The sequence below is a fragment of the Mycobacterium sp. D16Q13 genome (genome assembly GCF_002013375.1).
In the GTDB taxonomy this organism is placed as follows: domain Bacteria; phylum Actinomycetota; class Actinomycetes; order Mycobacteriales; family Mycobacteriaceae; genus Mycobacterium.
Genome location: NZ_MAEW01000001.1, coordinates 115,344 through 447,278, shown reverse-complemented (window position 1 = coordinate 447,278; position 331,935 = coordinate 115,344). Strand labels below are relative to the sequence as shown.

The window sequence follows — 331,935 nt, the reverse complement described above, 5'->3', positions numbered from 1 at the left end:
GGGTATCGGGGTGGGCGCCGACGGGTACTGCTGGCGCGGACGGGTGGGCCCGGAGGTCCCATAGGTCTGGGGCCCCGAGGGCGGTGCGCTGTACGGGTGCTGCTGGCTAGGCGGCTGCCCGTAGGTCTGCGGCGCCGACTGGTATCCGCCGGTCGGGTAGTGCTGCTGGGTGCCGGTGTAGGCGGCCGGCTGCAGGCCCGACACATGACCGCGCATGGTGGGGGGAGCGATCCCCAGCTGTGTCTCGCCGCCGAGACCGCCGAGGGCGAACGTCATACGAGGTCCGCCAGGGTCACCGAGGTTGATCACGGTGTCATCGCGCACCTCGACCCAACCGACCTGACGACCGTTGACGAAGATGCCGTTGAGGCTGCGCTGGTCCTCGGCGATCCATTTGCCGTCGACAAACCTGATTATCAGGTGAATACGCGACACCAAGGGGTGCGTGATGCGTACATCGGCGTGGATATCGCGGCCGATATGAATGTCGTGCCCGGGTGCGAACTTTCGTTCGTCACCATCGAATACCACGGTGAGAGTGGGTGCTTCCCGACCAGTCATCGTCACCGACTGTATCGGGTCGCGCCGTGGGACCGTCCTTCCCGCGCCGGGTGGTTCACAGGCTCTGGAGCAGAAACAAGGTCCGGGCAAGCGCGGCGACGCACAACGCCGGCCAATACCAAATGTGCCAATGACGCCAGTGTCCGATGCCCATCGCTACCGGCGCAACCATGCACATCAGCACCGTCAGCAACGACCAGACGAAAACCTTGCCGGCTTCATCGGCCTGCTCCGGGAAGGCGCCGCCGAACCCGACGGGGAAGATGGTCGCGAATGCGGCGATGCACCCCGCGATACTGACCAGCACCCACAGCAGCCAGCTGACGACAGTCTCGACTGGCCCGGCGCCCCTGCCGGCCGATCGCCTCAACTCGCCGGTATCGGTCACGATCGCGAATGCTAATCGCGCCCGGCGCCGCCGGTATCAATTCGCGACCGTAAATCGTTCCCGTCGGTGCGCCGGGCGTTCGAGTTCGTCGGCCACCGCGACCGCGAAGTCCTCCGCTGAGATGGACTGGCCGGCCGGAGAGCTATCGGCGACACGGTAGGAGCCCGTGCGTTCTCCGGGCTCGATGAGTGGCGGTGGTGAGAGGTACACCCAGTCCACGTCTTGGCCGGTGAGTTCGAGGGATTCCAGAACGGCTGCGTGGGCAAGCGCCTCGGCGCGGTACGACTCGGGGAATTCTGGCGAATCCACCAAGCGTCTTCCGTCTACCCGCAGGGACCCTGCGCCGCCGACGACGAACAGCCGAGTGCCGTGGAGATTGGCAGTGGCCGTTGTGATCGCGTCGATGAACTCGCTGTGGGGAGCGCCGGAACGGCTCGGGCCTATCGCTGAGATGACGGCGTCATGCTCGGCGGCCGCCCTCGCCACGAGCGCTCCGTCGGAAAGGGATCCGGCCTGGGCATGATCCCCGCCTCGACGGCTGTACCCGGTCACTGCGTGTCCGCGACCGGCGAGCTCGGCCGCGATGCGGGAGCCGACTGTCCCGGTGACGCCGAATATTGCGATCTTCATGGGTGTGGGTCCTTCCGTAGGTGAGGTGGACGCTCCAAAGGTATCTAGTGGTAACTTGGTACCTCAAGGTAACTAAAGGAGTCTCATGATGTCTGCTGCATCACAACCCGCGGTGGGTGACTGGCTGGGGAATGCCTTCGACCAGAACTGCCCCACCCGCGTGGTGTTGGACAGGATCGGGGACAAGTGGACTGTGTTGGTGGTACTAGCTCTCGTTGACGGGCCACTGCGTTTTACCGTCCTGCGCGAACGGATCGGTGGCATCACCGGCAAGGTGCTGACCTCCACGTTGCGGTCGATGCTGCGCGACGGACTGGTAGAACGCACGGCGTACGCGACTGTGCCGCCGACGGTGGAGTACGAACTGACCGAGTTGGGTGATTCTCTGCGTCAGCCCATTGACGAGTTGAGGTCGTGGGCGGAGCGCCACGTTGCACACATCGTGCGCAACCGGGAGGCGCATGACGCCGGTCCTTCGCTGGCGTCGCAGCTTACGTAAGGACGCAGTGGGTTCTGCTGAAAATCGTGGCCATGCACTGATTGCAGTGCGTGCACCGCGAATGAGCGGCCCGATCGGCCGCCACGCGATTCACCAGATCCGGATCGGCCAGCAGCGCGCGGCCCATGGCCACGAACTCAAAGCCCTCCGCCATCGCCAGGTCCATGGTGTCGCCGCCGGCGATACCGCCCAACAGGATCAGGGGCATGTCCAGTTCGGCACGGAACCGGCGGGCATCGTCGAGCAAGAACGCATCGCGGTAGGGGTAGGACCGGAAGAACTTCTTCCCCGTGACGCGCACGCCCCACCCGAGGGGTTTGGGGAAGCCCTGGGCCAGCTCGCGGATCGGCACCTCGCCTCGGAACAGGTACATGGGATTGACCAGGGAGCTGCCCGCGGTCAGTTCGAGGGCATCGAGCCCGCCGTCCTCCTGCAGCCACTGTGCGGTCTGCAGCGATTCCTCGATGGGGATGCCACCGCGGATGCCGTCGGTCATGGTCAGCTTCGCGGTCACGGCCAGCCGGTTACCGGCCACCTTGCGTACCGCCCGGACCACTGCGCGCGCCACCTTGGCTCGGTTGGCCAGCGATCCGCCGTACTCGTCTCCTCGCCGGTTGAACAGCGGGCTCAGGAAGGAGCTCACGAAATATCCGTGGCCCAAATGGATTTCGACGGCGTCGAAACCGGCCTCGATGGCGAGACGGGCCGCGTTCGCATGGGCGGCGATCACGCCCTCGATGTCCGAGGCGCTGGCCCGCCGGGCGAACTTCATGCCCAACGGGTTGAAGAACCGGATCGGGGAGAGGGCAGGCGACCCATTCGATCGCGCGTTGGCCACCGGGCCGGCATGGCCGATCTGCGCCGAGACAGCGGCGCCGGTGTCGTGGATGGCCTCGGTGAGGCGCCGCAGCCCTGGCAGCGCCTCCTCGCGCATCCATACCTGGCCGTACTCCGTGCGGCCTTCGGGGGCGACGGCGCAGTACGCGATCGTGGTCATGCCGACTCCGCCCAGCGCGGGCCTGCGGTGGTACTCGATGAGATCGTCGGTGACCAGTGCGTCGGGGGAGGCGGCCTCGAATGTCGCGGCCTTGATCGTCCGATTACGCAGCGTGATGGGGCCAAGCCGCGCGGGTGCCAGCACGTCGGGGATATTGCGAACGTCGGCGGCCACGTTCCGGAGATTACGCCGCGGAAGGGGCTGGCGAATTCTGGATGTGCACTCCTACTTTTCGGCTCGGCCACGCGTTGTACGTTCGTCTCATGACCTCCCTGAATCTGTCAGCCGATGAAGTTCTGACCACCACCCGTTCGGTGCGCAAGCGCCTCGATTTCGACAGGCCCGTCGAACGTTCGGTTATCGAGGAATGTCTGAACATCGCGATGCAGGCGCCGACCGGTTCCAACCATCAGGGCTGGCACTTTGTCATCGTCGAGGACGCCGACAAGAAGAAGGCCATCGCCGACATCTACCGCGCGGGCTGGAACAAGTACGCCACCGGCCAAGGCCCCGAGTACGCCGAGGGCGACACCCGGGGTGAGCGACGCGACAAGGTGGTGGACTCGGCCGGCTATCTCGCCGAGAACTTCGAGCGGGCACCGTTGTTCCTGATTCCCTGCATCGAGGGGCGCCTTGACAACCTGCCTGTGGTCGGGGCGGCGTCCACCTGGGGGTCGCTGTTGCCCGCGGTGTGGAGCTTCATGCTCGCCGCGCGTAACCGCGGCTTGGGCTCGGCCTGGACGACGTTGCACCTGATGGACGACGGTGAGAAGCGCACCGCCGACATCCTGGGCATCCCGTTCGACAAGGTCACCCAGGGCGGGCTTTTCCCGATCGCATACACCGTCGGTACCGACTTCCGGCTGGCCAAGCGTCAGCCGCTGTCGGACGTCCTGCACTGGGACACCTGGTGATCACGTGGTGGATACTGGCTCGGTGACTTCGGCAACGGCGACTCGACTTGACGGTAAGGCCACCCGCGACGAGATCTTTGTGGAGCTGGCCACGCGCGCCGCGGCGCTCACCGCGGCGGGCAGGACAGCGGGCCTGGGCACCATCCTCGTAGGGGATGACCCGGGTTCTCAGGCCTATGTCCGCGGCAAGCACAACGACTGCGCCAAGGTGGGCATCAACTCGATCCGCCGCGATCTGCCGGCCGATATCGATCAGGCCACGCTGTGCGCGACCATCGACGAGCTGAACGCCAACCCGGACTGCACCGGATACATCGTGCAGTTGCCGCTGCCCAAGCATCTTGACGAGAACGAGGCGCTGGAGCGCATCGACCCCGATAAGGACGCCGATGGTCTGCATCCGACGAACTTGGGCCGGCTGGTGCTGGGCAAGGAAGCGCCGCTGCCCTGCACGCCGCGCGGAATCGTGTATCTGCTGCGCCGCTACGACGTCACGCTCGACGGTGCACACGTTGTGGTGATTGGCCGTGGTGTCACGGTGGGCCGTCCGCTCGGGCTGCTGCTCACCCGGCGTTCGGAAAATGCGACGGTCACCCTGTGCCACACCGGAACTCGCGATCTTGCCGCGCTGACCCGGCAGGCCGACATTGTCATCGCCGCCGCGGGGGTACCGCACATGGTGACCGCCGACATGATCAAGCCGGGCGCCGCGGTGATAGATGTGGGCGTGAGCCGCGTCGACGACACGTTGACTGGTGACGTCGCACCGGACGTCTGGGACGTCGCCGGATACGTCTCGCCCAACCCCGGTGGAGTCGGGCCGTTGACCCGAGCTTTCTTGCTCACCAACGTGATCGAGCGGGCGGAACGTTCGTGACAGCCCTGCAACCCGAGTCACGTGGCCTTCTCGCGGCGACACTTGACGCCATCCGCCGCTTCGCCCGGGAGCAGTGGCCGATCCTGGTGGTCTCCGCGGTGTTCCTGGTGGCATTGGGATTGGTGGTCGCCGACCGCTGGCGGCGCGGCGCGCTGGTCGTGGGCATCGCCGTGGGCGTGGCCGCAGCGCTGCGGCTGGTGCTTACCGACGAGGCCGCAGGGCTATTGGCGGTACGCGGCAAGACTTTTGATGTCGGTGCCCTTGGGGCTGTGGCAGCGGTGATGGTCTACCTGGCGTTGACGATCGACCCGCTGGGCACCGGATAGGCGCCTACTTGAGCAGTTGCACCGAGCGCGCGATGGTGTCGGCCTGCTCGCCGAAGAACTGTTCGGACGGCTCTCCGCTGGGGCTGCCGGTATTGCTCGTGGCGATCTGCCACCGTTGATCGCCCTGTCCGACAAACGCTACGTAGATCTTCGGCGTAATGGCGGCCGGTGGCTTGCCCTCGGCGGCCGCGGGCTTCTCCAGTTCCAGGCTGGCCGAGGCGCCGGGCAGGTTCGGTCCGTCCCATGAATCTCTTTTGTCTGCAGTGACTTTGGACTTACGGGTCTTGACGAAGGCGCTCACCGCGTCGGCGTTCGACGACGCCAACCAGTCCTTTACTTCCGGGGCAGCTGTGTTCTCGTCGGAAGCCACCAACTTACGGATGCGCACATACTGCGCGAACTCCGACGACTCCCACTTGGGCCGCACCTGGTAGGTCACCAGCCCCTTGTTGTCGTGCACCCCGTCGGAGAAGGCCACCCAGTCGTGCGGGACCGTGACGTAGATACCCAGCTCGGGGATGAACTGTCGGGTGTGCCGTTCGGCGGGGGTGCTACTGGCGGTCGATGCGGACTCGTTCTTGGTGTCCGAAGACGACCCGTTGGATCCACACCCGGCGAGGGCCGGGATCAGGAGTGTGGTGGTGACAAAGAGGGCTGCCAGCAGGCGGCGATCCGTACGCACGGGTACACCGTAGCGGCACGGGGCGGGTTCGTCTCTGTGAACTGGGGCACCTGATCCGGCGGTGCTTCTACTGGTTCAGGTTGGCGCGGATGCTCACGGTCACATAGGGCAGCGCCAGGCCCGTCGACTGGGCCAGCGCGGGGTGGGTGGCCAATAGCTCCCGTACCTGTTGAAGCGTCTTTTTCCGGGCGGCCTCGGGGGCGGTGATGCAGTAGCTGCGCGATGCCACCATGTCCAGAAGTGCTTGCGGAGTAAGGTAACTCGTCCACTCGACCTGGTGTCGCTCTTGTCCGGTGAAGGGTGCGGGCAGGCTAACGGCGTGGTTGAACGGATCGTCCTCGCTGCCGATGATTTTGCCAAGATCGGCGACCCAGCCCAGCCGCTCGTCGCGAGTGTTCCACACCAGCCCCAGACGGCCGCCGGGGCGCAGCACGCGAGCGACTTCGGGGATGGCACGTTCGGGATCCACCCAGTGCCAGGCCTGCGCCACCAGTACCGCATCCACACTGTTGTCGGGCAGCGGAATCTCCTCGGCGGAACCCAGTAGCGCGGGGGTATCGGGGAGTGAGTTACTGAGCACCTCAAGCATTTCCGCGAGCGGATCCACCGCGATCACGTTGAGTCCGCGCTCCACCAGGCGGGTGGTCAGCTTCCCGGTGCCGGCACCCAGATCCAGGACGTCGTGTGCTCCGGCCGGCAGTAGCCAGTCGATGGCCTCGGGCGGGTAGGAGGGGCGGCCCCGTTCGTAGGCCGCGGCCTGGGAACCGAACGACAGCGATGGCTCTGCGTGTGCGTCCGGCATTCGCGCTCCTCGGGTTCCGTTACGAAGCCTGTGTTGACTTGGCCAGGGCGAGTGTTTCCCGCACCAGCTCGCTCACCGCGTCGAACTCGATGAGGAACGCGTCGTGGCCGTGCACCGATTCGACCACCCGCAAGCCGGTACAACCGGGCAACAGGTCCGCTAATTCCGCCTGCAGCCGTAGCGGGTACAGCCGGTCGGACGTGATGCCGCCGACGACGACGGGTACTGGACAGCCGCGCAGAGCGTTCTCCACACCGCCACGGCTCCGCCCGACGTCGTGCCGGTTGAGTGCCTCGGTCAAGATGACGTAGCTGCCGGCGTCGAAGCGCCGAACGAACTTATCGCCCTGATGTTCGAGGTAGCTCTGCACCGCGTATCGGCCACCTGCCCACGGATCCTCGGGCCCGTCCGGGCCGACCTGGGGATCGTTGCCGAACCTGGTGTCCAGCTCGACCTCGCCGCGATAGGTCAGATGTGCGATGCGCCGGGCGAGGTTCAGCCCTTTTTCGGGAGTGCGTCCGCTGCCGTGGTAGTCGCCACCCTGCCAGTCCGGATCGGCCTGGATGGCGGCGATCTGCGTGTTCTGGGTGCCGATCTGATCGCCGGTGGCACGGGCGCCGACTGCCAGCACCAGCGCCGCCCGCACCGAATCCGGTTGCATGACAGCCCATTCCAGTGCACGTGCGCCACCCATCGATCCGCCGACGACGGCGGCGACTTCGGTGATGCCGAATTGTGCGAGTGCGGCGATATCGGCATTCACCTGATCGCGCACCGACACCCCGGGGAACCGTGAACCCCAGGGCTTTCCGTCTTCGGCAAGGGAAGTCGGGCCGGTTGTGCCCCGGCAGCCGCCCAGCACGTTGGTGGCGACCGCACACCACTGGTCGGTGTCGATCGCTGCGCCCGGACCGATGATCCCTTCCCACCAGCCGCCGGTGATGTGGTCGGGACCGGCGGCTCCGACCACATGTGAGTCGGCGGTGAGCGCGTGGCAGACGAAGACGACGTTATCGCGGCGCGGTGAGAGCTCTCCCCAGCTCTGGACCGCCACGGTCGCGTCGTCGATGACAGCGCCACTCTCCAGCGTGATCGAACCTATTGGTACATAGGCGATCTCATCGCCCTGGGGGAGGGTGATGTGTGAGCCGCTGGCGCGAAGATCGTCGGTCAAGGTCACGATGATGCCACCGCCGCGGGCTGTTTGAGTCTCCGTACCGCCGCGAATCCGGTGTCCAGATCGGCCAGGATGTCGTCGATGCCCTCGATGCCGACCGCCAATCGGACCAGTCCCGGCGTAACGCCGGAGGCCACCTGTTCGGCGGGTGCGAGCTGTGCGTGCGTCGTCGTCGCGGGGTGGATCACGAGCGATCGCACGTCACCGATGTTGGCAACCTGGCTGTGCAAGGTCAGCGAATCGATGAAGGTGGTCGCCGCCTCGACGCCGCCGTCCAGCTCGAAGGCGAGCACGGCGCCGGCACCCTTGGGGGCCAGCTCTTTCGCGCGTTCGTGCCAGCGGGAGGTGGGCAGCCCGGCGTAGTTGACGTGGGTGACCCCCGGCTGGGCGACGAGGTAATTAGCGACGCGTTCCGCGTTTTCTACATGGCGCTGCACGCGCAGGCTCAACGTCTCCAAGCCCTGGGCGATGAGGAACGCGTTGAACGGCGAGATGGCGGGGCCGAGGTCGCGCAGCAGCTGCACGCGGGCCTTGAGTGCGTAAGCCGGTGCGCCCAGGTCGGCGAAGACCACGCCGTGGTAGCTCGGGTCTGGCGTGGTGAATCCGGGATGGCGGCCCTGCGTCCAATCGAAGGTGCCGCCGTCGATGATCACCCCGCCAATCGCATTGCCATGTCCACCAAGGTATTTGGTGGCCGAGTGCACCACGATGTCGGCGCCGTGCGACAGCGGCTGAATCAAATACGGCGTGGCGACGGTGTTGTCGACGATGAGGGGGACGCCTGCCGCGTGCGCGATCTCCGAAATGCCGGGAATATCGAGAATGTCGTTCTGCGGGTTGGAGATCGACTCGGCGAAGAGCGCCTTGGTCTGCGGAGTGATGGCCCGGCGCCAGGATTCCAGATCGTCGGGATCCTCGACGAAGGTGGTTGAGACGCCCAGACGCGGCAACGTGTAGTGCAGCAGGTTGTAGGTGCCGCCGTACAGGCGCGGGCTGGACACGATGTTGTCGCCGGCCTGCGCGATGTTGAGGATGGCCAAGGTCGCGGCCGCCTGGCCGGAAGCCAGCAGTAGCGCCGCCACACCGCCCTCGAGGGCGGCGATGCGCTGCTCCACGACGTCTTGGGTCGGGTTGCCGATGCGGGTGTAGATGTTGCCCTCTTCGGACAGGCCGAACAGCGCCGCCGCGTGTGCGGTGTCGTTGAAGACGTAGGACGTGGTCTGGTAGATCGGCAGAGCCCGGGCGTTGGTTGCCGCGTCGGGGGACTGGCCCGCGTGGATCTGCTTGGTCTCGAATGCCCACTGGGCGGTGGGATCGATATTGGTCATGGAAAACCTCCTGGTGGTCGGTGCGGGGCTGGCGGTTTAGGGCATGCGACAGCGACAACAACGACAACAGGAATGCAGGGATTCACCCCCGGGTGACAAATACTTCATCGGGCCAACCTGTCTTCTCGGGGCCCGCCATCGGACCCGCGCTTGCCGTGTGGCCGACTGTCCTTTCATAACCCAGTCGGCTACTCAACCTGGTCATCACCCGGGGCACCCCACCGCGGTTGGAGGGTTGCCGACCAGCGAGCCGGGGCTTGACGCTGGTGCTCATGACCAGTGAGAAGCCTATCGCAATTCACCGAATGGTTGCCACCAGGTATGGGAGGCGCCACTCGGCGGCGCCCGGGAGGCTGCGATGGGAGCGCGATCACAGGCCGTCCGCCCGCCTAGGCTCGGAGACGACGTGATACTGAATAGGACGAGCCTGGCGACCCACCGGTCGCCAGATCTACCTCAGATTCTGACCGACCAACGACGCCGGGAGTGACCATGAGTGCGCAACAGCCGACCATCATCTACACGCTGACAGACGAGGCGCCGCTACTCGCGACGTACTCCTTTTTGCCGATCATCCGGGCCTTCGCCGGGCCCGCAGGTATCGACGTCCAAACCAGCGATATCTCCGTTGCCGCGCGCATCCTCTCCGAGTTCACCGACTACCTTCCCGAAGGCCAGCAGGTTCCGGACAATCTGGCCGAGCTGGGCCGTCTGACACAGCTGCCCGAGACGAACATCATCAAACTGCCGAACGTCAGCGCCTCGGTGCCGCAGCTCTTGGCCGCCATCAAGGAACTGCAGGGCAAGGGCTACAAGTTGCCCGACTACCCCGAAGACCCGAAGAACGACGAAGAGAGGGACATCTTGGTGCGGTACACCAAGTGTCTCGGCAGCGCCGTGAACCCTGTTCTGCGCGAAGGTAACTCGGACCGTCGCGCGCCGCGTGCGGTCAAGGAGTACGCCCGCAAGCACCCGCACAGCATGGGCAAGTGGTCGCAGGCGTCGCGCACCCACGTCGCGACCATGAAGGAAGGCGATTTCTACCACGGTGAGAAGTCGCTGACCCTGGATCGCGCCCGCAAGGTCAAGATGGTGCTGACGACGCCCAATGGCGAGGCCACCGTGCTCAAGGCCGAGGTAAAGCTGGGCGAGGGCGACATCATCGACAGCATGTTCATGAGCAAGAAGGCGCTCTGCGACTTCTACGAAGAGCAGATCGAGGATGCGTACAAGACCGGCGTGATGCTCTCGCTGCACGTCAAGGCCACCATGATGCGGGTCAGCCACCCCATCGTCTTCGGACACGCGGTGAAGATCTTCTATAAGGAAGCCTTCGCCAAGCACCAGGAGCTGTTCGACGAGCTGGGTGTCAATGTCAACAACGGCATGTCCGACCTCTACAGCAAGATCGAGGCGCTGCCCGCATCGCAGCACGAGGAGATCATCCGCGATCTGCACGCCTGCCACGAGCACCGGCCCGAGCTGGCCATGGTGGATTCGGCTAAGGGCATCTCGAACTTCCACTCGCCCAGCGACGTGATCGTGGACGCTTCCATGCCCGCCATGATCCGGGCCGGCGGAAAGATGTACGGCGCGGACGGCAAGCTCAAGGACACCAAGGCCGTCAACCCCGAGTCCACCTTCTCCCGGATTTACCAGGAGATGATCAATTTTTGTAAGACCCATGGGCAGTTCGACCCCACCACCATGGGCACCGTGCCCAACGTCGGTCTTATGGCGCAGAAGGCCGAGGAGTACGGCAGCCACGACAAGACCTTCGAGATCACCGAGCCCGGTGTCGCCGACATCGTCGACATCGACACCGGCGAGGTGCTGCTGAGCCAGAACGTGGAGGCCGGCGACATCTGGCGCATGCCGGTCGTCACGGACGCGGCGATCAAGGACTGGGTGAAGTTGGCCGTCACTCGAGCGCGGGAATCCGGCATGACGGTGGTGTTCTGGCTGGACACCGAGCGCCCGCACGAGAACGAGCTGCGCAAGAAGGTCAAGACGTACCTCAAGGATTACGACACCGAGGGCCTCGAGATCCAGATCATGCCGCAGGTATGGGCCATTCGGTACACGATGGAGCGGGTGATCCGCGGGCTGGACACCATCTCGGCGACCGGCAACATCCTGCGCGACTACCTCACCGACCTGTTCCCGATTCTGGAGCTGGGCACCAGCGCCAAGATGCTCTCCATCGTGCCGCTGATGGCCGGTGGCGGGTTGTACGAGACCGGGGCCGGTGGTTCGGCGCCCAAGCACGTCAGCCAGCTGGTCGAGGAGAACCACCTGCGGTGGGATTCGCTCGGCGAGTTCCTGGCGCTGGCCGTGAGCCTGGAGGACCTGGGTATCAAGACCGGGAACCCGCGGGCCAAGATCCTGGCCACCACGCTGGATGCCGCGACCGGGAAGCTGCTGGAGAACGACAAGAGCCCGTCGCGTAAGGCCGGTGAGCTCGACAACCGTGGCAGCCAGTTCTACCTGGCCCTGTACTGGGCATCCGAGCTTGCCGCGCAGACCGAGGATCCGGAACTGGCCGGGCTGTTCGCGCCGCTGGCCAAGCAATTGGTGGAGAACGAGGACGCGATCGTGGCCGAGCTTGCCGCGGTGCAGGGCAGCCCTGCCGATATCGGCGGCTACTACCAGCCAGACGCCGCGAAGACCACTGCGGTGATGCGGCCGAGCCAGACCTTCAACGCCGCCCTGGCATCCGTCGAGGTGTAGCTGGACGCGTCGAGTGTGAAACCTGGGCGGTGAATCAGCCGAAACTCCGCCACAGGTTCACACTCGGCGACATGCCTAGCCGACGTCGGATGCTGCGGCGCGCTTGGCGGCCACCAGCGGGTCGATCAGGTCGGTGATGACCTCGGTGACCTGGCCGGGCGCCTCGAGCATGGGCACGTGACCCATGCCCGCCAGGGTGATCCGCCGCGCGTCGGCGGGCAGCCCCTGGCCGATGAGCTTCCCGAACCGGCCCGGGGGCACGATCTCGTCCTTCTCACACAACACCAGCTGTGCCGGTACCGAGATGGTGTTCAGGTTCTGCAGCCCCGGCGCCGGCAGAATCGACGTCAGCGACGCGAAGTACGCGGGGCAGTGCGTGATGTCCTCGAAGATGCTGTGGAAGTCCGGAAGGCTCAGCGCCTCGGTCTCTCCGCACAGCGCGCGGGCGGTGGCGAACTTGACGAACGGCAGGCCCGCCGCGCGACGGCCCAACAGCCGGGAGAACGCCAGCCAGGGGAGCATGGCCGCGAACTTCACCACGATCTCCGCCTTCAGTGGCGAGTACTTGGTCCAGCCGCCCGCCGGCGCGATGGCCGTCACACTGCGGGCACGGCCACGCAGTGCCAGGCCCAGGGCGATCCAGCCACCCAGTGAGTTTCCTACCAGATGCGCTGTCTCCCAGCCCTTCTGGTCCATGATCTGTTCGACCTGATCCAGGTATACGTCGACCGAGCGCTGCGACAGCGGAGGTAGCGGGGGCATCGGTCCACCGCCATTGTGTCCGGGGTAGGTGGGTGCGAACACCTCATACCCGGCGTCGGCGAGCTGCTCGGCCACGGTCTCCCAGACCGACTGCGACAGCATGAACGGATGCAGCAGCAGGACCGGCTCGCCCTCACCCATCTCGATGGGTGCCCGCCTGTTCGATGGCTTCGACAAAATGGCTTCCAGCATGCGGTCCTCCTAGTGCGCCAACGTCGGCGTTGACATTACTGTCTGTTGCGTCAACTTACCGTGCCCCGTGGTGCTCATCACTGTCACACCACTCGACTATCGTCGGCGACCGATGATCACCGTCACCACCATCAACGTCAATGGCATTCGTGCCGCCGTCAAGGAGCGATCCGCCGAGAACCGGGGGCTGCTGCCCTGGCTGGAGCAGACGACCGCCGACATCGTGTGCCTGCAGGAGGTACGTGCGGAGGACGAGCAGCTTCACGAGGCGCTGGCCCCGGCCCTCGCCGCGGGGTGGCACGTGGTGAACGCCTCGTCGAGCGTGAAGGGGCGCAACGGCGTGGGCATCCTTAGCCGCGTCCCGGCTGCCTCCACCAAGGCGACGCTGGACGCCGACGGCGGCGAGTTCGACGAGGCCGGCCGGTACCTGGAGGCCCAGATCGGCGATCTCACGGTGGCGAGCATCTACCTGCCTACCGGAGAAGCCGGTACGGAGCGCCAGGAGGAGAAGGAGCGCTTCATGGCGGCGGTGGGTACCAGAATGGCCACGCTGGCGGGCAGTGGACGCGACGTGGTGATCTGCGGCGACTGGAATATCGGGCACACCGAGCGAGACATCAAGGCGTGGAAGGCGAACCAGAAGAAGGCGGGCTTCTTGCCCCAGGAGCGGGCCTGGGTCGGCTCGCTGCTCGAGGACGGATGGGTCGACAGCTTCCGGCAGCTGCATCCCGATGTCGACGGACCGTACAGCTGGTGGTCGTGGCGGGGTAAGGCCTTCGACAATGACGCGGGCTGGCGCATCGACTATCACCTTGCCACTTCCGATCTGGGGCGACGTGCGCACGCGGCACGGGTCGAGCGCGCGGACGCCTACGCACTGCGCTGGTCCGACCACGCGCCGGTGACGGTCGAATACCGATGAGCGTCTCGCGCGAAGAGCGGCTGCCAGAATCGCGTTGACCGGTCATGCCAGGATGGATGCACTATGACTGCTGATGCCGCCCTCCGGGGACGCCTGTTCTCCGGTATCCAACCCACCGCCGATTCCCTGCACCTCGGAAATGTGTTGGGCGCGGTGCAGCAGTGGGTGCGGTTGCAGCATGAATACGAAGCACTCTTCTGCGTCGTTGACCTGCACGCCATCACGGTGGCGCAGGATCCCGACGAACTGCGCCGACGTACCCGAGCGGTGGTCGCCCAGTATGTGGCGCTTGGCGTCGACCCTGCGGAAAGCGCCATCTTCGTGCAAAGCCATGTCCCGGCGCACACCGAATTGGCTTGGGTCCTGGGATGTTTGACGGGCTACGGTGAGGCGTCGCGGATGACGCAGTTCAAGGACAAGTCCGCCAAGCAGGGCAACGACGCCACCACCGTCGGCCTGTTCACCTATCCCGTGCTGATGGCCGCCGACATCCTGCTGTACCAGACGAATGTGGTGCCGGTGGGCGACGATCAGCGTCAGCACCTCGAACTGACTCGGGATGTTGCGCAGCGGTTCAACGGCCGCTACGGCGAGACCTTTGTGCTGCCGGAGACATTCGTGCCGAAGAACGCGGCGCGGATCTACGACCTGCAGGACCCGACGGTGAAGATGAGCAAGTCGGCCTCGACCCCCGCCGGGTTGATCAACCTGCTCGACGATCCGGCGGTCTCGGCCAAGAAGATCAAGTCGGCGCAGACCGACAGCGACCGGGAGATTCGTTTCGACAGGGAGGCCAAGCCGGGCGTCTCGAACCTGCTGAGCATCCAGTCCGCACTCACCGGTGCCGATATCGACACGCTCGTCGACGGCTATGCCGGGCGCGGCTATGGCGATCTGAAAAAGGACGCCGCCGAGGCGCTCGTCGAGTTCGTCACGCCGGTGCGTGACCGGACGAATGAGCTGCTCACCGATACCGCGGCGCTAGACGACATCCTGGCGGCAGGCGCGGCGCGCGCCCGGGAGCTGGCGGAGAAGACGCTCACCGAGGTCTATGACCGGATAGGGTTTGTCCGGCCCGCGAGGTAGCGAACAACAAAGGCGGTGAGTGGTGGCCGAAGACGACAAGCCCGGGATTCTCGACCGCTATCGTGCGCGGTTTCCCTGGTTCGATCACATCATGCGCATGCAGGAGCGCTACCAGAAGGTAAACGGCAACTTCTACGCCGCGGGAATCACATATTTCACGGTTTTTGCGCTGTTCCCTCTCATGATGGTCGGCTTCGCGGTCATGGGCTTTGTGTTGTCCAGGCGCCCGGACACGATTGCGGAGCTACGTGGCCGGATCAGCGGGGCGATCTCCGGCGAGGTGGGCAATCAGCTAATCAACCTGATGGATACGGCCATTGCCTCGCGTACCAGCTTGGGTATCGCGGGTCTTGCGACCGCGGCGTGGGCCGGGCTGGGGTGGATGGCCAATGTGCGTGCGGCGCTCAGCGCGATGTGGGAGCAGCCCAACGACTCCGACGGATTCGTGAGGGGCAAGCTGTCGGACTTGGTGGCCTTGGGCTCAACCTTCGTGGCGCTGGCCCTGACCATTGCGGTCACGGTCGTCGGTAACGAGAAAACCATCCTGCGAATACTCGGCTGGGTGGGGCTGCATGACGTCTCCATACCGGCGGTCCTGCTCAAAGTCGTCACGATCGCGATAGCGACGGTGTTGTCGTGGGCGTTATTCACCTGGATGATCGCGCGGCTGCCGAGGGAGCGGCTGCCGTTTTCGAGTGCGGTGCGGGCCGGGCTCATCGCGGCGATCGGTTTTGAGCTGTTCAAACAGGTCGCCTCGATCTACCTGAGCGTGATCATGCATGGCCCGGCGGGCTCCACGTTTGGTCCGGTGCTCGGCATCATGGTGTTCGCCTACATCACGGCCCGCCTGCTGTTGTATGCCACCGCGTGGGCGGCCACATCCGATGCGAACCGGTCATTTGTGTATGTGCCGCCGCCCGACCCAGTGGTCATCACCACGCGGGTCGAGACCGTCGAGCGGCCCTCCAAGCTGGGGGTTATCGCCGCCTTTGGGGCAGGAGCTCTTGGCGCGCTGGGTATTTCGTGGCTAGGCCGCGGCGGCGACTAAGGCCGTCAAACCAAGGCCGTCAACCAAGGCCGGTAAATAGGGTCTAGGCCTGGCGGCGGTTGAGTGATCTCGCCGCGAGGATAAGTCCGAAGACGATCATCGCGCCGATGATGGTCACGCCCACCCGGACGGGGACGCTGTTCACCGCGTCGGTGCTGAGGCCGGCCGCTTGGGGAGTGGCCCCGTTATCGGCATGCGGCTTGGTCAGCAGCGATGGGTCGGGGTCGACGAGCTTGCCGATCGAGGCGTCGCGTGGGGTCGAGAACCCGTAGTCGAGCAGATGAGCTGCCTGCTCCCACGGTGCGATCGGAAGACGCGTGCCGCGCAGCATGGTGACGACCAAGCGCCGACCGTCGCGTTCGGCGGCGCCGACGAAGGTCTGTTGCGCATCATCGGTGTATCCGGTCTTTCCGCCGAGCGCACCGGGGTAGTTGTAGAGCAACCGATTGTCGTTCGTCATCTCGTAGGGCGGGTGGTCATCGTGCTCACCGGGTTTGGCGGGGTGGCCCGGGAACATCGCCTTCGGCGCCGACACCAGATCGGCGAAGGTGGGGTCCGCGAACGCGTACTTGTAGAACAGCCCCAGGTCATAGGCCGAGGTGCTCATGCCGGGACCATCGAGACCTGAGGGAGTCGCCACTCGGGTATCTCGCGCGCCGAGTTTCTGCGCCATGTCGTTGAGCTTGGCGACGGTCTCATTCATGCCGCCGAGCTGGACGGCCAGAGCGTGTGCGGCGTCGTTGCCCGAGTTCATGAGCAGGCCAGTGAGCAGTTGCCGGACGGTGTAGGTACCGCCGACGTCGACGCCGACCCTGGTGCCCTCGCTGTTCGCGTCGTCCTGGGTTCCCACTACCGCCTGGTTGAGGTTCAGGTTGTTGATGGCATCCATCGCGATCAGCACCTTGATGACACTCGCGGGTCTGTGCCGGGCATGGGGGTCCTTGGCGGCCACCACATTTCCGGTGTTCAGGTCGGCGATAAGCCAGGACTCCGCGGAAATATCGTTGGGGATGGGCCCGGCACCGTCCGGAGTGATCACGTCGCAGCTCCCGAGCATCTCGCCGCCGATGGGCTTGGCGGGCACCGGAAGCGGCGCGGGTGGATCTCCGCCGGCCTTGGGTACCTCGGAGGTATCGACGGCCGGAGGCGTGACGACCTTGTAGGGGCACCCGCTGGTATCCGGCGGCGTGAATCCGGGCTCGGCGGTGGCGAGTGGTGTGCTTAAGGGGAAGGTGGCGACGATCAGCCCGGCGGCGGTGGCCGCGGCGAGGCGCGTCGCGGCGGTCCGCAGCGACGGGCGGCGATCGGGCGCAGAAATCCAGGTGGTCATCGCCTTGCCACAGTAAGTGAACACCACCCTGAACTGGGGGATGTTACGCCTGTGTCGGATGTGACTTACCGGCCGACTACGGCGACGGTGCGATATCGGCCAGGCTGAGGTGGCCGACGGCCGACGACCCGATGCAACCCAGCCAGAGCCGGCCGCCCGATTCGACGACACCGGTGGTGGTCTGCAGGCCCGGGTTGCGGCCGCGGATATTCGCTATTGCTGCTCCGGTGTCCGGATGGAACGCGACAACCCAGGCATCGGCGGTGACAGCGGGTTGAATCGATTCGGGTAGTTGCCAGATGAGTTTCCGCAGTATCGGTGCGCGCGGCACCAGTGCCTCCAGCGCGGCATTGCGCGGCCCCGCCATCGCCACCCAGATCCGGCCGTCGGATCCGGTGCTGATGTTGTCGGGCATGCACGGCAGTTCCTCGGCGAGCCGTGATGTCTCTCCCTGCCCGGTGCCCGACAGCGTGATCGTGCTCAGGCGGCGCCCGATGGTCTCGGCGTACACCAACCGGGATTCGTCGGCGGTCAGGGTGACGCCATTGGTGAAGTACAGGCCGTCGGCGATCGTGGTGACGGTTCCGTCGGTATCGCGGCGAAACACCCGGCCGGTGCCGCGCCCTTCGATGGCCGCCGCCCGGTACTCCTCGAACGGGAATCGCGCCGTCGACTCGCTGAAATAGATTGTCCCATCGGATGCTTCGGTGACATTCGAGCAGAAGATCAGCGGCGGTCCATCAACCTTGGTGACAAGTGGCTCGATATCCGCAGAGGCCGGGTCGAGCGCCAGCAGCTTGTCACGGCTGCAGATCAGCACGCGCCCGTCGCGCGCGATATGCAGGCCCAAGGGTGGGTGCTCGGTGGTTGCGACATGCGTGATCTCGGCACCGTCGGGCGAGATGCGGAGAATCTTTCCATCCACCACACCGGCCCAGATGTTGCCCGCTGCGTCGGCCACGACGTCCTCGGGACCGTGACCGGGGACCGGCACCACCGTGAGCGAGGGCAGGGGCTGCGGGTTCAGGGATAGCGCCCGTACCCCGGGCGGCTGCCAGCGGACGGGAGCGATCGACGGCTTGGCCATGGGCTCACCCTATTGCAGGCCTACCCTGAAATGATGGCAGTTCCGGTTCGTGATCGCACCGACGAATTCGAGGCGCTGCGCCCCCGGCTGCAGGCGGTGGCCTATCGGCTCACCGGCAGTGTTGCCGACGCCGAGGACATCGTCCAGGACGCCTGGCTGCGCCTGTACTCCGCGACCGCCGAGATCGAGGACTTGCCGGCGTGGCTGACCACCGTGGTCTCCCGGCTGGGGTTGGACCGGCTGCGATCCGCCGCCTATCGCAGGGAAACCTATGTGGGGGAGTGGCTTCCGGAGCCGGTGGTCACCGGTCTGGATGGCAATGATCCGCTGGCCGCGCTGGTGGCCAGCGAGGATGCGCGTTTTGCGGCCATGGTGGTGCTGGACCGCCTGGCGCCGGATCAGCGTGTGGCGTTTGTCTTGCACGACGGATTCACGGTGCCGTTCAAGCAGATTGCCGAGATTCTCGGCATCAGCGACGCGGCGGCGCGGCAACTCGCCACGCGTGCGCGCCGGGCGGTGACGGCAGCCCCGGAACCAGCGCCCGATGCCGAGCACAACGAGGTGGTCGGCAAGCTGCTCGAAGCCCTCATGTCGGGCAGCCTGGAAGCCGTTGTCCGACTGCTGCATCCGGACGTGACGATGACGGGGGATTCCAACGGCAAGGCGCCGACCGCCGTCCGGGTCATCCATGGCCCCGACAAGGTGGCCCGTTTCCTGCTCGGCCTGCTGGACCGTTACGGCCCGCAGATGATGCAGGCCATCAATCCGGCGTTGGTGAATGGGCAGTTCGGCATGTATCTGACCGAGACAGACACCGACCCGGACTTCAGGCCGGTGCTGCCCCGTGTCAGTGGCTACACGGTGCGGGACGGCAAGGTGCTGGCAGTCTGGGACGTCAGCAATCCCGACAAATTCACCGGCACACCGCTGCGTAGCGGCTAGGCGTCCAGGGAGTCCTGGGAAGTCGCCCACGGAACCCGGCAGGCATCACCGGAATTGAAGCCCTGCTCGGTGATTCCGAGCGCCGCGTAGGTGCGGGCGCGCATGTTCTCGACGCCGATCTGATAGGTCAGCTCGATCACTCCCGCGTCACCGAACCGCCGCCGCAAGTCCTGGACCTGTTCGTCGGTGATGTCGTGTGGATTGCCGGTCATCGCATCGGCGTACGCAATGGCGGCACGCTCGTCGTCGGTGAATAGCGGAGATGTCGCATATCCCTCGACGGCCTTGAGGCGCTCGACATCCAAGCCGTCGAGCCGCTGCAGCATGGAGCCAAAGTCGACACACCAGGAGCAGCCCACCGTACGGGCGGTCCAGAACACCGCGAGTTCACGGACACTCACCGGTAACACCTGCGAGGCGCTGCTTAGCATCTGCTCATGCATCGCGGCCGCGACCATCAGCTTGCGGTGGTGGGCGATGACCGTAAACGGCTCAGGCACTTGTCCGTATCGCCGTTTGGCGACCCGGTACATGATGCGGGTGAGCAGTGAGGCCTGGTGCGGGGCAACGGGCTCGATACGTGTTGTTGTGCGTGGTGTCTCAGTCATATCCGTATGACGAGACAGCCCGCAGATGTGTGACAGGGGCCGTGCAAAGAGATCAAACCGGCTAGCGCGCGAACATCAGCGCGCGCTTGACCTCCTGGATCGCCTTGGTGACCTCGATACCGCGCGGGCAGGCGTCCGTGCAGTTGAACGTGGTGCGGCAGCGCCACACTCCGTCGACGTCATTGAGGATGTCCAGGCGTTCGGCGGCAGCCTCGTCGCGGCTGTCGAAGATGAACCGGTGCGCGTTAACGATCGCCGCGGGGCCGAAGTAGCTTCCGTCGCTCCAGAACACCGGGCAGCTGGTGGTGCAGCAGGCGCACAGGATGCACTTGGTGGTGTCGTCGAAGCGTGCGCGGTCGGTCTGGCTCTGGATGTACTCGCGTGTCGGCTGGTTGCCGCTGGTGATCATGTACGGCTTCACGGCGCGGAACGCGTCGAAGAAGGGCTCCATGTTGACCACGAGGTCCTTCTCCACGGGGAGACCACGGATGGGCTCGATGGTGATGGTGAGCATCTTCTTGGGCTTCTTGGGCAACAGATCGCGCATCAGGACCTTGCAGGCCAGCCGATTCACGCCGTTGATCCGCATGGCATCCGAACCGCACACGCCGTGTGCGCAGGAGCGACGGAAGGTCAGCGTGCCGTCCAGGTAGCCCTTTACGTACAGCAGCAGATTCAGCAGCCGGTCCGTCGGCAGGCACGGCACGCGGAAGCTCTGCCAACCGGCGGCGTCCGGATCCTCGGGGTTGAAGCGCTGAATCTTGAGTTCCACCATGACCGCGCCCTCGGGGACCGGCGGCAGCGGCGGGTCGCCTGCTTCGGCTTTCTCGATAACCGCAGTCATCTCAGTACTTCCGTTCCATCGGCTCGTACCGGGTCTGGACAACGGGCTTGTAGTCCAGCCGGATATCGGACAGCAGCTCGGCACCCTGCTTGTACGCCATGGTGTGTCGCATGTAGTTGGTGTCGTCGCGGTTCGGGTAGTCCTCGCGGGCGTGTCCGCCGCGGGATTCCTTGCGGTTGAGCGCACCGACCACGGTCACCTCGGCGAGTTCGAGCAGGAAGCCCAGCTCGATGGCCTCGAGCAGATCGCTGTTGTAGCGCTTGCCCTTGTCGTGCACCGTGATTCGGCTGTACCGCTCCTTGAGGCGGTGAATGTCCTGCAACGCCTGCTTGAGTGTCTCTTCAGTGCGGAACACCGCGGCGTTGTTGTCCATCGACTGCTGCAGCTCGGTGCGGATGTCGGCCACCCGCTCGTCGCCGTGCTCGGAGAGCACGTCCGCTACCCAGTCGGTGACCATCGTGGCCGGGTTCTCCGGCAGTTCGACGAAGTCGTGGGCTTCGGCGTACTCGGCCGCGGCGATACCCGCCCGACGACCGAACACGTTGATGTCCAACAGCGAGTTGGTGCCCAACCGGTTGGCGCCGTGCACCGACACGCAGGCGCACTCGCCGGCCGCATACAGACCGGGGACAACGTTGTCGTTGTCGCGCAACACCTGTCCCTTGATGTTGGTCGGGATGCCGCCCATGACGTAGTGACAGGTCGGGTACACCGGAACCAGTTCGGTGACCGGGTCGACGCCCAGGTACGTGCGGGCGAATTCGGTGATGTCCGGCAGCTTCGCTTCCAGCACGTCGGCGCCGAGGTGACGCACGTCGATGTAGACGTAGTCCTTGTTCGGTCCGGCGCCGCGGCCCTCGAGCACCTCGAGAACCATTGACCGCGCCACGATGTCGCGGGGTGCCAGGTCGACGATGGTGGGGGCGTAGCGCTCCATGAATCGTTCACCGTCGGCGTTGAGCAGACGACCGCCCTCACCGCGCACGGCCTCGGAGATCAGGATGCCCAGACCGGCAAGGCCTGTCGGGTGGAACTGGTGGAACTCCATGTCCTCCAGCGGCAGTCCCTTGCGGAACACGATGCCCAGGCCGTCGCCGGTAAGGGTGTGCGCGTTGGAAGTGGTCTTGTACATGCGGCCCGAACCACCGGTGGCGAAAACGATTGCCTTGGCGTGGAACACATGGATGTCGCCGGTCGCGAGCTCGTAGGCGACGATACCGGTGGCCACCGGGCCGTTGGGCGTCTCGGTGAGCACGACATCCAGCGCGTAGAACTCGTTGAAGAACTCGACATCATGTTTGACGCAGTTTTGGTACAGCGTCTGCAGGATCATGTGGCCGGTGCGGTCCGCGGCGTAGCAGGCGCGGCGCACCGGCGCCTTACCGTGGTCGCGAGTGTGACCACCGAAGCGGCGCTGGTCGATTCGGCCCTGGGGCGTCCGGTTGAACGGCATGCCCATCTTCTCGAGGTCGAGGACGGCGTCGATGGCCTCCTTGCACATGATCTCCACGGCGTCCTGGTCGGCGAGATAGTCGCCGCCCTTGACGGTGTCGAAGGTGTGCCACTCCCAGTTGTCTTCCTCGACGTTGGCCAGCGCGGCGCACATGCCGCCCTGGGCGGCGCCGGTGTGACTACGTGTCGGGTACAGCTTGGTCAATACCGCCGTACGAACGCGAGGTCCGGCCTCCACGGCGGCGCGCATACCCGCGCCGCCCGCGCCGACGATGACGACGTCGTACCGATGTTCCTGAATGATGGGGGAACCCATAGTGAAAAGCCCCTAACCGATGTTCGGGTTGAAGGTCAGCAGGACGTACGTGCCGAGCACAACCGTGAAGATGATCGACAGCGCCAGCAGGCAATTGAGCCAGAACCGGGTCGAGTCCTTGCGGGTGTAATCGGCGATGATCGTGCGCATGCCATTACCGCCGTGCAGCTGCGCGAGCCACAGCATCGTCAGGTCCCAGGTCTGCCAGAACGGGCTTGCCCAGCGCTGCGCCACGAAGTTGAAGTCCAGGCGGTACACGCCGTTGTCCCACATCAGCATGATGAACAGGTGGCCGAGTGCCAGGAAGATCAGGACGACGCCCGACAGACGCATGAAGATCCACGCGTACTTCTCGAAGTTGGGCATGCCCGACCCGCGCCGGGGCGCGCGGGGATTGTCCAGCGCGGCAGGGCGGTCGTAGTTGCGCTCCATTACGGGAGCGAGGCGACCGCTGGCGCGAGTGCTCGCATTGGGGCCGGTCTGAGGTGTTGTCACAGGAATCGCTCCGCCATGTGCATGAGAATCCGGGTTACCGCGGGAACCATCACCACAAACCAGGTGGCGCCGATGATCCACAGCATGAGCCGCTGATAACGCGGGCCCTTTGACCAGAAATCGACGAGGATGACTCGGACACCATTGAGCGCGTGGTACAGGACCGCCGCTACCAGGCCGAGTTCCATCAGACCGACGATCGGGGTCTTGTAGGTCTCGATCACCGAGTTGTACACCTCGGGGCTCACCCGTACGAGGGCAGTATCCAAGACGTGGACGAAGAGGAAGAAGAAAATCGTGGCACCGGTAATGCGATGCAGGACCCAGGACCACATTCCTGGATCACCACGGTATAGCGATCGCTTGAGGCGATTACCTTCGCGGCCAGATGTGGCCGTATCGGGCGTCGCAGTCGTCACGTGGGCCTCCAACACCAATGGTGGACTGGGGCCAAATGGCGCGGTCAATGGGGGCGTCCATGACGCGCAACCGATGGCCCAACGGTGGTCGGCGAACCGTCTCCCGAACTCTAAACCCATTCCGAGGTGGCGCCGAAATCGCGTGAGCATAGAAAAGCGCCGAAAAGCACCGTACTCCAAAGTAAGTTAGGTAAACCTTGCACGAGCAAATGATGAGCCGACGCGACTTTCATAGGGCCGACAGGGAGGTTTCCCGATCATGTTGATCGATTGGAAAGGGTTGCGGGACAAGGCATATGCCGTAACGAAGCATTCGTATGCGCCGTATTCGAAATACCCGGTGGGGGCCGCCGCGCTCGTCGACGATGGTCGGGTGATCGTCGGCTGCAATGTGGAGAATGTCTCATATGGCCTGGGTCTCTGTGCGGAGTGTTCTGTGGTGTGCGCCCTGTTCTCCACCGGGGGAGGACGGCTCCGGGCACTGTCTTGTGTCGATTCGCGCGGTGAGCCGCTGATGCCCTGTGGCCGGTGTCGTCAGCTACTTCTCGAACACGGCGGCCCCGACCTGTTGATTGATCACGCAGATGCGCCGCGACGACTCGCGGAGCTACTCCCGGAGGCCTTCGGCCCCGATGACCTGGACCGGGGCCGGATCTGATGAGCACTTCTGAGCCGGGCGAGTACGCGTTCGATATGCCGTCGATCATCGCTGCCAAGCGCGACGGCGGGAAACTGAGCTCGGGAGCCATCGACTGGCTGATCGGCGAGTACACCCGCGGCGGCATCGGCGAAGAACAGGTCGCGGCACTGCTGATGGCGATCTATCTGCGGGGTATGGACACCGCCGAGACGACGGCATGGACCGCGGCGATCTTGGCCTCGGGTGAGCGGCTCGATCTGTCGGGCTTGTCCCGGCCGACCGTCGATAAGCACTCCACCGGGGGAGTGGGAGACAAGATCAGCCTGCCGCTGGTGGCGGTGGTGGCAGCCTGCGGTGCGGCGGTGCCCCAGCTGTCGGGGCGCGGTCTCGGGCATACCGGCGGCACCCTGGACAAGCTTGAGTCCATCGCGGGAATCCGTGTCGACCTCACCAACGAGGAGATACGTCACCAGCTTTCCGATGTCGGAGCGGTGATTTGCGCCGCAGGGGCATCATTGGCGCCCGCTGATCGAAAGCTGTACGCGCTGCGCGATATCACCGGCACCGTGGAATCGATACCGCTCATCGCCGGGTCGATCATGAGTAAGAAGCTGGCCGAGGGAACCGCTGCGCTGGTCCTGGATGTCAAGGTGGGTGCCGGTGCCTTCATGAAGTCCGAGCAGCAGGCGCGTGAATTGGCTTCGGCGATGGTTGATCTGGGGACCGCACACGGGGTCGGGACCAGCGCTCTGCTGACCGCGATGGACACGCCGCTGGGACTCACCGCCGGAAACGCCGTCGAGGTGCAGGAATCACTCGACGTGCTGGCCGGGGGAGGACCCGATGACGTTGTGGCACTCACCGTGGCTCTGGCCCGCGAAATGCTTTCCGCGGCCGGTATCGACGGCAAAGACCCGGCCGCGACGTTGATCGACGGGACTGCGATGGACGTGTTCCGGGCGATGATCCGCGCACAAGGCGGCGATCTCTCGGTGCCACTGCCGGTCGGGCAGTGTCAGGAGACCGTGCTCGCTCCGTCCAGCGGTGTCATCCACCACATCGATGCGATGCCGGTCGGGGTCGCCGCGTGGCGGCTCGGAGCGGGGCGTAGCCGTCCGGGCGAGACCGTGCAGTACGGCGCCGGGGTGCGTATTCACCGCCGTCCGGGCGAATCGGTTGTCGCAGGCGAACCGCTGTTCACGCTGTACACCGACACCCCCGAACGTCTGCCGGCCGCACTCGGCGCGCTGGATGGTGGCTGGGGTATCGGTGCGGCGCCCCCCGTTGCCGCGCTCATCATCGATAGACTTTCGGTGTGACGGCCGAACTCGATTTGGTGTCAATCACCCAGGCTCCCAAGGCGCTTCTGCATGACCATCTGGACGGGGGGCTGCGGCCCGCCACCGTCCTGGATCTGGCGCGGGAATCTGGGTACGAGAACCTGCCGGCCGAGGACGAGGGTGCCCTGGCCTCGTGGTTCCGTACCGCCGCCGACAGCGGCTCCCTGGAGCAGTACCTGGAAACCTTCGCGCACACCGTGGGTGTGATGCAGACGGCGGCGGCGCTGCATCGCGTCGCCGCCGAGTGCGTCGAGGACCTCGCGGCCGATGGCGTGGTGTACGCGGAGGTGCGTTTCGCGCCGGAACTTCATATCGACGCGGGTCTGACCCTCGATGACGTGATGGATGCCGTGTTGGCCGGGTTCGCCGACGGTGAGCGGAAGGCGAGCGCGGACGGTAAGCGCATCAAGGTACGCACCCTGGTCACCGCGATGCGGCACGCCGCGCGGTCTCGGGAAATCGCCGAGCTGGCCGTGAAGTTCCGCGACCGGGGTGCCGTGGGTTTCGACATCGCCGGGGCCGAGGCCGGCTATCCGCCGAGTCGCCACCTGGACGCCTTCGAGTACATGCGGAATGCCAACGCCCGGTTCACCATCCATGCCGGTGAGGGATTCGGGTTGCCGTCGATCCACGAGGCGATCGCCTTCTGCGGTGCCGATCGGCTGGGTCATGGAGTGCGGATCGTCGACGATATCGATATCGACCCCGACGGCACCGCCCACCTCGGCCGGCTGTCCTCGCTGCTGCGCGACAAGCGGGTGCCTCTGGAGCTGTGCCCGAGCTCGAATGTGCAGACGGGAGCGGTCGACAGCATCGCCGACCACCCCTTCGACCTGCTGGCGCGGCTGAGGTTCCGGGTGACCGTGAACACCGACAACCGGCTGATGAGCGATACCTCGATGAGCCGCGAGATGCTGCGACTCGTCGAGACGTTCGGATACGGCTGGAGTGACCTTCAGCGATTCACCATCAACGCGATGAAGTCAGCCTTCATCCCGTTCGACGAACGGTTGGCCATCATCGATGACGTGATCAAACCCGGATACGCGGTCCTGATCGGTTAGCAGCCGCGGTGATCATCTAGCCGTCACGGTAGATCGGCTAGCACGCATCATTCGCGGCGCAGTCGCGCTTCCATCGCACGCTCCAGCGTCCGCCAGCTCTCGGCAGCGTCCGCGAATGAGCCCGTGGGCTCGTCGTGCTTATCCGGTTCGAGCAGGTGCCCGACCAGCTTGCCCAGGGGGGTATCGCTGTCCAGCTCCGCGTCGACGCTGTCGTCCTCGGAGTACTCGGCGACATCGGTGAGCAGCTCCACCGCCAGCTCGAGCTGGTCCCGGTCCACCTCGTCGATACCGTCTTCGAGGTCATCGGCGAGCCCGGTGAACACGTAGATGTTGTCGTCGGTGATGTCGATCCGCAGCGAGCCATCGGTGGCGGCGGTGCGGATGTCGTCGTAGGTGCTCAGGTCGGCCAGATCGTGGTCGTGCTCGTCGGCGAGATACCGGGCCAATGCCCGCTCGGAACCGAACACGCTGATTCTTCCGTTGCGTCCCAAGAAGATCGGTTCGTCGTCGAGGTAGCAGCGCAGCGTGTAGAACGTTCCCGAGTTGGTGATCATCTGGATCGGGTCGATACCGACTGCCAGCCAGAAATCCTCGTCACCACCGAGAACCGGATCGTCGTCCGCGGCGTCCTCGTCATCATCTTCGTCTTCGTCGGCAGACTCGTCCTCGGCGTCATCCGCGTCGTCTTCGCCGTTTTCGGAGCCGTCGGTCTCCGAGTCGGATTCTTCGTCGAGCAGATCCAGTTCGTCGTCATCCTCGAGGTCGTCCTCGTTGTCGACGGCATTCTCCGCGGCCGCAAGCAGCTCGGCATCCGCGGCGGCGGAGAGCTCCTCATCCACATCCGGCGTCGCGGCGATCTCGTCGATGGCGTCGACCACTGAGTCCCAGGACTTGCCGACGATGGCACCGATCTGGTTCCACCGCTTCAATCCGTCCTTGCCCGTAAAGCTTTCGGCTCCACCCGACAGTGTGGCCAGCACCGGGTTGCCGTTGATGAGCTTGTTGATGGGTGCCAATTCGCAGACCGCGCCGATGGAGGCCACGATCGCGAGCGTGGCGCGCAGCGTGTCGACGGCGTCCTCGCTCGGCTTGTCGGCAACCAGCTCCGGTACGCCGATCAGGTCGAAGCGATTGTCGTCATCGGGCTCAAGCTCGTCGGCCGACAGAGCCCCGAGGGTCGACCACGCCGGGTGATCGACCAGATCGTTGTCGTTGTCGGTTCGCACGAAGGCCACCAGATCGGCCACCGACTCGAACACGTACAGATCGTCGTCCTTGCCGAGAAACGCCTCCCACTCGTCCCCGGCGTCGCGCCACCGCGGGGCCCACAGGGTGACCACGTCACCTTCTGTGAGCCCGAGTTCGATGGGAACGATGTCAGCAGCCATGCGGCAAGCCTAGCCAGAACGGCTGGGTTGAGCGAAAGGCCCACCGCGAGAACCGGCACACACGCGGCGGCGACGGCCGCCCGCATCCCGGCGATCTACGATTCGGCATGGGTCGATGGCGCAGCCGTCAGGGTGACCAGGGCCGCAAAAGCGTTGTCACGTAATGCGAACTTCGTGGCAGAGGCGTTCAGTCGCAGCCATCCACCGGAGACGGCTCGCATGCGGAGCACCCCGGTCGTCGATCCGGCCCGAAGCTCCTCCCGCATGTTTCGCGCCGCGGCCGCGTCCTCGGGATGGATGCTCTCGGGTCGATCGGGGTCATAGCGCCATGCCAGGTCGGGGAACGGCTCGTCGATCCACTTGAGGACGGCGAAGGTGTCGACATTGATCAGCAGCCGATGCGCGCCGGGGGTCGCGACCGCGTGCAGGATCTGCTGTGCCAGCCCCACCCGAGGTTCGGCAGGGCTGTTCTCCACCCGTGTGCAGACGATTCTGTTGATGCGCTCCACGGCGCCCGCCGCATTGATTTCCTTGGATGCCCGTCCGGCGTAGTGGACTTGGAGGACGTTTCCTTGGTAGTCGGCGGCTAGACATGTGCCGCAAAAGGTCGTCTCGAGTTCGGGGTTCACGGCATTCGCCATCAATTCGGCGTTGTGAGGGCTCGGTAACACCGGTGCCAGGCCTTCGGCGATGGCCTGTTTCTCGGATCTGTTGCTCGGGTCGAAACCCATCACATCGAAGTACTCCGCGGTGAGCGTCGTGACCGATGTGTCCAAATCGCCCAGGCAAGCCCCCGCGATGGGTCGACGCGGCGGCTCGAGGTCTGCCGGGCCGAACCACACCTGGACGCCGTGGATATCTCCCTGCCCCATGGATATCGGATGCACGCGCACGACGCGGTCTCCAGCCGGGGTGACAACCACCGCCGGTTCGCCTGTGCGCTGGCATTCGGTGATCGTCGCCTCGATCAACGGGCGATGCCGGTTGCGGCCCAGCACCGCCTCGAGCGGCGTCATGTTTCGGGCCTGCAATCCGATGGCTATGACCGTGGGTTCCTCACTCAGGGTCTCTAGCAGCATCCAATCGCGCGACATGCCCGGATGTTAGCAATTTCGGGCGAACTGGCGGGCGCCGTAGCTGTCTTCAGATGGGCGGCTAGAGAGGCTTCGCGGGCCTGCGCCGGTGCGTGATGAGCGCGACGGTGGCGTCTTCGCTCAACTTGACCACATTGGTCGAGCAGTGCAGCGATTCCCAGCTGTCATCGTGGCAGCGGAACCGGATTACCGCCTCGGTCGCACCGAATACGGCATTGTCGATCATGAAGTTCAGATTCGCTTCGTCGTCCGGGTGAATCTTGGGGCGGCCCAGCGGGTCGAACTCCCAATGCCATTCCGGTGCAGGAGGATCAATCCACTTGATCAGTTTCCGTGAAGCGATCATCACCAGCGCGCGATACGCGCCGGGTTCGGCGGCGGCCTCGAGGACCTGTTGTTCGAGCAGCGGAACCGGTGGCGCCGGCCGACCGACTCGCAGGTTGATCGCGCGCCCCAGCCGCTCGGGGACCCCCTCGGTGTTGGGTTCCACGACCAGTCGGCTTGCGAAGTGGCACAGGGTGGGATTGCCGTCGCTGTCCACCCCGGGCCAGGTGGCGCAGTAGGTCATGTCTTCCGTCGCGGTCACAATGAGCCCCAGGACGTCCGTCTCGCCGGGATTGGGTGCCAGGTAGCGGTAGAGCTCAGGCATGCTGATCTCGGCGTGCGGCTCGGTGGCAGCCATTCCCATGGCAAGGGCCGCACCGTCGCTCATGTGCAGGGCGCCGGTATCGGCGTTGAGGACTACCGCTCCGCCTTCGGCAGGGGGAGCGGTGGCAGGAGGCGTCGATCCCGTCCACAGCCACACTCCGTGCACCCGACCGTCGGGCATGGCGATCGGTCGGATGTCGATGACCGAATCGGAGTCGGGTGGGCCGATGCTGGCGGCCTTATTTGCTTTGGTTGCCGCGGCGATGACCCGGCGAATCAGCCCAAGATTTCGATTACGCCGTAGAAAAGCGCTGAGAGGAACCATGTTCCGCGGCTGGTTGCCGGAGGCGATGACAGTTGGTTCGTCGCCGAGTGTTTCCAAGAGAAGCCACTCGCGTGCCACATGCGGATGTTATCAGCGGAGCAACTGCGGCAATCGGTCAGCGCCCCAGGTGGGGCAGCGCGGCGAGAATTCCTAAAAGGTTGCGCGGGGCAGGTCAGACGCGATATTTTCTGCTGGCTCCCGCGATCGGCGGGCTAAGTACGGACCCTGTTCCTTCGGGCCGTGCCCGCAGCGTGGATGCGCCATGTTCGCGGCCGCTCAGCCGCAAACAAGCTCATCGTCTTGGTCGCCGCGAGCACCTACCGATGCAGATACGAGGGGTCGGTAGGTGTGACGGCGACCCTGGAGATCCGCGTGCCACGTCACGGTGCTGAACCGGGTGCCCGGCGATCGAGCTGGTGGCGGGGTATCGGTCGACTAGTCTGCCCACGTGAGCATGCCGGCGTTGAGAATGGCGCAAACCTATCTACCGTTTCTGCGGCCACTTAAGTTCGGCGCGTACAACATGGGCACTCGATGGTTCGGGTGGCGTATCGATCCCGAATTCCACCTCCTGGGCCGTCTGGGACCCATCTCCGAGGCGGTCGACATCGGCGGCAACTGGGGTCAGAGCATTTGTGCGCTGCAGCGCACGGCCGCGCCGGAGACGATAGTGAGTTTCGAGCCCAATGCCGTTCTTGCTCAGCGGCTTAGGCGCCGATATGAGAGCAGCGCCGTGCGCGTACATGCCTGCGGACTCTCCGATGCGGACGGCACCTTCGATCTGTTCGTTCCGCGATACCGCAACTTCGTCTACGACGGTCTGGCCTCGCTCGACGAGGGTGAGGCGCGCGGTTGGCTCAACCCCGACACCATGGCCGGATTCGACGAATCAAAACTGACGATCGAACGGCATCCCGTACAGGTTCGCCGACTGGATGATTTCGGCCTGGATCCTCAGGTGATCAAGATCGACGTGCAGGGGATGGAGGCCGCGGTGATTCGTGGTGGACTCGCCACCATCACCGCTTCGCAGCCGGTGATGATCATCGAGACGCCCTCGGACGAAGTGGTGTCCCTGTTGCAGCCAGCAGGGCTGCGACCGTACGCCTATCGAGGTGACGGACTCAGCCAAGACTGGCGAGACGCCAAAAACACGGTCTTTCTGACCGATTCACACCGAGATCGCGCGGGGCTGTAGCCCGAAGCCGGCTACGGCTGCGGGTCCTTCAGATCGACCATCAGCTGAGCGAACACCCGCTCACGGTGATCGAAGGCCTGGCCCGCGGCCGCGGCGGCGGTGGCCACCACGATCTGCCCGACGAGGTTGGGAGACAGTTTGGTGACCGAGTCGTCGAGTCTCAGGTTGGTCAGCGCGCCGTTGCCGTTGGCTTCCGCCTCCACATGGCCCTGCGCCGAACGTGCCCATCCGCGAAGGTCTTTGAGCTCTTCGACTGCACTGTTCAGGATGTGGCCGCCGGCGCGAGCCTTCGTCATGGTCTCCTGGTACTGCTGTTCGAGCGCCTTGAAGAAGGCGAGATCTGGCTCGGTCATCGGGATCTCCGTTCCATCTGATCGGCGGATTGGCGCAATTCCAGGTCGGCGACCTGCGCAGGTGTCGCCAGACCGAGCTTGTCGAGGATGTAATCCGGGACGCCGGTCTCGGCGAGCTCTTCGCGGCGAGCCGCTCCGCAGCGCGCGGCACCCAGTTCGCACAGGTTCAAGATCTCTCGTGCCAGTGCCGAAGCGCCGCGACTGAGCAGGTCGGGTTCGACCTGAACCTCAAGCGGCAAGCCGAATTCGGACACCTTGACCCGCAGCGTACGAGCACGATTAGTCATATCGATGCTCGCGCGCGGCTCGGGCCGCGGCACTCCTGAGCTAGGAAGTGGGTCGGTAGAATCCATGGAATCCCTGCCCGGCGTTGGTGGTGCGGATCGGGGAGATCTGCACCGGGTCACCGGCCTCGACCATCATGCCGTTGCCGATCACCATGGCGACGTGGCCATCCCACACTGCCAGGTCGCCTGGCATGACAGATCCCTGATCGATCCGGATGCCGACACCCTGCTCCTGCGCGAGTCGGGGGATGTCGATGCCGGACTCTCCGTAGGCCCACTGAGTCAGACCGCTGCAGTCCAGGCCGACCCCGGGCTTGGTGCCACCCCACTCATAGGGCACACCCACCTGGCTGAGCGCCTTGCGCACGGCCTCTGCCGCGGCGGCATTCGGAGCCTGGCTGGTGCTGCCGTCGGGCAGGAACAGCTGCGCACCCTTGCCCATGCTGCGCGGGTCGAGGAGCATCTTGGCCGCATTGGCGTTGGCGCCGCCCAATCCGCTACTGGTTCCACCAGCGGTGGAGGAGGCGTGGCCGCCACCGGCACCGAACGGGTTGGCCAATGCGCCGGCGGCAATACCGCTCATGTTGGCGCCACCCAGCGCACTACTGGCACCACTGGCTCCGCCACCGCCGAGCAAGCCGGTAAGAGCCTGCGGGATCTGGCCGAGGCCCTGACCCATCGAGCTCATGGTCTGGGTGACGCCGCTCGCGACGCCGGACATCGCCTGAGTCCCGGCCTGGATGCCGCCCTGCATGGCCGACATGGCGGGCTGGACACTCCCGGATGCGGGCGTCGAGGGGTTTCCCATGTCGGCGCCCGCCATCCCTGCGAGTTCACCGGCCTGTCCGCCCAACTCACCCTCCAGCGTCGCGGTGTACGCCGAGACCTTGGTGGTGCATTCGGCTGCCGCTTGGGCGAGCTCAGCGGCCGCGGGAGGAAAAAGGGCGATCAGCGGTGTCAGCACCTCGGAGATGTGTTGGAACTGTTGCAGGGCCTCCGTGATCAGAGCGCTTGCCCGGCCGGTTGACTCGGATGCCTGTCCGACATTGGTGCCCATGGCGCCGCTGCGGGTGGCCATGCTGCTCAACGCCTGGCCGGCCATGCCGGCGAACTGCCCCAGAGCCTGAGCCGCCGCACCGGCGAAGGAGCCGATGAGCTGGCTTCCCGCCTGCATCCCTTGCTGCATGACCTGTTGCATGACCTGCATGCCGCCCTCCAGCATCTTGCTGGGGTCCTGGCCCTCCTTGAACTGGCCGTTACCGACGGTCCCTGCCATGTCCATGGCGTTGCTGATCAGGTTGGCCGAGAAGGGGTTGTTCTCAAAGCTCGGGTAGTTGGTGTTTGTGGCCTCCGCGAGGAGCTCGGACGGGATTGGCCGCGTCTCAACCATGGTTACGCCCCGATTCCGTCGACGGTGGCGCTGATGTTCTTGCCGACGTTGTCGTCATCGTCGTCGTAGCCCTTGCTTGCGACGTTGGTGCTGACACCGGACTCGGTGACGCCCATCGCGAGCTGACCGACGTCCAGCCCTTGCTTGGCGGAGGTCAGGGCGAATGCGCCCAGGTAGTGCGCGCCAATCGGACCGAAGATCGGCGCCAGCGCGGCCACCGGAAAGATGCTGACTGCGGTGCCCACCGCTGCGAGCGTTCCGCCCATCCCCAGCTGAACTCCGCCCACGCCGCGCAGCAGGTCCGTGTCGGCTGCTAATTCGTCTGCCATGTCCCCTCCATCTTCTCGGTGGTTCGGCTACCGCCTGTTTTCGGGCAGGTTCTGCCTTGTACTTGGATACGACGGGGGTAGTCGCGATTCGGTTCCATCTTTGTCGAAACTTTTTGAAAGATTTTTCGGCAACGTGGCCACCCCGTCGTATTACCTGCTCAGCATCGCTAGCGGGCTTTGCCAGGAACGATATCGATGCGAAAGCTGTCGCTGCTTTGCGCGTGATGCCCATCACATTCCCGTGGTGTCCGGGACCGACGTGATCGACGCTGGCTGTTCTAGGGTCTGGGGCATGCATGTGCACGTTGTTGAGCACCCACTTGCCGCGGCCCGGCTGACCACCCTTCGCGATGCCGGCACCGATAACGCGGCTTTCCGTGCCGCGCTGCGGGATCTGACCCTGATGCTCGTCTATGAGGCGACCCGCTCGGCACCGGTGGAGTCCTCCGCGGTGCGCACACCGGTGGCGGTGACGACGGGGTTCCGTTTGGCGAATCCGCCGTTGCTGGTCCCGGTTCTGCGGGCGGGATTGGGCATGGTGGATCAGGCCCATGCCCTCATCCCCGAGGCGCGGGTCGGGTTCGTCGGCATGGCCCGCGACGAGGAGACCTGGCAACCCACCCCGTATCTGGAATCTCTGCCGGCCGACTTGTCGACGCAACCGGTGTTCGTCCTGGACCCGATGCTGGCAACTGGTGGGTCGATGGTCCATACGCTCGACCTGTTGCATTCCCGCGGCGCCACCGACATGACGATGTTGTGTGTGGTCGCTGCACCGCAGGGGGTTGAGGCGGTCCGGGAGGGTGTCGCACGCTACGGCCCGTCGACGTCCGCGCGATTGTTCACGGCCGCTGTAGACGAGGGTCTCAACGATGCGGCATACATCGTGCCGGGCCTGGGCGATGCCGGCGATCGTCAGTTCGGTCCCAGATAGATCGAGCCGAGCTAGATGTTGCGGGCGTACGCCTCCAGCTCGGAGACCACCACGCCCGCCCAGATCCGTGCGACGGTCGCATCGGTGATGACGGGCTCGCGGACCTCGATGTAGCACTTGACCTTTGGTTCGGTTCCCGAGGGGCGGATCACCAGCCGGATGGACGAGCCCCCGATCTCGCCGGAAAGGATCACCGCGTCGGTGCGCTGCTGGCCCCGTCGCTCCAGGAGGTCCTCGACGGTGATCGGGAACCCGGACAGTGCGGTGGGGAGGTTACCCCGTAGACGCGCCATCATGGCGGTGATGTCGGAGAGAGAGTCCATGCGCAGCGAGACCTGCGAGGTGACATGGATACCGTGCCTGATCGCCAGGTTCTCGAGCTTTTCCTCCACACTCGATCCGAGCTCGCGCAGGTGTGTCACGAGGTCGCATGCGAGCACCGCGGCGGAGATACCGTCCTTGTCCCGCACGGCGGCCGGATCCACGCAGTGCCCGATCGCTTCCTCATACGCGTACACAAGGTCGAAATCTGCTGCCCGGACCAGCCATTTGAATCCGGTGAGGGTTTCCACATGTCGAGCGCCGAGAGATGCCGCGATGCGCGCGAGCATGCGGGAGGAGACCACCGTGCTGGCCACCACCGGCGGAGTGGATGAGTGTGGTTGCGTGGAGAGGATGTAATCACCAAGTAGCCAACCGGTTTCATCCCCGGAGAGCATGCGCCAACCGGTCGTGGTGGGAATGCCGATGGCGCACCTGTCGGCGTCGGGATCCAGCGCGATGGCTAGGTCGGCGTCGACTTCGGCGGCCCGGTTCAGCACCGCGGCGGAGGCCGCGGGTTCCTCGGGATTCGGAAACGCGACCGTGGGGAAGTCCGGATCCGGCTGGAACTGCTCGTCCACCACGTGGATGTCGGTGATCCCCGCGGCATTCAGCGTGGCCACGGCGGTATCCCCGCCGACTCCGTGCAGCGCGGTGAGCGCGATGCGGACACCGCCGGAGCCCCGGCGCACCGTGGCGGCACGCTGGATGTAGGCATCCACCAAGGTGCCGTCGGTGGGGGTGACGGGGGTGCGCGGAATCTGATCGGCGAAAGGTGCTGCTGCTGTTGTCGATTCGATATCGCGGTCGGTAGGGGAGATGATCTGTGCACCCCCCGACCAGTACACCTTGTAGCCGTTGTCGGTGGGTGGGTTGTGGGATGCGGTGATCTGGATGCCCGCTGCCGCATCCACGTGGCGTACCGCGAACGCGAGCACCGGTGTGGGCAGCGGGCGGGGCAGGAGCATTACCTTGAACCCCTCGGCCGCAAGAACTTCCGCCGCGCCCTGTGCGAACTTCTCCGATCCGTGCCGGGCGTCACGCCCCACCACCACGGTGGAGCCGCCAAGGCACCGATCCTTGAGAACCTTGGCCAGCGCACAGGTGGTACGCAGCACCACGGCCAGGTTCATGCCGTTGGGGCCCCCGCGGATGGTGCCGCGCAGGCCCGCCGTGCCGAACACCAGTGGCTCGGAGAATCGTTGCGCCAGCTCGTCATCGGAGCAGGCGCGCAGCTCGGCGGCGGTCTCGGGGTCGGGGTCATGGTCGATCCACTCTTGGATCGCGTGCGCTGCCGACGGGGACTCCGTCATAACCGGCCAATCACCGAGCTGAGAAGTTGGCCCATGCGAGTGGCCGACGCGCGCCCGGCGGCCAGCACCTCCTCATGGTTGAGGGACTCTCCGGTCATTCCGGCCGCGAGGTTGGTCACCAGGGACACACCCAGCACCTCGGCCCCGGCCGCACGGGCCGCGATGGTCTCGTGCACGGTCGACATGCCCACCAGGTCCGCACCCAGCGTGCGCAGCATGCGGATCTCCGCGGGGGTCTCGTAGTGCGGGCCGGGCAGACCCGCGTACACCCCCTCGGCGAGGCTGCCGTCGATCTCCCGTGCCAGCGCCCGTAATCGCGGCGCATACGCGTCGACAAGGTCGACGAACTGCGCACCCACCAACGGCGAGCGGGCCGTCAGGTTGAGATGGTCGCTGATCAGCACCGGCTGCCCCACCGTGTAGTCCTCGCGTAATCCTCCGGCAGCGTTGGTGAGCACGATGGTCCGGGCGCCCGCGGCGCAGGCGGTACGCACGGGGTGGACGACGTGACGCAGGTCGTGACCCTCGTAGGCGTGAATCCTGCCCAGCAGCACCAGCATCTGCTGGCCGCTGTCGCCGATGGGGATCGACAGCACCGAACCGCCGTGTCCGGCCGCACTCGGTGGGCTGAATCCGGGTAGGTCGGCCATCGGGATGCTCGTGGCGGGGGTGCCCAGTTCGGCTGCCGCTGGGGCCCAGCCCGATCCGAGAACCACCGCGACGGGGTGGGATGCGACGCCGGTGCGCGCCGCGATCTCCGCGGCCGCGACAGACGCCGTGTCATCCGGAGACTCGTCGGTGCTGTCGCCTCTTCGCGCAGGCCGCTTATCGGTCACAGCTACGGAGCCTAACCATGATGGGATACTGATCTAATGCCCTTGACCACCGGAGCGTCGTCCGCCGCGCATGCCCAGACCGTCAGCACGGTCGTGGACGCCGCGGCGACGGATCTGGTGGCGTTATCCCACGACATTCACGCCGAACCCGAACTGGCATTCCATGAGGTTCGCAGCGCCCTGAAAACGCAGCGGCTGCTCGCCGAGCGCGGATTCGAGATTGTCACCGGTCAGGGCGGTATGGACACGGCGTTCCGCGCCACTTATGGAGATGGTCCGCTGGTCATCGGTGTTTGCGCCGAGTACGACGCGCTGCCGGGGATCGGCCACGCGTGCGGCCACAACATCATCGCGGCATCCGCCGTCGGCACCGGCTTGGGGCTCGCCGAGGTTGCCGACGCCCTCGGACTCACCGTGGTGGTTATCGGCACGCCGGCCGAGGAGTACGGGGGCGGTAAGGCACTTCTGCTCAAGGCGGGTGCCTTCGACGACATCGCCGCGGCGGTGATGCTGCATCCTGGGCCGATCGATATCGCGGGCGCGCGCTCCCTCGCGCTGACCGACGTGATGGTCACCTACCACGGCAAGGAATCGCACGCCGCGGTCGCGCCGCACCTCGGAATCAACGCCGCCGACGCGGTCACCGTCGCGCAGGTCTCAATCGGTCTTTTGCGTCAGCATCTGTCGCCCGGACAGCTGATCCACGGCATCGTCACCGAGGGCGGGGAGGCGGCCAACATCATCCCCGCCCGCGCCGCGATGCAGTACACCATGCGTGCCGTGGAATCAGCGTCTCTGCGTGAGCTGGAGGAGAAGGTCTACGCATGCTTCGCCGCGGGCGCGATGGCGACGGGATGCAGCCACGAACTCATCGAATCTTCGCCGCCATACCTGGAGCTGACGCCGGATCCATGGCTGGTTGAGGTGTTTCGCGAGGAAATGGAGTCGCTCGGCCGTACGCCGGTGCCCGCGGAATTCGAGGCCAATGTGCCCTTGGGCAGCACCGATATGGGCAACGTGACGCAGGTGCTGCCCGGTATTCACCCGGTCATCGGCATCGATTCGGGCGGAGCGGTCATCCACCAACCCGATTTCGAGAAGGCCGCCAAGGAACCAGGTGCTGATCGGGCCGTAGTTGAAGGCGCGAAGATGCTGGCGCGCACCGTGGTACGACTGGCCGAGACCGACGCCGAGCGCTGCCGGGTGTTGGATCGGCTGGCGCGCAGGACGGTGACGGTATGAGCGAACATGATGGTCTTCACGCAGGTGGCGCATCCCTGTCCGCCATAGCCGAGCATTGGCTCGCCGAGAACTCCGAGGCGCTTGTCCGGTGGCGCCGCCACATCCACGCACATCCCGAGTTGGCGCGCCAGGAGCACGCCACCACCGAATACGTGGCCGCGCGGCTGGCCGAGGCCGGGCTCAACCCCAAGGTGCTGCCCGGAGGCACCGGAATCACCTGCGACTTCGGGCCCGAGGACGGTCCGCGGGTGGCGCTGCGCGCGGACATGGATGCGCTCCCGATGCAGGAACGCACCGGGGCGTCCTACTCCTCGACGGTGCCGAACGTCGCGCACGCTTGTGGGCACGACGCACACACCGCGATCCTGCTGGGTGCGGCCATGGCACTGAACTCGGCTCCCTCGCTGCCCTCGGGTGTACGCCTTATCTTCCAGCCCGCCGAGGAGGTCATGCCGGGAGGCGCCATCGACGTGGTGGCCGCCGGGGCGATGGCCGGTGTCACGAGAATTTTTGCGCTGCACTGCGATCCGCGTCTCGAGGTGGGCAAGGTGGCAGTCCGTGCGGGGGCGATCACCTCGGCCGCGGACACCGTCGAAGTCACGTTGCACTCCCCGGGCGGGCATACCTCGCGGCCGCATCTGACGGCCGACTTGGTGTACGGGCTCGGAACCGTCATCACCGGATTGCCGGGGATGCTGAGTCGGCGCATCGATCCGCGGGCCGGCACCGTCATGGTGTGGGGGGCCGTCAACGCGGGCCAGGCGGCCAACGCTATTCCACAGATCGGCTCATTGGCCGGCACGGTGCGCACCGGCAGCCGGGACGTGTGGATCACACTGGAGAGCACCGTCCGCGATGTGATCGAGGGGCTGTTGGCTCCGCTGCACATCGATTACACCCTCAACTACCGCCGGGGTGTGCCGCCCGTCATCAACGAGCCCGAGTCCACGCACATCTTCGTGCGGGCGATCGAGGACATCGGGTTAGACGCGCTCGCGGAGACCACCCAGTCAGGTGGCGGTGAGGACTTCTCCTGGTATTTGGAGGAGGTGCCCGGCGCGATGGCCAGACTGGGCGTGTGGTCGGGATCGGGCCCGCAGCTCGATATCCACCAACCGAACTTCGATATCGACGAACGGGCGCTTGGCGTCGGTGTGCGCACGCTGGTCAACCTCGTCGAACAAAGCGCCGCACAGGGCTCCGTCTAGCTCGTTCCGGGGCCGATGTTGCGCGATGCCCGGGTGCGCAAGCCGTGTACGTAATCTTCTGGGGCGCCGGCGATTTCTGCGGCATCGGCCATCACGCCCAGATACCGTGCGGACGGTAGCCCACCCTCGTAGGCGTTGACGACATAGAGCCAGGCCAGCACCGGGTCGATGGTCGTGTCGGAGGATTCCCGGTCGATCCGGCAACGGATCTTGGTGTGGATGCCAAGCTCCGAACCTTCCCAGCGATCGAGGTTCTTCTCGTCGGCTCCGGTCATGTCGTAGAGCACGACGAAAACCCTCGAGTGGGGGTCTTGCACGACCGTGGCCAGCGCGCCTTCCCAGCCGATGTCCTCACCGCCGAAGGTCAGCCGCCAGCCGTGTAGCCAGCCGGTGCCGGCCATGGGCGAGTGCGGCGCCCGCTGCAACATCTGTTCGGGATGCATGTTGGAGCCATAGGCGGCGTAGAGCGGCACGGGGGCAAGCCTAGTGGTCCTGTGGTGGAGATGACGGCAAGGTTGCCCCACGATGGCAAGCCGGGTCGGGTCTGTACTTGTAGGTTTGATGCCGTGGCAACGCGCATCGTGATCATTGGTGGAGGACCAGCGGGATACGAGGCGGCGCTTGTGGCCGCCGCCCATGAGCGAAGCGCCACCGAGGTCACGGTGATCGACTCGGACGGTATCGGTGGCGCGTGCGTGCTCTTCGATTGCGTGCCGTCCAAGACGTTCATCGCGTCCACCGGTGTGCGTACCGACCTGCGGCGCGCCCCCAACCTGGGCTTTGACATCGACGTGGAGCATGCCAAGATCTCGCTTCCGCAGATCCACAACCGCGTCAAGCGTCTTGCCTCCGAGCAGTCGGCCGATATCGCCGAGCGGCTGCGCAACGCCGGGGTGCGTCTGATCCCCGGACGTGCCGAGCTGGTCGATCACGTGGTCGGGATGGCGTTTCATCGGGTCAAGGCCACCGCCGCGGATGGGACAAGCACCATCCTGGAAGCCGACGTGGTGCTCATTGCCACCGGCGCCAGCCCGCGGGTGCTGTCTCATGCCCGCCCCGACGGGGAACGGATCCTCACCTGGCGCCAGCTCTATGACCTGGACGAGCTGCCCGAGCACCTCATCGTGGTCGGATCGGGTGTGACGGGTGCCGAGTTCGTCCACGCGTACACGGAGCTGGGCGTTCAGGTGACTGTGGTGGCCAGCCGGGACCGCGTGCTGCCGCACGAGGACGAGGATGCGGCCCTGGTCCTGGAGGACACGCTCGCCGAACGGGGTGTGACGCTCGTCAAGAACGCCCGGGCCGATTCGGTGACAAGAACCGATACCGGCGTCCGCGTCGCGATGGCCGACGGACGCGTGGTCGACGGCAGCCACGTGCTGATGACCGTGGGGTCGATTCCGAACACCGCAGGTCTGGGCCTGGAACGGGTCGGCATCACGCTCGGCTCCGGCGGCTACCTCACCGTCGACCGGGTGTCGCGCACGTCGGTGGCCGGCATTTACGCCGCGGGTGACTGCACCGGCCTGCTGCCGCTGGCCTCGGTGGCGGCCATGCAGGGTCGCATTGCCATGTATCACGCACTCGGCGACGCGGTGCATCCCATCAAGTTGAAAACCGTTGCCGCCGCGGTGTTCACTCGCCCGGAGATCGCCGCCGTGGGGGTGTCCCAGGCGGCCATCGACAACGGTGAGGTGCCGGCGCGGACGGTCACGCTGCCCCTGCATACGAACCCCCGGGCCAAGATGTCGGGCCTCAAACGTGGTTTCGTCAAGATCTTCTGCCGTCCGGCCACCGGTGTGGTGATCGGTGGCGTCGTGGTGGCCGCGAATGCCTCCGAGCTGATTTTGCCCATCGCCCTGGCGGTGCAGAACCTGCTCTCGGTGAATGATTTGGCACAGACGCTGTCGGTGTACCCGTCCCTGTCCGGTTCGGTGACGGAGGCGGCACGCCAGTTGATTGCCCACGATGACCTGGACTGACCTCGGGCGACATGCGCTACAGCGGCGTGCATCACAGACGAGAGCGCTACCGGCCGGTAACGTGGCTTTCTGGAAGGACTCCGGGGCCCGTTAATGGGAGTGGAAGGGAGCAGTCGTGAGTGACGCAACCAGCCCATCGGTATCGGGTGGACCGACCTACACGTTCCTTGGACCGCAGGCCCGTTCGCTGAACTGGGAGCGCCTGGGATCCGAGCAGTTCGATGTCATCGTGATCGGCGGTGGTGTGGTCGGTGCCGGATCGGCTCTCGACGCGGCCACGCGTGGGCTGAAGGTCGCGCTGGTCGAGGCGCGTGACTTCGCCGCCGGGACGTCGAGCCGCTCCTCGAAGATGTTCCATGGTGGGCTGCGCTACCTGGAGCAACTCGAATTCGGTTTGGTCCAGGAGGCATTGCGCGAACGTGAGCTGTCGCTCTCGACGCTGGCACCACATCTGGTCAAGCCGCTGCCGTTCTTGTTCCCGCTGACCAATCGGTGGTGGGAACGTCCCTACATTGCCGCCGGCATCTTTCTGTATGACCAGATGGGTGGCGCGAAATCTGTTCCCGCCCAGAAACATCTCACCCGCGCCGGTGCACTGCGGCTGGCGCCGGGGCTCAAGCGCAACTCGCTCATCGGTGGTATCCGCTACTACGACACCGTGGTCGACGACGCTCGCCACACCATGAACGTGGCCCGCACGGCGGCGCACTACGGGGCCGTCGTCAGAACATCCACTCAGGTGGTCTCGCTGTTGCGTGAGGGCGATCGCGTCACCGGCGTGGTGGTGCGTGACACCGAGAACGGCGCCGAGACCGAGGTTCGCGGGCATGTCGTCGTCAACGCCACCGGGGTGTGGACCGACGAGATCCAGGCGCTGTCGCGTACCCGCGGCCGGTTCCGGGTGACCGCGTCCAAGGGTGTTCACATCGTGGTGCCACGAGACAGGGTTGTCAGCGAGGTGGCGATCATCCTGCGGACGGAAAAGTCGGTGCTGTTCGTCATCCCGTGGGGCAACCACTGGATCATCGGGACGACCGATACCGAATGGAATCTCGACCTGGCACATCCGGCAGCCACCAAGGTGGATATCGACTACATCCTGAACAAGGTGAATACGGTGCTGGCAACGCCGTTGACGCACAACGATATCGATGGCGTGTACGCGGGCCTGCGGCCACTGCTGGCCGGTGAGGATGACGACACGTCCAAGCTTTCCCGTGAGCACGCCGTCGCGGTGGCGGCGCCGGGGCTGGTGGCCATCGCGGGCGGTAAGTACACGACATATCGCGTCATGGCCTCCGATGCCATTGATATGGCAAGCGAGTTCGTGCCGGCACGGGTCGCGCCGTCGATCACCGAGAAGGTGCCGCTGCTCGGTGCCGACGGGTACTTCGCCCTGATCAATCAGACCGAGCATGTGGGGGAGACCTACGGCCTGCATCCCTACCGGGTGCGGCATCTGCTGGACCGGTACGGTTCGCTGATCGGCGAGGTGCTGGCCTGTGCGGGCTCGGATCACACCTTGCTGGAGCCGATCGCCAAGGCGCCGATGTACTTGAAGGTGGAGGCGCTGTACGCGGTGGTTGCCGAAGGTGCCCTGCATCTGGAGGACATTCTCGCCCGGCGCATGCGTATTGCCATCGAGTACCCGCATCGTGGCGTCGACTGCGCCCAGGAGGTCGCCGAGCTGGTGGCTCCGGTGCTCGGCTGGTCCGCGGAAGACATTGTGCGCGAGGTGGATACCTACCGTGCGCGAGTGGATGCCGAGGTGCGCTCGCAGCGTCAGCCCGACGACGCGTCGGCGGATGCGCTCCGGGTCGCGGCACCCGAGGCACGCTCGTTCATCGTCGAACCGGTGACCGACGTACTGTCTCCATCCAAGTAAGACTCGGCAGTCAGTCCCGCTGATGAGCCCGAGAAGAAGGGCTCCAGAGCCACCGCTACCGGTTCGGGACGGCTTGGGACCGGTCCGAATTCGCCTGCGAGCAGACGGGCGGGTGGTTGATGAGCTGGTGTCCCGATTCGGACCGGCCGCCGCCGAGAAGGTGAGCGGGGGCGAGGTTGTCGACGCCGAGGGTGTGGCCGTCACCGCGGAGACACATCTGCGCGCGGGATCGTCGGTGTATACCTATCGCGACGTGGCCGCGGAGGTTCCTGTTCCTTTCGCCATCGACGTATTGCACTGGGATGACGACGTTGTCGTGGTTGACAAGCCACATTTCCTCGCCACGATGCCGCGCGGTCGCCATGTCACCGAGACAGCACTGGTGCGGCTGCGTAGGACGCTGGACCTGCCGGAACTGGCACCCGCACACCGCCTCGACCGGCTCACCGCGGGCGTGCTGCTGTTCACGGTGCGCCCCGAGGCCCGCGGCGCCTATCAGTCGCTGTTCGCGCAACGCCAGGTGGTCAAGATCTACGAGGCGTTGGCGCCCGTCGACCCGGAAGTCGTCCTGCCGGTGACGCTGCGGAGCAGGATCATCAAGCGGCGCAGCATCCTTCAGGCGAGTGAGGAGCCGGGTCCGGTGAACGCCGAGACCCATATCGAGCTGCTTGAACACGACGGTTCGACCGGCAGGTACCGCCTGACCCCGAGCACCGGGCAGACCCATCAACTGCGGGTGCACATGAACAGCCTGGGAATCCCGATCGTCAATGACCCGCTGTATCCCGAGGTTGTGGAGGTGGCTCCGGATGACTTCACCCGCCCGCTGCAACTCGTGGCGCGCTCGCTGGCATTCCGCGACCCGTTCACCGGCAGGGACGTCCGGTACGAATCGGCGAGGGCGCTACGGCAGTGACGCCTGGAGATGTTCGGCGGAGCCCCGCAGGTAGCGTCCCGGTAGATCCGCCAGTCCCTGAACCGTGCCGGGTGAGTTCGCAGCACCCGATGGGTGGCGGGGTTCACGGTCGCGCGGCTTCGAGCTCGGCGATGCGGGCGCGGAGCTTGTCGATTTCGGCAGTCAGCTCGGCCTCGCGGGCCTGTGCTTTCTCTTGATAGGCCTTGCCGAGATCGGTGAGGTACTGCTGGTCATAGCGGGGAATGATGCTGCGTGAGCAGTTCCAGTCGAATGCTTCTACCGCGATATCGATCTCGCGGCGTTCGCCGTCGTGCACGGTGCCGCGGCCGAACAGCTTGAGGCGCTGCTTGCGTGGATAGTCGACGATGAACATCGCCAGCCGATCGTCGGCCGCGAGGTTTCCGAGCGTCACGAACTGGCTATTGCCCGGAAGGTCGATGAACCGCAGTGTGTTACCGCCGAGGTGGCGGACGAATCCTGCGGGGCCGCTGCGGTATTGCAGGTATGGCCATCCGGTCGGGGTCACGGTGCCCAGACAGAACTGGGTCGCCTCGGCGATCATTCGTAGCTCCCGTGACCCGAGGTCGGCGGGGCCGTCGTCGGGGCGTTCCAGATGTGTGCCGTAGGCGACATAGCTGCCGTTGGCGCGCTGCCGCTCGATCGCGTCCGCGCCGAAGGCGAGGTGGTGGTAGTGGTTGTTGGTCATGGGTACACCGCGATCTCGATCAGGTTTCCATCCGGGTCGCGGCAGTAGTGCGATGTCATCTCGCCCAGTGCCCCGATCTTGGTCACCGGGCCCTGCTCGACGTCCACACCGCATGCGCCGAGGTGTTCGCGAACCTCGGCCGCCGAGGCATCGGTGATGAAACACAGGTCGTCTGATCCCGCGGCCGCCGCCCGGCCCGTGAACCACTCGTCCTGGGTTGCCGTGACGGGCCGCAGGTTGATCTTCTGCGTGCCGAATGTCAGCGCCGTCCGGCCTGCGGGGCCGAAGGTTTCCCGAGTCATGCCGAGGACGCGCTGATACCAGGCCGCGGTTGCCTCCACGTTGGTGCAGTTGATCACGATGTGGTCGAAGCGTGTCACTTTCACCAGTACCGTCTCCTCGTCGCGCAGGCGCTCATCGGCGTACCCTCAGCCCTCTCGGCGTACGTGCGAAACCTGCCTCCAGTAAGGCTGCGATGACGGCCGACTCGCCGATATCGAAGACCGATCTGCCATCGGCTTTTTCGATCACCAGACCATCGAGCCCGCCCTCGCGGACCAATTCCATCGTGCCCAATGCGGCGGCGTGCAGCATCGTGGGGTCGGTCACGAAGCTAAGCAGCGACTTGCCGCCTCTTTCGATGTAGAGAACCAGATGGCCGTCAACGAGCGCCACGAGCGCCCCGGCCTTACGGCCCGGTCGATGACCAGAGTCGGACGCCGCCCGCGGCCACACCAATGCCGCCCCATACGGATTGGCCGGATCGGTCGCCGCCAGCACGGTAGCCCGGCACGGTGTGCGCTCATCGTCGACGGCGTCGAGATATTCACGCAGCCTGTCCACGGTCGTGGGAGAGGCGAACTGCGCACCCCCGAGCGATTCGACGAAATAGCCCCGGCGGCAGCGTCCGTTGTCCTCGAACGTCGACAACACCTTGTACAGCCACGCGAATCCGCCCGCGACACCCTCGGCGACGACGCTGCCCTTGGTCACCACGCCATACCGTCCGAGCAGCAACTCGGCCTGCATATGTGAGCGCTCGGTACCGTCGGCCAGCCGCTCCGGGAGTAGTGACCACCGGCCCGCGACCGCGGGATCGACCGGTGCCGCGGTGGGGAGTGGCGTGTAGGCGCGCAGTCGGGGAGCACGCCGGTTTCGGTGCGCGGTACGTGATTTAGTGCTGGTACCCAGCAGCGCTCGTACGGGTGCGAAAGTGTCTCCCGTCACTTGCCCCGCCCACACCAGATCCCACAACGCCGCCCTGGTCGCGGCCTCGCCGAATTGACGGAAGAAGAATCCGCCGCCGGCGGCCAGGCCATCGAGGATCGCTCGGTGTGCCTCGTCGAGAACAACCGGATCGGTGGCAGCGAGTGTGGCCGGCGCAACCCCGCTCGGATGCAATGCGATCCAGCCATCCTGTGCGGTGATCGAGCCATGTCCGGACCACACCGCCTCCCCGGAGGCCAGCAGTTCGTCGAGCATCTGGGGGGAGTAGTCGCGAACCCGGCGCGCCAGAATCAGTGGCTCCCAGGCGGATGCGGGTATCGGTACCCCGGCGAGCTGGTCGATGACGGTGGCCACTCCGTCGACCCCACGCAGGCTGGAATCGAGGTACTGCCATTCGGGCAGGAACCGTGCGAACGCCGCCGTGCTGACGGGTTCCACCTGTGCGCGCAGTGCCGCGAGGGACCGTCGACGCAGAATCCGGAGGACCTCCGCGTCGCACCATTGCTCAGAATCTGTGGCACCTAAGTCGTATTGGCTGGTGAATTCACCACGCACCAACTGGCCGCGGGCGGCCATCGCCGCCAGGGCGTCGGCGGCGACGCGGACTCCGATGCCGAAGCGCTCGGCCGCCTGCCCGGTGGCGAACGGGCCGTGTGTCCTGGCGTATCGGCCCAGCAGCTCTCCGAGCGGGTCTGCGGTCGCGTCGGTGAAGGCTGCGGGCACCCCCGGAGGTACGGGCACCCCGAGCGCGTCACGCAGCCGGGCCACGTCTTCGACGGCTGCCCACCAAGAACGCTGCCCGTAGTGGGTCTCGACCACCCGGCGTGCCGTGACGAGCTCACGTAGCCAGTCGGTCCCGACGCCGGTGCACCGTGTGGCGACCTCATCGGCGGTGAGTGGGCCGAGGAGCCGGAACAGGTCGGCAAGGCCCTCGGGGTCGCGAGCTTTGCGCTCGTCGGCAAGATGCTGCAGTTGTCTTTCGGTCGCCTCGATGACGGCCGGGTCGAGCAGCTCCCGCAGCTCCACACGGCCCATGAGCTCGGCGAGCAGGCCGGTGTCCAGGGAGAGTGCCGCGGCTCGTCGCTCGGCCAGTGGGCGATCCTCGTCGTACATGAATCCGCCGACGTAGCTGAACAGTTGAGCGGCCGCGAAGGGAGACGGTGTATCGGTCTGCACCTCGACGATCCGGATCCGGCGCTGCTCGATACCGGACATCAACCGCACCAGGGTGCCGATGTCGTAGACGTCCTGGAGGCATTCGCGCAGCGCCTCCAGGACCATCGGGAAATCGGAGTGCTTGCGTGCGACATCCAACAGTTGTGCGGCGCGCTGGCGCTGCTGCCACAGCGGCGATCGGCGGCCGGGAGTTCGGCGGGGTAGTAGTAGCGCGCGCGCCGCGCACTCGCGGAACCGCGCCGCGAACAGCGCGGACCCGCCGACCTCCCGCGTGACGATGGCCTCGATTTCCGCGGCATCGAAGACGAAAAGACTTGCTCCGGGCGGGTTGTCATCGGTGTCGGGGAGTCGCACCACGATGCCGTCGTCGGTGGCTGTGGGTGACTCGCTGACGCCGTAGCGCTGTTGGAGCCGATCGGAGACGGCGAGTGCCAGCGGGCCGTTGACCCGTAGTCCGTACGGTGAATGTAACACGATGCGCCAGTCGCCGAGCTCGTCACGGAACCTCTCGACGATCAGCGTGGTATCGGTGGGGACGGCGCCCGTCGACTGCAGCTGGTCGGTGAGCAGCCTGCGTAGATTCCCCATGGCGAAGTCATCGAATCCCATTTCCGCACAACGTGTTTCGAAATCGGTATCGTGTGCGGCGGCCAGCTCGCCGGTGAGGTGTCCCAGCGCCATCCCCAGCTCGGCGGGCCGCCCTACCGCGTCGCCGCGCCAGAACGGCAACCTGCCTGGTTGCCCGAAGGCAGGGACCACCACGACCCGCTCATGGGTGATCTCGGTGATGCGCCAGCTGGTGGCACCCAATGAGATCACGTCGCCCGGCCGAGACTCGTAGACCATTTCCTCATCGAGTTCGCCCACCCGTGAGGGCTTCTCGCCCTCGGCACCGGCGTACATGTACACCGTGAACAGGCCGCGATCGGGAATGGCGCCACCGGATGTCACCGCCAGCCGCTGCGCTCCGGGCCGTCCGGTGAGCGTTCCTTCGTCTCTGTCGTAGACGACGCGCGGACGCAGCTCGGCGAAGTCGGTGGAGGGGTACTTGCCGCTGAGCAGGTCGAGCACCGCGTCAAACGCGCTGCGCGGCAAGGAGTTGAAGGGGGCACTACGCCTGACGACGTCGAACCAGGTCTCGACATCCAGCGGATCCAACGCACACGCGGCCACGGTGTGTTGGGCCAGGATGTCCAGCGGATTGGCAGGTACTTGCAGGGTCTCGATATCGCCGGCGAGCATGCGCCGCACCGTGACCGCGCAGCCCAGCAGATCGGTGCGGTGCTTCGGGAAGAGCACGCCTCTGGACACCTCACCCACTTGGTGACCGGCTCTACCGATGCGTTGCAGTCCACTGGCCACCGACGGCGGCGCCTCTACCTGAATCACCAGATCGACGGCGCCCATGTCGATTCCGAGCTCCAGGCTGCTGGTGGCCACCACGCATTTGAGCCGGCCCGTCTTGAGATCGTCCTCGATGTTCGCGCGCTGTTCCTTACTCACCGAGCCGTGATGCGCGCGGGCCAGCAGGGGGGCGGCACCATAGGTCTGCCCGCTGCCCATGATGTGCGCCGGGGGTCCTCCGGGTACGCCGGGATTGGGTGCGGGGGTGAGGTCCACGCCGAGGCGCTCGGCGTGAATCTCGTTGAACCTGGCGGTGAGCCGCTCAGCGAGGCGACGTGAATTGGCAAAGACGATGCTCGACCGATGCACTTCGATGAGGTCGACGATGCGCTGCTCGACATGCGGCCAAATCGTGTTTCCGCCCGCCCGTGGAGAATCGGCGCCGGCTTCCGGATCCGGGTACGTGTCGGGGGCGCTCATATCCGAAACCGGCACGACCACCGACAGGTCGAAGGTCTTGGGACTGGCGGGGGCGACGACGGTAGCGGGAGCGCGGCCGGACAAAAAGCGCGCGACCTCTGCCGCGGGCTTCACCGTCGCCGACAGGCCAATTCGCTGCGCCGGCTGGGGAAGACGCTCATCGAGCCGCTCGAGTGAGAGCGCGAGATGCGCGCCGCGTTTGGTTCCGGCCACCGCGTGCACCTCGTCGACAATGATCGTGGTGACAGTTCCCAATGTTTCGCGCGCCGCCGAGGTCAACATCAGGAACAGCGATTCGGGGGTGGTGATGAGGATGTCCGGGGGAGAGGAGATCAATGCGCGGCGGCGCTGCGCTGGCGTATCGCCCGAGCGCACCCCGATGGTGATCGAGGGCTCGGGCAGGCCCTTCCGCAGTGCGGTCCGGGCGATCCCGGCAAGAGGGGCACGCAGATTTCGCTCGACATCGACAGCGAGTGCCTTGAGGGGCGAGACGTACAGGACCCGGGTTCCCGGGGCCACACGGTCGGCACCGGCCAGGGTGTCAACGGCCCACAGAAACGCCGCAAGGGTCTTACCGGATCCGGTGGGGGCGACGACGAGGGTGTTATCGCCGTTGGCGATGGACTGCCATGCGTCGGACTGTGCCTGCGTGGGAGCCGGAAATGATTCGGCGAACCATTCCCGGGTGGGTGCCGAGAACCGGGCGAGTGGACCGGACTCGCTGCTCATCAGACCATCGTGCCAACAAGGACCGACAATTAATCGGCGCCCATGAGATCGACGACAGCCTTCGGGATGTTCGGCACCCGCCGCACGGCGTCGATCATGGCGTGTGCGGAGGTATCGGCGAGCCAGTCGACATCGAGATCCGGGTTGATGGCCCGTTGGCGCGCCAGTTCCTGGTTGAACGTCAGCCACGCCCGGATGACCACCCGCAAGATGGTGACAAGATCCGGTGTCAATTCATCGCAGGCGACGTGTTTGACGACAGCCATAATGCGGTCGGTCTGCTTGTCGTATTCCTGCTGCTCGATGGCCGCCACGGTGGGATCGGCGGAATCGATCATGCGGAAGACGGTCACCGGGGCGTAAGGATGTTCTTCCTGGTAGTGCAGATAGACCAGGAGGGTGCGCCGCAGGCGCTCGAAACCTGTGAGCGTCGGGTCCATGTCCAGTGAGATCGTGGCGTCGTAGAGCCTGTCGTACTCGGCCTGCATCACCGCGGTGTAGAACGAGCGCTTGTCGGGAAAGTAGCGGTACAGCAGCGCCCGCGAGACGCCCGCCTGCTCAGCTACCTCATCCATGCGGACATCGTCATAGTGACGTTCGCCAAATAGTTGAGTTCCAAACTCGAGGAGCTCGGCGCGCCGATCTTCGGGGGTCAGCCGACGGCGAGGCGATGAGCCGCTCGGGCGAACTGCATCGGAGTCGTCGGTCATCCAGCAGATTTTACTAGGCGGTGGGTTCTCACTTGGCGCGATCGGTGAGCACTCGTCAGGTTCACACGGGTTCCGCCGGATCTGCCATGTCGAGAGACGCCAGCCGCCTAACTAGACTGCTTCGGTGGCTAAGCACATCGACCCCGAGGACATGGCCATCTTTGGGCGCGTCCTGGATCAGGCCGCCGAGCTCGCGCCCGATCACCCCGATTCGATTGCCGTGCAGCGCGGTGTCGCCAAACTCTTCAAGATTCTCAAGAGACAGCGCCGTCGCCAGGCGCGCCAGGCCGAGCTGGATGCCGACCGCGCCGTGATCGGAGCGACGGCCACGGGTTCAGCCGATCGGATCGACGACGAGACGGCAGGGCTGCCCTTGCGTGGTGGTGACGCCGTGGGGACGCTGCGGCGCCCGCAGCATTGCTACATCTGCAAGGTCAGGTACACCGAGATCGACGCCTTCCACCATCAGCTGTGCCCGGATTGCGCGCCCGCCAACAGGTCCCGGCGCGATCAGCGTACCGACCTGACCGGGCGGCGGGCCGTGCTGACCGGTGGCCGCGCCAAGATCGGGATGTACATCGCGTTGATGTTGTTGCGCGACGGGGCCAGCCTCACCATTACGACCCGCTTCCCGCGGGATGCGGCCCGCAGATTCGCGCAGCTGCCGGATGCGGCGGGCTGGCTTGACCGGCTGAGCATTGTGGGCATCGACCTGCGCGACCCGGCGCAGGTGGCGCGTTTCGCCGATGAGGTGGCCGCACAAGGTCCGTTGGACATCCTGATCAACAATGCCGCCCAGACGGTCCGTCGCAGCCCGGGCTCCTACACGTCATTGGTCGATGCCGAGCAGGCGCCGCTCAGCGGTGCCGCAGCGCGGGTCCCGATTACGGCGATGGGTGATTCCAGTGAGTTGCACCCGCACACCTTGGCGCTCGGAGAGGGATCCGAAGCCGCCGCGCACTCGCTCGTGTCGTTGGCGTTGACCGCGGGCTCGGCCACGCCGGACCGGGTCGCCGATGGCACGGCTGTCGATGCCGGTGGGTTGCTACCCGATCTCGTCGATACCAACAGCTGGGTGCAGACGGTCGATCAGATCAACCCGCTGGAACTGCTTGAGGTGCAACTGTGTAACAGCGTGGCGCCTTTCATTCTGTTATCGCGGCTGCGTCCCGCGCTGCGCGCCTCAACCGCCACGCGCAAGTATGTGGTGAATGTGTCGGCGATGGAGGGCAATTTCTCGCGTGGCTATAAGGGGCCCGGGCATCCGCATACGAATATGGCCAAGGCCGCGTTGAACATGCTGACCAGGACCAGTGCGGGGGAACTGTTTTCCGAGGGCATCCTGATGACCGCCGTCGATACCGGCTGGATCACCGATGAGCGTCCGCACACCAGCAAGATGCGTTTGGCACAAGAGGGGTTCCGGGCGCCGCTGGATCTCGTGGACGGTGCCGCCCGGGTGTATGACCCCATTGTTCAGGGTGAGCGTGGCGTCGATCTGTATGGCTGCTTCCTGAAGGACTTTCAGCCTCACCCCTGGTAGCGCACCGTGGCGGCTACCAGGGGCTGAACCGGCTAGCCGAAGTGAACGCCTTGGGCCAAGGGCAGTTCCGTGGAGTAGTTGACCGTGTTGGTGGCGCGTCGCATGTACGCCTTCCACGAGTCGGACCCCGACTCGCGGCCGCCGCCCGTTTCCTTCTCTCCGCCGAACGCTCCGCCGATCTCGGCCCCCGAGGTACCGATGTTGACGTTCGCGATTCCGCAGTCGGATCCGTCAGCCGCCAGAAAACGTTCCGCCTCGCGCATGTCCAGGGTGAAGATCGCCGAGGAAAGGCCTTGGGGTACCGCGTTGTTCAGTGCGATCGCCTCGTCGAGAGTGTCGTAGCCCAGCACGTACAGAATCGGGGCGAAGGTCTCCCGGTGTACGACGTCGCTCTGTTCGGGCATCCGTACGACGGCGGGGGTGACGTAGTAAGCGCCATCACCCAGCTCCCGATGTTCGCCGCCGATGACGGTTCCGCCTTGCGCGCGAGCGGCTTCCAGAGCGTTCTGCATATCGCGGAATGATTTCTCGTTGATCAGTGGGCCGATCAAGGTGTGCTCGTCGAATGGGTCGCCCACCGGAAGCTGGCCGTAGGCATTGACAATGCGCTCGACCAGTACATCGGCGACAGAGTCGTGAACGATCAACCGCCGCAAGGTAGTACAGCGCTGACCGGCGGTACCCGCAGCAGAGAACACGATGCCGCGCACCGCCAGATCCAGGTCTGCCGAAGGAGTCACGATCGCCGCGTTGTTACCGCCCAACTCCAGTAGCGATCTGCCGAAGCGTGCGGCCACCCGCGGACCGATCTCCTGGCCCATCCGCACTGACCCGGTTGCACTCACCAACGCGACGCGCGGATCGTCGACGAGTTGTTCGCCGACCTCCCGGCCGCCCTGGATCAATCGGCTGACCTCCGGCGGTGCCCCCACGTCGGCGGCTGCCCGGTCCAGAAGTGCCTGGCAGGCAACGGCAGTCAGTGGTGTCAGTTCGGACGGCTTCCACACCACGGTGTCACCGCAAACCAGGGCGATCGCGGTGTTCCACGACCACACGGCGACGGGAAAGTTGAAGGCCGAGATGACCCCGACGACGCCGAGCGGATGCCAGGACTCCATCAGGCGATGTCCGGCGCGCTCGGACGCCATCGTCTTGCCGTACAGCTGCCGGGACAGGCCGACGGCGAACTGGCAGATGTCGATCATCTCCTGCACCTCGCCAAGGGCCTCGGAGACGATCTTTCCAGCCTCGATGGTCACCAGCTCGGCCAGATCCTTCTTGTGTTCCGTCAGCAGCTCGCCGAGACGGGCCACCAGCGCACCGCGGACGGGGGCGGGGGTGGTGCGCCATTGTGAAAACGCCTGAGCGGCTTCGGTGATGGCGTTGTCGATATCTTCCGTGGAACTCGCCGTGAGCGTGAAAAGCGTGTCACCAGTAATGGGCGTACGGACCGCGACGCCGCCATTGCCGCCCGCCTCCGCGCTCAGCTCCACGTCGGCGCCGATCCAGCGCAGGGCGTTCTGGGCCCGCGCGCGCAACTCTTCGGCGGACGGCAGCACCTCAGGGGATGAGGTGGGCAGGGTGGTGGTCATCGGTCGGCTCCTATCGTGAGGTCAGATTGTGCGGCGATGGCGGCGTACAGCGCATACGGATCGTGAATATCGCGGCCGATTGCGCCGGACATCCATTCCTTCGAGTAGGCGGTGGTGCAACGATTGGCGCCGTCACCGTAGGCACCGTCGTCATCAAGATTGGATCGGAAGATCCCGGCGGCCGAGCGCGGCAGGAAGTCCTCGTACACGATAGGGCTGCGCACGATGTCACCTCCGGGGCCGGCGTCGGTACGGAAGTACGCGAGTTCCTGCTCGGCCAACCCGGATTCGGTGTCGGGAAAGTGATCGGCCCATATGGACGCGGCCCGTTCGGGATCTGCGTGCGCGGCATCGATGGCGGCCATTGCGTTGTCGTAGCGGGTGCGACCGGCGGGGGTCAGGGCGATGCCCCTGGCCTCGACTTCGCCAAACCGGACCCGCAGCGTGTCACTGGCCACGGAACCATCACTCATGCGGAAACGGCGTGGCTCGGCCAGCGCCCGGAATGAGGTCTGCCGCAGGAGAACGTCGGGCCCATGCCACCGGGGTGGTCCCTGAATCGCGTCGATCATGGTGATGCCGCGTGCCGTCATCCGCCGGTAGAGGTCGTCGATATCGAGCACGCGCGGGGTCAGATGGTTGATATGCGTGCCGCTCACACCGGCGATATCGGCCGCGACGGGTGAGACCGCGGAAAGCTCGTCATACCAGGCACGGTCGATGGGGGTGCTGGACAGCGCGAAGGACGTGACGGCCTCGCGAATGAAATCCCCGGCCTGTGCCGGGGTGGCTCCTCCGGCGGCGCTGATCATTCGTGCGTGTGCCAGCAGCGCGGGATCGAACAGTTCTCGTTGCTCCACGAAGTTTTCCACGCGGGTGCGCAGGCCTGTATCGAAGAATCGGCGGTCGGCCGTCGCGAGCATCGAGGTGAACACACGGAATGGGTTGAGCGCCAATTCTTTTTCGTCGATGGGACGGAACGCCGTGGAGACCACGGGCACCGGGGACGCGGCATCACGCAGATCGTAGAAGTCGACGGGGTACATGCCAAACGCTGCGAACAGGTCGGCAACGGCGGCGAGTTCGCGTGGGCTGCCCACGCGGATCGCACCGTGGCGTTCGGCGGTCACCCGCTCGACCGATCCGAGCCGCTCGGCATCCGGATGTGTTGTGGCGTAAGTCTGGTTCACCTCGGTGCTGACATCGACCAACGTGTTGTATGCGGGAACCTCTGTCCCATACATCCGCGAGAGTGCCGCCGCGAAACCTGCCCGGAGTTCCCAGCATGGGATGAGTGCCGTCATCGTATTCGTCTCAGAGTTGAGGTGATTGGCCTGCGCAAGTCCGTTCCTTGTCGTCGCTGGTCGCGGTACTCTGCCCCCGTGACTGCGGATTCCGAGAGAGCACCCGAGCGTCCGCTCGACGACGTCGATCGAATTCTGGTGCGCGAGTTGGCTCGCGATGGCCGGGCGACTCTCGCCCATTTGGCCGCCAAAGCCGGGCTGTCGATCTCGGCGGTGCAAACCCGCGTGCGACGGCTGGAATCTCGCGGTGTTCTCACCGGGTACGCGGCCCGGGTCAATCCGGAGTCGGTGGGCCAAATGCTGTCGGCGTTCGTGGCAATCACCCCTCTCGATCCTTCACAGCCTGATGATGCTCCGGCACGGCTTGAGCACATCGACGCCATTGAGTCGTGCTACTCGGTGGCGGGCGAGGAAAGTTACGTCCTCCTGGTGCGGGTGCCCTCGCCTCGTGCGCTCGAAGAGCTGCTGCAGCTGATCCGCACCACAGCCAACGTTCGCACCCGAAGCACCATCATCTTACAAACTTTTTACGATGGCCGCCAGCTTGTGCCGTAAATATTCTTGTCTTGATGTAGAGAAGTCGTAAATACTGCGTTAGTCTGGCCTCATGACCGCACTAATGTTTCCGGGGGCCCAGGCTGGTTCCACGGTCGATGGCGAGGTAACACGTCCGGAATCGGTGACACCGGACCGGGTGCATGAGGTGCTGCGGCGCAGCATTCTGGCCGACGGAATGGACCTGGTACTCGACCTGGAGAGTTCGCGTGGGGCGCACCTCGTGGATGCGCGCGACGGCACCACCTATCTCGACATGTTCACCTTCTTCGCCTCGTCGGCGCTGGGTATGAATCACCCGATGCTTGCCGAGGACGCCGAGTTCCGTGCCGAACTGACCCGGGCCGCCATCAACAAGCCGAGCAACTCGGATATCTACACCGTCGAGATGGCCCGTTTCGTCGACACATTCGCGCGCGTGCTCGGCGATCCGGCGCTTCCGCACCTGTTCTTCGTCGACGGCGGCGCGCTGGCCGTCGAGAACGCGCTGAAGGTCGCCTTCGACTGGAAGAGCCGCTGGAACGAGGCGCACGGAATTGATCCGGCGTTGGGCACCAAAGTTTTACACCTGCGGGAGGCCTTCCACGGTCGCAGCGGATACACCATGTCGCTGACGAACACCGACCCCAACAAGGTGGCGCGGTTCCCCAAGTTCGATTGGCCGCGAATCGACGCACCATACCTGCGTCCCGACGCCGATATCGAAGAGCTAGAGGCCGCGGCGCTGGAGCAGGCGCGCCGCGTTTTCGCCGAAAATCCAAACGACATCGCATGTTTCATCGCTGAGCCGATCCAGGGCGAGGGCGGAGATCACCACTTCCGTCCGGAGTTCTTCCACGCCATGCGTGCGCTGTGTCACGAGAACGACACGCTGTTCGTCTTCGACGAAGTGCAGACCGGGTGTGGTCTTACCGGAACAGCCTGGGCCTTCCAGCAGCTGGGCGTGACCCCCGACATCATCGCCTTTGGGAAGAAGACCCAGGTGTGCGGGGTCATGGCGGGTGGGCGCGTTGACGAGGTGGCCGACAATGTCTTCGCCGTCAGCTCGCGTATCAACTCCACCTGGGGCGGAAACCTGGTCGACATGGTGCGCTCCCGCCGCATTCTGGAAGTGATTGAGTCGCAGCGGCTTTTCGGCAACGCGACGCGGATGGGTGAATACCTGCTCGACCGCCTGCAGACCCTCGCGCTGCGGCACGGTGAGGTCAGCGACGTGCGGGGCCGTGGGTTGATGTGCGCCTTCAGCCTGCCGAGCTCCGCCGAGCGCGATCGCCTGGTGCAGCGTCTATGGTCACAGGAGCGCGTGATCCTGCTGCCCAGTGGCAAGAACAGCGTCCGATTCCGCCCACCGCTGATCGTCAGCGCCGAGGAGATCGACGCCGCCGTCGCCGCGGTATCGAGGGTGCTGTCTCACCAGGCGTAGGGGGAGTGCTCCCGCGCTGTCCGCAGCGCCGAGCCCCACCACGCCAGCTCGTCGAGCATTGTCTTGGCGGCGGTTTCGGCATCGCGGCTGTCGACCAATCGGCCGGCATCGTCGAACTGGCTCCACACACCATGGAAACTCACCACATCCCGGGTGGTCACCGCGTGTAGTTCGGCGAATACCAGCCGCAGCTGCTCGATGGCGCGCAGTCCGCCCGACATGCCGCCGTACGACGTGAATCCGACCGGCTTGGCCTGCCACTCGCTGTGATGCCAATCGATCAGATTCTTCAGCGGGGCGGGGAAGCTGTGGTTGTACTCGGGAGTGACCACGAGGAAGGCGTCGGCGATACGTAACCGTGCCGTCACCTTGGCCAGCTGGGCGGTGCCTTCGGCACCCTCTCTTCGGGAAAGATGAAGGGGCAGTGAATACTCCGCGAGGTCGATGTATCCGGCCTGGAACGACGGATGATGCCGGGCTTTTTCTGCGATCCAATTGGCTACGGTGGGACCGAACCGACCATCACGCGTACTGGCGCAGATCACGGCGAGGCGCAGTGGGGTGGTTGACGTGTTCACGCGCCCATCGTCGTACCTAAAGTGCACTCGAGGTCAAGTGGATTCTTTCCGTCACGCGAGCATCGCGTCGGCGAATCGACGCACCGCGGCGACGGCTTCCTGCTCTGCGCCCGATGAGCCGGGATAGTCGGTGCGCGCCCTCGACTCGATGGTGCCGGTGGCGGGGTCGAGCAGCACCTCGGCGACCATCTCGGCTGTGGTGGGTTCACAGACGGCCCAGCTGTAGAGGCGATCGGAGTCCCAGTCGGCCGTGCGTGCGGACACGTACTCGGAGTCGTCGACACCAAGCGATGTCAATGCCGGACGGTCGTCCACGCGTTCGTCGGCACGCAGGGCGCGCAAATACCACGCGCCCGCGTTGATTTCGATGGGTTCCATGAGTCTAGAAATGCGTCGAGCGTGAAGCTGTGGCGGCAATTCGGTGCGAATCCCGCCACAGCTTCACGCTCGGCGACAAAAGTCCTACTTGATCTCTGCGATGACCGTGCCCTGGGTGATGGCGGCACCGGCCTCGACGCTCAGCCCGGTGATGGTGCCGGCCTTGTGCGCGGTGACGGGGTTTTCCATCTTCATGGCTTCCAGTACCACGATCAGCTCGCCGGCTTCGACCTCCTGGCCCTCTTCGACGGCGACCTTCACGACGGTGCCCTGCATCGGAGCCGTCACCGAGTCGCCGGTGGCGGCGCCGCCACCGTGGCCACCGCGCTTGCGGGCCTTGGGCTTCTTACGGATGACACCGTTCGCGGCGCCACCGCCGCCACCGCCCAGCGAGATGTCACCGGGCAGCGACACCTCGAGGCGACGGCCGCCAACCTCGACGACCAGCTTCTGGCGGGGCAGAACCTCGTCCGCGTCGGCCTCAGCGGCGTCGGCCGTGAACGGCTCGACGGTGTTGTCCCACTCGGTCTCGATCCAGCGGGTGTGCACGGTGAAGCCGTCCTCGTCGCCGATGAAGGCGGGATCGGAGACGACTGCGCGGTGGAACGGGATGACAGTGGCCAGGCCCTCGACATTGAACTCGGCCAGGGCGCGCCGCGAGCGGGCCAGAGCCTCATTGCGGTCGCGACCGGTAACGATCAGCTTGGCCAGCATCGAGTCGAACTGTCCGCCGATCACCGAACCGGCCTGCACACCCGAGTCCAGGCGAACGCCGGGTCCGGTGGGGGTGTCGTAGACCTTGACCGGGCCGGGAGCCGGCAGGAAGTTGCGGCCGGCGTCCTCGCCATTGATGCGGAACTCGATCGAATGGCCGCGCGGGGTCGGGTCCTCGGTGAACTCAAGGGCCTCGCCGTTGGCGATCTTGAACTGCTCCAGCACCAGGTCGACGCCGGCGGTCTCCTCGGTGACCGGGTGTTCCACTTGAAGGCGGGTGTTGACCTCGAGGAACGAGATCAGGCCGTCCTGGCCCACCAGGTATTCGACGGTGCCGGCTCCGTAGTAACCGGCCTCCTTGCAGATGCGCTTGGCGGACTCGTGGATCTCCTTGCGCTGCGCGTCGGTGAGGAACGGCGCGGGCGCCTCCTCGACTAGCTTCTGGAAGCGGCGCTGCAGCGAGCAGTCGCGGGTACCGGCGACGATGACGTTGCCGTGCTGGTCGGCGATGACCTGGGCCTCGACGTGGCGCGGCTTGTCCAGGTAGCGCTCCACGAAGCACTCACCACGACCGAAGGCGGCGACGGCCTCACGGGTGGCGGACTCGAACAGCTCGGGTACCTCTTCAAGGGTGCGGGCCACCTTCATGCCGCGGCCACCGCCACCGAATGCCGCCTTGATGGCGATCGGCAGACCGTGCTCCTTCGCGAAGGCGACAACCTCGTCCGCGTCCTTAACGGGGTCGGCGGTGCCGGGGACCAGCGGGGCCTGCGCCCGGGCCGCGATGTGGCGGGCGGTCACCTTGTCGCCGAGGTCGCGAATGGACTGCGGGCTGGGCCCGATCCAGATCAACCCGGCGTCGATGACGGCCTGGGCGAAGTCGGCGTTCTCGGAGAGGAAGCCGTAACCGGGGTGGATAGCGTTGGCGCCGGACTTCTCGGCGGCTTCCAGGATCTTGCCGAAGTCCAGGTAGGACTCGGCGGCGGTGTTACCGCCGATACCGAAGGCCTCATCGGCCAGGTGGACGTGGGGTGCGTCGGCGTCGGGCTCTGCGTAGATCGCGACGCTGCCCAGTCCAGCATCCTTCGCCGCGCGGATAACCCGGACCGCAATCTCACCGCGGTTGGCGACGAGTACCTTGCTGATCTTCGAGCTGGCGTGATTGGGCACCTGGCCTCCTGGTTTTAGTGCTTTCTTAGAGTCTCGGCAGTGAGTTTATGCATCCGTGGCATCAAACACACATCCGGGATGGGGTGTGCCGCCCCAAGTTTTTACCTACTGACGAGTAGGTTCAGGACAGTCGTCGCTTGATGCGTGCCAGCATCGCCGACATTCCGCGCAGTCGCAGCGGGCTGATCAGCGCTGCCAATCCGAGGTCCGCATAGAAGTCGTCGGGGACCGCCAGGATTGCGTCTGCGGACTGGCCGTCCAGACCCTGGTGCAGGATCGAGGCGAACCCGCGTGTCGTTGGAGCTTCGGCGGGCGCACTGAAATAGAGGTGTACACCATTGCGGTCACTGGCGTCGACGTCCAGGAACAGCGGTGACTGGCATTCCGGCACCGGCTCCATCGCCGCCTGTTCCAAATGCGATGGCAACTCAGGTAATTCGGCCGAGAATTCCAGTAGCAGGCGAAGCTTGTCCTGCCCGTCGACGGCCTTGAAATCGGCGACGATCTCGGCGAGTTCGGCGGGGAGGCTCATGCTGCAGGGGGCGCGCCTGGTTTGTCGCCCTTGACGATCGGAGTACGGACCCGGTTGCCCCATTCGGTCCACGAGCCGTCGTAGTTGCGCACGCCCTCGACGCCCAGCAGGTGAGTGAGGACGAACCACGTGTGGCTGGAGCGCTCGCCGATGCGGCAGTAGGCGACGATGTTGCCGTCCGCGGCGATGACATCGCCGTAGATGTCATCGAGTTCGGCGCGGCGCCGGAACCTGCTGTCGTCCGCGGCGGCCTTGGCCCAGGGGATCGAAACGGCGGTGGGGATGTGTCCACCCCGCAACGCTCCCTCTTCCGGGTAATCGGGCATGTGGGTGCGTTCGCCGGTGTATTCCGCGGGGGAACGCACATCGACCAGCGGTCCATGTCCGAGGTGGGCCAGCACGTCGTCGGCGTACGCGCGAATCGGTGCGTCGTCGCGGTCCACCACGGGGTAGCCCTCGGTGTACTTGGCTGGAACGTCGAGTGTGGTGTCGCGTCCCTCGGAGATCCACAGATCCCGCCCACCGTCGAGGAGCCGGACGTCGGGGTGGCCGAACAGCGTGAACACCCAGAGTGCGTAGGCGGCCCACCAGTTGGACTTGTCGCCATAGATGACAACTGTGTCCTCGCGGCGGATCCCTTTGCGGTTCATGAGCTCTGCGAACTGCACGCCGTCGATGTAGTCGCGGACGGTGCCGTCATTCAGGTCGACGTGCCAGTCGATCTTCACCGCGCCGGGAACGTGCCCAATGTCGTAGAGCAGAACGTCTTCGTCGGACTCCACGATGGACAGTCCGGGGGTGCCTAGGTGCCCGGACAGCCAGTCCGCGGAGACGAGGCGTTCTGGGTGGGCGTAGGCGGCGAATTCAGGTGCGGGGTCGGCCGGAAGGGTCACGTTGTGAGCCTAGTCGCGTTCGAGGGTGGTCGGCTCATCGAGTTTGGATACCGAGTTCAGATCCGCGGTGCGTTGCTGGTCGCGGTGCGAGAATTCGCCAATGCCGGACTGGACATATCACCCGCTGAGCCCGATCGCGTCGTCCGTTCTCGGTGAACGCAGGACACGAGTTTGGGCGATGAAGGTCCTGGCGGCGGTGGTGACGTGCGCCGGAGGGCGGCGCTGGATTCCGTGGGTGTTTGACCATCCGCCGGTTCCGCCGCAATGGCACGGCCGGTTCGGGGCGACGGTTCCGCCGTCGATCGCGCGCGAGGCCGTCGCGGTGTTGCCGGTACAGGGGGCCAGTGTCGTCGAGATCGGACCGGTGGGCACTGCCGACGTGGACGCGGTGCGGCGGGCGGCCGCCGACCGCAGATGCCGGGTTGTCGCGCTCGTCGCTACCACCGAGGTGGCCGACGCGGTGGCGCCCTTCGTCGACGCGGTGTCCTGGCCCGGGGATGCCGGGACGGTGCGACTGACCGAACCATTGATGGACGCCGCGGTGCGCGCGCTGGCGGATCCGTCGGCGACGGTGCTCGCCACACCTGCGGTCTTGATTGACGCCGGGCCGGGCTGGTTCAGCCGGGTGATCGAGGCCGCCACGCCGACTTCGCCGCCAAAGGCATTGCGCGATATCGGGTTCGACCCGCGCGGATGGCCCGCGTGGCTATGGGGTGTACTGGTTGGGCTGGGTCTGATTGTCGCGGGTATCGGGGCGGCCGCCATCTCTTTGGGCCCCGTGCTGCTGTGGTACGACCGCGACTACCTGGGGCTGTCGGTCGACGGCCTGCACGGCGTGAACCATCATCTGGTCGGGTTTCTACAGCATGACCGACTCACCATGGCGGGCAACATGATTGGTATCGGTGTTCTGTATCTGGGGTTGGCCTGGGGTGGGATCAGAGAAGGGCACCGCTGGGCCCGTAACGCGCTGTTGATTTCGGGGCTGGTCGCGTTCCTGACGTACTTCTACTTCCTGGTGACGGGTTTCCTCGAGCCGCTGCACACACTCGTCGTTGTCGGTTTGTTTCCTATGCTGCTGCTCGCCGTGTGGCGCGCTCCCTCGGTGCCGCACTGGCCGCCGATTGTGGAGGGGCCGGAGTCCGAGCGGCGCCGCGCCTTGTGGGGACAGCTACTCATGATCGCCGTTGGGGGTGGGTTGTTCGTTGCCGGAGCGGTGATTTCGACGGTCGGGCTGACATCGGTTTTCGTACCCACCGATCTCGATTTCCTGGGCACCAGTGCCGAGGCGCTGCATGCCGCCAACCAGCACTTGCCGTCCTTCATTGCGCATGACCGTGCGGGTTTCGGCGGTGCGTTGATGGGCGCCGGATTGGCGGTGCTTCTGATCAGCCTGTGGGGCTGGCGCCGGGGCGAGCGCTGGGTGTGGTGGTCGTTGTTGATCGGGTGCGCGTTCGGCACCGTGCCGGTCCTGGCCATTCACTTCGCCATTGGGTACACGCATTTCGAGCATCTGCTGCCGGTGTACGTGTTGGTCGTCGTGGTGGTGATCGCCCTCGCGTTGTCGAGGGCGTACCTCACCGCGCTGCCCTGGAGACGCTAGAGAAGTGGGGCGACCGGAACCGGGCGGAGCTGGTCGGCCGCAACTGTTAACAGCTGTGGTGGGGGTATCCATTGGGTGGTGCCGTTGGGGTGTTTTTCGGTGGTCCAGCCGTGGTTGAGGAGGCGGTGGTGGGGGCCGCAGGCGAAGGTGAGGTTGTCGATGTCGGTGGGGCCGCCATCGGCCCATGCGGTGATGTGGTGGACTTCGCACAGGTATCCGGGCACGGTGCAGTCGGGGTGGGTGCAGCCGCGGTCTTGGGCGTGCAACACGATGCGCTGGTCGGTTGATGCGATGCGTTTAGAACGTCCCAGATACAACGGTCGGCCATCGTCATCGAAAATCGTCAGGTAGTGGTGGGCGTGGGTGGCCATGCGGATCAGATCACGCATCGGTAGCCGGGTGCAGGCGCCGGTGGTGGCGATTCCGGCGGCGTCTTCGAGCTCTTTGAGCGTGGTGGTGACCACGACTGTCACCGGTAATCCGTGATGGGAGCCGAGCTGTCCGGAGGCCAGGGTGAATCGCAGGCAGGTACGCGGCGCGTCGTGGTTGCGTTGCGCCGATGTTCGGGTATCTCGTTCGGCGGCTTCGGGTGCCGGTTCGCTGTCGACCATCGGTGTTTGATCGTTCGGGTTGCACATGCCGGGCGCGGCGAGCTTGGCCAGCACCGCATCCAGGTAGGCGCGCGTCTCCGGATCTAACAATCCGGAGATGGCTGACATGCCGTCAAAGCCCTGCTGCCCGATCGTGACTCCTCGGCGCCGGGCCCGATCCACATCGCAGAATTCACCGTCGGGGTTCAACAACGTCATCATGCGGTCGGCGCCCCACCCGCAGCGCCTCGGGCCCTAACCGGACGGCCATGGCCGCGAGTTGTTGTTCGGCGGCTTCGCGGGTCGGGGCATCCACCACCACCGGTAGCCGGTCAAAGAACTGCCGGATGATCCGCACATGCTCGTCCCCGATATCGCCGCGAGATAGCGCGGCGGCCACCTTCGGCAACCGCGGCGCCAACGCTTCACCCGTCAGGGCCCGCCGCGGGACCAGTTGTTCGGCATCGCCGATCCGGCGCCGGGCCGCACCCCTGCTGATATGCAGGCGCCGCGACAACACATCGGCATGCGAAGTGCCACCCAACTCGATCGGCGAAGCCTGGGCCGTCACCTTCGGGATCAAACCCAGCCCATAGGCGGACAACCGACGCTGCACCACCTCCAACCGGGCCGTGAGTGTGAGCGCCTCAGCTGCGGTCAACCCGTCGTGCGATTCGGCGCAGAAGGCATCAACCGCCGCCTCCAACACCCCAATCGAACTCATGTTCGAATCCTAACGGTGCCCACCGACAACTAACCGCACCCTGAAACAACTGTGACAGAAGTGAATTCAGCCGCGCGGCGTCAGCCCGCTGACCTCAGCCACGATCTCCAACGACCGCAGTTGCAGTTTCCGGTCGGGCGCATTGGGCACCACGATGAGCTCATCGGCATCGGCCAGTTGCGCAAAATCGTCTAGGTACGCGCCCACATCGTCGGGTGTTCCTACCGCGAAGTACTTCGTCATCGCCTGAATCTGTTGTCCAGCAGGGGACTCGAGAGCGGCGAGGGCCTCGTCGTCGGTGAGGCGGGGGCCGCCGCTGCGATGCAGGAAAAGCTTGGCGCGTTCGATCAGTGCCGCGCGATGTTGCTCCCGCGCGGTGGCTTCGTCGTCCGCGGCAATCACATTGACCCCCGCGATGACATACGGTTCCTGCAACTGCTCGGAAGGCTGGAACTCTCGCCGGTAGAGCGCGACCGCATCCTGCAGTGCCGGCGGCGCGAAATGCGAAGCGAAACCATAGGGCAGGCCTAATACCGCCGCCAGCTTCGCGCCGAACAGCGATGAGCCGAGGATGTAGAGCGGCACATGCGTGCCGCGTCCCGGCGTTGCGGTCACGCCCTGGACCCGACTCTGCTCGCCCAGATACGCCTGCAGCTCGATGACGTCCTGCGGGAAGTGCTCGGCGTCCGCGGGAGAGTGCCGTAACGCGCGCAGAGTCACTTGGTCCGTCCCTGGGGCCCGGCCGAGGCCGAGGTCGATGCGTCCCGGGTGCAGGGTCTCGAGCGTTCCGAACTGTTCGGCGATCTGCAACGGCGAGTGGTTGGGCAGCATGATGCCGCCCGCGCCCAGTCGGATGGTTGACGTCTGGGTGGCGACATGTCCGATCAGGACACTCGTCGCCGACGAGGCGATGGACCGCATGTTGTGGTGTTCGGCGTACCAGACGCGGTGAAATCCCAGCGCTTCGGCGTGCCGCGCGATCTCGACGCTCGCGGCGAAGCTCTCCGCCACGGTCTCGTTCGGCGCCACCCGCGCCAGATCCAGAATCGACAAAGGTCTCGCCATGAACTGGAGCAACCCTCGGAGTTTCTTCGCTATTCCCCCGTGGGACGCACCATAGAAGGTACAAACGGGTGGTGCCCTTCATTCCGACCGCAGCGGAACTGGCGGGTGCTCTCGCCGAACTGCTCGACGACCTCCAATCCGAGCTGCCCTCATCTTCGGTGCATCGCGCCCGTGTCGGTGCCAACATCGCCAGGATTCTGCAGCGAGAACTGACCTTGCCTGCGGCGCCGCCTACCGGGGACCCTTCATGGGCCGATCTGGTCGAGGCGGTACGCGGTGAGCTCGCGGTCGTCAAACCCGGGTACGACGCCTGGGAGGGGCAGTGATGAGGCCCCCCGGCGAAGAGCATCGGGCAATGACGGATCTGAGCGACGGGCTGACTCGCTACCTGAACGACGAGTTCGGCAAGAAGTTTGAAGTGTCGGGTGTGGTCGGCGTATCCGCTGGTGCGCGGCGGCGAAATGTGCTGCTGGACGCCACTTCCGGGGGTGAAACCCTCGAACTGGTCGCGACGATTGTGCCCGCGGTCGTGCAGCAGGTTCCGGTGAGCAGTGAGGCTGGGGTCCGTGAGTTGGCGCGCAGCCACGGAGTTCCGGTGCCCCGGGTTCGCGGTGTCTGTTCCGAATCCTCGTATCTCGGTTCGCCCTTCATGATCTCCGAGCGCATCGCGGGGGAGACGGTACCGCGCAAGGTGCTTCGCCTGGTCCAATCCACGGGAATCGCCGATCTGGTGGCGGACCAGCTCGGTGCGGCCATGGGACGACTGCACGGGATCGACCCGGCGATGGCCCCGCCCGATCTACCCGGTGACCCGGAGGCCGAACCGGCAGTCGTCATGCTGGAACAGATGCGCGAGGGGGTGGCGGCGCTGCTTTCGGATCGGCCGGTGTTCCAGCGCACCCTGTCCTGGTTGACCGAGCACATGCCCGGTCCTCCGGCGCAGCGGTGCCTGGTACACACGGATATTCGCAACGGCAATGTCATCGTCGGCGAGGACGGATTGCGTGCCGTGCTGGATTGGGAGGGCGCCACGCGTTTCGGGGATCCGATGCGGGATGTGGCCTGGACGGCCCTGCGGATGTGGCGGTTCGGTGAGGACGAGCGCGAGTTCGGCGGGTTCGGGGGCCGTGACGTGTTCGTGCGCGCATACGAGAACGCCGGTGGAACATTTCACGTCGACCGATTCCAGTGGTGGAAGGTCCTCGGCACCTTGTGGTGGGGTGTGGGTCTTGCCGCGCAAGCGAAGTCGTATCTGGACGGGAGCGTGCGGGATATTGTGATGGCCGCCAGCGGTCGCCGGATACCTGAGATCGAGTGGGACTTGTTGATGTTGACGAAGCCATCGATAAATCCATAGGTACCGGAAGGAGCCAGATGAATTTCGAACTGCCGCCCGAGCTCGTCGACTATCTCGCCGAGCTCGACGAGTTCATTGACCGTGAGATCGTGCCGCTCGAGCAGGCCGATGACAACATCCGGTTCTTCGATCACCGACGGGAAGACTCCCGAACCGATTGGGAGCGTGGCGGTCTGCCCAACGGGGAGTGGGAAGCACTGCTCGGTGAGGCACGTCTGCGTGCCGATACGGCGGGTCACCTTCGGTACCCGTTCCCCGCGGAGTTCGGTGGGCGGGACGGCTCCAACCTGGGGATGGCGGTCATTCGCGAGCATCTGGCTCGGCGCGGCCTTGGACTGCACTGTGACCTGCAGAACGAGCACGCCATCGTGGGCAACAATGTCGGGCTGCTGCTCATGCTGGAGTACGGTTCGGCGGAGCAGAAGGCCGAATGGGTGGAGGGACTGGCCAGCGGCACCAAGTTTTTCGCGTTCGGTATCACCGAGCCGGAGCACGGCTCCGATGCCACCCATATGGAAACCCGGGCCACAAAAGATGGTTCGGACTGGGTAATCAATGGCGAGAAGACCTGGAATACCGGTGTGCACATCGCTGATGCCGACCTGATATTCGCCCGCACCTCGGGTGATCCCGGTGATGGACGCGGCATCACCGCATTCCTGGTGCCCGCGGACGCACCCGGCTTCAAGGTCGAGGAGTATCTCTGGACCTTCAACATGCCCACCGATCACGCCCGTGTCTCGCTGACGGAGGTACGGGTTACCGACTCGGCGATCTTCGGCGGAGAGGGACGCGGGCTGGGGGTGGTACAGCACTTCTTCAACGAGAACCGGATCCGGCAAGCCGCTTCCAGTCTGGGTGCGGCCCAGTACTGCATAGACCGATCTGTCGAATATGCCAAGGAACGCAAACCCTTTGGTAAACCATTGGCATCGAACCAAGCGATCCAGTTCCCGCTCGTCGAGCTGCAGACTCAGTGCGAGATGCTGCGCGCGTTGATCCACAAGACGGCGTGGTCCATGGATACCTATGGTCCGTTCTCGGTCTCGGAACAGGTCTCGATGTGCAACTACGTCGCAAACCGGTTGTGCTGTGAGGCCGCTGATCGCGCCATGCAGGTCCATGGCGGGATGGGGTACTCGCGGCATATGCCGTTTGAACACATCTACCGCCATCACCGGCGCTACCGGATCACCGAGGGCGCCGAGGAGATTCAGATGCGCCGGGTGGCGGGGTATATGTTCGGCTTCATGAATCAGAAGGCGCCCAAGGGGGTCTAGTGGCCGAAACGTCTCCGCCCGTCGTGGTGGTCATGGGTGTGGCAGGGGTCGGCAAGTCGACCGTGGCGCAGGCTTTGGCGCAGCGCCTGGGCGCGCCCTGTGCGGAGGGGGATGACTTCCATCCGGAAGCCAACATCGCCAAGATGTCGGCGGGCATTCCGCTGGACGACTCCGATCGATGGCCGTGGCTGCAGCGGATCGCCGAATGGATGTCCGAGCGCAGGCGGGAGGGGTCCGGCGGGGTGGTGACCTGCTCTGCGCTCAAACGCCGTTACCGCGACGTTCTCCGTGCGGGATACCCGGATGCGTTTTTCGTGCACCTGTCCGGCGACAGGGCGCTCATCGGTGACCGAATGGCGCATCGCGCAGGACATTTCATGCCGACATCGTTGTTGGACTCGCAGTTCGAGATTCTCGAACCATTACAACCCGACGAGAAGGGTGTCGAGCTGAATGTGGGCATCGGGCCGGAGGAACTGGTAGCGGGAGCACTGAGGCAGCTCGGCGCATGAGCGCGAACCTGCTTCTGCTGGCCGAGCCGGCAAAGATCCCGCACACCACGAGCGACGTTCGGCTGCTTACCGCGGTGGTGCTGAGCATCGGCGTGATCATCCTGCTGATCACCCGGCTTAAGCTGCATCCGTTCCTGGCGCTGCTGCTGGGGTCAGGGACTCTCGCCGCCGTCGCGAGTGTTCCGTTCGACAAACTGCTGGGATCCTTTGTCACAGGGTTCGGCTCGACCATCGCCGGTGTGGGACTACTCATCGGATTGGGGGCGATGCTGGGTCGCCTGCTCGCCGATTCCGGCGGTGCCAATATCGTCGCCGATGCCGTGCTCGCTAGGTCCAGTCCGCGCATGCTGCCGTGGGCGGTGGCGTTGATCGCCGCAGTGCTGGGGCTGCCTCTGTTCTTCGAAGTGGGTGTGGTGCTGCTGATTCCGATCGTGCTCTTGGTGGCACGCCGGGGAAATGTGCCGCTGCTACGTGTGGGCATTCCCGCGCTGGCGGGCCTGTCCGTATTGCACGGACTGGTCCCGCCACATCCGGGTCCGTTGGTAGCGGTGGACGCGCTGAAGGCGGATTTGGGTGTCACCCTGGCGTTTGGTCTCGTGGCGGCGGTGCCCACCCTGATTGTCGCGGGGCCTCTCTATGCGCGGGTCGCGGAACGCTGGGTGGGGCCCCTGGCCATTCCCACCGCGACGGCGCCCGAAGTCGAACGCAAGGGGCCCGCCCCGAGTGTCCTCGCGGTGGTGGTTACCATCTTGCTTCCGGTGACGCTGATGTTGGCGAAGGCACTCTCCGATGTGGTGATCGATAATCCGAAATCGTTGGTGCAGAGGATTTTCGATACCGTCGGCACGCCACTGGTGGCGCTGTTGGCGGCAACCCTGGTGGCCATGGTGACCTTGGGAAGGGCTTCGGGGCTCGACCGCATGGGTGTCTCGGGAGTCATCGAGAAGTCACTCGGCCCCATTGCGGGAATCGTCTTCATCGTCGGTGCCGGAGGTGGGTTCAAGCAGACCCTGATCGATGTGGGCGTCGGGGATGCCGTGAGCACCTGGTCAGAGAAATGGCAGATTCCCGCCCTCGTGCTGGGATGGCTTATCGCAGTGCTCATTCGGTTGGCGACCGGGTCCGCCACGGTAGCGACCATCACCGCCGCCGGCATTGTCTCTCCGCTTGCGGCGGACATGTCTACCGCACACGTGGCGCTGTTGGTGCTTGCGATAGGTGCGGGATCGCTGTTCTTCTCCCACGTGAACGACGCCGGATTCTGGTTGGTGAAAGAGTATTTCGGGATGACGGTGGGGCAGACTCTGAAATCGTGGTCGGTGATGGAAACGGTGATTTCGGTCGTCGGATTCGCGATGGTGCTGCTGCTGAGCGCCTTCGTCTAACTCTTTGTCGCACTCACGAATTGCGATAAGCCCCGGACTTCCTGTTCGATGTCCTGAAATCCCGCGTGCCGCAGTGCCGACGTGATGTCGGACCGGTCGAATCCGTGCAGGCCGCCGAGGGCCGCCAGTTTCACGGATGCCGACCGGAGTAGCGCGGGGCCGCGTGTGCAGCTGGTCATTACCGCGATGCGCCCGCCCGGAGTCAACACGCGAACCATCTCGTCGAGAACCTTGAACGGTTCGGGCACCAAATACAGTGCGGCAAAACAGCACACCGCATCAAAGCTTGCGTCGTCGAACGGCAGAGTGCGCGCGTCCGCACGCAGGTAGCCGACACCGTCGGCGGTATTGGTCCGGATCGCGCGCCGCAGCATGGGCTCGGAGAAGTCCAGCCCGACCGCCAGTGCGTCGGAGTCCAGGTGCTGTCCCAGATACCTGGTGAAGTTCCCGGGCCCGCAGGCGACATCGAGTAGTTGGTGGGCCCCGTTGAGTCGCAGAGACTCTGCCGCGCGGCGTCGTTCGGCGGCCGGAGTGATGCCGGTGTAGAGCACCGTCTGCCCCCAGCGCCAGGGCCCTTCGTAGACCGCGGCGACGACGGGATTGTTCATGGCGCGCTGTGCGCCACGCTGGGGCTGGTCCGAAGGCGGCGGGAGCAGATCCAGGTATCCGGCCGATGAGTGTGCGCCACCGTCGAGCGCGTCGGGCCGGATCAGCTCGCGAATTCGGTCGAGTGTCGTCGTCATCGGGCCTCCTGCAGCCGGTCGTCATCGCGAAGGTGTTGAGCAAAGAAGGCGTAGACCCGTTGCCAGGCATCTGCTTCGGCTTCGGGGGAGTGCCCGAATCCGGCGATCCGCATCAGCGGTTGCATGGGCAGTTGGTTGGCGAAGCTGTGGCCCGCGTCGTATTTCTTGATGTCGTGCTCGATGCCGTGGGCGTCCAGCGCCTTGCGCAACCGGGGCTCACCCCGGACCACGAATGGGTCTCGCGTGCCCAGGCTCGCGACGATGGGGCACGATCCCTCGAAGTGGTCTCCATAGGGGCCGGGCATCGCACCGTAGAAGGGTGCGGCGGCGTCGAATCCCTTGGTCGCGGTGATCATCGCGAATCCGCCGCCCATACAGAAGCCGGCCACCCCCACTGAAGTGGTGGTGTAAGGCAATGTTTGAGCGTAGTCACGGGCGGCCAGCACCTCCTCGACGGCCCGCCCGCGACGAGTGGCGAGATTGGTCAAGACCCTGGTGATGCAGCGGATCCGGCCACGTGAGTACAGATCGGGTGCCAGCGCCACGTAGCCGTTCGAGGCGACATTCTTGGTGATGCGGCGCAGGTCGGGAGTCGAGCCGTTGATGTCGTGGACCACGATGATCGACGGCCAGGGTCCGTCGCCGTCAGGTGTCTCCAGGATGGCGCTGATCTCGCCATTCGGGGTCGGAATGTGGATGTCGGTCATGCCGGGCGGGCCTCCGTGACATAATTGTTTAACGCTGACGTCAAATTAAATGAAAAGGTAGGCTGCGGCGCGATGTCTGTCAATCCCCGGAGGTCCAGGGGGCGCCCGCCCCAGACCGACGAGCAGCGTGCGGCGACGCGCGCTCGTATCCTGGTCGCCGCTGGTGCGGTCTATGCCGAGCACGGCTACCGGGGCACCACGGTCGCGCGGATCGCCGAGCGTGCCGAGCTATCGAAACCCACCTTCTATACGTTCTTCGACGGTGTGGCAGAGGTGATTACGGCGTTGGTGACGGAGAGTCAGCAGCAGATGCTGGCGCAGTGGGCGCCGGTGGTGAATGCCGGAGGCGCCCTGATGGAACAGCTCAGCGCGGGCCTGGACGTGTATCTCGATACGGCCGAACGCGGCCGTGATTCATGGCTTGTTTTCCATATCGAACAACACGATCCTTCGTCGCCCGCTCGCCTGCTACGGGCCACCTACGAGAGCCGGCTCATCGAAGTCATACAGCAGGCGCTGATCGCGAGCGGCAGGCCCGCGCCCACTGCGGAGACCTTGGGTGTGCTGCTCGCCAGCATGCAGGCGGGCTGCTATCGATATCTGTCCACGCCCGGCGATGGCAGGCGCGCGGTGCGCGCCGCGATGCTGCGCAGTGCGTTCGCGCTGTTGGGCACGCCGCAGGACTGGCGCCAGGCCGCCGAGCGTCCAGAGCTGTTCGGCCAGGGCTAGATGCTGAGGTACTGGGGTGTCAGGACGATGGAATACAGGATGGTTCGGTAAGCCCGCGTCGGATCGGTAACCCATTGGCTCACAAGGAAATACAGCGTCTGGGTGCCGTCGGCGTTCATGGTGACGCTGACGACCTGGGGCCCGTACGGCTGCAGCAGCTTGTGCGGATCCCGGGAGATGAACGGGTCATCCGGCCGCGGATCGGACGGATCGTTGCGGATCAGCACCGTCATGGGCTCGCTGACCAGCTCCTGCGGAGTCCGGAACAGCTTGAGCCCGATGTGTGCGTCGCCGGAGCCATTGGAATCCAGCAGTCCGAAACCGCCCGCGGGCAGGGCGAACAGCTGATTTTCGCGATCCCCGCCACCGGTGATCTGACCGATCTTCTCCCAGGCGGACGAGTCCAGGAACGCCGGATCGTCGATGGGCGGCGTGAGCCAGGCGAATCGTGGCGCCCAGGGCCCGGTTCCGACATTGCCCGCCACCAGCATGCGGCGACCGGGTACCGAGACCCCGCTCGGTTGCGAGATGCCGACCATGACTCCCATCGGCCGGTATGACGACTTACCCGACTCGCTCACGTCGTACACGGTGGTGTCGGCCGACACGAAGGTGCTGCATCCCGGCGACGGAATGCACGAGGCGAACAAGAGCGAGCGGTGCGCCAACTCCGCCGATCCGGTGGGCAGCAGCCGGGCGCCGTCCTGTGCATTCGAGGGCAGCACAAGGGGTTTTGAGCGCCCGCCCAGTGCGACCGAGGGCCTGGCGGGGTCTACGGCTATCAGCTGGATGCCGTCGCCGGTGTTCAGATAGTCGCCGGTCCATAGGCAGGCGCCGCGGTTGGTGTGCACACCGAGGTCGAACGAATCATCGCTGCAAGCGGTTTGGAAGCTGGTGTTCACCGACGGCATGTGGGGAATCGGGTTGCCGTGGACGTCCTTGAATTCCTGCTGTTGGGTTGGCCCGATCATCACGAGCGAGTCGACGAGCGGCACCATGCGAGGCGGCAGTGGAGCAACCGTGGGCGTATCCGGGTGAAAGGGCTTTGGTGGCACGTGCTTAACGTGACCGACCCACAATGACGAGGCGGGTACGCCAAGCTTGTCCAGCAGCCGCCCCAGCAGCGGAACGCTGACGCCGATCACATTCGATGGATCGCCGTCGATGCCTTCGACGAACCAGCTGCCCAAGCCGTCGAGTGTGAATGCGCCCGCTACCTGAAGCGGCTCGCCGGTGGCCAGGTAGGCCTCGAGATCTTCTGCCGATGGCGTGCCGAAACGCACTGTGGTCGATCGCGTTTCACTGACACGTGCGACGGGTTTACCGTCGATGACCCGCACCAGGCAGTGTCCGGTCAGCAGCTCGGCGGAGCGTCCGGCCATCAGTCCCCAGCGGCGGCGAGCTTCCTCGATGGTGCCCGGCTTGCCCTGCAACGTGCCGTCGAGGAAGAGCATCGAGTCACAGCCCAGCACCACCGCATCGGCGGCCACCGCGCCGGCCAATGTCGTCGCGACGTCAAAAGCTTTGGCGCAGGCCAGAACCTCTACGGCGCGCGTTGGCGTGGTACCCGAAGGCTGCGTCGCCATGACGAGATGTTCGTCGACGTGCGACACGATGACGACCGGGTTGAGACCGGCCTGCTCCAGGATCCGTTCGCGCGCGGGGGACGCGGACGCGAGTACAAATGCGGTCACGGGGCCTGTGACGGCTGCCTAGAACGTGCCCTGTGGACGCGCCAGCTTCGCGCGCTCGAACAACGTGACTCGCTGCCAGCTGTGCGGGCTGTAGCGCAGCATGTCAATCGGCTCGGCCCAGAGGTTTCGGGGCTTGAGGCTCTCGGTCTCGGCCTTCGAGGCCAAAGCGCTCAGCGCCGCGACCAGAGCCGCGATCTCCGCGTCGGTCGGGTTGCCGCTGAGAACCTGCACGTCGGCAGCCTTCACCTTCCCGGAATCGCTTTCGGCGGTTACGGTCTCGTCGGTCACGGACGCACCTTCTTCATTCGTCACAGCGGAATGTTTCCGTGCTTCTTCGGTGGGAGCCGCACGATCTTGCGATCGAGCAAGCGCAGCGAGGTGGCGATGTAGCCGCGGGTGTGCGACGGCGGGATGACCGCGTCGACGTATCCGCGCTCGGCAGCCATGTACGGGTTCACCAGGGTGTCCTCGTACTCGGCCTGCAGCTGAAGGCGCAGGGCGTCCACGTCGTCGCCGTTCTTGGATGCCTCGGCCAGCTGCGAGCGGTACACGAACCCGACCGCGCCGGAGGCGCCCATGACCGCGATCTGGGCGGTGGGCCAGGCGACGTTGACGTCGGCGCCCATGTCCTTCGAGCCCATGACGCAGTATGCGCCGCCGTAGGCCTTCCGGGTGATGACGGTGATCTTCGGAACGGTGGCCTCGCCGTACGCGTACAGCAGCTTGGCGCCGCGCCGGATGATGCCGTTGAACTCCTGCTCGGTGCCGGGCAAGAAGCCGGGCACATCCACCAGGGTGATGATCGGGACACCGAAGCAGTCGCAGGTGCGGATGAACCGCGCGGCCTTCTCGGAGGCGTTGATGTCCAGGCAGCCCGCGAACTGGGTGGGTTGGTTGGCGACGATGCCGACGCTGCGGCCGTCCACGCGGCCGAATCCGACGATGATGTTCTGTGCGTATCCGGCCTGCACCTCGAGGAACTCGTCATCGTCGAGAATGCGGGTGATGACCTCGTGCATGTCGTACGGCTGGTTCGGGGAGTCCGGGATCAGCGTGTCGAGCTCGATGTCCTCATCGGTGAGGTGATCCTCGATGGCGCCGTCGGTGGGCTCCGGACCCGGATGGCGCGGCGGCTCCGAGGCGTTGTTCGACGGCAGGTAGCTCAGGATGTCGCGCACGTAGTCGAAGGCGTCCTGCTCGCCGGAGGCGACATAGTGCGTGGTGCCGGATTTCGCCTCGTGGGTGTGCGCGCCACCGAGCTCCTCCATGGTGACGTCCTCGCCGGTGACGGTCTTGATGACGTCCGGGCCGGTGATGAACATCTGGCTGGTCTGGTCCACCATGACGATGAAGTCGGTCAGCGCGGGCGAGTAGACGTGGCCACCGGCGGCCGGGCCCATGATGAGCGAGATCTGCGGGATGACGCCCGACGCGATGATGTTGTTGTGGAAGATCTGGCTGTACAGGCCGAGGGAGACCACACCCTCCTGGATGCGGGCGCCGGCGCCCTCGTTGATGCCGATGAGCGGGCGGCCGGTCTTGAGGGCCAGCTGCTGCACCTTGACGATCTTCTCGCCGTACACCTCGCCGAGGCTGCCGCCGAACACCGAGACGTCCTGGCTGAAGATGCACACGTCGCGGCCGTCGATGGTGCCGAAACCGGTCACCACGCCGTCGCCGAGCGGGCGCTTGTCGCCCAGGCCGAAGTTTGAGCTGCGGTGCTTGGCCAGCGCGTCCAATTCCACGAACGAGCCCTCGTCGAGCAGCGCGTAGATGCGCTCACGGGCGGTCAGCTTGCCCTTGGCGTGGATCTTGTCGACGGCGGCTTCACCGACCGGGTGCAGTGTCTCCTCGCTGCGCCGACGCAGATCGGCGAGCTTGCCCGCGGTGGTGTGGATATCCGGCTCGGTGGTCGTCATGGGTCCCGATGTTATCGCGCCCCACCCGGCAGAACACGCATGGGCCTTAGAGAGTTCTCAGAAATTTTCTCGAATAGATGTTCACCGATAGCGGTAAATAGAAGGAGATGTACGAACAGCCTGCGTTGGATGCTGACCTGGTGTTCACGATCGTGTCCCATTTCGGCCAGCTCGACGTCGCAGACACCGAGGCAGCGGTGCGTTCGGCGGGGGAACTGGCCGGATCGCCGGTCGGTGTCCGCTGGTCCGATGGCGAGACCGTGGTGTGGCTGGAATGCGCGGGTGCGATGGGTGCAACATCGGCGATATGACCGCTACGTCCACCCCCGGCACGAGCGCGCCCCGGGCCGATATCGCGTCCATGCTCCTCGACCGTGTGGGCGACAGTCATCCGGGGCTGCGTACCCGCGATCGCGACTGGACGTGGAATGACGTGGTCGGTGAGTCCGCCGCTCGGGGCGCACTCGCGCGGAAGCTGAGGGCCGGCGGGCCTTTTCATATCGGGGTCCTGTTGGAGAACGTCCCGGATTTCGTCTTCTGGCTCGGCGCCGCCGCCCTGACCGGGGCCACCATCGTGGGCATTAACCCCACCCGTGGGCCGGCGGACATGGCAGCCGAGATCCGTCACACCGACTGCCAGCTGATCGTCACCGATACCCAGCACCTCGACCGGCTGCGGGGACTGGACCTCGGTGTCACGGCGGACCGGTTCCTGGTGATCGACAGTTCCGGATACCTTGCACTGATCGACGAGAATCGCACCGTGGCAGCGGCCTCCGAGGGGGTAGATGCCGATTCGCTACTCCTGCTGCTCTTTACTTCCGGCACGACCGGCGCCTCCAAGGCGGTGAAATGCAGCCAGGGACGGCTTGCACAGATTGCCTACCTGGCCACCGAGAAATTCGGGCATAGCCGCCGCGATGTCGACTACTGCTGTATGCCGCTGTTCCACGGGAATGCGTTGATGGCGTTGTGGGCTCCCGCACTGGCCAACGGTGCCACGATCTGTGTGACACCGACATTCTCGGCGTCGCGTTTCCTGCCCGATGTGCGCTACTTCGGTGCGACGTTTTTTACCTACGTGGGCAAGGCACTCGGATACCTGTTGGCCACCCCGGAGCAGTCCGACGACGCCGATAACCAGCTGATGCGAGGATTCGGCACTGAGGCGTCGCCGGAGGATCAGGCGGTGTTCCGGCGACGGTTCGGCGCGGAACTGTTCGAGGGCTATGGGTCCAGCGAGGGCGGGGGAGCGGTCGCACTGGATCCCGATGCGCCGACTGGCGCGCTGGGGCGTCCGGCCCACGAAGGTGTGTCGATCGTCGACCCGGGAACGCTCAACGATTGTGTCGCAGCCATTATCGATGAGCACGGGCGTGTGCTCAACGTCGACGATGCGGTGGGGGAGATCGTCGACAAACAGGGCAGGCGCGGCTTTGAGGGCTACTACAAGAATGACGATGCCGACGCCGACCGCATCCGCAACGGGTGGTACTGGACTGGTGATCTCGGCTATCTCGACGCGGCCGGATTCATCTATTTCGCGGGTCGGCGTGGCGACTGGATCCGGGTCGACGGGGAGAACACCTCGGCGCTGACCATCGAACGGGTGCTGCGGCGCCACCCCGCCGTGATCGCGGCAGGGGTGTATGCGGTGCCCGACCCGCGCTCCGGCGATCAGGTGATGGCATCCATCGAGGTGGCCGACCCGGATGCGTTCGATGTGGACGGTTTCGTCGAGTACCTGTCACTACAGGAGGATCTGGGCAGCAAGGGAATTCCACGTTTTCTGCGGGTGTCGGCCAACCTGCCGGTAACCGGGTCCAACAAGGTTCTCAAACGCGAGCTGCAGGAGCAGCGCTGGCATACCGACGAGCCCGTGTTCCGTTGGGAGGGAAGGGACGCCCCGGTGTTCCGGCGGATGGGACCGCTGGACAAAACCGCACTCGATGCTCAATTCACCGCATATGGGCGACAACGGCTGCTGTAGAGCGCAGTATGAAAGTAAGTCAGCGAAAGGACAGCCCCCATGCAGACTGACGGCGCGATTCGCGAAATCGATAGTGGCACAGTGATGACTCGCTTTGCCCGGGGATGGCATTGCCTGGGATTGGCTGAGTCGTTCCATGGTGGTGAGCCGCACGGCGTCGAGGCATTCGGCACCAAGCTGGTGGTGTTCGCCGATTCCCGCGGCGATATCAAAGTGCTGGATGGATATTGCCGTCACATGGGTGGCGATCTGTCGCAGGGCAGCGTCAAGGACGACAGCATCGCGTGTCCATTCCATGATTGGCGTTGGGGCGGTGATGGAAAGTGCACGCTGGTGCCCTATGCCAAGCGCACCCCGAAGCTCGCGCGCACGCGTAGCTGGCCCACTCTCGAGGTGAACGGCCAACTCCTCGTATGGCATGACCCGGAGGGATCCGCACCGCCTGTCGAGCTCGCCCCGCCGGCGATCGAAGGTTACCAAGAGGGAAAATGGTCTCCATGGCAATGGAATTCGATCCTCATCGAGGGATCGCACTGCCGTGAGATCGTTGACAACAATGTCGACATGGCGCACTTCTTCTACATTCACCACGCCTATCCGACGTACTTCAAGAACGTCATCGAGGGGCAGACCGCCAGTCAGTTCATGGAGTCCAAGCCACGGCCAGACTATGTTCCTAACCCCGAAAAGCTTTGGGAAGGAACGGGTGTACGGTCGGAGGCCACATACTTCGGCCCGGCATACATGATCGACTGGATCCACAACGACCTTGGCCCCGGATTCACCGTCGAGGTGGCGCTCATCAACTGCCACTACCCGGTAACGCACAATTCCTTCGTCTTGCAGTGGGGCGTAGCCATCCAGGAGATGCCCGATTTGCCCGCGGAGAATGCGCGTAAGCTCGCCGCCGCGATGGCCAAGTCCTTCGGCGACGGGTTCCTGGAGGACGTCGAGATCTGGAAGAACAAGACGCGCATAGACAATCCGCTGCTGACCCAGGAGGACGGCGCGGTGTATCAGCACCGTCGCTGGTACGAGCAGTTCTACGTGAATCTGGCTGATATCACCCCGGACATGACGGAACGCTTTGAGATCGAAGTGGACACCACGCATGCCCACGAGGTGTGGGTGCACGAGGTCGAAGAGAATCTCGCCGAGCGGGCCGTCGCCACATCTCACTGATCGCCCTAGGCTGGGCAGGTGACCGCGGACAAACTCACCCTCACCGACAGCCCCGGCGGACAGTGGCGCCGTATCGACGTCGTCGACGAAACCGGATCCACCAATGCCGATCTGGTCGCGCGTGCCGCGGCGGGGGAGGACATTGACGGCGTCGTGTTGCTCGCCGAACACCAGACCGCCGGCCGCGGGCGCCACGGACGTAACTGGGGCGCCCCCGCGCACACGCAGCTGTCCATGTCGGTGGGTATCGGCGTGGGTGAGGTGCCGCCGGACCGGTGGGGTTTGGTGCCGCTGCTGGCCGGTGTGGCGATCGTCGACGCGGTCGCGGAGGTCACCGGAATCCAGGCCGGGCTCAAATGGCCCAACGATGTGCTCGTCGAAGGACGCAAGCTGTGCGGGATCCTGGCGGAGGTTGCCACGCCCCAGTCGGCCATCGTGCTCGGTCTCGGTCTCAACGCCACCTTCACCGAGCGCGAGCTGCCGGACCCCAATGCCACCTCGCTGGCGATCCTCGGCTGGGCCAATCCCGATCGCAATGAGCTGGCGCGTGCGGTGCTGCGTGAGCTCGGTGACCGCGTCGAGCATTGGCGCACCGGGCGGGGTGTGGACGATCAGCTGTTGGCGGACTACCGCGCACGCAGCGTCACCCTGGGGGCGAAGGTGCGTGCCGAGCTGCCGGGCGAGCGTGAACTGATCGGCGTCGCCGTCGGGCTCGGCAACGACGGACAGCTCCGTATCGAGAGTGCCGATGGCACCGTCACCGCGGTCACGGCGGGCGACATAACGCATCTGCGCCCGCACGGCGAGCAGTAAAGTCGCCGCACGTGGGGTATCCGGAGAACGTCCTCGCCGACGACGAGCAGGTGGTGTTGCACCATCATCCGCACTGGAAGCGACTGATTGGCCCGGCGCTGGTGCTGATTCTGTCCACCGGCGCGGCGGCCTTTGTCGCCGCGATGGTCGATAACACCGACTGGCAGGCCACCGCGAAGAACGTGGTGATGATCGCGATCGGTGTCGTCTGGCTGGTGCTGGTCGGCTGGCTGAGCGTGTGGCCATTCCTGAACTGGCTGACCACGCATTTCGTCATCACCGATCGGCGCGTGATGTTCCGTCACGGATTGTTGAGCCGTTCGGGAATTGACATCCCGTTGGCACGGATCAACAGCGTGGAGTTCCGTCATGGCCTGGTGGACAGAATTTTGCGCACCGGCACGCTGATCATCGAATCGGCGTCACAGGATCCGCTGGAATTTCATGAGATACCGCGCGTGGAATACGTCCACTCGCTGCTGTATCACGAGGTCTTCGACACCCTTGGTTCTGAAGAGGGCGACAGTCGCTCCACTGGGCGGGGCCGGGAGCGGCCTCCCGCCACGTGATGCGCTGAGCCGTACAGGCCACGGCCGACCTCGGTGCCGTGATGCACGGTGGTGCTGTTCGGCAGCCCCGTATGCGGGTGCACGGAGTTGCCGCTTTCTGACGCGTCATCCTGCTCGGTCTCGCCGGTCACAAGGGTGACGGGGGCCTGGTCGTGGCGCCCGAACTCGTCGGGAAACACCCACCGGCGGAAGGCCCAGAACCGGAACGCCATCTGCAACAGATTGCCGATGAGGTAGGCGCTGATGAAGTCGGCGATGTTCTCCACCGTCAGGCTCACATTCGGCACGCGCAGCTCGAGGATGTAACTCGACACCCACAGCGGGACCATGGCGATGAGCACGCCGATGCCGCTGACCGCGAAGAACAGCAGCGCTTCGTGGTGCCGCTCGCGGCCTCCGCGGTCCCGGAAGCTCCACTCCCTGTTGAGGATGTAGGAGGCGATGACGGCGATGATGCCGGAGATGATCTTCGCGGTGAGGGGCTTGGGCTCCAGGATCGTCAGCTTGAGCGCATAGAAGATGCCCGAGTCGATGATGAACGTGGTCCCACCGACGATCGCGAACTTGATCAGCTCATGGTGCTGCTCGGCCACAGGCCGGATAAACCGGGGCAGCCGGGCGATGGTGGCATCGGCGAAAGACACAAATGGCGAGTGTACGGAAAATGGCATGGCAGCGCGAAGCGGTCCGCCGACCTCATTGGCTACGGGTGTGTATGTGATCGCGGTATTTCAGCTGCTGACGATGGCTGGGGCGGACCGTTCCGGCCGGGCCGCGTGGCCAGCATGACAACATATGTCTGTGTCCGAAACTCCCGTCGTCACCATGATCGGTGGTGGTCAGCTGGCCCGGATGACCCACCAGGCGTCGATTGCGCTCGGTCAGACACTGCGGGTGCTGGCTCACGCGGCCGATGAGCCGGCGGCTCAAGTCACCCCCGATGTCGTGTTGGGTTCGCATACAGATCTCGACGATCTGCGGAGGGCGGCCAAGGGTGCGACCGTGCTGACCTTCGATCACGAACATGTCCCCACCGCATTCCTGGAGACGCTGCAGAGCGAGGGCGTCAACGTGCAGCCGCCGCCGTCGGCTCTCATCTACGCGCAGGACAAGACGTTCATGCGGCGGAAATTGAAGAGCATCGGCGCCCCGGTCCCGGGCTTCGCGGACGTCAGGACCGTCGCCGATGTCGAGAAGTTCGCCTCCGAGACGGGCAGCCGGGTTGTGCTGAAGGCGGTACGGGGCGGATACGACGGCCGCGGCGTGTGGATCACCGACAATCTGGACGAGGCGCGCGCGGTGGCCGCCGAGCAGTTGGCCGCCGGGGTGGAGCTACTCGCCGAGGAACGCGTCGATATGCGCCGTGAACTATCGGCGATGGTCGCCCGTTCGCCGTTTGGGCAGGGCGCCGCCTGGCCCGTGGTGGAAACCGTTCAGCGGGATGGAATTTGCGCCGTGGTGATCGCGCCGGCGCCAGGGTTGCCGGAGGAACGGGCGATGGAGGCAGAGCAGCTCGCACTGCGCATCGCTACCGATCTGGGTGTGACCGGGTGTCTGGCGGTGGAGCTGTTTGAAACCAATGACGGGCGGCTGCTGGTCAACGAGTTGGCGATGCGCCCGCACAACTCCGGCCATTGGAGCATGGACGGTGCGCGGACAGGACAGTTCGAACAGCACCTGCGTGCGGTGCTCGACTATCCGCTCGGCTCCACCGAACAGCTGGCCCCGGTGACCGTCATGGCCAATGTGCTGGGTGCACACGAGACGCCCGCGATGTCACTCGACGAGCGGATGCACCACTTGATGGGACGCATCCCGGAGGCGAAGGTGCACTTGTACGGCAAGGGCGAGCGCGCGGGACGCAAGCTCGGGCATGTGAATATTCAGGGCCGCGCGGATGGTTCGGCGGCCGATCCGCAGTACGTGGCCGAGGTGCGGGAGCGCGCCGAGCGAGCCGCGCACTGGTTATCGCACGCGGTATGGACCGACGGATGGACGGAAGGGCACTAGGGATGGTGAGCGCACGGGTCGGCCTGATCATGGGCAGCGACAGTGACTGGTCGGTGATGTCGGATGCCGCGAATGCTCTGGCGGAGTTCGAGATTCCGTTCGAAGTGGGTGTTGTGTCGGCGCATCGAACGCCGGGGCGCATGCTGGAGTACGCGCAAACAGCCGCGGACCGGGGCATTCAGGTGATCATCGCCGGGGCGGGCGGGGCGGCGCATCTGCCCGGCATGGTGGCCTCGGCCACCCCGTTGCCGGTCATCGGCGTTCCGGTACCGCTCGCGCGGTTGGACGGCCTGGACTCGCTGCTGTCCATCGTGCAGATGCCCGCGGGCGTGCCGGTGGCAACGGTGTCCATCGGCGGAGCGCGCAATGCGGGACTGCTGGCCGCGCGGATCCTCGGGGTATCCGATCGCGGGTTGCGCGAGAAGGTTGTCGCCTTCCAGGCGAGCATGGAAGCAACGGTTCTCGAGAAGGATGCTGCGCTGCAGCGCAGACTATTAGGCGACTAAATTGACCGTGACGTACAGTTAACGGCGACTAACTGTTCGATCCTGGAGGCTGTGATGGCTGGAAACCCGTCGTTTGACCTGTTCAAGCTGGCTGAGGAGCACGACGAGTTGCGTGCGGCGATCCGTGGTCTGGCCGAGAAGGAGATCGCTCCTTACGCCAAGGATGTCGACGAGAAGGCGCGCTTCCCTCAGGAAGCCCTTGATGCGCTGGTTGCCTCGGGCTTCAACGCCGTACACGTTCCCGAGGAATACGACGGTCAGGGCGCCGACAGCGTGGCCGCCTGCATCGTCATCGAAGAGGTCGCGCGGGTATGCGCCTCCTCCTCGCTGATTCCGGCGGTGAACAAGCTGGGCACCATGGGCCTGATTCTGAGCGGCTCCGAGGAACTCAAACGCCAGGTGCTGCCGTCCATCGCCAGCGGTGAGGCGATGGCCTCCTACGCGCTGTCCGAGCGTGAGGCCGGAAGTGATGCGGCCAGCATGCGCACCCGCGCCAAGGCCGACGGCGACGACTGGGTGATCAACGGCTCCAAGTGCTGGATCACCAACGGCGGCAAGTCGTCCTGGTACACCGTGATGGCGGTGACCGATCCCGAGAAGAAGGCCCACGGTATCTCGGCGTTCATGGTGCACAAGGACGACGAGGGATTCACCGTCGGCCCGCTGGAGCACAAGCTCGGCATCAAGGGCTCGCCGACGGCAGAGCTGTACTTCGAGAACTGCCGGATTCCGGGCGACCGGATCATCGGTGAACCGGGTACCGGATTCAAGACCGCGCTGGAGACGCTGGACCACACCCGCCCGACCATCGGTGCGCAGGCCCTCGGGATCGCGCAGGGTGCACTGGACCAGGCCATCGCATACACCAAGGACCGCAAGCAGTTTGGCCGGTCCATCAGTGACTTCCAGGGTGTGCAGTTCATGCTGGCCGATATGGCGATGAAGGTCGAGGCCGCCCGCCTGCTGGTGTACACCGCCGCCGCGCGCGCCGAGCGCGGCGAGAAGAGCCTGGGCTTCATCTCCTCGGCGTCTAAGTGCTTCGCCTCCGATGTGGCCATGGAGGTCACCACCGATGCCGTGCAGCTGTTCGGCGGCGCCGGGTACACCACCGACTTCCCGGTGGAGCGGATGATGCGCGATGCCAAGATCACCCAGATCTACGAGGGCACCAATCAGATTCAGCGCGTCGTGATGACCCGCGCACTGCTTGGTTCCTAACTTGCGTTAGGGGAGGGTGCGGGTGACCTTCTCGGCGACAACCCGCCGTTCTTGTCCGGCGGGGTCGGGATTGGCCACCTGCACCAATGAGGCGCCAGCGATGAGCACCGCCAGGAGATTGGCGGTCAGCGTGTCCGGCGTGTCCCAGGAGCCCGAGCTCAGCACCCGATCCTCGGCCGTGATGCTCTGGGCGGCGGCACTTTCCCGTGCGGCGGCGGCGACCTCATCGGCGGTGCGGCCGTTCAAGGCGGGCCCGGCACCTGCGGGTGAGAACCGGTCTCCGTGGACTCGAACCGCCGTCGAATAGTCGGTCAACCCAAGCGGCAGGTGGGGCACCGGGCGCCCGAAAGCGTCGAGCGAGAGCACGCAGACCTCGTCGGCGTCCGGTTCGTCACCGGGCGTGCAGAACGCGACATCGGAGCTGTCCTCACCGTTGAGCACCACTTCGGCACCGGCCCACCAGATTCCGAGGAGCACACCCGCGGTCTGCCAATGGGCGGGCAGCCGCACCGCGACCGTGGACCCTGGTCCCGCACCAAGCTCGTCGCGCAGCATGTTGGCGGTCTTGGCGGCCCAGTTGGCCAGCGTCACCGTCGAGAGCTCGATGCGTTCGCCGGTGGCGTCGTCGTAGTAGGTGATCCGCGGCGCCGGACTGTTCGCGTCGCCCAGCAGCAGAGAGGTGAGGTTCATCAGTTGACGCAGCGCGGCCCGTTGGCCGCGGTGAAGATGGGCGACGGTGGCGGCGGGGGCGCTTCTTCCTCTGTGGTCGAGCCGCTCTCCGCGGATGCCAGCGTGGTATCCCGTCCGGACCCGGGTCCGTGGTAGTCGTTGGACAGCACCACGCGAACGGTGCGCTCGGGCAGGCCCTGTTTCTCGACCACCTGCAACCCCAACGCCTCGGCCACCGCCTTGGCGCCTACGTCGTCCTGCTTGGCGGCCTGGACCTGGCTGCTACCCGCGTGGTCGGCATCATTGTTGCCGATCTTGCCCGCGGTGAATCCCTTGCCCACCAACAGTTCCGACACCGCAGCGGCGAGGCCGTTGATCTCCGTCTCATTGACCACGTCGGCGGTCGTTTGGTCCTTGGAGTAGGTGGCCTGTTCGGTCTTGCCGGCGGCCTGCTGGTCCAGGAGGCCGGACACCCAGCTGCGCACCTGATCGGGATCGACCTTCACGACACTCTGCGTACCGTCCTCTGTCCAACCGTCCTCGCGCAGGATGGGAATGGTCGCGAACGCCACGTTGCCCCCGGACAGCTTCTGCAACTGCTGAATGAAGTCCATGACGTCCCAACCCTCGCTGAGCACCACGGTGCGCGTGATCGCATCGCGAAGCTTGCTCAGGGTCGTTCCGTTGGTCAGCGTTCCGCCGGAGAGCGCCGAATGCGCCAAGGAGGACATCACCACCTGCTGGCGGACCACGCGATCGAGATCACCGCGGGGCAGGTCGTGGCGTTGCCGCACGAAGCTCAAGGCGTTCGGACCATCGAGGGTCTGCGGACCGGCGGGGAAGTCGGCGCCCGACATCGGTTCGTAGACAGCCTCGTTGAGGCACACGTTGACGCCACCCAGCGCGTTGGTCATCAGCACGAACCCGAGCATGCTGACCTCGGCGTAGCGGTCGACGGTGACACCGGTCAGCTTCGCCACGGTCTGGATCAGCGCCGAACGCCCCGCATCTACCGACTCGCGCTCGGCTGCCTCGAGGGTCTCACCGGATTCGACGCGCTTCTGCCGGTCGTTCTCTTTGGCTTCACCGTAGACGCCGTTGATCTTTCCCTTGGTGCCGTCCGGGACGGTGACGTACGAGTCGCGGGGAATGGAGATCGCCGTTGCCGATTTTCCGTTGTTGGGGATGCGGATGAGAATGATCGTGTCCGTGTTGGTGGCCGTCTCGTCGCCGGCGCGCAGCATCGCCAGCTCGTCCTGCGAGAGCGGATTGCCGTGCGCGTCGCTGCGGCTGTCGACGCCCACCATCAGAATGTCGATCGCGCCATCATTGGGTTTCCCGGCGTTGCCGAACAGGCCCGGCAGGTCGAACCGGGCGATGTTCGGATCGATGTTGCCGATCTTTCCCCAGGCGGCTCCGGTGACCACCATGACCGCGACCGCGGCCAGCGTCGCGATGCCCCGCCACAGGGGGCGTGGTGTCTCCGTCTGCGGTGAGCCGCTCGCGCGAAGAGCGTGAGGGTCGGTCACGGTGATCCGTTTCTTTCCGGGCCGGGCGTTCGCCGGGCAACATGTCTCAAGCCTTGTCAAGGCTACGTCGGGGCGGCGCTCATCCCTCGGAAGCGAAGTCGGCGTGCCAGACTCTTGGTGTGCTTGTTATCACCGGAGCGGGCGGTCAGCTGGGCACCCACCTCATTGCTCGCGCCGCACGCCGTAACCTCCCCATCCGGGCTCTGAACTCGACTGACTGGGATATTACCCGCGACAGTGCGCCCGACGGGGTGATTGCTGCGGGGGATACCGTCATCAATTGCGCCGCCTATACCGCCGTGGACGCCGCGGAAACCGATGAGGCCAGGGCGCACGCGGTTAACGCGACGGGGGCCGAGAGGGTGGCCCAGGCATGTCGTGAGGTTGGCGCCAGATTGATCCATATCTCTACCGACTACGTGTTCAGCGGTGAGTTCGGTGTTGCCAGCCCACGGCCCTACCGTCCCGGTGACGCCACGGGTCCGACCGGTGTGTACGCGCGCACCAAGCTCGCAGGCGAACAGGCCGTTCACGCTGTCCTGCCGACAGCCCAGGTGGTGCGCACCGCGTGGGTCTACACCGGAATCACCGGCGATTTCGTCGGTGTCATGAGGCGACTGGCGGCCGGGGACGGGCCAGTGCGCGTGGTGACCGACCAGACCGGGTCCCCGACGTATGCGGCAGACCTCGCCGAGGGGCTGTTGGACTTGGCGGCCTCCGGCGTCGAGGCTCCGATCCTGCATGCGGCCGGCGGCGGTGTGGTGAACCGGTTCGACTGGGCGAAGGCCGTGTTCGAGCTGGTCGGGGCGGATGCCTCGCGAGTGCAGCCCTGCCTGTCCGTCGATTTTCCAAGTGCCGCGCCCAGGCCGGTGTACACGGCGCTGGACAGCGATCATTGGGCCGGCACGGGCCTGGCGCCGCTGCGCCCATGGCGGGACGCGTTGGCTGAGGCGCTGGCCACAAACTAGGAGTAGGTACCCTCAAGCACCGTGCCTGATCCCCTTCGCCCGAGTGGCTCGTCGGTTTCCCCCGAGCAGCTCGCCGTGGTGACGGTGACGTACTCGCCCGGCGAGCACCTCGACCGCTTCCTGCGCACGCTGCGCCACGCCACCGATCGCCCCGTGCGGGTGATCATGGCCGACAACGGTTCCACCGACGGAGTGCCCGAAGGCGCTGCCGAGGAGCCCGACGTGGAGCTGCTCCGCACCGGGGGCAATGTCGGCTATGGGAAGGCCGCCAATCTGGGGGTGGGGCAGGTCGATCCCGGCGCCGAGTGGATTGTGATCGCGAACCCCGATGTGCAGTGGGGCCCGGGAAGCATCGACGCGCTGCTCGAGGTTGCGCAGCGATGGCCCGCGGCGGGCGCACTGGGTCCGCTGATTCGTGAGCCAGACGGCTCGGTGTATCCCTCGGCACGAGTGGTCCCGACCCTCACGGGGGGCGCGCTTCACGCGCTGTTGGGATCGGTATGGCCCACCAACCCCTGGACCGCGGCATACCGCCAGGACCGGATGGAACCGTCCGAGCGCGTCGTCGGCTGGCTATCGGGGTCGTGCCTGTTGCTTCGGCGCAAGGCCTTCGACGCCATCGGCGGATTCGACACGCGCTACTTCATGTACATGGAGGATGTCGATCTCGGGGACCGGCTCGCGCGCGCGGGCTGGCAGAACGTATACGCGCCCAGTGCCGAGGTGGTGCATGCGAAGGGGCACGCGGCCGGACGTGACCCCGCACGCAGCCTCACCGCTCATCACGACAGCGTCTACATTTATCAATCCGACCGGCACCCACACTGGTGGCAGGCGCCGTTGCGCTGGAGCATTCGGAGCGCGCTGGCGGCTCGATCCGCGATCGTGGTGCGCGCGGCGGTCCGCGCCAATCGGCGCCGGGACAAGCAAGGAGATGCGAATGCCTGACAGTGTTGTATCTGGCAGTGTTGAATCGGGGACCGTGAAAGCCGATGCCGTCATCTTGGTGGGAGGGCAGGGCACCCGGCTGCGCCCACTGACCCTCTCGGCGCCCAAGCCGATGCTGCCGATCGCAGGCTTCCCATTCCTGACACATGTGTTGTCGCGGGTGGCGGCGGCCGGGATCGATCACGTGGTGCTCGGGACGTCCTACAAGGCCGAGGTCTTCGAGTCGGAATTCGGTGACGGATCCAAGCTGGGCCTGTCGATCACATATGTCACAGAGACAGAGCCGCTGGGCACTGGCGGGGCCATCCGGAATGTGCTGGAGCATCTGCGCCACGACACCGCCCTCGTCTTCAACGGCGATGTGCTGTCCGGTCTGGATCTGAAAGATCTTCTCGCGCACCATGAGAAGACTCAGGCCGACTTGACATTGCACCTGGTGCGCGTCGGTGACCCGCGCGCGTTTGGTTGTGTGCCAACCGATTCTGATGGTCGTGTCACCGCGTTTCTGGAGAAGACCGAAGATCCGCCCACCGATCAAATCAACGCCGGATGCTACGTGTTCCGGCGTGAGCTAATCGAACAGATTCCCTCTGGTCGGCCGGTCTCGGTTGAGCGAGAGGTTTTTCCGGGACTGCTGAGCGGTGGTGCCAAGGTGTGCGGATTTGTGGACACCAGCTATTGGCGCGATATGGGAACTCCCGAGGATTTCGTGCGCGGCTCGGCCGACCTGGTCCGCGGCATCGCGCCGTCACCGGCGATTCCCGAACATCCGGGTGAGGCGCTGGTGCACGATGGCGCGTCGGTGGCACCGGGCGCGGTGGTGATCGGTGGCACCGTGGTGGGCCGGGGAGCCGAAATCGGCCCGGGGGCAAGGCTTGACGGTGCGGTGATCTTCGACGGTGCGCGCATCGAAGCGGGCGCCGTGGTGGAACGTTCCATCATCGGGTTTGGCGCCCGCATCGGTCCGCGCGCACTGGTGCGCGACGGCGTGATCGGTGACGGTGCCGACATCGGCGCGCGGTGCGAGCTGCTGCGCGGCGCCCGGGTGTGGCCCGGAATCACCATTCCCGACGGCGGCATCAGGTACTCCTCGGACGTCTAAGCGCCCGGCCGCAGGTCGGCGTCGGATGGTGCGTATTCGGCCGAGGATCCGAATATGCCTGAGGGGTTGGCGTTCTCGATGATCGTTGACGCTTTCGTGCTTGACAGCGGATTCTCCAGCGAGTCATGGGTGCCGAAGAACGGCAACAGTATCGGTGTGGTCGCTCCAGCGGCCTGCACCATCGTGAAGATCCGTAATACGGGGTGATCGGAAACCAGTTCCTCGATGACACCACGGGATGCGAACTGGGTTTCGGTACACAACGCCTTACCGCCCAAGAAATCGTGGACGACGGTTGATTCGCGCAGGAACCCGATGACATCCTGGCCGAGTGCCACCTGAGGGGAGTAGCAGGTGCGTGTTTCCTTCACCGACCGGTGGGTGACCGCGATCATGGTGACCTTCATGACCGCCAACCGGACGGTCCGCGAATCGATGTCGATGATGGAGGTGCCCTGGCTCGTCGATCCGGGAGCCAGGAACGCCCCGCCGGACGAGCCGGCCGCACCGGCATAGATCAGGTGTGCGTCGGCGGGCATCGCCGGAGTCTCGCGGTAGTCGCCGAACTGACTCCCGAGTGCATTCAGGTGCGCGGCTACGGTCTCCGGCGTAGGGGGCTCCGTGGGTGTGCCTTTCGGATACACGACGACGCGGGTCAGGCTGGCGGGCAGGTCGACGCGGAACGATCCACGGTTGTGCAGCGTGGTTTTCGCCAGGACGTGGATGATGGGGCCGGTCGAGCCGACCGGCGACAATTCGGTCTGCACGTCGATCAGGGGAAGTGAACTGTGTGGCACGTATTCGTTCTGAATCCAGAACTGCACCAACCCAATCAGGGGAAAGAGTGCGACGATGGCGATGCCGGTTCTGGTGAGGGCGCCCACCGCGTACCGGCTTAGATGCAACACCCAGCACAAGGCAATAGCGCCCAGCGCCAACGCGATTCCCGTGATGCCCCAGATCTGGCTGGCCGGACTGCGCAGGTCGAGCAGCCACACATAGGTGGCAAGGCACACCACGAAGACCTGGCTGACGAGTGTGGTGAGCACTGAGCTGTGCCTGTACTTGAGCATTGCCCCGATCGCCAGTGCGCAGGTAATGCCGATGGCGAGGAGCAGTGCCGTCCCCAGTAGGTCCCACGCGTTCTGGGTCAGCGTGGCGTTCCAGATGGCCAGCCACATGACGATCGCGCCGTCGGCGGCCACGCGGAGCACCAGGAGTGCCCGGATTGGCGGTCGCAGGTTGCCGAGCGTGAACGTCTGTTGTGGCTCGACCTCGCCGGGGGATCGCCCCGGATTGTCTTTCGCTATCTTCGCGGTGGCGCCAAAGGGCGTCTCAATCTTGATTTCCATGCGTGCACCTCACCAAATAACCGCTGATGAGGGCACGATACGACCGTCGATGTCGCGAGACGCGCGTAATGCACTACCTGACTTCGCGGAGCTTGGGTCGCGCGCTCAGCGCAGACGTGCCCGCGCCCGTTGGGCCAATACGACGACCGAGTGGTCTTCATCCGGAATCTGATCGATGGGCCACCAGCGCAGGTCGAGTGATTCGTCGCTGACGGTGATCTGAGCGCCTTCGGGTGCATGAGCCAAGAACTGCAGGTCGAGATGGCGCGTCGGCACACCCAGCGAGCACGTGATCGGATGTACGTGTATTCCAAGAAGATTCGATGCCAGAGTCAGATTCGCGATCCCGGACTCCTCGGTGGCCTCGCGCAGGGCGGCGTCCCGGATCGTGGAGTCTTCCTCCTCGCAGTGGCCGCCCAGCTGCAGCCACTTACCGACGCGAGGATGCAGGGTCAGTAGCGCCTGCGATCCGTCGTGATTGACCACCAGCGCCGAGGCGGTGATATGGCCGGCGGCACTGCGGCGGCGGCAGGCGTCCGGGTTGGCGTCGAGGAATGCCAGCACCGAATGCCGGAGGCTGTCCTGCTCCGCATCGGGCGCCTCCCACAAGGAGAGCAGCTCGACGGCAGACTCGCGCAGTCCGGTCACAGCTCCACCAGCATCTGGCCGGCCGGCAGGGGAGTGCGTGGTGTCAATCCCTCGTCGGGGTAACCGTGGGGATACCCAATGGCGATGGCGCCCATCGGTTCCCATGAGGTGTCCAAGACGAGCTGCCTGCGTACCACGTCTGCCGCGAAGATGGTGGAGCCGATCCAGCAGCTCCCCACGCCCCGCGCGGCCAATGCCACCAGGAGTGCCTGCACCGCGGCACCGACCGCGACAGTGAACATGGTGCGTTCCGCCGCATTCCGGCGCTCGTCGGGATAGTCATGTGCGCCGTCGGGTACTAGGAATGGAATCACGACCTCGGGCGCGTCATAGAGGATCTGTCCGCGTGCTACCCGCTTCTCCACGGACTCGGGGGTGCGACCGTCCCCGCTGAGGTCGACGGCCCACGCCTCCTTCATGGCGTCCAGCAGTGCACGTCGTCTCGTCAGATCCCGCACCCACACGAATCGCACCGGGTGGGTGTGATGCGGCGCGGGCGCAGTCAGCGCCTCGCCGATGGCCTCGCGTAGCAGGTCGGGATCGACTGCGATGTCGGCGAATTGCCGGATGGAGCGGCGCACCAGCACCGCATCGCGGCGCCCCTGCTCCAAGGCCTCCGCGGTGCCGAGCCAGAACAGGTCGTCCGGGCCCGAGCGCTGGAGATCGCGGGCTGCGCTGCCGTCATCGGACACCGCCAGGCCGCGCACCACCGCGACGGGCACGTCGGTGAGCTTGCCCTTGACAAGGTCGGCGGCAGCGGCGATCTCATCGACGATGGCCACCTCGGTCACCTGAAGTTCGTTACCGTGCTTATCTTTTGCACCGGCGTAGCCGTAGAGGACGGAGATGCCGGAAGATCCGATGGCCGCATCGGTCTGGCCGTTGCGCCAGGCCCGGCCCATGGTGTCGGTGATCACCACCGCTACGTTCACGCCCAGCTGGCGCGACAGTGCGGCCCGCACCGCGGTCGCGCTGGCATCGGGGTCAACGGGAAGCAGCACGAGTTCGGCAGTATCCACATTGGATGCGTCGATTCCGGCCGCGGCCTGCACGATGCCAATGGTGTTCTCGGTGATCAGCGTCTTGCCCTTGCGGGCCAGCACGCGGACCGATTCGGAGTCGATCAATTTGCGCCGTAAGGCGTCTCGAGCCTCGGGGTCGGTGGGCGCGGCGACGATTCGGCCCTCGGCCTTCGAGATGATCTTGCTGGTGATCACGATCACATCGCCGTCGCGGACCCACGGCGCTGACTCGGCGATGGCCCCGGCGATGTCGTCACCAGGGCGGAACTCGGGCAGGCCCGGAACGGGTAAGATCTCTACCGGAGCCGCTGAACCATGTTCCGGTGCAGGGGAATCCACAGCTAAGGTCATAGGGTAACTCCGGCCAGGTCAAGTCCCGCACGCACCATTGCCGCCGTCGCGTCCGGGTCGGTCATGAGCAGCGGAACTGACCGTACCTGAACTCCCGCAATGTGAGCCGCGTCACCCTCGCCGACCAGCCAGCCATCCAGGATGCCGGTCTGTGAACGGGCGCCGAAGTGTTCCCCGACACCTTGCGAGCTCACCTCGACACCGATCACGCGCAAACATTCATCGGCCATTCCGCGGAGCGGCTTGCCCGACACGATCGGCGAGTATCCGATGACCGGAGCGGGGGTTGTGCGGAGCGCTCCGCGAACTCCACCGACCGCCAGTACCGCCCCGATGCTCACCACCGGATTGGACGGAGCCAGCAAGACGACATCGGCCTCGCCAATGGCCTCGGCAACACCCGGCCCGGCCTTTGCTTCGTCCGCGCCGACGAACGCGAAGCTGTGCGTGTGAACCTGCGCGCGGTGTTGTACCCACCACTGTTGAAAGTGGATGGCACGCTGCTGTCCGTCGGCGGGGTCGGTGATCACCACGTGGGTCTCGCAGCGGTCATCGCTGGCGGGTAACAGCCGGACTCCGGGCTGCCATCGATTGCATAACGCTTCGGTGACCGCTGATAGCGGGTAACCGGCTCGCAGCATTTGACTGCGTATCAGGTGAGTGGCCAGGTCCCTGTCGCCGAGTGAGAACCAGTCGGGCTGGGCGCCGTAGGCCGCCAGCTCCTCCATGGCGTTCCAGGTCTCGCCGCGGTGTCCCCAGCCTCGCTCGGGGTCGACGCCTCCGCCCAGGGTGTACATGCAGGTGTCCAGGTCAGGGCAGATCCTGACGCCATGCATCCAGGCGTCGTCGCCAATGTTCACGATGGCGCTTATCTGATGCTTGCTGGAGTCTGATCCGAGCAAGCGCTGGACGCCGAGCAGGAAGCGTGCTCCGCCGACGCCGCCGACGAGGACGGTGAGTTTCACGCTGACCCAGACTAGTGCGCCGGCAATGATGCGACACGCCACGAGGGCGCCACGCCGATTTTGTCGGTCGCAGATGGTATGAATTTTCGTCCTTCGCTTGACCCCGGCAGCGAACACGTGTGTAATCACACCAGTGTCATTCCTCGGGCTGAGTTTGGAAGTTACAGGCGCAGACCGAGATTCGATCAGATGTTCGAATGGAAATGGCCGAGAAAACAACGATGTGGCACGAAACCGGGCATTACGAGCTGTATTGGGATGCAAGAGGAACAGTGAGGAGGCGGGACGATGCTGTTTGGGCGCAATGAATTTGGCGTACACGACGAGCTGAGTTCCGGCGTTGGCACGGGTGCGACGGGCTTGCCGCCCGCACGTCCGCATCTGACGTTGGTGCAGAACGATTTTGATGCGTTGATCGGTGTAGCTGACGATCAGTGGCAAGAGAAGGCACTGTGCGCACAGACCGATCCCGAGGCGTTCTTCCCTGAGAAGGGCGGGTCGACTCGCGAGGCCAAGCGCATCTGCCAGGGCTGCGAGGTCAAGGACGAGTGCCTTGAGTCCGCGCTGGCCAATGACGAGCGGTTCGGCATCTGGGGTGGGCTGTCCGAGCGTGAGCGCCGCCGCCTGAAGCGGGGCATCATCTAACTCCGGGTTCTGTGCTCGACCAGGGCGGGTTAATCGCCCTCGTCGGTGATGGATGGGTCGATCACCGACGGCTCCACCCCCAGGTGGGTGGCAACCTGCGCGACCAGTAGATCGTGCAGGAGATCCGACAAATCTCCAGATTTCTTCGCGCGTAATTCGATCGGCTTGCGGAACAGGACAATTCGCGCCCGGGTGGTGTTACCCCGGGTGTCCACGCCAGCAGGAATCAGCCTTGCCAGCGGGATCGGTCCGTCCGCGATGACCTCCGGCGGCCACTGCACAGACTCGGGATCCTTGGGCTGGATGCGGGGAATCTCATCGACCGCGACATCCAGCCCCTCCAATCGTGACTGCCACGCCCGTTCGATCGGCTCGTAGGCCTCCAGGACCGCCATATCGAAACGCTCGGCCCGTGAGCGCCAGCCGGGAACGGTTGGCGGTAGGAGGGGGCCGCGGAAATCGCGTCCCCTTCGAGAGCCCTGCGAGCTCGACCCGCTAGCCGAGCCGCCGCGCCGTCCGTCACGTGACATACGAGAAATGGTAACGGTGTGGCTGCTGTGGCTGGCGAATCGCAACGAGCCGGTCACCCCGGGGTCTCTGCCCGATCACCGGAGGGTCTCGGTCGGTTCACAGCGCGTGTCTGCGGGTCGGAACGTGTTTGCGCACGCTAGCCTCAACGTTTGTGAGAGCCCCCCGTCGTTGCTGTCGGCCCGGGTGCCCGAGTCCCGCCGTGGCGACGTTGACGTTCGTCTACGCGGATTCGACGGCCGTGGTCGGGCCGCTGGCCACGTCCAGCGAGCCGCATTCGTGGGATCTGTGCGCGCAGCACGCGAGCCGGATCACCGCGCCCCGTGGGTGGGAGCTCGTCCGGTACAACGGCCCCTTGCCGTCGAATCCCGAGGATGACGACCTGGTCGCCCTGGCCGACGCGGTGCGGGAACCTGCCGGTGTCCGGGTGGCCGCTGCTGGATTCAGCGAGCCGGCACTCGATATGGGATCGCCCGCCACCTCCGCTGCCCCCAGGCCCGTGCATCCGGCTCCGGTCGGGCGGCGCCGTGGGCACCTGCGCGTTCTGCCTGATCCAGCCGAGTAACTCTGATCAGGTAGTTTCGGCTCGGCCCGATGACATTCTGTAGCCTCTCGCCGGACGTTCACGTTGGATACTCGCCGACCACTAGGCTGGCCAGCGACACCTAACGTCCCCCTCTCTCGATAGATCAATAGGAGCACTCTCGTCATGGCCCGGTCCGCCGACGCTGTCCACGCAGTCATCAAGGCGTACGACGTCCGTGGTCTCCTGGGCGAGCAGATCGACGAGTCTTTTGTCTTCGACGTGGGTTCCTCGTTCGCGCGGCTGGTCAAGGCCGAGGGGGCGGACGCCGGTACACCGCTGCGGATCGTGGTCGGTCGCGATATGCGGGACTCGTCGCCCGGTCTGGCGCAGGCGTTCACCGAGGGTGTTACCGCACAGGGTGTCGACGTCGTGCTGATCGGGCTGGCATCCACCGACCAGCTGTATTTCGCTTCGGGGTTGTTGGACTGCCCGGGGGCCATGTTCACCGCCAGTCACAATCCGGCCGCCTACAACGGAATCAAGCTATGCCGCGCGGGTGCCAAGCCCGTGGGCAAGGACACCGGCCTGTCCATCATCAGTGATGAGCTGATCAACGGTGTGCCGGTGCATGACGGTCCAGTGGGCAGCGTCTCCGAGCGCGATGTCCTCGCCGAGTACGGCGATTTCCTGCGGTCACTGGTTCAGTTGAGCGGAACGCGCCCGCTCCGGGTGGCAGTGGATGCCGGAAACGGGATGGCAGGGCATACGACCCCGGCGGTGTTGGGTCCTATTGCGTCGATCGCGCTCGCGCCGTTGTACTTCGAGTTGGACGGTAATTTTCCCAACCACGAAGCCAATCCGCTCGATCCCGAGAACCTGCGTGATCTACAAGCCTTCGTCCTTTCCGAAGGGGCCGACATCGGGCTGGCCTTCGATGGCGACGCCGATCGGTGCTTTGTGGTCGATGAGCGCGGGCGGGCCGTATCTCCCTCTGCGGTAACTGCTTTGGTAGCGCGCCGAGAGCTGGAGCGGGAAATCGGTGGCACCGTCATCCATAACCTGATCACCTCGCGTGCCGTCCCCGAGCTCGTCGTCGAGCACGGGGGAACACCAGTGCGGTCCCGGGTGGGCCACTCGTTTATCAAGGCGTTGATGGCCGAGACGGGGGCGATCTTCGGCGGTGAGCACTCCGCGCACTACTACTTCCGCGACTTCTGGGGAGCCGACTCCGGCATGCTGGCGGCGCTGCACGTGCTGGCGGCTCTGGGTGAGCAGGACCGGCCGCTGTCGGATCTCATGTCCGACTACGAGCGGTACGCGTCCTCCGGCGAGATCAACTTCCGCGTTTCGAATGCCAAGGCATGTATCGATGAGGTGCTGAAGTCATTTGGCACACAAATAGTTTCGATCGACCACCTCGATGGTGTCACCGTCGACATCGGCACCGGGACGTGGTTCAACCTGCGTACCTCGAATACCGAGCCGCTGCTGCGTCTCAATGTGGAGGCGCGCACCGACGAAGATGTCGCGGCCGTGGTCGCACGCGTCACCGAGTTGGTTGACCGCACCGAGGCCGCGACCTGATGAACGTCACCATCGATCTGGACGACGCCGAAGCGCTGTTGGCGGCGGATCGCGATGGCTCGCTACAGGCCGCGTCGATGGCCGGCTCTCAGGTGCGTGCGGTCGGCACGGCTATCGCCGAGGGCGCCCTGGAGCCTCTTCAATCCGAAGACCGGTCGCGCGCGGTTGTCTGGGTCGCGGGTCGCGGCACCGCCGCGACGGCGGGAGCGGTTCTGGCTGGGGCGCTGTCGGACACGGTGAGCCTTCCGTTCGTGACTGCCACTCGGGCCCCGGTATGGGTGGGCCCGCTCGATGTCATGGTGGTCGCTGGCGACGATGCCGGTGACCCGGTACTCAGCGCTGCGGTGTCGGTGGGCACGCGCCGTGGTGCCCGGGTAGTCATCGCCGCCCCCGATGAGGGCCCTTTGGCATATTCCGGTGCCGGGCGGGCGATTTCGCTGGCGCCCCGGTTACGGGTCCCGGACACTTTCAGCCTTGCCCACAATCTTGCCGTCGGCGCGGCCGTGCTGGGAGCGCTCGATAAGGCCATCGCGCCTGACGTCATGACCATCGCCGACGAGGTGGATGGTGAGGTATCCCGGAACACTGTGGGCCGCGAGATCTTCACCAACGCCGCCAAGGTGATTGCCACGCGCTTGACCGCTGGTCCGGTGGTGTTCTGCGGAGATCGTTCGGTGACCGTGGCGCTCGCTCAACACGCCGCGGCGACGCTGCTGAGGCTGACGCAGCGCACCGCGACCGCGTGCGGTCTTCCGCAGGCGTTGGCCGCGATGCGGGACACGTTGTCGGGTAGGAGCTCTGGTGAGAGCTCGCTGTTTCATGATGAGTTCATCGATGGTCCTCGCAGTGGTGGTCGACCGCGGATCCTTGCCCTGGCGACCGATAGTGACTTCCAATCGGTCGCCTCGAGGATCGACGGTATCGACGAGACCGAGCTGGTGAGCACCACCGACCTGGGCGACGTGGGGGCACGGCCGTCGGAGCTCGCGCAGTTGATGATGCTCGCGACGCGGCTCGAAATGGCCTCGGTGTACGCCCGGCTTGGCGGGGGGAGATCCGGGCTGTGAATCTGCTCAGGGGGGCGATCAGGACGTACGCCTGGGGTTCGCGGACGGCGATCGCCGAGTTCACCGGACGCCCCACGCCTACGCCGCATCCGGAAGCCGAGCTGTGGCTGGGTGCGCACCCAGCCGATCCCGCCTACCTGGAAACCGGCAGTGGCGCACAGTCATTGCTTGATGTGGTGGCGGCGGACCCGGCCGGTCAGTTGGGGCCGGCATCGGTGGCGGAGTTCGGTGATCAGCTGCCATTCCTGCTCAAGGTGCTGGCGGCCGACGAGCCGCTGTCGTTGCAGGCTCACCCCAGCGCGCAGCAGGCGGCCGACGGGTACGCCCGCGAAGAGGCAGCGGGGATGCCGCTCAACTCTCCGGTGCGCAATTATCGCGATCGCAATCACAAGCCGGAACTGGTTGTGGCGCTGGACCGTTTCGAGGCACTGGCCGGCTTCCGCGATCCCGGAGATACCGTCGAACTCTTTCGCGCTTTGAATGTCGATGCGCTGACACCGTATGTGAATCTGCTCGCCGGTCAATCTGATGCCGACGGGCTGCGCGCCCTGTTCACCACCTGGATAACCCTGCCGCAGCCGAGCCTGGATGTGCTGGTGCCGGCGGTGCTCGACGGCGCGGTGCGCTACCTGTCCTCCGGGCATGAGCGTTTCGTCGGCGAGGCGCGCACCCTCTTGGAGTTGGGCGAGCGGTATCCCGCCGATGCGGGAGTGCTCGCCTCGCTGTTGTTGAACCGGCTCACCCTGGAACCGGGGGAGGGGATCTACCTGCCTGCCGGAAACCTGCATGCGTACCTGCGCGGCCTGGCGGTCGAGATCATGGCCAACTCCGATAACGTGCTGCGGGGCGGGCTTACCCCCAAGCACGTTGACGTACCCGAATTGCTTCGGGTGCTGGATTTTTCACCTGCCGCCGAGAAACACCTGCACGTCGAGACGGTGACCGACGGCGCCCAGACCCGGTATCTCACGCCCGCCAAGGAATTCGCGCTGTCGCGTTTCGATCTGGTGGATGGCGAACGCATACCGGTAGGGATCAAAGGGCCACGGATACTGCTGTGCACTCGGGGCAGCGTGCGGTTGGACGGTTCGGGGCCGGACCTCGCGGTGCATGCGGGCCAGTCGGTATGGGTGCCGGCCGACGGTGGAAATGTCACGCTGGTCGGGCAGTCCGATGCGCGCGTGTTCATGGCAACAGTCGACGTGGACGCATAGCGAGTCACCGGGCAAGGCGCGAAGGGAACAGAAGGAGAGTCGATGTCGGCAGGCGGCAGTAAGAAGGCGATCATCGCGGCGCTGGCAGCCAATGCGGGGATTGCGGCGGCCAAGTTCGTCGGCTTCCTGATCACCGGGAGTTCGTCGATGCTTGCCGAGTCCGTGCACTCGGTGGCGGACACCTCCAACCAGGGTCTGCTGCTCTACGGGCAGCGCGCGGCGAGTAAGGAAGCAGATCGTCTGCACCCGTTCGGATATGGGCGCAGCCGATTCTTCTACTCCTTTGTGGTCGCGCTGGTGCTGTTCACGCTCGGTTCGGTCTTCGCCCTGTACGAGGGCTATCACAAGATCCATGCGCCTGAGCATCTTCAGTCGCCCATCGTCGCGGTCGTGATTCTGGTGTTGGCGATAGGGCTGGAGGGCTACAGCTTCCGCACGGCGTTCGTGGAGTCCAAGCCGCTGAAGGGCAAGGCCAGCTGGTGGCAGTTCATCCGCAACTCACGCAACCCCGAGCTTCCCGTCGTACTGCTCGAAGACACCGGCGCCCTGCTGGGGCTGGCCTTTGCGCTGTTTGGCGTTGGCATGACGATCCTGACCGGCGACCCGGTGTGGGACGGGATCGGAACCATGGCGATCGGTGTGCTGCTGGGCATCATCGCGATTGTTCTGATGGTCGAGATGAAGAGCCTTCTGATCGGTGAGGGTGCGACCGTGGCGCAGGAGCAGGCGATCCTGGACGCGCTGACCGGAACCGATCACGTTGAGCGGGTAATTCATTGCCGTACGCAGTATCTGGGCCCGGAGGAGCTTCTGGTTGCGGCCAAGATCGCGATCGCACCTAACGCGGATCTGCCGCTGGTCGCTGCCACGATTGACGCCGCCGAACGGCGGGTGCGCGAGGCGATACCGATCGCGCAGGTGATCTACCTCGAGCCTGATCTGGATCGTTCGACCGTCAATTCCTAGTTAGCCGGTGTGATCAACCATCGTGAGCATGGGGCTTGTGCGAGACTGCCGTAATGCCAGGTAGTGGATTGTGGCGAACGAAGTCTGTTGAACAGTCGATCGCAGACACGGACGAGCCGGAAACAAAGCTCCGTAGGGACCTAACGTGGTGGGACCTCACCGTTTTCGGGGTCTCGGTGGTCATCGGAGCCGGTATCTTCACCGTCACCGCATCGACTGCGGCCAATGTCACCGGTCCGGCGATCTCACTCTCGTTCATCATGGCCGCGATCGGGTGCGGTCTGGCCGCCATGTGTTACGCCGAGTTCGCATCGACCATTCCGGTTGCCGGCAGCGCCTATACGTTCTCCTATGCGACGTTCGGTGAGTTCGCCGCCTGGATTCTCGGCTGGGACCTCATTCTCGAGTTTTCGGTGGGCGCGGCCACCGTCGCCAAAGGCTGGTCGAGCTATCTGAGTACGGTGTTTGGGTTCTCCAGTGGCGCAGTGCATCTCGGAGCGCTCAAGATCGACTGGGGGGCATTTCTCATTGTCTCGGTGTTGACGGTGCTGCTCGCTGTCGGCACCAAGCTGTCCTCACGGGTGTCTCTCGTCATCACCACCGTCAAGGTTCTGGTGGTGCTGCTGGTGATCATCGTCGGTGCCTTCTTCATCAAGGCGTCCAACTACACACCGTTCGTCCCGCCGGCGGAGGCGGGGAGCTCCAGCAGGACCGGACTGGATCAGTCCCTGTTCTCGTTCATCGCCGGCGGTTCCGGAAGCCAGTACGGCTGGTTCGGGGTGCTGGCGGGCGCATCGATCGTGTTCTTCGCGTTCATCGGCTTCGATGTCGTCGCCACGACAGCGGAGGAAACACGGAACCCGCAGAAGGATGTGCCGCGCGGCATCATCGCCTCGCTCGTCATCGTCACCGTCCTGTACGTCGCGGTCACGGTCGTGCTGTCCGGGATGGTCAAGTACAGCGATCTGCGGGCGGCCGATTCGCATCCGAACCTGTCCACGGCATTTCACCTCAACGGTGTCGACTGGGCAGCGAAGGTCATCGCGATCGGTGCGCTGGCCGGGCTGACCACGGTGGTCATGGTGCTGATGCTCGGACAGATCCGGGTCATCTTCGCGATGTGTCGCGATGGACTGCTGCCGCGCGAGCTCGCGCGGACCGGATCGCACGGTACGCCGATACGCATCACCCTGATCGTGGGCTTCCTCGTCGCGATAGCGGCGTCCCTCACCCCGATCGAGGGCCTGGAGGAGATCGTCAACGTCGGCACGCTGTTCGCCTTTGTGCTGGTGTCGGCCGGTGTCGTCGTGTTGCGGCGATCCCGTCCCGATCTGCCCCGCAGCTTCCGCACGCCGGGGGTGCCGTGGCTCCCCGTCGTCGCGATCCTGGCGTGCGGGTGGTTGATGCTCAACCTTGCCGTGCGTACCTGGATGTTCGCGTTGGCCTGGATGGCCATCGGCGTGGTCGTCTACTTCGCCTACAGTCGCCGGCACTCGGTGCTCGGGCTTCGCGTGGCCGTCGAGCAGTAACTCACCTCCTTCTTCGCGGGTCCCTTCTGGGTGACGCGCACCACCAGGCGCTTTACAAAACATACTCATTTGTCTAGACAAGCGACGAATCATGTCCTATCGTCAAATCCGTTCGGTGACGCACCTCACGAAGATTTGAACCGAGGAGAAGTGACGATGACGTCAAACCTTGATGCAGCCCACGACCTGCCCGTCCAGTGGCGCGACCGCAAGCGCCACATGTGGCTGTACGGCATGATCCCGCCCACCGCGATCTTCATCGCGACGGCTCTTGTCTATGCGATGAACCAGCTCGGATGGCAGCAGTTCTCGCCATTCTTCTTCTGGATCGGTCCACTGCTGGTGTACGTGATCCTGCCGCTGCTGGATCTGCGCTTTGGCGCCGACGGCGAGAACGCACCCGACGAGGTGATGGAGGCGCTGGAGAACGACAAGTACTACCGGTACTGCACCTACATCTTCATTCCGTTCCAGTACGCGAGCTTCTTCCTGGGGGCCTACTACTTCACCGCCACCGACCTGAGTTGGATCGGGTTCGATAACGGCATCAGCTGGATCTCCAAGCTGGGCATCGCGCTATCCATCGGTGTTCTCGGTGGAGTCGGTATCAACACCGCCCACGAAATGGGACACAAGAAAGACGAACTGGAGCGCTGGCTCTCGAAGATCACCCTGGCGCAGACGTTCTACGGCCACTTCTACATCGAGCACAACCGTGGACACCACGTGCGCGTCGCGACACCTGAGGACCCGGCCAGCTCGCGATTCGGCGAGACGTTCTGGGGCTTCTGGCCGCGCAGCGTCTGGGGGAGTCTGAAGTCCTCCTGGAACCTGGAGGCCACGCGCATGAAGCGGCTGAATCGCTTTGTGCTGCACCCGAGCAACGATGTGGTGAATGCCTGGCTGATGACGGTGGTGTTGTTCGGGGTCACCATCGCGATCTTCGGCACCGCGGTCATCCCGTACCTGATCATTCAGGCCATCTATGGATTCACCTTTCTTGAGACGGTGAACTACCTGGAGCACTACGGGCTGTTGCGGCAGAAGGTCGCAGGCGGACGGTACGAGCGCTGCACCCCTAAGCACAGCTGGAACTCGGATCACCTGGTAACCAACATCTTCCTGTACCACTTGCAGCGGCACAGCGACCACCACGCCAATCCCACGCGGCGCTATCAGACCCTGCGCAGCATGGACGGTGCTCCGAACCTGCCCAGCGGGTACGCGACGATGCTGACGCTGGCGTACTTCCCGCCGCTGTGGCGCAAGATCATGGATCAGCGGGTGCTGGACCACTACAACGGCGATATCACCAAGGTGAACGTCCAGCCGAGCAAGCGCGCGAAGATTCTGGCCAAGTACGGCGTGACGGAAGAGGCGGCCTGACATGTCCCAGTACCGTTGCCCCGTATGTCAGTACGTGTACGACGAGAGCACGGGGGCCCCTCGCGAGGGATTCCCGGCCGGGACGGCGTGGTCGGGGGTTCCCGACGACTGGTGCTGCCCCGACTGCGGAGTGCGCGAGAAAGTAGATTTTGAGGAAGTAGTAGGAGCGGACTCATGAGCGAGAACGACTACAAGTTGTACGAATGCATGCAGTGCGGATTCCAGTACGACGAGGCTGTGGGCTGGCCGGAGGACGGTATCGAGGCGGGTACGCGCTGGGACGACATTCCCGAGGACTGGAGCTGCCCGGACTGTGGCGCCGCGAAGGCCGACTTCGTGATGGTGGAGATCGCGCGGCCATGACAGATGTGTTGCCTGCGAGGGGCGCATTGACGACTGCGAGCGCCCCTGTCAGGCTCCCCGGTGTGACGCCACGAGTGCCGTATGCCGAGGCCGCGCGGGCGCTGCTTCGCGAATCGGTTCTCGATGCACTCGGGGATCTGCTGCGGCATCAGGACTGGTCGGCGGTGACGATGTCCGCGGTGGCCCGTCGGGCGGGAGTCAGTCGGCAGACGCTGTACAACGAGTTCGGCTCCCGGCAGGGGCTGGCCCAGGGATACGCGCTGCGGTTGGCGCTGCGCCTGGCCGACTCCGTCAACAACGCGATATATGCCAATGTCGGCGATATCCATGGCGCGCTACATCAGGGGTTTGCCGCATTCTTCGCCGAGAGCGCCGCAGATCCCATGGTCATCGCATTACTGACGGGTGAGGCCAAGCCTGAGCTCATGCGCCTCGTGACGGTGGACAGCGCCTTGATCGTGTTGCCGGCATCGGTCCGATTGACTGAGTCGTTCGCGAACAGCTGGGTGTCGGCCAGTGAAGAGGACGCCGCGATCCTCGCGCGGTCGATTGTGCGGCTGGCGATGAGTTACGTGTCGATGCCGCCCGAATCGGATCATGATGTGGCGCTCGATATGGCGCGCCTGTTGTCTCCGTTCGTCGAGGCCAACGTACTTGCCGATAAGGCCCCCGCAAGCGGGACGGGCTCCCAGTGACCTGCGCGTCCATAAATCTCGCTACCTGATCTAACTATCTATCGCTCACACGCGCTAACCTGGTGACGGACCCGTGTGTGTCAGTTGCCTTGACATGCAAGAAATATTCACGAGACGCGATTGAGGTGGCGATGACCGAGCTGGTGGCCGACGTACGCAACGGCATTGATTACAAGGTGGCTGATCTTTCCGAGGCCGAGTTCGGCCGTAAGGAGATCCGTCTCGCCGAGCACGAGATGCCCGGCCTCATGGCGCTGCGTCGGGAGTACGCGGAAGTGTTGCCGCTCAAGGGCGCCCGCATCTCCGGCTCGCTGCACATGACCATCCAGACCGCGGTGCTCATCGAGACGCTCGTCGCGCTCGGTGCTGAGGTGCGGTGGGCGTCCTGCAATATCTTCTCCACCCAGGACCACGCGGCGGCGGCCATCGTCGTCGGGCCGCATGGCACCCCGGAGGAGCCCCAGGGCACCCCGGTCTTCGCCTGGAAGGGCGAGACGCTGGAGGAGTACTGGTGGGCCGCCGAGCAGATGCTCACCTGGCCCGGTGAGCCGGCCAACATGATCCTCGATGACGGCGGCGACGCCACCATGCTGGTGCTGCGCGGTGCGCAGTTCGAGCAGGCTGGTGTGGTGCCGCCCGCGGACGAGAACGACTCGGCCGAGTACAAGGTCTTCCTGAACCTGCTGCGTGAGCGGTTCGAGACCGACAAGGACAAGTGGACCAAGATCGCCGCATCGGTTCAGGGCGTCACCGAGGAGACCACCACCGGTGTGCTGCGCCTGTACCAGTTCGCCGCGGCCGGCGAGCTGGCGTTCCCGGCCATCAACGTCAACGACTCGGTGACCAAGAGCAAGTTCGACAACAAGTACGGCACCCGGCACTCGCTGGTCGACGGCATCAACCGTGGCACCGACGTGCTCATCGGTGGCAAGAAGGTCCTCATCTGCGGCTACGGCGATGTCGGCAAGGGCTGTGCCGAGTCCCTCGCGGGGCAGGGCGCCCGTGTGCAGGTCACCGAGATCGACCCGATCAACGCGCTGCAGGCGCTCATGGACGGGTTCGACGTGGTGACCGTCGAGGAGGCCATCGGCAATGCCGACATCGTGGTGACCGCCACCGGTAACTACGACATCATCCTGCTGGACCACATGAAGGCCATGAAGGACCAGGCGATCCTGGGCAACATCGGCCACTTCGACAACGAGATCGATATGGCGGCTTTGGAGAAGTCGGGTGCCACCCGGCTCAACATCAAGCCGCAGGTGGACCTGTGGACCTTCGGGGACTCCGGCAAGTCGATCATCGTGCTGTCCGAGGGCCGTCTGCTCAACCTGGGTAACGCCACGGGCCACCCGTCCTTCGTGATGAGCAACAGCTTCTCCAACCAGGTGATCGCGCAGATCGAGCTGTGGACCAAGAATGATGAGTACGACAACGAGGTCTACCGCCTGGCCAAGCACCTGGACGAGAAGGTGGCGCGCATCCACGTCGAGGCTCTCGGCGGCACGCTGACCAAGCTCACCAAGGATCAGGCCGAGTACATCGGTGTGGATGTGGAAGGTCCGTACAAGCCGGAGCACTACCGCTACTGATCTATCGAGAAACTCGTACAAGGCCCTCGGCACTCCGGTGCCGGGGGCCTTTGCGTAGGCTGACCAGCCGTGGGTCAGCTGATTGCGATCGAGGGTGTCGACGGCGCGGGCAAGCGCACGCTTACCGAGAAGCTGATAGCGCGCTCGAATGCCCGGGGGTTATCCGTTGCGACGCTGGACTTTCCGCGCTATGGGCGCTCGGTGCACGCCGACCTCGCCGCCGAGTCGCTCAAAGGGGGGCATGGCGATGTGGTGTCCTCCGCGTACGCGATGGGGCTGCTGTTCGCCCTGGACCGGCGCGATGCCCGTGACGAGCTCGCGGGGCTGGAGCGCACAAACGACCTGGTGATCCTGGATCGCTGGGTGGCCTCTAACGCCGCGTACGGTGCGGCGCGGCTGCATCAGGACGGCGACGGCGAGATGGCCCGCTGGGTGTATGAGCTCGAATACGAGCGATTCGATCTGCCGCATCCCGATTGGCAAGTGTTCCTGAACGTTTCCCCGGAGCTCGCCCAGCAGCGGGCGCGGCAGCGCGAGCAGCAGGACAGCGACCGCACCCGCGACACCTATGAGCGTGACTCGGATCTGCAGTCGCGGGTGTCCGCGGCATACGCCGATCTGGCGCAACGGAATTGGGGCGGCCCGTGGGTAGTCACCGACGGCGGCGATCCGGATGCGCTGGCCGAGGAACTGCTACGCCGAGTGTGAAGGCACGGCGGATATTCGGCCGAAATACCGCCATGGCTTCACACTCGACGGGTCGTCAGCGCCTACCACTCACTGGCTTCGGCTTCTTCCTCGCGGTCGACATGCCAGCGCACCGATGAGACCGCGGGTTCCATGGACAGGCGGCTTACCGCGGACTCCAGCAGCGAGTCGTTGCGTTCTTCGGCGCTCAGCTTCGCCACCACGCGCACATGCTTGCCGTCTTCCACGTCATAGGACCGCACCGATTGCAGCGCGAATTCAGGCCTGTTGACGGCCTGTACGGTGAGCGCCCGGATATGCGCCTCGGTTTCATCGGTGGTGGTGACCTCGAAGAGATATGCCGCGGGCGCGGACTCGCGGCCGATGGCCGGTTGGCGATCCAGCAGATGCCCGAGTGGCCGCAACAGGACGTTGGCCAGCACGATGGCCACGGTGCCGACGATCGCGACGTCGTACATGCCGCCGCCGGCCAGCGCGCCCACGGCGGCGGTGGCCCACATCGTGGCGGCGGTGTTCAGCCCGGTGATGGTGGCGCCCTGTTTCATGATCACTCCGGCGCCGAGGAAGCCGATGCCTGAAACGATCTGCGCCGCAACGCGAGTCGGGTCGGCACCGGGGCCATGGAAGCTGTAGCCGCCCATGATGACGAAGAGTGTCGCGCCCAGGCACACCAGCGCGTTGGTGCGCAGGCCGGCATTCTTGGCGCGCCACTGCCGTTCGATCCCGATGACACAACCCAGGCCAAATCCCAGGGCTACGCGGATGATGACATCCCAATGACTCATGAAGGGTCCTGTTCTCTCGCAGTGGCTTCGAGTGCACACACATGTGTGGTGCAACAAGAGCGCCTTCGAGCGCAACCCGGGTCTGCGTTAGAAGGCGCTGTGGATACTCGGAGGTTGACTATCGGACATAGTCGCGTCACCTCCTAGGCGCTGGCGCAAAGCGCACATGAACCACTGCTGAACAAAGCGCCCTCATTAAACACCCGTCCACCAGTGACCGGCAAGATGTCCCCGCGCTTCGTGGATATCCACGCCACATGGGGAGCGGGACGGCAGGATTGGTGCGTGTTCTTCGACCTGAGTGTGCGAGATTTTCTGGACCGTGCCGAGCTGGTCTATCCCGACCGTGTCGGGGTAGTCGACGAGCCGGCGCAACCGGCGCCCTCCTGGGGAGCGTTGAGCTACCGGCAGCTCGCCGCGCGGGCACGTGGGCAAGCCGCGGCGCTCGATGATCTCGGCGTCGGACCAGGGGAGCGCGTGGCGATCGTCTCTCAGAACAGTGCGCGACTGCTCACCTCGTTCTTTGGGGTGTCCGGGTGGGGACGGATCCTGGTGCCCATCAACTTTCGCTTGGCGCCCGCCGAGATCGAATACATCATCGAGCATTCGCGCGCCTCGGTGCTGATAGTGGACCCGGAGGTGCGCGGCCTGCTGGATACCGTGCGCGCCCCCCACAACTTCGTGTTGGGAGAGGATGACGCCGCGATATTCGGTGAAACCGGCTCGCCACATATCGCGGATCCGAGACCCTGGTCGTGCACCGAATCAGACACCGCCACTTTGAATTACACCTCAGGAACCACGAGCCGGCCCAAGGGTGTGCAACTCACTCACCGCAACATCTGGATCAACGCAGTCGTTTTCGGGTTGCATGCCACGCTGCGTGACGACGATGTTCTGCTGCACACATTGCCGATGTTCCACTGCAACGGCTGGGGTTGGCCGTACGCGGCGACCGGAATGGGTGGCCGGCACATCGTGCTGCGCAAGGTCGACGGAGACGAGATTCTGCGACGCGTGCAGGAACACGGTGTCACCGTGATGTGCGCGGCGCCAACGGTCGTCGATTCCGTTCTGGATGCCGCGGCGCGTTGGCAGGGGCCTATTCCGGGCCGGGGCCGGGTCCGGATCATCGTCGCGGGAGCGCCGCCTCCGACGCGCACGATCGCCCGGGTGCGTGCCGAGCTCGGCTGGGAATTCATCCAGATTTATGGACTTACCGAAACCGCGCCGCTCATCACGATGAATCGGTTTCGGTCAGAATGGGCCGACCTCGACGACCGTCAGCAGGCGCGCATGCTGGGCCGCGCGGGAGCCCCGGCGATCGGTGTCCGGGTGTCGATCGCCGAGGATGGCGAGGTGCTCACTCAGTCGAACACGAATCTCGACGGTTACTGGGACCAGCCGGAAGCCACCACGGAAGCGTTGGCAGGCAATTGGTTTCACACCGGTGACCGCGGATCGATGTCCGAGGGTTACCTCAGCATCTCGGACCGCAAGAAAGACATCATCATTACCGGCGGCGAGAACGTGTCGTCCATCGAAGTGGAAGACGCGCTGATATCTCATCCGGGGGTTCGGGAGGCCGCGGTCGTTGGCGTGCCCGACGAGAAGTGGGGCGAGCTGGTGACTGCGGTGGTGGTGATCGCCGAGGCGGCCCCAGGGGCCGATCCGCCCACGGGACCGGATCTCGTCGCGCACTGCCGGGAGCATCTGGCCGGATACAAGTGCCCCAAACGTGTCGAGTTCGTCGACGCTTTACCCAGAACCGCCACCGGCAAGATCCAGAAGTTCAAGGTCCGCGCGCAGCTCGCCGGAGACTAGTTCGCAACTCGCCCCCTTGGTACCCCGGTTTTGTCACGATCTAGTGACACGATGGGATCTATGAGGCAAAGGATCCTTGTTGTCGACGATGACGCGTCATTGGCAGAGATGCTCACCATCGTGTTGCGCGGGGAGGGCTTCGAGACGGCAGTGGTGAGCGACGGTACCCAGGCGCTCACCGCCGTTCGCGAGCTGCGTCCCGATCTGGTTCTGTTGGACCTCATGCTGCCCGGGATGAATGGCATCGACGTATGCCGGGTGCTGCGTTCCGATTCCGGTGTGCCGATCGTCATGCTCACCGCCAAGACCGACACCGTCGATGTGGTGCTCGGCCTGGAGTCCGGTGCCGACGACTACATCATGAAGCCGTTCAAACCCAAGGAACTCGTCGCCCGCATCCGTGCCCGGTTGCGGCGCAACGACGACGAACCCGCCGAGCTGCTGAACATCGCGGGCATCGACATCGATGTGCCCGCGCACAAGGTGACGCGCGAGGGCGAGCAGATCTCGTTGACCCCGCTGGAGTTCGACCTGCTGGTGGCGCTGGCACGCAAACCGCGCCAGGTGTTTACTCGTGATGTGCTGCTCGAACAGGTGTGGGGTTACCGTCACCCGGCCGATACCCGGCTGGTGAACGTCCACGTGCAGCGGCTGCGGGCGAAGGTCGAGAAGGATCCCGAGAATCCGACCGTGGTGTTGACCGTTCGAGGAGTGGGATATAAGGCCGGACCCCCGTGATCTTCAGCTCGAAGCGGCGCATTCAGCGGCGATCGGCACCACTGATACGCGGACTGAAGGCACTGAGTCGAGCGGTCGGGTTCACCTGGCGCCGTTCCCTGCAGGTGCGGGTGGTGGTGTCCAATTTGGCGCTGTCCTCCCTGGTCATCCTGATCCTGGGATTTGTGCTCACGAGCCAGGTGACCGATCGGATCCTGGAATCGAAGATTCGGGTCGCGACGGAGGAGATGGAACGTGCGCGGGTCATCGTCAGCGATGATGTCGGCGGCGAGGAAACCCGTTCACTACAAAGCAGCCTGGAGCTGGCGCGTAACCAACTGCTGAACGGCAGTAAGGGCTCCGAGGGCGGCGGCGCTGGGGCATTCGACGCCGTCCTGCTGGTTCCCGGTGACGGACCCCGCGAGGCGACATCGTCGGGGCCTGCCACTCAGATCCCGGGCCCGCTGCGCGAATTCGTGAAGGCCGGCCAGGTCAGTTATCAGTACTCGACCGTGCACACCGAGAGCTTCTCGGGGAAGGCCCTCGTCATCGGTTCGCCGACCACGTCGAAGGTCACCGCGCTCGAGCTGTACCTGGTCTTCCCGTTGTCGAGCGAGGAAAGCACCATTTCGCTGGTGCGCGGAACCATGGTGACCGGTGGTCTGGTGCTGCTGGCGCTCCTGGCCGCCGCCGCGCTGTTGGTCGCCCGTCAGGTGGTGCTGCCGGTGCGGTCGGCCTCCCGCATTGCCGAGCGGTTCGCCGAAGGGCATCTGTCCGAACGCATGCCGGTACGCGGTGTCGACGACATGGCGCGGCTCGCGGTGTCGTTCAACGACATGGCCGAGAGCCTCTCACGCGAGATCACTCAGCTCGAAGAGTTTGGAAACCTGCAGCGCCGCTTCACCTCTGACGTCAGCCATGAACTGCGCACCCCATTGACCACGGTGCGGATGGCGGCCGATCTCATCTACGACAACCGCGAAGAGCTTGACCCGGCGCTGCAGCGTTCCGCCGAGCTGATGACCAATGAGCTGGACCGGTTCGAAACACTGTTGGCCGATCTGCTGGAAATCTCCCGGCACGACGCCGGTGTGGCCGAACTCGCCGTGGAGCAGGTGGACCTGCGTGACACCGTCAAAACCGTGGTGGCCTCGGTCAAACACCTCGCCGACGAGCTGGACACCGTGGTGGAGCTAGACATGCCCGACAGCGAGATCATCGCTGAGGTGGATCCCCGTCGCGTGGAACGGATTCTGCGCAACCTGGTTGCCAACGCGATCGACCACAGCGAGCACAAGCCCGTCACCATCCGGATGGCCGCCGATGTCGACAGCGTTGCCGTCACCGTGCGAGATCGCGGAGTCGGTCTGCGCCCCGGCGAGGAAAAACTGGTGTTCAACAGGTTCTGGCGTGCCGATCCGTCGCGTAAGCGGCATTCCGGGGGCACCGGACTCGGTTTGGCGATCAGCGTCGAGGACGCTCGGTTGCACCAGGGACGCCTGGAGGCGTGGGGCGAACCGGGCAACGGGGCACTGTTCCGGTTGACGGTGCCGTTGGTTCGCGGGCATAAGGTGACGACGAGCCCCCTTCCACTGAACCCGGTGAGCCGTCCGAGTGCTGCTATGCGCAGGCCGGTTTCGCGGGGAACGCAACCGGCGGAGCGGGGAACCCAACCGGGGGAGCAGGAGACCACGCCGATGCGCACCCCGGGTACCAAGGCCGAACACGTACGGGAGTCGTCCTGATGCGCCGCAAGGTGGCCGCCGCCCTCATCGCGGTGGCACTGGGGATCACCGGCTGCGCCGGGGTGCCGTCGTCCTCTTCTCCGCGGGCCATCGGAACGGTGCAGCGACCGCTGCCGCCGGGGGTGCCGGCACCCACACCGGGGATGGAGCCCGAGACGGTGTTGCGCGAGTTCTTGAAGGCCACCGCCGAACCGTTGAACAGGCACCGGGCCGCCCGGCAGTTCCTTACCGAATCCGGCTCGCGGACATGGGATGACGCGGGCGACGCGGTGCTCATCGAGTCGCCGATATTCGCCGACCAGCGCGGCCTCGACCGGTGGACGATCAATGTGCGCGCCAACAAACTGGGCACCTTGTCCGATGTCGGGGTGTTCGAGACCGCTCAAGGGGATACCCAAGATCCCCAGTTCACGTTGGTCAAGGTCAACGGCGAGTGGCGAATCGACTCGCTACCCAATGGGGTCTTCCTGGACTGGGCGCAGTTCCAGGCCACCTATCGGCGCTACACCGTGTACTTCGCGGACCCGGCCGGGCGCACCGTGGTGCCCGATCCGCGCTATGTGGCGGTCAATGACCCCGATTCGCTGGCCACCGAGCTGGTGTACAAACTCTTATCCGGTCCGCGACCGGAACTGGCCGGGGCGGTGCGTAATCACCTGAACGGCCTGCGGTTGCGAGGCCCCGTGACACGCGCCGATGGCAGCAGGGTGGACGTGGGGCGCGGGTACGGCGGCGTGCGGGTCGAGCTGGAAGGCGATCTGACACCGGATCAGCGGACCCGCCAGTTCCTTGCCGCGCAGGTGATTTGGACGCTGTCGCGGGCCGGCATCGCCGGGCCGTACGTCCTGCAGGTCAATGGTGCTCCGCTGGATGAGCAGTTCGCACAGGGCTGGAGCACGCAGAACGTCGCATCGACCGACCCCGGTGCGTCGGAGGGCGCAGGGGTGGGCCTTTACGGACTGCTGAATGGATCGCTGGTGACCGTTGACCGTGACACGGCAACGCCGGTGCGCGGATCGTTCGGTCAAGTGGGAAGCCAGGTGTCGGCGGCGCTGTCGCGCAGCGGGCGTCAGGTTGCGTCGGTGATCCGGGTGCAGGCCGGAGAAGATCCGCTGATGTCGATGTGGGTGGGCGCGAACGGCGCGAACGGCAGCGAGGCGGTCGGCGGTAAGACGTTGACCCGCCCGACCTGGGCCCTTGACGACGCGGTGTGGGTGGTTATCGATGGTGGCCGGGTGGTCAGGGTCATCCAGGAGGCCACCACGTCCATGGTGGCGGTGTTGCCTGTCGAATCATCGGCGGTGGCACAGAAGTACAAGGGGCAGATCACCGAGCTGGCGTTGTCACGCGACGGCACGCGTGCCGCCATGATCATCGACGGCCAGGTGATCATGGCGACGGTTCTGCAAACCGACAGTGGTGATTACGCGCTGGTGCACCCGCGCCGTCTTGGTTTTGGTCTCGGAAACTCCGCGGTGTCGCTGGCCTGGCGCACCGGTGACGACATCGCGGTGGCCCGCAACGACGGGTCGCACCTGGTGGCCAACGTGAATCTCGACGGAGTGAACTCCGATCTGGACGACCGCAATCTGTTGACTCCGGTATCGACGATTGTGGCCTCGCCGGCGATCATCTACATCGCCGATGCGCGTGGCGTGCTGCAGCTGACAGGACTGGGCACACCGGAGGAGCGGTGGATCGAGGTGCGTCCACTCATGACGCCGCAGGCGATTCCCGTACTGACGGGCTAGTTCTCGGCGATCATCTCCGTGGTGAGCAGCGCCTCGGGAATTCCGAAAGCGTCCACCAGGGTGCGCAAATGGGGGCGCAGCTCCTCGCACAGTTGGTTGACCCCGCGTCTGATGGCCTTCGCCCGTTCGGTCGAAACATGCCGGTGCATGAGGAACCAGGACAGGTCGGTCTCGAGCACGCTGTATACAAACAGGTCGCATAGCTTTTCCAGCAGCTCTTGTGCCGATTTGCTGTCGCAGCTGTCGATGGCCTCGATGAAGGACTCCAGCACCACCCGCTCGGTGTGCGCGGAGCCGACCTTGAGGATGTGGTCCTGCGCGGAGTTGAAGACCTCGAACGGATCCTCGTCATCGGATTGTGCGCGCTGCATCCGGGTGGCCGCAGTGCGCAGCAGGTGGTCCTCGCGGTTGCGCAGCAGCCGCAGCTGGGTGCCGCGGTTGCTCAGCTCGGATTCCTCGACGTCCTCGTCGGAGGAGTCCAGGATGGTCTGGATGACCTGCCGTGCCGCGGAGCGCTCCAGGATCACGTCGCGGGCCATGCTTGCGATAAACCGGGTCCAGCCCACGGCGTTGAGGCCGCGTACGTCCTCGCCGTAGGCCGACAGGAGTTCCTTAGCCACCAGCTGGGTGAGCACGGTGTTATCACCCTCGAAGGTGGTGAACACGTCGATATCGCGCCGCAGAATGGTGAGCTGGTTGGCGTCGAGGTACCCGGCGCCGCCGCAAGCCTCCCGGCACACGGTGATGGTGTTCTGGGCGTGCCAGCTGGTCATCGCCTTCAAACCCGCTGCGGCGCTTTCTAGCTGGCGCTGTCGGTCGCCATCCACCTCATCTGCGGTCTGTACTTCATGCAGCTCTTCGGTGAGTTCGTTCTGTGCGAACGCGAGTGCGTACGACCGCGCGATCAACGGCAGGAGCTTGCGCTGATGCACCAGGTAGTCGGCGATGATCACCTCGTCGTCGCTATCCGGAGTGTCGAATTGCTTGCGTACCAGGGCATAGCGCGATGCGATGGTCAGTGCCTTGCGGGCCGCCGCGCCCGAGGTGGCGGCGACGCTGACCCGCCCGCGGATGAGGGTGCCCAGCATGGTGAAGAACCGCTTGTTCTCGTTCTCGATGGGCGAGCTGTACGAGCCATCGGCGGCGACGTCCGCATATTTGTTGAGCAGGTTGGCGCGCGGCACCCGCACGTTGTCGAACACGATGCGCCCGTTGTCGACCCCGGCGAGGCCGCCCTTGTATCCGCAGTCGCTGGTGGTGACGCCGGGCAGGTCGTTGCCGTCCGCGCTCCGGATCGGGACCACAAAGCAATGCACTCCGCGGCCGGTTGCCTCCTCGCCGGGCCCGCCGGTGACGAGCTGCGCGAAAACCGCTGCCACGGTGGCGTGCTCGGCCGCGCCGCCGATGTAGTCCTTGCGCGCCAGCGAGCCCTCGGAGTTGAGGGTGAAGTCGCCGGTCTGGCGGTCGTAGGTGGCAACGGTCTGCAAGGCCTGGACATTGGAGCCGTGGCCTGTCTCGGTCATACCGAAACAGCCGAGCACATCGAGGTTGATCAGCGGGACCACGTACTGCTTGTGATGGCTTGCGGTGCCCAGATTTTCGATCGCGCCACCGAACAGGCCCCACTGCACACCGGCCTTGACCATGAGCGACAGGTCGGCGTAGCCGAGCATTTCGATGCCGACGATCGCGGCCCCGACGTCGCCGGTGCCGCCGTGCTCCGTGCGGAATCCCGCCTGCGGTAAGCCGTGTGGAACCAGCTCGCGCATGATCTGCAGTGATCGCGCGCGCGCCTCCTTGAGCGTCAGCGACGGGTCGGGTAGCAGGTCGGCGCGGTTCAGGTATTCGCGGGCGGCGTCGCGTATCGGACCAAATCGGCCGTCGAGTGCGACGCGCAGGTTTGAGGTGAGGATGTCGGCATCGGCGGGTGCTGTCCGGGTCTCCATGAATCCGAGCCTAGTCAGATCGAGTCGGCGGCAGCGGTGTTCTGCGGCACGCCGTGCGCGTATACCGACCAGTGGTCTAACATACCGACCAGTGGTCTATTCACGCCGTTCGGAAGGAGTTCGCGTCATGACAACCGCGCCCACTACGGGGGTTCCGGCCCAGCGCACGCGCGCGTTTGCGCGGGTGATCGGTCCATTCGTCGCCATAGTCACCACCGTCATCGCGATTCGCGCGGGTGGGCCCGGCTTCCTCAGTGACAGCTTCTTCAGGGACCCCATGTGGGCGTGGCTCTTCGGCGCGCTGCTGCTCTTCTGTGGGCTGATGATCATCGCCTTTCACCAGTACTGGAAGGGCCTCGCGCCGGTGATCATCTCGCTGTTCGGCTGGTTTCTGGCACTTCGGGGATTTGTGCTACTGGCATTTCCTCAGCTGATGCAAAGTGGCGTTGAGGCGTCGGTGCCCGCGGTCGGAGCGGTCCGTGCCTTCTTCGCGGTTCTGGCGCTCATCGGCGTGTATCTGACATACGTGGGCTGGATCAGGAAGCCCTGACCCATGCCGCGTGTGGTGAAACATCCGGAGGTACGCCGGACCGAATTGCTGGATCTGGCGATGGCCCTGTTTCTCGAGCGCGGCTACGACACGGTGAGTCTCAACGATCTCATCGCCACCTCCGGGATTTCGAAAGGTGCCTTTTACCACTACTTTTCCTCAAAGGAGGCCCTGGTGGCCGCGCTGTCGGAGCGCAGCGCGGATCAGGCCTTCGCGGCGTTGAGGCCTGTCTTCGCCGAGCAGGGGGTGGGTGCGCTGGAGCGGCTGAACGCTGGCCTGCGCGCCAGCTACGAGGTGAAGATGGCTCTCGGCGCGCCGGAGAGCATCGCGGCGATGAGGTCGATGTTGCGGCCGGAGAATCAATCACTGCTGCGCAGGATCTCGGCGATCTGGGAGGACAAGTTTCGGCCGGTGCTCACCGAGGTGATCACGTGCGGGGTTGCCGAGGGAGTGTTCGAGACGTTCGATCCCGAGGGCGTCGGTGACATGATCCAGGGCTTCGCGGCCAACATGGGTGCCACCGTGCACCGGATCATCGCCGCGCCTGATGCGCATGCGCGCGCCGAGGCGATCGACGCCGCGGTCCAGCGTCAGCGGCTCTATGGCGTCGCCACCGACCGGATTCTCGGGCTGCCCGACGGGACGGTCTCGGTGCTGGATCGGAGTCAGATCGAGACGCTGGTCGCGGCGCTGCCTCGCAGTTACTAACTCGGGCGCAGCGGCATGCCCGCATGGATGGCGAATGCGAGGCCCGCGCCGACGGCGAGGCCAACGACAAGGGCGATCGGCACGCGCCAAGCCGCGTGCGCGCGTGCCGCGCTTACCGCGGTGAGGGTCGCGATCACCACTGCGGCGAGGCCGGTGACCGCGGCGCCGTACGACGTAAAGAGAACGTCCCCGTAATGGCTCCGGAGCCTGAGCAGTGACGCCAGACCGATGGCGTCCAGAACGTTCTCCGCCACGTACGCCTGCCATACCGGCACGAGACCGGCCAGCGCGGCAGCCGAGGCGGCCAGCGCGCACGCCACCAGACGTGAACGCACGCAACCGAAACGGCCGCGAGTCCACATGACTGCTATGACCACGATGAGAATGCCCGCGACGGCGCTCGCGACCCCTGGTTGTCCGGCCTCGCTGGACAGTGATGCGAACGAGGGATCGCCGGTCATCCGGCCGATGCCGGTGACGGTGATCGGTTCCGAAGTTCCGATATCCGCGGAGATGCCCCACCACGGTAAGAAACTGAAACCAACGACGAGAAGTGCCAGCGGTCCCGTCATCAATCCCAAGGCTCGTGACGGGATGCTTTCGATATCGGCGGGGTCTGTCGACATGAAGAGTTGATACCACCACGGCGCAGGTGTGGAACGTGGAAATTGCGTGAAGGTGAGATGTCGGACCCTGCGCGCACAGTCATCGCATGCTCGATCTGATGCTGCCGCTGGCCTGCGGCGGTTGCGGGGCGCCGTCCACCCGCTGGTGTGAAGCCTGTGCGGGCGCGTTCACCGCGGAGCCCGTGGTGGTGACGACGCGGGTCGATCCGGGTGTGCCCGTCCTGTCCCTCGGGCGGTACGCGGGTGCTCGGCGCCGGGCGATCGTGACGATGAAGGATCGCGGTCGCCGCGACCTGACGGTTCCGTTGGGAGCGGTGCTGGCACGGGGAGTGGGGGAGCTTCTGCGCTGGCATCTCGTCGAGCGGCCGGTGACATTGGTTCCGGCACCCACTCGGTGGATTGCGGCGCGTGGACGCGGCGGGGATCCGGTGACAGCGGTAGCGACGGTCGCCACCCGGATTCCGGGCGTGCACGTTGCGTCCCTGCTGCGCATGAAGGTGGGTGCGCGAGATTCGGTGGGGCTGTCCAGTTCGGCCCGTCAGCACAACGTCGCCGGACGTGTCGCGCTGCGCCGGGCCCCGCGGCCGGTCACCGAATTGGTGCTGGTCGACGATGTCGTGACCACCGGGGCCACCGTCGCCGAATCAGTCAGAGTGTTGAAATCCGCAGGATTTCGGGTCGCTGCCGTGCTCACGCTGACGTACGCCTAAAGATCGTATGACGATCTCGAAACGACTCTCCCGAATCGGTGGCAAGGCGAGTGAACACGGACTACCGTCGGGGCCAACAAGCTATGAACGTTCCGCGTGTGGGCGATCACACCACTGGCCAACACGGAACGCCTGCGTCCTATTCGGCGGAGGAGGTGGTTACCGACCCCAGCGCCGGCGGGCTGCCGTCTCAGCGTTTCAGGCGACTCCGGCGTACGTCAAACATCAAACATGCGCATCGCCAACATCTTTAGTCCCTAGCGGATGGGTTGAGCGCAAGCGCACTCTCAGTACCGGAGGTATGAGTTGTCAAGCACATCAAAGGCATCCGTTGCTATCGAGGACGGGGAGCGGACGGCCCAAGCCGACATCGTGGTCAAGGGCCGAAACGTAGATATCCCCGATCATTTCCGAATTTTTGTGAACGACAAACTGTCCCGTCTGGAACGCTACGACAAAACCATTTACCTCTTTGATGTAGAACTCGAACACGAAAAGAACCGTCGCCAGAAGAAGGTCTGTCAGCGCGTGGAGATCACCGCGCGGGGCCGGGGACCGGTCGTCCGGGGCGAGGCATGTGCCGACACGTTCCACAGTGCTCTCGAAGCTGCCGTCGCCAAGCTGGAGAGCCGTTTGCGCCGAGGCCGTGACCGCCGCAAGGTTCACTACGGAGACAAGACGCCGGTATCGCTCGCCGAGGCCACCAAGGTTCTGCCCGCCGATGCCTTCACGCCTCCCGCCGCGGTGAATGGCGCACACAGTCACAACGGGGCGGAGGCCGACGACGGGCACGGCCCGGGTCAGATCGTGCGGACCAAGGAACACCCCGCCAAGCCGATGACGGTCGATGATGCGCTCTACGAGATGGAACTGGTTGGTCACGACTTCTTCCTGTTCCATGACGAATCCTCCGGTTGCCCGTCCGTGGTGTATCGGAGACACGCGTATGACTACGGCCTGATACGCCTCGGGGAGTAGGGCGCGCGGTCAACCGCGCCAAGGACCCCCGCACCAGGTCTGGTGTGGGGGTCCTTTCACGTCGCATACTTCGTCCGTGAGTACTGCTCGCCGAAACCTCTGTTTCTTGTACGGCGCGATAGCGCTGATCGCCGTGGTTGCCACCTGGTGGCACAACATCGCGTATATCTCGTCCGGCGGGAAGCTGGTCGATGTCGTGACCAGCGCGTATGCAAATCACGTCGCGGGCTCTCTGACCAACGACCTGATGCTGCTCACGATCGCGGCCCTCGTGCTCATGGTTGTCGAGGCCCGACGGTTGGGTATCAAGCACATCTGGGTGTACGTCGCGCTCTGCTTCCTCGTCGCCATCAGCGTCGCGTTCCCGTTGTTCCTCATAGCCCGCGAGCGGCGCCTGGCGGTGCTGGCGGATGGCGCGACGGCCGTCCAAGGGTGACTGCTCGGGGAAGCTGGTGCGGACGACGCCTACGATGGGACTCGCTGAAGTCTGACAAGTCCTAACGAGTACAGGGGATATTGACGTGCTGTCGAAGTTGCTGCGCCTTGGTGAAGGTCGCATGGTCAAGCGTCTCAAGGGCGTGGCCGATTACGTCAACACCCTGTCCGATGACGTCGAGAAGCTTTCCGATGCCGAGCTGCGGGCCAAGACCGGCGACTTCAAGGGGCGTCTGGAGAAGGGCCAGACACTCGATGACCTGATGCCCGAGGCCTTCGCCGTCGCGCGCGAGGCCTCCTGGCGGGTGCTGAGCCAGCGCCACTTCGATGTACAGGTGATGGGTGGCGCCGCGCTGCACGCCGGGAATGTCGCCGAGATGAAGACCGGTGAGGGCAAGACCCTTACCTGTGTGCTGCCGGCCTACCTGAACGCGCTGGCCGGCAAGGGCACGCACGTCGTCACGGTCAACGACTACCTGGCCAAACGTGACTCGGAGTGGATGGGCCGCGTGCACCGCTTCCTGGGCCTGGATGTCGACGTGATCTTGTCGCAGATGAACCCGCAGGAGCGGCGCGCGGCCTACAACGCCGACATCACCTATGGCACCAACAACGAGTTCGGCTTCGACTACCTGCGCGACAACATGACCCACTCGCTCGACGAGCTGGTGCAGCGCGGGCACGCCTACGCCATCGTCGACGAGGTCGACTCGATCCTCATCGACGAGGCTCGTACCCCGCTCATCATCTCCGGCCCTGCCGACGGAGCATCGAACTGGTACCCGGAGTTCGCGCGGATTGTCCCGCTGATGGAGAAGGACACCCATTACGAGGTGGACATCCGCAAGCGCACCATCGGTATCCACGAGGTCGGGGTCGAGTTCGTCGAGGACCAGCTGGGCATCGACAACCTGTATGAGGCGGCCAACTCGCCGCTGGTGAGCTACCTCAACAACGCCATCAAGGCCAAGGAACTGTTCAACCGCGACAAGGACTACATCGTCCGCGACGGCGAGGTGCTGATCGTCGACGAGTTCACTGGTCGTGTGCTGCTGGGCCGGCGCTACAACGAGGGCATGCACCAGGCCATCGAGGCCAAGGAGCGTGTGGAGATCAAGGCCGAGAACCAAACGCTGGCCACCATCACCCTGCAGAACTATTTCCGTCTCTACGACAAGCTCGCCGGTATGACCGGTACCGCCCAGACCGAGGCGGCCGAGCTGCACGAGATCTACAAGCTCGGTGTCGTGTCGATTCCCACCAACCGGCCGATGGTCCGCAAGGACCAATCCGACCTCATCTACAAGACCGAGGAAGCCAAGTACATCGCGGTCGTCGACGATGTGGTGGAGCGCTACGAGGCCGGCCAGCCTGTCCTGATCGGTACCACGAGTGTGGAGCGCTCTGAGTACCTTTCACGGCAGTTCACCAAGCGCCGCATTCCGCACAATGTGCTCAACGCCAAGTATCACGAGCAGGAAGCCCGCATCATCGCCGAGGCCGGCCGCCGGGGCGCCATCACCGTGGCCACCAACATGGCCGGCCGCGGTACCGACATCGTGCTGGGCGGTAACCCGGACTTCTTGGCGGACACGCACCTTCGCGAACAGGGCCTGGACCCGGTGGAGACCCCGGACGAGTACCAAGACGCCTGGGACGCGACGCTGCAGAAGTTCAAGGATGCCGCCGAGACTGAGGCCAAGGAGGTCCAGGAGGCCGGTGGCCTGTACGTGCTGGGCACCGAACGGCACGAGTCGCGCCGTATCGACAACCAGCTGCGCGGTCGTTCCGGACGTCAGGGCGACCCAGGCGAGTCTCGCTTCTACCTGTCGTTGGGTGACGAGTTGATGCGACGCTTCAATGGCGCTGCGCTGGAAACGATTCTGACGCGGATGAACGTCCCTGACGACGTGCCGATCGAGGCCAAGATGGTGACCAGCGCCATCAAGAGCGCACAGACCCAGGTGGAGCAGCAGAACTTCGAGGTCCGCAAGAACGTCCTCAAGTACGACGAGGTGATGAACCAGCAGCGCAAGGTCATCTACGCCGAACGCCGCCGCATCCTCGACGGCGAGGACCTGCAGCCGCAGATCGAAGAGATGATCACCGACACCATCGCCGCCTACGTCGACGGTGCCACTGCTGACGGCTATCACGAGGACTGGGACTTCGAAGCGTTGTGGACCGCGCTCAAGACGCTGTACCCCGTGAGTCTGAAGCCCGAGGAACTCATCGCATCGGACACCTACGGTGAGGCCGACGAGCTGAGCCCCGCCGACCTCAAGTTGGCCCTGCTCGACGACGCCAAGAAGGCGTACAAGGCAAGAGAAGCCGAGATCGACGGGCTGGCCGGCGAGGGCTCGATGCGCCAGCTGGAACGCAACATCCTGCTCAGCGTGATCGATCGTAAGTGGCGCGAGCACCTCTACGAGATGGACTATCTCAAGGAGGGCATCGGCCTGCGGGCGATGGCGCAGCGCGATCCGCTGGTCGAGTACCAGCGCGAGGGCTACGACATGTTCACCGCCATGCTCGACGGCCTCAAGGAAGAGTCGGTTGGCTTCCTGTTCAACATCAACGTCGAGGTCCAGCAGCCCGCCGATGGAACCGTTGCCCCGCAGGCAGCGCCCGAAGGGTTGGCCGAGTTCGCTTCCGCCGCAGCGCAAGCCGCGCAGGGTGAGTTGCGCGCGAAGGGGCTCGAAGAGTCTACGCCCGAGCTCACGTACTCGGGGCCGGCGGAAGACGGTTCAGCGCAATCCCGGCATGAGGCCGGTGGCGGTGACTCGGCCCCGGGCGGTGGCACGCGGCGTGAGCGTCGGGAAGCGGCGCGCAACGCGGGCCGCACCTCCAAGCCGCCGCGGTCGCGCCGCAAGCGCTAGCGGCGGTCGGCGTTAGCCGAGCTGCAACGCGGCCACAAGCCAGTTACCCCGTACGGATTGGATGCGCCCGGCGAACGCCCGGACGCGTCCACCGCGCTCGAACGTTCCGAAGATCTCGGCGGTGTCGTCCGCGCAGCGGCGCACCCGGATCTTGCAAAGCCGGGCCGCGGCGGTGGTGGGGGTGCGCGAGGAACGTGCCATGACCGCGCTTAGGGGCCCGTCGGCCAACAGCGGGCGCAGCTGGATTATCGGCCGGCGCCGATCCATGACCTCCAGGATCCGGCGCATTGCGGCATCCGCGAACGCAACCGCCTCAGGCGGCGGAGATTGTTCGCGCAGATGTGCCTGGCGCTCGATGCCCGCTGGCCGAGTCCGCGATTGGCGCAACCTTGCCGGACGTGGTGATTGACAGGCCTGCGGCAGGCTGGCCAGCACCGGCGCCGGTTCGTAATCGGCCACCCGGGTGACATAGCGATGAGACATTTCCCCTCCAGTGAATGAGCCCCCTCATTCGCTCTGCTGGAGAGGCGCAGAACGTTGCCGATCATGATCGCACAGCCGGTGCCGAGGGCGCCAGGGTACGGTTGGCGGGACGTTCGGGACAGCGGCGCCGCTGGGTACAAGTGGCGAGATTCTTAGGGGAAGGCGGCGCGGATCGTGGTCAGCAGGTTGTCCGCGCTTGACGCATCGTTCTTCTCCAGCGAGGACAGCTCAACCCCGATGCACGTCGGTTCGTTGGCGATCATCCGCAAGCCCCGCGGTGGCTTCACGTACGACGAGCTTCTCGCGTTGGTGGAGAGCCGGCTCCCGCAGGTTCCACGCTATCGGCAACGGGTCAAGGAGATCGGGTTCGGACTGGCCCGGCCGGTCTGGCTGGACGATGTCGATTTCGATATCACCTACCATATTCGGCGTTCGGCGTTGCCCTCCCCAGGTAGTGACGGTCAGCTGCAAGATCTGGTGGCACGCTTGACATCTCGTCCGCTGGATCGGTCACGGCCGCTGTGGGAGATGTACCTGGTTGAGGGGCTGTCCAAGAACCGGCTGGCCATCTACACCAAGACGCATCAGGCTCTGGTGGACGGCCAATCCGCGCTCGAACTCGGACAGGTTCTGTTTGACCGGACAGCCCGCACCCCGGACTTCGGCGAGGATATCTGGGTTCCGGAGCATGAACCGAGCTCTAGTGAGCTGGTCGCCGGTGCGGTCTCGGAGTGGTTGGCGCGCCCCGGTGCCCGCCTGGAGGCGGTACGCAGCGCGGTCGCCGACGCCGCGTCGCTGACGGGCGAGATCGGCGAGTTGGGTGAGCGCATGGCCAAGGTGGTGCGCACAGCCGCCCGTGGTGCCGCCCCGCGCGGGCCACTCAACCAACGCGTTTCGCGCAGTAGGCGATTCAGCGTGGTGACCACCAAGCTGGCTGATTATCGGCGGGTGCGTGCCAAATACGATTGCGATGTCAATGATGTGGTGTTGGCGGTAATCGCTGGGGCGCTGCGTAATTGGCTGATGAGCAGGGGAGAGCCGGTCACCACTACCTCGATGATTCGGGCGATGGTGCCGATGTCGGTGTACCGGGATGGTGACCTGGATGTTCTCGCCGAGGGCGCCGCCACTACCGAGGTGTCGCCGTTTCTCGTCGACCTTCCGGTGGGTGAGGGCAACACCGTGGTGCGGTTGTCGCAGATCGCGCACGCCACCGAATCACATTCAGCGGCATTCAGTTTGGTGGACGTGCCGAACATGGCGGCGCTCTCCGGATTCGTCCCGCCGACCCTTCACGCGTTGGCGGCCCGCGTCGCGACCACACTGCCGAATCGGCTGTTCAATCTGTTGGTTACGAATGTGCCTGGGCCGCAGGCCCCGATGTACATCGGCGGTGCGCGCTTGGCAGAGATTTACCCGGTGCCTCCGCTGCTGCGTAATCAGGTGTTGTCCATTGGGCTGACTTCCTACAACGGCGTCGTGTATTACGGAATCAACGCTGATCGTGATGCGATGCCGGATGCGGACATGCTTCCGGTGCTGATCACCGAGGCGCTCGACGAGTTGTTGGAGGCGGCGCAGTAATGCCCATGCAGGTCTACATACCGGTGACGCTAGCGATGCTGCGCGAATTGGTGGCCGACGGCGAATTGTGGCCGGTGAACGGCACCGCTTTCGCGGTGACCCCGGCGCTGCGCGAGGCCTATTCTGCGGGCGACGAGGATGAGCTGTCCGAGGTGGCCATGCGTGAGGCGGCGCTGGCCTCGCTGCGGCTGCTGGCCAACCACGACGGCGACGACGAGTTACCGGCCCGACGGGCGGTGCTGGTCGCGACCGCCGACGATGCCAAGCTGCGCCCGGATCTGGATGATGCCGTGGTGCGGTTGGCCGCCGCTGTGCCGATATCCGCGGTGGTGGCCGCGCACGTCGATCTGGCGCAGGCTGAATCGGATGTGGTGCGTGCGGCCGAGGTGATCGACGCCGCGGACCTGGGCGACGAGGATGCCGAGTTGGTCGTCGGGGATGCGCAAGACCACGATCTGGCCTGGTACGCCACCCAAGAACTGCCGTTCCTGCTCGACCTGCTGTAGGCGCCATGACCTGGCCGATTGGCCTGTTCCCGACCGGTAACCTACGGTAGCGTAGGTTACGCCTCGCTGGGCATCTCCTTCGTCAATGGAAGGTCATCGGCTGTGAAACTGGCTTCCTGGCTCGACGCATCGGCCCCGGGTGGGCCCAAGTCACGCCACGCCGCGGTAAACGTCTTGCGTGGCTTGGCTTCTCGCATTACCACGCCACTGCTGCCGGATGACTATCTGAGCCTGGCCAACCCGCTGTGGTCTGCCCGCGAGTTGCGGGGCCGCGTGGTGAGCGTGCACAAGGAAACAAGTGACTCCGCGACCCTGGAGATCAAGCCGGGCTGGGGCTTCCACTTCGACTATCACCCCGGCCAGTACGTCGGCATCGGCGTACTCATCGACGGCCGTTGGCGCTGGCGGTCGTACTCGCTGACATCGGCGCCGGTGCACGCCGGTGGTTCGGGACGCACCATCACCATCACCGTCAAGGCGATGCCCGAAGGCTTCCTCTCCACGCACCTGGTCAACGGCCTGGAGCCGGGGACGATCGTCCGGCTGGCGGCCCCCCAGGGCAATTTCGTGCTGGACGACCCCGCGCCACCCGCGATCTTGTTCCTCACCGCGGGCAGTGGCATCACCCCGGTGATGTCGATGTTGCGGACGTTGGTGCGGCGTTCGGCCGCGGCGGACCTGCCGCTGCCCGATGTGGTGCACCTGCACTCGGCACCGACAGAGAGTGACGTGATGTTCGCCGGGGAGCTCGCGGCGCTCTCCGATGCGCACCCGTCCTACCGGTACCGGCTGCGGACGACGAAGACTCAGGGGCGTGTGGATCTCTCATCGCTGGCCTCCGAGGTGCCCGACTGGGCGCAACGCCAGACGTGGGCATGTGGCCCGGAAGGCATGCTCGATGACGCGCAGCGGGTATGGGCCGATGCGGATATCGGCGAGCTGCTGCATTTGGAGAGATTCGCGGTGTCGCGGGCCGCGCCACACGGGCAGGGCGGTCTGGTCACCTTCGCCCGTAGCGGTAAGCAGCGCGCGGCCGACGCTGCGACCTCGCTGATGGAGGCGGGGGAGGAGGCCGGCGTGCAGATGCCCTTCGGGTGCCGGATGGGGATCTGCCAGACCTGTGTGGTGCCGCTGCTGGAAGGGCATGCACGAGACCTGCGCAATGGCGCCGAGCATGAGCCGGGATCGCGGATTCAAACCTGTGTTTCCGCAGCGTCGGGGGATTGCGTACTCGACGTGTGAGGTTAACGGCCTAGTAACCTACGGTGCCGTAGGTTACGCTATCGTAGGCACGAACCGGCGAAGGGAGCTGACCGATGGCGATTTCGGATATCCAGGAATTCGCACACCTCACCGAGGCTGATGTTGAGGCACTCGGACACGAGCTGGACGCGATCCGTCAGGATGTCGAGGAATCGCTCGGAGCTGCCGACCGCCGCTATATCCGTCGCACCATCGCCGCACAGCGGACCCTGGAACTGGGCGGGCGCGTGCTGCTGGCGGCGAGCACAAAGCGGTCCGCCTGGTGGGCGGGAGCGGTGACGCTCGGCGTGGCCAAGATCGTCGAGAACATGGAGATCGGTCACAACGTCATGCACGGCCAGTGGGACTGGATGAACGATCCCGAAATCCATTCCTCCAGCTGGGAGTGGGACATGGTGGATCCGTCCTCGCACTGGAAGCAGACCCACAACTACATCCACCACAAGTACACCAATGTCCTTGGTATGGACGACGACGTGGGCTACGGCCTGCTGCGCATCACCCGCGACAAGAAGTGGTCGCCGTTCAACCTGGGCAACCTTGCGTACAACACGTTGTTGATGCTGCTCTTCGAATGGGGTGTTGGTGCACAGCATTTGGAGCTGGGCAAAGTGGCGCAGGGACGCGCCGACAAGGAAGAGTTCGCGGCCAAACGTGAAGAGGTGCTGGCCAAGATAGGCAAGCAGGTGGCCAAGGATTATGTCCTGTACCCCGCGGCCAGCGCGCTCTCACCGTCGGGCAGTTTCCGTAAAACCGTCACAGCCAACGCGCTGGCCAACGTGATCCGGAACATCTGGTCCAACGCCGTCATCTTCTGCGGACATTTCCCGGATGGTGCCGAGAAGTTCACCAAGCAAGATCTGGCGAACGAGACGCAGGGGCAGTGGTATCTGCGACAGATGTTGGGAAGCGCCAACTTTGACGCCGGCCCGGCGATGGCCTTCATGAGCGGTAACCTGTGCCATCAGATTGAGCATCACCTGTTCCCGGATCTGCCGAGTAACCGGTTGGCTGCGGTGTCGGTGCGGGTGCGTGAGCTGTGCGACAAGTACGACCTGCCGTACACCTCCGGCCCGTTCCTGGTGCAGTACGCCAAGACGTGGCGGACCATCGCCAAGCTATCGCTGCCGGACAAGTACCTGAAGTACACCGCAGACAATGCGCCGGAAACGCGCAGCGTCAAGATGTTCGACGAGCTCGAGCCGCGTGAGCGGCGCGGACTGAAGTCGGCATTCGCCGCGGTACGCGAACGCAGAAGGTCGCGTCGCAGCGCCAAGGTCTGACGAGAAAACCTAAAAGCCCCCGACGCGCGAGCGTCGGGGGCTTTTAGGTTAGATAGCGGCTGGGAACTATCCCAGGCCGGACACGGAGAGCCACATGGTGGCCCAGGCGGCGACGCCACAGGCGAAAATGGCTGTCACGTTGGCGATTCTACGGACGTAACTCGTCATCTGTTAACCCCTGACCCTCATTGGCTGTTTCCTTCGCAGCCACTGATGGAAACGCTAATCGGCGTGTGCTGTTCGCGCGATCCGAGAAGGCCTTCGCAACCAAGAGTTAGGCCGTTGTTAACACGGAAAGCAGTTGGCGCACGGCAATCACCCGTTTGGCGGACGCTCCGGTGAGCTCGTCCAGGGCGCACTCGGGATCCGCGGGTGGGCCAAGGTGCTGGCAGCCGCGCGGACAGTCCTCGATGGCCTCGGACAGGTCGCTGAACGCCGCCAGTACGTCGGCGGGCTTGATGTGGGCCAGGCCGAATGACCTGATGCCCGGGGTGTCGATGACCCAGCCCGACGGGTGGAGCGGGAGCGCTATCGATTGGGTCGAGGTATGGCGCCCCTTGCCGACTCCGGTCACCTCACCTGTTGCCCGGTGAGCCTCGGGGACAAGGCGGTTCACCAAGGTGGACTTGCCCACCCCGGAGTGGCCGAGCAGCGCGGTGAGGCGGCCGGACAGTGTGTCCATGATGGGTTCTAGCGGCGCATCGCGCCCCGCCTTGATGACCTGCAGGTCGAGATCGGCGAACTGCGCGGCGAACGCCTCAGGATCTGCGAGATCGGTTTTGGTGAGTGCCAGGATTGGGGTGAGGCCTCCTGCATAGGCGGCGATGAGCGTGCGCTCCACCAAGCCGGTGCGTGGTGGGGGATCGGCGACCGCCACCACGATCAGCAACTGGTCAGCGTTGGCCACAAAGATCCGCTCGAAGGGGTCGGTGTCATCGGCGGTGCGGCGCAACACTGTTCGGCGATCCTCCAGCCGCACGATGCGGGCCAGTGCGTCCGGGCGCCCGGACAGATCGCCAACCAGACTCACGGTGTCGCCCACCACAATCGGGGTACGGCCAAGTTCTCGTGCCCGCATCGCGGTGACTTGACGGCTGGGGTCCGGTGCCGAACCATCCTGCAACACACAGCCCCAGCGGCCGCGGTCCACGGTGATGACCATCGCGGGCACCGCGTCCGCATGCTCGGGACGATTCTTGGTGCGAGGCCGCGAGCGTCGGCCCGGCCTGATGCGGGCGTCGGACTCGTCGTACTCGCGTGGACTCAAGAGGCGCGACCGTCCGGTGCCGATGAGCCGCTTGCGCGAAGAGCTCCAGATTGGGCGAGCATGTCGGCCCACATTCCGGGGAAGTCAGGCAGCGTCTTACTGGTGGTGGCGATGTCGTCGACGGACACTCCCGGCACCTTCAGGCCGACAAGAGCTCCGGCCGTGGCCATCCGGTGATCCGCATACGAGCCCCAGACCCCGCCGTGCAGGTCGGTGGCGACTATCCGCAGCCCGTCCTCAGTCTCCTCGCACCGCCCACCGAGGGTGTTGATTTCGTGGGCGAGCGCCTTGAGCCGATCGGTTTCGTGCCCTCGCAGATGGGCGACTCCGCGCAATGTGGAGACGCTCCCGGGCTCCGCCAGCGCGGCCAGTGCTGCCACCGTCGGAGTCAGCTCACCGACCTCTCCAAGGTTCAGATCGACACCGCCATAACCGGTCTGGCCGGTGACTTCCAGATGCGAATCCGTCAGCGAGACGTTGTGCGCGAACCGGCGCACCGCGTCCTCGATCTGGTGTGCGGGCTGCGTGGATTTTCGTGGCCAGCCGAGTATGCGCACGGTGCCCCCGGTGGCCAGTGCCGGCGCGATGAAAGCCAGCGCGTTCGACAAGTCCGGCTCGATCGTCCAGTGGTGCGCGGGAATTGGTTGCGGATCGATATGCCAGCGGCCGGGGGTTGAATCGTCCACCGCGATGCCCGCCTCACGCAACATCGTGACCGTCATGACCACGTGCGGCCCCGAGGGCAGCACGTCCGCGGTGTTCACCGCCGTCAGGCCCTCGGTGAATGCGGCACCGGAAAGGAGAAGGCCGGAAACGAATTGGGACGATCCCGAGGCGTCGACGCCGACTTCGCCGCCGCGCACCTGCCCAGTGCCGGCCACTGTGAACGGCAGGTGCTGCCCGTCGATGCCGACCCCGATCGCACGCAGTGCGTCTAACAGGGGAGCGATAGGTCGGGCACGCGCCTGGTCGTCACCGTCGAAGATGGTGGGGGCGTGGCGAAGTGCGGCCACCGGTGGCAGGAACCGAAGGACGGTTCCGGCAAGCCCGCAGTCGACCGTCGAGCTGTCACCGTCGCCGGATCCGGGGGAGATCGTCAGGTCGGTGCCGTCACCCGCGATGTCGCACCCCAGCGCGCGTAACGCTCCGATCATGAGATCGGTATCACGGCTGCGCAATGCGCCGGACACCGTTGAGGTGGCGCCTTCACGTGCGGCCAGCGCGGCGAGGACGAACGCCCGATTGGTCTGGGATTTCGAGCCGGGCATGGTGATGGTCGCGTTGACGGAACCGTCGATCGTTGGTGCCTGCCAGAGTCCGCTTGTCACCGCCCTATTGTCCCGGACGCATACCTGCGGTGTCGGCCCCGGGTGGCACGATGGCGATATGTGCGGACGGTACGCGGTGACGATCGACCCGGCGCTGCTGGCGGTCGAGATCGACGCGGTGGACGAGATAGGCACAGTGAGTCAGCAGACCGGACCGCAGCAGCTTCCCGCCATCCCGAACTACAACGTTGCGCCGACTGACCCGGTGCTCACGGTGGTGGCACGACATCGTGAACCCGGCGACGTTCCCACCCGTCGCGTCCGCGCCATGCGCTGGGGTTTGGTGCCCACGTGGGCCAAGGCGCGCGAAGACGGCCGGCCGCAGGCCAAGGGCGCGCCGCTGATCAATGCCCGCGCGGAAAGTCTCACCACGGCCGCAACGTTCCGTGCCGCCGCACAGTCCAAGCGGTGTCTGGTTCCGATGGACGGCTGGTACGAGTGGCGTAAGCAGGAAGGCGCCAAGACGGCCTTCTATATGAATCCCGGCGACGGCAAGAGATTGTTCGCTGCGGGATTGTGGTCGGTGTGGAAGCCCACCAAGGATGCGGCACCCCTGCTGAGCTGCACGATCGTCACTACCGATGCTGTCGGCCCGCTGCTGGAGATTCACGACCGGATGCCGTTGATGCTGGGTGCCGAATCGTGGGACCGGTGGCTGGACCCGGACCAGGATCTGGATCAGCGCCTGTTGCAGCCGGCGGGCCAGGTGGCCGACATCGAAACGCGGCAGGTCTCATCGCTGGTGAACAGTGTCGCGAACAACGGTCCGGAGCTGCTCGTACCGGATGACGGCGCCCAGGCCGTGGGGGAGCAGATCACCCTGCTGTGACGGACGCCGTAACAGCGTTGGTGAGCCGGACCAGATCGCCGGGTGCCAGTGCCATCTGCAATCCGCGCTTTCCTGCGCTGCACAGGATGCGATCCCACGTGAGGGCCGATGAATCGATCACGGTGGGCAATGGTCTTCGTTGTCCGAGCGGAGAGATCCCCCCGACCACGTAGCCGGAACTGCGTTCGGCCGCCGCGGGATCGGCCATGGTGGCCTTCCCGCGACCGAGAGCCGCCGCTGCGGCCTTGAGTGAGAGGCTCGCGGGTACCGGGATGACCGCGACCGCCAGATCCGCTCCGCGGTCTAGCGCGATCAGCAGTGTCTTGAAGATCTGCCCGGGAACCAACCCGGAGCCCGCCAGCGCGCGCACCGCCTCATCGCCGAACGCGCTCTCGCCGGGACGGTGTTCATACGGCAACAGTTGATAGTCGACCCCTGCCGCGATCAACGCGGCGACGGCCGGAGTGGCAGCTTTGACGGCCTTGGAACCCACGATCTGGACAGTAGTGCCCCGGGTCCAGTGAATTTTGAGTTGACAGTCGAGATACTTTGGGAAATACCCCGGCATGAGTCGGTGTTGAGCAGTGTGTCCGCATCGAGCGGACTATGGTCCTCAACACGGAAGGGGTATTGCAGGTGACAATGGCGTGCCTCGAACGTCCGATGTCGGTGCCGATCCGTATGGTCGGTGTCGCTACCGAAAGGACCGCCGTGACAGACACCGCAGATCCCTCCAATCAGGCGATTCACGTCGAGACGGAGGCTGAGCGGGCCGCACGCTTCGAGCGTGACGCGTTACCGCTGCTGGATCAGCTCTATGGTGCTGCGCTGCGGATGACCAGAAATCCCGCGGACGCGGAGGACCTGGTGCAGGAGACGATGGTCAAGGCGTATGGCGGGTTCGGGACCTTCAAAGAGGGCACCAACCTCAAGGCCTGGCTGTACCGGATTCTCACCAATACCTACATCAATATCTATCGCAAGAAGCAGCGTCAGCCCGCGGAGTATCCGACCGAGGAGATCACCGACTGGCAGCTGGCCGCGAATGCCGAGCACACCTCGACGGGGCTGCGTTCGGCGGAGATCGAAGCGCTCGACGTGCTGCCTGACGACGAAATCAAAGAAGCGTTGAATAAGCTGCCGGAAGAATTCCGGATGGCCGTGTACTACGCGGACGTCGAAGGCTTCCCCTACAAGGAGATCGCCGAGATCATGGACACCCCGATCGGCACGGTCATGTCGCGGTTGCACCGCGGCCGTCGCCAGCTGCGCGAATTGCTGGCCGAAGTGGCCAAGGAGCGTGGCTTCCTGCGCAACAATGAGTTGGCGGAGGGCCGGGCATGACCGACGGTGAACTGAAGAACAGTGTCGACAAAGGTGGCAACTGCGAGGTATCCGGTTGCGCCGAGGTGATCGCGGAGGTGTGGACCCTCCTCGACGGTGAATGCAGCGCGGAAAGCAGCGCGCGGCTGCGGCATCATCTCGAAGAATGCCCGGGCTGCCTGCAGCATTACGGCATTGAAGAGCAGATCAAAACACTCGTAGCCCGCAAGTGCGGTGGAGAAAAGGCACCTGACGGGCTACGTGAGCGTCTTAAGTTGAAGATCACTCAGACCACTGTCATCGAACAGCGGGCTGAGAACTCCTAGCGCTAGCTGTTGGGACGCTTGCCGTGGTTGGCGGCGTTGTGCTTACGGCTGCGCTTCTTGCGACCACGCTTGGCCATGGGAATCTCCTTACCGATCAAATGGGTTCCGGGTGTGAGCCCGGCTGACAGGCCAGCAGCGCATAATGCGCGCCGGTGTGTGTACCCAGTCTCTCATGCCGGTAAGGGTGGTTGAACGCGTGGATCCCGTACGTGTGGTTCGATACTGAGTACCAGTAACCGGATGTTGACGAGAGCGAGGTGGCGCGCAGGTGGCCGAGGAAGTACACGCCGAGATCGTGGCCAGCGTGCTGGAAGTACTCGTCAAGAAGGGCGACGCGATCGCTGAAGGCGACACCATTGTCCTGCTGGAATCCATGAAGATGGAGATCCCGGTGCTCGCCGAGGTGGCGGGAACGATCGGTGACGTCAGTGTTTCGGTGGGCGACGTGATCCAGGCCGGCGACTTGATCGCCGTCATCGACGACTAGATCGCCACCAGATGTCCACTCTCGGTGACCTGCTTGCCGAGCACACCATGCTGCCGGGTGAAGCGGTCGATCACCTGCACGCCGTGGTCGCCGAATGGCAGCTGCTGGCAGACCTCTCCTTCGCCGATTACCTGATGTGGGTGCACCGCGACGACGACGCTTTTGTCTGCGTCGCCCAGTGCCGACCCAACACCGCGCCGACCATCATCGACAGCGATGCCGTAGGCACCGTCGCCAAGACTTCAGACGTGCCGTTGGTGGAAGCGGCCTTCACCTCGGGTTCCATCGAGCGTGAAAGTGACTCGGACCTGACCGAGCACGCCTCTGAGCTCAACGTAGAGGCGGTCCCGGTGCGCTGTGGGGACCGGACGGTGGCGGTGCTGACCCACCAGACCGCGTTGGCCTCCCGGCTCAAGAAGGGCGTACTGGAACGCGCGTATCTGGAGTGTGCGGGCGATCTGCTGCTGATGCTCACCGAGGGAACGTTCCCGAACGTGGCCGACCAGGCGATGTCGCGCTCCAGCCCCCGGGTGGGGGACGGGTTCATCAGACTCGACGTCTCCGGCGAGGTCCGATACGCCAGCCCCAACGCGTTATCGGCGTACCACCGCATGGGTTTGGCCAGCGATCTGCAAGGGCATGACCTCATGGAGGTCACCAAGCCGCTGATCTCGGATCCGTTCGAGGGCCAGGAGCTGGCAGCGCACATCCGTGACGTGCTGGCCGGCGGCCCGAGTATGCGTATGGAGGTTGACGCACGCGGTGCCGCGGTGCTCATCCGCACCCTGCCGCTCATTGTGCGCGACGCATCGGTGGGGGCGCTGCTGCTGACCCGTGACGTGACGGAGGTCAAGCGCCGCGATCGGGCGCTGCTGTCCAAGGACGCGACCATCCGCGAGATCCACCACCGGGTGAAGAACAACTTGCAGACCGTGGCCGCGCTGCTGCGTCTGCAAGCCCGGCGCACCCAGAACGAGGAAGCCCGCGAAGCGCTTTTCGAATCGGTCCGACGGGTGTCGTCGATCGCGCTGGTCCACGATGCGTTGTCCATGTCGGTGGACGAGGAGGTCAACCTCGACGAGGTGATCGACCGGATCATGCCGATCATGACCGATGTGGCGACCGTCGACACCAAGGTGCGTGTCTCCCGCGAGGGCGCGCTGGGAGTGCTTGACTCCGACCGCGCGACACCGTTGATCATGGTGATCACCGAGCTGGTCCAGAACGCCATTGAGCACGCATTCGAGGAGGGTGCTCAGGGGCAGGTGATCATCAGGGCTGAGCGGTCGGCACGCTGGCTCGATGTCGTCGTGCATGACGACGGGCGGGGATTGCCCGACGGATTCAGCGTGGAGACATCGGATCGGCTGGGTTTGCAGATCGTCAGGACGCTGGTGTCGGCGGAGATTGATGGCTCGCTGGATATGCGCAGCGACCCGGAGGGTGGAACGAACGCGGTGCTTCGGGTGCCGTTGGGCCGGCGTGCTCGCTTGATGGCCTGAAAGTCTCTGCGCGGCACACGATCCGGCTTAGAGCAGCAAAGAACCCGGCACCAAATTGTGCCGGGTTCTGATTGCTGCGACGTTAGACGGCGCTGCGGGCGCGAGCGCGGGCGTTGCGACGCTTGAGGGCACGGCGCTCATCTTCGCTGAGGCCACCCCACACACCTGCGTCCTGGCCCGACTCCAGCGCCCAGGTAAGGCACTCGGTCGTCACCGGACAGCGGTTACAGACGAGCTTTGCGTCAGCGATCTGGGCAAGGGCCGGTCCGCTGTTCCCTACCGGGAAGAACAGTTCGGGATCCTCGTCGCGACAGACCGCCTTGTGGCGCCAATCCATAGTTGTGCACTCCTTTTTCATCGCGCGCGCGACAAGCGCACGAGATCAATGTTTTTCGGCTGTTAACGCGTGCGTACCAAATGTTTCTGCACTGTTGCTTCCGATCGTTTCACAAGCTCAGCAGAAGTCAATAGCGTGAGTTAACACGTGGTCAATCTCACTCGGGGGTGGTGTCTGCGGACTCCACAATCGTTTGTACTACACTAAACCGATCTGCGCCTTGAATCTGGCGAGATTCCCCCATTTTCCCAGGTGAACTGGTGCTACTGGTGAGTAACGTCACGAGCCTTTGAAGCGCGACTACGTGAAGTAGTACATCCCTTACGGCCCGGATGTGACGTGCACCGCGTTGCGCCTGTGAAACGGCTGTGTCTGGAAGGGGCTGTCGCTCAACACTATTGCGCGTCGGGTGAGGCTCGGAAAGACGCGTTGGAGGGTTTTGCCGGCGCGACCACGTCGAGAACGTCGGGTTCCGCGGTGAAGGTCAGGTCACTGCGCATTCCGAGGAAATCGCCGTCGACCTGCGTGGCGATCGGTGCTGACGCGCGTATCCGCACCCACGGAACGTCGTCTTCCCGCAGCAGGTGATTGGCTGCGGGGCGATCCGGGCGCGGCGCGCCCACCATGTGGCGGACCAGACGAAGATTCGCCGTCACGTTCATGCTCTTCGACGCGAACACCCCCAGGCCACTCTCGAAACCGGTGCCGGGATTTGTCCAGATGGCGCGTTCGTTGGCGTACGTCCACGGATTGGAATTGCTGATAAACGCGAAATGGATGCCCGCCTGCGGCTCGTGGCCGGGCAGCTCGACGGTGAGGGTCGGCTGGCGCCGGGCGGCACGGAAGAAGCTCAGCACCGCACGGGTGACATAACGCCCCGCCGTGACCTGCTTGCCCTTGTTGCGATGAGCCTCCATCGCGGCAACCACCTCGCCATCCAGGCCCATGCCCGCGTTGAAGATGAACCAGCGCTCGCCGCAGTGTCCAAGACCGATGCGGCGCCATCGTCGCTGGTCACGACGATGTTCGTCCAGTAGATCGACGACCTGGTTGGTGGCCTGAACAGGGTCGGCTGATATGCCCAGCGTCCGGGCGAACACATTGGCCGAACCGCCCGGAACCACGGCGATGGCGGGCAACGGACCCGGCGCCGGGTGTCCCGGCTGACCGAGCAGCCCGTTCACCACCTCGCTGACCGTGCCGTCGCCGCCGTGTACGACGATGACCGCCGCCCCGTCGTCGGCCGCGCGGCGGGCCAGCTCACTGGCGTGTCCGCGGTGGTCGGTGTGCAGAACCTCCAGGTGCACGCGGCTTTCGAGCGCGTGCGCCAGCAAGTCACGCCCGGCCGCTGTTGTCGAGGTGGCATTGGGATTCACGATGAGGACCGCACGCACGGGGCATGAGCCTAGCCGGATGTTCTACGCGCAAGCTGCTCATCACAGTCGTGATGGGTCCACATAGGCTTGTCGGGTGACCACAGCCGTTCCGAACACCGTTCGCCGCGCCGGGATGATCGTCGCCGGTGAAGGCGCCGTCGGATTGGTGATCGCGTTAATTCTGGTGGTGCGCGCGGCCGGCGGTGCCGACCAGCATCTGGTGAATGGGTACGGCACCGCCGCCTGGTTCGCGACATTCGGCACCGCCGTCCTTGCCGCCGGTCTCGCGCTCGTCACAGGGAAACGTTGGGGCAGAGGGATCGCGGTGATGATGCAGCTGCTGCTCCTGCCCGTCGCGTGGTACGCGGCCGTGGGGTCGCACCAGCCCGCGCTGGGTGTACCAATCGCGATCGTCGCGGTGGTTGCGCTGGTGCTGCTGTTCAGCCCCACCGCGCAGATGTGGGCCACCGGCGATGAGGTTGGCGCTGACGAATCCGACTAGCGTCAGCGGTTTGAGGCCAGCTCCGCCAATGCCGGGCCTTGCAACCGGTAGGTGATCCAATCCGATTGCGGATTGGCGCCCAGCGAGTCGTAGAACTTGATGGACGGTGTATTCCATTCCAGCACAGCCCAATCCAGCCGGGTATAGCCGTTGGCCTCGCATTCTGCCGCCAGTGCCGACAACAATGCCTTCCCGAGGCCGGAACCGCGCTGCTCCGGTTTGACGTACAGGTCTTCAAGGTAGATGCCGTGTTGACCGGTCCAGGTGGAGAAGTTCAGGAACCATACGGCGGTGCCACAGACCACGCCGTCTGCCTCCGCGACGTGAGCGAAAAGGGCAGGAGCCGAACCGAATAGCGCCTTGTGGAGCTGTTCCTGACTGATATGGCACTCATCGCGCGCCTTCTCGTACTCCGCGAGATCCTCGATCAGGCCGACGATGGCCGGGACGTCGGCCTCGGTGGCGCGGCGAATCTGGGTGTTACTCACTCTCGGCTCCTAACCCTGCCAATACGGTCCGGAATTTGACCGTTGTCTCGGATAGTTCGTCCTGGGGGTCTGATTCGGCGACGAGTCCGCCGCCGGCGTACGCGCGGATCGCGGTGCCGTCGGCCGACAGTTCGGCGCAGCGGATCGAGACGGCCCAGCGACCGTCCCCGCTGCTGTCACACCAGCCGACCGCGCCTGCGTAGAACCCGCGATCACCCTCGATGCGTGCGATCAGGTTGGCGGCCGCCTCGGTGGGGGTGCCGCACACGGCCGGGGTGGGATGCAGTGCTACTGCCAAATCAAGTGCAGTGGTTGAACTTTGACGCAGGCGCGCGCTGATGGAGGTGCTGAGATGCCAGAGCGCGGCGGTACGACTCAACGTCGGCTCCGGTGGGACCTGGACATCGACGCACAGCGACGCGAGATCCTCGCGCAGCTGATCTATCACCACGGAGTGTTCGTGGCGGTTTTTGTGCGAGCCCGCGAGGTCTTCACCCGTGCGCCGATCTAGAGATGGATCGCTGGATCGAGGGGCGGAACCGGCGAACGGGTGACAGATCACCATGTCCCCGCGGCGCTCCACCAACAGCTCCGGACTGCAACCCACCATGGTGTGGCCGCGGAATCGGTCACCGGCAGGGGAGAGGTCCACGCAAAAACTGTTGGCGTCGGGGTCGTTTCGGATCAGCCGATGCGTCAGTACCAAAGCGTCCACGGGCGCGTCGGCCCGCATTTCCAGCACACGTGCAAGGACGACCTTGGACAGTCCACCGGCGGTGTCGCGAAGCACCTCGACGGCCTCCGAGACACGCCGCAGATGCTCGGAAGGCTCCGGTATTTGTTGCGTTACATGGATATTCGGCATGGTGCCGTAGAACTCTTGTGGTTGTCCGCGCACAACCGTCACCGGAACCGTGAGCGCTGCGGGCTTGGAGGTGTCAAAAGGCAGTGCGCCGACCAGCATGTGGTGCCGCCCGGTGCGCAGGGCCTCCGCGGCGGTCGCGATGTCGTCGTATGCGGTCTCACGGCCGTACGCATACAGCGCCTCGGCGGCCCGTGACATCACGAAATGTGGGTGTGCGGGGGAGTCGGTGGCCGTCATGTCAGCTTGACGGTACCGGGTGCCGATACCCGGTCAGCCCAAGTGCGGCCACCTGACGCTGGCCGTGCTCATGTCCGCCCACGGCGATCGAGGCCGTGGCCATACCGAGGCGAGTGCCCTCTTCCAGCGGCAGGTCGATCCACCGAGTCATCAGTGCACGCGAGAAATGGCCGTGACCCACCAGCAGCACATCGCGTTGGGTGAGGTCAGCGGCGATCTTGGCGATCACCCGATCGGCCCGGGCCTGTACCTGAGCCACCGATTCGCCGCCGGGGCAACCGTGCGTCCACACCAACCAACCCGGATCGTTCTCGCGGATCTGGGGCGTGGTCAGGCCCTCGTAGTCGCCGTAGTCCCACTCGGAGAGGTCCTCGTCGGTGCCGGTGATCGTCAGACCGGCCAGCTCTGCGGTCTGGATCGCGCGTCGGCGCGGACTACTGAGAACCACCGGATCATTGAGATCGAGATTGTCCAGCACCTCACGTGCGGCGACGGCCTGGGCGCGGCCGATTTCCGTGAGATCGAGGTCGGTGCGACCGGTATGCCTGCCGATCTTTGACCATTCGGTTTCGCCGTGGCGTAGCAACAACATTCGGTTTTGGGGGGCAGACACCACTTGATTGTGCCGTACCGACTTCCGTCGTGATCGCGTTCGGCATGCCAGTATGTGGGCGTGACTCGGGTGCTGGCGGTAGCCAATCAAAAGGGCGGGGTGGCCAAAACCACGACGGTCGCGTCCCTCGGCGCGGCGTTGGCCCAGACGGGGAAGAAGGTTCTGCTGGTTGACCTTGACCCTCAGGGCTGCCTGACGTTCTCGCTGGGGCAGGACCCGGACCGACTTGGGGTCTCGGTGCACGAGGTGCTGCTGGGGCAGGCAGATATCAAGGAAGCGCTGGTGACCACCGCCGAGGATCTGACGCTGCTGCCCGCGAACATCGACCTGGCCGGCGCCGAGGCGATGCTGCTGATGCGGGCTGGCCGTGAGTACGCGCTGAAGCGGGCGCTCGAATCACTGGGGGACGAGTTTGACGTCGTGATCATCGACTGCCCGCCGTCGCTGGGCGTGTTGACTCTGAACGGCCTGACGGCCGCCGACTCGGTGATGGTGCCGCTGCAATGCGAGACGCTGGCGCACCGGGGCGTCGGCCAGTTCCTGCGGACGGTGACCGATGTCCAGCAGATCACCAACCCGGGGCTGACACTGCTTGGTGCGCTGCCCACGCTGTACGACTCGCGGACCACGCACAGCCGCGACGTGCTGCTGGATGTGGCCGACCGTTACGAGCTGCCGGTGCTTGCGCCGCCAATTCCGAGAACTGTGCGGTTCGCCGAGGCAAGCGCCTCGGGCGCGTCGGTGCTCGCGGGTCGCAAGAACAAGGGTGCGCTGGCCTACCAAGAGCTGGCGCAGAGCCTGGTGAAGCACTGGAAGAGCGGCAAGGCCATGCCGACCTTCGCGCCGCCGGTGGACTGAGCGCAACCGCGCCGTCAGGTGCTGGTGATCTCTGCTATCGAAAGAAAGACCGACGGTCCAGCCGGATTGATGACCAAGCCTGCGTATCCATCTTGGATGACTACTTCCAGCACCTTTTCGGTAGTCACTGATACAACGGCATCGGACGGGACGTACGCGACTACCTCGGGGGCGCTGGTGAAGGCGACGAGTGCGAGGGAACCGTCGGGCAGCTGTGTCCTGCGCGTGGCGACCTTGCCCGGAACGGTGTGCTCATCGGCACCGAGCAGCATTGGGCCGCTTTGGCGAAGGAGATGCAGCACCGATTGGCGGTCGGCTTTGCCCAGCGCGACAAGCTCGATGGCCTCTCGGACCTGCTCGTTCCGGGGGTTTCGCAATGCGAAATCGATCTCGTTGGCAGTGAGTGCGCATGTTGGGCCGACAGGGTCGAGGTAGAGCCAGGGGGTGCGCTGATTTCGGACGAACTCAAGCACGGCTATCGCGGACTGAGCCATCGATTGTGTCCGTGTGTCAGGAGCGTGATGGCGTGCAATTTCCTCATTGCGTGTGTAGGCGAACAGCGCCCGGCCTCCGTCTGGCCCGGTTCCTCCCCGAATCTGTAGCTGGGCGCCGGAGGGCAAGGACGAGGAGCTGTCGACGGGCATGTCGGACCCTGTGATATCGAGGAGAAGCGTCCCGCGCATACATGCCCGGAGTACGTCATAGGCGCGCTGTTGCCCGGGTTGTGCCGCGAATGCAGCTACCGCCGCGCGAAGATTCGTGTTGTCGACCAATTCCACCGTGGGTCCCCCTGCTCGGTGAGGCCAATTTATCCCAGTGCGAAGACTCGCGACCCGCGCTGCTCCACCAACGTATTGCCGACGACGGCGCTGATGACGGGGCCCTTTTCGTCGGCCGGATCACGCTGCACAGCAATGGATTTCCGGAATTCTCCGGTGGTCATGTTGAATACATCGATCCCACCTTCGACCGGGATCAGCAGTTCACCGGCCATGGCCGTGCCCGGCCCCAAGGGTCTCTTGGTGGTGGGCAGCACGAATCGGTAGGCGAGATCGAAGCCGCCCAGCACCAGCACCTGATTGCCCGTCCACCAGGTGACAACGTCGCCGGCTTGCGCGGCGGTATTGGACTGGGCTACCGCACCCGGCAGGGCCGTCGCGCCGACGCGCATGCCATGGTCGTCGAACACCACCAGCTCGTTGTGGGTGCCGGGCAGGTATACGGCCGACCGGGTGTCCGCGACAGCGAGCACCTTGGCGGCAGAGCCGCGTTCAACCCCTGGTAGTGCCGCCGAGTAGAGCTCCTCGGGTTTGTCGTTGTCCTTCGGTGTCGGCTTTTGCAGCGTCAGCCGCAAGGTGGAGTCCTGAGGGCAGGTCTCCAGCACCGCGAGCACGCTGGACCCGACGGCACCCGATTTCAGCGTGCAGTCCACGCGGGGCTGGCTGTTGGGATTCAGGGGAGCGACGACTCGTCCGTACTCCAGGGTGCGCACCATGTCCGAACGCCACAGCTCGAGCCGGGTGCTGCCAAGTGCCAGCACGTAGGTGCCGTCGGTCGACAGCGACACCTTCGGATCATTTGCACTGCTGCGCAACGGACCCCGGCGGCCGGTCTGTCCGTCGATCATGGTGACCTGGCCGCATCCGCGTGCATCTCGATACACCGCCACCGCGTCATCGATGAAGCCGATGACGCCGCACAGGTCGAGATTGCGGCGCGCGTAGGACCACAGCTGTGCGCCGGTGACCGGATCATGGCCCACCACGTCGTGCTCATCTGCGCTAACAACCGCACCGCTCGCGATGACCGGCCCCTTTGTGGCTCCACTCGCGGTGGACCACAGCTCGCGCACCGAGTCAGGAACCCGGGTAGCACTGATCGGGCGTTTGATGTCCCCGGCGGCGGGGTGGCTGACGGTGGCACGTGCATCGCTGGTCCACCAGATCGTGGCACCGGTCACGGCGACCACGACGGCGATCACCGCCGCAGCAATGATGTCGGCCCGGGTGCGCCGCTCCGGTGCGATCACGCCGTGGCGGTGGTCGCGGCCGGACGACGGCGGCGCCGACGACGGCGCGCGGGAGCGGGCTGGTCACCTTCCGCAGTGGCCACCGCCGCAGGTGCTTCGGCGACAGAATCGTCGGCGGCCTCGCCTGCGCGAGTACGTCGACGGGTGCGAGTGCGCTTGGGCTTGTCACTTTCGGTGCGCTCGGCTCGCGGTTCGCGGCGCTTGGGTCCGCCGGTGAACTTGGGGCCGGTCGATCCGGTCACACCGGCGGGGATGTTCAGCTCGGTGAACAAATGCGGTGAGGTGGAATAGGTTTCGTCAGGGTCGGGCACACCGAGGCCGAGTGCCTTGTCGATCAGCTGCCAACGCGCGACATCGTCCCAGTCCACAAGGGTGACCGCGATGCCGGTCCGCCCGGCGCGGCCGGTGCGTCCGATCCGGTGCACGTACGTCTTGTCGTCCTCGGGGCACTGGTAGTTGATGACGTGGGTGACATCGTCGATGTCGATGCCGCGGGCAGCCACGTCGGTCGCGACCAGCACGGTGATCTCACCGGAACGGAAGGCAGACAATGCCTTTTCACGCGCGATCTGACCGAGGTCGCCGTGCACAGCGCCCACGATGAAACCGCGCTCGGCTAGCTCGTCGGACACCTTCTGTGCGGTCCGCTTGGTGCGGGTGAAGATCATGGTGGCGCCGCGGCCCTCGGCTTGCAGGATGCGGCTGACCAGCTCGATCTTGTCCAGCGCATGCGACCGATAGACGAACTGCTCGGTCGAGTCGTGTACCGACGAAGAATGGGGAGCCTCGGCCCGGATGTGGGTCGGGCGATTCATGAAGGTGCGGGCCAGGGTGATGATCGCATCGGGCATCGTCGCCGAGAACAGCATCGACTGCCGTCCCGATTCAGCGGACGGTGCCAGCGCCAGAATGCGCTCGATGTCGGGCAGGAAGCCCAGGTCCAGCATCTCGTCGGCCTCGTCGAGCACCAGCATGGCCAGTCCGCCCAGCTGCAGGTGGCCCTGCTGCGCGAGGTCCAGGAGCCGGCCCGGTGTTCCGACTACGACGTCGGCACCGGCACGGAGCGACTCGATCTGCGCCTCGTACGGCCGTCCGCCATAGATGGAGACAACGCTGAAGTCGCGGTCACCGGCCGTCAGATACTTCGACGCCCTGGTGAGGTCTTCGTAAACCTGGATGCACAGCTCGCGGGTCGGGACCACGACCAGCGCGCGGGGCGTGCCGTTGAGCGGTCGATCCTCGACGCCAGTGGCGATGCGGTGCAGCAGCGGGACACCGAATGCGTAGGTCTTGCCCATGCCGGTGCGGGCCTGGCCGATGAGGTCAGAGCCGGCGAGGGCGAGCGGAAGGGTGAGTTCCTGGATGGCGAACGGATGCTCGATTCCGGCTTCGCTGAGGGCCCGGACAATCTCGTCGCGGACGCCGAGCTGGGCAAAAGTGTGTTCGATATGACTCATGGGTGGGTGTACGTACCTTTCGTGTTTTCGCTCAGCGCGCACGATCGGTAGGTCGGATTTCGACGGGGCCGGGCTCGCGTCTAGCGGCGAGGGCAGCACGTGCACGCACATTTCCTGTGGGAGAACTCTCTGGGTGCTGCACAGTCAGGGCGTTCGTCCCGCACTCATGATAGCGGGTGAGCTGCGATTTTCCGATTCGCCGTGGTTCGCCCCGCGGTTCGGTGTTCTCCTGCGGGTGCCCGACTAGAGTTCCAGACATGACTGCGGACCTCGATCCTCCCGGTGTCAATCAGCTGTTCGCGGTGATCGCGTACGGCGAGATCGCGGCGTTCTACCGGTTGACCGACGAGTCCAAGATGGCGCCCGACCTGGCCAGCAAGATCGCCATCGCCAGCATGGCGGCCTCGCAGATGCGCCACTACGAGGTGCTGCGAGATGCGATGGAGGCTAACGGAGTTGACGTCCTGACGGCCATGGAGCCATACGTCAAGACGCTGGAGAACTACCACTCGCTGACTCTGCCGCGTACGTGGTTGGAGGCCATGGTGAAGGCCTACATCGGCGACTCGCTGGCGGCCGATTTTTATGGCGAGGTGGTCGCCTCGCTGCCAGGTGAATCGGCGGCTGTTCTCAAGTCGGTGCTGGGCACCACGGGACACTCAGAGTTTGTCATCGCCCAGGTGCGTGAGGCCGTCAAGGACAACCCGCAGCAGCGCAACCGGCTCACCTTGTGGGGTCGACGGCTGCTCGGTGAGGCCGTCACGCAGGCACAGCATGTGCTTGCCGGGCACGACGAGCTCGCCGAGCTGGTGATGTCCGGAGGCGCCGGTCTGGGGAACCTGAACGAGTTCTTCGAGCGGCTGCAGGGCGCGCATGCCGAGCGGATGGCGGTTCTCGGCCTGGGCGGTTAGCCCGGCTGTCAGAGCTCTACTTGGTGCAGCGGGCGATGATGCTGTTATTGCTCTGCACCGCCAGCATCTGGTTCTGGCTGTTGGTGATCGAGCAGTTGATCTGACTGGCGAAGCTCGTCGCAGTGATCGACCCGCCGACGATTCCGGGGCTCGGTGTCACGATCATCGTCCAGGGCAACGAGGCGCCGAGCACGGTCCGAGTCGCGCCGTTGCCGTCGGTGTAGGTGATTGTCAGCAGGTCGCCCGGGGTCTGGTTACCGGTCACGTAGTACGCGAACGCCGCGGGTGTGATCGGCCGCTGGCCTTCCGGCGGGAGCATCGGGTTGGAGGGTGGCGGCTCGGGTGCGGGCGCCTCCGTGGATGGCGCCGTGCTCGGCGTCTCCTGCACGGGGGTGGTGGTCACGGTTGTCGTCGACGGTTGCGCCGAGGTCGCCGTTGGTGACGGCGCAGGGGGAGTGGTGGTCACCGGCGTCAGCGAGGGCACGGGTGTGGTGATGGCAGAGGCAGGCGGCTTGTCATCGCCACCGCTGAGCACGACCGCTGTCGCGATGACGGCAATCGCCAGCACCGCCCCGGCAATGGACGCGACCCATTTCCAGTTCTCGTTGGAACCCGGCGGCCTGTACTCGAAGTCCTCGTCGAGACCTGAGTACCCGCTGTACTGCGGGGTCGTCTCGGATTCATACGGGTCGTCGTAGGGCTCGTAACCGCTTGAGGACCGAGAATCTCCGCGATAACCGACCATGATCAGCGCCTCTTCTCAATGTGAAACCTGATACTGATGTTACTGCTGTGACTAACGGACTGGCACGATCATGCGAGGTGTGTCGGCAGTACCGGCGTCGGCTAACCTCTGCAGTACACGCTTAATGACCTGGAAGGTGCCTTCGTGGAGATCAAGATCGGTGTCACAGATAGCCCGCGCGAGCTGGTCATTTCTAGCGATCAGACGCCGGCCGACGTCGAAAAGATCGTGTCCGCGGCACTATCCCAGGAGTCGGATGTGCTCAACCTCACCGACCAGAAGGGGCGCAAGTACCTGATCGCCGCGGCGCGAATCGCCTACGTGGAGATCGGTGTTGCCGATACGCGCCGGGTGGGCTTCAGCGGCTAGTCGAGCGGCTGAAGCGGAACGTGTGAGAGCCCGCCCCAGGCGAATCCCACGGTGGCGTTGACCGCGTCGTCCTTGGAGATGGGCTTCTCATTGTCCAGCCAGTAGCGCGCGCTGACCTGGCTGATTCCGACCAGGCCGACGGCCACCATGCGCGCATGGTGGGGGTCCAGTCCGGAATCGTGGCTGACCAGGTCGAATACCGCATCGGTGCAGGCGCTGATGGCTCCCTCGACGCGTTCGGAGACCTGCGGGACACCCACCAAGTCGTTTTCGAAGATCAACCGGTAGCCCTGGCTGTCGTGCTCGACGAAATCAAAGAACGCCATGACCGCGGCGCGTAGCCGCTGCCGGTTGTCGGTGGTGGTGCGCAACGCCTGCCGCACGCTGGACACCAGGTTGTCGGCATGCTTGTGCAGTACCTCCAGGTACAGCTCCAGCTTGCTCGGAAAGTGTTGGTAGAGAACGGGTTTGCTTACGCCTGCACGTTCGGCGATTTCGTCCATGCCCGCGGCGTGGTAGCCGCGATCGACGAATATCTCACTGGCAGAACCGACCAGCTGACCGCGACGCTCATCGCGAGGCAGTCGTCCGCCACGACGTGTATTTCCCTGAGTCGAATCCTGCGTCGCCACCGCCGAGTTCACCCTGCCTCGACGCCCGGCCAGATTCGCAAGATCACGCATGTCCTTATCCTCTGCGCGCACACGACTTAATGGTCGCCTACGCCATCTCACTCAGGCGGCTAATCAATCCGCTTGAACCCGAAATACAGACAGTACTCCTGGCATCTGGCGGCGTGCCCGAGGCGGGATGGCCTGTCGCTATGCCATCCTTGCCCGGTGACCTACGACCGGCACCAATGGGCGCATAATCGTAGGTCCATGCCAGAAACCATGAGTCGACTCCCCGTGCAGGAGTCCTCCGAACGCTACGAGCCGCTGCGTGCCCAGCGCGATCCGCTCGCCGAAGGAAGCGGACGCATCCGATCCGACCGGAGTGATCGCGACCGCTGGCGCAAGCAGACCTGGCTCGGCCGTTTCATCTCCACCTACGGGTGGCGTGCGTATGCCATTCCGCTGCTGGTCGCGTTGACCGTCTTCGTCGGGTACCAGACGGTGACGCAGCGCGAACCCGCACACGCGGGTACCGGTCCCAATGAGCCCGTTGCTGACCCTCCGTCCATTGGTGCGCTGGGTGACGCGATCATCGGTGCCCCGCCCAAGGGCCTCACCCAGTTCGACGCGACCCTGCCGACCGGGGTGCTGCCCGAGGGTGAGTCGTTCACCGAGGCGGGCGCCAAGTCTTGGCACGTCGTGCCGGGTACGACACCCCAGATCGGGACGGGTGCCGCGAAGGTGTTCGCGTACACCATCGAGGTTGAGGACGGCATCGACACCATGGGTTTTGGCGGTGACGACCTTTTCGCACGCATGGTGACCGAGACGCTGGCCAGCCAGAAGAGCTGGACGCACAACCCTCAGTTCGGATTTGTCCGGATCGACTCCGGCACACCTGATTTTCGGATCTCGCTGACCTCGCCGGCCACCGTGCGCGAGGGCTGTGGTTATGAGATTCAGCTCGAAGCCTCTTGCTACAACCCGCGGTATGGCGAGAACGGCGACCGGCGCGTGTTCATCAATGAAGCACGGTGGGTGCGCGGCGCCGTCCCGTTCCAGGGCGACATCACGTCGTACCGCCAGTACGTCATCAACCACGAAGTCGGACATGCCATCGGTTACCGGGTACACGAACCGTGTGAGCAGGACCAACAGCTGGCCCCGGTGATGATGCAGCAGACGTTCAGCACCAACAACAACGATGCGGCGAAGTTCGACGCGGATTCGATCAAGCCCGACGGAAAGACCTGCCGCACCAATCCCTGGCCGTATCCGATTCCCTAGCGGCGGTCCCGGGCTCGGGAAGGGTTGGCATCCCGATACTGTTGATGCAGCTGTAGCCCTCTCAGACAGCCCTGAGGAACCCGAGTCACAGGAGTCACGGTGCCCACATTGCCGCCGTTGGTAAGCCCCGCCGCAGGTCTGACCCGCGAGGAAGTCGCCCGGTACAGCCGCCATTTGATCATCCCCGACCTGGGTGTGGACGGACAAAAACGTCTCAAGAACGCCAAGGTGCTTGTCATCGGCGCCGGCGGTCTCGGATCTCCGACCCTCCTGTACTTGGCCGCCGCGGGTGTCGGCACCATCGGCATCGTTGAGTTCGACGTGGTCGACGAGTCCAACCTGCAGCGCCAGATCATTCATGGCCAGTCCGATATCGGCAGGTCCAAAGCGCAGAGCGCGCGTGACTCGGTGCTGGAGATCAACCCGCTGGTCGAGGTGCGGCTGCACGAGCTGCGTTTGGAGCCGGACAACGCCGTCAACCTGTTCAAACAGTACGACCTGATCCTGGACGGCACCGACAACTTCGCGACGCGCTACCTGGTCAACGACGCCGCTGTGCTCGCACACAAGCCGTACGTATGGGGTTCCATCTACCGCTTCGAGGGTCAGGTGTCGGTCTTCTGGGAAGACGCGCCCGACGGTCTCGGCCTGAATTACCGCGATCTGTACCCCGAGCCGCCGCCCCCGGGGATGGTGCCGTCCTGCGCGGAGGGTGGCGTGTTGGGCATCCTGTGCGCCTCCATCGCCTCGGTGATGGGTACCGAGGCCATCAAGCTGATCACCGGAATCGGTGACACGCTGCTGGGCCGGCTCATGGTCTATGACGCGCTGGACATGACGTACCGCACCATCAAGATTCGCAAGGATCCGGCGACGCCGAAGATCACTGAACTTATCGACTACGACGCGTTCTGCGGTGTGATCAGCGATGAGGCCTCCGCCGCGGTCGCCGATTCCACCATTACCCCGCGTGAGCTGCGCGAATTGCTTGACGCCGATAAGAAGGTGGCGCTGATCGACGTGCGCGAACCCGTCGAATGGGACATCGTCCACATCGACGGTGCCGAGCTGGTGCCCAAGTCGACCCTGGAGTCCGGAGATGGCCTCGCCAAGCTGCCACAGGACCGTCAGGCGGTGCTGTACTGCAAGACGGGGATTCGGTCGGCAGAGGCGCTTGTGGCCGTGAAGAAGGCGGGTTTCTCCGACGCGGTGCACCTCCAGGGAGGCATCGCCGCCTGGGCCAAGCAGATGGACCCCGACATGGTCATGTACTGATCGGTGGGGACCAGCAACAGCCCCATATCGCGGGACGCCCCATCTGTGACCGCCGACACGAACTCCGAGCGAACACAATCCAGTTCATTGCAGGCGGTAACGTATCCCGCGTGACTGTGGACCGCCCGCCCGAGCACGTGCTCGCGACTTACGGGCTCAGCGGCGTCAAGCCAGTCCAGCTCGGCCCGACATGGGAGGGTGGCTGGCGCTGCGGTGAAGTGGTGTTGTCACTGGTAGCGGACCATGCGCGCGCTGCGTGGTCCGCCAAGGTGCGCGACACACTGTTCATCGACGGTGTGCGCCTGGCCCGGCCAGTTCGGTCCACGGATGGACGGTATGTCGTATCGGGTTGGCGCGCGGACACATTCGTAGCCGGTGCGCCCGAACCCCGGCACGACGAGGTGGTGTCGCTGTCGGTGCGCCTCCATGAGGCCACCTCCAAGCTGGAACGCCCCCGGTTTCTTACCCAGCCCCCGGTGGCGCCATGGGCCGATGTCGACGTGTTCATCGCGGCCGACCGCGCGGCCTGGGAAGACCGGCCGCTGCAGTCCTGGCCCTCCGCGGCCCGGGTATCGCCCGGCTCGCCGGACGGCCAGCGGTCCATCGACCTGATCAATCAGCTGGCGAGCCTGCGCCGGCCCACTAAGAGCCCACCGCAGCTGGTGCATGGCGACCTGTACGGCACTGTGCTTTTCGCGGGCGCGGCCGCGCCCGGCATCACCGACATCACGCCGTACTGGCGCCCGGCCTCATGGGCGGCCGGCGTCGCGGTGGTGGATGCGCTGTCGTGGGGTGACGCGGATGACGGTCTCATAGAACGCTGGGCGACCTTGCCGGAGTGGCCGCAGATGTTGTTGCGGGCCTTGATTTTCCGACTGGCCGTGCATGCGTTGCATCCCCGTTCGTCGGCGGAGTCCTTTCCGGGGCTGGCACGCAGTGCGGCCCTGGTGCGGCTCACGCTGTAACGCACATCACTTTCGGGTCTTAGTGTGACGTAGGCCGACAGCCATCTCACCGGCACATGACAGACTCGTGTGAGCGAGATGTGATGGCTCGGTCATCGCCAGCAGCGCCGCCGCAACAAGATTTTTCTACCGTGCTGTCATGGCGAACAACACGGCAACAGCCCCAATTGCACGGCGCGGACGCTGGATTGAGAACTGGGATCCCGAGGACGTCGTCGCCTGGGACAACGGTGGTGCGAAAGTCGCACGGCGCAACCTGATCTGGTCGGTGGTAGCGGAACACGTCGGCTTCTCGGTGTGGTCCATCTGGTCGGTCATGGTTCTGTTCATGCCGCAGAACGTGTATCACATCGACGCCGCCGGGAAATTCTTCCTGGTAGCCATGCCGACCCTGGTCGGCGCGGTGCTGCGGTTGCCCTACACCTTCGCCACCGCCTGGTTCGGCGGGCGTAACTGGACCATATTCAGTGCCTTGGTGCTGGCGGTGCCGACCGCCCTCACGTTGTACTTCATGGCGCATCCGGAGACCTCGTACACCACCTTCATGATCGTGGCGGCGGTCGCGGGCTTCGGTGGCGGAAACTTCGCCTCCTCGATGACCAACATCAATGCCTTTTACCCGCAACGGTTCAAGGGCTGGGCACTGGGGCTCAACGCCGGTGGCGGAAACATCGGAGTGCCGGTGATCCAGGTGCTCGGCCTGCTGGTCATCGCCACGGCGGGGAACCGCTCACCACACTGGGTAGCGGGTATCTACCTCGTGCTGATCGCCTTCGCCGCTGTGGGTGCGGCGCTGTTCATGGACAACCTGGCGAACCAGAAGACCGACGGCCGCTCACTCATCAACGTGATGAAGTACCGCGACTCGTGGATCATCGCCTTCCTGTACATCGGCACCTTCGGTTCCTTCATCGGGTTCAGCTTCGCGTTCGGCCAGGTGCTGCAGCTGAACTTCCTTGCCGGGCTCGCGCACAGCGGCTTGACCCCAGCGCAGGCCGCGGCGCAGGCATCGCTGCATGCCGCCCAGATCGCGTTCATCGGGCCGCTGCTCGGCTCACTCGCCCGACCGTTCGGCGGCTGGCTGTCGGACCGTACGGGCGGCGGCAAGATCTCGCTGTACGCCTTTGTCGCGATGATCTTCGGCGCGGGCATCCTGGTGGCCGCGGGAACCATCGACGACCGTACGGCCGGCGCACCTTCCGGTGCGATCATGGCCTCCTATGTCACCGGCTTCATCGTCCTTTTCGTGGTCTCCGGAATCGGTAATGGCTCGGTCTACAAGATGATTCCGTCGATCTTCGCCGCCAAGGCGCATAGCGCCGGGCTCGACGAAACCTGGTCGCGAACCATGTCGGGTGCATTGATCGGTGTGGCCGGTGCCATCGGCGCGCTCGGCGGCGTTGCCATCAACCTGGTGCTCCGTGCCTCGTACCTCAGCGCGGCCAAGTCGGCCACCATGGCGTTCTGGGTGTTCCTCGCCTTCTACGTCGTCTGTGCCGTGGTCACCTGGTACGCCTACGTGCGGCGCCCGGTGGGGGTCCCGGTTCCGGCGATGTCCATGTCTAAAGACGAAGTGGCGGTGTGAAACTCATGAACAAGAACGTCATCGTCATCGGCCACGGGATGGTCGGCCACCGATTTGTCCAGGTGCTTCGCGAGCGCGACGCCACCGACCAGTGGCAGATCACCGTCCTCGGTGAGGAGGCCGACGCCGCCTACGACCGTGTGGCACTGTCCTCGTATATCGACAGCTGGGACCGGGACACGCTGGCGCTCACCGGAAATGACTACGCCGACGATCCCATGGTGACCCTGCATCTTGGGGACCGGGTGGTCGGTATTGACCGGGCCGGTCAGACGGTCACCACCGAGGCCGGCTCCGTGCTGGACTATGACGCGCTCGTCATGGCCACCGGGTCTTATCCGTTCGTGCCGCCAGTGCCGGGTGGCGACGCCGACGGCTGCTTCGTCTACCGCACCATGGACGATCTGGACGCCATCAAGGCCGCCGCCGACAAGTCGCCGGGCTCTGCGGGTGTCGTCATCGGCGGCGGACTACTCGGGCTCGAAGCCGCGAATGCGCTGCGTCTCATGGGTTTGGCCCCCCATGTGGTGGAGCTCAACCCCCGTCTGATGCACCTGCAGGTCGATGAGGGTGGTGGTGCCCTGCTGACCAGGCTGGTGACCGAGCTCGGGTTGACGGTGCACACCAGCGTCTCCACGAAGTCCATCGAGACGGCGGCCGACGGGACGCTCACGGTACAGCTGTCCGACGGATCGTCGATCGATGCCTCGGTACTGGTCTTCTCCGCGGGCATCCGGCCGCGCGACGAGCTGGCTCGGGACTGCGGGCTGGAACTGGCCGAACGCGGCGGCATCTTCACCGACACCGGCTGCCAGACAAGCGATCTGCACATCTATGCGATCGGTGAGGTAGCCGCCATCGAGGGCCGCTGCTACGGGCTGGTCGCACCGGGGTACACCACGGCCGAGATCGTCGCCGACCGGCTCCTCGGCGGGGTCTCCGAGTTTCCGGGAGCGGATCTTTCCACCAAGCTCAAGCTGCTCGGGGTAGATGTCGCCAGCTTCGGTGACGCCCACGCCACCGCCGAGGGTGCGCTGGAGGTCGTCTTCAACGACGCCACCAAGGGCACCTACGCCAAACTCGTGGTTTCCGATGACGCACGAACCCTATTGGGCGGCATCCTCGTTGGTGATGCCAGCACATATGGCACCCTGCGGCCCATGCTCGGCCGGGAGCTGCCCGCGGATCCTGCCTCGCTGATCACCCCCGCCGGTGCGGAGATCGGGGTGGGCGCACTGCCCGATGACGCGCAGATCTGCTCGTGCAACGCGGTCACCAAGGGCGCTATCTGTGGGGCAATCTGCGAGGGAGCCACCGACGTGCCCGCCCTCAAGGCGGCTACGTGTGCCGGAACATCCTGTGGTAGCTGCATTCCCATGCTCAAGCAGATTCTCGCCGCGCAGGGCGTCGAGCAGTCCAAGGCGCTGTGCGAGCATTTCACCCAATCGCGCGCCGAGCTGTTCCAGGTGGTGCAGGTGACCGGCATTCGGACCTTCTCCGAGCTGATCGCCAAGCACGGCACCGGAACCGGCTGCGATATCTGCAAGCCCACGGTCGCGTCTATCCTGGCCTCGACGTCCAGCGACCACATCCTGGAAGGGGAGCAGGCCGCGCTGCAGGACACCAACGACCATTTCCTGGCCAACATGCAGAAGAACGGCACCTATTCGGTGGTACCGCGGCTGCCGGGCGGCGAGGTGACTCCGGAAAAGCTCATCGTGATCGGCCAAGTGGCCCAGGAATTCGGGCTGTACACCAAGATCACCGGTGGTCAGCGCATCGATCTGTTCGGTGCTCGCGTCGAGCAGCTCCCGCTGATCTGGAAACGGCTCATCGATGCCGGCATGGAATCCGGGCAGGCTTACGGCAAGTCGTTGCGCACCGTCAAGAGCTGTGTGGGTTCGACGTGGTGCCGGTATGGGGTTCAGGATTCGGTGGCGATGGCCGTCGAGCTCGAATTGCGTTACCGCGGGCTGCGTTCCCCGCACAAGCTCAAGATGGGGGTATCCGGGTGCGCGCGTGAATGTGCCGAGGCTCGAGGCAAGGACGTCGGTGTCATCGCCACCGAGAATGGCTGGAACCTGTATGTCGGCGGCAACGGCGGCGCTACCCCTGCGCACGCCAAACTGCTTGCCGGCGATCTAGACTCAGAGACGCTGATCAAGTACATCGACCGGTATCTGATGTTCTACATCCGCACCGCGGACCGGCTTCAGCGCACCGCCCCTTGGCAGGAAGCGATCGAGGGCGGCCTGGATCACATCCGGGCAGTGGTGTGCGAAGACTCCCTCGGGATCGCCGACGAGCTGGAGGCTGCGATGGCCCGTCACGTGGAGGGTTACGCCGACGAATGGGCGGCCGTGTTGGCTGATGAGGACAAACTGCGCCGGTTTGTGTCGTTCGTGAACGCGCCCGATGAACTCGACTCGACCATCGCGTTCGACGACAGCGGTCCGCGCAAGGTGCCGGTGCTCTTGGGGACACCGGGATTCAGGTCGGCCGCGGAGTCCGCAACGTAGGGCGTCAGCTGCGGTAATACCCGGGTAACACAATCCAGGTAGACATGACAGAACACAACGAGAAGAAAGGCCGGAGATGACAATTCTGGACGCTCGCCCCCGTTTGAGGCGGTACCAGTACGTGTGGTCGACGGTCTGTGCGGTGGATTCGCTCACCCCTGGCCGGGGCGCGGCGGTACTCCTTCCGGACGACGTGCAGGCCGCGCTGTTTCTGCTGCCCGATGGGGAGCTGTACGCGGTCGGTAACATCGATCCATACGGCCAGGCTGCGGTCATGTCACGCGGTTTGACCGGTGACCGTGGCGGCGAGCCTACGGTGGCGTCGCCGCTGCTCAAGCAGGTCTTCTCGCTTATTGACGGGCGTTGCCTCGATGATGCGTCGCGCCGGTTGCCAGTCTTCGAGGTGCGGGTGAACAATGGAAATGTCGAAATCGGAATGCTCAGGAGCCGACACCGGGACCCGGTTGCCGCCTAACGAGCAGGATCGTCGGCTCGACGGGTTCACCATTGGTGTCACGGCTGCGCGTCGCGCGGAGGAGTTGACCGCGCTCTTGGAGCGCCGCGGGGCTGCCGTCGTGCACGCCGCCGCGATCAGGATCATCCCGTTGGCCGATGATGCCGAGCTGCAGCAGGCCACCGAACTTGTCATCGCCAACCCTCCGGATGTCACGGTGGCCACCACCGGCATCGGGTTCCGCGGCTGGATCGAGGCCGCTGATGAATGGGGCGTGGCCGAAAGTCTCAAGTCGGCATTGGAGTCCGGTCGCCTGGTCGCCCGCGGACCCAAGGCTACCGGGGCGATTCGTCAGGCGGGGCTGCGGGAAGAGTGGTCGCCCGCATCGGAGTCGTCGGCCGAGGTGCTGGATCGTCTGCTCGAAGAGGGTGTCGAGGGTCGGCGCATCGCCGTGCAACTTCATGGTGCCGCCACCGAATGGGAACCCATCGCCGATCTCTGCGAGGCATTGACTATCGCTGGCGCACAGGTTATCCGGGTACCGGTGTACCGCTGGGAGCCACCGGAGGACCAGCGGCCGATGGATCGCATGATCTCCATGGCGATCAATGCCGAGCTGGACGGGATAAGTTTCACCAGCGCGCCCGCGGTGGCCTCGATGCTTGGTCGTGCCAAGGCAACCGGCCGATTGGACGAGCTGCTGATCGCGCTGCGGGGAAGAGTGGCGCCGCTGTGTGTCGGGCCGGTGACCGCTGCGCCGCTGGAAGTGCTCGGTGTGTCGACGACGCAGCCCGAACGTGCGCGGCTGGGGGCGTTGGCCCGGCATATGGCAGACGAGCTGACCAGGCGGGCACCACGTTTCCAGGCCGGCGGCCACATCGTGAGTGTGCGCAGCTGTGGGATAGCCGTCGATGGTGAGACGCGGCAGATCTCCCCGGCGGGAATGGCGCTGATGAAGCGGCTGATGGTGCGACCCGGTCAGGTGGTATCGCGCGAGGACTTGTTGTCCGTGCTGCCCGGCGGTGGCGACGACACCCACGCTGTCGAGACGGCTATGACGCGTCTGCGGTCGGCCCTTGGTGCACCGAAAGTGATTCAGACAGTGGTCAAACGGGGTTACCGGCTGGCGATCGATCCGACCATGATTGGGGAATGCCGTGGATGACGGTCTTCGCGCACGCGGCTCATCCGCGGTTGAACTCGTCCTAGTCGCACATGGAACGCGTTCGGCCGCTGGAGTGGAGAACATCGCGGCGCTCGCCGAGGCGGTGTCGCTGCGTATCGGATCGGTGCGCACCGCGTTCGTCGACGTGCTGGGGCCGACCCCGTCAGAGGTGCTGTCGACGATCGAAGGCCCAGCGGTTCTGCTTCCTGCGTTTCTGGCATCGGGATACCATGTGCACCACGATATTCCGCAGCATGTCGAGCTGAGTGGACATCCGAATGTGGCCGTCACTCAAGCGTTGGGGCCCGATCCCGTGTTGGCCAGGGTCATGACCGAGCGGCTGCGTGAGGCCGGATGGCGTCGTGGCGATGCGGTGGTGCTCGCCGCAGCAGGATCCTCCGATCCCTGTGCGCGCCATGAGGTTCACACCGCGGCGGGCATGTTGGAGCGTCACACAGGACCCGTCACCGTCGGCTATGTCGCGACAGGTGAACCGCGGGTGCCCGACATGGTCGCTGCGGCCCGTGCGAATGGCCAACGCGTCTTCATCGCGTCATATCTCCTGGCGCAGGGGCTTTTTCAGGAGCGCCTTGCCGATTGTGGCGCAGACGGCGTCGCGCAGCCGTTGGGTGTGCATCCCGAGATTGTAGATCTCTTGGTGCGACGGTTCGCTTCGGCCACGGTGGTGTCGGGTGCCCTAGAAGCCGTGGCGGACGTCGCGTAACGCGATTCGTCCGTCCACCGCCAGTACACCCTCGGCCCTGAGTAATTCGAGCTGGCGAGTCCGGATGTGGGGTGCGGGGCGACCGCTGGCCCCGATCACGCGATGCCAGGGCAGATCGGCGGAGTCGGTGCGCATAATCCACCCCACGATTCGTGCGCTGGAAAGGCCTGCCGCGTTTGCGATATCGCCATACGTGGCCACTCGTCCGGCCGGTATCGACGCGACCAGCGAGCGCACCAGCTCGACCTGTTCCTCGGTAACTGTCGCCATGATCACTCCAGGTGTGACCGTATCGCGGCCGCGGTCTCGACGGGCCGCGATTGGGACACCATGTGATCGCAGTCGATGTCCACCAGTTCGAACCGATCGCCAAGTCTGGCCACGAGTCCGTCCAGTAGCCCGGTGGTTACGTAGGGTGGCGCGGTCCGGGTGGCTCGTAGCAAGGTAACGTGAATGGTGTTGGCGGGTAGGGTGATATCGCGTGCCAGTTCACTCCATGCGGTGACCACGGCAGGCAGGTTCATACGCCAGCCCCACCGGCCGTTCGGCAGCTGGATCAGGTGTTCATCGAGTTCTGCTTCGATGACGTGATCCGGTACGTCCGACCAAGCTCCTGCGACCTTGTCCGATTTTGCTTCGGCGCGGTCGGTGTAATCCGGGTAGGCCACCATCTGTTCGGCGATCTGGCGCATCCAGTCACCGTCGAGGCCGATCGCGGGATCCAAGAGCACGAGCGACTTCACCAGATCGGGTCTGCGCGCAGCCAGGTGCAATGCGGTGGCGCCGCCAAACGAGTGCGCCACCACCACGATGGGCCCGGTCTGGGTCTCGTCGAGCACGGCGGCTACCGCATCGGCGTGGGCTTCCAGCGACCACGGCGCGGGCGCGGGGGAGTGTCCGTGACCCAGCAGATCCGGTGCCAGGGTGGACACATCGGGGAGGTGCTCATCGAAAAGCGGCGCCCAGCGCTTGCAGTGTCCGGTGAGCCCGTGCAACGCCACGAGACGCGCGGGTTCGTCGGGGCCGTACCGGTGGGTGTTCAGCGTCGGTGTCACCCGTCGAATCCTGCCACGATTCCCGGCATTGTCTCTGAACCGATACCCAGGTCAGATCGGCTTGTCGGACCCCCGTGCTGTGATCTGCATATGCCGACGCCGACAGCTTCGACCCGATCCTGGGATGGTGCCGCGGCGGATCTGCTGGCCCCGGACCGGCAGGGCCGGTTCGTGGTGGTCGGCGGTAGCGGAACCGGGAAGACGAGCCTGCTGGTCGACATTGTGGCCGCACGAATTGCCGCGGGCGCGAGTCCGGAATCCGTTCTCGTGCTCGCCGGTTCCACCCGGGCGAGCGTCGACCTGCGTAGCCGGATCTCGGCCGCGGTGTTCGAGCGCAACGGTTCCATCGCCATCCGTGAACCTATGGTTCGCACCGTGCACTCCTATGCCTTCGCCGTGCTCGCCGCCCATGCGGCTCGCCAGGGCAATCCGCCGCCGCGCTTGATCACAGCTGCCGAGCAGGACAGCATTGTGCGGGAGTTGTTGTGTGGCAATGCTGAAGACAACAGCGGCTCCTGGCCCGCTTCGCTGCGGCCCGCGCTGACGACGGCCGGTTTCGCGACCGGTGTTCGAGATCTCATGGCGCGTTGCACCGAGCGCGGTGTTGACGCCAAGGAGCTTCGCGCGATCGGGCGGCGGCACAATCGACCGGAGTGGGTCGCGGTCGCCGACCTTGCCCGGCAGTACGAGGAGATCATGCTGCTGCGGTCGGCGGTGGGCATGGCGGCTCCGCAGGCCACGGTGCCGGCACTCGGCGCCGCCGAACTGGTCGGATCGGCACTAGAGACCTTCGCTGTCGAGCCGGCAATTCTTGCCGCGGAGCGTGCCCGCATCGGCCTTCTGCTCGTCGACGATTCCCAGCACCTTGATCCGCAGGCGGCGCTGATGGTGCGGCTGCTCGCGGGGAGTGCCTCGTTGTCGGTGTTCACGGGTGATCCCAACCAAACCGTGTTCGGCTTCCGTGGTGCCGACGCGCAGCTGTTGCAGACTGGTACTGACGGCGGGGCCACGACGATCATGCTCGACAGTTCGTACCGGTGCGCCGCACCGGTCGCCGAACTTGCGAACGCGGTGGCGGGGCGGTTACCCGGAAGCTCACCTGCCCGCACGATCGCGGGGGCGGAGAACGTGTTGGCCGCCGTACGTCTTGCCGCCGTGCCCACCGAAACCGCAGAGGCATCGCTGGTTGTCGACCTGCTGCGACGGTCTCACCTGATCGACGGTGTGCCGTGGTCTCAGATGGCGGTCATCGTCAGGTCGGTACCCCGCAGTGGTGCGGCCCTTCGGCGCGCGCTGCAGTCGGCGGGTGTCCCCGTACATGCGGAGTCGTATGACGGTCCTGTCGCCGCCGTTCCCGCCGTGCACGCGTTACTGCTGGCGGTCTGCGCCGCACAAGGCAGACTGAACGACGAGGACGCGGTGACACTGGTGACCGGCCCGATCGGGCGGGTGGATCCGGTGGCGCTCCGGCGGTTACGACGCCAGTTGCTACGTTCCGGGGAAGCGCGGGGCACGGGCGAAAACAGTGCTGAGCTGTTGCGTGCGGTTCTTGTCGATGCCGATGACACGCAGCTCACCGCGCTCACTGACATCCAGGCCGCGCCACTGCGGCGCGTGCGGGCAGTGATCGCCTCGGCACGTGAGTCCGTCACCTCCGGGGCCAGTGTTCTCGACGTGCTGTGGGCCGCGTGGACCCGGTCGGGTCTACAGCGACGTTGGGACGGGTTGTCTCAACGCGGAGGTCCGCTGGGCGCTCAAGCGGATCGGGACCTCGACGCGGTGTCCGCACTGTTCGACCTGGCATCCGAACATGTGGCGCGCACGCCGGGTATCGGCGTGACGGGATTGATCGACCACATCCGGTCGCTGGCGCTCGCCGGTCAGCGCGCGACCGGCGGGCCTGATGCGGTCTCCATCGTCAGTGCGCACGCTGCCGTAGGCCGCCAGTGGGATGTGGTGGCGATCCCCGGTGTGCAGGAAGGGCTATGGCCCAACACGGCCGTGCGGGGCGGGGTGCTGCGCACCCAGGAACTGATGGATGTGTTGGCAGGCATCGACCATGTCGCGCATGTCGACGGGTCGGCGGTGGCGCTGGCCGAGGAACGCCGGCTGCTGCTACTCGCCGTGGGCAGGGCCGCGCGCCGCGTTCTCGTTACCGCCGTCGACAACGAAAACGCCGATATGGGTGGCGGTCCCGCGATGGCTTCGCGCTTCCTGGCTGAGCTCATGGCGGCGCATCCGGAATGGGTGATGCCGGATCGCCGTCCGGGAACACCGGAGTCTCGGGCATTGACCGTTGCGAACCTCGTGGGCGAGCTGCGAGCCGTCGTCACCGCGTCCGCAGGCACGGTGAGTGAGGGCCGCCGCCAGCGCGCCGCCCGACAACTTGCCCGGCTCGCCGACGCCGGTGTCACCGGTGCGGATCCCGAATCCTGGTACGGGCTTGCCGGTATCAGTAGTGAGGACCCGCTGTGGCATGCCCAGGATGGTCCGGTTCGCTTGTCGCCGTCGAACGTCGAGACGCTCATGGCGTGCCCGCTGCGCTGGCTATTGGAACGGCACGGCGGCACTGACCTCACGGACCCGCGCCGAGCGCTCGGAACATTGGTGCACGCGCTTGTCGGCGAGCACTCCGCAGATGCCGACACGATGCGCCGGGAACTCGACAAGGCTTGGAAATCAATGCCATTCGAGTCGCGGTGGTATGCGCGTAACGAATTGCAGAGGCATCATGAGCTACTGGAGGCGTTCACCACGTGGCGCGTGGCGACGCGCGGTGAGCTCACTGAAGTAGGTCGAGAGATCGGCGTCGACGGAGTGCTCACGCATGCGGACCATCCGCAGGTGCGGCTGGTCGGCCGCATCGACCGACTGGAACGGGATGCCGAGGGGCGCGCCGTCGTCATCGATATCAAGACCGGGAAGAGCCCCGCCACCAAAGACGATGCGCAACAACACGCTCAGCTCGCCACGTACCAAGTCGCCGCCGCCGAAGGGCTCATCATCGACCAACCCGCGGGCGAGCCGGGCGGCGGTCGGCTGGTGTACGTCGCGAAACCGAATCTCGATGACGGGGCCACTCAACGACACCAGGATCCGTTGACCCCTGCTGCCCGGGAGGCCTGGCGCGAAACTATTCACACCGCCGCGGCCAACACGCAGGGCCCGATGTTCATCGCGCGGGTCAACGACGGATGCGGACACTGCCCGCTGCGGGCATGCTGCCCCGCACAGGCTGATGGACAGGCGGTGTGCCAGTCATGAGCGCATACTCCCCGTCCGAACTATCCCGGGCGCTTGGGCTTTTCGAGCCCACCGATGAGCAGGCCGCCGTGATCGGGGCTCCACCCGGTCCGATGGTGGTGATCGCGGGTGCCGGTGCGGGCAAGACGGAGACGATGGCTGCCCGGGTGGTGTGGCTGGTGGCCAACGGATACGCCACCCCCGGCCAGGTGCTTGGGTTGACGTTTACCCGCAAGGCCGCGGGTCAATTGTTACGCCGGGTCAGATCGCGGCTCGCTCGGCTGGCGGGAAGCGGCATCATGGCGCCCGTCACGGCCGATGAAGCCGATCCGGTGATCGCCACGTACCACGCCTATGCCGGTACCTTGCTGCGCGAGCACGGATTGCTGCTGCCCATGGAGCCGAATGCGCGCCTGCTGACCGAAACGCAGTTGTGGCAGTTGGCGTTCCGGTTGGTCTGCGATTTCGATGGGGATCTGGATACCGAGAAGACGCCCGGGGCGGTCACCGCTCAGGTGCTCGCACTCGCCGGCCAGCTGTCTGAGCATCTGGTGGATACCAGCGATCTGCTGTCCTCGCATGACGAGCTGGAACAGCTGATTCATACCCTGCCGCCGGGTCCCTCGCAGCGGGAGGGCCGGCCGAGTGCGTGGTTGTTGCGTCTGGTCGAGACGCAGCGTGAACGAGCGCAGCTCGTCGCGATCGTGGAACAGCTGATGACGCAGATGCGCGCTCGCGGTGTTCTCGATTTCGGAGCACAAATGTCGCTGTCGGCTCGTCTGGCCGCCGACCACGCCGTCGTTGGACAGACTCAGCGGGATCGGTACCGCGTGGTGTTGCTCGACGAGTACCAGGACACCGGGCATGCTCAACGCATCTTGCTGTCGTCCTTGTTCGGTCAGGGCGTCGACCCCTCGCTGGCGTTGACCGCGGTGGGCGATCCAATCCAGTCCATCTACGGCTGGCGCGGCGCGTCGGCGACGAATTTGCCCCGGTTCACCACCGATTTCCCGCTGCCGGACGGATCACCGGCGCCCACAAGGGAACTGCGCACCAGCTGGCGTAACCCACCCGAGGCTCTGCATCTGGCTAATGCCGTGTCCGAGGAAGCGCGGCGGCGTTCGGTGGCGGTCCGGCCGCTGCGTCCCCGGCCGGACGCTACCTCCGGCAACATCGCCTGCGCGCTGTTCGGCGATATCGTCGCCGAACGAGAATGGGTCGCAAAGAAACTGGCCTCGGTGTACGAGGACGCGCGTCGTGACGGGAACCGTCCGCCGTCGTCGGCGGTGTTGGTCAGGCGCAATAGCGATGCCGCCCCCATGGCGGAGGTCCTTGCGGCGCACGGTGTTCCGGTCGAAGTGGTTGGATTGACGGGTCTGCTTGGGCTCCCGGAGGTCGCCGATACGGTGGCGATGCTGCGTCTCGTTGCGGACCCGACCGCAGGTCCGGCCGCCTTGCGTGTGTTGACCGGTCCGAGATGGCGCCTTGGAGCTCACGACCTGGCGGTGCTGTGGCGACGGGCGACGGGATTCGGTCGGACCGGCACCGACGTGGCGGGGGAGCACGCGGACATTCCGTGTCTGGCCGATGCCGTCAGCGATCCCGGTGCGCCCGAACAGTATTCGCCGGAGGGTTGGACTCGCCTGACGGCGCTGCGACGCGAACTGTCCGCGTTACGCGCTCGGCTTGGGATGCCGCTCACCGACCTGATCTCCGAGGTGCAGCGCGTGTTGGCGCTCGATGTCGAGCTCTTCGCCGGTCGCCGCACGGGCGGTCTGGAGCAGCTGCGCGCGTTCACCGATGTCGCTGCTGGTTTCGCGGAGGCCGCCGACCAGAGCGACCCGGTTGCGGTGATCGCCGCGTTTCTGCAGTACCTAGACGCGGCGTGGGAGGTCGAAAAGGGCTTCACACCGGTGGAAGTCGCGACCAGCCCGGGGCGGGTACAGATCCTGACTGTGCATTCGGCCAAGGGGCTGGAATGGGACGTGGTCGCCGTCCCGCATCTGAGTGCCGGAGTGTTCCCGTCGGGCGTGGCCGCGCCGACCTGGCTGACGAGCGCCACCGAGCTGCCGCCGTTGGTGCGCGGGGATCGCGCCACCTTGGGGGATCGTTTCGGCGTCCCTCAGCTGGACACCGAGGGCGTTACGAACCGTAAACAGCTTTCCGATGCCATCGCGCGGCACAAGGACAGCCTGTCCACCCGCCGGATCGACGAGGAGCGCCGGCTGCTGTATGTGGCAGTGACCCGATCAGCCGAGCAGCTCTTTGTTTCGGGACATCATTGGGGCCAGACCGGACTCAAGCCCAAGGGGCCGTCCGATTTTCTGGTCGAGTTGCGTGATGTCATCGAATACGCGGCCGCCGAAGGCATTCCCTGTGGAACTGTCGAGGAGTGGGCCCCCGCACCCGCGGCGGGTGAGCGCAATCCGATGCTCGACCAGACCGTCGAAACGCAATGGCCCGCAGACCCACTCGCGGGCCGGCGCGGCGAGATCGAAGCGGGAGCGCAGATGGTCCGGGAAGCGCGCGCCGGCACAGCGCCGCTGGTCCAGGACGAAGACGAGGATCACGAGGGATGGGCCGCCGATGTCGATGCGCTGCTGCGTGAGCGAGAGCAAGCCCATCGTCGTCCGGAAATCACTCTGCCTCAACATCTGTCGGTGACAAGCCTCGTCGAGCTGCGCCAGGATCCGCAGGCGCTGGCACGCCGGCTGATGCGTCCACGCCCTACACGTCCAGACCTTGAAGCGCGCCGCGGCACCGCATTCCACTCCTGGGTGCAACGTCACTACGGGTCGGTACGCCTCATTGATTTCGACGATCTACCGGGTGACGGATACGGAGAGTTCGAGGACGCCGAGGATCTGGCGGCGCTGCAGTCGGCATTCCTTGCCTCGCCGTGGGCGGACCGAACCCCCGCCGAGATCGAGGTGCCGTTCGAGATTTCCGTCGCCGGGACCATTGTCCGCGGCCGGATCGACGCGGTGTTCGGATCTCGCGACGGCACCTGGACCGTCGTGGACTGGAAGACCGGTCACGAGCCGTCGGGTGTTGAGATGGAGGCCGCCGCCCTGCAGCTGGCCGCGTACCGGCATGCGTGGGCGGCATTACAGGGCATCGATCCCGCACGGGTGAGTGCGGTGTTCCACTATGTGCGCTCGGGGCGCACGGTCGCCCCCGCCGAACTACCCGAGCTGCCACAGGCAAGCGAGTTCGCGGGGCTGACGGGGGATTGAGATCCGGCCAAACTTCGTCGCCAACCCGCTAGCCAACGCGAATCGCGGGCGCCATGTGAGTAGATTGACACCCGTGCAACCGCTGACTCGGACGCGATCGGCATATGGCCGGTAAGTTTCGCCAGCGGTTTCGTGGCATTGACCAGGCGCTGACCGCACAGCCAGACCACGCACTCGTCGGTGTTCTGCGTATCCCCGAAAATGCGGCCAGCCCGTGGCGAGCCATCGGAAAGCGCATCCTCATCGCGGTAGGCACGCTCTTCGCTGCCGTACTGGTGGTGTACGCAGACCGCAGCGGTTACCGCGACGTCGCATCCACCCCAGAGGAGAGCGATCCGCTCAGCTTCCTGGATTGCTTCTACTACGCCACCGTCTCGCTCTCTACTACCGGCTACGGCGATATCACCCCGTACACCGAGGGCGCGCGGCTGGTGAACATCCTCGTCATCACGCCGCTGCGGCTGCTGTTCCTGATCGTTCTGGTCGGTACCACGGTGGAAGCGCTCACCGAACGTTCGCGTCAAGCACTGAAGATCCAGCGATGGAGGGCCCGCGTGCGCAACCACACTGTTGTCGTCGGATACGGCACTAAGGGGAAGACCGCCGTTCAGGCGATGCTCTCCGACGGCGCCGCCCCGGCCGAGATCGTGGTCGTCGACGAAGACCAGATGGCCCTGGATGCTGCGGCGGCCTCTGACCTGGTGACCGTGCGCGGCAGCGCCACCAAATCGGATGTCTTGCGCCTCGCGGGTGTGCAGCACGCGAAGTCGATCATCGTGGCCGCCAACCGGGACGACACCTCTGTGCTGGTCACGCTGACCGCGCGGGAGCTGGCCCCCAACGCCAAGATCGTCGCCGCGATCCGTGAGGCCGAGAATGTCCACCTGCTGCGCCAGTCGGGCGCCGACTCGGTGGTGGTGTCTTCGGAAACGGCGGGACGGCTGCTGGGCATCGCCACCTCGACGCCGCGCGTCGTCGAGATGATCGAGGATCTGCTCACCCCCGAGGCGGGGTTTGCGATCGCCGAACGCGAGGTGGAGCGCAGCGAGGTCGGTGGTTCACCGCGTCATCTCTCGGACATCGTCCTGGGTGTGGTGCGCGATGGCACTCTGCACCGGGTGGATGCACCCGAGGTCGATTCCATCGAGGCATCCGATCGCCTGTTGTACGTCCGCAACGCCGGAGCCTGATATGACCTTCCGTCTTCGCAACGTCCCCTTACTCTCGCGCGTTGGGCTGGATCGCGCCGACGAATTGCGTTCCAATCCTGAGGAACTGGCCAAGGGTTGGGCCGAGGCCGGACTGATCACACTGGATGTCCGTGGGCGCGTGAACATTGTCGATGGGCGGGTGGTTCTCGAAGACGCGGCACGTGTCGGCGACAGGCCGCCTGAGCATGCCGTGTTCCTGGGACGTATCCCGGGTGGTCGCCATGTGTGGGCCGTGCGCGCAGAACTGGACGATGACAGCGCACCGCTACTGGACCTGCGTCGCTCCGGTGAGCTGTTCGATGACACCAGCGCGGCCTTGTTGGCCACGGCAATGGCGATGCTTGCCTGGCATGACAGCGCCGGCTACAGCCCCGTCGACGGATCACCCACCACCCCCGCCAAAGGCGGTTGGGTTCGGGTGAACTCGACCACCGGGCAAGAAGAATTTCCGCGTACCGATCCGGCCGTCATCTGCCTGGTGCACGACGGTGCTGATCGTGCGGTGCTCGGCCGTCAGAAGTTCTGGCCCGAGCGGATGTTCTCGCTGCTGGCCGGATTCGTCGAGGCGGGCGAATCTCTGGAGGCGTGCGTGGCCCGAGAGATCGCCGAGGAAGTGGGCCTCACGGTCACCGATGTGCAGTACCTGGGCAGCCAGCCGTGGCCCTTTCCGCGATCGATCATGTTGGGGTTCCACGCCGTAGGCGACCCGTCGCAGCCCTTCTCCTTCAACGACGGTGAAATCGCCGAGGCCGACTGGTTCACACGCGATGAGGTACGTGCCGCACTCGAGCTGGGCGATTGGACCACGGCGTCCGACTCCCGGCTGATGCTGCCCGGGTCGATTTCCATCGCCCGGGAGATCGTGGAGTCCTGGGCTTACGCCAAGGACTAGTCCCCCACAAGTGGGAGGTTCCCCTAGCCGAGCTTGGCCTTGACCTGTGCCAGCGACGGATTGGTCAGCGCGCTGCCGTCCGGGAACTTCACGGTCGGCACGGTCTGGTTCCCGCCGTTGACGTTCGCGACGTAGTCGGCCGCGGCCGGGTCCTGTTCGATGTCCACCTTGGTGTACTCGATGCCCGCGCCCTTGAGCTGCGTCTCGAGTCGACGGCAATAGCCGCACCAGGTGGTGCTGTACATGGTCAATGTGTCGCTCACGTACGCATTCAACGTCATACCCCTCTGGGGTGTTCCGTTGGGGGTATGTGAGATGTCTCAATGCCGAGAACGGGGCCAGCGGCCGGTGTTGTCGGCAGTTGCTGCGAAGATGGCCCGGTGGCGCGTTCTCTCCTCGATGGTTTAGACGACGAGCAGCGCGCCGCTGTCACCGCACCGCGAGGCCCTGTCTGCGTGCTCGCCGGGGCCGGAACCGGCAAGACACGCACCATCACCCACCGCATCGCGCACCTGGTCGAATCCGGCCATGTCGCTCCCGGCCAGATTCTCGCGGTCACCTTCACCCAGCGAGCGGCGGGCGAGATGCGTGGACGGCTGCGTGATCTCGGTGTTGGGTCCGCGCAGGCCGTCACGTTCCACGCCGCGGGCTTGCGGCAGCTGCGGTATTTCTGGCCGCAGCTGGTCGGGGATACGCGTTGGGAGCTGATTGACAGCAAGTTCACCATCGTCGCTCAGGCCGCGAACCGCGCCAAGCTGAGTACCAGCACCGATACCGTGCGCGACCTCGCCGGTGAAATCGAGTGGGCCAAGGCCTCTTTGATCAGCCCCGAGGCCTATCCGGCCGCCGCCGCGAAATTCGCGCGAGATACGCCGGTCCCGCCCGAACAGGTCGCCAAGGTTTACGCGGGCTACGAGAAACTCAAGGCCCGGCCCGACGGGTCCACCCTGCTCGATTTCGATGATCTGCTGCTGCACACCGCGGCCGCTATCGAGAACTCGGCGTCCGTGGCCGAGGAATTCCGGGACCGCTACCGCTGTTTCGTGGTCGACGAATACCAGGACGTCACCCCGCTGCAGCAGCGGGTGCTCGATGCATGGCTCGGTCCCCGCGACGACCTGACTGTTGTCGGCGACGCCAACCAGACCATCTATTCCTTCACCGGGGCCACCCCGCAGTATCTACTGGGCTTCTCCCGCCGGTTCCCCGAGGCGGCTGTGGTTCGTCTGGAACGTGACTATCGCTCGACCCCACAGGTGGTTTCGCTCGCCAACCGGGTGATTGCGGCCGCGCAAGGAAGGGTGGCGGGCAGCAAGCTGCAACTTATCGGTCAACGGCCGGAGGGCCCAGCTCCCAGGTTCTCCGAGCATGACGACGAGGCGGCGGAAGCCAAGTCAGTCGCGAAATCTATTGCTGCACTGATCGAATCCGGAACTCCGGCATCGGAGATCGCGGTGCTGTACCGGATCAATGCGCAATCGGAGGTGTACGAGGAGGCGCTTACCGAGGCGGGCGTGCCGTTTCAGGTGCGCGGTGGCGAGGGGTTCTTCACCCGGCAAGAGGTGCGTCAGGCGCTGGTGGCCCTGCAACGTGCGGCCGACCGTGAAAGTGCGGATATACCTGTGCCGCAGCAAGTTCGGGATATTCTAGAGCCGCTGGGGCTATCTGCCGAGGAACCGCATGGTACTCAGGCCCGTGAGCGATGGGAATCGCTGCGGGCCCTTGTCGAGCTTGCCGAGGAGGAATGCGCCCGCCTGCCGGAGCTGGATCTGCCGGGGCTGGTTCGCGAGCTCCGGGTGCGGGCAGAGGCGCGCCACCCGCCGACGGTGCGGGGCGTGACCCTGGCCTCGCTACACGCGGCAAAGGGGCTCGAATGGGATGCGGTGTTCCTGGTGGGGCTGGCCGACGGCACGCTACCCATTTCGCATGCCTTGTCACGTGCCGGGGATATTGAACCGATTGAGGAGGAGCGGCGGCTGCTCTATGTCGGAATCACCCGCGCGCGTGTGCATGTGAACCTGAGCTGGGCGCTCGCGCGGGCCGCGGGCGGCCGCAAGACGCGTAAACATTCTCGGTTCCTCAATGGGGTCGCTCCCACCGCGCAGGTTTCCGCCACGATGGCACCACGGCGCCGGGGCAGTGGCGCACGCTGCCGAATCTGCAATGCCGCGCTCAACACCCCGGCGGCAGTGTTGCTGCGGCGCTGCGAGAGCTGCCCGTCCGATATTGACGAGGAACTCCTTGTAGCACTGAAGGATTGGCGACTCAAGACGGCAAAGGAGATGAAGGTGCCAGCGTTCGTCGTCTTCACCGACAACACCTTGATCGCCATCGCCGAACTGCTTCCCGGTGATGACGCCGCGCTCGTCGCCATTCCCGGGATCGGTGCGCGCAAGCTGGAGCAGTACGGCCCCGACGTGCTGCGTTTGGTGCGCGCCAGATCTTCGTAATCCCTTGTTCAACACGTGTCTAGCGCGGAGCGCGATCTCATCCTAGGCTCGCCCCATGGCCGACGATGACCTCCGCGATTTCGAAGCAGGCACCTTCACTCACGAGGGTGAGACCAAGATCGTGTTGAGAAAGGGCAGTGGACCGGCGGTGATCGTCATCGCCGAGATGCCGGGGATAACGCCCAAGGTCGCCAACTTCGCGCGCAAGGTCGCCGACATCGGGTGTACCGCGGTCATGCCGCACCTGTTCGGGAACCCGGGGCAGAACACGGACCCCCGGGAAGAGGGTTGGCTGCGCACTGCCACCTACATGGCGACCTCGATGTTCCGCGGCTGTGTGAGCCGCGAGTTCACGGTGCTGGCTACGGGAAAGAGCTCGCCCGTGGTGGCGTGGCTGCGCGCGCTTGCCCAGAACGAGCACGAGCGCAACGGCGGCCCCGGTGTGGGTGCCATCGGAATGTGTTTCACCGGGGGATATGCGCTGGCAATGGCCGCCGACGACCGGCTGCTCGCGCCCGTGCTGTCTCAGCCGTCGCTGCCCTTCGGGCTCAGCAAGAAGGCGCGGCACAACATCGATATCTCTCCGGCAGACCTGCAGAAGGTCAAGCACCGCTGCGAGCACGACGGGCTCAAGGTGCTCGGTATGCGCTTCACCACCGACAAGTTGGTGCCTGCCGAGCGGTTCCAGTTCCTCAGGGAGGAACTGGGGGATGGGTTCATTGCCATCGAATTGCCCGGCGACGCGGCCGACCCCAATTCGCCGATGCCGGCACATTCGGTGGTCACCGAACATCTCATCGACGAGCCCGGTCAGCCGACGCGCGCGGCCCTCGAGCAGGTATTGGATCTCTTCCGTTCGCGACTACTGACATCTGTCTAGAGACGATCCCGGGGAAAGATGCCAGTTCGACAAAACTGGTCTTGAAGTATCGCCGCAGGTCAAAAATAACTTGTCAACCGATAGATGACCTTTTACTCTGGGCGTCAGGAATTCGTGAGAATTCCAAACCAGACCTGTTCACGTGTGAGTAGACGGAAGGAGGAGCGATGAATACACCCACCAATTACGGCGACACCTTGTGGCGTGATGCCCATGGTGCGTTTGTCGTATTGCCGATCGCTCCGCCGTCGCTCCTGACGCATGTCGCCGCTGCCAAGCCGGCGGCTCCCATGGTGCCGGCCGGCTCGGTTTCCGCGATTAAGCACCGCGCCGTCGTCGCCGCAGCCGCGAATGTCGCGTCCGTGAATAGGGGATACATCTAGGTAGCCCCCACAACCGCCTCCCAGGCCACGGACCCGACACACCGGGATCCGTGGCCACTTTTGTTTGAGCCTCAACCTCAAACGTGGTTCCGGATCTCGATCGATAAGACACCGATACGAGACCAGCAGTTTTACAAGGAACCGAAGAGGAAGCAGGTGAACGGACACATGATGACCGTCGAAACGGAGGCCCGAAGGCGTGTCCTGCCGTGCCACGCAGCGGATGCGGACCTGTGGTTCGCGGAGAGCCCCGCTGACCTGGAGCGGGCTAAGACGCTATGCGCGGACTGCCCGATCCGGTCGCAGTGCCTGGCTGCTGCGCTGGACCGCGCAGAGCCCTGGGGTGTGTGGGGTGGCGAGATCCTGGAGCAGGGGGCCGTCGTGGCGCGTAAGCGTCCGCGTGGTCGCCCGCGCAAGAACCCGCTGCCGGCAGCAGATCCCGCCGCGGCATGACCCGGGACATCGCGAATGCCGTCGGGCTAGACAACCAATGCTCCCCATCGCCATGTGGCGGTGGGGAGCATTGTTATCAGGACGACTTCGCGTGTGGTTCGAAAAACCCCGGCATCCATTCTTCGGCGATCGCCGCGTAGTTCACGTGCGTACCGAGTTGCACGAGAACCCCGATCATTCCGCCGAGCGTGCGCAGCAGCATGACGTAGCCCGGCGGCACCGTCATTTGACGCGCCAGTTTGAATCGCTCGGTGAAGCCCTCGTCCAGAAGATCGGTAGACGCCACCGCCGCCTGCTGGAACCACTCACGGGTGAAATGGAATTCGCCCGAGCGCAGCGGATCGACATAGGGCCATAGCGGCCTGATGTAATCCATCACCTGGACCCCGGACAGTTGGACCTCCGGCGGCATGAATCCGAGCTGCTTGATAAGCCGGATTACCTGCTCCCACTGCTCATCTCGGGCCCAGCACAACACCTCACCGAACTCCGGCGGAATGCCGCCGGGGTGCTCGGAGACCGCGCCGAAATCGATGATGCCGAAACGTCCGTCGGGCAGCAGCATGAAGTTGCCGGGATGCGGGTCGGCGTGCACCAGGCCCACCTTTTCCGGTGACTTCACCGTGAATTCGAGCATCAGGGCGCCGGCGGAGTCCCGTTCCTCACGAGTGCCCTCGGAGATGATCTTGGAGAGCCGCCGCCCCTCCATCCACTCGGCGATGATGACCTTGGGTGCGCTGGCCACCACCGCCGGTACGAAGAACTTCGGATCGTCGGCGAAGGCCTTGGCGAATGCGCGCTGGTTCGACGCTTCCTGGCGGTAGTCCAGTTCGGCTTCGATGCGGTCGCTGATCTCGGCCACCAGCCTGTCGATATCTGCTTTGGGCGCAATCTGTTTGGCCAGCGGCGTCATCCGCTGGATCAGCTTGAGATCCGCGCGCAGCGCATCGTCGGCACCGGGGTACTGGATCTTGACGGCCACCTCGCGACCGTCCTTCCAGATCCCCTTGTGCACCTGGCCGATGCTGGCGGAGGCCACGGGTGTGTCGTCGAAGGACTGGAAGCGTTCGCGCCATTTGGTGCCCAGCTGCGCGTCGAGCACGCGATGCACCTTTGCCGCGGGCAGTGGCGGGGCCTCGCTCTGCAGTTTGACCAGGGCTTCACGGAACGGATCGGCGAACTGCGGCGGTATCGCCGCCTCCATCACCGACAGGGCCTGGCCCACTTTCATGGCGCCGCCCTTGAGCTCGCCGAGCACGTTGAACAGTTCGTCGGCGGCCTTCTCCAGGAGTTCGGCGTTGACGTCGTCTGCGGAGGTTCCGGTCAACCGTTTGCCAACCCCGAGAACGGCGCGGCCGGCCATGCCTGCGGGCAGGCTTGCCAGTTTGGTCATTCGGCTGAGTCCGCCGCGGCGAATATCTGCCATGTCACCTCATATCGTTCAGTGTGGCGTCGTTGCCCTCACGTCTTCACGGAATGCTAGCTGTTGCTAGCTGGCGGCGACGGGCTCGTCCTCGCGAAACCCGGGAACCCAGTCGCCAATGATTCGCGCGTACGGGACCGTCGCGTCGAGCTGGGCCAGAATGCCGGACAGGCTGCCGAGCACCCGGAACATCATCAGATAGACGGGCGGCAGGTCCAGATGCCGACCGGTCTGGAACTGGGCACCGCGCACGTCGCTGGATTTGGCGGCCACGCGCTGCATCCATTTCCGGGTGAAGTGGAACTCGTCGGACTTCAGCGGATCGATGAATGGCTTCAGGTACTCGTCGATCTCCTCCGGTGACACATCGGTACGCGGCGGGATGAATCCCTCTTCGCGCATGAGGGGAATGAGCTCATCCCAGATCCCGTCCCGCTCCAGACGCCAGATGGGCCCCAGGTTGGGAGGGAACCCGCCCTCATGGGTGGCGACGGCGCCGAAGTCCATGACGCCGAGGCGTCCGTCCGGCAGCAGCATGAAGTTTCCGGGGTGGGTGTCGGCGTGCAGCAGCCCGCACCGGTAGGGGGAGCTGACGGTGAATTTCAGGAGCAGGCGTCCGCATTCATTGCGCTCGTCTTCTGTTCCGCTGCTGATGATTTCGGCGAGCTTTCGGCCTTGCATCCACTCACTGATGACGACCTTGGGGGCAGAGGCAACCACCGGTGACACGTAGAACTCGGGGTCGTCCTTGAAGGCCTTGGCGAAGGCCCGTTGGTTGGTGGCCTCGATGCGGTAATCGAGCTCTTCCTCGGTGCGTTCGATCAATTCGTCGATGATGCTTTTGACGTCTGCGCCCGGCACGATCTGTTTGAACAACGATGCGAGCCGCTGCATGGTCTTGAGGTCCGAGCGGACGGCTTCGTCGGCGCCCGGGTACTGCACCTTGACCGCCACGACGCGCCCATCGCTCCAGATCGCCTTGTGCACCTGGCCGATGCTGGCCGAGGCGACGGGTGTGTCGTCGAAGGACTGGAAGCGCTCGCGCCACTTCGTGCCGAGCTGCGCGTCGAGGACGCGGTGGACCTTGTCGGCGGGCAGCGGCGGGGCATCGCTTTGCAGCTTCGTCAAGGCGTCGCGGAAGGGTTCGGCGAAGGCCGGCGGAATCGCGGCTTCGAATACCGACAGGGCCTGGCCGAGTTTCATCGCGGCGCCCTTGAGCTCGCCGAGCACCTGGAACAGCTGTTCGGCAGCCTTCTCCATCATCTCGGCGTTGACCTCGTCCTTGGACTTGCCGGTCAGACGTTTCCCGACACCCAGGGCGGCGCGACCGGCAATGCCTGCCGGCAGGGATGCGAGTTTTGCGGCGCGCGCGGCGCGGCCACGACGGATCTCAGCCATGCGTTACATCATGCCGGAGGGCCAGGCGGGTCTGACAACGCAGGTTTTCTTTTTCGCCTACGTGGCGGCCGGTGCCTTGCTGTCCTCGTGGAAACCCGGCACCCACTTGTCGATGATGGCCGCGTAATCCACCGGGGCATCGAGCTGTGCCGCGATGCCGATGAGGCCGCCCAGGACCCGGAAGAACATCAGGTAGTTGGGCGGCAGGTTCATCTGCCGGCTGGTCTTGAACGACTCGAGGAACTCCTCGCTGCGGAAATCGGTGGCCTTGGCGGTGAGCCGTTGCAGCCATTTACGGCTGAAGTGGAATGTCTCGTGGTTGAGCGGCTCGATATAGGGCTCAAGGTAGGAGTTGACCTCCTCATGAGAGACGGAGGTCGCACTCGGTGGGATGAAGCCCTCCGAACGCAGCACCTCGGTCAGCTCTTCCCACTTCTCATCGCGAGCCAGACGCAGGATCGGCCCGAAACCGGCCGGGAGGCCACCCTCGTGAGCGGCGCAGGCACCGAAGTCCATGACACCGAACCGGCCATCCTCCAACAGCATGAAGTTTCCGGGGTGGGTGTCGGCGTGCAGCAGTCCGCACCGGTACGGCGAGCTGATGCTGAACTCGAGGAGGAAATGCGCGCAATTGCTGCGCTCTTCCTCGGTGCCCTTGGCGATGATCTCCGAGAGCTTCCGGCCCTGCATCCACTCGGTGATGATCACCTTGGGGGAGGAGGCCACGACCGATGGCACGTAGAACTCGGGGTCGTCCTTGAAGGCCTTGGCGAAGGTGCGCTGGTTGGTGGCCTCGATGCGGTAGTCGAGTTCTTCTTCGGTGCGCTCGATGAGTTCGTCGACGATGGCCTTGATATCGGCGCCCGGGGCCACCTGTTTGAACAACGACGAGAGCCGCTGAATGGTCTTGAGGTCCGAGCGGACGGCCTCGTCGGCGCCCGGGTACTGCACCTTGACCGCGACGGCACGGCCGTCCTTCCAGATGGCCTTGTGCACCTGGCCGATGCTGGCCGAGGCGACGGGTGTGTCGTCGAAGGACTGGAAGCGCTCGCGCCACTTCGTGCCCAGCTGCGCATCGAGGACCCGGTGGACCTTGTCGGCGGGCAGCGGCGGAGCATCGCTCTGCAGCTTGGTCAGTGCTTCCCGGTAGGGCTCCCCGAACTCCGGGGGAATCGCGGCCTCCATGACCGAGAGCATTTGGCCGATCTTCATGGCCGCGCCCTTGAGCTCGCCGAGCACCTGGAACAGCTGTTCGGCGGCCTTCTCGACGAGTTCGGCGTTCACTTCGTCTTTGGATTTCCCGGCGATCCGTTTACCCACACCGAGTGCGGCGCGGCCCGCGATCCCGGCCGGAAGCGATGCGAGTTTTGCGGCGCGTGCGGCGCGGCCACGACGGATCTCTGCCATGCGCACATCATGCCCGGTCGTGATGAAGTTAACAAAAAGTGGGTCTTCGTCAATTTCCGGTGAAGTAGGCGCCGCATCGGCACAGCGGGTGCGCGGTCCAGTGCCGGGCGGTCAACGCGTGCGTGGACAGGTCGAGTTCGAGTGTCGCGTTGAGCGTTACCAGCGGTCCCGGTGCCTGCCCGCGGAAGGCCGAGAGCACCCGATCGATCTGCGCCAGCGCCACCGCCACGGTGCCCAAGATCGTGGCCGGCGCGGCGACCCCGACGGCTCCGGTGAGTTGGGCGGCGACCGCGGGCCACTGCGCGTCACGGTCGCGCCGGTGCCGGTCGGCGCATTCCAGACAACTGGTGATGCCGGGCAGAACCATGGGCCCGATGAGTCCGGTGCCATCGCGCGCCCGGACGGACAGGTGCGGCACCTCGGCGTCGGCAAGTATCCGCAGTAACCGGGTATCGGCGATCAGATCATCGGCGAGCACCGCTAAATCGACATGTTGCCAAGACTTTTCGTGCGCCGATTGGGTTGAGCGCTGGATGCGCGCCGAGGTATGCCGGAGCGCTTCGGCGAGGGTGTCGGAAAGCGGACCGCGGCCGACGAGCCGGATCACCGGCGATGCGACCGCAGTGGATCGGGTTCGGCGGATGACGGCGCCGGCGTCGACCAACTCGTCCAGCAGTGAGCGAATGTCCTCCGTATCGTGGAAGTCCTTGACGCACTGAAGGTCGAGAATCTGGCCCCAGGTGAGCTCGTCCGTTAGGGAGTTCAGCAGCTGCCGTACCGCGACGGCCGGCGCGGCCGCCGAGGGGCGCACGATCACGGCGTGACGCGGCATCCATCCGATCTGGACCCCGTCGTCCGGCCGTGGCAAGACTGGACGCGCCGGGTCGAGGGTGAACGTCGGCTCGCTGGACATGGCCCACTGTGGCATATCAGGCATGCGCGGCAGGCGGGCGAAACCCGTTTATCCACAGCCCGATTCAGTCGCTGACCAGCGCCGAACGGGTGTGCGTCAGATTTCTCAGTCTTCTCGGTTTTCTTCGGGGTTGCCCGGATCGAGCTTCTCGATCTGTGCGATCGGGTCATCAGCGGCGTCGGTGTCGCCGCCGATGATGCGATCGATGAAGGCGGCCGGGTTGTCCAGGTCGCTGGCATCGGGGATCAGATCGGGGTGTGCCCAGATCGCGTCGCGCTTGTCCGTGCCGACGGCATCGGTGAGTCTGCGCCACAGCTCCGCCGCCTCGCGCAGCTTGCGTGGCCGCAGCTCCAGGCCCACCAGGGTGCTGAAGGTCTGCTCGGCCGGGCCGCCCGTCGCGCGGCGGCGTCGCAATGTCTCGCTGAGGGCCGCGGTCGCCGGGATGCGCTCGCCGAGCGCGTCGGTCACCACGGTTTGCACCCAGCCCTCGACCAGAGCGAGCAGGGTTTCCAGGCGTTCCAGGGCCTGCTCCTGCTGCGGTGTGGTCTTCGGCTCGAAAATGCCTTGGGACAGAATCTGTTCCATATCGGACGGATCGCCCAGCGAGGCGGGATTGAAGCCGCGCGCGGCCTCCTCGATGGCGCTCATGTCGATCGAGATGCCCTTGGCGTATTGCTCGACGGTGTCCATCAGCCGGATGGTCAGCCAGCCGACGCCACTGAACAAGCGGTGATGCGCGGCTTCCCGAGCGGCCAGGAAGGTCATGATTTCACTCTTGGACTGCTCGAGGCCCTCCGAAAACGCCTCGATGGCAGCCGGCAGGAGAGCCGCGGTGCCCTTGGGGCCCAACGGCAATCCGATATCCGTGGAGGTCAACACCTCTCGGGACAGCTGTCCGAGAGCCTGGCCGAGCTGCGATCCGAAGGCCATGCCGCCCATTTGGGTCATCATGCCCAGCAGTGGACCGGCCATGCCCTGGGCCTCTTCCGGCAGGTTCGCCGCCCACATACCCGAAATCTGTTCGGCGACAGGATCGACGAGCCGCTTCCAATTTTCCAGGGTGTGGTCCACCCAGTCCGTCGCGGTCCAGGCGGCGGTTCGGGTGGCGCCGGCGGGCAACGCGGTGGCTCCGTCGAGCCAGGTATCGGCAAGGTGCACCGCATCGGCGATGGCCGATGTGGTGCTCTCGGTGATGGGAGCCACGAAACCGATTGAGCTCGATGCCAGTTGCCGGGCGATGTCGTAGTTGACCGGGCCCGCGGGCTGACCGCTGGCCGCACCGGCCGCGGCGCCGCTGAACATCTGGCCCAGCTGAGTGAAGATCTGGCCGAGATCGGCGGGATTGAATCCACCAGATCCGAAGCCGAATGGGTCTGCACCCGGCGATCCCGAGCCAGACCCCGGTCGCGCGTCGTCGCCCCGCTCACGGTCGGGGTCGTCGCCAGCAGCGAATCCAAAGGGGAGGTCGGCCATATCTCCACGGTACCGCTGGTAGAGGTGGCCGGATCACGCTGACGGCGTAATCAGCGGAACGCGCTGCTTGTGACGCGCGATCAGGCCAGGAAGCGTGCGCGAACCTCGGGCGGCGGTACCGGGCAGGTGTCGTACTGGCCGAACACCCGGTACCGGGTGCGTGCCACCAGCCGGTACAGCGCGTCGCGGATCGGGCGTGGGACGAGCCGCGCGATGACGGCGGCCCGCCGGGTACTGCCCAGATAGTCCATGATGCGGAGCACTCCGTCGGACCGGATATGAATTCGTTCGATGGGCTCGCCCGGGTTGTCGACGATCACGAAGGAATCGACGCCCACGAGTTCGGGGTGGCGCGCGAGCACCTGATCGCCATACTCGCTGTCGAGCGCGGCGAACCGCATCGTCCCGACCTTGTCGTCGCGCAGGATCTTCTTCACCGCACCGTTGCACAGTGCGCAGACGCCGTCGTACAGCAGGACGGGGGCGTACTCGCTCATCGAACCTCCACCACCAGACTACCGGCGGGGGCCTGATCAGGCCTTGCCATAGGGTGCAGGCATGAATCGCCGCGTAGCGACGCTGCTGGTCGCGCTGGTCCCGATCATCGCCTTCGCGTTGTTGATGTCGGTGATCACCGTGCCATTCGTATCTCTGGGCCCGGGCCCGACCTTCAACACCCTCGGTCAGGTCGAGGGCAAGGAGGTCGTCGACATCAAGGGCACCAAGGTCGATCCGGTCTCCGGTCACCTCAACATGACGACCGTTTCCCAGCGTGACGGCCTGACGCTGGCCGACGCGCTGCGGTTGTGGGCAAGCGGTCGTGAGCAGTTGGTCCCGCGCGATGCGGTGTACCCGCCCAATCGCTCCAAGGATCAGGTGGATAAGGAGAACGACCTCGAGTTCAAGAAGTCCGAGGAAAGCGCCGAGTTCGCGGCGCTCGGGTATCTCAAATACCCGACGGCCGTGACCGTCCTGACCATCAGCGAGGACGGACCGTCCAAGGGCAAGTTGCACGAGAACGACGCGATCACCGCCGTGAATGGGCGGCCGGTCGCAACGCTTGAGGAATTCACCGGACTGCTCAAGCAGACAAAGCCGGGCGACCAGGTCACGCTCGACTACAAACGCAAGAATTCCCCCAGTGGCACGGTGAAGATCACCCTCGGCAAGAACGGGGATCGTGACTACGGATTCCTGGGGGTCGGCGTGGTGCAGGCACCGTGGGCGCCGTTCACCATTGATTTCAATCTGGCCAATATCGGCGGGCCGTCGGCCGGGTTGATGTTCAGCCTCGCGGTGATCGACAAGCTGACCCCCGATGAGCTCGACGGTGGAAAGTTCGTCGCCGGAACAGGAACCATCGATGCCGAGGGCAAGGTGGGCCCCATCGGCGGGATCACCCACAAGATGCTGGCTGCCAAAGACGCTGGAGCGACGGTGTTCTTAGTGCCCGCGGCCAACTGCGCCGAGGCGAAGACGGACGGTGGGCAGGGGCTGACCCTGGTCAAGGTCGGCACCTTGACCGAAGCGGTTGATGGGCTCAATGCCCTCAATCGCGGTGATCAGCCGCCTAGTTGTTAGCCAACCTCACCACCATCGATGCAGGACGATGCCCGCTGTTCTGCGGCTACAGTGGGGCTGAGAAGCGAAGCGCGAAAATTGAGCCGTGCTTGAACACTCGACGAGGAGCGTAGCGACGTGGGAATGCGGCCAAATGGGGCTCTGCCACGACTGACCCGACGGAGCCGGCGACTGGTCGCCGCCGCGTTGGTGATCGTGGTGTTGTTGTTGATCGGCCCACGCCTGGTCGACACTTACATCAACTGGTTGTGGTTCGGCGAGCTCGGATTCCGTGGTGTGTTCACCACAGTGCTGCTGACCCGGCTCACCTTGTTTCTGATCGTCGGAACCCTGGTTGGTGCCGTGGTTTTCGCGGGTATCGGGCTGGCGTATCGGGCGCGGCCCGTGTTCGTGCCCACGAAGGGCCCTGGCGACGCGCTGGCGCAATACCGGGCTTTGATCTTGTCGCGGGTGCGACTTTTCGTCATCGGTGTTCCCGTGCTCATCGGGGTGCTGGCCGGCATTGTGGCCCAAAGCTATTGGATGCCCGTGCAGCTGTTCCTGGAAGGCGGCGACTTCGGTATCAAGGATCCGCAATTCGGTTTGGATCTCGGATTCTTCGCCTTTGAGCTGCCGTTCTACCGATTTGTGCTGACCTACCTGTTTATCGCCGTGTTTGTCGCGCTGATCGTCAACGCCTTGGTGCACTACATTTTTGGCGGAATTCGGCTGTCCGGTCGTTCCGGCACGCTGTCGCGTCCGGCCCGTATCCAGTTGGTGACTCTCGCCGGAATCCTGGTGTTGCTCAAGGTCGCCGCGTACTGGCTCGATCGGTACGAGCTGCTCTCTCACACGCGCGCCGGCAAGCCGTTCACCGGCGCCGGTTACACCGATATCAATGCCGTGCTGCCGGCCAAGCTGATCCTGTTGGCCATCGCGGTGATCTGCGCGGTCGCGGTGTTCTCGGCCCTGGTGCTCAAGGATCTGCGGATCCCCGCGATCGGCCTGGCGCTGCTGTTGCTGTCCTCGTTGGTGGTCGGTGCCGGGTGGCCGCTCATCGTCGAGCAGTTCAGCGTTAAACCCAATGCGGCGCAGAAGGAAAGCGAGTACATCGCGCGCAGTATCAAGGCGACGCGCGATGCCTATGGCCTGACAGATGACGTCGTGACGTACCGGGACTACAGCGGCACGGCCTCGGCGCCCACAGGGAGCGAGCAGCTGGCCAAGCAGGTTGCCGCCGATCGCGCGACGATGGCCAACATTCGCGTGCTGGACCCGAACATCGTGAGCCCGGCCTTCACGCAGTTGCAGCAGGGCAAGAACTTCTATGCCTTCCCTGATTCGTTGTCCATCGATCGGTACCAGGACAAGAGCGGCTCGCTGCGCGACTATGTGGTCGCCGCCCGCGAGCTCGATCCGGCCAAACTTCGTGATAACCAGCGGGACTGGATAAACCGGCACACCGTGTACACGCACGGCAACGGGTTCATCGCGGCACCGGCCAACACCGTGCGGGGAGTGGCAGACAAGCCGGACGAGAACGGCGGGTACCCGGAGTTCCTGGTGAACGCCGTCGACGACAGCGGCAAGGTACTGTCCGACGGCCCGGCGCCGCTGGCTCAGCCGCGCGTGTACTACGGCCCGATCATCGCCAGCGACACCAACGACTACGCGATCGTCGGGAAGAACGGCAACGACCGCGAGTACGACTACGAGAACAATGCCGGCACCAAGAACAGCACCTACACCGGCACCGGCGGCGTTCCCGTCGGCGGCGCGCTGGCGCGGACGGTATTCGGTCTGAAGTATGCCGAGCGGAACTTCCTGTTCTCCAATGTTATTGGCGACAACAGCAAGATCCTGTTCAATCGCGATCCGAGCCGCCGCGTGGAAGCGGTGGCGCCGTGGTTGACCGTCGACAGTGGTACCTACCCTGCGATCGTCGACAAGCGCATGGTCTGGGTCGTGGACGGCTACACCACGCTGGACAACTACCCGTACTCGCAGCAGACGTCGTTGTCGGAGGCCACCTTTGACAGCCAGGTGGGCAGGACCGGGGGAGCGCTGCCCAATCAGCAGGTTTCGTACATCCGGAACTCGGTCAAGGCCACGGTGGATGCCTACGACGGCACGGTGACTCTGTACCAGCAGGACGAGAAGGATCCCGTGCTTAAGGCATGGATGAAGATCTTCCCGGGAACGGTGAAGCCGAAGAGTGACATCTCCTCGGATCTCGCGCGGCATCTGCGCTACCCGGAAGATCTGTTCAAGGTGCAGCGGACCCTGTTGGCGCGCTACCACGTCAATGACCCGGTGACGTTCTTCTCGACCAGTGATTTCTGGCAGGTGCCGGATGATCCGAATGCGCCTACCGGGTCGCAGCCGCCGTATTACATTGTGGCGAAAGACATTAACAAGAATGACAATTCGGCGTCGTTCCAATTGACGAGTGCGCTGAACCGCTTCCAGCGTGACTTCCTGGCGGCCTATGTCAGTGCCAGCTCGGATCCCGAAACGTACGGGAAGATAACCGTTTTGACGGTCCCCGGGACAGTGCAGGGCCCCAAGTTGGTGAACAACGCCATCACCACCGACAACCTGGTGTCCTCACACGTCGGCATCATCAAGAACCAGAACATCCTCAAATGGGGCAACCTGCTCACGCTGCCGGTGGCCAATGGGGGACTGTTGTTCGTCGAGCCGCTGTACGCCTCGCCGGGTCAGGGTGATCAGTCGTCGTATCCGCGTCTGATCCGTGTGGGCATGTTCTACAACGGCAAGGTCGGCTATGCGACCACGGTCAGGGACGCGCTCGACATGGTGTTCGGGCCGGGGGCCGGTGCGACGGCCACCGCTCCGGCGGCCGAGCCCGGAAGCGTCAACGCACCGCCGCCGAGCGGTCAGAGTGTTCCGATCGTCCCTCCGGTGGCGCCGCCGCCCGCAGGATCCGCGGATCTGTCCTCTGCGAAGGCTGCCGCGCTGCAGGAGGTTCAGAAGGCCATCGGAGAGGTGAAGGACGCCCAGAAGAGTGGGGACTTCGCACGGTACGGACAGGCCCTCAAGAGCCTCGACGACGCGATGACCAAGTTCACACAGGCCAAGTAGAAACGGGTCGTCCCTGCCACCGCGTGAAAGCGCAAGTGGCAGGGACGAAACCACTTCTCGGTGCCGAGAACATGCAGGCCAGGTTAACGATTTGGCGCCACGCACTGCGCCCGGTAACCTTGTGTTCACCACCGCGGGGTGGAGCAGCTCGGTAGCTCGCTGGGCTCATAACCCAGAGGTCGCAGGTTCAAATCCTGTCCCCGCTACTAGGTCCCCAGGCCAGAGGCATTAATTGCTTCTGGCCTGGGGTATTTTTTTTGGACCTTTTTCCGCCATGGGACCATTAATTCGCGGGGCGTTCGAGCGCGCGATCCAGCACTGCGGCAGCCTCGGGGTGGGGCTTTCCGCGCGCAAGGTAGTGCCTCTGGGTGGTGTTGATGTCAGCTTGACCGAGCGAGTCGGCGATGACTCGGATGGGGAGTCCCGCATCGTCTTTGAAGGTCGCGCCAGCCTTGCGGAAGCTGTGGGCGGTGATGTCCTCGGCGATGCCCAACGCCGCGCGTACGCGGCGCCACTGTGTCGCGACATTGGTGGGGTCGCGAGGAGTCCATTCATCGGACGGGAACACCAGGTCCGCGAACTCGTCGGCGATCGGAGCGCCGAATGCGAGCTTGCGCTTGGCCAGGGTGCGCTTGCGTGCCTCCAGGGTCTTGATGGCGAACTCAGGAACCGAGATCGGCTGGAAGCGGTTCTTCGGATCGTCATCCTTGGTGACACGAACCAGACCCTTGCCCTTGATGCGGGTGATCTTCCCCGACGGGACGAACACCTTGTTGTGCAGGTCGAAATCGGTCCACACCACGCCCAGTACCTGGCTCGTGCGTAGATTCAGCCCGTACAGCAGATCCACATAGTCGGCCATGTCAGCCGCACTCGCAGTATTCGGCGACCGTGGGCGGCGTGTAGCTCTTGGGTGGTTTCTGCCGTTCGGACGCCGACAAGATCCGCGGGCACGGTGCAGTAGACCTGCGTACCGCGTCGAGGATGAACCGCATGTCTTCGGCGGCGATATGGCCAGCGCCGCCGGTACGGCCCTTGGGCTCAACGTCCTTGACGAGTTGCACCTCGCCGCACGGGGTTGACCGACACTGCGCCGCTGCTGATACGGATGGCGTACCGGAACATCCCCGAGAGGGCCGAGCGACACGTCTTGGCGGACCCAGGCCCGTGCTTGTCGGCCAAGTCCGCGAGATAGGCCTCCAGGACCGTGGTCGGAACCTCGGAGAGTCGACGGGAGCCGAAGCGCTCAATAAAGCGTTCCGACTTGCGGTCGTAGGCGTCCAGTGTGTTCTGGGCTCGCCCCTGCTTGACCAGATACGGGCGGTATTGATTGATCCACAGGTCCCGGATCGTTGTGCCGAGAGTGATCTTGTTGTTCATTGGCGAGCTCGCGAGCAGTCTCGCCGCCTCCTCAACCGCGGCCGCAGCGCGGCGACCATCCGTGTCGGGAGCGTACCGACCCCGGGAGTCGTACTTCGGTGGGCTGACTCGTTTGACGGGTCGACGCACGCCCCGCGCTATCCCTCACGCGGACCCTGGCAAGAAAATGGCCGCGACCCAACTCGGTCAACTCGACCTTGCCCGAAACTCGCGCGTGACCAGATTGCCAACATGGACGGGTGATGTTGGCCAGGATGTGCAGATCTGGCGAATGCGTTCCCATATGGCCACCGAGACCGGGCGCCGAGTGATTTACGTTGCTCCAAGATCGCGTTACCGAGCAGGGAACCCGTGTGCTGCGCCTATCAGGGGCGATGTGAGTCGAAGCCGATGTGGCTAACTCGATAGCTGGGTTTTTATCGACATGGCAACCATGTGTGTGCAATGATCTGTCCAGGGGCGCGTTCAGCGTCGGCTGAAAGGGGCGGCTGTATTCATGGTCATGAAGGATCGTTGGGCGATGCCTGTGGGTTTGCGACGAGCTTCGGCGCTGCTGGCGATCGTCGCCCTGGCTGTTGGTGGAGCGAAGGTGGCTGGCGACCACACCCTGCCCGGTAGCGGATTCTCCACGGTGGCGACCGTGGCTGCGGACCCATCTGGCCCGACAGGTGGTCCTGGTGGCGACGGTGGGATGAATGGCTCGCAGTTCCAGCCGCCGGGCTTGCCCCCGCAGCAACCCGATTATCAGGGCGGTATCAACCAGCCGCCGTTGGATCAGAACTCGGGTATCAGTATTTACAACAGCGGCAATCCGCAAGCGCCACAACAGGTTCCAGGCCAGCAAGCCGGCCAGCAGCCTCAGCAGGCCCAACAACCCGCACACGGCACGCAAATACCGGACTATCAGACCGCTACCCCGTACACGCAAGGCCCTGGTAAAGCGAACCCAGATTACCAAGCACCACAACAACAATCACCCCAACAGGGGCAGCAGCCCCAACAGCAGCAGCCAAGTCAGGTCCCGACTCAACAGCAGCGGCCACAAAACAAGCAGGACGATACGACTCAACAGCTGGATCAGCAGCAGCAACAACGCCAACAGCAATGCATGTCGGCGGCCCAGTACTACGGCATTGGACAGCAGATGCTCAGCTTCCTGGCTTCAGCGTTCGGCGGTGCCGGGTCGATGTTCCAGCAGCCCAGCCGCAAAATGGGCCCCGACGGCGAGTGCAACTGCGCCCCTGAACAAGCAGGGCCGCAAGACTCCGAGCCGTCACAGGAGCAGCCAAAGACTCCACGTTCTGACCAGAAAATCAACTGCCAGCAGCCTACACAGACTGGCGATTTTGATGACCTGGATTCCACGATCCCCAACACCAACCTCAACATTGGCGGCGATCCCAAGCCCGGCACCACACCCCCGGGTCCTCGGTTGAATGGGGACCTGAATCCGCTGAATAAGAACGTTCCCCCTGGCACCCGGCCGCTCCCGACCGGAACAGCCTTAGGCCCGCAAGGACAGCATTACGCGTTCTACAGCACGCCGCAGGTCTATTCGTCTCCAGGGGTTTTCAACGACAACTTTGTCACCAAACCATCGCAAATCGTCGATCTGGCCAATCCCTCGAAGATCATTGGCACGTCGAAACTGGCGCAAACTAGCGGCGCCTACGATCCAGCCTCTAACACCATGCTCCTCACCGGTAACATCAGCGCGGAGCCTGGCGATGTAATTCGTGAGGTATGGCAGTCCGACCCAATCGACCCGAAGAATCCCAACGGTTGGATCAACACCATGCATCGTCTCGGGAACGTCATGCCCGGGGACCGGGAAAGCCAGCTCATTGCTCTTGGTTCGCAGGGCAAGGACGGATTCCTGTTCGTTGGTTCGTCAGGTAGGGGGCCGATAGAGGGTGTTGTCGCATCGACGCCGCAAGAACTTACTCAGAAGATGGTCGGACAGGTCATGGTGTTAAGAGACATCAATAACGTGAATGGTATTGATGGACCGTATGGTCCGACTATCCCCAAGCAAACGATCGACTCAGCAGGGAACGGTAGCCTGGTGTTGCGACTGAGTCAGTACTGGAAGCCCGGCGCGGACAGGGGCGTGTACGCCCCCCGTGTTTACGAGACCACCTGCACTGTCCAATAGGAGAGAACAGAAATGAAGCGAGCGAAAAGCATCCGTACGTCCATAGTGTTCGCGACTCTTGCCGTTCTGACGTCATCGTTACCGGCAGTAGTCGCATCTGCTGAACCGCCCGGTTTTCCTGACCTCAATAGTTTCTCTGAGGTGTCGGCTGACTCATACATACTGCGAGGCGGTAGGGGCGTGCCGACTGTTGACTTTTCCACGCCCGATGGTGTGGATTGCGACTTCGGTGCTCCTTCAACACCAAATGGGCAGAATCAGCTAATTAGCTGCTGGGGGCCACTACCCGGCCTTCAAAATGTTCCAGCAACCGGCTCGGGACCGTGTGACACAGGGTCCGTGAATCAATTTGGAATAGGCCACGTCAAAAAAGATTGTCAAAATCATAAGCCGTCAACAAAGGTTCTAAACCCAGGTCAGAAGATCTCGTATGGCAACGTGACGTGCGCGGTCGGCGGTGACAGTCTACTTGCATGTATTGAGAGAGTTAGCCCGGAGCGCGGTTTTGTATTGCAACCGTCGGGTTCATTTGTCTTCTGATCGATTTGTGCTGCCGAAGTAGGGGGAGTTCTTTGTCGAGAGCGCTCGGGACCGTTGCAGGTCTCTGCCTGGCCGCCGTAGTGGGATGTGCTGGCCCCACTGACACGTCACCAACCAAATCACCGGCCTTGCACCGGGAGTCGACTGATTTTGCGAACATTCCGGGCCAGTTTCCGTCGCCGGGGTCATTGACCGCTAATGGTCAGGCTGAGGCTCCAGTTGGCGGGTGTGTGAATTTGGGCGGCGAGCTGGTCAACGCATCACTGACGGTGGTGGATTGTGGGTCGGACCGAAACACGTACCGGATCGTTCAGCGTGTGAATATTCCGCAAGAATGCGGCGACACCGACCGCTCCTACTACCACAACTCCCAAGCCACCGGACAGTACACCGCGTGCCTTGACCTGGCGTGGGACCAGTCATCGTGCATCAGCCTCGGGCAGCCCGTGGCGAAGGTGGCCTGCTCCGATGCGAACGCCCCCAAGCGAATCAAACCGCTGAAGGTGATCCTGGACGCCACGACACTAGATGGTTGCCCATCCGGTGGTTACAAGCATCCCCAGCGTCGGTTCACTGTCTGCACCGAGACGCAGAAGTAGTTCGCCCGTCAATCATCGCTTGACAAGATAGTTCGCGGGTCAGTGTCAGGGTTGAGAGGTTGATCAGGGGTTAGTTCTCAGGAGTTGTCGGCGCTTGGGTACACAACGGGACTGGCACCGGCCGACCGCGCTTGGGCTATCCGCGGCAGGTAGCGGCCGAGTCCTGGCCCACGGTGGTGTTCTCGACCTTGACCTTGCCGTTGATGACCAGGCGGCACGTCACCGGCGCTCCGGCGGACTGGGCGCTGACGAAGTACGGCGGATCGGTGATATCGCTGGTGAACGTCCAGGCCCAGGTGTGCTGTGTGCCATCGACGGGCTGTTCACGCATGTGCCCAAGGCTGTCTCTCCACGTGATCGCCGATATCGGGCGATCGGAGCTGATGACGTAGAGGACAGTGTCCGGCGGCTGCGGGGTGATGGCGAGTGAAGCGCCGAATGCCGTCGCGCCGACTGCGGTGGTGCAGGCGGTGATGAGAGTTGCTGCGAGTGCCATGGGTCAGCCTTGCCCGTCCTTATCTGGTTGTGCTGAGGGCACAGTACGCCCGAACACGTTCACGCCGTGGCGATTTGACGATCTGAATTCGGGGGAGTTGGTCCCCGCCGCGCGCGTCGATGTCTGGCGCGAGATGATGGGCGCATGGGTCTCATCGCGCTACCTAATGCTGTGCTCACCGATGCCGATATCGCCGACGCTTTGAGCCGCGCGGTCCGGGTGATCAACCCGGTGCTTACCGTCTTGGCGCAGTCCGATCCGTTCGGCCTCAAGGAACGCACCTACGAATTGGGCGCCGGCGACGGACTCGTCGACAAGGCCCTGGACGCGCTGGCCTGTGCTCTGAACACGGCGACTACGCCCGGCACGAAGGCATGGGAGCAGCTGGACACCCGCGGGAAGGCGCACTGGTGGGTTCAGCGCGTCGGTGCCGTGAACACCGTATTCGTCGCCTTCCCAGGGATTTTCGGCGCGCTCGCGGCCCGGCTGCCTGTGCAGGACCTCCTGGGGTTCTCCAACCAAGCCATCGTGCTGGTCGCCATCGCCCGTGAACTCGGGATCGACGACCACCAGGAGCAGATCCGGCTGCTTGCGAAGGTGCTGTGCGGTCGCGCCCTCGGTGCCGAGGCGCTGGTTGGTGCCGATGATCAGGAACCGGAGACGCCGCGAAGTTGGTCGCCGTTCGCGCTGGCCCGCACCCTCTGGCACCTCGCGGGCATTCTGCGGGCCATCGCCGGCGAGCTGGAGAAGCGGCCGCAACCCAAGCCGATCTTCCGTTATCTCGGAATGCTGCCCGCGATAGGCAGCGTGGCCGGATACATCGGCGAGTACGGGGCCCTGCGGCGGGCCGCGAGCGCGGGTGAGAAGAGCATCGTCGCGCAGTCACGCCCCGTGCGCGCTTAGTCGCCGAGGTTCTCGTCCAGGTGCGCCCGGATGTTGTCCCAGAGGTCGAGAACATCCACGCTGAGTTTCTCCCATATCTGGATGATGGTGGGATCGGCGGCGTCGACGAGGCCCAGCAGCAGGTGTCCGGTGCAGATCTCTGTCTGCCGCCTGCTTGTCGACGCGGTCATCGCCAGCTCGAGGGTCCGCTGGGCTCCTGGCGTGAACGGCATTTTCTCCGTCGGTGGCTCCTGCCCTAACGGGACGATCAGCTGAATCACCCGGGTCGCGTTCTCAAAACGAACTCCGGCCGGCGCGAGCAGCCGAGCCCCCAGCCCGGTTCCTTCTCCGACTAGACCTAGCAGGAGGTGCTCTGCTCCGAGGTAGTTGTGCTGCCGTTCGCGTGCTTCCTCTTGTGCGATCACGATGACCTGGCGTGAGCGCTCGTTGAACAGATGGAACATGACCCTCCCTGTCTCCGGCTCAACGTACATCTTGCCGGAGTTGGGTTCGGCGATGAGTTACTGTCACCGCATGAGCGCTGTGAAGGTTTTGGCTGTAACCGGTTTCGTGGCAGTCGCCCTCGTGACGGGATGCTCGGGTGTCATCAATCAGGGTGGCGACACCACGTGCAAGAACTTCATCGCCGCCGAGGAACAGAAGCAGAACGATGCGGTGAGCAAGATGCTCAAGGACCAGAGCGGGCGTGACGCGTCGAACCTGGAAATCTCCGCGACCCGCACCTCGGTCACGATGTACTGCAAGACGCTCGGGAACGATGGCAGCAAGATCCGCGAGGCCCCGCACATCTAGGCGCGGCTCCTTCATGTAGTTGCCAGTGGCTCGGCGGCGGATTGGGTGAGTGAACCCCGGGGCGGGACCGTTCGCCAGGCGGCGGCCGATTTGCCGATCAGACATGTCCTGTCGAGGTTGCCGGCGGTTCGCCCGGCCCGCTGCTCGGCAATCTGGTCACGTCAGTGACATGAACCACAACAGTTCCTGGGCAGTGATGCGCGCCATCGGGTACGCTCGCGCGGTGCATGACCGAAAACCCCAGGTAGGACTACCATTATGGTCGCTGATGTAATTAGTTGCGACAAGTTGCTCAAGCACCCGCGCGGGCTTGTGTGGGAGCTGATCAGCTCACCCGACATGTACCCGATGTTCTTTACCGGGGTCGGTTCCTGCGAGACCTTGATCGAGAGCACCGAGACGGGACCTGACCCTGAGTACCTGGTGCTGTCCACCAAGACCAAGGCCCGTGTGCGCCTGATTCTCAGCAACACCAAGGAGAGCTTCGCGATCGAGGGGGTCGACAACGACGGGCTGATCTCCGTGCGGTTGTTCGAGGAACGCTCCGCACAGACCCGGGTTCGCATCACGGTGTTGCGGGCGGCTTCCGTCCTGCCCGCTGGCATCAAGAAGCCGAGCGTGGCCGTCAACCAATGGTTGATGGACGGGCTGGACAGAATCGATGACTACCTGTCCGGCGCGTCAACTTCCAACGTGTCGAACATGGGCGATAACGGAAATATTCAAGTCAGCATCGCCCGGCTGATGATCGGGGTGGGTGTGGTGCGTATCCCGCGCCCCGATCGCGGGCTTCGTCAATTGGGTTCACTGGCGCGGTGGGGATTCACCCTCCAGGGCGGATACGCGGCGGCTGCGGCACGCGCGCCCAAGCAGCTCGCGATTGCCGATGACGCCGGACAGCTGACCTTTGAGCAACTTGACCGGCGCGCCGAGGGCATGGCCACCGGTCTGATGCGCGACGGCATCAACGAAACCTCCAAGATTGGCCTGCTGGCTCGCAACAACATTGCCATGGTCGAGTGCCTGATTGCCTTCGGCATGCTCGGGGTGGATGTGATGCTGCTCAACAACGCGTTGGCAGCAACTCAGATCCAGATTGCTGTGGCACGCAACAATCTGACCAAGGTGTTCGTCGACGACGATCTGGACGAACTCGTCAGGTACGTGCCCTGGGAGGTCGAGCTCGTCAGCACGGGCCGCCGCAGTGCCATCAACGGGCGCCGCGGGCTGGATGATTTCGTGGTAGCCGACAGGCCGGGAGTGTTGCCACCCACCCGGCCCGGCCACCAGGTGGTGCAAACCTCCGGAACCTCGGGAACACCCAAGGGAGCGTTGCGGCCGACCCCGCGGGGGTTCGCCGTCATCGCCGCGATGCTGTCGCGGATGCCGATGAAGATGAACGAGACCATGCTCATCTCGGCCCCCGTCTTCCATGCCTGGGGACTGGGCTGCCTGCAGATCAGCACACCACTGAGGGCGACGGTGATCCTGCAGGAGAAGTTTGATCCGGAGGAGTGCCTGCGCGCCATCGCGACGCGCAAGGTGACCACGCTGATCGCCGTCCCGATCATGCTGCAGCGCATAGTCGATCTGCCCGCCAAGGTGCGCCAGAGGTACGACACATCGAGCCTGCGGCTCGTTGCCTGCAGTGGATCGCCGCTGAATGCTTCACTGGTACAACGGTTTACCGAGGCATTCGGTGAAGTGCTCTACAACTTCTACGGATCCACAGAGGTGTCCTGGGCCACCATCGCCGACCCCGAAGATCTCGCGATCGCTCCCACCACCGTGGGTCGGCCGCCGCTGGGCACCACCATCGCGATTCTCGACGCCGACCGGCGGCCGGTGCCGCGCGGTGTGACGGGAAGGATCTTCGTCGGCAATGAGATGTTATTCGACGGGTACGTGGCCGACCCGTCACCGGCGTCGGTCAACGGTCTGCTGGATACCGGCGATCTGGGCCACCTGGACGCTGATGGCCGTCTGTATATCGACGGTCGCGATGACGAGATGATCATCTCCGGCGGTGAAAACGTGTTCCCCCGGCCGGTGGAGGACGCATTGGCCTTCCTGCCGCAGGTTGCCGATGTGGCCGTCGTCGGGACGTCCGATGACAGCTTCGGCCAGCGGCTGTCGGCATTCGTCGTGCTGCACAAGGATGCTGGTCTGGACGGAGACATGGTGCGCGCCTTCATCAAGAACCGGCTCAGTAAGTTCCATGTGCCGCGTGACGTGTACTTCGTCAAGGCTCTGCCGCGTACGTCGACCGGCAAGGTCATCAAGCGGCTACTGCTGGCTGACTGCGAACGCGACGGGATCAGGCCGGAGTAATCAGGCCGACACGGGGGAGGCGGCCCATCCGCTCCACCGGGAGACATCGGTCAGCACCATAGGGCCCGTTGGTGGCGTCTCGCGGTACTGCCGATACTTGTTGGCCAGCGCGTTAATCCATGTGGAGTCCGGCGTATCGAGGGCCCGTGCGATGCCATCGGCGCGCACCCACCACAGCGCCGACCAATCCTCGTCATAGTGATCTGCCAGGAAGCTGACCGCAGGGTTCGCGGCGATGTTGCGCAGTCGCTGTAAATCGTTGCGTAACTTCGGCTTGTGATCAACGGCCCAGCAGATGGTGTCGTCAGCGATGGCGAAGGTCACCGGAACTAGGTGCGGCGCACCGGACTCGTTGACCGTCGCCAGCCGCGCCACCGCCGCCGTCTGGAAGCGGTGGCGTGCCTCGGCTGGATTGAGTCGCACGCCTAGTGACGGCCGCCGTTGCAGATGTTGGCCAGCACGTGGAAGTTGTTGACGCCGTCGAACAATAGGCCGCCGACCGCGGCACCGCGATCGATGATCTCGGGGGAGGAGCGCACCTCCGGAGTGGCGGCCAGCCATGCCCCCGCGAGGTCGTAGGCACCGCTCAGGCCGTCGGCGTATGCCGTGAGCTGCTGGCGAGCGCCGGGCTCGGTGACACCGTCCAGATTGGCCCGCACGCCATCGTTGGCTCGCCCCCACATGTCGCGGGCCTGTCCGACGGCTTCGACCTGACGGTCCAGCCCGGAGTAGGCGGGATTGTCGCCGCGGATGTACATCAGGGCCTCGGTGACGATCGGACCGTTGTTGGCCGGATCATCGACCGCCTTCGACATTTGGTCGATCGCAGCGCAGGTCGACTCCTCGGCGCTGGCAACCGGTATGCCGGCGCCGAACGGAATGAGGGAACAGCTCACCGCGGCGAGCAGACCTGACCGAACCCACATATGTCCTCCACAAGATGATGTGTCGCGTCGATAGAAACGGGAGCTTATCTGTCTTTGCCAGTCTTCGCTCAGCTGCCTCGTCGAAAATGGTGCGGCCCCTCCGGGGTGAGTCCCGGAAGGGCCGCAATGGATCTTGATCAGTGCGTCACTTGAGCTCTGCGGAGCTCAGCCCCAGCAGACGGCGGGCGACCACCAGCTGCTGGATCTGCTGAGTGCCCTCGAAGATGTCCAGGATCTTCGAGTCGCGGCCCCACTTCTCCAACAGGGTGCGCTCGGAATAGCCGGTGGTGCCGGCCATTTCGACGGCCTTGAGGGTGATGTCGCTGCCGACGCGGCCGGCCTTGGCCTTGGCCATCGAGGCTTCCATCGAGTTGGGGATGTTGTTGTCAGCCTGCCACGCGCTGCGCAGCGTCAGCAGGTACGACGCCTCCCAGTCGGCCTCCATCCGGATGAACTCCGCGGCGGCCGCGTGCTGAGCGTGCGCGGGCTTGTCGTAGGAGATGTCGATGCCAGCGTCCTCGAGGATCTTGCGCAGTTCCTCGAGCGAGGCCCGCGAGACACCCACGGCCATCGCCGCCACGATCGGGCGGGTGTTGTCGAAGGTGCTCATCACACCGCCGAAGCCCTTTTCGGTGTTGATCTCCGGATCGGACAGGATGTAGTCCTTGGGGATCCGCGCGTTGTCGAAGCGGATGACCGCGGTGTCGGAGGCCTTGATGCCGAGCTTCTCTTCGAGACGCTCGATGGTCACACCGGGGTGCTCACGCGGCACCAGGAAGGACTTGATGGCGGGGCGGCCCTTGGTCTTGTCCAGGGTCGCCCACACCACGATGTGGGTGGCGCGTGAACCGGCGGTGACGAAGATCTTCTCGCCGTTGATGACGTACTCGTCACCGTCGAGCTTGGCGGTGGTGGTGACCGCCGCCGAGTCCGACCCGAAGCCCGGTTCGGTGATGGCCATGGCGGCCCACACCTTGCCGAACTTGTCGGCGTCTTCCTTGGTCGTCACGCTCGACACCGCGGCGTTGCCCAGGCCCTGGAAGGGGATGGTCAGCAGCAGACCACAGTCGCCCCAGCTCATCTCGAGGGCGTTCAGCAGCGCGGACATGTTGGCGCCGTTGACGTTCTGCTTCTCGGTGTTCTCCTCGGCGCGGAAGGCCTCGGCACCGGCGAAGGCGAACGTGCCCGCAGCGGTGACGCCGGCGAACAGTGTCTCCAGGGTGTCCAGCTCGACGGGGTAGGTGTGCTCGGCCAGGTCGTACTTGCGGGAGATCGGCCGTACCAGCTCGGCAGCGCCCTGGTGCCCCTTCTCCTGAACCGCCTGCAACTTCTTGGGGAGTTCCAAATTGATTGCCATGGAAAGACTTTCGTTTAGTAGAGGTTCTGGGCTTAGAGGACTACGACGCCTTCGGCGACACCGATGGCACGCAGGTTGCGGTACCAGCGCTCCACCGGGTGCTCCTTGGTGAAGCCGTGGCCGCCGAGTAGCTGCACGCCGTCGAGGCCGATTTGCATGCCCTTGTCGGTGGCCAGCTTGCGGGCCAGCGCGGCCTCGCGGATGAACGGCAGGCCCTGCTCGGCGCGGGAGGCGCCACGCAGCGTGACCAGCCGCAGGCCGTCGAGCTCGATGGCGATATTGGCGCACATGAAGGCAACGGCCTGGCGGCGGGCGATGGGCTCGCCGAATGCCTCGCGCTGCTTGACGTAGGGAATCACGTAGTCGAGCACGGCCTGGCCGGTGCCGACCGCGAGCGATGCCCAACCAAGGCGAGCCAGTGCGACGGCCTCGGAGTAATCGGACTCGCCGGCTCCGTCCTCACCGAGCAACCCGGAGGCGGGAACCGCGACGTTGTTCAGGTTCAGCCGGCCCAGTGCCGCGCCGCGGATACCCATGCTCGGGTCTTCCTCGACGGTGATGCCCTCGGTGCCGGACTCGACGATGAACAGCGACGGGCGGCCGTTGTAGTTGGCGGCCACGATGAACAGCTCGGCCTGGGCAGCGGCGGGCACCAGCGACTTGACGCCGTTGAGCCGGAAGCCGCTGGGGGTGCGGGTGGCCGTGGTCTTGAGGCTGAAGGGATCGAACAGCGCCTGCGGCTCGGCGATGACAACCGAGGCCTGCGGCACGCTCTCGCCCGCGAACTCCTTGAGGTAGGTGGCCTGCTGGTCGGCGCTGCCCCAGTTGGTCAGCGCGGAGGCGACACCCGAGGGTGCCAGAATCGGCAGCGCCAAACCAAGGTCACCGTACGAAAGGGCCTCGGCGACAAGGGAGTTGGTAACTGTCGAGCGCTGCGAGGCGATGCCGTCGAAGTCCTCGGGGATGTTGATGGCGGTAACACCCAGCTCGGCGACCTTGCTCAGCAGGTCGGCGGGGTACGCCTTGTTCTTGTCCGACTCGTAGGCGGCGGGACGGATGACCTCGACGGCGAATTCCTTCACCGTGTCGGCGATCATCTTCTGCTCGTCCTCGGGATTGAGGTCGAAGAAGTCGGCGTTCGCCTTGTCGAGGCGCTTGGGCGCGCCCTTGCTGCCGGTCACCTTCTTGAAGGTGCGGTTGGCAACGCCGAGAGTTGTGAACAGGCCCTTCGTGGTCTCGAAGATGCCCTTGTTGAAGGCTCCGCGCAGGTTGTACTTGTCCAGCAGCTCCGAACCCGCGATCGGGGTCAGCACCGCGATCAGGATGTCGATCGCGCCGCGCTTGTGCTTCTGGAGGCCTACGCCTGTCTCGTGCTTCGCCAGGCTCTTGCTCTTGGCGGCCTTCTTCTCGTCGCGCGGGGTCAACGTGTTGGTCATGTCACCAGCCGTTTCTGGGGTCAAAGTGGGGTTCTGCCGGAGTAACTGATCGTTACCTTACTCCGAAGTAAGAACCGTATCTTACTAAGCGGTAAGATCCTCACAAAACGAGGCCCAGATCACACGATGTTTCCTCGCGCGGGCAGGCGACAACTCCCGCTTACGGGGACGCGTATCGCGGGAGACACCTTCGGCCGGCATCGGCAACAAACATCTGCTCGTGAGGGAGCAGGGCTTAGGACAGGGCGCGCAGCACCTCGTCGTGCAACAACCCGTTGGTCGCCACGGCACTGCCGCCATGTGGTCCGGTCTGGCCAGCCAGATTCGTGAATTGTCCGCCCGCCTCGCGAACCAGGATGTCCAGCGGCGCCAGGTCCCACAAGGAGACCTCGGGCTCGGCGGCGATATCGACCGCGCCCTCGGCCACCAGGCAGTACGAGAAGAAGTCGCCGTATCCCCGGATCCGCCACACCTCGTCGGTCAGGTCGATGAATCGATCGCGCTTGCCGCGATCCGCCCAGCCCGACAGACTGGAGAACGACAGGCTTGCCGACGCGAGGTGGTCGACTCCCGAGACGTGGATCAGCCGATCTTCACCCGCACCCACACGGGTGTGCGCGCCGAGCCCGGCGGCCGCCCACCACCGGCGGGAGAGTGCCGGGGCACTGATCACACCGACGACGGGCACGCCGTCCTCAAGCAGCGCGATGAGTGTGGCCCAGATGGGGACCCCGCGCGCGAAGTTCTTGGTGCCGTCGATGGGATCGACTACCCATTGCCGACCGGTGAATGCGGCCTCCCCGCCGTACTCCTCGCCGAACACTGAATCCGCCGGGCGCGATCGATGCAAGAGTGAGCGCAGGACGGATTCCACCGAGGTATCTGCGTCGGTCACCGGCGTCAGGTCGGGTTTCGTGTCTACCCGAAGATCGAGCGCGCCGAACCGCGACGTGGTGATTTCATCGGCGGCATCGGCTAATTCGAGTGCCAGCCGACGATCTTCGCGCAAGGAGACGGTGGGCGTCATGCCTGCAGTCCTACCATGGGGGTGTGTGGGAATTCTTGGTGCTACTGCTGATCGGCGGATCGCTCGGTCTCGTCATCATGCAGATGCGACGCGGTCGGCAGGCTCAACCCGGTATGAACGCGGCGGAAGGGACCCTGTTGGTGACCGGGGTAAGCCCTCGTCCCGAGGGGGTGACGGGCGGGCAGCTGGTTACCATCACCGGTGCCATTAATGGCCCAACGGTCGCCGAATACATCACCTACCGGCAGATCGTGCGTGACGTCAACAACTGGCCGCGCATCGGCGATCTGATTCCGGTGTTGTATTCGCCGAAGAATCCCGAGCGTTGGGATGTGCTGCTGGCTCCGTCGGCTGGGTCAACGCCGCAGCAGTATCCGAGTGGGCCGCCCTCGATCGAAAACATCGATCCGGTGCCGCCACCGCCACCGCCGTCAACGCCGCCGCCACCGCCACCGCCGTCAACGCCGCCGCCACCTCCGGGACCGATCGAGGCGCCGTCATCAACAGAGGATCCGGCCAAAAAGCACGAACCGCCGCCGCGGTATTACGAGCCCCCGCCGCTGTAACGCGGTGGCCCGAACCACTCGTGCAGCGCGTCGTTGAGCCCGGCCGCGGTGCCGTCGCCGACCCAGGCGACGTAGCCATCCGGTCTGATCAGTATCGCCTGGGGGGCATTGACGACACCTATGGCCGGAAGATCCCATACCCCAACATATTCGGCATCGATGGCATCGACCCGATGTGACCATCCTGAGGTGCCGGTGATGGGTGCGCCGAAATTTAGAAGGACGCCGCGCGCATCGTGCAGCAGCGTAAACACGCGCACAATGCCATCGCTGGTGAGCACGTCGAGATCCGGCACGCGCCGTCCGAGGAGGGGGTGCCCAGGACCCAGGTCGTAGTGGATGTCCAGGCCGCTCATCATTGCCGCGACGTGGTGTCGGGGCGTGTCGAAGGTCAGTAGCTTCGAGATGATGTCGCGCAGGGCGTCAACCCGCTCGCCGGAGCGGCTGAGTGCGGTTTGTGCCATGGTGTTGTGGAGCACTCGGGCCGCTACGGGGTGCCGTTCTGCGTGGTACGTGTCCAGCAAGCTCGCGTGCGATGTCCCATTGACGACTTGGGCCAGCTTCCAACCTAGGTTGACCGCGTCCTGGACTCCGGTGTTGAGGCCCTGCCCGCCGATGGGGAAGTGCACATGGGCTGCGTCACCGGCAAGCAGCACCCGCCCCTCGCGGTAGGTGGCGGCTTGTCGGGTCACATCGGAGAATCGGGAAATCCATGTGGGACTATGCATTCCGTAGTCAGTGCCGCGGACAGCCACTAACGCCTCACTGAGATCTCCTAGGGTTGGTTCATCCGTTCGGCCGAGTTGTGGTTCGGTGACCAAGACCCGGACAGGCCCGCCTTCTTCGAATCTGAAGAATGAATGCAGGGCGCCCTCGCGATGGATACCCCAGTCTGGTTCCTCGACCACCTGAACATCTGCGACCAGGCAGCTAGTCGATGGATCCCAACCCGGGAACCCGATTCCGGCGACTTTGCGGACCAGGCTGCGTCCGCCGTCGCAGCCAACCAGATATTGCGCCCGCAGCGTCGAGCCGTCGGAGAGGTCGATATCGACGGCATCGCCGGAATCGGTGAACCCGGCAACCGAACGCCCTCGATAGATCGGCACTCCATGCTCGCCGACCCATTCGGACAAGGTGCGTTCAATGCGGTACTGGAGCAACGCCAATCCGTATGTGTGCCTTGTCGGCAGGTCGGTCATATCCAGAAGGAGCGCGGAGAAATGTGCGATGGGTGCGGTAAACCCCTGGGGTAGAAACCGGTCAACGATCCCGCGTTGATCAAGCACTTCGAGGGTGCGTGACGTCATGCCACCGGCACGTGAGCCATCGAGGTCGTGTGTGGTGCGCCGCTCGACTATGGCCACATCTGCACCCGCCAACGCCAGCTCGCCGGCCAACATGAGTCCGGTCGGCCCGCCGCCGACAACCACTACCGCATGGTCTGTCATCCATCGCTCCCTTGGTTAGGGGCGAGACTACTCGATAAATAAGAAAAATAAGAGATATCTAAGGGAACTATAAGGAAGTTTGGTGGCATGGAGCTTGGAGGCCGCGGACATATGTTGCGACTGGTGCGTATCTATCCTCGCGGTCGGCGAGGGGTCAGGGTTGCAGAAAGTTCGCCAATGCGACGAGGCGATTCTCGGTCTCGCGCTTGAACATTCGCTCCGCGATGGGCTCGATGAACGCCGGCCGGCAGGCGAAGGTCATGGTGTAGGTCGCCAGCGACATCTCCTCGCGGTGATCGGCCGCGAGGTCGGTGTCGTCGCTGTCGATGGATTCATGGCGCAGCGACGCGGCCCACTTGGTGAAGAAGGGCGGCCTGGATTCGAGCTTGATCGCGGCCAGATGCGGAGGTTTGAACGTGACGTATCGGGTACGAAACGAGTATCCGCCCAGGATCCAGCGCGCGGTGCAGACGGCGACCTTGCCGACATCGGCCTTGCCGCCCTCCACGGACGCGCGGCGTAGCAGGGTGTCCCATTCCAGCCGTCGGCCGTAATCGTGGATCAGGTCGAATGTGCGCTCGCAGCTGGCGGGCATCACCTGCGACACCACGATGTGGACGGTCACGGTTCGCCGTGTCGTCCGGTTGCGGCCAGCAGCTCGGGCACCGTCTCAAGTTTCACGCGGGGGCGGCCCTGCGGTTCACCGGTCGCGCGCTCATGCGAATCGATGGTCAGCCAATCGGATTGAGACACGATGTGGGGTTCGTGGCCCAACAGCCATTCTTGCAGGGCGGCGGTATCGGGCGCGGCGCCCAAGTCGGCGGTCGCCAGGTCGGCGAGCAAGGTGTCTACCGTCTCTTGCGAGTCGCTCTTGTTGGTTCCGATGACGCCGACCGGACCGCGTTTGATCCAGCCGACCACATACTCGTTCTCGCGGCCCTCAATACGTCCCGCGTTGTTGAAGATGACACCGCGCCGGGAATCGAAGGGCAGCCCGGGTAGCTGAACTCCGCGATAACCAATGGCACGTACCACCAGATGAGTGGGCAGCGTCTCGCGTTCACCCGTGTCACGGGCGACGATATATCCGTCTTCTTCGACTAGTTCGTTGCGGCCCAACGTGATTGATTCCACTTCGCTGTCGCCGTGCAGCTCGATGGGGGAGGTGCGGAACCGGAACACCACCCGGCGATGGCCCTCGGTTTGCGGTCGCTCCGAGAACTTGCGCAGGGTGTCGATGTTGGTGCGGGTGGGCTTGGGTGCGGCGGCCAATTGTTCATCGGTGATGCCGGCCAGATCTTCGGGATCCACCACGACGTCGACGCCCGGCAGCTCACCCATCTCGCGCAGCTCCAGCGGGGTGAAGGTGGCCTGCAGCGGTCCACGTCGACCGATGATCACAACCTCACGGATCGCATTGTGGTCCAAAGAATCCAGCGCGCGATCGGCGATGTCGGTGGTGTGCAGCGACTCCGGATCCATGCCCAGGATGCGCGCCACGTCCAGCGCCACGTTCCCGTTCCCGACGACCACGGCCCGCTTGCCCGAGAGGTCAACCGAGACCTTCTGGTGCGTGGGATTGGCGTTGTACCAACCCACCACGTCGACGGCGGCGATACAGCCCGGCAGCTGATCCCCAGGGATGCCCAGGGGCTTGTCGGACTGGGCTCCGACCGCGTAGATCACCGCGTCGTAGCGCGACGCCAGCTCCTCGGCAGTGATCTGCACTCCCACTTCGATGTTGCCGAAGAACCGGAAACGCGGATGCGTCGCCGTCTTCTCGAACACCGCGCTGACCGACTTGATCTTGGGATGGTCCGGAGCGACCCCGGACCTAACTAAACCCCAAGGAGTCGGGAGCATTTCGAGCATGTCGACATGCACGTCGAAATCGGAGTGTTTGAGCAGCGATCCGGCGGCAAAGAAGCCCGAGGGCCCCGCACCGACGATGGCGACGTGAACGGCGCGCACCCTCGTACGTCCTTATCTGCCCGACAGGGGGCAGCGGCTGTCGTCGGCTATGGGCTGGCCGACAGGGGGCTGGCCGCGGTCCTGTGCGGACGGGTTACCCCACCGATGCTAGCGACGGTTCCGAGGGTGCGCGGGTAGACCTGCGGACTAGGCCCGCATTTCGTACACGCCGGACAGCGCCTCGACTCGATTCCAAATCGCATCGAAGCGTTCGGAATTGAATACGGGTTCTGAAATCACGTCCTTGGCCCACTGCCGTTGCGTAGCGGTGGCCTCGCGCTTGCCGATCAGGTCGACCGCGTACTGCGAGAAGTCCCGGTTGAGGATCTCGAAGATCTGGTCGATGAGCTGCTCGTCGGTACCCCGTAGCTTGGCCTGCTCCAGGATCAGTCCGCCGTACACCACGAGGGTGAACAGCTCACCGATGCTCAACTGCAGATCCAGGCCGGCGGTCTTGATGGCGTCCTTCTCCGCGGCCACCAGGGTGGCCAGCGCCTCGGCGCGCTCGGTGAAGGCTGCGACGTTCGGAATGCCGGCGTTCTCCGCGAACGGCTTGCGCCAATCGTGGAACTGGACCTTGCCCAGACCGCTGGCCGGGCCCTGGTTGAACAGGAACTCGTCGTCGCGAGCTTCCAGCTGCACTCCGGGGACCGGGAGGTCTTGCGAATGGTGCAGGTAGGCGGGCATGAACTTGAGGATCAGTGCCAGGTTGACGGCCACCGTGCCCTCAAGCTTGGGCAGCCCCGCCACGTCGATACGTGCCGCGGTGGTGTAGGTCTCGGCCTCGAATGCCTTGGCCGACATGACATCCCCCAGCAACGCCAGTACCTTCTCGGCTTCGGTGGTGGCCTTCATCTTGGTGACCGGGTTGAACAGCAGGTAGCGGCGGTCCTCGGGGCTGGCGGTGCGGAAGTAGTCCACGGCGCGCTCACTGAACAGCTTCATGCCCATCAACCGGGCGTAGGCGTCCACGAACTCGCGGCGCACATGGTCGAACTTGGTGACCGGGTTGCCGTACAGAATGCGGTTGTGCGCGTGGGTGACGGACTCGTACAGGGCGTGTGTCGAGAGGCCGATGCCGCCGAAGCACAGGTTGAACTTGCCGATGTTGACGGTGTTGAGTGCCGCACTGAAGGCGTCCGCGCCGACGTGCAGGATGTCGTCTTCGCTCACCGGGTAGTCGTTGAGCTCGAACTCGGCGACATACATCTGGGACGGCACGACGTTCTTGATCACCGTGTAGTTGGGGTGCTCGCTGTCGGCGAGGAAGAAGACGTATTGGTCCAGACCGTCGCGGTCCTGAACACGGCCGAACACCGAGACGATGCGGGCACAGTTGCCGTTGCCGATGTAGTACTTGCGGCCGGAGGCCTTGTATCCGCCGCCTTCGACGGGGGTGAGTACCAGGTCGGTGGAGTAGATATCGGCGCCGTGGGCCTGCTCGGACAGGCCGAAGGCCGCGACGGCACCGCCGTCAAGCAAGTCGGCGGCACGCTTGCGGGGGTCGGTGTTGGTGCTCTGCCACACCGGCCCGAGCCCGAGCACGGTCACCTGCCACGGGTACCAGTAGTTCAGGCCGTAGAAGCCGAGGATCTCCGAGAGCTTGGCCACGCGGGCGGTGTCCCAGCGCTTGTCGGCGTTCCCGGCGCCGTCGGCGGCCGGGGTGAGGAAGGTGGCGAACAGCTTCTCGCGCGCCGCGAAGTCCAGGAAGTCCTGGTAGAAGACCTTGTCGACATAGTCCTTGAGCAGGCGGGTCTTCCCGCGTTCTTCGAACCAATCGACGGTTGCCTTCAGGAGCCGACGTGTCTCGCCGTCGAATTCGGCGAAGTCGTCCTGGGTGGGGTGAAGCAGTTCGGTCTTGGGCGCAGTTTTAAGTTCCTGACTCACGGTCAGGAACTTACCAGTGCGTCAGTTTGGATAGGGAGGGACGGGAAACTGAACGCCCGGTGCACAACTGTCGGATCGTCAGTTGACGCCGCGGACGCTGCGGCAATCCGGCTGATCAAGTTCGTGAAGACACTGACGGTGTCGTCGCCGACCGAGCCGGGCCAGGGCCATCAAGGCGAGGTCGTCGGCGTCCATCGCGGGCCGGTGCGGCACGTAATCGTCGAACAGGGCCACCTCGACGCCCTGCCTGTGCAGGTCATCGCGGATGCCCGTCGTGAATGTCGAATCGGCTCCGCGCGGCTGAGTGTGGTGCGCCATCCCTCGTGTTGCCAGCGATCTCACCATGATGACGCCGCCCTGGCCGCGGTCGGCGATTCTATGCCCGAATCGATGGCACAGGTAGAGCGTCCGCATTCGATTCAGGTCGGATTCGCCGAAGCGGCTGCTGCCGGTGTCCTCGTCGGTGACGCACACCAACAGGCCCACGTCGATGTCGTCGGTGGCCGCGGCGAGCTCGCCGGTGAAGACGTCGGGCGATGTGGTGCGCACACTGACCCCGGCGGTCACGGCCAGCGTGTATGCGTCGGCCCTGCCGCCATGCGCCGCCAGGACGATGTTGATGCCGTTCGCCGCGATATGGCGCGCGAACGCGGTCGCCGTTTCTGTCTCTCCGGCCGCGATAACGGCCCACGGGCCGTACCGTGATCTTGGTAGTGCGGCTAGCTGTTTTCCAAAGGAATGCATGGATCAATCCACCGGGTAGCTAGTAGTTGATTATTGTATGTCTTTGTCGGATTTGATATATCAAATCCGACAGCAAATCGTAGCAGTCTGCTACCAGATTGGGACGCGAATGACGAAGCCCGCGCCCGCTGTCGTGCGGGCCACGCAGATCTTGGATCACTTGGCGGCACGACCCACCCAGCCCAAGTCGATGACCGAGATCGCCGAAGCGGTGGGTGTCAACGCGGCATCCACTCTCGCGATACTTCAGGCGCTGACGGACGCGGGCTATCTGGAGCGACATCCCCGGCACAAGACGTATTCGATAGGCCCGGCGCTGCTCATCGGCGGTCATGCGGCGCGTGCGCGCTTCGGCATCGCCGCGGCGGCAGACCGTGAGGTCGCCGAGCTCGCGCACCACTTCGCCGCGCTGGCCACGATGGCGATGGTCATCGGCGACGATGTGGCGGTCATCTCGTCGTCGGGACGTTCCGCGACGGGTGTCGGCTATCCCGTCGGTAGCCGTGTCCGTTTGGCGGCCCCGGCCGGGATCATCTTCATGGCGTGGGCCGACGATTCGCTGGTTCGGCGGTGGCTGGAGAACGCCGGGGCGAAGGTTTCTGACTCGCGATGGGAACGTGTCTCGGCCATGTTGGCGCGGGTGCGTGCCGACGGCTTCTATGTCGCGCGCCAGAGCATGCATGTAGATCAGTTCTACTCGCTCGCCGGTGCGCCGGCGGGAGGGCGCCGCGAGGCCGACCAGCGAACTCTGGACGTCATGGTGGACATGATGAGCGAACCGGTTGACTTGGCCAAGCCATGCCGGATCGGGTTCTTGGGTGTTCCCGTCTTCGGCGATGACGGCGAGGTGGCAGCGGTCCTCGGCGCGCTGGGGCCACCGGAATTAATGGACCGCGCGGCGGTATCGGAGGCAGCTATCCGTCTGGGCCACTCTGCCGATCACATCCGCGCGGTGACGCGAGGGTAGGGGTGATCCATCGGGTCGGAATGTTGTGCTCCGTCAGCCCGGTAACCTCAACTGTTGTGGATCTGGACTGCCAAGCCGACATCGCTGACCTCGACACGACCCTCACCACGGTGGAGCGGGTGCTCGACGTCGACGGTCTGCGTGCCCGGATCAAGACGCTCGAAGAATCCGCCGCCGACCCCAACTTGTGGGATGACCAGGCGCGTGCCCAGCAGGTGACGAGCCAGCTTTCGCACGCGCAGGGTGAGCTGCGGCGGGTCGAAGCGCTCCGGCAGCGGCTCGATGATCTGCCGGTGCTCTACGAGCTCGCCGAGGAAGGCGACGACGCCTCGGTGGTGGCGGAGGCCGATGCCGACCGCGCGAAGCTGCGCGAGGACATCGAGGCCATGGAGGTCCGGACGCTGCTCTCGGGTGAGTACGACGAGCGCGAGGCCGTGGTCACGATTCGGTCCGGCGCCGGCGGTGTGGACGCCGCGGACTGGGCCGAAATGCTCATGCGCATGTACATCCGCTGGGCCGAGGCGCACAAGTACCCGGTCGAGGTCTTCGACACCTCCTACGCCGAAGAGGCGGGTATCAAGAGCGCGACCTTCGCCGTGCACGCCCCCTTCGCCTACGGCACGCTCTCGGTGGAGCAGGGCACGCACCGGCTGGTGCGCATCAGCCCGTTCGACAACCAGAGTCGGCGCCAGACCTCGTTCGCCGATGTCGAGGTGCTGCCGGTGGTGGAGACGACCGATCACATCGATATCCCCGAAGGCGATCTGCGCGTTGACGTGTACCGATCGAGCGGACCGGGTGGCCAGTCGGTGAACACCACCGACTCGGCCGTGCGGCTCACGCACATCCCGACGGGGATCGTCGTCACCTGCCAGAACGAGAAGTCGCAGCTGCAGAACAAGGTCGCGGCGATGCGGGTGCTCCAGGCCAGGCTGCTGGAGCGTAAGCGGCTCGAGGAGCGCGCCGAGATGGATGCGCTCAAGGGCGATGGCGGCAGCTCATGGGGCACTCAGATGCGCTCCTATGTGCTGCAGCCCTACCAAATGGTCAAGGACCTGCGTACCGAGTACGAGGTAGGCAATCCCGCGGCGGTGCTCGACGGGGACATCGACGGATTCCTCGAGGCGGGCATTCGGTGGCGCAATAGGCGAGATGACTAGCGCCGCCGAGTTCAGCGCGGCGAGTCTTCGTCTCGAGGAGCGCTGGAACACCCTGTGGTCCAGCGAGGTTGGTCGCTGGTTACTCGACAGCGGCCTGCAGATCGTCATCGCCGTCCTGGGCGCGATGATCCTTGTCCGCTTCATCAACTGGGGCGCGCACAAGATCACCCGCCGGCTGGACCGCTCGTTCACGCAGAGCGACGCGTTGGTGCGCTCCGAAGCCAGTAAGCACCGGCAGGCGCTCGCCTCCGTCGTCTCCTGGATCGTCGTGGTGCTGGTCGTTGTGGTCACCACCGTGCACGTCGTTGGGGTGCTGGGCATTTCGATAGGCGGGCTCGCGGGTCCGGCCGCCGTGCTGGGTGGTGCGCTCGGTTTCGGTGCCCAGCGTGTCGTCCAGGATCTGCTGAGCGGATTCTTTCTCATCACCGAAAAGCAGTATGGCTTCGGCGATCTGGTGGAGCTGTACGTGCAGGGGCAGACCACCGAGTCCCGGGGGACTGTCGAGGAGGTCACCCTGCGGGTTACCAAGTTGCGTTCGAGCGAGGGCGAGGTCATCACCATTCCGAACGGGTTGATCGTCAAGGCGGTCAACCTTTCCAAGGACTGGGCGCGCGCGGTCGTCGATATCCCGGTGCCGACGAGCGTGGACCTGGCCCGGGTCAACGATGTGTTGTACGACGTCTGCCAGCAGGCGCTGGTGGACCGCGATCTGTCTCAGCTGCTGCTCGATGCCCCGTCGCTGATGGGTGTCGAGAGCATCGAGGTGGACCGGGTCAACGTGCGCATGGTGGCGCGGTCGCTGCCCGGTAAGCAGTTCGAGGTGGGCCGGCGGCTACGCGCCAAGGTGATCGCGGCGCTGGCCAAGGCGGGCGTGGCGCTGGTGGGGGACAGTCGCCCGGTGGTGCGCACCATGTCGTCGTCGAGCTCCGGAGAGCTCAAACGGGACAACAGACGCGAGGAGGCTCGCGACGAGGGTGTTGACACCAAGCCGCAACCGATCGTGAAGGACGAGGATCTCAAATGAGAGAACCCCGCCAGGAACCGTTGTGGGAGAAGCTCCTGTCCTGGGGAACGAAGCTCAGGGCAAAGGTCAGGATCCGAACCTCGACGGCTGTGCTGATTCTCGCGTTCGTCGCGGCAAGCTGGCTCTACGAGATCAATAAGCCGGAGCCCGCGCCGCCACAGCCACCTCCCGGATACACCTGGGTGCCCACGCCCAGCGTCACCACGACCGCGCCGCGGCCCGTGCCGAGCACCACCAGGCGTCCGGCGACCACGACGCCGCCCACCACGACCACGACGACGGAGCCGACGAACACCATCGTCACGACATTCCCGACGTTGACGCCCAGCGGAACACCGCCGACACCCCCGACGACGACCCCGCCTCAGCCGCCCGGATGGTTGCCTCCCTGGGTGGTCCCGCCGCAGCTTCCGCCACTGCCGGGTGCGCCTCCGCCGGCGCCCGCGACCCCCGCGCCGTAGTGTGCCCTCACGGTCATCACGGGTTTCCCGGCTAGACTGGCGTGCCGTGATCAGCCTCGACAAGGTAACCAAGCTCTACAAATCGTCGGCTCGGCCCGCGTTGGACAACGTGAGCCTCGAGATCGACAAGGGTGAGTTTGTGTTCCTCATCGGTCCTTCGGGTTCGGGTAAGTCGACATTCATGCGGCTGCTGCTGGGCGAGGAGCTGCCCACCAAGGGCGAAATCCAGGTTTCCAAGTTCCATGTGAACAAGCTGCGCGGCCGCGAGATCCCGCACCTTCGGCAGACGATTGGCTGCGTGTTCCAGGACTTCCGGCTACTTCAGCAGAAGACGGTGTACGAGAACGTGGCCTTCGCGTTAGAGGTGATTGGCAAGCAGACGGACATCATCAACCGCATCGTTCCCGAGGTGCTGGAGATGGTAAACCTGACCGGCAAGGCCAGCCGGTTGCCCTCGGAGCTGTCCGGTGGTGAGCAGCAGCGCGTCGGTATCGCGCGCGCGTTCGTCAACCGTCCGCTGGTGCTGCTGGCCGACGAGCCGACCGGGAACTTGGACCCCGAGACCAGCGAGGACATCATGGCGCTGCTGGAGCGGATCAACCGCACCGGTACTACCGTGCTGATGGCGACCCACGACCATCACATCGTCGACTCGATGCGCCAACGCGTGATCGAGTTGGAACTGGGCAAGCTGATCCGCGACGAGCAGCGCGGTGTCTACGGGGTAGATAGGTAAGTGGAATAGAACATGCGTTTTGGATTCCTGTTCAACGAGGTCCTCACCGGCCTGCGCCGCAACGTGACGATGACGGTGGCGATGATCATCACGACCGCCATCGCGATCGGGCTGTTCGGTGGTGGTCTGCTGGTGATATCGCTTGCCAAGAACTCGAAGGCCATCTACTTGGACCGTGTGGAGACGCAGATCTTCCTCACCGAGGACCTGTCGGCTAGCGACACCAACTGCAGCAGCGATATCTGCAAAAGCCTGCGCGACGAGATCGAGAAGCGTTCCGACATCAAGTCGGTGCGTTTCGTGAACCGTGAGGATGCGTACGCGGACGCCGAGAAGCGGCTGCCACAGTTCCGGGACTTGATGAAGGATGTGAGCAAGGACGCGTTCCCCGCCTCCTTCATCGTCAAGCTCAAGAACCCGGAGACGCACGCGGATTTCGATGAGTCCTTCGTCGGCAAGCCCGGTGTGAAGGGCGTGCTCAACCAGAAGGATCTGATCGACCGCTTGTTCGCGGTCCTGAACAGCCTGCGTGATGCGGCGTTCATGATCGCGCTGGTCCAGGCCGTGGGTGCGGTTCTGTTGATCGCCAACATGGTTCAGGTCGCTGCTTACACGCGGCGCACCGAAGTGGGCATCATGCGGTTGGTGGGTGCCACTCGTTGGTACACACAATTGCCGTTCCTGTTGGAGGCGGTGATCGCTGCGCTTGCCGGTGTATTGCTGGCGGTGATCGGTCTGATCGTGGCGCGGGTGACCATCCTCAACGGGGCGCTGGAACAGTTCATTCAGGCCAACCTGATTGCCCCGATCACCTACGGGGACGTGTTCCTCGCGTCGATTCAGATGGCGGCGCTGGGCATTCTGCTGGCCGGGGTAACCGCGTATGTGACGTTGCGTCTGTACGTGCGTAGATAGGTCCTGGCGATGAGTAAGAAACCGACCGACGGGCGCCAGATCATCGCGTCCAATCGCAAGGCGCGGCACAACTATTCGATTCTCGATGTGTACGAGGCCGGGGTGCAGCTGGTGGGCACCGAGGTCAAGAGTCTGCGCGAGGGCAAGGCCTCCCTGGTGGATGCGTTCGCCACCGTCGACGATGGCGAGGTGTGGCTGCGCGCGTTGCATATCCCGCAATACGACCACGGCACCTGGACCAACCATGCGCCGCTGCGGAACCGGAAGCTGTTGCTGCACAGAGCGCAGATTGATCAACTGGTCGGCAAGATCCGCGATGGCAACCTCACGCTGGTGCCGTTATCGCTGTACTTCCTGGACGGCAAGGTCAAGGTGGAATTGGCCTTGGCGCGCGGTAAGCAGGCGCACGACAAGCGTCAGGACCTGGCCAAGCGGGACGCCACCCGCGAGATCACCCGTGAACTGGGGCGTCGCGCAAAAGGCATGTAGCTCACACGGATTCGAAGACCGTGGCCGGTTGGTGCCTGCGCTGGCGTTCGACGGTGATCAGGTAGAAGGCCCACGCGAACGCGAAACTCGTGAAGAGGCTCGAGACGAAGTAGAGCCATGGACGCCGGATGTCGCGGCGGTACCCGTCGATGATCGTCATCAGCGGCAGCAGAATGACATTGCCGATGGTGTAGTCCTGGCTGGCTGAGCCCGCGGCCGGATTGACGAACATCAGCTTGATGTAGTCGATCCAGCCGGTGATCGGGTTGGACACGTGGTACTCGGCGACGTACCGGATGTTGAAGTACCAGCCTAGCGCGATCGAGGCGATACCGACGACGTAGTACACGATTTCGAGCAGCGATAACGCGGGACCCGTTGCGGTCCGGGCGAATATCGGTCGATTCGACGCGACGATGAGCGCGATGACTGCGATTCCGAGGATCGCGTGGACGACGAGCGACACCATGTCCGGAGCCTCGCAGCACCATCAAGTTTTGTCAATAGTGACATAACTTGTCTTCGGCTGCCGGTGGGGTACCTTTCCAGGATGGTCAGACCTGCTCAGACTGTGCGCAGCGAGCGGACGCGCGCGGCGCTTCGGCAGGCGGCGATGGTGCGCTTTCTTGGCCAGGGTGTCGAGGACACCTCCGTTGACCAGATCGCGGCGGATGCCGGTGTCTCGCTGCGAACCTTCTATCGCCATTTCGAGTCCAAGCACGATCTGCTCTTTCTGGACTACGACCTTGGTCTGCAATGGTTTCGCAGCGCCCTGGATGCCAGAACTCCGGGCGAACCCATCCTGGTATCGGTGGAGTCGGCGATTTTCAGCGCCCCCTACGACGTCGACGCGGTGATCAAGATCGCGACGCTGCGCAACCAGGAGCTCGATCGGGCGCGCATCGTGCGGCATATCCGCCAGGTGGAGGCCGAATTCGCCGAGGTGATCGAGGAGCACCTCGTACGTGATGGTGGCGGCGATGTCAATCCCGATGTGCGCCTGCGTAATACCGTGACGGCGCGCTGTATTGCCGCAGCGGTCTTCGGTGCCATGGACGCGTGGATGCTCGGTGAGGATCACTCGCCCGAGGAGCTCACGCGGCTGAGTCGCACCGCGCTGGATTCGCTGAAGGCGGGAATCGGCGAGACGTCCTGAAACCAAGTTTTGTCACTATTGACAAAACTTGGTGAGCCGTGCCAGCGTGGGGTGATGGCGGACTTCGAAGCAATCGTGATCGGCGCCGGGCACAACGGACTGACTGCGGCGGCGAAACTTCAGCAGTCGGGGCTGCGTACGGTCTGCCTCGACGCCAAGCTCTACTCCGGCGGCATGGCCTCGACGGTGGAGCTGTTCGACGGGTACCGGTTCGAGATCGCCGGATCGGTCCAGTTTCCGACATCCGCCGTGCTGAGCCGTGACCTCGGCCTTGATGCCTTGCCGACGGTCGACCTGGACGTTGTTTCGGTGGCGCTCAGGGGAATTGGCGACGATCCGCTGATCTACTACAGCGATCCGATGAAGCTGTTGACCCATCTCAATGAGGCGCATGGAGCCGAGGCCGTCAACGGCATGGCGGGGATCATGGCGTGGAGTCAAGCGCCGACGAGGGCGCTGGGGCGATTCGAGGTGGGACAGCAGCCGAAGACATTTGACGAGATGTATGCCTGCGCAACAAATGAATTCGAGCGGGCCAGCATCAACGAGATGCTCTTCGGTTCGGTGACCGACGTGCTGGACCGGTATTTCCCCGACAAGGAGAAACATGGTGCGCTGCGCGGGATGCTGGCATTCCTGGCGCTCAACATGACCTATCGCGGCCCGGAAACACCCGGGAGCGCAGCCGCGCTGGCCTTCGGGTTGGCGATGCCGGACGCGACCGCGTTGCAGATGAAGAAGCTTCGTGGCGGCATTGGGGCGTTGACGTCGCATCTGCACGATCACTTCGTCGGGCACGGCGGGGAGGTGCGGCTCCGCAGCAAGGTGGCCGAAATCCTCACCGCGGGCGGTCGGGTGACCGGAGTCGCGTTGGACGATGGATCGACAATCACCGCGCCGGTGGTTGTTTCGTGCGTCGCGCCTGATCTCACCGTGGTGGAGATGCTGGATTCCTCGGTGGTTCCGCCAGATCAGCGTGACCGATTCGCGCGCGTGGATCATCGCGGCAGCTATCTGCAAATGCATTTCGCCCTGGCGGCGCTGCCGGAGTTCATCGCGCCGTACGAGAGTCTGAACGATCCGCAGATGCAGTCGACGGTCGGGATGTACAGCACGCCCGAAGAGCTGCAGGCGCAGTGGGAAGACTGTCGGCGGGGGATCGTGCCCGCCGACCCCGCCGTGGTGTTCCAGATCCCGTCCCTGCACGACCGAGAGCTGGCGCCGGAGGGCAAGTACGCGGCCTCGGCGTTCGCCTTGTGGTTTCCGGTCGAGACCGAGCATGCCCGGTACGGCGAGATGAAGGCGGAGATGGGGCAGCGGGTCATCGACAAGATCTCCCGGCTGGCTCCCAATTTCGGGGACATCGTGCTGCGGCACACCACCTTCACGCCACGGCACATGGGCACCATGTTCGGGGCACCGGGCGGTGACTACTGCTTCGGGTTAGTGCACGCAGACCAGATCGGAGTCAACAGACCGGGGCCACGCGGATACCGCGACCATCCGTTGCCCGTCGAGGGCCTGTACCTCGGGAGCGCCGGATGTCATGGGGGACCGGCGATTTCTTTCATACCGGGATACAACGCCGCCTTGCAGGTGCTCGAGGACGCGCGCTAGAAGGCCCGGCTGCCCGTGGGGGACAGCACGAATCCGTGCGGACTGTCGCCGGTGAAGTTGGTGGGCAGTATGCAGATCGTCTCGCGCTGATCGCTCACGGCGCACGTGATCATCTTGTTGGTGGCCTTGAGGCCGTAGGTGATCTTCTGGCCGGAGGTCAGCGGGCGATAGGCGCTGGGGTCGACGGGCGCCGGGCCGGCCGGTGACGCGTCGGGCCGCGCGACAATCTCCTGCTGGCCCAGATCCGGCATGTGGGTCAGGCTGGCGGCGGGGGTGTTGAGTGAGACCGTGGCGATGTTCTCGTCGCCCGCGACGCCGGGGAGCTTGCCCCAGCACGTGCCCTCGAGGCCGGTGGCCCGGGAGTTCGAGGTGATGCGGCAGCGCAGGCCGTCGGGGGTGAGGAACTGCACACCCGTCGTGGCGTATGCGGAGTACGTCTCATAGGCGGTGGGCTCGACAGGTGCGTAGCCGTCGAGGTTGGGTACTGCCGGCTCGGCGGACGCCTGAGCAGCGAATACGGTCGCACCGGCCACAACGGCGGCGTAGGCACTCGGCAGCATGCGCATGGTGGTAACTCCCCAGGTTTGGCGATTTCCAGCACGCTACCGTGGCATGGCCGGGTAATTCGGTGGCTTCGTGGATCTGCGGCGGTAGGATGGAGTGTCTCACCGATGGTCGGTGGGGTGACGGGGCTGAAAGGTTTCGACAGCGAGTCTCGACTTAAGGGAAGCGTGCCGGTGCAGGCAAGAGACCACCGTAAGCGTCATTGCAACCAATTAAGCGCCGATTCTCATCAGCGCGACTACGCACTCGCTGCCTAAGCGACTGCGTGTCTGTCAGACCGGGAGCGCCCTCGGCCCGGACCCTGGCATCAGCTAGAGGGACAAACCTACGGGTTCGGTCGCGGGGCCCGTAGGGACATCAAACAGCGACTGGGATCGTCATCTCGGCTTGTTCGCGAGACCGAGAGATCCAAGTAGAGGCATAGCGAACTGCGCACGGAGAAGCCTTAATGAACGGCCGTTGGACCCGGGTTCAATTCCCGGCAGCTCCACAGATAGAAGACCCCCCGAACGTTCGGGGGGTCTTCTTTTGTTCTAGGGGGCTGTCAGACCCGTGCTTGGCGCTTGGACAAGAGCGGGGAGTATGTGCTCTGCGAGCAGGGGTGCCAGATCTGTGGGATACGGCCCATCAAGTAACTGCCAGCGCAGTTCCTCGATTTCGGCGGCCGGTTGACTGACCGGTACCGGCGGATGGGCGAACACCGTTGACTCAACATCGAATCCGGGTTCGTTCGCGGCCGCAGCTCTGAAGACCCCGAGCGAGCGCAGTGCCGTCGGCTCCAGATCGATCGACAGCTCTTCGCGGACTTCACGTACGGCGGTTTCCGCTGCGCTTTCGCCCACGTCGGGCTTACCGCCGGGCAACATAAACCGGGTGCTGCCGCGTTTACGGACGGTCAGGACAGCTCCGCGGTCGTCCCGCAGCACCACAGCGCTGACTCGAATGGTGCCCATGGGCTCGCTCGTGCTCACGCCGCCAGCATAGAAGCCCTCAGGGCTCGCCTCCGGATCTGTTGGCCGAGGCATCCTCTGGGCGCTCGCCTCGGCTGCCCCCCGTTGCCATGGCGGAAGTCCTCCACTTCGGGCGTACCAGCTACCCTGTGGCACTGACGATTTCAGGCATGCTAGTTCCCCAGGGCGGCTAGCGCATCCGATTATTTGCCAATCATCACCGCTGCCATCGCGACCGGATCTCCCGTACGGCTCGGCTCATTTTGCCGCGCGTTTGCATGCCACCGTGATGTAGGCGATCTGGTGGTCCACGTCATGGCTCCACGTGACGCCCCCGCGGGTACCGGCGCCGTCGCCGACGCCGCCACCGGCCTTGGTCTGGGTGGTGGTATCGGCCCACACCGCCGGGCCGATCCGGGTGCCGACAACCGATCCGGCGTCCAAGGCGCAGTTGCCGATTCGCTCGTACTGAACTTTATAGCCCTGTGATTGGAGCTCGGCGCCGAGTTCGCTGGGTGTCTGAGGTGATTTGGGCCCCGCGGATGCGGGCGCCGCACACAGCAATGCGAACGAAGTGCACGCCGCGGCCGTCAGGCCGAGGGTAGATTTGGACATGCCACACCTTCCTGGAGTGGTTCTGAAGGCGTTGGCGGCGGGAGACTTTGGCGAGACGACCGCCGCCAACGCTTCTGTGAGATTGCGCCGTTACGCACAACGGCAGCTGAGCTCCATGCATTCCCCGATGGGTGAGGCCACACTCACGTAGCCGTTCTCTGGGGTACGGACGTACTCCAGATATGGCTTGCTGCTTTCGAATCCGACGTTGTCGGCGATGACGAGCGCTCCTGGCGCCAGCTTGTCCTCGAGGATCTTGAGAATGGGCAAGTCGAGGTCGGGCCAGCCGTCTAGCAGCAGAAACTCGATCGGTCCATCAATCGTCTTTAGTGTCTCGCGGGCGTCGCCCTCCAGGATGGTGATGAGGTCGGACACTCCGGCTTCGGCGAAGGTCGCGCGTGAGGCGGTGATCTTCGCGGTGTTCATTTCCGTGGTGATGATGCGGCCGAAACCGTTGTCGCGAACGGCCGCGGCCGAATGCAGGGTCGAGATCCCGTAGGACAGGCCGTACTCGACGATGGTCTTGGGCTTGGTGGCGCGGACCAGGCTGTAGAGGAGCCGTCCGGCATCGGGCGCGACGGGCACGTAGATGTTCTGGAACAGTTCGACGCGCTCCTCGACGGACTTCTCGTGGAAAGTAGTCCGGTCGACGGGGAGTGCATCGCGTGAGGCGTTCTCGAAGAGCCGGTCCACGATCGTGGCGAATTCGGGTTCATGAAGTGTCGTTGTCATATCACCTAGAATAGACGCAACGTCTCGTCTAGTCTAGGGTGGTGATTCGATGAACGTTGTGAGTGAGACGGCGAAGCCCCGCGAGGCCGACGACGCGCGCCGCCATTTCGGAAACCGGCATGGCCGCAGCGAGACCGCGCGTGAGGCCGTCATTCACGCCGCCGACGATCTGCTGGTCGCCAAGGGCTATGCCGGAGTGACCATGGAAGGCATTGCCAAGGCCGCGGGGGTGGCCAAGCAGACCGTCTACCGCTGGTGGAGTTCCAAGGCGGAGGTGCTGATGGACGTCTTCCTGGAAGACGCCGCCTTTCAGTTGGATCCACCCGATCTGGGCGGCCTCGAGGCCGACCTGCGGCACCATCTGGGCGCCACCGCGCGGTTCCTCACGACCGATGATGCTGGCGCGGTGTTTCGGGCCCTCATTGGCCAGTCTCAGCATGACCCGCAGCTCGCGGACGCGTTCCGGGCTCGCTATCTACGCGAACAGCAGGCACGCGATCAGATTCCGTTCACTCGGGCGGTGCAGCGGGGGGAACTGCCCGCGGGCGTCGATGTCGCTCGCCTCGCCGAACAGTTGGTGGCGCCCCTGTACTACCGCGTGATCGTGACGGGGGAGGCGGTCGACGACGGGTTTGTCGAGGGAATTGTTGAGGATTTCATCCGCCACGGGAATAGTGTCAATTAGATTGACATTGCATAGGGCATGACCGAAACGAACCCCAAAGGCTTTCATGCGAGCGTGATGGCCCAGATTCGCGAGAACGGCGCCGTTGACGGCTTTCTCGCGCAGTTCGACATGTTGATCCTGCATACCATCGGCGCCAAGTCGGGCGAACCGCGTCAAAACCCGATGGCTTACCAACCGGGCGAAGAAGGTGGCGAGTTTTATGTGTTCGCCTCCAACAACGGACGGGAGAACAGCTCCGGCTGGTACTACAACGCGCTGGCCCACCCGGATCGGGTATCGGTGGAGATCGGCGATGACCGCTTTCCGGTGACAGTGCGTGATGTGGTGGGTGAGGAGCGCGACCGGATCTATGCGCGCCAGGCGGAACGCTTCGAGAACTTCGCCGAGTACGCGCGCATGACCACTCGAATTATCCCGGTGCTGGGGCTCGCGCGCGCGGATTAGCGAGCGGCCCTGGCAAATTCACACGTACTTCACAGTGGGCGTCGATATGGGACTCGCCGGAGAGTCCGAGGCGTGCTTGCCGTGTTTTGGACCGATTGTCCACAACAATGGTCAACTGTTATGGGCGAGCTGGATTCTGGTGAGGCGCAGCGCTGGGTGCTGGAGAAGGGGCGTCTGGTCGTCGGTATCGCTGCGGCATTTGTCATGGCCATCACAGGTTTTGGCTGGGCCGGATACAACACGGCGGTAGGGCAGATCATCACCTCGCACGTGTTACCCGGGGTGCTGACTCCTGTCGGCCAAGACCAGAACATCCTGCTCATGGGCCTGGATAGCCGGCTCGACCAGAACGGGCAGCCGCTACCGCAGGATATGTACGACGCGCTGCATGCCGGTGACGAGACGTCCGGTGGGTACAACGCGAATGTGCTGATTGTGGTGCACATCCCGGGCAACGACGGTCCCATCACCGCGGTGTCGATCCCGCGCGACGACTATGTGGACCTGGCGGGCTGCCCCGGGTCGGTGTGCAAGGGCAAGATCAAGCAGGCCTACGGATTTGCCTACCAGCAGGCACTGGACAGGCAGGCCAGCGGTGGTTCGGACACTGCGGGTGCCAACGATCTGACCGCCCGTGAGCAGGCCGCCCGTGAGGCTGGGCGCAAGGCTCAGATCGACACGGTGCGTGACTTCCTGGGCGTGCCGATCGATCACTTCGTGGAAGTGACCCTCGCCGCGTTCTTCCAGATCGCCAAGTCGGTGCAGCCCATCACCGTGTGCCTGAACCACGACACGGTCGACGAGTTCTCCGGCGCCAACTTCCACGAAGGTGTTCAGCAGATCGACGCAGCCCAGGCGATGGCCTTCGTCAGGCAGAGGCGTGACGAGAACGACGGATCGTTCACGGATATGGACCGCACCCGGCGCCAGCAGGCCTTCCTGGTGTCGTTGTTGACCGCGGTGCGCAAGGGTGGAGCGATGTCGAATCCGGCCGCGGTGCGCAACTTCCTGAACGTCGCGCACGAGAACGTCGCGATCGACTCCGGCCTCAATATCGTCGACTTCGCCGCGCGCGCCTCGACATTGACCAAGAGGCCAATGTCTCTCTACACGCTGCCCATCTCTGACTTTGGCCAGGATCCGAACGGTTCGGACGTCAATATCGTGGACCTCCCGACGATCCGGCAGATCGTCCATGATCGCTTCTTCGCCGATATCGCCCCCGCGCCGCCCACTGCGGCCGCGGTGATGCCCGCGGCCCCGCTTTCGACGCCCGTGGTGCTCAACGTCGTCAACGCGACGGAGCGCGACGGACTGGGTGCGGCCATCGAAGATGCCTTTACGGCCCGGGGATTCACGCGTGGTCGCGCGACGACGGCCGAGGCGATGTCGACCGAGAGCTCGATTGTCTATGGCTCAGATGCCCAAGAGGGCGCGCAGGCGCTCGCCGATCAACTGCATCTGCCGATGACGGAATCCGGTGCGGTCGCACCCGGAACTGTTCAGCTGACGGTGGGTTCGCAGTTCCCCGCGGACGACTACATCGCCCATCACAGCGCCGGGAAGAAGGGCGACTCGTCAGCGGATGCCAATTCGACCGACGTCTTGACCGCGGTTGCCGCGACGGGAACGGGCGTGCAGGCGCCGGCGCCAACCGACTTGAGCCAGATGGGTGCGGACGGCGTCGCGTGCGTCAAGTGAACTGATCAGCCACCCGCGCGGAAGCGGACGTGCAATGCATGCACATCTCCGGCGAGATCCGGTGCCGGACCGTCGGTCTCAATGCCAGGCGCGACCTCGTTGATGGACAGTGCCGCAACCGGGCCCGGGGGCACGCCGAGGTCGGTGAGCCACTGCGTCAGCTGGGCCGAGGAGCTGGCGTACACAATTCGGCCCAGCCCCACCCATGCGTGGGCGGCCGAGCACATGGGGCAGTGCTCTCCCGAGGTGTACACCGTTGAGGATGCGCGGTCGGCCGGCGGCTGATTCTCAGCGGACCACCGGGCCAGTTCGAATTCGGGATGGCGTGTCGAATCGCCTCCGCTGACGCGATTGCGGTCCTCGATCAGCACGGCGCCGTCAGGTCCGGCGAGCAGTGATCCAAAGGGCTCGTCGCCGGCATCGAGGGCCTCGGCGGCTAGTTCAATGCAGCGGCGCAGGTGCCGGATGTCGTTGTCGTCCATGGCTCTCCCATCGTAATAGGGGGCAATTACCAGGCGCTTTAGTCGAACCCCATAAACTGTACTTATGCCTCTTCCGCCGGGCACACCCGATCTCGACGTGCTGGACCTGCTGGTGTCCGTCGCCGAGACGGGCAGCCTCGGAGCCGCGGCGCGCCAGCACGGCATTTCACAGCCCGCGGCCAGCATGCGTATCCGCGCGCTGGAACGGCGCCTTCGGTTGGTATTGCTGGAGCGTGGTCCCACCGGGTCGCGGCTTACCGATGCTGGATTGGCCGTCATCGGCTACGCCACTCCGGTGCTCGCAGCGGCGCGAGAGTTCGTCACCGGTGTGGCCGCGCTGCATTCCGGCCGGGCGCCGCGGCTGGTGGTCGCCGCTTCGCGCACCATCGCCGATCATCGGATTCCGTTGTGGCTAACAGCTCTTCGATCACGGCACGCTGATGTCGCGGTGTCGCTGGAAGTGGGCAACACGCAACAGGTCTGTGAGTTGGTGCGGGGCGGTAGCGCGACCCTGGGATTCATCGAGGGGCCGCACGCGCCCGCCGGACTGGGTGGGGAAGTGCTGGGCGCCGACGAGCTGGTCGTCGTGGTGGGGCCCGGACACAAGTGGGCTCGGCGGCGTAAACCCGTGACGCTGCGCGAACTCGCCACCACGCCGCTTCTGATGCGCGAGCCGGGCTCCGGTACCCGCGACACCGTTTGGGAGGTGCTCAGCCAGGTGTGCCAGCCCGCGACGCCGGCGGCAGAACTGGGCTCGGCAGCGGCGATCAAGGCCGCGGCGGCAACGGGTTTGGCGCCGGCGATAATCAGCCGTCTCATCGCGGCCCCCGAACTGTCCGCGGGCACGCTGTGTGAGGTCGCCCTGGCCGACGCGATGGTGTTCACGCGTCAGTTCCGGGCAGTATGGCGGCCGGGTTCTCCGCCGACAGGACCGGCGCGGACACTGGTGGACCTGGCGTCCTCCGTCGATTAGGACGCCAGCGCCCGCAGGTAACGACGACGGAAGACCCGTTGCGCCATCAGGAGTATCGGGAAGACTCGCCGCCAGAAGCCTGATGGGGCGGCCCGCGTCAGCGAGCGCAGCGTGAGAAACACCGTGCCGTCGCCATTCTGGTGCACGATGAATGCCTCTTCGCCCGATACGGGATGGCCCGGTAGCGTGCCGTACGCAAACCCGCAGCGGTCGTTGGTGTTGGCCACGGCCACGATGCGCACCGGCTCGTGAATGCTGAACCGGCCCCATCCGAAGCTGATCTGGAACTCGGCGCCCTCGCTCACGGTCACCTCCGGATTCACCCGGAAGCCGCTGCGCCGCTTGACACCCCACGCCAGTACGGCCTGCGAAGCCTTTCGCCATGCCTCATCGCCGTGTCCGATGGGGACTGTCTGTTCGAATCGTCGCAGACCGGATGGTGTGGGAGCCCAGGTGCTTTCGCCCGGGCAGGTAGCCCCCGCGGGCCCGTAGGTGAGGGGCCTGGAGCTCATCGCACCCTGCCAAGCCGTCGCGATGTGAGATCGTCGAACGTCACTGCCTCTCCACAATTCTCACAGGTGGGCTGGACACGCAGTACCGACCCGCATCGGTGTTCCCAGACGCTCGGTGGGGGGCCCTGTGTGACGAACGTGTCTCCCCATTCCATCAAGGCGAACAGCACCGGCCGAAGGGCGCGCCCCGATTCGGTCAACAGGTATTCGTAACGGGGAGGGCGCTCTTCGTACTGGCGCTTTTCCAGGACGCCGGCGTCCACGAGCTTGCGCAGGCGGGTGGCCAGGATGTCGCGGCTGGCGCCGGTGTTGCGGACGATCGCGTCGAAGCGTCGATTGCCCAGCATGATCTCGCGCAGGGCCACCAGGGTCCAGCGTTCCCCGATGACGTCAAGGGCATTGGTTATCGAACAATCTCTCATAGTCGTGAAATCCAACTTAGCACGTTATGCACTTGATCACACTTAGTTGTGAATTCCAACTGACTGAGCGTATACCGGCAGGAGAGGAGTTCAACGATGAATCCAGGAGGCATTGCCATGAGAGACGCAGTGATTGTCGACGCGGTACGGACACCCGTGGGCAAGGGAAAGCCGGGTGGATCGCTGTCTGGCCTGCATCCGGTCGATCTGCACGCGCATGCCATTCGCGCGCTCATCGAGCGCACCGGGATAGACCCGGCCCTCATCGATGACGTTATCAGCGGTGCGGTCGGACAGGTGGGGGAGCAGAGCTCCAACACGGCACGGTGGGCGGCACTGGCCGCCGGGTTGCCCGAGACCGTCCCCGCGGTGACCGTCGATCGCCAATGTGGCAGCAGCCAGCAAGCCATTCACTTTGCCGCGCAAGGGGTCATCGCCGGGGCCTACGACGTGGTGATCGCCTCGGGTATCGAGTCGATGAGCCGGGTCCCCATGGGCAGTCAAAGCCTGGGTAAGGACTTCTTCGGCCCCGAGATCGCCCACCGCTACCCGGAAGGGCTTGTTCCGCAAGGCATCAGTGCCGAGCTGATCGCAGCGAGATGGAAACTGTCGCGCGGGCAACTGGATGCCTTCGCCGCCGAGAGTCATCGTCGTGCCGCTCAGGCCTGGTCCGAGGGCAGATTCGCGCGCGAAGTGGTGTCGATCAAGGCGCCCAATGCGGACGGCGAGTTGATCGAGGTGGCCGCTGACGAATCGGTACGGCCATCGACCACCGTGGACATCTTGGCCGGGCTCAAACCTGCTTTCCGTAATGAATTGTGGGAGCAGCGCTTCCCTCAGATCGACTGGAGGGTCACGGCGGGCAATTCCTCGCCGATCAACGATGGCGCGTCGGCCGTGCTCATCACGTCCAGTGAGACCGCCCGGCGGCTCGGACTCACCCCACGGGCCCGCGTGCACTCGGTCGCGGTGGTGGGCGACGATCCGTTGTACATGCTTACCGGAGTCATCCCCGCGACCGCGAAAGTCCTTGACCGTGCCGGATTGTCGTTGGCGGATATCGATGCCTTCGAGGTCAACGAGGCCTTCGCGTCGGTGGTTCTGGCCTGGCAAGCAGCAACCGGTGCCGACGTGTCCAAGGTCAACATCAACGGCGGAGCCACCGCCATTGGGCACCCGCTGGGTGCCAGCGGCGGGCGGCTCATGACCACGCTGGTGTCGGTGTTGGAGCAGACTGGTGGGCGCTATGGCCTGCAGACCATGTGCGAGGCAGGCGGTTTGGCCAACGCGACCATCATCGAGCGGTTGTAGCGCTGTTACGGAAGGGTGGTGCGCATCAACATGACGTTGTACGCCGACCACAGGGACAGGTTGAAGTACAGCTCCTTGCCGGTTGTCCACGGATGCAGGTACGGCGCGTAGGGCCCGCCCGGCATCTGTGACTCGGTGACGAGAATCTGTGGCGGGCTCCACGGGCCCTGCGGGGCGGGGGAGGTGGAGAGCAGGACATCGCCGGACTTGTCGCCGTACATCACCAGGTATTTCTTGAGGTAGGTGTTGTATTGCGCGGACATCTCGCCGACCGGGCCGGAGATGATCGGAGTCGCCGCGTTGGGATCGCCCGGTATCCAGGAGCCCCGGTCGGTGTTCCAGAACTCATGCTTGGCGGCGTCGGGCAGGTTCCCGGGCAACGCGCGTGATACGAATCCGGATCCGCTTCGCCCGGAAGGGGTTCCGAAGATGTAGATGTATCCGTCGTTGCCCTTGACGTAGGCGGCCTGCTGAAAGTTCTCATTTCCCGGGGTGAACGGGACCTGGCTGATGGCGTCGGGGGATGCGGGACGGACACTCTGGGGGAACGTCTTCCAGTTCTGTCCGTTGTCATTGGACACCGCGGTCGCCGAGTAGTTGGTGGTCCATTCGCCGGCGCTGTCCCAGCTCTTGATGGACATGTAGTTCATGTACTGGGTGCGTCCGACGGAAATGGCGGCCGTGGGAATGATGCCGCGTTCCTGGGCGGCCCACTTGATGGGCGGGATGATCTGCTTGGAGTAGCCGGGGCGTGACTGCGGGGAACCGGCATACGGGTTGGAGGTCGATCCCTCGGCCACCGCGAGACCGCGCGAGAGCGATTTGTCCTGAGTGCGCAGCAGGGTGTTGTACCGCCACTGCTGGCTTCTCATTCCGCAGTATCCGTAGGTGTCGCCAAAGGCCATCAGAACCTGGCGGCCGGCGGAATCGCCGTTGTCCCACATGATTCCGAGGTCGGTTCCGGAGATGCTGAACTTCTGAAGTGTGTTGGCGCCGGTGTCGACACCGGTGACCCAGCCGACGACGGAGGTGGAGGGGGAGACGGCGGCTTCGGGGGCAGGGCCGACCGCAGGCGCCGGGGCCGGGGCCGGTGCGACGGCAGCGGCCTGCTGGTCTTGAAGATTGTTCGGTGAGGGCTCGGGCGGATTGGGCAGGGCGGGGCGCGCCAGCTCTTGGGCCCACCCCGGCTTCTTCTTGGCGCTCTGTTGGGGCAGCACCTGCTTGAGGATGGCCAGGGGCAGCTTGCCCAGTTCTGGCAGGGGTGCCTTGTCATTGGCGCCAGCGGGTCGGCGTCCGATGGGGGGAGCCTGGCCGGGTATGCCGTCGTCGGGGACCGGGGTCGGCGGCTGGAGCCCCGCGGCGGGGCCGGTGCACGGGTCGGCGACGGCCAAGGGCGCGACATCGATCGCGACGCTTGATCCGATAACGGCCGAGGTCAACAAGACCACGGAGATTCGGCGACGCCTCGACATGTCAGACCTTCCGGGGCAGGACGCCGTTTCGACGTCAGTACTCGACTCTCGTGACGATAGTGGCAGGTGGGGCCAATGTTGCTATTGGTGCATCGATAGGTATGTTCCCGTGACCGGTCCGAAATCCATCGAGTCGACGCCCGCCGATTTCTGAAGACCGCGATCAGTTATCTGATGGCGGGGGTGCCGCTGCTCACGAATTACCTGGATTTCCCCCGCAGGCAGCGCGATTGAGGTCGCGGACAGCTATCTTGACTGCCATGGCTTCAGGGTCGAAGACGCCCACTGTCCGCGTGCGCACTCCCCACGGAGTCGTTGAAGGCCTTGTGCGGGGAGGTGTGCGGCGCTTCCGGTCCATTCCCTACGCCCGCCCCCCGATCGGATTGCTGCGCCTGCGCGCACCGCAACCGGCTCTGCCGTGGGATGGCGTGCGCGACTGCACGGAATTCGGCGCGGCGGCCCCGCAGCAGCGCCGCTACCGGGTGCTGGGACCCGGACGCGTCCAGCGGGCCAGCGAGGACTGCTTGACGGTCAACGTCGTCACCCCGGACCGTCCGTCCAATGAGCCGCTGCCGGTCATGTTCTTCATCTACGGCGGCGGCTATCTGCTGGGCAGCTCGGCGACCCCGCTGTACGACGGCGGCTCGCTGACCCGGCGCGGGTGTGTCTACGTGTCGGTGAACTATCGGGTGGGCGCGCTGGGTGCCCTCGACCTATCCTCGTTGTCGAACACCGCCCACACCATCGATGGCAACTTGTTCCTGCGTGACGTCGTGCTGGCACTGCAGTGGGTGCGCGACAACATCACCGCATTCGGCGGCAATCCGGACAACGTGACAATCTTCGGGGAAAGCGCGGGCGCGCACTGCGTGGAGACCCTGATGGCGACCCCCGCCGCCGGGGGCCTGTTTCACCGTGCGATCTGCCAGAGCACCGCCAGCGGCATGGCAGTGCCCGCCGAATCGGCCGCGCTGTATGCGCAGAAGTTCGCGCACATCCTCGGTGCCACACCGGAAACTGCCGCGCAGACCGTGTTGCAGACAGCGCCCGCCGAACTCGGGGCGGCGCTCAACACCCTCATCGCCGATATCGTGGCGAACATGCCCGGCGGATCGTTCGCGATCGGTCCGTGCATCGACGGCCATTACCTGCCCCGGCACCCCATCGAGGCAATGGAACACGGTGAGGCACATCGTGTTCCGCTGATCGTTGGCCACAATGCCGATGAGGCCAAACTGTTCACCCGGGTCCTCAAGATGATGCCGCTGTCCGAGCCCGCACTGGAGGGAATGCTGATGCGCGGCGGGCCCGTCCATCGTGATCGCATCGTGGCGGCGTACCCGGGGTACCCGGCACGTTCCGCGCGCGTCAAGCTCGCCGGCGACATGAACTTCTCCACGGCGGCCTGGCAAATGGCCGAAGCCCACCATCGGTACGCGCCGGTGTACTTCTACCGGTACGACTACGCCCCCGGGGCGCTACGGATGGCCGGTATGGGCGCCACGCATGCCACAGAACTGCTCGCGGTGTTCGATAGTTACCGCGGGGCGATGGGCACGGTGATGGCCGGGGCCATCGGTCGCCGTGATGCCGTACGGGTTAGCAATGATGTGCAGCGACGCTGGCTTGCGTTCGCACGCAGTGGAATTCCCGGCGACGGCTGGCCCACCTACGAACCCCCGGATCGCGCGGTGATGGTGTTCGACCATGCCACCCGGGTGGAGCTGGACCCGGAGGTCACCAGGCGCGCGGCGTGGGAAGGCTTCAGTCTCACTCTCTGAACCAGGCATTGTGGGCCAACCGGTTGGTTACCTAGGATGTGCCGATGGCAAAGAAGCCCATCCGTATCAACACCGTCAACGGCACTGTCGAAGGATTCACCCGGGGCGGCGTGCACCGCTTCCGCGGGATTCCCTATGCGGAGCCGCCGGTGGGTCCGCTGCGCCTGCGTGCGCCGCGCCCGGCCGAGCCGTGGGTCGGGGTGCGCAAGTGCCGCACGTGGGGCGCCGCCTCCATTCAGCAGCATCGCTACGCCATCATCCTGCCGGGCAAGCCCCAGAAGCTCAGCGAGGATTGCCTGACCCTCAACGTGGTAGCTCCGGAGGGGCCGATCAGCGGGCCGCTGCCCGTCATGTTCTTCATCCATGGCGGCGGGTACTTCCTGGGAAGCTCGGCCACCCCGCTCTACGACGGTGCGAGCCTGGCACGGCAGGGATGCGTGTACGTCTCGGTCAACTACCGGCTGGGTGCCCTAGGCGCGCTGGATCTTTCGTCGCTGTCCGATGAGAAGCACGCCATTGACGGCAACCTGTACCTGCGTGACTTAGTGCTGGCGCTGCGGTGGGTGCACGACAACATCGGGGCGTTCGGGGGAGACCCGAACAATGTGACGATCTTCGGGGAGAGCGCCGGGTCACACGCGGTGAACACCCTGCTTGCGGTGCCCTCGGCGGCGGGTCTTTTCCACCGTGCCATCTGTCAGAGCACTGCCACCGGTCTCGTGGTCCGTCCCGAGGACGCCGCCGTCAATGCGCGCCAGTTCGCGGCGTACCTGGGTGCGAGCGACTCCAATGCCGCCGAAACCGTGCTGAGCGCCAAGCCGCGCGAGCTGGTCAAGGCCTTCTTCCGGTTGATGGGAACGGCCAAGCATGTTCCCGGACTATCGCTGCGGTTCGGGCCGAGCGTCGACGGCGATGTGCTGCCGTGGGACCCGAACGAGGCGATGGAACGCGGTGAGGCACATCGTGTTCCGCTCATCATCGGGTACAACGCCGAGGAGGCCACCCTCTTCACCAAGATGCTCAAGATTCTGCCGATCACTTCGAAGGCGCTCGAGCATTCCCTGTCCAAGGGCGGTCCCGAGTATGTGCAGCGGATCGTCAGCGGCTACGACGGCTACCCGTCGGAGAAGGCACTCCTGCAGCTAGCCGGTGACCTGGCGTTCGGGTCGGCGGCCTGGCGCGTCGCCGAAGCGCACGGCAGGCATGCGCCGGTCTACTTCTATCGGTACGACTACGCCACGCGCGCGCTGCGTCGTTACGGGCTGGGACCCACCCACGCCATCGAGTTGCTCGCCGTCTTCGGCACCTATCGAACCGTGGCGGCGCCGTTCCTGGCGGGACGCGGTGATCGCGCCCAGGCACGCGCCGTCAGTGACGAGATGCAAAGGCATTGGCTCACCTTCGCGCGTACCGGGGCGCCCGGTGAGGGCTGGCCGACCTATACGGTGCCGGACCGCCAGGTGCTGATCATCGACAGCCCCTCACGGGTGGAGAGCGACCCCGATGGTGATCGGCGCCCGCTCTGGCGGGACGTCGCCTCCATCGCCTAGCGCACGCACGGCGGTACGTTGGGCCCATGATCATCGTGACGAGCAATGACATCCCCGGATACAAGATCGCCGCGGTATTTGGCGAGGTCTTCGGCCTGACGGTGCGGTCGCGGCACATCGGTTCGAACCTTGCCGCCTCCTTCAAATCCATCGCCGGTGGGGAGCTCAAAGGCATCACTGCGCTGCTGCACGAGAGCCGTCGTGAGGCGCTGTCGCGGCTGGCCGCCGAGGCAGAGTCACGCGGCGCCAACGCCGTGGTCGCGTTCCGATTCGAGACCACCGAGTACGCCAACACGGGCGTCGAGGTGTGTGCGTACGGGACCGCCGTCGGCATCCAGCCCCTCCAATAGCGGCCGTTCGGTAAGACACGGTTCACCTGATCCGGGCAGAATCGTGCGGGTGAGCAATGCGCGCGCCGGACAGCCGGCCCAGCCGGAAGACCTCATCGACATCGCCCATGTGGTGACCGCGTACTACGCGATAAAGCCTGACCCGGCGAACGTCGCACAGCAGGTCGCCTTCGGGACCTCGGGGCACCGCGGGTCCAGCCTTGACGGCGCCTTCAACGAGGCGCATATCGTCGCCACCACCGCGGCGATCGTCGAGTACCGGGCCTCGCAGGGCATCACCGGGCCGCTGTTCATCGGCCGCGATACCCATGCACTCTCCGAGCCTGCATGGACGAGCGCGCTAGAGGTACTGCACGCGAACGATGTTGTGGTGGCTGTGGATTCGCGAGACCGATACACGCCGACCCCGGCGGTGAGTCATGCCATCTTGCGGCACAACCACGGTAAGACGACTGGGTTGGCCGACGGGATCGTCGTCACCCCATCGCATAACCCTCCCCGGGACGGCGGATTCAAGTACAACCCGCCGCATGGCGGGCCTGCCGACACCGATGCCACGGGCGCGATTGCTGCCCGCGCCAACGAGATTCTGCGCTCGGGATGGCGCTCGGTGAAGCGGGTCTCGTTGGCGCAGGCGCTGAAATCCGCGCAGCGGTACGATTTTCAGCAGACGTATGTGGACGATCTGATCAATGTCGTCGACCTCGACGTCATCAAGAACGCCGGAATCCGGATAGGTGCCGACCCGCTGGGCGGGGCCAGCGTCGACTACTGGGCCGCGATCGCCGACCGCTGGTCGCTGGAGCTGACCGTGGTGAACCCGCTGGTGGACGCCACCTGGAGGTTCATGACCCTGGACCACGACGGCAAGATCCGGATGGACTGCTCTTCGCCGGACGCGATGGCCTCGCTGGTGGCCTCGCGGGACAAGTACCAGATCGCGACGGGGAACGACGCCGATTCGGATCGCCACGGCATCGTGACTCCCGATGCGGGCCTGATGAACCCCAACCACTACCTGGCGGTGGCCATCGACTACCTGTTCAGTCACCGTGATGGCTGGGCCGCCGAGACCGCGGTGGGCAAGACCCTGGTGAGCTCGTCGATCATAGACCGGGTGGTGGCGGGATTGGGCCGTACGTTGCTCGAAGTGCCGGTCGGATTCAAGTGGTTTGTGGACGGGTTGATAGGCGGGACAATAGGTTTCGGCGGTGAGGAGAGTGCCGGGGCCTCCTTCTTGCGCCGCGACGGGTCGGTGTGGACCACCGACAAGGACGGCATCATCGCCGCGCTGCTCGCCTCGGAGATACTGGCGGTCACCGGAGCCACACCATCGCAGCGGTACGCCGCGCTGACCGAGAAGTACGGCGCCCCAACGTATGCCCGCGTGGATGCGCCCGCGAGTCGCGAACAGAAGTCGATACTGGGCAAGCTCTCGCCCGAGCAGGTGAGCGCCACCGAGCTGGCCGGTGAGCCCATCGTCGCCAAGCTGACCAACGCGCCCGGCAATGGGGCACCGATCGGCGGGCTCAAGGTTGTCACCGAAAATGCCTGGTTCGCGGCGCGGCCATCGGGCACCGAGGATGTATACAAGATCTATGCAGAATCATTCAAGGGTGCCGAGCACTTGAGCCAGGTACAAGATGCCGCACGGGAGGTTGTCTCGGCGGTCATCGGTTGAGTGGCTGTCCCGACTACAACGCAGATGTCGCAGCGGTAAAACCGCGCCTGCCGTGGGAGATATGGGTTCTGGTTGTCGCGAGCCTGGTGATCGCGCTCGGGTTCGGTGTGGTGGCGCCCGCGCTGCCGCAGTATGCCCGTAGCTTCGGAGTGAGCGTGACCGCGGCGACCGCGGTGGTGAGCTCGTTCGCCGCATTCCGGTTGGTGTTCGCACCCGCCGCCGGAGCACTGGTGCAGCGGCTGGGGGAGCGCTGGATCTACATGAGTGGACTGCTGATCGTCGCGGTATCGACCGGCATCTGCGCCTTCGTGCATAGCTATTGGCAGCTCTTGGTGTTCCGGTCGCTCGGTGGTGTGGGCTCCACGATGTTCACCGTGTCGGCAGCCGCGCTGCTGGTGCGCATCGCGCCCGAAGAGATTCGCGGACGTGCCCAGGGGTTGTATGGGTCGAGTTTTCTGCTCGGCATGGTGGCCGGGCCGGCCTTGGGCAGTGCCGTTGTGGGGCTGAGTCTTTCGGCGCCTTTCATCATCTATGCGGCGGCGCTGGTGGTTGTCGTCGTGCTGGTCTACTTTGGGCTGCGGCGTTCCACCCTGTTGGAGGTCGCCGACGAACATCACGGCACTCCGGTGACGTTGAAGTCCGCACTGCACCATCGGACGTTCCTGGCCGCCCTGATGTCGAATTTCAGTGCGGGCTGGGCGATCTTTGGGATCCGTGGTGCGCTGTTGCCACTGTTTGTGATCGAGGCGCTGCACCAGCGACCGGGCGCTGCCGGACTGGTGTTCGCGGCGTTCGCGGCGGGGGACGTGTCCACGGCCTTCCTGGCGGGCTCGTGGTCCGATGACATCGGGCGTAAGCCGCTGGTGGTCGCGGGGCTAGTGGTGTGCGGGTCGACCGTGGTCGCGATGGGCTTTGTGTCGTCGCTGCCGCTGCTCATCGTGCTCTCGCTCATCGGGGGGATTGGTGCGGGGCTGTATGCCTCCCCGCAGCAGGCCGCCGTGGCCGATGTGGTGGGCAGCAGGGGCAGGGCAGGGACAGCGTTGGCCACCTTCCAGATGACCTCCGATATCGGGCTGGTGATCGGGCCCGTGGTCGCTGGGGTGATCGTCGAGCACGCGTCCTATGGGTGGGCGTTCGTGGTGGGAGGCGCGATGCCGCTGATCGCGGCGGTGGCGTGGATCTTTGCACCCGAGACGCTGGGGAGACTTGCGTCACCGCAGGTTAGGAGTATGCAGGAAGTAGCAGAGGATGTTGGTGGGCCGGAGCGCTGAGATTTTGAGAGCCCGTCGCCGTGGTGTAACTTCGTCCGAGCACACAACTAAACATGGGGCTATGGCGCAGCTGGTAGCGCACCACACTGGCAGTGTGGGGGTCAGGGGTTCGAGTCCCCTTAGCTCCACCAAAGAGGCGATCTTCGAACCCTTGACCGTGGAATGCGTGGTCAAGGCGAGGTCAGCCTTTCCTGGTTGGATCAATTCTGGTTTTTGTTCTGCGGTGGCTATCAGTTCGATGATTTCAGTCTGTTCGGCGGATTTGATGATCGGTTCGCCATCTGTGCTGTCGAGCAGGATGCGCTCGAAATATGCCTGGTTTAAGTCGCGGCGGGTTGCCTCGGGCGCGTACTTGTATGCGTCCGAGCAGCGTCCGAGTAGATCGAGCGCTGTGTTGATGACTTTGGCATGATCGATATTCGTTGATGTCAATGAGGTCATCTGGTGTTTGAGCTGGCTGAGTTGGATGGCGAGGGTGGCCTGTTTGATCAGCCGAAGCCGGACCAATCCCGATGTCGTCAACCACACGATCATGCTGCCCGGAATCGGCGGCGACCTTGTCGAATGGCATCTCAGCGCCATCGGTTACTTGGCCATACTCGACACCATGATCGAAATCGACTCCGACTACTCGCCGCCTGCATCTCTGGGGTCGCGTGCGCGGACACAGTGAGTCAAGTTGGCGTTTCGACCAACGCTAACGTCTCGATGATCCCCGCGAAGATGACCGGACTCGTGTAGAACAATCCGAGCGGTAGGAACGCGCGGCGGTGGCCGCACTTCTGGACAAAGGACGAAAGCTTGGATCTGCTAGCTGGCCCACGTACGGCAGGAAGGCGCCCTACCAATGTCGACCTCATTATTGGATCCGACGTTCCTCGCTCTCTTGGAAAACCTGGATCTGTTCATAGCGCAAGAGATCACTCCGGGTGAATTCGAGACTCGGTTCATGCAAGGAAATGGCAAGCTGCTCCGTCAAACCATGGATGGGTACAAGTTCAGCTACGACACGTACATGAATCTGTTCTATGTAGTTGACGATTACGTTGAGCACCTTGATCTGCGCACTGAGCCCGAAGACCTGGGCGATGACGATCTGCGTGAAGCAGCTGTCGCAGCGCGTGCAGGTTTTAACGATGAGCTTGCTGCATTGAGACTCGATTCCTACGGCCACCCGTTAACAGACTTCCACTGACAGTCCTACCTGCCCGGTTGGCATGGCTGATCTGCGCTTGCAGTCCCATCGGAGACTGTTTGCCATTGCCCGGCGAGAAGTTGTCACAGGCTGCGCGTAGGCTGTCGGCAACAGATTGCTTCTTACTTCGTCGGGGATGCTAATGACAACATCTGAGCTGCAGGTAATGCCTGCGCCAGCAACGAATCAGGTAGGTAACCAGGATCGTGCACGTCAGTTGGCCGCAGTTGCAGCTGGTGTCGTCCTTCTGGTTGCTTCAGTGGCTGGATTGCACCACCTGCACCGCGCAGGCGACCAATTCGGGGAGCTGATCACCTGGAGCCTGCTGCTGTTGGGGCTGTTTACCGCGCTGGGTGGCGGGGTGAAGCTGATCATGTGGGGTCTGCGGCCGGTGATTGCGGCAGCGTTCAGCTCAGCCAAGGAACGGTTGTCTGACCCAGTTCAGGCAGTCCTTGCCTCGCTGGCGGTGATCGCCGGCGTGCTGGGGATGTGGTGGAGCTTCCGTGGCGGCTACAGCGCATGGTGGCAGCAGATCACCGGCGAGGCCGGCTGGTCGCTGATCTCCGGTGTGGGGCAGATGCTCGTAGCGGTCCTAGCCGGGGCGGCACTGTTCACGAGTGGCAAGTACTTGTTTGGTTTGGCGCGGGAAGTGGTGACTGGTGTCGATGATGCTGGGGCACACCGTAATCAGCCGCAAAAGAACCAGGACGAGTCGTTGTGGCATCCCGGGCTGGTCGCTGCTCTGATAGGTGGCGGACTTGGTTTGGTGCTGCTCACTGCTGGTATCACACCCCGGCTGTACGTGTGGATCACCGGTCCGCAGGTTCTGCCCGCCGCGGGCGCAATCGCCCTGGTGCTGCTGGTGGCAATCTTCTCGAATCTGGGTTGGTGGAAGGGCTTGGCTGGCCTGTACAAGTGGGCCACCACTGCCTCTCAGAAGGCCACCGCGACAGCGGGTGTCATCGCGGTATTGATGTTCTCTGCAAGCGGACTGGGTCTGGGCTGGTTCACTCCGGCGACCGTGCCGCAGGCTCATGCGGCGTGCCCGCCGGATTGTGGTGGTCCGGGCGGTAGCGACGGTCCTCCTGGGGGTGGTCAGATGTTTCAGCCGCCAAGTCAGGGTGGGCCGCAGATGCCCGATTATCAGGGCGGTATTAATCAGCCGCCGCTGGATCAAAATGGCTCGATATCGATCTATAACACTCAGGCACCGTCGGTCAGCAACAACGGCGTTAATGGGGCCAATGGGCAACAGGGTCCTCAGCAAGGGTGGGATCAGCCCGCGCACGGCACTCAGGTCCCGGATTATCAGAACGCGACGCCGTATACCCAAGGACCAGGCAGGCCGAATCCGGATTTCAACGGCGGACAAGCCAACCCCGGCAGCAACGCGGGATCGCAAGGCGGACAGTCGAACCAGGGTATCCCGAACCAGCAGCCGCCGGCCAACCAGGGCACCCAGCAGGCGCCTTCTCAGAACGTAAACCAGCAGCCGCCTCAGAATCAGCCGCCCCAGCAGAACACGGAGCAGCCGAATCAGTCCGATCGGCAGCGCATCGATGAGTTGACGCGGCAGTTGCAGGAGAAACAGCAGCAGTCCGGTCAGGATCGCCAGCGCATCGACGACCTGACCAAACAGCTGCAGCAGCAGAACAAACCGAACCAGAAACAGCAGCAACTGCCGAAGTTTCCGTCCAAGGACAAGAAGAAAGAGGAGGACCAGCAGAAGGATCGCGACGATCAGTCGCAGAACACCGACCTGGCATCGCTGCTGCTCGGTGCGGCTTCTTCGCGGCGCCGTAAGGAAGATGATCAGCAGCAGCCCCAACAGCAGCAGAAGGGCCCGGATACTCAGGCGTTGACGCAAGACGGTATGCAAGCGGCACAAGGGCTTCCTGGGGATATCCAGACGTATGTGCAGTCGGGGCAGCAGATCGGCGAATCGTCTGGTCAAGCCGCGCAAGGCTTCGGGTCTGCGGCTCAGGCTGGTGCCTCGCTGGCTTCGTCCGCGCAGTCCGGGGCAGTCAATCCGCAGGACGCGATCACGTTGGTACAGGGCATATCCCAGGGTGTGCAAGGAACAGCCGATGCCATTAACGCGGGCAGCCAGATCGTGAAAACCGCTCAGGGAGAAGCAGATCAGGTTGCGCAGGCGGTCGGGGATGCCAACCCGCAACTCAAGCCGCAGATGGATCAGGCTCGGCAGCTCAACCAGCAAGCCGGACAGATTACTGATCTCGTGGGGCAAGGATCGCAGCTCACCTCGCAAGGCGCGGGTGCTGTCAATACCGCCTCCAGCCTGGGCACATCCGGCATGCCTGACACCTCCGGCGCAACGGATGCGTTGTCGGGGACCACTACCGAGGTCTCTCAGATCAAGCCGATTGAGTTCCAGTCCGGCCCGGTTCCTCAGGATGTTCCCAAGCCTCCACCGGCACCGTCGAATGGTTCGGTGCAAGCCCTTGATAGCAGCACACCCACGCCTGCGCCTAAGCCAGGCGAACCGGGCTTTATCGGCCCGGTCGAGGCACGTGGGCAAGGTCCGACAAGTGGCCAGGTCGGTAATGAGTACCTGAATCCGACGGCAAGGCCGGGACATCCGGTGCTGTGGCCCGATGGTTCGCGTTCGGAGATGAGTCAGTCGGGGCTGTTGTCACTCACTGGACCTGACGGTAATCCGTTGATGCCTGCGCGCCAGGTCCCGCTGCAGGCCCCGACTGCGTCGAGTAGTGAGCTGCTCGATTTCGGGCCAGGGCTTAGCTATTCGGGGGACAAGACACCCGTGTCCGGCTTTGCCGGGATCACCCAGCGCCAGCTGGTCGATCAGTACGGGGTGCCGCAAGGGAAGATGTCGTTCAACGCGGACGGCACTCCGGGTGTTATGGACCGCGGGCAGATGCGAGTGGTGGACAGCAACAACAAGCATCAGTGGTTCTGGCCCAATGGTGCTGTCGCTGACCAGATGTGGCCCGGTAAGACCCAACCGCTGCTGGGCGACTTCGACAAGGACGTTAACTTCCTGGCCAACATGATCGTGCCCGCCGACTCTGCCGTAAACCTGACGCACTGGGAAGACATCAGCACTGGCCAGAAGATTCTCTCCACTGCTGATGTGGTGTTCAGCGTCCCCGGTGTCGGAATGGTCGGCAAGATCGGAACCAAGTTCTACCGGTTGTTCAAGCCTGCCGAAGAGGCTGCCAACGCCGTGAAGCCTGCCGCGGAGGCAGCCACCAAAACAACCACGGGGGCGATCAACACCGCCACCGATACGGGCAGTGCCGCAAGCAACGTAGCCACCAAAGAGCTCAGTTCCGGCAGCAAGGGCAACTGGTCCAAGGAGCTGAACAACCCTGCCGCGAACACCAAGTACGTCATCGACGGAAAACACACCTTCATGACTGATGACCTCGGCCGAGTGACCCGCGTCGAAGGCAAGATCGACAGCCTCGCCAAGGCCGATCGCAACAGTTACCAGCAGGGAGTGGCCGGCCGCGGTGACCGGCTCCCCGGCGACGAAGGCGGACATTTCATCGCCTCCATGTTCGGTGGACCCGGCGAGGGCATCAATCTGACTGCTATGAGCGCCAACCTCAACAGCAAAGGTGCCCGAGAATTCGGAAAAATTGAGGACGAATGGCGAAAAATTGTTGAAAGCGGCGGCACTGTTAACCCCACCTTTCAGGTCTCCTATCCCGAAAACTCTTTACGCCCAAGTCAATACGTAGTAAGTTGGGTTGACCAAGCCGGGGGAATGCAGCAGAGGTTCCTGTCAAACTGATTGGATTTGGAATACTAGCGTGGATATAGAAAGAATTAAAGAACTCCAGACCAGGATTGCCGAACTAACCTATCGAGGCATCAGCAATCCTGCGTGGAAATCTGCGGCCTTGGATTTCATGGAGGCTAGCGTGATAAGCAGCGTCAAGTTCCATCTGACGATGCCGGATGGAAGCGTGAAACAGGAGTTTGCTCCTAGTAATCAGGCATGCACCGAATTTGGGGAACTCCGCGAGCTGATGGCTACGCCCGAGCATGGAACATGGCTGTCGGCCACTCTCACATTGACGCGTGAAGGTAATTTCAGTTATGACTTCAACTATGACAACAAGCCCAATTGGGGATCTCCCGAACCGACGGTAGATGCATTTATCGAAGACTTAGAAAAGTATCCGCGTCCTGAATCCGAAATTCCCGATTGGTACCCGCGCAGTTGAAGTAGGAATTCACCCCGTGGCATCTTAAGGGCGCTGTGTTGATCATTTTCGCGGTCTGTCGACGCTCTGGTTGAAGTGGCCGATCACATTACGGCACCAAAAAGCTCTTAGATCAGTTGAGGAATCTCGGCGCAGACCTTGTAGTTGAGCATCGTCAGCTCCTCTCATCGAGCGGTCTACTTTGTCTGAGAAGGCGCCGCAGTAACCGTGTTTGGCGCGCCAGTCGTGCACGCGCGACCCCCAAGCCCAGGAGTTTCCCCCCGATCAAGATGGCGAAAAATCCTGCCGAGATCAGGGCCCATTGAGCCAGGGACGGTGTGGGCAGCAGGTCAGTCAGGAGTACTGCGGGCCAGAACACCAGATACAGCAATCCGAGTGCTGCGCCCTCGCCGCATCCGCAGGTGGACAACAACTGGGACAAACGCCGCTCAAGCTGTTGGCGCACGTCGGGGTCCACTCCGCTCACCTTGAGCTGCACTCGTACTGCACGGGGCCTGACCAATGCCCTGGGAAGCCTGTGCAGATCTTCCTCGCTGCGAATCACATACTTCGTCGCTTTGCCGGTCTCTCCGATGGCTCTGGCCACCGGCGTACCGGCGTCGACTGTTCCGTGTCCTGGTACCACGCCGCCACGTCCTTCCTTCTCTGTCAGGCTCTGTCGAGTTCGTGGAGTCAGCATGAGTCCGGACTGCTACGCAGCGATCGCGTAGTGCGGTACCTGAATCCGGAACTGGGGCCGGCTGGGGCATCCATGTCCACAGAAGTGGGACAGCGAAGGAGATTCCGTTGGTTGTGTGATGATGGGCTATCCGGGACGGTCGAATGGATAGTGCACCAACCGAATTCCGGATCAGTTAGCCACGTGAAAGGCATAAGTCATGACCGCGACGATGCGCCGAGCTCTGGACCGGCTTCGCTTCTGCCTGTTGGTATTGCTGGTACTGATCTGTGCGTTGTGCGTCTCTCCCGTTGCCTCGGCTGACGCCGTGCATATCAGCCCGGAGAACGAACGCCGACTCCAAGGGCTGCTCGCTGAGCGCAACCGCCTTGCGGCCGAGAATCCCGCGGGGCTGAGTGCCGCGGTGTCGGCCCTTTTTCTGCATGTGCCGTACGGCGCCGACACCCTGATCGGATCAGCCTCCGTCCCTGAGCAGTTGGTCGTAGAACTCACTCGCGTGGACTGCTTCACATATGCCGACTATGTCGAAGCACTGAAGCGGTCCGGTAACAGCGCCGATTTCATCGCCCAGCTGACGCAGATCCGTTATCGCGGAGGCGATGTCAGCTTCGCGCAGCGCCGTCACTTCTTCACCGATTGGGCTGCCGATGCGCCCGTTAACGCCACCGATGTGACGGCAAGCCTCGGGGCGCCTGCGGAGCAGGTCGCCAAGACGCTCAACCTGAAGGATTCCGGCGGCAGTTATCTACCGGGGCTTCCGCCACGGCCGCGCACGGTCGCCTATTTGCCGAGTGCCCGTGTGTCCGATGGTGTCATCGCCAATCTTCACGACGGTGACTACCTCGGTGCCTACGCGAGGGCCGGCGGGCTCGACGTCACGCATGTAGGAATCTTCCTGCACACACCGGGTGGGCCGGTATTGCGCAACGCCTCGTCCTTGCGGGCCAACAACCAAGTCGTCGATACTCCGCTGCGGGAGTATCTGGGTACGGTCCCGGGAATTGTTGTGCTGCGGCCGACTCGATGAGGTGTGCACCGGCGCTGGCCCCTGACTAAGGAGTGGGGCTCAGGGAATCGGCCGACGTCTGTACTCCAGAGATCCCGCGAGCGGCGTTGGCCGGGGCCGGTGCTGCGGGGTTCAGGGTGTCCGCCGATACGGATACTCCCGAGCGTCCTGGAGGTAGCAGCGGAACTCCGATCGCCGCAGGGTATCCCGGTGGCCCGTACTGCAACGCCCCGATCACTGGTGGGGGTGGGGGCGTTATCGGGCCGGGGTCGGCGTGTGCGGTGCCCGAACCCGTGAACGACAGCAATGCGGTGACCACGAGCAAGGTGGCACTGCCATGCCGGGGAATTGTGTTGAACAGAAACATCTATCGCTCCTAGTTCAGGACGTAGGGGTCGCCGTAGACGGACAGTTGTGTTTGTTGAACCGCACTCGCGACCGCGAACGTCGCATAGGAGCGCACTGTCACTGGCCCGCCGCAGGCATCCACTTTCAGGTGGACGTCTTGCATATCCAGTCGCCCTACACCTGCCGTCACCGGCATGGTGCCCATCGCGACGGTGGTGATCACGCCTGGCTGCAGGTCGGTCTGCACAAAGCCGCCGATCGCCCCCGTGCCGCCCACCTGCACTCCCGGCTGGCCGCTGATGGTGGCCCCGACCGATCCCGCCAACTGCCCCGTGCCGCCAATCTGAAGACCCTGTGACACGTCGATCTGGCAGCCGACTTGGTAACCCGCGACGAAGTTGGCCGCGGTGACGGGATTGCTGCCATGGCCGCCGATGTTCGCCTGCGCGGACAGTGTCATGAACGCCTCGCGAGAGTTCTGTGCACCGGCCAGGTTCGGGACCGCGTTGATCACCTCGCCCGAGAGAGCAACTGACAGGTTCCAGCCGTCGAAGGTTGTCCGCTGGCTGGATTGCGGGGCCATCTCGACAGGCGCGGCCCAGCCGGATGCCGATGTCGCGAGGGCGCACCCGATCGCCACCGCGGTCGCCCCGGCGATCCAACCGGAGCGCTTCGATCCATCCATGATGGCTACCTTTCATCAAATCGTTTGATTGAGACTAATGATTTGATTAAAGCAGATGATCAAGATTGATGTACTGTTGGGCCATGACCGAGTTCCCGCCGGAGGATCACCCCAGGCCAGCGGGGTTGTTCGGCCCACTGTTCGAGATCCTTCTGCGTCGTATGCATGTCGAAGTGGCTGCCGTACTGGGTGAGCACGCACTGCGGCTACTGCATATGGGTGTGCTCAACGTCTTGGACGCGGCCGGTAAGCAGTCGCAGGCGGACCTCGCCGACGCCTTGCGGGTAGACAAGACCACGATGGTCGGGCTTCTGAACGATCTGGAAGCTGTTGGCTTCATCGAGCGGCAGCGGTCCCCGGAGGACCGCCGCCGTCACGATGTGGTCATGACTCCGCTCGGAAAGCGCCGGTACGCCGAGATAGTCGAGGCGCTCAGGGGGGCAGAGGCCCGGGTGCTATCCGCCTTGAGTCCAACGCAGCGATGTGAACTGTTCGTCCTGCTCGAAAAGGCTTTCCTGGCGGAGTCCGGGGACGCCGGGGTCGACGGGGATTGATCAGGTGAGGCCGGTGACGAACCGGATTCTGCCCTGCACCGTGATGTGGTAGCTGATTCGGTGGATCACCGCGTCGCTGTCGCGGACGGCCAAATCTACGAGCAGGCCGTCGAACAGACTTTGGAGCGTCTGCCCGGGTTGCAGTCCGATGCCGGTCCGTGTCCGGAAACGCCAACGGTCGACGGCGAATCCCGCGTCTATCGCCTGATGCCGATCGAAGATCGAACTCAGGGTCGCGAAGGGAATGGCGCTGTCCACCTGGAACCATGGGAAGGCCCCTGCCGGAATGGGGATGTTGTGCCGCGTCGTGATCGCCTTGAACGCATCGCTCATGTTCGGGGAGATCAACGCTTGGTTCCGCGACCAGTCGACGCTGCTTTGTCCGGGCATGTTGACGATGGCCACGCCGTTTGTCTGGAAGACGAAGCGCTGATCGGCGATCGAGGCCGGCTGTTGTTCGTTGACCGCCAGCGCCGCCGGAGTAAAGAAGTGCGACTGACTTTCGAAGTTCGGAATGAGGACCATGGTGCACACGCCTTCCGTCACTGGATGAATGTCCTTCCAGCGCAGGGCCGTTGCTGCAGATCTGGTCTCGTTTCCGGCCGAACGTTGGTGATGCGACGGTATGGACTCAGGGAGGCTGTGGGCGCGAGTAGTGCACTACCCGATTTCGGCTTGTGGTGTCAGCGTGCGGCCCACGTTTTCGCGCGATCCAGCTCGTCGAGGCCGAACAACGCGATCTCACCGGGAACCATCCACGCGAGCGCGTGCAAGGTGTGCGCTACCCATTCCTTGTCGGTCACCACCGCGATCTTCTTGAAGGCCGAATGATGCTGGAAGAGCATCCCGAAGCCCAGCTTCAGGTCTTCGGCGAGCCCACCGGGGCCAAAGCCTTCGTAGTCGCTCGCGATGACCTCAACGATCCGTAGCTCGTCGGATGTCAGTGATTGTTCGATAGTCGGTGCGAACTCGCGTAGCTCGCCGCCGGCCAACTTGCCGGAGACGCGGAATCCGACTACGCCCTCGGGCATATCGGTCAATGTTTCGATCACCGTTCCATCGTGCCAATCTTTGAGAGCCACGCAAGGGCCGTCGGTAACGGGTCAGTAATCCCAGGTGGCCGGTATGCAGCGGAACGCGTCGCCCGCAGTGGCCACATGACACACGGATGGGAAGGGCAGATGGGTGGCCACCATCGCCTCGCCGGTCGATGCCAGCTCCCGCAAGAGGTGCACTCGCACCCGGGCGGCCTCCTCGGGATCATGCTCAAAGCCGTTGTGCCACTCCGGGTTATCGAACCCGGGTGCAAACACGGCATCTCCCGCGAACGTCAGCTTCTGCCCGCGTGACTCCAGACGGACCACGCTGTGCCCGGGGGTGTGACCACCAGTGCGGGAGATGAGCACTCCCGGGGCCACCTCGTGCTCCGTCTCAAACGTCTGCAGCTGGCCGTGATAGCGGTCCAAGAACTGCGTGGCGACCCTGCGCAACACGTCCGGAATCGGCTCCGGCATGGTGACGCGCGAGAAATCGGGTGCCACCCAGAACTCGGCTTCTGCGGTCGCCGCGTGGACCCGCAGGTTCGGACGCAGCCGTTGCTTCAGACCCTCTGTGAGCAGCCCACCGACGTGGTCCATGTGCATATGGGTGAGCACCACGTCAGTCACGGACGCCAGATCGACGCCGGCGGCCTCCAATCGCGCGACCGTCTGCCCCGCTCGCGGGAAGTCCGGGAATTCGAGACCCAGCCCGGCGTCGACGAGAATGGTCTGATCGCCGCTACGTACCACGACAACATTGAGTGGCCAGTCCACGACCTCGGGCGGCAGGAACATGCCATCGAGCCAGCCTGCCAGCTCGGCCGGGTCGGCATTGGTGGCCAATGTCGAGGCGGTAATCGGCAGCACTCCATCGCTGATCACCAGCACCTCGATATCGCCGACGTCTACCGCGTACCGCGAGGGAACCAACTCGTCCACCCCGAGGCCGCCGAGGTGTGTGGTGTTGTCCAAGGTCATGTCTTCTCCTGCTGGCTGTGTGGGCTGGGTTCCGATCAAGATCAGCTTTGCGGCCCGGACGTCGATGCGAACCCTTGGAAGTCCGTAGTCCGTGATCGGCCCCTACGACAGCTGCTTCCGTCAGGGCACGGGCGTGCGCCTGAACCGAGCCTTAAGTGCCATCGCATGCTTTTCGACGGCGAACCAGCTCAGCGCCGCCAGCGGCAGAGTCACCGCAGTGGCAATCAAGAAGAACAGGAATGGCGGTAGCACTGCGAGTCCCGCGACGGCCAACAGCTGCTGGATGGGAAAGGCGTAGATGTAGACGCCGTAGGACAGGTCATTACGTAGGTTGAGCCTTCTGTCGTGAATGAGGGCGCCGGAGGCGATCACCACGTATGCCAGCGGCAGCGCGCCAATGACTCGATAGTTGTGGGTCAGCCCGGAGAGTGCAAGAACGCCAACGCATATCGCGACGAGAGGCCATCGGGCGGGGAGGACGTCTCGATACTGGTACAACAGTGCCCCTGCCGCGAACATCAGCGCAAACCGTGCCACCATCTGCGGAATGGTCTCCATCGCGAAGACCGGGTACGACAGATATGCTGCGGCGCAGAGGAACAACATAAACGCGGCGGGAATGACCCAGCGCCGCTTGAGCATCCCCAGCACTCCCAAGACGGCTACCGCTATGTAGCAGAAGAATTCGAAGATGAGTGTCCAGATAGACCCGTTCCAAATGCCCGGCCACGGGATGTCGCGTGGTGTTCCATCGATACCGCCGTAGAACACATTCAGTACGGCGTTGTTGAGGAAGTACTCAAGCGGTTTAAGGGAACCCATCAATCTCGCTGCGGAGCCGCCCTGGATGGCGACGCTCATGGGCGCGATGATGAACGCGGTAATCGCCAGGCATACCCACAATCCGGGGAAGATACGCAACGCGCGGGCGACGAAGTAGTCACGCGGACTGGGATGTCGCATCCAGCTCGCGGTGATGAGGAACCCCGACAACGCAAAAAAGCCGTCGACTCCTACCTGCGCGAGCAGCCCTTCGTACGCGGGGAAGGGCAGTCGGTGTCCCGTCAGCGGCCAGGAATGCCACAAGATGACGGTGGTCGCCAACGCGAGTCGCCACGCGTTGAGCGCGTTCTGTCGAGGATCGAATGCTTGTCCGAGAGTCATGAGACCCCCTGCGTAGACCTAGCCGCTTACCCAGAAGAGTGGCGTTATCGAACTATGTGGTGGATGCTCGCGCCCGTTGTGGTGGCCCGGACCCGTCGTGATCTAGCGTCTGGCGTGGTTCGCTACGAATCTTCCTGGCGGACCGGCATGCCAACCTGGTGCAGCCATGTCGGCCCCCTCGTGATCGTGATGAGCGCACCATACGCCCAATCAAGATCACGGATGTCGATTTCGGGGCCAGATAATTGGAAAATGCCCATTTTCGATCCGAATAGTCGATATGGGCGAGAATTTGTTCGATGAGACAGGTACAGGTCCCCGACGCACTGTTGGCGGCAGCGACGAAAGCGCGCACCGTCTTGGTGCTCACCGGCGCAGGCATGTCCGCGGAGAGTGGGTTGCCGACGTTCCGCGATGCCCAGACAGGACTGTGGTCGAAGTACGACCCGATGACTCTGGCCACGCCGGAAGCGTGGAACGAGGACGCCGGGCTGGTATGGGCGTGGTACCAGAATCGGCGTATCCAGCTGATGGCGGTGCAGCCCAACGACGGTCACCGCGCGCTGGCGCAGTGGGGATCTCATCGCGACGTCCGGATCGTCACCCAGAACGTCGATGACCTTCACGAGCGCGCGGGCAGTGCGGAGGTCACCCACGTTCACGGCAGCCTGCTCAAATCACATTGCGACATCTGCCTGACCGGTTTCGACGTGAGCATCGCTGCTCCCGAATCCGAGCGGGTCGCACCACCCGAGTGTGACTGCGGCGGAAAAGTCCGGCCGAGCATCGTGTGGTTCGGTGAGATGCTGCCGGAGGTCGAGTTCGGTCATGCCGTCGCGCATGCGCAGAACTGTGAATTGATGCTGCTCATCGGGACCTCCGGCATCGTGTATCCGGCGGCTGGGCTGCCGCAGCTGGCACTGAGTCGCGGGGCGACGGTTGTCGAGATCAACCCACAGGAGACCGACCTGTCCGACCGTGCGGATCTCGTCTGGCGGGCCACGGCTGCCACTGCGCTGCCGGCTCTGGTGGAGGCGCTTTCGTTGTAGCGGACGGGCTGAGTACCGTTGGGCTGTATGGGAAACACGCGAAGCATCGGCATCCCTCGGGTAGGTGTGGGGCACTGGACCAATGAGGCGGCCGAGACCGGCTGTACCGTCGTTTCCCTGCCTCCGGACACATGCGCATCCTGTGAGGTGCGCGGTGGCGCGCCCGCCTCCCGCGAGCTCGCCGCATTGGCTCCGGACAAGTCGGTCGTCGCGATCGACGCGGTGGTACTGACGGGCGGTTCGGCCTTCGGGCTCGCGGCCGCCGACGGCGCCATGCGGTTCTTCGAGGAGTCGGGCAGGGGAGTGCCGACACCGGGCGGGCTTGTCCCGGTGATCCCCACGCTCGCGCTCTTCGATCTGGCGGTCGGAGCGGCATCGGTTCGGCCGTCCGCGGATGACGGATACGCGGCGGCACGAGACTCGGCCGACGGACAGCACTTCCAGGTTGGGCGAGTCGGCGCAGGTACGGGTGCCTACACCTCGCACTGGCGCGGCCCGGAGGGACGTCGGCATGGCGGTATCCGGTACGCCGAGGTCGCCGCACAGGGGGTGATCGTCGGCGCGCTGGTGGCCGTGAACGCCTACGGCGACATCGACCTGGGTGGGCAGGACGTATCGCTCGATTCGGTGGCTGTCCTGTCTGAGGTTTTCGGGTTTGGCGCTTCACGTCAACACACCACAATTGGTGTGGTCGTCACCAACGCCCAGCTCGACAAGGTGAGCTGCCATATCGTCAGCCAGGGCGCACACGACGGGCTATCGCGTGCGATCACGCCGCCGCACACGCGATTTGACGGTGACGCCTTCGTGGTCGCCGCGACCGGGCAGGTGCCGGCCCATGTCGATGTGGTGCGGTTGATGGCCCTCGACGCAGTGGCGCGCGCGATTCGTTCGGGCTAAACGCGCACATAGGTGCCCGGCTACGAGCGACAGGCCGAAGCTTCGAGGCAAGCTTGTCGCTCATAGTCGGGCATTAGCCGGTGGTCTACCGCAGTCGCGCCCCAGACCTCCGCGCGCCCTAGCTCGCCCTTGCATGGGTTACGTTATTTCAGATAACGTAACTGCCGAGGCGGTGATTCGGCTCAACGTCGCGATGAATGGAGCAGTCAATGAATGACATTCGATTCGACGGGCGGGTGGCGATCGTGACCGGTGCGGGCGGCGGGCTCGGGCGCGAATACGCGCTGCTGCTGGCGGGCCGGGGGGCCAAGGTCGTGGTCAACGACATCGGAACGCCCGACGAGCTTCTCGGCACGGGTAACTCTGATACCCCTGCCAGTTCGGTGGTCGCCGAGATTCACGCGCTTGGCGGTGAAGCGATCGCGGACACGAACACCGTCGCCACAGGAGATGGTGGACGCGCCATCGTGGGTACCGCGCTGGACGCGTGGGGGCGAGTCGACATCGTCATCAATAACGCGGGAATCATTGGGCCCATCAAGACATTCGCCGAGCTCACCGACGAGGACGTCGACACCGTGCTCGGCGTTCAGCTGCTTGGACCGTTCAACGTGTTGCGTCCGGCGTGGAAGGCGATGGTCGCTCAGGGATACGGACGGATCCTGAACATCTCCTCCGGCAGCATGTTCGGGCAGGGCGAGGCCTGCACCTATCCCACCGCCAAGGCCGGAATGGTTGGTATGACTACCAATCTCGGGCTGGCAGGACCGGCGTACGGCATCAAGGTGAACGCACTGCTTCCGGTCGGATTCACGCGGATGGTGGAGAACATGCCCGAACCGGCGCTCAGCTGGCTTCGCGAGACGTTTCCCGCAGGAGCCGTCGCACCGGTCGCGGTCTTTCTGGTGTCCGAAGATGTGCCCTGTTCCGGTATTAGCTTCAGTGCCGGCGGCGGGAGATTCGCGCGGGTCTTCCTCGGTGAAGCGCAGGGGGTTACCTCAGCGCAGCTCACCATCGAAAAGGTGCGCGACACATTCAAGGCGGCGATGGAAACGGATGGAGCCGTCACCATCGCCAACGTCGGTGACGAACTCGCGCTCTATGCGGCAAACCTTTCCGCGACGTAACACCTCACGCGGGGTAGGAGGGCAGGACCTTCTCCCAACTTTCGATCTCACCACGTACTGCCCGGAAGATGGGATGGGGGCACAGCCTCGACGGGTTGTCGACCGCGAGGAAGGACGGATCACGTTGCGTCAGTTTGATATCCAGAAGCCATCGTTCGTAGTCCAGCTGTCCGCGATGAACATTGATCAACGGTTCGAGCGCGGCGGCGGGCACACCGATCAATTCCCGGTTAAACCGATAACCGCGCCGGTCGGCCTCATCGACGAGGCCGACCAGGTATGCGCCGATTCCGTCGAGCGGCTGTTCCAGCGATCTGAACCGGTGCAGCTGCGGGTGGTTACGGTATCCGCGCGTGCGTCCTTGCAACACCTTTTGGGCCAGGAGTGTTTCCCGCCAGCACGCGACCAGCCCCTTGGCATCGAGGTTGCATGGATGGAGAGACCACAGTCGCATGCCTTCTCTGTACCCGAAGACGGCTGGGCGGGCCACACAGTATTGAGGTGGCGGTTCTACAGATTCACCAACTCGCGCGACCGTCGCCACAGCTCTTCTTGTGTCTGCTGGTTCGAACGGATCCGGACGGCGGGCAGCACGCCGAGGCCGGGGGTCGATGTGAAGAACTTTCCGCTGACCGTCGCGAGGTCATCATCGAGCACCAACCGGATGCCCATCCGGGCTCCCTGATCGGGGCGGCGCACGAACGGTGTACGGGAGGCCAGGCTTGCCGCCGTAGTGAGGATGCGACTGTCCCGAACCAGGCCGCTCGAGACCATGCCCGGGCAAAAGCAATTGGCCGTCACGCCGGTGCCCTCCAGCCGCCGCGCGAGTTCCTGGGTGAACAAGATATTCATCAGCTTGGACTGCCCGTACCGGACCTCGGAGCCGACCGCGTGGTAGCGGCGTGGCTCTGCGAATCGGTCCAGGTCGATGCGTGGCCACGATCGGTGCGCCTCGGACGCGGTGATGACAATGCGCGCCTGACCTGTGGCGATGATTGGCTCGAGCAGCAGGTTGGTCAACAGAAACGGCCCAAGGTGGTTGGTTGCCGTCATCAGGTCAAAGCCGTCCACGCTGGGCTTGCCCGATAGGGAGTGCATGCCGGCGTTGTTCACCAGCGTGTTGATCCGGGGGTGTGTCTCGGCGATTTCGCGGGCTGCCGCGCGCACCGAATCGAGGTCGGCAAGATCGGCCTGGATGTACTCCGGCGCCGTGATCGCGCCGTTCTCGGCCGCCAGTTCACGGACGGTTTGGGCGGCCTTGTCGGGGTCTCTGGCAAGGAGCGTCAGCAGCGCACCGCGCCGCACCAGTGCACGGGCAATCTCCTTCCCAATCCCATTGGTCGCACCGGTGATGACGATCCGCGAACCGGCGATGGGGCGATCTGGATACGTGCTCATGACCCTCCTCATTGAGTGAACTCATCACATTCAGATACATGCAGCATGCGAATGCTGTGAGCATTACAACTGGGTGCTGCCATGTCAAGGGCGCCGATGGACCCACGGGGGAGCTACTCGCGCGGGCCCGGGACTCCGTCAGTAGCTCGCCGTGAGGGGTCGAATGGTCAGACAACAGACCGCCGGGCAATGCATGTCATTCTCGCGCCCGCCAGGGGCGGCGAGGGAGGCAACACGTGAATAGTGTTGCCGTGCGTTAGATTCCGAAGGTCAGAGTGATCTTGGCGCCCGGCTCAAGGTGAGCTCCGGCCGCGGGATCTTGCGTGACGATCCGGGATTTCTGATTGGCGTCGTTGACCGGAACCTCTTTGGTCGCGACGCTCACTCTGCCCAACTTGCGCAAAATCGGGTTCACGTCGGTCCACTGCAACCCGACCAGCTGGGGCATGATGCCCGGTTGAATCGATGGGGCGGTGGTACTCGATGGTCCTTCCTGAGTGGCGGGTGTCGAGCATCCTGCGAGCAGCCCCCCGGCGATGCAGATCGCGGCCACTATTCTCATCGAGCCCCTTCCCAATACTTCTGGCGCAGCAGTCCTTTGGCCAGCTTACCGGTGGGGGTGCGCGGAAGGGTATCGGTGAAGTCAAAGCTGCGGGGCACCTTGTATCGGGCGATGCGCTCGCGCAGGAACTCGGTGAGCTCGGCGGCGAGAGCGTCCTGATCTGCTGACGAGTCGGCGGGCTGTACGACAGCCTTGACCGATTCGCCCATCTCGGCATCGGGCACCCCGATGACGGCGACATCCAACACCTCAGGGTGTAGTGCCAGGGAATTCTCGATCTCCTGGGGGTAGATGTTGACGCCCCCGGAGATGATCATGAACGCCTTGCGGTCGGTGAGATACAGGAATCCGTCCTCGTCGACGTACCCGATATCGCCTGTCGTCGTCCAGGTGCTGTGCTTGGGATGGCAAGCGCTACGGGTCTTTTCGTCGTCATTGTGATACGCGAACGGCAGCTCCTCGCGTTCGAAGTACACCAGTCCGGCCTCGCTGGTGGGCAGTTCGGCACCCTCTTCGTCGCAGATGTGCAGCACTCCGAGCGCGGGGCTGCCGACCGAACCCGGGCGTTTGAGCCAGTTCTCGCAGTCGATAAATGTGACGCCGTTGCCTTCGGTCGACGAGTAGTACTCGTAGAGAATCGGTCCCCACCAGTCGATCATCGAATGCTTGACCTCGACCGGGCATGGCGCGGCGGCGTGGATTGCGACCTTCAGGGTGGAGACGTCGTACTGATCACGGATTTCCTTGGGCAACTTAAGCATCCGCACGAACATCGTGGGCACCCACTGGCTGTGGGTGATGCGGTATCGCCCGATCGCGGCCAGGGCGGCCTCGGGATCGAAACGCTCCATCACCACCACGGTGCCGCCCATCGATTGCACGAAACCGGAGAAGCGCAGGGGGGCGGCGTGATACGCGGGAGCGGGGGACAGGTAGACCGTGTCGGTGTCGAAGCCGTACAGGTGTGCGAAGAGCATGGACAGCGGGCTGGGCTCGTCGACTTGCCGGTCCGTCAGCGGCATCTTGATTCCCTTAGGGCGTCCAGTGGTTCCCGAGGAATACAACATGTCCGATCCCGCGGGCTGGGAGGGCAACGGTTCGGGAGCGGCGCCGGCGAGGGCGTCTTCGTACGAGTCGTAGCCGGTCACTTCTCCGCCGAAAGCGAGACGCAGCCTCACTGCCGGGATATCCCCGAGAAGCGCTGCCGCCTGTTCCCGCACACCAGCGGAGGCGACGAGTGCGGTGGATCCGGAGTCGTTGATGATGTAGCTGATTTCCGCGGGGGCCAGATGATGATTCACCGCGGTGATGTAGAGGCCCGACCGCAGGGCCGCCCAATACACGACGAACACCTCGGGGACGTTGTCACTGAGCAGAGCGACATGATCGCCCGTGCGCAGCCCGCTGTCATACCAATGCCGGGCAAGCCGCCGGGACTGCTCGTCCAAGTCTCCGTAGGTGAGCGTGAGTCCGGAGCCTGCCATCACGACGGCGGGCTTGTCGGGGAACTGGGCGGCATGGGTACCTGGATACACGGACGAGGACCTTCCGACGGCGTTGTCTGCGGGCGTCGTCGACTGTACTTGACAGGGTGTCAAGTTTGATGCCGCGCCCCGCCTCGACTCAATACGAGCGGATGTCTTGTGAGCCTGGTGGCGCCCCACGAAGATTCTGGTCCGTGACCGACGAACAGTCCGGCGCCACGGCACCTGCTGATGGCCAGCCCGCAACCTCTCTCATCGTGCGCATCGGCGTCGACTGGTGGGCAACCATCATCGCCGGTGTGATCGCTCTACTCGCGGTGGCCAATGTGCTGCCCAAGATTCCGTGGTGACCCGATGACTTCAAAGACCGAGACGCAGTCCGCCGACGAGGCGTACGAAAACCCCGAGGCGAGCTTCACCTCCAGCCGTCCTCTCGACTACATACCCGGCATCCTGCTGCTCATCGGCGTGGGCCTGCTGGGCAAGTATGCGCAGATCTGGTGGAAAGACCTGGCGAAGGCGCAGCATTGGACCGTCCCAGACATTGAATACGTGTTGTGGGCCATCGTGATTGGCCTGCTGATCACCAATACCATCGGGTTGCACCGCATCTTCCGGCCCGGCGTACAGACGTACGAGTTCTGGCTCAAGATCGGCATCGTCGCGCTGGGTGCACGATTCGTTCTGGGTGATGTTCTCAAACTGGGCGGTACCAGCCTGGTGCAGATCCTGATCGACATGACGGTGGCGGGCACCATTATTCTGCTGGCGGCCAAATGGTTTGGGCTGAGCGGCAAGCTGGGATCGCTGCTGGCCATCGGAACCTCGATCTGCGGGGTGTCGGCCATCGTCGCGGCCAAAGGCGCCATCCGGGCGCGCAATTCGGACGTCAGCTATGCCATCGCCGCCATTCTCGCGCTCGGCGCGGTGGCGCTGTTCACTCTGCCGGCGATCGGCCACGGGCTCGGCCTGACCGATTACGAGTTCGGTCTGTGGGCCGGCCTGGCCGTCGACAACACCGCTGAGACCGTCGCCACCGGACGTATCTACTCCGAGCATGCCGGTGACATCGCGACGGTGGTCAAGTCCACGCGCAACGCGCTCATCGGATTCGTGGTGCTCGGGTTCGCGCTGTACTGGGCGGCTCGTGGTGAGGCAGACACGCTCGCGCCGGGGATCAAGGCCAAGGCCGCGTTCGTATGGGACAAGTTCCCGAAGTTCGTGCTGGGCTTCCTGGCGGTATCCACCGTGGTCACCCTCGGATGGCTGACCAAGGGCCAAGTCAACAACCTCGTGAACGTCTCGAAGTGGGCCTTCCTGTTGACCTTCGCCGGGGTGGGACTGAACACCAACTTCCGCGAGATCGCCCGCAGCGGCTGGCGCCCGCTCGTGGTCGCGGTGATCGGTCTCGTGGTCGTGGCGGCGGTATCTCTGGGCCTGGTTCTGTTGACCTCACGGGTGTTCGGGTGGGGAGCGCACGTATAGATCCGGAGGTACCGGCGCGCGGGGCGTTGTCACGCGCACGTAACCGGTGCGGACTGCACAGGCAACATTGCGTCAGCATCCTGTGCGTCGATGCCCGCAGAAGTCGCTGATCCAGCAGATGTCGACCTAGTTCGCACAGGTGCCCCCGAATCAGGAGCCGCCGAGTACGAGAACGAGCCGGTTCCACCACGCGCGCGGCGGAGCCTGATGTCTGTCGCCGCAGTGTGGCTCGGATTCCCGATGATCCTCACCTGCGCCGTGTTTGGTGGGCTCATTGTCTACTCGCTGGGTTTCTGGCGCGGGATGCTCGCGATTGCCTTGGGCAACGCGGTTCTGACCGGCTACGTCGGCGCATTGAGCTACCTGGCTGGTAAGACGGGAAAGAACTTCGCGCTCACCGCCATCGGGACGTTCGGCCACCGTGGATATCGTGTGGTTTCTGCGTTCTTGGCCACCGTGGTGATCGGCTGGTTCGCGTTCCAGACGGGTCTCACCGGTTCGGTGCTGGCAGGCAGTGCCGGATGGGACGCGCGGTGGACCGCCCTGGCCGCGGGCATCGGCTACGTGGCGGTAACGCTGCTCGGTATCCGTGCGCTCTCGGTGATCGGCCTCATCGCCGCCCCGCTGTATCTGCTGCTGGGTGGGGTGGCAATTGTTCTGGCTCTGCGTCATTCGACGTTCTCGGATGCCTTCGGCTACAGCGGAGGAGCGGGTGCGACCGCGATGAGTATGGGTGCCGCGGTGACGCTGGTGGTTGCCTGCTTCATCGACTCCGGGACCATGACAGCTGACTTCACGCGATGGTCTCGTAGTGGCCGACAAGGATTTTGGGCATCGTGTGCGGCCTTTCCGGTGGGCAACGGCATTGCCATGGTGATCGGTGGAGTGATCGTCGCCCTGGGCGCCGCACATTCACCCGCGACGGACGGTGGCAATTTCCTGGGCGCGCTGATCGATGCCGGCGGCTGGCTGGTGCCGGTATCCATCGTGTTCGTCTTCGTCAACCTCGGATCGGTCTGCACCCATTGTCTGTACAACGGGGCAGTCGGCTGGAGTCAGCTCACCGGCCGCAGGATGCGGTTGCTTGCCGTCCTCTTGGGGTCGGTGGGAGTGCTGTTGGCGGTGCTCGGGGTGTGGTCGCAGTTCGAGCAGTGGCTGACCCTGTTGGGCGTGGTGGTTCCGCCGATAGGGACTGTGCTGATCATTGATCAGTTGGTATTGCCGCGATTCGGCGTCGGTGCCCGCGAATCGGCGATTCGTGGGGAGTCCTTCGGGGCATGGGCGGCGGGCGCGGTGTCGGCGCTGGCCGCCCACCTATGGGCGCCCCAGCTTTCGGATGCTCTCGTGGGAATGGTGAGCGCCGCGCTCGTCTATCTCGCGGCACGCCGTATCGCTCAGCGGGGAGAGGCGGCATGACGGGGCAGGTTGACGCGCAGCCGTACCAATGGCCGTTTGACGGTCCCGTGGATCCCGCACACACCGCTGTGTTGTGCATCGACTGGCAGGTCGACTTCTGCGGTCCCGGTGGGTACGTCGACACCATGGGATATGACCTGTCATTGACGCGCGCGGGTCTGGAACCGACGGCCCGCGTGCTCGCGGCGGCGCGCCCAGCCGGGATGACCATCATCCACACCCGTGAGGGCCATCGGCCGGATCTCTCAGACCTCCCGGCCAACAAACGGTGGCGGTCTGCCCGGATTGGTGCGGAGATAGGTGTGGCGGGGCCCTGTGGGCGAATCCTGGTGCAGGGGGAACCGGGCTGGCAGATTGTGCCGGAGGTCGCCCCGCTGCCAGGTGAACCCGTCATCGACAAACCCGGCAAGGGTGCCTTCTATGCGACTGATCTGGATTTGGTGTTGCGCACCCGCGGCATTCGGTACATCGTGCTGACGGGTATCACGACAGATGTCTGCGTGCACACCACCATGCGCGAGGCGAATGACCGGGGTTTCGAATGCCTCATCCTGTCCGACTGCACCGGTGCGACCGATACCGGAAATCACGCGGCCGCGCTGAAGATGGTGACCATGCAGGGTGGGGTGTTCGGTGCGGTTGCGGACTCGAATCAGCTGCTCGAGGCGCTGTAGGCGCCTGCAGATCAGGGGGTCTTTACACCCAACTTCGCGCGATAGGCGACGATGGAGGGGTGAACTGTCAGGAAGTGCGCGAGCAGCTGTCGGCGTGGGTCGACGGTGAGCAGGCGAGCGTCGCGCGCAAGCGTCTGGATGAGCATGTGCTCTCCTGCGCTTCCTGTCGGGAATGGCTGGGGCGGGCGCGGGGGCTGGACCGTCAGTTCGCCTACGCGCGTTCGGCTCCGACCCACGACCTGGCCGGACAGATCCTGGCTGCTGCGGCCGTCGAACCCCTGACCCGTACGGCCCGCTACGCGCACTGGGCCCGTCACAACATCAACCGGTGTGCACTGGTGCTCATCGGGCTGCTCCAGCTGGGTGTAGCCGGCATGCAGGTCGCCGGAATCGACTTCGGAATGGTGTCCTCGCATCACCACGGCGCGATGACCGGTGCGCACCTCATGAATGAATCCACCGCCTGGGTGGTGGCCCTTGGGGTCGCGATGGTGATCGCCGGTGTCCGTCCCGCCGCGGCGGCCGGTATGGCAACGGTGTTGGGCGCCTTCGCGCTCGTGCTCACCGGATACGTCATCAACGACGCCGTCAATGATCAGGTCACCCTGGCGCGCATCGTCAGCCACTCGCCGGTGCTCCTCGGATTGATCTTCGCGCTACTGGTCCTGCGTGACTACCGGGCTGGACGTACTCCGCCCAATCAGCACCGCGCCGTGTTCCTTGATGAAGTGGCTCCGGGGGAGCGGCATCTGCGCTCCGCGGATAACTCAGCCGCCTGATACCCCGGACTGGCGGCCGGCCACGAACCCCCATACGAGGTCGATGGCGAGGAACACCCCCAGCGAGATTCCCAGCAGCGGTGTGAACCAACCAATCCCGATGACCACCACGGCCAGTGCTATCAGCTCCAGCGGCTTGAGGGCCAGCAGACCACCGCGTCGCGGCGGCACCGGCCAGCGACCACCCTTGGTCGGGCGCCTGCGCCACCACATCAGGTAGCCACGCGTGATGACGGTGATGAGCCCAATCACGATGAGCGCCACCAGTATCTGGTTCGGGATTCCGAACAGGATGCCCATATGGCCGTCGATCGCCCATTCGGTCGACTTCTGCAGCAGTGACCAGTCCGAGAAATTGCTGCGCCCGGTGATCTCCCCGTTGTATGGATTCACCGTGACGGCGTCAAGGTACGTCGGGATGCTGCGCTTGCGCTCCGACACCAGCCAGGCCGTGTTGGCCTCCGGAGGTGGGGTCATCCACAGCGGGCCGCGCAGCCCGGCTTCGCGCACCGCCTGCAGCACCGTGTTGACGCCGGCGAGCGGGTCCCCTGCCGAGGCGGGGGCGGCGCCGTGGTGTTCGTGGCCGGTCATCGGCTTGGCCGCTGTCGGGTCGAGTTCCGTGGACAGCGCCGGCCGGATCGCCTGGGTGATGTTGCCGATGTTGGTGCCGGCATACCGTGACCAGGTGAGCCCGGTCACCGAAAGTGCCAGCAGCCCAACGACTATCCAGACGCCGACGGCGCCATGCCAGGTCAATCTGCGGCGGCGTGGGGTGGCATCGCGATCGGGGACGGCGATCCTGCTCAGCCGCCCGGTGCGTCGGCGATAGCCGATCCACAGGAACAGTCCGCCGAGCGCGACCACCCACAACCAGCTGGCGGCAAGCTCGCTGTAGTTGCGCCCGAATTCGTCCAGATGCAGGTTCCGGTGAAGTTCGTCGAACCAGGCGCGCACCGGCAGCCACTCACCGTACGTGGTCAACGTTCCGCGGATCTCCCCGTTGTAGGGGTCGACGAACACCGTGCGCGAGTAGTCGGCGGGAACATCGGGGTCGTCGGGGACGGCCAGCACCACCCGGGTGGTGTCGTCGGGGAGTGCTGGCGGGCGGATGGACGTCACCGTGCCTGCCGGCTGTGCCGCCGTCGCCGCCGCCACCTGTTGCGACATCGGCAACTGCTGGGATCCGACGGAATCGACCTTGAGCTCGTGCCGGTACACGGCGGCATCGACCTGCCCCACCAGCGCATAGGCGAGCCCGGTCAGCGCTGCGACCAGGAGGAATGGCCCGACGAGGAGCCCCGCATAGAAGTGCAGACGCAGTACGATCGGTGCAAGTCGCCCCCACACGGTGTCGGGCTGGGACTCACGAGCTCCGGGCCGATCCTCGGTATATGTCACGGGATATTGGTCGGATGAACCGGCTAAAGAGTTCCCGCTGTTCACCTCCGAAGGTCTACGACATAGAGTAGGAGTCGTGGCCACCGGCACCGACGACGAGCAGCTGCTTGAGATTGCGCTGTCCGCCGGTCGTGGCGACAAATCCGCCCTCGAATCTCTGGTGAAGGCGACCCAATCCGATGTGTGGCGATTCGTCGCCTACCTGGCCGATACCGGTGTCGCTGACGACCTCACCCAGGAGACGTACCTGAGGGCACTCGGTGCGCTCCCGCGCTTCGCCGGGCGCTCGACGGTGCGCACCTGGCTGCTGTCGATCGCCCGCCGCGTGGTGGCCGACCATATTCGCCACCTGAAGTCCCGGCCGCGTATCGCGCACGGGGCCGATCTGGAAGAAGCCTCGCTGCGACGCCCGACGCACCGGTTCGAGGAGTTGGTAGAGCTCAAGGCACTTCTGGCCGCGCTCGACGATGATCGGCGCGAGGCGCTGGTGCTGACCCAAGTTGTTGGCTTGTCCTACGCGGAGACGGCCGACGTGTGTGGCTGTGCCATCGGCACTATCCGGTCCCGTGTGGCCCGGGCCCGCGACGAGCTCATCGGCTGGGCCGAGCCCGAGAATCTGACCGGCTAGCGCGACAAGCGCTCGGCGATCTCCTGGAGGTTGGCCTCCATCCCCACGCGCCAGTCCTGCAGGCGGCGCGACACGATGCGTGCTTCCTTGTCGGGCATGGCTTCGATGGCCGGTGTCAGTCCCGACGGGCCAGGACCGAGCCGGCCCCACTGCCGGACGATCACTCCGTCGCTCGCCGGCTCCACCTCGAAACCCCAACTCGCCGCGTAGGTGCCGCCCTCGGAGAGCACATTCCACACCCAGCGAGACTCGGGCTCGACCTCGGTGATCACCGATACCGTGTCCCACTGGCTGCCGTCTCCGCCGTTGGTGCCCTTGAATCGCGCGCCGACCGCAACTTTGTCGGCGCCGTCTAGCCACTGGACGTTGATGAGCTCGCCCGTGCAGTAGGTGGGAAAGGCGATATCGGTCACGAGAGCCCAGGCTTCCGGCACAGTCCCCGACATGCGTTGGGACACTTCGATAGTGGGGCAGTCGCGGTATCGCATAGGCTGATCCTACTGAGGTGATGGAGGACCGGATGCGTATTGGTGTGACGATCGAGCCGAGGTTGCCGGGCGCCGCCGACTTCGCGCGCCGCGCGGAGCGGCTGGGTGTCGCCTCGCTCTGGGTGCCCGAGGTGTGGGGGTACGACGCCCTCACGGGCCTTGCCTACCTGGCCGCCCGTACCGAGACCATTGGGCTGGGAACCTTCGTGGTTCAGCTGGGGTCGCGATCGCCGGCGATGCTGGCGACGTCGGCGCTGAGCATTCAACAGCTCTCCGGCGGACGCTTCATCCTGGGTGTGGGAGCCTCCGGACCGCAGGTGATGGAGGGGTGGCATGGTGTGCGCTTCAGTAGGCCGGTGCGGACCACGCGGGAGACCATCGACATCGTCCGGATGGTGGCACGTGGGGAGCGGCTCCAGTACGAGGGCGAGGTATACACGCTGCCGTTGCCGGGGAGCGCAGGAAAACCCTTGCGGCCCATGGTGGCGCCGCAGAATGTGCCCATCTACGTCGCGGCCATGGGGCCGGCGAACCTGGCGCTCACCGGTGAGCTCGCGGACGGCTGGCTCGGCAACTCCTTCATCCCGGAGCTGGCCGAAGTGTTCCTCGGCCCCATCCGTGACGCCGCCGTGGCCGCCGGACGGAAGCTGGAGGACATTGACCTGGTGGCGCCGGTTGCTCTCGAATTCGCCGACACCGCAACCGATGCCGCTGCCGCAATCAGGCGCCATGCCGCTGGATACGCGTTCACCATTGGCGCCATGGGGGTCTCTGGGCGAAACTTCTACAACGAGGCGTTCACCCGACTCGGCTACGGCGATGGTGTCCGCGCGGTTGAATCCTTGTGGCGCACAGGAGATCGTGACGCCGCCCGCGGGGCCGTGCCCGACGATCTGGGGCGCCTCACCAACCTCGTCGGAACCGATGAGATGATCGGCGAGCGGCTGGAACGCTATCGCGCCGCGGGGATCTCGACGCTGCTGGTCAAGCTTGACACCCCATTCGACGAGCAGCTACGCGCGCTCGATCGTCTCTTCGCTCTGCTCTAGAGCACGCGTACCGCGCTGGTGATCGGGGTGGCGCCCTCGGTGAGGAACAGGATGTCGTGCACCGTGTTCGGCGCGGTGAGTAGTTCGGCAGTCACTGCCGCGACATCGGCACGGGGAACTGATCCCCGTTCAATCCTACTGGCCGACAAGGCAACCAATCCGGTCGGATCCTGGTCGGTGAGTAGACCGGGACGCAGAATGGTCCAATCCAGGCCGCCGCGAGCACGCAGGTCCTCCTCGGCGGCCGTCTTGGCGATCACGTAGGCGATCCACGACTCGTCCCCGTCCGTTGGTACGGGTTCACCGGCGCCGAAGGCACTGATCTGAATGAACCGGCGCACCCGTGCCTGTTCCGCGGCGTCGGCGAGCAGGACGGCGGCGGCACGGTCCACGGTGTCCTTGCGCGCCGGCCCGCTGCCCGGTCCCGCTCCCGCCGCGAAGACGGCGGCATCGGCCCCCTCCAGGGCGCCGGCGACCGTTCTCACGTCGGCAGATTCCAGGTCGAGAACCCGTGGTTGCCCGCCCCATGCCCGAACATCGTCCGCATGGTCGGGATTGCGAATCAGGGCGACGGCGTCATCACCACGCGCCGCGAGCAGACGGATCAGGTGCGCGGCGATCTGCCCGTGGCCACCGGCGACGACGACTTTCTGCGGCATGGTGTGTTCCTCTCGTAAGCCCACGACCGATAACGGTGGCGGTAGTGCGGACATTCCCGCTCAGGGGACTTCTCACAACAGATGCTTGTTAGCTGTCAACAATCTCTTGTTGGCCGGAACGTCTGATATCTCGCTACGCTCGGTCTTTGCTGGCTGACTTCTAGAGGGAGTGGACATGGTCGAGATCCCCGGGGCAATTGATCCGGTCCAACCGTATCGTCCGCAGGAATGGCCGCTGGCGGGGAAGGTGGCTGTGATCACCGGGGCGTCGGCGAACATGGGTGCGGCACTTGCCCGGACGCTGGCCCATGATGGCGCCCGGATCGTGGTGCACTACCGCAGCGATAACAAGGCGGAGCAGGCGGCCGAGGTCGTTCGGCAGATCGAGGAGGCCGGCGGCGAGGCGGTCAGCTTCCAGGCCGACCTTGCGGTTCCCGAGAACTGCACCAAGCTCGCCGACGCCACTTTCGCGGCATTCGGGCGCTGGGACATCCTGATCAACACCGCGGGCATGATCGTGCGGAAACCTTTGGCGGATATCACCGAGGACGAATACGACGGCGTGTTCAACGCCAACGCCAAGACGGTGTTCTTCATGATGCGTGAGGCAGCGCGCCGGATGGCCGACGACGGCCGGATTCTGAGCTTCGTCACCACCATGGTGGGGGCGCTGGCGCCCACCTATAGCGCCTATGCCGGATCCAAGGCCCCCGTGGAGCACTTCACCAAGGCGCTCGCCAAAGAGGTTGGCGGCCGCGGAATAACGGTCAACTGCATCGCGCCTGGGCCTCTGCAAACGAGCTTCTTCTATCCGGCGGAGTCCGATGACAACATCGCCTGGCTGGAGTCGATGAGCATCAACGGCAAGATCGGTCGCGGCGACGACATTCTGCCCGTGGCCAGGCTGCTGGTTCTTCCGGAATCGGGGTGGACGACCGCCCAGACCATCTTCGTCAACGGCGGCATCATCTCCACCATCAACTAGTCGCCGGCCTTACCTACACTGGTGGCGTGCGGAGAAGTGTCGAGGACCCAGCTTGATCCCGGTCACCATCGTCTCCGGTTTCCTGGGCGCCGGTAAGACGACGCTGCTGAACAACCTGTTGCGCAACACCCTGGGTGTGCGAATCGGTGTAGTAGTCAACGACTTCGGGGCCATCAACATCGACGCCATGCTGGTCGCCGGTCAGGTTGACTCGACCATGACGATGTCCAACGGATGCCTGTGCTGCACCGCTGACGACGATGAACTCGGTGGCATGCTGACCGCTCTCGCGGGCCGCGATATCGACGCCATTGTCATCGAGGCGAGCGGCCTGGCTGAGCCGTTGCCGCTGGTGCGCATGGTGCTGGCGGCGGCGGCCGAGGACAACCGGATCGGCTACGGGGGACTGGTCACCGTCGTCGACACCGCCCAGTACGAGGACGTCGCGGAACGGCATCCGGAGATCGCCCAGCATCTGACCCTGGCGGATCTGGTGGTTCTCAACAAGATTGACCTGGCCGACGCCGCGGATCGCACCCACCTGCGCGCCGTCGTCAAGGAACGCAACCCGCGCGCGTCGATCGTGGAGACCAGCGGTGCCGATGTCGACCCCCGGCTGCTGTTCGACAAGAAGGAGCGCCCGGCGCCGATAGGTCAGCTCTCACTGGAGGACCTCATCCGCGAGGATCACAGCCACCATCAGCATGCGCATCACCACTACGAGACGGTCGAGTTCGCGACCGAGCATGCTCTGCATCCCCGGCGCCTCATCGAATTCCTGGACAGTCAGCCCGCCGGCGTGTACCGGATCAAGGGGGTGGCGCGGATCGGTGACAAGACACTCGCGGTGCACACCGTGGGCGATCACATCACCATCGACAAGGCGCCCAAGCGGACGGGGCTGCCACAGGGGGCGAATTTCGTGCTCATCGGTACGCACCTGGACGGCGACAGCATCACCGAGCGTCTGCACGCTCTCGTCGACGATCCGCCGGATCCCGACCATGAGCGATCGATGGTGGTCCTGGGAAAGTATTTGCGCTAATCAGACGCCGCGTCTAGTGTTGGTTCTCGTGCAGCGTCTTCTCGTAGTAGCAACCCGCAGCGGGGTCTGATCCAGACCGACCCCTCGCTGTGGGTCGAAGCTACTACCTGTCGGTCACTTTCCACATCAGATGAAAGACCGGCACATGCATTCCTCAACAACAATTTTCCCGCAGATCGATCCGTTCATGGACCGCTTCGGCGTCCCACTGCCGCGCGGTTTGCGCGAAGAGGCCGGTGACATGTCCTGGGCCTCGTTCTGTCAGACGTACGAGCGCGGCGGCGGTTCCCTGAGGCTGGGCCAATGGTCCGAGGCCGACGGGATCTACCGGGCCACGCTCGCGATCGGTGAGTGCATCGAATCGTCGACGGCCGCCGCGTGCGGACCCATGGCAGCGCTGACCGCCATGCTGTCCGAGCGGGGGATACGGATGGAAACGCTCAGCTTCCATCAGCTGCGCGACGGCGATCAGACGTGCACTTTTGTGCGCGGCACCAACGGCACTGGCACCGCCTGGGCGATGGGCCGTGCGCACGATGCCACGACCTCGTCGCTCAAGGCGGTCACTGCCTGCGCTAACCGTCTGGGTTGCTAACCTCGCGTGCTCAGTGCAAGGGGCGCAGGACGATGGGCATGCCGTCGATCGGCAGCGGCATGCCGGCATAGTCCCACTTGGCCTCGTAGCTGGGATGAGTCAGCTCAAACCGGTACTGCCGCAACAGTCGGTGCATGATCGCTTTGATCTCCAGCTGGCCGAACACCATGCCGATGCACTTGTGCGCACCCCCGCCGAACGGCGAGAACGCATACCGATGGCGTTTGTGCTCGTTTCGCGGTTCGGCGAAGCGGTCGGGATCGAACTTGTCCGGGTCCGTCCACAATTCGGGTAGCCGGTGGTTCATGCCGGGCCAGATGTTGATCATCGTTCCGGCCGGGATGTGGAACCCGAGCAGATCGGTATCGCGCACCGCGGAGCGGATATTGAAGGGCAGTGGCGTGACGAGGCGCAACGCCTCATTCATCACCAGATCGAGGCTCTCCAGCTTCTCGAGCGCGTCGATGTCCAGCGGGCCGTCGCCGAGACGGTCCGACTCCTCCCGAACCCGTTCTTGCCATTCGGGATTCGCGGCCAGGTAGTAGGCCATCGTCGTGGTTGTCGACGTGGTGGTGTCGTGCGCGGCCATCATCAGGAAAATCATGTGGTTGACGATGTCGGTATCGGTGAAGGCGTCGCCCTCGTCCGTCTCGGCGTGGCACAACGCCGTCAACATGTCGGCACCCGATTCCTTGCGGCGGGCAATACCCACCCGTTCGGCAAAGTACTCCTCGAGCAGCTTGCGCCCCTGTAGTCCCTGCCACCATTTGAAGGGAGGCACGCCGAAGCGGAAGATGGCTCCACCGGCACGGGTGGTCGCGACGAACGCCTTGTTGACCTTGTCGAGCCGCTCATGTTGAGCATGTGGCTCATTGCCCATGAACACCACCGAGGCCACATCCAGGGTCAGCTCCTTGATGGCCGGGTAGAACAGGAACCGGCGGTCGTTGGTGGGCCACTGGGCGACGATCTCGGTTGCCACTGAATCGATCTGCTCCACATAGCCGGCTAGGCGGCTGCGCAGAAACGCCTGCTGCATGATCAGACGGTGCTCGCGGTGCTCCTGGAAGTCCAGCAGCATCAGTCCCCGGCTGAAGAAGGGGCCGATGACGGGGACCCAGCCCTGCTGCGAGAAGTCCTTGTTCGCATTGCTGAACACCGCCTGGGTGGCGTCGGGGCCCAGCGCGGCGACGATCTTGCCAATGGGGGTCTGTGACCAGCTCACCGGGCCGCGCTCCTGATACATGTTGAGCACCCAGTCGATTCCCCCGCGGAACATCTCGATCATGTGCCCGAGCATCGGCAGGCCCTGGTCACCCATCACGGGCTTCAGGCCGCTTCCGGGTGGCGGCGGCGCCAGTTCGGTCAGTGGCCAGTCGCGATTGTTGAGGTAGTTCTCGACGTATCCCATACCCGGAAGGGTGTTCATGGTGGGAAGACGTCGTTTGGCCTGGTCGATGAGGTAATCGGTGCTGCTGATCGTCGCCATTGGGCGTGGCTCCTTCGCTCGCGACTAGCACTTCGGTGTGCTCTAGATCATCTTCGCCGCAGAACTTGACGGGTGTCAAGTTCTGTTCATGCGGTGTTTCGGTGCAAACTGTGCAGGTGGTCAGTCCAGCGCGCAGTGGCACGCAGACCCGTGGTGATCGTCAGCGCGACGCGATCATGACGGCTGTTGCCGAGCTGATCGCGGAAAACCACAGTTTTGCCGAGCTGTCCGTCAGCGCGATCAGTGAGCGGGCCGGCGTCGGCCGATCAGGGTTCTACTTCTATTTCGACAGCAAGTACTCGGTGCTCGCGCAGATGGTTGGCGACGCCTTCGCGGAGCTCGACGAGCTCACGCACTACTTCGCGCCGCGTGGCGAGGAGGAGACTCCCGAACAGTTCGCCAACCGCATGGTGGGCAGTGCCGCGGCCTCCTTCGCGCATAACGACCCGTTGATGAAGGCGTGTCAGGAGGCGCGGATCACCGATCCGACAATCGCCGGTCTGCTCGACGACCTCACCGACGTTGTGATCGAGAAGATCCTCAAGATCGCCGAGATCGAAGTGAATGAACGTGGTGCCCAACCGATCTCAGACGATCTGCCAGCTTTGGTGCGGTCACTGGTGGCGTTGACCGCGTCGACGGTGTCGGGCGATAGCTCATTCGTCGGGCGTAACACCGATCCCGCTCGGGCGCTTGGGGTTATCGAGACCCTATGGCGTGTCAGCCTTTTGGGTCGATAGCTCAGTCGCCTCGGATCGGCGCTGCCGCACCACCCGGCGAACGCCGTAACCGATTCCGCCGAGGACTGCGCACACGCCGAGCCAGGGGAGTAGCAGTCCGAACAGCAACAGCACGTTGTTGCCCGCCGCGACGAGCCCATCCCAGCCACGCTCGATCTGTCCGAAGAACCCTTGGTACTTGGGCGGTGTCGGCGGCAGGCCCACTTCTTCGGCGAGGAACGTGACGGTGACCGAGCTGTAGGCGACTTGTTCTCCGAGCTGGTTGCGTTGTGCCCGCAGACTATCGAGGTCGGCTTGACGCTTGGACAACTCGGTTTCGGCCTGGATCAGGGCCTCGGTGTCCTTGGAATCGCGCATGATCCCCAGGAGTCTGTCGACGGAGGTCTGCAGCGCCGCGATTCTGGCGTCCAGATCGACCCGCTGCGCAGTCACGTCATCGCTCTTGGTGTCGGCGGACTTGACCTTGCCCAGCTCCTTGAGATCGCGAAGAACGCCGTCAAGCTTGGCGGCGGGTACTCGCAGCACGATGGCTGTGTGTGCACGGCCGGATCCAGATCCCGCATCCTCCGAGCGGCTCTCCACCCGGCCATTGGCCGATTCGGCGAACCCGGCCGCCTTGTCGGCAGCTTCGGAAGGATTGGGCACGACGATCGTCATGGTCCCGGTCTTGACGATGTCCCGTTTGGCCTCCGTCGGCGGGCCGTATTGCGGGGCCTGTTGCATCGAGTCGCGCATGGGGGCCGCCGGAGCCTGGGTGTAGGTGGAGGCGGCGGGGGCGGCGGGAGCGTCGTCTGCGCCCCGCGAAAGGCGGGACGAGGTTCCGCCCGCGCATGCCGTGGCGGCTATCAGCACTACTGCAATTGTAGTTGCCCAAGGTAACCAACCGCGGCGAGATTGCGTGCTATCAATCGTCATATTCCGAAGGTACCGTTTGCTATTGGACCGCGCAGAAATTTAAGAATGACGGCCGGTACGGTTCAGTAATGGCATACGACTTCACCGGTAAGCGATGCTTCGTCACCGGGGCCGCCAGCGGGATCGGACGGGCCACCGCGCTGCGTCTGGGGCGCGAGGGCGCCGAGCTGTTTTTGACCGATCGGGCCGCGGACGGACTCGAGTCCGTGGTCGAGGAGATCACGGCCGCCGGAGGGAAGGTCAGCGCCTACCGGGCGCTCGATATCTCCGATTATGACGCCGTCGCAGCCTTCGCGGCCGACATTCTGGAGACACATCCGAGCATGGATGTTCTGCTCAATATCGCGGGGATATCCGTATGGGGATCCGTAGACAGGCTTTCCCATCAGCAGTGGCGCTCGGTGGTCGATATCAACCTGATGGGGCCCATCCACGTCATCGAGAGTCTTGTGCCCGCGATGATCAAGGCGCGTAACGGTGGTCAGATCGTGAACGTGTCGTCGGCGGCGGGCCTGGTGGCTCTGCCATGGCATGCCGCTTACAGCGCCAGCAAGTACGGGCTGCGTGGCGTCTCAGAGGTACTGCGCTTCGATCTGGCTCGTTACAAGATCGGCGTCACCGTGGTGGTGCCGGGCGCCGTCAACACTCCGCTGGTGCGCACCGTCGACATCGCCGGCGTGGACCGCGACAACCCCGATGTCAGTAAGTGGGTGAACCGGTTCGTGGGGCATGCCACCTCGCCCGAGAAGGTGGCCGACCGGATCCTGCACGGCATCCGCCACAACCGTTACCTCGTCTACACGGGGGTCGATATCCGCGCGCTCTATCTGTTCAAACGCACGCTGTGGTGGCCGTACAGCGTCGCGATGCGGCTCGTCAATCACGCCTTCACCAACGCGCTGCGTCCCGGATTTCAGAAGTCCGGGACGAATCCGCCGTCGACGGACTCTTAGCGCCACCAGCCGTCGAACGGGGTGACCGGGACGGTGCGCTTGTGCCGGGTCTGCAGGTACCAGCGTTCGATACGGTCGGCGGCCTCGACGGTGACCGCCTTGCCCTCCAGGTAATCGTCGATCTGTGCGTACGTGACGCCGAGTGCGACCTCGTCGGGGAGCGCGGGCCGGTCATCTTCCAGGTCGGCGGTGGGCACCTTGTGCGAGATGCTCTCCGGAGCGCCCAGGTGGGAAAGAAGTTGTGCACCTTGACGTTTGGTGAGTCCCGTGAGCGGGGTGACATCGACGCCACCATCGCCGAACTTGGTGAAGAATCCCGTGACGGCCTCGGCGGCGTGGTCGGTGCCGACCACGAGCAGCCGGTGCTGACCGGCGACGGCGTATTGGACGACCATGCGTTCCCGGGCCTTGATGTTGCCGCGCACGAAGTCCGACGGTGTCTCGCTGAGTGCGTCGGCCACCGCATGCACCGCGGCATCCGAGGCGTCTTTGACGTTGATGACGATGGAGCGGTCGGGGTCGATAAACCTCAGGGCCACTTGGGCATCGTTCTCGTCGGCCTGTACGCCGTAGGGCAGCCGCACCGCGATGAACTCGGCCTCCGTCCCTTCGAGTCGTGACTCCTGCGCCGCCAGCTGGCACAGCCGCCCGGCCAGGGCGCTGTCTTGTCCGCCGGAGATGCCGAGGACGAATCCCGCTGTCCCGCTGACTCTTAGGTAGTCCTTGAGGAACCCCACCCGTCGCGACACCTCGGCGGCCGGATCGATCGTGGGAGAGACGTCGAGGGCGGACCGGATCTCTTCGCGAAGGGTGCTCATTGCCCGACTGTAGAACGCTCGGTCAGCGTGCGCACACCTTGCACACCAGGTCCTCCCACGCGTCGCCGAGCCCAGTCAGTGTCTGGCCGTTGGCGTTGGTGGCGAAGTGCACGTAGCCGGGATCGATGATCGACATCAGGGCATGGGTCTGTGCGTCGAGGTCGCCGGTGCATTCGAGCTGGGCCAGCAGCATCCGGATGTGTGCGCGGACGAGCAGGGTGGGCGGTGCGTTGTGCCAGGCGTCGGCATCGGCGGTGGTGGCGCGTGCCAGGTCGAGGTGCCGTTCCAGGAAGGCGAGCCGGGCTCGTCCGAATGCGATGAGCCGGGTCAGCGGAGGTGCATCGGGACCCAGGGGCGCCGGCCCGAACATGAATGCCTGCTGCTCAATGTGTTCTTCGTGGTCGAGCAGTGCCAGCAGCAGTCCGGTGCGGCTGCCGAATCGGCGGAAGAGGGTCCCCTTGCCCACGCCTGCCGCGTTGGCGACGGCATCCATGGACATGTTGTCCGGACCGACTTCGTCGAGAATCTGTCGTGCGGCTTCCAAGAGGCGAACGCGGTTGCGCGTGGCGACGGCACGTTCCCGGGTGGGATTCTGCGCAAGGTCGACAGAAAGCAGGGGTATTTCTTGACCAGGCATAACACCTCGATACTAGCGCCGGGGAAATATACGGACCGCAGTCCGTATTGTAGAACGTGACAGAGAAGAAGGACGTAGGCGCGACAAACGTGCCGTTCTGATGAAAGGTGTTCCCCATGGCCGAGAAAGTGGCAGAGAAGAACGTGCTGGCAATTGTCGGAAGCCTGCGTAAGGCATCGCTCAATCGGCAGCTAGCGGAGGCCGCCGTGGAAAACGCGCCGGCCGGTGTAAGCGTGAACATCTTTGAGGGTCTGGCCGAACTGCCGCACTACAACGAGGATATTGATGGCGACAACGCCCCCGCGCCGGTGGAGTCGCTGCGCGCCGCCGTCGCCGGTGCGGATGCGGTCCTGCTGGTCAGCCCCGAGAACAACGGCACTGTGTCGAGCGCATTGAAGAACGCACTCGACTGGTTGTCTCGCCCATTCGGCAGCAGCGTGTTCAAGGGCAAGCCCACCGTCGTCATTGGAACGTCGGCTGGTAGGTACGGCGGCATCTGGGCGATCGACGACACCCGCAAGGTGGCCTCCATCGCGACGGCCAACGTCCTCGATGACATCAAGCTCGCGGTCCCGGCCTCGGCGTTCGATGGCAAGCACCCACGGGAGCACGCGGAGACGGTTGCCGAGCTGACCAAGGCGCTGGACGCGTTGACGTCCGCTTCGCACAGCTGATTTGTAGGGTCGAGGGACGGTCATGCCTCGTACCTGCCGGGCATGACCGTTCTCGTTACTGGCTAGTTGATCCGGCCCATGTTTCTTTCATGGCGGAGACCGAGGCGACGCTGATGGCACAAATCACCAGCAGCATCAGGCCGACGGCCCAGCTGCCCAGAGTGCTCTGCAGCGGGCCGGCGATCAATGGCGGGATGGCGCCTCCGAACACCCCGGCCACGTTGAACGCCACGCCGGTGCCGCTGTAGCGGGTGCCCACCGGATAGGACTCTGGAAGGAAGCTCGCCATAGGTCCGAATGCGAGCCCGAACAGCACATAGGTGAGCACCATGGCTGCCAGGTAGGCCCAGAATGGCCCACTGGCCAACAGGGGGGCGACCAGTAGCGTCCACGGGAGTATCAGCGCCATGCTGGTCAAGATCACCCGGCGCCGGCCTAGTCGGTCGCTGAGGATTCCGCCCACAGCAGCGGACACCATGAGGACCACGGCCCCGAGCACGCCGGCGGTGAGTATGGCCGCGCGGGAGAAGTGCAACTCCGATCTCGCGAATCCGGGGAAGTAGGTATTGGTCATGAAGGACAGCGTGAAGATGATCAGCATGGTCCCGCAGGTCAGTACCAGGGTGCGAGGGCTCTCCGTCATCACATGCCGCAGCGGCGATTTCACCAGCCTGTCCTGAGCTTTCGCCTGCGCGAACTCTGGTGTCTCGGCGATGTGGAGGCGGATGTACAGCCCGACCGCCACCAGGAGCCCGCTGGCGATGAAGGGCACTCGCCATCCCCACGACAGGAATGCCGGGCTGTCTTCCCCGACCGTGATGCTGACGATGAGGAAGACCAGACTGCTGAGCAGGAGCCCGGTCGAGCTCCCGATCGGCACCGCCGTCGCGGCGCGGCCGCGGACGCTGCTTGGCGAGTACTCGGAGGAGAGCAGTGCCGCCCCGCTCCATTCGCCGCCGACCGCAATGCCTTGCACGAGTCGTAGCAAGACAATGGCCGTCGGCGCGGCCGCTCCGATCGAGGCGGCGCCGGGAACCAGGCCAACCGCCATGGTGGCGAGCCCCATGGTGATCAGCGTGACCACCAGGGTGCCCTTGCGGCTGAAGCGATCCCCGTAGTGGCCGAACAGGGCGGCGCCGACCGGCCGGGCCAGAAATGCGGTGCTGAAGGTGGCGATGGACGCGAACAGTGCCAGGGAATGGCTGAGATTCGGGAAGAAGACAGCGGGGAAGACGAGTGCGGCCGCCGTGCCATAGATATAGAAGTCGTAGAACTCGATGGCAGAACCGACCGCGCTGGCCATGAACACTCTGCGGGGGCTGACGTCTCCGCCCGTCACGTGCTGCTGTGGCTCCGCGGGGGACGACGTCATCGCGGGGCGATCTGACTCGGTTCCATGCGTGGCAGCTTAGGGCGCACTGCCGTTGTGCTGGGAACCTACGAGTCTCACGAGCGCGAGACTGTCGGTCATGCCCGGTAGCTTGCCGGGCATGACCGTTCTCGTCACTGGCGCCACCGGGAACATCGGCCGGAAGGTCGTGGATCATCTCGTTGCCTTGGGTGTCGGCGATATTCGAGCCTTGACCACCTCGCCGGAGAAGGCGGCACTGCCGGAGGGGGTGACGCCGGTCCTCGGATATCTGGGCAATCCCGAGAGTCTCGCGGGGGTGTTCGACGGCGTCGAACGGATGTACTTGGCGCCGCTGCCGTCCACGGCCGTGGCCGTGCTGGAGTTGGCGCACGCCGCCGGGGTGGGGCATGTGGTGGCGCTGGCGGGGGATGCGTCGTGGTGGGCCGAGCAGGCCGCGGCCGTCGAGAACAGCGGCGTCGGCTGGACGCAGCTCGGTCCGGGGGAGTTCATGGAGAACTATGCGATGTGGGCCGAACAGATCAACCGCACCGGGGCGGTCCACGAACCGGAGCGCCACGCGGCCCAATCGCCCATCGCCATGGATGACATCGCGCGGGTGGCCGCAGCGGTTCTTTGTTCGGGCGATGAGCACCTGGGTAAGAGGTATCCGATTACCGGTCCCGAGACGGTGACCCGTCAGCAGCTGGTGCAGACCATCGCCGATGTGGCGGGCCTGGATGTGCGCTACGTGATCAGTTCAGCCGAAGAGGCGGTACGCGAGCTGAGGCCGACGATGGGAGATCGTGCCCAGTGGTACATCGAGACCCTGACCGACCCTGATTTCGAACAGCCGGCGAACACCTTGGTGGCCGATCTGACCGGGTACCCGGGTACCACTTTCGCGCGGTGGGTGGCCGACAACGTGGGACTCTTCCGCTAGATCGGAATCTGTCCCCAGATTCGTCCACAGAACTCCACAGTTTCCACAGACTCACCGGGCTACAGGGTTTGCCCGGTGGCGGGTGATCTGCTAGCCGGTATCGGTGCCCGGTGGTGGACACCACATGTGGTCCAGCCACCGCCCGGGGCCCGGACACGCCGCGAATACGACACGCCCACATTTCGAGGGTGAGAGGTCTCACGACCAGGGAATTTCATGAATGTTGTTCAGAACATCTTGTATAGGTTCCGATTGTCGGACACTAGGTGTAGTGTCTGGAACACCGAAAGGCCGGGAATCAATCCGGGCCGCCCGGCCCGGATTCCCGCCAGATCTTCTGGCTGATCCTGGCGCTCAGCCACCACGGGCGACACGGAATTTTCCGGGGTGCTGGACTGCTGAAAACTTTGTTGAGACGTACACGATCGATTCGCTGAGGAGCTACGCATGAGCATCACCGTCTACACCAAACCCGCCTGCGTACAGTGCAACGCGACGTACAAGGCCCTCGACAAGCAGGGCATTGAGTACAGCGTCGTGGACATCACCGAGGTTCCCGAGGCGCGCGATTACGTGATGGCACTCGGCTACCTGCAGGCGCCCGTGGTCGTGGCCGGTGACGATCACTGGTCGGGTTTCCGCCCGGACCGCATCAAGGCGCTCGCTGGCGCAGTCGCAGTCTCTGCCTAATAAGTAGTAAGTAGTACGGGAGCCGGGCATGGCCCATCTGGTCTATTTCTCCAGCGTGTCGGAGAACACCCACCGCTTCGTTCAGAAGCTGGGTGTTCCCGCTACCCGGATCCCGCTGCGTGGTGACATCGAGGTTGACGACCCCTATGTCTTGGTCGTGCCGACGTACGGCGGTGGACATCCAGTTCCCGGTCAGGCCGGGGGATACGTCCCCAAGCAGGTCGTGAAATTTCTCAACAACGAACACAACCGGTCCCTGATCCGCGGGGTCATCGCGGCCGGGAACACCAATTTCGGTGCGGAGTACTGCTACGCCGGCAAGGTCATCTCGGCCAAGTGCGACGTGCCGTATCTGTACCGCTTTGAACTCATGGGCACCGTAGAAGACGTGCAGCAGGTGCTCTCTGGACTCGACGAATTTTGGAAGGACACACCGTGGCGCCAACCGCGACAACTGCAGAACCTGTGACCTCTGCGCACGGCTCGGCTCACGGCGAGCTGGACTATCACGCCCTCAACGCCATGCTCAATCTTTATGACGCAGACGGCAAGATCCAGTTCGACATGGATGCCGCGGCGGCACGGCAGTACTTCCTGCAGCACGTCAACCAGAACACGGTCTTCTTCCACAATCAGGACGAGAAGCTCGACTACCTGATCGAGAAGGAGTACTACGAGCGCGAGGTACTTGATCAGTACTCGCGCAACTTCGTGAAGTCGCTGCTGGACCGGGCGTTCGCCAAGAAGTTCCGGTTCCCGACCTTCCTGGGCGCCTTCAAGTACTACACCTCTTACACGCTGAAGACCTTTGACGGAAAGCGCTACCTGGAGCGTTTCGAAGACCGTGTGGTCATGGTGGCGCTGACGCTGGCCTCGGGGGACACCACGCTGGCCGAGAAGCTCGTCGACGAGATCATCGACGGACGTTTCCAGCCGGCCACCCCCACCTTCCTCAACTCGGGCAAGAAGCAGCGCGGCGAGCCGGTGTCCTGCTTCCTGCTGCGCATCGAAGACAACATGGAGTCCATCGGGCGCTCCATCAACTCGGCGCTGCAGCTGTCCAAGCGCGGTGGCGGTGTGGCCCTGCTGCTCACCAACATTCGCGAGCACGGCGCGCCGATCAAGAACATCGAGAACCAGAGCTCGGGTGTCATCCCGATCATGAAACTGCTGGAAGACTCGTTCTCTTACGCCAACCAGCTGGGTGCTCGTCAGGGCGCCGGGGCCGTGTACCTGCACGCGCATCACCCGGACATCTTCCGTTTTTTGGATACCAAGCGGGAGAACGCCGATGAGAAGATCCGTATCAAGACGCTGTCGCTGGGCGTGGTGATTCCGGACATCACCTTCGAGCTGGCGAAGAAGAACGAGGACATGTACCTGTTCTCGCCGTACGATGTCGAGCGCACGTACGGCGTGCCGTTCGCCGATATCAACGTCACCGAAAAGTATTACGAGATGGTCGATAACGGCCAGATCCGCAAGACGAAGATCAAGGCGCGCGAGTTCTTCCAGACCCTCGCCGAGCTGCAGTTCGAGTCGGGTTACCCGTACATCATGTACGAGGACACTGTGAACCGGGCCAACCCCATCGAGGGCAAGATCACCCATTCGAACCTGTGCTCGGAGATCCTGCAGGTGTCGACGCCCTCGCTGTTCAACGATGACTTGTCGTACGCCAAGGTGGGCAAGGACATTTCGTGCAACCTAGGCTCGCTGAACATCGCCAAGACGATGGACTCCCCGGATTTCGCGCAGACCATCGAGGTGTCGATTCGCGCGCTGACCGCGGTGTCGGATCAGACACACATCTGGTCGGTGCCCTCGATCGAGCAGGGCAACAACGACTCTCACGCCATCGGCCTGGGGCAGATGAACCTGCACGGCTACCTGGCTCGCGAGCGGATCTACTACGGCTCCGAAGAGGGCGTGGACTTCACCAACATCTACTTCTACACGGTGCTGTACCACGCGCTGAAGGCGTCGAATCGTATTGCCATCGAGCGCGGCAAGAGCTTCGGTGGCTTCGAGAGGTCGAAGTACGCCAGCGGCGAGTTCTTCGATAAGTACACCGAGCAGGTGTGGGAACCGGCGACCGACAAGGTGCGGCAGCTCTTTGCCGATGCCGGGATTCGCATTCCGACACAGGATGATTGGCAGCGGTTGAAGGAGTCGGTGCAGCAGCACGGCATCTACAACCAGAACCTGCAGGCGGTGCCGCCGACCGGGTCGATCTCCTACATCAACCACTCGACGTCATCGATCCACCCGGTGGCCTCGAAGATCGAGATCCGCAAGGAAGGCAAGATCGGGCGCGCGTACTACCCGGCGCCGTACCTGACGAACGACAACCTGGAGTACTACCAGGACGCGTACGAGATCGGGTACGAGAAGATCATCGACACCTATGCCGCGGCGACTCAGCACGTGGATCAGGGCCTGTCGTTGACGCTGTTCTTCAAGGACACCGCCAGCACACGCGACGTGAACAAGGCGCAGATCTACGCCTGGCGCAAGGGAATCAAGACGCTGTACTACATCCGGCTACGGCAGATGGCGCTGGAAGGCACCGAGGTCGAGGGCTGCGTTTCCTGCATGCTGTGAGGTTCTTTTGGTAAAGACCGAGAGAGGGGGCTGCGGCTCTAAGGGCCGGTTCAGCACCAGTTGTCCCTCCGGCACCTCGGGGTGGGGGCTCTCCCGTTGGCGCGCCGCCGGGAATTCTCGAGACGATTCCGCACCAAATAGTTCCCAATGACCATGAAATTGCCAATGACATCATTGGTGGGTCGGGTAACTTCGAAGTGGAGGACCCGTAATGAGGATCGAAACGCCTCTGACTGCAAGGGAATCAGCGGAGGTAGAGATGGCCTATGAGAGTCTTACGCCGGGTCAAAAGGTCCTAATCGAAGGTATGGGCGATTGGGTGGAACTTGCCCTTGTTCACTGGCATGTACAGCAATCAGACCCCAAAGCGCCCCTTAGCGCAGTCCAGCGCAACACTCTCGCACTGATCCGTTCACTTACGGATGATGGGCTTTTCGAACTAGGCTCGTATCCTCAGAGCGCGTCAGGATTTGTCCGGGCCTCTGACACCGAAGGTACATTGGGCCAGATTGCAGACGCATACGTTAACCACTTTGCTGACGGCGAGTGGGAGCGTAGATGGTTGCTCAATATCACTCCTAAGGGCGAGCAGATTGCCCAGCCTTTTATGGAGGCATACCGACGTGAGTGGGACGCGCAATCTACTGAGTAGGGCTTGATCACGCGCTGGTAATCGGCCGTCAGCTTGTTGCCACACAATAAGCGGACTTTGGTTCGCCGCTGCGACGATGATTGCCGCCACGGCGATCCGCGGGCTCACAGACGATTCCCCATGTTGGCGCGCGCGATCGAAGAGTTCGACGTCGTGCGTTTGTGAAGAGCGGCTCTGCCATCGCACGGATTCTTCGCGCCGTCGGAGTGGAGTTTTGGCACAGCACCTCTTGGTAGCTCTGGCGTTCGGTGATTAGCCACGGCGGCTTCTCCTCGGGCACCTGATCGATCTGCAGGGGTCGCCTACAAGTACACGTCCAACTTCCTCGCCGCGGTGGCGGGTTTCATGGACTGCGCGTTCGCTCGCGCTCGGGTACGCCTCTGGGTGTTGCCCGCATAGTGAACCTAGATCTGGGCAGAGTGTCACCAACGTGCGAATTCTGTCTACTATGGCGTTATGACTCAAGGGATTTCGCGCCGGTGGCCCAGGGAATGGGCTGGGCTTGCCGTCTCTGCCATGGCGGTGACGATCGCTGCGGGAGTCGGCGGTGTGGCCGTAACGAGTGCTGCGGAAACCTATGGGCGTCTACAACAGCCCGGTTGGGCTCCACCGGCCGCACTGTTTGGTCCCATGTGGACCGTGCTGTATGCGTCGATGGCGGTATCGGCATGGCTGGTGTGGCGGTCACATCCCTCACCAGAGAACCGGCTGCCTCTGGCGGTGTACGGGATACAGCTCGTCCTGAACATGGCGTGGACACCCCTGTTCTTTGGTCTTGGCTGGCGGGGAACGGCATTCATCGAGATCCTCGTGCTGTGGGGATTCATTGCCGCAACGGTGATGCTGTTCTGGCACAGAAGCCGTTGGGCCGCAATCTTGTTGCTTCCCTACTTAGCATGGACGACCTTCGCGGCGGTGCTGAATTTCTCGGTGTGGCAGCTGAATAGCTAGTGGTCTTGCCTGGCCCGGTAACGGTGCAGCGCGATGTTTCTTTCCTCTGCGTGATCGAGGATGGCAGTCGGATATCCGTGAAGGTGGCCGTCGGAGTGCTTCCAGGGCGTGAGGGCTGAGGCGCCGGGCAGGTGCTGTAGTTCCGGGATGTATTTGCGTACGTAATCGCCATTCGGGTCGAACTTTTGTGCCTGAGCCGTCGGATTAAAGACCCGGAAGTACGGGGCGGCATCGGTGCCCGTTCCTGCGACCCATTGCCAGCCGTGTGTATTGGATGCGCTGTCGGCATCGATGAGGTTGTTCATGAAGTGCTTGGCTCCGTGCGGCCACCAGATGTGGAGATCCTTAGTAAGGAAGCTCGCGGTGACCATCCGTACTCGGTTGTGCATCCAACCTTCGGCAAGTAGTTGCCGCATACCTGCATCAACCAATGGGTATCCGGTTGCTCCGCGCTGCCAGGCCGTAAAGCCCTCGCCGGGTTCGGTATAGGACAAATGCGCTAGGGCATCGGTTAAGTCGGCGTGCGCGGAGTGCGGCTGGTGGTAGAGCACGTCGGCGTAGAAGTCTCGCCAGGCCAGCTCCGAGGCGAACTTGGCGGCGTCTTGGCCTGCGATGGGTGCCAGGTCGGCGAGCATGGTGCGAGGATGGATGGCACCGACTTTCAGATAGGGCGAGATCCTGGATGTGGCCTCCAGATCGGCGCGGTCACGACATGCGGCATACCCGGTGAGGTCGTGTGAGAGGAAGTGTTCCCACAGGATGCTGGCCGCTACCTCGCCCGCGGGAGGCATTGTGATGCTGCATCTTTGGGCCAGTTCGGTGAGTGACGACCTGATGGGGGCTGATAGTGCGGACTGGGGAGGCTTTGTCCAGGAAGGTCTCGTTTTCAGGCGGGCGGGGCGCGGCCAGCGGTGTTCGCGCCAAGCGCGTTCGAACGCGGTGAACACCCGGTACGGGGACCCGTCGGATTTGGTGATTCGGCCCGGCGTCACTGCGTAGGGTGAGCCTGTCTCGATCCAGTCCACGCCGATCCTGGCCAGCGCGGCCGATACCGACGTATCCCGGCGCCTACCGAAGGGGGTCGTCTCCCGGGACACGTGCACCTCGGTTGCTCCGATACGTTCAGCGAGCTCTGCAAGGACCTGTTGCGGCGCACCGGAATAGAGGCAGAGCCGCCCGCCGAGTCGGTTATCAAGGTCAAGAACATTGGCGGCAAGCCACGCGTCCCGCGGGCGTGGTGCGCTGCTCAGCAACTGCGGGTCCAGGATGAACACGGCAAGTACATCGCTGCGCGCGGCCGCGGCTTGGAGGGCGGGATTGTCGGCCAACCGCAAGTCGCGGCGGGCCCACCAGATAACGGTCACGAGGGGACATGACTTCCCAAGAGATGACCCAAGGCCGGACCGATGCTGGGAGTCCGGAACGCATATTGGCGGTCCAATAGTGTTGCGGGAGAGACACACTGACTTGCCATCGCGAGCTCTTCGGCTCCCTCGCGTCCCAGCAGCAGGGCGGGGCCGAAGGCAGGTACGGGTATGACCGCGGGACGGTGGACTGCCTGGGCCAGCGCGCGCGTGTAGTCGACGTTGCGGACCACGCCGGGTGCCACGGCGTTAACGGGGCCCGATAGTGAAAGGTCCCATAGGCAGCGGTGATAGATGTCCACCAGATCGTCGATGCCGATCCAGGGCAACCACTGGGTACCGGAGCCCAGGCGCCCGCCGAGGCCAGCCCGGAAAAGCGGGAGCAGAAGCTTGAGAGTTCCGCCGCGGGGTGACTGAACAATGCCGGTGCGGACAGTGACAACCCGGGTCCCAGCACTCTTGCCTGCTAACGCCGCTTGCTCCCAACGAGCGACCACGTCGGAAAGGAAGTCTGCCGTCGACGGGGGCGGGCTTGTCTCGGTGAGTGTTTCGTCGTCTCGGCTCTTTCCGTAGTACCCGACCGCCGAGGCGCTGACGAAGGTGCCGACACCTGCGGATGCGGCAGCTCGGGAAAGTAGCCGAGTGGGCTCGATTCGGCTCGAGGCAATGAGCTCTTTGTGCCGCTGGGTGAAGCGTCCGGCGATAGTGGTACCCGCCAGATGGATGACGGCATCGACGCCTTCCAGTGCGGCCGGGTCCGGATCTTCTGGTTCCCAATTCCGGTCGGTGCGGTGGATCGGCTCCCCGCGGACCAGGCGGATCACGCGGTGTCCACCCGTGCTCAGGAATGCGGCAAGTGCGGTACCCACGAGGCCGGATGCGCCGGTGATTGCCACTGTCGATGCGTTCATTCCATGGTCGGCGGCCCTGCGGTGGGCGGCCAGATCTCCGGTGAGCTGCCGGTGACGATATGCGATGAGTTCGGCGAGAAACCGCCCTGGAATGGGGGTCTCGATGATGTCGCGTACCCGAGTCCTGCTAGCGGAAATTGGCTCGAACTCATGGATATGCCGCCAGGGCAACAAACCACTGACCGCCGACCGCAGTCCCGCCGCGACCCCTTCGTCGACGAATCGTCGGCCGGGCAGGAATGCGTCCTGCTCGTGCCGGGAGACCCAGCGCAGACCTCCTGGTAGGTCCAGTACGGCAGTCCCGTCGCAGAGCGAGGCCGCCTCGGAACGCAGTTCGACCGGCGCCCACGGTGCGGCCAAGCGGCTGAACGCGCCCGGCCTGGAATACCAGGCGAACACGTCCTCGACGGGCGCGTCGACAATCACCGAACCACTGACACCCATAGGTCTCCGATCATCGGGAAGCTGGTTTCGCGGCCCTCTAGGTGCCTCTTCGGAGGTCGTCGTCGACCCGTGCGTCAACCGGAACTGCGACTTCGTTGCGGCGAGCACACGAGAGTGTCCACGGCGGGTCATAGAACCAGGCTTGGGGGTCACCAGCGATCTGTATGTTGTTGTCGCGCAGGGCATTGAGCAATTCGTCGGTGCGTCTGGTGACGGTGGCCGCCGATCGGTCACCGCTGAAGCGCAGCACTGCGAGCGTCTCGGCGGGCACTTCGGTGAGTCGGATGCTGTCATCGCCGGGGGTGGGCAGGCTGGCCAGTGTCCATTTCGCCGGCATGTAAAACCGGATTATTGAACCGCCAGTAGCACTGGATAATTGGCCCACCGGGGCTGTCATGGCGATGGTGTCGTTTTGTTGCGCTACCGGTGCGGTCATGGCGATCTTGGACTGCCGGTGGTTCTTGCCGAAAATGTAACCCGCAAGGCGGCGAAAGCCCTCACTGCGTGCCCGGTCATCTTCTGCCAGGACGATCGTTTCTGCCGCAACTCGGCTGCTGTACTGCCTGATCTGCACCGAAGCGGTCAGCGGCCGTGACGAGTAGCGCGGTTCTTCGGTGCCCATACGGACCCCGAAGATATTGCCCGCCGCTTTGAATAGTTCGACACCCAGGGTCCAGGGCGGCACGATGGCGCTCACTTCTTGCTCCTTTCGGCGGTCTCTACTTCTGGAGATATGGGAGGTGCAGCTTGGGGAGGGTGAACTGTGCGACGTCGATGTAGCCGATGCGGAAGTACTTCGCACATCCGATGAGGTACTTCATGTAACGCTCGTACACAATCTCGTCTTGGATGGCGATGGCCTGATCCTTGTGTTCCTCGAGTGCCGCCGCCCACAGGTCCAGAGTCTTGGCGTAGTGCGGCTGCAGTTGGTGTATTCGCGTGCAGGTGAAGCCCGCCCGCTCGGCATGCTCTCGCACCATGTCGATGGAGGGCACCCGCCCGCCGGGGAAGATCTCGGTGACCATGAATTTGATGAAGCGTGCCAGCTCAAAGCTCAGCGGCAGGCCCTTGGCCACGATCTCGTTGGGATGCAGCCCGGTGATGGTGTGCAGCAGCATCACGCCGTCATCGGGCAGCGCGTTGTAGGCGAACCTGAAGAAGTCGTCGTAGCGGTCGAAGCCGAAATGCTCGAACGCGCCGATCGACACGATCCGGTCGACCTTGCCGTCGAACTCCTCCCAGCCGTGCAGCTGGACGGTCTTTGACCGGGTGCTCGATGATGCCGCCAGAAGCCTCTCGACGTGAGCCTTCTGATTCTTACTCAGCGTCAGACCGATGACGTTGACGTCGTACTTCTCCAATGCGCGATTGATGGTGGCGCCCCAACCGCACCCCACATCCAGCAGCGTCATGCCGGGCTCCAGGTGCAGCTTGCCCAGTGCCAGGTCGATCTTGGCGATTTGTGCCTCTTCAAGGGTCATGTCATCGCGCTCGAAATAGGCGCAGCTATATGTCTGGGTCGAGTCGAGGAAGAGGCGGAAGAAGTCATCCGACAGGTCGTAGTGGGCCTGAACATCGTCGAAATGTGGGCGAAGCCGCGGTGATTCTGGCATCTGGACGGAACCTTTCGTGGGCGGTACGGGGAACGTCTACCTGCCGGCCCTCCTTCTGCGGGCGTACGGGAAGTGCCGCACTTCGGGGGCATGTGTGTGCGGCTCTGTTGTTATTCGGTGCCGAACGTTCTCCGGATGGGTAGGTTGCGTAAAAAGCTGAGCCGCGCCGAGACGCCGCCCGATGAGGGCAATACCCATCCGCGGGCCGGTTTACTCCGAATACTGGGTGTGAGTGCAATATCTGGCCCCGGCGCACGGTCCATCGCCGTTATCGGCAGTGGCGTGGCCGGATTGACCGCAGCGTACGTGCTTTCTGCCTACGACCGGGTCACTTTGTACGACGCCGATGGGCGGTTCGGCGGCCACGCTCATACGCAGTTCGTCGATGCCGGCCAAGGCGGGCCGACCGCGGTCGACACCGCGTTCTTGGTGCACAACGACCGGACCTACCCCACGCTGTGCCGATTGTTCGACGAACTCGGTATCGATACTGCCGATACGGATATGTCGATGTCGGTGCGCGATGACAGCATTGGCCTGGAGTACGCCGGTGCGCGGGGCGTCCGTGGCCTCTTCGCCTCGCCCGCCGCGGTGAGTCCTCGCTATCTGTGGATGCTGGCAGAGATCAAGCGATTTCACCGTCGCGCGCGCCGGCTGCTTGCTGACCCCAACGCCGACGATAGAGCCCTAAGTCTCGGGGATTTTGTTCAGCAGTTGGGCTTTTCGCAGTTTTTCCTTGACCGCTTCCTGACACCACTGGTGGCCGCTGTGTGGTCCTGCCCGCCCGGGCAGGCCATGGCGTACCCAGCGCGGTACTTGTTCAGGTTTCTGGACCATCACGGCATGCTGTCGGTGCTCGGGTCGCCGCAGTGGAAAACGGTCACGGGGGGATCGCACACGTATGTCGATGCTGTAGTGCGCGGGCTGCACGAGGCGTTTACCGATGCCCCGGTCGCCCAGATCGAGCGGATCCCAGCGGGCGTTGCGGTCACGGTCGCAGGACACCCGCCGCGGGTGTTCGATGCCGCCGTGATTGCGACGCATCCCGATCAGGCGCTGGGTCTGCTGGCACAGTCGACCGCGGACGAACGTGCGGTGCTGGGAGCCATGGGATACGTGAGCAATTCCGCGCAACTACATACCGATGAGTCCCTGTTGCCGCGCCATGCATATGCCCGCGCATCGTGGAATTACCTGAGCAGGGGAGACGCTCAGGGTGTCGTGGTGACGTATGACGTCACCCGGTTGATGAGATTGCCTGGCCCGCGCAGGTTTCTGGTCACGCTGGGCGGTGAGCACCTGGTAGACCCCGGGGCGGTGCTTGCTGAAATGACCTACCAGCACCCGGTCTATACGTCGCAATCCGTTGCCGCCCAACGCAGACTGCCAAGTCTTAACGACGGCCTCGTCGCGTTCGCCGGTGCGTACCACGGGTGGGGTTTCCATGAGGACGGCGCGGCCTCAGGCGTCCGTGCCGCACAAGCGCTGGGCCGGGACTGGCCGTCCGGAGCGCCCGGTAAACGCGAGCACCGGGTGGGAGCACGATGAGTTCGGCGACGATGGTTCCTTGCCTGTACCGCACCCGGATCCTCCATGTCCGGCGTTCGCCGGTGACGCACCGATTCACCTATCGCGGCTACTGCTGGTACGTCGACATCGACAAGCCGCCACGTCTGCCACTCGGCCTGGGTGTCTTCGCCAGTTTTCAAGCACGGGACCATTTCTGGGGCGATGACGATGACACACTGCGTCAACGCGTGGACCAATTCTTGGCCTCGCACGGGGTAAACCTGGGCGGCGGCACGGTCACCGCACTGCTACAGGCACGGGTGTTGGGGCATGTCTTCAACCCGCTGAGTCTGTACTGGTGCCACGACCATCATGGCGATCTTGTACACATAATCGCCGAGGTCCACAACACCTACGACGGACGACACGCATATCTTCTGCCCCCCACTGCTAGTTCCACGGTGGACAAGCAGCTCTACGTCTCGCCCTTCAACGGCGTCGACGGGCGATATCAAGTTCGTGCTGCCCGTCCCGGCAAGACGTTGAACGTCAGTATCTCGCTGCAGCGCACCGGCCAGCGGCCGTTCTTCGCCGCGGTCCGCGGCACCCGGCGCAGGGCTCGGGTGGGTGAACTGTTGTGGTTGCAGGCCGTTGCGCCGTTGGCGCCGTTGATGGGTGCGCTGGCCATCCGTAGAGAAGGGATCAGGCTGTGGCTGAAAGGGCTGCCAGTGGTGGACCGCACACCTACACACGAGAGGGAGAGGGTGGCGTGAACGGGCGCCTCGACAGTGCCACAACCGATGTGCGCGATATTAGGTCGCACCGCGGGCCGGAGATCACACCGGTTCCCGGCGGGCCGCTGACGGCGGCACGCGGGGTGGTAGCCGAAAAGCTGCTGCGTCGTGCGGCCGCGCGGCTCCCGGTGCGGTTGATGTACCCCGATGGATCCGTTGTGGGCGCAGCAGATGCGTCCCTGCCCACCATGAGAATCCGGCAGCCGGTAGCACTGGCACGACGCCTGGGCCGCTCCGGCTTGATCGGATTCGGTGAGGCATACATGGCGGGAGACTGGGACTGCGACGACCTCGCGGGTTTTCTCACCCAATGGGCAGCAGCGATGGGGGAGTTAATTCCTTCTGCGTTGCAACGCTTCCGGCATATCGCTGTGCCGCGGGTACCGCGTGCGCAGCGCAACGAACCGCCGCAGGCCCAACGCAATGTTGCGCATCACTATGACCTGTCGAACGACTTCTTCGCCCTGTTCCTCGACGAGACGCTGACCTACTCATGTGCACTGTTCGACCACATACCGAGCGCAACAGCGATACTGGCGGATGCTCAGCGGCGCAAGATTGACCGCTTGCTGGACCACGCACGGGTAGGCCCCGGCGCCCGGATTCTCGAGATCGGCACGGGCTGGGGGCAAGTGTGCTTGTCGGCGGCCGCACGCGGAGCACACGTGCGCTCGCTGACATTGTCGACCGAGCAACAGCAGCTGGCCCAGCAGCGGGTGCAAGCTGCCGGGTTGTCCGACCGAGTGCAGATAGAGCTACGCGACTATCGAGACGTGCAGGGCCAATACGACGCCATAGTGTCGATAGAGATGATCGAAGCGGTTGGATTCGATTTCTGGACGACGTATTTCCGAACCATCGACCGATTGCTTAAGCCTGGTGGCCGGCTGGCCCTTCAAGCCATCACCATGCCCCATGAGCGGATGCTGGCCAGTCGCAATACCCACACCTGGATACAGAAGTACATCTTCCCCGGCGGTTTACTTCCCTCGGTGCGGGCAATCGACGAAACGACCACTGAGACCACGGATCTGCGGACCATCGAGACAATGTCCCTGCGACCACACTATGCCGAAACACTGCGGCTATGGACTCAGCAGTTCGCGGCGCAGCGCGAGGCCGTGTCGGCGTTGGGTTTTGGCGAGGCGTTCTACCGCATGTGGGAGTTGTACCTGGCCTACTCCGAGGCCGGGTTTCGTTCCGGGTATCTCGATGTCCACCAATGGATTTTCCAGCGAGGCCAACAATGAACTTTCTGATGGTAATGGTGTGCTCGCTGGGGGCCGTGGTGGCCGTGCACAGTGTCACTTTCCTGATCGGCCACCGCATCGGGCGCTACAACGTGGTCGACGTCGCATGGGGCCTCGGGTTCATCGCAGTGGCCGCGGTCTGCGCCGCACTGGGCGGCGGGGACCTGCAGCGGCGGGTCCTGCTGCTGGTGCTGACCGGGATATGGGGAGCCCGGCTGTCCGGGCACATGCTGGTGAAATCAGCTGGGAAAGGGGAGGATCCCCGATACCACGACTTGCTAGGCGGCGATTTCTCTGTGTCGCACGTGCTACGCAAGATCTTCGTCATCCAGGCCGCCGCCACCTGGCTGGTTTCCATACCAATCCAGCGCTCAGCCGTTGAAGGGCCTACACCGGAATCGTTGCGTCCGGTGTTGGCCGCCGGTATCGGATTATGGTTCGTCGGAATGCTTTTCGAAGCGGCGGGTGATTATCAGCTGCGCCGTTTCACACAGGATCCAGCCAACAAGGGCAGGATCATGGACCAGGGTCTGTGGGCCTGGACTCGGCACCCGAACTATTTCGGTGATGCCTGCGTGTGGTGGGGGCTGTGGTTGGTCACCATCACGGGTTGGCAATCGTTGGCAACGGCCCCTTACCCGTTGCTGATGACCTACTTCCTGGTCTATGCCACCGGAGGCCGCCGCACCGAGAAGGCAATGGCCGGGCGGCCCGGATTCGCTGACTACCAGCAGCGGGTCTCGTTTATTCTGCCTCGTCCCCCGAAGCGCGAATCGCCATGAACATTGTCCGCGATACGTTTAGGCTCACGGGCGTGACCGGCGACCTGGATGCTCTTCTACGCAACGTCGCCGACCGCGATACCGCGGCATTCGCCGCTCTCTACGATCACACCCGCTCACGCGTCTACGGGCTGGTGTTGCGGGTATTACGGGACCCCGGCTACAGCGAGGAGACAACGCAAGAAATCTACCTACAGATCTGGCGTTCAGCCCAAAGCTATGACCCGACCGCCGGATCGCCCCTTGCCTGGATCATGACCTTGGCTCATCGCCGCGCCATCGACCGCGTGCGCTCTGAGCAATCTGCGGCAGACCGCGAGTCACGTTATGGCGCAGCCACTATCGAGCGAGCTGTCGACGAGGTCACTGAATCGGTGATCCGCAACGAAGAACAGCGGCAAGTGACCGAATGCCTCGAAACGCTCACGGATACCCAACGCCAATGCCTGCATCTGGCCTACTACGACGGTTTGACTTACAACCAAGTCTCGCAACGGCTTGCCGCGAATCTGGCAACCATCAAATCTCGGATGCGTGACGCCATCAAAGCGCTGCGCCGATGCCTGGGGACACCATGACCGAACCCAACGACCTCATCACCGCCGCAACCCCTTACGCACTACACGCGCTGCCCGATGACGAACGAGACCAGATTGACCGGTGGCTGTCGGCAGGTTCGACCGAACAAACGCTCTCCTTTACCCAGGAAGTGCGTGCCACACGAGAGACCATGGCGGCCTTGGCGGCTAGCACCGCGGTCGAGCCCCCGGTCCGGCTTCGCCCACGACTGCTGAAGATAGTGGCCCGGGACGCCCAAAGAGCCTCCGGAGCAACAGATATCAACCGCTGGAGAGCGCCCCTGGTAGCCGTGGCGGCCGCCACCGCTATCGGGCTGGCCGCCGCCGGGATTGGCACCATCCTGAGGCCTCCACCTCCGACCGCACAGCAGGTCTTTACCGCGACCGATGTCCGGACCGTCACCGGTGCCATTCCCACCGGTGGTACCGCGACCGTTGTCTACTCGCGGCAGAAGAACGCCGCGGTGTTGGTGATGAACAACGTCGCACCTCCACAACCCGGCACTGTTTACCAAATGTGGCTGATCGGCGACCACGATCCGCAGTCAGCGGGGACCATGGATACGCAGGCCGTTGCGCCGTCGACCACCGCCGTCATTCCCCGTCTCAACGACTCCACCGCTCTGGCATTCACTGTCGAGAACGGGCGCGGTTCGGCCGTGCCTACGGGCCCGGTTATCGCGCAGCTGCCACTGAACCAGTAGCGGGCCTGCCTGCGTTGACCTCTAACTCTCGCGAGCCTTCTCCGCATGTAGTGCCTTCAAGCGTCGCTGTTCGCTCAGCACGGCCTGGTAGCTCTCGCGTTCCGCGACCAGCCACTCGGGCTTCTGCTCAAGCAACTCGTTGATCTGCTCGGTGGTGAGCGGACCGTCGACCCCGCCGCGCGCGAGACCGGAGATCGAAACACCAAGCTTGGCTGCCACGAGGTTCTTCGGGTGCGGCCCGTCCTTGCGGAGATCCTTGAGCCACTGCGGCGGGTCCGCCTGCAGGGCCGCGAGCTCGGCGCGGGTGATCGGGTTCTCCTGGAATTCCGCGGGCGTCGCTTGCAGGTATACGTCCAGCTTCTTCGCCGCGGTAGCGGGTTTCATGGACTGCGCGTTCGGCCTGCTCATAGGACCAGCCTATCGGTAGCCTGAGGCGGTGACCTCGCACTCCCTCACCCTCGGGTACGTCCCCGGCGGGACGCCCGCGAAGTGGGCTCGGGTCTGGGCGCAGCGTCACCCCGAGGTTCCGCTTCAGCTGCGCGTCGTTGCCGCCGCAGACGCGCCTGCGGAGGTGCGGTCCGGCACCGTAGATGTGGCATTGCTTCGGCCGCCGGCCGACACCTCTGGGCTGGCCATCATCGCCCTCTATGAGGAGGTGACGGTGGTCGTGGTGCCGACCGATCACGTTCTGGGCGCCTTCGACGCGATTACCGCCGCGGACCTTGATGGCGAGCCAACGCTGCTCCCACTTGATGATGTCCTTGCCTGGTCGGGCGCTCCCGGTAATCCGGTTGATCACCGGCCCGAAACCACCGAAGATGCAATAGAACTCGTCGCCGCAGGAATCGGCGTACTCATGGTTCCGCAGTCATTGGCGCGGTTGTATCACCGCAAGGATCTCACGTATCGCCCGATCAGCGACGCACCCACCTGCCCGGTGGCGCTCGCTTTCCCGGAAGGGCCGCAGCCAGAACTGATCGAGGAGTTCGTCGGCATTGTGCGAGGACGCAAACCCGGCTCATCGCGGGGGCAGACCGAGCCGGCGCCGAAACGCACCGCGCGGGAGAAGACCCTTGCGAAGCAGGCTGCCCGCGCCACTGCGGGCAAGGTGGCCCGCAAGCCGGGCCGGGCCGACCGCGGCCGTCGCTGACGCGGCGTCTTACCTCGAGTCTGAACCTCACGATGTTTTTCGGACCGAAAAGTCGTGAGATTCGGAGTCGTCGGCATCTATCGGCGCGATCGCGTCTCTGGCTCTGGCTGTAACGCCAGGCAGCCCCCCACTGCCCGAGGCCATCGCCGCCGGGCGTGATACGACTAATCCATGAGCCCCGACGAATGGCTGGAAGCGCTGCGCAAAGGGATGGCGGCGGTCGCTGCGACGCCGCCCGAATATCTGGGGCGTGGCGCACCGTCCTGTCCGGGGTGGACAGCACGCGATGTGGTGGCCCATCTCGGCGGAGTGCATCGCTGGGCAGTGGGTGTCGTAGTCGGGGAAAAGGTTCCGTACACGGACGTCGACCCGGACGCTCCAGCGGGAGAGCCCGTTATCGGCTGGTACTCGAACCGTGCCGACAATCTCGTCGCCGCTTTGACGTCGAAGGACCTTGATGCGCCGACAAAGTCGCCCTTCGGTGAGCGACCGGTGCGATTCTGGTACCGACGGCAGGCAAACGAGGTGGCGGTACACCGCTGGGACATTGAGCACGCCTACCGCGGATGGGATGCCGAACCCATCGATGCGGCCCTGGCGGCCGACGGCATCGGCGAGTGGTCGGAGCTGTTCACGTCCCGGCGTCTCGGGCGTGACGGCGGTACCCCGGAAGACCTTCGGGGAACGCGGATCCTCTTGCAGGCCAGCGAGGCCGGTGGTTCCTGGCTGCTACGTGTGGACGCCGAAGCCATTGGCATCGTGGAGGAAGACGCCACACCGGATGCCACGATCACGGCGTCCACGTCCGACCTGCTGCTGGCCCTGTGGCATCGGGTTCCGTTGTCACGCTTGACGGTCGACGGGGATGGTGCCCGCGTGGAGCGGGTGCTGGATCTAGTCCGGATCTAAAACCGCGGGGATCGACCGCTGCACCAGCCATGCGGTGAACGTGGCGATAGCCAAGAGTGCCAGGCCGATCCACAGCGCGTCGAGCCCAACGCGGTGGTACGTCGCGGCGCCCAGTACGGCACCGACGGTCAGGCCCGCCCACAGCGTGATGTAGCGCAGCCACACCCAGCGGGGTCCGCCGAAGAACGCGTCGACGAGCCGCTGCCCGGCCTTCACGACAGTGCCGGTGATGTAGGTGAGGCCCACCTGGACTTCGCCGGAGCGCTGGAAAACCGAGTTCATGGAACCCATCGCGAGTGCCGTCAGGAGCAGTGCGGCGACACCCGCTCCCAATTCCTGGGTGATCGCCGCCGCGGCCACGGTGCTCGAGGCGACCGCCAGCACGGCGACCCGCTCGTGGTCGCCGCTGACGCGTGATGCGATGGCCCCGATCATCACGCCGATGAAGAACATGGCGATCAAACCGGCTGCCTTGTAGGCGGATTCCCACTGTTGGCTGGCCGTCGAGGCGGCCATCCTCGTCGTGTTACCGCTCATGAAGGACAGGAAGTACCCGCCCAGATGTACGAACCCGATTGCGTCGAGAAACCCTGCGACACATGACAGTCCGGTGGCGAGCAGCATCTCCCGCCGCCGGATGGACCACACGGCAGATCAGTGCTTGTGGCCGGGGCCCTGGGCCCGCTTGTACAAAACCTTGAGCAGGTTGTCGCGGAAGGTCGAGTTGTCCATCAGCTTGATGCCCTTGTCGCACAGCCACGGATTGCCCAGCGCGCGGTGCATGATCCGTCCGCGCTGGTACTCCCGGCCCCAGGCATCATTCATCCGCTGCTGGTAGTTGGTGAAGTCTTGCGGGCCAGCATTCTGCAACGCTGCCACCGCGCATTCGCCCGCCGCCAAGCCGGATTCGAGTGCCTTCGAGATACCGGCACCGCTGACCGGCTTGCCCGCGCCCAGCGCGTCACCGGCGAACAGCACGCCCGGGCGCCAGGGCGGCCATGCGGTGAATCCCATCGGCAGACGCCAGGCGCGCACACCCTTGTTCTTGCGCAGCTCGGCCAGATCGGGCAGCTCCCACTCCCTGGGTAGCTTCTTCATGTAGGTATCCAGCACCTGCGCGGCGTTGACGTCCTGCCACTTCTTGTAGCTGTTGACGTACCCGATGCCGATGTTGATCCGCCCGGCGCCGAGCGGGAAAACCCAGCCGTATCCGATCAGCGCGTCATTCTTGTGGTGCAACCGCAGGTCGATGTCGAGCATGTTGGAGTCTTCGCGGTTGGCTTCCATCTCGGCGCGGATCGCAATCGCGGTGTATCCCTTGACCTCCGAGTCGAGGTTCATCGCGCGTTTGATGGGGGAGTAGGCACCGTCGGCCACGATCACCGCGTCGGCCGAGATGGTCTCGCGAGATCCATTCGCGGTCTTGACCTCAATGCCCTTGACCACATTGCCGTCGCCGATCGGGCCGACCGCCTCGGTGGACTGGCGCACTTCGACGCCCGCGGACTCGGCGTGCTTGAGCAGCAGGGTGTCCAGCTCGGGCCGGCGCACCACATGCCCGTGATCGGGCATGCCGGGACGCTGGGGGAAGGTGAGCTCCCAGACACTGCCGCTGTCGACGCGCACACCATCGACGCGATGGAACTGGGAGACCTCATTGGCCAGACCCATCTTCTGCAGGTAGCTCACCGCGCGGGCGGTCAGCCCGTCGCCGCATGGCTTATCCCGCGGGAACTCGGCCTTGTCGACGAGAACCACGCTGGCGCCCGTGCGGGCGGCCTGCCAGGCCGCGGACGACCCGGCCGGGCCCCCGCCGACTACCGCAATGTCGTAGTGCTTCTCGGTCACATATCAAATAGTAAGGGCCGCGAGTGCGTCTATTCGCCCTCGGGTTTGGTCACACCCAGGCTCGAACCTGCACGGTTCTCGTACGCGCTGCGTGCTTTCGTGTCGATCTCGAGGAACACGCGGTCGGTTCCGGTCTTCTTGCTCATGAATCGGCGGACCTTGGTGGGCAGTGAATTGACGATTGTGGTCACCGCGCCGAGTGGCTTCGGGACTGTGACCTGGACGCGCGGCTTCTCGATGATCCGCACCACCGCCGCCGCGATGTCTTCGGGTTCGACGGGTTTCTGTGCGCCGGTCGAATCGGTGCCCGCGATCAACTCGGTGTTGGTGAAAGTCGGCAATACGGCGCTGACCTGGACCCCTTGCGGCTCGAACTCGTCGCTCAGCGCGCGGGACAGACCGACAACGCCGAACTTGGAAGCGTTGTACACCGCCATACCGGGTGCCGCCATGAGGCCGGCCACGGATGCGATGTTGACGATCTGACCGCCGCGGCGTGCCACCATCTCGGGAAGCGCCAGGCGACACCCATTGATGACGCCGTACAGGTTGACTTCCAGCATCGACCGGATCGCCCCGTCGCTCGTGGACAGGAACGGCCCGATCGGCATGACACCCGCATTGTTGACGAGCACATCGACCGGTCCGCCGGCGCCGGCGGCCTCCAGAAATCGCTTGAACGAGGCGGGGTCGGTCACGTCCACGGGATGGGCGTCGACGTTTCCTTCTTCCTTGAGGCCCTCGACCGCGGCTCCGAGCGCCTCGACATCACGGTCGCCGATCACCACCCGAGCGCCCCGACGCAGCAGTGCGGTGGCGGTGGCGTAGCCGATCCCGCGTGCGGCACCGGTGATGGCGATAGTTTTCCCGTAGATCTTGTCCCTGGATGAGCCCATGACCACGGACTTTACATGTGTCAAGTTTGCGTCACTAGGGATTCTCGTGATTGGGCTCGACACGCTTAACCACAACACGTTGTGTTGCGCCGCGATGTCTCACCCCAGGGGTAGTGTCTGTGGCACAGTCAGCGAATCCCGCGAATCTGTTTGACGTTCTCCAGGAGTGGTCTCGTGAGTGAAAAACTTAAGCTGGTCAGCCGCGTCTCGGCGATCAACTGGAACCGGGTTCCCGATGAGAAGGATGCCGAGGTCTGGGACAGGCTCACCGGTAACTTCTGGCTGCCCGAAAAGGTGCCGGTATCCAATGACATCCCGTCGTGGAACACCCTCACTGATCATGAAAAGCAGTTGACCATGCGGGTTTTCACGGGCCTGACGCTGCTGGACACCATCCAGGGGACCGTCGGCGCGGTCAGTTTGATCCCCGATGCGATCACTCCGCATGAGGAGGCGGTGTACACCAACATCGCGTTCATGGAGTCAGTGCATGCCAAGAGCTACAGCTCGATCTTCTCCACGCTGTGCTCCACGCGCGACATCGACGACGCGTTCCGCTGGTCGGAGGAGAACCCGAACCTGCAACGCAAGGCCGAGATCGTCATGGAGTACTACCGGGGTGATGAGCCGCTCAAGCGCAAGGTTGCCTCGACCTTGCTGGAGAGCTTCCTGTTCTACTCGGGCTTCTACCTTCCGATGTACTGGTCGAGCCGCGCCAAGCTCACCAACACCGCCGACATGATCCGGCTCATCATCCGCGACGAGGCGGTGCACGGGTACTACATCGGCTACAAGTTCCAGAAGGGGCTGGAGCGCGTCGACGAGGCCACACGCTCCGAGATCAAGGAGTACACCTACGACCTGCTCTACGAACTGTACGAGAACGAAACCGACTACACCGAAGACCTTTACGACGAGGTCGGGTTGACCGAGGACGTCAAGAAGTTCCTGCGCTACAACGCCAACAAGGCCCTGATGAACCTGGGGTATGAGGCGCTGTTCCCGCGCGAGGAGACCGACGTGAACCCGGCGATCCTGTCGGCGCTGTCACCGAACGCCGACGAGAACCATGACTTCTTCTCCGGATCGGGTTCGTCGTACGTCATCGGCAAGGCCGTGAACACCGAAGACGAGGACTGGGACTTCTAGGTTTCTCGACGTCACGAGACAGGAAAGCCCCCGACACGCCAAGTGTTCGGGGGCTTTCCTGTCGGGTCGCAGGTAGTGGCGGATGCACAAATGAACGGCCGGTGAACTGTACTGATGTCACCTCGCGCTGTGAACCCGCTGCGGGGACACTATTACCGTGACGAGCACATCGATTATCGGTTCGATCCTTTCCTGGCTGTCCGCCGGATACCCGGAGGGGGTTCCCCCCACGGATCGATTCCCGCTGTTGGCGCTGCTGCGCCGCACGCTGACCGAAGAGCAGGTCAAGGAAGTTGTCGCCAAGCTGACCGACCCCGTATCGGTTGCACAGCTGGACGGTGTGGTGAGCAAGGACGAGATCGAGAAGTTCATCTCGGATGTGACCAAGGATGAGCCGACCGCTCAAGATATTTCGCGTGTTGCCTCACGCCTGGCCGCTGGCGGTTGGCCCCTGGCCGGTGTGGACGCCACCGCGCTCAACGCGTAACTAGAACGCCCAGTTGCGTTCTGGGCTCAACACAAATCCGTGGGTACCACGGACATCGTCGACCAAACAGGCAGTGGTTTTGGGTGCCGGAGTGGCACATACCAACGTTGTCTGGCTGCTGTCGTTGTTGTGCACGGGGGCCGCTATCCGCATCTGGTGATGCTCAGGGAGCACTGGGACGCGGGACAGGTCGGGGTTGCCCTGCGATTCGCCCACTGTCGCGGGCGCGCCGTTGTTCCGCGCATAGGTGCCCAGATCCAACTGGGCTGACCCGCTGCCCTTCGGTCCAACGCAGGTCCACTGAAAGTACGGATTCCATCCGGCGCTTTCGCACACGACGCCATCGGGTGTGGCGAAACGATAGACCTTGACGCTGAAGTACTGCCGGGAGTCGACGGTGGGGAGCTGGCTCAGGTCAGGGAAATCCGGCGGCGGTTCGGCGGAGGCGGTGCAGGCGCCCAGGGCTGTCAGGCACAGCGCGGCAACGTATGTGACCAGCAGGGCCTTGGCGCCCCGGTTTTCCATGGGCGCAATCTATCGCCCCCGGGTAGGAGCGGGCGCGGCAGACCCCGACGACGAGGGCACGGTGGACGGTCGATCGACGATTGTCGACAGCGGTCCGCCGATCCGGTACTTGGCGCCCCGGTGCTCCGTGGGCAACCGATCACCATTGCCCAGTAGCTTGTGGCGCAATGTTCCTGGGGTGTAGCTATTTTGGTATGCACCACGTTCGGTCAATACCGGGACCACATACTCGATGAAGTCCTCGAAGGTGCCCGGTGTGATCGCGTAGGCCAGGTTGAAGCCATCGACATCGGTTTCCGCCACCCACTCCTGCAGCGTGTCGGCCACCTCGGTGCCTGAGCCGATGACAAGCGGGCCCATGCCGCCGATCTCGCCCCACTCGGCGATGTCGCGCACCGTCCATTCCCGGCCGTCATCGGTGGCGGCCTGAAACGCCGCGACAGCCGACAGGATCGCGTTGGAGTCCACATTTCCGATCGGCTCGTCGAGGCCGTAGCGGGCCAGGTCGACGCCCATCCAGCCGGACATGAAGACCAGTGCGCCCTCGGCGCTGCCATAGCTCAGCAGCTCGCGGTGCTTGGCGTGCGCAGCCTCGGAATTCTCGCCGGTGACCACGGTGGTGAGGTTGAAGATTTTGGCGGAGTAGGGATCTCGTCCGGCGAGTTCCAGCTCGCGGCGGATCGTGGTGACCGTCTGGCGCAGCAGATCCTTGGTGGGGGCCGCGGTGAAGACCGCCTCGGCGTTCTCCGCGGCGAAGCGCACCCCGCGCGGCGACGATCCTGCCTGGTAGATCACCGGAGTCCGCTGCGGCGATGGCTCAACGAGATGGACACCGGGAACGGTGAAATGCGTTCCCTCATGGCCGATGTGGTGCACCTTGTCGGGATCGGTGAAGACCCCACGGGTAGCATCGCGGACGACGGCGTCGTCCTCCCAGGAGCCTTCCCACAGCTTGTAGAGCACCTCTAGATACTCGTCGGCGTGGTCGTAGCGGGCGTCGTGTGCTGGCTGGTCGGTTTGTCCCATGTTGCGTGCCGCGGCGGGTAGGTACCCGGTGACGACGTTCCATCCGACTCGGCCTCCGGTGAGGTGATCGAGTGTGGATAGCCTGCGCGCGAACGGATATGGGTGTTCGAATCCGGTACCAGTGGTGACCCCGAAGCCGAGATGCTCGGTGACAAGCGCCATCGCCGAGACCAACAGCAGGGGATCGGCGACCGGAATCTGCGCGGCCTGGCGGATGGCCGCCTCGTCGCTGGCGTCATAGATGTCGTAGGTGCCAAGCACGTCGGCGATGAACAGTCCGTCGAAGCGGCCGCGTTCCAGGAGCTTGGCCAGATTTGTCCAGTAGGACAGATCCTTGTACCGCCAGGACTGGTCGTCGGGGTGCCGCCATAAGCCGGGGGATTGGTGCGCAACGCAATTCATGTCGAACGCGTTGAAACGGATGACGCGGGTCATCCCCTCAGCATCGGCACCCCGACGACATCAGTCACCGGTTGTACTCGGGGTGAAACTTACAAAGTGGCGGTGTCGATGACGAACCGGTACCGCACGTCGCTGGCGATCACACGCTCGTACGCCTCGTTGATGTAGTCGGCGTCGATGACCTCGATCTCGGAGCCGATGTTGTGCTCGGCGCAGAAGTCAAGCATCTCTTGGGTTTCCGGGATACCGCCGATGCCGGAACCGGACAGGCTACGGCGGCCGAACAGCAGTGGGAAGGCCGGAACTTCGATGGGGTTCTCCGGTGCGCCCAGCTCGACCAGCGTCCCGTCCACATTGAGCAGACCGAGGTACTTGCCCATGTCGAGATTGGCGGAGACCGTGTTGAGGATGAGGTCGAAGCCGTAGCGCAGGTTCTTGAAGGTGTCTGGGTCGGAGGTGGCGTAGTAGTGGCTGGCACCCAGGCTCAGTCCGTCTTCCAGCTTCTTGAGCGACTGGCTCAGCACCGTGATCTCGGCGCCCATCGCGGCACCCAGCTTGACGGCCATGTGCCCAAGTCCGCCGAGTCCGATGACCGCAACGCGCTTGCCCGGACCGGCACCCCAGTGCCGCAGTGGTGAGTAGGTGGTGATGCCCGCGCACAGCAGCGGAGCTGCCTTGTCCAACGGGAGGCTGTCGGGGATGTGCAGCACGAAATCCTCGTTGACGACGACGGCCTGGCTGTAGCCACCCTGCGTCTGGGTTCCGTCGCGGTCCTTGGCGCCATAGGTGCCGACCATGCCGCCGCCACTGCAGTACTGCTGCAGCCCGGCCAGGCACTGCGGACAGGTGCGGCACGACTCGACCATGCAGCCAACACCCGCATGATCGCCCGGCTTGAACTTGGTGACCTCCGAACCGACAGCGCTGATGACGCCGGCGATCTCGTGGCCGGGCACGATCGGGTAGTTGGCACGTCCCCATTCGTCGCGGACGGTGTGGATATCGGAGTGGCAGATGCCGGCGAACTTGATGTCGATGAAGACGTCGTGCGGACCGAGCTCACGGCGCTCGATCGTGATGGGGACCAGCGGTTCCTTACCGGATGTTGCGGCGTAGGCGGAGACGGTGACCATATATGCGTCCTTTTGCGATAGTTAACGAAGCTACCGATCTCAGACTACTCGCCCCGCACATGACGCGCGCTTAGACGGGGGACAGCGACCACCGTCCATCGGCCTCCAGCTGCAGCTTCTGGTCATGGTGCTGATCGATCGTGCTGCGATGGCCGACGCTGACGAGTGTGCAGTCGGGAATCTCGGTGCGGAGCAGGCGGTAGAGCGCGAACTCCAGCCCCTCGTCGAGTGAAGATGTCGACTCATCCATGAAGATGGCCTTGGGTTTGAGAAGCAGTATTCGCGCGAACGCGACGCGTTGCTGCTCGCCTGGGGAGAGAACCTTGATCCAGTCGGATTCTTCGTGGAGCCGGTCGGACAAGTGACCAAGCGCCACCTTGTCGAGTGTGGTGCGCAATTCTTCATCGGTAAAGGTGTCCGGCGGCGCGGGGTAAGTCACTGCCGCACGCAGATCGCCCAATGGGAGATAGGGCATCTGCGACAGGAACAAGGTCTCATGCTCGCCGCCGGGGCGGGTCCAGTCGCCATCGGTGTACGGCCACAGTCCGGCCAATGAGCGCAGCAGTGTGGTCTTGCCGCCGCCCGACCGTCCCTTGATGAGCAGTGCGTCCCCCGCGTTGAGGCTGAGGTTCAGGTCGTCAATCAGAGTGTCACCATTGGGCTTACGGACGTAGATGTTGTGCAGCGTGACACCATCCGCCTGATCGCCGGGTTCGAGCATGGGCAGCTCGCGTGACTGCGCGTCGGCTTCCAACAGGCCGTCGAGGCGCATGACGGTGGCGCGGTAGGCGGCGAAGTTGTCGTAGGCATTCCGGAAGAAGGATAGGGAGGTCTGCAGCTGGCCGGCGGCGCTGGCGCTCTGACTTACGTCGCCGTAGGTAATCTGCCCTGCGATCAGCCGCGGAACCTGCAGAACGGAGTTGAAAACCGCTGCGGTTTGCGATACCGCGAAGTTCCAGCCGGTGAAGCCCATGCTTCGATACACCAGCTGCCAGAAGTTGTCGATGATTCCATCGAAGCGGCCCTTGAGCTGCTTGGCCTCGGCTTTTTCGCCGCGGTAGAACGCCACGCTTTCCGAGGTGTCGCGCAGGCGCACCAGGGCATAGCGGAACATGGCGTTGAGGCGTTCGTTGAGGAAGTATCTGCGGATCAGTGGGCGTCCGATCCGGAACGCGATCAGGGTCGTTACGATCACATAGATGTAGGTGAGAAACACCAGGGCTCTGGGCATCTCAAATCCGAAAATGTTCAGCGGTCCGGATAGATCCCACAGGATGATGGTGAACGAGGGCAGCGAGATGCACGCATTCACCGCGCCGAATGCCAGGTGCAGCGAGGAACTCTGTAGCTGCTCCGGTGCGACCGACATGGCGACAAAGTTGTTGATATCAGCCTGAATACGCTGATCGGGGTTGTCGATGGTGTTGTCGATGAAACGTGATCGATAGAAGGCCCGCTTCGAGAGCCAGTCGGAGGTAATGCGGTCGGTAAGCCATACGCGCCACCGAATGATGAACGCCTGCAGCAGATACAGGTCGGTAACCACTACCACGATGTTGATGCCCGCCAACAGGCAGAACCGGCGGATGTTGAGCCAGAAGAACGCCTTGGCCTCCGGCATGCCCTGGCCATCGCGCGCTAGCGCCTGGACGATGTACTGGATCGATGCCGACATGTCGTTGTAGTAATAGGTGAATACCACCGACAGGCGGACATTCACCACGACGGAGAGCAGTACCAGTGCCAACAGCGCCCAGCCGACCCGCCCTTCACGTGTGGTGAAGTACTGGCCCGTGATGCGCCAGAATTGACGGCCCCACTGCGTGAACCGAATGATCAAGAACGCGATGGTGAGAAAAACTGCAATGGTTACCGGCAATACCCAGCCGATCCACACCAGCGATCGCCATACCTCGGTGCCCCAGTCGGTCGCAGTCTTCATCGATTAATGCCTTCCGAGTCCGTCACTATCCAGTTGTCCGCGGAGTGTACGGGCACAGGCTGAGCACGTCCTGACAAGCGCTAAGAGTGGCCAGGTAGCGAAAGTTTTGTGCGGGTCGTCGGCACGGCATCACAGTGCGGCCGGGGTGCCGTTCGGGTCCCGGTCTCGGCGTGAAGCGACGGCGATCACGATCGCGAGAATACCGAAAAGCTCTGGTGTGCTGGGAATCTGGTGCATGACGAGCACGCCGATCGCGGTCGCGGAGAGCGGAAGCAGCGCGAGGAGCACTGCGAAGTGGCTCTGCCCCGCCCGTCGCAGGATCACCTGGTCAAGGCCGTAGGGGATGACGTTGGAGAGCACGCCCATCAGGAGCCCCAGCACGAGGACATGGCCGACGGGTATCTCGCCATGAGTGCCGGCGATACCGAAAGCCAAGACCGGCACGGTCACGATCATGGCGACGGTGAATCCGACCGCCAGCGAGTCGGCCGGATTACCCTGTAGCGCAACACGTTTGCCGAGCACAATGTATCCGGCCCAGAACAGCGCCGCGAGCAGCGCGAATGCCATCCCCGCGGGCTCGGCGGTGAGCTGCACGTCGGCGATCAGGAGGACACCGACGAGAGCGGCCAGAACCGAGAATCCCTCGCGGAGGGATCGCGAGCCGATCGCCGCGACACTGATCGGTCCCAGGAATTCGATCGCCACCGCAGTGCCCAGCGGCAGTCGGTCGATCGCGAGATAGAACGACATATTCATCAGGGCGGTGACCAGCCCAAAGCCGCCTGCCCACCACAGTGCCCGGCCCCGCCAGGCCGCACGTCCGGGCCGGGCGATGGCGAGAAACACCAGCGCCGCACCGCATATCCGCAGCCAGGCCACGCTTACCGGGTCGAGCCACCGAAACAGGCTGACTCCAGCGGCGGCACCGATGTACAGCGAGGTGCCGCTGACCAGCATGAGGGCGGGTGCCGCGAGCCGGTGGCGCTCAGGTTGAGTCACCGCGTCGCCAACAAGGTGCGGACAGCCTCTGTCAGATCTTCTTCGAGCCACCCGGGCAGGCCGGGCATGTGGCGTCGAACCGCCGCATACGGCAAGTCGACCACTGCGCGCACGAGCCGGTCGCGGCTTCGTGCGTCAGTGTGGCCATAGACGGCCCGCGTCAGATCCCGCATCGCGGCGAACAACGGTTCATTCATCGTGTCTAGTGCCCTCGCCGCGCCGGCTGCTCCAAGGACATCGGCGCTACGTAGGGAAAACAGTAGCCGGGCGTCATCGGGATAGGAGCGTGCGAACCCCGGCACTGAAAGTGCAAGCGCCACAGCAATGTCAATGGGATCCACGGAGGAGTGCAGTGCGCGGAACGCGTGTTCGTGGAAGCGCTCCACCGCACGTAGCCAGGTGGCCGACATGATGGCTTCGCGGTTGCCGAAGCGATGGTTCAGGGTTCCGGCCGGAGCGCCCGAGGCGCTCGAGATAGCCGCGATGGTTGCGGCACGGGGGCCGCCGTCGAGCAATAGTGATCGCACCGCGTCGAGGATGGCATCGCTGGTGTGCTTGCGTTCGGGAGCCATCTGGAATATCCATCCTAATTCTGGTAAACCATGAGATATGGAACATCCATCCTATATTGACGAGCATGCGATCCGTATCGACGCGCCGCGGGACCGGGTGTGGGCGAGCCTGCGGCACTACGTTGACGCCGTGCTGAGATCCGCTGAGCGCAGTCCGCTTGGCGCCGTGCTGGGCGCCAGTCCGCGTGCGGGCTTCGCTGTGGACGGTATCGACCCCGAACAACGGCTGAGTTTGGCCGGGAAGCACCGCTTTTCGCGCTACGAGCTGGTATTCGAACTCGCCGAGACCCGCGACGGTGGTACTCAGCTGCGTGCGCAAACGTATGCGGATTTTCCCGGGCTACGCGGCCGGATCTACCGTGCGCTGGTGATCGGTACGCGCGGCCACGTGGTGGTGACCAACCATCTGCTGCGTTCGGTCAAACGGCGTGCCGCTGGCGCGGGTTCGCACTGACCGGGATCGCTACGAATTCAGCTCGCGCCGTGCGGATTCCGCGGCCAGCGCGCGCTGGAAGCTGCGGACAAATCCCACCTGGGTCTTCTTGAGCTGCCGCTCCAGTAGGCCGGGCAATCGGATCTTGAGATCCAGGGAGATGTCGGCGGTAAGGCGGGATTCGGGGTCATCGGGGACGACGGTGAACCGGCTGACGTTGTGGCGCAGGGTTCTGCTTTCCAGCAGGGTGAGCCGACAGCCGTCGGGGTACCACTCGTACTCGGTCAGGGAATCATCGGAGATTCCGAGCGTGGTACTCACCGTTCGCACCAGCCGCGGCGAGCCGTCGTCAAATGATTCGACGACAGTCATCGTGCTGGCGACCGGCGGCCACGTCGGCAGATGTGGGCGCAGCCAACTATCGACGGACTCCACATCCTTGAGCACCTCGAGGACGGTTTCGGGCCTAGCGGCGACGGCAATGTCGATGCGTTCCTGGATCACGTTCCATCCTTCCGCGGACTGCGGGGAACGTTAGCCCAATTGGAGCAAAAATGGAGACCTTTAGGGCAAACTGATTCTAAAGTCCCAGTTCAGAACTAGTACTGGAGGTACGGATACTGTCTGTAACGAATAGCTTTAGGTGGCGCGTTCCAGGATGAAAACTCTGATCTCGCGTCCGGTGCGGCCCTTGTAGGCGGAATAGACCTCGAGCATCGCCTCGAAGCGCCGGTAGTAGTCGTCGCGCTCGGCGCCCTGCGCGAGGGTCGCGACCACATCGATGGTCTGGCCGGCCAGTGTCACCTTGGCGCGCGGATCGGCGAGCAAATTGGTGGTCCACGCCGGGTGCTTCTCCTGGCCGAAATTGCTGCCCACTAGTGCGATCCGATCGCCATCGTGGAGATACAGCAGCGGGGAGACCCGCGGCTGGCCAGACTTGCGCCCGGTCGTGGTGAGCAGCAGCGTCGACAAACCCAACGGGCCCAGCACGGTGTACCGGCTGCCGGTGCGCTCCATGACGGCCCGGTCCAGGGGGGTCAACTTGCGGATGGTCCACGACCCCGGTTTGGTGGCGGCGAACTTGGCGGCGGCCCGGGACAGCGCGCTGTCGGGATTGCCCCAGCGATTCTCTGGAAAACCCTTGTCGCTCACGGGATTATCTCGGCTTTGCGTCCAGCGTTGAATCCAATTCGGGTGTACTCGGCAACCCCGGCCGTGGTGTACGGATCGGCGGTGATCAGGGCCTCGGCGTCCTGTGCGCTGATGTCGCCGGTGACCAGCACGCCGCCGGTACCTGCCTCGTTGCGGCCGCTGATCAGCAGATTGCCTGCCGCGATCTCGCCGTCGAGCCACTCCAGGTGTGCGGGGCGGACACCGTCCACGACGTCGAGCGGTTGGGTATAGGTCAGCTGCAGTACGTGGTACATGCCGGGAGCGTAGCGCCTGGGGCGATGGGTGGGTGCGGGCCGACTGGGAGATCTAGTTGATGGGTGCGTTGACCCACTGCAAGTCGTCCAGAATCCCGCGGGCCGCGACAATTCCATCCCCGGTCTGCCAGACCTCGTTGTTGACCGCGAACACCCGGTTGTCTCGTGTGGCGCCGAGCGCCCTCCAGGGCTTGGTGCCGAAAATCCGGGCAGCCCGATCCCTGGCCGACGGGCTGGTAAACGAGACGTAGACGATGTCGCCCTCGACTGCCGAGAAGTCTTCGGCGCTGATCTCGATGAACGGAGTGTCGGTAAACCGTTGGGTGGCAGGGCGATCCAGTCCCACGGTGGCGAGTACCGAAGCCGGGAAGTTGTTGGCGCCGTACACCCGCACCGTCTGATCGGTGAACTGGACTATTGAGGCCTGGAAATGTGTGGCGTCGTTCTCGCGGCCCACCTTCTTGGCGGCATCGACGAAGCCCGACCACAGCTTGTCGGTGTCGGCGGTCCGCCTGGTGGCCTTACCCACCAGCTGGACGTGCTCGGCCAGATCATGGCCGGACACGATCACGGTGGGCGCGATGGCGCTCAGGTCGAGGTAGGAATTCTGTTCGCCCACCGAGCTCAGGATGAGATCGGGTTTGGCGGCACCGATCTTGGCCAGGTCCGGAGATGCCATCGGACCGACTGACGGCAGGTCATGGACCACGGTGCCCAGGTAGGACGGGGGAGACGTCGCGCGGTCGGCCAGTGCCACTCCGACGATGCGATCCTGCAGTCCCAGTGCACACAGCGTGTCGATGGCGCCGGCGTCGAGGACCACGATGCGTTTGGCGTCCTCGGGCACCTCGGTCTCGCCCTGGGCGTGCCGCACCTCGCGCGGTGCGGCGGAGTCGACAGCCGCCGGATCCTTGGCGCAGGACTCGTCGGGCTTGCGTGCATTGCCCAACACACCCGCGCCGGCGATCTTCGTGGTGCTGGTGGCCAGGGTGCTCGGGGTCTCGTTGGTGGGTTTCTCCGTACAGCCGGATACCGTCACCGTCACCAGTGCTGCCGACATCACGGCAGCGCCCCAGAACCTCGCTGTCTGCACCCGGTTGAACTTACCGCGCGGGGTCGCGAACACGCGGGTAGGACGCTTCGACCACGGTCGCGCGGATGGTAATCAACCCCAAGTACGACTCTCTGTAGGACCCGCTCCACGATCGGGGGTGGCGCGGGCTAGGATTCACCCCAGACATGCAGTCACTGGATCGACTGCGCGCTACAAGGAATCGGAGGAGCCGTGACCGCCGAAGCACCCCCCATTGGTGGATTGCAGGCCAGCCGCCCGTTCCCGCCCCGCACGGGCGCGCGGGGCACTCTGATCTACCGATTGATCACGACGACCGATCACAAGCTGATCGGCATCATGTATCTGGTCGTGTGCTTCGCGTTCTTCCTCATCGGTGGCTTGATGGCGCTGTTCATGCGCGCCGAGCTGGCGGTGCCGGGCCTGCAGTTCCTGTCCAACGAGCAGTTCAACCAGCTGTTCACCATGCACGGCACCGTGATGCTGCTGTTCTATGCGACGCCCATCGTGTTCGGCTTCGCGAACGTAGTGCTGCCGTTGCAGATTGGCGCGCCGGACGTCGCCTTCCCGCGTCTGAACGCCTTCTCGTTCTGGCTGTTCCTCTTCGGCGCCATGATCGGTATCGCCGGCTTTATCACCCCTGGTGGCGCCGCCGACTTCGGCTGGACCGCCTACACCCCATTGACCGACGCCATTCACTCGCCGGGTGCCGGCGCCGACCTGTGGATCATGGGTCTGGCCGTCGGTGGTCTGGGCACCATTCTTGGCGCGGTCAACATGATCACCACGGTCGTCTGTATGCGCGCCCCCGGTATGACCATGTTCCGGATGCCGATCTTCACCTGGAACATCCTGGTGACCAGCGTGCTGGTGCTGCTGGCCTTCCCGCTGCTGACCGCCGCGCTCTTCGGTCTGGCCGCTGACCGGCACCTGGGAGCCCACATCTTTGACCCCGCCAACGGCGGTGTTCTGCTGTGGCAGCACCTGTTCTGGTTCTTCGGACACCCCGAGGTCTACATCATCGCGCTGCCGTTCTTCGGCATTGTTTCGGAGATCTTCCCGGTGTTCAGCCGCAAGCCGATCTTCGGATACACCACGCTGATCTACGCGACGCTCGGTATCGCGGCGCTGTCGATCGCGGTGTGGGCGCACCACATGTACGCCACCGGGGCGGTGCTGCTGCCGTTCTTCTCCTTCATGACCTTCCTGATCGCGGTTCCGACCGGTATCAAGTTCTTCAACTGGATCGGCACCATGTGGAAGGGGCAGTTGACCTTCGAGACCCCGATGATTTTCTCGGTGGGCTTCCTGGTCACCTTCCTCTTCGGTGGTCTGACTGGCGTGCTGCTGGCCATGCCGCCGGTCGACTTCCACGTCACCGACTCGTACTTCGTCATCGCGCACTTCCACTACGTGCTCTTCGGCACCATCGTGTTCGCGACCTACGCCGGTATCTACTTCTGGTTCCCGAAGATGACGGGCCGCCTGCTCGACGAGCGTCTGGGCAAGTTCCACTTCTGGCTGACCTTCATCGGCTTCCACTCCACCTTCCTGGTGCAGCACTGGCTGGGTAACCAGGGCATGCCGCGCCGGTACGCCGACTATCTGCCCACCGATGGCTTCACCTTCCTGAACTCGTTCTCGACGGTGGGTGCCTTCATCCTGGGTGCCTCGACGCTGCCGTTCTTGTGGAACGTGTTCAAGAGCTACCGCTACGGCGAGGTCGTCACGGTCGACGATCCGTGGGGCTACGGCAACTCCCTGGAGTGGGCCACCAGCTGCCCGCCGCCGCGGCACAACTTCTCCGAGCTGCCCCGAATCCGTTCGGAACGCCCGGCATTCGAGCTGCACTACCCGCACATGTCCGAACGCATGCGCGCCGAGGCGCACGTGGGTGGCGGCCACAAGTAACCGGTGGCCCGTAACTTCACGGTCCTTGTCACCGTCACCGGGGCCGACAAGCCTGGTGTCACCTCGGTGCTCATGGGTGTGCTATCCCGCCACGGCGTCGAGCTGCTGAATGTCGAGCAGGTCGTCATCCGCGGGAAGCTCACGCTTGGTGTCCTCGTCAAGTCGCACGGTGGCAATCAAGCCGTGGAGGCCTTGCAGGACGAGCTCGAAGAGGCCATGCACACGCTGGGGTTCAATGTTGACGTCGAACTCGGCCGGGATAGCTCAGTAATCCGGGACCCGTCGACTCACACCATCGTGGTGCTGGGCCGGCCCGTCACGGCGAGGGCCTTCGGGGCTGTAGCGCGCGCCCTTGCCGAACTTGGGATCAACATCGACCTGATCCGGGGTATCGCCGACTACCCCGTGACAGGCCTGGAGCTGCGGGTCACGGTGCCGCTGGGGGCACCTCCCGCTCGCGGGGGACAGCGACTGACCGATCTCGACCTGCACACCGCCATGGCCCAGGTGACCGTCGACGAACCGGTGGACATCGCCGTCGAGCACAGCAGCCTGGACCGGCGTGCCAAACGACTCATCGTCTTCGACGTCGACTCGACCCTGATTCAGGGCGAGGTCATCGAGATGCTCGCCGATCGTGCCGGAGCCCGGGAACAGGTCGCGGCCATCACCGAGGCGGCCATGCGGGGGGAGCTGGACTTCGCCGAGTCGCTACACCAGCGAGTGGCCACCCTGGCCGGGCTGCCCGAATCGGTGCTCGAAGAGGTGGCCGAGGAGCTGGTGCTCACCCCGGGCGCACGCACCACCATCAGAACCTTGCGCCGCCTCGGGTACTCGTGCGGTGTGGTGTCGGGCGGATTCCGGCAGGTGATCGATCCGCTGGCCCACGACCTGGCTCTTGATTTCGTGGCCGCCAACGTCCTGGAAATCGTGGATGGCAAGCTCACTGGCCGTGTCATCGGGGAGGTCGTGGACCGCCCGGGGAAGGCCAAAGCGTTGCGGCAGTTCGCCTACGAGGCAGGGGTGCCGCTGGCGCAGACAGTGGCGGTCGGTGATGGCGCGAACGATATCGACATGTTGTCGGCGGCCGGCCTCGGCGTGGCCTTCAATGCCAAGCCCGCACTGCGGGAGGTTGCCGACGCGTCGGTGAGTCAGCCGTATCTGGATGTGGTGTTGTTCATTCTCGGGGTGACCCGCGCCGAGATCGAGGCCGCCGACGCGGTCGACGGTGGGGTGCGCCGCGTCGAGATTCTCGACGATTAAGAGGCGCGTGGGTCAGCCCACCATCGCCGAATCAGCAAGCGGTGCAGCGCCAGTCACGGTGTGCCAGGCCTGGGCGAGGAGCTCCACTCCGCGCAACAACTGATCGTCGTGCTGGGTGAAGGGCACCCGCACAAAACGTTCCAGCGAACCGCCGACCCCGAACCGTGGGCCGGCGGCAATGCGGACCCCGAGGCGCGCAGCGGCCGCAGCGAGTGCGGTACTCATCGGAGCGGGCAGTCGGGCCCAGATACACAGTCCGCCTTCGGCTTCCTGCAGCTCCCAATCGGGAAGTCGCCGGTGCAACTCGGCCACCACCAGGGCGCGCCGTGCGCGAAGGGTCTCCCGTTGCGTGGCCTCCACCTCGTCTGCGCGTTCCAGCAGCTCGGCGGCGGCCAGCTGTTCGAGGATCGGTGTGCCGGTGTCCATGGCCGAGCGCACGGCAGCGAGCCGGGCGATGGTGGTGCGGTCGGCGCGAATCCAACCGACGCGCATGCCGCCCCAGAACGATTTTGACATGGACCCGATGGTGACCACCAGATCGGGACGCGCTACCAGCGAGGCCATCGGTGCGGGCGTGGGTGCCTGGTGCCAGGATCCCACGAGCGACTCGTCGACCACGGTCCGGGTTCTAGTCTGGGAGATGATGTCCGCCAATGCCTTTCGCTGTGAAAGCGGCATGGTGAGGCCGGTGGGGTTGTGGTTGTCCAGCACCAGGTAGGCCAGGTTTGGGGCCGTTTGACGGATAGTGGTCTCCATGCCGGTCATATCCCAGCCCGACTCGCGTTCGTGGGTGTGCATCGGTACCGGGACAGGGCGTGCGCCACGTTGGGTGATCGCATCCAGCGCACCGTGGTAGCTCGGCTGCTCCACCAGGACTCTGTCGCCGGGCTCCACGAAGGCGCCGAGGAGTAGTGCGATGGCCTGCTGGGCACCGCACGTCACCATAATCTGGTCCTCTGCGGTGGGCAGGCCGCGTCGTGAGAAGTGTTCGGCGATACGGGGGCGCAGCTCCGGAATGCCTACCAATTCATGACCGATTCCCCGAAGGTGGGTCGGCAGTTTTGTCAGGGCCAGCTGGTACGCCTCAAGAACCGCGGCAGCCGGTGCGGAGGTAGCGGCATTTTGCAGGTCGATCATCGCGCTGGCTAATCCCGTTGTGGCCGAATGCGATCGGTCGGGGCCGGGCAGAGCGGTGGTGCTGCGCGCCCCCTGGCGGCCACGCAGGTATCCGTTCTCGCGCAGTTCGGCGTATGCGGCGGTGACAGTGGTACGGCTGACGTGCAGCGCGCTCGCCAACGCTCGTTCGCTGGGGATGCGGGCGCCGAGCGGCAGCCGCCCGTCGATGACGAGTAGCCGGATCGCGTCCGCCAGTGCTCCGTACGCGGGGCCCGCAGAGCCCGCGGTGCGCCATTGGCCGAGGTGGCGGGCCAGGGTGTCGGCGATAACCACGCGATCAGACATAAAAGCCAGTGTGACTCAACTGGCTATTGAAAGACAAGCCAGTTGGCCGAGAAACTCGGATGGTGACCGGGAAATGGATTGGTTGGAGTGCGCGCGGTACGGCCCTGCTGGTGGGCCTGTACCTGTACGGGTTCTCGATGGCGCTCATGGTGCGCGCGGGGCTCGGGCTGGACCCGTGGGACGTATTCCATCAGGGGCTCTCCATGCGTACCGGGATGAGCATCGGGCTGGCCTCGGCGGTGACCGGCGTCGTCGTACTACTCGCGTGGATTCCGTTGCGTAACAAGCCGGGTGTGGGGACGATCGCCAACATTGTCGTCATCGCCGTCGCTGTCGATTCCACGCTGGCCTGGCTGCCCGCCCCCTCGGCGATGGCCGTGCGGGTGGGGTTTCTGGTCGGCGGTGTGCTGCTGAATGCGATTGCCACGGTGCTGTACGTCGGTGCCGGGTTGGGGCCGGGGCCGCGTGATGGACTGACAACTGGACTGGTTCATCGCACCGGCCGATCGGTGCGGCTGATCCGGACCACCATCGAGGTCATCGTGGTGGCGACGGGTTGGCTGCTCGGCGGGAATGTGGGCGTGGGGACCCTGCTTTACGCGCTGGGGATCGGGCCACTCATTCAGGTGGTGCTGCGGCTTACGCCCCGGCGACTACTGGCCGTCAGTGGCTGGGGTGCGGTGTTGAGCACGCAACGCGACAACTCCGCGGCTGTCGTGCCGGCGAAGTCACCTCAGGATGTGGCGGCCTGATTGCGCCGGTCGAATGACTCGGCGTCGATGAGTAACTGCTCGCGAAGGGCGTCCGGGAGGTCGATCAGTGCGGACGTCAGCTCGGCCACCGCTTCGTTCTGGGCGAGCTCGAGAGTGGTCAAATCCTCATCCAGCTCGTCCGCGTAGCCACTATCGGTGAAGTAACGGACGTCGATGCGGAAAGCGTGCGCGATGCTCTCCAGCGCCTGGAGGGATGGACGTCCCCGCTGCCCGTTCCGCAACTGTGACAGATAAGGCGCTGAGACTACGGTACCCCCGGTCCGCATGAACACTAAGAATTCGCTGTTGGAATACGGGCCGCGGCCGGGCGTGTGCAGCACCGCGAACACCCGGTTAAGTCTGGCGACGAATTCCTCTTGCGATCGCGGATCTTTGAAGGGGTAGAGGGCGCTGCGGTTGCTATCGGCCGAGGAATCAAGTTTTGATGTGCGATTATCTTCCGCACTATCTGATCCTTGGATTCGCCGGTTGGCATCGATCAAGCGGCCCAGGGCCGTCGTGTCGCGGCGCAGCTGAGACTGGAAGGCGTCGACCCGGCGACGCCACGCCTTGAGGTCATCCCATACCCAGGACCGATCCTCGCCGTGAGCTGCACGTTGCTGGATTCGACTCGCTTCGGCATCGAGCTGGGCGATGAGTCGATGGTTAGCAAGCCCGATACTGTGCACCGTGTCCAGGTAGGGATCCGGATCAAGATCGTTTGTCATATCGTTGCCTAGAATTCCTTCCGAGCTTGCTGACGTATGGATGAGGATACGCGATGGAAGCCCGGGCGCATGGTCGGGACGGCTCGGGAGATGGCTCCCGCTCGCCGCTCGCCGGGCTCGATGCGGCACGATGGCCCCGTGGCCGAAATTGATCCGGACCTTCTGCTCGATTTCCGCGATGTCCTCTTGCGGCGCAATCGCAAGGTGTTGGTAGGCCCGGTCACCTGGTCGGTCGAGCTGGACGAGCGGTGGGTGGTTGTCGGTCCCAACGGAGCCGGCAAGACATCGTTGCTGCGGATCGCGGCTGCCATGGAGCACCCCACATCAGGTCACGCGGCCATCCTGGGTGAGCGATTGGGGCGCGTCGATGTCACGGAGCTCAAGGCGCGGATCGGTCTGAGCTCGGCCGCGCTCGCGCAGCGGATACCGGATAACGAAGTGGTCCGTGACCTGGTGGTCTCGGCCGGATACGCGGTGCTGGGGCGGTGGCGCGAGGAGTACGAGGAGATCGACACCGCTCGTGCGGTGGACATGCTCGAGACCCTCGGCGCCGAGCATCTGGCCGAACGCACCTACGGGACGCTGTCCGAGGGTGAGCGCAAACGAGTGCTCATCGCGCGTGCATTGATGACCGATCCCGAGCTGCTGCTCCTCGACGAGCCTGCCGCCGGGCTGGATCTGGGCGGGCGTGAGGAACTCGTGGCGCGGCTGGGTGAGCTTGCCGCCGACCCGGATGCACCCGCGATGGTTTTGGTGACCCACCATGTGGAGGAGATCCCGCCTGGTTTCAGCCATGCGTTGTTGCTGTCCGAGGGCGAGGTTGTCGCTCAGGGCCTGCTGGCGGATGTGATGACCAGCGAGAACCTGTCCCGCGCGTTCGGTCAGTCGATCGTGGTTGAGATGATCGACGGGCGCTACTTCGCGCGACGTGCCCGGGCCCGGGCAGCCCACCGGGCGCATTAGCGCGCAAAGTTTAAGGAGCCCTCCTCGATGACACCAACCCCCAACGATCCAGCCCCGAACAATCCAGCGCAGCCGAAACCCGCGGCCACCGTCGTGCTCATTCGCGACGGCGGAATCGGCGTCGAGGCGTTTCTGATGCGCCGCGATAACGCCATGGCCTTTGCCGGTGGGATGACCGTGTTCCCGGGCGGTGGAGTGGACTCCCGCGACTTGCGTGCCGACCTGCCGTGGGTGGGCCCGGATGTCGACTGGTGGGCGCAGCGGTTCGGTGTGTCGCCGGAGCTGGCGTCGGCATTGGTGTGTGCCGCCGCCCGCGAGACCTTCGAGGAGTGTGGGGTGCTGTTCGCGGGCACCTCGGAGGCCGAGATCGTGCGGGACGCGGCCGCTTACCGCCAGGCCCGCCGCGACCTCTCCGACAAGACGCTGTCCTTCGGCGAGTTCCTGCAGCATGAGGGGCTTTTTCTGCGGGCTGACCTGCTGCGGCCGTGGGCCAACTGGATCACCCCCGAGGCAGAGCCGCGTCGCTACGACACCTTCTTCTTCGTCGCGGCATTGCCGTCGGGGCAGGACGCCGACGGAGACAACACCGAGGCCGTCGCCTCGGGTTGGCAGACCCCCGACGCCGCGATATCGGCTTTTACCGAGCGACGCAGCTTTCTGCTTCCGCCCACCTGGTCGCAGCTTGACGCCGTGTCCTCGTCCGGTGCGACGGTCTCGGAGGTGCTGGCGTCGGCGCGACACATCGCTCCGATCATGCCGATCTTGACGGAGCAGGACGGCCGATGGTTCGTCCAGTTCGACGATGTGGACCGCTACGAGGCCGCCCGGCAGGGGGCCGTGGAGATCCCCGAGTCAACCGGGCCGGAGCTGGCATGACCGAACCCGAATTCGTCTCGGTACGTACTGCGCCCGAGTATCCCGGCATTGGCACCATCGCGCTGTCGCGTCCGCCCACCAACGCCCTGACCCGTCAGATGTATCGCGAACTCGCCCAGGCTGCCGCCGAGGCAAACGCGCGCACTGACATCCGCGTTGTCATCGTCTACGGCGGACATGAAATCTTTTGCACTGGTGATGATTTAGCCGAGCTATCGGAGTTGACCGCTGACGAGATGTCGCGCAGCGCCGGCGACCGGCAGGCCGCGTTGACCGCGGTGGCAGAGCTGACCAAACCCACGATCGCCGCGATCACGGGATACGCATTGGGCAGCGGCCTGGAGCTGGCGCTGGCAGCCGATTGGCGGATCGCGGGGGACAACGTCAAGGTGGGTTCGCCGGAGATTTTGGCGGGCATGATCCCGGGCGGTGGCGGGACAGTGCGGTTGGCGCGCGTGGTGGGCTTGAGCCGGGCCAAGGAAATGGTGTTCAGCGGCCGCTTGGTCGACGCCAAGGAGGCCCTGCGGATGGGGCTCCTGGATCAGATGGTGGCGCCTGACGACGTGTACACCGAGGCCGCTGTCTGGGCCCGGCGCTTCGTCGACGGGCCGCCCCTGGCTCTCGCCGCCGCCAAGCAGGCAATCGATCACGGTTTCGACAGTCCGCTGGCCGGGGGACTGGACAGGGAACGCGAGCTGTTTTGCCAGGTGTTCGCGACACAGGATCGTGCGGACGGGGTGGCCGCTCAGCTGGAGATCGGCCCGGGGACGGCCCGGTTCAGGGGAGCCTAACCAGGCGTTAGGCTGACGGCCATGACGGAGATTTCCGAGCCGACGACCAAGGCCACTGCGGAGCAGGTCGCTGCCGCTTTTGAGGACAACAAACTCGCCCAGATCCTGTATCACGACTGGGAAGCGGAGACCTACGACGAGAAGTGGTCCATCTCGTACGACCAGCGCTGCATCGACTACGCGCGCGGCCGGTTCGATGCCATCGTGCCTGTCGAGGACCAGCGCGAGCTGCCCTATGACCGCGCCCTGGAGCTGGGCTGTGGCACCGGCTTCTTCCTGCTGAATCTGATGCAGTCGGGCGTCGCGCGCCGTGGTTCGGTCACCGATCTGTCGCCGGGCATGGTCAAGGTCGCCACCCGTACCGGCAAGGAGCTGGGCCTGGACGTCGACGGCCGGGTTGCCGATGCCGAGCGGATTCCGTACGACGACAACACCTTCGATTTGGTGGTCGGCCATGCCGTGCTGCACCACATTCCCGATGTCGAGCTGTCGCTGCGCGAGGTGCTGCGGGTGCTCAAGCCGGGTGGACGGTTCATCTTCGCCGGCGAGCCCACCACAGTCGGGAATCTGTACGCTCGCGCGCTCGCGAATCTGACGTGGAAGGCCACGGTCCAGGCGATGAAGCTGCCCGGACTGGAGAGCTGGCGGCGTCCGCAGGAGGAGCTCGACGAGAATTCTCGCGCCGCGGCCCTGGAATGGGTCGTTGACCTGCACACCTTTGATCCGGCAGATCTGGAGAAGATGGCCGGCAATGCCGGCGCCGTCGCGGTCCGGACCGCGAGTGAGGAATTCACCGCGGCCATGCTGGGGTGGCCGGTGCGCACCTTCGAGTCGACGGTGCCGCCCGGCAAGTTGGGCTGGGGCTGGGCGAAGTTCGCGTTCGGCGGTTGGAAGGCGCTCAGCTGGGTGGACGAGAACGTGTGGCGTCACGTGGTGCCGAAGGGCTGGTACTACAACGTGATGATCACCGGGCTCAAGCCCTCGTAATCACGCGAAAACCCGCCGGTGTTCGAGCTTCCCGACGTCGCATATCTGTCGTCGGAGGCGGGCAGTGCGGACCTGGCGTCTGCGTCCGCGTACACGTTCACCGCGGGCACCCTGGTGGCCGATACGGCGGCCCTGCGCGCCGAATTCGGCGACCGCGCCGCGGTCCTGGCGCAGACCGTGCAGTTGCGCCGTAAGGCGGTAGCCAAGCTGGGCGATGTGAAGGACTGGCTCTTCACGGACGACGCGCTGCAGCAGGCGACGCCCGCGGCGGTGGCGCGACACCGGGCCGGGCGACTGGCCGGGCGGGTGGTCCACGATGTCACCTGCTCGGTGGGGACCGAGCTCGCCGCCCTTGACGGCGTTGCCGCCACGGTCATCGGCAGCGATCTCGATCCGGTACGAACGGCAATGGCGCGCCACAACATTGGCAAACAGGTTCTGGTGTGTCGGGCGGATGCGCTGGCACCGTCTAGCCGCGCCGAGGTGGTGATTGCCGATCCGGGGCGCCGATCGGGAGGGCGCCGACGATTCGATCCGTCGGCCTATTCACCACCCCTGGACGTGGTGCTGCGGACGTACGCCGATCGCGATCTGGTCGTCAAATGCGCTCCGGGACTGGACTTCACCGATCTGCGGGAACAGACCGGGTTTGCCGGCGAGGTCGAGGTTGTTTCGCTCGACGGGGGCGTCCGCGAGGCATGTCTGTGGTCGGCGGGGTTGGCTCGGGCGCGCAGGCGCGCCACGGTACTCACCACGTGCGGCGACGGATATCAGCTGACCGATGGCGACCCCGATGACTGCGTGGTCGCCGACGCGGGGGAGTGGATCATCGACCCCGACGGCGCGGTCGTGCGCGCAGGTCTGGTGCGGCAATACGCCGTGCGACATGGGCTGTGGCAGTTGGATCCCCGTATCGCCTATCTATCGGGGGATTCCGTACCCGCCGGTGTACAGGGCTATCGGGTGCTCGATTCGCTGTCGTACAGCGAGAAGCGGCTGCGCCAGGCGCTCGCCGCCCGCGATTGCGGGTCCGTGGAGATCACCGTGCGCGGAGTCGATCTCGACCCGGCAGTGCTGCGCACCAGGCTGAAGTTGCGGGGCGGCGCGGCGCTATCGGTCGTAATAACCCGGATAGGCAGTAGTGCAACAGTATTCGTTTGTGAGGCTAGGTCCCCGGGCGGAACCCGTACACCAAGCCCTCGCTGAGTGTGACGATCACCCGCTGATCCGGTCCGATCGAGATGCCGACCGGAAAGCCGGTGGCATCGGGCAACGCATAGCGGTTGATGGTCGCTCCGTCCGGTGTGTTGAACACCACCAGGGCCAGGCCTTTGTCCCCGTCCTTGACAACGGCGTAGCCCACGTTTCCGGCGGCCTGGCTTGATGTCGAGAGTGGAGTGAGATCATCGCGACGCCAGGCGATTTCACCATTGCCGCCGGCGTCCTTGATGCCCACCAGGGTGGCCTTGTCGCCGGTTCCGGCGATGATGGTCCCGTCCGGTGCTACCGAGGGCGGCGTCGTCGCGTTGAATCCCAAGGGCACCGACCATTTCTGGCTGCCGTCGAACGTGTGCATCGCGTGCAGCGAACCCTTGCGGTCGTTGATGTAGACCGTCTCGCCATCCTGGGACATCACGGGGGATCCGATGACGCCTTCATCGATGATCTTGTTGGCCCACTTGTGTTTCAGAGTGATCTTGCCGTCGGCGTCGTAGGTGATTCCCAGCAACACCGGTACCGGCTTGCCCGGCTGCCACAGCGTGGTGACAATCGTGCCGGTCTCCGGGTCGTAGGCGGGGGACGCGGATACCGGGCATTGGGGCCTTGCCGCCTCGCAATCACCCAGGCCGCGCCGTGGATCGGCGGGGTCGACCCCTTCGAGCAGATCCATTGGGGTACCGACAACCTCGCCACGCTGGGCGTCGAAAATCAGTATCTGACCGAGGTGCGTGACGACGAGAAGCCGTCCCGGCTCGACGATCTTAGGTGTGGTCGGTGCGCCGATGACGGGCTTGCGCCACCGAATCCACTGGGTGGGCGGGAACGACACCACGGCGCCGGGCTGACCCATGTAAATGTTGTTGTAGCCGTCGGAGAGCGGTCCGGACCATGGGCTTCCGGTAACCATCCGGGTGCACCAGCGCTGGCGGGCGGCCTTGTTGTTCTCCCACTCCATGAGCGTGCAACCAGATGGGGTGTCGGCGCTCACGGCGATGAAGTTGTCGATACCGATCGCTGCGGCACTGCGTATCTGGCCCTTGGTGTTCCGGCTCCACTCCAGGGTCAGCTCACGAGCGCCTTCGGTGGGCGTGTAGCTGCTGTTATGCGCGTCGGCATAGGTGGCGGACCAGCCGGGCGCCGCCTTGATGTTGATCCAGGAATCATCGCCGGAACATCCGGTGACGGTGAGGAGCGTCGCGAAAGCAATGCTCGCGAGTACTCGTGCCCGGGAAAGCACGGTGAGGCACTCCTTCCATAGGGGGCGGTCCGGCCCATCGCAGGGTAGCGTGCGCGTCCTGCCGCGTCCCGTAGGCTGTGCGGCCATGACGACGATGTGGGGCGCTCCCCTGCACAAGCGGTGGCGCGGACAGCGCCTACGCGACCCGGCACAGGCCAAATTCCTGACCAAGGCCTCCTTGCGATGGGTGATCGCGAACAAGGCGTACACGCCGTGGTACCTGGTGCGGTACTGGCGCCTGCTCAAGTTCAAGCTCTCCAACCCCCACATCGTCACGCGCGGCATGCTGTTCCTCGGCAAGAACGTCGAAATCCACTGCACACCCGAGCTGGCCCGGATGGAGATCGGCCGATGGGTGCACATCGGTGACGGAAACTCGTTGCGTGCCCATGAGGGGTCCCTACGTCTGGGCGACAAAGTGGTGTTCGGTAAGGACAACGTCGTCAACGCGTACATCGACATCGAGTTCGGTGACTCCGCCCTGATGGCCGACTGGTGCTACGTGTGCGATTTCGACCACCGCATGGAAGACATCACCTACCCGATCAAGGACCAGGGCATCGCTAAATCCCCGGTGCGCATCGGGCCCGACACCTGGATCGCCACCAAGGTGACCGTCCTTCGGGACACGATTGTCGGCCGTGGCTGCGTGCTCGGCGCCCACGCCGTAGTCAAGGGTGTGATCCCGGATTATTCGATCGCCGTCGGGGCGCCGGCCAGGGTCGTCAAGAACCGCAAGGTGGCCTGGGACGCCTCGGCCGCGCAGCGTGCGCAACTAGCCGAGGCGCTGGCCGATATCGAACGCAAGAAGGCGGCCGCTAGCTCACCGGAGTGAGGGTGAACAGCGGAAAGACCCGCGTGGTGCGCTTCGTGTACTCCGCGTAGGGAGGGAAGGCCGCCACGGCACGTTCCCACCATGCGGCACGCTCGGCCTCGTCGGTGATCTCGTCAGCGCGCACTGACTGCACGTTTTCTCCGTCGCGCAGGTCGATCACGGCGTTGGCCCGCAGGTTCGCGACCCAGGCGGGATTCTTCGGCGCACCGCCGATAGAGCCGACCGCCAGGTACACGCCCTCGTGCTCGACGCGCATGAGCGGGGCCTTGCGGATCTGTCCCGATTTCGCGCCGATGGTGTACAGCACCACGACGGGGATCCCGTCGAATGTGGTGCCTTCGGCTCCGCCGCTGGCTTCGTAGATCTCTATCTGCTCATCGACCCACTGCGGATTGGTGGCGATGTACTCGGAGGTGAAGTGGTTGCTCACCGTCGCTGCAACACAGCCGCGGGGCGCCCTATTTCAGCGCAGGTCGCGCAGCAGGTCTTCGATGCGGTTGTAACTGACCTGCATGCCGCCTTCCATGCCGGAGTTGATGTGTCCGTCGCGATGTTCCTTGGAGCTGTGCTGCACCAGGACCCGCATGGTCGTGACGCCATCGGCCTCATCCAGGGTGGTCGAGACGAGCGCCTCGCCGTCGGGCACACCTTCGAATACCTCAGTGCTGACCAGTCGATGCGGCGCGTCGATCTCGCGGTACTCGCCATGGAAGGCGACCTCCATGTCCGGCTCGGACTCACACGGTTGGCTGACCACGTACCGCCACGTGCCACCGACCCGCAGATCGATGTCGCAGATCTGCCATCGTGCGGTCTCGAATCCCCACCAGCGCTTGACAAGCTCGGGTTCGGTGAGTGTGCGAAAGATCAACGCGGCCGGTGCGTCGAACGATCGGGTAATGAGAATTGTGGTGTCCGAGGGAAGTTCGACGGTGGCGCTGCCGTAGCGATTGCTAATCGTCATTCCATTTCCTCTTTCTTGAGTTCGGTGAGTAGATCGTCGAGTCGGTCGAGGCGCTGGTTCCAGGTGCGTTCGAACGCGGCCACCCAGTCATGGACGGGCCGCAGGGCCGCACCGTTGACGCGATAGAAACGTTGCCGCCCATGTGAGCGCACCCGCACCAGATCCACGGCGCGGAGCACGCCCAGATGCTTGGACACCTGCGGCTGGCCCATCCGGGTCCGCGTCACCAGTTCGTTCACGGTGACCTCGCCGGTGCCGATGGCGCCCAGAAGGTCACGCCGGCCAGCTTCGGCGATCGCGTTGAACGCGTCAGCGGTCGTGGGGGTGCGAGCCATGGAGGAAACATATACCGATATAGGTATATGTCAAGGCCTAGGTCATCGGAATCTCGGTGAACTGCGGTACCCTGAGCGCGTTGGCGATGCCGACAGAAATCAGTCAGTGCGGGGTAGTGGGAAGCTGAGTATGGACAGGCCTATCAAGACCCGCCGTATTAAGTTTCGCTACCATCCGGGTTCGCTGGACCGTCATTTTGTGCAGGGTGACCTGGTATCGAGTCACATGATGGCGATGCTGTCGGCGGTATTTCCAGAGGGTGAGGAGTTCTTCATCCGGTCGGTCCGGCGCTACTCGGACCAGATCACCGATCCCGAACTCAAGAAGCAAGTGGCCGGGTTCATCGGCCAGGAGATGACTCACGGGCGCGAGCATCGTGAGCTCAACGAGCGCCTGCAGGAGATGGGATATCCCACGGCGTTCGTCGAGCGGCTGGCTCGCCGGATATTCAACTTCCAGACCCGGAACTACCCGCCGATCTATACGTTGGCCGTCACGGCCGCGTTGGAGCATTACACCGCGGTACTCGCGGAGACGCTGCTGACCGACCAACGCGCCCTCGACATGCTCGGCGAGGGTGAGGTGCGTTCCATGCTGCTCTGGCATGCCTTCGAAGAAGCCGAGCACCGCTGCGTCACCTTCGACGTCTACCGCGCGGTCGGCGGTAGTGAGCGGCTGCGTATCTGGGTGATGCGGCGTACCACCATCGCTTTCATCTACACCACATTCTTTGAGACGGTGATCTCGCTGCTGCGTGACAAGGCCGCATACAACCCCGTCCGGCTGGTGAAAAGCCTTGCGGCATTGCGGCACTTGCCGTTCCTGAGCCGCGAGGTGCGCCGCCGCATCGGTGAGTACAACCGTCCGGGATTTCACCCCAACGATTCCGACAACACCGAACTCATCGAGAAATGGCATACCGAGCTTTTCGGGGAGAACGGGCAGCTGGCCGGACACCTGCATTAGGGACCGGCCCCCTGTGCGTCGGTACGCTGGTGATACTGGTGGGGAGACCGGCGGCGGGGTGAGGTGATCATGGAACGGGAAATCAAGACCAGGCGGATCAAGTTCCGTTATCCGGCCGGTTCCATGCGGCGCCACTATGTGCAGGACGACCTGGGGATGAGTCACGTGGTCTCGGTGCTCTCGGGGGCTTTCCCCGAGGGTGAGGCGTTCATGATCCGCTCGGTGCGCGCGGTCGCCGACCAGATCACCGATCCGGAGCTCAAGAAGCAGGTGGCCGGGTTCATCGGCCAGGAGGCGACGCACAGTCGTGAGCATCGTGAGCTCAACGAGCGCCTGCAGGAGATGGGTTACCCGACCGCGTTCATCGATCGGGCGACTCGCAGGGGACTGGAAACGCGCACGCGCTACTCCTCGGCGAAGTACTGCCTTGCGATGACTGCGGCGCTGGAGCATTACACCGCGATTCTGGCTGAGACGCTCCTGACCGACGAACGCGCCCAACAGATGTTGGGACAGGGTGAGGTTCGATCCATGCTGCTGTGGCACGCCCTGGAGGAATCTGAGCATCGTACGGTGGCCTTCGATGTCTACCAGGCCGTCGGCGGCACCCACCGCATGCGGGTATTTGTCATGTGGTTCACCACATTTGGGTTCTTCACGCTCGCTGCGTGCGCGTCGTTCATCTCGTTACTTCGAGACCCGGACTTCTACGACCCCAGGATCTTCCTTCGCAGTGCCATCCGATTGTTCCGTTCGCCCTTCTTCTCGCGCGAGGTATTTCGGCGACTAGCGTCGTACAGCCGCAAAGACTTTCACCCCGATGACGTGGACAACACCGAACTCATCGCGAAGTGGAATGCCGTGTTGTTCGGTGAGCAGGGGCAGATCGCCGACCACGTGCACTGATTCTCAGTTCGTCAGGTCTGAGCGAGCCGGGCTACGCCGAACCAAGACGGGGGGTGCCCCCCTGACATAAACGTACAGCCGTGTTGATGACGTCCCGCGAACTTCTGTCGTTCTGAGCCAGCTCCGTGCTCCACACCAGACAGGTTGGCAGGACGAAGTCGAGATCGTCTATAGGCAGGCACACGGTCTCTGCAGAGTGGTAGAGGTCAGAGGTCTCTCTGGCGCCTTCTGAGATGGGTGCTATCGCGAATGCTCCGCCTGTGCTGATGGCTTCAGCGGCTGAAGAATGGTCGGTGGGGTTGTGTCGTAATCGCTTGAGAAGGCTTGTGGCCCCTAGTAGTCCATCTACCTGTCGTCGGTATTCGGTGTCGCTGTCACGGCGATCGGTGACGTAGTCGAGCTTGATGAGTTCTGCGAGGGAGATTGATGTACGCGCACCGTAGTCCGCCCTCGACAGCACTGCCCCTACGCTCTCTTGCCGAACAACGACGCTGCTCAATGTGGTGTTAGTTGGTGCTGACCGCGCGAAGCCGAACACCAAGTCTTTCCTCACTATCGCACCGATGGCTTCCTGGCTCCTTCGCCGCCGCCTGATCAGCGTCAGCCGCTCGGCGTAGATCTCCTCCAGGCGCTCGAGCCTGGAGGACAGTTCTGGGTGGAGCCAGGGCGGTACGCCGTACCTAATTGTTGGACGGCTACAGGCGAGATCATGTGACACAACATCCGGCAAGGCATCGAATTGGTGGAGTATCTTCTTGGCGAGCGGGAGCAGGTTGACGCCTGAGGGAGTGAGAACCACCCGGCGCGTATCGCGAATAAATAGCGTTGTTTTGAGTGTCCCTTCCATGGCGCGGATCCGCCGGCTAAGCGGAGGAACGGACATATGAAGGTCGGCCGCAGCACGAGTGAAGTTTAGCCTCGCCGCCACTGCGACGAAGCAGCGCAAGTCGTGTATCTCGAGGCCTCTTACATCCACGTTCCCGATTATATCTAAGTAAGGGATGAACAATTTCGCGGGCTCTGGCCGCAGGTATCGATGAGGGCGCGAATCGATTGATCACGTACCCCAATATTGGAGTGTCGGGCGTGATCCGGCGACTGCTTGGCGGTATCGAGCTGACTCGTATGAAATATTGTTTGCTAAGTAACAGTCATTACTCAAAAAGCAATGGCCATTTTTTCGCGGACGTTGCTGTGTGGCGATCAGCTAAAAGATCGATGACCTGCACAAATTCGACTTATTGGCTGTCTCGGAGTAATCATGAATCGAGTTCCTATGATCCTTGTCACACGCTAGTAGTTTGCGGCCGATGTCTTCGCTATATACCGTCCTCGCCAGTTGCCTGATGGATGAACCGCGAGGTGCAAGACGGTGGTACTGCGCGCTTCAAACATGTTGTAGATGCTTCAAGGGGGGCAACGGCCATATTCTCATTTTGAGTTGCCGTCTATTTCGGTTTTGTGAAGAGTTTTCCAGTCGAGAATTTCGGAAAGGTGACGATGAATCCGCTAAAGAATTCAACTCGGCGACGGAGGTCGGCTCACAGGTCTATTCGGGCGGTCTCGGGTCTCTTCGCTGTGTTGGCGATGCTCGCCACGAGCGCTGTGACAGCGAATGCGCAGGGTCTGCCTGATTCGAATTTGCTTGATCGGACCGAAGATGGTTGGGGCATAGAAGTAAGCACACTCGATGAGGAAGTTAACCCAGTTCCGAATCTGGCTGCGACGGCATTTTCGAGGGAAGCATTCGTGCAGTTCACGGGTGTTGGAAAGATTAACGGTCAGGGACGCAACCCCGTGACCTCAGCATCGCTCACCATCGGTTACCAGATGGGATGCCAGATCGATCTAAGTCAGGGCATCACTTTGGGTGGGAGTGTAGGTGCTGGCGTGGGCGGTGGAGTCGGCGGGGTCTTCGGTGGGCCAGGGCCGTTTGGTGCGGGCTTCGGCGCAGTGGGCGCGGGCGCAGGCGTCAATGGAGGGTTGCAGTTCACATTGCGGCCCGGCGGAATTGTCGCCATTCCGATGGACAGCATGGCTCTCAGAGGCAGTGAGGCGCGGTTGCGGGTGCGGAACATGCATATCAAGATCGACGCATGCGGAGGCCCGGTTACCGTTCGGTCTTTCACGCTGCTGAGCATCACGACCGATTTCACGCACTCCTCGTTGGCAACTTACGGCGAGCCCATTCAGATCTAGTGTGGGCAAGACTTTGGTCGCCAGAAGTTCAATTCCTGTAAAGCGATTAGGAGCACTATGCACAAGCTAGTAGTGAGGTCGGCGTTCGTGGTTATGTCGGTGAGCTTGGTTGGATTAGGGGTTGGTTCGGCGCTCGCTCACGCGGACCCGATACCAGCGCCTGCACCGGGGCCAGCGCCCAATCCTTATCTCAATCCGTACAATTCCGGCGCGCCTGGGGCGGCGATTTATGGCGAGATGAGCCCATATGCGGGGGGACAGGCTCCGGGTGTTAGCTCGCCGCAGCCCGGCATCGTGCCGGGGTACGTGCCCGGTGGTTTGGGTCCGCTGGCTAGCGAAATCAGCACGGGGTCAAGCGGATATCGTCCGGGGACGAATGCAATCCTTCCGGGATACATGACAGGTCTTCCTGTCCCCGACTTCCCCGCGAATCACATTCAGGCACCGCCGCTAAAGCTCCCGGGCAACTAATATGCAGCACGTAGGCCGATTGAGTCAGATATTGGCCCACACCGTCCGTTGCATGGCGGTGTGTGTGGTTTCGCTTGCCTTAGGTGGTGTTCAGGTAGGGATTGGAGGCAACGTGGCCAAAGCGTCGTCTCCATCCCTCCGCGACGTGTCTGGCTGGTTGGCTGATCCACCGATCGATCCGCTACCGGACCCTAGTCCCGGACTGTCTCCTCCGGGAGGCTCGGCAACGCCGCGTGCCGAAGATGCTCCGGGGCAGCTACCTGCGCCTGTATCACCGGCGCCAGTTGATGATTCTGGTGCGCCACCGGCAGCAGCTGACACTCGACCCGATGACCCAGCCTCGCTGCAGGATTGCCAGATCATTCGGTCCGCGTCCGGGAGAATCGACGCATTGGCGATCAGGATCGCTCCCGTCTCGGATCCTTTTCCAACGAAGGAATCAGGGGAACTGGTTGTCGAGAGCGACCTTCGGTTGTTCAATAGCATCGTCAGCTTGGCGGTGAGCGCTAGTGCGAACCTTGAGAATGCTCGCGAGAAGAACAAGTTTGAAATGTTCAAAAACACGGTGATCGCGATGAGCACGCTGTACACCGAACGCCGCAGTCAGGACCTCACGAAGCCGGCCACCGCGGAATGGGCGGCTCGTCTGGCGCAGCTTCTGGATTCTTGGTCCAAGGCCTACGCTCTGATCTTGAACAGCTGTTATATCTGATGTGGTTGGTGGCTCTTCATCACGATGCGCCGGAGCGCCGGATGATCTGGCTAGCTCTGTGGGAATTGTGCTCCGGAAGCTAACTGGATGCAGTCTTCGGCGACCATCGCCGGATGCATCTTGTGTGGTGAACAATGGGAATGGGCACAACTTGCTAAGGGGAACAAGATGTTTCGATACCTGTTGGCGCTGAACCAGATCAAGAGAGCCGTTCTGAAGTTCCCCGTGTCGGGCGAAGGATTCACGGAACTGGTTACCGGACTTAACGAACTGCCCGATGGCATAGTGGTCGATCCCGCTCGGGAGAACATTTACTGGACGAACATGGGCGTGCCCACACTCACCGACTCCGGTGAGTCCCCGACCGAGGAGAACCTCGACTTCTACGGCAAAAACGGCTCCATCGAACGGGCCGCAATCGACGGCGGTGGGCGTTCCTACCTCCTTCCGCCGGGAAGTTTCGTTACCGGAAAACAGCTTTCGGCCGCATGGTCACTCGGGCGCCTGTATTGGTCCGATCGTGAAGGAGCCGCCATCCGCAGTGTGCAGCTGGACGGCAGCGGCCTGCGCGACGAGGTGGTTGTCGCGGCGGCCGAACAGGACCGACATACTGTTCGCAATCAGTGCGTCGGACTGACGGTTGACGAGCGCAACGGGTTTCTGTACTGGACGCAGAAGGGCCCTTCCAAGGGCGGAGATGGCCGAATTTTCCGGACTTCCTTGGAGATTCCCGACGGACAGACCCCGGAGAATCGTGATATCGAGGTGCTGTGGGCCGGGCTGCCCGAGCCGATTGACATCGAACTGGACCTTGACGGCGGAGTGATCTACTGGACCGACCGTGGAGCTCCCCCGTTGGGAAATACGTTGAACCGCGCCCAGATCCCCGCCCAGAGACAGTCAGGCGGCGACGTCACGGTCCTCGCCTCCGGCTTCGGGGAAGCGATCGGTCTGGCGGTGGACAAGGAAGCCGGGATCGCCTACGTCAGCGATATGGCAGGCGAGATTCGTGCAGTCAACCTCGACGGTAGTGGCGAGCGGACGTTGGCCAAGGTTGACGGGAACTTTACCGGAATCGTCGGAATCTGAAGCGCTCGGCGTTCAGCTGATCTTCGCGCGGACGCGTTTACAGCAACCCGTGCGCGCGTAGATCCGATATGTACTTGGAGATGAGCGCGCGGTCGATATGTGGAATGTCGGCGGTGTCGCCGTCGGTGCCGATCTTGTAGTCCTGCACTGCCTTCCGGAACATGTCGGTAGGGGTATCGGCGCCGCGCCGCGGGTGGCCCGGCGCGCGATAGGCGTCCAGGAGGGGAAGCACCGAGCTGCGCCGCAGTTCGTCCGGCAGGCCCCGTAGCGCCGTCTCGAAGCGGGACAGCCATTCGTCATAGTCGTCGATGATGTCGATGGTGTGACCGTCTTCGATAAGCCAGTCGACGAAGGTGTCTACGGATATGCCGTCGTCGTGCGGGTTCATGACGTCGTACGAGCGGAATCCCTCGGAGTTGGCCAGCCCCAGGGTGGTGATCGCCTCGGTGACGAAATCCACCGGCAGCCCTTCGTAATGCGCTCGCGGACGGTCTCCGTCGGAGCCGCCTTGGTAGAAGCTGCGCGGTGCGATTCCGGTGAGGACGAGGCTCAGCAGCATGCGGGTAAAGGCATCGGTGACGTTGAGCTGACCGCTGTACAGACGGTGGGTGAGGATCATGTCGGAGCGGAAGACGCTGGCCGGCAGGCCGCATAGATCGTGCGCCTCCCGCAGGAGCACCTCGCCGGCCCACTTGCTATTGGCATAACCGTTGGCGTAACCCGCGCCGATATGGCGAGTCGGGCTCACCGTGCGGATATCGCCGTCCTCGTCGAAATTGGGCACCGCCATGGCGACTGCCATCGTTGACAGGTAGGTCACCGGCTTCATTCGCGTCGTCAGCGCCAAGCGGATAACCTCTGCCGTGCCAAAGACATTGGGGCCGAACAGCTGGCTGTAGGGGAGCACGTGGTTCACCAGTGCGGCGGGATGGACGATCTTGTCGACGTCGCGAGCCAATTGCTCCCAGGTCACGTCATCTACCCCGAGGCGGGGCTGGGCGATATCGGCGGCGACTACCCGCAGATGTCGCCGAGCCAGCGCGCGGAATTCGTCGAGCAGTGTCTGATCGGTGTCGCCGTATGCAGCCTCAAGACGGGCGAGGGCGTCGTCGTTGTCATCGCCACGAACCAGACAGATCAGTTGTCCATCGGACTGTGCCAACCGCTGCAGCCACTCCAGGCACAGGAATCTGCCGAGATACCCGTTGGCCCCGGTGAGGAGAACCGTGTGCACGGCGCTGGAGGGGGCGGGAAGTGTGGAGGCATTGCCGAGCGTCTCGGCGTCGATGAATTTGTCGAGAGTGAGCTCATCCGCGTTGATGACGGCCGCGTCCGGTCCGTGCACACTGGCCGCGGTGGCCACATTGCTCTCGCGGGCGGTCTCGATATAGGCGGCGAGCTTGCGCAGATCAGCTGCGGGACCGGTGATCACACCGACCGGCACGTCGACGTCGAACAAATCGCGCAGCAGGTTGGAAAAGGTCAACGCCGACAGCGAGTCTCCGCCGAGATCGATGAAATGGTGGTCGGGACGCACCGCGTCCGAGGACATGCCGAGCAGTGCCTGGGCGGCCTCGGTGACGGTCTCGATGATCGGTCGCTGCTGTGCGGTATCGCGCAGCTGCCGTAGCTCTTGGACGCGGGCCTCGGCGAGGTCGGCATATAGCTGTTCAAGCCGACCGCCGTAGTGCTCGATCATCTTGGGGCGTATCGGTTTACCCACGGCCGCGAGCATGCCGCTCTCGATCGTGAACGGGGTGGTTTCGATGATGAAGTCGGCCGGAAGTTCGTACGAGTGCAGATGGTTGGCGCGAGCGGTCCGCTGTAGCGACTCCCGGATCGAGTTCTTCATGTCGATGGGCGAATTGGTGTAACGCTGCAGTGTCTCTTCGGTGGGCACGATGACCGCCAATAGGTACGCGCGTTCGCTGTTGCCGTAGACGAAGATCTGGCGAACCAGCGGTGCGCCGACATACACCGTCTCCAGGTTCGCCACCGCGACGAACTCGCCTTGGGCGAGCTTGATGACGTTGTTGCGCCTGTCCACGTACACCAGCTCGTCGGGCGCGATCTCGGCCATGACGTCGCCAGTTCGGTAATAGCCGTCGGCGTCGAACACCTCGGCGGTGACATCGGGGCGCTTGTAGTACCCGGGTGTCGCGGTGGCGCTCTTGACCAGCAATTCGCCACGGGGATGGGGCTTATCGGTGGTGTAGTACCCCAACTCGGGGACGTCGACGAGTTTGTAGTCGAGTACCGGGGGGCGGGAGATCTTGCCATCCCGGAACACCCCGCCTACCTCGGTCAGGCCGTACAGATCGAGTAGGTGGAAGTTGAGGGAGGATTCCAGGAAGGTCTTCATCTCGGGGGACAGCGGCGCCGTGGCGAGCATGCCCGCGACCACGCGCCCTCCGAGAACCTCTTCGCGCAGTTCGGTTTTGGCCGTGCGATCGGCAGACGCTGCATCGGCTCCTTCGGCCATGAGTGCGTCGACACGGGTCTGGTAATGCTGAAAGAGCATGTCGACCACTCGCGGCACCACGCCCATATGAGTGGGGCGTGCCAGCTGCCAGTCCTCGAAGAGTGTGGATAGATCGCTCTCCGGAACGAAGTAGCACGTGCCGCCGGGAATGAAGGCGGTCAGAAGCCCCACTCGGCCCGCGAGGTGGTTGAGCGGCAGGAAGTTGACGTTGATGATCGGGGTGTCCCGGTTGGGTGCCGCACCCGAGGACCAGAAACGGGTCACCGTCCACTCGGTGAACGTCGCGCCCTTGGGTGCGCCGGTACTGCCGGAGGTGTACATGATCAGCGCCGTGCGCTGATCATCGCCGGCCGTGTACAACACGGGCTCGGGCAGCCGCCGTCCCTTCGCGATGACTTCCGCGAGCGGCTCTACGACGACCTCCATACCGGCTTCCCGTAGGCGGTCCCGTGCCGCGGCCAGCTTCTCGCGGTGATCGTCGGTCTCGGGCCGGTAGTCGAACACCACCACCCGCCGCAGATCCGTAAGCCCCAGTGCTGCCTGCACCGCGAGATCGAGGCTGTCAGCGCTCGCCGCCACCAGCCGCGGACTGGTCTCCTCCAACATCATGCGCAGCTGGGCCACTGATGCGTTGTGTTGCAGTGGAATCGATACCGACCCGTTCATGAGCGTGGCAAGGTCGAGGGTGACGTAGTCGGGGCTGGAGAAGCCGATGGTGGCAACGAAGTCGTCGGCACCGATGGCGTTGGGGCCGTGCTGCCACTCGGCGAGGATGGCCGAGATGTTCTCGCGGAGTTCTCCATAGGTGATCGTCTCGAAGGCGGGGAGCAGCCGATCGACCGTGCGGCCGGTGGCGGGGTCGACGACCGATTCGCGGGACCGGAAACCCATGACCGGCCGGTCGGCATAGCCGGTCAGTAGGGCGTGCAGTACCTGCGACAGCCGCAGTCCTGGTACCAGCAAGGAGTCCATCACCTCAGGGTCGGGGATGGCCGCCCGGAACTGGGGATCGGACTCGACCAGCTTCGCCGCGAGGGCCGCCGCATCGGTCATGGTGTCAGTCCCTTCTTTCGCCGAACAGACGTGTATTGCACAGGTATCTCAGGGTTTTGCGTGCACCAGTTGTCTGCTCGCAGAATGGAGGTTAGCGGTCCGGCAGCGGACGCTCGACGATAACGCTGCGGCCCAAAGGTTCCCGTTCGCGGCGTTTGGCAGCCAAATACACCTGAGCCGTCTCGTCGGCGACGGTGGCCCAGTCGAAGTCCGCGGTGAGCCGGGCCCGTGCCGCCACGGCCCGCTCTGCGGCAGCGGCCGGGTCATCCAGGGTGCGTTTGACCGCGTCCGCGATGCCTGCCACATCACGGGGGGCGAAGGACAATCCGGTCTCTCCGTCGATGACGGCTTCGCCCAGCCCGCCGACGGTCGAGGTCACCAGGGGAGTACCCGCGGCCGCCGCCTCCAGCGCCACGATGCCGAACGGCTCGTAATGGCTGGGCAACAAAATGGCGTCCGCGCGATGCAGCCATTGCAACAGACCCTCGTGGTCAAGGTTGCCCAGGAACTGAACGGACTTGACGACCTTGTGCTTGCGTGCCTGTTCGAGGAGCCAATCCTGCTGCGTGCCATCGCCCGCGACCGCCAACACCGTTCCCGGGTGCGAGCGGCGGATCTTGGGCAGCGCCGCGATGGCATCGTGGATGCCCTTTTCGTACTCGAGCCGTCCGACGAAAAGCAGCACCGGCGCGGATCCGTCAGAGGGTAGACGGGAAGCGAAAACCCAACGGGTGACGTCGATTCCGTTGCGGATGACATGAACCTGCGGTAGTTCCGGCCCGAACAGCTGAGTTACCTCGTCGAGCATCGAGGCCGAGCACGTGATCAGCGAGTCCGATTCGCGGGCCAGCCACCATTCCACCGAATGCACTTGCCGGCTGATCCGTCCGGATACCCAGCCGCCATGCCGGCCGGCCTCGGTGGCATGCAGCGTCGATACCAACGGTACGTCGAAGTGCTCGGCGAGGGCTATCGCCGGATGGGCCACCAGCCAGTCGTGCGCGTGGACCACGTCGGGGCGCCAATCGCCGGACCCCTTGAAGCCCAAGGCCAGTCCGGCGCGCACCATCGCATGCCCCATGGCCAGCGTCCAGGCCATCATGTCGGTGCCGAAGTCGAAATCGTGTGGATCCTCGGCGGCTGCGACCACCCGGACACCTTCGGAGATCTCGTCGGACGTCGGGTGGCTCGCCGGGTCTGTGCCTGATGGGCGACGGGTGAGCACCACCACCTCGTGTCCGGCCGCGGCCAGTTCGGTCGACAGGTGATGCACGTGCCTGCCCAGCCCGCCGATAACCACGGGTGGGTACTCCCACGAGACCATCAGGATTCTCATTGATGAGCCTCTCGGGCGAAGATCGTTTTCATCGTGGCAGCCTCCGAGCATCAAGCGCGCCGAACAGCCCGTCCGCGCGATTCCAGCCGTCCGCCAATCGGACTGCCGCATCGTGCCGACCGCCCGCCAGCGCGTCGGCGATCTCACGGGTGGCGTGTGCGTGCAGATGAGCGCGGTAACGCGCGTAATCGGCGGCCGAATCCTTACTGACCATGAACGGCCAGTCGCTGGATACCGTCAGCAGTGCCTCGCGCAAGATCTGATCGGCCACCCGATTCCGGGTGTGCGGCGCGGGTTGTTCACCCAGAGCCTTGTCCACCGCCGTGAGGGCGGTGTCGACCACCTCGTTGTTCAGCTGCACGAGGTCGGCGACCTTCTCGCCGTTCCACACATGCCAGTCCTTACCGGAACCCCATGAGCTGGCAGGTAGGTCGAACGGCTTGCCCACGTAGCCCTGTTCGCGGGCCTGCTCCAGGGTGCCCACATGGATACCGGCTTCGGGCAGGGCGCGCAGCACACGCTCGAGCCATATCGGCCCCTCGTACCACCAATGGCCGAACAGTTCGGTGTCGAACGCGGCGATGACATGCGCGGGCCGCCCGATGCGGTCGGACTCGGCGATGAGGCGCTGGCGCACGGTATCCACGAAGTCGCGGACGTGGACGTCGATCGCGGCGTCGGCACGCTCAGGGTCGTACGGCGCCTTGGCTTCCGGAGCCACGTTGCGCCCGGTGACCCGGGCGGGCTTGAGGCCGGTGTCATGGTCATAGGTGTGGAAGTCGCGGTACGCGGCATGGCCGGGGTATCCGGACTTGGGTGACCACACGCGGTAACTCACCGTCAGATCGCGTCCGAACGCAACCACATCTGAGTCGCCCACGGGACGGCCCAGTGAGGTGTCACCCTGAAGGGACGGGCCATCCACCATGAAGTGGTTGACCCCGGCCGCCGCGTAGCCCTCCTCCATGCCCGGGGCATAGGCGCATTCGGGCGCCCAGATGCCGGAAGGTGCATGACCGAAACGCTGTGCGGCATCGGCCAGCCCCTCGCGCAGCGCGAATTCGCGCAGCCGGGGGTGTAGCAGCGGCTGGAACGGATGTGCGAGCGGGCCGCCCAGCAGTTCAATGGCTTTCGCATCGATGAGGCCGCGCAGCGGGCCGCTACCGCCGTGGCGCCAGTGCCGGTCGAATTCGTCGAGGGCGTCTGTGGCGCTGCGGTATTCGCGAACGCCAAAGGCCCGCAACATCTCCGGGCTCGAAGCGGTGCCGGGCTCTGCGTCGGTGCTCGTGATGGTCGCCGCCTCGAAGGCGCGCAACTGCCAGTTGGCCAGCCAGCTGTGCAGCCCGGTCAGGCAGTGTGGGTCGTCGAGCTGCGCGGCTACGACCGGGGTGATGCCGAGGGTGATCAGGCTCTCCCGGCCCTCTGCCGCCAGCGTCCGTAACACCTTGAACAACGGCAAATACGAGGCTGACCAGGATTGGTATAGCCACTCCTCGCCGACCGGCCAGCGGCCGTGATTGGCAAGCCACGGCAGGTGCGTGTGCAGCACCATGGTGAACAGGCCCGGAATAGGCTTCTTCGACTCCATCACGGGATCACCGGTCTATCACCGCTATGGAAACCAAATCCAGACTCTGATCGATGTCGCGTTCCTCCGCGTCGACAATCTCGAAATCCTCGGTGGTCAAACCTGTGATGTCCGCGAGCAGATCCTGCGGCCACGGCGCGCCGGCGACCGCGCGCTCGATCTGCGCATCGATGATCGAACCGCCGTACTTGGCATCGAGCTCGCGAAGTCGTGGTCCGTGAAACACGCCATTCATCGACTGCACCGAAAAGCCGTTCTCTACAAGGAGTTCGGTGAGCTCAGCGGCATTCAGCTCGCGGGTATGGAACGGATTCAGCGGGGTATCGCGCCCGGGGGAGAAGGTGATGCGATTTGGGGTGCTGATCAGCAGCGAGCCACCGGGGCTGAGCACGCGCGCGCACTCACGGATGAACTGACCCTGATCCCACAGGTGCTCGATGACCTGGAAGTTCACCACCACATCCACCGCGCCGCCGGCCAGCGGCAGGTCTGCCAGGTTTCCGGCGCGCATGTCCACGCGGGGATAGCGGGCCTTCACATGCGCGATCGCGGACTCGTCGTAGTCCAGACCGATGACGTGCTCGGCCACGGCGGCCAGCATGTTGGCGCCGTAGCCCTCACCGCTGCCTGCCTCCAGAACTCTGCGGCCCGCGCAGAGGCTGCTGAGCCGCTCGTACACCACTTCGTGGCGGCGGAACCAGTAGTTCTCCTCGGCGATCCCGGGCACGGTCCGCTCCCCGGTCAGCGCCAGGGCGTCCGGGTCATCGGCTGATGAGCCGCTTGCGCGAAGAGGGTCAGCCGGGTGCGGGTCGGTCAGGTGCGAGTTCATCGTTTGGCAGGCTATCGGGTGAACGCCGTGTCTTAATACTGGTGGCCCAGATCACAGGCCGGAAACCAGGGGTGAACCGGCTATGGTGTACGGGCGAACTCCGTATATTACCCGTGAGTAACTTTGTTCGCCGGATTAGTCACGAAACGTGACAGTGCGACCGGCGTAGTACGGGTGCGCACGGAACTACCACGCAGATAGCTAGCAGACAGCGAAGAGGAAGGACGATCGGAGACTTATGACGAACATCGCGGTCCTGATCAAGCAGGTCCCAGACACCTGGTCAGAGCGCAAGCTCACCGACGGTGACTTCACGCTCGACCGGGAAGCCGCCGACGCGGTACTCGACGAGATCAACGAGCGTGCCGTCGAGGAAGCGCTGCTCATCAAGGAGCGCGAGGGTGGCGACTCGGTCGTGACCGTCGTCTCGGCAGGTCCGGAAAAGGCCACCGAGGCCATCCGTAAGGCTCTGTCGATGGGTGCCGACAAGGCAGTTCACCTGCTCGACCCGGGCCTGCACGGGTCCGATGCCATCCAGACCGGCTGGGCCCTGGCCCGCGCGCTGGGTCAGGTTGAGGGTGTCGAGTTGGTCATCGCCGGTAACGAGGCCACCGACGGCCGTTCGGGCGCCATCCCCGCGATTATCGCCGAGTACCTGGGTCTTCCGCAGCTGACGCACCTGCGCAAGCTGACCGTCGAGGGCGGCGTCGTCAAGGGCGAGCGCGAGACCGATGAGGGCGTCTTCGAGGTCGAGGCGACTCTGCCGGCCATCGTCAGCGTCACCGAGAAGATCAACGAGCCGCGCTTCCCCTCCTTCAAGGGCATCATGGCCGCCAAGAAGAAGGAAGTTGCCGTACTGACCCTCGCCGAGATCGGCGTTGAGGCCGACGAGGTGGGTGTCGCGAACGCCGGTTCGACCGTGCTGTCCTCGACCCCCAAGGCGGCCAAGACCGCGGGCGAGAAGATCACCGACGAGGGCGAGGGTGGCACCAAGGTCGCCGAGTTCCTGGTTGCGCAAAAAATTATCTAGAGCAGATCATTCCGATAGAACCTGATTAAGAGAAGGCATACGCAATATGGCTGAAGTACTTGTGCTCGTTGAGCATTCAGAGGGTGCACTGAAGAAGGTAAGCGCCGAGCTCATCACCGCTGCTCGCGTCCTGGGTGAGCCCTCGGCCGTGGTGGCCGGTCCGGCCGGCACCGCCGCGCCGCTGATCGATGGTCTCAAGGAGGCCGGCGCCGCCAAGATCTATGTCGCCGAGTCCGACGTCGTCGACAACTACCTGGTGACCCCCAAGGTTGACCTGTTGGCGAGCCTGGCCGAGACCGCCAGCCCCGCCGGCATTCTGATCGCCGCGACCACTGAGGGTAAGGAAGTGGCCGGCCGGCTGGCCGCACGCCTGGGCTCGGGTCTGCTGACCGATGTCATCGAGGTGCGCGAGGGCGGCAAGGCCCTGCACTCGATCTTCGGTGGCGCGTTCTCCGTCGAGGCCCAGGCCAACGGCGACGCCCCGGTCATCACCGTGCGTCCGGGCGCCGTCGAGGCTGCACCGGCCGCTGGCGCGGGCGAGCAGGTCGCCGTCGAGGTGCCCGCACCCGCCGAGAACGCCACCAAGGTCACCTCGCGCCAGCCTGTGGTTGGTGGAGATCGTCCGGAGCTCACCGAGGCCAACATTGTCGTGTCCGGCGGCCGTGGTGTCGGTAGCGCCGACAAGTTCAGCGTGGTCGAGGAGCTCGCCGATTCGCTGGGTGCCGCTGTCGGTGCCTCGCGCGCCGCGGTCGACTCCGGCTACTACCCGGGCCAGTTCCAGGTGGGCCAGACCGGTAAGACCGTGTCGCCGCAGCTGTACGTCGCGCTGGGCATCTCGGGTGCCATCCAGCACCGCGCCGGGATGCAGACCTCGAAGACCATTGTCGCGGTCAACAAGGATGAGGAAGCCCCGATCTTCGAGATCGCCGACTTCGGTGTGGTGGGCGACCTGTTCAACGTCGCACCGCAGCTCACCGAGGCCGTGAAGGCTCGCAAGGGCTAATTAACCCCATGGAGCCCTGGAGCCGCCCCGCTGGCGACATCCAACCTCACGGGGCGGCTGACGGTACGCCACTGGACTATCCAGAGCCTCGACCACCGAGTCGAGCGCCCTGGGTAGTCCTTTCGGCGTTTCTGGGCACGGTGGTGCTGGGGTTGGTGATTGGCGTCGTCTCCGTCGGGTCTCAGCGCAACATCGTGGGTTTTGCGGTTATGCCTCCGGGAGAGTCTCCGATGACGCGGACGCCGGTGCCTCCCGCGCCGACATCCGGGGTGATTCCGCCCCCCAACGGGTCCACGGGGCCACTCGGCGGCGCGACGTACGGGCCAGGTGAGAAACTCCAACCCATCTCGATGCCCTCGTACATAGCGTTCGACTTCAACCTGCCCAAGGGGTGGGGGTGTCTGCATACCGAGAACAAACCGCTGGACAAGCGCATCACATGCATGGACGAGGCCAACGTTGGTGGCGCGGCCGGCTGGATCGGTTCCAGTCGGTGCGCCGACGGATGCGGTAAGTCGACCCAGGACAAGGTGCGCGCGAAACTACCGGTCGATGCTCAAGCCTGGAAGCCGATCGACGATGTCACGTCCTACGCCCGGATGACAGGAGCCCTCGGAAACGGCATGCGTGTGGTCCGGATCGCGATGACATGCGCCTTTGCCTCGACCTCCGGCGGATCCCGCGACACATTGGCGGTGGCCATGCTCACCGGGCCGCCCGAGACCGAGGACACCCTGCAGAAGATCGCGAACGAACTGCGGTCGCGAGTTCCGGCTTAGAGTCCGTTGCGCAGCTGCCTGCGTGAGGTGATGCCGCGCTTGGCGAAGACCTTCCGCAGATGCCATTCCACGGTGTGCGAGCTGATGAACAGCTGGGCGGCGATCTCCTGATTGGTCAGACCCTGACCGGCCATCCGGGCGATCTGTGCCTCCTGAGCCGTCAGTGTTTGGGCTGAAGCGGAAGAGGAACCGGCGGAACGTTTCCGCACTTTCGCGCCCGTCGCGAGAAGCTCGCGCTGCGCCCTCCCGGCAAAAGCCGCGGCGCCCATACTCACGAAACTCTCGTGCGCCACCGTGAGTGCCGCGCGGGCATCGGCTCGCCGCTGGCAGCGGCGTAGCCATTCTCCGTAAATGAGATGTGCCCGGGCCAGGTGGACGGAAATCCTTGTGCTGGATAGCCGTTCGATGGCCTCGCGGTAGCGGGCCTCCGCGTCATCGTCGGCGGCGAGCAGTGCCCGGGAACGTGCCACCATGCCCACGGCCCAATCGCTCTCGCCGGCCAGCGCCCGCTCTTCCAATTGATCGAGCGCCTTCGTGGCGGTGTCCTGCTCGCCGCAGCGCGCGGCCGCCTCGATCAGCTCGATGAGGCACCAGCTGTACAACCCGAGATCCTCATGCTCACAAGCCCTTCGCGCCGCGTGAAACGCGAGCTCGTAGCGGCCGAGGCCGTTGTTGAGTACGCCTGCCGCGTAACCCATCGCACCGAGCAGCCTGCCCTCGCCCCTGGCCGCGCCATCGCGCATGGCGGCATCGATCAGTGGCATCGCCTCGGGTTCCGTACCCCGCCAGGCCGCCAAGATCAACGAGTGATACCTGATCGGTGCGTGGCCTGTCGCCGCGGAGATGGCGTCGGCCTCCTGAACAAGCTCTGCGGCCGCGTCGAGCTCGCCGGCATGCACGTGCACTCCCGCGCGGTAGATCAGTGCCGACGGGAGAACCGACAACGCACCGACATCACGGGCGATTTGCACCGCACGGGTTGCCAGGTGATGCCACATCTGGTCGTCCCACACCTCATGTGTGGCAGATTCGAGGGCAATGGGGAACGCCTGCCACATCCAGCTCGTATTGCCCGGACGGTCGGCCTCACGGCTGATCAGAGAAAGGGCATCCCGCAGTGTCTGGGCGCTTGCCGCCGCGCCATGGGTAATCCGCATCGCCAGGCCATCGAGCAGAAGATCGGACGGCCGTGGGGGCCGCGACCCGGCCGGCGCCAGCCGCGCGGGTTCAGCCACCTCCACCGCGCCACCGCGCGGACAGAGCCGGCCGCCGTACATGGCCGCCCCCACCGCGTCCAAGTAGGTCTCCCGGGCCAGGTCGTCGTCCAGATTCTCCAAGTCCTTGGCGGCATCCAGTAGGCCGATCGCGGCGTCGGACACCGCCGTGGAGCCGTCCGCGCCCACTCGGCTTTCCGCGAAGGTGATCTTCGCGCGCAGCCGCGCCGCTCGTGCCCGCGCCAGCGGATCCAGCGGAGCCATGTCCGCGATGGCAAGCAGCTCGCGGGCGGCGTCGTAGGCTGCCGCATCGTGTTTTGACTGAGCCGCCGCCAGCGCCCGCAACCCGCGCAATGCCGGATCTGAGGTGAGCTCGGTGGCCCGTTGCAAGAAGGCGGCAGCCGCCAGGATGCCGCCCCTGGCCTGGGCGCGGTCGGCCGACTGCTCAAGTTCGGCGGCGGTTGTCTCATCGGTGCCCGCCGCGGCGTGCGCACGATGCCACGCTCGGCGATCCGGATCGGTGAGCGGATCTGTGGCCTCCGCCAGCGCACCATGAATTCTTCTGCGTGCCAACGGTTGTGCGCTTCTGTAGATCGCGGACCGCACCAATGGATGGCGAAAGCGGACCCGGGTGCCCAACTCGATCAGATCGGCGCCCTCGGCGGGTGCCAGCGCATCCATCGAGATTCCGAGCCGTTCGGATGCGCCTGCCAGGAGCGCCGCATCGCCCAGCGGATCGGTCGCGGCGGTGAGGAGCAACGTCTGTGTCTCGGCAGGCAGCTGCTGGACCCGTCGCAGGAACGCTTGCTCGATATGTCCGGCCAGGCGCCCGCCGTCGGGCCACCCGAAACCCCCCGCGAGTTCCTCGGCGGTCAGGTCCCGGGGAAGTTCCAACAGGGCCAGCGGATTGCCCTGCGTCTCGGCCACGATGCGATCGCGCACCCGATCGTCGAGCAGCCCCGGAATCGCGGAGCTCAGGAGCGCACCGGCGTCGGCCGCCCGCAGGCCGCCCACGGTGAGCTGAGGCAGCCCGGTGAGCTCATCCTCGGCACCTCCGCGCACCCCGAAGAGCATCGCCACCGGCTCACTTGCCAATCGCCGGGTGACGAAGGCGAGTGTCTGCAACGAGACTCGGTCGAGCCATTGGGCGTCATCGACCACACACAGCATGGGCTGATGCTCGGCCGCCGCGGCCAGCAGGCTCAGCACGGCCAGCCCGATCAGAAATCGGTCGGGCGCCGGTCCGCTGCTCATCCCGAATGCGATATCGAGCGCCTCGCGTTGTGGGTTGGGCAGCGCGTCAAGGTGGCTCGACAGCGGCCCGCAGAAATGTTGTAAACCGGCGAACGCAAGTTCCATCTCGGATTCAACGCCCGCGGTGCGAATGACGCGGAATCCCTGCGCTTGTTCGATGGCATACCCAAGGAGCGCGGTCTTGCCGATTCCGGCTTCACCCCGTAGGACGAGCACCTGACTGGGGCCCGACCGTGCGGCCGCGATGAGGCGCCCGAGTGCCGCGCACTCGGGCGCTCGACCGCGCAAACGCGATCCTGGGTAACTGTTGACCACGTGCTCCGCCGAATCTGATGAATATGCTGGAAGTTTACCGAGCTGCCGATTCCGCCCAACGACTACGTACTTTCCAGGGTTCGAATCCGGCGCCGAGCTGCGAACGTTGCATGCGAGACGAGAAAGGTAATCGCACAATGAAAATCACAGTTGTTGGTGCCACCGGCCAAATCGGTTCCCGGGTGGTCTCTTTGCTCACCGCCGACGGCCATGATGTGGTGGCGGCATCGTTGTCCTCTGGCGCGAATGTGTTGACCGGGGACGGGTTGGTGAACGCACTCACCGGATCGAATGTGGTTATCGACGTTGTCAATTCTCCGTCGTTCGAGGACGGCCCGGTGATGGATTTCTTCACCGCCGCGGCGCGCAATCTCGTTGACGCGGCGAACCAGACCGGCGTCGGTCACTACGTCGCGCTCTCCATCGTGGGCGCCGATGGTCTGCCGGACAGCGGATACATGAGGGCGAAAGTGGCGCAGGAGAACATCATTACCGAATCCGGATTGCCGTACACGATCGTACGAGCCACCCAATTCCAGGAATTCGCCGAGGCCATCACCAACACCCTCGTTGTCGGAGACGAGGTCCGCGTACCCGATGCCAGGATTCAGCTGATCTCCGTGGACGACGTGTCCGCGCAGGTGGCTCACGCCGCGGAGGCCAAGCCGCGCAACGGCGTCATCAACATCGGTGGGCCAGAGAAGTTTTCGTTCGCCCAGATGGCACAGGCCGTGCTCGACGCGCGCGGTGACGACAAGCCGGTGGTGGTCGACTCCACCGCTACCTACTTCGGGACACCCGTGGACGACTTCAGCCTGGTTACCGGTGATGACGGCGTGCTGGCGGAAACGCGATTCGCCGATTGGATGGCCCGCCGATGATGGCGAACGACGATCTGATGAGTGCGCTCACGGTGCTGCAGACCGTGACGCCTCCGGTGATCCCGTCCGACGCCCATGTGATGACGGTGGAGATCGAGTGGCCTGCCGGTAGTCCCGGCACGCCACCGCATCGCCATCCGGGCGGCCCGGCGTTCGGGTATGTGGTCGAGGGAGAGATGCTCTTCGAACTCGAAGGCCAGGCGCCACGCGTGGTCAAGGCCGGTGAAGCGTTCTGGGAGCCCGGTGGTGACGTCATCCACTACTCGGACGCCAACAACCGCGCGGACTCGGCGCTGCGCTTCGTGGTCACCATGATGTGTACACCCGGTGCGCCGATGTTGGTGCTGGTCGACGAGGAGGAACTCCGGCAGCGTGCCGACGCGCGAGTGTCGGCGTAGCATCCGTTAGCTCCGCGTTTGCCTGGGGGATTCACTGACGCAAGCACGCATTTGGTGTACTGAACGCCGCAATTAACGGACCGTGCATGGACACGACACGCTTCCGATGCCGTTCCGCCGCATAACTCCGCGAATCTCGCAGTCATGAGTACAGCTTCAGTTCTCATCGCCGCAGATCAATCCATCTCAGACGTTGCGGGGGAGGCCGGGGAAGCTCCACTGGGTCCTCGGTACACCCTGCTGCTGTCGAACGATCCCGCCGATATCGATGCCGTGCAACGGCTTCGATACGACGTGTTCAGCAGCGAGCCGGGATTCCAGCTCGCGAGCACCCCGGCCGCGTTCGAGGGACGCGACGCCGACCGCTTCGATGAGCACTGCGATCACTTGCTGGTACGCGAGGACACCTCGGGTGATGTGGTGGGCTGCTACCGGATGCTGCCTCCGCCCGGTGCTATTGCCGCTGGCGGGCTGTACAGCGCAACGGAATTCGACATCAGTGGACTCGACTCGCTGCGTCCACAGCTGGTGGAGATGGGGCGCGCGGTGGTGCGGGGCGATCACCGCAATGGTGCGGTAGTGCTGCTGATGTGGGCCGGAATTCTGGCCTACCTGGACCGCTGCGACTACACCTACGTCACCGGATGCGTATCGGTTCCCATGCAGGACAACCCGGAACAGGCGCCCGGCAGTCAGGTGCGTGCCGTGCGCGACTTCGTCATGAAGCGGCATGCCGCGGCGCCCGAGTACACGGTGCGCCCCTACAACCCGGTCGTTGTCGACGGGATGGGGCTCGATGACATCGCCCCGCCTGCCAAGGTGCAGGTGCCCGCACTGATGCGTGGATATCTGCGGCTGGGCGCGAAGGTTCTCGGCGAACCCGCGCACGATCCCGACTTCGGCGTGGCCGACTTCATGGCACTGCTCAACAAGGACGAAGCCGATGTGCGCTACCTCAAACGGCTGAGGTCCGTGGGGGCGGCGTCGGAAATCGGCGCGGCGGCGGCCGGCCAGGAATAGCGATGGCACCCGAATTCGCTCACGCCTGGCTGCCGAAGGCAACCTGTGACGACAGCTGCATGCGGGCAACACACATCGACGAGCCAGGGCGGCTGACGCGCACCCTGCGGACCACGACACGGATCGCCATGGCGATCACGTTGTTGACCCTTGCACCGCTGCTGGGGATACCGA

The 331,935-nt window shown here is 64.5% G+C and carries 328 protein-coding genes, 2 tRNA genes, 1 other RNA gene, 3 pseudogenes and 1 riboswitch (1 of these 335 cut by a window edge); of the genes and pseudogenes, 181 read left to right on the top strand and 153 right to left on the bottom strand.

What is annotated here, in order from left to right; translation table 11 throughout:
* The 3 genes from B4400_RS02210 to B4400_RS02200 form a co-directional block, all read right to left on the bottom strand.
* A partial coding sequence (locus B4400_RS02210; protein ID WP_139361224.1) for an FHA domain-containing protein occupies positions 1 to 561 on the bottom strand: 561 nt, incomplete at its 3' end.
* Positions 562 to 616: 55 nt separating this feature from the next.
* Positions 617 to 949: a hypothetical protein gene (locus tag B4400_RS02205; RefSeq protein ID WP_286141900.1), complete on the bottom strand. Its 333-nt coding sequence runs from the start codon at positions 947 to 949 to the stop codon at positions 617 to 619.
* A 36-nt stretch (positions 950 to 985) separates the two neighbouring features.
* A complete protein-coding gene (locus tag B4400_RS02200; RefSeq protein ID WP_078308635.1) occupies positions 986 to 1,579 on the bottom strand; it encodes an NAD(P)-dependent oxidoreductase in 594 nt (197 codons plus the stop codon).
* 88 nt (positions 1,580 to 1,667) lie between these two features.
* Between B4400_RS02200 and B4400_RS02195 the strand changes: the two genes are divergently transcribed.
* Positions 1,668 to 2,078 (top strand): winged helix-turn-helix transcriptional regulator, encoded by a 411-nt coding sequence (locus B4400_RS02195; protein WP_078308986.1) that lies wholly within the window; start codon positions 1,668 to 1,670, stop codon positions 2,076 to 2,078.
* Here B4400_RS02195 and B4400_RS02190 read toward each other — a convergent pair.
* On the bottom strand, positions 2,071 to 3,249 hold the full coding sequence (locus B4400_RS02190; protein WP_078308636.1) for an NADH:flavin oxidoreductase: 1,179 nt from the start codon (positions 3,247 to 3,249) through the stop codon (positions 2,071 to 2,073). The two genes, B4400_RS02195 and B4400_RS02190, sit on opposite strands and share 8 nt — an antisense overlap.
* Positions 3,250 to 3,338: 89 nt before the next feature.
* Between B4400_RS02190 and B4400_RS02185 the strand changes: the two genes are divergently transcribed.
* Genes B4400_RS02185 through B4400_RS02175 form a run of 3 tightly spaced genes read left to right on the top strand, consistent with a single transcriptional unit; the run spans position 3,339 to position 5,192 of the window.
* A complete protein-coding gene (locus tag B4400_RS02185) occupies positions 3,339 to 3,989 on the top strand; it encodes a nitroreductase family protein (protein WP_078288307.1) in 651 nt (216 codons plus the stop codon).
* A gap of 22 nt (positions 3,990 to 4,011) precedes the next feature.
* On the top strand, positions 4,012 to 4,866 hold the full coding sequence (locus B4400_RS02180; RefSeq protein WP_078308987.1) for a bifunctional methylenetetrahydrofolate dehydrogenase/methenyltetrahydrofolate cyclohydrolase: 855 nt from the start codon (positions 4,012 to 4,014) through the stop codon (positions 4,864 to 4,866).
* Positions 4,863 to 5,192, top strand: a complete 330-nt coding sequence (locus tag B4400_RS02175; RefSeq protein ID WP_078308637.1) for a DUF3017 domain-containing protein — start codon at positions 4,863 to 4,865, stop codon at positions 5,190 to 5,192. Before B4400_RS02180 ends, B4400_RS02175 begins: the two co-directional genes overlap by 4 nt.
* Positions 5,193 to 5,196: 4 nt before the next feature.
* Here the strand turns inward: B4400_RS02175 and B4400_RS02170 are convergent, their stop codons facing one another.
* The 4 genes from B4400_RS02170 to B4400_RS02155 form a co-directional block, all read right to left on the bottom strand.
* On the bottom strand, positions 5,197 to 5,874 hold the full coding sequence (locus B4400_RS02170; RefSeq protein ID WP_078308638.1) for a hypothetical protein: 678 nt from the start codon (positions 5,872 to 5,874) through the stop codon (positions 5,197 to 5,199).
* A 67-nt stretch (positions 5,875 to 5,941) separates the two neighbouring features.
* Positions 5,942 to 6,676 (bottom strand): class I SAM-dependent methyltransferase, encoded by a 735-nt coding sequence (locus tag B4400_RS02165; protein ID WP_078308639.1) that lies wholly within the window; start codon positions 6,674 to 6,676, stop codon positions 5,942 to 5,944.
* A 19-nt stretch (positions 6,677 to 6,695) separates the two neighbouring features.
* Positions 6,696 to 7,850 (bottom strand): homoserine O-acetyltransferase MetX, encoded by a 1,155-nt coding sequence (gene metX / locus B4400_RS02160; RefSeq protein WP_078308988.1) that lies wholly within the window; start codon positions 7,848 to 7,850, stop codon positions 6,696 to 6,698.
* 2 nt (positions 7,851 to 7,852) lie between these two features.
* Positions 7,853 to 9,181 carry a bifunctional o-acetylhomoserine/o-acetylserine sulfhydrylase gene (locus B4400_RS02155; RefSeq protein ID WP_078308640.1) on the bottom strand — a complete coding sequence of 443 codons (1,329 nt, stop codon included), beginning with the start codon at positions 9,179 to 9,181 and terminating at the stop codon, positions 7,853 to 7,855.
* A 141-nt stretch (positions 9,182 to 9,322) separates the two neighbouring features.
* Positions 9,323 to 9,459: riboswitch (SAM riboswitch) on the bottom strand.
* Between the two features lie 214 nt (positions 9,460 to 9,673).
* Here B4400_RS02155 and B4400_RS02150 point away from each other — a divergent pair.
* The gene (locus tag B4400_RS02150) at positions 9,674 to 11,911 is read left to right on the top strand and encodes an NADP-dependent isocitrate dehydrogenase (protein ID WP_078308989.1); all 2,238 of its coding nucleotides are present in this window, start codon (positions 9,674 to 9,676) and stop codon (positions 11,909 to 11,911) included.
* Between the two features lie 75 nt (positions 11,912 to 11,986).
* On the opposite strand, the gene ephH is transcribed toward B4400_RS02150, so the two are convergent.
* The gene (gene ephH / locus B4400_RS02145) at positions 11,987 to 12,865 is read right to left on the bottom strand and encodes an epoxide hydrolase EphH (RefSeq protein ID WP_078308641.1); all 879 of its coding nucleotides are present in this window, start codon (positions 12,863 to 12,865) and stop codon (positions 11,987 to 11,989) included.
* Between the two features lie 112 nt (positions 12,866 to 12,977).
* Between ephH and B4400_RS02140 the strand changes: the two genes are divergently transcribed.
* From B4400_RS02140 to yhjD, 3 genes are all read left to right on the top strand, one after another.
* Positions 12,978 to 13,787, top strand: a complete 810-nt coding sequence (locus B4400_RS02140; RefSeq protein WP_078308990.1) for an exodeoxyribonuclease III — start codon at positions 12,978 to 12,980, stop codon at positions 13,785 to 13,787.
* A 63-nt stretch (positions 13,788 to 13,850) separates the two neighbouring features.
* The gene (gene trpS / locus B4400_RS02135; RefSeq protein ID WP_078308642.1) at positions 13,851 to 14,873 is read left to right on the top strand and encodes a tryptophan--tRNA ligase; all 1,023 of its coding nucleotides are present in this window, start codon (positions 13,851 to 13,853) and stop codon (positions 14,871 to 14,873) included.
* A gap of 19 nt (positions 14,874 to 14,892) precedes the next feature.
* Positions 14,893 to 15,921, top strand: a complete 1,029-nt coding sequence (gene yhjD / locus B4400_RS02130; protein ID WP_078308643.1) for an inner membrane protein YhjD — start codon at positions 14,893 to 14,895, stop codon at positions 15,919 to 15,921.
* Between the two features lie 43 nt (positions 15,922 to 15,964).
* Here yhjD and B4400_RS02125 read toward each other — a convergent pair whose 3' ends face one another.
* Both B4400_RS02125 and B4400_RS02120 read right to left on the bottom strand, forming a co-directional pair.
* Complete coding sequence (locus tag B4400_RS02125; RefSeq protein ID WP_078308644.1) at positions 15,965 to 17,251, bottom strand: D-alanyl-D-alanine carboxypeptidase family protein; 1,287 nt, start codon at positions 17,249 to 17,251, stop codon at positions 15,965 to 15,967.
* A 76-nt stretch (positions 17,252 to 17,327) separates the two neighbouring features.
* Complete coding sequence (locus tag B4400_RS02120; RefSeq protein ID WP_078308645.1) at positions 17,328 to 18,338, bottom strand: SMP-30/gluconolactonase/LRE family protein; 1,011 nt, start codon at positions 18,336 to 18,338, stop codon at positions 17,328 to 17,330.
* 33 nt (positions 18,339 to 18,371) lie between these two features.
* Between B4400_RS02120 and B4400_RS02115 the strand changes: the two genes are divergently transcribed.
* Positions 18,372 to 19,280 (top strand): sigma-70 family RNA polymerase sigma factor, encoded by a 909-nt coding sequence (locus tag B4400_RS02115; protein ID WP_078308646.1) that lies wholly within the window; start codon positions 18,372 to 18,374, stop codon positions 19,278 to 19,280.
* On the opposite strand, the gene B4400_RS02110 is transcribed toward B4400_RS02115, so the two are convergent.
* From B4400_RS02110 to sdhC, 5 genes are all read right to left on the bottom strand, one after another.
* Positions 19,277 to 19,888, bottom strand: coding sequence for a carboxymuconolactone decarboxylase family protein (locus B4400_RS02110; protein ID WP_078308647.1), 612 nt, complete (start codon positions 19,886 to 19,888; stop codon positions 19,277 to 19,279). The two genes, B4400_RS02115 and B4400_RS02110, sit on opposite strands and share 4 nt — an antisense overlap.
* A 61-nt stretch (positions 19,889 to 19,949) precedes the next feature.
* A complete protein-coding gene (locus tag B4400_RS02105) occupies positions 19,950 to 20,732 on the bottom strand; it encodes a succinate dehydrogenase iron-sulfur subunit (protein WP_078297605.1) in 783 nt (260 codons plus the stop codon).
* Between the two features lies 1 nt (position 20,733).
* On the bottom strand, positions 20,734 to 22,488 hold the full coding sequence (gene sdhA, locus B4400_RS02100; protein ID WP_078288709.1) for a succinate dehydrogenase flavoprotein subunit: 1,755 nt from the start codon (positions 22,486 to 22,488) through the stop codon (positions 20,734 to 20,736).
* Between the two features lie 24 nt (positions 22,489 to 22,512).
* Complete coding sequence (locus B4400_RS02095) at positions 22,513 to 22,932, bottom strand: succinate dehydrogenase hydrophobic membrane anchor subunit (RefSeq protein ID WP_167668237.1); 420 nt, start codon at positions 22,930 to 22,932, stop codon at positions 22,513 to 22,515.
* Between the two features lie 59 nt (positions 22,933 to 22,991).
* On the bottom strand, positions 22,992 to 23,330 hold the full coding sequence (gene sdhC / locus B4400_RS02090; protein ID WP_233146583.1) for a succinate dehydrogenase, cytochrome b556 subunit: 339 nt from the start codon (positions 23,328 to 23,330) through the stop codon (positions 22,992 to 22,994).
* Positions 23,331 to 23,673: 343 nt separating this feature from the next.
* Here sdhC and B4400_RS02085 point away from each other — a divergent pair, with 343 nt between their 5' ends.
* The 3 genes from B4400_RS02085 to B4400_RS02075 are packed head-to-tail and all read left to right on the top strand — an operon-like array spanning position 23,674 to position 26,458.
* The gene (locus tag B4400_RS02085; protein WP_078308649.1) at positions 23,674 to 24,072 is read left to right on the top strand and encodes a cytidine deaminase; all 399 of its coding nucleotides are present in this window, start codon (positions 23,674 to 23,676) and stop codon (positions 24,070 to 24,072) included.
* A complete protein-coding gene (locus tag B4400_RS02080; RefSeq protein WP_078308650.1) occupies positions 24,072 to 25,373 on the top strand; it encodes a thymidine phosphorylase in 1,302 nt (433 codons plus the stop codon). Before B4400_RS02085 ends, B4400_RS02080 begins: the two co-directional genes overlap by 1 nt.
* Entirely contained in the window at positions 25,370 to 26,458 is a 1,089-nt protein-coding gene (locus tag B4400_RS02075; RefSeq protein WP_078308651.1) for an adenosine deaminase, read from the top strand. Before B4400_RS02080 ends, B4400_RS02075 begins: the two co-directional genes overlap by 4 nt.
* Before the next feature lie 47 nt (positions 26,459 to 26,505).
* On the opposite strand, the gene B4400_RS02070 is transcribed toward B4400_RS02075, so the two are convergent.
* From B4400_RS02070 to B4400_RS02060, 3 genes are all read right to left on the bottom strand, one after another.
* Positions 26,506 to 27,846, bottom strand: coding sequence for a SatS C-terminal domain-containing protein (locus B4400_RS02070; RefSeq protein ID WP_078308652.1), 1,341 nt, complete (start codon positions 27,844 to 27,846; stop codon positions 26,506 to 26,508).
* 95 nt (positions 27,847 to 27,941) lie between these two features.
* Complete coding sequence (locus B4400_RS02065; RefSeq protein ID WP_078308653.1) at positions 27,942 to 28,940, bottom strand: PAS domain-containing protein; 999 nt, start codon at positions 28,938 to 28,940, stop codon at positions 27,942 to 27,944.
* Positions 28,941 to 29,001: 61 nt separating this feature from the next.
* A complete protein-coding gene (locus B4400_RS02060) occupies positions 29,002 to 29,991 on the bottom strand; it encodes a GAF domain-containing protein (protein ID WP_078308654.1) in 990 nt (329 codons plus the stop codon).
* 376 nt (positions 29,992 to 30,367) lie between these two features.
* Here B4400_RS02060 and B4400_RS02055 point away from each other — a divergent pair, with 376 nt between their 5' ends.
* Positions 30,368 to 31,111 carry an FkbM family methyltransferase gene (locus B4400_RS02055; RefSeq protein ID WP_139361230.1) on the top strand — a complete coding sequence of 248 codons (744 nt, stop codon included), beginning with the start codon at positions 30,368 to 30,370 and terminating at the stop codon, positions 31,109 to 31,111.
* Positions 31,112 to 31,122: 11 nt separating this feature from the next.
* On the opposite strand, the gene B4400_RS02050 is transcribed toward B4400_RS02055, so the two are convergent.
* The 4 genes from B4400_RS02050 to B4400_RS02035 are packed head-to-tail and all read right to left on the bottom strand — an operon-like array spanning position 31,123 to position 33,470.
* A complete protein-coding gene (locus B4400_RS02050) occupies positions 31,123 to 31,464 on the bottom strand; it encodes a YbaB/EbfC family nucleoid-associated protein (RefSeq protein ID WP_078308656.1) in 342 nt (113 codons plus the stop codon).
* Positions 31,461 to 31,817 carry a hypothetical protein gene (locus tag B4400_RS02045; protein WP_170914905.1) on the bottom strand — a complete coding sequence of 119 codons (357 nt, stop codon included), beginning with the start codon at positions 31,815 to 31,817 and terminating at the stop codon, positions 31,461 to 31,463. The genes B4400_RS02050 and B4400_RS02045 overlap by 4 nt, the downstream gene beginning before the upstream one ends.
* Positions 31,792 to 33,141 (bottom strand): C40 family peptidase, encoded by a 1,350-nt coding sequence (locus B4400_RS02040; RefSeq protein WP_078308658.1) that lies wholly within the window; start codon positions 33,139 to 33,141, stop codon positions 31,792 to 31,794. The genes B4400_RS02045 and B4400_RS02040 overlap by 26 nt, the downstream gene beginning before the upstream one ends.
* A 2-nt stretch (positions 33,142 to 33,143) precedes the next feature.
* A complete protein-coding gene (locus B4400_RS02035; protein WP_078308659.1) occupies positions 33,144 to 33,470 on the bottom strand; it encodes a hypothetical protein in 327 nt (108 codons plus the stop codon).
* A gap of 292 nt (positions 33,471 to 33,762) precedes the next feature.
* On the opposite strand from B4400_RS02035, the gene upp reads away from it, so the two are divergent.
* On the top strand, positions 33,763 to 34,404 hold the full coding sequence (gene upp / locus B4400_RS02030) for a uracil phosphoribosyltransferase (protein ID WP_078308660.1): 642 nt from the start codon (positions 33,763 to 33,765) through the stop codon (positions 34,402 to 34,404).
* Positions 34,405 to 34,415: 11 nt separating this feature from the next.
* Here upp and B4400_RS02025 read toward each other — a convergent pair whose 3' ends face one another.
* Together B4400_RS02025 and B4400_RS02020 are read right to left on the bottom strand one after the other, a co-directional pair.
* Positions 34,416 to 36,038: a phospho-sugar mutase gene (locus B4400_RS02025; RefSeq protein WP_078308661.1), complete on the bottom strand. Its 1,623-nt coding sequence runs from the start codon at positions 36,036 to 36,038 to the stop codon at positions 34,416 to 34,418.
* The gene (locus tag B4400_RS02020; RefSeq protein WP_078308662.1) at positions 36,035 to 36,874 is read right to left on the bottom strand and encodes a purine-nucleoside phosphorylase; all 840 of its coding nucleotides are present in this window, start codon (positions 36,872 to 36,874) and stop codon (positions 36,035 to 36,037) included. The genes B4400_RS02025 and B4400_RS02020 overlap by 4 nt, the downstream gene beginning before the upstream one ends.
* A gap of 36 nt (positions 36,875 to 36,910) precedes the next feature.
* Between B4400_RS02020 and B4400_RS02015 the strand changes: the two genes are divergently transcribed.
* On the top strand, positions 36,911 to 38,116 hold the full coding sequence (locus B4400_RS02015) for a M20 family metallopeptidase (RefSeq protein ID WP_078308663.1): 1,206 nt from the start codon (positions 36,911 to 36,913) through the stop codon (positions 38,114 to 38,116).
* Positions 38,113 to 39,324: a M20 family metallopeptidase gene (locus tag B4400_RS02010; protein WP_078308664.1), complete on the top strand. Its 1,212-nt coding sequence runs from the start codon at positions 38,113 to 38,115 to the stop codon at positions 39,322 to 39,324. The genes B4400_RS02015 and B4400_RS02010 overlap by 4 nt, the downstream gene beginning before the upstream one ends.
* On the opposite strand, the gene B4400_RS02005 is transcribed toward B4400_RS02010, so the two are convergent.
* Positions 39,321 to 39,797, bottom strand: a complete 477-nt coding sequence (locus B4400_RS02005; RefSeq protein WP_078288277.1) for a gamma-glutamylcyclotransferase family protein — start codon at positions 39,795 to 39,797, stop codon at positions 39,321 to 39,323. The genes B4400_RS02010 and B4400_RS02005 overlap by 4 nt on opposite strands.
* 93 nt (positions 39,798 to 39,890) lie before the next feature.
* Here B4400_RS02005 and B4400_RS02000 point away from each other — a divergent pair, with 93 nt between their 5' ends.
* The 3 genes from B4400_RS02000 (at position 39,891) to B4400_RS01990 (ending at position 44,107) form a co-directional block, all read left to right on the top strand.
* Positions 39,891 to 41,306, top strand: coding sequence for an NAD(P)H-quinone dehydrogenase (locus tag B4400_RS02000; protein WP_078308665.1), 1,416 nt, complete (start codon positions 39,891 to 39,893; stop codon positions 41,304 to 41,306).
* Positions 41,307 to 41,421: 115 nt separating this feature from the next.
* Positions 41,422 to 43,191 (top strand): glycerol-3-phosphate dehydrogenase/oxidase, encoded by a 1,770-nt coding sequence (locus B4400_RS01995; RefSeq protein ID WP_078288275.1) that lies wholly within the window; start codon positions 41,422 to 41,424, stop codon positions 43,189 to 43,191.
* 22 nt (positions 43,192 to 43,213) lie between these two features.
* Positions 43,214 to 44,107: a pseudouridine synthase gene (locus tag B4400_RS01990; RefSeq protein WP_078308666.1), complete on the top strand. Its 894-nt coding sequence runs from the start codon at positions 43,214 to 43,216 to the stop codon at positions 44,105 to 44,107.
* Positions 44,108 to 44,210: 103 nt separating this feature from the next.
* Here B4400_RS01990 and B4400_RS01985 read toward each other — a convergent pair whose 3' ends face one another.
* Genes B4400_RS01985 through B4400_RS01970 form a run of 4 tightly spaced genes read right to left on the bottom strand, consistent with a single transcriptional unit; the run spans position 44,211 to position 50,479 of the window.
* Positions 44,211 to 44,813, bottom strand: coding sequence for a pyridoxamine 5'-phosphate oxidase family protein (locus B4400_RS01985; RefSeq protein WP_078308667.1), 603 nt, complete (start codon positions 44,811 to 44,813; stop codon positions 44,211 to 44,213).
* Positions 44,810 to 45,202 (bottom strand): VOC family protein, encoded by a 393-nt coding sequence (locus B4400_RS01980; RefSeq protein ID WP_502688369.1) that lies wholly within the window; start codon positions 45,200 to 45,202, stop codon positions 44,810 to 44,812. Before B4400_RS01980 ends, B4400_RS01985 begins: the two co-directional genes overlap by 4 nt.
* Before the next feature lie 25 nt (positions 45,203 to 45,227).
* Entirely contained in the window at positions 45,228 to 49,769 is a 4,542-nt protein-coding gene (locus B4400_RS01975; RefSeq protein ID WP_078308669.1) for an ATP-dependent helicase, read from the bottom strand.
* A gap of 29 nt (positions 49,770 to 49,798) precedes the next feature.
* Entirely contained in the window at positions 49,799 to 50,479 is a 681-nt protein-coding gene (locus tag B4400_RS01970) for a TetR/AcrR family transcriptional regulator (protein ID WP_078308670.1), read from the bottom strand.
* A gap of 151 nt (positions 50,480 to 50,630) precedes the next feature.
* Between B4400_RS01970 and B4400_RS01965 the strand changes: the two genes are divergently transcribed.
* The gene (locus tag B4400_RS01965) at positions 50,631 to 52,022 is read left to right on the top strand and encodes an SDR family NAD(P)-dependent oxidoreductase (protein WP_078308991.1); all 1,392 of its coding nucleotides are present in this window, start codon (positions 50,631 to 50,633) and stop codon (positions 52,020 to 52,022) included.
* Between the two features lie 32 nt (positions 52,023 to 52,054).
* On the opposite strand, the gene amaB is transcribed toward B4400_RS01965, so the two are convergent.
* Both amaB and hglS read right to left on the bottom strand, forming a co-directional pair.
* Positions 52,055 to 53,614: an L-piperidine-6-carboxylate dehydrogenase gene (gene amaB, locus B4400_RS01960; RefSeq protein WP_078308671.1), complete on the bottom strand. Its 1,560-nt coding sequence runs from the start codon at positions 53,612 to 53,614 to the stop codon at positions 52,055 to 52,057.
* The gene (gene hglS, locus B4400_RS01955; RefSeq protein ID WP_078308672.1) at positions 53,611 to 54,918 is read right to left on the bottom strand and encodes a 2-oxoadipate dioxygenase/decarboxylase; all 1,308 of its coding nucleotides are present in this window, start codon (positions 54,916 to 54,918) and stop codon (positions 53,611 to 53,613) included. Before hglS ends, amaB begins: the two co-directional genes overlap by 4 nt.
* A 78-nt stretch (positions 54,919 to 54,996) precedes the next feature.
* Between hglS and B4400_RS01950 the strand changes: the two genes are divergently transcribed.
* The gene (locus tag B4400_RS01950; protein WP_030096857.1) at positions 54,997 to 55,473 is read left to right on the top strand and encodes an Lrp/AsnC family transcriptional regulator; all 477 of its coding nucleotides are present in this window, start codon (positions 54,997 to 54,999) and stop codon (positions 55,471 to 55,473) included.
* 124 nt (positions 55,474 to 55,597) lie between these two features.
* Positions 55,598 to 56,896: an L-lysine 6-transaminase gene (lat, locus tag B4400_RS01945; RefSeq protein WP_212566633.1), complete on the top strand. Its 1,299-nt coding sequence runs from the start codon at positions 55,598 to 55,600 to the stop codon at positions 56,894 to 56,896.
* Here the strand turns inward: lat and B4400_RS01940 are convergent.
* The 5 genes from B4400_RS01940 to B4400_RS01920 all read right to left on the bottom strand — a co-directional run bounded on the left by B4400_RS01940 (position 56,884) and on the right by B4400_RS01920 (position 61,161).
* On the bottom strand, positions 56,884 to 57,474 hold the full coding sequence (locus tag B4400_RS01940; RefSeq protein ID WP_078308674.1) for an NADPH-dependent FMN reductase: 591 nt from the start codon (positions 57,472 to 57,474) through the stop codon (positions 56,884 to 56,886). The genes lat and B4400_RS01940 overlap by 13 nt on opposite strands.
* Positions 57,475 to 57,525: 51 nt before the next feature.
* Positions 57,526 to 57,852, bottom strand: a complete 327-nt coding sequence (locus tag B4400_RS01935; protein WP_078308675.1) for a hypothetical protein — start codon at positions 57,850 to 57,852, stop codon at positions 57,526 to 57,528.
* Positions 57,853 to 57,936: 84 nt separating this feature from the next.
* Complete coding sequence (locus B4400_RS01930; protein ID WP_078308676.1) at positions 57,937 to 59,736, bottom strand: acetyl/propionyl/methylcrotonyl-CoA carboxylase subunit alpha; 1,800 nt, start codon at positions 59,734 to 59,736, stop codon at positions 57,937 to 57,939.
* 121 nt (positions 59,737 to 59,857) lie between these two features.
* Positions 59,858 to 60,268 carry a SufE family protein gene (locus B4400_RS01925; protein WP_078308677.1) on the bottom strand — a complete coding sequence of 137 codons (411 nt, stop codon included), beginning with the start codon at positions 60,266 to 60,268 and terminating at the stop codon, positions 59,858 to 59,860.
* Positions 60,265 to 61,161, bottom strand: coding sequence for a sulfurtransferase (locus tag B4400_RS01920; protein ID WP_078308678.1), 897 nt, complete (start codon positions 61,159 to 61,161; stop codon positions 60,265 to 60,267). Before B4400_RS01920 ends, B4400_RS01925 begins: the two co-directional genes overlap by 4 nt.
* 100 nt (positions 61,162 to 61,261) lie before the next feature.
* Here B4400_RS01920 and B4400_RS01915 point away from each other — a divergent pair, with 100 nt between their 5' ends.
* The gene (locus tag B4400_RS01915) at positions 61,262 to 62,764 is read left to right on the top strand and encodes a hypothetical protein (protein ID WP_078308679.1); all 1,503 of its coding nucleotides are present in this window, start codon (positions 61,262 to 61,264) and stop codon (positions 62,762 to 62,764) included.
* On the opposite strand, the pseudogene B4400_RS25010 reads toward B4400_RS01915, so the two are convergent.
* Both B4400_RS25010 and B4400_RS01905 read right to left on the bottom strand, forming a co-directional pair.
* Positions 62,761 to 64,078, bottom strand: a pseudogene (locus B4400_RS25010) (HNH endonuclease signature motif containing protein). The gene B4400_RS01915 and the pseudogene B4400_RS25010 sit on opposite strands and share 4 nt — an antisense overlap.
* 66 nt (positions 64,079 to 64,144) lie before the next feature.
* Positions 64,145 to 65,143 carry an LLM class flavin-dependent oxidoreductase gene (locus B4400_RS01905; protein ID WP_078308680.1) on the bottom strand — a complete coding sequence of 333 codons (999 nt, stop codon included), beginning with the start codon at positions 65,141 to 65,143 and terminating at the stop codon, positions 64,145 to 64,147.
* 71 nt (positions 65,144 to 65,214) lie between these two features.
* Here B4400_RS01905 and B4400_RS01900 point away from each other — a divergent pair, with 71 nt between their 5' ends.
* The 5 genes from B4400_RS01900 to B4400_RS01880 are packed head-to-tail and all read left to right on the top strand — an operon-like array spanning position 65,215 to position 69,677.
* The gene (locus B4400_RS01900; RefSeq protein ID WP_078308992.1) at positions 65,215 to 65,469 is read left to right on the top strand and encodes a hypothetical protein; all 255 of its coding nucleotides are present in this window, start codon (positions 65,215 to 65,217) and stop codon (positions 65,467 to 65,469) included.
* Positions 65,470 to 65,498: 29 nt separating this feature from the next.
* On the top strand, positions 65,499 to 66,500 hold the full coding sequence (locus B4400_RS01895; RefSeq protein ID WP_078308681.1) for a phosphotransferase family protein: 1,002 nt from the start codon (positions 65,499 to 65,501) through the stop codon (positions 66,498 to 66,500).
* A 17-nt stretch (positions 66,501 to 66,517) separates the two neighbouring features.
* A complete protein-coding gene (locus tag B4400_RS01890) occupies positions 66,518 to 67,780 on the top strand; it encodes an acyl-CoA dehydrogenase family protein (RefSeq protein ID WP_078308682.1) in 1,263 nt (420 codons plus the stop codon).
* The gene (locus B4400_RS01885) at positions 67,780 to 68,292 is read left to right on the top strand and encodes a gluconokinase (RefSeq protein ID WP_078308683.1); all 513 of its coding nucleotides are present in this window, start codon (positions 67,780 to 67,782) and stop codon (positions 68,290 to 68,292) included. The genes B4400_RS01890 and B4400_RS01885 overlap by 1 nt, the downstream gene beginning before the upstream one ends.
* On the top strand, positions 68,289 to 69,677 hold the full coding sequence (locus tag B4400_RS01880; protein ID WP_078308684.1) for a GntP family permease: 1,389 nt from the start codon (positions 68,289 to 68,291) through the stop codon (positions 69,675 to 69,677). The genes B4400_RS01885 and B4400_RS01880 overlap by 4 nt, the downstream gene beginning before the upstream one ends.
* On the opposite strand, the gene B4400_RS01875 is transcribed toward B4400_RS01880, so the two are convergent.
* Positions 69,674 to 70,420, bottom strand: coding sequence for a class I SAM-dependent methyltransferase (locus B4400_RS01875; protein ID WP_078308685.1), 747 nt, complete (start codon positions 70,418 to 70,420; stop codon positions 69,674 to 69,676). The two genes, B4400_RS01880 and B4400_RS01875, sit on opposite strands and share 4 nt — an antisense overlap.
* A complete protein-coding gene (locus B4400_RS01870) occupies positions 70,417 to 71,127 on the bottom strand; it encodes a dienelactone hydrolase family protein (RefSeq protein ID WP_078308686.1) in 711 nt (236 codons plus the stop codon). Before B4400_RS01870 ends, B4400_RS01875 begins: the two co-directional genes overlap by 4 nt.
* Before the next feature lie 72 nt (positions 71,128 to 71,199).
* On the opposite strand from B4400_RS01870, the gene B4400_RS01865 reads away from it, so the two are divergent.
* Positions 71,200 to 71,856, top strand: coding sequence for a TetR/AcrR family transcriptional regulator (locus tag B4400_RS01865; protein ID WP_078308687.1), 657 nt, complete (start codon positions 71,200 to 71,202; stop codon positions 71,854 to 71,856).
* On the opposite strand, the gene B4400_RS01860 is transcribed toward B4400_RS01865, so the two are convergent.
* The 3 genes from B4400_RS01860 to B4400_RS01850 are packed head-to-tail and all read right to left on the bottom strand — an operon-like array spanning position 71,853 to position 75,469.
* On the bottom strand, positions 71,853 to 73,550 hold the full coding sequence (locus B4400_RS01860; RefSeq protein ID WP_078308688.1) for a Maf family protein: 1,698 nt from the start codon (positions 73,548 to 73,550) through the stop codon (positions 71,853 to 71,855). The two genes, B4400_RS01865 and B4400_RS01860, sit on opposite strands and share 4 nt — an antisense overlap.
* An 18-nt stretch (positions 73,551 to 73,568) precedes the next feature.
* The gene (locus B4400_RS01855; protein WP_078308993.1) at positions 73,569 to 73,838 is read right to left on the bottom strand and encodes an acyl-CoA carboxylase epsilon subunit; all 270 of its coding nucleotides are present in this window, start codon (positions 73,836 to 73,838) and stop codon (positions 73,569 to 73,571) included.
* A 20-nt stretch (positions 73,839 to 73,858) separates the two neighbouring features.
* Entirely contained in the window at positions 73,859 to 75,469 is a 1,611-nt protein-coding gene (locus tag B4400_RS01850) for an acyl-CoA carboxylase subunit beta (protein WP_078308689.1), read from the bottom strand.
* A 107-nt stretch (positions 75,470 to 75,576) separates the two neighbouring features.
* On the opposite strand from B4400_RS01850, the pseudogene B4400_RS01845 reads away from it, so the two are divergent.
* The 5 genes and pseudogenes from B4400_RS01845 to B4400_RS01825 form a co-directional block, all read left to right on the top strand.
* Positions 75,577 to 75,777, top strand: a pseudogene (locus tag B4400_RS01845) (PucR family transcriptional regulator); the annotation flags it as partial.
* Positions 75,777 to 77,459 (top strand): steroid-22-oyl-CoA synthetase, encoded by a 1,683-nt coding sequence (gene casI, locus B4400_RS01840; protein WP_078308691.1) that lies wholly within the window; start codon positions 75,777 to 75,779, stop codon positions 77,457 to 77,459. The pseudogene B4400_RS01845 and the gene casI, both read left to right, overlap by 1 nt.
* Positions 77,460 to 77,498: 39 nt before the next feature.
* On the top strand, positions 77,499 to 78,641 hold the full coding sequence (locus B4400_RS01835; protein WP_078308692.1) for a 3-ketosteroid-9-alpha-monooxygenase, oxygenase component: 1,143 nt from the start codon (positions 77,499 to 77,501) through the stop codon (positions 78,639 to 78,641).
* An 18-nt stretch (positions 78,642 to 78,659) separates the two neighbouring features.
* On the top strand, positions 78,660 to 79,454 hold the full coding sequence (locus B4400_RS01830) for a biotin--[acetyl-CoA-carboxylase] ligase (RefSeq protein ID WP_078308693.1): 795 nt from the start codon (positions 78,660 to 78,662) through the stop codon (positions 79,452 to 79,454).
* An 11-nt stretch (positions 79,455 to 79,465) separates the two neighbouring features.
* The gene (locus tag B4400_RS01825) at positions 79,466 to 80,023 is read left to right on the top strand and encodes a PH domain-containing protein (protein ID WP_078296681.1); all 558 of its coding nucleotides are present in this window, start codon (positions 79,466 to 79,468) and stop codon (positions 80,021 to 80,023) included.
* Here B4400_RS01825 and B4400_RS01820 read toward each other — a convergent pair.
* Positions 79,939 to 80,667, bottom strand: coding sequence for a GtrA family protein (locus B4400_RS01820; protein WP_078308994.1), 729 nt, complete (start codon positions 80,665 to 80,667; stop codon positions 79,939 to 79,941). The genes B4400_RS01825 and B4400_RS01820 overlap by 85 nt on opposite strands.
* Positions 80,668 to 80,824: 157 nt before the next feature.
* Here B4400_RS01820 and B4400_RS01815 point away from each other — a divergent pair, with 157 nt between their 5' ends.
* The 3 genes from B4400_RS01815 to B4400_RS01805 are packed head-to-tail and all read left to right on the top strand — an operon-like array spanning position 80,825 to position 83,757.
* Entirely contained in the window at positions 80,825 to 82,033 is a 1,209-nt protein-coding gene (locus tag B4400_RS01815; protein WP_139361223.1) for a 5-(carboxyamino)imidazole ribonucleotide synthase, read from the top strand.
* A 2-nt stretch (positions 82,034 to 82,035) separates the two neighbouring features.
* Positions 82,036 to 82,539 carry a 5-(carboxyamino)imidazole ribonucleotide mutase gene (purE, locus tag B4400_RS01810; protein WP_170914904.1) on the top strand — a complete coding sequence of 168 codons (504 nt, stop codon included), beginning with the start codon at positions 82,036 to 82,038 and terminating at the stop codon, positions 82,537 to 82,539.
* 54 nt (positions 82,540 to 82,593) lie between these two features.
* Positions 82,594 to 83,757 carry an acyl-CoA dehydrogenase gene (locus B4400_RS01805; RefSeq protein ID WP_078308696.1) on the top strand — a complete coding sequence of 388 codons (1,164 nt, stop codon included), beginning with the start codon at positions 82,594 to 82,596 and terminating at the stop codon, positions 83,755 to 83,757.
* A 6-nt stretch (positions 83,758 to 83,763) separates the two neighbouring features.
* Here the strand turns inward: B4400_RS01805 and B4400_RS01800 are convergent, their stop codons facing one another.
* Together B4400_RS01800 and B4400_RS01795 are read right to left on the bottom strand one after the other, a co-directional pair.
* Positions 83,764 to 84,450, bottom strand: a complete 687-nt coding sequence (locus B4400_RS01800) for a TIGR03089 family protein (protein ID WP_139360076.1) — start codon at positions 84,448 to 84,450, stop codon at positions 83,764 to 83,766.
* Positions 84,447 to 85,955, bottom strand: coding sequence for an LCP family protein (locus B4400_RS01795; RefSeq protein ID WP_078308698.1), 1,509 nt, complete (start codon positions 85,953 to 85,955; stop codon positions 84,447 to 84,449). The genes B4400_RS01800 and B4400_RS01795 overlap by 4 nt, the downstream gene beginning before the upstream one ends.
* Positions 85,956 to 86,074: 119 nt before the next feature.
* On the opposite strand from B4400_RS01795, the gene rfbD reads away from it, so the two are divergent.
* From rfbD to manB, 3 genes are all read left to right on the top strand, one after another.
* Positions 86,075 to 86,923, top strand: a complete 849-nt coding sequence (rfbD, locus tag B4400_RS01790; RefSeq protein WP_078308699.1) for a dTDP-4-dehydrorhamnose reductase — start codon at positions 86,075 to 86,077, stop codon at positions 86,921 to 86,923.
* A gap of 75 nt (positions 86,924 to 86,998) precedes the next feature.
* The gene (locus tag B4400_RS01785) at positions 86,999 to 87,871 is read left to right on the top strand and encodes a glycosyltransferase family 2 protein (RefSeq protein ID WP_078308700.1); all 873 of its coding nucleotides are present in this window, start codon (positions 86,999 to 87,001) and stop codon (positions 87,869 to 87,871) included.
* Positions 87,864 to 88,973, top strand: a complete 1,110-nt coding sequence (gene manB / locus B4400_RS01780) for a mannose-1-phosphate guanylyltransferase (protein ID WP_078308701.1) — start codon at positions 87,864 to 87,866, stop codon at positions 88,971 to 88,973. Before B4400_RS01785 ends, manB begins: the two co-directional genes overlap by 8 nt.
* On the opposite strand, the gene B4400_RS01775 is transcribed toward manB, so the two are convergent.
* The 4 genes from B4400_RS01775 to cofD all read right to left on the bottom strand — a co-directional run bounded on the left by B4400_RS01775 (position 88,970) and on the right by cofD (position 93,311).
* Positions 88,970 to 90,325: a hypothetical protein gene (locus tag B4400_RS01775; protein WP_078308702.1), complete on the bottom strand. Its 1,356-nt coding sequence runs from the start codon at positions 90,323 to 90,325 to the stop codon at positions 88,970 to 88,972. The genes manB and B4400_RS01775 overlap by 4 nt on opposite strands.
* A 105-nt stretch (positions 90,326 to 90,430) precedes the next feature.
* Positions 90,431 to 90,973: an NUDIX hydrolase gene (locus B4400_RS01770; protein ID WP_139361222.1), complete on the bottom strand. Its 543-nt coding sequence runs from the start codon at positions 90,971 to 90,973 to the stop codon at positions 90,431 to 90,433.
* Positions 90,970 to 92,346 carry a coenzyme F420-0:L-glutamate ligase gene (locus B4400_RS01765; protein ID WP_078308704.1) on the bottom strand — a complete coding sequence of 459 codons (1,377 nt, stop codon included), beginning with the start codon at positions 92,344 to 92,346 and terminating at the stop codon, positions 90,970 to 90,972. Before B4400_RS01765 ends, B4400_RS01770 begins: the two co-directional genes overlap by 4 nt.
* Positions 92,343 to 93,311 carry a 2-phospho-L-lactate transferase gene (cofD, locus tag B4400_RS01760; protein ID WP_078308995.1) on the bottom strand — a complete coding sequence of 323 codons (969 nt, stop codon included), beginning with the start codon at positions 93,309 to 93,311 and terminating at the stop codon, positions 92,343 to 92,345. Before cofD ends, B4400_RS01765 begins: the two co-directional genes overlap by 4 nt.
* Positions 93,312 to 93,701: 390 nt before the next feature.
* Here cofD and B4400_RS01755 point away from each other — a divergent pair, with 390 nt between their 5' ends.
* Entirely contained in the window at positions 93,702 to 93,956 is a 255-nt protein-coding gene (locus B4400_RS01755; protein WP_078292359.1) for a WhiB family transcriptional regulator, read from the top strand.
* A 29-nt stretch (positions 93,957 to 93,985) separates the two neighbouring features.
* Here B4400_RS01755 and B4400_RS01750 read toward each other — a convergent pair whose 3' ends face one another.
* The gene (locus tag B4400_RS01750; protein ID WP_078292358.1) at positions 93,986 to 94,486 is read right to left on the bottom strand and encodes a metallopeptidase family protein; all 501 of its coding nucleotides are present in this window, start codon (positions 94,484 to 94,486) and stop codon (positions 93,986 to 93,988) included.
* Positions 94,487 to 94,638: 152 nt separating this feature from the next.
* Here B4400_RS01750 and B4400_RS01745 point away from each other — a divergent pair, with 152 nt between their 5' ends.
* The 12 genes from B4400_RS01745 (at position 94,639) to B4400_RS01690 (ending at position 106,114) form a co-directional block, all read left to right on the top strand.
* Positions 94,639 to 95,049, top strand: a complete 411-nt coding sequence (locus B4400_RS01745) for a DUF3499 domain-containing protein (RefSeq protein ID WP_078292357.1) — start codon at positions 94,639 to 94,641, stop codon at positions 95,047 to 95,049.
* Between the two features lie 144 nt (positions 95,050 to 95,193).
* Positions 95,194 to 96,594: a phosphomannomutase/phosphoglucomutase gene (locus B4400_RS01740; protein WP_078308705.1), complete on the top strand. Its 1,401-nt coding sequence runs from the start codon at positions 95,194 to 95,196 to the stop codon at positions 96,592 to 96,594.
* On the top strand, positions 96,594 to 97,661 hold the full coding sequence (locus B4400_RS01735; RefSeq protein WP_078308706.1) for a TobH protein: 1,068 nt from the start codon (positions 96,594 to 96,596) through the stop codon (positions 97,659 to 97,661). Before B4400_RS01740 ends, B4400_RS01735 begins: the two co-directional genes overlap by 1 nt.
* The gene (manA, locus tag B4400_RS01730) at positions 97,658 to 98,875 is read left to right on the top strand and encodes a mannose-6-phosphate isomerase, class I (RefSeq protein ID WP_078308707.1); all 1,218 of its coding nucleotides are present in this window, start codon (positions 97,658 to 97,660) and stop codon (positions 98,873 to 98,875) included. The genes B4400_RS01735 and manA overlap by 4 nt, the downstream gene beginning before the upstream one ends.
* A 42-nt stretch (positions 98,876 to 98,917) precedes the next feature.
* Positions 98,918 to 99,841: a cation diffusion facilitator family transporter gene (locus B4400_RS01725; RefSeq protein WP_078308708.1), complete on the top strand. Its 924-nt coding sequence runs from the start codon at positions 98,918 to 98,920 to the stop codon at positions 99,839 to 99,841.
* A gap of 53 nt (positions 99,842 to 99,894) precedes the next feature.
* Positions 99,895 to 101,370: an amino acid permease gene (locus tag B4400_RS01720; RefSeq protein WP_078308709.1), complete on the top strand. Its 1,476-nt coding sequence runs from the start codon at positions 99,895 to 99,897 to the stop codon at positions 101,368 to 101,370.
* Between the two features lie 156 nt (positions 101,371 to 101,526).
* A complete protein-coding gene (locus B4400_RS01715; RefSeq protein ID WP_078308996.1) occupies positions 101,527 to 102,756 on the top strand; it encodes an alkane 1-monooxygenase in 1,230 nt (409 codons plus the stop codon).
* A gap of 1 nt (position 102,757) precedes the next feature.
* A complete protein-coding gene (locus tag B4400_RS01710; protein ID WP_078308710.1) occupies positions 102,758 to 102,934 on the top strand; it encodes a rubredoxin in 177 nt (58 codons plus the stop codon).
* Positions 102,931 to 103,119, top strand: coding sequence for a rubredoxin (locus tag B4400_RS01705; RefSeq protein WP_078292346.1), 189 nt, complete (start codon positions 102,931 to 102,933; stop codon positions 103,117 to 103,119). The genes B4400_RS01710 and B4400_RS01705 overlap by 4 nt, the downstream gene beginning before the upstream one ends.
* Positions 103,120 to 103,193: 74 nt before the next feature.
* Positions 103,194 to 103,814: a TetR/AcrR family transcriptional regulator gene (locus B4400_RS01700; RefSeq protein WP_078308711.1), complete on the top strand. Its 621-nt coding sequence runs from the start codon at positions 103,194 to 103,196 to the stop codon at positions 103,812 to 103,814.
* 131 nt (positions 103,815 to 103,945) lie between these two features.
* Complete coding sequence (gene ahcY / locus B4400_RS01695; RefSeq protein WP_078308712.1) at positions 103,946 to 105,406, top strand: adenosylhomocysteinase; 1,461 nt, start codon at positions 103,946 to 103,948, stop codon at positions 105,404 to 105,406.
* Positions 105,407 to 105,475: 69 nt separating this feature from the next.
* Positions 105,476 to 106,114: a dTMP kinase gene (locus B4400_RS01690; RefSeq protein ID WP_078308713.1), complete on the top strand. Its 639-nt coding sequence runs from the start codon at positions 105,476 to 105,478 to the stop codon at positions 106,112 to 106,114.
* Between the two features lie 62 nt (positions 106,115 to 106,176).
* On the opposite strand, the gene B4400_RS01685 is transcribed toward B4400_RS01690, so the two are convergent.
* Positions 106,177 to 106,899, bottom strand: a complete 723-nt coding sequence (locus B4400_RS01685; protein ID WP_078308714.1) for an MgtC/SapB family protein — start codon at positions 106,897 to 106,899, stop codon at positions 106,177 to 106,179.
* A gap of 285 nt (positions 106,900 to 107,184) precedes the next feature.
* Between B4400_RS01685 and B4400_RS01680 the strand changes: the two genes are divergently transcribed.
* From B4400_RS01680 to lpqB, 4 genes are read left to right on the top strand one after another with little or no spacing between them, the layout of a single operon-like run.
* The gene (locus B4400_RS01680; RefSeq protein WP_078308997.1) at positions 107,185 to 108,723 is read left to right on the top strand and encodes an AMP-binding protein; all 1,539 of its coding nucleotides are present in this window, start codon (positions 107,185 to 107,187) and stop codon (positions 108,721 to 108,723) included.
* Positions 108,724 to 108,774: 51 nt separating this feature from the next.
* Entirely contained in the window at positions 108,775 to 109,461 is a 687-nt protein-coding gene (gene mtrA, locus B4400_RS01675) for a two-component system response regulator MtrA (RefSeq protein ID WP_014850711.1), read from the top strand.
* On the top strand, positions 109,458 to 111,185 hold the full coding sequence (gene mtrB / locus B4400_RS01670; RefSeq protein ID WP_078308715.1) for an MtrAB system histidine kinase MtrB: 1,728 nt from the start codon (positions 109,458 to 109,460) through the stop codon (positions 111,183 to 111,185). The genes mtrA and mtrB overlap by 4 nt, the downstream gene beginning before the upstream one ends.
* Complete coding sequence (gene lpqB, locus B4400_RS01665) at positions 111,182 to 112,936, top strand: MtrAB system accessory lipoprotein LpqB (protein WP_139360079.1); 1,755 nt, start codon at positions 111,182 to 111,184, stop codon at positions 112,934 to 112,936. The genes mtrB and lpqB overlap by 4 nt, the downstream gene beginning before the upstream one ends.
* Here lpqB and B4400_RS01660 read toward each other — a convergent pair.
* Positions 112,933 to 114,882, bottom strand: a complete 1,950-nt coding sequence (locus tag B4400_RS01660; protein WP_078308717.1) for an acyl-CoA dehydrogenase family protein — start codon at positions 114,880 to 114,882, stop codon at positions 112,933 to 112,935. The two genes, lpqB and B4400_RS01660, sit on opposite strands and share 4 nt — an antisense overlap.
* A 127-nt stretch (positions 114,883 to 115,009) precedes the next feature.
* On the opposite strand from B4400_RS01660, the gene B4400_RS01655 reads away from it, so the two are divergent.
* Positions 115,010 to 115,432, top strand: a complete 423-nt coding sequence (locus tag B4400_RS01655) for a hypothetical protein (RefSeq protein WP_078308718.1) — start codon at positions 115,010 to 115,012, stop codon at positions 115,430 to 115,432.
* Positions 115,433 to 115,435: 3 nt separating this feature from the next.
* Positions 115,436 to 116,140, top strand: a complete 705-nt coding sequence (locus B4400_RS01650) for a TetR/AcrR family transcriptional regulator (RefSeq protein ID WP_078308719.1) — start codon at positions 115,436 to 115,438, stop codon at positions 116,138 to 116,140.
* Here B4400_RS01650 and B4400_RS01645 read toward each other — a convergent pair.
* Positions 116,137 to 116,766, bottom strand: a complete 630-nt coding sequence (locus tag B4400_RS01645) for a hypothetical protein (protein ID WP_078308720.1) — start codon at positions 116,764 to 116,766, stop codon at positions 116,137 to 116,139. The genes B4400_RS01650 and B4400_RS01645 overlap by 4 nt on opposite strands.
* Before the next feature lie 86 nt (positions 116,767 to 116,852).
* Between B4400_RS01645 and B4400_RS01640 the strand changes: the two genes are divergently transcribed.
* From B4400_RS01640 to secA, 4 genes are all read left to right on the top strand, one after another.
* Entirely contained in the window at positions 116,853 to 117,476 is a 624-nt protein-coding gene (locus tag B4400_RS01640; RefSeq protein ID WP_078308721.1) for a ComF family protein, read from the top strand.
* A gap of 306 nt (positions 117,477 to 117,782) precedes the next feature.
* Positions 117,783 to 118,454 (top strand): ribosome hibernation-promoting factor, HPF/YfiA family, encoded by a 672-nt coding sequence (gene hpf, locus B4400_RS01635; protein ID WP_078308722.1) that lies wholly within the window; start codon positions 117,783 to 117,785, stop codon positions 118,452 to 118,454.
* A gap of 76 nt (positions 118,455 to 118,530) precedes the next feature.
* Positions 118,531 to 118,890, top strand: a complete 360-nt coding sequence (locus tag B4400_RS01630) for a DUF2834 domain-containing protein (RefSeq protein ID WP_078308723.1) — start codon at positions 118,531 to 118,533, stop codon at positions 118,888 to 118,890.
* Positions 118,891 to 118,975: 85 nt separating this feature from the next.
* A complete protein-coding gene (secA, locus tag B4400_RS01625) occupies positions 118,976 to 121,768 on the top strand; it encodes a preprotein translocase subunit SecA (RefSeq protein WP_078308724.1) in 2,793 nt (930 codons plus the stop codon).
* A 12-nt stretch (positions 121,769 to 121,780) separates the two neighbouring features.
* Here secA and B4400_RS01620 read toward each other — a convergent pair whose 3' ends face one another.
* Positions 121,781 to 122,251 (bottom strand): Rv3235 family protein, encoded by a 471-nt coding sequence (locus B4400_RS01620; protein WP_078308725.1) that lies wholly within the window; start codon positions 122,249 to 122,251, stop codon positions 121,781 to 121,783.
* A gap of 174 nt (positions 122,252 to 122,425) precedes the next feature.
* Between B4400_RS01620 and B4400_RS01615 the strand changes: the two genes are divergently transcribed.
* From B4400_RS01615 to B4400_RS01600, 4 genes are all read left to right on the top strand, one after another.
* Positions 122,426 to 123,835, top strand: a complete 1,410-nt coding sequence (locus tag B4400_RS01615) for a WS/DGAT/MGAT family O-acyltransferase (protein WP_078308726.1) — start codon at positions 122,426 to 122,428, stop codon at positions 123,833 to 123,835.
* Between the two features lie 5 nt (positions 123,836 to 123,840).
* Positions 123,841 to 124,341, top strand: coding sequence for a DUF6912 family protein (locus tag B4400_RS01610; RefSeq protein WP_078296765.1), 501 nt, complete (start codon positions 123,841 to 123,843; stop codon positions 124,339 to 124,341).
* Between the two features lie 102 nt (positions 124,342 to 124,443).
* Positions 124,444 to 125,583 carry a ferredoxin reductase gene (locus tag B4400_RS01605; protein ID WP_078308727.1) on the top strand — a complete coding sequence of 380 codons (1,140 nt, stop codon included), beginning with the start codon at positions 124,444 to 124,446 and terminating at the stop codon, positions 125,581 to 125,583.
* 74 nt (positions 125,584 to 125,657) lie between these two features.
* Positions 125,658 to 126,887, top strand: coding sequence for a fatty acid desaturase family protein (locus B4400_RS01600; RefSeq protein WP_078308728.1), 1,230 nt, complete (start codon positions 125,658 to 125,660; stop codon positions 126,885 to 126,887).
* 274 nt (positions 126,888 to 127,161) lie between these two features.
* Here B4400_RS01600 and rsgA read toward each other — a convergent pair whose 3' ends face one another.
* Positions 127,162 to 128,154, bottom strand: a complete 993-nt coding sequence (gene rsgA, locus B4400_RS01595; protein ID WP_078308729.1) for a ribosome small subunit-dependent GTPase A — start codon at positions 128,152 to 128,154, stop codon at positions 127,162 to 127,164.
* Positions 128,151 to 129,482, bottom strand: coding sequence for a 3-phosphoshikimate 1-carboxyvinyltransferase (gene aroA, locus B4400_RS01590; protein ID WP_078308730.1), 1,332 nt, complete (start codon positions 129,480 to 129,482; stop codon positions 128,151 to 128,153). Before aroA ends, rsgA begins: the two co-directional genes overlap by 4 nt.
* Before the next feature lie 58 nt (positions 129,483 to 129,540).
* Between aroA and B4400_RS01585 the strand changes: the two genes are divergently transcribed.
* Positions 129,541 to 130,311 (top strand): SOS response-associated peptidase, encoded by a 771-nt coding sequence (locus B4400_RS01585; protein WP_078308731.1) that lies wholly within the window; start codon positions 129,541 to 129,543, stop codon positions 130,309 to 130,311.
* On the opposite strand, the gene B4400_RS01580 is transcribed toward B4400_RS01585, so the two are convergent.
* Positions 130,298 to 130,804, bottom strand: coding sequence for an aminoacyl-tRNA deacylase (locus tag B4400_RS01580; RefSeq protein ID WP_078308732.1), 507 nt, complete (start codon positions 130,802 to 130,804; stop codon positions 130,298 to 130,300). The two genes, B4400_RS01585 and B4400_RS01580, sit on opposite strands and share 14 nt — an antisense overlap.
* Before the next feature lie 149 nt (positions 130,805 to 130,953).
* On the opposite strand from B4400_RS01580, the gene B4400_RS01575 reads away from it, so the two are divergent.
* Positions 130,954 to 131,655: a sigma-70 family RNA polymerase sigma factor gene (locus B4400_RS01575; RefSeq protein WP_078292380.1), complete on the top strand. Its 702-nt coding sequence runs from the start codon at positions 130,954 to 130,956 to the stop codon at positions 131,653 to 131,655.
* Positions 131,652 to 131,960 carry a mycothiol system anti-sigma-R factor gene (gene rsrA / locus B4400_RS01570; protein WP_078292310.1) on the top strand — a complete coding sequence of 103 codons (309 nt, stop codon included), beginning with the start codon at positions 131,652 to 131,654 and terminating at the stop codon, positions 131,958 to 131,960. The genes B4400_RS01575 and rsrA overlap by 4 nt, the downstream gene beginning before the upstream one ends.
* A 2-nt stretch (positions 131,961 to 131,962) precedes the next feature.
* On the opposite strand, the gene B4400_RS25120 is transcribed toward rsrA, so the two are convergent.
* Both B4400_RS25120 and B4400_RS25005 read right to left on the bottom strand, forming a co-directional pair.
* Positions 131,963 to 132,037, bottom strand: a complete 75-nt coding sequence (locus B4400_RS25120; RefSeq protein WP_085988129.1) for a 50S ribosomal protein bL37 — start codon at positions 132,035 to 132,037, stop codon at positions 131,963 to 131,965.
* Positions 132,038 to 132,054: 17 nt separating this feature from the next.
* Positions 132,055 to 132,246, bottom strand: a complete 192-nt coding sequence (locus tag B4400_RS25005; RefSeq protein ID WP_078308733.1) for a hypothetical protein — start codon at positions 132,244 to 132,246, stop codon at positions 132,055 to 132,057.
* Between B4400_RS25005 and B4400_RS01560 the strand changes: the two genes are divergently transcribed.
* Both B4400_RS01560 and B4400_RS01555 read left to right on the top strand, forming a co-directional pair.
* Complete coding sequence (locus B4400_RS01560; protein ID WP_005056341.1) at positions 132,229 to 132,447, top strand: biotin/lipoyl-binding carrier protein; 219 nt, start codon at positions 132,229 to 132,231, stop codon at positions 132,445 to 132,447. The genes B4400_RS25005 and B4400_RS01560 overlap by 18 nt on opposite strands.
* An 11-nt stretch (positions 132,448 to 132,458) precedes the next feature.
* Positions 132,459 to 133,949: a sensor histidine kinase gene (locus B4400_RS01555; protein ID WP_078308734.1), complete on the top strand. Its 1,491-nt coding sequence runs from the start codon at positions 132,459 to 132,461 to the stop codon at positions 133,947 to 133,949.
* A gap of 82 nt (positions 133,950 to 134,031) precedes the next feature.
* Here B4400_RS01555 and B4400_RS01550 read toward each other — a convergent pair whose 3' ends face one another.
* Together B4400_RS01550 and B4400_RS01545 are read right to left on the bottom strand one after the other, a co-directional pair.
* The gene (locus tag B4400_RS01550) at positions 134,032 to 134,286 is read right to left on the bottom strand and encodes a WhiB family transcriptional regulator (protein ID WP_005056343.1); all 255 of its coding nucleotides are present in this window, start codon (positions 134,284 to 134,286) and stop codon (positions 134,032 to 134,034) included.
* Between the two features lie 395 nt (positions 134,287 to 134,681).
* Positions 134,682 to 135,680: a diacylglycerol/lipid kinase family protein gene (locus tag B4400_RS01545; protein ID WP_078308735.1), complete on the bottom strand. Its 999-nt coding sequence runs from the start codon at positions 135,678 to 135,680 to the stop codon at positions 134,682 to 134,684.
* 76 nt (positions 135,681 to 135,756) lie between these two features.
* Here B4400_RS01545 and B4400_RS01540 point away from each other — a divergent pair, with 76 nt between their 5' ends.
* Positions 135,757 to 136,164 carry a hypothetical protein gene (locus B4400_RS01540; RefSeq protein WP_078308736.1) on the top strand — a complete coding sequence of 136 codons (408 nt, stop codon included), beginning with the start codon at positions 135,757 to 135,759 and terminating at the stop codon, positions 136,162 to 136,164.
* A gap of 2 nt (positions 136,165 to 136,166) precedes the next feature.
* On the opposite strand, the gene B4400_RS01535 is transcribed toward B4400_RS01540, so the two are convergent.
* From B4400_RS01535 to B4400_RS01525, 3 genes are read right to left on the bottom strand one after another with little or no spacing between them, the layout of a single operon-like run.
* Positions 136,167 to 136,652, bottom strand: coding sequence for a GNAT family N-acetyltransferase (locus tag B4400_RS01535; RefSeq protein WP_078308737.1), 486 nt, complete (start codon positions 136,650 to 136,652; stop codon positions 136,167 to 136,169).
* A complete protein-coding gene (locus B4400_RS01530; protein ID WP_078308738.1) occupies positions 136,645 to 137,754 on the bottom strand; it encodes an isochorismate synthase in 1,110 nt (369 codons plus the stop codon). The genes B4400_RS01535 and B4400_RS01530 overlap by 8 nt, the downstream gene beginning before the upstream one ends.
* A 1-nt stretch (position 137,755) precedes the next feature.
* Positions 137,756 to 138,367 (bottom strand): acid phosphatase, encoded by a 612-nt coding sequence (locus B4400_RS01525; RefSeq protein ID WP_078308998.1) that lies wholly within the window; start codon positions 138,365 to 138,367, stop codon positions 137,756 to 137,758.
* A gap of 60 nt (positions 138,368 to 138,427) precedes the next feature.
* Here B4400_RS01525 and B4400_RS01520 point away from each other — a divergent pair, with 60 nt between their 5' ends.
* On the top strand, positions 138,428 to 139,225 hold the full coding sequence (locus tag B4400_RS01520; RefSeq protein ID WP_078308739.1) for an AAA family ATPase: 798 nt from the start codon (positions 138,428 to 138,430) through the stop codon (positions 139,223 to 139,225).
* A 14-nt stretch (positions 139,226 to 139,239) separates the two neighbouring features.
* Here B4400_RS01520 and B4400_RS01515 read toward each other — a convergent pair whose 3' ends face one another.
* From B4400_RS01515 to B4400_RS01505, 3 genes are read right to left on the bottom strand one after another with little or no spacing between them, the layout of a single operon-like run.
* Positions 139,240 to 140,004: an SseB family protein gene (locus tag B4400_RS01515; protein ID WP_078308740.1), complete on the bottom strand. Its 765-nt coding sequence runs from the start codon at positions 140,002 to 140,004 to the stop codon at positions 139,240 to 139,242.
* Between the two features lie 29 nt (positions 140,005 to 140,033).
* The gene (locus B4400_RS01510; RefSeq protein WP_078308741.1) at positions 140,034 to 141,254 is read right to left on the bottom strand and encodes an Rv3212 family protein; all 1,221 of its coding nucleotides are present in this window, start codon (positions 141,252 to 141,254) and stop codon (positions 140,034 to 140,036) included.
* Positions 141,251 to 142,711 carry a DEAD/DEAH box helicase gene (locus B4400_RS01505; protein ID WP_078308742.1) on the bottom strand — a complete coding sequence of 487 codons (1,461 nt, stop codon included), beginning with the start codon at positions 142,709 to 142,711 and terminating at the stop codon, positions 141,251 to 141,253. Before B4400_RS01505 ends, B4400_RS01510 begins: the two co-directional genes overlap by 4 nt.
* A 257-nt stretch (positions 142,712 to 142,968) precedes the next feature.
* Here B4400_RS01505 and B4400_RS01500 point away from each other — a divergent pair, with 257 nt between their 5' ends.
* Positions 142,969 to 143,622, top strand: a complete 654-nt coding sequence (locus B4400_RS01500; protein ID WP_078292290.1) for a ferritin-like fold-containing protein — start codon at positions 142,969 to 142,971, stop codon at positions 143,620 to 143,622.
* A 16-nt stretch (positions 143,623 to 143,638) separates the two neighbouring features.
* Here B4400_RS01500 and B4400_RS01495 read toward each other — a convergent pair whose 3' ends face one another.
* Positions 143,639 to 144,367 (bottom strand): MmpS family transport accessory protein, encoded by a 729-nt coding sequence (locus tag B4400_RS01495; protein WP_078308743.1) that lies wholly within the window; start codon positions 144,365 to 144,367, stop codon positions 143,639 to 143,641.
* Between the two features lie 144 nt (positions 144,368 to 144,511).
* Between B4400_RS01495 and B4400_RS01490 the strand changes: the two genes are divergently transcribed.
* Positions 144,512 to 144,736, top strand: a complete 225-nt coding sequence (locus tag B4400_RS01490; protein ID WP_078292286.1) for a DUF3107 domain-containing protein — start codon at positions 144,512 to 144,514, stop codon at positions 144,734 to 144,736.
* On the opposite strand, the gene fasR is transcribed toward B4400_RS01490, so the two are convergent.
* The gene (fasR, locus tag B4400_RS01485; RefSeq protein WP_078292378.1) at positions 144,733 to 145,419 is read right to left on the bottom strand and encodes an HTH-type transcriptional activator FasR; all 687 of its coding nucleotides are present in this window, start codon (positions 145,417 to 145,419) and stop codon (positions 144,733 to 144,735) included. The two genes, B4400_RS01490 and fasR, sit on opposite strands and share 4 nt — an antisense overlap.
* A gap of 198 nt (positions 145,420 to 145,617) precedes the next feature.
* On the opposite strand from fasR, the gene B4400_RS01480 reads away from it, so the two are divergent.
* From B4400_RS01480 to B4400_RS01445, 8 genes are all read left to right on the top strand, one after another.
* Positions 145,618 to 146,637, top strand: coding sequence for a DUF3152 domain-containing protein (locus B4400_RS01480; RefSeq protein ID WP_078308744.1), 1,020 nt, complete (start codon positions 145,618 to 145,620; stop codon positions 146,635 to 146,637).
* Positions 146,638 to 146,736: 99 nt separating this feature from the next.
* Positions 146,737 to 147,912: an adenylyltransferase/sulfurtransferase MoeZ gene (gene moeZ, locus B4400_RS01475; protein WP_139360082.1), complete on the top strand. Its 1,176-nt coding sequence runs from the start codon at positions 146,737 to 146,739 to the stop codon at positions 147,910 to 147,912.
* A 110-nt stretch (positions 147,913 to 148,022) separates the two neighbouring features.
* Positions 148,023 to 148,877, top strand: coding sequence for a TIGR02569 family protein (locus B4400_RS01470; protein WP_078308745.1), 855 nt, complete (start codon positions 148,023 to 148,025; stop codon positions 148,875 to 148,877).
* Positions 148,878 to 149,016: 139 nt separating this feature from the next.
* Positions 149,017 to 150,462, top strand: coding sequence for a nitrate/nitrite transporter (locus tag B4400_RS01465; protein WP_078308746.1), 1,446 nt, complete (start codon positions 149,017 to 149,019; stop codon positions 150,460 to 150,462).
* 5 nt (positions 150,463 to 150,467) lie between these two features.
* On the top strand, positions 150,468 to 152,981 hold the full coding sequence (nirB, locus tag B4400_RS01460; RefSeq protein ID WP_078309000.1) for a nitrite reductase large subunit NirB: 2,514 nt from the start codon (positions 150,468 to 150,470) through the stop codon (positions 152,979 to 152,981).
* Between the two features lie 121 nt (positions 152,982 to 153,102).
* A complete protein-coding gene (gene nirD / locus B4400_RS01455; protein WP_078309001.1) occupies positions 153,103 to 153,456 on the top strand; it encodes a nitrite reductase small subunit NirD in 354 nt (117 codons plus the stop codon).
* Positions 153,446 to 154,600 (top strand): uroporphyrinogen-III synthase, encoded by a 1,155-nt coding sequence (locus tag B4400_RS01450; protein WP_078308747.1) that lies wholly within the window; start codon positions 153,446 to 153,448, stop codon positions 154,598 to 154,600. Before nirD ends, B4400_RS01450 begins: the two co-directional genes overlap by 11 nt.
* Positions 154,593 to 155,324: a sirohydrochlorin chelatase gene (locus tag B4400_RS01445; protein ID WP_078308748.1), complete on the top strand. Its 732-nt coding sequence runs from the start codon at positions 154,593 to 154,595 to the stop codon at positions 155,322 to 155,324. The genes B4400_RS01450 and B4400_RS01445 overlap by 8 nt, the downstream gene beginning before the upstream one ends.
* Here the strand turns inward: B4400_RS01445 and B4400_RS01440 are convergent.
* Complete coding sequence (locus B4400_RS01440; protein ID WP_078309002.1) at positions 155,298 to 155,594, bottom strand: MGMT family protein; 297 nt, start codon at positions 155,592 to 155,594, stop codon at positions 155,298 to 155,300. The genes B4400_RS01445 and B4400_RS01440 overlap by 27 nt on opposite strands.
* 2 nt (positions 155,595 to 155,596) lie before the next feature.
* Entirely contained in the window at positions 155,597 to 156,379 is a 783-nt protein-coding gene (locus B4400_RS01435) for an alpha/beta fold hydrolase (protein ID WP_078308749.1), read from the bottom strand.
* Positions 156,380 to 156,469: 90 nt separating this feature from the next.
* Between B4400_RS01435 and B4400_RS01430 the strand changes: the two genes are divergently transcribed.
* The 4 genes from B4400_RS01430 (at position 156,470) to nudC (ending at position 164,961) form a co-directional block, all read left to right on the top strand.
* Entirely contained in the window at positions 156,470 to 159,643 is a 3,174-nt protein-coding gene (locus tag B4400_RS01430) for an ATP-dependent helicase (protein ID WP_078308750.1), read from the top strand.
* Positions 159,640 to 162,858 carry an ATP-dependent helicase gene (locus B4400_RS01425; protein WP_078308751.1) on the top strand — a complete coding sequence of 1,073 codons (3,219 nt, stop codon included), beginning with the start codon at positions 159,640 to 159,642 and terminating at the stop codon, positions 162,856 to 162,858. Before B4400_RS01430 ends, B4400_RS01425 begins: the two co-directional genes overlap by 4 nt.
* Before the next feature lie 104 nt (positions 162,859 to 162,962).
* Positions 162,963 to 164,048, top strand: a complete 1,086-nt coding sequence (locus tag B4400_RS01420) for a potassium channel family protein (RefSeq protein WP_078292261.1) — start codon at positions 162,963 to 162,965, stop codon at positions 164,046 to 164,048.
* A 1-nt stretch (position 164,049) separates the two neighbouring features.
* Positions 164,050 to 164,961 carry an NAD(+) diphosphatase gene (gene nudC, locus B4400_RS01415; RefSeq protein WP_078308752.1) on the top strand — a complete coding sequence of 304 codons (912 nt, stop codon included), beginning with the start codon at positions 164,050 to 164,052 and terminating at the stop codon, positions 164,959 to 164,961.
* A 23-nt stretch (positions 164,962 to 164,984) separates the two neighbouring features.
* On the opposite strand, the gene B4400_RS01410 is transcribed toward nudC, so the two are convergent.
* Positions 164,985 to 165,242: a mycoredoxin gene (locus B4400_RS01410; protein WP_078308753.1), complete on the bottom strand. Its 258-nt coding sequence runs from the start codon at positions 165,240 to 165,242 to the stop codon at positions 164,985 to 164,987.
* 99 nt (positions 165,243 to 165,341) lie between these two features.
* On the opposite strand from B4400_RS01410, the gene B4400_RS01405 reads away from it, so the two are divergent.
* From B4400_RS01405 to B4400_RS01390, 4 genes are all read left to right on the top strand, one after another.
* The gene (locus tag B4400_RS01405; RefSeq protein ID WP_078308754.1) at positions 165,342 to 167,411 is read left to right on the top strand and encodes an ATP-dependent DNA helicase UvrD2; all 2,070 of its coding nucleotides are present in this window, start codon (positions 165,342 to 165,344) and stop codon (positions 167,409 to 167,411) included.
* Between the two features lie 55 nt (positions 167,412 to 167,466).
* Positions 167,467 to 168,291, top strand: a complete 825-nt coding sequence (locus B4400_RS01400; RefSeq protein ID WP_078308755.1) for a dienelactone hydrolase family protein — start codon at positions 167,467 to 167,469, stop codon at positions 168,289 to 168,291.
* A 167-nt stretch (positions 168,292 to 168,458) separates the two neighbouring features.
* Positions 168,459 to 168,674 (top strand): hypothetical protein, encoded by a 216-nt coding sequence (locus tag B4400_RS01395; protein WP_078308756.1) that lies wholly within the window; start codon positions 168,459 to 168,461, stop codon positions 168,672 to 168,674.
* Between the two features lie 168 nt (positions 168,675 to 168,842).
* Positions 168,843 to 169,127, top strand: a complete 285-nt coding sequence (locus B4400_RS01390) for a WhiB family transcriptional regulator (RefSeq protein WP_078308757.1) — start codon at positions 168,843 to 168,845, stop codon at positions 169,125 to 169,127.
* Between the two features lie 76 nt (positions 169,128 to 169,203).
* On the opposite strand, the gene B4400_RS01385 is transcribed toward B4400_RS01390, so the two are convergent.
* The 6 genes from B4400_RS01385 to B4400_RS01360 all read right to left on the bottom strand — a co-directional run bounded on the left by B4400_RS01385 (position 169,204) and on the right by B4400_RS01360 (position 176,238).
* Entirely contained in the window at positions 169,204 to 170,553 is a 1,350-nt protein-coding gene (locus tag B4400_RS01385; protein WP_078308758.1) for an ABC1 kinase family protein, read from the bottom strand.
* 63 nt (positions 170,554 to 170,616) lie between these two features.
* Positions 170,617 to 171,948, bottom strand: coding sequence for an ABC1 kinase family protein (locus tag B4400_RS01380; protein WP_078308759.1), 1,332 nt, complete (start codon positions 171,946 to 171,948; stop codon positions 170,617 to 170,619).
* Positions 171,949 to 172,005: 57 nt separating this feature from the next.
* Positions 172,006 to 173,355 carry an ABC1 kinase family protein gene (locus B4400_RS01375; protein WP_078308760.1) on the bottom strand — a complete coding sequence of 450 codons (1,350 nt, stop codon included), beginning with the start codon at positions 173,353 to 173,355 and terminating at the stop codon, positions 172,006 to 172,008.
* 49 nt (positions 173,356 to 173,404) lie between these two features.
* Complete coding sequence (locus B4400_RS01370) at positions 173,405 to 174,283, bottom strand: hypothetical protein (protein WP_078308761.1); 879 nt, start codon at positions 174,281 to 174,283, stop codon at positions 173,405 to 173,407.
* A gap of 90 nt (positions 174,284 to 174,373) precedes the next feature.
* Positions 174,374 to 175,741, bottom strand: coding sequence for a zinc-dependent metalloprotease (locus B4400_RS01365; RefSeq protein ID WP_078308762.1), 1,368 nt, complete (start codon positions 175,739 to 175,741; stop codon positions 174,374 to 174,376).
* Between the two features lie 80 nt (positions 175,742 to 175,821).
* Entirely contained in the window at positions 175,822 to 176,238 is a 417-nt protein-coding gene (locus B4400_RS01360) for a thiol-disulfide oxidoreductase DCC family protein (RefSeq protein WP_078308763.1), read from the bottom strand.
* A gap of 61 nt (positions 176,239 to 176,299) precedes the next feature.
* Here B4400_RS01360 and B4400_RS01355 point away from each other — a divergent pair, with 61 nt between their 5' ends.
* The 3 genes from B4400_RS01355 to B4400_RS01345 all read left to right on the top strand — a co-directional run bounded on the left by B4400_RS01355 (position 176,300) and on the right by B4400_RS01345 (position 180,612).
* Positions 176,300 to 177,322 carry a YlbL family protein gene (locus B4400_RS01355; protein ID WP_078308764.1) on the top strand — a complete coding sequence of 341 codons (1,023 nt, stop codon included), beginning with the start codon at positions 176,300 to 176,302 and terminating at the stop codon, positions 177,320 to 177,322.
* A 117-nt stretch (positions 177,323 to 177,439) separates the two neighbouring features.
* Positions 177,440 to 180,406 (top strand): UPF0182 family protein, encoded by a 2,967-nt coding sequence (locus B4400_RS01350; RefSeq protein WP_078308765.1) that lies wholly within the window; start codon positions 177,440 to 177,442, stop codon positions 180,404 to 180,406.
* A gap of 132 nt (positions 180,407 to 180,538) precedes the next feature.
* Positions 180,539 to 180,612, top strand: a tRNA-Met gene (locus tag B4400_RS01345).
* Positions 180,613 to 180,689: 77 nt separating this feature from the next.
* Here the strand turns inward: B4400_RS01345 and B4400_RS24810 are convergent.
* Genes B4400_RS24810 through B4400_RS24800 form a run of 3 tightly spaced genes read right to left on the bottom strand, consistent with a single transcriptional unit; the run spans position 180,690 to position 181,786 of the window.
* Positions 180,690 to 181,268, bottom strand: a complete 579-nt coding sequence (locus tag B4400_RS24810; protein WP_286151085.1) for a site-specific integrase — start codon at positions 181,266 to 181,268, stop codon at positions 180,690 to 180,692.
* A gap of 1 nt (position 181,269) precedes the next feature.
* Positions 181,270 to 181,470: a hypothetical protein gene (locus B4400_RS24805; RefSeq protein WP_286151086.1), complete on the bottom strand. Its 201-nt coding sequence runs from the start codon at positions 181,468 to 181,470 to the stop codon at positions 181,270 to 181,272.
* A complete protein-coding gene (locus tag B4400_RS24800) occupies positions 181,448 to 181,786 on the bottom strand; it encodes a site-specific integrase (protein WP_286151516.1) in 339 nt (112 codons plus the stop codon). Before B4400_RS24800 ends, B4400_RS24805 begins: the two co-directional genes overlap by 23 nt.
* Positions 181,787 to 182,282: 496 nt before the next feature.
* Here B4400_RS24800 and B4400_RS01335 point away from each other — a divergent pair, with 496 nt between their 5' ends.
* Entirely contained in the window at positions 182,283 to 183,941 is a 1,659-nt protein-coding gene (locus B4400_RS01335) for a hypothetical protein (protein ID WP_078308766.1), read from the top strand.
* 572 nt (positions 183,942 to 184,513) lie between these two features.
* A complete protein-coding gene (locus B4400_RS01325; protein ID WP_139361220.1) occupies positions 184,514 to 185,080 on the top strand; it encodes an LppU/SCO3897 family protein in 567 nt (188 codons plus the stop codon).
* 136 nt (positions 185,081 to 185,216) lie between these two features.
* Here the strand turns inward: B4400_RS01325 and B4400_RS01320 are convergent, their stop codons facing one another.
* Positions 185,217 to 185,576: an MmpS family transport accessory protein gene (locus tag B4400_RS01320; protein WP_078308768.1), complete on the bottom strand. Its 360-nt coding sequence runs from the start codon at positions 185,574 to 185,576 to the stop codon at positions 185,217 to 185,219.
* 123 nt (positions 185,577 to 185,699) lie between these two features.
* Here B4400_RS01320 and B4400_RS01315 point away from each other — a divergent pair, with 123 nt between their 5' ends.
* Complete coding sequence (locus tag B4400_RS01315; RefSeq protein WP_078308769.1) at positions 185,700 to 186,479, top strand: hypothetical protein; 780 nt, start codon at positions 185,700 to 185,702, stop codon at positions 186,477 to 186,479.
* On the opposite strand, the gene B4400_RS01310 is transcribed toward B4400_RS01315, so the two are convergent.
* A complete protein-coding gene (locus tag B4400_RS01310) occupies positions 186,476 to 186,922 on the bottom strand; it encodes a Clp protease N-terminal domain-containing protein (protein WP_139361218.1) in 447 nt (148 codons plus the stop codon). The two genes, B4400_RS01315 and B4400_RS01310, sit on opposite strands and share 4 nt — an antisense overlap.
* A 52-nt stretch (positions 186,923 to 186,974) precedes the next feature.
* Here B4400_RS01310 and B4400_RS01305 point away from each other — a divergent pair, with 52 nt between their 5' ends.
* Positions 186,975 to 187,271, top strand: coding sequence for a hypothetical protein (locus B4400_RS01305; protein WP_078308771.1), 297 nt, complete (start codon positions 186,975 to 186,977; stop codon positions 187,269 to 187,271).
* A 258-nt stretch (positions 187,272 to 187,529) separates the two neighbouring features.
* Positions 187,530 to 189,602 (top strand): acyl-CoA synthetase, encoded by a 2,073-nt coding sequence (locus B4400_RS01300; protein ID WP_078308772.1) that lies wholly within the window; start codon positions 187,530 to 187,532, stop codon positions 189,600 to 189,602.
* Here B4400_RS01300 and B4400_RS01295 read toward each other — a convergent pair whose 3' ends face one another.
* The 5 genes from B4400_RS01295 to hisN form a co-directional block, all read right to left on the bottom strand.
* Positions 189,603 to 190,025, bottom strand: coding sequence for a TIGR03668 family PPOX class F420-dependent oxidoreductase (locus B4400_RS01295; RefSeq protein WP_078308773.1), 423 nt, complete (start codon positions 190,023 to 190,025; stop codon positions 189,603 to 189,605). It abuts the gene before it with no gap.
* A gap of 2 nt (positions 190,026 to 190,027) precedes the next feature.
* Positions 190,028 to 190,528 carry a hypothetical protein gene (locus B4400_RS01290; protein WP_078308774.1) on the bottom strand — a complete coding sequence of 167 codons (501 nt, stop codon included), beginning with the start codon at positions 190,526 to 190,528 and terminating at the stop codon, positions 190,028 to 190,030.
* 145 nt (positions 190,529 to 190,673) lie between these two features.
* Positions 190,674 to 191,885 (bottom strand): acyl-CoA dehydrogenase family protein, encoded by a 1,212-nt coding sequence (locus B4400_RS01285; protein WP_078292206.1) that lies wholly within the window; start codon positions 191,883 to 191,885, stop codon positions 190,674 to 190,676.
* A gap of 32 nt (positions 191,886 to 191,917) precedes the next feature.
* On the bottom strand, positions 191,918 to 193,321 hold the full coding sequence (locus tag B4400_RS01280; RefSeq protein ID WP_078308775.1) for an acyl-CoA dehydrogenase family protein: 1,404 nt from the start codon (positions 193,319 to 193,321) through the stop codon (positions 191,918 to 191,920).
* A gap of 235 nt (positions 193,322 to 193,556) precedes the next feature.
* A complete protein-coding gene (gene hisN / locus B4400_RS01275; RefSeq protein ID WP_078308776.1) occupies positions 193,557 to 194,348 on the bottom strand; it encodes a histidinol-phosphatase in 792 nt (263 codons plus the stop codon).
* Between the two features lie 23 nt (positions 194,349 to 194,371).
* Between hisN and B4400_RS01270 the strand changes: the two genes are divergently transcribed.
* Positions 194,372 to 194,914 carry a hypothetical protein gene (locus B4400_RS01270; RefSeq protein ID WP_139361217.1) on the top strand — a complete coding sequence of 181 codons (543 nt, stop codon included), beginning with the start codon at positions 194,372 to 194,374 and terminating at the stop codon, positions 194,912 to 194,914.
* Here B4400_RS01270 and B4400_RS01265 read toward each other — a convergent pair.
* The 5 genes from B4400_RS01265 to B4400_RS01245 form a co-directional block, all read right to left on the bottom strand.
* Positions 194,893 to 196,365, bottom strand: a complete 1,473-nt coding sequence (locus B4400_RS01265) for an FAD-dependent monooxygenase (RefSeq protein WP_078308777.1) — start codon at positions 196,363 to 196,365, stop codon at positions 194,893 to 194,895. The two genes, B4400_RS01270 and B4400_RS01265, sit on opposite strands and share 22 nt — an antisense overlap.
* Before the next feature lie 154 nt (positions 196,366 to 196,519).
* The gene (locus B4400_RS01260) at positions 196,520 to 196,990 is read right to left on the bottom strand and encodes an SRPBCC family protein (protein WP_078308778.1); all 471 of its coding nucleotides are present in this window, start codon (positions 196,988 to 196,990) and stop codon (positions 196,520 to 196,522) included.
* On the bottom strand, positions 196,987 to 198,336 hold the full coding sequence (locus B4400_RS01255) for an FAD-dependent oxidoreductase (RefSeq protein WP_078308779.1): 1,350 nt from the start codon (positions 198,334 to 198,336) through the stop codon (positions 196,987 to 196,989). The genes B4400_RS01260 and B4400_RS01255 overlap by 4 nt, the downstream gene beginning before the upstream one ends.
* Positions 198,337 to 198,483: 147 nt before the next feature.
* Positions 198,484 to 200,223, bottom strand: a complete 1,740-nt coding sequence (locus tag B4400_RS01250; protein ID WP_078308780.1) for an acyl-CoA dehydrogenase family protein — start codon at positions 200,221 to 200,223, stop codon at positions 198,484 to 198,486.
* Between the two features lie 78 nt (positions 200,224 to 200,301).
* Positions 200,302 to 200,967 (bottom strand): Rossmann-fold NAD(P)-binding domain-containing protein, encoded by a 666-nt coding sequence (locus B4400_RS01245; protein ID WP_078308781.1) that lies wholly within the window; start codon positions 200,965 to 200,967, stop codon positions 200,302 to 200,304.
* 109 nt (positions 200,968 to 201,076) lie between these two features.
* On the opposite strand from B4400_RS01245, the gene B4400_RS01240 reads away from it, so the two are divergent.
* The 7 genes and pseudogenes from B4400_RS01240 (at position 201,077) to smpB (ending at position 206,719) form a co-directional block, all read left to right on the top strand.
* Positions 201,077 to 201,934, top strand: coding sequence for an IclR family transcriptional regulator (locus B4400_RS01240; RefSeq protein ID WP_078308782.1), 858 nt, complete (start codon positions 201,077 to 201,079; stop codon positions 201,932 to 201,934).
* 56 nt (positions 201,935 to 201,990) lie between these two features.
* Positions 201,991 to 203,094 carry a peptide chain release factor 2 gene (gene prfB / locus B4400_RS01235; protein WP_078308783.1) on the top strand — a complete coding sequence of 368 codons (1,104 nt, stop codon included), beginning with the start codon at positions 201,991 to 201,993 and terminating at the stop codon, positions 203,092 to 203,094.
* Positions 203,087 to 204,118 carry a mechanosensitive ion channel family protein gene (locus B4400_RS01230; RefSeq protein WP_078308784.1) on the top strand — a complete coding sequence of 344 codons (1,032 nt, stop codon included), beginning with the start codon at positions 203,087 to 203,089 and terminating at the stop codon, positions 204,116 to 204,118. The genes prfB and B4400_RS01230 overlap by 8 nt, the downstream gene beginning before the upstream one ends.
* A pseudogene (locus B4400_RS25115) lies at positions 204,115 to 204,228 on the top strand (Rv3103c transmembrane domain-containing protein); the annotation flags it as partial. The gene B4400_RS01230 and the pseudogene B4400_RS25115, both read left to right, overlap by 4 nt.
* Before the next feature lie 397 nt (positions 204,229 to 204,625).
* Entirely contained in the window at positions 204,626 to 205,315 is a 690-nt protein-coding gene (gene ftsE, locus B4400_RS01220) for a cell division ATP-binding protein FtsE (RefSeq protein ID WP_046254400.1), read from the top strand.
* 12 nt (positions 205,316 to 205,327) lie between these two features.
* Positions 205,328 to 206,230 (top strand): permease-like cell division protein FtsX, encoded by a 903-nt coding sequence (ftsX, locus tag B4400_RS01215; protein WP_078292190.1) that lies wholly within the window; start codon positions 205,328 to 205,330, stop codon positions 206,228 to 206,230.
* 9 nt (positions 206,231 to 206,239) lie between these two features.
* Positions 206,240 to 206,719, top strand: a complete 480-nt coding sequence (smpB, locus tag B4400_RS01210) for an SsrA-binding protein SmpB (protein ID WP_078296445.1) — start codon at positions 206,240 to 206,242, stop codon at positions 206,717 to 206,719.
* 1 nt (position 206,720) lies between these two features.
* Here the strand turns inward: smpB and B4400_RS01205 are convergent, their stop codons facing one another.
* Positions 206,721 to 207,188 (bottom strand): DUF2834 domain-containing protein, encoded by a 468-nt coding sequence (locus B4400_RS01205; RefSeq protein ID WP_078308786.1) that lies wholly within the window; start codon positions 207,186 to 207,188, stop codon positions 206,721 to 206,723.
* An 81-nt stretch (positions 207,189 to 207,269) separates the two neighbouring features.
* Between B4400_RS01205 and B4400_RS24790 the strand changes: the two genes are divergently transcribed.
* Positions 207,270 to 207,875 carry a TetR/AcrR family transcriptional regulator gene (locus B4400_RS24790; RefSeq protein WP_078308787.1) on the top strand — a complete coding sequence of 202 codons (606 nt, stop codon included), beginning with the start codon at positions 207,270 to 207,272 and terminating at the stop codon, positions 207,873 to 207,875.
* 54 nt (positions 207,876 to 207,929) lie between these two features.
* Positions 207,930 to 209,492, top strand: coding sequence for a phytoene desaturase family protein (locus B4400_RS01195; protein ID WP_078308788.1), 1,563 nt, complete (start codon positions 207,930 to 207,932; stop codon positions 209,490 to 209,492).
* Here B4400_RS01195 and B4400_RS01190 read toward each other — a convergent pair.
* Positions 209,489 to 210,058 carry a hypothetical protein gene (locus tag B4400_RS01190; protein WP_078308789.1) on the bottom strand — a complete coding sequence of 190 codons (570 nt, stop codon included), beginning with the start codon at positions 210,056 to 210,058 and terminating at the stop codon, positions 209,489 to 209,491. The genes B4400_RS01195 and B4400_RS01190 overlap by 4 nt on opposite strands.
* Before the next feature lie 122 nt (positions 210,059 to 210,180).
* On the opposite strand from B4400_RS01190, the gene ssrA reads away from it, so the two are divergent.
* Positions 210,181 to 210,549, top strand: a transfer-messenger RNA (tmRNA) gene (gene ssrA, locus B4400_RS01185).
* 40 nt (positions 210,550 to 210,589) lie between these two features.
* Here ssrA and B4400_RS01180 read toward each other — a convergent pair.
* The 3 genes from B4400_RS01180 to B4400_RS01170 form a co-directional block, all read right to left on the bottom strand.
* The gene (locus B4400_RS01180) at positions 210,590 to 210,982 is read right to left on the bottom strand and encodes an NUDIX hydrolase (protein ID WP_502688366.1); all 393 of its coding nucleotides are present in this window, start codon (positions 210,980 to 210,982) and stop codon (positions 210,590 to 210,592) included.
* Positions 210,983 to 211,264: 282 nt separating this feature from the next.
* Positions 211,265 to 211,621 (bottom strand): hypothetical protein, encoded by a 357-nt coding sequence (locus B4400_RS01175; protein WP_078308790.1) that lies wholly within the window; start codon positions 211,619 to 211,621, stop codon positions 211,265 to 211,267.
* A gap of 90 nt (positions 211,622 to 211,711) precedes the next feature.
* Complete coding sequence (locus tag B4400_RS01170) at positions 211,712 to 212,353, bottom strand: O-methyltransferase (RefSeq protein ID WP_078308791.1); 642 nt, start codon at positions 212,351 to 212,353, stop codon at positions 211,712 to 211,714.
* Between the two features lie 58 nt (positions 212,354 to 212,411).
* Between B4400_RS01170 and B4400_RS01165 the strand changes: the two genes are divergently transcribed.
* The 3 genes from B4400_RS01165 to B4400_RS01155 all read left to right on the top strand — a co-directional run bounded on the left by B4400_RS01165 (position 212,412) and on the right by B4400_RS01155 (position 215,186).
* The gene (locus B4400_RS01165) at positions 212,412 to 213,038 is read left to right on the top strand and encodes a TetR/AcrR family transcriptional regulator (protein ID WP_078309006.1); all 627 of its coding nucleotides are present in this window, start codon (positions 212,412 to 212,414) and stop codon (positions 213,036 to 213,038) included.
* Positions 213,039 to 213,056: 18 nt separating this feature from the next.
* The gene (locus B4400_RS01160) at positions 213,057 to 213,485 is read left to right on the top strand and encodes a nitroreductase/quinone reductase family protein (RefSeq protein WP_078308792.1); all 429 of its coding nucleotides are present in this window, start codon (positions 213,057 to 213,059) and stop codon (positions 213,483 to 213,485) included.
* A 120-nt stretch (positions 213,486 to 213,605) separates the two neighbouring features.
* Entirely contained in the window at positions 213,606 to 215,186 is a 1,581-nt protein-coding gene (locus tag B4400_RS01155; RefSeq protein ID WP_078308793.1) for an LCP family protein, read from the top strand.
* A gap of 5 nt (positions 215,187 to 215,191) precedes the next feature.
* Here the strand turns inward: B4400_RS01155 and B4400_RS01150 are convergent, their stop codons facing one another.
* Entirely contained in the window at positions 215,192 to 215,668 is a 477-nt protein-coding gene (locus tag B4400_RS01150) for a nucleoside deaminase (protein ID WP_078308794.1), read from the bottom strand.
* Positions 215,669 to 215,732: 64 nt separating this feature from the next.
* Between B4400_RS01150 and B4400_RS01145 the strand changes: the two genes are divergently transcribed.
* Positions 215,733 to 216,641 carry a LysR family transcriptional regulator gene (locus B4400_RS01145; RefSeq protein WP_078308795.1) on the top strand — a complete coding sequence of 303 codons (909 nt, stop codon included), beginning with the start codon at positions 215,733 to 215,735 and terminating at the stop codon, positions 216,639 to 216,641.
* On the opposite strand, the gene B4400_RS01140 is transcribed toward B4400_RS01145, so the two are convergent.
* Both B4400_RS01140 and B4400_RS01135 read right to left on the bottom strand, forming a co-directional pair.
* On the bottom strand, positions 216,638 to 217,153 hold the full coding sequence (locus B4400_RS01140) for a DUF1990 domain-containing protein (protein ID WP_078308796.1): 516 nt from the start codon (positions 217,151 to 217,153) through the stop codon (positions 216,638 to 216,640). The genes B4400_RS01145 and B4400_RS01140 overlap by 4 nt on opposite strands.
* Entirely contained in the window at positions 217,150 to 217,575 is a 426-nt protein-coding gene (locus B4400_RS01135) for a winged helix-turn-helix transcriptional regulator (protein WP_078308797.1), read from the bottom strand. The genes B4400_RS01140 and B4400_RS01135 overlap by 4 nt, the downstream gene beginning before the upstream one ends.
* Before the next feature lie 117 nt (positions 217,576 to 217,692).
* On the opposite strand from B4400_RS01135, the gene B4400_RS01130 reads away from it, so the two are divergent.
* The gene (locus B4400_RS01130) at positions 217,693 to 218,886 is read left to right on the top strand and encodes a thiolase family protein (protein ID WP_078308798.1); all 1,194 of its coding nucleotides are present in this window, start codon (positions 217,693 to 217,695) and stop codon (positions 218,884 to 218,886) included.
* A gap of 5 nt (positions 218,887 to 218,891) precedes the next feature.
* Here the strand turns inward: B4400_RS01130 and B4400_RS01125 are convergent, their stop codons facing one another.
* Positions 218,892 to 220,358, bottom strand: a complete 1,467-nt coding sequence (locus B4400_RS01125) for a glycoside hydrolase family 183 protein (RefSeq protein ID WP_078308799.1) — start codon at positions 220,356 to 220,358, stop codon at positions 218,892 to 218,894.
* Positions 220,359 to 220,618: 260 nt separating this feature from the next.
* Here B4400_RS01125 and B4400_RS01120 point away from each other — a divergent pair, with 260 nt between their 5' ends.
* The 10 genes from B4400_RS01120 to B4400_RS01075 all read left to right on the top strand — a co-directional run bounded on the left by B4400_RS01120 (position 220,619) and on the right by B4400_RS01075 (position 232,400).
* Complete coding sequence (locus tag B4400_RS01120; RefSeq protein WP_078308800.1) at positions 220,619 to 222,139, top strand: carboxylesterase/lipase family protein; 1,521 nt, start codon at positions 220,619 to 220,621, stop codon at positions 222,137 to 222,139.
* A 44-nt stretch (positions 222,140 to 222,183) separates the two neighbouring features.
* The gene (locus tag B4400_RS01115; protein WP_078308801.1) at positions 222,184 to 223,689 is read left to right on the top strand and encodes a carboxylesterase/lipase family protein; all 1,506 of its coding nucleotides are present in this window, start codon (positions 222,184 to 222,186) and stop codon (positions 223,687 to 223,689) included.
* A 26-nt stretch (positions 223,690 to 223,715) separates the two neighbouring features.
* Positions 223,716 to 224,039 (top strand): YbjQ family protein, encoded by a 324-nt coding sequence (locus tag B4400_RS01110; RefSeq protein WP_078296386.1) that lies wholly within the window; start codon positions 223,716 to 223,718, stop codon positions 224,037 to 224,039.
* A 49-nt stretch (positions 224,040 to 224,088) separates the two neighbouring features.
* Positions 224,089 to 225,720 (top strand): phosphoglucomutase (alpha-D-glucose-1,6-bisphosphate-dependent), encoded by a 1,632-nt coding sequence (pgm, locus tag B4400_RS01105; RefSeq protein ID WP_078309007.1) that lies wholly within the window; start codon positions 224,089 to 224,091, stop codon positions 225,718 to 225,720.
* On the top strand, positions 225,717 to 226,991 hold the full coding sequence (locus B4400_RS01100) for an MFS transporter (protein ID WP_078308802.1): 1,275 nt from the start codon (positions 225,717 to 225,719) through the stop codon (positions 226,989 to 226,991). Before pgm ends, B4400_RS01100 begins: the two co-directional genes overlap by 4 nt.
* A 55-nt stretch (positions 226,992 to 227,046) precedes the next feature.
* A tRNA-Ala gene (locus B4400_RS01095) sits at positions 227,047 to 227,122 on the top strand.
* 353 nt (positions 227,123 to 227,475) lie between these two features.
* Positions 227,476 to 227,664, top strand: a complete 189-nt coding sequence (locus B4400_RS01090; protein WP_139361212.1) for a hypothetical protein — start codon at positions 227,476 to 227,478, stop codon at positions 227,662 to 227,664.
* A gap of 174 nt (positions 227,665 to 227,838) precedes the next feature.
* A complete protein-coding gene (locus tag B4400_RS01085; protein WP_078308804.1) occupies positions 227,839 to 228,186 on the top strand; it encodes a hypothetical protein in 348 nt (115 codons plus the stop codon).
* 142 nt (positions 228,187 to 228,328) lie between these two features.
* Positions 228,329 to 231,964, top strand: a complete 3,636-nt coding sequence (locus tag B4400_RS25000) for a DNA/RNA non-specific endonuclease (protein WP_502688365.1) — start codon at positions 228,329 to 228,331, stop codon at positions 231,962 to 231,964.
* A 19-nt stretch (positions 231,965 to 231,983) separates the two neighbouring features.
* Positions 231,984 to 232,400 (top strand): immunity protein YezG family protein, encoded by a 417-nt coding sequence (locus B4400_RS01075; RefSeq protein ID WP_139361211.1) that lies wholly within the window; start codon positions 231,984 to 231,986, stop codon positions 232,398 to 232,400.
* 154 nt (positions 232,401 to 232,554) lie between these two features.
* Here B4400_RS01075 and B4400_RS01070 read toward each other — a convergent pair whose 3' ends face one another.
* Positions 232,555 to 233,079: a hypothetical protein gene (locus B4400_RS01070; RefSeq protein WP_139361778.1), complete on the bottom strand. Its 525-nt coding sequence runs from the start codon at positions 233,077 to 233,079 to the stop codon at positions 232,555 to 232,557.
* A gap of 199 nt (positions 233,080 to 233,278) precedes the next feature.
* Here B4400_RS01070 and B4400_RS01065 point away from each other — a divergent pair, with 199 nt between their 5' ends.
* On the top strand, positions 233,279 to 234,106 hold the full coding sequence (locus B4400_RS01065; protein WP_078308808.1) for an N-acetylmuramoyl-L-alanine amidase-like domain-containing protein: 828 nt from the start codon (positions 233,279 to 233,281) through the stop codon (positions 234,104 to 234,106).
* 25 nt (positions 234,107 to 234,131) lie between these two features.
* On the opposite strand, the gene B4400_RS24255 is transcribed toward B4400_RS01065, so the two are convergent.
* Positions 234,132 to 234,452: a hypothetical protein gene (locus tag B4400_RS24255; RefSeq protein ID WP_139360104.1), complete on the bottom strand. Its 321-nt coding sequence runs from the start codon at positions 234,450 to 234,452 to the stop codon at positions 234,132 to 234,134.
* Positions 234,453 to 234,461: 9 nt separating this feature from the next.
* Entirely contained in the window at positions 234,462 to 235,118 is a 657-nt protein-coding gene (locus B4400_RS01060; protein WP_078308809.1) for an MspA family porin, read from the bottom strand.
* Positions 235,119 to 235,201: 83 nt separating this feature from the next.
* Here B4400_RS01060 and B4400_RS01055 point away from each other — a divergent pair, with 83 nt between their 5' ends.
* Positions 235,202 to 235,672 (top strand): MarR family winged helix-turn-helix transcriptional regulator, encoded by a 471-nt coding sequence (locus B4400_RS01055; protein WP_170914899.1) that lies wholly within the window; start codon positions 235,202 to 235,204, stop codon positions 235,670 to 235,672.
* On the opposite strand, the gene B4400_RS01050 is transcribed toward B4400_RS01055, so the two are convergent.
* The 4 genes from B4400_RS01050 to B4400_RS01035 form a co-directional block, all read right to left on the bottom strand.
* On the bottom strand, positions 235,673 to 236,197 hold the full coding sequence (locus tag B4400_RS01050; protein ID WP_078294309.1) for a hypothetical protein: 525 nt from the start codon (positions 236,195 to 236,197) through the stop codon (positions 235,673 to 235,675).
* 158 nt (positions 236,198 to 236,355) lie between these two features.
* Entirely contained in the window at positions 236,356 to 236,724 is a 369-nt protein-coding gene (locus tag B4400_RS01045; protein WP_078309008.1) for a SpoIIAA family protein, read from the bottom strand.
* A 51-nt stretch (positions 236,725 to 236,775) separates the two neighbouring features.
* Positions 236,776 to 237,690: an MBL fold metallo-hydrolase gene (locus B4400_RS01040; protein ID WP_078308811.1), complete on the bottom strand. Its 915-nt coding sequence runs from the start codon at positions 237,688 to 237,690 to the stop codon at positions 236,776 to 236,778.
* A gap of 120 nt (positions 237,691 to 237,810) precedes the next feature.
* The gene (locus B4400_RS01035; protein ID WP_078308812.1) at positions 237,811 to 238,854 is read right to left on the bottom strand and encodes an acyltransferase family protein; all 1,044 of its coding nucleotides are present in this window, start codon (positions 238,852 to 238,854) and stop codon (positions 237,811 to 237,813) included.
* 299 nt (positions 238,855 to 239,153) lie between these two features.
* Here B4400_RS01035 and B4400_RS01030 point away from each other — a divergent pair, with 299 nt between their 5' ends.
* The 3 genes from B4400_RS01030 (at position 239,154) to B4400_RS01020 (ending at position 241,930) form a co-directional block, all read left to right on the top strand.
* Positions 239,154 to 239,903, top strand: a complete 750-nt coding sequence (locus B4400_RS01030) for an SIR2 family NAD-dependent protein deacylase (protein WP_078308813.1) — start codon at positions 239,154 to 239,156, stop codon at positions 239,901 to 239,903.
* A 27-nt stretch (positions 239,904 to 239,930) separates the two neighbouring features.
* Positions 239,931 to 240,803, top strand: coding sequence for a P1 family peptidase (locus B4400_RS01025; RefSeq protein WP_078308814.1), 873 nt, complete (start codon positions 239,931 to 239,933; stop codon positions 240,801 to 240,803).
* Positions 240,804 to 241,012: 209 nt separating this feature from the next.
* The gene (locus B4400_RS01020) at positions 241,013 to 241,930 is read left to right on the top strand and encodes an SDR family NAD(P)-dependent oxidoreductase (protein ID WP_078308815.1); all 918 of its coding nucleotides are present in this window, start codon (positions 241,013 to 241,015) and stop codon (positions 241,928 to 241,930) included.
* 4 nt (positions 241,931 to 241,934) lie between these two features.
* Here the strand turns inward: B4400_RS01020 and B4400_RS01015 are convergent, their stop codons facing one another.
* The 4 genes from B4400_RS01015 to B4400_RS01000 form a co-directional block, all read right to left on the bottom strand.
* Positions 241,935 to 242,384 (bottom strand): pyrimidine dimer DNA glycosylase/endonuclease V, encoded by a 450-nt coding sequence (locus B4400_RS01015; RefSeq protein ID WP_078308816.1) that lies wholly within the window; start codon positions 242,382 to 242,384, stop codon positions 241,935 to 241,937.
* Positions 242,385 to 242,440: 56 nt separating this feature from the next.
* Complete coding sequence (locus B4400_RS01010; protein WP_078308817.1) at positions 242,441 to 243,328, bottom strand: SDR family NAD(P)-dependent oxidoreductase; 888 nt, start codon at positions 243,326 to 243,328, stop codon at positions 242,441 to 242,443.
* Positions 243,329 to 243,584: 256 nt separating this feature from the next.
* The gene (locus B4400_RS24545) at positions 243,585 to 243,776 is read right to left on the bottom strand and encodes a PASTA domain-containing protein (protein WP_078309009.1); all 192 of its coding nucleotides are present in this window, start codon (positions 243,774 to 243,776) and stop codon (positions 243,585 to 243,587) included.
* A 110-nt stretch (positions 243,777 to 243,886) separates the two neighbouring features.
* A complete protein-coding gene (locus B4400_RS01000) occupies positions 243,887 to 245,425 on the bottom strand; it encodes an acyl-CoA synthetase (protein ID WP_078308818.1) in 1,539 nt (512 codons plus the stop codon).
* 143 nt (positions 245,426 to 245,568) lie between these two features.
* On the opposite strand from B4400_RS01000, the gene B4400_RS24245 reads away from it, so the two are divergent.
* The 5 genes from B4400_RS24245 (at position 245,569) to B4400_RS00980 (ending at position 249,728) form a co-directional block, all read left to right on the top strand.
* The gene (locus B4400_RS24245; protein WP_139361209.1) at positions 245,569 to 245,724 is read left to right on the top strand and encodes a hypothetical protein; all 156 of its coding nucleotides are present in this window, start codon (positions 245,569 to 245,571) and stop codon (positions 245,722 to 245,724) included.
* Between the two features lie 4 nt (positions 245,725 to 245,728).
* Entirely contained in the window at positions 245,729 to 246,859 is a 1,131-nt protein-coding gene (locus B4400_RS00995; protein ID WP_078308819.1) for a YeiH family protein, read from the top strand.
* A gap of 90 nt (positions 246,860 to 246,949) precedes the next feature.
* On the top strand, positions 246,950 to 248,275 hold the full coding sequence (locus tag B4400_RS00990) for a purine-cytosine permease family protein (protein WP_078308820.1): 1,326 nt from the start codon (positions 246,950 to 246,952) through the stop codon (positions 248,273 to 248,275).
* Positions 248,272 to 248,949, top strand: coding sequence for a biuret amidohydrolase (gene biuH / locus B4400_RS00985; RefSeq protein WP_078308821.1), 678 nt, complete (start codon positions 248,272 to 248,274; stop codon positions 248,947 to 248,949). Before B4400_RS00990 ends, biuH begins: the two co-directional genes overlap by 4 nt.
* Positions 248,950 to 249,008: 59 nt before the next feature.
* A complete protein-coding gene (locus tag B4400_RS00980) occupies positions 249,009 to 249,728 on the top strand; it encodes a DUF2275 domain-containing protein (RefSeq protein ID WP_078294326.1) in 720 nt (239 codons plus the stop codon).
* On the opposite strand, the gene B4400_RS00975 is transcribed toward B4400_RS00980, so the two are convergent.
* Entirely contained in the window at positions 249,717 to 251,126 is a 1,410-nt protein-coding gene (locus B4400_RS00975) for a PepSY-associated TM helix domain-containing protein (protein WP_078308822.1), read from the bottom strand. The genes B4400_RS00980 and B4400_RS00975 overlap by 12 nt on opposite strands.
* Before the next feature lie 76 nt (positions 251,127 to 251,202).
* Between B4400_RS00975 and sigC the strand changes: the two genes are divergently transcribed.
* Positions 251,203 to 251,754 (top strand): RNA polymerase sigma factor SigC, encoded by a 552-nt coding sequence (sigC, locus tag B4400_RS00970; protein ID WP_078308823.1) that lies wholly within the window; start codon positions 251,203 to 251,205, stop codon positions 251,752 to 251,754.
* Here sigC and B4400_RS00965 read toward each other — a convergent pair.
* On the bottom strand, positions 251,751 to 252,242 hold the full coding sequence (locus tag B4400_RS00965; protein ID WP_078308824.1) for an SRPBCC family protein: 492 nt from the start codon (positions 252,240 to 252,242) through the stop codon (positions 251,751 to 251,753). The genes sigC and B4400_RS00965 overlap by 4 nt on opposite strands.
* A gap of 32 nt (positions 252,243 to 252,274) precedes the next feature.
* On the opposite strand from B4400_RS00965, the gene B4400_RS00960 reads away from it, so the two are divergent.
* Positions 252,275 to 253,291, top strand: coding sequence for an LLM class flavin-dependent oxidoreductase (locus B4400_RS00960; protein ID WP_078309010.1), 1,017 nt, complete (start codon positions 252,275 to 252,277; stop codon positions 253,289 to 253,291).
* Here B4400_RS00960 and B4400_RS00955 read toward each other — a convergent pair.
* The gene (locus B4400_RS00955) at positions 253,288 to 253,950 is read right to left on the bottom strand and encodes an NAD(P)H-binding protein (RefSeq protein ID WP_078308825.1); all 663 of its coding nucleotides are present in this window, start codon (positions 253,948 to 253,950) and stop codon (positions 253,288 to 253,290) included. The two genes, B4400_RS00960 and B4400_RS00955, sit on opposite strands and share 4 nt — an antisense overlap.
* A gap of 175 nt (positions 253,951 to 254,125) precedes the next feature.
* Here B4400_RS00955 and B4400_RS00950 point away from each other — a divergent pair, with 175 nt between their 5' ends.
* From B4400_RS00950 to B4400_RS00940, 3 genes are all read left to right on the top strand, one after another.
* Positions 254,126 to 254,935, top strand: a complete 810-nt coding sequence (locus B4400_RS00950) for an SDR family oxidoreductase (protein ID WP_078309011.1) — start codon at positions 254,126 to 254,128, stop codon at positions 254,933 to 254,935.
* A gap of 52 nt (positions 254,936 to 254,987) precedes the next feature.
* Positions 254,988 to 255,980: a CobW family GTP-binding protein gene (locus B4400_RS00945; RefSeq protein ID WP_078308826.1), complete on the top strand. Its 993-nt coding sequence runs from the start codon at positions 254,988 to 254,990 to the stop codon at positions 255,978 to 255,980.
* Positions 255,981 to 256,125: 145 nt separating this feature from the next.
* The gene (locus B4400_RS00940) at positions 256,126 to 256,575 is read left to right on the top strand and encodes a 2-isopropylmalate synthase (RefSeq protein WP_078308827.1); all 450 of its coding nucleotides are present in this window, start codon (positions 256,126 to 256,128) and stop codon (positions 256,573 to 256,575) included.
* A 10-nt stretch (positions 256,576 to 256,585) separates the two neighbouring features.
* Here B4400_RS00940 and B4400_RS00935 read toward each other — a convergent pair whose 3' ends face one another.
* Positions 256,586 to 258,064 (bottom strand): cytochrome P450, encoded by a 1,479-nt coding sequence (locus tag B4400_RS00935; protein WP_078308828.1) that lies wholly within the window; start codon positions 258,062 to 258,064, stop codon positions 256,586 to 256,588.
* A gap of 116 nt (positions 258,065 to 258,180) precedes the next feature.
* Here B4400_RS00935 and B4400_RS00930 point away from each other — a divergent pair, with 116 nt between their 5' ends.
* Positions 258,181 to 258,804 (top strand): TetR/AcrR family transcriptional regulator, encoded by a 624-nt coding sequence (locus tag B4400_RS00930; RefSeq protein ID WP_078309012.1) that lies wholly within the window; start codon positions 258,181 to 258,183, stop codon positions 258,802 to 258,804.
* On the opposite strand, the gene B4400_RS00925 is transcribed toward B4400_RS00930, so the two are convergent.
* Positions 258,775 to 259,650 (bottom strand): DUF4349 domain-containing protein, encoded by an 876-nt coding sequence (locus B4400_RS00925; RefSeq protein ID WP_502688368.1) that lies wholly within the window; start codon positions 259,648 to 259,650, stop codon positions 258,775 to 258,777. The two genes, B4400_RS00930 and B4400_RS00925, sit on opposite strands and share 30 nt — an antisense overlap.
* A 137-nt stretch (positions 259,651 to 259,787) precedes the next feature.
* Between B4400_RS00925 and B4400_RS00920 the strand changes: the two genes are divergently transcribed.
* Complete coding sequence (locus B4400_RS00920) at positions 259,788 to 260,672, top strand: SDR family oxidoreductase (protein WP_078308830.1); 885 nt, start codon at positions 259,788 to 259,790, stop codon at positions 260,670 to 260,672.
* On the opposite strand, the gene nadE is transcribed toward B4400_RS00920, so the two are convergent.
* Together nadE and B4400_RS00910 are read right to left on the bottom strand one after the other, a co-directional pair.
* Positions 260,669 to 261,490: an NAD(+) synthase gene (nadE, locus tag B4400_RS00915; RefSeq protein WP_078308831.1), complete on the bottom strand. Its 822-nt coding sequence runs from the start codon at positions 261,488 to 261,490 to the stop codon at positions 260,669 to 260,671. The genes B4400_RS00920 and nadE overlap by 4 nt on opposite strands.
* 22 nt (positions 261,491 to 261,512) lie before the next feature.
* Positions 261,513 to 262,127 (bottom strand): TetR/AcrR family transcriptional regulator, encoded by a 615-nt coding sequence (locus B4400_RS00910; protein WP_078308832.1) that lies wholly within the window; start codon positions 262,125 to 262,127, stop codon positions 261,513 to 261,515.
* Between the two features lie 116 nt (positions 262,128 to 262,243).
* Here B4400_RS00910 and B4400_RS00905 point away from each other — a divergent pair, with 116 nt between their 5' ends.
* Complete coding sequence (locus B4400_RS00905) at positions 262,244 to 262,801, top strand: NADPH-dependent FMN reductase (protein ID WP_078308833.1); 558 nt, start codon at positions 262,244 to 262,246, stop codon at positions 262,799 to 262,801.
* A gap of 55 nt (positions 262,802 to 262,856) precedes the next feature.
* Here the strand turns inward: B4400_RS00905 and B4400_RS00900 are convergent, their stop codons facing one another.
* A complete protein-coding gene (locus B4400_RS00900; RefSeq protein ID WP_078308834.1) occupies positions 262,857 to 264,173 on the bottom strand; it encodes an MFS transporter in 1,317 nt (438 codons plus the stop codon).
* Positions 264,174 to 264,291: 118 nt separating this feature from the next.
* On the opposite strand from B4400_RS00900, the gene B4400_RS00895 reads away from it, so the two are divergent.
* The 5 genes from B4400_RS00895 to B4400_RS00870 all read left to right on the top strand — a co-directional run bounded on the left by B4400_RS00895 (position 264,292) and on the right by B4400_RS00870 (position 269,989).
* A complete protein-coding gene (locus tag B4400_RS00895; protein WP_170914898.1) occupies positions 264,292 to 265,092 on the top strand; it encodes an SDR family oxidoreductase in 801 nt (266 codons plus the stop codon).
* A gap of 447 nt (positions 265,093 to 265,539) precedes the next feature.
* Positions 265,540 to 265,782, top strand: a complete 243-nt coding sequence (locus B4400_RS00890; RefSeq protein ID WP_043080283.1) for a redoxin NrdH — start codon at positions 265,540 to 265,542, stop codon at positions 265,780 to 265,782.
* A gap of 28 nt (positions 265,783 to 265,810) precedes the next feature.
* Entirely contained in the window at positions 265,811 to 266,251 is a 441-nt protein-coding gene (gene nrdI, locus B4400_RS00885) for a class Ib ribonucleoside-diphosphate reductase assembly flavoprotein NrdI (RefSeq protein WP_078294033.1), read from the top strand.
* Between the two features lie 53 nt (positions 266,252 to 266,304).
* Positions 266,305 to 268,386 (top strand): class 1b ribonucleoside-diphosphate reductase subunit alpha, encoded by a 2,082-nt coding sequence (nrdE, locus tag B4400_RS00880; protein WP_286142032.1) that lies wholly within the window; start codon positions 266,305 to 266,307, stop codon positions 268,384 to 268,386.
* A 1,108-nt stretch (positions 268,387 to 269,494) separates the two neighbouring features.
* Entirely contained in the window at positions 269,495 to 269,989 is a 495-nt protein-coding gene (locus B4400_RS00870) for a TspO/MBR family protein (RefSeq protein WP_078308837.1), read from the top strand.
* Here the strand turns inward: B4400_RS00870 and B4400_RS00865 are convergent.
* Genes B4400_RS00865 through B4400_RS00850 form a run of 4 tightly spaced genes read right to left on the bottom strand, consistent with a single transcriptional unit; the run spans position 269,986 to position 274,321 of the window.
* Positions 269,986 to 271,353, bottom strand: a complete 1,368-nt coding sequence (locus tag B4400_RS00865) for a cryptochrome/photolyase family protein (protein WP_078308838.1) — start codon at positions 271,351 to 271,353, stop codon at positions 269,986 to 269,988. The genes B4400_RS00870 and B4400_RS00865 overlap by 4 nt on opposite strands.
* Positions 271,350 to 272,708, bottom strand: coding sequence for a TIGR01777 family oxidoreductase (locus B4400_RS00860; RefSeq protein WP_078308839.1), 1,359 nt, complete (start codon positions 272,706 to 272,708; stop codon positions 271,350 to 271,352). The genes B4400_RS00865 and B4400_RS00860 overlap by 4 nt, the downstream gene beginning before the upstream one ends.
* Positions 272,709 to 272,745: 37 nt before the next feature.
* Positions 272,746 to 273,405: an SOUL family heme-binding protein gene (locus tag B4400_RS00855; RefSeq protein ID WP_078308840.1), complete on the bottom strand. Its 660-nt coding sequence runs from the start codon at positions 273,403 to 273,405 to the stop codon at positions 272,746 to 272,748.
* 22 nt (positions 273,406 to 273,427) lie between these two features.
* Entirely contained in the window at positions 273,428 to 274,321 is an 894-nt protein-coding gene (locus tag B4400_RS00850; protein WP_078308841.1) for a cyclopropane mycolic acid synthase family methyltransferase, read from the bottom strand.
* Between the two features lie 228 nt (positions 274,322 to 274,549).
* Here B4400_RS00850 and B4400_RS00845 point away from each other — a divergent pair, with 228 nt between their 5' ends.
* From B4400_RS00845 to B4400_RS00820, 6 genes are read left to right on the top strand one after another with little or no spacing between them, the layout of a single operon-like run.
* Positions 274,550 to 275,869, top strand: coding sequence for an NAD(P)/FAD-dependent oxidoreductase (locus tag B4400_RS00845; RefSeq protein WP_170914897.1), 1,320 nt, complete (start codon positions 274,550 to 274,552; stop codon positions 275,867 to 275,869).
* Positions 275,866 to 276,603 (top strand): DUF1365 domain-containing protein, encoded by a 738-nt coding sequence (locus tag B4400_RS00840; RefSeq protein ID WP_078308843.1) that lies wholly within the window; start codon positions 275,866 to 275,868, stop codon positions 276,601 to 276,603. The genes B4400_RS00845 and B4400_RS00840 overlap by 4 nt, the downstream gene beginning before the upstream one ends.
* The gene (locus B4400_RS00835) at positions 276,600 to 277,874 is read left to right on the top strand and encodes a class I SAM-dependent methyltransferase (protein WP_078308844.1); all 1,275 of its coding nucleotides are present in this window, start codon (positions 276,600 to 276,602) and stop codon (positions 277,872 to 277,874) included. The genes B4400_RS00840 and B4400_RS00835 overlap by 4 nt, the downstream gene beginning before the upstream one ends.
* Positions 277,875 to 277,882: 8 nt before the next feature.
* Complete coding sequence (locus tag B4400_RS00830) at positions 277,883 to 278,656, top strand: DUF1295 domain-containing protein (RefSeq protein WP_078309014.1); 774 nt, start codon at positions 277,883 to 277,885, stop codon at positions 278,654 to 278,656.
* Positions 278,653 to 279,234, top strand: coding sequence for a sigma-70 family RNA polymerase sigma factor (locus tag B4400_RS00825; RefSeq protein ID WP_170914896.1), 582 nt, complete (start codon positions 278,653 to 278,655; stop codon positions 279,232 to 279,234). Before B4400_RS00830 ends, B4400_RS00825 begins: the two co-directional genes overlap by 4 nt.
* A complete protein-coding gene (locus B4400_RS00820; protein ID WP_078308845.1) occupies positions 279,231 to 279,938 on the top strand; it encodes an anti-sigma factor in 708 nt (235 codons plus the stop codon). The genes B4400_RS00825 and B4400_RS00820 overlap by 4 nt, the downstream gene beginning before the upstream one ends.
* A 21-nt stretch (positions 279,939 to 279,959) precedes the next feature.
* Here the strand turns inward: B4400_RS00820 and B4400_RS00815 are convergent, their stop codons facing one another.
* The gene (locus B4400_RS00815) at positions 279,960 to 280,346 is read right to left on the bottom strand and encodes a DUF5997 family protein (RefSeq protein ID WP_078308846.1); all 387 of its coding nucleotides are present in this window, start codon (positions 280,344 to 280,346) and stop codon (positions 279,960 to 279,962) included.
* Positions 280,347 to 280,374: 28 nt separating this feature from the next.
* Between B4400_RS00815 and B4400_RS00810 the strand changes: the two genes are divergently transcribed.
* Positions 280,375 to 281,088 (top strand): LysR family transcriptional regulator substrate-binding protein, encoded by a 714-nt coding sequence (locus B4400_RS00810; protein WP_078308847.1) that lies wholly within the window; start codon positions 280,375 to 280,377, stop codon positions 281,086 to 281,088.
* A 171-nt stretch (positions 281,089 to 281,259) separates the two neighbouring features.
* Positions 281,260 to 281,997: a maleylpyruvate isomerase family mycothiol-dependent enzyme gene (locus tag B4400_RS00805; RefSeq protein ID WP_078308848.1), complete on the top strand. Its 738-nt coding sequence runs from the start codon at positions 281,260 to 281,262 to the stop codon at positions 281,995 to 281,997.
* Here the strand turns inward: B4400_RS00805 and B4400_RS00800 are convergent.
* Genes B4400_RS00800 through B4400_RS00790 form a run of 3 tightly spaced genes read right to left on the bottom strand, consistent with a single transcriptional unit; the run spans position 281,983 to position 284,741 of the window.
* Positions 281,983 to 282,621, bottom strand: a complete 639-nt coding sequence (locus B4400_RS00800; protein WP_078308849.1) for a YoaK family protein — start codon at positions 282,619 to 282,621, stop codon at positions 281,983 to 281,985. The genes B4400_RS00805 and B4400_RS00800 overlap by 15 nt on opposite strands.
* A gap of 30 nt (positions 282,622 to 282,651) precedes the next feature.
* Positions 282,652 to 283,845, bottom strand: coding sequence for a geranylgeranyl reductase family protein (locus B4400_RS00795; RefSeq protein WP_078308850.1), 1,194 nt, complete (start codon positions 283,843 to 283,845; stop codon positions 282,652 to 282,654).
* A 29-nt stretch (positions 283,846 to 283,874) separates the two neighbouring features.
* Complete coding sequence (locus B4400_RS00790) at positions 283,875 to 284,741, bottom strand: SDR family oxidoreductase (protein WP_078293989.1); 867 nt, start codon at positions 284,739 to 284,741, stop codon at positions 283,875 to 283,877.
* A 174-nt stretch (positions 284,742 to 284,915) separates the two neighbouring features.
* Here B4400_RS00790 and nrdF point away from each other — a divergent pair, with 174 nt between their 5' ends.
* Entirely contained in the window at positions 284,916 to 285,890 is a 975-nt protein-coding gene (nrdF, locus tag B4400_RS00785; protein ID WP_078308851.1) for a class 1b ribonucleoside-diphosphate reductase subunit beta, read from the top strand.
* 157 nt (positions 285,891 to 286,047) lie between these two features.
* Positions 286,048 to 286,377, top strand: coding sequence for a DUF3349 domain-containing protein (locus tag B4400_RS00780; RefSeq protein ID WP_078308852.1), 330 nt, complete (start codon positions 286,048 to 286,050; stop codon positions 286,375 to 286,377).
* Here the strand turns inward: B4400_RS00780 and B4400_RS00775 are convergent, their stop codons facing one another.
* The 6 genes from B4400_RS00775 to B4400_RS00750 all read right to left on the bottom strand — a co-directional run bounded on the left by B4400_RS00775 (position 286,378) and on the right by B4400_RS00750 (position 292,979).
* A complete protein-coding gene (locus B4400_RS00775) occupies positions 286,378 to 286,902 on the bottom strand; it encodes a hypothetical protein (protein ID WP_078308853.1) in 525 nt (174 codons plus the stop codon).
* A 9-nt stretch (positions 286,903 to 286,911) separates the two neighbouring features.
* Positions 286,912 to 288,363, bottom strand: a complete 1,452-nt coding sequence (locus tag B4400_RS00770; RefSeq protein ID WP_078308854.1) for an LLM class flavin-dependent oxidoreductase — start codon at positions 288,361 to 288,363, stop codon at positions 286,912 to 286,914.
* 56 nt (positions 288,364 to 288,419) lie between these two features.
* Positions 288,420 to 289,463 (bottom strand): NAD(P)-dependent alcohol dehydrogenase, encoded by a 1,044-nt coding sequence (locus tag B4400_RS00765; RefSeq protein WP_078308855.1) that lies wholly within the window; start codon positions 289,461 to 289,463, stop codon positions 288,420 to 288,422.
* Positions 289,464 to 289,533: 70 nt separating this feature from the next.
* Entirely contained in the window at positions 289,534 to 291,405 is a 1,872-nt protein-coding gene (locus B4400_RS00760) for an ABC transporter ATP-binding protein/permease (protein ID WP_078308856.1), read from the bottom strand.
* 129 nt (positions 291,406 to 291,534) lie between these two features.
* Positions 291,535 to 292,407, bottom strand: coding sequence for an EamA family transporter (locus B4400_RS00755; protein WP_078308857.1), 873 nt, complete (start codon positions 292,405 to 292,407; stop codon positions 291,535 to 291,537).
* Entirely contained in the window at positions 292,404 to 292,979 is a 576-nt protein-coding gene (locus B4400_RS00750) for a TetR family transcriptional regulator (protein ID WP_078308858.1), read from the bottom strand. Before B4400_RS00750 ends, B4400_RS00755 begins: the two co-directional genes overlap by 4 nt.
* 37 nt (positions 292,980 to 293,016) lie before the next feature.
* On the opposite strand from B4400_RS00750, the gene B4400_RS00745 reads away from it, so the two are divergent.
* Positions 293,017 to 293,433 carry a hypothetical protein gene (locus B4400_RS00745; protein ID WP_078308859.1) on the top strand — a complete coding sequence of 139 codons (417 nt, stop codon included), beginning with the start codon at positions 293,017 to 293,019 and terminating at the stop codon, positions 293,431 to 293,433.
* Positions 293,434 to 293,442: 9 nt separating this feature from the next.
* On the opposite strand, the gene B4400_RS00740 is transcribed toward B4400_RS00745, so the two are convergent.
* From B4400_RS00740 to B4400_RS00725, 4 genes are all read right to left on the bottom strand, one after another.
* Complete coding sequence (locus tag B4400_RS00740; RefSeq protein ID WP_078308860.1) at positions 293,443 to 293,916, bottom strand: SRPBCC family protein; 474 nt, start codon at positions 293,914 to 293,916, stop codon at positions 293,443 to 293,445.
* Positions 293,917 to 294,051: 135 nt separating this feature from the next.
* Entirely contained in the window at positions 294,052 to 294,564 is a 513-nt protein-coding gene (locus B4400_RS00735; RefSeq protein ID WP_078308861.1) for a nitroreductase/quinone reductase family protein, read from the bottom strand.
* Complete coding sequence (locus B4400_RS00730; protein ID WP_078308862.1) at positions 294,561 to 294,839, bottom strand: YciI family protein; 279 nt, start codon at positions 294,837 to 294,839, stop codon at positions 294,561 to 294,563. The genes B4400_RS00735 and B4400_RS00730 overlap by 4 nt, the downstream gene beginning before the upstream one ends.
* Before the next feature lie 52 nt (positions 294,840 to 294,891).
* Positions 294,892 to 295,899: an ABC transporter substrate-binding protein gene (locus B4400_RS00725; protein WP_286151106.1), complete on the bottom strand. Its 1,008-nt coding sequence runs from the start codon at positions 295,897 to 295,899 to the stop codon at positions 294,892 to 294,894.
* 225 nt (positions 295,900 to 296,124) lie between these two features.
* Between B4400_RS00725 and ctaD the strand changes: the two genes are divergently transcribed.
* Both ctaD and serB read left to right on the top strand, forming a co-directional pair.
* Complete coding sequence (ctaD, locus tag B4400_RS00720; protein WP_078293961.1) at positions 296,125 to 297,822, top strand: aa3-type cytochrome oxidase subunit I; 1,698 nt, start codon at positions 296,125 to 296,127, stop codon at positions 297,820 to 297,822.
* 3 nt (positions 297,823 to 297,825) lie between these two features.
* Positions 297,826 to 299,085 (top strand): phosphoserine phosphatase SerB, encoded by a 1,260-nt coding sequence (gene serB / locus B4400_RS00715; RefSeq protein ID WP_078308864.1) that lies wholly within the window; start codon positions 297,826 to 297,828, stop codon positions 299,083 to 299,085.
* A gap of 12 nt (positions 299,086 to 299,097) precedes the next feature.
* On the opposite strand, the gene yczR is transcribed toward serB, so the two are convergent.
* Positions 299,098 to 300,546 (bottom strand): MocR-like transcription factor YczR, encoded by a 1,449-nt coding sequence (yczR, locus tag B4400_RS00710; protein ID WP_078308865.1) that lies wholly within the window; start codon positions 300,544 to 300,546, stop codon positions 299,098 to 299,100.
* Between the two features lie 62 nt (positions 300,547 to 300,608).
* Between yczR and yczE the strand changes: the two genes are divergently transcribed.
* Positions 300,609 to 301,298: a membrane protein YczE gene (yczE, locus tag B4400_RS00705; RefSeq protein ID WP_078309015.1), complete on the top strand. Its 690-nt coding sequence runs from the start codon at positions 300,609 to 300,611 to the stop codon at positions 301,296 to 301,298.
* Here the strand turns inward: yczE and B4400_RS00700 are convergent.
* Positions 301,280 to 302,026, bottom strand: coding sequence for a helix-turn-helix transcriptional regulator (locus B4400_RS00700; RefSeq protein WP_078308866.1), 747 nt, complete (start codon positions 302,024 to 302,026; stop codon positions 301,280 to 301,282). The two genes, yczE and B4400_RS00700, sit on opposite strands and share 19 nt — an antisense overlap.
* A gap of 120 nt (positions 302,027 to 302,146) precedes the next feature.
* On the opposite strand from B4400_RS00700, the gene B4400_RS00695 reads away from it, so the two are divergent.
* The 5 genes from B4400_RS00695 to B4400_RS00675 are packed head-to-tail and all read left to right on the top strand — an operon-like array spanning position 302,147 to position 306,849.
* Positions 302,147 to 302,989 (top strand): ABC transporter ATP-binding protein, encoded by an 843-nt coding sequence (locus B4400_RS00695; protein WP_078294632.1) that lies wholly within the window; start codon positions 302,147 to 302,149, stop codon positions 302,987 to 302,989.
* 27 nt (positions 302,990 to 303,016) lie between these two features.
* Positions 303,017 to 303,865, top strand: a complete 849-nt coding sequence (locus B4400_RS00690) for an NUDIX hydrolase (protein ID WP_078308867.1) — start codon at positions 303,017 to 303,019, stop codon at positions 303,863 to 303,865.
* Positions 303,862 to 304,656, top strand: a complete 795-nt coding sequence (locus B4400_RS00685; protein ID WP_078308868.1) for an enoyl-CoA hydratase — start codon at positions 303,862 to 303,864, stop codon at positions 304,654 to 304,656. Before B4400_RS00690 ends, B4400_RS00685 begins: the two co-directional genes overlap by 4 nt.
* Positions 304,657 to 304,677: 21 nt before the next feature.
* Complete coding sequence (locus B4400_RS00680) at positions 304,678 to 305,643, top strand: class I SAM-dependent methyltransferase (protein ID WP_078294624.1); 966 nt, start codon at positions 304,678 to 304,680, stop codon at positions 305,641 to 305,643.
* An 18-nt stretch (positions 305,644 to 305,661) separates the two neighbouring features.
* On the top strand, positions 305,662 to 306,849 hold the full coding sequence (locus tag B4400_RS00675) for a THUMP-like domain-containing protein (protein ID WP_078308869.1): 1,188 nt from the start codon (positions 305,662 to 305,664) through the stop codon (positions 306,847 to 306,849).
* Here the strand turns inward: B4400_RS00675 and B4400_RS00670 are convergent.
* Positions 306,809 to 308,101, bottom strand: a complete 1,293-nt coding sequence (locus tag B4400_RS00670; protein WP_078308870.1) for an outer membrane protein assembly factor BamB family protein — start codon at positions 308,099 to 308,101, stop codon at positions 306,809 to 306,811. The genes B4400_RS00675 and B4400_RS00670 overlap by 41 nt on opposite strands.
* Positions 308,102 to 308,186: 85 nt before the next feature.
* Here B4400_RS00670 and B4400_RS00665 point away from each other — a divergent pair, with 85 nt between their 5' ends.
* Positions 308,187 to 308,936: an acyltransferase gene (locus B4400_RS00665; RefSeq protein WP_078308871.1), complete on the top strand. Its 750-nt coding sequence runs from the start codon at positions 308,187 to 308,189 to the stop codon at positions 308,934 to 308,936.
* On the opposite strand, the gene B4400_RS00660 is transcribed toward B4400_RS00665, so the two are convergent.
* Genes B4400_RS00660 through B4400_RS00650 form a run of 3 tightly spaced genes read right to left on the bottom strand, consistent with a single transcriptional unit; the run spans position 308,920 to position 310,235 of the window.
* On the bottom strand, positions 308,920 to 309,366 hold the full coding sequence (locus B4400_RS00660) for a nitroreductase family deazaflavin-dependent oxidoreductase (protein WP_078308872.1): 447 nt from the start codon (positions 309,364 to 309,366) through the stop codon (positions 308,920 to 308,922). The two genes, B4400_RS00665 and B4400_RS00660, sit on opposite strands and share 17 nt — an antisense overlap.
* A gap of 33 nt (positions 309,367 to 309,399) precedes the next feature.
* Entirely contained in the window at positions 309,400 to 309,894 is a 495-nt protein-coding gene (locus tag B4400_RS00655; RefSeq protein ID WP_078309016.1) for an SRPBCC family protein, read from the bottom strand.
* 2 nt (positions 309,895 to 309,896) lie between these two features.
* Positions 309,897 to 310,235, bottom strand: coding sequence for an ArsR/SmtB family transcription factor (locus tag B4400_RS00650; protein WP_078308873.1), 339 nt, complete (start codon positions 310,233 to 310,235; stop codon positions 309,897 to 309,899).
* A 130-nt stretch (positions 310,236 to 310,365) separates the two neighbouring features.
* Here B4400_RS00650 and B4400_RS00645 point away from each other — a divergent pair, with 130 nt between their 5' ends.
* Entirely contained in the window at positions 310,366 to 311,202 is an 837-nt protein-coding gene (locus B4400_RS00645) for a metal-dependent hydrolase (RefSeq protein ID WP_078308874.1), read from the top strand.
* A gap of 69 nt (positions 311,203 to 311,271) precedes the next feature.
* On the top strand, positions 311,272 to 312,108 hold the full coding sequence (locus B4400_RS00640) for a metal-dependent hydrolase (RefSeq protein ID WP_078309017.1): 837 nt from the start codon (positions 311,272 to 311,274) through the stop codon (positions 312,106 to 312,108).
* 31 nt (positions 312,109 to 312,139) lie between these two features.
* Here B4400_RS00640 and B4400_RS00635 read toward each other — a convergent pair whose 3' ends face one another.
* Positions 312,140 to 313,084 (bottom strand): LysR family transcriptional regulator, encoded by a 945-nt coding sequence (locus tag B4400_RS00635; protein WP_139360110.1) that lies wholly within the window; start codon positions 313,082 to 313,084, stop codon positions 312,140 to 312,142.
* 611 nt (positions 313,085 to 313,695) lie between these two features.
* Between B4400_RS00635 and B4400_RS00630 the strand changes: the two genes are divergently transcribed.
* The 3 genes from B4400_RS00630 (at position 313,696) to B4400_RS00620 (ending at position 316,579) form a co-directional block, all read left to right on the top strand.
* Entirely contained in the window at positions 313,696 to 314,307 is a 612-nt protein-coding gene (locus B4400_RS00630) for an MspA family porin (protein WP_078309018.1), read from the top strand.
* Between the two features lie 862 nt (positions 314,308 to 315,169).
* Positions 315,170 to 315,490 carry a hypothetical protein gene (locus B4400_RS00625; protein WP_078308876.1) on the top strand — a complete coding sequence of 107 codons (321 nt, stop codon included), beginning with the start codon at positions 315,170 to 315,172 and terminating at the stop codon, positions 315,488 to 315,490.
* 168 nt (positions 315,491 to 315,658) lie between these two features.
* A complete protein-coding gene (locus B4400_RS00620) occupies positions 315,659 to 316,579 on the top strand; it encodes a hypothetical protein (protein WP_078309019.1) in 921 nt (306 codons plus the stop codon).
* Between the two features lie 37 nt (positions 316,580 to 316,616).
* On the opposite strand, the gene car is transcribed toward B4400_RS00620, so the two are convergent.
* The 4 genes from car to B4400_RS00600 all read right to left on the bottom strand — a co-directional run bounded on the left by car (position 316,617) and on the right by B4400_RS00600 (position 323,867).
* Positions 316,617 to 320,114: a carboxylic acid reductase gene (gene car / locus B4400_RS00615; protein ID WP_078308877.1), complete on the bottom strand. Its 3,498-nt coding sequence runs from the start codon at positions 320,112 to 320,114 to the stop codon at positions 316,617 to 316,619.
* A gap of 91 nt (positions 320,115 to 320,205) precedes the next feature.
* Entirely contained in the window at positions 320,206 to 321,450 is a 1,245-nt protein-coding gene (locus tag B4400_RS00610) for a glycosyltransferase family 4 protein (protein WP_078308878.1), read from the bottom strand.
* Between the two features lie 28 nt (positions 321,451 to 321,478).
* On the bottom strand, positions 321,479 to 323,038 hold the full coding sequence (locus B4400_RS00605) for a 1,4-alpha-glucan branching protein domain-containing protein (RefSeq protein WP_078308879.1): 1,560 nt from the start codon (positions 323,036 to 323,038) through the stop codon (positions 321,479 to 321,481).
* A gap of 7 nt (positions 323,039 to 323,045) precedes the next feature.
* Positions 323,046 to 323,867, bottom strand: a complete 822-nt coding sequence (locus B4400_RS00600) for a class I SAM-dependent methyltransferase (RefSeq protein ID WP_078308880.1) — start codon at positions 323,865 to 323,867, stop codon at positions 323,046 to 323,048.
* A gap of 238 nt (positions 323,868 to 324,105) precedes the next feature.
* On the opposite strand from B4400_RS00600, the gene B4400_RS00595 reads away from it, so the two are divergent.
* The 3 genes from B4400_RS00595 (at position 324,106) to B4400_RS00585 (ending at position 326,679) form a co-directional block, all read left to right on the top strand.
* Positions 324,106 to 324,897: an electron transfer flavoprotein subunit beta/FixA family protein gene (locus B4400_RS00595; RefSeq protein ID WP_005056735.1), complete on the top strand. Its 792-nt coding sequence runs from the start codon at positions 324,106 to 324,108 to the stop codon at positions 324,895 to 324,897.
* Between the two features lie 46 nt (positions 324,898 to 324,943).
* The gene (locus B4400_RS00590; RefSeq protein WP_078287425.1) at positions 324,944 to 325,900 is read left to right on the top strand and encodes an electron transfer flavoprotein subunit alpha/FixB family protein; all 957 of its coding nucleotides are present in this window, start codon (positions 324,944 to 324,946) and stop codon (positions 325,898 to 325,900) included.
* 230 nt (positions 325,901 to 326,130) lie between these two features.
* Positions 326,131 to 326,679 carry a hypothetical protein gene (locus tag B4400_RS00585; protein ID WP_139360111.1) on the top strand — a complete coding sequence of 183 codons (549 nt, stop codon included), beginning with the start codon at positions 326,131 to 326,133 and terminating at the stop codon, positions 326,677 to 326,679.
* Here the strand turns inward: B4400_RS00585 and B4400_RS00580 are convergent.
* Complete coding sequence (locus tag B4400_RS00580) at positions 326,676 to 329,393, bottom strand: ATP-binding protein (RefSeq protein ID WP_286151108.1); 2,718 nt, start codon at positions 329,391 to 329,393, stop codon at positions 326,676 to 326,678. The two genes, B4400_RS00585 and B4400_RS00580, sit on opposite strands and share 4 nt — an antisense overlap.
* Before the next feature lie 206 nt (positions 329,394 to 329,599).
* Here B4400_RS00580 and B4400_RS00575 point away from each other — a divergent pair, with 206 nt between their 5' ends.
* The 4 genes from B4400_RS00575 to B4400_RS00560 all read left to right on the top strand — a co-directional run.
* Complete coding sequence (locus B4400_RS00575) at positions 329,600 to 330,343, top strand: SDR family oxidoreductase (RefSeq protein WP_078308882.1); 744 nt, start codon at positions 329,600 to 329,602, stop codon at positions 330,341 to 330,343.
* Positions 330,340 to 330,741, top strand: coding sequence for a cupin domain-containing protein (locus B4400_RS00570; RefSeq protein WP_139360112.1), 402 nt, complete (start codon positions 330,340 to 330,342; stop codon positions 330,739 to 330,741). The genes B4400_RS00575 and B4400_RS00570 overlap by 4 nt, the downstream gene beginning before the upstream one ends.
* 144 nt (positions 330,742 to 330,885) lie before the next feature.
* Positions 330,886 to 331,761 carry a GNAT family N-acetyltransferase gene (locus B4400_RS00565; RefSeq protein WP_078308884.1) on the top strand — a complete coding sequence of 292 codons (876 nt, stop codon included), beginning with the start codon at positions 330,886 to 330,888 and terminating at the stop codon, positions 331,759 to 331,761.
* 2 nt (positions 331,762 to 331,763) lie between these two features.
* A protein-coding gene (locus tag B4400_RS00560) for a lysophospholipid acyltransferase family protein (protein ID WP_078308885.1) crosses the window boundary here: on the top strand, positions 331,764 to 331,935 show its beginning. The gene runs 683 nt beyond the window's last position; the window shows 172 of its 855 coding nt (coding positions 1–172); it begins with the start codon at positions 331,764 to 331,766; its stop codon lies off the right edge, out of view.

Coding starts and splice junctions, on each gene's coding strand:
- B4400_RS02200 (WP_078308635.1), bottom strand. CDS start 1,579: ATGAAGATCGCAATATTCGGCGTCACCGGGACAGTCGGCTCCCGCATC.
- B4400_RS02195 (WP_078308986.1), top strand. CDS start 1,668: ATGTCTGCTGCATCACAACCCGCGGTGGGTGACTGGCTGGGGAATGCC.
- B4400_RS02185 (WP_078288307.1), top strand. CDS start 3,339: ATGACCTCCCTGAATCTGTCAGCCGATGAAGTTCTGACCACCACCCGT.
- B4400_RS02165 (WP_078308639.1), bottom strand. CDS start 6,676: ATGCCGGACGCACACGCAGAGCCATCGCTGTCGTTCGGTTCCCAGGCC.
- B4400_RS02155 (WP_078308640.1), bottom strand. CDS start 9,181: ATGACCAATATCGATCCCACCGCCCAGTGGGCATTCGAGACCAAGCAG.
- B4400_RS02150 (WP_078308989.1), top strand. CDS start 9,674: ATGAGTGCGCAACAGCCGACCATCATCTACACGCTGACAGACGAGGCG.
- ephH (WP_078308641.1), bottom strand. CDS start 12,865: ATGCTGGAAGCCATTTTGTCGAAGCCATCGAACAGGCGGGCACCCATC.
- B4400_RS02140 (WP_078308990.1), top strand. CDS start 12,978: ATGATCACCGTCACCACCATCAACGTCAATGGCATTCGTGCCGCCGTC.
- trpS (WP_078308642.1), top strand. CDS start 13,851: ATGACTGCTGATGCCGCCCTCCGGGGACGCCTGTTCTCCGGTATCCAA.
- B4400_RS02125 (WP_078308644.1), bottom strand. CDS start 17,251: ATGACCACCTGGATTTCTGCGCCCGATCGCCGCCCGTCGCTGCGGACC.
- B4400_RS02120 (WP_078308645.1), bottom strand. CDS start 18,338: ATGGCCAAGCCGTCGATCGCTCCCGTCCGCTGGCAGCCGCCCGGGGTA.
- B4400_RS02115 (WP_078308646.1), top strand. CDS start 18,372: ATGGCAGTTCCGGTTCGTGATCGCACCGACGAATTCGAGGCGCTGCGC.
- B4400_RS02110 (WP_078308647.1), bottom strand. CDS start 19,888: ATGACTGAGACACCACGCACAACAACACGTATCGAGCCCGTTGCCCCG.
- B4400_RS02105 (WP_078297605.1), bottom strand. CDS start 20,732: ATGACTGCGGTTATCGAGAAAGCCGAAGCAGGCGACCCGCCGCTGCCG.
- B4400_RS02095 (WP_167668237.1), bottom strand. CDS start 22,932: ATGGAGCGCAACTACGACCGCCCTGCCGCGCTGGACAATCCCCGCGCG.
- sdhC (WP_233146583.1), bottom strand. CDS start 23,330: ATGTGGTCCTGGGTCCTGCATCGCATTACCGGTGCCACGATTTTCTTC.
- B4400_RS02085 (WP_078308649.1), top strand. CDS start 23,674: ATGTTGATCGATTGGAAAGGGTTGCGGGACAAGGCATATGCCGTAACG.
- B4400_RS02080 (WP_078308650.1), top strand. CDS start 24,072: ATGAGCACTTCTGAGCCGGGCGAGTACGCGTTCGATATGCCGTCGATC.
- B4400_RS02070 (WP_078308652.1), bottom strand. CDS start 27,846: ATGGCTGCTGACATCGTTCCCATCGAACTCGGGCTCACAGAAGGTGAC.
- B4400_RS02065 (WP_078308653.1), bottom strand. CDS start 28,940: ATGTCGCGCGATTGGATGCTGCTAGAGACCCTGAGTGAGGAACCCACG.
- B4400_RS02055 (WP_139361230.1), top strand. CDS start 30,368: ATGCCGGCGTTGAGAATGGCGCAAACCTATCTACCGTTTCTGCGGCCA.
- B4400_RS02050 (WP_078308656.1), bottom strand. CDS start 31,464: ATGACCGAGCCAGATCTCGCCTTCTTCAAGGCGCTCGAACAGCAGTAC.
- B4400_RS02045 (WP_170914905.1), bottom strand. CDS start 31,817: ATGGATTCTACCGACCCACTTCCTAGCTCAGGAGTGCCGCGGCCCGAG.
- B4400_RS02040 (WP_078308658.1), bottom strand. CDS start 33,141: ATGGTTGAGACGCGGCCAATCCCGTCCGAGCTCCTCGCGGAGGCCACA.
- B4400_RS02035 (WP_078308659.1), bottom strand. CDS start 33,470: ATGGCAGACGAATTAGCAGCCGACACGGACCTGCTGCGCGGCGTGGGC.
- upp (WP_078308660.1), top strand. CDS start 33,763: ATGCATGTGCACGTTGTTGAGCACCCACTTGCCGCGGCCCGGCTGACC.
- B4400_RS02025 (WP_078308661.1), bottom strand. CDS start 36,038: ATGACGGAGTCCCCGTCGGCAGCGCACGCGATCCAAGAGTGGATCGAC.
- B4400_RS02015 (WP_078308663.1), top strand. CDS start 36,911: ATGCCCTTGACCACCGGAGCGTCGTCCGCCGCGCATGCCCAGACCGTC.
- B4400_RS02010 (WP_078308664.1), top strand. CDS start 38,113: ATGAGCGAACATGATGGTCTTCACGCAGGTGGCGCATCCCTGTCCGCC.
- B4400_RS01990 (WP_078308666.1), top strand. CDS start 43,214: ATGAGCCCGAGAAGAAGGGCTCCAGAGCCACCGCTACCGGTTCGGGAC.
- B4400_RS01985 (WP_078308667.1), bottom strand. CDS start 44,813: ATGACCAACAACCACTACCACCACCTCGCCTTCGGCGCGGACGCGATC.
- B4400_RS01975 (WP_078308669.1), bottom strand. CDS start 49,769: ATGAGCAGCGAGTCCGGTCCACTCGCCCGGTTCTCGGCACCCACCCGG.
- B4400_RS01970 (WP_078308670.1), bottom strand. CDS start 50,479: ATGACCGACGACTCCGATGCAGTTCGCCCGAGCGGCTCATCGCCTCGC.
- B4400_RS01965 (WP_078308991.1), top strand. CDS start 50,631: ATGGCCATCTTTGGGCGCGTCCTGGATCAGGCCGCCGAGCTCGCGCCC.
- amaB (WP_078308671.1), bottom strand. CDS start 53,614: ATGACCACCACCCTGCCCACCTCATCCCCTGAGGTGCTGCCGTCCGCC.
- hglS (WP_078308672.1), bottom strand. CDS start 54,918: ATGACGGCACTCATCCCATGCTGGGAACTCCGGGCAGGTTTCGCGGCG.
- B4400_RS01935 (WP_078308675.1), bottom strand. CDS start 57,852: ATGGAACCCATCGAAATCAACGCGGGCGCGTGGTATTTGCGCGCCCTG.
- B4400_RS01925 (WP_078308677.1), bottom strand. CDS start 60,268: ATGAGCCTCCCCGCCGAACTCGCCGAGATCGTCGCCGATTTCAAGGCC.
- B4400_RS01915 (WP_078308679.1), top strand. CDS start 61,262: ATGCCGGACTGGACATATCACCCGCTGAGCCCGATCGCGTCGTCCGTT.
- B4400_RS01905 (WP_078308680.1), bottom strand. CDS start 65,143: ATGGCGAGACCTTTGTCGATTCTGGATCTGGCGCGGGTGGCGCCGAAC.
- B4400_RS01895 (WP_078308681.1), top strand. CDS start 65,499: ATGACGGATCTGAGCGACGGGCTGACTCGCTACCTGAACGACGAGTTC.
- B4400_RS01890 (WP_078308682.1), top strand. CDS start 66,518: ATGAATTTCGAACTGCCGCCCGAGCTCGTCGACTATCTCGCCGAGCTC.
- B4400_RS01880 (WP_078308684.1), top strand. CDS start 68,289: ATGAGCGCGAACCTGCTTCTGCTGGCCGAGCCGGCAAAGATCCCGCAC.
- B4400_RS01875 (WP_078308685.1), bottom strand. CDS start 70,420: ATGACGACGACACTCGACCGAATTCGCGAGCTGATCCGGCCCGACGCG.
- B4400_RS01870 (WP_078308686.1), bottom strand. CDS start 71,127: ATGACCGACATCCACATTCCGACCCCGAATGGCGAGATCAGCGCCATC.
- B4400_RS01865 (WP_078308687.1), top strand. CDS start 71,200: ATGTCTGTCAATCCCCGGAGGTCCAGGGGGCGCCCGCCCCAGACCGAC.
- B4400_RS01850 (WP_078308689.1), bottom strand. CDS start 75,469: ATGACGACCACCGAGCCGGATATCCACACCACCGCGGGCAAGCTCGCC.
- casI (WP_078308691.1), top strand. CDS start 75,777: ATGACCGCTACGTCCACCCCCGGCACGAGCGCGCCCCGGGCCGATATC.
- B4400_RS01835 (WP_078308692.1), top strand. CDS start 77,499: ATGCAGACTGACGGCGCGATTCGCGAAATCGATAGTGGCACAGTGATG.
- purE (WP_170914904.1), top strand. CDS start 82,036: ATGGTGAGCGCACGGGTCGGCCTGATCATGGGCAGCGACAGTGACTGG.
- B4400_RS01805 (WP_078308696.1), top strand. CDS start 82,594: ATGGCTGGAAACCCGTCGTTTGACCTGTTCAAGCTGGCTGAGGAGCAC.
- manB (WP_078308701.1), top strand. CDS start 87,864: ATGCCTGACAGTGTTGTATCTGGCAGTGTTGAATCGGGGACCGTGAAA.
- B4400_RS01775 (WP_078308702.1), bottom strand. CDS start 90,325: ATGGAAATCAAGATTGAGACGCCCTTTGGCGCCACCGCGAAGATAGCG.
- B4400_RS01765 (WP_078308704.1), bottom strand. CDS start 92,346: ATGACCTTAGCTGTGGATTCCCCTGCACCGGAACATGGTTCAGCGGCT.
- B4400_RS01750 (WP_078292358.1), bottom strand. CDS start 94,486: ATGTCACGTGACGGACGGCGCGGCGGCTCGGCTAGCGGGTCGAGCTCG.
- B4400_RS01740 (WP_078308705.1), top strand. CDS start 95,194: ATGGCCCGGTCCGCCGACGCTGTCCACGCAGTCATCAAGGCGTACGAC.
- B4400_RS01735 (WP_078308706.1), top strand. CDS start 96,594: ATGAACGTCACCATCGATCTGGACGACGCCGAAGCGCTGTTGGCGGCG.
- B4400_RS01725 (WP_078308708.1), top strand. CDS start 98,918: ATGTCGGCAGGCGGCAGTAAGAAGGCGATCATCGCGGCGCTGGCAGCC.
- B4400_RS01720 (WP_078308709.1), top strand. CDS start 99,895: ATGCCAGGTAGTGGATTGTGGCGAACGAAGTCTGTTGAACAGTCGATC.
- B4400_RS01715 (WP_078308996.1), top strand. CDS start 101,527: ATGACGTCAAACCTTGATGCAGCCCACGACCTGCCCGTCCAGTGGCGC.
- B4400_RS01710 (WP_078308710.1), top strand. CDS start 102,758: ATGTCCCAGTACCGTTGCCCCGTATGTCAGTACGTGTACGACGAGAGC.
- B4400_RS01705 (WP_078292346.1), top strand. CDS start 102,931: ATGAGCGAGAACGACTACAAGTTGTACGAATGCATGCAGTGCGGATTC.
- ahcY (WP_078308712.1), top strand. CDS start 103,946: ATGACCGAGCTGGTGGCCGACGTACGCAACGGCATTGATTACAAGGTG.
- B4400_RS01685 (WP_078308714.1), bottom strand. CDS start 106,899: ATGAGTCATTGGGATGTCATCATCCGCGTAGCCCTGGGATTTGGCCTG.
- mtrA (WP_014850711.1), top strand. CDS start 108,775: ATGGGATCTATGAGGCAAAGGATCCTTGTTGTCGACGATGACGCGTCA.
- B4400_RS01660 (WP_078308717.1), bottom strand. CDS start 114,882: ATGGAGACCCGGACAGCACCCGCCGATGCCGACATCCTCACCTCAAAC.
- B4400_RS01655 (WP_078308718.1), top strand. CDS start 115,010: ATGACAACCGCGCCCACTACGGGGGTTCCGGCCCAGCGCACGCGCGCG.
- B4400_RS01650 (WP_078308719.1), top strand. CDS start 115,436: ATGCCGCGTGTGGTGAAACATCCGGAGGTACGCCGGACCGAATTGCTG.
- B4400_RS01645 (WP_078308720.1), bottom strand. CDS start 116,766: ATGTCGACAGACCCCGCCGATATCGAAAGCATCCCGTCACGAGCCTTG.
- B4400_RS01640 (WP_078308721.1), top strand. CDS start 116,853: ATGCTCGATCTGATGCTGCCGCTGGCCTGCGGCGGTTGCGGGGCGCCG.
- B4400_RS01620 (WP_078308725.1), bottom strand. CDS start 122,251: ATGTCTCATCGCTATGTCACCCGGGTGGCCGATTACGAACCGGCGCCG.
- B4400_RS01610 (WP_078296765.1), top strand. CDS start 123,841: ATGCAGGTCTACATACCGGTGACGCTAGCGATGCTGCGCGAATTGGTG.
- B4400_RS01600 (WP_078308728.1), top strand. CDS start 125,658: ATGGCGATTTCGGATATCCAGGAATTCGCACACCTCACCGAGGCTGAT.
- B4400_RS01585 (WP_078308731.1), top strand. CDS start 129,541: ATGTGCGGACGGTACGCGGTGACGATCGACCCGGCGCTGCTGGCGGTC.
- B4400_RS01575 (WP_078292380.1), top strand. CDS start 130,954: ATGGCGTGCCTCGAACGTCCGATGTCGGTGCCGATCCGTATGGTCGGT.
- rsrA (WP_078292310.1), top strand. CDS start 131,652: ATGACCGACGGTGAACTGAAGAACAGTGTCGACAAAGGTGGCAACTGC.
- B4400_RS01555 (WP_078308734.1), top strand. CDS start 132,459: ATGTCCACTCTCGGTGACCTGCTTGCCGAGCACACCATGCTGCCGGGT.
- B4400_RS01550 (WP_005056343.1), bottom strand. CDS start 134,286: ATGGATTGGCGCCACAAGGCGGTCTGTCGCGACGAGGATCCCGAACTG.
- B4400_RS01530 (WP_078308738.1), bottom strand. CDS start 137,754: ATGACGGCCACCGACTCCCCCGCACACCCACATTTCGTGATGTCACGG.
- B4400_RS01505 (WP_078308742.1), bottom strand. CDS start 142,711: ATGAGTCATATCGAACACACTTTTGCCCAGCTCGGCGTCCGCGACGAG.
- B4400_RS01500 (WP_078292290.1), top strand. CDS start 142,969: ATGACTGCGGACCTCGATCCTCCCGGTGTCAATCAGCTGTTCGCGGTG.
- B4400_RS01495 (WP_078308743.1), bottom strand. CDS start 144,367: ATGGTCGGTTATCGCGGAGATTCTCGGTCCTCAAGCGGTTACGAGCCC.
- fasR (WP_078292378.1), bottom strand. CDS start 145,419: ATGCGTGATCTTGCGAATCTGGCCGGGCGTCGAGGCAGGGTGAACTCG.
- B4400_RS01480 (WP_078308744.1), top strand. CDS start 145,618: ATGCCAGAAACCATGAGTCGACTCCCCGTGCAGGAGTCCTCCGAACGC.
- B4400_RS01465 (WP_078308746.1), top strand. CDS start 149,017: ATGGCGAACAACACGGCAACAGCCCCAATTGCACGGCGCGGACGCTGG.
- nirB (WP_078309000.1), top strand. CDS start 150,468: ATGAACAAGAACGTCATCGTCATCGGCCACGGGATGGTCGGCCACCGA.
- B4400_RS01440 (WP_078309002.1), bottom strand. CDS start 155,594: ATGGCGACAGTTACCGAGGAACAGGTCGAGCTGGTGCGCTCGCTGGTC.
- B4400_RS01430 (WP_078308750.1), top strand. CDS start 156,470: ATGCCGACGCCGACAGCTTCGACCCGATCCTGGGATGGTGCCGCGGCG.
- B4400_RS01425 (WP_078308751.1), top strand. CDS start 159,640: ATGAGCGCATACTCCCCGTCCGAACTATCCCGGGCGCTTGGGCTTTTC.
- B4400_RS01420 (WP_078292261.1), top strand. CDS start 162,963: ATGGCCGGTAAGTTTCGCCAGCGGTTTCGTGGCATTGACCAGGCGCTG.
- nudC (WP_078308752.1), top strand. CDS start 164,050: ATGACCTTCCGTCTTCGCAACGTCCCCTTACTCTCGCGCGTTGGGCTG.
- B4400_RS01410 (WP_078308753.1), bottom strand. CDS start 165,242: ATGACGTTGAATGCGTACGTGAGCGACACATTGACCATGTACAGCACC.
- B4400_RS01400 (WP_078308755.1), top strand. CDS start 167,467: ATGGCCGACGATGACCTCCGCGATTTCGAAGCAGGCACCTTCACTCAC.
- B4400_RS01395 (WP_078308756.1), top strand. CDS start 168,459: ATGAATACACCCACCAATTACGGCGACACCTTGTGGCGTGATGCCCAT.
- B4400_RS01390 (WP_078308757.1), top strand. CDS start 168,843: ATGATGACCGTCGAAACGGAGGCCCGAAGGCGTGTCCTGCCGTGCCAC.
- B4400_RS01385 (WP_078308758.1), bottom strand. CDS start 170,553: ATGGCAGATATTCGCCGCGGCGGACTCAGCCGAATGACCAAACTGGCA.
- B4400_RS01380 (WP_078308759.1), bottom strand. CDS start 171,948: ATGGCTGAGATCCGTCGTGGCCGCGCCGCGCGCGCCGCAAAACTCGCA.
- B4400_RS01375 (WP_078308760.1), bottom strand. CDS start 173,355: ATGGCAGAGATCCGTCGTGGCCGCGCCGCACGCGCCGCAAAACTCGCA.
- B4400_RS01370 (WP_078308761.1), bottom strand. CDS start 174,283: ATGCCACAGTGGGCCATGTCCAGCGAGCCGACGTTCACCCTCGACCCG.
- B4400_RS01365 (WP_078308762.1), bottom strand. CDS start 175,741: ATGGCCGACCTCCCCTTTGGATTCGCTGCTGGCGACGACCCCGACCGT.
- B4400_RS01360 (WP_078308763.1), bottom strand. CDS start 176,238: ATGAGCGAGTACGCCCCCGTCCTGCTGTACGACGGCGTCTGCGCACTG.
- B4400_RS01355 (WP_078308764.1), top strand. CDS start 176,300: ATGAATCGCCGCGTAGCGACGCTGCTGGTCGCGCTGGTCCCGATCATC.
- B4400_RS24810 (WP_286151085.1), bottom strand. CDS start 181,268: ATGGCCGACTATGTGGATCTGCTGTACGGGCTGAATCTACGCACGAGC.
- B4400_RS24800 (WP_286151516.1), bottom strand. CDS start 181,786: ATGAACAACAAGATCACTCTCGGCACAACGATCCGGGACCTGTGGATC.
- B4400_RS01335 (WP_078308766.1), top strand. CDS start 182,283: ATGGTCATGAAGGATCGTTGGGCGATGCCTGTGGGTTTGCGACGAGCT.
- B4400_RS01320 (WP_078308768.1), bottom strand. CDS start 185,576: ATGGCACTCGCAGCAACTCTCATCACCGCCTGCACCACCGCAGTCGGC.
- B4400_RS01310 (WP_139361218.1), bottom strand. CDS start 186,922: ATGTTCCATCTGTTCAACGAGCGCTCACGCCAGGTCATCGTGATCGCA.
- B4400_RS01305 (WP_078308771.1), top strand. CDS start 186,975: ATGAGTTACTGTCACCGCATGAGCGCTGTGAAGGTTTTGGCTGTAACC.
- B4400_RS01300 (WP_078308772.1), top strand. CDS start 187,530: ATGGTCGCTGATGTAATTAGTTGCGACAAGTTGCTCAAGCACCCGCGC.
- B4400_RS01290 (WP_078308774.1), bottom strand. CDS start 190,528: ATGTGGGTTCGGTCAGGTCTGCTCGCCGCGGTGAGCTGTTCCCTCATT.
- B4400_RS01285 (WP_078292206.1), bottom strand. CDS start 191,885: ATGGCAATCAATTTGGAACTCCCCAAGAAGTTGCAGGCGGTTCAGGAG.
- B4400_RS01280 (WP_078308775.1), bottom strand. CDS start 193,321: ATGACCAACACGTTGACCCCGCGCGACGAGAAGAAGGCCGCCAAGAGC.
- hisN (WP_078308776.1), bottom strand. CDS start 194,348: ATGACGCCCACCGTCTCCTTGCGCGAAGATCGTCGGCTGGCACTCGAA.
- B4400_RS01265 (WP_078308777.1), bottom strand. CDS start 196,365: ATGACAGACCATGCGGTAGTGGTTGTCGGCGGCGGGCCGACCGGACTC.
- B4400_RS01245 (WP_078308781.1), bottom strand. CDS start 200,967: ATGCATTCCTTTGGAAAACAGCTAGCCGCACTACCAAGATCACGGTAC.
- B4400_RS01240 (WP_078308782.1), top strand. CDS start 201,077: ATGACGAAGCCCGCGCCCGCTGTCGTGCGGGCCACGCAGATCTTGGAT.
- B4400_RS01230 (WP_078308784.1), top strand. CDS start 203,087: ATGACTAGCGCCGCCGAGTTCAGCGCGGCGAGTCTTCGTCTCGAGGAG.
- ftsX (WP_078292190.1), top strand. CDS start 205,328: ATGCGTTTTGGATTCCTGTTCAACGAGGTCCTCACCGGCCTGCGCCGC.
- smpB (WP_078296445.1), top strand. CDS start 206,240: ATGAGTAAGAAACCGACCGACGGGCGCCAGATCATCGCGTCCAATCGC.
- B4400_RS01205 (WP_078308786.1), bottom strand. CDS start 207,188: ATGGTGTCGCTCGTCGTCCACGCGATCCTCGGAATCGCAGTCATCGCG.
- B4400_RS24790 (WP_078308787.1), top strand. CDS start 207,270: ATGGTCAGACCTGCTCAGACTGTGCGCAGCGAGCGGACGCGCGCGGCG.
- B4400_RS01195 (WP_078308788.1), top strand. CDS start 207,930: ATGGCGGACTTCGAAGCAATCGTGATCGGCGCCGGGCACAACGGACTG.
- B4400_RS01190 (WP_078308789.1), bottom strand. CDS start 210,058: ATGCGCATGCTGCCGAGTGCCTACGCCGCCGTTGTGGCCGGTGCGACC.
- B4400_RS01175 (WP_078308790.1), bottom strand. CDS start 211,621: ATGTCCAAATCTACCCTCGGCCTGACGGCCGCGGCGTGCACTTCGTTC.
- B4400_RS01170 (WP_078308791.1), bottom strand. CDS start 212,353: ATGACAACGACACTTCATGAACCCGAATTCGCCACGATCGTGGACCGG.
- B4400_RS01160 (WP_078308792.1), top strand. CDS start 213,057: ATGACCGAAACGAACCCCAAAGGCTTTCATGCGAGCGTGATGGCCCAG.
- B4400_RS01155 (WP_078308793.1), top strand. CDS start 213,606: ATGGGCGAGCTGGATTCTGGTGAGGCGCAGCGCTGGGTGCTGGAGAAG.
- B4400_RS01150 (WP_078308794.1), bottom strand. CDS start 215,668: ATGGACGACAACGACATCCGGCACCTGCGCCGCTGCATTGAACTAGCC.
- B4400_RS01145 (WP_078308795.1), top strand. CDS start 215,733: ATGCCTCTTCCGCCGGGCACACCCGATCTCGACGTGCTGGACCTGCTG.
- B4400_RS01140 (WP_078308796.1), bottom strand. CDS start 217,153: ATGAGCTCCAGGCCCCTCACCTACGGGCCCGCGGGGGCTACCTGCCCG.
- B4400_RS01135 (WP_078308797.1), bottom strand. CDS start 217,575: ATGAGAGATTGTTCGATAACCAATGCCCTTGACGTCATCGGGGAACGC.
- B4400_RS01130 (WP_078308798.1), top strand. CDS start 217,693: ATGAGAGACGCAGTGATTGTCGACGCGGTACGGACACCCGTGGGCAAG.
- B4400_RS01125 (WP_078308799.1), bottom strand. CDS start 220,358: ATGTCGAGGCGTCGCCGAATCTCCGTGGTCTTGTTGACCTCGGCCGTT.
- B4400_RS01120 (WP_078308800.1), top strand. CDS start 220,619: ATGGCTTCAGGGTCGAAGACGCCCACTGTCCGCGTGCGCACTCCCCAC.
- B4400_RS01115 (WP_078308801.1), top strand. CDS start 222,184: ATGGCAAAGAAGCCCATCCGTATCAACACCGTCAACGGCACTGTCGAA.
- B4400_RS01110 (WP_078296386.1), top strand. CDS start 223,716: ATGATCATCGTGACGAGCAATGACATCCCCGGATACAAGATCGCCGCG.
- B4400_RS01085 (WP_078308804.1), top strand. CDS start 227,839: ATGTCGACCTCATTATTGGATCCGACGTTCCTCGCTCTCTTGGAAAAC.
- B4400_RS25000 (WP_502688365.1), top strand. CDS start 228,329: ATGACAACATCTGAGCTGCAGGTAATGCCTGCGCCAGCAACGAATCAG.
- B4400_RS01070 (WP_139361778.1), bottom strand. CDS start 233,079: ATGCTGACTCCACGAACTCGACAGAGCCTGACAGAGAAGGAAGGACGT.
- B4400_RS01065 (WP_078308808.1), top strand. CDS start 233,279: ATGACCGCGACGATGCGCCGAGCTCTGGACCGGCTTCGCTTCTGCCTG.
- B4400_RS24255 (WP_139360104.1), bottom strand. CDS start 234,452: ATGTTTCTGTTCAACACAATTCCCCGGCATGGCAGTGCCACCTTGCTC.
- B4400_RS01060 (WP_078308809.1), bottom strand. CDS start 235,118: ATGGATGGATCGAAGCGCTCCGGTTGGATCGCCGGGGCGACCGCGGTG.
- B4400_RS01055 (WP_170914899.1), top strand. CDS start 235,202: ATGACCGAGTTCCCGCCGGAGGATCACCCCAGGCCAGCGGGGTTGTTC.
- B4400_RS01050 (WP_078294309.1), bottom strand. CDS start 236,197: ATGGTCCTCATTCCGAACTTCGAAAGTCAGTCGCACTTCTTTACTCCG.
- B4400_RS01040 (WP_078308811.1), bottom strand. CDS start 237,690: ATGACCTTGGACAACACCACACACCTCGGCGGCCTCGGGGTGGACGAG.
- B4400_RS01035 (WP_078308812.1), bottom strand. CDS start 238,854: ATGACTCTCGGACAAGCATTCGATCCTCGACAGAACGCGCTCAACGCG.
- B4400_RS01030 (WP_078308813.1), top strand. CDS start 239,154: ATGAGACAGGTACAGGTCCCCGACGCACTGTTGGCGGCAGCGACGAAA.
- B4400_RS01025 (WP_078308814.1), top strand. CDS start 239,931: ATGGGAAACACGCGAAGCATCGGCATCCCTCGGGTAGGTGTGGGGCAC.
- B4400_RS01020 (WP_078308815.1), top strand. CDS start 241,013: ATGAATGACATTCGATTCGACGGGCGGGTGGCGATCGTGACCGGTGCG.
- B4400_RS01015 (WP_078308816.1), bottom strand. CDS start 242,384: ATGCGACTGTGGTCTCTCCATCCATGCAACCTCGATGCCAAGGGGCTG.
- B4400_RS01010 (WP_078308817.1), bottom strand. CDS start 243,328: ATGAGCACGTATCCAGATCGCCCCATCGCCGGTTCGCGGATCGTCATC.
- B4400_RS24545 (WP_078309009.1), bottom strand. CDS start 243,776: ATGCCCCAGCTGGTCGGGTTGCAGTGGACCGACGTGAACCCGATTTTG.
- B4400_RS00995 (WP_078308819.1), top strand. CDS start 245,729: ATGACTTCAAAGACCGAGACGCAGTCCGCCGACGAGGCGTACGAAAAC.
- B4400_RS00990 (WP_078308820.1), top strand. CDS start 246,950: ATGCCCGCAGAAGTCGCTGATCCAGCAGATGTCGACCTAGTTCGCACA.
- biuH (WP_078308821.1), top strand. CDS start 248,272: ATGACGGGGCAGGTTGACGCGCAGCCGTACCAATGGCCGTTTGACGGT.
- B4400_RS00965 (WP_078308824.1), bottom strand. CDS start 252,242: ATGCGATACCGCGACTGCCCCACTATCGAAGTGTCCCAACGCATGTCG.
- B4400_RS00960 (WP_078309010.1), top strand. CDS start 252,275: ATGCGTATTGGTGTGACGATCGAGCCGAGGTTGCCGGGCGCCGCCGAC.
- B4400_RS00955 (WP_078308825.1), bottom strand. CDS start 253,950: ATGCCGCAGAAAGTCGTCGTCGCCGGTGGCCACGGGCAGATCGCCGCG.
- B4400_RS00950 (WP_078309011.1), top strand. CDS start 254,126: ATGGTCGAGATCCCCGGGGCAATTGATCCGGTCCAACCGTATCGTCCG.
- B4400_RS00940 (WP_078308827.1), top strand. CDS start 256,126: ATGCATTCCTCAACAACAATTTTCCCGCAGATCGATCCGTTCATGGAC.
- B4400_RS00935 (WP_078308828.1), bottom strand. CDS start 258,064: ATGGCGACGATCAGCAGCACCGATTACCTCATCGACCAGGCCAAACGA.
- B4400_RS00920 (WP_078308830.1), top strand. CDS start 259,788: ATGGCATACGACTTCACCGGTAAGCGATGCTTCGTCACCGGGGCCGCC.
- nadE (WP_078308831.1), bottom strand. CDS start 261,490: ATGAGCACCCTTCGCGAAGAGATCCGGTCCGCCCTCGACGTCTCTCCC.
- B4400_RS00910 (WP_078308832.1), bottom strand. CDS start 262,127: ATGCCTGGTCAAGAAATACCCCTGCTTTCTGTCGACCTTGCGCAGAAT.
- B4400_RS00905 (WP_078308833.1), top strand. CDS start 262,244: ATGGCCGAGAAAGTGGCAGAGAAGAACGTGCTGGCAATTGTCGGAAGC.
- B4400_RS00900 (WP_078308834.1), bottom strand. CDS start 264,173: ATGACGTCGTCCCCCGCGGAGCCACAGCAGCACGTGACGGGCGGAGAC.
- B4400_RS00895 (WP_170914898.1), top strand. CDS start 264,292: ATGACCGTTCTCGTCACTGGCGCCACCGGGAACATCGGCCGGAAGGTC.
- B4400_RS00890 (WP_043080283.1), top strand. CDS start 265,540: ATGAGCATCACCGTCTACACCAAACCCGCCTGCGTACAGTGCAACGCG.
- nrdI (WP_078294033.1), top strand. CDS start 265,811: ATGGCCCATCTGGTCTATTTCTCCAGCGTGTCGGAGAACACCCACCGC.
- nrdE (WP_286142032.1), top strand. CDS start 266,305: ATGCTCAATCTTTATGACGCAGACGGCAAGATCCAGTTCGACATGGAT.
- B4400_RS00870 (WP_078308837.1), top strand. CDS start 269,495: ATGACTCAAGGGATTTCGCGCCGGTGGCCCAGGGAATGGGCTGGGCTT.
- B4400_RS00860 (WP_078308839.1), bottom strand. CDS start 272,708: ATGGGTGTCAGTGGTTCGGTGATTGTCGACGCGCCCGTCGAGGACGTG.
- B4400_RS00850 (WP_078308841.1), bottom strand. CDS start 274,321: ATGCCAGAATCACCGCGGCTTCGCCCACATTTCGACGATGTTCAGGCC.
- B4400_RS00840 (WP_078308843.1), top strand. CDS start 275,866: ATGAGTTCGGCGACGATGGTTCCTTGCCTGTACCGCACCCGGATCCTC.
- B4400_RS00830 (WP_078309014.1), top strand. CDS start 277,883: ATGGTAATGGTGTGCTCGCTGGGGGCCGTGGTGGCCGTGCACAGTGTC.
- B4400_RS00825 (WP_170914896.1), top strand. CDS start 278,653: ATGAACATTGTCCGCGATACGTTTAGGCTCACGGGCGTGACCGGCGAC.
- B4400_RS00820 (WP_078308845.1), top strand. CDS start 279,231: ATGACCGAACCCAACGACCTCATCACCGCCGCAACCCCTTACGCACTA.
- B4400_RS00815 (WP_078308846.1), bottom strand. CDS start 280,346: ATGAGCAGGCCGAACGCGCAGTCCATGAAACCCGCTACCGCGGCGAAG.
- B4400_RS00805 (WP_078308848.1), top strand. CDS start 281,260: ATGAGCCCCGACGAATGGCTGGAAGCGCTGCGCAAAGGGATGGCGGCG.
- B4400_RS00800 (WP_078308849.1), bottom strand. CDS start 282,621: ATGCTGCTCGCCACCGGACTGTCATGTGTCGCAGGGTTTCTCGACGCA.
- B4400_RS00790 (WP_078293989.1), bottom strand. CDS start 284,741: ATGGGCTCATCCAGGGACAAGATCTACGGGAAAACTATCGCCATCACC.
- B4400_RS00775 (WP_078308853.1), bottom strand. CDS start 286,902: ATGGAAAACCGGGGCGCCAAGGCCCTGCTGGTCACATACGTTGCCGCG.
- B4400_RS00770 (WP_078308854.1), bottom strand. CDS start 288,363: ATGACCCGCGTCATCCGTTTCAACGCGTTCGACATGAATTGCGTTGCG.
- B4400_RS00765 (WP_078308855.1), bottom strand. CDS start 289,463: ATGGTCACCGTCTCCGCCTACGCCGCAACATCCGGTAAGGAACCGCTG.
- B4400_RS00760 (WP_078308856.1), bottom strand. CDS start 291,405: ATGAAGACTGCGACCGACTGGGGCACCGAGGTATGGCGATCGCTGGTG.
- B4400_RS00750 (WP_078308858.1), bottom strand. CDS start 292,979: ATGGCTCCCGAACGCAAGCACACCAGCGATGCCATCCTCGACGCGGTG.
- B4400_RS00745 (WP_078308859.1), top strand. CDS start 293,017: ATGGAACATCCATCCTATATTGACGAGCATGCGATCCGTATCGACGCG.
- B4400_RS00730 (WP_078308862.1), bottom strand. CDS start 294,839: ATGTACCACGTACTGCAGCTGACCTATACCCAACCGCTCGACGTCGTG.
- B4400_RS00725 (WP_286151106.1), bottom strand. CDS start 295,899: ATGTCGGCAGCACTGGTGACGGTGACGGTATCCGGCTGTACGGAGAAA.
- yczR (WP_078308865.1), bottom strand. CDS start 300,546: ATGTCTGATCGCGTGGTTATCGCCGACACCCTGGCCCGCCACCTCGGC.
- B4400_RS00700 (WP_078308866.1), bottom strand. CDS start 302,026: ATGACAAACGATCTTGATCCGGATCCCTACCTGGACACGGTGCACAGT.
- B4400_RS00695 (WP_078294632.1), top strand. CDS start 302,147: ATGCGGCACGATGGCCCCGTGGCCGAAATTGATCCGGACCTTCTGCTC.
- B4400_RS00690 (WP_078308867.1), top strand. CDS start 303,017: ATGACACCAACCCCCAACGATCCAGCCCCGAACAATCCAGCGCAGCCG.
- B4400_RS00685 (WP_078308868.1), top strand. CDS start 303,862: ATGACCGAACCCGAATTCGTCTCGGTACGTACTGCGCCCGAGTATCCC.
- B4400_RS00680 (WP_078294624.1), top strand. CDS start 304,678: ATGACGGAGATTTCCGAGCCGACGACCAAGGCCACTGCGGAGCAGGTC.
- B4400_RS00665 (WP_078308871.1), top strand. CDS start 308,187: ATGACGACGATGTGGGGCGCTCCCCTGCACAAGCGGTGGCGCGGACAG.
- B4400_RS00650 (WP_078308873.1), bottom strand. CDS start 310,235: ATGGCTCGCACCCCCACGACCGCTGACGCGTTCAACGCGATCGCCGAA.
- B4400_RS00645 (WP_078308874.1), top strand. CDS start 310,366: ATGGACAGGCCTATCAAGACCCGCCGTATTAAGTTTCGCTACCATCCG.
- B4400_RS00640 (WP_078309017.1), top strand. CDS start 311,272: ATGGAACGGGAAATCAAGACCAGGCGGATCAAGTTCCGTTATCCGGCC.
- B4400_RS00630 (WP_078309018.1), top strand. CDS start 313,696: ATGCTCGCCACGAGCGCTGTGACAGCGAATGCGCAGGGTCTGCCTGAT.
- B4400_RS00620 (WP_078309019.1), top strand. CDS start 315,659: ATGTTTCGATACCTGTTGGCGCTGAACCAGATCAAGAGAGCCGTTCTG.
- car (WP_078308877.1), bottom strand. CDS start 320,114: ATGACCGATGCGGCGGCCCTCGCGGCGAAGCTGGTCGAGTCCGATCCC.
- B4400_RS00610 (WP_078308878.1), bottom strand. CDS start 321,450: ATGAGAATCCTGATGGTCTCGTGGGAGTACCCACCCGTGGTTATCGGC.
- B4400_RS00605 (WP_078308879.1), bottom strand. CDS start 323,038: ATGGAGTCGAAGAAGCCTATTCCGGGCCTGTTCACCATGGTGCTGCAC.
- B4400_RS00600 (WP_078308880.1), bottom strand. CDS start 323,867: ATGAACTCGCACCTGACCGACCCGCACCCGGCTGACCCTCTTCGCGCA.
- B4400_RS00595 (WP_005056735.1), top strand. CDS start 324,106: ATGACGAACATCGCGGTCCTGATCAAGCAGGTCCCAGACACCTGGTCA.
- B4400_RS00590 (WP_078287425.1), top strand. CDS start 324,944: ATGGCTGAAGTACTTGTGCTCGTTGAGCATTCAGAGGGTGCACTGAAG.
- B4400_RS00585 (WP_139360111.1), top strand. CDS start 326,131: ATGACGCGGACGCCGGTGCCTCCCGCGCCGACATCCGGGGTGATTCCG.
- B4400_RS00575 (WP_078308882.1), top strand. CDS start 329,600: ATGAAAATCACAGTTGTTGGTGCCACCGGCCAAATCGGTTCCCGGGTG.
- B4400_RS00570 (WP_139360112.1), top strand. CDS start 330,340: ATGATGGCGAACGACGATCTGATGAGTGCGCTCACGGTGCTGCAGACC.
- B4400_RS00565 (WP_078308884.1), top strand. CDS start 330,886: ATGAGTACAGCTTCAGTTCTCATCGCCGCAGATCAATCCATCTCAGAC.